This window comes from Pseudomonas sp. MUP55 (assembly GCF_034043515.1).
Taxonomy (GTDB): Bacteria; Pseudomonadota; Gammaproteobacteria; order Pseudomonadales; family Pseudomonadaceae; genus Aquipseudomonas.
In genome coordinates, this window is record NZ_CP138214.1 from 1,886,136 (window position 1) to 2,342,331 (window position 456,196).

Here is a 456,196-nt window from a genome sequence, read left to right on the forward strand (position 1 = left end):
CAGCCTGATCAGTCAGTTGATCGGCACCGCCCTCGGCGTCGCCGTGGCGCTGGTCGGTGGCTTGCTGGTGTACGGCGTGATCAAGCGCGTGTCCGGGCTGCGTCTGAGCCAGGAAGAGGAGTATTACGGGGCGGACCTGTCGATCCACAAGATCGGCGCGGTCAGTCAGGATTGATCGGCGCGCCTGCCGGGCAATGTTGGGCTTAGAATAGTGGCGTGTTTTCCAATCGAGTTGATTTGCCATGCTTCCTGAATGCCAGCTGTTCGGCACCCTGGGTTGCCATCTGTGTGAAATTGCCGAAGCCGAAATCATGCCGCTCGTCGAGCACGGGTTGCTCGTGGAGCTGGTGGATATCATCGACCCCGACGACCTGACCGAGGCCTACGGCCTGCGGATTCCGGTGCTCCGACGGGTAGACACGGGGGCTGAACTGGATTGGCCTTTCGACACTGAGCAAGTTGTTGCCTTTCTGCGCTGACGTTTAGGCGATGGCGGGTTTCCGATTATTACGTTACTGTATGTTTGTACAGCGATTGAATAGAGGGAACGCCCGTGGTGAATGTCGAACAACTGAAAAGCAGCGTCAATCGCATGTCCGCCGACATCGTGCGCGATGCGGTGAACGAGCTGCGCCTCGATGGCCTGGTCACGGAAGGCAAGACGCCCTTCAACAAGGTGCATTTCAATACCTGCTTTGCCGAAATCGAGGCGCTGTTCCAGCGTGCCGGCTACCACAAGCAGCTGGATGTCGTGGGTTATCAGGGCTTGCTCTACGCACTGTACGACCCGGGACGCTGGGAGGCCGTGGACGTGCTGCGCTGGCTCAAGGAGTTTACCGAGGCGGCGAGCGCTTCGAAGGTTTTGCGCGCGCAATTGGCCAAGGCCTGAGAACTCTCCTAGGCTCAATCCCGCACCATGCGGGATAATGCCGGCCTGTTTATTCCAGGCATTGAGCATCGGCATGTCCACTTCCGGTTTTTCCCCTTCGCAGCACCAAGCCAGTACCTTGTACCTGCCGCCTGGCCCCTGGTCGACGGTGCTCGATTGCCTTTGCGACCACTTCCCGGCGATCACCCGTGCGCAGTGGCTGGACCGCATTGCCCGTGGCCGGGTACTGGATATCAACGGTCATCCCATCAGCCTGGACCTGGCTTACAGGGAAGGTCTGTGCATCTATTACTTTCGCGAAGTGCCCAACGAGAAAGTGATCCCGGTACAGGAAACCATCCTGTACGCCGATGAACACCTGGTGGTGGCTGACAAACCGCATTTCCTGCCGGTGACCCCCGCCGGCGAGTATGTGGAGCAAACGCTGTTGCGTCGTTTGATCCGGCGTCTGGACAATCCCGCCCTGGTGCCCTTGCACCGCATTGATCGGCATACCGCGGGGCTGGTGCTGTTCTCGGCCAACCCCGACAGCCGCACGGCCTATCAGCAGCTGTTTCCCACGCGGCGCATTGATAAGATCTACGAAGCCATTGCCCCGGCCTTGCCTGGCCTGACCTTCCCGCGGGTGCACAAGAGCCGGCTGGTGGACGGTGAACCGTTCTTCCGTATGCAGGAATCCCCGGGTGCCAGCAATACCGAAACGGCTGTTGAAGTGCGCGAGAAACACGGTGATCTATGGCGCTACGGCCTGTTTCCGGTGACCGGCAAGAAGCATCAATTGCGCGTGCACATGGCGGCGCTCGGGGCGAGTATCTGCAATGACCCGTTCTACCCCGACGTGATCAAGGACGCCCGGGACGATTACGCCAACCCGCTCAAGTTGCTGGCCCAGGGCGTGCGCTTTATCGACCCGGTCAGCGGCCAGGAACGCAGCTTTCGCAGTGAAATCACGCTGGACTGGTAAACGCCGCAAACAACAAGGCCCGCGTGAGGCGGGCCTTGTTGTGCAAGCGGTGGCTTACAGGTCTTTAACGGTGCGAACCTGATCTTTGTTGATGCGGGTGTGCTTGCCGTCCAGCTGTTCGAATTCGTAGAAGCCTGAGTCTTCATCGTATTTCGGGGTGTCGACGGCCTGGATTTCGCGACCGTCATTCAGGGTGATCACTGTTGGCGAAGCGCAACCGGCGAGGGTGGCGAGGCCCAGTGCAAGCATGAGAGCGGCGATGGTCCGTTGAGTCATGGGTGTGTCTCCGAGAGAGTACTTTTGAAATGCTGACCTTGTGACGTGTGCAACGCCGGCAAAGTTCCTGATGCAAGGCTCATTCTGACATGCCAGCCGGTGGGTGCAACAGTTCGGGGGTATTAAGATTGGCCAGGCGTGGGTCATCTTCAGGGCATTCCAGGCCCACGGCGCCATGCTGCAACAGGATTTTACGCGGGCTGCGTTCGCCTGCCTGCCAGGCCCGCTCCACCTGGTCTTTCAGCGCGGTGGGGATGATGCAGAGCAGCGGTTCCCAGAACTCGCCGTGGCGCACCATCACCGGAACCTGCAGATTGCGTTGCGCTATCGCACGCAAGTCGGCCACCAGTCGCGCATCTATCAGCGGCGCATCGCAGGGCAAAACCAGCAGATGCCCATGGCTCGCGGCGAACAGTCCTGCACGTATGCCGGCGAGTGGCCCGGGAAAGTCCGCGCTGTCATCGCTCACCAGTCGGTCGGCGTAGGCGGCATAGCGCGCATGGTTGCGATTGCACGAGATGATCAGGTCGTCCGTGAGCGGTCGCACTGATTGGTGCAGGTGCGCGATCAAGGGCTGACCGCGCCATTGCAGCAGGCCTTTGTCCTCGCCGCCCATGCGCTGGCCGCGGCCTCCGGCCAACAACAGAATCGAGCAAGGCAGGCGTGAAGATTCAACGGACATGGCGGTTTCGCTGCGGCAGGTAAACAGGGGCCTGTGATATAACACCGGGCTGTTCCTTCGACAACCGGACCGTGCCATGAAAGCCAAGGCTGATGCGCCCTTCGTACCTCTGAATATCGCTGTACTGACCGTCAGCGACACCCGCACCCTGGACACCGACACCTCGGGCCAGGTCTTCGTCGATCGCCTGACCGCCGCCGGCCACACCTTGGCCGAACGTGTGCTGCTCAAGGATGACCTCTATAAAATTCGCGCCCAGGTGGCCCACTGGATCGCCGAGGACGTGGTGCAGGTCGTGCTGATCACAGGCGGCACCGGCTTCACCGGCCGCGACAGCACGCCCGAGGCCGTGAGCTGCCTGTTGGATAAACAGGTGGATGGTTTTGGCGAGCTGTTCCGCCAGATATCGGTCGCCGATATCGGCACATCCACCGTTCAGTCCCGCGCCCTGGCCGGGTTGGCCAATGGCACCCTGGTGTGCTGCCTGCCGGGCTCCACCAATGCCGTGCGCACCGGTTGGGACGGGATCCTTGCCGAGCAACTGGACAACCGTCATCGGCCCTGCAACTTCGTACCCCACCTCAAGCAGGCCCAACCCTGTGAATCCCGTGGATAAGCCCGGCAAGACCGGCGCCTTGATGCCGGTGGAAGAGGCCTTGCAACGTTTGCTGGACATGGCCGGCGCCACGCCGATCCTTGAGCGCGAAGCGGTGAGCCTGGCCCAATGCGATGGCCGCGTATTGGCACAAGACCTGGTCTCCACCCTCGATCTGCCGCCCTGGCCCAACAGTGCCATGGACGGCTACGCCCTGCGCATGGCGGACTGGGCTGGCGAGCCTTTGCCGGTCAGCCAGCGCATTTTCGCCGGCAATGCGCCTGAGCCGTTGGCCCCTGGTACCTGCGCACGCATCTTTACCGGCGCGCCGGTACCCCAGGGTGCCGACTGCGTGCAAATGCAGGAAAACGCGACCATTCACAGCGACGCACGCGTGAGTTTCAGCGAGCCGTTGCACGCGGGTCAGAACATCCGCCCTCAAGGCCAGGAAACCACGGTCGGCGAATTGGTGTTGCCCGCCGGTACGCGCCTGGGCCCGATCGAGTTGGGCCTGGCTGCTTCGCTGGGGCGTGATCGCCTGGACGTGGTGCGGCGTGTGCGGGTGGCCGTGCTGTCGACCGGCGATGAACTGATCGAACCCGGCTTGCCGCTGGGACCTGGGCAGATCTACAACAGCAACCGCCGTGTGCTGTGCAGCTGGCTGACGCGAATGGGCTGCGAGGTAATCGATGCTGGCATTCTGCCGGACGACCTTGAACAGACCCGCGCACGCTTGGCTGATCTCAATGGCGTCGACCTGATCCTGTCCACCGGTGGTGTGTCTGTAGGGGAGGCGGATTTTCTGGGTATTGCCCTACGTGAAGAGGGCGAGCTGGCGCTGTGGAAGCTGGCGATCAAGCCGGGCAAGCCGCTGACCTTCGGGCATTTTCGTGGCGTGCCGGTGATTGGCTTGCCTGGCAATCCTGCGTCCACCCTGGTGACCTTTGCCTTGTTGGCTCGGCCTTACCTGCTGCGCCGCCAAGGTGTGCAAGACGTTGCGCCGCTGCGTTTCAACGTGCCAGTGGGGTTTGTCTGGCCCAAGCCAGGAAACCGGCGCGAGTACCTGCGCGGGCGTATCGAGCAGGGCAAGGCGATCATCTACGGCAACCAGAGCTCCGGTGTATTGCGTAGCGCAGCGTGGGCGCAAGGGTTTGTGGAGGTGTTGGAAGGGACGACGCTGGTGCCTGGTGATCAGGTCAATTTCATCCCGCTGAGCGACATGCTGAACTGATCCCCTGGGGGCTTGCGCGTGAATGTTCAGTGTCGGCTGCTGGACATGTGACTGACACAGCGCATTGACGGACAAGCCCGCCCGACTCTGATTGAGGCCTCAGTAATCCTCGCCTTGATCTGTCACATCCCGCTCGACCGGCCGCGCGTTCGGGTCATACCCCACCGGAAACTTGCCCTTCAATGTCCAGGCAAACGCGATGATTTCGGCAATGGTGCGGTACAACTCCTCGGGAATGCTGTCCCCCAGTTCCATGCGCGCCAGCAGCTTCACCAGCTCGGCGTTTTCATAGATGGGCACTTCATTTTCCCGGGCCAGCTTGAGGATCGCTTCAGCCAGGGCTTCATCGCCCTTGGCGGTCAGGGTCGGCGCTTGCTGGCCATCGTACTTGAGGGCGATCGCCTGGCGGGGGGTGTCAGGGTTCTTCATGCGGTTTCATCCACCCAGCGTTGTTCCAGTCCGGTTTTTGGCCCGCGAGGCGGGGTGCCGAGGTGGCAATCCAGGTCGCCGACATTGAGGCCCGAGGCCACCAAGCGCTCGCGCAGGCTACCCAAGTGGTTTTCGATCAGGCTGGCGGTGAAAGCGCGGGTGGCCCACAGCTGGCTGGAGAGCTTGCCTTGCGTCAGCTGCGCCTGGACCTGCAAGGGTCCCAATGGCTCCATGTCGAAGGCCAGCTCGACGCGCCAGAGCATTTGCTTGGGGTCTTTACGTTCGTTGCGTTCGGGCTGCTCCTTATCGGAGGGTGGTTCTTCGCGCTGGAACTTCACCTGCAGCGGGACGATGTCCTGCAGGCTGCGCATGGGGATTTCCAGTTGCCAGGTGGTTTGCAGGCGGCCATCGGCGGTGGTGCCGGTCTGTTCCAGGCTCGACAGTTGGTGGCTCTGTAACCGGGAAATTGCCCCGGCGGCCAGGCGCAGCAGGTTTTCCAGGTCGCCTTCGCCTTCCAGTTTGGCCATCAGCCGCTCGGGCAACGGAAAACTGGCGGGCGCCTGACGCGCACCGACCTGGCCGAGCGTGCCCAGTGGGCTGCGTACAAAATTGGGCAATACCTGGGCCAGCGTATTGGCCGCGAGGATGGCATTCAGATTGGTGCTGGCGGGCAGGGCAGGCAATAAATCCGCGACCAGGCGCAACAGCGCGCCCTTCATGTCCAGCGGTGGTATTTGCGGGTTCTGTCCGACGAGTAATTTGGCTTCCAGGAAAGCCCCGCTGTTCTGCACCAGCTGCGCCAACACCTTGGGGTTGCTGACCTGCGCGAGGTCGGGCAAAGCCGCCAGTAAACGTTCGGCCGCCGCGCGCAGGTCGGCGGAGGTGCTGTCGCCGCGGGGCAGGTTTTGCAAGGAGGTAAACACCGCATCCAGCGAGCCTTGGCGACTCTGCTGGGTCGAGAGCTGCTGCGCGACCTCCAGTTGGTCCTTCAGCCCGCTCAACGGCACAAAACTCAGCGTCTGCGCGTCTTGCACCACCGCGCTGAGCAAGCTGCCGACCCTTAGTGGCTGAGGGCTTTCGACGGTGAGGGTGGTGCTGGCCATGGCGGTATTGAGCACGCTCACCAGCGAGCGGTAGACCGCCGGCTGCGCGGTGCCCTGGGGCAACATCTGGGTGGTCAGTACTTTGGCTTGCAGCAGCGTACCCACCGGCATCTGCGTGGTGTCGATGCGGGTAAGGGCGGCGATATTGGCACTCAACGCTTGCTGCAGCGAAAGGGTCAGGTTGCCCGCCGGCGTCTGGCCCACGGCCACGTTACTGCCCAGCGGCAATGGCTGGAGGCTGCTGGCTTGCACCAATGTCTGGCGACCGCCTTCGAGGGTCAACTTCAACAACAGTTGAAACGCGTCGCCGCCTTGTTTAAGCGCGATTACTTCGGCGTTTACGGTTTTTCCGGGCGCGATCAACCCGGTCTGCGGCTCCAGCAGCTTGAGCAGCTCTGCGGCTGCCGGCAGCGGGGCAGGGCCCGGGGTCGCGGCGGGGGGCAGGGAAGGTAGGTTGATCTCACCGGTCATCGTGCACGTCGTCTCAGGGGAAATTGCCCTCTTTAGAGTAGGGCATCGCATGTATAATGCCGCCCGTCTGCAAAGAGAGCGCTAAAAACCTCACAACTATTTGATCCAGCTCTCTAAAATCGGTCGCCAAAGCCGTTATTGTGCATCTCACTGTAACGGCCGCTGCACCGCCGACTTGAACCGTAAAGGCCCGCGATCTCTTGACCAGCCCTCTTCTTGAAGCCGTAGCGCTTGCCTGTGAACGCGACCTGCGCCTGCTGTTCGAACATCTCGAACTGCGCCTGGCGGGTGGCGACATGGTGCAAGTCAGCGGCCCCAACGGCAGTGGCAAGACCAGCCTGCTACGCTTGCTGGCCGGGCTGATGCAGCCGACGGCGGGCGAGGTTCGGCTTAACGGCAAGCCCCTGCATGAACAGCGCACCGAGTTGGCCCGCAACCTGATCTGGATCGGCCACGCCGCCGGGATCAAGGACGTACTCACCGCCGAAGAAAATCTCATCTGGCTCAGCGCCCTGCACCAGCCCGCTTCCCGCGACGCGATCTGGCAGGCCCTGGCCGCGGTCGGCCTCAAGGGTTTCGAAGACGTGTCCTGTCACACCCTGTCCGCCGGCCAGCAACGCCGCGTCGCGCTGGCGCGCCTGTATTTGCCCGGCCCGCCGCTGTGGATTCTCGACGAACCGTTCACCGCCCTCGACAAGCAAGGCGTGGCCCAATTGGAAGACCATCTGGCCCGGCATTGTGAGCAGGGTGGCCTTGTGGTGCTCACCACCCACCACACCCTGACACGCAGGCCCGCCGGTTACCGTGAGCTGGATTTGGCGCGGTGGTCGGCATGAATGTGTTTGCCCTGTTGGTCGCCCGCGAAGCACGGTTGTTGTGCCGTCGCCCGGCCGAACTGGCCAACCCCCTGGTGTTCTTCGCCATCGTGATTGCCCTGTTCCCGTTGGCGGTCGGCCCCGAGACTAAACTGTTGCAAACCTTGTCCCCAGGACTGGTATGGGTCGCGGCGCTTTTGTCCGTGCTGCTCTCGCTGGACGGACTGTTTCGCAGTGATTTCGAAGACGGTTCCCTGGAACAATGGGTCCTTTCGTCGCACCCTCTGCCCCTTCTGGTACTGGCCAAGGTGCTGGCACACTGGACGTTTTCCGGCCTCGCGCTGGTCTTGCTTTCGCCGCTGCTGGCGCTGATGCTGGGTTTGCCGGTTGAATGCCTGCCGGTGTTGCTTGTGTCCTTGTTGCTCGGTACGCCGGTGCTCAGCCTGTTGGGGGCGGTGGGCGCAGCGTTGACCGTCGGTTTGAAGCGCGGTGGCCTGTTGTTGGCCCTGCTGATTCTGCCTTTGTACATCCCGGTTCTGATCCTCGGCAGCGGTGCTTTGCAGGCTGCGCTGATGGGCATGCCGGCGACTGGTTACCTCTTGTGGCTTGGCAGCCTGGCCGCCCTGGCGGTAACCCTGACACCCTTTGCCATAGCGGCCGGCCTGAAGATCAGCGTCGGCGAATAATGAGGTCTGGTCAGGCTTTACACGCTTGGCCAGTAAAGACCCTACGCTGCTTGCCACGACAAGCAGCAACCGTGAGAAACAGCAATGAACTGGACCTGGTTTCACAAGCTCGGCTCGCCCAAATGGTTTTACGGCATCAGCGGCAAGCTGCTGCCGTGGTTGAGCGTCGCCGCCGTGTTGCTGATCGGCATCGGCCTGGTCTGGGGCCTGGCCTTCGCGCCGCCGGACTATCAGCAAGGCAACAGCTTTCGCATCATCTATATCCACGTGCCCGCCGCCATGCTGGCGCAGTCCTGCTACGTGATGCTGGCGGTGTGCGGCATCGTCGGGCTGGTCTGGAAGATGAAGCTGGCCGACGTCGCCCTGCAATGCGCCGCGCCAATTGGCGCGTGGATGACCGCGGTGGCGCTGGTCACCGGGGCGATCTGGGGCAAACCCACCTGGGGTTCGTGGTGGGTGTGGGATGCGCGGCTCACGTCGATGTTGATTCTGCTGTTCCTGTACTTCGGCCTGATTGCCCTGGGCAACGCGATCAGCAACCGTGACAGCGCCGCCAAGGCCTGCGCGGTGCTGGCGATTGTCGGCGTGATCAACATCCCGATCATTAAGTACTCGGTGGAGTGGTGGAACACCCTGCATCAGGGCGCCACCTTCACCCTCACCGAAAAGCCGGCAATGCCCGTGGAAATGTGGGCACCGTTGCTGCTGATGGTACTGGGCTTCTACTGCTTCTTCGGCGCGGTGCTGCTGCTGCGCATGCGCCTCGAAGTGCTCAAGCGCGAAGCCCGGGCCAGTTGGGTCAAGGCTGAAGTTCAAGCCAGCCTGGGAGCGCATGCATGAGTTTTGCTTCATTCAGCGATTTTCTCGCCATGGGCCATCATGGCCTGTATGTCTGGACCGCCTACGGCATTTGCCTGGCGGTGCTGGCCCTCAACGTCGCCGCGCCGCTGCTGGCGCGCAAGCGTTACCTGCAACAAGAGGCGCGTCGTCTGCGCCGGGAGACCGATCAGTGAATCCGTTGCGCAGAAAGCGTCTGTTGATCATCCTTGCCATTCTGGTCGGCGTCGGTGTTGCCGTGGGTCTGGCCCTGAGTGCCCTGCAGCAGAACATCAACCTGTTCTACACCCCGACCCAGATCGCCAATGGCGAAGCGCCTGTCGACACGCGGATTCGTGCCGGCGGCATGGTAGAGAAGGGCTCCTTGAAGCGTTCCGGCGATTCCCTCGATGTGACCTTCGTCGTCACCGATTTCAACAAGGCCGTGACCATCACCTACCGCGGCATCCTCCCGGACCTGTTCCGCGAAGGCCAGGGCATCGTCGCCCTGGGCAAACTCAACGCCAATGGCGTGGTGGTGGCCGATGAAGTGCTGGCCAAGCACGATGAAAAATACATGCCGCCGGAAGTTACCAAAGCGTTGAAAGACAGCGTTCAATCAGCACCCGCACCCGCCAAGGAGGGTTGATCGATGTCATCCGCACTGTTTATTCCCGAACTGGGCCAGTTGGCGATGATCCTCGCGCTGTGCTTCGCCATCGTCCAGGCCGTGGTGCCGTTGCTCGGTGCCTGGCGCGGCGACCGCCTATGGATGAGCCTGGCGCAGCCGGCCGCCTGGGGCCAGTTCGCGTTCCTGCTGTTCGCATTCGGTTGTCTGACCTACGCCTTCATGACCGACGATTTTTCCGTCGCCTATGTGGCCAATAACTCCAACAGCGCGCTGCCCTGGTACTACAAATTCAGCGCCGTGTGGGGCGCCCACGAAGGGTCGTTGCTGCTGTGGGCACTGATCCTCGGGGGCTGGACTTTCGCCGTGTCGGTGTTCTCGCGCCAATTGCCGCAAGTCATGCTGGCGCGGGTGCTGGCGGTGATGGGCATGATCAGCATTGGGTTCCTGCTGTTCCTGATCATGACGTCCAACCCGTTCAGCCGCATCCTGCCGCAGGTTCCGGTGGACGGGCATGACCTCAACCCGCTGTTGCAAGACATCGGCCTGATCGTGCACCCGCCGATGCTTTACATGGGTTATGTCGGCTTCTCCGTGGCCTTTGCCTTCGCCATCGCCGCGTTGCTCGGCGGGCGTCTCGATGCGGCCTGGGCGCGCTGGTCGCGGCCCTGGACCATCGTCGCCTGGGCCTTCCTGGGTATCGGCATTACGCTGGGCTCATGGTGGGCCTACTACGAACTCGGCTGGGGTGGCTGGTGGTTCTGGGACCCGGTGGAAAACGCTTCCTTCATGCCCTGGCTGGTGGGCACCGCGCTGATTCACTCGCTGGCCGTCACCGAAAAACGTGGGGTGTTCAAGAGCTGGACCGTGTTGCTGGCCATCGCGGCATTTTCCCTCAGCCTGCTCGGCACCTTCCTCGTGCGTTCGGGCGTACTGACGTCCGTGCATGCGTTTGCTTCGGACCCTGCGCGCGGCGTGTTCATCCTGATCTTCCTGCTGTTTGTGGTCGGTGGTTCGCTGACGCTGTTCGCCCTGCGCGCGCCGGTGGTCAAGAGCCAGGTGGGCTTCAACCTGTGGTCGCGGGAAACCCTGCTGCTGGGCAACAACCTGGTACTGGTGGTGGCGGCCTCGATGATCCTGCTCGGCACCCTGTACCCCTTGGTGCTGGATGCCTTGAGCGGTGCCAAGTTGTCCGTCGGCCCGCCGTACTTCAACGCCTTGTTCATTCCATTGATGGGCCTGTTGATGGTGGTGATGGCGGTTGGCGTGCTGGTGCGCTGGAAAGACACGCCGGTGAAATGGCTGGCCGGCATGCTGATGCCGGTGCTGCTGGGCAGTGTGGCCCTGGCCGTGATTGCAGGGGTTGCCTACGGCGACTTCAATTGGGCGGTGCTCGCCACGTTCCTGCTCGCTGCCTGGGTGTTGCTGGCCGGTGTTCGCGATATCGCCGACAAGACCCGTCACAAGGGCTTGCTCAAAGGCCTGCCGACCTTGACCCGCAGCTACTGGGGCATGCAGATCGCCCACATCGGCATCGCCGTGTGCGCCCTGGGCGTGGTGCTCTCCAGCCAGAACAGCGCCGAGCGCGACCTGCGCCTGGCTCCCGGCGAGTCCATGGACCTGGCCGGTTACCACTTCATCTTTGAAGGCGCCAGGCATTTCGAAGGGCCGAACTTCACGTCGGACAAAGGCACTGTGCGCGTCGTGCGCAACGGTAAGGAAATTGCCGTGCTGCACCCGGAAAAACGCCTGTACACGGTGCAAAGCTCAATGATGACCGAAGCCGGCATCGACGCGGGTTTCACCCGTGACTTGTATGTGGCCCTCGGCGAACCGCTGGGCGACGGTGCCTGGGCGGTGCGCGTGCATGTGAAGCCGTTCGTGCGCTGGATCTGGTTCGGCGGTTTGTTGACCGGCTTTGGTGGTTTGCTCGCTGCGCTGGACCGGCGCTACCGGGTCAAGGTCAAAAGCCGGGTGCGCGAAGCCCTCGGTATGGGAGCTGCGGTATGAAGCGTTGGTTGATGGTGTTGCCGCTGGCAGCGTTTTTGGTGGTGGCGGTGTTCCTCTATCGCGGCTTGTACCTGGACCCGGCCGAGTTGCCGTCGGCCATGATCGGCAAGCCGTTCCCGGAGTTCACGCTGCCCAATGTGCAAGGCGACAAGCAACTGACCCGCGCCGACCTGCTGGGCAAGCCGGCGCTGGTCAACGTGTGGGGCACCTGGTGCATCTCCTGCCGCGTCGAACATCCGGTGCTCAATAAACTGGCCGAGAAAGGCGTGGTGATCTACGGCATCAACTACAAGGACGACAATGCAGCGGCCTTGAAGTGGCTGGCCGAATTCCACAACCCGTACCAGTTGGATATCCGCGATGAAGGCGGCAACCTTGGCCTGAATCTGGGCGTGTACGGCGCCCCGGAAACCTTCTTCATTGATGCCAAGGGCGTGATCCGTGACAAGTACGTCGGCGTGATCGACGAAGTGGTGTGGCGCGAGCAATTGGCGGCCAAGTACCAGGCGCTGGTTGATGAGGCCAAACCATGAAGCGCCTGTTAGCAGCTGCGGTGCTGGCGCTGGGACTGGCCGGTGTGGCCCACGCCGCCATCGACACCTATGAATTTGCCAACGACACCGAGCGTGAGCGTTTTCGCGAGCTGACCAAGGAACTGCGCTGCCCCAAATGCCAGAATCAGGACATCGCCGACTCCAACGCCCCCATCGCTGCCGACTTGCGCAAGGAAATCTTCCGCATGCTGGGGGAGGGCAAGGACAACCAGCAGATCGTCGACTTCATGGTCGACCGCTACGGTGATTTCGTGCGCTACAAACCGGCGCTCACCGCCAAGACCGCGCTGCTCTGGTTCGGCCCTGCCGGGCTGTTGCTGACCGGGGTGGTGGTCATGGCCGTCATTGTGCGCCGTCGCCGTACCACGCCTGCCGATGGCAGCGACGCGCTGTCCCCCGAAGAGCGCAAACGCCTCGACCAATTGCTGGACACCAAGACTGATGATTGATTTCTGGCTCGCAGCCGGCCTGCTGCTGTTGATTGCCCTGAGTTTTCTGTTGATCCCTGTGCTGCGCGGTCGTCGTGCCCAACGCGAAGAGGATCGCACCGCGCTGAACGTGGCGCTGTATCAAGAGCGTGTCGCCGAACTGCAAGTGCAGCAGGACGAAGGCGTGTTGAATGCCGCGCAACTGGATACCGGTCGCGCCGAAGCGGCGCGTGAATTGCTGGCCGACACCGAAGGCGTGGAAAAACCACGCGAGTCACGCCTGGGCAAACCGCTGCCGTTACTCGCGGCGGTGCTGGTGCCGGTGCTGGGGCTTGGCTTGTATCTGCATTTTGGCGCCAGCGACAAAGTCGAGTTGGCCCGTGAGTTCTCACAACCACCGGTGTCCATGGCCGACATGACCCAACGCCTGGAGCGCGCCGCCGCCGCGCAACCGGATTCGGCCGAAGGTCTGTACTTCCTGGGCCGCGCCTACATGGCCCAGGACCGTGCGGCCGATGCGGCTAAAATCTTCGAGCGCACCGTGGCCCTGGCCGGGCGCCAGCCCGAGCTGCTCGGGCAGTGGGCGCAGGCGCAGTATTTTGCCGACAACAAACAGTGGTCACCCAAGGTTCAGGCGCTGACCGACGAAGCCTTGAAGCTGGACCCCAAGGAAGTCACCAGCCTTGGCCTGTTGGGGATCGCCGCTTTTGAAGGTCAGCGCTATCAGGAGGCTATCGATTACTGGAATCGCCTGTTGGCGCAGCTGCCTCCCGAAGACAATTCGCGCATTGCGCTGCAAGGCGGCATCGATCGCGCGGCGGAAAAACTCAGGGAGAGCGGCGGCGTTGTCGCGCAAAAGGCTGTGCTGAAAGTACGTGTGGACCTGTCCGCCGAAGTAAAGGCCAAGGCCCTGCCAGGCGACAGCGTGTTCATCTTTGCCCGCGCCGTCAGCGGCCCGCCTGCGCCGCTGGCGGCCAAGCGTGTGACCGTCGCCGAACTGCCGATCACGGTGGAACTCGGCGATGCCGACGCGATGATGCCGCAGTTGAAACTGTCCAACTTCCCTGAAGTCCAACTGGTTGCGCGCATATCCCGGGCGGGTCTTCCGACCGCCGGTGAGTGGATCGGCCGCAGCCAACCCCTGGCCAGCAGCACCACGGCGCTGCAGCAACTGACTGTCGACAGTCCGGACAAGTAATTCGAGGAAACGCCATGACCGCATTTGCACGTATGACCCTGCTCAGCCTGATCGTGGGCTTGAGTGCCTGTGCGGTCCATCGGCCACCGCCATCACCTACCGGGCCGACCATTCCACCGTCCGGCCCTTCGACCCAGCCAGCCACCAAACCGTCCGGCCCGGCCACCCCGGCGCCCAAACCACTGCCGACCAAATCGCCGACCTTCGCCCCACCGCCCGGCGCCGCCAGCCACTGGGACGGCAAGATGCAGGTCTACGTGCTCGACGACCAGCCCGACACCTTCTATCGCCAGCGCACCTACTACCGTTGGAGCAATGGCTGGAGCCGCTCCATCAGCCCGAACGGGCCGTGGGAAGAGACCAACGTGCAAGGCGTCCCGCCGGGGTTGAGCAAGCAGTACGCGCAATGAAAAAAGGCGACCTTCGGGTCGCCTTTTTCATGACAGCCAATGCGTACTTGCAAGCGCTGGGGTTCAAATGTGGGAGGGGCTTGACCCCGATAGCGGTATGTCAGCTAGACATTAATCGACTGGAACACCGCCATCGGGGGCAAGCCCCTCCCACAGGTGACCACCGCGCTCTCAGGCCACAGGTCAGTGCAGTGATCGAGCGCTTGCCTGACTGACGCGCGCTCGCTGGATATACTCTTGTGTACCAAGCCAACCAGTGCGCAAACAAACAAAGAGGGTGTTGTGATGGCAGGCAGGTTGATTTATCTCATCGGGCCATCGGGTTCGGGCAAGGACAGCCTGCTGGACGCCGCGCGCCCGCGGCTGGCCGAGCGCGGTTGCCGCATTGTGCGCCGGGTCATTACCCGCTCTGCGGAATCGGTGGGCGAAGCGGCGGTGGGCGTGAGCCCGGAGCAGTTTGCGGCGATGCAGGCGCAAGGCGCGTTTGCGCTCAGTTGGCAGGCCAATGGGCTGAGCTATGGCATCCCCGCGCAGGTCGATGAGTGGCTGGCGGTGGGGGAGGACGTGCTGGTCAACGGCTCGCGCGCGCACCTGGCGCAAACCCGCGAGCGGTACCCGACGCTGCTGGTCCTGTTACTGACGGTTGATCAACCTGTATTGCGCCAGCGTCTGCTCGCGCGCGGACGGGAGCCATTGGCGGATATTGAAGAACGCCTGGCACGCAACGTGCGGTTCACCGAGGAATTGATCACCGCCAATGGCGAAGGGTTATTCGTGCTGGATAATTCAGGCCCGCTGGAACACACGGTCGAGCGTTTGCTGTGCTGCCTGGACCAGGCGCGCCTGGTCTGAGCCCTAGCGACTTCGACACTTTGCACGCCGCACCGCCAGGCGCGCCTCCATTTTTTGCACATCCGGTAAAACAACCGTCAGTCAACCCCGCTCACTTTGTGCTTGAGTAAAGATAACTCTAGGGTTATTTTTATTCAGCCAAGCCAAGGAGGCAGGGGTGCAGAGCAGGCTATTGATCAAGGAGCTGCAAGAGGCGGGTTGGGTGCTGGATCGGGTCACTGGCAGTCATCATATTTTTACCCACCGCTATAACCCGTACACGATCCCGGTGCCTCATCCGAAGAAGGATCTTCCTCTGGGCACCGTCAGAAGCATCAGGAAACGCGCCGGGCTGTTTCAGTTTTAAGGAGAGCATTCATGCAATACCCAATCTGTATCGAATGGGGCGATGACTTTACCGCCACCGGTATCCAGATCCCCGATATTCCAGGCGCGGTCACCGCCGGGGACAGTTTTGAAGAGGCCTACAACGCCGCCGTGGAGATCGCGCATATTCTGCTGCAGGAAATCGCCGGGGAGGGTGGTCAGATTCCAATGCCAACGTCGGTTGCCAATCATCACACTCACGAAGACTACGCCGCAATGGGCTGGGGCATGCTGGAGTTGGACATCTCGCCTTATCTGGGCAAGACCGAAAAGGTCAACGTGACCTTGCCCGGCTATGTCATCCAGCGTATCGACCGTTATGTGCGCGAGCACAATGTGAAAAGCCGCTCGTCATTTCTGGCCGATGCGGCTTTGGAGAAGTTGGTGCGCTCCTAAGCGGTGGCAACCGCTCCCTGGCGCGACGCACTCAGGAAGCGCAACAGCGCCACCAGCGGGAACGCACTGCCCACCAGCATCACGCCCAGCCAGCCGCCGTGTTCATACACGCTGCTGGCAATCGCCGAGCCGAAGGCGCCGCCGATGAAGATGCTGGTCATGTACAGCGCATTCAGGCGGCTGCGGCTGTGGGCGTCGAGGGCGTAGATGGCACGCTGGCCCAGCACCATGTTCATCTGCACGCAGAAGTCCAGCACCACGCCGGTCACCGCCAGGCCGATCACGCTGTACAGCGGGTGCACGAAGGCAGGCAGGAAGCTCAACGCAGCGAAGAGCATCGCCAGCAGCGAGGCGCGGTGGGTGTGGCCGGCATCGGCCAGGCGCCCGGCGATGGGCGCAGCGATGGCGCCCAGGGCGCCGACCAGGGCGAACAGCGCGATTTCGCTCTGGGTCAGGCCGTGATTGCGTGCCAGCTCCAGTGGGGCTGCGGTCCAGAACAGACTGAACGTGGCGAACATGCAACCCTGATAGAACGCGCGCTGGCGCAGAACCGGCTGGCGACGCAACAGCGTGCCCAGCGAGCCCAGCAATTGGCCGTAGCTGGCGCTGTGGTCGGGCTGGCGCTTGGGTATGGTCAGCATCAATACCACACTGATAAACGCCATCAACGCTGCGGCGGCCATGAACATGGCACGCCAGCCAAAGTGGTCCGCCACCACGCTGGACACCGGCCGCGCCAGCAGGATGCCCAGCAACAAGCCGCCCATGATGCTGCCGACCACTCGACCACGGGATTCGGCCGGCGCCAGGTGCGCAGCCAACGGGATGAGAATCTGCACCGACACCGAGCTGAAGCCGATCAGCAAGGACACCAGCAAAAACAGGTTGGGCTGCTCGGTGAACGCTGCGCCCAGCAGGCTGGCGATGGCCACCAGGGTGGTGAAGATCATCAACCTGCGGTTTTCCAGCAGGTCCCCCAGCGGCACCAGGAAGAACAGGCCCAGGGCATAGCCGATCTGCGTCAGCGACACAATCAGGCTGGCCATGGCCGGCGTGAGGCCGATGTCCGGGGCGATCAGTTCGATGATCGGCTGCGCGTAGTAGATGTTGGCGACGATGGCGCCGCAGCAAAACGCAAACAGCATGACCATGCCTCGGGTCATGGTGCCTGTAGCCTGGGAGGTAGCGTTCATGGTGTTCTCATAAAAGCGAAGGAAGATGGCGTGAGAGGGTAAAGACAAGGCTCGATGCTGGGTAGGCCGCTTGTGGTGATAATGGACATGCCGCGAAATAATGACTTTACCCAAAACCAATGTGGGAGCAACCGTCTTGATGACCCTAAGATCGTTCCCACGCGCTCCCGCGTGGGAATGTAGCCCGTGACGCTCTGCGTCACCTGTGCGCAATTGCCGAAACTTGCAGCGGTGGCGGAACGCGGAGCGTCCCAAGCGGCATTCCCACGCAGAGCGTGGGAACGATCAATGTGGGAGGGGGCTTGCTCTCGATAGCGGTGTATCAGTCAATACCTGTGCTGACTGACCCACCGCTATCGGGAGCAAGCCCCCTCCCACAGTATTGAGGAAATGCTTACTGGCCGGAGTAGATCTGGTCGAACACCCCACCATCGTTGAAGTGGGTTTTCTGCACCGTGCGCCAGTCACCAAAGGTCTTCTCCACCGACAGGAAGTCGACTTTCGGGAAACGGTCGGTGTATTTGGCCAAGACCTTCGGGTCACGCGGGCGCAGGTAGTTGTTGGCGGCGATTTCCTGGCCTTCCGGCGACCACAGGTACTTCAGGTAGTCTTCAGCAGCCACGCGGGTGCCTTTCTTCTCGACCACTTTGTCCACCACCGACACCGGCGGCTCGGCTTCGGCGGAAACGCTTGGGTAGATCACCTCAAACTGATCACGGCCGAATTCACGGGCGATCATTTCCGCTTCGTTTTCAAAGGTCACCAGCACGTCGCCGATCTGGTTGGTCATGAAGGTGGTGGTGGCGGCGCGGCCACCGGTGTCGAGTACCGGCGCTTGTTTGAACAATTTGCCTACAAAGGTCTTGGCTTTTTCTTCATCGCCACCGTTCTTCAGCACATAGCCCCAGGCCGACAGGTAGGTGTAGCGACCGTTACCCGAGGTCTTCGGGTTCGGCACGATCACCTGTACGCCGTCCTTGAGCAGGTCCGGCCAGTCTTTCAGGGCTTTCGGGTTGCCCTTGCGCACGATAAACACGGTGGCCGAGGTGAACGGTGCGCTGTTGTTGGGCAGGCGCGTGACCCAGTTGTCCGGTACCAGCTTGCCGTTGTCGGCCAGGGCGTTGATATCGGTGGCCATGTTCATGGTGATCACGTCCGCGGGCAGGCCGTCGATCACCGAGCGCGCCTGTTTGCTGGAGCCACCGAAGGACATCTGCAGGGTCAGCTTGTCATTCGGGTGCTCGGCGTCCCAATGTTTCTGGAAGGCGGCGTTGTAGTCCTTGTAGAAATCACGCATCACGTCGTAGGAGACGTTGAGCAGAGTGACCGGTGCAGCCTGGACGGCGCCGGCCAGGGCCAGGCCGGCGGCCAGAAGAGACGCGCTGAGGATGTTTTTCACTGCTCATTCCTTGTTGTTCGAGAGAAGGGGGGAGGCACAATGCCAGCGACTATAGCCGGGGCCACATAGTCGCTTAAAGATTAAAAAGAACTTTGCTTATTCCACTTTCTTAAACAGGTTGCTGCCACAGCGCGAGCAGAATGCGGCATGCGGCTCGTGGCTGTTTTTCTGGCACCCCGGACAGTCGGTCTGCAGCTGTTCACCGCGCATGGCGCTCGCCAGCTCGGCAGTGAAGATCCCGGTAGGCACCGCAATGATCGAGTAACCAGTGATCATCACCAGCGAGGAAATCACCTGGCCCAACGGTGTCTTCGGCACGATGTCGCCAAAGCCCACGGTAGTGAGCGTCACGATCGCCCAATAGATGCCCTTTGGAATGCTGGTAAAGCCGTGTTCCGGGCCTTCGATCACGTACATCAGGGTACCGAACACCGTCACCAGGGTGCACACGCTCACCAGGAACACCACGATCTTCTGCTTGCTGCCGCGCAACGCCGCCATCAGGTAGTTAGCCTGCTTGAGGTAGGGGCTGAGCTTGAGCACGCGGAAGATCCGCAGCATGCGGATGATGCGGATGATCAGCAGGTACTGCGCGTCGCTGTAATACAGCGCGAGGATGCCGGGGACGATGGCGAGCAGATCCACCAGGCCATAAAAGCTGAAGGCATAGCGCAACGGTTTGGGCGAACAGTAAAGCCGCAGGCCGTACTCGATCAGGAAGATGAGGGTGAAACCCCACTCGATATACGCCAGTACGTTGGCGTAGTTCTGGTGGATCTGGTCGATGCTGTCGAGCATCACGATGACCAGGCTGGCGAGGATGATCAGCAGCAGGATGCCGTCAAAACGCCGCCCGGCGACGGTGTCGCTTTGAAAAACCATGACGTAGAGCCGCTGGCGCCAGTCGTTGTTGCTGTCCATAAGTGCTGCCCGAAGTGAATATCGGCAAAGCCTAGGGGGATTCGAACGGGCTGTCCATGCGCGGTGTGCGCAGCATTCGCTGGCTGGCGCGCACCAGCCAGCAGGCGAGAATGAACGGCGCGGTGAGCGCCGGCAAATGCAGCGCGGCGAAGCCCGGTGTGAGCAGAATGGCCAGCACGATGCCAATCAGCGGCAACCAGGGGCGGCCGCGAGACTGGCTCAGCGCCAGGGCGGCGAGCGCCGGGTTGTAACTGTGCAGGCCCAGCAGGGCACCGCTGGTTTCGCCCAGCAGCACGGCGACCAGGATGCCGGCGATGGCGCCGGTCAGTGCCCACGCCGCGGCGCGGCGGTCAGCCAGCAGCAGGCCGAACGCAATCAAGGCCCCGGCCAGCGGCTGGTCCAGCAGCATGACTTGCGCCAGCCCGGTGAATGGGGCACCGAGCAGCGCCAGCGTATCGGGCTCACTCAGGGCGAGGGTGCCTGGCGCGATGTTGCCCAGCAGCAACCAGCCCAGGCCGACAAAGGGCGCAGTGTAGGCGGGTAGATTCTCGGGGCGGGAGGCATGCTTGAACCACTGGCGTACCAGCATCGCGCTCAGGCCGCCACACGCCAGGATCAGCGGCGGTACCAGCGCCGACCAGGCAAAGTGCTGGCTGATCAACAGGCCCAGCAACACGCCGTTGTAGCTATATAAACCCGCCTGCCGTTCCGTCTTGGGATAACCCCGGCGCTGGGCCGTGAGCAAACCCGCGACGCCGCCCAGCAAGGCGCCGCCGAGCAACGCCGGGGCGCCGATCAGGATCGCCAGCAGGCACAGCAGGCCGCACAGTGGATGGCGCTGCAGGAAAATCTGGCTGAAGCCGTTAAGCAGGGCTTCGGCCCAGTCGGGGCAGGTGGGGTTGTGCATGGCAGCTCCCTGTAGGAGCGAGCTTGCTCGCGAAAAAACCAAGGGCGCCGCGTGCATTCAGGATGCCTGCGTCATCGTTGACGTTTTTCGCGAGCAAGCTCGCTCCTACAGTAGGGTTTCGATACGCAGCGAATTGGTAGACCCCAACTGCCCGAACGGCACCCCCGCGGTAATCACCAAGGTATCCCCGCGTTGCGCCATGCCTTGGGCCTGGGCGATCTCCAGCGCGGTGGAACACACCTCATCCACCTGGCGCAACCGATCGTTGACCACCGAGTGCACCCCCCACGCCACGCTCAAACGCCGCGCCGTGGACAGGTTCGGCGTGAGGTTGAGGATCGGCGCCACCGGCCGCTCCCTGGCCGCGCGCAGGCTGGAAGCGCCCGACTCGCTGTAGTTCACCAGCACCGCCACCGGCAGGATGCTGCTGATACGCCGGATCGCACAGCTGATGGCGTCCGACACCGTGGCATCGGCCCTGGGCCGGCTGACGTCCAACTGAGCCTGGTAATCCGGGCCGTTTTCCACCTGGCGGATAATCTTGCTCATCATCTGTACGGCTTCCAGCGGGTAGTCGCCGGATGCGGTTTCCGCCGACAGCATCACCGCGTCCGCGCCTTCGGCCACCGCATTGGCCACGTCGGTGACTTCGGCGCGGGTCGGTGCCGGGGAGAAGCGCATGGATTCGAGCATCTGTGTCGCCACCACCACCGGCTTACCCAGTTGGCGGCAGGTTTTGATGATGTCTTTCTGGATTTGCGGCACGCTTTCGGCCGGCACTTCCACGCCCAGATCGCCGCGGGCGACCATGATCGCATCGCTCAATTCGGCGATCTCCCGCAGCCGCTGCACCGCTGAGGGCTTCTCGATCTTGGCCATCAGGAACGCCCGGTCGCCGATCAGCGCGCGGGCTTCGCGAATGTCTTCCGGGCGCTGCACGAACGACAGCGCCACCCAGTCCACGCCCAGCTCCAGGCCGAACGCCAGGTCGCGACGGTCCTTGGCGGTGAGGGGGCTGAGTTCCAGCAGCGCCTGCGGCACGTTCACGCCTTTGCGATCAGACAGCTCGCCGCCATTGAGCACCGTGGTGTCGATGGCGTCGGCGTGTTTGGTGAGCACGCGCAGGCGCAGCTTGCCGTCGTCCAGCAACAGGTCCATGCCCGGTTGCAGTGCCGCGATGATTTCCGGGTGGGGCAGGTTGACCCGACGTTGATCGCCCGGCGTTTCATCCAGGTCCAGGCGTAACGCCTGGCCGCGCACCAGTTGCACCTTGCCTTCGGCAAAACGCCCCACCCGCAGCTTGGGCCCTTGCAGGTCCATGAGGATGCCCAGCGGGTAGTTCAATTGGCGCTCTACCTGGCGAATCCACTGATAGCGTTGCGCGTGATCGGCATGGTCGCCGTGGCTGAAGTTCAGCCGGAAGATATTCACCCCGGCTTCCACCAGTTCGCGGATGTCATCGATCCCATCGGTGGCCGGGCCCAGGGTGGCGAGGATTTTGACCTTCTTGTCAGGCGTCATGTTTGGCAGTCTCAAGGATCAGGATGGCGCGGAAGTCGTTGACGTTAGTGCGGGTCGGCTCGGTGACGATCAAGTCGCCCAGGGCGGCGAAATAGCCGTAGCCGTTGTTGTTATCCAGCTCGTCGCTGGCGCTCAGGCCCAGGGCTTCGGCGCGGCGGTAGCTGCAGGGGGTCATGATTGCGCCGGCGTTATCTTCTGAACCGTCGATGCCGTCGGTGTCGCCGGCCAGGGCGTAGACGCCGGGCAGGCCCTTGAGGCTGTCGGTGAGGCTGAGCAGAAACTCTGCGTTGCGCCCGCCACGGCCATTGCCGCGAACGGTGACGGTGGTTTCGCCGCCGGAGAGGATCACGCACGGCGCCGCCAACGGCTGGCCGTGCTGCACGATTTGCCGGGCGATGCCGGCGTGCACCTTGGCCACGTCGCGTGCTTCACCTTCGAGGTCGCCGAGGATCAGCGGGCTGAAGCCGGCCTGGCGTACTTTCACTGCGACCGCTTCCAGCGATTGCTGCGGCCGGGCGATCAATTGGAAATGGCTGCGGGCAAGCAACGGGTCGCCGGGCTTGACGGTCTCCGACGCGGGGTCCTGCAACCAGTTACGCACCGAGGCGGGAACGTCGATGCTGTAGCGCTTGAGAATCGCCAGGGCCTGTTGCGAGGTGCTGGGGTCGCCCACCGTGGGGCCGGACGCGATCACCGTCGCCTGGTCGCCCGGCACATCGGAAATCGCGTAGGTGTAGACCGTAGCGGGCCACGCGGCCTTGGCCAATCGCCCGCCCTTGATCGCCGAGAGGTGCTTGCGCACGCAATTCATCTCGGCAATGGTCGCGCCGGACTTGAGCAGGGCTTTGTTGATGCTTTGCTTGTCGGCCAGGGTAATGCCTTCGGCGGGCAGGGCGAGCAATGCCGAGCCGCCGCCGGAGAGCAGGAAAATCACGCGGTCGTCATCGTTCAGATGGCTGATCAGTTCCAGCACGCGTTTGGCCACGGCGAGGCCGGCAGCGTCGGGCACGGGGTGCGCGGCCTCGACCACTTCGATTTTCTTGCACGGCGCACCGTGGCCGTAGCGGGTGACGACCAGGCCGGACACCTCGCCCTGCCAGCAGTTCTCCACCACCAGCGCCATGGCGGCGGCGGCCTTGCCGGCGCCGATCACGATCACGCGGCCACTGCGGTCGGCGGGCAGGTGAGGTTCCAGCACTTGTCGGGGATGGGCGGCGTCGATGGCCGTGGCGAACAGCTCGCGAAGCAGGTGTTGCGGATCGACCGACATAAGCGGGCTCCCGGGGGATTCTTGTTATTAGGGCTGCAGCAATTTCAGACTTGAATTCGGGCTGAATGTGGGAGGGGGCTTGCCCCCGATGACGGTGTGTCAGGTGTAGATGATGTGACTGAAACACTGCTATCGGGGGCAAGCCCCCTCCCACACTGATTTGCATTTCATTGCGGCTTATTTATCGCGAATCGAAAAATTCGCCATATGTTCCAACCCCTTGATCAGCGCCGAGTGGTCCCAGTTACCGCCGCCAATCGCCGCGCAGGTGCTGAACACCTGTTGTGTACCGGCGGTGTTGGGCAGGTTGATCCCCAACTCCTTGGCACCGGCCAGCGCCAGGTTGAGGTCCTTCTGGTGCAGGTTGATGCGAAAGCCTGGGTCGAAGGTGCCCTTGATCATGCGTTCGCCGTGCACTTCCAGGATCTTCGAGGAGGCAAAGCCGCCCATCAGCGCTTCACGCACTTTCGCCGGGTCGGCGCCGTTCTTGGAGGCGAACAGCAACGCTTCGGCCACCGCCTGGATATTGAGCGCCACGATGATCTGGTTGGCGACCTTGGCGGTCTGGCCATCACCGTTACCGCCGACCAGGGTGATGTTCTTGCCCATCGCCTGGAACAGCGGCAGCGCGCGTTCGAAGGTTTGCTGCTCGCCGCCGACCATGATGCTCAAGGTGCCGGCCTTGGCGCCGACTTCACCACCGGACACTGGCGCATCCAGGTACTGCGCGCCGGTCGCGTTGATTTTTGCCGCGAACGCCTTGGTGGCGGTGGGGGAGATCGAACTCATGTCGATCACCACCTTGTTGGGCGACAGACCGGCGGCCACGCCGTCGGCGCGCAGCAGCACGTCTTCGACCTGCGGGGTATCGGGCACCATCACGATGATGAACTCGGCTTCCTGCGCGACTTGCTGCGGGTTGGCCAGGGCCACGGCGCCGGCGCTGATCAGTTCAGCCGGGGCCTTGCCATGATGTTCGGAGAGGAACAGTTGATGACCTGCTTTCTGCAGGTTGGCGGCCATGGGTTGGCCCATGATGCCGGTGCCGATAAATCCGATTTTAGCCATGAAGAAATCCTCTTTTTTATTCGATAGGCAGGCTGGGTGAGGTCTGCCAAACACAGCGGGCCCAAATGTGGGAGGGGCGGTGCGACGACTCGACTTGCTCCCGATAGCAATGTTTCATTCGAAACGTGTGTCGACTGATGAACCGCTATCGGGAGCAAGCCCCCTCCCACTTTTGTTTGGTGTTGTGTCTGTTAAATGGCGTTGTGGCTTTTGAGCCAGCCAAGACCGGCTTCGGTGGTGGTCAACGGCTTGTATTCACAGCCCACCCAGCCGGCGTAGCCGATACGGTCCAGATGCTCGAACAGGAAGCGGTAGTTGATCTCACCGGTGCCCGGTTCGTTGCGCCCTGGGTTGTCGGCCAGCTGGATGTGGTTGATCTCGCCCAGGTGCGTGGCCATGGTGCGGGCCAGGTCGCCCTCCATGATTTGCATGTGATAGATGTCGTATTGCAGGAACAGGTTGTCACTGCCCACCTGCTCGCGAATCGACAGGGCCTGCGCGGTGTTGTTGAGGTAGAAACCCGGAATGTCGCGGGTATTGATCATCTCCATCACCAGCTTGATGCCCGCGGCCTGCAACTTCTCGGCGGCGTACTTGAGGTTGGCGACGAAGGTCTTTTCCACGGTTTCGTCATCCACGCCCTGCGGCCGGATGCCCGCCAGGCAGTTGACCTGGGTATTGCCCAGCACCTGGGCGTAGGCGATGGCCAGCTTGACCCCGGCGCGGAATTCCTCGACCCGGTCGGGGTGGCAGGCCAGGCCGCGTTCGCCTTTGGCCCAGTCACCGGCCGGCAGGTTGAACAGCACCTGGGTCAGGCCGTTGGCGTCGAGCTGCGCCTTGATCTCGGCGGAGCTGAACTCATACGGGAACAGATATTCCACACCCTGAAAGCCCGCGTCGGCGGCCGCTTTGAAGCGGGCAAGGAAATCCTGTTCGGTAAACAGCATGGACAGGTTGGCGGCAAAGCGCGGCATAGGGTTCTCCTTAATCGAGCAGGGAAATGGCGGTCGGAGCGTCATTGCCGACCAGGGCCAGGTCTTCGAATTCGTTGACGGCGTTGATCTCGGTGCCCATGGAAATATTGGTCACGCGTTCCAGAATAATCTCAACGATCACCGGCACCTTGAATTCTTCGATCATTTCCTGGGCGCGGCGCAGTGCCGGCTGGATCTGGCCCGGCTCGAACACGCGCAACGCCTTGCAGCCCAGGCCTTCTGCCACCGCAACGTGGTCCACGCCATAGCCGTTGAGTTCCGGCGCGTTGAGGTTGTCGAAAGACAGCTGCACGCAGTAGTCCATTTCAAAGCCGCGTTGCGCCTGACGAATCAGGCCCAGGTAGGAATTGTTCACCACCACGTGGATATACGGCAGCTTGAACTGCGCGCCCACGGCCAGCTCTTCGATCATGAACTGGAAGTCGTAGTCGCCCGACAGTGCCACCACCTTGCGGCTCGGGTCGGCCTTGACCACGCCGAGCGCCGCCGGAATGGTCCAGCCCAGGGGGCCGGCCTGGCCGCAGTTGATCCAGTGGCGCGGCTTGTACACATGCAGGAACTGCGCGCCGGCGATCTGCGACAGGCCGATGGTGCTGACGTAGCAGGTGTCTTTGCCGAACACCTGGTTCATCTCTTCGTACACCCGCTGCGGCTTGACCGGCACGTTGTCGAAGTGGGTCTTGCGGTGCAGGGTGGCCTTGCGCTGCTGGCAGTCATGGAGCCAGGCGCTGCGGTCCTTGAGCTTGCCGGCGGCTTTCCATTCGCGGGCCACTTCGATGAACATCGTCAGCGCGGAACCGGCGTCGGACACGATGCCCAGGTCGGGGGTGAATACGCGGCCAATCTGGGTCGGCTCGATGTCGACGTGAATGAACCTGCGGCCCTCGGTATACACCTCCACCGAACCGGTGTGGCGGTTGGCCCAGCGGTTGCCGATGCCCAGCACCACGTCCGACTTGAGCATCGTCGCGTTGCCATAGCGGTGGGAGGTTTGCAGGCCGACCATGCCCACCATCAGCGGGTGATCGTCGGGAATGGTGCCCCAGCCCATCAGCGTCGGAATCACCGGGATGCCGGTGAGTTCAGCGAACTCCACCAGCAACTCGCTGGCGTCGGCGTTGATGACACCGCCACCGCTCACCAGCAGCGGGCGCTCGGCCTGGTCGAGCAGGGCCAGGGCTTTTTCCACCTGCACGCGGGTCGCCAAGGGCTTGGCCAGAGGCAGCGGCTGGTAGGCGTCGATGTCGAATTCGATTTCGGCCATCTGCACGTCGAACGGCAGGTCGATCAGCACCGGGCCAGGGCGGCCGGAGCGCATTTCGTAGAAGGCTTTCTGGAACGCGTAGGGCACCTGGCCGGGTTCGAGCACGGTGGTCGCCCACTTGGTCACTGGCTTGACGATGCTGGTGATGTCGACGGCCTGGAAGTCTTCCTTGTGCATGCGGGCACGGGGTGCTTGCCCGGTGATGCACAGGATCGGGATCGAGTCGGCCGAGGCGCTGTACAGGCCGGTCACCATGTCGGTGCCCGCCGGGCCCGAGGTGCCGATGCACACGCCGATATTGCCGGCCTTGGTGCGGGTGTAGCCCTCGGCCATGTGTGAGGCGCCTTCAACGTGGCGAGCAAGGACGTGATCGATGCCACCCACCTTTTGCAAGGCCGAGTACAGCGGGTTGATCGCGGCGCCTGGGATACCGAAGGCGGTGTCCACCCCTTCACGGCGCATCACCAGTACGGCGGCTTCGATTGCTCTCATTTTGCTCATGGTTTTGGTGCCTCTTGCGTTTTGTAATTGTATACAAGTGGTGTCTGGACAAAGTGTATTCACGGCGAGCAACGCAGGTCAATGCATTTTATAAACTGGCCTTTGCGTTCGTCGGAACGGCTTTTTTCGACGTATGGAAGGTTTGTCTGGAAATATTGTATACAAAAACAAATGTCATTGTGTTCTATTTGTTTGATCGAGCATCTGAACAAACAGACCTCCACCGCATTCCCAATAACAAAAGAAGGACGGCACCATGAGCGCTTTAACCTTGAAACTCGCCACCCAACTGGCCGGCCAGGCCCTCGTCGCAGGGCGTACTATTTCGGCCGCGCCGCTGACCATTGCGGTACTCGACAGCGGCGGCCACCTGGTGACCCTGCAACGCGAAGACGGCGCGAGCCTGTTGCGCCCGCAGATTGCCATCGGCAAGGCCTGGGGTGCGATTGCCCTGGGCAAGGGCTCGCGCCTGCTGGCGCTGGACGCGCAGCAGCGGCCGGCATTTATCGCAGCGCTGAACAGCCTGGGGCAGGGCAGTGTGGTGCCCGCTCCGGGCGGCGTGTTGATTCGGAATCAGGATGGTGTGGTGCTGGGGGCGATCGGGATCAGCGGGGATACGTCGGATATTGACGAGCAGTGCGCGATCACGGCGATCGAGGGGGTGGGGTTGATGGCGGATGCGGGGGTGTCAGCTTAAGTATTGAGTGGCTGTAGGGCCTCATCGGGGGCAAGCCCCCTCCCACACTTGATCGGGGTTACACATTTCTATTTGAGAATACAGTCAAATGTGGGAGGGGGCTTGCTCCCGATCAGCCCAGGCACTGCGGTGCATCAGTCCGGCTCACAGCCCTTGAGCACCAACCGGATAATGGTCTGAGCGGCCGCCTCATAGTCCGCTTCATCCAGCTTGGCCTTGCCGGTCACTGCTGAAATCTGCCAGTCAAAATCCGCGTAGGTCTGGGTGGCGGCCCAGATGCTGAACATCAGGTGGTTAGGGTCGATCGCCGCGATCAGGCCACGGTCGACCCAGTTCTGGATGCAGTCGATATTGTGCTTGGCCTGGGCATTGAGCTGTTCGACCTGTTCGGCGCTCAGGTGCGGGGCGCCGTGCATGATTTCGCTGGCGAACACTTTGGAGGCAAACGGCAGGTCCCGGGAGATGCGGATTTTCGAGCGGATGTAGTTGCTCAGGACTTCCTTGGGCTCGCCTTCGGGGTTGAACGGCGTGGAAGCGGCGAGGATCGGCTCGATGATGCTTTCGAGCACTTCGCGATAGAGGTTGTCCTTGGACTTGAAGTAGTAATAGACGTTGGGCTTGGGCAGCCCCGCCTTGGCGGCGATGTCGCTGGTTTTGGTCGCGGCGAAGCCCTTGTCGGCAAACTCCTCGCTCGCCGCCCGCAGGATTTTTTCTTTGTTGCGCTCGCGAATGGTGCTCATAAACCAGGAACTTCCTTGCCATGACAGGCGGTTGCGCATGGTAGCACCGGCTATCCGCGGGCCTCAACAACGCGCATTGCCACGCTTTCCCTGGGCGGCGTTTGCCTTTACCGTAGCGGATCTTTCGCAGTGGGCACTGGCCGATGGACTCCTCTGAAAAAAACGTGATTACGTCCCTGGATGTGGCCCGGCATGCCGGCGTTTCGCGTTCGGCGGTGTCGCGCACGTTTACCGCCGGCGCCAGTGTGGCCCCGGCGACGCGGGAGAAGGTGCTGGCTTCGGCCAAGGCTCTGGGCTATCAGGTCAACATGATTGCCCGCACCATGAACAAAGGCAGCAGCAACTTCGTCGGCGTGGTCACCGCCGGTTTCGACAGTGCCTTTCGCGCCAGCCTCTTGAGCCCCATCGCCCACAGCCTGAGCCGTCGTGGCTTGATGCCGTTGCTGATGAATGCCGACGACCCGGCGCAGCTTGAGCAGTCGTTGCATGCACTGCTCAGCTACCAGATTGCCGGGGTGATCCTCACCTCGGCCTCGCCGCCGTTGTCGGTGGTCCAGCACTACCTGGACCGACAGATCCCGGTGGCGATGATCAACCGCGGCCATGAGCTGCCCGGGGCCGAAGTGGTGGGCAGCGATAACCGCGCCGGCGGGCGCATGGCCGCCGAAGCCTTGCTCAGGGGCGGGGCGCGTCGCCTGGCGTTCATCGGTCAGGGCGAGCACAACTTCAGCAGCCGCGAACGTTGGCTGGGGTTCTCCGAGTGCCTGGCCGAGGGCGGCGTCGAGGCGCAGACGGTGTTCAATGAAACCCCCGGTTATCAGGGCGGCATGCAAGCCTTGTTGGCACTGTTCAGCCAGGGGGATGGGCCGGATGGAATTTTCTGCGCCACCGATATGCTGGCGCTCGGGGCCATGGATGCGCTGCGCTATACGTTGCACCGCCAGGTGCCGCAACAGGTGCAGGTGATTGGTTTTGACGATATTGCCCAGGCCGCGCAGCTGGCTTATGACCTGACCACCGTGCGTCAGGACAGCGTGCAACTGGCGCAACGCGCGGTCAGCGCCATTGTTTCGCGAGGCGAGAATTTCATGCGCGTCAAAGAGTTCGAGCCGGTGCCCGTCACCTTGATCGAGCGTGGCACCACGAAGTTTCAGAAATAAAATTTCAATATTGTATTGAAGTGAAAATTTATTTCGTGTTGTATGGGTGGCAGTGGTGAGTGGCTGACTTCTGCAAAAGGGCAGGCCTTCACTTTTTTTTCCCAGTTGATTGCACACGTGTGCAATCTGCGTTGAAGGTAGGCTTTATGACTCAAGCACAGACGTTACCGGACCTGGACCACCTGGCAGCGCGTTACGCATTGGTGCGTCAGGTCGCGATGGAGGCCGCGCAGCGTGGCATGACGTATTACCAGCAGCGCGAGCAACTGAACGTCGAGCACAAGGATTCGGTGCCCCAGGACGTGGTCAGCATCGCCGACCGCGAGCTGGAGGCGTTTATCAAGGCGCGCCTGGCCGAGCAGTTTCCCGAGGATGGCTTTGTAGGGGAGGAGGGCGGTGCCGCCGGCTTGCAGGCACGGTGTGTATGGGTCGTGGACCCCATCGACGGCACCAGTTGCTTCGTCAATGGCTTGCACACCTGGTGTGTGTCCATCGGTTTGCTGGTGGACGGCCAACCCTGGCTCGGTGCCGTGGCAGACGCCAATCACAACGAGCTGTTCCATGCCTGCCGCGGCCTGGGCGCCTTTGTGAACGACACGCCAATCCGGGTCAGCCCGGCTGCGGATATTCGCTACGGCGTGACCGGTGTCGGCACCTCCCATCGGCGCGGCAAGGAGCATTTCATCCCGTTCCTGAGTGGCTTGCTGGAGGGCGGCGGCATGTTTATCCGTAACGGCTCCGGCGCGTTGATGATCGCCTACGTCGCGGCCGGCCGTCTGGTGGGCTACTACGAAACCCACATCAATAGCTGGGATTGTGCGGCGGGCCTGGTGCTGGTCAGTGAAGCCGGCGGCCGTTGCAGTGATTTCCTGCGCGGCGATGGCTTGCTCGGCGGCAACCCGTTGCTGGTGGCAAGCCCCCAGGTGTACCCGCAACTGGCCGAATTGATCGGCCCGTCACTGGAGGCCTGAGCCCGTTTCACGATCCCGTGTTTCAACGTACAGCGAATAATAACAATAGGAGACTGTCCGCCATGAAATCCCTGCTGTCCTTGTTCCACGCCGCGCCCGCGCGGCCCCTGGTGGCCGACCCCGATGGGCGACGTTTTCGCCGGGTGCGCTGGCTGACCTTTTTATCCATGTCCTTGAGCTACGCGCTGTTCTACGTATGCCGGTTGTCTTTCAATGTGGCCAAGCCGGCGCTGGTGAGCCAGAACCTGCTCAGCCCTACGCAACTGGGCATGATCGGTTCGGCGTTGTTCTTTACCTATGCGGTGGGCAAGCTGGTCAACGGCTTCCTGGCCGACCATGCCAATGTCCGGCGCTTCATGATGCTCGGGTTGTTGATCAGTGCGGTGGTCAACGCGTGCATGGGCCTGACCACCAACGCGGTCATTCTCACCCTGGCCTGGGGCTTGAATGGTTGGGCCCAATCCATGGGCGTGGGGCCGTGCGTGGTGTCGTTGTCGCGCTGGTATGCCGACAAGGAACGCGGCACCTTCTATGGCTTCTGGTCGATTGCCCACAGTCTGGGCGAGGCGCTGACCTACATCGCCGTCGCCGCCGTGATCGTGACCTGGGGCTGGCAATACGGCTACTTCCTGGCGACCGCCATGGGCGTGCTTGGCATGTTGCTGATCTACCTGTTCATGGCTGACTCGCCGCAGAGCGCGGGCTTTGCCGAAGTGGACGGCGGCCGCGAGGAAGTGCTGCTCAAGACCGTCGGCAAGTGGGGCGCGCAACTGGCACTCCTTAAAAACCCGGCGCTGTGGCTGCTGGCCCTGGCTTCATGCCTGATGTACATCGGCCGGTATGCGGTGATTTCCTGGGGGGTGTTCTTCCTGGAAAACGCCAAGGGCTACAACACGCTGTCGGCCTCGGCGCTGATCTCCATCACCGGTGTGTTCGGCATCGTCGGCACGGGCCTGAGCGGGCTGATTTCCGACCGCTTCTTCAGCGGCCGGCGCCATGGCCTGGCGATCCTGTTTGGTTTGATGAACAGCGCATCGTTGGGAATGTTCCTGTTCCTGCCCGGTGGCCACTACTGGCTGGACGCGGCGGCGATGATGCTGTTCGGCCTGTCCATGGGCGCGCTGCTGTGTTTCCTCGGTGGCCTGATGGCCGTGGACATTGCCGCTAAAAGTGCAGCCGGTGCGGCGCTGGGCATGATCGGCATTGCCAGCTACGCCGGGGCGGCGGCGGGCGAGATCCTCACCGGAGTGCTGATCGAACACGGCACGACCCTGGCCCAGGACGGCAGCAAGCTGTACGACTTTCATACCCTGTCGCTGTTCTGGCTGGGCGCCTCATTGATTTCAGTGCTGATGACCGCGTTGTTTTCCGGGCAGGTTCACCGCCGTAAGCGAAAACAACGGCCTCTGGTCGATACGCCGTTAACGAACTGATCACCCTTGGGTTTCAACCGTTCCGAGTCATCGGAAGCGGTACCGCTGCGCGCGTAAAACAGCAAAGTTGTCGTCATCCACAATAAAAATAACAGGTGAAATATGAAGAAGTTGAGCGCTGGACATCGTGGGAAAGTATTAAGGCGATACTCGTTTATCGGCCTGGTGGTTGCCTCCACCACCACCCAGGCGCTGGAGCTGGATTACCAGCACCAGTACTCCGAAGTGGAGCGTGAGCATAAAGACAAAGTGATGCTGACCCAGGCCCTGGACAATGGCCTGGCCTTTTCCTTCGAAGCCGTGATGGCCACTGCGCCTGACAGCGATGGCGGACCCGGCAAGGCGTTTTCCCGCCTGACCAAGGACGAACTCAAGGCCAAGGTCAAGTACAGCCACAAGCTGGGCGCCCAGTGGAAACTCAAGCCCAAGTTCACCTACGCCGACGGCAAGGATAAGAAATCCTATAAGCCGTCGCTGAAAGTGTCTTATGCCCTCACCGATAAATTTTCGATTACGCCGGGCTATTACCACAAGCTCACGCGGTATGACGAAACCGGCAAGGCCGACAAGCACGACGACGCGGTCGAGTTGGGCGCCAAGTACAAGTTCGGCCTGTTATCGGTTGGGGTCGGGCGCAAGCAGATTTACAGCAACCAGATTGTCTTCGACGGCACGCGCAAGAACTACAGCAACAAGCTGTTGTTGGAATACAAACTGACCAAACGCTTGACGCCCTACCTGGAAGTGGCCGACGTGTATGTCGACAAAGACACTGACCAGCGCCAGGCCCGCTATCGCGTGGGCTTCTCCTACGAATTCTGATGAAAGGAACCCGAGCATGACCCTACTCAATCGTACGGGCCTGGCGTTGGCCATGTTGACGCTATGCACCGGCCTGCAGGCTGGCGAAACCAACCATTACGTGCTGGAAAAAGCCGTGCAGGTCAGCCGCCATGGCGTGCGCTCGCCCACCGATACCGACAAGCTGGTCAAGGCCACCGGTCGCGCCTGGACGCCATGGCTGGTGCAGGACGGCGAGCTGACCGGCCACGGCTACCTGGCGGCCAGTTACATGGGCGCCTGGCAGGCCGCGTATTACCGCAATGCCGGCCTGCTGGCCAGCGGCTGTGCGCAGCCGGGCAGCCTGGTCGCCGTGGCCAGCCCCAAGCAGCGCACGCGCTCCACCGCCGCCGCGCTGCTGGACGGCATGTTTCCCGGCTGCGGTGAAAAGGCCTTGGCCCGCAGCAAGCCGGACCCGCTGTTCCAGACCGATGAAATGCCGTTTGCCAAGGTCGACCCGGCCATCGCCAAGGCGCAGATCCTGCAAGCTCTGGGTGGCGACCTGCACGCCGCCCAGGAGCGTCTGCGCCCGGATCTGGAGCGCCTGAAAAACGCGGTGTGCGAAGCCGGCAAGGCCTGTCCGTTCTTCGACACGCCGTGGGTGTTGAAGGAGGGCGATGGTGGGCGTTTCAAGATCAAGGGCCTGGACAAGGCGTCGTCGATGGCCGAAACCATTCGCCTGCAATACAGCGAGGGCATGCCCCTGGCCGATGTCGCCTTCGGCCATGCGCGGGACGCCGCACAGGTCTCGGCCCTGGGGCGCCTGCACCGGGCCAAATATGACTTCGTCAACGACACGCCGCACATCGCCAGCCGTGGCGGCTCGCAGTTGATGAACCAGATCGTGCTGGCCCTGGAGCAGGGTACGCCCTGGGAGAAAAACGATCCGTTGGGCAACCCGCCGCCGGCGCGCCTGTTGATGCTGGTGGCCCATGACACCAATATCTCGCACTTGCGCACCATGCTCGGGTTTACCTGGCAGTTGGGTGAATACCAGCCGGGTAATATCCCGCCCACCGGCACCCTGGCGTTCGAGCGCTACCGTGACACCGAGACCGGCGAGCGCTTTATCCGCACGCGCTTTATCACCCAGGGCATGGACCAGATACGCGCCTTGCAACGTCTGGATACTGAGCATCCGCCGTTGCAGGTCGACTTCGATCAACCCGGCTGCCAGCACACCCCCGTTGGCACGCTGTGCCCCATGGCGCAGTTCGTCGAGCGCACCGGCCGTGCCATCGACCGCACGGCGCTGACGGCTTACCGCTACCCTTGACCCGGCGCGGCCATCCCCGCTCGCGGGCGGGAATGGCCCGGCGTAGACCCGACACAGGACACCGTTATGTTCGCTTGTTTCATACGCTTCACCCCGTTGCTGCTGGCCAGCCTGGTTTCGCTGCAGGCCCACGCCGAACCCGTCGACGGCTTTGTGCTGGACAAGGTGGTGCAGGTCAGCCGCCACGGCGTGCGCCCACCCACCGACAGTGCGAAACTGGCCAAGGTTACCGGGCGCGCACTGCCCGGTTGGTCGGTGCCGGATGGACACCTGACCGGCCACGGTTACGCCGCAGCGGTGGAGATGGGCCGTTACCGCGGCCAGGTCTTGCGCGCCGCCGGCCTGCTGTCCAGCGGCTGTCCGGCGCCTGGCCAAGTGTATGTGCGCGCCAGCCCTCTGCAGCGCACCCAGGCCACGGCTTCGGCGCTGCTCGATGGCCTGTTCCCTGGTTGTGGGTTGCAACCGAGCGTGGTGCACGGCGACCAGGATGCGCTGTTCCAGGCCGACAAAATGCCCTTCGCCCGTCTGGACCTTCAGCGCGCCGAAGACAGCGTGCTGGCGCGCATGGGCGGCAGCGTGGCCGGCGCTCAAGCCCGCTACCACGATGCACAGCAGCAATTGCGCAAGGTGATCTGCACCGCCTCCAACCCGTGCGCCTACGTCGACGAGCCCTGGCAATTGATCCAGGACGAAGACGGTCGCCTGGCGATCAAGGGCTTGAACACCCAGGCCAACCTCGGCGAGACCTTCCGCCTGGAGTACAGCGAAGGCTTGCCGCTGGACCAGGTCGCCTTCGGCGCCGCGCGCAGTGCGCAGCAAGTCTCCCAACTGACCACGCTGACCAAGGCCAAGTACGACTTCATCAACGACAACCTCTACATCGCCAGCCGTGGCGGTTCGCAGCTGATGAACCAGATTTCCCTGGCGCTCAAACAAGGCACGCCCCAGGCCATTGATGACCCGCTGGGCATGCCGCCTGACGCGCGCTTCACCTTGCTGGTGGCGCATGACACCAACATTTCCTACCTGCGCACGCTGCTGGGTTTTCGCTGGACCCTGGGTGATTACCTGGAGGGCAATATCCCGCCGGTGGGCAGCCTGCAATTGGAGCGCTACAAGCAGGTCGCAACCGGCCGCTACTTCCTGCGCGTGGCGTTCGAGGCGCAGTCCCTGGAGCAGATTCGCCAGTTGACGCCGCTGACCACGGCCCAACCGCCGCTGCACGCCGATATGGCCGGGGCTGAGGGCTGCGTCCACACCTCAGTGGGTGTGCTGTGCCCCTTGGCCAGTGCTTTGCAACGGCTGGACCGAAACATCGATCGCAGCGCGCTGACGCCGTACCACTATCCATAACGGCGCCAGCCTCCTATCCTCGGCGAAACTTTTCGAGGAATGGCACATGGCAGGAAGCAGCTTACTGGTACTGATCGACGACATCGCGGCCGTCCTGGATGACGTCGCGCTGATGACCAAGGTGGCCGCCAAGAAGACCGCCGGCGTGCTCGGCGATGACTTGGCCCTCAACGCCCAGCAGGTTTCCGGTGTGCGCGCCGAGCGGGAGATCCCGGTGGTGTGGGCGGTCGCCAAGGGCTCGTTTCTCAACAAGCTGATCCTGGTGCCGGCGGCCTTGCTGATCAGCGCGTTTGCGCCGTGGGCGGTCACCCCGTTGCTGATGCTGGGCGGTGCCTACCTGTGTTTCGAAGGTTTCGAAAAACTCGCCCACAAGTATTTGCACAGCAAGGCTGACGATCAGGCTGAACATGCGCAGTTGACCGAAGCGGTGGCCGACCCGGCGACAGACCTGGTGGCCTTCGAAAAGGACAAGATCAAAGGCGCGGTCCGTACCGATTTCATCCTCTCGGCCGAGATCATCGCGATCACTCTGGGCACCGTGGCGGATGCACCCTTGATGCAGCAGGTGATTGTGCTGTCGGGTATTGCGATTGTGATGACCATCGGTGTCTATGGCCTGGTGGCCGGCATCGTCAAACTGGATGACCTGGGCCTGTGGCTGACGCAGAAGCCCGGCCAGGCGGCGCGCAGCATCGGCGGCGCGATTTTGCGCGCGGCGCCGTACATGATGAAGAGCCTGTCGGTGATCGGCACGGCGGCGATGTTTCTGGTCGGCGGCGGCATTCTGACCCACGGCGTGCCGGTGGTGCATCACTGGATCGAAAGCGTCAGCCAGAGTGTGGGTGGGCTGGCGTGGTTGATGCCAACGCTGCTGAACGCGGTGGCGGGGATAATTGCCGGCGCTGTTGTGCTGGCGGTGGTCAGCTTGGTCGGCAAAGGTTGGAAAGCGCTCAGGGCATAAACCGGCACCCATAAAAAAGGCCATTCGATTGAATGGCCTTTTTTTCGCCTTTTAATTACTCGGCGATCTGCAACTTGCGCGATTCGGTGTAGATATAGCGCACCTTTTCATACTCGAACGGCGAGTTCATCTGGCCGTAGCGGAAGCTGGTCTGGTAGCGCTTGTCCACCGCGCGCAGGGCCCAGACTTCCGGGTGGTTGGAGCTGACTTCGGACACGTTGAGGAAGTTGATCTGCGACTCGGCGGTGTAGTCCACCAGCAAGCCGCCGGTGTCGCGCACGTTCGACGGGCCAAAGATCGGCAGCACCAGGTAGGCGCCGCCCGGCACGCCGTAGAAGCCCAGGGTCTGGCCGAAGTCTTCGCTCTGGCGCGGCAGGCCCATGGCGGTGGCCGGGTCCCACAGGCCGGCGATGCCGATGGTGGTGTTGACCAGCAAGCGTCCGGTGGTCTCCAGGGAACGATGGCCCTTGAGTTGCAGCAGGCTGTTCAACAGGTTGGGCACGTCGCCCAGGTTGTTGAAGAAGTTGCTCACGCCGGTGCGCAGGAAGCTCGGTGTGACGTAGCGGTAACCGTCCACCACGGGCAGGAACACCCATTGGTCGAAGCGATAGTTGAAGTGGTACACGCGGCGGTTCCACGACTCCAGTGGGTCGTAGACGTTGAGCGCGGTCAGCGATGAGCGCTCGAATTCACGCTGGTCCAGGCCTGCGTTGAATTTGAGTTTGGTCAACGGCTCCTTGAAACCGTCGGCATCGACCTTGACCGGTTCATGGGCCTTGCTGTTGTCGGCATTGGCCACGCCAGCGCACATCAGTGCGGCAAGCAGCAGAAGATATTTAGCCACGGAAGAACTCCAGCATGGCGTCGGCGTTGACGCGGTAATTGAGGTTGCCGCAGTGGCCGCCCAGCGGGTAGACGGTCAAGCGATCGCCGAAGGTTTTACGCAGGAAACCCAGGTCGCCCGGGCCCAGGATCACGTCGTCGGCGTTATGCATCACGGCGATCTTCGGGCTGGCGTGCAGGTAATCCTTGAGTGCATACAGGCTTACCTGGTCCACCAGTTGCAGCAGGCTGCCACCGTCGGAACGGGCGCGCCACATCGGGATCACCTGTTCGGTGAGGTAGCAGTCGAAGTCACATTGCAGGGCACGCTTGAGGAACGGCGTGAGGCTGGTGCCTTCGGTGATCGGGTATTTGGGCGGAATGATCAGGCCACGGCGGTTGATCAGGTCCGAGGTAAAGGCGATGTCGGCGGCGGAGAAGCGGAACGAGGTGCCGATCAGCATGGCCATCTGTTCGTTGGTCAGGTGCTGTTTGGATTGCTGGAAGTCGTAGAGCAGGGCGTCATTGAGGTCAATGTAGCCCTTTTGCTGGAAATAGCGGGTCAGCTTGCTCAACACCAGCTCATAAAAGGTGGTAGTGTTGTTGATGCCCTTGACCTCGGTCTGTACCAGCTTGTCGAGGTTGGTGATCGAGGTGTAGAGGTTGACCGGCGGGTTGAGCAGCAGCACTTTCTTGAAGTTGAAGCTGCGACGGGTTTCGTCGAGCTTGCTGACAAACGCCGCATCCAGGGCGCCCAGGCTGTAGCCGGTGAGGTAGAAGTCAGTCACCGGCAGCGAGGCGTTCTGCGCGCGTACGGCCTGCATCACGCGGTACATGTCTTCGGCGTCTTCCTGGGTGATACCCGGGGTGGCGAAGCGCGAAGCGGCGCTGATGAAGTCGAAGCTGGTCGGTGATGACAACTGCACCACGTGGTAGCCGGCCTGGTAATACAGCTTCTTCAGGTATTCATTGATGCTGCTGTCAAACCGCGCACCGGTGCCGGCGATCAGGAAGATCAGCGGCGCGGCGCGGTCCTGCTTGGCGATGCGGTAGGTGAGTTTCTTCACCGCCCAGAAGTTGTCCGGCAGGCTGAACTCGCGCTCGGGGCGCATGTTCAAGGTGTAGTCGGACTGATTGATCTCGTCATCCGTCGGCAAGCTTGGCCGCAGATCGGGTGGAGTGGTGGCGATGGTCGCTTCGAACGGGTTGGTCAAAGGGTAGCCATAGCTGGCCTGGTCGATATCGACGGCCAGTGCTGACGCACTCAAAAAAAGGCTGCCCAGCAAGGCAGCACAGCGCAAGGAACGGAGCATGACTTAATCCCTAAGAGGAAAGGTGCTGAATGAAATTCGCAGGCTATGACCACCGCGTTGCCACCGAAGTGCCAGCCCTCGGCACGAAAAGTCGGAAAAAAACGTCGGAATCAGAGTAATAGCTGCCAGACGATACACTTTGCCACGCATTGATGAACAGATATCTGCGCAGACACCTTGCTAACGGCCGCTGTGGGATTAAGCTGAGCGCCGTTTTTGCCTATCGGAGTGCCCCATGTCCCGTCGCTTGCCGTTGATCCTGCTGCTTATCGCCCTGCCATTATGGCTGGCGGCCAGTTACGCCGCACGTTATGGCTTTATGGAGGATGGTCAGTGGGTCGGCATCTGTGCGGATGAGGCCAGCCGCTGGGAATGCCAGGTGCGTTCGAACCTGGGGCTGATGATTCATTTCAAGGTATTGGGTTGGGCGGCGTTGATCACGTCGGTGCTGGCGTTTTTCGTGCCGGGCCGAGCAGGATGGAGCCTGGCGGTGCTGGGGCTGGTGTTCGGGCTGCCCGCGTTGGCGCTGTACAACACCACGTTTGCGGTGTTTGCGGTGGTGATTGCGGGGTTGCGGTTGGTCAGGAAGTCGCGCGTCGCCTGATAGGGCCAATCGGGGGCAAGCCCCCTCCCACACTTGATTGGGTTCACACCTTTTTATTTGTGAATACGGTCAAATGTGGGAGGGGGCTTGCCCCCGATGGCGGTGTCAGGGCTTGCGCACCCGCAAGCACCGCCACAAAGCTGCAACCATCATCACACTCACCAGCGCCCAACCCCACGCCTGCTGGTTCAACAGACCTTCCCGAAACAGCTGCGGCGCAATACCGGCACCGATAATGAACGCCAGCAACGCAATCTCCCGACGCGGCCCGCTCACCGGGCGTACCAGGTACACCAGGGCCGGCAGCACCAGTGCCGCGCTTGGGAAGCTGCGATAGCGCGGGTCGAACACCAGCGCCAGCATCATCACCGCGCCGGCAAACCCGGCAATCGCCACCAGCCAGCCTGCACGTTGCTGCAGCCAGTTGAAGGCCCGTTCACGCCAGCCGTCTCTCGCACCAAGCGCCAAGGCGGCGTGCGCCAGTACCAGCAGGTTCAGCACCACCAGCAAGCCTGCCCACACCCACTCATCATTGAAGCGTGCGGTGACGCGGGTGAGTTCAGCCCAGGTACCGATGGAGCACGCGGCGACCACGCCCAGCAGCGGCAGCGCCATTGCGTTGCGTGTACTGCGTACGCGGCCACCCAGCGCCAACGTCGCCAACACGATGATGCCGCCCACGCCCAGCCACAGCGGCCAGTACGGCACATTGCTCACCGGCCCGGCGAGGATGCCCTTGTCCTGGCGGTCGGCATCGAACAGGCCCCAGTAACCGCCCACGGCGCCTTCACTGGCGCGTTTCCAGGGCTGGTCAAAGGCCTCGATCAGGTTGTAGCGCCAGCCGTTGGCTTCGGCCATCGCCACGAAACCACGCATGAACTTGGCTTCGTTGACCCGGCTCGGCACGGCGGTTTCGCGTTGACGACCTTCACTGGGCCAGCCGGTTTCGCCGATCAGTATGTCCTTGGGCGCGAACCTGTTGCCGAACGTCTGGCGTACATCGCCGACGTGCTTGAGCGCCTGGTCGATGCCCGACGGTTCATCTTCCCAGTACGGCAGCAGGTGAATGGTCAGGAAGTCCACCGCCGGGGCAATTTCCGGGTGTTGCAGCCAGAACTCCCACACATCGGCGTAGGTGACCGGCTGCTGGATCTGGCTTTTGACCGTCTGGATCAGTGTCACCAGTTGTTTGGCGGTGACTTCCTTGCGCAGCAGCGCTTCGTTGCCGACGATCACCGAGGTCACCACGTCCGGGTTGGCATTGGCCGCCGTGATCAGCTCGTTGATTTCCTTTTGGGTCGCCACCGGGTCGCTGCTGACCCAGGCGCCGGCCATTACCTTCAAGCCATGCTTGCGCGCCATGTCCGGCAGGGCTTCCAGGCCGGTCATGGAGTAGGTGCGAATGCATTCGAAGCGCGTGGCCAGCAGGGCCAGGTCGGCGTCCATGCGCTCGGGGCGCAGCGTGAACGGCTGGTCGAACGGCGACTGGTCCTTGTCGAAGGGTGTATAGGACGCACATTGCAGCTTGTGGCTGGCGCTCGCCACATCCGGCAGCACCACTGGCCGGCCGAGGCCATACCAGTAGCCGACGAGGGCGAGCAGGCCGAGGATCAGGGCGAAAAAATAGGGCAGGGCAGGGAAGCGGGCAGTCGCGGGCATGGTCGGCTTATCTGGGGGAGCAAAGGCGCGCATCTTACCCGTAATTGCCGCGTTCCAGTGGGGCTGCATGATTTTGACATGCAAAGTTCGGGCGGGATTTTGCTGACATGTCCTGCAAAAGGGCTTGCTGGCGATGTGATGTCGTTTCTTGCTCAACCAAGGTCGCTGGCAGAGCAGGGTAAAGGCCTACGCAGGTTGATGATAAAACGGTCAGCACTCCACTGATGCCGCAGCAACCGGATCGATGCGCGTGAAGGGGGCGCGGTGCACCGTATAACAACAGGTTGACGTCGCTCGGCATCCGTCGGGCGCAGCACTTTCGGGGAAGTATTATGAAGATGCGACGACTCTTGGGCGCAGCTGCCACGCTGGTAGTTGCGATGGGCTCCACACTGGCCAGTGCCGACAGCAAAACCCTGAGCATCGGCTACGTCGATGGCTGGTCGGACAGTGTTGCCACCACCCATGTGGCGGCAGAAGTGATCAAGCAAAAGCTCGGCTATGACGTGAAACTGCAAGCGGTCGCCACCGGGATCATGTGGCAGGGCGTCGCCACCGGCAAGCTCGACGCCATGCTGTCCGCCTGGCTGCCGGTGACCCACGGTGAATACTGGACCAAGAACAAGGACAAGGTGGTCGACTACGGCCCCAACTTCAAGGACGCGAAAATTGGCTTGATCGTGCCGGAATACGTCAAGGCCAAGTCCATCGAAGACCTCAAGACCGACACCACCTTCAAAAACAAGATCGTCGGCATCGACGCCGGTTCAGGCGTGATGCTCAAGACCGACGAAGCCATCAAGCAATACGGCCTGGACTACAAGCTGCAAGCCAGCTCCGGCGCCGCGATGATCGCCGAACTGACCCGTGCCGAAGACAAGCAGGAATCCATCGCCGTCACCGGTTGGGTGCCGCACTGGATGTTCGCCAAGTGGAAACTGCGTTTCCTGGACGACCCAAAAGGGATTTATGGTGCTGCTGAAACCGTCAACAGCATCGGCAGCAAGGGCCTGGAGAAGAAAGCGCCGGAAGTCGCGGCCTTCCTGAAGAAATTCCAGTGGGCCTCCAAGGATGAAATCGGTGAAGTCATGCTCGCTATCCAAGAGGGCGCCAAGCCTGATGCGGCGGCCAAGGACTGGGTCGCCAAGCACCCTGAGCGTGTGGCCGAGTGGGTCGCTAAGTAACTCTCCCTGTTCATGCAATCCCTTGTGGGAGGGGGCTTGCTCCCGATAGCGGCGTGTCAGCCAGCCAGTTTTCAACTGACACACCGCCATCGGGAGCAAGCCCCCTCCCACATTAGTTTTGCACCGCCTCAAATTTTTCTGTGCTCCAGCAATCCCTCGCTACACTCGATCTACTACTAAGGTCGTCTGGAACCCTTTCCACAGCCGCATACAGTGGATACGTTCCAATAATAAAAAAGCTGTGCTGCGAGGATAAAAACAATGAACGACAGCATTTACCTCTCGATTCAAAACAGCCCGCGTTTCAAGGAGCTGGTAAGAAAAAGGGAAAGGTTCGCCTGGATTCTCTCGGCGATCATGCTAGGGCTTTACTCCGCTTTCATCCTGTTGATCGCCTACGGGCCACAAGTGCTGGGGGCCAAGCTCAGCCCTGGTTCTTCGATCACCTGGGGCATTCCCCTGGGCGTCGGACTGATTGTGTCCGCCTTCATCCTGACGGGCATCTACGTGCGCCGCGCCAATGGCGAATTTGACGACCTGAACAATGCGATTCTCAAGGAGGCTGCGCAATGATCCGGCGTCTACTGGCTCTATTTGGCGCCTCGCTGTTCGCTCCGGCCCTTTGGGCGGCCGACGCGTTGACCGGCGAAGTGCACAAGCAACCCCTGAACGTATCGGCCATCGTGATGTTTGTCGCGTTCGTTGGCGCCACCCTGTGCATCACCTACTGGGCGTCCAAACGCAACAAGTCGGCGGCCGACTATTATGCGGCCGGCGGCAAGATCACCGGGTTCCAGAACGGCCTGGCGATTGCCGGTGACTACATGTCGGCGGCGTCCTTCCTGGGGATTTCCGCGCTGGTGTTCACTTCCGGTTACGACGGCCTGATCTACTCGATCGGCTTCCTGGTGGGCTGGCCGATCATTCTGTTTCTGATCGCCGAGCGCCTGCGTAATCTGGGCAAGTACACCTTTGCCGACGTGGCGTCCTACCGCCTCGGGCAAACCCAGATCCGCAGCCTGTCGGCCTGCGGCTCGCTGGTGGTGGTGGCGTTCTACCTGATCGCGCAGATGGTGGGCGCGGGCAAGCTGATCCAGCTGCTGTTCGGCCTCGACTACCACGTTGCGGTGATCCTGGTGGGTATCCTGATGTGCATGTACGTGCTGTTCGGCGGCATGCTGGCGACCACTTGGGTGCAGATCATCAAGGCAGTGCTGCTGCTGTCCGGTGCCTCGTTCATGGCGCTGATGGTCATGAAACACGTCAACTTCGACTTCAACACGCTGTTTTCCGAGGCGATCAAGGTTCACCCCAAAGGTGAAGCGATCATGAGCCCGGGCGGCCTGGTGAAAGACCCGATCTCGGCCTTCTCCCTGGGCCTGGCGCTGATGTTCGGTACCGCTGGCCTGCCACACATCCTGATGCGCTTCTTCACCGTGAGCGACGCCAAGGAAGCGCGCAAGAGCGTGCTGTACGCCACCGGCTTTATCGGCTACTTCTATATCCTGACGTTCATCATCGGCTTTGGCGCGATCCTGCTGGTCAGCACCAATCCGGCGTTCAAGGATGCCGCAGGCGCCTTGCTCGGCGGCAACAACATGGCGGCGGTGCACCTGGCCAACGCGGTGGGCGGCAGTATCTTCCTGGGCTTCATTTCGGCCGTGGCCTTCGCCACCATCCTCGCGGTGGTAGCCGGCTTGACCCTGGCCGGTGCGTCGGCGGTGTCCCATGACCTGTACGCCAGCGTGATCAAGAAGGGCAAGGCCAACGAAAAAGATGAGATTCGCGTGTCGAAGATCACTACGGTGGCCTTGGGTGTGTTGGCAATCGGCCTGGGTATCCTGTTCGAAAGCCAGAACATCGCGTTCATGGTTGGCCTGGCGTTCTCGATTGCCGCCAGCTGCAACTTCCCGGTGCTGCTGCTTTCCATGTACTGGAAAAACCTCACCACCCGCGGCGCCATGATTGGCGGCTGGCTGGGCTTGATCAGTGCCGTTGGTCTGATGATCCTCGGCCCGACCATCTGGGTGTCGATCCTGCACCATGAGAAAGCGATCTTCCCGTATGAATACCCGGCGCTGTTCTCGATGATCATCGCGTTCGTGGGTATCTGGTTCTTCTCCATCACCGACAAGTCGGCGGCGGCGGAGAAAGAGCGTGCGCTGTACTTCCCGCAGTTTGTGCGTTCGCAGACTGGCCTGGGGGCGAGTGGGGCAGTTAATCACTAAGGTTGTAGCTGGATAAGAATGCCCCGGTCGAAAGGCCGGGGTATTTTTTTTGCCTGCAGATTTGTGGTGCCTGGTCTGGCCTCATCGGGGGCAAGCCCCCTCCCACATTTGACTGTATTCACACGTTCAGATGTGTGAACCCAATCCAGTGTGGGAGGGGGCTTGCCCCCGATGAGGCCAGCTCAGGCGACACAAATAAAAACGGCCTCCACTAGGGGAGGCCGTTCTCAGTACAGCTTGCAGCTAAATGCTTACTTGCGATCTTCGAGCTTGGTAATGTCACGCGACTCGTAGCCGGTGTACAGCTGGCGCGGGCGGCCAATCTTGTACGGGCTGGAGAGCATTTCCTTCCAGTGGGAGATCCAGCCCACGGTCCGCGCCAGGGCGAAGATCACGGTGAACATGCTGGTTGGAATGCCGATCGCCTTGAGGATGATCCCCGAGTAGAAGTCGACGTTCGGGTACAGCGAGCGTTCGATGAAGTACGGGTCGGTCAAGGCGATCTCTTCCAGGCGCATGGCCAGTTCGAGTTGCGGATCGTTCTTGATGCCCAGCTCCTTCAACACTTCGTCGCAGGTCTGCTTCATCACGGTGGCGCGCGGGTCGCGGTTCTTGTAGACCCGGTGACCGAAGCCCATCAACTTGAACGGATCGTTCTTGTCCTTGGCCTTGGCGATGAACTTGTCGATGTTCGACACATCGCCGATTTCATCGAGCATGGTCAACACGGCTTCGTTCGCACCGCCGTGGGCAGGGCCCCAGAGCGCGGCGATACCTGCGGCAATACAGGCGAACGGGTTGGCACCCGAAGAACCTGCCAGACGCACGGTAGAGGTGGAGGCGTTCTGTTCGTGGTCGGCGTGGAGGATGAAGATCCGGTCCATGGCCTTGGCAAGCACAGGGCTGATCGGTTTGATCTCGCACGGCGTGTTGAACATCATGTGCAGGAAGTTTTCCGCGTACGTCAGGTCGTTGCGCGGGTACATCATGGGTTGACCCATGGAGTACTTGTAAACCATTGCGGCCAGGGTCGGCATCTTGGCAACCAGGCGGATCGCGGAAATTTCGCGATGCTGCGGGTTATTGATGTCCAGGGAGTCGTGATAGAAGGCCGACAGGGCGCCGACCACACCGCACATGACGGCCATCGGGTGGGCGTCGCGACGGAAGCCGTTGAAGAAGGTCTTCAACTGCTCGTGAACCATGGTGTGGTTCTTTACGGTGCTGACGAACTGGGCTTTCTGCTCGGCTGTTGGCAGTTCGCCATTTAGCAGCAGGTAGCAGGTTTCCAGGTAGTCCGACTGCTCGGCCAGTTGCTCGATCGGGTAGCCGCGGTGAAGCAGAATGCCATTATCGCCATCGATATAGGTGATCTTCGACTCGCAAGAGGCGGTCGACATGAAGCCTGGGTCGAATGTGAAACGGCCCGTGGCCGTCAGGCCCCGTACGTCGATAACATCGGGACCAACGGTGCCGGTTAAAATGGGCAGCTCGACGGGGGCTGCGCCCTCGATGATCAACTGCGCTTTTTTGTCAGCCATGTGGCCTCCTATTTATGCTTCAAATCATCAGACAGACCCCCCACGCAGGGCCCGCACCACTATAGTGAGATAAATTCAGATGTCAATTTGCCTAAAGTCTTGCTCCAGAAGGCTTTAACCGTACTTTTTCGTCGAAATTGACTGCCATTTACGCCTTTTATCCCGTCAGCGCAATCCGCTATTAGGGTGAGGTGTGCGCGTTGTCATTAGTAACCTAACTGTCTATACTCGGCCACCGACCGCCAAGGGCTTTTGGGCTTGCTTTCATTGGGGGTCGCACTCCCTGGGTGGTGCTTACCTGACCAGTCGCACTCCCCAACAACTTTGCCCTGATTGTTAGGGGCTCTTCAGTGTGAAAAAAAGCCGTGAATAGCCAACGACCTGTAAACCTAGACCTAAGGACCATCAAACTCCCCATCACCGGCGTTACGTCGTTCCTGCACCGTGTTTCCGGCATCATCCTGTTCCTGGGCCTGGGCATCATGCTTTATGCATTGAGCAAATCCCTGGGTTCCGCGGAAGGTTACGCCGAGGTGAAGGCAACCTTGACCAGTCCGCTGGCCAAGTTCGTAGCATGGGGCCTCCTGTCCGCTCTGCTGTATCACCTGGTAGCCGGTGTGCGCCATTTGATCATGGATGCGGGTATCGGTGAGACGCTGGAAGGCGGCCGCCTGGGCTCGAAAATCATCATCGCCATTTCCGTGGTGCTGATCGTTCTGGCAGGAGTTTGGATATGGTAACCAGCGTAACGAATCTGTCGCGTTCGGGCCTCTATGACTGGATGGCACAGCGTGTGTCTGCGGTCGTTCTCGCGGCTTATTTCATTTTTCTGATCGGATACCTCGTCGCAAATCCGGGCATCGGCTATGAGCAATGGCACGGCCTGTTCGCCCACAATGCGATGCGAATCTTCAGTCTGCTGGCCCTTGTGGCCCTGGGCGCTCACGCCTGGGTCGGCATGTGGACCATCGCGACCGACTACCTGACGCCAATGGCGCTGGGCAAGTCCGCGACCGCAGTACGTTTCCTCTTCCAGGCAGTATGCGGCATCGCGATGTTCGCTTACTTCGTCTGGGGTGTGCAGATTCTTTGGGGTATCTGATTCATGGCTAACATTCCTACTATTTCATTCGACGCCATCATTATTGGTGGCGGCGGTGCCGGCATGCGCGCTGCGCTGCAGCTGGCCCAGGGTGGCCACAAGACCGCCGTGATCACCAAGGTGTTCCCGACGCGTTCGCACACCGTATCGGCCCAGGGTGGCATTACCTGCGCGATCGCTTCCGCCGACCCGAACGATGACTGGCGCTGGCACATGTACGATACCGTCAAGGGTTCCGACTACATCGGTGACCAGGACGCTATCGAATACATGTGTCAGGAAGGCCCGGCCGCGGTGTTCGAGCTGGACCACATGGGTCTGCCGTTCTCCCGTACCGAGCAAGGTCGTATCTACCAGCGTCCATTCGGCGGCCAGTCGAAGGATTACGGTAAAGGTGGCCAGGCTGCCCGTACCTGTGCTGCGTCCGACCGTACCGGTCACGCACTGCTGCACACCCTTTATCAGGGCAACCTGAAAGCCGGTACCACGTTCCTGAACGAGTACTACGCTGTCGATCTGGTGAAGAACGGCAAGGGCGAGTTCGTCGGTGTGATCGCCATCTGCATCGAAACCGGTGAAACCACCTACATCCGCGCCAAGGCGACCGTGCTGGCGACCGGCGGTGCAGGCCGTATCTACGCCTCGACCACCAACGCCCTGATCAACACCGGTGACGGCGTCGGCATGGCACTGCGCGCCGGCGTGCCGGTGCAAGACATCGAAATGTGGCAGTTCCACCCGACCGGCATCGCCGGCGCCGGTGTACTGGTGACCGAAGGTTGCCGTGGTGAAGGTGGCTACCTGATCAACAAGCACGGCGAGCGTTTCATGGAGCGTTATGCGCCGAACGCCAAAGACCTTGCTGGTCGTGACGTCGTGGCTCGTTCGATGGTTAAAGAGATCATCGCCGGCAACGGCTGTGGCCCGAACGGCGACCACGTACTGCTCAAGCTCGACCACCTGGGCGAAGAAGTGCTGCACAGCCGTCTGCCAGGCATCTGCGAGCTGTCCAAGACCTTCGCTCACGTTGACCCGGTGGTTGCGCCGGTTCCAGTGGTTCCGACTTGCCACTATATGATGGGCGGCGTGCCGACCAACATTCATGGCCAGGCGATCACGCAGAATGCCGACGGCCAGGACGAGATCATTCATGGTCTGTTCGCGGTAGGCGAAGTCGCCTGCGTATCGGTTCACGGCGCCAACCGCCTGGGCGGCAACTCGCTGCTCGACCTGGTGGTATTCGGCCGCGCCGCCGGCCTGCACCTGGAAAAGGCCCTGACCGACGGCATCGAATACGATGACGCCACCGACGCCAACATCGAAGCCGCCCTGGCGCGTCTGAACGCTCTGAACGAGCGTACGGATGGCGAAGACGTGGCAACCTTGCGTCGCGAGCTGCAAAGCTGCATGCAGAACTACTTCGGTGTGTTCCGTACCGGCGAATACATGCAGAAGGGTATTGCCCAGTTGGCTGACCTGCGCAAGCGCATCGCCAACGTCAAGATCAACGATAAGAGCCAGGCGTTCAACACCGCTCGTATCGAAGCCCTTGAGCTGCAAAACCTGCTGGAAGTGGCTGAAGCGACTGCGATCGCCGCCGAGGTTCGTAAAGAATCCCGTGGTGCTCACGCTCGTGAAGACTTTGAAGACCGCGACGACGAGAACTGGTTGTGCCACACCCTGTACTTCCCGGGTGACAAGCGCGTAACCAAGCGTGCCGTGAACTTCTCGCCGAAGACGGTGCCGACGTTTGAACCGAAGATTCGGACTTACTAAGGGTGGCTGCCATGTTGAAAGTCAGTGTTTATCGCTACAACCCTGATCAGGACGCTGCGCCGTTCATGCAGGAGTTCCAGGTCGATACCGGTGGTAAAGACCTGATGGTGCTGGATGTACTGGCACTGATCAAAGAGCAGGACGAGGGTTTCTCCTATCGTCGCTCTTGCCGTGAAGGTGTGTGCGGTTCCGACGGCATGAACATCAACGGCAAAAACGGCCTGGCGTGCATCACGCCGCTGTCGGCCGTGGTCAAAGGCAACAAGCTGATCGTTCGTCCACTGCCAGGTTTGCCGGTTATCCGTGACCTGGTTGTGGATATGAGCATCTTCTACAAGCAATACGAGAAAGTTAAGCCGTTCCTGCAGAACGACACGCCGGCTCCGGCCATTGAGCGTCTGCAGTCCCCGGAAGAGCGTGAAAAGCTCGACGGTCTGTACGAGTGCATCCTGTGCGCTTGCTGCTCGACTTCGTGCCCGTCCTTCTGGTGGAACCCGGACAAGTTCCTGGGTCCAGCTGCGCTGCTGCAAGCCTACCGCTTCCTGGCAGACAGCCGTGACACCAAGACGTCCGAGCGTCTGGCTTCACTGGATGACCCGTTCAGCGTATTCCGCTGCCGCGGGATCATGAACTGCGTCAACGTATGTCCCAAAGGCCTGAACCCGACTAAGGCCATTGGTCACATCCGTAACATGCTGCTGCAAAGCGGCGTGTAACTGACGTAAAAGCAGGACCGTTGTGCCCGTAAATGCTGCGGCGCAGGCTTCAACCGGCGCCGTAGTTTTAACTTGAGTCGCGACTTACAAAGCCGCAGCTCTTATTTTGAAGAAATGAGACAAGCAGGGGCATTCGGGTTGGTACCCGAACTATCAGCGTGATCCTAAGTGGCTTGTTTTGGTCGCTGCACTTGGCCTTTTGCAAGCAAACTCGGTGTTTTCGCCGGTGGTGTCCCCAAATCGAGGGTGACCAAGCATGCAAGAAAGCGTGATGCAGCGCATGTGGAACAGCGGCTATCTTTCAGGTGGTAACGCTGCCTATGTGGAAGAGCTTTATGAGCTCTACCTGCACGACCCTAACGCTGTGCCAGAAGAATGGCGCACCAAATTTCAGACGTTGTCTTCAGACGGCAACGCTGCCACCGATGTATCGCACGCTGCGATTCGCGATCATTTCGTGCTGCTGGCAAAGAACCAGCGCCGCGCCCAACCGGTTTCCGCCGGCAGCGTGAGCAGTGAGCACGAGAAGAAGCAAGTTGAAGTGCTGCGACTGATCCAGGCTTACCGGATGCGTGGCCACCAGGCGGCCCAGCTTGACCCGCTGGGGCTCTGGCAGCGTCCTGCACCTGCTGACCTGTCGATCAATCATTACGGCTTGACCAATGCCGATCTTGATACGACCTTCCGTGCCGGCGACCTGTTCATCGGCAAAGAGGAAGCGAGCCTACGCGAAATTCACGAAGCGTTGCAGCAGACATATTGCCGCACCATTGGCGCTGAATTCACGCACATCACCGATTCCGAGCAACGCCAGTGGTTCCAGCATCGCCTGGAAGGCGTGCGTGGCCGTCCGGTATTGTCCGCCGATGTGCGCAGCCACCTGCTCGAGCGCGTGACCGCAGCGGAAGGCCTCGAAAAATACCTGGGTACCAAATACCCGGGCACCAAGCGTTTCGGCCTGGAAGGCGGCGAAAGCCTGATTCCGATGCTCGACGAGCTGATCCAGCGTTCCGGTTCCTACGGCACCAAGGAAGTCGTGATCGGCATGGCTCACCGTGGTCGCCTGAACGTGTTGGTCAACACCTTCGGCAAGAACCCGCGCGAGCTGTTCGACGAGTTCGAAGGCAAGAAGAAGGTCGAGCTGGGTTCCGGTGACGTTAAATACCACCAGGGCTTCTCGTCCAACGTGATGACCACCGGCGGTGAAGTTCACCTGGCCATGGCCTTCAACCCATCCCACCTGGAAATCGTTTCTCCAGTGGTCGAGGGTTCGGTGCGTGCTCGCCAGGACCGTCGTAACGACACTACCGGTGAGAAGGTCCTGCCGATTTCCATCCACGGTGACGCGGCGTTCGCCGGTCAAGGCGTGGTCCTGGAAACGTTCCAGATGTCGCAGACCCGCGGCTTCAAGACCGGCGGTACCGTTCACATCGTCATCAACAACCAGGTTGGCTTCACCATCAGCAACCCGCTGGATGCGCGCTCCACCGAGTACGCCACCGACGTTGCCAAGATGATCCAGGCGCCGATTCTCCACGTGAATGGCGATGACCCGGAAGCCGTACTGTTCGTGACCCAGCTGGCTGTCGACTACCGCATGCAGTTCAAGCGTGACGTGGTGATCGACCTGGTTTGCTACCGCCGTCGCGGTCACAACGAAGCGGACGAGCCAAGCGGCACCCAGCCGTTGATGTACCAGCAGATCACCAAGCAGCGCACCACCCGTGAGCTGTACGCCGAAAGCCTGACCAAGGCCGGCGTGCTGGATGAGGCGCGTGTTCAGGCGAAAATCGATGAATACCGCAACGCACTGGACAACGGTCTGCATGTAGTAAAAAGCCTGGTCAAAGAGCCGAACAAAGAGCTGTTCGTTGACTGGCGTCCCTACCTGGGTCACACCTGGACCGCGCGCCACGACACCAGCTTCGACCTGAAAACCTTGCAGGAATTGTCCGCCAAATTGCTGGAAATCCCTGAAGGCTTTGTGGTTCAGCGCCAGGTTGCGAAGATCTACGAAGACCGTCAGAAGATGCAAGCCGGCGGCCTGCCGATCAACTGGGGTTACGCCGAAACCATGGCGTACGCGACCCTGGCGTTCGAAGGTCACCCGATCCGCATGACCGGCCAGGACATCGGCCGCGGTACGTTCTCGCACCGCCATGCTGTGTTGCACAACCAGAAAGACGCGGGCACCTACATCCCGTTGCAGAACCTGTACGAAGGCCAGCCACGTTTCGACCTGTACGATTCGTTCCTGTCCGAGGAAGCCGTACTGGCGTTCGAATACGGCTATTCCACCACCACGCCTAACGCGCTGGTGATCTGGGAAGCTCAGTTCGGCGACTTCGCCAATGGTGCCCAGGTGGTTATCGACCAGTTCATCACCAGCGGCGAGCACAAGTGGGGCCGTCTGTGCGGTCTGACCATGCTGCTGCCCCACGGTTATGAAGGCCAGGGTCCTGAGCACTCCTCGGCCCGTCTGGAGCGTTACCTGCAGCTGTGCGCCGAGCACAACATCCAGGTGTGCGTGCCGACTACCCCGGCGCAGATCTACCACTTGCTGCGTCGCCAGGTGATCCGCCCGCTGCGCAAGCCGCTGGTCGTGTTGACTCCCAAATCGCTGTTGCGTCACAAACTGGCCGTTTCGACCCTGGAAGATCTGGCCGAAGGTTCGTTCCAGACCGTGATTCCAGAGATCGATACGCTGGACGCCGCCAAGGTCACTCGCCTGATCCTGTGCAGCGGCAAGGTCTATTACGATCTGCTGGAAAAACGTCGTGCCGAAGGCCGCGAAGACATCGCCATCGTGCGTATCGAGCAGCTTTACCCGTTCCCGGAGGAGGACCTCATGGAGATCATCGCGCCTTACACCAACCTCACGAATGTCGTGTGGTGTCAGGAAGAACCGATGAACCAGGGCGCGTGGTACAGCAGCCAGCATCACCTGCGTCGCAGCATCGGCAATCACAACAAGGCCCTGGGCCTGGAGTACGCCGGTCGTGATGCGTCTGCTGCACCTGCTTGTGGTTATGCGTCGATGCACGCCGAGCAGCAGGAAAAACTGCTGCAAGATGCTTTCACTGTTTAACGCCTTCGCGCTGACTGAAACCGAATTTTAAGGACCTACAGATAATGGCTATCGAAATCAAAGCCCCGTCATTCCCGGAATCGGTTGCCGATGGCACCGTTGCCACCTGGCACAAGAAACCAGGCGAGGCCGTCAAGCGTGACGACCTGATCGTCGACATCGAGACCGACAAGGTCGTGCTGGAAGTGTTGGCCGAAGCCGACGGCGTGCTGGGCGCAATCGTTGCAGAAGAGGGCGCTACCGTTCTGTCGAACCAGGTCCTGGGCTCGATCGAAGAGGGCAGCGCTGCTGCTGCTCCTGCTGCCGCCGCGCCGGCTGCCGCCGCCGCGCCTGCCGCAGCCCCTGCTGCGGGTGGCGAAGATCCAATCGCTGCACCGGCTGCGCGTCAGCTGGCTGAAGAGAACGGCATCAACCTGGCTTCCATCAAGGGCACCGGCAAAGACGGCCGTGTCACCAAGGAAGACGTGGTTGCGGCTGTTGAAGCCAAGAAAAACGCTCCGGCTGCCGCACCGGCCAAGCCCGCTGCTCCAGCTGCCGCCGCGCCTGTATTCGCTGCTGGCGATCGCACCGAGAAGCGCGTTCCGATGACCCGTGTACGTGCCACCGTGGCCAAGCGCCTGGTTGAAGCACAGTCGAACATGGCGATGCTGACCACGTTCAACGAAGTCGACATGACCGAAGTCATGGCGCTGCGTTCCAAGTACAAGGACCTGTTCGAGAAGAGCCACAACGGCGTGCGCCTGGGCTTCATGTCGTTCTTCGTGAAAGCGGCCACCGAAGCGCTGAAGCGTTTCCCGGCAGTCAACGCTTCCATCGACGGCGGCGACATCGTTTACCATGGCTACGCAGACATCGGCGTTGCCGTGTCCAGCGACCGTGGCCTGGTGGTTCCGGTTCTGCGTAACGCCGAGCTGATGAGCCTGGCTGAAATCGAAGGCGGCATCGCCGGCTTCGGCAAGAAAGCCCGTGACGGCAAGCTGACCATCGACGAGATGACCGGCGGTACCTTCACCATCACCAACGGTGGTACCTTCGGTTCGATGATGTCGACGCCGATCGTCAACCCGCCGCAAGCTGCGATCCTGGGCATGCACAACATCATCCAGCGTCCGATGGCCATCAACGGCCAGGTCGTGATCCGCCCAATGATGTACCTGGCACTGTCTTACGATCACCGCCTGATCGATGGTAAAGAAGCCGTGACGTTCCTGGTGACCATCAAGAACCTGCTGGAAGATCCGGCTCGTCTGCTTCTGGATATTTGATTGAAGCAGCTTCAAGTTGCGAGCTACAAGCTGCAAGACAGAAGCAGTTTGGCTTGCAGCTTGAGGCTTGGAGCTTGAAGCTTGTAGCTAATAGAGGATCTATTTTCATGACACAGAAATTTGACGTTGTAGTGATCGGTGCAGGCCCTGGCGGCTATGTGGCCGCCATCAAGGCCGCACAGCTGGGCCTTTCGACTGCTTGCATCGAAAAGTACACCGACAAGGAAGGCAAACTGGCGCTGGGCGGTACCTGCCTGAACGTTGGTTGCATTCCTTCCAAGGCGCTGCTGGACAGCTCCTGGAAATTCCACGAAGCCCAGGACGGTTTCGCGATCCACGGCATCAACCATGCTGGCGTGACCATGGACGTGCCAGCGATGGTCAGCCGTAAAGCCAACATCGTCAAAGGCCTGACTTCCGGCGTTGCCACCTTGTTCAAGGCCAACGGCGTTACTTCCCTGCAAGGTCATGGCAAATTGCTGGCCGGCAAGAAAGTTGAAATCACCAAGCCGGACGGCTCGGTAGAAGTCATCGAAGCCGAGAACGTGATCCTGGCCCCAGGCTCGCGTCCAATCGACATTCCGCCTGCTCCAGTTGACCAGAACGTGATCGTTGATTCGACCGGCGCCCTGGAATTCCAGGCCGTACCTAAGCGTCTGGGCGTGATCGGCGCTGGCGTCATCGGCCTGGAGCTGGGTTCGGTATGGTCTCGCCTGGGTGCTGAAGTCACCGTTCTGGAAGCCCTGGACACGTTCCTGCTGGCCGCCGATACCGCGGTGTCCAAGGAAGCACTGAAAACCCTGACCAAGCAGGGCCTGGACATCAAGCTGGGCGCTCGCGTGACCGGCTCGAAGGTCAACGGCGAAGAAGTTGTCGTGACCTACACCGACAAGGAAGGCGAGCAGACGATCACCTTCGACAAGCTGATCGTAGCCGTTGGTCGCCGTCCAGTGACCACTGACCTGCTGGCCTCCGACAGCGGCGTGAGCATCGACGAGCGTGGTTTCATCCACGTTGACGATCACTGCGCCACCACCGTACCGGGCGTTTACGCGATTGGCGACGTGGTTCGTGGCATGATGCTGGCCCACAAGGCTTCCGAAGAAGGCATCATGGTTGTCGAGCGCATCAAGGGTCACAAGACCCAGATGAACTACGACCTGATTCCATCGGTTATCTACACCCACCCGGAAATTGCATGGGTCGGCAAGAACGAACAGCAGTTGAAAGCTGAAGGCGTTGAAGTTAACGTCGGCACCTTCCCGTTTGCCGCTTCCGGCCGTGCCATGGCAGCCAACGACACGGGTGGTTTTGTCAAAGTCATCGCTGATGCCAAGACTGACCGCGTATTGGGCGTCCACGTGATTGGCCCGAGCGCTGCGGAACTGGTTCAGCAAGGCGCTATCGGTATGGAGTTCGGCACCAGTGCCGAAGACCTGGGCATGATGGTCTTCTCCCATCCGACCCTGTCCGAAGCGTTGCACGAAGCAGCGTTGGCAGTGAATGGCGGCGCCATCCACATCGCCAACCGCAAGAAGCGCTAAGCGAGATAATAAGAAACCACGGCGGAGTTGCCCGTCGTGAGCCTTGCGCGCAAGACTCACCGCGGAATATCCGCTGGACGCAGCCTTGCGCAGCTTTACGGGCGATAAGCCCCGCAAGTTGCGCGAGCAGCAGTCACAGGTGGCGCGGCACTCATAATGAGCGCAGCGCCGAATGCGCAGTACCTAACGAAGACGGTAAAAAGCATGAATCTTCACGAGTATCAGGGTAAGCAGCTGTTCGCTGAATACGGCCTGCCAGTTTCCAAGGGCTACGCAGTAGACACCCCGGAAGCAGCAGCAGAAGCTTGCGACAAAATCGGCGGCAGCGAGTGGGTTGTCAAAGCCCAGGTCCACGCCGGTGGTCGCGGTAAAGCGGGCGGCGTTAAGCTGGTTCGCAGCAAAGAAGACGCCAAGGCCTTCGCACAGCAGTGGCTGGGCAAGCGTCTGGTGACTTACCAGACTGATGCCAATGGCCAGCCAGTCACCAAGATCCTGGTTGAATCGTGCACTGATATCGCTAAAGAGCTGTACCTGGGCGCTGTCGTTGACCGTTCGAGCCGTCGCATCGTGTTCATGGCTTCCACCGAAGGTGGCGTGGACATTGAGAAGATCGCTCACGAAACCCCAGAAAAAATTCTGAAGGCCACTATCGATCCACTGGTTGGCGCTCAGCCATTCCAGGGTCGCGAGCTGGCTTTCCAGCTGGGTCTGGAAGGCAAGCAGGTTGCCCAGTTCGCCAAGATCTTCGTAGGTCTGGCCAAACTGTTCCAGGATCACGATCTGGCCCTGCTGGAAGTGAACCCGCTGGTGATCAAGGCTGACGGCGATCTGCACTGCCTCGACGCCAAGATCAACATCGACGCCAACGCCATGTACCGTCAGCCTAAGCTGAAGACTTTCCACGATCCGTCCCAGGACGATCCGCGCGAAGCGCACGCTGCCAAGTTCGAACTGAACTACGTAGCCCTGGAAGGTAACATCGGCTGCATGGTCAACGGTGCCGGCCTGGCCATGGGTACCATGGACATCGTCAACCTGCATGGCGGCAAGCCAGCCAACTTCCTCGACGTAGGTGGTGGCGCTACCAAGGAACGCGTTACCGAAGCGTTCAAGATCATCCTGTCCGACTCCAACGTCGCTGCAGTACTGGTCAACATCTTCGGCGGCATCGTTCGTTGCGACATGATTGCCGAAGGCATCATCGGTGCAGTGAAAGAAGTTGGCGTTAAAATCCCGGTTGTTGTTCGCCTTGAAGGTAACAACGCTGAACTGGGCGCTAAAGTACTGGCAGAAAGCGGTTTGAACATCATCGCGGCTACCAGCCTGACCGACGCTGCTCAACAAGTTGTCAAAGCTGCGGAGGGCAAATAATGAGCGTCCTGATCAATAAAGACACCAAAGTTATCTGCCAGGGTATTACCGGTTCGCAAGGTAGTTTCCACACCCAGCAAGCCATCGAATACGGCACCAAGATGGTTGGCGGCGTAACGCCAGGCAAAGGCGGCACCGAGCACCTGGGCCTGCCAGTGTTCAACACCGTGAAAGATGCTGTAGCTGCCACTGGCGCCACCGCCAGCGTCATCTACGTTCCAGCTCCTTTCTGCAAGGACTCGATCCTGGAAGCGGCATTCGGCGGCATCAAGCTGATCGTGTGCATCACCGAAGGCATTCCTACCCTGGACATGCTGGACGCGAAAGTTAAGTGCGACGAGCTGGGCGTAGTCCTGATCGGCCCTAACTGCCCAGGCGTGATCACTCCAGGCGAATGCAAGATCGGCATCATGCCAGGTCACATTCACTTGCCAGGCAAGGTCGGTATCGTTTCCCGTTCCGGCACCCTGACCTACGAAGCTGTGAAGCAGACCACTGACGCCGGTTTCGGTCAGTCGACTTGCGTCGGCATCGGCGGTGACCCGATCCCGGGCTCCAACTTCATCGACATCCTGAAGCTGTTCCAGGAAGACCCGAAGACCGAAGCGATCGTGATGATCGGTGAGATCGGCGGTTCGGCTGAAGAAGAAGCGGCTGCCTACATCAAGGCACACGTGACCAAGCCGGTTGTTTCCTACATCGCCGGTGTGACTGCCCCTGCGGGCAAGCGCATGGGCCATGCTGGCGCAATCATCTCTGGCGGCAAAGGCACTGCAGACGAGAAATTCGCTGCACTGCAAGACGCAGGCGTTAAAACCGTGCGTTCGCTGGCAGACATCGGCAAGGCCCTGGCCGAGCTGACCGGTTGGGCTGTCAAGTAAGCCTCGCGCTTAACTGACGCTCCTCCACACAAAGGCCACCTTCGGGTGGCCTTTGTGCTTTCTGGAACCTGCGCTAACCAAATGTGGGAGGGGGCTTGCCTCCGATAGCGGTGGTTCAGTTCACAACTAAGTGACTGACACACCGCAATCGGGGGCAAGTCCCCTCTCACATTTATTCGCATTGCCAAATTAAGTATGAAAATGCGACACCAAGATGTCGCTTATCGGACGGTCCGCCCCGCAACAGTGCGTTTGTCAGCCCAATTCTGTAACCTAGCCGCCTCTTTATGCGCCCGCATCCCAAAAGGAAGCGGCGCGCCAGACCGGTCGGTCCCCATAAGGGCCGGCAGCATTTCCCTCATCCATAGGGAAGCCCTCTCTAAATTCCGATTCAGTAGTGTGGTATTTCCTCAAATGAAAGTGTTGAAAAGCCAGGACATCCTGGCGTTGGGCTTTATGACCTTTGCCCTGTTCGTGGGCGCCGGCAACATCATCTTCCCGCCGATCGTTGGCTTGCAGTCCGGGCCTCACGTCTGGATGGCCGCTTTGGGTTTCCTGATTACCGCGGTCGGCCTGCCGGTCGTCACCGTGATCGCGCTGGCCAAGGTCGGCGGCGGTATGGATGCGTTGAGCAGCCCGATCGGCAAGATCGCCGGTGGCTTGCTCGCGGCCGCGGCGTACCTGGCGGTAGGCCCGCTGTTCGCCACGCCGCGTACCGCGACGGTATCGTTCGAAGTGGGCCTGGCGCCGCTGACCGGGGAAAGCCCGCTGGCGCTGTTCCTCTATAGCTCGGTGTATTTCCTGGTGGTGTTTTTCGTGTCCCTGTACCCAGGCCGCCTGCTGGACACCGTGGGGCGTTTCCTTGCGCCGCTGAAGATTATCGCCCTGGCTATCCTCGGCATTGCGGCGTTTGCCTTGCCGGCCGGTGAGGTCGGTGTCGCCATGCCGGAATACGTCGCTGCGCCGTTCTCCCAGGGTTTTATCAATGGCTACCTGACCATGGATACCCTTGGCGCGCTGGTGTTCGGCATTGTGATCGTCAACGCGATTCGCTCCCGTGGCGTTGAATCGCCCAAGCTGATTACCCGCTACGCCATCATTGCCGGACTGATCGCCGGCGTGGGCCTGGCGCTGGTGTATGTCAGCCTGTTCCGCCTGGGTTCGGGCAGCCATGCCGTGGCCGCAGGGGCCAGCAACGGTGCCGCAGTGCTGCACGCCTATGTGCAACACACCTTCGGCTCCCTGGGCAGCGGTTTCCTGGCTGTGCTGATCTCCCTGGCGTGCCTGGTCACTGCCGTGGGCCTGACTTGCGCCTGTGCCGAGTACTTCAGCCGCGTGCTGCCGCTGTCCTACAAGACCCTGGTGGTGATCCTCGCGCTGTTCTCGCTGTTCGTGTCCAACCTGGGGCTGACCAAGCTGATCGCGTTTTCCATCCCGGTGCTCACCGCGATCTATCCGCCCTGCATCGTGTTGGTGGCCCTGAGCTTCTGTAAGGGCTTCTGGCAGGAGCAGGGCCGTATCGTCGGTCCGGTGATGCTGGTTTCGTTTATTTTCGGCTGCATTGATGCACTCAAGGGCGCGGGCCTGGCGGAGTGGATGCCGTCGCAGCTGACGCACCTGCCGCTCAGCGAACAGGGCCTGGCGTGGCTGGTGCCGTCGGTGATGATCCTGGTCGTGGCGGTGGTGATTGATCGCCTGCTGGGCAAGCGCAGCGAGGCCATCGCGTAACCGCGGTTCAGGCATTACTGAAATGCCCCGTATCAATCGATACGGGGCATTTTTTTTGGGCGTCATGCAGTGTCTTTTTGTATGAGCTAGCGTCGAACAGATGACTAATTTCTCAAAATGGAACTGTGAACAAGGGCCCACATGTCGTTTGTCGAAACCAATCAAGTCCACCTGCTTGCCGCCCTGTGGTTCGTCCTGTGTTGGGGCGGCTATACCCGTTACGCCACGTGGAAAGCCCGCGATACGGCCTGCCTGGCCAGCGTGTTGCACCTTTACCGCGAAGACTGGATGCGTCGCATGCTGCTGCGCGATAACCGCATCGCCGACGCCAGCGTGATCGGTAACCTGGAGCGTAACGCCTCGTTCTTCGCCTCCAGCACGTTGATCATCCTTGCCGGCATCCTGACCGTGCTGGGCGCCTCCGAGCGAGCCGTGTCGTTGCTGGCCGATATCCCGATAGTGCAACAGGCCTCCCAGGGCATGTCGGAGATCAAGTTGCTGTGCCTGGCGCTGGTGTTCGTCTACGCCTTCTTCACCTTCAGTTGGTGCATGCGCCAGTACAACTTCGCTGCGGTGCTGGTGGGTTCTGCACCGATGATCGGTGAGCGGCATGTGTCGGAGCAGGAGCGCAATGCATTTGCCTTGCGGGCGGCGCGAGTGATCTCGATGGCGGCCAACCAGTTCAACTTTGGCCTGCGCGCTTATTACTTCGGCATGACCATGCTGGCCTGGTTTGTCAGCCCGTGGTTGTTCATGTTGATGAGCGCCGGGGTGGTACTAGTGCTTTATCGTCGTGAATTTCACTCCGATGTTTTACAGGTGATGGTGTATACCCCGACGGACATGCATGCCCAAGACCCTGCAAAAGACAGCGTATCTTAATGGCTGGGTAAAACAGCAGACAAAGAAAAGCCCGCTCTATAAGCGGGCTATCTTTTGCAGCACTACAGCATTACACCGTGCAATTACTGCTTGGCAGGCTCTGCAGGTGCGGCAGGTGCAGCTTCTTTAGCGGCGGCAGCGTTCGATTCAGCCTGAGCTTTGGCAGCATCGGCGTTTTCTTTCGCAGCGTCGTTCACTTTATCCTGTGCCTTCGCCATGTCTTGCTGAGCTTGCTCAGAATGTGCAGCGGCGTCTTGGGCTTTGTCTTCGGATTTCTTGTCGCAGGCAGCCAGACCGAGTGCAGCGGCCAGCATCATGGAAATAGCTAATGTCTTGCGCATGGTGTTTCTCCTTATTGAAGATATCTACTGGCCTTTCGAACTCAAGGGGCCAGCATTAGTTCCTTCTGTTCCAAAGATATATAGAGTTTTCGCCAGGAACTTTTCAAATTATTACCTATTTGCCCCGTCCACACTAATAAGAATCTAAAAAACAATGACCGAAACCCCCTTGTTAGACCGTGCCACCCGCTTTGTTTCGGCGCTTCGCCACTGCCAGGTACTTGGGGTTACGGTCCATGCTGCAACTCGGGAGGGCATGACGCTGGTACTGCCTTACGGCCCGTCTATCGTTGGTGATCCCTGCACCGGCGTCATCCACGGTGGCGCGCTGACATCTTTGATGGACACCGCTTGCGGCATGGCCACGCTGTGCGTATTGCCTGAGTTCGAGGTCTGTCCGACTCTGGATTTGCGTATCGACTACATGCATCCCGCCGAGCCGCATAAGGCTGTATACGGATTTGCCCAGTGCTACCGGGTGACCAGCGATGTGATCTTCACCCGCGGCTTTGCCTATCAGGATGACCCGCAGCAACCCATCGCCCATGTGGTGGGCACGTTCATGCGCATGGGCAAGCAACTCCATGGCACGCAAGGACTGGGCGACGCGATCAAGGGGGAGCAGGCATGACCCATCGATTCAAGACTCGCCTGGAACAAGCGCTTGAGCGCGGCAATTACGAAGCGCTGCTAGAGCTGATTCCCTACGCAAAGCTGATTGGCGTCGAATGCACGCGCTCAGGCGAAGAACTGTTGTTTCGCCTGCCAGCCAACAAGGACAACATTGGTAACCCTATATTGCCGGCGCTGCACGGCGGGGTGATCGCCGGGTTCATGGAACTGTCAGCAGCGTTGCACTTGCTTGTGTCCACCGGCGCGCCGGGCTTGCCGAAGATCATCGATTTTTCCCTGGATTACCTGCGCGCCGGCCAGTTTCGCGACACCTACGCCACATGCCAGGTATGCCGTCAGGGGCGGCGTGTCGCCAACGTGGCAATCACTGCCTGGCAAACCATTCCTACCGAGCCGATAGCCACCGCTCGCGCACATTTCAAGATCGAGCCATTGCCGCGCCCTTGAAATCCAGCGTGGAGTCCCCAACTTTGATGACAACCCGCCGCTAACCCTTTCGGGCGCGGCCACTGCCATCCAATTGGAGTTTGATGACCATGAGTGTGGAAACTCAAAAGGAAACCCTGGGCTTCCAGACCGAGGTGAAGCAACTGCTGCACCTCATGATCCATTCGCTGTATTCCAACAAGGAAATTTTCCTTCGCGAATTGATCTCGAACGCCTCTGACGCTGTCGACAAATTACGTTTCGAAGCCCTGTCCAAGCCTGAGCTGCTGGAAGGTGGCGCGGAACTGAAAATCCGTGTGAGCTACGACAAAGACGCCAAGACCGTCACCCTCGAAGACAACGGTATCGGCATGAGCCGTGACGATGCGATCACCCACCTGGGGACCATCGCCAAATCCGGCACCGCCGATTTCATGAAGAATTTGTCGGGCGACCAGAAAAAAGATTCTCACCTGATCGGCCAATTCGGCGTGGGCTTCTATTCGGCCTTCATCGTTGCCGACAAGGTTGAAGTGTTCAGCCGTCGTGCCGGCCTCGACGCCAGCGAGGGTGTGCATTGGGCCTCGAAAGGCGAGGGCGAGTTTGAAATCGCCACCATCGACAAGCCTGACCGTGGCACCCGTATCGTGCTGCACCTGAAAGAGGGCGAAGACGAATTCGCCGATGGCTGGCGCCTGCGCAACATTATCAAGAAATACTCTGATCACATCGCCTTGCCGATTGAGCTGCCCAAGGAACAAACGGCTGCTGAAGGCGAAGAAACACCGGCGCTTGAGTGGGAAACCGTCAACCGCGCCAGCGCCCTCTGGACCCGTCCGCGTACCGAGATCAAGGACGAGGAATACCAGGAGTTCTACAAGCACATCGGTCACGATTACGAGAACCCGCTGAGCTGGAGCCACAACAAGGTCGAAGGTAAGCTGGAATACAGCTCGCTGCTGTACGTGCCGGCCCGTGCTCCGTTCGACCTGTACCAGCGCGAAGCGCCGAAAGGCCTGAAGCTTTACGTACAGCGTGTGTTCGTGATGGACCAGGCCGAATCGTTCCTGCCGCTGTACCTGCGCTTCATCAAGGGTGTGGTCGACTCCAACGACCTGTCGCTGAACGTGTCGCGGGAGATCCTGCAAAAAGACCCGATCATCGACTCCATGAAGTCGGCGTTGACCAAGCGCGTACTCGACATGCTGGAAAAACTGGCGAAGAACGAGCCTGAGAAATACAAGGGCTTCTGGAAAAACTTCGGCCAGGTCATCAAGGAAGGTCCGGCGGAAGATTTTGCCAACAAGGAAAAAATCGCAGGCCTGCTGCGTTTTGCCTCGACTCAAGGCGAAGACGGTGAACAGGTTGTGTCGCTGGCCGATTACCTGGCGCGCGCCAAGGAAGGTCAGGACAAGATCTACTACCTCACTGGCGAAACCTACGCTCAGGTCAAAAACAGCCCGCACCTGGAAGTCTTCCGCAAGAAAGGCATCGAAGTGCTGCTGCTGACCGACCGTATCGATGAGTGGCTGATGAGCTACCTCACCGAGTTCGACGGCAAGTCCTTTGTGGACGTGGCGCGAGGCGACCTGGACCTGGGCAACCTGGATTCCGAGGAAGACAAGAAAGCCGCTGAAGAAGTCGCCAAGTCCAAAGAAGGTCTGGTTGAGCGGATCAAGGCGTCTCTGGGCGACGCGGTCAGCGAAGTGCGGGTTTCCCATCGACTGACCGATTCTCCGGCGATCCTAGCCATCGGCGAGCAGGACCTGGGCATGCAGATGCGTCAGATCCTCGAAGCCAGCGGGCAGAAGGTTCCGGATTCCAAGCCGATCTTCGAATTCAACCCGGCTCACCCGCTGATCGAGAAGCTCGACGGTGAGCAGAGCGAAGAGCGGTTTGGCGACCTGTCGCACATCCTCTTTGACCAGGCGGCCCTGGCCGCTGGCGACAGCCTGAAAGACCCGGCCGCCTATGTGCGCCGACTGAACAAGCTGTTGGTTGAACTGTCGGTTTAACACCGTTGTAGAAAAACCCGCTTCGGCGGGTTTTTTCGTTTTAGCGCACCTCAACTGGAGTGAATCATGAGCCAAGTCACAGTACGTTCAGTGGTCTATCAGATTGATGGCCAGTCTTATGAAAGCCGCCTGGCGTTCGATGCCAGCCACAAGGGCCCGCTGCCGGGGCTGCTGATGGCACCGAACTGGATGGGCGTGAGCGCAGGCGCCGAAGAGATCGCCAAGACCGTTGCCGGCAAAGGCTATGTGGTATTGATCGCCGACCTCTACGGGCAAGCCGTGCGTCCTTCGAACGGTGATGAGGCGGGCGCGGCGATGATGCCGTTGAAGAACGACCGTCCATTGCTGAACAAACGCATGCAGGCTGCCTTCGAACAGCTGCAAGGCCAGACGGAGGCGGCGGTCGATACCTCGAAGCTGGCGACCTTCGGCTTCTGCTTTGGGGGCTGCTGCTCGCTGGAATTGGCCCGTACCGGTGCGCCGTTGAAAGCGGCCGTATCGTTCCATGGCACCCTCGACACGCCGAACCCTGCGGATGCGAAGAACATCAAGGGCTCAGTCCTGGTGCTGCATGGCGCCTCGGACCCGCTGGTACCCAAAGAACAACTGCCGGCGTTCGAAGATGAAATGAATGCGGCGGGTGTGGACTGGCAGTTGCTCAGCTACGGCGGCGCGGTGCATTCCTTTACCGACCCTCATGCCAACGTGCCAGGCAAGATGATGTACGACGCCAGGACCGCTGCGCGGGCTTTCCAGTCGATGCATAACTTGCTGGATGAAGTGTTCAAGGGCTGATTTTTTCAGTGCCTGCTCGGACGCCATCGGGGGCAAGCCCCCTCCCACATTTTGAAAGTATTCGCAGTTCAAGTGTGGGAGGGGCTTGCCCCCGATAGCTATTTCACAGGCAACTCAATCCTTTCAGACTCCCCCGGCACCGTTGGCCAATCCCCGGCCGCCCAGCGCTGCCGCGCCTGTTCGATCACCGCCGGATCGCTCGCCACGAAGTTCCAGTTGATCCGCCGTGGCCCATCCAGCGGCGCACCGCCCACGATCACCAGGTGGCAGTCGCTTTCGGCATACAGGGTCATTTCTTGGTCAGTGGGTAAAACCACCAGGCTGTGTACCTCCAGCGGCTCACCGTCCAGTTGCACGTCGCCCTCCAGCACATAAACCGCGCGCTCTTCATGCTCATCGGGGATCAGCAGGGTAGTGGCGGTCTGCATCCGCACTTCGGCATACAGCGTGGGCGACAGCACCGGTACGGGTGACTTGAGACAGAACCCGCTACCGGCGATCAGGCGCACCTGCACGCCCAGGCTATCGCTGGCTGGCAAACTTGCTGCCGGATGATGGCTATAGTGGCCAGGCCCGGTTTCATGGTCCCTGGGCGATGCCAGCCACACTTGCAAGCCATGCAGCCTAAAGCCACTGGCCTTGACCGCCTCGGGAGTGCGCTCGACGTGGGCAATCGCACTGCCGGCGGTCATCCAGCTGACATCGCCGGGCTGCACCACCTGGTCCGAACCCAGGCTGTCCTTGTGCTGCAAGGTGCCTTCGAACAGATAGGTGAGGGTAGACAGCCCGATGTGCGGATGCTGACGGATGTCCATTCCGCTGCCCGGCGCATAACGGGTAGGCAGCATGTGGTCGAAAAACACGAAAGGCCCGACGCTGCGGCATTCACGCGACGGCAGCGGGCGCAGGATGGGCTGGCCTTCCACATCTTCGGGGCGAGGGTGGATCACGGTAAGGGGGGTCATGGTGCATCCCTGTCTGAGCGGGTTCGATGACACTGAGCATAACCCGCTCGACCGGCCGTTGGCGCTATTGGCTGAAGGCGCCTTCCGACAGTGTTGTCTCGATGCTGACTTCGGCGGTGGTCATCAGTTTGTGCACCGGGCACTTGTCGGCGACGCGGTGCAGCTCATCGCGCTGTGCGTCGGTGAGTACGCCCTTGAGGGTCAGCGTGACGTTGAGCGTGTATTTGCCTTTTGTCTCTTCGGCAGCGTCGTGGGTGACTTCTACGGTGACCCCGGTGAGCGGGATGTTCTTTTTCTGCGCATAGAGCCTGACGGTCAAGGCTTTGCAGGAGGCCAGCGCAGCGTCGAAATAGTCGTGGGGAGAGGGCGCTGAATCGTCACCCCCGAGGCTCTTGGGCAGGTCGGTAAACAGCTCATGGTTGTTGATATTGACGCTGTGACGGAAATTCTCGGCATTCAACGTATTGACGGTAACAGGCATGACGAACCTCACAAGGCTGTGGATGACGGTCAGCCACTAATAGAACATGCTGGCACTGGCGGTTCCAGGCTTTTGTCCCTGCTGAACCGCGACGCGTGGTGCAAGGTCTACCCGTATCAGCCCCTACCGAGGTATCCCGCCGTGTTCTGGACCCGCGTGAGTTTTGCCCTGATGCTCGCCGCCAGCAGCCATGCCGTGCAGGCCCGCGATTATGCCTACAGCGATGCGCACCTGCATTACGTGGACTTTTTCCAGGAAACCGCGGGCATGGACAAACTGCTCAAGGCCATGGCGGACAATCGCATCGAACATGTGATGATTTCCGGCATTCCCGTGGCCAAGAAATGGCATGAAGACGAACCCAAGCGACCGCGCTATTACGCGGGTGACGATGCCGACGCCTATTGGTACAGCGCCACCGATGTCATCGTCGCCGCAGCGGTCAACAAGCTGACCGCCGAGCAGCGCCAGCGCTTTCACCCGTTCCTGGCCGGTTTCAATCCCAACGACAAGAATTCCGCAGCCCATATCCAGCGCATGCTCGACCTCAACCCAGGGCTGTGGCAGGGCATTGGTGAAGTGTTCACCCGCCACGACGACCTCACTGCGCTGACCTCGGGTGACACGCCGCGCGCCAACAACGAAGCCATGACGCGCATCTATCACTTGGCGGCGCAGAACGATCTGCCGGTGATGCTGCATTCGAACATCACCTCCAAACGCGAGCGCAACCCGTTGTACCTTGCCGAAGTCGAGCAGCCGTTGCGCAACCACCCGCACACGCGCTTTATCTGGGCTCATGCCGGAACCAGCAAGGAAATCCACCGCCATCAGGTGCAAATGGATTTCTTGCTGCCCACCTTGAATCGCCTGCTGGAGGCTTACCCCAACCTTTATATCGATCTGTCCTGGAGCATGCTCACCCCGTACCTGCTGGATGATGCCGGCAAACCACGGCCAGAGTGGGTCCAGCTGGTGGAGCGCTTCCCGGATCGCTTCATGCTGGGCTCCGACGTGGTAGGACGCTTCAACAAGCTGGGGAAGGAAATGCGCCGTTTTGATCCCTTCCTCGATGCATTGCCCGAGGACGTCGCCCGCAAGGTAGCACGGGATAACTTCCTCGCCGTCCTGCCCAAGCCGCGTAGCAGTGAGAGCGCGCATTGATATCGCGTTTTGTCTTATGTAAATCATGCAGCGGCAAGCCTTAAGCGACAAGCTGCAAGGGGGTGGGATGCGCTTCTCTTGCAGCTTGCAGCTTGCGGCTTGCAGCTTGAAACCGATAGCTCTGAAAGCAAAAAGCCCCGAACCAGTCGGGGCTTTTCATTGGATCAAGCTACAGAGCTTACTTACCCTGCCAGCGTTTCAGCACCAGGGTGGCGTTGGTGCCACCGAAGCCGAAGCTGTTGCTCATCACGGTGTCGATTTTTGCATCTTCAACGGTCTTGGTCAGGATCGGCATGTCGGCGACGACCGGGTCGATCTCGTCGATGTTGGCCGAGCCGGCCATGAAGTTGCCTTCCATCATCAGCAGGCAGTAGATCGCTTCGTGAACGCCAGCGGCGCCCAGGGAGTGACCCGACAGACTCTTGGTGGAGCTGATTTTCGGCGCTTTGTCACCGAATACCGCACGCACGCCTTCCATTTCCTTGGCATCGCCGACCGGAGTCGAGGTGCCGTGGGTGTTCAGGTAGTCGATTGGCGTGTCCACGGTGGACATTGCCATCTGCATGCAACGGATGGCGCCTTCACCGCTTGGGGCAACCATGTCGTAGCCGTCGGACGTCGCGCCGTAGCCGACGATTTCGGCGTAGATCTTCGCGCCACGGGCCAGGGCGTGTTCCAGCTCCTCGACCACGACCATGCCGCCACCGCCGGCGATGACGAAACCGTCACGCTTGGCGTCGTAGGCGCGGGAGGCCTTTTCCGGAGTTTCGTTGTACTGGGTGGACAGCGCGCCCATGGCGTCGAACAGGAACGACTGGCTCCAATGCTCTTCTTCACCGCCGCCGGCGAATACGATGTCCTGCTTGCCCAACTGGATCTGCTCAACGGCAGTCCCGATGCAGTGGGCGCTGGTGGCGCAGGCCGAAGAGATCGAGTAGTTCACACCCTTGATCGCGAACGGCGTGGCCAGGCAGGCGGAAACCGTGCTGCCCATGGTCCGCGTTACACGGTAGGGGCCGACGCGTTTCACGCCTTTTTCGCGCAGGATGTCCAGCGCTTCCATCTGGTTCAGGGTGGATGCGCCGCCGGAGCCGGCGATCAGGCCGGTGCGTACGTTCGATACCTGGTCTTCGCTCAGGCCGGAGTCGGCGATTGCGTCTTTCATGGCCAGGTAGGCGTAGGCGGCAGCGTGGCCGACGAAGCGATAGATCTTGCGATCGATCAGTTCTTCGAGGGGCAGGTCAATGGAGCCGGAAACCTGGCTACGCAGACCCATTTCGGCATATTCCGGGTTGAAGCGGATGCCAGGGCGACTTGCACGCAGGTTAGCGGTGACGGTCTCTTTGTCATTGCCCAGGCAAGAAACGATGCCCAGACCAGTGATAACGACGCGGCGCATGCGGATAACCCTTAAAAGTTGTCAGTGGAAGTGAATACGCCGACCCGAAGGCCTTCGGCAGTATAGATCTCGCGACCGTCGACAGTCACCGAACCATCGGCAATGGCCAGGTTCAGCTTGCCCTTGAGGACGCGCTTGATTTGGATGTTGTAGGTGACTTTCTTGGCGGTCGGCAGGACCTGGCCAAAGAACTTCACTTCGCCCGAACCCAGGGCGCGACCACGACCCGGCAGGCCTTGCCAGCCCAGGTAGAAGCCGACCAGTTGCCACATGGCATCGAGGCCCAGGCAGCCCGGCATCACAGGGTCTCCTTCGAAGTGGCAGGCGAAGAACCACAGGTCAGGGGTGATATCCAGCTCGGCGACCAATTCACCTTTGCCGTACTTGCCACCCTCTTCGCTGATATGGGTGATGCGATCCACCATCAGCATGTTCGGGGCGGGCAATTGCGCGTTACCTGGGCCGAACAGCTCACCGCGACTGCAGCGCAGCAGGTCTTCCCGAGTAAAGGCGTTTTGTTTGGTCATGCGAGCTCCTCAATAATCCCATGCGGCAGGGTAGGGCAAATCTTCCCGAACCGAATGAAGCGTTCATGCCTCATAGCGGTAGCCTACACATAGACTATTGCGTTGTAGTGAAAGTCACAGCGTCAAGGTACTCAATGTACACTTGTTCACTGAAATTTTAAACCGGACCTGTTTATCAGCCCGTTTGGGTGCCTAAGACTGCCGCACTTTCGTCTTCCACGCCAGTCGGACTTGGTGTGGCAATGAGCGCTAATGCACCCAGCGCTGGAGGATGTGCTGCAAATCCGTGCGTTTGAACGGTTTGGCCAGGTAATCGTTCATTCCAGCGGTCAGACAGGCTTCGCGGTCGCCCTGCAAGGCGTTGGCGGTCAGCGCGATAATCGGCAGATCGGCGCAGCCGGGCAGTTGGCGAATTTGCCGGGTGGCCTCGTAGCCGTCGATCAATGGCAGGCGGCAGTCCATCAGAATGGCCGTGAAGATCAGGCTTTCGGCACTGCGGATCGCCTCGGCGCCATTGGTGGCCAGGCTGACTTCAAAGCCCAGGCTGCGCAGCATGGCTTCGACCACGGTGCGGTTAACCGGGTTGTCTTCCACCAGCAGTATATGTCGCCCCTCACCCGCACTGGTTTTACCCTCGGCGTCCGGGGCGACGGCAGGCAGGCTTTGCTGATCGATCGCCAGCGGAATTTCCAGGGTGAACACCGAACCCCGACCTTCTTCGCTCTGGGCGCGCAGGGTGCCGCCCATGCGTTCGGCCAGGGTGCGGGCGATCGGCAGGCCTAGGCCGGTGCCGCCGTAACGTCTTGAAATGGAACTGTCGGCCTGCTGGAACGCGTCGAACATCAATTCCAGGCGCTCGGCGCAAATGCCGATACCGCTGTCGCGCACGGTGCAGGTGAACCACACCAGTTCATGGTCCAGGGTTTGCCAGTTGGGTTCCACGTGCACCGTGCCCTGCTCGGTGAACTTCAAGGCATTGCCGATCAGGTTTACCAGAATCTGCCGGATACGCGTCGGGTCGCCGCGCACCCGCAAGGCGTCCATGCCCAAGGGAATCGGCAGTTCCAACGCCAGCCCGCGCTGCTGTGCACTGTGCTGGAAGGCTTGGGCACAACTGTTGATCAGGTCCGCCAGGTTGAAGGAAATATGTTCCAGTTCCAGCGCGGCCCGTTCGATGCGCGAGAAGTCGAGGATGTCGTTGATCACCTTGAGCAGGTGCTCGGTGGATTCGCAGGCGAGCGCCGCGTACTCGGTCTGCTCTTCGGTCATCTCGGTGGTTTCCAGCAGTTGCAGCATGCCCAGTACGCCATTCATGGGCGTGCGCAGCTCATGGCTCATCATCGCCAGGAAGTCCGACTTGGCATTGTTTGCGCGCTCGGCTTCCTCGCGGGTCTGGATCAACTGGGCCATGGCTTGCTGCTGTTCACGGCTGGCCTGGTTGAGGCCCGCGGCGAGGTTGTTGATGTGCCGCGACAGGTCGCCCAGTTCGGAGTCGTCGACAATCGGCAGCGGTGTCGTGTAATCGCCCTGTTGGATGGCTTTTACCGCGTGCCCCATGGCGCTGATCGGTTGCGACAGGCTGGCGGCCAGGCGTCGCGCCAGCAGGAAGGTAAACAAAAGTGCGAACAGCGCCAGAATCCCGGCCTTGAACAGGATTTCCTGCTGGCGCTGGCTGAACGCGTCGTTGGACATTCCCACGATCACTCGGCCCAGGTAATCCGCACGCGGCGCGATGGGTTCATTGAGGTTGTCCTGGAAAAAATCATTGCCCAGCTGGATATGCTGCAAGCGGATCGGTGCCTGGAACACCTTCACCGACAGTGAGCGATCGTGTTTCTCCGACGGCTGCTCGACGTACACCAGAATGTTCTCGGCGCTGTCCTGAATTTCCAGGAAACGCACGTGGGGTGTGGCCAGCGTCGCGCGCAGCAGGGTATCGAGCACATCGTTGTTGCCGGAAATAACCCCGTATTCGGTGGCAGGCGCCAGTTGGTTGGCAATCAACTGGCCGGTGTGGTCCAGCTCCTGGCGCAAGTCCTGGATACGCACGAAGGTAAAGAAGCTGATCAACAGCAAGGTCAGCAACAGCGCGGGGCCCAGGGTGATGAGTTGGGTGCGGGTGTTGATGTCCCAGCGACGGCGCAAGGTCATGGGCGTTGATCTCCTTCGGCCAAGCGGGCGGCGACGGCAGCTTCGTCGACCTGTTCGATGCCCAGTGAGCGTGCAACTTGCGGGTTGCCCACCACTTTGAAGTGTTCCGGGTAAAGGGTGCGTGGCCAGTTGGTCGGCGAGTGGTCCAGCAATCGGTCGAGTACGGCGAGCCAGTCGGCCTGATCGCTATAGGTGCTGGCCAGGCTGCCAGCCCGCACGAACCCGGCATTGGGGCCCACCAGTGGCAATTGCTGGGCATAGCTGCTCAATAACAGGTTCTTTGCGGTTTTGGGGTTGTACAGTTGCGGATCGTCCAGGCCCAGCAGCACGTCGCTGTCCTTGAACAAGGCTTGCAGGGGGCGGCTGTCACTGGTGTTGTCCCAGCGTTGGGGCACGATTTCCAGGCCCAGCGGCGCGGCGTAGCGGTCAAGCTCAGGCAGCAGGAATTCGCTGTCGCTGCCGTAGAGCACGCCAATCCGCCGGGCCTGGGGCAAGATGCTCGCGATCAGGCGCAATTGGCGCATCAGCGGCGGGTCGCTCCATAACAGGCTGATTTTGGCCGGATGAGCGCCACCCAGGCGTTGGTGGGCTTGCAGGCGGCTGATGCGCAGCACCAGGGTCGGTGGGCCCTGGCTATCCTGCAAGCGCCAGTCGAGGCCGGGCAGGTCCAGCAGGATCAGGCGGGTATTGGCGGGCAGCTGGCTCGGCGCCGGCAGGTCTTTGAGCAGCGTGAAAGAGACATGATCTTCGGGGCGCTGCTCGACCAGGGCCTGGGTAAAGGCCTGGACACCGGCTCCGTCCTCGGCGGCGGTCAGCAGGATCTCGGCGCTCCATACCGGCGTCGCGAGCAGCAGACACCCCAGCAGCAGGCCGCGCCGCCACCGTCGTGAAACCCCAGGGAAGGTCATCCGTGACGGGTCGCCCATGTCAGAACTCTAACTGCGCGCTGAAGTACAGCACATGGCGATCGTCGTAGTTGTTATCGGCCCAGGTGGTCGGCTGATTGTCCAGGCGTTGTTGCAGCATGCCGGCCAGTTCCACGTTGGCTTTGCCCAGGGCGATGCGCTTGGCTACCCGCAAATCGACCCGTTCGAAGCGATACGTGTTGAGCGCGTCGTCGCCATAGTAGAACAGAGCGCTGGACCAGCCGTGGCCCCATTCGCGCAACCAGCCGGCCGAGCCGCTGTTGCGCGCGGTCTGCGCCTTGTCCAGCGGGTTGCTGGAACTTGCATCGACATAAGCGTAGGTCAGGCGCAGGCGGTCGGCGTTGCTCACGCGCCAGTCGAACTGTGATTCGGCGCCGGTAAAGCGCGCGCTGTTGTCGTTGCTGGCGATGTATTGGTTGTTGCGCAAGGGCGAGCTGATCATGTCGGTGATTTCGTCATAGAACAGCTTCACGTCGACGTTCAACCCGAGGTCGGCAAAGAAGCCGTTGTAGCCCAGTTCTCGGGAGCGCATCAACTCTTTATCGAGGTTGCCGGGGCCGCGCGTCACCACAAAATATTGCCCGGAGCTCTGCCCAAAGGCGGGTGAGCTGAGGTTGGTGACGCGGTAGCTCCAGTTCACGTTGTTCTCGAACATGTCCGGTGAGCGGACTGCCTCGGAGTACACCGCCCGCAGACCGTGGCGCGGGTTGATCAGGTAATTGACCGCCACGCGAGGTGTCAGCGAATTGCCGCTCAGGTGGGTGTCCTCGTACATTGCGCCGCCTTGCAGCAGCCAATGCTCGCTGGCGCGCCATTCCAGGTGACCGAACAGGCGCCAGGTCGTGTCGTCCAGCGTCCCGTTGAAATAGGTGTCGGAGTCGGCGCGGTCGTAACGGTAATTCATGCCGCTGACCAGGCGCAGGCTGTCGGAGAGGCTGAGGGTGTCTTGCAGTTCCAGGTCGTAACGGCTTTCCTTGGCGCTCTGGTCGATATCGCCGCACACGCTCTGGTTGGCGCCGTTGCGCCATTGGTCCAGTACCTGGTTGCCCAGCGCCTGTTCGGCGGCGCTGCCGGCTGGGGCGCTACCCTGGCTGAATTTGTCCATGTGCCGCGCCAGCCGCTCGGCGTAGTTGGGATTGAGCTGCCACAACTGGGTCAGTTCGGGACTGAACGATACCTTGGCGTCACAGGCTTTCCAGATCTGCCGACGGTCCCACTGCTGGGCCGAACCCTGGATATACAGGCTGTGTTCGGGGTTGAAGTCGAAGTTCCAGCGCATCGAGCCCGCGTAGTCCTTGGCGGTGGCGTCGGAATCGGTGCCGCCTTCGGTAATCCCGGCGAATACCGGCGTGTAGGTATAGGGGCGCTGATTGGTGCCTTCCTTGGCATCGAGTTGCCAGTCGATGCTCTGTTGCGCATTCAGCGTCTGGCTGACGGCCAGGCTGAAACGGCTGAGGCGGCGGCTGTCGCGGCGATCGGCGCCAGCGGCGTCGCTGTCAAAACCGTCGTCCTCTTGCCCGGACAGTGACAGGCGCAAATTGCCGGTTTCCCAGCCGACGCCCTGGCTGGCATAGACATCGTTGATCCCGCGTTCGCCACGTATCACTTTCACCCGCGTGCCCTGACTGTTGGCCGGTGAACGGGTGAGGATATTGACCACCGCCATCAGCGCGTTGGCGCCGTAGCTGACGGTGTTGGGGCCACGAAACACCTCGATGCGCTCGATGTCTTCCATGGCCACCGGAATATCGCTCCAGTCCACCGTGGCCAGACCTGCGCGGTACACCGAGCGCCCGTCGATCAAGACTTGCATGCGCCGCGCATCGCTGGCGCTGGTGCCGTGGTAATTCACCGCCGCCTGGTTGCCGGTGGTGTAGCCGACCATCATCCCGGGCACCAGTCGCAACAGCTCGGCAATGTCACGGGCGCCGCTGGCCTTGATCAACTCGCTGTCGATCACGGTCATGCTGCCGGGTACGGCAGCGGCCGATTGCTTGAGGCGGGTAGCGGTCAATACCTGCGGCAGCGGTTGGCTGTCTAAAAACAGATCGTCGGCCGACGCACTGGCGCTGCAGGCCAACATCAACAGCAGGAATGAGCGAGGAGGAGGGCCCAGATACACGGCACGGCCTTGATAATTACGGATAGCCGCCCATGTTAACTGAGGTGAGGCCTTTTGCCAGTCGTGAGACCTGCAATTACTTCACCCAAGTGTGGCATTTTCCGACAAGCGCACGAATTCACGCGGGGGCTGGCCGCAAGCGGGTCGCCCCGTATAATGCCGCCATCGCCACTGGTATGGATTAACGGATTGCATATGACTGAACAGCGCCCTATTGCGGTCCTGGGAGGCGGAAGTTTTGGTACCGCCGTGGCTAACCTGCTGGCCGAGAACGGCCATGCGGTGCGCCAGTGGATGCGTGATCCCGAGCAGGCCGAGGCCATTCGCGTGCACCGCGAAAACCCTCGCTACCTTAAAGGCATCAAGATTCATCCGGCGGTCGAGCCCGTTACCGATCTGCTGGCAACCCTCACCGACTGCGACCTGTGCTTTGTCGCGCTGCCTTCCAGCGCCTTGCGCTCGGTGCTGGCGCCCCACGCCGAACGCCTGGCGGGCAAACTGCTGGTCAGCCTGACCAAGGGCATCGAGGCGCAGACGTTCAAGCTGATGAGCGAAATCCTCGAAGAGATCGCACCCCAGGCGCGCATTGGTGTGCTGTCGGGGCCGAACCTGGCGCGGGAAGTGGCCGAGCATGCGCTTACCGCCACGGTGGTCGCCAGTGAAGACGAGGCCCTGTGCGAGCGCGTCCAGGCGGTGCTGCACGGTCGTACCTTTCGCGTCTACGCCAGTGCCGATCGCTTCGGCGTCGAGCTGGGCGGGGCGTTGAAGAACGTCTATGCCATCATCGCCGGCATGGCCGTGGCCTTGGGGATGGGCGAAAACACCAAGAGCATGCTAATTACCCGCGCCCTGGCGGAAATGACCCGTTTCGCGGTGAACCAGGGTGCCAACCCGATGACGTTCCTGGGCCTGGCCGGCGTTGGCGACCTGATCGTCACATGCTCGTCGCCAAAAAGCCGTAACTATCAGGTCGGTTTCGCGCTGGGCCAGGGCCTGAGCCTGGAAGAGGCCGTGACGCGCCTGGGCGAAGTGGCCGAAGGGGTCAACACCCTCAAAGTGCTGAAAGCCAAGGCTCAGGAAGTCGGTGTGTACATGCCGCTGGTCGCCGGGTTGCACGCGATCCTGTTTGAAGGCCGCACCTTGAGCCAGGTCATCGAACTGCTGATGCGCGCCGAACCCAAAACCGATGTCGACTTTATTTCCACCAGCGGTTTCAACTGAGGAACGCGGCATGAACGATTCCAAAGCAGCCCCCAAGTATGAGTCCATTGTGCTGCGCATCCTGTGGATGCTGGTGTTTGCGCTGGTGTGGCAGGTGGCGCAATTCCTGCTCGGCGCCCTGGTAGTGGTGCAGTTGATTTACCGGCTGATCTACGGCGCGCCGAACCTGGGCCTGATGAACTTCGGCGACAGCCTCAGCCAGTTCCTCGCGCAGATCGGTCGCTTCGGCAGCTTCCACACCGAGCAAAAGCCCTGGCCGTTCGCCGACTGGCCAACCCCGCGCGCACCGGAAGGCGAAGCCGCCCATAGCGTGCCGCCAGCGCCGCACCCGGCGCGTGATGAAGAGCCCAAGCTATGAAGCTGTGGATCCTGCGCCACGGCGAAGCCCAAGGGCATGCCCGCACCGACGCCGAGCGCAACCTCACCGAGCATGGCCGGGCCGAAGTGTTGCGCAGTGCTGCGCACCTGATCGGCGAGCCGCTCAGTGCCATCATCGCCAGCCCCTATGTGCGGGCACAGCAGACGGCGAACCTGGTTCGCGAGGCCCTGGGCTTCGAGCCAGAGATACACACGGTGCCGTGGCTGACACCTGAGTGCAGTGCGTTGCAGGTGCTGGACAAGCTCGACACTGATGACAACGTGCTGCTGGTTAGCCATCAACCCCTGGTGGGCAGCCTGATCAGCTTTTTGCAGCACGGGCACCCGCGTCAGCCGCAGCCGATGGACACCGCCAGCCTGGCCGAGCTCGAAGGGGATTTCCCGTTGGCGGGGCTTATGAGCCTGGTCAACGTGCACAATCCATAGGCTATATCGATACGGTGGGTGTGCTATATCTGTGGCAGGATTAGGGCTGTAATAAAACCAACAAGGACACCCCATATGAGCCTGTGGCGCACGCAACCGAATATCGAACACCTCAACGCGATCCAGAAAAACACCATCGGTGAGTTGCTGGACATTCGCTTCGAAAGCTTCGACGACGAATCCCTCACCGCCAGCATGGTGGTCGATCACCGCACCCATCAGCCCTACGGCCTGTTGCATGGCGGCGCCTCCGTGGTGCTGGCAGAAAGCGTAGGCTCCATGGCGGCCTACCTGTGCATCGATGCCAGCAAGTTCTATTGCGTGGGCCTGGAGGTCAACGCCAACCACCTGCGCGGTGTACGCAGCGGGCGGGTAACGGCGGTGGCCAAGGCCGTTCATATCGGGCGCACGACCCAGGTGTGGGATATCCGCTTGACCAGCGACGAGGGCAAGGCCAGCTGCATATCGCGCCTGACCATCGCCGTGGTCCCTCTGGGCGAGCAGCCGCCGGCGCGATAGGCATGGCGTGAGTGTCATCATTCCTGGCGGTTACGGTCATTGCCGTGAACGCCAGGCATGGTGACAATCAACCTCTGTTTCTGTAGAGCGAGCCGGTATGTCGCAGCACGTGTTTTTCGCCCACGCCAATGGCTTTCCGTCGGCCACTTACGGCAAATTATTCGCGGCCCTGGCCCCCGAATATGCCGTGGCGCATTTGCCGCAGCACGGCCACGACCCCAGGTTTCCGGTGGACGATAACTGGCAGAACCTGGTGGATGAACTGATCCATCATCTGCAACAGCAACCGGAGCCGGTGTGGGGCGTCGGCCATTCCCTGGGCGGGGTATTGCACTTGCACGCCGCCATGCGCTGCCCGCAGCTGTACCGTGGCGTGGTGATGCTGGACTCTCCGGTATTGACCCGCGCTGACCGCTGGGTGATCCGCGCCGCCAAGCGCCTGGGTTTCATCGACCGCCTGACCCCGGCCGGCCGCACCCTGGGCCGTCGCGAAGAATTCACTGACCTGGACGCCGCACGTGCGTACTTCGCCGGCAAGACCTTGTTTCGTGGCTTCGACCCCGAGTGCTTTGACGCGTATCTGCAACACGGGCTGCTGCAAGTGGGCGACCGCCTGCGTTTGCGTTTCGACCCGGCTACTGAAATCAGCATCTACCGAGGCGTGCCCCACACCAGCCCCGGCCAGGTGCGCGAGTTGAAAGTGCCGCTGGCGGTGGTGCGCGGCCGTCAGAGCCGTGTGGTCATGCGTCATCACGCCAGCGGCGTCGGTCGCCTGCCCATGGGTGAGCTGCTCACCATGCCCGGCGGCCATATGTTCCCCCTTGAGCGACCCCAGGACACCGCCACCTTGATCAAGAACCTGTTTGCCCGCTGGCAAGCCCGTGAGCGCAGTTGCGCATGAGCGCGCCTGTGGAAGAAGTACGCCTGAGCCTGCCGCATATCGAGTTGGCCGCCCATCTGTTTGGTCCTGAAGACGGTTTGCCGGTCATTGCCCTGCATGGCTGGCTGGACAACGCCAACAGCTTTGCGCGCCTGGCGCCGAAGCTGCAGGGTTTGCGCATCGTCGCGTTGGACATGGCCGGGCACGGGCACTCGGCGCACCGTCCGCCGGGTGCCGGTTATGCGGTGTGGGACTATGTCCACGATGTATTGCAAGTGGCCGAACAGCTGGGTTGGCAACGTTTTGCATTACTTGGCCACTCCATGGGCGCGATCGTCTCCCTGGTTCTGGCCGGCGCGTTACCCGAGCGTGTGACGCACCTGGGCCTGATCGACGGTTTGATCCCGCCGACCGCCAGCGGCGAGAACGCGGCCGAGCGCATGGGCAGGGCATTGCAGGAGCAACTGAGCCTGGGCAAGAAGCGCAAGCCGGTCTATGCCAGCCTGGATCGAGCGGTCGAGGCGCGAATGCATGGCCTCGTCGCGGTCAGCCGCGAAGCCGCCGAACTGCTGGCCCAGCGCGGTTTGATGCCGGTGCCGGGGGGCTATACCTGGCGCAGCGACAGCCGCCTGACCCTGGCGTCACCGGTGCGTCTGACCGATGAGCAAGCCATGTCTTTCGTACGACGAGTGGCTTGTCCGACGCAGTTGGTGGCGGCGGCTGACGGCATGTTGGCGAAACATCCCGAATTGCTTTCACAGCTACCCTTTAGCGTGACGACGCTGCCGGGTGGTCACCATCTGCACCTGAATGACGAGGCCGGTGCGGTTCTTGTTGCAGACTGTTTCAATCGGTTCTTCTCCGCGCCTTGACTTGGCGCGGTCAACTGCCGACGCTGGGCGGATTGAAAGGGAGTCAACCATGAACCATCTTCAAACCGCTGCAATCCTCCATGGCCAGGGCTCACTGGTCCGATGAGCCTGGCTAAAGGCTGTATACGTGCCCTTGGACTGTGCTGCATCAGCCCGCTCGTGTTCGCCGCCGATGTGCCGGGAAGCCAGGATCTACCCGGCATTGCCCGCCAGGTGGACGCGCAGATCGTCGACTACCGTCCCGCTGAAGAAAGGGAGCGCATCTACCCCATGGGTGCGATCCGCAAGATCAGCGGCCAACTGCGTTCCGAAGGCCAGGCCACCGCGCGCGGCCAAGCCACCGCGATTACGTACGAACTGCCTGCCGAGCACAGCTCCAGCGCGGCGTTTACCGCCACCCGCGAAGCCTTGCAGGCCAAGGGCGCGCAACTGCTGTTCTGGTGCCAGGCCCGCGATTGTGGCGAAAGCAGCCTGTGGGCCAACGAAGTGTTCGGCAATGCCAAGCTGGTAGGAGCCGACGGCCAGCAGGAGTACCTGCTGTTGCGTCTGGCGGCGCCGCAGGACAACTCGCTGGTGGCGCTTTACGGCATCACCCGTGGCAACCGTCGCGCCTACCTGCATGTGGAGCAGCTGGACGCCAGCACGCCATTGGGCACGCTTTTGCCCACCTCGGCGACGCTGTTGCGTGAGTTGAAAAGCACCGGCGATCTGGACTTTCCTGCGCTGGGCGCCGAGCCCGACGCTACCTGGTTAACCCTGATTTCCCGCGGGTTGAACCTCGACACCACCTTGCGCGTCAGCCTGAGCGGAGCCAACGCCCAAGCCTGGCGTCAGGGCCTGATCGACAATGGCGTGCGCGCCGCGCGCCTGGAAATCGGCAACGGCGACGCGCAAGGCCTGCACGTGCATCTGATACGCTAAGCGCCACCGGGCGAACGGACCTGCGCCGTTCGCCTAAGCTGTCCTTCTACAGCCCCTTTTTCGAGATACCCGATGCTCAATAACGATCGCCTGCTGGTGCAAATCCTGCTGCTGGTGCTGTTTGGTGCCAGCTTCTGGGTCATGGCGCCGTTCTGGTCGGCGCTGTTCTGGGGTGCGGTGCTGGCGTTCGCCAGCTGGCCGCTGATGGTACTGCTGACCCGTGGGTTGGGCGGTCGCGAATCGCTGGCGGCCGGTATCCTGACGTTGGGCTGGATGTTGCTGGTAGCGCTGCCGCTGGTGTGGCTGGGTTTCAACCTGGCGGACCATGTGCGCGATGCCGTGTTATTGATCAAGGACATCCAGGTCGACGGTTTACCCGATGCGCCCACCTGGTTGGGCTCGATTCCTCTTGTCGGCGAGCGGCTGGTGGCGACCTGGGACAGCATCGACCAACAGGGTGCCGCGCTGATGCTCAGCATCAAGCCTTACCTGGGCCAGGTCGGCAATTGGTTGCTGGCGCGCAGTGCGCAAATTGGCGGCGGCATTCTCGAACTGACCTTGAGTCTGGTCTTTGTGTTCTTTTTCTACCGGGACGGACCGCGCCTGGCGATGTTTGTGCACCGTCTGCTTGAGCGCCTGATTGGCGACCGCGCCGGTTACTACATCGAACTGGTGGCCGGTACCGTTCAGCGGGTGGTCAATGGCGTGATCGGTACGGCTGCCGCCCAGGCCTTGCTGGCGCTGATCGGCTTCCTGATCGCTGGCGTGCCTGGCGCGTTGCTGCTGGGCGGCGTCACCTTCCTGCTCAGCCTGATTCCCATGGGCCCGCCGCTGGTGTGGATTCCCGCCACGGCGTGGTTGGCCTGGAAGGGTGATTACACCTACGCAGTGTTCCTCGGCGTATGGGGTACCTTCATCATCAGCGGTGTCGACAACGTGCTCAAGCCTTACCTGATCAGCCGTGGCGGCAACCTGCCGCTGGTGATCGTGCTGCTCGGGGTGTTCGGCGGTTTGATCGCGTTCGGCTTTATCGGCCTGTTTATCGGCCCGACCCTACTGGCGGTGGCCTACAGCCTGTTGACCGACTGGAGCGCAACCCAGGCCCAGGCGCGGCGCGAAGACAAGCCGCTTTAAGCCCTCGGCAGCCACATCACGGCGGTCAGGCCGCCGCCTGGCGTGTCTTCCAGGCTCAGGTGGCCGCCAAGGCGCTCGACCGCTTCCCGGGCGATCGTCATGCCCAGGCCGACGCCACCGGAATTACGGTTGCGCGAGCCTTCCAGGCGAAAGAACGGCTCGAACACCGCTTCGCGCTTGTCAGCCGCGATGCCGGGCCCGTGGTCAATCACCCGGATCACCAGGGCCCCGCGGCTGTCCGACAGTTCCACGCGCGCCGAGCCGGCATAGCGCAGGGCATTGTCGATCAGGTTGTTGAGGCATGAACGCAGCGCCATCGGCTGCACCTGCAACGGCGCGCAGGTGCCGCAAAACTGCACGTCGCTGCCTTGGTCCTGGGCGTTCTCGCTGAGGGATTCCACCAGCGCCTGCACGTCGAGCCAGTGGCGGGTCTCGCTGGTGCGCTGTTCATGCAGGTAGCTCAGGGTGGCGTCGAGCATGCCGATCATGTCGTCCAGGTCTTGGCGCATCTGCCCTTGCAGCCTGGTGTCTTCGATCTGTTCCAGGCGCAGTTTCAGCCGCGAGAGGGGAGTGCGCAGGTCATGGGAGACCGCGCCGAGCATGCGCGCGCGCTGGCTGACCTGTTCGCGGATGCGCCTTTGCATCAGGTTGAAGGTGGACGCGGCCTGGCGCGCTTCGCGAGGCCCGGACTCGTCGAGAGGCGGGCTGTCGAGGTCGACACTCAAGCGTTCGGCCGCCGCACTGAGCCGCTGGATTGGCCGGCTCAACAGCTTGGCGCCGTACCAGGCTGCGATAATCAGCGAGATGAACTGAAACGTCAGCGGCACCACCGGCCCACCGAACCAGGGGCGATGGTGTTTGGCCAGGGGCTTCATCGAGCCATCGGGCTGCTCGACGAAGGTTTCCTGCGGCGGCGGCGGTGGCGGGCCGTAATGATGGAACCAGAAGAATGCCAGCAGATGCGCCAGCACGATGGCCACCAGCAGCACGCCGAACAGCCGCCCGAACAACGTATTGAAGGTGGCGCGCATCAACCGATATCCCGCGCGTCGAACAGATAGCCTTCGCCGCGTACGGTCTTGATCAGTTGGGGGGCCTTGGGGTCGTCGCCCAGTTTCTGGCGCAGGCGCGACACCAGCAGGTCGATGCTGCGATCAAAGGCTTCGATGGAGCGGCCGCGGGCGGCATCCAGCAATTGCTCGCGGCTCAGCACCCGACGCGGGCGTTCGATGAATACCCACAGCAGGCGAAACTCGGCGTTGGACAGCGGCACCACCAGGCCGTTGTCGGCCACTAACTGGCGCAACACGCTGTTGAGCCGCCAACTGTCGAAGCGGATGTTGGCGCGCTGCTCGGTGCGGTCATCGCGCACCCGACGCAGGATGGTCTGGATGCGTGCCACCAGTTCGCGCGGCTCAAAGGGTTTGGACATATAGTCGTCAGCGCCCAGTTCCAGGCCGATGATGCGGTCGGTGGGCTCGCAGCGGGCGGTGAGCATCAGGATTGGAATGTCTGATTCAGACCGCAGCCAGCGGCACAAGGTGAGGCCGTCTTCGCCCGGCAGCATCAGGTCGAGCACCACCACATCGAAGGTTTCGGCTTGCATGGCCAGGCGCATCGCCGCGCCGTCGGTGACGCCCGTGGCGAGAATATTGAAGCGCGCCAGGTAGTCGATCAGCAGTTCACGAATCGGCACGTCATCATCGACGATCAGCGCGCGGGTGTTCCAGCGCTTGTCGTCGGCGATCACCGCGCCTGTGTGCTCGTCATTTACCGGGACGGAGGGAGTCTGCATAGTGCGGTCATCTGCCTGATTGTTACGGTCAGCATAGGCGCCCAGCCCCATGGCTGGAAGTGCTGGCCGCTCGTTCATGCTGGCGAGGCTAGCGGTGGGGCGTGTTGGGCGCATGTCGTGAATGTATCGGCTTTGAAACAATGGCCGTAAACCCGCGCCGGTCCACGTCGAAATCAGTATTTACCGATCATCGGATCCCGCAACGGCGTCGCTTGCGCTACAATCCGCGCCGATTTCGACTTGCCTGAGAGCCCATTCCAATGTCCGTCTGCCAGACTCCTATCATCGTCGCCCTGGATTACCCCACCCGTGACGCCGCACTGAAGCTGGCTGACCAGTTGGACCCCGCGCTTTGCCGGGTCAAGGTCGGCAAGGAATTGTTCACCAGCTGCGCGGCGGAAATCGTCGGCACCCTGCGTGACAAAGGCTTCGAAGTGTTCCTGGACCTGAAATTCCACGATATTCCCAACACCACCGCCATGGCGGTCAAGGCGGCGGCCGAGATGGGCGTGTGGATGGTCAACGTGCATTGCTCCGGCGGCCTGCGCATGATGAGCGCCTGCCGTGAAGTGCTGGAGCAGCGCACCGGGCCCAAACCGCTGCTGATCGGCGTGACCGTGCTGACCAGCATGGAGCGTGAAGACCTGGCCGGCATCGGCCTGGACATCGAGCCACAGGAGCAGGTGTTGCGCCTGGCCGCCCTGGCGCAGAAGGCAGGCCTTGATGGCCTGGTCTGCTCGGCGCTGGAAGCCCAGGCACTCAAGACCGCCCATCCGGCGCTGCAACTGGTGACCCCAGGCATCCGCCCGGCGGGCAGTGCCCAGGACGACCAGCGCCGTATACTGACCCCGCGCCAGGCGCTGGATGCCGGTTCCGACTACCTGGTGATTGGCCGCCCGATCAGCCAAGCGGCCGACCCGGCGAAAGCGTTGGCAGCCGTCGTCGCCGAGCTAGCCTGATACAGAATGTGGGAGGGGGCTTGCCCCCGATGGCGGTGACCAGCTAATACATCTGTTGGCTGTCACACAGCAATCGGGGGCAAGCCCCCTCCCACTTTTTGATTCGGTTTCGTCAGCTATATATGAGCAATGAAGATCCCCTGTGGGAGGGGGCTTGCCCCCGATTGCGGTGGACCAGCCAATACATCTGTTGGCTGTCACACCGCAATCGAGAGCAAGCCCCCCTCCCACAGTTATCTGTCGCGTATCAGCTGACCTTCAGCACCAATTTGCCAAAGTTCTCGCCGTTGAACAGCTTCATCAACGTCTCGGGAAACGTCTCCAGCCCTTCAACGATATCTTCCTTGCTCTTGAGCTTGCCCTGCGCCATCCAGCCGGCCATCTCTTGCCCGGCGGCGGAAAAGTTTGCCGCGTGATCCATCACCACAAAGCCTTCCATCCGTGCGCGGTTGACCAGCAACGACAGATAGTTGGCCGGGCCTTTCACGGCTTCCTTGTTGTTGTACTGGCTGATGGCCCCACAAATCACCACCCGCGCCTTCAGCGCCAGGCGGCTGAGCACCGCGTCGAGAATATCGCCGCCCACGTTATCGAAATACACATCCACGCCTTTGGGGCATTCACGCTTGAGGGCGGCGGGGACATCTTCGTGTTTGTAGTCGATGGCGGCATCGAAGCCCAATTCGTCGACCAGGAACTTGCACTTGTCGGCGCCGCCGGCGATGCCCACTACGCGACAGCCCTTGAGCTTGGCGATCTGCCCGGCAATGCTGCCTACCGCACCGGCCGCGCCGGAGATCACCACGGTCTCGCCAGGCTTGGGTGCGCCCGTTTCCAGCAGCGCGAAGTAGGCGGTCATGCCGGTCATGCCCAGCGCGGACAGGTAGCGGGGCAGGGGCGCAAGCTTCGGGTCGACCTTGTAGAACCCGCGCGGCTCGCCCAGGAAGTAATCCTGCACGCCCAAGGCGCCGTTGACGTAGTCGCCGACCGCAAAGTTCGGGTGGTTGGAGGCGATCACTTTGCCCACGCCCAATGCCCGCATCACTTCGCCAAGGCCCACAGGTGGAATGTAGGACTTGCCCTCATTCATCCAGCCGCGCATGGCGGGGTCCAGGGACAGGTACTCGTTGCGCACCAGCACTTGCCCGTCCTGCGGCGTGCCCACCGGCACTTCCTGATAGGTGAAGGTTTCCCGCGTGGCCGCGCCGACCGGGCGTTTGGCAAGCAGGAACTGGCGGTTGGTGTGGGCAGTCATGGCGGCAACTCTTTAGAAATGAACTAGGAGTGATAGACAAGGAACGGCCTGTGAGCAAGTTTGTTCGCTCTACGCGAATGCTTGCCGATAGACAGCCCTGATAGTTAGCCGGGGCGCTTTATCACCCAGGCTCATGCAGCGCCAACCGGCCTTCTGATAATGCTGACGCGTTGCTCCCGTCCTTGGCTAGACTCGCTCGACGGCTATCAACCCACAGGACATTCCCCATGAGCATGACGTTTTCCGGCCAGGTCGCCCTGGTGACCGGCGCCGCCGCCGGTATTGGCCGCGCTACCGCGTTGGCGTTCGCCGCCGAAGGCTTGAAAGTGGTGGTGGCCGACCTGGATGTGGCAGGCGGCGAGGGCACTGTCGCGTTGATTCGGCAGTGCGGGGGCGAAGCGTTGTTCGTGCGCTGCAACGTCACCCTGGAGGCGGATGTGCAGCAGTTGATGGCGCAGACCGTCGCTGCCTACGGGCGCCTGGACTATGCCTTCAACAATGCCGGGATCGAGATCGAGAAGGGCAAGCTGGCCGACGGCAGTCTGGATGAGTTCGACGCCATCATGGGCGTCAACGTCAAGGGTGTGTGGTTGTGCATGAAGTATCAGCTGCCGCTGTTGCTGGCCCAGGGCGGTGGAGCCATCGTCAACACGGCTTCGGTTGCGGGTTTGGGGGCGGCGCCCAAGATGAGCATCTACGCGGCGTCCAAGCATGCGGTGATCGGCCTGACGAAGTCGGCAGCCATTGAGTACGCAAAAAAGAAAATCCGCGTCAACGCCGTCTGCCCGGCGGTGATCGATACCGATATGTTTCGCCGCGCCTATGAAGCGGATCCGCGCAAGGCCGACTTTGCGGCGGCAATGCACCCAGTGGGGCGCATTGGCAAGGTCGAGGAAATCGCCAGCGCTGTGTTGTATCTGTGCAGCGACGGTGCGGCCTTCACCACCGGCCAGGCCCTGGCGGTGGACGGCGGTGCAACGGCAATTTAAGACTTCACACTGCACGCTGCTTGAAAAGGACTGAGGGGTTGTGAGGGGTTTCCATAGCTGGCAAAAAGCCGCGACCGAATATGTATCACTAGGTAAAAAAACCAATAAAATCAATACTTTAATAAATTTTGAGGCCGGGTTTTGTTGAGCTTCTGTGCTTAACTGTTTGGGTTGAATAACAAACAGTTGAAGTGAGTGGCTCATGGATTTAGGGATTGATCGACAAGCCCCGGTACCGGTGGTGCAGCAAATCATCAGCGCAGTCGCGGGATGGATTCGCAGGAATGGGGTGAGCCCCGGCACGCGCTTACCGTCCGTTCGCCAATTGGCCCTCGACAATCTGCTGAGCCAGTCCAGCGTGATCGAGGCCTTCGAGCGGATGGCGGCCCAAGGTCTGCTGGCCTCGAGAAAAGGCTCGGGGTTCGTGGTGGCGCAGCCTGCGATCGTCCAGGAAAAAACGTGGTATGAAGGCGCCGAGCAAGGGTGGGGCAGTTTTACCGAAGGTCCGTTGGGCGAACTGAAGCTCGGCTGCGGCTGGCTCCCGGACAGCTGGCGCGAGAGCGATGACATCAGCTACGCGATCCGCGAAGTCAGCCGAACCGACACCGCAGGCCTGTTCAACTACAGCACGCCGCTGGGGCTGCCGGCCCTGCGTGAGCAATTGCTCAAGCGCCTGAACCAGATTGACGTGCCCAGCAGTCTGGAGTGCATTCTCACCACTCATGGCGCCAGCCATGCGCTGGACCTGCTCATACGCACGCTGCTCAAGGCAGGCGATACCGTGGTGGTCGAGACGCCTGGACACGGCAACCTCTACCGACAACTGGCGTTCCACGGAGTTACGTTGCTCGAAGTGCCGCGTACGGGCATGGGCCCGGATATCGAGGTGCTGGAGGCGCACCTGCGTTGCCATCGTCCCAAGTGCCTGTTCATCAGCAGCCTCTATCACAACCCTACCGGCACCAGCCTGTGCCGCGCGGTGGCCGAGCGCTTGCTGGCGCTGGCCTGCAGCGAGGATTTTCTGATCATCGAGGAAGACGTCTACGGCGACCTGCAACATGCCAGTTGCACACGGTTGTCGGCGTTGCCCCATGAAGACCGCGTCATCTATGTCTCCAGTTTTTCCAAGACGCTGAGCAGTGCCCTGCGCGTGGGCTACCTGAGCGCCGGTGCGGCGATCATTGAGCAACTGACTTATCTCAAGACCCTGACGGGCATCGGCACCTCGCGTTTTGCCGAAGCGATGGTGGCGACCTTGCTGGCCAACGGCACCTACCGCAAGTGGGTGCAGCGCCTGCGCAAGCGCCTGAATACCCAAATGGCCGCGACCTTGCAGGTGCTGGAAGATGAAGAGTGGCAAGTGTTTGCGGTACCCGCGGGCGGCATGTTCCTGTGGGCGCGACCTGGCACGCAGCCACCCTGCTGCATGCAGACGTACGCCCGTAGGCTCGGTGTCTTGCTGTCGCCGGCAACGCTGTTCCACCCGACGGGGGCTTGCAGTGAGTGGCTGCGCATCAACGTGGCCTATGCGGCGGACCAACGCGCATTGGCACTGTTTCGTGCCCTCGGCCCCGCCAGATCGACCTCGGCCATTCTGAAAACGACGGGTGTGTAGCTTTTTGCCATTATTGTGGTGCCAACGACTTGTGTTCAGTGCCCTGTGGTTGCCAATCTCGCTGTTGGTACAGCCGGTTTATGGCATCCGCCATTGCAAGAGGACTCAACTGCAATGATTTCGGCCGCGCAACGACGTTTCGCCAACCTCGGTATGGCAAAAAAACTGGGCCTGGGTTTCACCCTGGTGCTGCTGTTGACCGCATTGGTCGCAGCCATTGGCGTGTGGTCCCTGCACACCGTAGGGCAGCGCTTCGGCGGCCTCAAGCAGATGTCTTCGCTCAACAGCAGCCTGCTCAAGGTGCGCCTGATCGAACAGGACTACGCCCTGCACGCCGACCCCAAGTCCGTTGACGCGCTGCACGAAAGTGTCAATGCGCTGGCCGCGCTGGCGCAAAGTCTCAAGACGCAGTCGGCAGCCAACGTGCCGGTAATGACCGATGTGGAACAAGCCCTGGCTGACTATCGCAAGGCATTCGACGAGTTTGTCGAATTGACCCAGGCGAAGGACCTGGCTCTGGAAATGGCCAGTTGGTCGGTGTCCAGCGTGGCCAATAATCTTGATGTGTTGCAGGCCGGGCTGGCCGACGATGGCGCCTATGGCCTGAAGGAAAGCCAGGGCAAGGAAGGTGCCGAGTTTATCGAGCAGGCAGGGCAGGTCAGCCAGGTGTCGCGGTTGATGTTGCAGGCGATGAACGAAGCGCGGCTGCGCCTGGATCAGAGCCGCAAGGCCGATGCGGACGAAGCCGAGCAGGGCAAGATCGAACAGGCCGACCAGGCGCTGGCCCAGGTCGAGCAATTGAAAACCTCGGTCAAGGATGCCGGTTACCAGACCGTGCTCAATGAAGTGTCCGGGCACATCGCCTCGTTCAGCGAAAAGCTCGGCGAGTACACCGGTCTGCTGGCTCAGGAGAAGGTGGTTTACAAACAACTGCATGATCGCGCCGATCAGGTGGTCAGCCGGGTCAACCAGGCTTATGACGCCGAAGACCAGTCGATGCAGGCGCAACTGGCCAACAGCACGCTGCTGATCATCGCTTCATCCGCCCTGGCGTTGCTGGTAGGGCTGATCGCGGCATGGGTGATTACCCGCTTGATCGTGGCGCCGCTGCGCAGGGTAATCGCGGTAGCGCAGCAGATTGCTTCCGGTGACCTGAGTGGTCGCATGGAGGTCAGTCGCCGCGATGAGATCGGCCAGCTGATGCAGGCCATGCAGCAGATGGGCAATGGTCTGAGCCATATGGTCAGCGGGTTGCAGGCCGGTATCGAGCAACTGGCCAGCTCGGCGCACTCGTTGTCCAGCGTGACCGAGCAGACCAACGTCGAGGTCAGCAGCCAGAAGGAAGAAACCGAACAGGTGGCCACTGCGATGAACCAGATGACCGCCACGGTGCACGACGTGGCGCGTAACGCCGAAGAGGCTGCGCAAGCCGCGCAGACGGCAGACGACAAGGTCGACAGCGGCCAACGGGTGGTGCGTCAGAGTTTGCAGCGCATCGAATTGCTGGCCTCGTCCAGCAACAGTGCCAGCGCCAGCATCGAGAGCCTCAGCGCCGAGATCCAGAACATCGGCACGGTCTTGAGCGTGATCAAGAGCGTCGCCGAGCAAACCAACCTGCTCGCCCTGAACGCCGCGATCGAAGCGGCCCGCGCCGGGGAGCAAGGACGCGGCTTTGCGGTGGTTGCCGATGAGGTACGCGCCCTGGCCAAGCGCACCCAGCAATCGACCGAAGAAATCGAGCGCCTGGTCAGCACCTTGCGCAGCGCGGCGCAGTCATCGGTACAGCAGATTCAGCACAGTGGCGAACTGGTGAAACTGGCCGTCAGTGATGCGCTGGAAACCGAAAGCGCCCTGGGCAGCATTGCAGCGGCGGTGTCGTTGATCCAGCAGATGAACCAGCAGATTGCCGCAGCGGCTGAAGAGCAAAGCTCGGTGGCCGAAGAGATCAATCGCAGCGTCACCAGCATCCGGGCGAGTGCCGATCAATCGGCGTTGAGCATGCAGGGCAATGCCGCGTCGAGCATAGAGCTTGCGCAGTTGGGCGCTGAACTCAAGGGCATGGTGGGGCACTTTCGCCTCTGATCGCAGCGCGGGCGCCGCGATCAGAGGGGAAGGGGGTCAGGCGTTGTTGGCGAGGAACGTCAGCAGCGCTTCATTGACGAAGTCCGGGTTCTCCCGGCTGGAGATATGCCCGGCATCGGGAATCAGCGTCAGGGCGCAGCCGATGAGCTCGGCCATTTCCCTGGACTCTGCGGGTGGCCGCGGTTTGTCCTGCTCGCCGCACATCACCAGGGTGGTGTCGCAATCCAGGCGTGGAAGCTGATCGAGAATGTCTTCGCGGCTGAAAATCAAGCGGCCCAGGGGCACGACGCTGTCCTGCAGACGTTGCCGGGAGAAATCCTGCAGCGACTGGCGAAAGTCTTGATACAGCGCTGATTCGCGGTCGATGTCCGCACGGAAGAAGATCGGCGCAATCACATCCAGCAGCGTCGGCGGGATGGCGCCGGCGTCTTCGATCATCTTGAACAGCGAGAAGTAATACTGGCGGGTAGCTTGCGGTTCGGCGCCGAGGTGGGTGTCCATCAGCACCAGGCTGTTGACACGTTCAGGCGCCAGCAGGGCAAGGCGGGCGCCCCACATGCCGCCGACCGAAAGGCCCACCAGGTTGACCTGTGGAATGTCCAGATGGTCCAGCAGTGCCAGGTTCTGACGGGCCAGGTCGTCAAGGGAGGTAGTCTGCGCGGGCAGTGCCCCCGACTCACCGTGGCCCCACAGTTCAGGCACGATCACACGGTATTGCCGGGACAGCGCGTCGATTTGCGGTGCCCACATGTGGCGGTCCCACAAGTAGCTCGAACCCAGCAAAACGACCGGGCCGTTGCCCTGGTCGACATAGTGCAGCGGTTGTCCATCAATCACGGCGACAGGCATAGCAGGCCTCTAACTTCACGGAGTGAGGGGCACTTTTTTACGCTAGTCGGGGGCAGGGGGATAGGTGCAAATTGATGGCACCTTCATGCGCGGCGGGTGCACAAGCCAGCGAGCTCGCTCCTGCACCCGAACAGTCGGCCCGTTGCGGGCCAATGGCACTCAGTCGTAGATGGCTTTCTTTTTCCACTCGGCATCGGCGTCGACGACTTTCAGGCCTTCGGTCAGCTCGTTGACTTCGTCTTCGGCTGGCTGGCTGTTGGTCAACACCGTGGAGTTGGCGCGAGCCAGTTGCGACTCCAGCAATTGCAGCTGTGCGCTGTACACCACAGGTTCCGGTTGTTTGCGCAGATACTGCACGCCCCGCTCGAATGCCAGGCGCGCCTGGCCCGGTTGACCTTGCTGCAAGGCATGCTGGCCAAGGTTGTTGAAGAACTCGATGTGCAGCAGCACCAGGATATGGCGGATTTCCTTGATCCAGTGCTTGGCCTCGTTGGCCGGCAGGAAACCGTCCTGGGCTGCGCGGGTGACCTGGCCATGCAGCGCTTCAAGCAAAAAGCGCACATCCTTGGCCTTGGCTTCGGTCTGGATCGGCGCGGGTGGGTTGGCCACCGGAATCGACTCGCCCTGGGCGATCAGTGCATTGAGCTCGGTGATCCGCGCCTTAAGGGGGGCGCTGGATTTGTTGAGGTTCAGCAGGCGCTGGTTGACGTTGAGTTCCAGTCGGGTCAGCAACAGCTTGAGCGCTGGGGTCATGAATTGGCCGGGAAAGGTCTCGGTGATTTCACCACAGCGACGCAGCCGATCATTGAGCTCGATCTCGGTACGCTTCTTTTCCAGCTTATTGTTTTCCACCACATGGTTCATGTAGCCAATGGCGATCAGTATTGCGATCCCGGCTATTACCAGCAGGGTGATCATGAGTGGTGTCACCGGTGTGACCTCTTTATAGGGTTTGCTGTTGAGTGTAGTGACTGAGCCAGCCGACGGATAGGACTGTTCGACCAGTTACCCGGCCAGTTTCTTCTATATAGCTAAAGTGTCGCTGGGATGGATGCACATTGCCATCATTTGCCTGGGGCAACTATAACCCCTTGTCGTGCGTCAGAATATAGGCGCCAGGGCCTGGGCGCGCAGAATGCCGGTGCAGGCCGCCAAACGGGGGGGAAGTCATTGATTTAAATAAATTTATCCTTGGGGGTTGACGACCTTTCAATCCATCCATAGAATGCGCGCCACTTACAGCGTAAAGCACACAGCGAAACGCGGTAGGGAGTGAATGTTGTACGTGTGTCCCCTTCGTCTAGTGGCCTAGGACACCGCCCTTTCACGGCGGTAACAGGGGTTCGAGTCCCCTAGGGGACGCCATATGCGGGAATAGCTCAGTTGGTAGAGCACGACCTTGCCAAGGTCGGGGTCGCGAGTTCGAGTCTCGTTTCCCGCTCCAATTTACAAGCAGTGTGGCCTTCGGGCGGCATTGAGTGAAACCAGGACCGCATCTTCGGGTGGGGCCTCTGGGCACTGAAATACACACCATGTGTTTCAGTAGCGTGTCCCCTTCGTCTAGTGGCCTAGGACACCGCCCTTTCACGGCGGTAACAGGGGTTCGAGTCCCCTAGGGGACGCCATTTGCGGGAATAGCTCAGTTGGTAGAGCACGACCTTGCCAAGGTCGGGGTCGCGAGTTCGAGTCTCGTTTCCCGCTCCAATTCAAAGAAAAAGCCACTCAATCGAGTGGCTTTTTTTTGCCTGCGAAAAACTGCGGCCCTACGACCCCCAGGGCACTAAAGGCTGTTCGCCGCTTGGGCCAGACGCAAGGTGGCTTGACGGATTTCTTCCTGGTTGAGCGACGCGAAGCCCAGCCGCAGCGCATTCTCCGGCGTGTCCATCGGCGAAAACTGCCGGCCGCTGCGCACCACCAGTCCGTGGTCCAAGGCGATGTTTACCAGTCGATCGACGTCTATTTCATCCTCAAAACGCACCCACAGCGCCAGGCCGCCTTCCGGCTCGCGCACCTGGATGCGATCACCCAACGCTTCGTGCAGGCAGGTTTGCAACGTCTCCCGACGCACCCGATATTCTTTGGACACGCGGCGCAGGTGCTTTTTCAGTTCACCGGCATTGATCAGGTCGGCCAGCATCTTCTGGGCGACGGCGTCGGCGTCTCCCAACATCAGTGCCGCATTGCGGTGCAGGGCTTCGACCACCTGGGCGGGGGCGACCACATAGCTGCAGCGAAACGTTGAGCCAAGCGCTTTGGATAACGAACCGACATAGATCACATGACGCTGCGCGCGGTCACTGGCGAGCGGCAGGTAAGGGCGACCGTTGAAGTGGAACTCGTGGTCGTAGTCTTCTTCGATGATGCTGAAGTCGTGCAGTGCGGCGAGCGCCAACAGCTGTTGTCGCCGCGCGGCGTGCAGGCTGACGGTGCTGGGGAACTGGTGGTGCGGGGTGAGATAGATCATGCGCACGGTGTGGACCTGGCATAAGCGGTCGATCTGATCCGTACGACACCCTTCTTCATCGATGTCCACCGTGACCAGTTGCGCGCCCAATTGACGGAAAATTTCCCACGCAGGCGGGTAACTAAGGCGTTCCACCAGGACCACATCTCCCGGCTTGAGCAGCAGGCTGGCGCTCAGGTACAGCGACATCTGAGTGCCCTGGGTCAGGCAGATGTTCTCGGCGTTGACCGCCAGGCCGCGCTCGCTGCGCAGCATCTCGGCGAGGGCGCAGCGCAGGTGATAGGCGGTGCCTTCGCTGCCGTAGCGCACGGTGTTGGAGGCAAAGCTGTTGCGCAGGGCGTTGCGGTAGTAGCGATGCAACACGGCTTGGGGCAGCAGGCGGTGGTCACTGGTGCCGTTATCGAAGAACAGCGCGTCATGTCGGTGGCGCAGCGCGGTGACCTGCGCGTTGTGGGTGAAATACGGCACCACCGGCTGCGCCAGGATCGGTGGCGCGAAGGACTGCGGCGCGCGACCGGGCAGTTGGGTGGGCGTCAGTTGGGCATTGACGAACGTCCCACGGCGGGGCTCGCTGATAAGCCAGCCTTTGGTCGCGGCTTCTTCGTAGGCCAGGATCACGGTCTTGCGGTTGACGTCGAGCAATTGCGCCATTTCCCGTGTACCTGGCAGCAAGGTGCCGGGCGGAAGGCGCCCTTCGACGATAGCGGTCACCAGGCCTTCGGCAATCTTGCGGTAGGACGCTTGTGGTGAGTGCTCGTCGAGCTTGAGCAAAGGGCGCCATTTACGCATCTGGACCATCTGAAGTATCCAAAACTGGAGGTTCTAATGGGCCCAGTCTAGCGTAACAATCCAGCGTCACTCATCCTTAGGTCCCACCAACATGCGTCATGTCATCGAACTGTCCCCCTCGGGGAAAACCTTTGAGGCCGGCGACGAGCTGTTGCTTGACGCGATGCTCGCCAGCGGCTTGTCCGTGCCGTTCTCCTGCCGCCGTGGCGCCTGCGGTTCGTGCAAGGTGCTGGTCGCTGACGGCGAGTACCGGGCCAAGCGCCTGGCGCCGGATGCCCCCGCACCCTGTTACCCCCTGGCCGCCAATGAAATGTTGTTGTGCCAGAGCCACGCGTGCACCGACATGCGTCTGGAAATTCCTGGCTGGTCCCTGGATAGTCCCGCGCTGGTCGTCGAGGCGCAGGTACTCGGCAAGCGCGCACTCGCGTCGGACGTCATCGAGTTGGTACTGAAGCCGGATGCACCGGTGTTGGCCCGCCCTGGCCAATACCTCAAATTCCGCCTGGCAGACGGGGACACGCGCTGTTTCTCGATTGCCAACCTGCCTGCGCAGGACGACGGGCGTCTGGTCTTCCACATTCGTCGGGTCAGCGGCGGGTACTTTTCCGAGGGTATTCTGGATGGCTTGGCCGTGGGTGAGCGCTTGCCATTGGAGGGGCCGTTCGGCGCCTGCACCTGGCAGGAGGAGGATGCAACCGCCGTTGTCCTGTTCGCCACGGGCACCGGTTATGCGGGCATCAAGCCGATCCTGTTGAGCGCGCTCAAAGGTGATCGTGAGGTGACCTTGTATTGGGGCGGCGCGCACTCCGCGGATTTTTATGACAGCGCCTTCCTGGACCAGTCGATGCTTCAACATCCAGGTTTTCGCTGGCATCCCGTACGCTCATCCGAGGGCAGGGTGCACGAGGTTGCGTTGAGTCATGGGCACCACTGGGAAGTGACCCAGGTCTATGCGTGTGGTAACGCCACTATGCTCGGCCAGGTGCGCAGCCATTGCGTTGAGGCGGGGTTGCCAAGCCATCGGTTTGTGGCGGAGGCTTTCGTCGCCAGTGGTCGGTCAAGTGCTGGAACGGTTTCCCCGGGGTTCGACCCGATCTGGGAAAAAGTCGGCCCGCGTTACTCCCTGGATGGCATGCTGGCGGCGCGAGAAAAATCCATACGCGCCCTTGCGGCCATCGCCAGCCAGTTGAAAGTCGGCATGACCACCGGCGAAGCCCTGGAGATGGCTGCGCAGCAACTTCAGGCCATGGGCGCTTCACACACCTGGCATCCCACTTACATCCGTTTTGGCGCCGACACGGTGCGCCCGCCCCGCGAAGGCATCGACCGTCAGCGCAGGCTGCGCGCCAAGGATATTGCCGTGGTCGACCTAGGCCCGGTGTGGGACGGTTATGAAGGCGACTACGGCGACACCTTTGTCTTCGGCGACGCACCGCTGCACCTGGCCTGTACCACCGCGCTGCATGAGGTATTCGATGAAACGCGCCAGGCATGGCTGCGCGGCCTGACCGGGCGCGAACTCTACGACTTCGCCGAACAGAGCGCCCTGGCCAAGGGCTGGAGACTGGCGCGCAACCTGGCCGGGCACCGCCTCGCGGATTTTCCCCATGCGTTGTTCGAGAGCAAGCAGTTGGCCGACCTGGAGATTGCGCCGAGTGAAATGGCCTGGGTACTGGAAATCCAGCTGTGCCATCCCACGGAGCCGGTCGGTGGGTTCTTTGAAGACATGCTGATGTTGCAGATCTGAAAGACCGATCTGCAAGACGCAGCAGAGCCAATGTGGAAGGGGGCTTGCTCCCGATAGCGGTGGGCCAGTCAAGCACGCGTTGACTGACATGCCGTCATCGGGGCATAGGTATCTACACAACTTGGCATGGCCCTGAACCTGTTGCGAGGGAGCTTGCTCCCGCTGGGCCGCGAAGCGGCCCCAAGCAATGGGTCTGCTGCGCAGTCCAGCGGGAGCAAGCTCCCTCGCCACAGGTTTGGTGTTCGCCTCAACTGACTGGCATTAGGGCAAGCCCCCTCCCACATTCAAGCGGTGTTGCCTTTCAGATCGGGCCTCCCACAGTGGAGGCTCAGAGCTTGGGCAACTGGCCGACACGCCCCATCATTTCGGTGACGATCTGCAGGTCCAGCAAAAATTGCGAGACGGTCTTGAACTCGCCGTCGGTATGCCCGGTGTATTTCTCCTCCGGACGGGCCAGGCCGAATTGCACGCCGTTGGGCAGGTCGTGCACGGAGGTGGCGCCGGCGGAGGTGCCGAACGTGTGCTGCATGCCCAGGTTTTCAGTGGCCACCGCCAGCAAGGCTTTCACCCATTCGCCTTCGGGGTTGCGGTACATCGGGGCATCCAGCGAATACGTGAAGTTCACATTGACCTTGGCTTGCTGGTCCCACGCGTTCAGCTTCTGCTCGATCTGTGCCTTGAGTGCCTCTGGGTCCTTACCCTTCGGCGCGCGCAGGTTCACGGCCAGCTTAAGGGCTTTGTCATCCAGGCCGACAAAGGTTGGCGAGGTGGTCAGCGGGCCCATGAAATCATCCGAATAGCCCACGCCCAATTTGCCGCCCAGGTAATCCAGGCCCCAGTTGTCCGCCGCATACTTCGCAGCATCAGTGATGTGGTTGTGCTTGAGGGCAATCTTGCCGTCGACGCTGTGGATCAATTCCAGCATACGGGCGACCGGGTTGACCCCGGTTTCGGGTTCCGAAGAGTGGGCAGACACGCCGGTGACGGTGAGTTTGACGTCCTTGCCGTCGACCTTGGTGCTTACCTGGAAATTGCCGCCGTTGCGCTTGGCATAATCATCCCCGGCCTGCTGCAGGCGGGCCGCCAATTCAGCCGGTTTATCGCTGACCAGGGTTGCGACCGAAACCGATGGAATCTGGTTGGTGGCCTTGCCGCCGGTCAACCCGATAATTTCCGCGCCGGTGCCTTCACCCTTGCGCACCGGGAACGTGGCCATGACCGTGCCCGAGCCTTTCTCGGCGATCACTACCGGGTAACCGCCATCCAGCGCCAGGTTGTACTGCGGCGTGGGATTGCGTTCGAAATAGTAGGGAATGGCGTCACCGGAGGTTTCTTCGGTGGTATCCACCAGCAGCTTGAACGAGCGCGCCAGCGGCAGCTTTTCTTCCTTGATCACCTTCATGGCGTACATCGCCACGACGATGGCGTTCTTGTCATCCTCGGTGCCACGGCCGTACATGCGGTCGCCGATCAGCGTGACCTTGAACGGGTCCAGTTTGGTGCCATCCTTGAGTACCCAGTTCTCTGGCGTCACCGGCACCACGTCGGCGTGGGCGTGGATGCCCACCACTTCGTCGCTGCTGCCTTCCAGGGAAATTTCATACACACGGTTATCGACGTTGCGGAAGTTCAGGTTGAACGACTTGGCCAGGGCCTGAATCTTGTCGGCGATCTTGAGAAATTCCGGGTTTTTATACTGTGGCAGGCCGTCTACGTTGAACGTCGGGATCTGCACCAGTTCGCGCAAGGTTTCGAGGGCGGCCTTGCCGTACTTCACGCGGGTGTAAATACCCAGCAGACGATTGATCTCGTCTTGCTGGTCGGCGCTCAAGGTTTTGTTGTCGAGAAACGCGTTGATGGCCGGGCCGACGTCAGCGCTCTTGCCCAGCTCGCCCTTGGTCAGGGTGGCGAGGAAACTGCGGAAATCGGTGACGGGCGTTTCGCTGAAGCTCTTCAGGATCGCGGTGCTTTGGTCGGCGGTGATATTAGCAAAAGCAGGGGTGGCGACTGCCGAAAGACCCGCTGCTAGCAGGGTGGCAGCCGCCAATTGCTTGAGTGGAAAGTACATGGATGAAGGCACTCCTTTGCAGGTAATAAGTGGGAAGTTTCTGACGGATTAGTCAGAAACATTTCCACACACTACCATCACTCAGGTGTGGGAGGTCAATGCTGGCCAGGGTGGGGCGCGGGGTATTCATCTGCCACGCCGAGGGCTCTGGCATAGGGCCCCTCCCAAAGTTGCTCATGCAGTTCGCCTAAACGCTTGGCCATGGCGTCGCTGCGCATCACCACTTCCAGATTGCGCGAGTTATCCAGGTAGCCGCCCAACCAGTTGCTGGTCCCAACCCACGCTACCTGCCCGTCGATTTCCATGGCCTTGCTATGGATTACCCGCGCATACGGGATAAAGCCTTGCTTGGCTTCGGGCAGGGTGACGATTCTGATCTGCACATTGGGCAGCACCGCGAGGCTCTTGAGGTAGGGCAGTTCCAGCGGGTCGGTGTTCCAGTTGGACACCATCAGCTTGATCGACACGCCCCGCGCAGCGGCGGCGCGCACGGCGTTGTCGATCACCGCATAGTAGGGGCGGGTCCGATCCGGTCCGTAGGACAGCGGTGCATAGTCGAGCAACTGCACGCGCACCTCCTTCTTCGCTTCGCCCAGCAGGCGCGGCAACTCCAGCTGTGAATCACCCACGCCGGGCGGGTTGTAGCGATGTGGGCTGGCCACCAGGTAGTTGCCGGTGCGCGCAGGTTCCTGGCTGGCGGCCGGCAGCGGCACCGGCCGGTGTTCGGCGAGGGCCTGTTGGGCTTGCCAGTCCTGGTCGAAGATCGCCTGGACCTGCCCGACGACAGTCGCATCGCTGATGCGCAGTCCGGTTTCGTGGATATGTTCCAGGGAGCGCCAGTCGAAATTCTGGCTGCCGACAAACGCCTGCTGGCCGTCCACCAGCATGTACTTGGCGTGGATTATCCCGCCGCTCACTTGCCCGAAGGGCAGTACGCGGAAGGTCAGGTTGGGGATGGCGCGCAAGCGTTCCAGGGTGGCCGCATCCGACAACTTGAGGCCTTTTTCTTCAAGCAGAAAACGAATCTTCACGCCGCGCTTGCCGGCGGCTTCCAGGTGTTCGATCACCTTGTCCATCACCGAGCCGGGATGGTCGGCCGCGTAGAACTGGCCGATATCAATGCGCTGTTTTGCGCCGTCAAACAGCTCGATCCACACAGGCCCGGGCTGACGCAAATCGGCGGTACCCAGCACAGTGTCGACCGGTACGGTATGCACCAGCTCAAAGCCTGGAATTGAAAAGTCCGCCTGGGCCAGCGGACTGAGCAGTAGGCCGGTGAGGCCTGCGATACGTAACTTGATCGATAGGGACATAGGTGTCTCTGCGGGCAAAAAAAGGACGGGCGCCTATAGCGCCCACCCCGAAGGTCATGCCGTGCGGGTGTGCAACGGCGTCGGCACCAGATGCGGCATTTCACCCTGCACACGGGCACCGCTGGCGGCGCGAATCAGCAGAATCTTCAACTGGTCGTTGATGCGCTCCAGGCTGTCCTGGAAGAAGTTGTGAAACACCACGCAGAACAGCGCGATGGCGATACCCAGCCCGGTGGCGAACAAGGCCGTGCCGATACCACCGGAAATCTGCCCTGGGTCGGACACGCCCGCCGTGGCCAGCGCCTTGAAGGTGTCGATGATGCCCAGGATAGTCCCCAGCAGGCCAAGCAGCGGGGCCGCAGTGGTGATGGTCTCGATGATCCACAGGCTGCGGGCGAGCGGGGCGCGGGTCTTGAGGTACTGGGTGTCGATTTCGTCGTCCAGGTCCTTGCGCGAACCGTGGGTCGCCTTCTGGGCCAGCACCGGCAGGATCATGTCCAGCGCCAGGCTGCGGCGACCGGTCAGGCTTTGCGGCAAGTCGCGCTCGCTGTGCACGTTGGCGCCGAGGGCGTCGATCAGGGCGCGGGCCTGGCGGCGGACATAGGCGAAGTAGATACCACGCTCGATGGCGATGAAGATGGCGATGGCCATCGCGGCATACATCACATAGAAGGTGACGTCGTGGAGCAGGTTCATATCCATGCTTGCGATCCTCTTGGGTCAGTCTTAGAAATTGGCTTCCAGCGAAACCGTGACGGTGCGGTCCAGGCCGACGATGTACGCCGGGTCGCCGTCGCGAAAGCCGCTGTAGCTGGCGGCGTTGGTCTTGGTGGTGTACACGCCGTCCAGGTATTTCTTGTCGAACAGGTTGTCGACGTTCAGGCGCAGGGTCGCGTCCTTGACCACCTTCTTGTCCACCGGCAGGTAGATACCGGCGCCGAGGTTGAACACGGTGCGCCCGGAAATGGCTTCGTCGTTGGTCAGGTCGCCGTAGAGCTTGCTGGTGTACTTGCCGCCGAAGGTGCCGTAGAAGCGCCCGTCGTCGTAGCCGATGTTGGCCGCCAGCATGTTCTTCGGCACGTTGGCAAATTGCTTGCCGCTGGTGGGCAACAGGATGGCCTGGCCGGCGTTATAGACGGTCATGTCATCTTGCTGCTCGGCCTTGGTGTAGGTGTAGGAGGTGTAGTAGTTGAAGTGGTTGGGCAGCAGGCCGCTCCATTCCAGTTCCAGGCCTTTGTTGGTGACGGCGCCGACGTTGATGTCGGCCGCGTCGCCGTTGATGTCCTTGGACGACACCTGGCGATTCTTGAAATCCATGTAGAACAGGGTTGCGGCCAGGGTCATGTCGTCGCCGCGCAAGCGCCAGCCCAATTCGTGGTTCCAGCTGGTTTCCGGCTCGAGGTTGATGGAATCGACGCCTTTATCGTAGAGCGCATAGTTCTGCGGTACGCGCATGTTGCGTGACAGGCTGTAGAACAGCTCGTTGCGCTCGTCCAGCTGGTATTTGAGGCCGACGTTGGGCAGCAGTTTGTTGTAGGTCTGGTTACGCTTTTCTGGCCGCTCAGTGATGCTGCCGTGGTTGGTGCCGTCACGCTCGACGTTCATGTAGGCCAGGCCTGCGATGAAGGTCCAGTCCGAGTTGATGTACCAGGTGTCCTGGGCCCAGACTTTTTGCGCCGGGGTCACGGTGAAACGGTCGCGGCCCTGCACGGTGTTGCCGTTGGCATCGACGATGGCGCTGTTGGAATCCGGCCAGGTGTCGACCGGCTTGCCGTTGCTCTTGAGTGGAATGAATGGCTGGGTCTGGCTCTGGCGCGCACGCTCGTACCAGTAACCGAATTGCAGGCTGTGGTCGCCCAGGTCCCAGGTCAGTTTGGTGGTGATGCCCGGGCGCCAGGTTTGCGTGCGCGAAGGGCGGTAGTACACGCCGCTGTTTGGCGTGCCGTCGGCGGTGTATTGGGCGGCAGTCGGCAGGTTGCCGAGGTCGAACACGCCGCCTTGGTTGGAGCCACGGTTGAGGGCATAGCTGGATGCACCGACGCCACTGCCATTGCCCCAGAAGTAATACGGGATCACCGACAGGGCCAGGTTGTCGGCCAGTTTGAACTGGGTATTGAGCACGGCGGTAAAGGTCTGGAACGGGTTCTGCGCCAGGGCATAGTAGCTGTTGTACTTGCCGTTGCTGCCCACGGTCGGCGTCGCAGGGTAGGGGTCGTATTTGCGCCCGTTCTGCTGGAACTGGGCCTTGGTCAGTTGGCTGTAACTGTTGTTGGCCTGCTCGTGGTACTTGAGGATCAGGTTGGCGGTGTTGCCATTGCCGGCGTCGAAAAAGCTGTTCCATTCCACCTTGTCCGCACGCACGGCCCCCGAGCCGCGCCACATATCCCCTTCGGTATGGGACACCGATAGCCAGTTGCTCAGGCCGTTGACCTCGCCGGTGTTCAGACGCGCAAAGGTCTTGCGTGTGGCGTTGCTGCCGACGATCTGTTTGACGAAGGCGCCTGTTTCCTTGGTTGGTCGAATGGTCACGATGCCGATGTTGCCGCCGCTGGAGCCGATGTGCGGACCATCGGCTTCCGACGCGCCTTGGGTGACGAAGATCTGGTCGATGTTTTCCGGATCGCCCAACAGGTTGGAGTACAGCGCATAGTTGCCCGAGTCGTTGATCGGCATGCCGTCCACCGACATGCCCACCTGGTCGGAGTTCATGCCGCGCATGGTGAAGCGAAAGCCCGAGAGGCCGGTGTTGTCTTCGCTGGAGATATTCAAGCCTGGGGTGTATTTGAGCTTGTCGATGGCGTTACCGGTCGCGGCCTGCTTGTCCAACGCTTCCTTGGTCACGGTGGAGCGGCCCTTGATGCTTTCTTCCGGCACCATGTAGCCGCCCCCGGCGCTGGCCTTGCCCTGTACCCCTATGGTGCCGACGTCACTGTCGCTCGTGTCTGCCATGACCACGGCCTGGGTCATGCTGGTGGCGGCAACGAGTGCCAGATGCATGCGGGTGAACTTCATCACGGTCGTCCTGGTGTCGGGTGCTTACTGCACGCTGTAGTTGAAGGTGGCGGTGAAGCGCTGTTCGTTGCGGCCCCCGAAGGCTTGCTCGGGGAACGGCTTGACCTGCTTGATGCGACGCAAGCTGTTGCTCGCGGCCCGGTTGAGCAACATGCTCACGGCCTGGGTTTGCAGGCCCGAATCCAGCACGCGGCCCTGGCGATCCACCAGCAGCCACACCACCACTTCGCCACTGGGGCGTTCGAGGGATGCCTGGCGACCGGTGGGGTACTGCTTGTAGGTGTCCAACTCGTTGCGCAAGCCCTTGAGGTAGCCGCCTTCCAGTGCCTGGCTGTCGACCTTCGGCGGCGCGGGCGGCGCAGGTGTTGGGGCGGCCTGAGTAGGCGGCGCAGCTGCTGGTTTGGCGGCCACCGGCGTCGGCGTCGGCGCCGGCGCCGGCACGGGCTTGGCGACCACGGGCTTGGCGACCACGGGCGCAGGTTTGGGCACAGGTTTTGGCTTGGGCTTGGGTTCGGGCTTGGGCACAGGTTTGGGCGGCGGTGGTGGAGCCGGCTCGGCGTCATCCTCCTCGATGACCGGCGGCGGTGGCGCTTGCTCCACCACGGGCTGCGGGACCACTTGCGGCTCTGGCTCAACCAGCGCCAACTCGACCGCCGACTCGTCATACACCGGCTCGACCTTCAAGGTCTGCGACTGGATACCCAGTGCAATCAGCACCAGGGCAATCAGGGCCGGGACACTGCCCAGCAGCTGACGCGCACGAAACAGGACGTACATGATCAGGACTTGCGCGTGGCAATGGACACGGAGGTGAAGCCACCCAGGCGCAGGGTGTCCATCACTTCCACCAGGCGCGAGACTTCAACGCCTTTGTCGCTGTTGACGATGATCGTCGACCGGGTATCAGGCTTTTGCGCCGCCTTCAGCGTCGGCACCAGGGCATCCACCGTGAGGTCCTTGCCATCCAGTTGCAGCTGGCCTTCCAGGCCCAGGGTCAAAATGAACTTGTTCTGCGGTTTGAGCTGCTGCGAACTGCTGGCGCTGGGCAGCTGAGTCTTCATGCCCAGGGCCGGAATCACGTTCAAGCTCACCAGTACAAAAAACACCAGGAGGAACATCATCACGTCGATCATCGGGATCAGTTCGATGTGCGCCTTGCGCTTCTTGGGTTCATCCCAGGTTCTCATTCCGTTACCCCGTTATTGAATTAGGGGCAACACGCTAGCAAGCAAAAATGACCGAACGGTTAACTTTAATTTACGTTTTGAAGGCTCTAGGAATGGGCCTACAGACGCTTCGCGAGGTGATTTTTCGCAGTAATGAAACTGACATGAGGGCGGTACATGCTCGCAAAATTTATATCGGGAGCTGCCCGCCATGAGTCGTTCGTTGCCGCATTTGTTAACCCCGCGCCTGCTGTTGCAGGCGCTTGAAACGGAGCAGGCCGAGACGCTGTGCAGGCTCGCCAACGGGCCGAACATCGCCGACAACACAGCGAATATTCCATCGCCCTACACCCTGGAAACGGCGCAGGCTTTTATCAATGGAATGCAGGAGAAATACCGTGACGGCGAGCTGTTGAGCCTGGGCATGCAGGTGCGTGAAAGCAGCGAGCTGGCCGGCATTGTCAGCCTGCGTCTAAACGCCCGCCACAATTATGGGCACCTGGGTGGTTGGGTGGCGGCGCACTGTCGCAATCAAGGCTATGCGGCCGAGGCGGCGACGGCGGTGATGGACTTCGGGTTCGCTGAGCTCGGGTTGCAGCGTGTGGGCAGCCAGTGCTTCGGCCGCAACAAGGAGTCGGCGCGGGTCATGCAGAAAATCGGTCTGCGCTATGAGGGATGTGCACGCGGGGCGTTCCTCAAAAACGGCGTGTACGAGGACCTGTTGGGGTTCGCCATGGTGCGTGACGAATGGGAGCGCCGGGTGTGAGCGGCGCAGTAGACCCCGACCGCCGCCGAGTCCTCACTGGGCTTGCCGTCGCGACGGCATTTTCCATTCTCAGCCCCTTTGCGCGCAGCGCCGGGGTCGATTATCCATTCACCCTGGGTGTGGCGTCGGGTGACCCGCTGCCGGACGGTTTTGTGATCTGGACGCGCCTGGCGCCCTGCTTCAATGCCGAAGATGGACGCGGTGGCTTGCAGCGTGCGGTGCCGGTGCGCTGGCGGGTGGCCAGCGATGCGGCGATGACCCGCATCGTGCAGCAGGGCGAGGTGATGGCGACCGGGCACTTTGCCCATTCGGTGCATGTGGAAGTGGCGGGGCTGGCGGCGGGCCGGGCGTATTGGTATCAGTTCGAAGGCCTTGGCGCGCAGAGCCCGGTCGGCCAGGCGCGCACCACACCGGCGCGGCATGAGATGGCGTCGGCCCGGCTCGGGTTCGTCTCGTGCTCGCACTGGGAGCGCGGGTATTTCAGTGCCTACCGTCACCTCGCGGTCGAGCGCCCCGACCTGGTGTTTTTCCTCGGTGACTATATCTACGACAGCTCGTACGCGGCGGACTCCGGCAAAGTCTTTCGCGCCCACGGCAGCGGCAATGCGGTGAGTTTGCGCGACTATCGCAACCGCTACGCGCTGTACAAGACCGACCCGGATCTGCAGGCCCTGCACGCCGCCGCTCCCAGCGTGGCGACCTGGGACGATCACGAGGTGCAGAACGACTACGCCAACCGCTGGTCCCAGGACCCGAATATCCCTGTGGCGCCGTTTCTCCAGCAACGGGCGGCGGCCTATCAGGCGTTTTACGAGCACATGCCGTTGCGCGCGAGCAGCCGGCCACAGGGGCCGGACATGCGCATCTATCGACGCCTCGACTACGGCCAGTTGGTGCGTTTCCATGTGCTCGACGGTCGACAGTATCGCTCCGAACAACCGTGCATCCAGGCCAACGGCAGTCACCAAGGGCATGTTGCCATCAACCCCTGCAGCGACCTGCGTGATCCAGGTCGCACCTTGCTTGGCTGGCAGCAGGAGGCCTGGCTGGACCAGGGGTTTGCCCAATCGAAAGCGCAGTGGAACGTGATCGCCCAGGACCTGCTGGTCGCGCCACTGATACAGCGTGACCTGACCCAGCACAAGGTCGGCCGCTGGACCGATGGCTGGGATGGCTACATGGCCAACCGCAAACGAATGCTGGCGTCTATCCAGCGCAATCGCGTGCAGAACCCGGTGTTCTGGGGCGGCGATATTCACTCGTTCTGGGCCACGGATCTGCACGCGGATGGCGAGGACCTCGACTCACCAGTTGTCGCGACCGAGTTCGTCGGCTCTTCGGTGACCTCCGATGGCCCGCCTTATGAAGCGTTCAGGAAGATCCTGCCGCTCAACCCCCATGTGAGGTTTTTTGACAGTCGTCAGCGTGGGTATGTGTCGGTGGAAGTGGACGCGCAGCAGATGCTCACGCATTTTCGCGTGATCAGCGACCCACGCGACCCCGCGGCCACGGTCTCGACGCTGCAATCGTTTGTGGTCGAGCCGGGCAGGGCGGGGGCGATGGCGGTGTAGCTGGATGTTTTTGTAGTGCACAGACCTAAATGTGGGAGGGGGCTTGCTCCCGATAGCAGTGTGTCAGTCAGCTTATTTGTAACTGACACACCGCCATCGGGAGCAAGCCCCCTCCCACATTTTGGCGCTCGGCGTGTCAGGTGATTTCGTAGCGAACCGACAACGCGCCTTTTTTCTCCGACAGGGCCAGGATCGTCACTTGGCCCACTTCTCCCAGCGCTCGAACATGAGTGCCGCCACAGGCGTAGGCCGGCAGTTCACCGAAGCCGACCTCGCGAGTGCCTTCATCCAGCCGCATGTGCCGTGGATAGTCAGCGGCGACCCAGCGGTTGACCTGCTGTTGAAGCGCCTCGGCGTCCATGGGCTGCGCGGCTTCGCCACGGATAAAGGTGATCTTGCCTTCACCCGGCCAATGGTGAGCCTTGATCGGCATCCAGCCCAGACGTTCGCCAGCATTGCCAATCAAATGGCCCGCTGAATGCAGGCGCGTATGCAGCGTGCGGCGTTGCGCATCGACTCGCGCACTGATCGGACCGGGTTCCAAAGCTTGATCGACGTAGTGCACCACCTGCTCGGCTTCCTGCATGACGCGCAGCACCTGGCTGTTGCCGAGCCATCCGGTGTCGAATGGCTGGCCACCGCCTTGGGGATGGAAAATCGTCGACTGCAGAACTACCGCAAATTCTTCTTCGTGCGGCGTGCAACGCAGCACTTCCAGTTCGGCAGTCAGGTGATCGTGGGTGAAAAACAGGCGCTCGGTCATCGTCTACATCCGCATCCAGGGGGTGTGGGCAGTATAAATAGTGCGCTGATGGGCGATAATCCATCGAAATATCAATGGACCTGTGCGTCATGAGCATCAATCTTCCTTTGCCGCTGCTGGGCGAAATGGCGATTTTCGTCAAGGTGGTGGAGACCGGCAGTTTCTCCGAAGCGGCGCGCCAACTGAGCGTTTCACCTTCAGCGGTGAGCCGCAGTATTTCGCGCCTGGAGCAGGCGCTGGCAACCCGCTTGTTGCAACGCACCACGCGCAAGTTGCGCCTCAGCGAGGGCGGCGAAGAGGTGCTCAAGCGGTGCCAGGAGATGGTCAACGCGGCGCGTTCGGTGATGGAAGTCAGTGGGCAATTCACCCATGAAGCCGAAGGCCTGGTGCGGGTCAGCGTGCCCAAGGCGGTGGGGCGGTTTGTGGTGCATCCGCATATGCCGGCGTTTTTGCGGCGCTATCCCAAAGTGGATGTGCAACTGATCCTCGAGGACCGGCACGTGGACCTGATCGACGATAACGTCGACCTGAGCATCCGCATCACCGACAGCCCGCCGCCAGGTCTGGTCGGGCGCCAGTTGTTGCCGATTGAGCATTTGCTGTGCGCAACGCCGCAGTACCTGGCCGAGCATGGCACCCCGAGTCATCCCCATGATTTGCTGGAACACAGCTGCATTTACCTGGGTGAAACCCCAGGCGACTCACGCTGGAAGTTTCGCCAGGGCGGCAAGGCGGTGACGGTCGGTGTGCGCGGGCGGTATGCGGCGAACCACACGGGCGTGCGTCTGGATGCCGTGTTGCAGCATGTGGGGATTGGCAGCTTGCCGTATTTCACGGCGCGGCATGCACTGGAGGAAGGGCGGTTGGTGCAGGTGTTGCCGGCGTGGGACTTTATCGCGTCTTACCACGGTGAAGCGTGGTTGCTGCATTCGCCTACGCGGTATTTGCCGCCGAAGTTGCGGGTGTTTATCGATTATCTGGTGGAGTGCATGGCCAACGAGCCGACACTGGGCCGCCGTTAGAAATGTGCTTAAAAATGTGGGAGGGGGCTTGCCCCCTCCCACATTTGGGTTTTTGGTGTTCTGAAGATCAGTGCTTGCTTTGATCTTGCGGCATGGCCAGCAGCTGTTTTTCCTGGTTCCAGTCAAACGGCTCGTCGTTCTGCTCGGCTTCATAGCGACGTTCTTCCAGGGCCTGGTACAGGTCCAGTTCTTCGTCGGGCATGAAGTGCAGGCAATCGCCGCCAAAGAACCACAGCAGGTCGCGCGGTACCAGGTGGGCGATTTGCGGATAGCGCAGGATGACCTGACTCATCAGGTCCTGGCCCAGGTACTGGCTTTCGATCGGGTCGATCGGCAGCAGGGCGCGCAGTTCGTCAAAACGTTCCAGAAACAGCGAATGGCTTTCCTCGGGTACCTGTTCGGCTTCGCCGACGGCAACCAGGATGCTACGCAGGTGGTCGAGCAAGACGAGATGATCGGCAACGACGTTGGACACGAGATAAGTCCTCTAAAGCAAAAACGGGCGCGAGAGTATATGCCTCTCGCGCCCGTATTTATATGACCGCTGGTATCAGCGGACCTTGCCCTCAGCCTGCATCAGCTCGTCCTTGCCGAAATCATCCACGTCGATCACCTTGCGACGAGCCGCTTCGGCGTTGCGCAGGGTCTGCGCTTCGGCCGGTTGCAGCACACCGGCGTGCAGCGCGGCGTCGATGGCATGCTCGCCGGCATTCGGTTTGACTTGCCCGCTTTTGAGCGCGCTGTGCAGCTTTTTCTGCAGCGGATGGCTGGCGCCTAGCAGGTCGTAGGCGTGTTGCAGTGCGCCGACCGGGTCTTGCGCCGATTGCGGGCGATAGCAGCCCGCCAGCAGCTCTTCCAGGGTCGGGTCGCCCTTGGCGCGGCCGATCACGGCGGCAACCTCGGCATCCAGGGCATCGGACGGCCCGGTATGGCGACGCCCGAACGGGAACACGATCACCCGCAGCAGGCAGCCGAGCATCTTGTTCGGGAAGTTGCCCAGCAACTCATCCAGTGCGCGCTCGGACTGGCCAAGGCTTTCTTCCATGGCCCAGGCGAACAGCGGTTCCAGGTGATCCGGCGAATCCAGGTCGTGGTAGCGCTTGAGCGCCGCCGACGCCAGGTACATGTGGCTCAGCACATCACCCAGGCGCGCCGACAGCCGTTCACGGCGTTTCAACTCGCCGCCCAGCAGCATCATGCTCAGGTCGGCGAGCAGGGCGAACGCGGCGGCCTGGCGGTTCAGCGCACGGAAATAACCCTGGCTCAGACGGTTGCCCGGGGCTTTTTCGAAGTGACCGATGCCCAGGTTCAGCACCAGCGTACTGGCGGCGTTGCTCACGGCGAACCCGATATGTTGCATCAACAGGCCATCGAACTCCTTCAAGGCCTGGTCATGGTCTTCGCGACCGGCCAGGGCCATTTCCTTGAGCACGAACGGATGGCAGCGAATCGCCCCCTGGCCGAAGATCATCAGGTTGCGCGACAGGATATTCGCGCCTTCCACGGTGATGAAGATCGGCGCGCCTTGCCAGCTGCGGCCCAGGTAGTTGTTCGGGCCCATGATGATGCCCTTGCCACCGTGTACGTCCATGGCGTGGCTGATGCACTCGCGGCCACGTTCGGTGAGGTGGTATTTGAGGATCGCCGACAGCACCGAGGGCTTCTCGCCCAGGTCCACGGCATTGGCGGTGAGCATGCGCGCGCTGTCCATCAGCCAGGCGTTGCCGCCGATGCGCGCCAGGGCTTCCTGAATACCTTCGAAGGCCGACAGCGGCACGTTGAACTGTTCACGTACCTGGGCGTATTGGCCGGTCACCAGGCTGGTGAACTTGGCCGCGCCGGTGCCCACCGCAGGCAGGGAGATCGAACGACCCACGGACAGGCAGTTCATCAGCATCATCCATCCCTTGCCGAGCATCTCCTGGCCGCCGATGAGGAATTGCAGCGGAATGAAGACGTCCTTGCCCGAGTTGGGGCCGTTCATGAACGCGGCGCCCAAGGGCAGGTGGCGGCGGCCGATTTCGACGCCGGGAGTGTCGGTGGGGATCAGCGCGAGGCTGATGCCCAGGTCTTCTTCATCGCCCAGCAGATGGTCCGGGTCATAGGCCTTGAATGCCAGGCCCAGCAAGGTCGCGACCGGGCCGAGGGTGATGTAGCGCTTTTCCCAGTTCAGGCGCAGGCCGAGGGTTTCCTTGCCTTCCCATTCACCTTTGCAGATCACGCCCGTGTCGGGCATGGCGCCGGCATCGGAGCCGGCTAGCGGGCCGGTCAGGGCGAAACACGGAATATCGTCGCCACGCGCCAGGCGCGGCAGGTAGTGGTTGCGCTGTTCGTCGGTGCCGTAGTGCAACAGCAGCTCGGCGGGGCCCAGGGAGTTGGGCACCATGACGGTGGACGCAAGGTCGCCGCTGCGGGTCGCCAGTTTCATCGCGACCTGGGAGTGGGCATAGGCGGAGAAGCCCTTGCCGCCGTATTCCTTGGGAATGATCAGCGCAAAGAAACCGTGGGTCTTGATGTGTTCCCAGGCAGCAGGCGGCAGGTCCATGGCCTGACCGATTTCCCAATCACTGACCATGGCGCAGAGTTCTTCGGTGGGGCCATCGATGAACGCTTGTTCTTCCTCGGTCAATTGCACCTTGGGATAGGCCAGCAATTTGTCCCAGTCGGGACGCCCGCTGAACAGTTCGCCGTCCCACCACACGGTGCCCGCGTCGATGGCGTCGCGCTCGGTTTCGGACATCGGCGGCAGGACTTTCTGAAACCAGCTGAACAGCGGCTTGGTGAAGTACTGGCGGCGCAGGTCGGGCAGCAGCAGGGGCACGGCTACGACGGCGATCAGCACCCAGAAAATCAGCAGTAGCCAACCCGGTGCATGGCTCCAGGCGCCCATCGCCAACAGGTAAACGGCGACCACACCCAAGGCGGGCAGGGGCGCGGTGCGGCGGTGTGCCAGGTAGGCAATGCCGAGCACCAGAACCAGTATCCACAACAACAGCATATTCAATCCTCCGTGAAACCAGGGGCGAAACCACCAGGGAGCTTAGTCGGCGTCCGGCCAAGCGGGGTGATCAGGATGTTACAAGGTGTACTGGGGATACCTGAGTCCCAGCCGCTTCATCGATAGTGACCACCCCGCAGTGGTGGAGTTCGCCGGGAAACATCGCGGAACCCGCGCGGATTTATGTGACCAGGCGGTCAATCAGGCGGTGCGCTGCAACCCCTGCACTTCGAACACCCAGGTCAGCCGGTGACAGGCAGAGTGATTCAAGCCGCGTCTGAACCGGCGTATGCTGCGACGTTCATCAAGCCATGTTCACCAACAATAAGGCGCGGTCATGCTGAAGATCTGGGGTCGTAAGAATTCGTCAAACGTCAGGAAAGCACTGTGGTGCGCCGAGGAGCTCGGCCTGGACTATGAGGCAATTGATGCGGGCGGGGCTTTTGGTGTGGTCGACACGCCGCAATACCGTGCCTTGAACCCCAATGGCCGGGTGCCGATGATCGAAGACGGCGACTTCGTACTGTGGGAATCCAACACCATCGTGCGTTACTTGTGCGCCAAGCAAGCGTCGGATTTTTACCCAAGCGATCTGCAAGCTCGCGCCAGTGCCGAGAAGTGGATGGACTGGACCACGTCCACACTCGCTGATCCGTTCAAGGCGGTGTTCTGGGGCATCGTGCGCACACCGGCCGAACAGCGCAATTGGGACAGCATCAATGCCGGGCGCCAAGCCTGCATCGATGCACTCACGACCGTCGACCAGGCCCTTGCCGAGCAACCTTACCTTTCCGGAGCAGCCTTTGGCATAGGCGATATTCCCTTGGGCTGCTTTGCCTACCCCTGGTTCGAGATGCCCATCGAGCGCCCGGCGATGCCCAACCTGGAGGCCTGGTACCAGCGCCTGAAACAACGCCCGGCCTACCGCAAGGCGGTGATGACCGCGTTGACCTGATACACACTATTAACAGACGTGACTGTACTTGTGCGGCGCGGGCACGCACCATGCTGGCACCTCATCGCAGGTTGAACTACCTGCGGTGTGCCCTCATCTATTGTTTCTATTCTTTTCTTTGGTGCGTAATCCGATATGAGTTCCGCTCTGTCCATCCGGCAGCTAACCAAAACCTACGGCAACGGTTTCCAGGCCCTGAGTGGTATCGATCTGGACGTCGCCGAAGGTGATTTCTTCGCCTTGCTCGGCCCCAATGGTGCCGGCAAATCCACCACCATCGGGATTCTTTCGACCCTGGTCAACAAGACCAGCGGTACCGTGAATATCTTTGGCCATGACCTGGACAAATCCCCGGCGGCGCTCAAGCGTTCCATCGGCGTGGTGCCCCAGGAATTCAACTTCAACCAGTTCGAAAAGACCTTCGACATTGTCGTGACCCAGGCCGGCTACTACGGCATCCCGGCGAAAATCGCCAAGGAACGCGCCGAGCAGTACCTGACTCAACTGGGCCTGTGGGACAAGCGCGATGTGCCTTCGCGGTCGTTGTCCGGGGGCATGAAGCGACGCCTGATGATCGCCCGCGCCCTGGTGCATGAACCGCGCCTGCTGATCCTCGACGAACCCACCGCTGGGGTGGACATCGAGTTGCGTCGTTCGATGTGGACCTTTCTCACCGAGCTGAACGAGAAGGGCATCACCATCATCCTCACCACGCACTACCTGGAAGAAGCCGAGCAGCTGTGCCGTAACATCGGCATCATCGACCACGGCACCATTGTCGAGAACACCAGCATGCGTAACCTGCTGGGCCAGTTGCATGTGGAAACCTTCGTGCTCGACCTGAAAAACAACCTGTCGACGCCGCCGCAGCTGTTGGGCTATCCGAGCCGTCTTGTGGACAGCCACACGCTGGAAGTCCAGGTGGACAAAGCCATGGGCATCACTGCGCTGTTCAGCCAATTGGCGACCCAGAACATTGAAGTGTTGAGCCTGCGTAACAAAACCAATCGCCTTGAGGAGTTGTTCGTGTCCCTGGTGGAGAAAAATCTGGCGAAGGTGGCGGTATGAGTTCCGAACTGCAACCCAACCTCGTCGCGCTGCAGACCATCGTCTACCGCGAAGTGAAGCGCTTTACCCGGATATGGCCGCAGACCCTGCTGCCGCCGGCAATCACCATGGTTCTGTATTTCGTGATCTTCGGTAACCTGATCGGCCGGCAGATCGGCGATATGGGTGGCTTCACCTACATGGAGTACATCGTGCCGGGCCTGATCATGATGTCGGTGATCACCAACTCCTACGGCAACGTGGTGTCGAGTTTCTTTGGCAGCAAGTTCCAGCGCTCCATTGAAGAGTTGATGGTTTCGCCGGTGTCGCCGCACACCATCCTGATCGGCTACACCCTGGGTGGCGTGTTGCGTGGCTTGATGGTGGGGGTCATCGTGACCTTGCTGTCGTTGTTCTTCACCCACCTGCAGGTGCACCACCTGGGCGTCACCATTCTGGTGGTGGTGCTCACGGCGACGATCTTTTCGCTGCTGGGGTTTATCAACGCGGTATTTGCGCGCAACTTCGATGATATTTCAATCATCCCGACGTTCGTGCTGACCCCATTGACCTATCTGGGCGGGGTGTTCTACTCCATCACGTTGCTGCCGCCGTTCTGGCAGACCGTGTCCCTGGCCAACCCGGTGCTGCACATGGTCAACGCCTTTCGCTACGGCATCCTGGGCGTGTCGGATATCAAGATCAGCGTGGCGATTACGTTCATGATCGTCGCCACCATCGTCCTGTATATCGGTTGCGCGCGGTTGCTGGTGAGCGGGCGCGGGATGCGTACGTAATATCGATTAAACGCGGTTAAAAAATGTGGGAGGGGGCTTGGCCCCCGATAGCGGTCTGTCAGCCACTTTGGTACTGACTGGTCCAGAGCTATCGGGGGCAAGCCCCCTCCCACATTGGTTTTGGGTAAGGCTTTAGTTTGTCAGTGCTATGTCGATCAGGGTGTGCAGCTCTTCAACGGCCAACGGCTCTGTGGAGAACAGGATGCGAAACACCGTCGGTGCCGCGAGCAGGTTGATCAAGCGATCCACACTGGGTGCCGCCTGGTCCGGGTAACGGTCAACGATCACCTGCAGCTGCCCGCTCAGAATGCTCACGCAATACCCTGGCGTCAGGCTGCACTGCACGTCGCGCATCATGTTGCGCCCAGGCTCCGAGCTCATTTCATCCAGATACTGTTCAGCCCAGCCTTGCAGGTCGCCACGCAGGCTGCCGGTATTGGCCGGCTCGGTGTCCGGCCGCAGGCGCGCCAGGGCCACATCGGCCAGCAGCGCGGAAAGGTCACCCCAGCGCCGGTAAATGGTGGAGGGTGTGACCCCCGCACGCGTCGCAATCATCGGCACGGTGATACTGGCGCGCTCGTGGGTTTCCAGCAGTTCACGCACGGCCGAATGCACGGATTCTTGTACCCGGGCACTACGGCCCCCCGGGCGAAGGCCTTCTTTGATCGCCATGGCTAAAACCTTAACACAAAGAATTTGCTTTAAGCGCTGCCGGGTAGCACACTCCACAAAAGCAAAATATTAGCTTTAGTGGAGCGTGCCTATGCCCAGCAACCTTTCTCAACGGTCCAGCCTCACTTTTCTGGTGATCATGCTGTTGACCTTCCTTGCCGCGTCCAGCGCGCCGACGCCGTTGTACCAGGTGTATCAGGACAACCTGCATTTCTCGGCGGCAATGCTGACGCTGATCTTTGGCGTGTATGCCGTGAGCCTGCTGGCGGCGCTGCTGACGGTAGGCTCGCTTTCGGATTACGTCGGGCGCAGGCCGGTGATCTTCAGCGCGCTGATCCTGAATATCGTGGCGATGCTGCTGTTCATCAATGCCGGCAGCACCGCTTGCCTGATTGCCGCACGGGCGCTGCAAGGTTTCGCCACGGGGATGGCGACGGCGGTATTGAGCGCGACGTTGCTCGACACTGACCGCCTGCGCGGGCCGATGCTCAATAGCCTCGCGCCGATGCTGGGCATGGCCAGTGGCGGGCTGGGCAGCGGTGTATTGGTGGAATACGCGCCATGGCCGACCCAGTTGGTGTACTTCGCCCTGCTCGGATTGATGGTGCTTCAAGCGCTGTATGTCTGGCGTTTGTCGGAAACCGTCAGCCGCATACCCGGTGCCTTGAAATCCCTGGCGCCGACCCTGCATGTGCCGAAGCAGGCGCGCCGGGCCCTGGGGTTGGCGATGCCGCTGAATGTGGCGGTATGGGCGCTGGGTGGTTTCTATTCATCCCTGGCGCCGTCTCTGGTGCGGGCCGCAACGGGTTCGACGTCGCACCTGATCGGCGGCGGGCTGGTGGCGGTGATTACCTTGAGTGGCGCGGTGATGATCTACAGCCTGCGTGAGCATCCGGCGGATAAGGTCATGCGGCTGTCGGCGATGTTGCTGGCGGCGGGCGTGGCGCTGTTGCTGACGGCCGTGCAAAGCGCCAGCCTGTGGCTGTTCTTTGTCGCGAGTGTGGTGGCCGGCCTGGGGTTCGGCGGCGGGTTCATGGGCAGTGTGCGCAGCATCGTGGGGTTGGCGTTGCCCCATGAGCGGGCGGGGTTGATGTCGGCGTTCTACGTGTTGAGCTACCTGGCGTTCTGCTTGCCGGCGCTGCTGGCGGGTAACTTGAGTCGGGAGTTTGGGTTGATCGCCACCACCGATGCGTACGGCGCGCTGCTGATCCTGCTGGCCCTGGGGGCTTGGGTGGGAATGCTCTCGCAGCGCGATGTATATCTGCATAATAGATAATATATAGAGATATTACCCGTTATATAGATATTCGAACAGGTTCTATGATGGTTTCAACCTCATGCGAGGAAGAGGATTGCCATCATGACCTGCTCGACCACCACCCGCTACAAACCCTTCAGTCACCTGACCCGTCCCCGGGAAGTGATTCGCCAGTTCACCCCGAACTGGTTTGCCGCGACCATGGGCACCGGCGTGCTGGCGCTGGCCCTGGCGCAACTGCCGGTCAATCTGCCCGGCCTGCCTGCCATCGCCGAAGGGCTGTGGATGTTCACCATCGGCCTGTTCATTCTGTTCAGTGCCCTGTATGCCGCACGCTGGGTGATGTTTTTCCACGAGGCGCGGCGGATTTTCGGGCACTCCACCGTCTCGATGTTTTTCGGCACCATCCCCATGGGCTTGGCCACCATTCTGAATGGTTTGCTGCTGTTTGGCCTGCCACGCTGGGGCGACGCTGTGATCCCTTTGGCCGAAGCCCTGTGGTGGCTGGACGTGGCCATGGCATTGGCCTGCGGTGTGTTGATTCCGTTCATGATGTTCACCCGTCAGGAACACAGCATCGACCAGATGACGGCGGTATGGCTGCTGCCCGTGGTGGCCGCCGAAGTCGCCGCCGCCAGCGGTGGCCTGCTGGCACCGCATTTGGTGGACGCCCACTCGCAACTGGTGATGCTGGTGACCAGCTACGTACTTTGGGCGTTCTCCCTGCCGGTGGCCTTCAGCATTCTCACCATCCTGATGCTGCGCATGGCCCTGCACAAACTGCCCCACGCCAACATGGCCGCATCCAGCTGGCTGGCGCTGGGGCCCATCGGTACCGGTGCCTTGGGCATGTTGCTGCTTGGCGGCGATGCACCGGCGATTTTCGCAGCCAACGGCCTGCCGGGGGTCGGGGAGATGGCCAATGGGCTCGGTCTGGTGGCAGGCATTACCCTGTGGGGTTTCGGCCTGTGGTGGATGTTGATTGCGGTGCTGATCACCCTGCGCTACCTGCGCGCCGGTATCCCGTTCAACCTCGGCTGGTGGGGCTTTACCTTCCCGCTGGGGGTGTATGCCCTGGCGACGCTGAAACTGGCGAGCGTGTTGAATCTGCAGTTTTTCAGCGTATTGGGCAGCGTGCTGGTGGTGGCCCTGGCCCTGATGTGGCTGATCGTGGCCAGGCGCACGGTGCAGGGCGCCTACAAGGGCGAGCTTTTTGTTTCACCTTGCATTGCGGGGTTAGCGAATAAGTAAGCAGGATTAGGTAAAGTCGTGGCCTGATCAATAACAGGCCACGCAGGAACACGGACGATGAGCCACCCCTCACAATTCACCTTGCTGCGCACTCGGCGCTTCCTGCCGTTCTTCATCACCCAGTTGCTGGGCGCCTTCAACGACAACATCTTCAAGCAATCGTTGATTCTGGCGATTCTCTACAAGCTCACCATTGAGGGTGACCGGTCCATTTGGGTCAACCTGTGTGCCTTGCTGTTTATCCTGCCGTTCTTCCTGTTCTCGGCGCTGGCCGGGCAGTTCGGCGAGAAATTCAACAAGGACGCGTTGATCCGCGCGATCAAGCTTGGGGAAATCGCGATCATGGCCGTGGGTGCCACCGGTTTTCTGTTCAATCATCTGGAATTGATGCTGTTGGCGCTGTTCGCCATGGGCACCCACTCGGCGCTGTTCGGTCCGGTGAAATACTCGATCATGCCCCAGGCCCTGCACGACGATGAGTTGGTCGGCGGCAATGGCCTGGTGGAAATGGGTACGTTCCTGGCGATCCTCGCCGGCACCATCGGCGCGGGCGTCATGATGTCTTCCACCCATTACGCGCCGGTGGTGGCCGCAGCGATTGTCGGCGTGGCGGTGCTGGGCTACCTCGCCAGCCGCAGCATCCCGCGGGCGGCGGCTTCCACGCCGCAATTGCGCCTGGACTGGAATATTTTTACCCAATCCTGGGCCACGTTGCGTATGGGCCTGGGGCAGACCCCGGCGGTGTCGCGCTCGATCGTCGGCAATTCCTGGTTCTGGTTTGTCGGTGCGATCTACCTGACGCAGATTCCGGCCTACGCCAAGGAGTGGTTGTACGGCGACGAAACCGTCGTCACCTTGATCCTCACGGTGTTCTCGGTGGGCATCGCCCTGGGGTCGATGCTCTGCGAAAAGCTCTCCGGGCGTAAGGTGGAAATCGGCCTGGTGCCGTTTGGCTCGTTCGGCTTGACGGTGTTTGGCTTGCTGCTGTGGTGGCATTCCGGAGGCTTCCTCCAGAATGTCCAGGCCAACGACTGGTTTGCGGTGCTCAGCTACGGACAAGCCTGGTGGGTGTTGTTCGATATCCTCGGCCTTGGCGTGTTCGGCGGCTTTTACATCGTGCCGCTGTACGCGCTGATCCAGTCGCGCACCGCCGAAAACGAGCGTGCGCGCGTGATCGCGGCCAACAACATTCTCAATGCGCTGTTTATGGTGGTGTCGGCCATTGTGTCGATCCTGCTGCTGAGCGTGGCCAAGCTGTCGATTCCCGAGTTGTTCCTGGTGGTGTCGCTGCTCAACGTCGCGGTCAATACCTACATCTTCAGGATCGTGCCCGAGTTCACCATGCGCTTCATGATCTGGCTGCTCAGCCATTCCATGTACCGTGTCGAGCACCGCAACCTGGAGCTGATTCCGGATGAAGGCGCAGCCTTGCTGGTGTGCAACCACGTGTCGTTTGTCGATGCGCTGCTGATCGGTGGTGCGGTGCGTCGGCCGATTCGGTTTGTCATGTACTACAAGATCTATCGCTTGCCGGTGCTCAACTTTATCTTCCGCACCGCCGGGGCGATTCCGATTGCGGGGCGTAACGAAGATATCCAGATCTACGAAAAGGCGTTCACTCGGATTGCCCAGTACCTGAAGGAAGGCGAGCTGGTGTGCATCTTTCCGGAAGGCAAGTTGACCGGCGATGGCCAGATGAACGAGTTTCGCGGCGGTGTCACGCGGATTCTGGAAGAGACGCCAGTGCCGGTGATACCGATGGCATTGCAGGGGTTGTGGGGGAGTTTTTTCAGCCGCGATCCGAACAAGGGGCTCTTCCATCGGATCTGGTCGCGGGTGGTGCTGGTGGCGGGGGAGCCCGTGTCGGCTGAGGCGGCAACCCCTGCACAGCTGCAGGCGGTGGTCGGTGTGCTGCGGGGGAGTGTCAGGTAGTTCTGTGTTGGATCTGCCGGCCTCATCGGGGGCAAGCCCCCTCCCACAGTTGACCGCGTTGACCCGTGTGGGAGGGGGCTTGCCCCCGATGGCGGTAGTCGCCTAAGTGGAGATCTTCAGGCCAATAAGCCCGCAAATGATCAACGCCACACTGGCCAACCGAAACAACGCCATGGATTCCCCAAACAGGATAATCCCGGCGATCACCGTGCCCACGGCGCCCACTCCGGTCCATACGGCGTAGGCGGTGCCCAGCGGCAGTTCCTTCACGGCCAGCCCCAGCAGGCCGAGGCTGATGGCCATGGCGACGATAGTCAGGGCGGTGGGCAATGGCTTGCTGAAGCCGTCGGTGTACTTCAGGCCGACGGCCCAGCCGACTTCGAACAACCCGGCAAAAAACAGAATGATCCAGGACATGCTGACCTCGCTTCTTCAGGCGGGGTCGTCCCCGGATTCAACGCTCAACGGCGTCGCGGGGTCGTCCCCGCGAAGCGCCTAGAGTGCCGAACATGGGCCGTACGATCAAGTTTGCGGGGTATCTTCCAGCGCGCGGCGGTCCTGCTTTTCGCTCATGCGTCGAAAGTAGGTGGAGAGCAACGCCCCGGAAATATTGTGCCAAACGCTGAACAGTGCACTCGGCACCGCCGCCAGTGGCGAGAAATGCGCGCTGGCCAACGCGGCGCCGAGCCCGGAGTTCTGCATGCCCACTTCCAGCGCCAATGACTTGCGTTGCGCCAATGGCAACTTGAACAGGCGCCCGGTGAAGTAACCGAGCAGGTAGCCGAAGCTGTTGTGCAGCATCACCACGGCCATGATCAACAGGCCCGACTCGGCGATCTTCGCCTGGCTGGCGGCTACCACCGCGGCGACGATGATCACGATGCTGACCACTGACACCAGCGGCAATACTTCGACTGCATGCCGTACCCGACTGCCCAGCAACCGCTGCGCGACCACGCCCAGCACGATGGGCAGCAGCACCACTTGCAGGATCGACCAGAACAACTCCATGAACGACACCGGCAGCCAGGCCGAGGCCAGCAGCCAGATCAATGCCGGCGTGAGCAGCGGGGCGAGGAGGGTGGTAACGGCAGCGATGGCCACCGACAGGGCCAGGTCGCCACGGGCCAGCCAGGTCATCACGTTGGACGAGGTGCCGCTTGGGCAGCAGCCAACCAGAATCACGCCGACGGCGATTTCCGGCGGCAGATGGAAGACCTGGCACAGCAACCACGCCACCCCTGGCATGATCACGAAATGCGCGACCACGCCGAGGGCGACGCGCCACGGATGGCGGGCAACCTCAGCGAAATCTTCAAGTTTCAAGGTCAGGCCCATGCCGAACATCACCAGGCCCAGCAACGGTACGATGGCGCTTTTGAGGCCGATGAACCAGCCGGGTTCGAGGAACGCGAGCACGGCAAATATCAGCACCCAGTAGGCGAAGGTATTGCCGACGAAGCGGCTCAGGGCGGCGAGTGCGCGCATGGGGAAGTCCTTATTATAGAGTTTTGTAAATTGCGATCGAATGTGGGAGGGGGCTTGCTCCCGATAGCGGTGGTTCAGTCAAAGCAGCGCTGGCTGACACTCCGCTATCGGGAGCAAGCCCCCTCCCACAGTTTGATCTTCACACGGCTTAGATGCCCTGTGGGGTTTCTTCGCCGCCCAGTGCTTCGACCAGTGCCGGCAGGAACTCGCCGAAGGTCAGCATCATCAGGGTAAAACTGGCATCCAATTGGCCCAGGGCTTCGTCGCCGCCGTCCTGTTCGGCCTGGTCTTGCAGCAGGTCCTCGAACTTCAGGCGCTTGACGGTCATTTTGTCGTCGAGCATGAAGGACAGCTTGTCCTGCCAGGCCAGGGACAATTGAGTCACGACTTTGCCGGTAGTCAGGTGCAGCTGGATCTCTTCGCCGGTCAGGTCCTGGCGCTTGCAGCGCACGATCCCGCCGTCTTCGTGGGTGTCGCGCAGTTCACACTCATCAAGAACGAAGAAGTCGTCAGCCGGTTTCTGGGTGGTGACCCAGTCGGTCATGATCGCCGTCGGTGCGGTTTTCACGGTCAGTGGGCGCACGGGCAGGGTGCCGATCACTTCGCGCAGGGTGGAGAGCAGGTCTTCGGCGCGTTTCGGGCTGGCCGAGTTCACCAGGATCAGGCCTTGCTTCGGCGCGATGGCGGCGAAGGTCGACGAGCGACGAATAAAGGCGCGCGGCAGGAACGCCTGGATGATTTCATCCTTGATCTGGTCCCGTTCCTTTTTATAGACCTTACGCATTTGCTCGGCTTCGATTTCCTCGACCTTCTCTTTAAGCGCATCGCGCACGACGCTGCCCGGCAGAATGCGTTCTTCCTTGCGCGCGGCGATCAACAGGAAGTCACCGCTGACGTGAACCAGGGGCGCGTCTTCACCTTTACCGAAAGGCGCGACAAACCCATAAGTAGTCAACTCCTGGCTTGCGCACGGGCGCGCCAGTTTGGTGGCCATGGCCGCTTCCAACGCCTCGGCATCAACAGGCAGATCTTGGGTCAGGCGATAGATAAGCAGGTTCTTGAACCACATGGGGTGAGTCTCTCCTCTATACAAAGGGGGGCATTATTCTCTTGATCACGCCGCAGGCCAACCCTGCGTAAGCCATTGGAAGGGCTCAAAAAAAAGATTTAAGAAAGTGCTTGCCAGACCTAAGGGCGCTCCGTAGAATGCGCGCCACACCGAAACGAAGGGTGATTAGCTCAGCTGGGAGAGCATCTGCCTTACAAGCAGAGGGTCGGCGGTTCGATCCCGTCATCACCCACCATTCGCTTCAAGTGTTACGCGCAGCGGTAGTTCAGTCGGTTAGAATACCGGCCTGTCACGCCGGGGGTCGCGGGTTCGAGTCCCGTCCGCTGCGCCATATTTGCTTCCACTAAGGCCCATTGAGCGCCTGGAAGCCACGCAAATAGCGGCCTTTGGCCGCTTTTTTCGTTTCTGGGTTCCGTCGGAATCCATCTCCAGCCACGGTTTCCACGTACCTGTTCAAGTACACCGCTGGTACCGCCCTTTACAATTTCTCGTGCACTAATTCTCCTGTCGATTCGTCTACTGCTGGGCTGTATTCACGGGCCTGCCTGTTGATGCACTGGGATCTCGCGGCTATCGTCTGGTGTTGATAGCGGTGCATGACAAATGACTCAAGTATCGAGCGTGGCGTGAAATAGCTGATTTTTTGGCACCCAGCGCGCTCATATGGCCTGTTTTATGAAATTGATCCATGGCGGAGCGCCTTAAGGGTGCGGCACTCGGGAAGGGAAAGAGCCCAAGCCGGCCAAAGCGCTCCAACCAGATGAATCGAGGAATGAATGATGTTGAAGTCTGAAGAGCTTCCCAGCGAAGCGCGCGAACCCAGCGATTACGAGAGCCTCGTCGCGATGGGGGTCCACACCCTCAATGCCATTCCCGGGGCTATCTACCTCTGCGACCGCGACGGGTGGCTCGTCAGATTCAACAGTGAAGCGGTCGAGCTATGGGGAAGAACACCCAAGCTGGGAGAGAACGGAGACCGCTTTTGCGGCTCGTATCGGCTGTACTCTACAGATGGCATGCCGTTGGCTGTTGACGAGTGCCCGATGGCTTCGACCCTCGGCGCGGGGCTCGACGCGCGTAACCAGGAAGTCATGATTGAGCGTCCGGACGGATCGCGATTCGTGGCGCTCATGAGCATCAGGACGCTTCGAGATCGGCGCGGAAAAATCCAGGGCGCGATCAATTGCTTTCAGGACGTCTCTGCGCACCACCTGATGGCTGAAGAGTTGCGACGTAAAAGCTCCGATCTCGAAGACTTTTTCGAAAACAGCGCCGTGGGTCTTCATATTGTCAGCGGCGAGGGCGTCATCCTGCGGGCCAATAAGGCAGAGTTGTCGCTGCTGGGCTATTCAGCGAACGAATACATTGGCCGTCATATCACCGAGTTTCATGTGGATGAGCCGGTCATTGGCGATATCCTCCACAAACTCGGTAGCGGTGACTGCCTCACGAGTTACCCGGCGCGATTGAAGGCAAAGGACGGCACAGTCAGGCACGTCGCGATTACTTCCAACGGGCGATTTGAAGACGGCAAATTCTTCAACACCCGTTGCTTCACGATTGACGTGACCCGCGTGTACACGGCCGAAACAGAGCGCCAGGAGAGTGATGACAGGCTTGCGGCTACCTATGAGGCGGCCACTATTGGTATTGCCGAAGCGGCGGAGGACGGTCGCCTGCTTCGGGTAAACGATGCGCTGTGCACCATGCTTGGTCGGTCTCGCGAACAACTACTGGCGATGACTTTCCTGGACTATACCCATCCTGGAAGCGTTGAGCAGGACGCCAAATCCTATGCGCGCCAGGTGGCAGGTGAGTTGGACAACTATGTGATACGTAAACGGGCGACCAAGCCCGATGGCCAGATTGTGTATCTCGATGTCCATAGCTCGTCGGTAAGGACTCCTGATGGCAGATTCCGCTATGGTGTGCGCGTCATCCAGGATGTCACGCTGGCTCATGCGATGGAAAACCAGGTGCGCGAAAGCGAGCGGCACATGCGCAATCTCCTGGAGGCTCTGCCGGCTGCGGTGTACACCACTGACGCCGAGGGACGCATCACGTTCTACAACCGCGCAGCAGTCGAGTTGTCGGGTCGAACGCCACAGCTGGGCGACCTGTGGTGCGTAACCTGGAAATTATTTAATACCGATGGAAGCCGCCTTCCCCACGACCAGTGCCCCATGGCCGTAGCGCTGAAGGAAAACCGGTCGATACGCGGCGTCGAAGCCATCGCGGAGCGCCCGGATGGCACTCGCGTACCCTTTACGCCTTATCCAACCCCGCTGCATGACGCGCAGGGAAACCTGGTCGGCGCCATCAACATGCTCGTGGATATCACCGAACGAAAGCAGGCCGAAGACCGGCAAAAGCACCTGATTGACGAACTCAATCATCGGGTGAAGAACACCTTGGCGACGGTCCAATCCCTCGCGGCCCAAACAGCACGTAGCGCGCATGATGCCAATGAAGGTTATGTCCGGTTCGAAGCCAGGCTGCTCGCATTGTCGCGCGCCCACGACCTGCTGACGAAGCGGCATTGGGGCCAGACTCCGCTGGGCTTGCTTGCCCATGAAGTGTTAATGCCAATATTTGGCCACGACCCCGACCGCATCGTGATCGCCGGTGATGCCATCGACGTCGACACTCGCGTCGCTCTGAGCCTCACCATGACGCTCAATGAGCTGGCAATCAACGCTCTTAAATACGGTTCGATGTCCGTCGAGGCGGGGACGCTTTGCGTGAACTGGAGCGTTCAATCGCAACCGAACGCAGTACTGCTCACCCTGGACTGGCTGGAGCGGGGCGGCCCCTCAGTGTCCACGCCGGAACGCAAAGGGCTGGGTTCGCGTTTGATGCAGCGCTGCATCGAGCGCGATTTAGGCGGATCTTTTGAGCTCGACTTCGCCCGTGAGGGCGTTCACTGCCGCTTCTCGTTTATGGTCGCTGAGAACCAGACATGAACTCGTTTACTGGAATCAAGGTGCTCCTGGTTGAGGACGAGGGCGCCATCGCAATGTTGATCGAGGAAATGCTCGAAGACCTGGGGTGCACAGTAGTCGCATCCGTGGCCCGACTCGCGAAGGCGCTCCAAGTGGCAAATGTGTTGGACGTAGACTTGGCCATTCTGGACGTGAACCTCGCCGGAGAACGTGTCTTTCCGGTAGCCTGCGTTTTGCGTGCGCGCAACATCCCGTTTTTATTCAGTACCGGTTACGGCGCCAGCGGCCTGCCGAGGGAGTTTGCCGACTGCCCGGTTCTACACAAGCCGTTTTCGGAAACGGACCTTCGGTTGAAAGTTGCCCTGACGCTGAAACGTTAGGCAGCTTCTTGGGCGGGCTTTTTACCGTGCGAAAGATGGCAAAAAGGCTTGCGGTAAATTTTTTCTAAATAATTGCACTTAAATCAAGACATTACGATTTTTTGGTGTATGATGCGCCCACACCGAAACGAAGGGTGATTAGCTCAGCTGGGAGAGCATCTGCCTTACAAGCAGAGGGTCGGCGGTTCGATCCCGTCATCACCCACCATTCGCTTCAAGTGTTACGCGCAGCGGTAGTTCAGTCGGTTAGAATACCGGCCTGTCACGCCGGGGGTCGCGGGTTCGAGTCCCGTCCGCTGCGCCATATTCGGTCACCTGGAACGCTGAACGCCAGGTCACCACAAGAAGCCCGCTCATTGAGCGGGCTTTTTTTTCGTCTGCGATTTATCCATTTGGCTTTTTCCGGCGTGACTCACGCGTCGCCAAGTGCTCGAAGCAAAAGGATGCGGTGCCAAATACCGCGATGATAATGAGTACGATCATGCCGAGGGTTGAGCTTTCCACGCTGGCTTCCTACGCGGTGATGGGGTAGGCCATCACCGTAGTCGCCAGGTGTGAGGGGCTCAATAGACCCGACGTAATCCTTACGGCGCCGGGCCCATTTTTACGCCGTTTTTACGGCGCGTTGCGGCTGTGGCGATAGTCGCTGACCGCTTCGTAGACCGCTTTGCGCAGCCGGTTGATACCGCCGATGGGGCGGTGCGCTTCCAGGCCAAACCAGGGGTTGAACGACTGGTTATCGCACGCCAGGTTCAATGCAGGCGTGTCGAAATCCTGCGCCGGTACCCGTACCTTGGCCACGGTTTCATAGGGCGCATCACTTTCCTTCCACTCAATGCTGGTGTCTTCGATGGGCATGAATGTCTGCGGGTTCTGTCGCTGGACCTGCAGCACGAAACACGCCGGCACCCGGTCGGCGGACAGTTGTTGGTTGAGCGCGCTGCGCAGGAAGTTCGGCAGGTCCTGGTTCTGCTTGGGCAACTGGTATTGCGGGCAGCTTTGCGGGTCTGGCGCGACACGGAACTTGGCGTTCGCTGCACCGAACTTGTAGGGCGATACGGAAAAGTAGGTGGCCTGCGTCGGGCTGGCGGGGGCGGGCGCCAGTGTCGCCAGGGCGATGAACAGATGACGCACTTGCCAGCTGCGCGGGTCGAGCGTGGGGAAGAACGCCAGGACTTTTTTGCCGTCCGCCTGGGCGCCGATGTTTTGCGCATATTCCGCCACATCGCTGACAAAGAAGTTCGGATGGCTGAACATCACGAAGTCCTGTTCAGTGCGTGCCTGCTGATCGGCCATCAGCTGCTTGCCGGGCACATCCAGCAGCTTGATGGCCATGCCGCGAGCGTCGCGGATGCTGTCGAATTGCGGGTAGGCGTTGCCGTTGGATAAACGCATCGTTGCCTGCCAGGTCTTGCCCGGTTCGGCGAATACGCCCTGGCGCAAGGCCGGGTCCAGGTCGGCCAGCACGCTGACTTCGGCGTTCACGCAACCATGTGCCTTGGCGTGGGCATCACGCAGGTAGCGCGTGCCTTCGCGGTGCTGGTCGACGATGCGTACCGCCGTCTGGATGATGCCCTGGGTCATGGCGGCCTCTCCCGGCGGGATCTGCTCGTCCGGCGACACCGGGCCGCTGTGCTGCCAGGCGAACCAAACGCTGGCGGCCAGCCATACCAGCAAGCCCAGGCCCACCAGCCACAGCAGTGTTTTGCCGACGAAGGCGCCGAGGCGTAGCCAGATACGCGCGAGCATGGACGGTTCCTTGTGTTGTGATCGGATAATCATGGCAGTTGTTGCTCCAGCGGCCCGCCGAGGACTTTCAGGTATTCCAGCAGCGCCCAGCGTTCCTCTGGCAACAAACCGCGGCCTATGACGCCGTTGCCGCGCTTGCCGGCACGGAATTCGTGGCCACTGTTGTGGTTGCCGGTAATCCTGGTATCGAACAGGAAGGCATTGTTGAATGCAGCGGTTTCAAAGCCCAGGTGACGTGGGTCGTAATTGAACGTGCCTTTATAGAAGGTGCTGCTGCGTTCGTCCTGGGGTGAAAGCAGCTGGTAAATCGTCGGCACCGAACCGTTGTGCAGGAACGGCGGGGTGGCCCACACGCCCGCCAGTGGCCGCGCTTTATAGGCACGCAGTTCCCGCACCCCGATGGGCAAGCCAAAACCGTCCAGGCTGGGACGCTCGGCTGGGGTTACGCCTGCTGCGCGGTAGGCATGTTCCTCAACGAACGCGGTGACATACGCCAGACCCTGAGCCACCGACATGCGTTTCGGGTCCAGCGGCTGAGTGGGCGCAGGGTGCAGTTGCACATTGAGTCCTGCCAACTCCTTCGGGTCCCATTGCAGGGCGCTGAGGTCGTAGCGCTGGTCGGCAATGTTATTGGCGGTGCCGGGGTCGGTGCCGATGTCGTCCACCGCAAGCATCTTCAGTTGCCGCACGGGGCGACCTTGTTCCTCTGTGACGATGGGCACGTGGCAACCGGCGCAATTTTGCGCGAACAGCGCGCGGCCCCGAGCGGCGAGTGGCTTGTCGATGGCGCCGAACAGGTCTTCCGGCCAGGTGGGTGGCTTGAGGCGTTGTAACGTCTCTTCGATCAGGTTCAGGTCGCGTACCCGTACGCTGGAGGGGTAGCGCGCATCGCCCTGCAGGGGCTGGCCGGCACTGTCGAAGAAGTCCAGGGTCGCGCCCACGCCGAGGGCTTCACCGATATTGCGCGCCATCGGTTGCTGCGCCGAACCGTTCCATTGCACCCAGTCGAAGGTCCAGATGTCCCAGAGTTGCGGGTAATCCACGGGGGCGTTGGCGATACGATAGTTCTCTGGGGAGATGGCATCGCCAAAGCTGGCATTGGCGATGCGCCCGAAGGCGTCGGTGCGCCCCGGCCCTTCCTCGGTGGGGTAGAGGCCACGGTGGGTATCGTTCCAGGCAACCTTGAGAAATGTGTTCAGCGACTGTTTGAAGTCCTGGCGCAGTTGGTTGTGCTCGGCGTCGTAGCGCTCACCCAGGACCTGACGGGCGAAGCGCTCGAACTTCCAAGGGTTGTAGTAGGTTGCCGCAAGGCTGGCGACCAGGGCTTGGCCGAAGCTGCCGCCGCGCAAGGTCGGCACGCTCGACGGCAGCACGTGCTGCGCTGAGCCACCGTCGACACGCAGGGCCTGGCCTTTGAAGTGCAGCTCGCCGGTGTGGCAGGCGGCGCAGGTGATATCCAGGTATTCAATGTTGCTGCCCGCATTGGTATGCCGGGCAAACCCCACGGGCAAGTTGTCCGGGTTTTGCGTGGTGGGCACCTGCTTGGGGTCCACCAGGAAGCCGAAACGGGCCAGGTACGCCGGCGTGGCGAAGCGGCGTTCGGAAAAAGGCAGCTCCAGGGCGGTGAACCAGTCGTAGCGCAGGCCTTTTACCTGGGTGCCCTGGGGGGTGAAGTAATAGGTCTGGCGATCCGCGGCGCTCCATTGGTCCTGGTAGTGCACCTGCTCAACGGGCACGTAATCGGGCAGCTTTGGGTTGATCGTGTAATAGAGCACCACGGCCAGAATCAGGCCCAGGGCGATGAGGATCAGGAGGAAAATACGGGAAAAAATGCGCAAGTTAACTATCCTTGTCGAGTTGTCGCGTTGTTATGCCACTACGCCAAGGGGGCGGCAAGTGGCCATGAGCCTGATAATGGCAGGTCCCACGATCCGTCGCGGGCCTCCATCATGAATGAAAATGCTTTTAAACACGTGAACTTATCGGAAGTTTCCTGCTCACATGCCGGTAGCCATTGGTCGTGGCCGCCTGATAAGCTCGCGACTTTATTCGAATGCCCTTTTGGCGCATGAACAAGGAAATAGCATGAAACAGCATCGGTTGGCGGCGGCGGTGGCCCTGGTTAGCCTGGTACTTGCGGGTTGTGATTCGCAGACCAGCGTAGAGCTGAAAACCCCGGCGCAGAAAGCTTCCTACGGCATCGGCCTGAACATGGGCAAAAGCCTGGCTCAAGAAGGCATGGATGACCTGGACTCCAAAGCGGTAGCCCAAGGCATCGAAGACGCTGTCGGCAAGAAAGAGCAGAAGCTAAAAGACGACGAGTTGGTTGAAGCCTTTGCCGCACTGCAAAAGCGCGCTGAAGAGCGCATGACCAAGATGAGCGAAGAGTCGGCAACGGCCGGCAAGAAATTCCTCGAAGACAACGCCAAGAAAGACGGCGTCGTCACCACCGCTTCCGGTCTGCAGTACAAGATCGTCAAGAAAGCCGACGGCGCCCAGCCCAAGCCGACCGACGTCGTGACTGTTCACTACACCGGCAAGCTCACCAACGGCACCACCTTTGACAGCTCCGTGGACCGTGGCAGCCCGATTGATCTGCCGGTCAGCGGTGTGATCCCAGGTTGGGTCGAAGGTCTGCAACTGATGCACGTGGGCGAGAAGGTCGAGTTGTACATCCCGTCCGACCTGGCTTACGGTGCCCAGAGCCCGAGCCCGGCGATTCCAGCCAACTCCGTGCTGGTATTCGACCTGGAGCTGCTGGCCATCAAGGACCCAGCCAAGGCTGAAGCCGCTGACGCACCTGCTGCACCTGCCGCCAAGAAGTAATCGGCACTTGCACACCCAACGCCCCGTCTCGACGGGGCGTTGTTGTTTACGGGGTTTAAGAGCGACGCGAAGCCTGCGCAAATCCAAACGAACGTCCGCAACCTGTAGCAGTCTGATATAAAACTCGAGTACGGGTAGCCTTACATGCTTGCCAAGTCAATGAAATCTTGGGTTTTTTTGATGTGCGCAAAAAACGCCCGATCTGACTGCAGGCCTTGTAGCCCGTGGCTTTCAGCCATGAAAAAAGGCTCTGTTCACAAGGTTATCCACAATTTGTGTGGATAACCTTTCTGTCGTATGGAACTGGAGTGACACATGAAACCACCTTTCAATTTCACCCGTTTCCTGCCCATAGCCGCCCGTTTGCTCGGACGTGGCCGTTTACCAACCCTGCTGTTTGCCGTGGCTGCCAAAGGCTCGAGCCAGGGCAACCGCCTGGGCCAGCTCAAGGATGATCTCAAGTTGCTCCAGGCCCTGTGCCTGGCGTACTGGCGCGGCGAGTATCGGGCAATCAGCCCCAAGGCGCTGATCTCTGTGGTGGCGGGGTTGATGTACTTCGTCAGTCCGATTGACGCGATCCCGGACTTTATCCCCATGTTCGGTATGTTCGACGACATCGCCGTGCTGGCATGGGTCATGAAGACCCTGAGCGGTGAGCTGAGCGCCTTTCGCGCCTGGCGCGATGCCCAGCGCCCGGAAAAGCTGGCGGTGGTTGAGCGCCTTCCCGCCACGCCTGAGCTGCTTGCCCGGGAAAACCCGCAAAAAAACTAATGCGGGTGGCTATCCCCTGCGACCTCTGTGGCTGTTAGGATTACACTTCTAAGGAAAGAACTTACTTAGTAAGTGTATTTATCCTACGGGGCAGTCATGGATATTCAGATCATTTCACGCGATGGCAAGCCCGAATACGCGGTGTTGCCATGGGACCAGTACCAGGCGCTGCTAAAAGCGGCCGGTCAGCAGTCACCCACCCTCGCTTCTTCCCCCGCCGCACCGATTGCCACCGACCAGAACCTGCGCCCGCTCGCAGACCTGCGCCAACTGCGTGAAGCCAAGGGCCTGGCCATCGAAACCCTGGCGCGCACGGTCGGTATCAGCCCCTCGTATCTTGAATTGATTGAACGTGGTGAACGCCAGCCGGATGCCGCCATTCGCCGCAGCCTGGCCTGGGAATTGGGCGTTGCAGGTTGGAGGGATGAATCTTGAGCCTACGTATCAGCCGTCAACATTGGGATGGGTTACTCAACGAACTTGATCAGGCGCGGCGCCAGCGCCATCTGCTGACCTACCGTGCGCTGCTTGAGCGACTGCAATTCCCGACGCCGGCGATGCAGACGCTGGCCGCCGCCCTGGAGCATCTGGCTGCGCTGGACGCCAAGGCCGAGCAACCGCTGCGCAGTTCCCTGGTGATCAGCCAGGGTGCCAGCCGCTTGCCGCGCACCGGGTTCTTTGAATGTGTGGAGCGCCTGGGGCGTTTCAGCGGGCCATCCGACGGCGTGGCCGCCGCCTCCTGGCACGCATCGGAGGTGGTGCGGGTGTTCGAGTACGAGTATCCGGAATCGGCCGAGGCTTAAGCCGGCTGCAGGGCCAGGCTGTCGATCACATGGATGCTGTAGCCGGCCACATCCTTGGCATGATGCTTGGCCTGCGACGCCAGTTCCGCCAGCTGACTGGCATCGAGTTGTGCACAGGCCTGTGGATACAAATGCACCACCCCGATCGACAGTGAAAGCAAGGCGAACTCCTGACGTACGCCCTGGCGGTTGAGCGCGACGAAGCAGCCCGCATCGAGGTGCTCGGCGCGGTAGAAACGTCGGCATTGGGTGTGAAAATCATCCAGTAGCTGATTGAGCCGCTTGCGCCAATCCTGTGGCCCCAATACCAGCAGAAAGTCATCGCCGCCGATATGGCCGACAAAGTCGCGGCTGGGATCAACCCGGTCGTTCAGGCACTGCGCCAGGCACAACAGCACCTCATCCCCACGGCCATAGCCGTAGATATCATTGAATGGCTTGAAGCTGTCGATATCCACATAGCAGATCACCGATTCGCGCTCTTGCTGCAGCAGACGCGCCAGGCACTGCTGGATCGGCACGTTGCCGGGCAGCAGGGTCAGCGGGTTGGCATAGCGCGCTTGCTGGATTTTCAGCTCGGTGATCAGCTTGAGCACATCGATGACCCGGCCCAGGCCCAGATAGTCGCCGTTCAAGGTGATGATGAAGTCTTCTTCAATGCGTTGCCGCGCGCGGCTGGTCAGCAAGCGGCTGACCTGCTGCAGGGATTGGCTCAACTCGACTGCCAGAAAGTCATCGCTCATCAGACGGCTGATGGGTTTGCGTGCGAACAGGTCGGTGGCGAACGGTTTAAGCAGCGCGTCCGACAGCGAGTGTCGATGCACAATGCCCACCGGCTGGCCGCGGCTATCGAGCACCGCCAGTGAATTGAGATTGGCCTGGCGGCGGAATAACTCAAGTACCTGGGCGGTTGCCGTGTCTTGATCCACCGCCGGCTGTTCGTTGAGCAGGGCGCTGAGGTCACTGCCTTCTTCATTGAGGGCGATGGTGACGTTTTCCGGCTTGGGCAGCATCAAGCGTGCTTCCTGCGGCGGGTGTTCCTGGGGGCGGCAAAGCAGGTAGCCCTGGACCAGGTCGACGCCCATTTCCGTCAACACCGCCAGCTCTTCCGGCAGTTCAATGCCTTCGGCGATCACTTGCGCGCGGGATGCCTTGGCAATCTGCAGGATCGAACCGACGAATTCGCGTTTGAGGGCGTCCTGGTGAATGCCGTCGATAAAGTGCCGATCGATCTTCACATAATCCGGGCGCAGTTCCGACCACAACCGCAGGCTGGAGTAACCGGCGCCCAGGTCATCCAGGGCAATCGCAAAGCCCATGTCGCGATAATGGTGCAGCGCGGTCTGCAACAGCTGGAAATCATCGGTGGGCGTCTGCTCGGTGAGTTCGATCACCACCTGGCTCGGCGCAATACCGAAGTTGCGCAGCAATTGCAACGTGCGCCCTGGTTGATGCGCCGTCTCCATCAAGGATTCCGGCGAGATATTGAGAAACAGCTTGCCCGGCAGTTGCTGCTCGCTGAAGCGTCGGCATGCGCTCTCACGGCAGGCCATTTCCAGTTCGCTCAGGCGTCCGGCATGGCTGGCGATGGAGAAAAGGGCGACGGGGGAGTGCAGCGGGCTGTTGGACGGGCCGCGACTGAGGGCTTCATAACCCAGGACGCGTCGTTCAGACAGGCAAATAATGGGTTGGAACAGGCTGTGCAAACTGCCTTGAGCCAGGATAGAGCCCAGTGCCGCCAGCTGTTCGGTCATGGTCATGGTGATCTCGATCGAAAAAAAGGACCGCAGGCTTGAAACCTGCGGTCCTTTATTTCACGACAGAATGATGTCTATATGATGACACTCCTGGGAGCGTTCACATTAAATCGCCATCATTTACTGCTTGGCCACCTGCTTGGTGATCTTCAGGTAGTCCAGCAGGATGCGACCGGTCTCGGCCAGATAGGCGTCGTCCTCCGGCTTGGTTTTATCGGCCTCGGTTGGCAGCGCATCTTCATCTTCTTTCTTCAGCTCTTTGAGCGGCTCTTCGCCCTTGGCCTTGCGGCGCACGTTTTCCAGAACCAGCTGTTGATTCTCGATGTCGGCGTGCTGCTTGCGACGATCGGCTTCGTTGAGGCTGACGGTTTTCTCTTCCATCAACTTCTTGGCCAGGGCCAGCTTGTCGCGGATGAATACGAACTCGGCGTCCTTGGCGGAGCGAGTATCGTGGTCAGCTTTCAGTTGGGTCAGGAATGGCTTGAACGGGTCCGATGCCGGCTTGATCGCAGGACGGATGGTGTCCCACGGCATGGCCTCGGGCAGGGCGCTCTCGCCGATTTCCTTGGTGTCGATGATCGACGGGAAATCGATGTCCGGCAGTACGCCCTGATGCTGGGTGCTCTGCCCGGAAACCCGGTAGAACTTGGCCAGCGTCAGCTTGAGCTCGCCGTGGTTCAACGGCTGGATGGTCTGCACGGTGCCTTTGCCGAAGGTCTGGCCACCGATGATCAGCGCACGGTGGTAGTCCTGCATGGCGCCGGCGAAAATCTCCGAGGCCGAGGCCGAGAGACGGTTGACCAGCAACGCCATCGGCCCTTTGTAGAAGGCGCCCGGGTTCTCGTCTTCCAGCACGTCGACACGACCGTCAGCATTGCGCACCAACACGGTAGGGCCCTTGTCGATGAACAGGCTGGTCAGCTCGGTGGCTTCCTGCAGGGAACCGCCGCCGTTGTTGCGCAGGTCGATGACCACGCCGTCGACTTTTTCCTTCTGCAGCTCCGTCAGGATTTTCTTCACGTCGCGGGTAGTGGACTTGTAGTCCGGGTCACCGGCACGGAAGGCCTTGAAGTCCAGGTAGAAGGCCGGGATTTCGATCACGCCCAGTTTGTAGTCCTTGCCGTCCTGCTTGAGGTTGAGGACTTTCTTCTGCACGGCCTGGTCTTCGAGCTTCACCGCTTCACGGGTGATGGACACGATCTTGCTGGTCTGGTCGTTCGGTGCGTTAGTGTGCGGAATCACTTCCAGGCGCACCACGCTGCCTTTCGGGCCGCGGATCAGCTTGACCACTTCGTCCAGGCGCCAGCCGACCACATCGACCATCTCTTTGTCGGCCTGGGCCACGCCGATGATCTTGTCGGCCGGGGCGACCTGCTTGGTCTTGTCCGCTGGCCCTGCCGGTACCAGACGCACGATCTTGACCTGGTCATTGTCGCTCTGCAGGACGGCACCGATGCCTTCCAGCGACAGACTCATGTTGATATCAAAGTTTTCCGCGTTATCCGGCGACAGATAATTGGTGTGCGGGTCGTAGGACATCGCGAAGGTGTTGATGTAAGCCTGGAAGATATCTTCGGCACGGGTCTGGTCCAGGCGCGCCAGCTGATTCTTGTAGCGCTTGGTCAACAGCTCCTGGATGGCCTTGGGCTCTTTGCCGGCGATCTTCAGGCGCAGCACCTCGTCCTTGACGCGTTTGCGCCACAGGTCGTCGAGCGCGGCGGTGCTGGTCAGCCAAGGGGCGTCCTTGCGATCCACCAGAAGGGTTTCCTTCTCGGTGAAGTCGAGCTTGTCGACGCCCTTGTTCAACTCAGCCAGAGCGAAGTCCAGACGCGCTTTGACGCGGTCCAGGTAACGCTTGTAGATGGTGAAACCGGGCTGCAGGTCGCCGCTCTTGAGGAAGTCGTCGAACTGGGTCTTCCACTTGTCGAACTCAGTGATGTCACTGGCCAGGAAGTAGCTGCGCGACGGATCCAGCAGCTTGAGGTAGCTGTCGTAGATGATCACCGAGCGCGCGTCGTCCAGCGGCGGCTTGCTGTAGTGATGGCGCTTGAGCAACTCGACGACGTTAAGGCTGGCAATCACCTCATCGCGATCAGGCTGAAGGTTGTCCCAGCTGTTGGCTGCGAACGTATTGGTCGACATCGACGCGAAGCCGAGACCAATGAAAAGAGCGAGGGCGGTGCTGGGGAACAGATGCTTCATGCTGATTCGACGCGGGGGCAATTGATAACGCATATTAGGCCGTCTTTGAGGGAGCCGGTTCCATATGGTCCGGTCGCATAATGCAAAAAGCCCGACGCTACTGCTACGGGCTCAGTCCAGACTCACTATGGAGGCACAGTGAAAGCATTGCAAGGCGTTGAGGGTCATGTCGAGCGCTGTGATTGCTCGTTCCTACGTGCGATGTAGGCCAAGTTCGCATCCGTGAGGTGGCAGCGAACTCTCATCGCAGAGTTGTAACAGTACCCATGTGGGAGGGGGCTTGCCCCCGATAGGGTATGCCAGTGAAAAATGTTTCATCTGATCCACCGCCATCGGGGGCAAGCCCCCTCCCACATTGGATCTCCCACAGGGAGATCTTGGTGGGTTCAGGCCCAGTGGTGAATCGGCCAGCCGGCCTGTTCGGCGTGGGCGCGCAGCACCGGGTCCGGGTTGACCACCTGCGGATGGTCCACTTTGAGCAATAACGGCAGGTCATTGCGCGAATCCGAATAGAAATAAGCGCCCTCCAGGCTTTCGCCTTCCTGCTCAAGCCACGCCAGCAGCCGGGTGATCTTGCCTTCACGATAAGTCAGCACGCCGACCGTACGGCCGCTGTACACCCCGTGGCTGACTTCCAGGCCGATACCCAGCACTTCGTCGATGCCGATGCGCGCCGCAATCGGTTTGACCAGGTGCGTGCCAGAGGCGGATATCACCAGGATCCGGTCGCCGTTGGCGCGATGCCGGGCGATGGTCCTGGTCGCGTCGCTGTAGATCAGCGGCTCGATCACGTCCTCGACCCAAGGCTCCACCAAGTGCTCGATTTCTTCCGGGGTGCGGCCGATCATCGGTTCCAGGCTGAAATCCATGAAGTCTTCCATGCGCAACTCGCCTCTGCTGTAGGCGGCCATCAGTTCGTCGTTGCGGCGCATGAAGGATTCAGGGTCTACCCAGCCCAGCCGGCCCATCTGTGCGCTCCACAGCGTGGCGCAGTCGCCGTGGATCAGGGTGTCGTCCAGATCAAAAATTACCAATGCCATCCGTTCGTGCTCTCTCAGTCGGTCGTTGCCCGTCAGGCTACTTCACACACTGCGCTGGGGTCGATGGAAAGTGCCAGGCGCTGGCCGTCCGGGTGCAGGTCGTCAGCGCTGCGGTTAAGCACATCCACCACCAGTTCCACGCCACGGGCTTCGATTCGGTAGCGAATCACGTTGCCCAGCAGGCTATGGCTGCGCACCAGCGCGTCGAGTTCGCCGCTGCGGCTCAGTTCGATGGCTTCGGGGCGGATCGCGATGCGCCCGCTGATCGGACGTTGCAGCAGTTTGCTGGCCTTGTCGGCATCGAGCAGGTTGTAGTTGCCGATAAAACCGGCGGCGAACACATCCACGGGCGCCGTGTAGAGGGTCTCGGCATCACCGCTCTGGACGATGCGGCCCTGGTTCATCAGGAAGATGCGGTCCGACATGGTCAGCGCTTCTTCCTGGTCATGGGTGACGAAAATCGTGGTCAGCCCCAGTTCGCGCTGGATCTGGCGGATCTGCTCGCGCAGGTGCTTGCGAATGCGTGCGTCCAGCGCCGACAGCGGTTCATCCAGCAGCAACAGGCGCGGACGGGTCACCAGTGAGCGGGCGAGGGCCACGCGCTGGCACTGGCCGCCGGACATCTGATGCGGGTAGCGGCCGGCCAGGTCTTTGAGTTCCACCAGTTGCAGCACATCCTGCACCCGCTTGTGGCTGTCGTCGGCGTTGACCTTTTGCATGCGCAGGCCGAAGGCGACGTTCTGCTCCACGGTCATGTTGGGGAACAGCGCATAGCTCTGGAACACCATGCCGATGTGACGTTTCTGCGGGCTCAGGGGGACGATGTCCTGGCCATCCAGCAGGATCTTGCCGCTGTCCACCGAGGTCAGCCCGGCGATGCAGCGCAGCAGGGTCGACTTGCCGCAGCCGGACGGGCCGAGCAGGGTGACAAACTCGCCCTTGGCGATTTCACAGTTGATATCACTGAACACCGGCGTGCCGGTGTAGCTCTTTTGCAAATGTTGGACGCTGACGAAGCTCATTGGCTTTTGTCCTTGTTCAAGATGTTGGCGGCCCAGGTCAGCACCAGCACAAAGAAGAAATAGGAGATCACGACGGCGCTGGTGAAGTGGCCGCTGCTGTTGCGCATGTTGTTCAGGTACACCTGCAGGGTTTCGTAGCGGGTGCCGACCAGGATGTTGGCGAACACGAACTCACCGAACAGGAACGAGAACGACAGCAGCAGCGCCACCATCAGGCCTTTGCGCAGGTTGGGCAGCACCACCAGGATCGCGGCCTGCCAGGTGCTGGCGCCGAGCAGTTGTGACGCGTCCATGAGGTCGCGCAGGTTGATCGCCTGCAGGTTGTTGGTGATCGCTCGGTACATGAACGGCAACGCCACGGTGAAGTAGCAACCGATCAGAATCCACGGCGTGCCCACCATCGCCAACGGCCCGGAGCCATACAGTTGCAGCAGGCCCACTGACGACACCACCGGCGGCACCGCGAACGGCAGCAGGATCAGGATGTTCATCAACGCATCCAGCCGGGGAAAGTGGTAATGCACCACAAACAACAGCGGCAGAATCAGCACCACCGACAGGATCAGCGCGCCGACGCACACCAGCAGCGATTGCCCGAAGGCCATCAGAAAACGCGGATCGCTCCACAGCTGCACATACCATTTCAGGCTGAAGCCGGCGGGCAGGATGGTGGCTGACCAACTGCTGGAGATGGAGTAGACGAAGGTGCCCACCAGCGGTAACACCAGGATCAGGAACAGCAGGTACACCACCACCCGATGGTAGAGGGATGCCGGGCCGGCGTCAGCGCGAGACATGGTAGCTCCTCTTGAGCAGCAGTTGATGGACCACCGTGACCACGGTCATCAGCGCCACCAGCACAACGGCCAGGGCACTGGCCATGTTCGGGTCCAGTGACACATCACCGGAAACCAGCCCCGCGATGCGGATCGGCAGCACGTTGAAGTTGCCGGTGGTGAGGGCGTACACCGTGGCGTAGGCGCCCAGGGCGTTGGCCAGCAGGATGACGAACGTGCCAAGCAGTGCGGGCGTCAACACCGGCAAGCCGATATGCCGCCAGAACTGCCAGCCATTGGCGCCAAGCAGGGCGGCCGATTCCCGCCAGTCTTCGCGCAACGCATCAAAGGCCGGGTAGAGCAGCAGCACGCCGAGGGGAATCTGGAAGTAGGTATAGAGAATGATCAAGCCGGTCTTGGAGTACAGGTTGAAGTCCTGAATGATCCCCGCCTGCTTGAGCATGATGGTAATGCTGCCGTTGAACCCCAGCAGGATGATGAACGCGAAGGCCAGGGGCACGCCGGCGAAGTTGCTGGTCATGTTGGCGAACGCGGTAACGAAATTGCGCAGCGGCGAATCGACCCGGCGCAGGGAGTAACTGCCCAGCGTGGCGATGATGATGCCGAAGACGCTGGAGTAGAAGCTGATCTCCAGGCTGAACTGGATCGCCTGCAGGTAGAACTTCGAACTGAAGATGCGCGTGAAGTTTTCCAGGCTCCAGCCGGTGTCTTCGGTTTGCAGGCTGTTGATCAGCACCCACACCAGCGGCGCGATTTCGAACACGATAAAGAACAGCGCGAAGGGCACCAGGCACAGCAGGGCCAGCCATTTGCCGCGATTCATGGCATTCACTTGAGCAGCTCCCGGCAGACAGGTTTGTCGTGGGGTACGCCGAGCAATTGGCAGACGGTACCGCACAGGTCGGTCTGTTTCGGTGCGGCATTGGCATCCAGGCTGAAGGCATCGCCCAGCACAAACAGCGGCACTTCGCGCTCCTCCGGCAGCAGGCCGTTGTGGGAACGGTCGTTGTTCATACCGTGGTCGGCGGTGACCAGCACCTGGTAACCGGCGTCGAGCCAGCCTTGCAGGTAGTCGGCAAGAATGATGTCGGCCGAGCGTGCGCTGTTGCGGTATTGAGCGCTGTCGAGGCCGTGTTTGTGGCCGGCGTCGTCGATGTTCATCGGGTGCACCAGCAGGAAGTCCGGCGCGTGCGCAAGACGCAGGCTTTCGGCGTCGGCGAACAGGTGAGAGTCCGGGTAGTGATCATTCCAGTAGAAATGCCCGTGCTGGATCGCCAGCGTCTTGTCGTTGGTATGACGGTCGCGGGCGGCGAGAAAAGGGCTGCGGTTATACAACTCGCTGACCCAATGGTAGGCCGCTGCGGCGGTGGTCAAACCGGCCTCGGTGGCGTACTGAAAAATGCTGCGCTGGGTGGACAGGCGCGAAACGTTGTTATGGACGATGCCGCTCTGGATCGGCGCAACGCCTGTGAGGATGCATTCATACAGCGGGCGGGACAGGGCGGGCAGTTCACATTCCAGTGTGTAGAGGGCTGCGCGTCCTGCGCCGACATAGGCCTGCAAGTGCCCCATGGCGTGCCGGGCCACCTCGAAGTTCAGGCCGTCGAGCACGACAAGGATGACAGGGTGCTTCATGAGGGAGAGCGCTCCGCAGCAATAGACTTGACTCAATTTCCTTGGAGGAACGAGGTCAAAAGTGTGGGAGGGGGCTTGCCCCCGATTGCGGTGTGTCAGTGTCAGATCTGTAACTGAACCACCGCTATCGGGGGCAAGCCCCCTCCCACATTGGTTCTCCAGTGGATCTCCAGTTGATTTCCAGTGGATTTCCAGTGTGGGTGAAAGGCTTACTTCATTTCCACGATGACCTGCTCGTTCCACAGCTGCGGCAGCTTCTTGGACGTGGCTTCCCACGCATCGGCGTCCTTGATCGGCTGCGGGTTGGCCTTGGTGTACTGCTCGCCCGGAATCAGGTTCTTGGCGATGTCAGCCGGCAGCTTCAAGTCGGTTTCGGCGCGGATCGGGCGTGCATTGCCTTTGGCCAGGTTGATCTGGCCCGCGTCGCTGAAGATGTATTCGCGGGTCAGCTTGGCGGCGTTCGGGTGTTTGGCGTACTTGTTGATGATGGTGGTGTAGCCGGATTTCACCGAGCCATCGGATGGGATCAGCACCACGTAGTCATCCGGGTTGGCCATCTTGGCTTTGTAGCTCAGGCCGTTGAAGTCCCAGACGATACCCACTTCGACTTCGCCTTTTTCCATGGTGGCGATGGTCGGATTGGACAGGGAGAGGCGACCTTGCTGGGCGATCTTGGTGAAAAATTGCAGGCCCGGCGCGATGTTCTTCTCGTCGCCTTTATTGGCGATGGCGGCTGCCAGCACAGCGTTGGAAGCCTGGGCCGCAGTGCTCACGTCACCCACCGAAACCTTGTACTTGCCGGTTTGCAGGTCGGCCCAGCTGGTGGGCACTTCGGAGCCGTGCAGCAGCTTCTTGTTCACGATGAACGCGATGGTGCCGGTGTAGGCCAGGGCCCAGTGGCCGTCTTTGTCTTTCGCCCAATCCGGCACCTGGGCCCAGGTGGACGGTTTGTAAGGCTGGGTCACTTCCTGCTTCACCGCAATGGGGCCGAACGCTGCGCCCACGTCGCCGATATCGGCGCTGGCATTGTCTTTTTCGGCTTTGAACTTGGCGATTTCCTGGGCCGAACTCATGTCGGTATCGATGTGCTTGAGGCCATAGGTCTTGGCCAGGTCTTCCCAGGTGCCTTTCCAGTTGGCCCAGTCATCGGGCATGCCGACGCTGTTCACGGCGCCCTCGGACTTGGCGGCGGCTTCCAGGGTTTTTAGATCGGTATCAGCGGCCATGGCTGCGGTGCACATGGCAATGGTCGAGCCTAACAGTGATGCCAGGAAAAGCTGTTTCATCCGAAGCTCCTATGGGCGTTTTCAACGCGGCGTTTTATGCAGGCAGTGTGGTTGGTCTAGGTCAGAGCAATACCTGAGCCAATCTAGACGCGATGGATGACAGTTTCATGTCGATGTCGTTTTTGAAGCGCTGATGTCGCTCGGCGCAGACTCAGCGTAGACCATGCTCAAGTGCCCGTAGTACCTGGACTTGGCCGATGTATTGCAGGGTGTGCTGCAGGAGCGTGACGCGGCTGTCATCTGTCGGTCATCTCTACTGCCTAGGCTGGCGCAGCATTGAGGCGGGACGTTTATGCAGCTTTAAGTGCACTTGAATGGTGCTGGTCTAGTCCAGATAGGTAACGTTGATGCGTGATGAGGCAGTCAAAGCGGTAACCTCCATCGGGCTGGCGCTGCAGGAGCAGATCGACCACGGCCTGTTGCCGCCGGCCAGCAAACTGCCCGCCGAGCGCAAGCTCAGCGAGTTGTTTGGTACCACTCGGATTACCGTGCGGGAAGCCTTGTTACAGCTTGAGGCCCAGGGGCAGGTCTACCGCGAGGAGCGCCGAGGCTGGTTCGTCTCGCCGCCTCGATTGGCCTATAACCTGATGCAGCGCAGCCACTTTCACGCGATGGTCAGTGAGCAGGGGCGGGTCGCATCGACCCAGGTGATTTCCGCACGCCTGCAGCCGGCATCGGCTGCGGTGTGTGCCTGGCTACAGTTACCGGCGCTGTCCAGCGTGATCCAGATTTGCCGGGGCCGGCGGATCGACGGGCGGCTGGTGCTGTACGTCGAGCACTACCTGAACCCCCAGTATTTTCCAGGGATTCTGGCGTGCGACCTGAATCAGTCGATGACCGAGCTGTATGCCCGCCAGTACGACTTGCACTACGGACGGGTGCGCTTCGAGATTGTGCCGACATCGCTGCCGCTGGAAGCGGCTTCAGCGCTGCGCGTATCAGTGGGCAGCCCAGGCTTGCGGATTGCCCGGGTCAACTATGACCAGCACCAGCGATTGATCGACTGCGACCTGGAATTCTGGCGGCATGATGCGATTCATGTGGGGGTGGATGTGGTTTGATTCGGTGACCAGAGAATGGGCTCAGGGCATCAGCGCCTTGATCACCTGATCCACATTGGTTTCCAGCTCTGTCACAGGATCTGCGCCATCGACATTCAACACCACCAACTGCGAACCCCCCGCGGTGACCGCGGCCTTTACTGCGTCACTCGGCTGGCGATGATGCAGGACAATGGCGACATCGTTGGCCTTCAGGTCGGCACTGAGTGTTTGCAATGCCTCGGGCGTCCAGTCGGCGTCTGGTCGGGCATCGTTGCCCAGCACCTCCAGGTTCAGGCTGCTGACCAGATACGCGAAGTGATCGCTCAGGCTCACAACGGTCAGGTTGTCGGCCTTGGCCAAGCGTGCCTCGCTGTCGGCGGCGAGTTTGAGCAGGCGCTGTTTGAGCGTGGCCAGGTTGGCGTCGATCTGCGGTTTGGCGCCCGGTGCCAGTCGACTCAGGTCGGCCGCCAGCACATCGGCCATGCGCCCCATATTGTTGCTCGACTGCCACGGTTGGCTGTTCAATCCATCCCTGACGCCCGGCTGCACCGCGATGCCCGGCAAGCCGCCGTCCACCGGGCGCGCGGCGTCGACTTCGACAATGCGGATATTGCTGCGCCGCGCCACGGGGTAGAGCGGGTCATCCGCCCACAGCGATCGCAGGCCGATGGCGGCGTCGGCATCCTGGGCCAGTTGGCTCAGCGCCGGCGCGCCACGTCCGGTGAAATACGACACTTGCCGCGAGCCGGGCAGGTTGGCCGGCGCCGCGCGTTCGAGCTGCACATCGCAGCCCTTGAGCAGCACCTCGGCGAGGCCGTAGGTGATCGGCAGCGAGGCCAGCAACTTGACCGGCTTTACCGCGCCGGTCTTGGTCAGCGCCGCATGGCCAAGGCCATGGTTGGCGACGAAGTCCCTGGTTTGAAAGCCATCCACGGCGGCGAGCGCCGACGTGCTGATCAGGCAGGCAATGGCCAGGGCCAGTGGGCGAAGGTCAGGGCGCATTATCCAAGATTTCCTTTGAGGCTGGGCACCGTGCCGCGGGCGATCGCGGCGAGGGCGAAGGCGATACCGGCGACCAGAATAATCGCGGCGCCGGACGGGACAGGCAGGTCGAAGATGATCGGCAGCAGAATGCCGCACAGGGTGCTGAGGGTCGCAATCGCCACCGAAACCCAGAAGAATCCTTTGAGCGACTGGCTCAGCAGCCGCGCCGCCGCCGCCGGAATCACCAACAGCGCGCCGACCAGAATGGCGCCGATTACCTTGACCGCCGCGACGGTGATCAACGTCACCAGAATCACGAACAAGTAGTCCAGGGTCTTCACCGCCACCCCGCGCACCGCCGCCAACTGGGGGTTGAAGCTGGCGAGCATGATGCGGTTGTACAGCGGCAGCGCCAGGGCCATCACCAGTGAGCCGACCACCGCCAGCACCAGCAAGTCGTTGCCGTTGACCGTCAGCACTGAACCAAACAGTACGTTTTCCAGGATGTGCACGTTGATCTTACCGGCCAGGATCAGCAGCAGGCTTGCGCCCAGCGCCAGGGACACCGACAGGAACACGCCGATCAGCGTATCCGGCGCCAGGCCGGTCCGGTTGCGCAGGTAATTGAGCAGGATGCCGAACAGCAGGCAGTAGCCGAACAGGCTGCCGTACGGCCCGGTGTAGGGCTCACCCAGCAGAATGCCGACGGCGACCCCGGTCAGCGCGGCGTGGCCGACCGCTTCGGAGAAAAACGCGAAGCGCTTGACCACCACCAGCGTACCCAGCCCACCCAGCACCGGGCCGATCAGCAGGCCGGCGAGCAGGGCGTTGACCACAAAGCCATAGGCCAGGGCTTGCGGCAGATAGCCGGACGAAGCCCAGCCCTGGACCAATAAGCGAAACGCTTCATAACTCATTGCGCCAGGCTCCGAGGGTGGGTGGAGAACAGGCTCAGCAGGCGATCAGGAGTGAGTGCCTGTTTGGGCGTAGCGTCGAACAGCACGCGGCGGTTCAGGCCGGTCACGTGGTCGGCCAGGCGAGCGACGGCTTCCAGGTCGTGCTCGATCCACAACACGGTAATCCCGGCCAGGCGCCAGTCGTTGAGCAGCCGCTCGAACACCTGGATGCCCGCCTCATCGAGGGCCGACATCGGCTCATCCAGCACCAGCAACTGCGGCGCGGGAATCAGCCCCTGGGCCAGCAACACACGCTGGCGCTCACCGCCCGACAGCGCCCCCATGCGGCGCTTGCGCTTGTCCTGCATGCCAACCCGCTCCAGCGCCTCGCCAATCGCGCCGGCGTAGTGGCGGGACAGGCCGAGGAATGCCGGGCGCCGCTGGCACATGGCTGCCATGAAATCGTCCACGGTCATTGGCAAACCGCGGTCGAACTCCAGGGCCTGGGGCACATAGCCAATGGTGCCAGGCGTGGTCGGCCACTCCAGGCTCAACCGGCCCTGGTGCGGCGTTTGCCCGAGCAGGGTCTTGATCAGCGAACTTTTGCCACCGCCATTCGGGCCGACCAGTGCGTGAATGCTGCCGGGTCGTACCTGGAAGCTCACCTCATCGAGAATCACGGTGCGGCCCAGGGTCAGCGAGACCTGGGCAAAGTCGAGGGTCGGGCCACAGGCCAGGGTCAGTTGCTGCGCCGCTGTCATGTTCCCGACTCCTGGATAGCGCGCACCACGGTATTGAGGTTGCCGGTCATCTCCACTTCATACTTTTGCGCGCTGTATTCGCCGTAGGAAATATGCGACAGCGGGTACAGCTTGACCCCGGATTCACGCTGGATCGTGTCGACATAGGTGGACGGGAAATCCATCTCCGAGAAGATCACTTCCACGTCCAGGGCGCGCAGTTCGTCGATGGTTTTCTTCAACTGGCTGGGGCTGGGCTCAATGCCGTGGGCCGGCTCGACCACGGCGGTGACTTCCAGGCCGAACTCGCGCAGCAGGTAGTCATAGGCCGCGTGCACCGTGGCCACGCGCAGGTCCGGGTTGGGCGCACTGGTCAGTTTGGCCAGGGCATCGGCGCGCATCTGGCGCAGGCGTTTGCCGTAGGCGCGGGCGTTCTGGGTGTAGGCGCGGGCGTTGTCCGGGTCGAGCTTGCCCAGTTCGCGGGCGATGTTGTTGACCTGGGCAATCGACGCGCTGATCGACAGGAAGGTGTGGGGGTTGACCACCTTGCCGGCACCGCGCGCGGCATTGCCGGTGGCGGCCAGCAGCGGTACGTTCTGGTTGGCTTCGATCACCTTGATGTCCGGGCGCTCGCTGGTGGCGATCATGCGGTCGGCGAAGTCGTCATGGCCGACGCCGTTGAGCACGATCACGTCCAGGGTACTGATGCGCTTGATGTCTTCGGCGCGCGGCTCATAGGCATGGGGGTTGAACCCGGCCGGAATCAGCGGCACCACGTCGGCCTTGTCGCCGACGATGTTGGCCACGTAGCTGTAGTAAGGGTGCAAGGTGATGCCGATGCGCAGGCGTTTACCTGCCTCGGCATTGGCCAGGGGAGCGAGCAGCAGGCTGAACAGGCCAACCAGCAACAGGCGCAACAGGGGAGATGAAATGGACATGGGCACTCAGTCTTCTCGTTCAGTGGCGGTGCTGGCGTGTGACGCCGGCATCGAATTGCGCGACCACTTGCTGCCAGCCGGCGGCGATCAGCGCCTGGTCAGAAAGGTCGGAGGGGGCGGCCAGGTCTTTCCCACGGTTGAGCCAGATATCCGGCTCGGTGCCGTGCACGCGCATCAACAGCGAGCCGCTGGTGCCGGTTGCCTGGCTCAGCCCCAGGTAGGTCGCGGGGGCGAGCAACTGCCAGCGATGATCGCCACGGCTGACGGAGCTGGCGTCCTGGGCGAACGGCGCGAAGCCTTCCTCTGCCAATTGGTCCGGCGTTGGCAGGGCGCGCTGCTCCTGCTGCAGCAAGTGGATTTCATCCAGGGTCACCCGCAGGTCGGCATAGATGCCTTGTTCGGCGGCGCTCAGGTCGCGTCGGGCATCCAGTTGGTGGCTGGGCAGCGCTGCCACCTCCTGGGTTTCACCGTGCAAGGCCACCACCGATCCCGCCACCGCAAGGATGATCAGGCACAGCAGCAACACATAGAGGGTTTCATGACCCGCGCCGGCCGGGCGCACGACGTTTACAGTACTCATTGCGCCTGGATATCCGCTTGGTCGATTTCCACCACGTGACCGGGGCCGGCATCGAACAGTACATAGAATTCGGACGCCGGTTTCTTGAAGGTCAGGGTCGAATCCTCACCGAGCTTGCCCGGCACCAGGATGGTTTCGTCGTAGCCGATCACGTCCAGGGTCACCCCCGGCGCGCCGCTGCCGTCGGAAAAGCCGCCTTTGCATTGGATCTGCTCGCCGGGGATTTCCTTGCATTCGCACATCGGGTTGTGGGCGAGGGCAACGTGACTGAAACCGGCACTGAGCACTAGCACGCAACCGGCGCGCGTCAGGCGTTTGAACATCATCGTTTGACTCCTTGCTTGTTCAGCCAGGCAATAGTGGCAGGCGAGGCCTGGCTCAGCGGGATGGAACCCTGGTGCATGCTGCCGTCCCAGCCCTCCATGGTGACCCACAGTTCGGCGTCGGGCGGCGTGCGTTCCGGCACCGGTAGCACGGCGCCCATGCGGTAGGGCGTGCCAAAGAAAATCACCCCGGCGGCCCGCAGGCTGCGGGGTTTGCCGATGCGCAGGTAAGTGGCCTTGACCTGTTCGGCGCAGGTGGCGCACAGGGCGGCGTTAAAGGCTTTCATCGGGCCGGCCGGATCAGGGCTCGGCCCTTCGTTGCGAAACTCCGCGAGGGTCAGGCTCCAGGGGCCGACCTGAACGTCCCCGGCCACCCGCTCGCCGATCCCGGCATCGCCGCGAAACAGCGCGGCATCGGCAAAATACTTGGGCATGAAACCCAGCGGCACCAGCAATAGCAGAATGTTGAGATGGAAACGCCACTTCAACCACCAGGCTCGCAAGGGTGAAGAGGGGTGGGTCGCGACCTTGCTCATCAGTGAGTCTCCGAGGTTTCAGCCTGCAGGGCGGGGAGGGGCACCGGCTTGCGCTGGGTCTTGGCCTCGCGCTTGAGGGCGTTGAGCGTGGCCAGGGCAGTGCGTTTGGTCCAGATGAGCAAGCCGCTCAACACCATCATGCTCAGGACCAGGCCGAAGAAGGCCCAGATCAGCTTGATCCACAGGCCGCCAAAGTCACCGGTGTGCAGTGGGCGCATGGACTCGGTGACGAACTCCAGCGTGGTACGGTCCGACAGCAGGTGTGAGACAGCGACTTCACCGCTGTAGGGGTTCAGTTGTGCGGTCTGGAACATCAGCGGGTACCAGCCGCGCCCGCCGATCTGCAGGTGGCTGTAGGCATTGAGCGGCAGGAACGCAAACGTGGCCTCCAGCCCCGGAATGCGCTGGGTGGCGATCTTGATTGCTTCGTCCAGGCCGATCATCGGCGCCGGCACGCCGGGTGCGGACAGCGGCACCTTCTCCCGGGCAATCACCGGCACGATGGGCTCGCTGGAGATGGAAATCTGATTGTCGGCCAGGGTCGCCTCGATCAGGAACCAGGTGCCGGTGATGGAAATGACGGCGATGAACCAGATCGACCAGATACCACTCAGGCGGTGGAAATCGCCCCAGAAAATGCGCGCGCCATGGCGGATGCGCAGGGTGGGGCGCAGGAAGCCCTTCCAGAAACGCTTGTACACCACCAACCCGGTAATCAACGAGGCCAGCAGGGGCAGGCCGAGCAGTGACACCAGGTACCAGCCCCAGCTGTAGCCGTTGGTGAACGGCACCAGCCACCACCCGTGCAGGGCACGGGTAAATTGCTGGAAGTCGAACGACGGGCTGATGCCCTGGATGGCGCCGGTGTAGGGGTTGGCGTAGGCCTCCACCGAACGCCCGTCGGGATAGCTGAGACCGACCGTCAACGCGAAATGTGATTCGTCGGGGCGGATGATCGAACGCACGATGACCTGGGGCTCGTCGCGCTGGATGGCGGCGATCACCTGGTCGAAGCTCAGCGGTCGGGCATCGTCCGACGGCTTGCTCGCGCGAATGTCCGGGTTGGCGAGCCAGACGATTTCCTGGCTGACCACCGCCAGGGTGCCGGTGACGCAGACGATCAGTACAAAGAACCAGATGGGCAGTGCCAGCCAGCTGTGTACGAGAAACCAGAGTTTTGAGCGTGACTTCTTCGACATGTGAATGAGGGTCTTGATCGGAGGGGCGATGGAAGCCCGGAAAAGGCCAGTCGTAGCTTTTGCTGACGCGACGGGCTGTATCTAAATTAAGACGAATGAGAATGAGAAATCCCCAAGGGGGAAATGAAAGAAAATGTTTCAGGTTCACCGAGAGGCAGTCGGCGCTGGCGATGGTCATCTGGGGATTGGCGCCAGGTTGCGGGCGCATGCGAAGCGCACGCCGAAAGCCAAGTTACATTTACCGGGCTACGTAGTTATCTAAGTAGTCATGGCGCAACAGTAAAAATCGGGCATGGGACAGGCGGTGTTATTTAGTTTTTAAATGAACGAATGTGAACGAGGAAATACCTTTGATTACGGGTGGATAAGCGCGGACGTGCTTTAATCCCGAAAAAAATCAGGGATATTGTATTGACGTCGTAGAGACCATCCGCTTAAGTAGTTGCTGGCCTGGAAGTCAAAACAACTAAAAATGGAAGTTTATTAATGATCGCTTCAGTGGTTTTTCCGCACCTTGAAATAACAACTTTTTATACCTCCCCAGCGTGGCTGAGCGGATCAGCCATTTGATCGCGGCCTGTGGCCTGAGTCGATTGTCATTGTTGCGAATATCGCTGTTTCCAATCGGGAACGGCACGCAGTCATATGCCTGAACAGAGAGTACCTACTCATGTCGATGTTTGATCAAGAAATTCACCGCTCGGTACAGTGGCAAGACTGGCGCTGGCAGCAGAAGAATGCCTTGCGCGATGAACCGACACTTCGTGATGCCTGCGGTGGCTGGGGTGAGGAAACGACCGCGCATATCGAACACAACCTGCAAGGGCGCAAGATGCAGATCACGCCTTATTACATTGATCTGATCAAGCGTTCGCTGACCTCCGGTACGGTCATGGACCACCCGCTGTGGCGGCAAGTGGTGCCGTACTGGAGCGAGCAGATCGAAGGTGACTACGACGGCACCTCCGAGAATTGGGAGCTGGGCCATGAAATGAAGACGCCCATCTGCCAGCACAAGTACGACAATCGCGTCATCCTGCGCACCACCAATACCTGCAATGCCTACTGCCAATTTTGCTTCGAAGCGCTGCGCACGCTGCAGGTGGGCACTGAAAAGGCCAACGCCAGCAAGGATTCCTTCATGGAGTCGGTGGAGTACATCCGCAGCAACCCGGCCATCGAAGAAGTGATCCTCAGCGGCGGCGATCCGTTGATGGTGGCCGACCGCAAGCTCGAAGAGTACCTGGCCGCGCTGCGTGGAATCAGTGACGAACTGCTGATCCGTATTCACTCGCGGGCCTTAAGCTTCAACCCGTTTCGCGTCACCGATGAATTGATCGCGATGCTGGAAAAGTACAAGGTCAATGCGTTTGGCGTGCACGTGTGCCATCCGCTCGAACTCAGCTCCGACTTTGCGGCGGCGGTCAAACGCATCCAGGGCGTGGTGCCGATTGTGTTTTCCAATATGCCGTTGTTACGCGGCGTCAATGACGATGAAGCCACGCTGCATAAACTGTTCATCGATCTTTATCGCCTGGGTGTAAAGCCCTATTACTTATATCACTTCATGCCGTTTTCACCGGGTGCGTCGGAATATAAGGCTTCGATCAGCCAGGCCATCGCGATCATGGATCGCCTTAAACGGCGGGTGTCCAATATTGCCCTGCCCGAATATGTGCTGCCCCATGCGCAAGGCAAGTTTACCGTGCCGTTATTGGACTTTGAAAAGCCGGAGGATTTGCCGCACTTCGAAGTCCGAAACGGGCAGCGCCATTACCGTTTCCGTAACTGGGAAGGGCAGTGGTGCAGTTGGCAGGATGCCTGAAACAACTTACGGACTGAGGCGGTATCGATTATGAAACAAGACGCCATTCTTTTTATTGATGTCGATGACAGTAGTTCCGTTCGTTATAACTACCGAGAGCCGCATTTTGCGGTGGCGCGCGCTCAGGGCCTGGTGTGTTTGACGGCGGGTATAGCCGGGCGCAGGCATGTGCAACGGCTCAGGGATGACAGTGATGGGGTGTTCCTGCTCGATGCACTCAGCGAAGAGGCCATCCTCGAGGTGGTCGGCCAGCTCGATGAGCACTACCAGATTCGTGGAATTTTCTGCCAGGCCGGTCATCCGTCTGCCCAAGGCGAGGTCGGCTGCATTGTCGCGCGGGCGTGCCAGCGGCTGGGCCTGGTGTACAGCAACCCTGAGGCAGTGGCCGCATGCAACAACAAGTTGCTGATGCGCCGGGTGCTGAAACAGCATGCCATTCGCTCCGTGCCTTTTGCGCTGTGCAATAACGAACAGCAACTGCAGCAGCAAGCTGAGCGGGTGGGTTACCCGTTGATCGCCAAACCGCCGTTTGGCGGTGCTTCGGCGTTTATCAAGAAGTGCTCCAACTGGGCGGAACTGCAGGGCCACTATGCGCTTTTCGTCAGGGATCACGCCGCGGCGGCGTATGCGGACTTCTATGGCTGCGCCCACCCATTGCCCGAACACGACGGCCAACGGCAGGACTACATTCCCGGACGCAGTATCCTGTTGGAGGGCTACATCCCCGGTATCGAAGGCAGTGTGGAGTGTGTGGTGGCCGGCGAGCGCGTCCATCCGTTGCTGATCAACGAAAAACTGCTGCTGACCGAACGCAGTGGCACGGTTCTCGAAAACCTGCTGATTTCCCCTCCCGCCTCTTTCACCGACAGCCAGTGCGAGCAGATCCGCGAGTACGCCGTAGCCTGCCTGCACGCGGTCGGCCTGACCAACGCCGTGGTGCATTTCGAGTTCCGCATGACCGAGGACGGGCCGGTGGTGATCGAGATCAACCCGCGCGTGGGCGGGCTTTATGTGAACGCGGCGTTTCGTGATCTGGCCGGTATCGATCCCTATCAACTGTACCTCGGGTTGTTGATGGGCGAGCCGGGTACCACTGCGCGGTTGGAGGCTGGCGCACGCAAGGTTGCGCAGGCAGGGCAACACTACGCGATGCTGGCGATTTACCCGCAGCGCAGCGGCCGGTTCGAGGGCATCGAGGGCGTGGAGTTCCTGGACCGTAACGCCGCGGTGCTGGAGTATGCCCAGCAGGAACCTGGGCACCTGATCGACGCGGATATCGAGGAGCACTATCTGCTCAAGTGCTGGGCCAAAGTGCAAGACGCTGCCCATGCGCGGGCATTGCATGATGCGGTTATTGAGCAATTGCGCGTCGTCATCGACAACCCAGTGACAGGATAGCGATATGGACATCCCACAGATTTCGGCGCATCTGCGCGAGCATCATTACTGCCATCGCCGCGACTTCGCCGAAGTGGTCAAGGTCGAGGCCGCGGAGGCGCAAAGCTTTCGCGCGTACTGGGCCAACCTGGTGCGGGACGAGGCGTTCAAGGCGTACACCCATCGCGAGCGGCGTATCCTGCGCTATCGTTTAACCGCCTCACGGCAATTGCAGATCGACAGGAATACCGAATTCAAGTCGCCGGTCACCTACGCCGTCAACTATCGCCAGGGGGTGAATCACTTGAGCTATAGCGAGGAAGGTTTTATCGAACATCCGCTGATGCGCAAGTTGCTGGCCGCTGACCTGGCGGTGATCGACCCGCACTTGGGCGAGCACAGCTACACCATCGATATCCACCAGTTCCGCGTGCGTGCGGATGCCCAGGCGTGCAGCCCCACCACGTCGGGGATTCATCAGGATGGCCTGGATTGGGTGTTCATGCATTTCATCGGCGAGCACAACACGGTGCCGGTGGTTTCGGAAGTATTCACCCAGCAAGCGGAGCAGAGTCGGGTGCTGAATGTGCCCATGGAGCAGTTCCTGGAAACCATCGTGGTCAACGACCGGGACCTCTACCATCGCGCCGGAGATGTACGGCCCAGGGACGATTCGGCACCGGCCTGGCGCGACATGCTGCTGGTCAGCCTGCGCAGCGTGCCCTCGCGTGACGAGGCGCAGACGGCATGAGCCACGACCAACAGTTGCGCCTGTCGATTCGCAACGCCCGGCTGATCATTTTTGCGCGGGGCGTTTCCGACTTTGGCGCCTTTCTCAACATGGTGGCGTTGTCCACCTATGTCTACTGGCTCAGCAAAAGTGTGGTGTTCGTCAGTATCTTCCTGGCGTGCCGCGTAACCGGTGGCATTGTCGCCAGCCTGTTTGGCATCCCGTTTTTCAGGCGCTTCGCCGGGCGCGGCACATTGGCGGGGCTGGACCTGGCGCGCGCGCTGTTGCTGACACCGCTGTTGTTGCTGATCCCCGCGCATCAACTGAGCCTGTTGCCCTTCATTGCCTTTGGTATCGGCCTGTGCAATTCGTTGTTTGCCATTGGCCTCAACAGTCAGTTACCCACTTGGGTTGCCTTGGAGCAGCGGGTGAACACCAATGCCTGGATCACCTCGGCGGCCGCCACCGGCGCCGTGTTCGGCAGTTTGCTGTCGGGCTTGCTGATTGCCACCGGGGGATTTGAGGCGGTGTTCGCGGTGAACATCGGCACCTATGTAATAGCCGCGTGCCTGGTGCTGCCGTTACGTGCGTTGTACAGCGTAGCCGTGGCCGCGCATCGCGGACTGTCGGCCGAATGGCACGAGTTGACCAAGGGGTTGCGAGGCGCGCCGGTGTTGGCCGCCATGTTGTTGATCAGCATGCTCGACACCCTGGGCAGCGCGGCCCATAACGTCGGTTGGCCGGTGCTGTCGCAGTACATTTCGCCAGATACGGCCAAAACGGTGATGGGTTATCTGCTGGCGGTGTGGGCCTGTGGCAAGTTCATCGGGGCACGCCTGGCCAGTGCGCTGTTGAAAGGCCGGGGCACATCCAGCATGGAGCGCCTGTTCATGTTCGGCGTCGCGCTGATGTCCAGTGGCTTTATCCTGACCTTCCAGCAAACCGAATTGTGGCTGGCCCTGCTGTTGGTGGTGTGGGCGGGGCTGGGGGATGGGCTGTCCGAGGTGGCGCTGGTCTCCCGTGCGCAAAGTGAACCGGATAGCTTGCGCCTGCCGCTGTTCAGCTTGTTGACGCTGATTCAGATGGCGGGCTTCGGTGTGGGGATGCTGGTGGTCGGGCCGTTCTACGTGACCTGGACGCCGGCCCAGGTGATCGTGCTGTTCCATGGGCTACCGCTGACGGCCTTGTTGGTGATGACGCTGTGGCTGGGGTGCATGGCTTACCGGGGCAGGCCAAGTGTGTCGGATACGCCGCCCTCACGTTGATTGCCGCTGTGGGAGGGAGCAGATCCCTCCCACATTCAAGTTCTACCACACAATGGCGCTCAGCCTTGCCCGAACATTTCCACGGCACGCTGACGGATCTGTTCCTCGGTCAGGTCTTCCTTGTGCGTGGCCAGGAACCAGAGATGGCCGAAGGGGTCCTTTACGCTCGCGGAGCGGTCGCCATAGAACTGGTCACTCGGCTCGGACAGCACCGTTGCGCCGGCCGCCACTTGGGCGCCGGGTAATCAACTATTTGCAATGGCAATCCCGTGAGGCTGGCGAGGCGGCATTCAGGCGCTTCGAGCAGGGCGGCGAGGATTTCTGGACGCTGATCGGGGTACACCAGGCCAGGCCGGTGATCTTCGATTCATTGCAGGTGTTGCGCAGTTTTGAGCGCAGCCATGACGATGCCTTGCATTGGCGCCTAAATGGAGAGGTGCAGCATCCGCTCGCCCTGCAGGTTTTCTCCAGGTCGGCGCTTGTTTACCGCCAATTCACCGATCTTGATCAAGCGCGCCCGCGTGACGTTGCGGCTCAAACCCAGCAGGCTGGCCGTGTGCACCTGGTTGTAATGGCTGAAGCGGTAAGCGGCGCGTAACAGTGCGTCCTCGACCTTTTCGTGCAGGGCGCCGGCCTGTTCCTCGAACAGCTTCTCAAAGGCACGCGCGAGCAACGCTTCGGCGCTGTTGTCGATGCCCTGCTGGCCGTCGTCCTGGCGCTCGATGCGCAGATTGGACAGGCGCAGATCGTCGCGCTCGATCACGCCGTTGCGGCAGATCAGCAAAGTGTGGTGAATCACGTTCTCCAGCTCGCGAATATTGCCCGGCCAGCTGTAGCTTCTGAGTTTGTGTTCGGCCTCGCGGCTGAGGGTGATCGGACCATAGCCCAGGCGTTGGCTGTAGGCTTGGATGAAATGTCGAGTCAGCGGCAGGATATCGCCGGGGCGTTCGCGCAGTGGGCTGAGTTCCAGGCTGACCACGTCGAGACGGTAGTACAGGTCTTCGCGGAAATGCCCGGCGTTGATGGCTTTTTCAAGCTGTACGTTGGTGGCCGCCAAGACCCGTACGTCGATGGGGATGCTCTTGCGCGAGCCCAGGCGCACCACTTCGCGTTCCTGCAGCACCCTTAGCAGCTTGACCTGAATGGCCATCGGCAGATCGCCGATTTCGTCGAGGAACAAGGTGCCCCCGTCTGCCTCCTCGAACCAGCCCGCTTTGGCGTTGAGGGCGCCGGTAAAGGCACCTTTTTCGTGGCCGAACAGCTCGGCTTCGACGAGCGATTCGGAGAACGCCCCGCAGTTCACGGCCACGAAGGGTCGGTTGCGTCGCGCGCTGAGGTTATGGATATGCCGCGCCACCAGCTCTTTACCGGTACCGGTCTCACCGATGATCAGCACGCTGGCTTCGCTGGGCGCCACTTGCTGGATATGGTCGAGCAGGGCACGGGATTTCGGGTCTTCAAACACCTGTGCCGTGGCGCGGATAGACGTCGCGAGGGCGGGCGAGGGTGGAAGCGTCAACAACTGCATGGGCACCTCTTTTTTTAGGAATATGACGCCACGGGCGCACTGGCCTTATCTGTCCCAAGTCGTGGCGGGCAGTGTTGGGGTGTTTATAGAGGGATTTGCATATTCCGTAAATTAATGAATTTACATATTTATAGATCTTAAATGAATATGCGGCGCTGCCTATCGAAGATGACGCAACGGTTGATAGCAACTATCGAGGGCGGTGATTTTTCACTGGGCGAGGCCGGGAGTAGCCTGTGCTCATTGACTTAGAACCTCCTTTGCAGGGCCACCACCATGAACCGTTTACTTGCTATCTCGCTCTTGATTGCCAGCGCTGTCCTCGCCGGATGCGCGACGCATCCCGCGCCTGAATTACGCCCTTACACCGCCCAGGAAACCAAGCAGTTGGCCCTGGAAGCGCTGAGCCGCCGTGGCTTGTCATTTGATGAATACCAGCAGCAACGTGCGGCGTTGACCGGACAACCACAAAAGTCTTATGGCTTTGATCACGAGGGCGAAATGAACGCTGAACGGAGCGTAGCCTTGAAGGATCGCCCCAGTTGAACGGTGCTGTTGCGGTGAAGAACCCGAGTTTTCCCACAAGGAAACTCGGGTTTTTTGTTTTCCATGGGGTGACTTCAGCCTGTTAAGCTGAATTTCAGGAGCGTTCCTACGCACATTTTCATAAAGTGGTCCTTCTTTAATGGCATTCGATCAGTTAAACCTGACGACCTCTGTTCTGTTCGATGCCCCCGCGACACTGCTCGCGGGAACACGCTCTGCGAGTTTCTAACGTCATGAATAAACGTCCGCTGTATTTCGACTACGCCGCCACCACACCGGTGGATGAGCGGGTCATTCAAGTGATGGTCGAGTGTCTGGGCTTCAATGCCAATTTCGGTAACCCAGCCTCCAGTTCCCATGCGTTCGGCCAAGCGGCCCGGCAAACGGTTGAGCAGGCGCGTCATCAGGTGGCCGAACTGGTTGGCGCCCAGCCCGAGCAGATCGTCTGGACCTCCGGCGCCACCGAATCCAACAACCTGGCGATCAAGGGCGTGGCCCAGGCACGTGGCGTGGCGGGCGGGCATATCATCACCAGCCAGATCGAGCACAAGGCCACGCTCGACACCGCGCGGCAACTGCAGGACGCCGGGGTGGCGGTGACGTATCTGGTGCCTGATGCCGATGGCTTGATCAGTGTCGAGGCCGTCAGTGAGGCGCTGCGTGAAGACACCTTTCTGGTGTCGCTGATGCTGGTCAATAACGAACTGGGCACGTTGAACGACATCCCGGCCATCGGCGCCCGGGTGCGTGAGCAAGGTGCGTTGTTTCATGTGGACGCGGCGCAAGGGGCGGGCAAGGTGGCCATCGACCTGGCGCAGTGGCCGGTGGATTTGATGTCGTTTTCCGCCCACAAGCTTTACGGTCCGAAGGGCATCGGCGCGTTGTACGTAGGACCTCGGGCGCAACAGAAGGTATTGGCGCAAATTCATGGCGGCGGTCATGAAGGCGGCTTGCGTTCAGGTACCCTGGCGACTCACCAGATTGCGGGCATGGGCACGGCGTTCGCCCTGGCGGCGGCGTCTTTTGCCGAAGAGAAGGCGCAGATCGTGGCCTTGCGTCAGCGTCTGCTGGATCAGTTGGGCACGATTGCAGGTGTGCGCCTCAACGGCAGCCTTACACAGCGAATTCCTCATACGCTTAGCCTGACGTTCAGCGAAGGCGAGTTCAACGCTGCTGCGCTAAGCGCGGGGATTGCCTTTTCGGCGACTTCAGCGTGCAATTCGGCCAGCAACGCGCCGTCCCACGTGCTTCTGGCCCTCGGGCATGACGCACGCAGTGCCAGCCGTACCATTCGCTTGAGTCTGGGCCGGTTTACCACCGAGCGGGACATCGACGAAGCGGTACAACTGATCAAGTCGGCACTGGCCAGCGCACCGGCGTTCTGGGCCGTCTGAAATCGATTTGCAGTCCATAACAATTATTAGTGGTTAGCAGGAGACACAATGAGTACGCAGCCTTTGACCCATGGAACGGTTCCCCAGCGCCTGGCGCAGACCCGTGAGCTGATGAGCCGAGAGGGCGTTCATGCCCTGTTGGTGCCGTCTGCGGATCCGCATTTGTCCGAGTACCTCCCGGGATACTGGCAGGGGCGCCAATGGTTGTCGGGGTTCCATGGTTCGGTGGGGACGCTGATCGTGACTGCGGATTTTGCGGGTGTGTGGGCCGACAGCCGCTACTGGGAGCAGGCGACCAAGGAACTCAAGGGCAGCGGTATCGAACTGGTGAAACTGCAGCCGGGCCAGCCCGGTCCACTGGAGTGGTTGGCTGAACAAACACCGGAAGGCGGTGTAGTGGCCGTCGATGGCGCGGTCATGGCCGTGGCGTCGGCACGTACCCTGGGTGGCAAGCTGGCGGAGCGTGGCGCACGTTTGCGTACAGACATCGACCTGCTCAACGCCGTATGGGAGGACCGCCCTGCGTTGCCGAACCAACCGATCTATCAGCACCTGCCGCCGCAGGCTACTGTCAGCCGTGGCGAAAAGCTCGCGGCCCTGCGTGCCAGCCTGCAAGACAAGGGCGCTGACTGGCATTTTATCGCGACCCTGGATGACATCGCCTGGTTGTTCAACCTGCGCGGTGGCGATGTGTCGTTCAACCCGGTGTTCGTGTCGTTTGCCTTGATCAATCAGCAACAGGCCACCTTGTTCGTGGCGCTGAGCAAGGTCGATGCCGAGCTGCGGGCCGCGCTTGAGCGCGATGGTGTCAGCGTGCGCGACTACAGCGACGTGGCCGATGCGCTGCGAGCCGTGCCGCCAGGGGCGAGCCTGCAAGTTGATCCGGCACGCGTGACGGCCGGTTTGCTGGAGCACCTCGACGCCGGTGTGAAACTGGTGGAAAGCTTGAACCCGACCACGCTGGCCAAGTCCCGCAAAAGCCTGGCTGACGCCGAGCATATCCGCCAGGCCATGGAGCAGGATGGCGCCGCCTTGTGCGAATTTTTCGCCTGGCTGGAGAAGGCCCTGGGGCGTGAGCGCATTACTGAGCTGACGATCGACGAGCATCTGACGGCAGCGCGCATGCGCCGTCCGGGTTATGTATCGCTGAGTTTCAACACCATAGCTGCCTTCAATGCCAACGGCGCGATGCCGCACTACCACGCCACGCCAGAAGAACATGCGGTGATCGAAGGCGATGGCCTGTTGCTGATCGATTCGGGCGGCCAGTACCTGGGCGGTACCACCGATATCACGCGGATGGTGCCCGTCGGTACGCCGAGCGAAGAGCAGAAACGCGATTGCACGCGGGTGCTCAAGGGTGTGATTGCCTTATCCCGTGCTCATTTCCCCAAAGGCATCCTGTCGCCGTTGCTTGATGCGATCGCACGCGCGCCAATCTGGGCCGAGGGCGTGGATTACGGCCATGGTACGGGGCACGGTGTGGGGTATTTCCTCAACGTGCACGAGGGCCCGCAAGTGATCGCCTACCAGGCGCTGGCCGCACCGCAAACGGCGATGCAGCCGGGCATGATCACGTCGATTGAACCGGGCACCTACCGCCCTGGGCGCTGGGGCGTGCGCATCGAAAACCTGGTGTTGAACCGTGAAGCAGGGAAGACCGAATTCGGTGAGTTCCTCAAGTTCGAAACCCTGACCTTGTGCCCGATCGACACCCGTTGTCTTGAGCCTTCCTTGCTCACCGCCGACGAGCGTGAATGGTTCAACGCTTACCATGCCCAGGTGCGTGAACGCTTGAGCCCGTTGCTCAGTGGTGATGCGCTCACGTGGTTGCAGGTGCGCACAGCGGCTATTTGATCGCCGGCTGGCTCAGGGCTTCGCGTACGAAATCCAGACGGTCCTGACCGAAAAACAGCGTGTTGCCTACAAACATGCTGGGCGCGCCGAATACGCCGCGTTTAACGGCTTGTTCGGTTTTATCCTTGAGAGCGGCTTTTACGGCCTCATCGTTGGACAAAGCCAGAACGTGCTCTGGGTTGAAGCCCTGCGCCTCCAGTACAGCTGCGACGACGGCAGCGTCTCCCAGATTGCGCCCGTCCACCCAGAGCGCACGGAACAGGCAGTCTACGAACGCCTGGAAACGCTCGGGTTGATGCATCTGAATACCTGTGGCTGCGCGCATCAGCAGCAGCGTATTGATGGGGAAGTTCGGATTGAATCGCAGCGGCACGTCATAACGCTGGGCGTAGCGTGCGAGGTCAGCAAACATGTAGCGGCCTTTGGCGGGCACGGTAATCGGTGAGGCATTGCCGGTAGCCTTGAATACGCCGCCCAGCAACATAGGTTGATACACCAACGCGGTGCCAGTATCAGAACACAGCTTCGGTAACTGGGTGTGCGCCAGGTACGTGGCGGGGCTACCGAAATCGAAGAAGAATTCCAGGGTTTTGGTCATGGCCGGTACTCGCTGCTAGGTTGTTATCGGGGCGTGTTTACCAGGTTTCGTTCCATGGACGCAGATCCAGTTCGAATGTCCAGGCGTCCCTTGGCTGGCTGTGCAAGTACCAGTAGTTGTCGGCAATGTGATCGGGGTTAAGAATGCCGTCCTGATCCTTGAGGGCGTATTTCTGCGGGAAATTATCGCGAATGAAGTCGGTATCGATGGCGCCGTCCACCACTACATGGGCGACATGGATATTCAGCGGTCCCAACTCTCGCGCCATGCTTTGCGCCAGCGCGCGTATGCCATGCTTGGCGCCGGCGAAGGCAGCAAATCCCGCGCTTCCGCGCAAACCAGCGGTAGCGCCGGTGAACAGGATCGTACCGCGCTTTCGCGTGACCATACGCTTGGCAACTTCACGGGCATTCAGGAAGCCGGAGAAGCAGGCCATTTCCCAGATCTTGAAGTACTTGCGCGCGGTCTCTTCCAGAATGCTGCAGGGGACATTGGCGCCGATGTTGAAGACGAACGCTTCAATGGGCCCGAGGGTGGTTTCAATCTGCTCGATCAACGCGATCACGTCATCTTCTTTACGCGCATCGCAGGCAAAGCCATGGGCTTCACCGCCGGCCAATTGGATGCTGTCTACCAGGGGGTGCAGTTTGTCGGCGCTGCGACGCGTGACACAGGCGATATAACCTTCGCGGGCGAAGCGCTTGGCAATCGCACCGCCGGTCGCATCGCCGGCGCCCACTACCAATACGACTTTCTTGTTGTGCGTCATGGGGACTCCGTTGGCTCGATGATCGAGCAGGAGTTTAGCCGCAACGCCGCGCATGGCTGGTTCTATCAGCGAAATTGATCGTGGGCAATCAGGACAGCATTGCCCGGGTATCTATTTGCAGATGACGATCATGCTGCGACTGGTGTAGCCGGCAGGATTGAGGCCGAAGGGATAATCCCCTGGCTCTTCGGAGTTGTCGCCGGATTTGGCGATCACCCGATAACCCTTGGCGCCACATGAGTTGGCCGCGCTGGTGTAGCACTGGTCCCAGGAGGAGGACAGGCCCGAACAGTTGATATGCAGCCCTTTCTTGCCCCGTTTCACTTCTGTCTTCGTGGTCGCAGCACAACCTGCAATGCCTATGACCAGCAACAGTATAAAAATTCGTTTCATTCCAGTCCTTAAATAGCCGCTTCGCAAAAGGATCGAAGCCGGCCTTTACTCGCTATCGAGCGTAGCGTTCATGCGGTCCGTGTCGAATTTCTCCATGAAAGACATTCATTTACAGGCTAAACATGGCCTAAATGAGCGGTAAATACCAGAGCTGCCTTTTAAAGAGTGTCAGTCAGCGGGCACCAGCGGTTTCGATTCGTTGCGCATGGTCAACGTGGCGCCGACAGAAGCCAGAATGATGCAAGTGATGGCCAGCCATTGCGCAAGCGTCAGGTGCTCATTCAGGAAGAACAAGCCGGAGAGGGCGCCGAACGCTGGTTCGATACTCATCAAGGTGCCGAAAGTACGTGCGGGCAGGCGGGTGAGCGCGACCATCTCCAGTGTGTAGGGCAGGGCAGTGGACAAAATGGCGACACCGATGGCGACGGGAATCAGGGCTGGGGTCAGCAATGCGGTACCGGCGTGCACGATGCCGATTGGCGCGGCGAACAGAGCGGCGATCATTACGCCGAGCGCGGCGGTCTGCACACCGTTATCGTTGCCTGCCTTTTGGCCGAACAGAATATAAAGCGCCCAGCAGACACCGGCGCCGAGTGCGTAGGCGGCGCCGACCAAGTCGATGCTGCTGCTGGCTTCGCCCGTTGGTATCAGCAGGAGCAAACCGATGACCGCGAGTGCGATCCACAAAAAGTCCACTGCTCGACGCGATGCATAGAGGGCGACGGCGAGCGGGCCGGTGAATTCCAGGGCTACCGCGATACCCAGGGGAACCGTGCGCAACGACATATAGAAGAGAAAGTTCATGCCGCCCAGGGCCATGCCGTAGACGATCACCGTGCGCAGGGACCTGGCCGTCAGTTTGGCGCGCCACGGGCGTAATAGAAGCAGCATGATCACGCTGGCGAAAATCAGGCGCAGGGTGGTGGTGCCTTGCGCGCCGATGATCGGGAACATGCTTTTGGCCAGCGACGCGCCGGACTGGATGGAAGCCATCGCGATCAACAGCAGGCCAACGGGGAACAATATGGAGGCCAGGCTGCGGGGTGGAGTGGTCATTGAAGGTGTTTGTCCGAAGTCATAGTAGAAGGGAAGTGCGACTATGATGCTTAAGTGTTATGCGTTGAGCAATATATTGCTCAACTGGAGGGGTTCTGATTTTTTGATAGAAAAATCACATTAACCATTGACGGCGAATTTTATCTGTCTATAATTCGCCCACTTCCGGCGCAGTCGAAACGGAAAACTCCTTGGTAAACAATGAGTTAAGTAGGTTTCGGTAGTAAGTTGCTTCAGTTCATCGAAGCCAAAAGGAAGTTGAAAAAGAGGTGTTGACAGCAGCGTGTAACGCTGTAGAATTCGCCTCCCGCTTACGAGAGATCGCAAGCGCAAGTGGTTGAAGTTGTTGAAGAATTCTTCGAAAACTTCTGAAAATAACCACTTGACAGCAAATGAGGCTGCTGTAGAATGCGCGCCTCGGTTGAGACGAAAGATCTTAACCAACCGCTCTTTAACAACTGAATCAAGCAATTCGTGTGGGTGCTTGTGGAGTCAGACTGATAGTCAACAAGATTATCAGCATCACAAGTTACTCCGCGAGAAATCAAAGATGTAACCAACGATTGCTGAGCCAAGTTTAGGGTTTCTTAAAAACCCAAAGATGTTTGAACTGAAGAGTTTGATCATGGCTCAGATTGAACGCTGGCGGCAGGCCTAACACATGCAAGTCGAGCGGTAGAGAGAAGCTTGCTTCTCTTGAGAGCGGCGGACGGGTGAGTAATGCCTAGGAATCTGCCTGGTAGTGGGGGATAACGTTCGGAAACGGACGCTAATACCGCATACGTCCTACGGGAGAAAGCAGGGGACCTTCGGGCCTTGCGCTATCAGATGAGCCTAGGTCGGATTAGCTAGTTGGTGGGGTAATGGCTCACCAAGGCGACGATCCGTAACTGGTCTGAGAGGATGATCAGTCACACTGGAACTGAGACACGGTCCAGACTCCTACGGGAGGCAGCAGTGGGGAATATTGGACAATGGGCGAAAGCCTGATCCAGCCATGCCGCGTGTGTGAAGAAGGTCTTCGGATTGTAAAGCACTTTAAGTTGGGAGGAAGGGCAGTTACCTAATACGTGATTGTTTTGACGTTACCGACAGAATAAGCACCGGCTAACTCTGTGCCAGCAGCCGCGGTAATACAGAGGGTGCAAGCGTTAATCGGAATTACTGGGCGTAAAGCGCGCGTAGGTGGTTTGTTAAGTTGGATGTGAAATCCCCGGGCTCAACCTGGGAACTGCATTCAAAACTGACTGACTAGAGTATGGTAGAGGGTGGTGGAATTTCCTGTGTAGCGGTGAAATGCGTAGATATAGGAAGGAACACCAGTGGCGAAGGCGACCACCTGGACTGATACTGACACTGAGGTGCGAAAGCGTGGGGAGCAAACAGGATTAGATACCCTGGTAGTCCACGCCGTAAACGATGTCAACTAGCCGTTGGGAGCCTTGAGCTCTTAGTGGCGCAGCTAACGCATTAAGTTGACCGCCTGGGGAGTACGGCCGCAAGGTTAAAACTCAAATGAATTGACGGGGGCCCGCACAAGCGGTGGAGCATGTGGTTTAATTCGAAGCAACGCGAAGAACCTTACCAGGCCTTGACATCCAATGAACTTTCCAGAGATGGATTGGTGCCTTCGGGAACATTGAGACAGGTGCTGCATGGCTGTCGTCAGCTCGTGTCGTGAGATGTTGGGTTAAGTCCCGTAACGAGCGCAACCCTTGTCCTTAGTTACCAGCACGTTATGGTGGGCACTCTAAGGAGACTGCCGGTGACAAACCGGAGGAAGGTGGGGATGACGTCAAGTCATCATGGCCCTTACGGCCTGGGCTACACACGTGCTACAATGGTCGGTACAGAGGGTTGCCAAGCCGCGAGGTGGAGCTAATCCCACAAAACCGATCGTAGTCCGGATCGCAGTCTGCAACTCGACTGCGTGAAGTCGGAATCGCTAGTAATCGCGAATCAGAATGTCGCGGTGAATACGTTCCCGGGCCTTGTACACACCGCCCGTCACACCATGGGAGTGGGTTGCACCAGAAGTAGCTAGTCTAACCTTCGGGAGGACGGTTACCACGGTGTGATTCATGACTGGGGTGAAGTCGTAACAAGGTAGCCGTAGGGGAACCTGCGGCTGGATCACCTCCTTAATCGACGACATCAGCTGCTCCATAAGTTCCCACACGAATTGCTTGATTCATTGAAGAAGACGATAGAAGCAGCTTTAAGCTCCAAGCTGATAGCTCCAAGCTAACAGTTGCGCGCTCGAAATTGGGTCTGTAGCTCAGTTGGTTAGAGCGCACCCCTGATAAGGGTGAGGTCGGCAGTTCGAATCTGCCCAGACCCACCAATTTTGTTATGGGGCCATAGCTCAGCTGGGAGAGCGCCTGCCTTGCACGCAGGAGGTCAACGGTTCGATCCCGTTTGGCTCCACCATTTAACTGCTTCTGCTTGTTAGAGTTTAGAAACGAATATTCCGGTGTGAATATTGATTTCTAGTCTTTGATTAGATCGTTCTTTAAAAATTTGGGTATGTGATAGAAAGATAGACTGAACGTTACTTTCACTGGTAACGGATCAGGCTAAGGTAAAATTTGTGAGTTCTCTTAATCGAGAAATTCGAATTTTCGGCGAATGTTGTCTTCACAGTATAACCAGATTGCTTGGGGTTATATGGTCAAGTGAAGAAGCGCATACGGTGGATGCCTTGGCAGTCAGAGGCGATGAAAGACGTGGTAGCCTGCGAAAAGCTTCGGGGAGTCGGCAAACAGACTTTGATCCGGAGATGTCTGAATGGGGGAACCCAGCCATCATAAGATGGTTACCTTACACTGAATACATAGGTGTATGGAGCGAACCAGGGGAACTGAAACATCTAAGTACCCTGAGGAAAAGAAATCAACCGAGATTCCCTTAGTAGTGGCGAGCGAACGGGGACTAGCCCTTAAGTGGCTTTGAGATTAGCGGAACGCTCTGGAAAGTGCGGCCATAGTGGGTGATAGCCCTGTACGCGAAAATCTCTTAGTCATGAAATCGAGTAGGACGGAGCACGAGAAACTTTGTCTGAATATGGGGGGACCATCCTCCAAGGCTAAATACTACTGACTGACCGATAGTGAACTAGTACCGTGAGGGAAAGGCGAAAAGAACCCCGGAGAGGGGAGTGAAATAGATCCTGAAACCGTATGCGTACAAGCAGTGGGAGCCCACTTTGTTGGGTGACTGCGTACCTTTTGTATAATGGGTCAGCGACTTATTTTCAGTGGCGAGCTTAACCGAATAGGGGAGGCGTAGCGAAAGCGAGTCTTAATAGGGCGTCTAGTCGCTGGGAATAGACCCGAAACCGGGCGATCTATCCATGGGCAGGTTGAAGGTTGGGTAACACTAACTGGAGGACCGAACCGACTACCGTTGAAAAGTTAGCGGATGACCTGTGGATCGGAGTGAAAGGCTAATCAAGCTCGGAGATAGCTGGTTCTCCTCGAAAGCTATTTAGGTAGCGCCTCATGTATCACTGTAGGGGGTAGAGCACTGTTTCGGCTAGGGGGTCATCCCGACTTACCAAACCGATGCAAACTCCGAATACCTACAAGTGCCGAGCATGGGAGACACACGGCGGGTGCTAACGTCCGTCGTGAAAAGGGAAACAACCCAGACCGTCAGCTAAGGTCCCAAAGTTATGGTTAAGTGGGAAACGATGTGGGAAGGCTTAGACAGCTAGGAGGTTGGCTTAGAAGCAGCCACCCTTTAAAGAAAGCGTAATAGCTCACTAGTCGAGTCGGCCTGCGCGGAAGATGTAACGGGGCTCAAACCATACACCGAAGCTACGGGTATCACGTAAGTGATGCGGTAGAGGAGCGTTCTGTAAGCCTGTGAAGGTGAGTTGAGAAGCTTGCTGGAGGTATCAGAAGTGCGAATGCTGACATGAGTAACGACAATGGGTGTGAAAAACACCCACGCCGAAAGACCAAGGTTTCCTGCGCAACGTTAATCGACGCAGGGTTAGTCGGTCCCTAAGGCGAGGCTGAAAAGCGTAGTCGATGGAAAACAGGTTAATATTCCTGTACTTCTGGTTATTGCGATGGAGGGACGGAGAAGGCTAGGCCAGCTTGGCGTTGGTTGTCCAAGTTTAAGGTGGTAGGCTGGAATCTTAGGTAAATCCGGGATTCTAAGGCCGAGAGCTGATGACGAGTCGTCTTTTAGACGACGAAGTGGTTGATGCCATGCTTCCAAGAAAAGCTTCTAAGCTTCAGGTAACCAGGAACCGTACCCCAAACCGACACAGGTGGTTGGGTAGAGAATACCAAGGCGCTTGAGAGAACTCGGGTGAAGGAACTAGGCAAAATGGCACCGTAACTTCGGGAGAAGGTGCGCCGGTGAGGGTGAAGGACTTGCTCCGTAAGCTCATGCCGGTCGAAGATACCAGGCCGCTGCGACTGTTTATTAAAAACACAGCACTCTGCAAACACGAAAGTGGACGTATAGGGTGTGACGCCTGCCCGGTGCCGGAAGGTTAATTGATGGGGTTAGCTAACGCGAAGCTCTTGATCGAAGCCCCGGTAAACGGCGGCCGTAACTATAACGGTCCTAAGGTAGCGAAATTCCTTGTCGGGTAAGTTCCGACCTGCACGAATGGCGTAACGATGGCGGCGCTGTCTCCACCCGAGACTCAGTGAAATTGAAATCGCTGTGAAGATGCAGTGTATCCGCGGCTAGACGGAAAGACCCCGTGAACCTTTACTATAGCTTTGCACTGGACTTTGAATTTGCTTGTGTAGGATAGGTGGGAGGCTTTGAAGCGTGGACGCCAGTCTGCGTGGAGCCATCCTTGAAATACCACCCTGGCAACTTTGAGGTTCTAACTCAGGTCCGTTATCCGGATCGAGGACAGTGTATGGTGGGTAGTTTGACTGGGGCGGTCTCCTCCTAAAGAGTAACGGAGGAGTACGAAGGTGCGCTCAGACCGGTCGGAAATCGGTCGTAGAGTATAAAGGCAAAAGCGCGCTTGACTGCGAGACAGACACGTCGAGCAGGTACGAAAGTAGGTCTTAGTGATCCGGTGGTTCTGTATGGAAGGGCCATCGCTCAACGGATAAAAGGTACTCCGGGGATAACAGGCTGATACCGCCCAAGAGTTCATATCGACGGCGGTGTTTGGCACCTCGATGTCGGCTCATCACATCCTGGGGCTGAAGCCGGTCCCAAGGGTATGGCTGTTCGCCATTTAAAGTGGTACGCGAGCTGGGTTTAGAACGTCGTGAGACAGTTCGGTCCCTATCTGCCGTGGACGTTTGAGATTTGAGAGGGGCTGCTCCTAGTACGAGAGGACCGGAGTGGACGAACCTCTGGTGTTCCGGTTGTCACGCCAGTGGCATTGCCGGGTAGCTATGTTCGGAATAGATAACCGCTGAAAGCATCTAAGCGGGAAACTAGCCTCAAGATGAGATCTCACTGGAACCTTGAGTTCCCTGAAGGGCCGTCGAAGACTACGACGTTGATAGGTTGGGTGTGTAAGCGCTGTGAGGCGTTGAGCTAACCAATACTAATTGCCCGTGAGGCTTGACCATATAACACCCAAGCAATTTGCGACTCGAAAGAGACCAGATTGCGGTGTGTGAAGACGAGATGAACCGAAAGTTCGACGCTCACAAAGCACCGAAAGCTGTCACATGCCCAATTTGCTGAAGCGAGGCCGTCTGGCCACGACTCAGTACCCGAATTTCTTGACGACCATAGAGCATTGGAACCACCTGATCCCATCCCGAACTCAGTAGTGAAACGATGCATCGCCGATGGTAGTGTGGGGTTTCCCCATGTGAGAGTAGGTCATCGTCAAGATTAAATTCCAGAACCCCTGTTTGCTAACGCAGACAGGGGTTTTGTTTTGGGCGGTCGAAAATCGACGCCCCTCCCATTCGCCCTGTCAGGTGTGTTCGGCACCCCGCCTGCGCTTTCTGGATGATGAAATAACCCGCCGTTAAGGGAAATCGATTCAAAGTGTTTCTGCATTTTTGGTATGGTGCAGCACATTTTGACAAGGATTGATCTGTATCCGCAGGACGCGACGTCGACCTTATTCAACGAGATGCTGTAGAAATGCCTGAACCGATACCGATCAAGGACCACGAAAAAGAAAACCGTCTGGTCAACAAGCGTTTGCTCGCGTGCGCACTCTTGGTGATTGGCATCACCTGCGCCCTGGTGGGGCGGATGTACTTTCTGCAGGTGGTGCAATACGACTACCACTCCACGATTTCGGAAAACAATCGCGTCCACGTACTGCCCATCACCCCAACTCGGGGCTTGATCTATGACCGCAACGGCGTGGTCCTGGCGGACAACCGACCCAGCTACAACCTGACCATTACCCGCGAGCGCACCACCGACCTCAAAGGTGAGTTGGACGCCATCGTCAGTCTGCTGCACCTGCCCGCCGAAGACCGTGCCGTGTTCGACAAAGCGCTCAAGCAGGCTCGCCATCCGTTCGTTCCCGTCACGCTGTTCTACGAGCTGAACGAAGAGCAAATCGCCGTGTTGGCTGTCAACGAGTTCCGTCTGCCGGGTGTGGACGTTGAGCCTCAATTCGTCCGCCATTACCCGCTAGGGGCGCACTTCGCTCATTCCATCGGCTATGTCGGACGAATCAACGAGAAAGAGTCCAAGGCCCTCGACTCAGTGGAGTACCGCGGTACCCAGTCCATCGGCAAAACCGGCATCGAACGCTTCTACGAGTCTGAGCTGCACGGTCACGTGGGTTATGAGGAAGTCGAAACCAACGCACAGGGCCGAGTACTGCGCGTGCTCAAGCACACGGACCCGATCCCCGGCAAAAACATCGTCCTGAGCCTCGACGTGAAGCTTCAGGAAGCCGCTGAAGAAGCCTTGGGCGATCGTCGTGGTTCTGTGGTTGCCCTGGACCCGCAAACCGGTGAAGTGCTGGCGATGGTCAGCAAGCCAAGTTTCGATCCGAACCTGTTCGTCACCGGTATCAGCTTCAAGGAATATGCCGCGCTGCATGATTCCATCGACAGACCGCTGTTCAACCGCGTGCTGCGCGGCCTGTATGCGCCAGGCTCCACCATCAAGCCTGAAGTGGCCATCGCCGGGCTCGACAGCGGTGTCGTTACCCCGCAAACCCGTGTGTTCGATCCGGGTTACTACCAGTTGCCGGATTTTGATCACAAATACCGCAACTGGAACCACAGCGGCGACGGCTGGGTAGATATGGACGCCGCCATCATGCGCTCCAACGACACCTACTTCTATGACCTGGCCCACAAGCTCGGCATTGATCGCCTGCATGATTACCTGGCCGAATTCGGCCTGGGGCAGAAGGTGTCCCTGGACATGTTCGAAGAGTCCGCCGGCCTGATGCCTTCTCAAGCCTGGAAGCGCGCGACGCGCCGCCAACCCTGGTTTCCGGGCGAAACCGTGATCCTGGGTATCGGCCAGGGTTATATGCAGGTCACGCCGCTGCAGCTGGCCCAAGCCACTGCGCTGATCGCCAACAAGGGTGTATGGAACCGACCGCATCTGGCCAAGACCATCGACGGCGCGCCACCGGTAGATGAGAACCCCATGCCCAACGTAGTCCTCAAAGACCCGCGTGACTGGGAGCAGGTCAACCACGGCATGCAGCTAGTGATGCACGACCCGCGCGGTATCGCCCGTGCGGCTGCCCAGGGTGCGCAATATCGCATTGCCGGCAAGAGCGGTACCGCGCAGGTGGTGGCAATCAAGCAGGGTGAGCGCTACAACCGCAATAAGACCTTGGAGCGTCATCGTGATAACGCCTTGTTTGTCGGCTTTGCGCCAGCCGAGCATCCGAAGATCGTGATCTCGGTGATGATTGAAAACGGTGAAGCCGGTGGCCGTGTGGCAGGTCCGGTGGTGCGCCAGATCATGGATGCCTGGCTGCTCGACCAGGACGGTCACTTGAAACCGCAATATGCCACGCCAGCCAAAGCGCCTGGCGACCCTCACGTCTAAGTCACGCTTCCCATTCGCGCCAGCGCTCCACGCCGTCATAGGCCAGCCAGGGCACATCATGGGCTGTCCAGATATGCGCGGTGGGCCTGGCGCCCGGATCATCGTCCAGCGTCGCCACCCGCACGATGACGTGAGGCTGGTGCGCGCGTTCGGCGATCAGATGCGAGCCGCAGCGCGAACAGAAGTGGCGCTGTTTGCCCGGCGATGACTCAAACGAGGACAGCCACTCTTCACCGTGCGTCCAGCGAAAGTGCTCGCGCATCACCCCGGCGGTGGCCACGAACGCTGCCGCGTGCGCCTTGCGGCAGCTGTCGCAATGGCAGTGGCTGATGGGCATGTCCAGACGGTCCACTTGGTAGCGCACACCTTTGCACAGGCAACTTCCATTCAACGGTTCAGTCATAACCTATGGCCAGGTCAAGGATGGGGTCATCATCATCGCGCATAACCCAAGGTTGCGCATTGGTCGATGTCGCCTAGTGTTCAATGGAGGAGGTGACTTATGCACGTATTAGATCGCATCGAACGAAAAGTCCTGCTCAACGCATCACGTAAACAGGTCTGGGAAGCGCTCACGAATGCTGAGCAATTTGGCGACTGGTTTGGTGTCGCCCTCAAGGGAAAAACCTTTGCTGTCGGCGAAACCATCGAAGCGCCGATTACTTACCCAGGCTACGAACATGTCGTGTGGAAAGCCAAGGTCGAACGCATGCTGCCGCAGACCCTGTTTTCTTTCTGGTGGCATCCCTTTGCAGTAGACAACAGCGTCGACTACGACAAGGAAACCCCGACGCTGGTGGAGTTCACCATTGAGGATCGTGCGCCCGGCATCCTGCTGCGGGTGGTCGAGTCCGGTTTTGACAAGATACCCCAGGCGCGTCGCCAGAAAGCGTTCAAAATGAACTCTCGGGGCTGGGATGAGCAGATGGGCAATATCGAAAACTACCTGAACAAGCCTCGGCGGGCCTGACCCGAACGGGCATCACGGCTGATGCCCGTACCCAGCCGGCGTGATTTAGAAATCAATCGTCGCCGACAGCTTCGCCACACGCGGGTCACCCTGACTCAGGAAGCCGCCCTGAGCCGATTCCCAGTACTTTTCGTTGGCAACGTTTTCCAGCGTTGCACCGAGCGTCACCTCACGCTGCTCCAGCGCAAAGGTGTAGCGTGCGCCCACATCGAAGCGGTTCCACGCCGGCAGGCTCAGGTTGTTCGCCGCGTCGGCATACTGGCCGCCGGTGCGCAGCATACGACCATTGAGGGTCACGCCTTGCAGGCCGGGCACGTCCCAATCCACCCCGGCGTTGAGCTGGAATGAAGGCACCCCGATGGCGCGGTTGCCGTCGTTGGCACCGTTGAGGGTTCCCTTGAGCTCAGTCTTCATCAGCGTCACCCCACCCAGCAGGCGCAGGCCATTTACCGGTTCGCCGAACACGTTCAGTTCGACGCCTTTATTGATCTGCTGGCCTTCACGCACATAGCGCGCCGTGGTGGCATCGATCACTTCGGCATAGCCCGCGCCAGGCTGCTCGATACGGTACACACCGAGGGTTGCGCCGTAGGTACCCATGTCGACCTTGACGCCCGCTTCGATCTGCTTGGAGCGAGCGGGGGCATAGGCTTGCCCGCCACCGATGACCGTGCGGTCGCCGGATTTGAGTGGCGAGGTCGGGCCCTGGGCCAGGCCTTCGATGCGGTTGGCGTACAGAGACACGTGCTCCCACGGCTTGAACACGATGCCGTAGACCGGTGTGGTGATCGACTCGTCGTAGTTGGCCGTGCGCGTACCGCTCATGTAGTTGTAAGCCTGCACCACCATTTGCTGGCGACGTGCGCCCACCGTGACCAACAGACGGTCATCGAAGAAGCCAAACGTGTCGGAGACTGCGGCGCTGCGCACGAATGTCTTGCCGGTAATGGTCGGGTCGCTGAAGTCGGTGCCAGGGGTGTTGCGCGGCGTATTGAGCGTAGGTGCTGCGCCGGTCACCGGGTTGTAGATGTTGGTCGCGCTGGGCGAGCCGTTGAACACGTAGGCGTTGCGCGCCTGGGTCCAGATGCCGGCCAGGCCAAGGTTGAGTCGATGGCTGACGGGGCCGGTCTGGAATTTGCCGTTCAACCCGGTCATTAAACTGGAGTTGTCTTCTTCGTGCGCGATGGTCGAGCGGCTGGAGGTGGCATTGCCCAGGTTGTCGGTCAGGGTAATCGAAGAGTATCGACCCATTTCTCGGCTGTGTTTGACACCGCCTGCTGCGTAAGCCGTCCAGTTTTCAGTCAGGTCGTACTCGGCGCGCAGCATGCCGAAGGTGTCTTCAAGGTTGGTGCTGCTCCAGCTCGGCGCGTAGTTGGTATCCGCCGAAGGCGCGTCCGGGACGTGGGTCGCGGTACCCAGGAACAGCGAGTTTCGCCCGCCATTGATGCGCTGCTTCTGGTACACAAAATCGCCCGACAAGCGCAACGCATCGCCACGGTAATCCAGGCCGACCGCAAACAGTTTCGAACGCTGGTTTTCGTCGTCAATCCCCGTATCGCCTTCGCGTTGGGACAGATTGACCCGAGCGCCAAAACGATTGTCTTCACCAAACCGCTGCCCGATGTCCAAATGCTCGCCCACCCGGCCATCGCTGCTGATGTCCGTGCTGAACCGACGCAGCGGCGCGTCACCGGCGCGCTTGGATTGCAGGTTCACACCGCCGCCGATCCCCGAGCCGGTCGGCGTTACGCCGTTGATGAATGCGTTGGGCCCCTTGAACACTTCCACACGCTCCAGCGCGTCTGTGGACATGATCTGGCGTGGAAGGATGCCGTACAAACCGTTGTAGGAGATATCGTCGCCGTTCAAGGGTAAGCCACGGATCATGAACGTCTGGGCCTGGTTCGCGAACCCCGATGCCTGGCGCACGGAAGAGTCGTTGAGCAACACGTCGCCGATGGTTTCGGCCTGCTGGTCGCGAATCAGTTGCTCGGTGTAAGAGGACATGCTGAACGGCACGTCCATGATGTCCTGATTGCCCAGTACACCCAGTTGGCCACCCCGGGCAACCTGTCCGCCGGCATACACCGCAGGCAACGCATCAAGTGCGGGGGCCTGGGCATCGATGCGCGTTGCATCCAGCTCCAGCGCGTTGCCCGTATCGGCATGCGCGGCAACGCTCAGGGCGCAGCAAAGGGCGAGCAGGGTGGGGCGAAAGGGCACAGCGAGTCGGGCACAGAAGGGCATGATCGGTCCTGACGGCGAACCGTCAACTATGAGGAAGGGGCAACAATCGATGCGCTTCCTCACTGCGCGGATACGACTCCGGTGCAAATGATAGTAATTGTTATTCATGTCTTGCAACAAGTTTGTGAGATCGCAGTTAACGTGCCGCCTTTATCCGGATGCCGAGTAGAATCACGCCCTGAACGCGATTCTTGAGGTGCGGTACGGTGGATTTACAGCAGGGGTTTGTCCTGACCCGGCATTGGCGCGACACCCCGGCGGGGACGGAGGTCAGTTTCTGGCTGGCCACCGACCAAGGGCCTCGGTGTATTCGTCTACCCGTGCAAACCTCGGTGGTGTTTATTCCCGAGGCCTTTCGCAAGCCGCTGGATTGGTTGCTCAAGGGCGAGCGCGACATTGAATTGCGTGCCTTGCAGTTATGCGATTTCCATCACCGACCGGTCCTGGGCCTCTACGCCCGCCAGCACCGCCAGTTGATGGATATCGAGAAACGCCTGCGCGCCGCCGGGGTGGATGTCTACGAAGGCGATGTGCGTCCGCCTGAGCGCTACATGATGGAGCGTTTCATCACCGCCCCTGTCTGGTTCGGCGGTTCGCCGGATGCCAGCGGTACGCTGCTCGAGGCGCAGATGAAGCCCGCGCCTGATTACCGCCCGGCTTTGAAGCTGGTCTCCCTGGATATCGAAACCACCGCCCAGGGCGACCTGTACTCCATCGCCCTCGAAGGGTGCGGCGAGCGCCAGGTGTACATGCTCGGGCCGCCCAACAAAGCCTGCGCAGTGGATTTCAAACTCGACTATTGCGACACCCGCGCCCAACTGCTCGAACGCCTGAACCAGTGGCTGGCCACCCATGACCCGGATGCGATCATCGGTTGGAACGTGGTGCAGTTCGACCTGCGTGTGCTGCATGAACATGCCCAGCGCCTGAACGTGCCACTTCTGCTGGGGCGTGGCGGTGAAGCCATGACCTGGCGCGAACACGGCAGCCGCAACCATTACTTCGCTGGCGCAGCAGGCCGGCTGATCATCGACGGCATCGAGGCCCTGCGCTCGGCCACGTGGAGTTTCGAGTCGTTCAGCCTGGAGAACGTCGCGCAGACCCTGCTCGGTGAGGGCAAGGACATCTCCACGCCATACCAGCGAATGGACGAAATCAACCGCATGTTCGCCGAGGACAAGCCCGCACTGGCGCGCTACAACCTCAAGGACTGCGAGTTGGTCACGCGGATTTTCGAGAAGACCGAGCTGCTCAAGTTCCTGCTGGAACGCGCCAGCGTCACCGGGCTGCCGGCCGACCGCAATGGCGGCTCGGTCGCCGCGTTCACCCACCTCTACATGCCGCTGATGCACCGCCAGGGCTTCGTCGCGCCCAACCTCGGCGACAAGCCACCCCAGGCCAGCCCCGGCGGGTTCGTCATGGACTCGCGTCCCGGTCTCTATGAGTCGGTGCTGGTACTGGACTACAAAAGCCTGTACCCGTCGATCATCCGCAGTTTCCTGATCGACCCGGTGGGCTTGATCGAAGGCCTCAAACATCCCGACGACAGCGACTCGGTGCAAGGCTTTCGCGGTGCGCGTTTCTCCCGCACCCGGCATTGCCTGCCGTCTATCGTCACGCGGGTTTCCGAAGGCCGCGAAGTGGCCAAGCGCGAACACAATGCACCGCTGTCCCAAGCCCTGAAGATCATCATGAACGCCTTCTACGGCGTGCTCGGCTCCAGCGGTTGCCGGTTCTTTGACACCCGGCTCGCGTCCTCCATCACGATGCGCGGGCACCAGATCATGCGTCAGACCCGGGAGCTGGTGGAGGCACAGGGCTATGAAGTGATTTACGGCGACACCGACTCCACCTTCGTCTGGCTCGGCAGCGCCCATTCGCTGGAGGACGCCAGCCGCATAGGCCAGGCGCTGGTGCAGCATGTCAACGATTGGTGGCGCAGCCATCTGCACACCGAGTACGGCCTGCACAGCGCCCTCGAACTGCAATACGAAACCCATTTCAGCCGCTTCCTGATGCCGACCATTCGCGGCGCGGAGGAGGGCAGCAAGAAGCGCTACGCCGGCCTGGTGGTGCGCGACGATGGCAGCGAAGAGATGGTCTACAAGGGTCTGGAGACCGTGCGCAGTGACTGGTCGCCCCTGGCGCGGCAATTCCAGCAGGAACTCTACCAGCGCATCTTTCATCGTCAGCCGTATCAGGATTATGTGCGCGAGTATGTGCGCCGTACCTTGAGCGGCGAACTTGATGAGCTATTGATCTACCGCAAGCGCCTGCGCCGCCCGTTGCATGACTACGAACGCAACGTCCCACCCCATGTGCGTGCCGCGCGGCTGGCCGATGAATACAATGACCGCCTCGGGCGCCCGCGCCAGTACCAGCGCGGCGGCTGGATCAGCTACCTGATCAGCGTCAACGGCCCGCAGCCGCTGGAAGTGCAGCAAGCGCCTATCGACTACGATCATTATGTGACCCGCCAATTACAGCCTGTGGCTGACGCCATCCTGCCGTTCGTGGACGATGATTTTGGCACCCTGGTGGGCGGGCAGATGGGCCTGTTCTAAGCCATCGGCCGCACGGCCTGTAACCCCGCAGCTTTGGAGGAAACGCCGATGTATACGCTTTATGGCACTGACGAATCCGGCTCGTGCATGATCGAAATCGCGTTGCAGCGCTGCGCTGTACCGTGGCATCGCGTGGACGCCAGTTCCTGGCACGACGGCGAGGGTAGCGAAGCCCTGGCGCGCATCAACCCCCTCAAGCAGATCCCCACCCTGGTCACCCCCGATGGCCAGGTGCTGACCGAAAGCGCCGCCATTCTGATCCACCTGGGCCTCGAGTATCCCGATGCCGACCTCTTGGCCGGCAACCGCGCACAGATCCTGCGTGGCCTGCTGTACATCGCAGCCAATTGCTACAGCGCCATCGGCATCATCGACTACCCGCAACGCTGGCTGGGCGATGCCGATCAAACCCTGCAAGCGCAACTGGCGACCGGCACGCGGCGCTATCTGCATCAGGCCTGGGTCGTGTTCGCCGATCAGTTTGCCGACCAACTGTTCGCGCCCGATAACGTACCCAATGCACTGGGCATCATGGCTGCGGCGGTGTCGCGTTGGGATGACGCCCGCGAGGTGCTCCGTAACCTGGCGCCGGGCTTTGCCCAAACCCTGGAGCGGGTGGATGCCGATCCGGTTGTGGCGCCTGTGTTCGCCCGTCACTGGCCGCAATGGCAGGTCCCGTAATCAGAAGAAACAATGACCCACGTCACCCGCCAATCCCTTGCGCCGCGGGCATCCTGACCCACGCTTCTCAATGTGACGTAGGAATCATCCTTGAATTTGGCTGTCGCAGACATGAAACTCAAGAACCCTGCATGGAATTCAAAGGAGGTGCGCATGCTCATCCGGTCGCTGACCCTGGCTACCTTGATGGCTTTTACGGGGCCGTTGTTGGCTGCTGATGATAATCCGCTCAAGCTGGAGTTGGGCAAAACCCGCCCTCTGGTGGTGGTGGAACTCGATGCGGGTAACCCGACGTTGGCCACGCTCAGGAAACAACTGGAGGAGCCTGCCATCAAGCAGTCCTTCGAAGAGCGCAGCATGGTGTTGTACACCGTGAAGTTTGGCAGCATCGGCGCCGAAGGCGAGAAGTTCGCCAAGGACCCCAAGGACAGCAAAAAGCTCACACCGCCTGAAACCAATGCCCTGATCCGCGCCCTCAAGCTCGGCGTCGGCAGCGGCACCAAGGTGATTCTGGTCGGCAAGGACGGCGAGAAGAAACTCGAGAAGACCGTGCCGCCCGATAGCCTGGACCTCAAAGCGTTCTACAGCGCTATCGACCAGATGCCGATGGCCGAGAAAGAAGCCGCTGCCGCGCCAGAACCCGAGCCCGCCGCGCCTGCGCCGACCAAGGGTGGCAAACCCGCCAAACCCGCCAAACCTGGCAACAAGTCCGCACCGCAACCACTCGACGATTGAAATCCATAACCCTGTAGGAGCGAGCTTGCTCGCGAAAAATGCCCAGGCCCCGCGTTTATTCTGGATAAACGTGAGAGCCCCTGAATTCTTCGCGAGCAAGCTCGCTCATACAAGGGATTAGGGCAGGCCACTCCACGTTAGTCAGTCGCGCAATTAAGGTTTTGCTGCCTTGCGCACTGGAAACGGAAAGTAGAAGAACCGCAGGAATGCCACCCGCTTGATCACTTCCCCGATCAGCAACGGCACCACCACCCCCACCCCAAAGCCCACGCAGGCTGCCATGAAAGGATGCAGGCCGAACCGCTCCATCAGGTCGAAGGTCTTGTGCTGAATCTCGCCGTGGAAGATCAACACGATCAACGTCGACTGGCCGATGTAGGTCATCGCCCGGGTCAGCACGGTCGACACCATCAGCACCCGTGCCAGCGCCCAGCACGCGTACACGCCGATCACCGCCAGCAGGCTGGTCCACAACCAGTGGTCGTAGCGGCGTTGGGCCAGGTCCATGGTGTCGTGGCTGTAGATAAATACCGCAGCGAACAGCACCAGCGAGATCAGCAGGGTCAGCAGCGAGCCTTCATGCCGGCGCAGCCAGTCGCGCAGCAGGTAGCCGTAGATAAAGTAGGTGCTGCTGATCAGGGTCACGTCGAGGCTGAAGGGCAGACCGGGCAAGGACCAGGTCTGTTCGCCGACGGTGACCGGCACTTGCCAGAACCAACGCAGCATCCAGATGCCGAGCAGCAATTGCGCGCCGATCAGCAGACAAGCCGCCAGCAACGGCAGCTTCAGGCGCTGGATCAGTCGCAGCATCAACCAACTGAACAGGATGGCTACCCAGAAGTGCGGCAAAAACCACAATGCCTGCCACGGGATGGTGTCCACGGAGGCGTACAGCACGCCGCCGATGTCGGGCAGCAACGGTTGCCCGCGCAGAACATCGCGCACGATCACGTACGCCAGCATGGTGAAGAAGAACGGCTTGAGCAGGCCATCGGCCTTGCGCACGGCCATTTCCACGAAGGGCTGCTCGGGCTTGAAGAACACCCCGGATAAAAAGAAAAACAACGGCAGCACGAACGACGCCAGGATCGGGTACATCAAGTCCAGCGAGTTGGCGACAAACCAACTATGGCCAAACACGATAATCAGGATACCGATGCCTTTGGCGATATCCATTTGAATCCAACGATGTTTCATTTAAGTCTTCCCGAACGATCATTCACGCCTTGCGCCATGGCTTGAGCCACAGCCCCATACCCAGCAACACCACGGCGCCTGCCAGGGTGCTCAAGCCCAATTGCAGCCACACGTCTTCGATTCGAAACAACACCAGCGCCGCCAGCCCCAGCAGCCCCGCGCTGAGCAACCATTGCCGCGCCCAGGGCAGGGCACCGAGCAAGGCCTGGCGCTGCATCAGCAGCAGCGCGGTGCAGAGCACGCCCGCCAGCGCCGACAAGGGGATACCGACCAGGCCGAACGCAAACGGCAGCACGCCCAGCAACAGCACGTTGACCAGGCTGCCCAGCAGCTCGCAGCGCAGCGGCTGGCGCGTATCGCCGGCGGCGTAGGCATAACGCGCGAGCAGGGCGTTCCACGCACCGAACACCAAAGGCACGGCAAACCCTGCCAGCAACAGCGGCAGCGGCGAGTCCACCGACTGGGTGGGCAGCAGCAGCACCACCAGGCTCGGTGCCGCCGCCACCAGCCCGACGCCGGCCGGCAAGGTCAGCACGCTGGCGGTTTCCAGGCCGCGCTTGAGCAGGGCCAGGCGTTCATCGCCCTGGCGTCGGCTCATCATGCCGAGCAGCACTTGATTGAGGCTCATCAGCGCAATCAGGGGCAGATTCATCAGCTTGCGCGCCAGGTTGACCCAGGTCACCGCGCCTTCACCCAGCAGCGACGCCACCAGCCGTTCGATCAATGCCAGGCCCTGGCTGGCGCCATTGCTCAGCAACAGCGGGCCGATGCGCTGGCCCAGCTCCCGCAGGGGCGCGAGCGACAGCTGCACGCGCCACGGTCGCCAGCCCAGGCGCCAGATCGACGGCAGCAGCGCCAACGGCATCAAGCCACTGCCGATCAAGCACGCCAGCGCAAGGGTATGCGGCTGGCTGGCGGTGCCGGCCAGCGCGAGGTAAATCACCGGCGGCAGGTTGAACAGCAGCGAACCCAGCCCCGCCAGCACAAAGCGCTCGCTGGCCTGCAATGGCACACTGAACAGCGCATGCAGCAGCAGGCCCGGCACACACCACGCCACAATCTGCAGATTGCTGGCGGCCAGCGACGTGGCGCTGGCCGCCAACCCCGGGCCGAGCACTTGCACCAGCCAGGGCGCCAGAAGCATCAGCAGCAGGCTGGTGAGCAGCGCGATCAGCATCAACGCGGGGAACAGCACCGCCAGCCAGCCCAGGCGTTCGCCGTCCTGGCGTTGCAGGTACAGCGGCAGCGCGGCGGCACTCAACACGCCGCCGGCCAGCGACATGCGCAGCGCCTCGGGCAAGAACAGCGCGATCAGGAACGCATCACTGCGCTCTCCCGCGCCCCAAGCCGCCACCAGCAACCACTCGCGCGCGAACCCCAGGCACAGGCCCAGCAGGGTCGCCACGGTCAGCCATACGGCAGATCCGAGCATCAGGGACGCGCGCCATCAAGCAGCGGCTTGCGAAACACCACCGCTTTGACCTGAGGCAGACGTGCCGGAAACAAGCGGCGCGCCTCCAGTACGTTAATCCCCACCATCAGCCAGAACAGCGCCACCATCACCACGGCAAAACTGAAGTAGTGGTCAAACAAACCGCTGACCAGCGCCGACAGAATCCCCGCCGTGCTGCCCAGCCACAGGGCGTTGTCCTTGGTCAGGCGGATCGGGCCCTTTTCCGGCCGCGCTTCACGCCACCAGCGCACGGTCACCGCGATAAACAAGAGCATGCCGACCACGCCGGTCTTGTAGATGAAGTTCAGCCACAGGTTGGAGATCCCCAGCAAGTGCGTGCCCGGTACCGGCGGGTCGACCTTGAAACCGATGCCGAACGGATAGGCCGCCACGGCCTGCGGGAACATGCGGTATTCGTCGAAACGCACTTCGGTACTGGCGTTGCTCGACGAGAAAATCGTCGCCAGGCGTTCCTGCAGCGGCGGGTAAGCCATCACCAACGCCACGGTCAACGCCGCGCCGATCATCAGCAACCGCCCGGTGTAAGGCACGCGCCGCGTGGCCAGCCAGATCAGCACCAGCGCCAGGCTGACCATCGCCCCCCGGCTGCTCGCCAGCAGCAACGCCGCCGCCCCCAGGCAGGCCACGCCCAGGCCCAGCGCGCGTTTCCAGCCCTGCTCGGTCATGCCGTAGCAAAAGGCCAGGGGCAGCAGCAGCGCCATAATTCCGCCGATGGCATTGGGGTGCATCCACGGCGAGCCCATACGCGAGGACATGGCTTCCAGGCCGAATTTCAACATGTCGAAGTTGCCGTAGTTGAGCAGCGCCAGGATCGGCGCAATCCCCGCCCCGGAGCGCGTGCGCACGAACACCGCGATCGACATCACCAGCATCGCCAGGGTGCCCAGCAGCAAGGCGATCACCAGGCTTTCGCGGCGCTTGTAGTCCACCAGCAGCTTGGCTGTGAGAAATACCCCCGACAGGTTCAGCAACCAGCGCAGCCAGTTGGCCACGCCGCTGCTTTCGGCGTGGATGCTGACCTGGCCGACGATAAACGGGAACACGCTGAACAGCATCAGCCACAGCAGCATCTGGTCGGTGGGGCGGCGCGCCAGGCGCGGCGCGTCCGGCAGACGTGACAGAAAGCTGTGCCACAGCACCGCCCCCCAGGTCAGCGCGAGAATGGCTTCGCTCACCGTACTGCGGATACCTAGATTGAGCGTGGAGTAGGGCATGAACGTGGCGACCAGGGCGAACAGCAGCAAGCCCCAGAATGGAAAGCGCAGGATGGTCACGGCCGCCGCCAGTCCGATCACGGCAAGAAACGCCTTGGCCGGTGACAGCGCCAGGGCGACTACGCCAAACAGCACGCCGAAGAGGATTGCGACGAGGCTTGCCAGGGAGAGTCTCATTTCAGTTCCTCGATCAGTTCGGCCAGGCGTCGGCGATAAGCGTGTTGGTTAAAGCGTTCGGCCCATTGGCGGTGTTGTTCGGGCGTGGCTTCATCACCGTGCTCAGCCAGGTTCAGCATCAGCTGTACCAGTGCGGGGCCATCGGTGGGTGAAAAGCGCGGCGCCGACGGCGGGGTGATTTCGTCCAGGGAGGTGCCACTGGCCACGGCCACGGGGGTGCCGACGCTCAGCGCTTCGATCACCGGCAAACCGAAGCCTTCAGCGTAGGAAGGCTGCCACACACGTGACGCCTGGCGGTACAGTCCCTGCAACTCGGCGTCGGAAACGCCACTCAATGCGCGAATGCCCGGCAGCGTGCGCTGGGCTTCAGGCAAGTGCTCAAGGCTGCCCACCAGCACCAGTTCCGGCACGCCGGGGGATTGGCGCCGCGCCTGTTGCCAGGCATCCACCAGAAACGGCACGTTCTTGCGCAGTTCACGGGTGCCGACCAGCAACCAGAACTCCGTGGGCAATTGGCGCGCGGACAGGTCCGCCGCAGGTTCGTTGAAGCCCTCCACCTGATTGGGCAGCACGCGAATCTTGCCCGCCGCGTGGGGAAACAACCGCGCGGTCTCGTCGGCGCTGTAGTGCGACGGCGTCCACACCCGGTCGGCACTGCGCACGGCATAGGCAATCGACAGGCGGTCAGTGGTCTTGTACACCCGCGCCTTCAGGCGGCTGGCGTGGTAGTTGTCCAGCGTGATCTGGAACAGGTCGTGCAGCAGCACCACGGTGCGCAGACCCTTGGGTTTGGGCGGCAACGGCAGGCCCATGTTGAAGGTGCTGATGTACAGGTCGATGTGCTGTTCGCGCAGGGCACGGGGCAGGAAACCAGCTTCGAAACGCAGGCGATTGTGTGGCTGGTGCATCGCCGTTTTCGCGCAGCCCCAGGCCGGGCAGTGTGCCTGCAAGCGAGTCTCATCGCCCAGGGGCGCCACGGTAAACCGCACCAGTTCGATGTCCGGCACGCTGCGCAGGGCGCTTTCCAGCGCATACACCTGGCGGCTGATGCCCGATTGCGGTGAGGTGCCGACGGTGCGGTAATCCAGGCCTACGCGCATGCGGGCTCCTTTTGATTGAGCGGAGAGAGGCTGGCGTACACCTGTTCCAGTTGGCTGGCGGCAACGCTCCAGTCATGGGCGCGCCGCACATAGGCTCGCCCGGCTTCACCCATCGGCGCGGCGGCTTCGGGCGACTGCAGCAGGCGCACCACGGCGTCCGCCAGGCCGACCGCGGTTTGCCCGCCGAGATAGTCCAGGCCATCGACCAGGTCCAGGCCCGACACGCCCTGTTCGGTGCTGGCCAGAGGCAGACCGGCGGCGAGTGCTTCGAGCACCTTGAGCTTGGAGCCGCCGCCGTGACGCAACGGCGCGAGAAACACCGAGCAGGTCGATTGCAGGGTCAACAGGTTCGGCACAAAACCTTGCCACTCGATGCGCGGGTCCTGCCAGCGTTCGCGCCAACTGCCGGGCATGCCGAAGCCGCACACGCTCATACGCGCCTCGGGGCAACGCTCCCAGACTCTGGGCAGAATTTCATCCAGGGCCCACTCGATGGCATCCACATTGGGCGCGTATTCATAGTTGCCCAAAAACAGCACGCGGCGGGCGGACGGGTCGGGGCGGGCGCCGGCAAAATGGTCGCAGTCCACGCCATTGACCACCACCGGCACCGGTTTGCCGGCAATCTTTTCCAGCACCTGCGCATCGCTGTCGGTTACCGCCACCACCTGGGTGGCCTGGCGCATCACGCGCCGCTCCCAGCGCGTGTAGCGCCATTGGTCATAGCGAATGAACGGCAGCGCCCAACGTGGCAAGCGGTCGTAGGTCGCCGCGCCGAGCGCCGACTCAACGTTGTGTTCGGTCAGCACGAAGGGTTGGGATTTGCGCGCCAAGGCATCTTCATAAGGCTGGAAGGTGTAGGTGTGCTCGATCTGCACCACGTCCCAGTGTTCGTTGAGCAACTGGTTGAACCTGTCCTGCAGCGCCCCCGACAGACCATTCACGCTGGCCAGCAATGGGTAAGGCGCAAACAGCCCGGCCACCAGGGTTTTCACGCTGCGCAGTGGGCGGCGGGGCAGGATGATCAACTGCTCGAGAAACGCCTCCAGCACCTGGCGATCGGTCAGCGACACCGCCTGCTTGTCGTGCAGCAGCAAGGTGATCCGGTGCCCACGCGCCGCCAAGCTGCGCAGCAGGTGGAACTGGCGCGTTTTGCCGCCACTGGTGGCGGGCCAGGGCGAGTAGGGCAGGATCCATAAAATGCGCATGGCGGACTTCAATCCCATAACAGAATTTGCAGGTTCGACTTGACCGGCACGGTCAGCCCATTGGTACCGCTGACCGGTGTTTGTGTGCCGCGCAACGGGTCGTACAGGGTGGCGCTGGTCAGGCCCGGCAAGTGTGCGTTACCGCCGCGTGCCGACCAGAAAAACCACAGCTTGCGGCCATCGGCGCGGGTCCAGCCGATGCTGAACAGGCCGTCGGGCGACTGGTCGGCGGCGGGCGGGTCGCCGGGGGTCAGTTTCGGCCCGCTGACGTCGAGGAAATTTTTCAAGGCGGTGTAGACCGGCTTGGGCTTGGCGTCGATATCGAGCAAGCCGTAGGCGCGGTCGCGCACGCTGGCGCGCTGGTCGAGGTCGCTCAGGGTGAACAGAAAAATCTTGTCGAAATCCAATGCGCTCATCAGCGCCAGGCGGCGTATCACGTAGTCGGCCTGGCCCTGTTGGGTGATGATGTCCTGAGCTTCCTTGGGCCCGGTGTAGTTCGACCAGCCCCACTCGGTGCTCCACAGGGTTTTCACGCCGCTGGCGCGCAGCTTCTGGTTGAGCGCGGTGGTCTTGGCCACGAAGTCGAGGTTGGCCGGGTCGTTGCCTTCGGGCAGTTGGGTATAAGGGTGGTAGGACATCACCGTATTCAGGCTCGGCACGCCGAGTGCACCGAGGGCGTCGAGCATGGTCTTCCCGTTGGGCATTTCGCTGAAAAACGCCATGCCGGCCGCCACCACCGGTTTGTTCGGGTTTACCGCACGCAGTGCGGCGGCGGTGGTGCTCAGCAGCCTGGCATAGCCGGCCGGGTCCGCCGCCGGGCGCCAGAAGCCCAGCAGGTTCGGCTCGTTCCACACCTGCCAGGCGTCGACGCTGGGGTAGCGCTGGGCCAACAGGGCCATGCGAATCGCAAATACATTCGGATCCTGCGGCGGGTACTGGTCCTGATAGGGTGCACCCGCCGGCGCGGTGGTGATAAATGGCGCCGAGCCGACCAGGTAGAACACCGACTTGAGCTGATTGTCTTTGAGCTTGGTGACCAGTTCATCCAGGGTCGCCACTTGATATTGGTCGGCGACCGGCTCCAGCCGATCCCAATGCAGGTCCAGGCGCACCCACTCCAGGCCCAGTTCCTTGAGACGGTCGATCTGCAGTTGGTAACGCTCGGGGCTGAACCACAAAAACTGCGCATTCACCCCCAGGAAGTCCTTCCACACCACCACCTTGTTGCCCTTGAGCACATGGTTCTCGGCGTCGGCCGGGCGCCCCCAGATAAAGGCGGTCAGGCCCAGGGCCGCGATCAGCGCAAGGGTGGCGAAGTAGGTACGTTTACGCGCCATACGGGGCTCCCTCTATGGCTTGCTCGAACAGCTGCGTAAAGCGCTGCGCGGTCAGCGGCCAAAGGCGTTCGCGGCCGATGGCTGCGGCGCGTTCGGCCCAGTCCTGGGCCAATGCTGGTGTACGGGCCAGGCGCAGCAATTGCTCGCCCAGCGCGGCCACATCGCCTTCGGGGAAGATCGCGCCGTTACCGCTGGCAACTTCTTCGGCAAACGCCCGGGCATCGGAGGTAATCGCTCCGCGCCCACACGCGGCGGCCCAGGACAAGGCGCCGCTGGTACCGCGCTGACGGCCGAGCAGGCCGAGTTTTTTCGATTCGCGATACGGCAGCACCATCACATGGTGGGCCTGGATCGTTTGGGCAATTTCCTCGGCCGGCAGGTTGAGCCGCCAGTCGATGGAGCCGGCCAGGCCGAGGTCGGCGATCTGGCGGTTCAACTGCTCCAGGTAATTACCGCCTGCGCCAAACGCCATTTCGGCGGCAGTGCCACCGGCCAGGGTCAGGCGCACACGGTCACGCAATTGGGGGGCTTGCTTGAAGACGTCGGCCAGGGCCTGCAGCAGGTCTTCAATGCCTTTGCCACGGTAGATAAAACCAAAATACAGCAGGTGCAGCGTATCGAGCGGTGGCAGCGCCACGGCTGCGATGGTCAGGTTGGCGTGGTTGATCACCGCCACTTTGCCGGCAGGCAGTTGCATGCGCTGGCTCAGACAGTCAGCGCCCAGGCGGGTGAGGGTAATCAGCCTGGTCAGGCCACGGGCGACGTGGCGTTCCTCGCGCAGGGTCAAGGGGTCTGCCAGCACCACTGCCGCCTGCGGCAATGGGCTGGGCAGGCGCTCCAGCAGGTTGAGCGGGAAGGGCAGTTGCTCGCGCCGCCATACGATCCGTTCGGGGTCATGCACGGTGGCGGTCAGCGGCAGCTTCGGGTAGGCCTTGCGCAACTCGCGCAAGGCCAGGAACTCTCCGAGGCGCCCGCCGCCCAGCTCAGCGTGGACCAGGTCCACGCTGCGCCAGTCGAATGCGGCGACGGCCTGCTTGATCGCCGCGCTCGAGCCTTCCACGCCGTTCAACGGTGTCACCACCGTCACGCCCAACTGTTCCAATGCCGTCTTGAAATGGTTCGCGTAATCGGCGATCCCATTCTTTTCCGGTGGCAAAGGCGCGAGCAGGGCGATGCGCATCAGAACGCCCCCCGGTATTTGGCGATGGTCTGCAGCACCTTGGCCGGCACTTCGAATTTACGCCGGTTGATGATGATGCCATCGACCTTGCCGAAGGCCGTGTTGAGGATCGACAGCGCATGCTCCACCACGGGCACTGTGCTCTTCTGGGCTTCCACCACCAGCGCGATCAGGTCGGCGCGCCGCAGGTTGACGAACGCATCGCGGTTGTCCAGCAGCGCGGAGGCATCCAGCAGCACCACTTCGCCCGGCTCGGCGGGAGCAGCCCCGCCGACGCGCACGTTGATGCCGTTTTCCTGGAGCAATTGGCGCAGTTGTTCCACCACGAAGGTCACCCCTTCACCGTGACGCGCCGAGGTCAGCCCAAGGGTCAGGCCACGTTCGGCCACGCGGTCCAGCTGCAGCAGGCCGTACAACCGGTAGATGCTCGCATTGAACGCATTGGTGCCTTGCGCGGTGCTGGTGTCCAGCTCCGGCAGGGTGGTCCACAGCGGCAGGCCGAACTTGCGTTCCACCAGGCCGCCATCGTGAATGCGCTGGTCGAGCAGGTAGCACAGGTAGATCACCAGCAGGCCGACGACGATGGCGAACGGAATCGCCAGCAACAGCATCAGCAGGGTTTTGGGGAAGATACGGCCTGGGTTCAGGGTGGCTTCTTCGATCACCGCGATGTTGCTGATCTGGCTGTTATCCAGCTCACGGTCGATACGGGATTTTTCCAGGTTGTCCACGTACAGCGCGTAGTTACGCTCGGTGGCGCTCAACTCACGGGACAGGCGCGCCAGCTCCGGTTCAATCTCCAGGGCCTCCTTGCGTTGCGCTTCGAGGTTGACCAGTTGTTTCTGCTGTTGCACCAACTGGGTACGCAACGCCAGGTTGTTGCTGGACTCATCGAGCAGCACGCGCTGCAGGTGGATTTCCAGGGTATTGGGCGCGCGGTTTTCCGAGCTTTGCACGGTGTTGCTTTCACTGGCGACCTGCGCCTGCATTGCCCGAATCGACGCATCCAGGGCTTTGACCGGCGGCGCGTTATCGGTGTAGGTGCGCATCATGTCGGCTTTTTCCAGCAGCTTCTGGTTAAGCAGACGACGCAGATCCTGCTGCTGCGGGTTCAGCGCAATCTGGCGAACCGTGGTCACTTCCTTGGGCTGGGTCTTGAGCTGGGTACGCGTGCTGTCAAGGGCGCTGTCCGAAGAGGCGATCAAGCGCGTGGTGTTGAAGGTCTCGCCGCGCAGCACATTGATGCGCTCGGACAAGTCTTCCAGGCGATCGGTGATGCTCGCCGCGCCGATCTGGTTCAAGTGGGCAAGGATCTGCTCCTTGTAGCTCTTGATTTCGGTGGCGCTGTTGGACACCTGGCCTTCATAGAAGGCGTACAGGCTCTTGCGCCCCAGGGCCTGGGTGCGTTCATTGATGTAGGTTTCGACCCAACTTTTGACCACCGCCTGGGCGATCTCGGGGTCGCCCCATTTGAAACTGATGTCCATCACCGTCGACCCGGCCGCGTGGCTGACTTCGAAGTTCTTCTCAAGGCTCGCGGCCAGGCGCTCCACCGGTGTGGTCTGTTCAATGACGCCCACGGTTTCCAACACCACGCGCACGCCGTCGAATACCGCGCCAACAGCGTTTTTGACGTAGTACTTGGTGCGTTTCCAGACGCCTTCCGGCGGCGGCATTTTGTCGATGACTTCCAGGTAGTGTTCGGCCACCGCACGCACGATCGGGCGACCGGTCAGCAGGCGTTCCTCATCGACAATCGGGTCGCGCTGGGTGCTGGGCATGACCAGCGCCTGGCGGTTGCTGATCTCGATCGGCAGCGTCGAGTCACGCCCCGGCTTGACCAGCAGGCGCGCGGTGGATTCGTACTTGGCGGGCAGCAGGAAGGCCCCCAGCAGAATGATCACCAGCGCCGCGATGGCCGCCAGCTTGAACTCATGCCGGAAGATGAAGAACAGGCGCAGAAGATCGCGAAAAGAACGGATCTCGATCATGGGATGTCGCTCCTTTAGTTACTGCCGCCGCTGGTTCGGGTGTAGTTGTAGCCAACCCCGATCGACTTGGTGAATGGGATCAGTTGGTTCAGGTAGGTATCCACGCCCTGGATGCGCTCGCCCACATTGGATTTGGGCACGAACACCACGTCACCGCGTTGCAGAGGCACTTGTTTGCGCCCGTTGGGACCGGTCTTGAGGTATTGGCTGAAGTCCAGGAAGTAGGCGCGATAAGTGCCCTGGCTATCCTCGCGCAGCAGCGCAACCATGCTGGCGTTGCCCGCCGGGTTGACCCCGCCGGCGCCGACAATGGCTTGCTCCAGGGTGTTGGCCGAGGCGATCGGCACCGTGGACGGGTTGTTCACCGCGCCGCCGACGATGATCGAATTGCCCGGCGCCTGGTTGATGTTCACCGTCACCCGCGGCTCGCGATACACCGGCGCGAGCTTGTTGCTCAGCTCGTTCGCCACTTCGCTCGGCGTGCGTCGGGCTACCTGGATCGGGCCCAGGAACGGGTAGTTGATCTTGCCGTCGGTTTGCACCGTGTACAGCGTCAGCTCATAGATCGTGCTGACGTTGAACGCCGACAGTGTCGGCATTTCCCCGGCATCGCGCACGATGCGCAACTGATCGCCGATGCGGATGCGTTCCACCGCCGGCGGTAGCTGGGCCAGTTGGTCGAGGGCGCGCTTGCCGTCCTCGACGGTCTTGCCGTCAGGCGCGACGATGCGTGCGGGTGTATTGCAGGCGGCCAGGGCCATCATGGCCAGGACGAGCAGGGTTCGTTTCATCAAATAGGACTTCCTGTAGGTCATGATGCTCACCTCCAATAACCGGGGAACATGCTGATGCGCCGCTTGAGGGCGAGGGGTAGCCGACGTTCCTGATGGCCCAGCCGATAGCCGAGCAACTTGAACGCGCTGCGCACCAGTACTTCGGGTACGCGGTGCAATGCACCGGCTGCGCGCAACGCCGCGAGTTCAGCCAGTACATAGCGTTTACCTTCACCGCCGGCATCGCCAAAGGCCTGGCGTATCCACGGTTCGCGACCGTAGAACACGCCAATGTCGAAGTAACGGTGAAACTCATCCATGAGCCGGTAATCGTGGGAGTGGTACACCTGCGCGGAGGCGGCGTAGCGCACGGTGTAGCCTTCGATCAGCATGCGTGCCGCGACGTAAGCGTCTTCGCTGCCGATCACGTCGGCGGGAAAGCCACCCACGGCGTGCAGGGCGCTGCGCCGGTAGGCGGAAAACGAGTCGGAGCTGAAACAGGTCTTGATCCCCAGTTCCGGCGCATCGGCCAGGCGCTTGCTGCGGCTTTGGGCCGGGTAATTGAAGTGTCGGGACTGTGCGCCCAGCACACCGGCATCCGGGTGCGGCAGCTGACGGCCATAGGCCACGCCATTGAGCGGATCCTGCTGCAATTCGGCGATCAGGTTGGCGAAGGTCTCGGGGGTGGCGGGAATGGCGTCCTGGGTCATCACGATCAGGGCATCGCCGCTCACCTGTTCACTGGCCCAGCGCCGCGTGCCGCCGTGGTTGAAGGTGCGGGCGTCGATCACCTCGACCCGTGCGCCGTAGTCGCGAAAGCGCGCCACGGTGTCATCGCTGGACGCGCTGTCGACCACCAGCATCTCGTCCGGTTGCAGGGTTTGCATCTTCAGCGCAGGCAGCAGCCGCGCCAGATGGCTGGATGCATTGCGCGTCGGAATGATCAGTGAGGTGCGCATGTCACTTCTTCACTTCGGCAGGCGCACGCCCATAGATGTCATCGAAACGCACGATATCGTCTTCGCCCAGGTACTCGCCGCTCTGCACCTCGATCATCACCAGGTCGATGATGCCGGGGTTGGTCAGGCGGTGTTTGTGCCCGGCCGGTATATAGGTGGATTCGTTGGCGTTGATCAGGAATTCGCGCTCGCCGTTGGTGATCTGCGCCGCGCCGCTGACCACCACCCAATGTTCGCTGCGGTGATGGTGCATTTGCAGCGACAGCGACGCCTGGGGCTTGACCACGATGCGCTTGATCTTGAAGCGGCTGCTTTCCTCCAGCACGGTGTAGGTGCCCCACGGCCGGGTGACGGTTCGGTGCAGGCTGAAGGCCGGATGGTTCTGGCGCTTGAGTTCGGCCACGATGTAGCGCACGTCCTGGCTGCGGTGCGCGTCGGCGATCAGCAGCGCGTCGGGCGTGTCGACAATGATCAGGTCACGCACGCCGACGGCACCGAGTACGCGCTTGGGCGAGTCGATGTAGCAGTTGTGCACGTCATGCAAAATCGCTTCGCCATTGACCTGGTTGCCCTGGGCATCGCTGGGCGTGAGCTGGCGCAGGGCTTCCCAGGAACCGATATCGCTCCAGCCGATGTCGCACGGCACCACGGCCACTTGGCTGGATTTCTCCATCAGCGCCACGTCAATGGAAATGTCCGGCGCGCTGCCGAATGCGTCACTGTCCAGTTCGCGCTGGCGCGAGGTTTTGTTCTGCAGGAGCTGGCTGTGTTCAAGGGCCGCACGTGCAGCGATCAGCACGTCGGGCGCATGGGTGCCCAGTTCATCCACCAGTGTGCTGGCCTTGAAGCAGAACATGCCCGCGTTCCACAGGTGTTTGCCGCCGTCGAGGTAGGCTTGCGCGGTGGCCAGGTCGGGCTTTTCGACAAAGCGTTTGACGCGGTTGCCCAGGCGCAGCGCTTCGCCTTTTTCGATATAGCCAAAACCGGTCTCCGGGTGGTCGGGCTGAATGCCGAAAGTCACCAGGTAGCCCGCTTCGGCCAGGTCGCGGGCCTGCGCGACGGCGTCGGCAAATGCGGTTTCATTGAGCACCAGGTGGTCGGCGGGCATCACCAGCAGCTGCGCGTCGCCACCGAAATGCTCCTGCACATGCAGCGCCGCCACGGCAATCGCCGCTGCGGTGTTGCGCCCGAAGGGCTCAAGCAGCAGATCCAGGGGCAGGTGGGCCTTGTTGACCCCACGGTAGTCATCCAGGGTGCGAAACAGCAGGTCGCGGTTGGTCACCGTGAGTACGTTCTCTACACCAGGCAGGCGGGCGGCGCGCTGAAAGGTTTTCTGCAGCAGGCTCTGGCCGTCGCGCATGCGCATGAACGGCTTGGGCATGTTCTGCCGCGATACCGGCCACAAGCGTGTGCCCGAACCACCGGAAATGATGCAGGGAATTAATCCGTTGAGGGTATTCATCAATAGACTTCCTTGGTGGAAAGGACGGCCGGGACCGTCATGAAAACGATGTACAAGTCAAACCACACCGACCATTTGGAGATGTACTCCAGGTCGTACTCGACGCGTTTCTGGATTTTGAACAGGGTGTCGGTTTCGCCCCGGTAGCCGTTGATTTGCGCCCAGCCGGTGATGCCTGGCTTGACCCGGTGCCGAGAGCTGTATTCGCTGACCGCCACTTCGAAAGGAACGCCCGCCGCCTTGGTTGCCGTGGCGTGGGGGCGTGGGCCGACCATGGACATGTTGCCCTGCAGGACGTTGAACAACTGCGGCAGCTCGTCGATGCTGGTTTTGCGGATGATGCGCCCGACGCGGGTGATGCGCGGGTCCTCGCGGGTGGTCTGGCGCTCGGCGGTAAAGTCGCTCTGGTCGGTGAACATCGAACGGAACTTGAACACGCGGATTTCATTGTCGTTGTAGCCATAGCGGTTCTGGCGAAACAGCACCGGGCCTTTGGAGTCGAGCTTGATGGCGATGGCCGTCAACAGCATCACCGGCGACAGCACCACCAGCGTGATGCTGGCCAGCAGCAGGTCTTCGCAGCGTTTGATAAAGGGCGACCAGCCGCGCAGCGGTAACTGCGAGGTGTTGAACATCAGGATGCCGCCCACATCGGTGATGCGGCTGTGGCCGTAGCGCAGGGCGGCCATGTCCGGCACCAGCATCACGTTCACCGACATCTGCCGCAGGCGATTGACCAACCCGTGGATGCGCTGCTCGGCGGCCCAGGGCAGGCAGATCATCACTTGGTTGACCTGCTCGGCGCGGATCAGCTTTTCCAGGTCACGGGTATTGCCCAGCAAGGGCAGGCTGCTCAGTTCCTTGGGAATGCGTTCGGTGCGGTCGTCGATGAAGCCAATGAGACCGGAGCGTATATCGCCATTGCGTTGCAGGTGGTCGGCGACGTGCACGGCCGTGTCGGTGAAACCCAGGATCACTGTGCGTTGCAGGAATTTGCCCTTGCGCATCAGGTTGCGGTACAGGCGCAGCATCACCAGGCGTTCAAGGCAGAACAGCCCAAGGCTGGCGAAGTACCACACCACCAGATTGCGCGGGTTCAACTGCGGGAACACCTGCAGGATCTGGTACATGAACAGCAGGATGCAGAACGCCGACGACCAGGCCACGATATTGGCGCGCAGGCGCAAGCGGTTGCTGAACAGCTCTTCGGAATAGATGCCCAGGGCCTGGAACAGAATAACCGTCAAGACCGCGAAAAACAGCAGCAGCCCCAGAAAGTGCGAGCGCATCTCAGGGTCCATCGGGTCGAGGAAAATCGCCAGGACCAGCGGTGGCAAAATGGCGGTCAGTCCATGGACCAACTTGACAAAAACAACAAAAAACTCAACAAAGCCGGCCCTGGTCAGAAACAAACTGACAACTGATGACTTCTCGCGCATACAAACATCCCTCATTGCACACCAAGTTCGCTCTGCGGCCGCTCAATTGAGCAGGCATCGCGCTACATCTGGTTAAAACGCAACCATCCATCCAAGTGAAACCATCCAAATGAAGGAAGTTTTGCGGGGCTAGTGGCTAAAGGAGGTTCCCTTTGTGGCTTAGTCAATAAGTTGACCATTTTGCGAAGGTTGCATTATAGGCATGTTAATTTGAGTTTTGTGTGCCATTTTGTTGACGTTCCTTGTTCTGTCACCCGGCGGTGGGATGTGATTTGGAGTGTAGGAACAAATGTCAGAATTTTCCTGTTTGAGGGGAAAAGGTTTTTTGGCGGGGGGGCGGTAAGAGGGGACGCTGAGGGGCTAAATGCTTGAAGCGGCGGACGTATGCACAGCTGGTAAGATCGTTCCCACGCTGCGGCGCAGGAATGCGGTCCGTGACGCTCTGCGTCATCTGTGTGAGGGGGTGGCGGGACGCCGAGCGTCCCAGGGGGCATTCCCACGCAGAGCGTGGGAATGATCATCGACGGGATTAGATCAACCCAATCGGGCCGCTGCCCGTGCGGTGATCTCGCCACGCACCTTGCGCGATTGCGCCGTGCGTTTGTTGGCTTCGGCCAGCACATGCGCCGGTGCCGTTTGTGGCCGGCCCGCATCAAAGGGCGGCGCCGGTGCATATTCGATTTGCAACTGCACCAGTTGCGCCGCCGCTTCGCTGTACAACTCCGCTGCCAGGGTCAGCGCAAAGTCGATCCCCGCCGTGATGCCGCCGCCGGTAAACAGGTTGCCGTCGCGCACCACACGCGCTTGCACCGGGATCGCGCCCAATGGCGCGAGCAGGTCGTGGTAGGCCCAGTGCGTGGTGGCCTTACGACCGCGCAGCAAACCCGCCGCGCCCAACACCAGCGAACCGGTGCACACCGAGGTCATGTAGCGCACGGTTTGCGCCTGGTCCCGGAGAAAGTCCAGCGTGGCCGGGTCCTCCATCAACGCGCCGACACCGGCACCACCGGGCACGCACAGCACATCCAGGTTCGGGCAGTCGGCATAGGTGATGGTGGGCGTGAACACCAGGCCGGTGCTGGAGGTGACCGGCGCCAGGTCCTGCCACACCAGGTGCAGCTTCACGTCCGGCAGTGAACCGAGCACGTCATAGGGGCCGGTAAGGTCCAGTTGCTGGATGCCGGGAAATAGCACAAAGCCGATATGCAAGGTCATGAATGAAGCTCCAATAAAAGGGGTGGACGGCTTCACTTTAGGGGCCTAGGCTTTGGCGCATACGCCATTGAGCCCACAAATCACGCCAATCATGCCCAGAATCGTTCATGTTCTCGCTTTCGATAATGCCCAGGTGCTCGACGTCACCGGGCCGCTGCAGGTGTTCGCTTCGGCCAATGACCTGGCCCGCCAGCGCGGTTTGCCCTTGCCCTATGCGGTGAATGTGATCGCTGACCAGGCCAGACCGGTGATGACGTCTGCGGGGCTGGCGCTGGTGGCCGACCCGCTGCCCGCGGTCGAGCAGCCGTGCGACACCCTGGTAATCGCGGGCGGCTGGGGTGTCTACGATGCCGCCCAAGCCCCGGCGCTGGTGCATTGGGTGCGGGAAAAGTCGCGGCACAGCCGGCGCATGGCCTCGGTGTGTACCGGCGCTTTTCTGCTGGCCGCCAGTGGCCTGCTCGACGGTTGCCGCGTGGTCACGCACTGGACGCGCTGTGAAGAACTGGCGCGCCGGTTCCCCGCCTTGACGGTGGAGTCCAACCCGATCTTTATCCAGCAAGGCGCGCTGTGGACCTCGGCCGGTGTGACGGCCGGAATCGACCTGTGCCTGGCCCTGGTGGAGGAGGACCTGGGACGCGCCGTCGCCCTGGAAGTTGCGCGGCACCTGGTTGTGTTTCTCAAGCGTCCCGGCGGGCAGTCGCAGTTCAGCGTGACCTTGTCCCTGCAAAAGAGCGACAGCCGCTTTGCAGAACTACACGCCTGGATCGCCGAGAACCTGTCGCTGGATCTGAGTATCTCCACCCTGGCCGCCCAGGCGGGCATGAGCGAGCGCAGCTTTGTGCGCCACTACCGTGCCGAAACCGGTCAGACCCCGGCGCGGGCCGTGGAGTTGATTCGGGTTGAAAGCGCACGCCGGCAACTGGCAGACAGCACAACCCCGATCAAGCGCATCGCCGTGCACTGCGGCTTTGGCTGCGAAGAAACCTTGCGCCGCAGTTTCCTGCGGGCCCTGTCGGTGACGCCTCAGGCCTATCGCGAGCGGTTTTCACCGGCCTAGCAATTCCAGCAGCGCGGCGAGGGTGGCTTGCGGCGCTTCCTGAGGAATATTGTGGCCAACGCCGGGTAGCACCTGGCGTCGATAAAAAGCGCTGAAGTGGTCGACATCGTCGTCCTCTTCCGGTGGCGGCCCCACGCCGTCATCGGCCCCGCACAGCGAAATGCTCGGCACGCCAATCGGTGGTTGCAGCGCCAAGGCGTGCTCGATGAATTCCAGCGCGGGATCCCCCGGCGCATACATGAAGCGATGGCGGTAGGAGTGAATCACCACCTCGACAAAATCCGGGTTATCGAACGATGGCGCGGTTTGCCCGTAGAGGTCCGGCCCACGATCCCAGGTCGGTGACCACAGCGACCACAACAGCTCGCACAGCTCCCGCCGATTGGCGGTCAAGCCATCCACGCCGCGCTGGGTGTGAAAGTAATACTGGTACCACAAGCGGTGCTCTGTCACAGGCGCCCGCGGCTTGAGCGACTGGGCGATGTCCTGGATGTTGTAGCCGTCTGCGGTCACCAGCCCGCGCACCCGTTCCGGCCACAGCGCCGCCACGATGCACGCGGCGCGCCCGCCCCAGTCATAACCGGCCAGCGTGGCGCAGGGGATCGACAGCCCATCCATGAAGTCCAGCAAGTCCTTGCCCAGCGCGGCCTGCTGACCGGAACGCATGACCTGCTCGTTGATAAACCGCGTCGGGCCATAACCGCGCAGGTACGGCACCAGTACGCGGTAGCCGTGCTCGGCCAGGACCGGAGCGATTTCATCGTACGCACGCGGGTCGTAGGGAAAGCCGTGCAGCAGAATCACCGGCGCCCCCTCGACCGGGCCGTGGGTTTCGTAGGCGATATCGAGCAGGGAGGTGCGCACGTAGAGCAGCGGGGCGAGGGCGGTCATCGTCGACTCCTGAGCGTTGCTGACACATTGGCTAACATCATGGCTGCCACACCGTTTTCGAACCGCTGAGCTTACGGTCCAGAAACGTCGCAGCGCTGATCAACGCCAGATGGCTCAATGCCTGGGGCGTGTTGCCCAGGTGTCGGGCCTGGCTGTCGAACTCTTCGGCATACAGCCCCAGCGGGTTGGCATAGCGCAGCAGTTGTTCGAACTCCAGGTGAGCCTTCTCCACTTGGCCGGCGCGGGCCAGGCATTCGACGTACCAGAACGAACACGCGGTAAACGCGCCTTCGGTGCCTGGCAGTCCGTCGATCTGGCTGCCTTCGTTGCGGTAACGGTAGACCATGCCGTCGCGTACCAGGCTTTTTTCGATGGCCACCAGTGTCGACAGCCAGCGCGGGTCAGTGGCGGCAACGAAGCGCACCAGCGGCATCAGCAGCATCGAGCCGTCGAGGGCGGTGCTGCCGATGTGCTGCACGAAATGCCCGCGTTCTTCGTTCCAGAAGTTGCTCCAGATGTCGGCATAAATCGCTTGGCGAGTCTGGTCCCAGCGCGCGAACGGCGCCGGTAACGAGCGCTTGGAGGCCAGGCGGATGGCGCGGTCCAGCGCGACCCAGCACATCAGGCGCGAGTGCAGGAAGTGGTGCTGCTCGCCGCGCATCTCCCAGATGCCGACGTCTTTCTGGTCCCAGATTTCGCAGACCTGGTCGACCACCTCCACGGTGTGTTTCCAGCCTTCGTGGGAAATGGCTTCGCCGTATTTATTGACGAGGTAAACCGCGTCCATCAGCTCGCCGTAGATATCCAGCTGAATCTGGCTGAACGCTTCATTGCCCACACGCACCGGCTGGGCACCACCGTGGCCGCTCAAATGGTCCAGTGTGGTCTCGGGCAGTTCCTGGCGGCCGTCGATGCCGTACAGGATATTGATCTTGGTGGGTTGGCCGCAGCAGTCGCTGACCCGACCTTTGAGCCAGCGCATGTAGGCATTGGCTTCCTCGACGAAACCCAGACGCATGAACGCGTAGACGGTAAACGAGGCGTCGCGGATCCAGGTGTAGCGGTAATCCCAGTTGCGTTCGCCGCCAGGGCTTTCCGGCAGGCCGAAGGTGGCGGCGGCGATGATTGCGCCGTGTTTGCGCGAGGTCAGCAGCTTGAGCGCCAAGGCCGAGCGGTTGACCATTTCGCGCCAGCGCCCGCGGTAGTTCGATTGGCCGATCCAGCTGCGCCAGAACTTCAAGGTGCGTTCCAGGTAGAGGTCGGTGCAGGCATTGGTCACCCGTGGGTCGTCCTGGCCGCCGAGGACGAACTCGGCGCCTTCGTCCTGGGCCAGGGTGAAGCTGGCCAGTGCGGCGTTCTCGTCCAGCGTCAGCGGGTGGCTGCCGGCCAGGCGCAGCCCAGGCTGGCCGTGCGCGCTGAACAATACGCCCGCCTCGCAGGCACGGACCTGCGTTTTGGCGCGGGCGTAGTCATGGCGCACGGCGCAGCGCAGGTGGAAGGTCGCCTTGCCACTGACCACCCGCACGCGGCGGATCAACAGCGGCAGGTCGTCGACGTCTTCGCTGACCGCCAGCAAATCGGTGATTTCCACCACCGCCGTATCGCTGAGCCAGCGGGTTTGCAGCACATTGGTGTCGGGCAGGTAGATCTGCTCGCGGCGCGCATTGGGCAGGTCTGGCGTGAGCTGGAAAGTGCCCGCTTCAGGCGTGTCGAGCAATGCGCAGAAAATCGACGGGCTGTCGAATTCCGGCCAGCAGAAAAAGTCGATGCTGCCCTGGTCATTCACCAGCGCCGCGCTGCGCATGTCGCCGATGATGCCGTGAGCGTGAATGGGGCTTTGTGGCTCGTTCTTCAGATCAACCATTGCCACGAAACTCCGGATAAAGGCTCATGCCGCCATCAATGAACAATGTGCTGCCGACCACATAGTCGGACGCGTCGCTGGCCAGCCATACCACTGCGTTCGCCACGTCTTCCACATCGCCGACCCGGCCGTAGGGAATCAATTTGAGCAGCTCTTTTTGCGCCGCGCCTTCGGTGGCCGCACGGTTGATTGCCGTGCGGATCGCCCCCGGCGCAATCCCGTTGATTCGGATGCGCTGCTCGCTGACTTCCTGGGCGAGGGTGCGCATCAGCATCTCCACACCGCCTTTGGACGCCGCGTAATTCACATGCCCGGCCCAGGGAATCAGCTGGTGCACCGAGCTCATGTGGATGATCTTGCCGGCAGCACGCGACACGCCCTCACGCACACCTTGACGGTTGAAAATGCGCACGGCGGCGCGGGCGCAAAGGAACTGGCCGGTGAGGTTGACGCCGATCACCGTGTTCCAGTCGTCAAGGCTCATGTCGACCAGGTTGGCGTCTTTTTGCAGGCCGGAGTTGGCCACCAGAATATCCAGGTGGCCGAAGGCATCGAGGGTCTGGTCGAACAGGCGTTCGACGTCGGCCTCCTTCGACACATCGCCGCCGATGGCAATCGCCCGTCCGCCGTTGGCGTTGATCTGCGCGGCGAGGGCTTGCGCCGGTGCCGCCTGGGAATTGTAGTTAAGCACCACGGCCGCGCCGGCTTCGGCCAGCGCCTTGGCGGCACCCGCGCCGATGCCGGAGCTGGCACCGGTGACCAGGGCCACTTGTTGTTCCAACGAAAGCTGCATGGACTGCCCACCTTTGATTTGTGAGTTCAGTCAGCTGACTGGCGGGGCAGCGTACAAGTTCATCGCTCATTTGAGCGACGGCCAGCAATTGCTCCGCTTAATAGGAAGCATTACTATTCACGCCCCGCCTCCCCAGTGCACCCGCGATGATCCCGCAGCCGCCCCGCAGAACAGGCTTTTTCCAACACTACGAAGAGTTGATCGGAACCTGGACGCGCCGCCTGAGAAATCGTCAGCAGGCCGAAGACCTGGCCCACGACACCTTTGTGCGGGTGCTTGAGTCCAAACCCTGCGAAGTTGAACAACCCCGGGCGTATCTGCATCAGACGGCACGCAATATTGCGGTCGATGCCTATCGCCGCGAAGACCGTCGCGAGGCGATGACGCTGCACGCCGTTGACCAGCGCTCGCCCCACAGCGGTGACCCTGAGCATTACATGCATGCGATCCAGTTGGCGGACTCCATCGAGCGGGCCCTGGCCGAGTTGCCGCTCAATTGCCGCAGGATCTTTATCTGGCAGAAGATCGAAGGCCTTACCCAGCAGGAAATCGCCGAGCGCCTGGGGTTGTCTAAAAACATGGTGGAAAAGTATATGATCCGCACCCTGCGGCACTTGCGCGACCGCCTGGACGCGCTGGCACCATGAGCCGTCTTGAAACAGGACCTTCCACGATGGATACCCGTGCCCGCGATGAGGCCGCGCAATGGTTCGTGCGCCTGCAGGATGGCGAGCTGAGCGCGCAGGAACGTCAGCGTTTCGAGGCCTGGCGCGCGCAGCGGCCTGAGCATCGATATGAGTTCGATGTGCTGCAAGGTCTGTGGAACGCAGCGGACCTGCTGCCCAAGGTCCGGCTGCAGGCCCTCGGCGATGCGCCGATCGAGCGCCCCCTGCGCCGCGCCGTGCTGCGTTATGCACTGGCTGCCAGCGTGGTCGCCGTTGCGCTGGGCCTGGGATTGTTCCTTACGCTCAACCAGACGAAATCGTACAACGCTGAGTTCACCACGCGCCTGGGTGAGCATCGCCAGGTGACCCTGCCCGATGGCTCGTTGATTGACCTCAACAGCCGCAGCGTGGTGGCGGTGCACTACGAACAGGGCAACCGCGGCGTTGAGCTCAAGCAGGGCGAGGCGATGTTCAATGTCGAGCATGCTCTTGATCGACCCTTCGTGGTCACCGCCGGGGCAGGGCAGGTGACCGTCACCGGTACGCGCTTCGATGTGCGCCGGGACGACGAACAGACCCGCGTCGCGGTCGAGGCCGGTACGGTGAAGGTGCAAGGGCGCGTATCGGATCAGGTGGTGACACTGACGGCCGGGCGTGGCACCCATGTCGATCCCCAGGGCCGGGTGGCGGCAGCTTATGCGGTCAATCCTGCAGAACTGACGGCCTGGCGCAGCGGCAAACTGGTGTTCAACAACGCCGCGTTGAGTGACGTGGCGCGGGAAGTGTCGCGCTACCGCGAACAGCCGCTGAGGGTCGGCACGGCATCGGTGGGTAACCTGCGCCTGACCAGCGTGTTCAACACCAGCGATACCGAAGCCTTGCTCAAGGCCCTGCCGCACATCCTGCCGGTGGCCGTGCGCACGCTGCCGGATGGCAGCCAGGAAATTATTTCACGCTGAGGTTCAGGTTTTTTTCGAGTTCTTCGTCTTCTTCTGCAACTGCGACTGGTTTGTATTAACCGCCGCACACCCTTGCGATCACAGGACCCGGCTCGACGTGAAAAAACTCGCCATCGACAACAATAAAATCTCCCGCTGGGCCCCTCTGGCCCTGGCCATTGCGGTCAGCACGGCGCTGCCTGCCGCATTCGCGGGCGAGGGCATCCATATTCGCGCCCAACCCCTGGGCACGGCGCTGAGCCAATTGGGGCAGCAAACGTCACTGCAAGTATTCTTCAGCCCCGACCTGGTCGCGGGCAAGCAAGCGCCGTCGGTGGACGGCGACCTCTCGCCCGAGCAAGCCCTGCGCCAATTGCTGCAGGGCAGTGGGCTGGATTACCAGATCGACGCCGGTTCCGTGACCCTGCGTCCCCTGAGCAACGGCACCGGTGAAGCCGGCTCGCCGCTTGAACTGGGCGTGACCGATATCAAGGTGGTCGGCGACTGGCTCGGCGATGCCAATGCCGAAGTGGTGCAGAACCACCCTGGCGCACGCACGGTGATCCGCCGCGAAGCCATGGTCGAGCAGGGCGCGATGAACGTCGGTGACGTGTTGCGCCGTGTACCGGGCGTGCAGGTGCAGGAAGCCAACGGCACCGGTGGCAGCGATATTTCCCTCAACGTCGGTGTACGCGGCCTGACGTCGCGCCTGTCACCGCGCTCCACCGTGCTGATTGACGGCGTGCCGGCCGCGTTCGCCCCATACGGGCAGCCGCAGCTGTCGATGGCACCGATTTCCGCCGGCAACCTGGAGAGCATCGACGTTGTGCGCGGTGCGGGTTCGGTACGTTATGGGCCACAAAACGTCGGTGGTGTGATCAACTTCGTGACTCGCGCGATTCCGCAGACCTTCTCCGGTGAAGTCGGCACCACCTTGCAGACCTCCGCCCACGGCGGCTGGAAGCACGTCGAGAACGCCTTTATCGGCGGCACCGCCGACAACGGCATCGGCGCCGCGCTGCTGTACTCCGGGGTCAATGGCAACGGCTATCGCAACAGCAACAATTCCAATGACATCGACGACGTCATTTTCAAGACTCATTGGGCACCGACCGACCAAGACGACTTCTCGCTCAACTTCCACTACTACGACGCCAGCGCCGACATGCCCGGCGGCCTGACCCAGCAACAGTTCGACGCCAACCCCTACCAGTCGGTGCGCGACTGGGACAATTTCAGCGGCCGTCGCAAGGATGTGTCTTTCAAGTACATTCGGCAGATCGACGACCGTACCCAGGCCGAAGTACTGACGTACTACTCCGACAGTTTCCGTGGCAGCAACATCGCCAATCGGGACCTGAAAACCCTCAGTTCCTACCCGCGCACCTATTACACCTTCGGCATCGAGCCACGGGTCTCCCATGTGTTCGACATCGGCCCGAGCACTCAGGAAGTCAGTGTGGGTTATCGCTATCTCAAGGAAGGCATGCATGAGCAGGCCAGCAGCCTGAACCTGGTCAATAACGTGCCGACGCCGGGCGGGCAGAGCGATGGGCATGCCTACCAGGACCGCACGGGAGGCACCGAGGCCAACGCGTTCTACATCGATAACAAGATCGATATCGGCCGGTGGACCATCACCCCGGGCATCCGCTTCGAAGATATTCGCACCGAGTGGCATGATCGCCCGGTGGTGGGCCTCAATGGCAGGCGCACCGAAGAGAAACGCCGCGAGGTCCATAACAACGAACCGCTGCCGGCCCTGAGCGTGATGTACCACGTGTCCGATGCGTGGAAGCTGTTTGCCAATTACGAAACTTCCTTCGGTAGCCTGCAATATTTCCAGCTGGGGCAGGGCGGCACCGGCAACCAGACCGCCAACGGCCTGAATCCGGAAAAAGCCAAGACCTACGAGATTGGCACACGCTACAACGACAGCGTCTGGGGCGGCGAAGTGACGTTGTTCTACATCGACTTCTCGGATGAGCTGCAATACGTCAGCAACGATGTGGGCTGGACCAACCTGGGCGCCACCAAGCACGCCGGTCTCGAGGCGTCGGCCCACTACGACCTGTCCAACCTTGACCCACGCCTGGACGGCCTCACTGCCAACGCCGGTTTCACGTACACCAAGGCCACCTCTGAAGGTGACGTGCCCTTCAAGGGCCGCGACCTGCCCCTGTATTCGCGTGAAGTGGCTACCCTGGGCCTGCGCTACGAGGTCAATCGCTGGACCCACAACCTGGACGTCTACGCCCAGTCCGGCCAGCGTGCGCCAGGCACTGGCACCAGTTACATCACCCAAGGCACCGCTGATGGCCAGTTCGGTGATATCCCAGGTTATGTGTCGGTCAACCTGCGCAGCGGCTATGACTTCGGTGCGCAATGGTCGAATCTCAAACTGGGCGTCGGTGTAAAAAACCTTTTCGATCAACAGCACTACACCCGCTCCAGCGACAACAATGCCGGGTTGTATCTGGGTGAGCCGCGTACCGTCTTCGTACAGGCCAGCGTCGGGTTCTGACTGCGCCCTGATCCAGACAATCGCCGCTCACCTGCTCAGGGTGAGCGGCGATTTGCGTTGTGTGGTGGGCGGGTAAATTTCGCGGTTCGCTCTTCATTCCACCAAGACTTCGTTCCTACCCGTATTCGGCTGTTTTCAACACGTCGAGGAACCTATTGCCGTCGCGCTGCCACACAGCAAAGGCCTGCTGGTGCAGACCTGCGCCACGATCCTTCTATCGTCGGCACGTCTGCGGCAGCAAGGCACCGCCCTAAATCAGAACTGGAGCATCCCATGTCGGTATCCGCATCCAATCAAGCGTTAGCCTCATCAACTGACAACCTCCCGCAAACCCGTGTTGACGCACAACGCACAGCGGTAGCCAAGGCTGCGGTGACGAGGGGCCCGAGTTTCGTGCAGTCGACGAGTCAGTCCGGCCCGGTTTTCAATAGCACAGCGCACTCGTGCAAACCGTGCTGCAACCCAGGCCCGCCCGCACGTCCCAACCCAACACTGCCGGATCCCGTATATGGCAAGCAAAGCAACGAGGTGTTGGCTCAGGGCCTGCTGGACAAATACAACGCGTTCAAACCCTGGTACGCAGCGACCGTCACGCCACAGCATATAAGCAGGATGGCACGTCAACCCTTGACCGGGAATGCGGAGCACGATGCGAATATCAAGCTGGCCAGGGAACTGCTCAAGCGCCCCGGGCTGATGCAAGCCCTTGATCGAAACAACGGCACGGGTGCTTTGGATAACGCCCTGTCTAAAGACGACATCAGCAAATTCATTCTCTCGTCGAACCCACTGAAGCTTCAGGACGACAAGCAACTTGCGCAGAATGTCCTAAATAACTTCAACGCGTTGAAAGGCCCGTGGTGGAGCGCCAACCGAAACGCCATCGACATCAACACGTTCGCAAAGCTCGCCTCGCGCCCACTGGTTGGCCATGAGGCAACCGACAACATTACCCAACTGGCGAAAGAGATCATGGCGCGCTCGGAGCTGAAGGGCTCGATGGACAATGTCTTCGGCTTTCTGCGCGACGGCAAAATCACCCGGAGCGATCTGTACCGGCTTCTGCGCTAGGGCCTGATCAATCCGTTGCATCGTTTGGTGAACGTCCGCCCGGAAAACGCCTCCCCAGTGAGGCCGGAACCATTGACAAGTATTGACCACGAAGAAGCATCTATCGGTCTTACCCATGGATGCCTTCGTTTACGGGAACAGGTAATGGCCTATGAATTCGACATCATTTGAACCTCGCCAGACTCAATCCCAGTACGCTGTTGCAAGCCTGCCTGCTGCGGCAACTGCGCTACAAGCTCCAGGCAAATCTCAAGCAAAGGCGCTCAACCTCACGTCGTCGCCGAAGTTCAGTTTCAAGGCGCCTACCACCGAAGACTTCGATAGGGGCTCGCGAGCCGTTGAGGATGAATCGGCGCCTCGGTCTGCGCTGTCATTGCTGGGAATGCTCTGGGGTAAATGGTCACGCCGTCAGTGACAGTCGTCGGACCTTTTCGTTGACGGCGTCGTCTGGCTGGTTACATGAGCTCAAGGTTTAACGGAGCAGGCTGACGGTTTGCCGGAACCATATTTTTTTGGATTGCCACATATTCGACACCCGTCTCGCGCTGGCAGCTAGAGCGCTTTTGAAGATGGGGCACTCGAGGTTCAAGTGGTGCAATCTAAATAAGGTAAGAACGAATATGACTAACGGTATAAATACTTCGGGCTCTCGATTACCTAACCTGGAGCATTGGTCTGCCGGTGCGAATCAGGCACCTGCGCCAGCCAGCGGTGATTACACGCAGCTCAGCGTAGTCGACAAGGCGAATGGTGTTCAGCAGCCGCTCGCCAGCACCTCGAGTGTGTCCCACAGCAGTTCGATGACAATGGGCGCCAGCCGACACTTTGACGGCCAAGGCTTGCACGGCGGAATGTCGAAGGTGGGAAATCCGTATAGCCGTTCGGATGACCATCTGCTGGCGACCGAACTGAATAACCACTTTTCCATGCTGGACAAGTTCAAGAAAAACGGCCATTTGACGCAGAGCGGATTGCAACAAATCGCCGCTGAGAATGTGCATGCAAGCAGCGTCTGCGAACGCATCATCCTGTTGGCCACAGAGATACTCAATCGTCCCCGGCTCAACGAAGCGATGCTCGCAGAGGGCGGTAAAATCACCCCTCAAAGCCTGGCCAAGGCATCCGAGCTGGTCGTTGGTAACACCAACCCCAATACGCAAAGCGCGGACCCCTTCCATTCGAAAACCGATTCACAGGTTGTTCAAGCGTTCCGGGGCATATTTGATCAGTTGCGCGATGAATCCAAGGATTACAGCTTCTTCTTCGAAAAGCACCGCTACGTCAAAACCGACACGCTTATAGAGATAAGCAAAGACCCTGATGAAACCGATAAGGGCGGCAATGTCGTAAGGGATCCGGCGACTGGGTTCCCGAGGAAAAAATACAGCGAGCAACAGGTATACATTGCCAAGAACATTGTCGAGCGGCCAGGGTTGCTCGCTTCGCTTCGGAGCAACAAGGCTAACGGCAGCACTATTTTCGGAGGCCACAACAGTGATGGCTGGCTGAAGAACTACAGCATCGACCGATGGCTGGAAAACGATAAGAAAGAAAAAGGTAACTGAGGGGCGTCGCGGGTGCATGGGCGGTCTGAATGATCAGGCCGCTCATCCCGAGAGCGTTTTAGACCCGCACGATCCGCCCACTGATCGCCACCGCCGCCAGCAGCCCACCGATCAGCAGGAACGCGGTGGCCACGCTGCTGCCATGGGCAATGAACCCGATCACGGCCGGCCCGGCCAATATGCCTGCATAGCCCAGCGTGGTGATGGCGGGCACGGCGATGTGTTCCGGCATTACGTTCTGTTTGCCCACGGCGGTATAGAGCACCGGGACGATATTGGAGCAGCCGGCACCCACCAGCGCATACCCCAGCAGCGCCATTTCCCACGCCGGGGACAGCGTGGCCAGGAACACACCGGCTGCCGCCAACGAGCCACCGGCCACGATCACCCGGGTAGCGCCCAGGCGCCGCACAATCACGTCACCGGTCAAGCGGCCGGCGGTCATGGTCAGGGCGAATGCCGCGTAGCCCAGGCCTGCATACGCTTCGTCCAGCCCGCGCTCGGCACTGAGGAACACCGCGCTCCAGTCCAGTACCGCGCCTTCGGCCAGGAAAACGATGAAACACAAGCAGCCGATAAACAGCACCACGCCGTGGGGAATGGCGAACGCCGGCCCTGAGCTTTCACTGCCATAGGGGAGCAAATGGGGACCGGCCTTGAGCAGCGCCACTACCATGATAACGATCACCACCAGCGTCGCCTGCAACGGCGACAAACCCAGCGCCAGCAAGCCGGAGACGCCCGCCGCACCGACGATGCCACCCAGGCTGAACAGCCCGTGAAAGCCCGACATCATGGTTTTGCCGCTGGCGCGTTCCACGATCACCGCTTGCAGATTGACCGTCGAGTCCACGGTACCCAGCCCTGCGCCAAACAGAAACAAGCCCGCGACCAGCAGCGGAATCGAACTGACGGTGGCCAGCATCGGCAATGCCAGGCAGATCATGATGGTGCCTGCGCTCAACACGCGTCGGCAGCCAAAGCGCGACGCCAACACTCCGGCAACGGGCATGGCGAGGATCGATCCTACCCCCAGGCACAACAGCAACAGGCCCAGCGTGCCTTCGTTGAGTTGTGCACGCGCCTTGGCGTACGGCACCAGCGGCGCCCAGGCCGCGATGCCGAAGCCGGCGATGAAAAAAGCGATACGGGTCGACATTTGCTCCAGCCGCCCTGGAACCACGGGGGCAGAAGTGGGAATGGCAGTCATGAATAGTCCTTGGTGTTGCGTTCAACGAACGATGTCCTGCGCGACATCCTTGCACATCAGGCCTCGTCGAGCGAGCCAGGTTCCCTCGGGATTCGCGGGTGGTGCGTGATGGCGTTTGCGAATAAACGCTGTCGATCGCGTTTGCTCCGTCTGTGGGTAGCGGGCGTCCCTGTGCCAGTGCAGTGGTGGCCTGCGCGGCGTGGCGGGCAGGCTGGGTAGGTGCCGGGGAAGTGGCCGTGGTGATGCCGGGTGGCACGGCGCCAGTGCGTCTGCAGGTTGAAGCTGAAACCTTGTTGAGCGTCAGTCTTTTCGGGACTGCGCATTCTCTGGCATGAGGCGTCAACATTGCAGTGAGTGTCAGCTGACTCCTTATTGAATAGTTCTGTTTGGAAGTGCTGGAGTAAGAACTTTCCCGTTGATGATTATTTGTTTATCAAAGCCGTTTATGACTTCATAAAAGACACTTCCATTCTCGCCGTAAGAATCTTCTTTTTTATTTTTGAAAGGTCGAATTTTTCCTGAAATCGCTAAGCTTCAGAGCGCTCAGGCGTTTTTTCTCGACCCGCATTCAGCGGTCAGCGGGGAAGAACTTTTATCAAAGGGTTATTTATTGATGGCGGGTAACAACCAATGGTTGACGCTCTTGTATCGTCACATTTCAAACTAATGATTCCAGGGTGCACGGCCAACTTGCAGGTGCTTGCTTTCAAGGGCAGCGAGTGCCTGGATCAACCGTATTTCATTCAGGTGCAATTAGTCAGTGATAACCCAGACCTGGACCTGGAGGCGTTGCTTCATCAGCCGGTGTATCTCTATCTGGGCGAAGCGGATCAAGGCCTGCACGGGTTGGTTTACGCCATCGGCCGTGACGCCCCGGGGGCTCGGCTCACCCGTTATCGTCTTACGCTCGCGCCACGCCTTGCCTGCCTTGCCCACCGTCGCGACCAGCGGGTGTTCCAGCAGCGCAGTGTGCCGCAGATTATCGCCAGCGTTCTTGAGCAACACGGCATCCTGGCAGATGCCTACGCGTTCGAGCTGGGTCCGGTGGTTTATCCGCCTCGGCTCTTTTGCGTGCAATACGCGGAAACCGATCTGCACTTCATTCAGCGCCTGTGCGAGGAAGAGGGCATCCATTACCACTTCCGTCATAGCGCCGATTCCCACTTGCTGGTGTTTGGTGATGACCAGACAGTGTTTCAGCGCCTGCCAATCCAGCGCTACTGCTCGACAGCCGATCCGATGGGCGCAACGAAGGGGGTTCAGCGCTTCGATGTACGCCTGCAAACCCGTAGCTGGCGAACGGTGCGCCGTGACCATGACTTCGAACACCCGTCGCTGCGTTTGCAGGAGGCCGCCGGCCGCGCACCGGAACCGGCCCTTGAAGACTATCGTTTCCCTGGCGGTTTCACCGGTCGCGCACGGGGGGCGCAACTGGCGCGTCGCAGCCTGGAGCGGCATCAATCCGACCGTCATCATGCGTCAGGCAAGAGTGACCAGCCCCGGTTGCGCAGTGGCCATTTCCTTGAACTGCAAGACCACCCGGATCCGCTCTGCAACGACTTGTGGTTGATCACCTCGGTGCGGCACGAAGGCTATCAGCCACAGGTTCTGGAGGAAGCGATAGCCGATACGGACACCTTTGTCGGGTATCGCAACCGCTTCACCGCAACCCCTTGGCGTGCGGTGCATCGGCCTGCTCTCAAACATCCCAAGCCGACCATCAATGGTAGCCAAACAGCGACTGTCACCGGGCCTGCGGGTGAGGAGGTGCACTGCGATGCCTATGGTCGGGTGAAGGTCCGGTTTCATTGGGATCGCCTGGACAGGACCGATGACAAAAGCAGCTGTTGGGTGAGGGTTGCATCCGGTTGGGCCGGTGCCGGGTTTGGCGCCATGATGATCCCGCGAGTGGGCATGGAGGTGCTGGTGACCTTCCTGGAGGGCGACCCGGACCAGCCATTGATCAACGGCTGCCTGCACAATGCGTTGCACCTGCCGGCCTATTCCCTGCCGCAGCACAAGACCCGAAGCGTGCTACGCAGCTGCAGCGTTCCCGGCGGCGCGGGCGGCAACGAGCTGCATCTTGAAGACCGCCAGGGCGAGGAGCTTATCTACCTGCGAGCCCAGCGCGACCTGGAGCAGCAGGTGGGTCACGACAGCCGTTTGCAAGTGTTGGGTGAGCGCAGTGAAATCATCCAAGGTTTAAGCACGGTTCGTCTTGAGAGCGGTGAGCAACGCCACATTACGGGTGACCGCAACGTTGTGATCAAGGCAAGCGATCACTTGGCCGTGCACGGCGATAGCCACACTCGGGTGACTCAGGTCATGGTGATCGAAGCCGGCCAGCAGATTCACCTGAAGGCGGGGGCCAGTCTTGTAGTCGATGCCGGCGCGCAGTTGAGTTTCAAGGCGGGCGGCGAGCATCTGCAGATCCAGGCCGGAGGGATTTTCAGCAGCCGACCCATCACTGTCGGTGGCGCGCCATCCGCCGCAAGGTCAGTCAGCCCTTCGTCTGTTTCGATTACGCCTGGGGTGTCGGTTGTGCAGAGCCTTGTCATGGACATGGCGCGCCAGCTGGACGCGGATTTTTGCCCGGTATGCGAGCGTTGCCGCGAAGGCCAGTGCGATGTCACCGGGAGGGCTGCGTGATGCCAGACATGCCTTATCGATGGATGGCGCAGCAGCAGCAAGCGGGGCGTCGTTTGTGTCTGATACTCGACGCCGGCAACGAGCACTGCCAGTCGCTCATGGCGGCGCGCGACCTCTCGCAGTATTGCCCGTTCTATGCCGAAACAGCGGTAGCGGAACTGGCGAGCAAGGGCCCGGTGATCCTGCTCCTGGAACAGCCGGGGGAGCCGGCGCTGGCCCATCCTCTGCAAAACCCGGAGACAAATCGCGGGTGGCTGGGCAGTTTACCCAGCGATGACCTGATCCCCGTGACCCGACATTGGCGTGAGCGGCTGCTGGTCGGGCCAGAAGGCGAAAAGGCCCTTTACCGTTTCCACGACAACCGCACCCTGGCCCGTGCACTGGCGTATCTGCCAGCAGCGCAATGGCCCCTCTACCTGGGCCCGCTGATCAGCGTGTGCTACTGGCATGAGGGCCGTTGGCACAGCCATGAAAACCCCGCGCCGGGTGAATATCCGGTGCCCGACACTGCGCCCTGGTTGCAGACGCCCAACCCCCAGGCCGCGACCATTCTGCAGGCGAACATCCTGCGCTACCTGCTGACTGAACACAGTGAAGACCTGGCTGCCTTGGTTGAGTTTCAGGACCCGAGGATCTGGCTGGCTCAAGTATTGGAGCAGGCCCGTATCTGGCAATGGCGTTCGCCTGAGCAGCTTGAGTTCCTGGTGGTGCGACGGTTGGAAGAGGCGACACGGGGCAGTGCCATTCGGTGGCAACCGTTAGGCGGGGAGGCGCCGACACAACATTTTGAGCGTGTGCTGGCGCAGTGGCGCAAGGAGGGGCCTCAAGTATGAGCCGGTGGCTGGGAGGTGCATTGCTGGCTGTTGGAATGATGTGGCTGACAGGATGTGCGGGGAGGGCGGCGGACAGTTTTACGCTGGAGGTGGATTTGCCGGCCGAGTTTGAACTTAAAACGGCGGCTAATTACCGACCTGCGACGGGTGAAATCTGCACGTTGCCGCGACGTCGAGGCAAGAGGCCTGAGAGGAAAGTCTTTTTTACTGACTACAAGCCTTCAGCGAGTCGGGTGAGTCACGAGCTGCCATTGAGTGAAAGGGTGGAAGGATGTCCGTTGGTATTGATCAGCGTGGAGCTCGACTTCACTGCGAAGTGGGGGAGGCGTAATGCCGATTTTGGAGGGAACTATGCTCACATTTCCATCAGGGATCGTCTGGATACACCCGGGATGTCAGAGTCAGGGGTTCAGCAGCTAAAGGGGGTCTGTCAGTGGTGGTTTCGGACGATAGGTCCTGTTCATGGAATCAGGAAAATTTTGCACTGCCGTTCACTAGACGCCGCGGGGCAACTGCAAAACGCGCGACCAGGTGGCGCTGCGCAGCGTGATGAGCTACCAGGGAAAACACTCAGGATGGTGTTGACTGTGACGGATGAGGAACAGCCCGCTTTTGATGATAACTGGGTAGCTGTTCCTGGTGGATGGAAGCGGTGCAGAGGTAAAAGTTTCGAAGATATGGACGCTTTCTGCAACGGTGATACGACCCACTTCAAACCTATAAAAATGCCGGATGGCCGCATCTGTGATGTTTACCCGTCGTGTAATTAACAAGGAGAAAGCTCATGAGTCAGGATGCACGGAAGCAACTTTTTTTCAGTGATATTAAACCGGCCTGTGCATTGCAAGGACATTGGGTAAGTTTTTGTTTGGTTGATGAACTCGGTTCAGGGTCTTCGTATGGCGGCCTACGATACACCGTCTATGACAGTGCCGGACAAGGATATGAGGGTCGATTAAACGGAGAAGGCTTTGCTGAGCTAAAGAATATTTATTGTGGTCCTGTGATTCTTCTTCTCGATGATTTGTATTCTGGCGTGGAGCAGCCGTATCAGCGGTTAATGAGACGGCCTACTTATGCGCTCCCTATTACGGAACTTCAATTTCGAGCCGAACAAACGCGGTTTTCCGGTACTCATGGCCGGCGAACCGAGAGTAATCCTATACAGCAGACAGCCGACCGGTTCTATCAAGTCGAGGTACGTGATTTGGTGCGTCATATTGCCCATTTGCCGCCGATAGAACCACGCGCACATGGCCCAAAACGCCACGCTTTAAAAATGATGGCGGAACTTGGATTCGGCCCGCCCGAGCCAATCTTGGCCGGTATTGTGCTGTTCCCCAACTGCCACTCCGCCCTTGAGGTTCGGCCTTTGCGAGCGTTACGACCGATGCTGTCCACGCAAGACAGCTTTTGTGCCTTGAACCTGTATCAGTTGGCGTTGTTTGCTGCGATGAGTTATTGCGATTTCGGCCAAGAGCCACCCGTAAACCCTTTGGATGAAGTGCGCTTTCCGCATAATCCCAGCGTCGGAAATCTGTTCGCCGAGCAGCTGTCGGCGTATCACGAAGCTTGGCGGATTGATCCGGAGCAAGTGCTTCGCTTTTATCCGCTTTATGAAGAAGTCCCTTATTCAAAACGCTTCGAAATCCTGCCCTTCGATCCGGAGTTGTATCCGCAAAATCGCCCGGAACTAAAAACTGAGCAGGAACACCCTGCGCGCTTGCACTTCTTCGATGACGAAAAGGACGGTACCGACACCCAGGCCTTTATCACCCACCACGACGAAGTGGTCCTGATATCTGTGCGAGGCACATTCAGCAAGGCCGACGCGCTGCGGGATGCAAATGCCCACCAAGTTGTTTTCGCTGACGGCGTCGGCAAGGCGCATGAGGGCTTTTATCAGGCATACCGATCAATGCGCAGTTTCGTAGTGCAATACCTTGACCAATTCTATATAGGGCAGCGAATTATCATCTGCGGCCACAGCCTGGGCGGCGCGATTGCCTTACTACTCGCCGAAGCACTGCGCCGAATCCCGGACGCCAACTACAACATCCTCCTCTACACCTACGGTGCCCCCCGCGCTGCAGATTCCGAGTTCACCGCAGGCGCCTCTGCCCTGGTCCACCACCGAATCGTCAACCACAACGACCCTGTCCCCAGTGTCCCTGCGCCTTGGATGAACACCACCGCCAAACTATGGGTGCCAGGCGCCGTCACCTTGTTCAGCGCCCCCACCGCCGGCGGCTTGTTGTTCGCGGCGGGCCTGGTACGCGTCGGTGGGAATGCCTACAAGCATCATGGCGAACAACAGCACTTTATGCCGATTGAACTTGGCGATGGCACGCGTTCTTCGGTGTTGTGGAAACCCGGCTGTGAGTCGATCCAGGAGGCCGGGTGCAATCGAGCATTGCAGCTGCACGGCGACATGCCCGAGCGCGGCAACCTGTTGAGGCAGCTATTGCAGGCCAATCAGCACTTCATGACCGCCAGCTATATTCCTGCGGCGTGGGCGACATTGCGGCGCTGGCAGCAAACCCTGGACAGCCAGGGGCCGATGGTCACCGCGAGGGAATTCGAATTGGTTGATAGCGCGTTAGAAGACATGCGCAGGCAGCTCAGAGCCAAACGCAGTGAGCTGAAGGGCTTGCGCCCGGCCAATGACCGTAATCATGAGCATAACGATGCCTTGAACGCAGAGATCGACCGCTTGCATACCAGCCGTGAGCGCCTGGCCAGCCTGCGCTGGCGTCGCCTTGATGCAAGGGATGTGTACGGTAGTCATGCGCACGGCGCCGACCTGCAACTGGGCCTCAAGCGCTGGTTCACCCACCGGGAAAACCGAGCCCTGTCCCAGGTTGCCAGTATCCCGCCACCCATTCATAGCGACCTGGGCAAAGCGCACGTTCTGGACATCGACTCGATTGTCTAACGCCACGCGTTACACAAATTCCACCTGCGCCGGCTGGCGCTTCATCAGCACCTTGCCGTTGCGGATCGAATACAGCGGCAGGCCCTGGCTGCGAATCACCTCATAGTCGCTGTCTGCCGAGAGCACCAGCAGGTTGGCGGGTCGACCGGGTACCAGGCCGTACCGGTCGCCAAGTGCCATGGCCTGGGCGCTGTTGTCGGTGACCAAATCCAGGGCGCTCTGCAGGTTGCGGTAGCCGAGCATATGGCAGATGTGCAGACCGGCTTCCAGTACCCGCAGGATGTTGCCGTTGCCCAACGGGTACCAGGGGTCGACGATGGAGTCCTGGCCGAAACACACATTCATGCCGGCTTCGAGCAGTTCGTTGACGCGCGTGACACCCCGGCGTTTCGGGAAACTGTCAAAGCGGCCTTGCAGGTGGATACTTTCGGTGGGGCAAGAGACGAAGCTGATGCCCGAGTGGCCCAGCAGGCGAAACAGTTTGGCGCAGTAGGCGTTGTCGTAAGAGCCCATGGCGGTGGTGTGGCTGGCGGTGACACGGGCGCCCATGTCGCGGCTGCGGGCTTCTTCGGCCAGCACTTCAAGAAAACGGGAGTGCGGGTCGTCGGTTTCGTCGCAATGCACATCCACCAGGCAGCCGGTGCGTTCGGCCAGGTCCATCAGAAATTTCACCGAGCTCACCCCCTGATCGCGGGTGTACTCGAAATGTGGAATGCCGCCGATCACGTCGGCGCCCAGGCGAATGGCTTCTTCCATCAGTTCACGGCCATTGCGGAAAGACTCAATGCCTTCCTGGGGAAAGGCCACGATCTGCAGGTCGATCAGGTGCGGGCTTTCTTCACGCACTTGCAGCATGGCCTTGAGCGCAGTGAGGTCCGGGTCGGTCACGTCGACGTGGGTGCGCACATGCTGGATACCGTGGGCGGCGAGGGCCTGGATGGTTTGTTTGGCGCGGCTTTTGGTGTCTTCCTGAGTGATGGTGGCTTTGCGTTCCCCCCAGCATTCGATGCCTTCGAACAGGGTGCCGCTCATGTTCCAGCGTGGTTCGCCAGCGGTGAGGGTGGCGTCCAGATGAATGTGCGGTTCGACGAAGGGCGGGATCACCAGGTTGCCGGCGGCATCCAGGTCGCCAGCGGTTAACGCCGGTACGGCTGTTTGCGCGGTGATGCTGGCGATCCGGCCATGTTCCAGGTGCAGATCATGCAGGCCTTCACGGTTGCGCAGGCGGGCATTGATGATGTGCATGGGCAAGTTCCTCTTGGCTAAATTCAATCAGGCGGCCGTCAGGTTACCACCGGCCGCGGTCAGGCTCATGCCTGGGCGTCAGCCAACGGTTGGCGCACCCGCAGCAGGGCGCTGAGCAGTATGTAGGTGAGCGACGCGGCGGCGATCCCCACCAGCGGCGCAACCCATGGCGAGTTGAACGCCAGCAGCGTGCCCACCGCATACGCCGTCAGCCCTGGCCAGTTGAACGCGGGCAGGCGAGCCTGCGCCAGGCGTGGGTACTGGCCGCGATAACGGTAGAAAAAGTCGGCCATGATCACCCCGCCAATCGGCGGGATCACCGTGCCCAGCAGAATCAGGTACGGCACCAGCATGTCGTACATGCCCAGCAAGGCGAGCAGGGTGCCGATCACCGCACCGGCCAGGGTCACGGTTTTGCGTCGCCGGGTGCGCAGCAGGTTGCAACCGGCGACGGCGAAGTTATAGATGGTGTTGTCCTGGGTGCTCCAGATATTGAGCAGCAACATGGCCATCGCCGCCATGGCAAAACCCTGCAGCAACAAGACTTCCACCACATCGGGCTGCTGATAGACGATGGCGCCATAGGCGCCGATCAACACCATCAGGCCGTTGCCGATAAAAAAGCCGATCAGGCTGGCCAGTACCGCCACCCTGGCCGAACGGGAAAACCGCGTCCAGTTGGTGGCCTGGGTCGCGCCGCTGACAAAGGTGCCGAACACCAGGGTGATCGCCGTGGACAAATCCAGCTCGGTGCTTGGCACCACCGCCAGCAAGCCATCCAAACCGCCAATTTTGACGGTAGCGACCCACATCGACAGCAACAGCAGAATGCCCATGGCGGGTACCGCGATGTAAGACAGGATTTCCAGCCCGCGATACCCCACGTACGCTGTGGCACAGAACAGCAGGCCAAACACCACCATCAAGGCCAGCACGCTGCCCTGGCTCAATTCGAAATACTTGCCCAGCACCACGGCGGCAGTCGCGGTGCCCCAGGCGTACCAGCCGATCTGGGTGAACCCGAGGATCAGGTCACTGAGCTTGCTGCCGATTTCACCGAAGCAGAACCGCCCCATCAACACTGAGTTCAAACCGCTCTTGAAGGCGATGTAACCCAAGCCAGCGGCGTAGATACCCAGCAGCAGGTTACCCAGGGCCACAACGCCGAGCATGCCGGTAAAACTGAAGGCCACTCCCAGTTTGCCGCCGGCAAACATGGTTGCCGTAAAAAACGTGAACCCCAGCAGCACCATGGCCGTGGATGCCAGGCCCTTGCGCGCATGCAGAGGCACTTCGCTGAGGGGGTAATCGTTGCCGGATTCTTGCTGGGTCATGTGCCGTGCTCCCTGAATAATGACGCAGGCCTGTTGCACCGTGCGTGCCAACCCGGCGGCAGTGGCGCACGTACCCGGAGCGCTCGTCCGTTACAGCGGCGGGGTGGTTCCAGAGGGGCGATCAAGCGCGAAAGCAGTGCAGCCGTGACACAAATTGGATCGGCTTGGGCCAGGCGTAAAAAAACCACCCGCAGGTGGTTTTTTCAACAACGCATCGCTTACTCGCCGCGATAGATGCACCCGCTGGTGCACGTTTCATGGATGCGAATCGCACTGAGCTCCGGCAGCAGTGGCTTCAACTCAGTCCAGATCCACTTGGCCAGCACTTCGCTGGTAGGGTTTTCCAGGCCGGGGATGTCATTGAGGTAGTTGTGGTCGAGACGCTCGTAGAGCGGCTTGAAGATCGCCTTGATTTCCGAGAAGTCACGAATCCAGCCGGTATGGGGATCCAGGTCGCCGCTCAAGTGGATCGCCACCTTGAACGAATGCCCGTGCAGGCGCCCGCATTTATGGCCGTCCGGGACGTGCGGCAGGCGGTGGGCGGATTCGAACGTAAACTCTTTGAAGATTTCCACGGTATTTTCAGCTCGGTCAGGTATCTGGCAGGCGACGAGTTTAACAGCTTGACCCGTCGCCGCGCATACCGCTGGGTCAAAGGGCTTGCAAACGCTCGCCCAGCCCCCCGTTGTCCGCCAACTGCAGAAACTCATCCCCCAACCGCTGGCTCTCGCTCATTGCCGTCTGCCAGTATTTGTTGCGACTTGCGTCATCGCCCATGAAACGCTTGAAGTCGCTACGGTCCGGCAATTTGCCGTAAGGCAGGCGGGCCAGGTAGTCCTTTGACGGTGCCAGCAGCAGGACGTCCTGCAAACCCTGCTGGTTGCTGCGTCGCCACGGCAGGCCTTTGTCGAACCAGCCGGGGATGACCCGGTCGGTAAAGTGCGGGTACAGCACGATATCGTCGCCGCGGTAGGGCAGGTCGAGGTGGTAATCCAGCAGACCGCCATCACGGTAGGTGCCCGCGCCTGCGCCGGGCAGGTCGCGCACGCCCTGCATCACCATGGGAATCGAGCCGGACGCCAGCAGTGCCTGACGCAGGTTGCCCAGTTCCAGTTCAAGGAAGCGCGACGGGAAATCGTTGAGTGGGTGCACCGGGGGCGCCTGGCGGGGGTCGTGAACGATCAGGCGTTCGAAATGCCGCGACAGCCGTGCGCGGCCGCGCAGGTTATCGGCGATCACCGAGGACAGGCCCAGGCCCAACCGGCCCCTGTGGTCGTCGGCGAGCAGGCCGTGGCTCTTCACCACCATGATGTTCAGGCGATAGTCGGGATTGGCCAGTACCTGCGCATCGCGGCCGGCCAGCAGGTCGTCGAGCATGCGTTGGCAGCTCTGGCTGACTTCGGCCATGGTCACGCCTTTGGCAAAACGCTGTTCGTTATACAGGCGGCCCAGGTCGAGCAAGCCTTGTACCGGGTCGGGCAGGCAAGCGCTGGCAAACCGCCAGGAACCGATGGACGCACCGATCAGCGCCCGCTCCCGGGGCGCACGCGCCAGCCAGTCGCCGAACAGCGCCAGGTCCAGGCCCTGGATGCCCAAGGCCTTGGGGCCGCCGGCCGCGCCCGGAAGAATGCCGACGTCAGAAGGCGCAAGGCCTTGCTCACGAATACGGGCAAAGGCGCGTTTACCAGCCTTGAGCGTCAGGGCGGTGAACTTGATGTGGATGGCTGTCATACCGGTCTCTGTCAAAGCGATTGGGGAACGAACTCGCGTCAATCTTTATAAACACTGCGCCAGCAAGAGCAAGCTGCCCCCTGCAGGGAATTGCCATGGTGGCAATTCAGCTTCAGTTAAGTTGCCAGGCGTACGGTGAGCAGTCGTAGGACAAACATCCTGAAACGGAGACTTATCATGAAGCGCCTTACAGCGCTGGTCGCCGCCGGTATCATTGCATGCTCGCTCACGCAGGCCTGGGCAATGGACCCCGACAAACCACTGAAATTGCCCGGCACTGTTACTATTGTCGCCTTCGATCAGCTTGAAGCCACCGCACTTGCCCTGCACCCCGGTTCGACCCTGCTGGGGACCGATCTGGACGAAGAGTACGGCAAGTATATCTACCAGATCGAGCTGGTAGATGCCCATGGCCTTGAGTGGGACGTTGAATTGGATGCGCTCACCGGGCACGTTCTCAAGAATCATCAGGACACGTAATGACGGTATATCGACGCGCCGCTAGTCTGGTGCTGCTGGCGCTCCTGGCCTTTTGCACCAGCCTGGCCGCTCGCGACCTCAATCAGGATGAAGCCCTGGCCCTGCGTCAGCAGGGGGTGATCCTGCCGCTGGAGCAGCTGTTGCACACTGCAATGTCACGCTACCCTGGGGCCCGGCTGCTGGAGGCGGAGCTGGAGAAAAAGCACGGCCAATACGCCTATGAAGTGGAGCTGGTGACCACCGACGGCGTGGTGCGCGAAATCAAGCTTGACGCAACCACCGGTACATTGATCAAAGATAAGGAAGACTGATGCGCCTGCTCCTGGTGGAAGACAACGTCCCGCTGGCCGATGAGCTGCTGGCCGGCCTGCAGCGCCAAGGCTATGCGGTCGATTGGCTGGCCGATGGGCGCGACGCGGCGTATCAGGGCCGCAGCGAACCCTATGACCTGATCATCCTCGACCTTGGCCTGCCGGGCTTGCCGGGGCTGGAGGTGCTGGCGCAATGGCGCGCGGCAGCCCTGGCCACGCCGGTGCTGGTGCTGACCGCGCGTGACTCCTGGGCAGAACGCATCGAAGGGCTCAAGGCCGGTGCCGATGATTATCTGAGCAAGCCTTTTCACCCCGAAGAACTGTACCTGCGCATTCAAGCGCTGTTACGACGGTCTCACGGGCATGCCAACCAACCGACCCTGCAAGCCGCCGGCCTGCACCTGGACGAAGGTCGCCAGTGCGTGCTGCGCGACGGCGACGAAATCCAGCTCACCGCCGCCGAGTTCCGCCTGCTGCGGTATTTCATGCTGCACCCCGAACAGATCCTGTCGAAAACTCACCTGGCCGAACACCTCTATGACGGCGAGACCGAGCGCGACTCCAACGTGCTGGAAGTTCACGTCAACCACCTGCGCCGCAAGTTGGGGCGCAGTGTGATCGAAACCCGGCGCGGCCAGGGTTACCGGTTCGGCGCGAGCCCTGCATGAAGTCGATCCAGCGGCGCTTGAGCCTGGGCTTGATCAGCGTGATGGTGATCGTCGGCGTGGTGCTGGCGCAAACCAGTCTGTGGTTGTTCGAGGCCGGTCTGCAGCGCTATCTGGAGGCGGGCCTGCGCAACGACAGCGAGAACCTGTTGTCGGCGCTGGTGCGCGGACCCAACGGCGTACAGTTGGATGAGCATCGCCTGTCACCGGCTTATCAGCGCCCTTTCTCGGGGCACTATTTCCGTATTGATTTTGCCGACACGCACTGGCGCTCCCGGTCATTGTGGGACCAGGAACTGCCAACGCTCCCCGAGGCCGGGCTCAAGGGCAACCTGCAACTGGGGCCTGAAGGCCAGAAGTTGTTGATATTGCGTTCGGACTACAAACGTTTCGGCCAACCGATCTCCATCAGCGTGGCGCAGGACTACACGCCGGTACGGGAAAGCTTTCGCCTGATGCGCCAGATCGGCTTGGTGCTGGGCCTGGCGGCATTGCTGGTGGTGTTGGTGTTGCAACGCATCACCGTGCGCCGCGCCTTGCGCCCGCTGGAAACGGCGCGCAACCAGATCGCTCAGTTGCAACAGGGCCAGCGCTCGCAACTGGACACCCAGGTGCCGCTGGAGCTGGAGCCCTTGGTGGCGCAGATCAACCATTTGCTCGCCCACACCGAAGACAGCCTCAAACGCTCGCGCAATGCCTTGGGCAACCTGGGGCACGCGCTGAAAACCCCATTGGCGGTGATGTTGAGTGCAGCATCGAGCGAAGCCCTCCGGGATCAGCCGCAGTTGAGCCAGTTGTTGCGCGATCAGCTTGAGCAGGTGCAGCAGCGCCTCAATCGCGAGCTCAATCGTGCGCGCCTGGCGGGCGAAACCCTGCCGGGTGCGCTGTTCGACTGTGAAAAGGAACTGCCGGGGCTGCTGGCCACCCTGAACATGATCCACGGCGAACACCTGGACCTGAGCTACCACGTCGCCCCTGGCCTGCAACTGCCGTGGGACCGTGAAGACTTGCTGGAGTTGCTCGGCAACCTGCTGGACAACGCCTGCAAATGGGCGGATGCCGAAGTGCGATTGAGCATCAGTGAAACGCCGCACGGCTATCGTCTGGCAATCGAAGACGATGGCCCTGGCATCCCTGAGACCCAGCGTGACCAAGTGTTCAGCCGTGGTGCGCGGCTGGATGAACAGATCGACGGCCACGGCCTGGGGCTGGGCATCGTGCGCGATATTGTCGAGGTGTGGGGCGGGGCGTTGCAGTTGCAGGAAAGTGAGCTGGGTGGGCTCAAGGCGCTGATCGAGCTGCCACACCGCCACGTTTGAGCTAGAGGCGTTCAGTCAAGACGCACCAGAAGCGAGAACTAACCTGTGGCGAGGGAGCTTGCTCCCGCTGGGCCGCGAAGCGGCCCCAAACAATGGGCCTGCTGCGCAGTCCAGCGGGAGCAAGCTCCCTCGCCACAGGTACGGTGTTCGCCTTGACTGACTGGCATTAGGGCAAGCCCGCTGCCAAAGCGAAGACGGTTCCTACACCCGAAACTGATCCATCAACCCCTGCTGCTGATTCGCCAGGCTGTTCAACGCCCGGCTTACCCGCGCCGACTCATTGGCCTGTTCCGACAGCGACTCGGTCACATCCCGAATCGTCGCCACGTTGTTGTTGATCTCCTCGGCCACCGCGCTTTGCTCTTCGGCGGCGCTGGCGATTTGCAGGTTCATGTCGCTGATCACGGTGACGGCGTCACCGATCTGGCGCAGCGCGGTGACTGCCTGGCCGACCTGCTCGACGCTGCCCTGGGCCTGGCGATAGCTGTTGCCCATGGCCCCGACCACTTCTGCAGTACCGCTTTGCAAGTGTTCGATGACCACGCGGGTTTCCTCCACCGACTCCTGGGTGCGCTGTGCCAGGTTGCGCACTTCGTCGGCCACCACCGCAAAGCCACGGCCCGCCTCGCCGGCGCGGGCGGCCTCGATGGCGGCATTGAGGGCCAGCAGGTTGGTTTGCTCGGCGATGCCGCGAATCACTTCGAGCACCGAGCCGATCTTCTCGCTGTTGCTGGCCAGGCCTTCAACCTGCGCCATGGCCGTGCTCATGTCAGCGGCCAGCAGGCCGATGTTGCTGGTGGTCTGGCCGATCACGGTCAGGCCCTCGCGGGTGGACTGGTCGGCATCGCGGGCGGCTTGCGCGGCTTGGGCTGCGCTACGGGCCACGTCCTGGGCGGTGGCGCTCATTTCGTGAGAGGCGGTGGCCACCTGGTCAACCTGGCGATACTGCTGCTCCATGCCGGCGCTGGTTTCGCTGGCAATCGCGGCGGATTGGTCGGCAGTGCCGCGGGCGTCCTGCACCGAGCGTTTGACCTCGGCGATGATCGGTTGCAGCTTGTCGAGGAAACGGTTGAACCAGCCCGCCAGTTGACCCAGCTCGTCCTGTTTGTCGTAGGCCAGGCGGCGGGTCAGGTCGCCTTCGCCGCTGGCGATGTCTTCAAGCATATGCGCTACGCCAAGGATAGGCCGGGTCACGCTGCGCGCCATCAGCCACACCAGTATCAAACCGACCACGGCGGCCAGCAGGCCCAGGCCGAGCTCCAGCAGGGTGCCCCTGGTGTTGTCGGCATCCAGCTGGGCTTTGAGCGCCTCGGCTGGCGCCACCAGCACTTTTTTCGGTACGTCCAGCAGCACGCCCCACGGCTTGCCCCCCGGAATCGGTGCGAAAGGCGCCAGCACTTTGAGTTGCTGATCGTTACGCAGGCTGCGGATCTGTGTGCCGCTCGCCAGGGCAGTGATCAGCTGTGCGCCGCTGGCCGTGTCGACCTGGTCCAGGCGTTGGCTGAGCTTGCTGGCGTCTGGGCTGTAGCCGGCGAGCAAGCCGGTGGGGCTGAGGATGCTGACCTGGGTCTGGCCGTCGTACAGCTTGTGGCTGGCCTGTTGGCTCACGGCCTGCAAGCTGTTGAGGTTGATGTCCACCGACAGCGAGGCAATGACTTTGCCATTGACCATCAGCGGGAAGACGATGCTGGTCATCAGCACGTTCTGCCCGTCGATCACATAAAAGTAGGGTTCGATCACGCAGGGCTTGAGGGTGGTGCGCGGGCAGGTGAACCAGGCGTTGGCTTTTTCGCCGCTGGGGCCGACGGAGGTGTCGGCCATGTCGCTTTCGGGCAGCGCCATGGAGGTGATTTTGCCGGGTGTTGGTTGCGACCAGTACAGGGCGAAGCGGCCAGTGTCGTTACTGCCCAGTTCGGCCTGGTTGGCGAACAACTCATCCTTGCCGTCCAGCGCATTGGCTTCGAACACCAGGGACAAACCGAGCAGATCAGGGTTGGCCAGCAGCGCGGCCTTGACCTGACGGGTCAGGTCTTCGCGGGTGTCGAAGGCATCCAGGAAGCGTTTTTCCGCCTGCTCGCGCAAAAACAGCACCTGGCGGGAAAACCCATGGCCGTACTGGTAGGCGTCCATGAACTGCTGGCGAATGCCCAGCGCCTGCACTTCACCCTGGGCTTCGATGCGCGCCTGGGCGGCTTCATCCAGCATCTGCATGCTGGAGGCTTTGACCTGCTCGGAGCTTTGCGCCATCCGATACAGCGACAGGCCGACCAGCAAGGTCACGATCCCCAGCAGGCACAGGCCCGCGAGTAGGGTGATTTTCCATTGAATGGAGAGCTGCCTGAGCGACATCGGGACATCCTTACCTGACTACACATGGAAAATCGTTATCGGCTGCGCTGACTCCTTCTTTATTCAAACATCCAATTTAAAGCTCAAAACGGCGTCGTTTTTTGACATGGCCGTCCCGCTGCTGCAAAGTGCGCGCCCTCTAATAAGACTCTTCAAGCCCACACCGGCAGCGCCTGCGATGGCCGCTGCGGCGCGGGTATGCCTGTCTTTTATGTTTTTGTCCTGAGGTAACCATGATTAACGCTGTTATCGCCGCGGTCGGCACCATGCTGGTGCTCAGCCTGTCCCGCGTGCATGTGGTCATCGCCATCATCGTCGGCGCCCTGGTGGGCGGCCTGACCGGTGGCCTGGGTATCGACGCCACGCTCAAAGCGTTCAACAGTGGCCTGGGCGGCGGTGCGACGGTGGCTTTGTCCTACGCCTTGCTCGGCGCTTTCGCGGTGGCGATTGCCAAGTCCGGCCTGGCCCATGCCTTGGCGGACAAAGCGCTGTTGCTGGTGGATCGGCAGGAAGCCAGCGGCGGCAACCACGTCAAATGGCTGTTGATCGGCTTGCTGTGGGCGGTGGCGATTGCTTCGCAGAACATCCTGCCGATCCACATTGCGTTCATCCCGCTGCTGGTGCCGCCGCTGTTATACGTGTTGACCAAGCTGCAACTGGACCGTCGCCTGATCGCGTGCGTCATGACGTTCGGTTTGATCACGCCCTACATGTTCCTGCCGGTGGGGTTCGGCAATATCTTCCTCAACCAGATCCTGTTGGCCAACGTGGCCAAAAGCGGCGTGGACATCAGCCAAGTCAACGTGACCCACGCCATGAGCCTGCCCGCGCTGGGCATGGTGGTCGGCCTGCTGGTGGCAGTGTTTATCAGCTATCGCAAAAAACGCGTGTACGACCTGGCGAAAATCGAGCGTGTCGAACAGGTGGCGGTGCAGTACAACCCGTTGACCCTGCTGGTGGCCGGCCTGGCGATTGCCTCGGCGTTCATCATCCAGCTGTGGCTGGACTCGATGATCATCGGGGCGCTGGCCGGTTTCCTGATTTTCTCGGTGTCGGGCATCGTGCGCTGGCGCGACACCGATGACCTGTTCACCGAAGGTATGAAGATGATGGCGATGATCGGCTTCATCATGATCGCCTCGTCGGGCTTTGCCGAAGTGCTCAAGGCCACCGGTGATGTGCGCTCGCTGGTGCAAGCGTCGGCGGCGTTCATCGGCCATAGCCGTGGGGTGGGAGCGCTGTTGATGTTGCTGGTGGGGCTGTTGGTGACCATGGGCATCGGTTCGTCGTTTTCCACGGTGCCGATCCTGGCCGCGATTTTTGTGCCGTTGTGCGTGCAACTGGGTTTCAGCCCGGTGGCCATCGTGTGCATCGTCGGCACCGCCGGGGCCTTGGGCGATGCAGGTTCTCCAGCATCGGACTCCACCCTCGGCCCGACCTCCGGCCTGAATATCGACGGCCAGCACCATCACATCTGGGACACCGTGGTGCCGACTTTCCTGCACTACAACCTGCCGCTGCTGGCGTTTGGCTGGCTGGCGGCGATGACGCTCTGAGGCGTCCATCGTGGCGAGGGAGCTTGCTCCCGCTGGGCTGCGAAGCGGCCCCAAAAGCTGGCGGGCGCTGCGCACCCGAGCGGGAGCAAGCTCCCTCGCCACAAGAGAGTGCTCCAGAAAATCGACGTTTGGCCGTTAACCTCTCGAGTCGCCACTAATAAGAGAGAAAAGCCATGCGTCTGAGCCTCAAGGCCAAAGTCCTGACCCTTGCCGTCGTGCCGGTGCTGCTGTTTGCCCTGGTTATCAGCCTGACCACCGTGTGGATTCTTCAGGACCAGGCGCGCAACGAAGTGGATGAAACCCGCCAGCGCCTGCTCAACAACGCCAAGGCCACGCTGCAAAGTTATGTCGAAGTTGCCATGACCACCATCAAGCCGCTCTACGACGCTGCCGCTCCCGGTGACACGGCGGCGCGGGCGCAGGTGGTCAAGCTGCTGTCCAACACCAGCTACGGCAAGGACGGTTACTTCTTCGGCTACGACTCCGAGACCATTCGCCTGTTCAAGGGCAACAGCCCGGACGGCGTGGGCAAGAGCTTCAAGGACAACCGCGACCCCAACGGCGTCTACGTCAACCGCGACCTGGTCAAGGTCGGCAAGGACGGCACCCATTACCTGCAATACAGCTCGACCCAGCCCGGCCAGACCGAACTGGTGCCCAAGCTCGGCTACACCGAATACCTGCCCAAGTGGGACATGGTCATTGGTACCTCGGTGAACCTCGATGGCATCGAAGCCCAGGTCGCGGTGGTCGAGGCCAAGGTTGAAAAACGCATGGAAGGCGTGCTGTTGAGCATTCTCGGGGTGGCCGTCGTGGTGCTGCTGGTGATTGCCGCCGTCGGCCTGCTGGTGGCCAACACGATCCTGCGCCCCCTGAGCCTGATGAAGGCCAACCTGGACGACATCGCCGCCGGTGAAGGTGACCTGACGCGCCGCCTGGCCATTACCAGCCAGGATGAGCTTGGCGACCTGGCCGGCGCGTTCAACCGGTTTGTCGACAAAATCCACGGGTTGGTGCGCCAGATCACTGAAATGACCGGGCAACTCACCGGCCTGGTGGGCCAGGTCTCCGAGCAGGCCCAGCGCTCGGAAACCGCCATGGAACGCCAGCGTCACGAAACCGACCAGGTGGCCACCGCGATCAATCAAATGTCGTCCGCCGCCCACGAAGTGGCACGTAGCGCCCAGGGTGCCGCCGTTGCCGCGCAGCAGACCGACGCCGAGGGCCAGGCCGCCAAGCGCGTGGTGGACGGCAGCATCACTCAGATCCATGCGCTGGTGAACGATATCCGTAGCAGCGGCGTGTCCCTCGACAGCCTGCAGCAGGATGTGTCGTCGATTGTCAGTGTGCTCGGCGTGATCCGCTCGATTGCCGAACAAACCAACCTGCTGGCGCTCAACGCCGCGATTGAAGCCGCGCGGGCAGGGGAGGCCGGGCGTGGTTTTGCCGTGGTCGCCGATGAAGTGCGCGCTTTGGCCAGCCGCACCCAGACCAGCACCCAGGAAATCCAGGGCATGATCGACCGCCTGCAAAAAGGCACCCAGGCCGCTGTGGACGCCATGCGCCGCTCCAGCGATGCCGGTGACGGCACGTCGGCCCAGGCGAACCAGGCCGGGGCGTCGCTGGATACCATGGCCCAGTTGATCGGTACCATCAACTCGATGAACGCGCAGATCGCCAGCGCCGCCGAAGAACAAACCGCCGTGGCTGAAGAGATCAACCGCAGCGTGCATCAGATTGCCGTGGCGGTGGACAGCGTGGCCGATGAAACCCAGCTCGGCGCCCAGACGTCCCGCAGCCTGGCGGACCTGGGCCAGCGCCTGGGGCAGTTGGTGGGCCAGTTCAGGATCTGACCCGCTTCACGCATTGTTGTGATGAAACTCGATGTGAGAGGGGGGGTTGCACTAAAGTCAGCCAGGTAAGGCTTTTTTGTAGGAGCGAGCTTGCTCGCGAAGAACTCAGGCACCCCGCGTTTATTCAGAATGAACGCGTTGCCTGGATGTTTTTCGCGAGCAAGCCCGCTCCTACAATGGACCACTTCGCTTAACTGACTATGCCCATCAGAGGGTCTACACGTCGCGCATCAGCAGCCCAAAGCTCAGGTCCATCTCTGCCGGAAGGGGCAGATACACCGTGTGCCCATCCCCCGGGGCTACGTCGATGGCGTCGCCCTTGGCGTTATGCAGCGTGGCCAAGTCAAAGTGAAAATTGCCCGCTGGCGTCATCAGTTCCAGGTGATTGCCCAGCGCAAAACGGTTCTTCACCTTGACCTCGGCCAGCTCGCCCCGGCGTTCGCCGGTCAATTCACCGACAAATTGCTGGCGCTCGGAGACGGAGCTGCCGTTCTGGTAGTTCTGGTATTCGTCGTGCACATGACGGCGCAGGAACCCTTCGGTGTAGCCGCGCTGGGCCAGGGATTCGAGGTCGGTCATCAAGCGGCGGTCAAAGGCGCGGCCGGCCATCGCATCATCGATTGCGCGGCGATACACCTGGGTGGTGCGCGCGCAGTAGAAGTGCGATTTGGTGCGGCCTTCGATTTTCAGCGAGTGCACGCCCATGTGGGTCAGGCGCTCGACGTGCTGTACGGCGCGCAGGTCCTTGGCGTTCATGATGTAGGTGCCGTGTTCGTCTTCGAAGGCGGGCATCTGCGCTTCGGGACGGTTGGCTTCCTGCAGCAGGAACACCTGGTCGGTCGGCGTGCCGATGCCCAGCGTCGGCTCGAATGCCTGGACGATCTCGCCCGTGGCATTTTCCACCGCCGGGGTGGCCTGGTATTTCCAGCGACACGCGTTGGTGCAGCTACCCTGGTTGGCGTCGCGCTTGTTCATATAGCCCGACAGCAGGCAACGCCCGGAATAGGCCATGCACAGCGCGCCATGCACGAACACTTCCAGCTCCATGGCCGGTACCTGTTGGCGAATCTCGCCGATCTCCTCCAGGGACAGCTCCCGCGACAGGATTACCCGGCAGATCCCTTGTTGTTGCCAGAACGCCACGCTGGCCCAGTTAACGGTATTGGCCTGGACCGACAAATGAACCGGCATCTGTGGAAAATGCTGGCGCACCAGCATGATCAGCCCTGGGTCAGACATGATCAGCGCATCCGGGCCCATGGCGACCACCGGGGCCAGGTCCTTGAGAAAGGTTTTCAGCTTGGCATTGTGCGGCGCGATGTTCACCACCACGTAGAAACGCTTGCCCTGTGCATGGGCTTCCCGGATACCGAGGGCCAGGTTGGCGTGGTCGAATTCATTGTTGCGCACGCGCAGGCTGTAGCGCGGCTGGCCGGCATACACCGCATCGGCGCCATAGGCAAAGGCGTAGCGCATGTTCTTCAACGTGCCGGCGGGCGCGAGCAGTTCGGGGGCGATCAGTGGGAGCATGGAGGTGTGGGCCGCAAAAAGGCGCGAGGGTAGTGCAGGCCATGGCCCGGTGCATTGATCCAGGTCTAGGTAAGCCGATCTATGCTTGTTCGATAAACCAGGGCACTCCCAGGTGTCGCTGCGGACTAAGCAACAGGGCCGACATCGGCCTTGTGCTTTTTGACATGGATCGGACATGAATCAAACCAACCTGCAATTCAAGACCCTGCTGTTACTGCTGGCTCTGGTCACCGTCGCTTTTATCTGGATATTGCTGCCCTTCTACGGCGCGGTGTTCTGGGCGGTGATCCTCGGCATCATCTTCGCGCCCATGCAACGCCGCCTGCAGCAGCGCTTTGGCTGGAACCGCAACCTCACCTCACTGACCACCTTGTCGGTGTGTCTGGTGGTCGCGATTTTGCCGGTGATCGTTACCAGCGCCTTGCTGGTGCAAGAGGGCGCCACCCTTTACAAGAACATCGAAAGCGGCAAGTTGGATGTGGCCGGTTATATCGAACAGTTCAAGCATTTCCTGCCGCCGTATTTTCAACACCTGCTGGACCGCTTTGGCATGGGCAACCTGGAAGGGCTGCGGGAAAAGGTGGTGAAAGGCGCGATGCAGGGCAGCCAGTTCTTCGCCACCCAGGCGTTCAGCTTCGGTCAGGGCACGTTCGATTTCCTGGTGAGCTTTTTCATCATGCTGTACCTACTGTTTTTCCTGCTGCGCGACGGCCCGGAACTGGTGCGCAAGGTGCGCACGGCGGTGCCATTGGCCGAGCCGCAAAAGCGACGCCTGCAACTGAAGTTCAACCGGGTGGTGCGGGCCACGGTCAAGGGCAACGTGCTGGTGGCCGTGACCCAAGGCGCGCTGGGAGGGCTGATCTTCTGGTTCCTGGACATTCCCAGTGCGTTGCTCTGGGCGGTATTGATGGCGTTTCTGTCCCTGCTGCCTGCGGTGGGCGCCGGGATCGTATGGGGGCCGGTGGCCGCCTACTTCCTGTTGAGCGGTTCAATCTGGCAGGGCGTTGTTCTGGCGCTGTTCGGCGTGTTCGTGATCGGTCTGGTGGACAACGTGCTGCGCCCGATTCTGGTGGGCAAGGACACCAAAATGCCGGACTACCTGATCCTGATCTCCACCCTGGGCGGGCTGTCAGTGTTTGGCCTGAACGGCTTCGTGATCGGCCCGCTGGTCGCGGCGCTGTTCATGTCCTGCTGGGCGTTGTTTGTCGAAACCAAGCCGCGGGTCAAGCTGCCGTTGCCCTAGGCTTCAAGCCAGCAGCTGGCGGCCAACTGGCGTTGCATCTGGGCATCGGATAACGAGGTGAGCGGGCCGCTGATAGGCTCGCCATCGCGTACCACGTACCAGCAGGCGAGCAAGCCCAGCTTGCGAAGAGGGGCGGGGACGGCGCTGCCGACGACGGACATGATTTGAACAGTGGGCATAAGTACCTCCAAACGTTATGGAGGCCACCTTACGGTGCGGTGACGCCAAGGAAAAATCACCTGGCTCGATAGTCGACATCAACGCCACACGTCAATCCACCACTTGATCAAGCATGTGCACCACTTCCTGCTCGCTGAGCACGCCCTTGCGCACCAGGTTCTCTGCCAGCAGTGCCAGGAACTTCGCGCTGCGGTGGCCTTCCAGGTGCTTGAGTTCGGTCAGTGCGCTGTACACCTTGCTGGACGTGCAGAGGCCAGCGGTGCGGTGCGGATTTTGTGTGGGCATGGTCAATCGTCCTTAATTGTTATTGAGTGGACAGAGTCGATACTGAGTCAGGTGCGTGACACAAACATGACAGCGTTCGTATCGGTCGATCAAGAGGGTATCCCCACCTGATCATGTGGGATTGGCACTCAAGCATTGTCCTCACAACGACCTTGACACGGTAAATCCAGACTTTCGGGCAAAAAAAAGCCCCGCGTGTGGGCGAGGCCTGTTGCGCATTCACCGACTGACGGTTACCAGCCGTGACGGTAGTAGCCGTGGGGAGGGCCGTAGTAGCCATAACCCCGTGGCGGGCCGTAATACACCGGCGCCGGACGGTAATAGACCTGCTGCTGCACATACACCGGTGGTGGCGGTGCGTAGTAGACCGGCGGCGGAGCGGCATACACCGGCTGCGGCTGCACGTACACCGGTTGCTGCACATAGACCTCACGAGGCTGGCTGGCAACCACGGAGCCGACGACAGCTGCACCGACGAGAGCACCCAACACGGCCGGGCCACCCCAACCACCACCGTGGGCAGAGGCTTGGCCTGCCATAGCGAGTGCGCCAATAAGCAAGGCAATCTTGGGGACTTTACGAATCATGGTCATTCCTCGGTTAGCCCCTGCGCTTGTGGTCTGCAATCAATAGACTCAAGGATTGTCGCGGGGATACTTTTAAGACAACGTGTTTCTGAAAAACAGCACAGCCAATAGGTAAAGGTTGTGTAAGGTCTGTACCGATTTGCTTACTCAAGGAGCTACCCATGCAGATGCACCCCAACAAGGACACCCAACTGTGCATGTCACTGTCGGCCCGTCCCGGGAATTTCGGCCTGCGTTTCCATAACCATCTGTATGAGCAGTTGGGCCTGAATTTCTACTATAAAGCCTTCAGCAGCCAGGATTTGCCCGGCGCGATCGGTGGCATACGGGCGCTGGGCATTCGGGGTTGCGGTGTGTCCATGCCGTTCAAGGAGGCGGCCATCGCCTTGATGGACGAACTGGACGATTCGGTTCAAGCCATCGATTCCCTCAACACCATCGTCAATACCGGCGGCCGTCTCAAGGCGTACAACACCGACTACATCGCCGTCGAGCAATTGCTGAAAAAGCATCAGGTGCCCAAAGACTCAAGCTTCGCCCTGCGCGGCAGCGGCGGCATGGCCAAGGCCGTGGCCAGTGCCTTGCGTGACGGCGGTTATGCCAACGGCGTGATCGTGGCGCGCAACGAGGTGGCGGGCAGGGCGCTGGCACGTAACCTGGGCTATGAGTGGCAGGCCGAACTGGGCGGTTTGCGCCCGCGGATGCTGGTCAATGTGACGCCGATCGGCATGACCGGCGGGGCAGAGGCGGATCAGTTGGCCTTTGAGGCCGATGCCATTGATCAAGCAGAAACCGTGTTCGATGTGGTGGCGATTCCCGCGGAAACACCGTTGATCGTGCGTGGACGTGCCCAGGGCAAGCGGGTGATTACCGGGCTTGAAGTGATCGCGATCCAGGCGTTGGAGCAATTTGTGCTCTATACCGGCGTGCGTCCTACCCAGGAGCAATTCCAGGCCGCCGTGGCGTTCGCCCGGGCGGTCTAAACGCGGAACGCTGTAGGAGCGAGCTTGCTCGCGAAAAACTCAAGGGCAGCGCGTTTATCCAGAATAAACGCATTGCCTGGGCGTTTTTCGCGAGCAAGCTCGCTCCTACAGTGGGCCGCCCGTTTCAAGTTGGACGCGTGTCAAGCCTGTTCCAACTGCGCCAGCCGTTCTTCCAGTGCCGCAATCCGCGCTTCCAACTCTTCAATACGCTCGGCCGACACAGCACCACCGCCGCGCTCCACCGGGTTGGCGCGCGCCGAAATAATCGCTTCGATATCCGCCGGATCCCCCAGTGCATGGGTATAACGGTCTTCGCGCTGACCCGCCTGACGCGGCACCAGCACCGCCAAGCCGCGTGCAATGAGGCGTTCGAGCTGATGCACCACCTGCTCGGCGTCCTCAAAGTCATGCATGCGCCCGCTGCGCGTGAGCAACTCGTTGACAGTCTGCGGGCCGCGCAGAAACAGCAGGCCGATCAGGATCACCTGGGCCGGCACCAGCTCCAGCGCCTTCTCCACACGGTGTTCCCAACGGTCGGCGCGGCTGCCCATGACCAGCCGGGTAAAACCCTGGCCTTCGAGTACGCGCAGGCTCTGGCCGACCTGACCCTGGCTCAGGTTGGTCACCGGTTCCCGGCTGGTTTTCTGGTTGCAGGCCAGCACCAGGGCGTTGAGGGTCAGGGGGTAGGTTTCCGGGTTGGTCGCCTGTTTTTCGATGAGGCAGCCCAGGATGCGGATTTCCGTGCTGTTCAGGCGCGGCTCAGGGGTGTCGGTGTCATGCTCGGCGGTCATCGCGCTTTCCCTATGCAGTGAATCCACTAGCCTAAGCCTGAAAAAATAAAAGACAAGCGGCAGGCATGGCTATAATCGCCGCTGGTTCCAACCCTGCCCTTACCGTGAGACTGACATGACCATTTCCCTGTATGCCGCTTCTATCCCAGTCTTCAAGCAAATGCTCAACGCCCTCAGCGATGTGCTGAACAAGGCCGAAGCCCACGCCACCGCCAAGAACATCGAGCCGAACGCGCTGCTGCAAGCGCGCCTGTTCCCGGATATGTTCGCGCTGGTGCGCCAGGTTCAGATCGCCGTCGACTTCGCCAAGGGCGTTTCCGCGCGCCTGGCCGAGATCGAAGTGCCCAAGTACGAAGACAGCGAAGTCACCTTTGCCGACCTGCAAGCGCTGATCGCCAAGGTGCTGGCCTTTGTCGCCACCATCAAGCCTGAGCAAATCGACGGCAAGGAAGGCATCGAGATCGTTACCCGCCCAGGCACCCCGAAAGAGAAGCGCTTCAGCGGCCAATCCTACCTGCTGACCTACGGCCTGCCGCAGTTCTTCTTCCACGTCACCACCGCTTACGCGTTGCTGCGTCATAACGGCGTTGAAGTGGGCAAACGTGACTACATGGGCGCTTTCTAAGCACTCACAAAAAAGCCCGGAAGCGTTGTTCAACGAACGCATCCGGGCTTTTTTATGGCCGGTGTTTACGCCGGCTGTTGATCCTTGTCCAAACAGGCCGCCGCGGTAAACAACACATCGGTGGACGAATTGAGCGCGGTTTCCGCCGAATCCTGCAGCACACCGATGATGAAGCCTACTGCCACTACTTGCATGGCGATTTCGCTCGGGATGCCGAACAGGCTGCACGCCAGCGGAATCAACAGCAGCGAACCACCGGCCACGCCCGAAGCGCCGCAGGCGCAGATGGCTGCAACCACACTCAGCAGCACGGCGGTGGGCAGGTCGACGGCAATGCCCAGCGTGTGCACGGCTGCCAGGGTCAGCACAGTGATGGTGATTGCCGCGCCGGCCATATTGATGGTGGCGCCCAGCGGGATCGAAACCGAGTAGGTGTCTTCATGCAGGCCCAGGCGTTTGCTCAGCGCCAGGTTAACCGGAATATTGGCCGCCGAACTGCGGGTGAAGAACGCGGTGATCCCGCTTTCGCGCAGGCACAGCAACACCAGCGGGTACGGGTTACGGCGCAGTTTCCAGAATACGATCGCGGGGTTGATCACCAGCGCCACGAACAGCATGCAACCGATCAGCACCACCAGCAGGTGGGCATAGCCGAGCAGGGCGCCGAAGCCGGAGGTGGCCAGGGTCGAGGCGACCAGGCCGAAGATACCCAGCGGGGCGAAGCGGATCACCACGCGTACGATCAGCGTCACGCCGTTGGACAAGTCGTCGAGCACGGTGCGGGTGGTTTCGCCGGCATGGCGAATGGCAATGCCCATGCCGATGGCCCAGGCCAGGATGCCAATGAAGTTGGCATTCATCAGGGCGCTGACCGGGTTATCCACCACGCTGAGCAGCAGGCTTTGCAGGACTTCGCCGATACCGCCGGGAGCGCTCACGGTGGCGTCATGGGTGGCCAGTACCAGGGACGATGGGAACAATGTGCTGGCAACCACCGCAACCACGGCGGCGGCAAAGGTGCCCAGCAGATACAGGAACAGGATCGGCCGGATGTGGGTCTCCTGGCCGTGTTTATGATTGGCGATGGACGCCATCACCAGCACAAACACCAGGATCGGCGCGACGGCCTTCAGCGCCGTGACGAACACCTTGCCAATAAAACCGGTGGCCTTGGCGGCCTCAGGCAACAACAGGGCCAGCAGAATCCCGGCGATCAGGCCGATGACAATTTGGGTGACCAGGCTGACGCGCATTAAACGTTGCAGCGGGGAAGGGGCAGCAGTCATAAACAGTTGTCTCTAGTTTTTTTAGTAGGGCACAGCATTGCAGGAAGAAAGTACTGTAGGAAGCAGGCGCGAAGTCTAGCATGCTGTAGGACGAGTCCCGTTTGCTGCGTCATTGCGTCACCCGCCCCGTCGGATTTGGCCAAATCCGGACATCTTCTGTTAACATTTCCTTTCTCTTCTTTTCTCTCCGTCAGCGGGCCCTTCGGGCTGTCGTTGATCTCGTCGTTTCTGGAGTTTTCATGCTGTTTCCCATCCTGCTGCTGTCGGCCGCCGGTTTTACCGTGCTGACCACAGAATTCGTCATTGTCGGCCTGCTGCCCTCGATCGCCCGGGACCTGAACGTCAGCGTGTCCGAGGCTGGGCTGCTGGTGACGCTGTTCGCGTTCACCGTGGCGGCGTTCGGTCCGTTCCTCACCGCCTACTTCGCACGGTTCCAACGCAAGCGCCTGTTCATCAGCATCCTGATCCTGTTCGCGGTGGCCAATACCGTGGCGGCGCTGGCGCCGAATATCTGGGTGATGGCCCTGGCCCGCTTGATCCCGGCCCTGGGCCTGCCGGTGTTCTGGGCGCTGGCCAGTGAAACGGCGGTGGATATCGTCGGCCCGGAATTCGCCGGGCGCGCGATCGAGAAAATCGGTTTTGGCATTGTCTGCGCCACGGTTTTCGGCATTCCGGTGGGCACGCTGATTTCCGACATGTTCGGTTGGCGCACCGCTTTTGCCGCGCTCGCGGTGATTGCGCTGGCCAAGGCGCTGTTGCTGTTTGTCTACCTGCCGGTCACTCAGGCCAAGAACGAGCAGGTCAGCCTGCGCTCGCAATTCAAGATCCTGCGCAGCCCAGTGATGCAGGGCCATATCCTGTTGTCGATCCTGGTGTTCAGCGGCATGTTCACCGCCTATACCTATTTGGCGGACATCCTTGAGCGCCTGGCCGGGTTTGACGGCACGCTGGTGGGCTGGTGCCTGATGGGCTTTGGCGCGGTCGGGTTGATCGGCAATTCCCTGGGCGGGCGGGCAGTGGATCGTCACCCGTTGATCGCCTCCATGGTGTTTTGCGGCTTCATGATCGCGGGTATGGTGGCGGTGGTGCCGGCCATCCACTCAACCATTGGTCTGGCGGCGGCCATGGCCGTGTGGGGCGTGACCCAGGCAGCGATGTTCCTGGTCAGCCATGTGCGGCTGATGAAGGCCGCGCCCCATGCACCGGCATTTGCCGCGTCGCTGAATATTGCCGGGGCCAACCTGGGTATCGGCTTGGGCGCGATGGTCGGCGGGCGGGTGATCGATACGCTGGGCCTGGGCAGCCTGGGCTTTGCCGCGTCGGGGTTTATCCTGGTGTCGATCCTGCTGGCATTTTGGCTGATGAGGGCCAAGCCGGCGTCGACCTGCGCCTGACTCAGGTGGGCAGGGCGGTAAACAGCTCGCGTCGCGCACCTTCGGTAATCGCCACGATGCCGGGGTGCTTGACCTTGCGCTCTACCGAAATGGCATAGAACGACTCGCTCACTGCGTCGGTCTGGCCGATCAGCACCACGCCGTACTGGCGCACCACCTCGTCGGCGATCACGCTGGGGGCGATAAAGATGCCGCTGCCCGATTGCCCGAATGCCTGCATCAACGCGCTGTCGTCGAACTCGCCGATGATCCTGGGTTGAATCTGCTGATCGGCAAACCAGCGTTGCAGACGGCTGCGCACCACGGTCTCCGCGCCGGGAATCAACAGGGGTGCGCCGTGCAGGCACGCCGGAAAATCGCCGTCATGTTGCTCAGCCAACGCCTGGGTGGCGAAAAAACTGATGCCACATTCCCCCAGCTTCTGGCTGTAGCCCTTGATGTCCAGGTGCGTGGGCATCGGGCTGTCGGAAATCACCAGGTCCAGGCGCTGGATGGCGAGGTCGGCCAATAAGCGTTCGAGTTTGTCTTCACGGCAGGTGATGCGCAGCGGTTCGTTCAGCTCCATGGTAGGGGCGATCAGCCGGTACACGATGGACTTGGGCACCACATCCGCCACCCCGACGCGAAACACGATCTGCTGCTCATTGGGTTGCGCGCGCAGCACCGCTTCCAATTCGTTGCCGGTCTGGAACATCTGCTCGGCGTAGGGCAGGGCCCGGCGCCCGGCCTCGGTCAGCTCCAGTTGGCGCCCCACACGCTGAAACAGTGCAATGCCAAAGGTTTGCTCCAGCAGGCTGATCTGCCCGCTGATCGTCTGGGGCGTGAGGTTCAATTGCTCGCAGGCGCGCACGATGCTGCCGGTCTTGGCCACCACCCAGAAGTAATGCAGTTGTCGATAATTGAGCATGGCGGTCTACACTTCGTAAAAACCGAAGTATACGCGAGAAAAATACGAATTTTCCTGAACTGTTTGCCTGAATAGAATGCCTCGCTATCGCCGGGCCACTATTTGGACCCAATGGTTCTAACGAGGAATACATCATGAAACTCAATTCTGTAGGCGCGGCGGCATTGCTTGCGCTTTCATTGGTGGTGATCAGCGGGTGCGATCAGGTCGAGAAAAGTGCGCAGCAGGTACTGGGCAAAGCCACCGAATCGGCCAAGCAAGCGATTGATGACACCCAGAAAGCCGCCGAACAGGCATTGAGTGAAGCGACCCAGGGCCTGATCAATCCGCGCAAAAAGGATGATCAGGAAGAAAAAGACGCGCAATCGCATACCCAAGAAACCTAATTTCCCAGCACAACGTCAGGACTGACCTATGGATTATCTTTTACAACTGGCTGCCAGCCCCACCGCCTGGGTCGCTCTGGCGACCTTGATCGTCATGGAAATCGTGCTGGGCATCGATAACCTGATCTTCATCTCGATCCTCACCAACAAGTTGCCTGAGCAGCACCGGGCCAAGGCGCGGCGCATTGGCATCAGCATGGCGTTGGTGTTGCGCCTGGGTCTGTTGAGCACCATCGCGTTTATCGTGCAGCTGACGGCGCCGGTATTTGAAGTGTTCGGCCAGGCCTTCTCCTGGAAGGACATGATCCTGATCGCCGGTGGCCTGTTCCTGGTGTGGAAGGCCACCACCGAGATCCATCACAGCATGGACCCGGAGCCAGAAGAGAAAACCACGATTGGCAACACCGTGACCATCGGTTTTGCCGCGGCGATCGGGCAGATCCTGTTGCTTGACCTGGTGTTCTCCATCGACAGCATCATCACGGCAGTGGGCATGACCGAACACCTGCCGATCATGATCATTGCCGTGGTGACCTCGGTGATCGTGATGCTGGTGGCGGCTGAACCCTTGGCCAAGTTCATCAACGACAACCCCACCGTGGTGATGCTGGCCCTGGGCTTCCTGATCATGATCGGCATGACGCTGATCGCCGAAGGCTTCGGCGCCCACGTGCCAAAAGGCTACGTCTACGCGGCCATGGCGTTCTCGGCGGTGATCGAATGCTTGAATATCGCCCGGCGTAACCGCCACAAGCGTTTGCTCGCTGCCCGCCAGTAACCGCTGAACAAAAGGCCGGCTGTGCTCACAAGAGCCCAGCCGGCCTTTTGCTGTCTGCTAGAATCGGCCCACTTGATAGCTTGAGGTCCACCATGAACGAGCCGATTCGCCTTACCCAGTACAGCCACGGTGCGGGTTGCGGCTGCAAGATCTCGCCCCAGGTGCTGGAAGTGATCCTTGCCGGCAGCGGCGCGCAGAACCTTGACCCCAACCTGTGGGTCGGCAACGCCTCGCGCGACGATGCAGCGGTGTACGCCATCGACGACGAGCGCGGCGTGGTCTCCACCACCGATTTTTTCATGCCGATTGTCGATGACCCCTTCGACTTCGGCCGCATCGCCGCCACCAACGCCATCAGCGACATCTACGCCATGGGCGGCGACCCGTTGATGGCCATCGCCATTCTTGGCTGGCCAGTGAACGTGCTGGCGCCGGAAGTTGCCCGCGAAGTCATCCGTGGCGGCCGCTCGGTGTGCGACGCCGCCGGCATCCCGCTGGCGGGCGGGCACTCGATCGACGCGCCGGAGCCGATCTTCGGCCTGGCGGTGACCGGCATCGTGCAAAAGCGCCACATGAAGCGCAACGACACCGCCACTGCCGGCTGCAAGCTGTACCTGACCAAACCGTTGGGCATCGGCATCCTCACCACCGCCGAAAAGAAGGGCAAGTTGCGCGAGGCGGATATCGGCCTGGCCCGTGACTGGATGTGCACCCTCAACAAGCCCGGCAGCCGTTTCGGCAAATTGGCCGGGGTGACGGCGATGACCGATGTCACCGGTTTCGGCCTGCTTGGGCACCTGGTGGAAATGGCCGACGGCAGCGGCCTCACGGCCCGCATCGAATACGCAAAAGTCCCACGCCTGCCGGGGGTTGAGTACTACCTGGACCAGGGGTGCGTTCCCGGTGGCACCCTGCGCAACTTCGACAGCTACGCCAGCAAGCTCGGCCGCGTGCAGGAGCTGCACAAGCGCGTGCTGTGCGATCCGCAAACCAGTGGTGGCCTGCTGATCGCCGTCACGCCCGAAGGCGACGCCGAGTTCCATGCGCTGGCCGCTGAACTGGGCCTGGCGCTTGAGCCGATCGGCGAACTGCTGGAGCGACAGAGCAACGCGGTCGAGGTGGTTTGATGGCGACTGACATCACCGATTACCGCGATATTTTCCTCAGCGACCGGCCGATGATGGACACCCGCGCGCCGGTCGAATTCGCCAAGGGCGCGTTCCCCGGTGTGATCAACCTGCCGCTGATGACCGACGACGAACGCCAGCGCGTCGGCACCTGTTATAAGCAGCAAGGCCAGCAGGCTGCAATTGTGCTGGGCCACGAGTTGGTGTCGGGGGCGATCAAGGCCGAACGCATCGAGCGCTGGGCACGATTCGCCCAGGCCCATCCAGACGGCTACCTGTACTGCTTTCGCGGCGGGCTGCGTTCGCAGATCGTGCAGCAATGGCTGAAAACCGAAGCGGGTATCGACTACCCCCGCGTCGGCGGTGGCTACAAGGCCATGCGCACCTTTTTGCTGGACACGCTGGAACAGGCCACCGCCGAATGTGATTTCGTCCTGCTCGGCGGCATGACCGGCACCGGCAAGACCGAAGTGCTCGGCCAGTTGCGCAACGCCCTGGACCTGGAAGGCCATGCCAATCATCGCGGCTCCAGCTTCGGCAAGCGCGCCACGGCGCAACCCTCCACCATCGACTTCGAAAACCGCCTTTCGGTGGACCTGCTGAAGAAGCGCGCAGCGGGCATCGAGCAGTTCGTGGTCGAGGACGAGAGCCGCATGATCGGCAGTTGCGCGTTGCCGCTGCCGCTGCACAAAAGCATGCAGACGTTACCCATGGTGTGGCTGGAAGACAGCGTTGAAGGCCGCGTCGAACGTATCCTGCGCGATTACGTGGTCGACCTGTGCGCCGAGTTCATTGAGGTATGGGGTGAGAGTGGCCAGGCGTTGTTTGCCGAGCGCCTGACCCAAAGCCTGGCCAATATCCATAAGCGCCTGGGGGGCGAGCGCTTCCAGCGGCTGCAGGCGATTTTGCAGGAGGCGCTGGCGGAGCAGGCGCGCAGTGGCGCGGTGGAGCTGCACCGGGTGTGGATTGAAGGGTTGTTGCGTGAGTATTACGACCCGATGTATGCGTTCCAGCGTGAGAGCAAGGGCGCGCGGATCGAGTTTGCCGGCGAGCAGGGCGCGGTGGTGGCGTATTTGCGCGAGCGGGCCGCTCGGGTGGGGTGACCTCTCGGACGCCATTGAGATCACATAGCTTTACAACATCCTGGTCGCCTGTCAGGCCGCCATCGGGGGCAAGCCCCCTCCCACATTGGGCCTGCGGCGTATGGGTTCGATCATCCGGTGCTCGAACTCATGTGTCCCGGCATTAACTGAAGAAACCGGCTCAAACTGTGGGAGGGGGCTTGTTCTGGTCAAGTTTTTCCGGACACCGGTTACGGTGATCAAGCCGCCTCCTGCTCCATGGCTATTGGCGACAGGTAGTTGTTGTAGCTGTGGAGCCTGATTCGGTTGTATCGCATGAAAAAGCGGGTCATATCCTGCTTGGCTTCTTCAACTGTCGTATAGCCTTTGGTGGGCACCCACTCTGATTTGAGCGTCCCGAAGAAACGCTCTGTTGGCGCGTTGTCCCAGCACTGCCCCCTGCGGCTCATGCTTTGCGTTATTCCATGCTCCAGCAGCTCGGACTGAAAGAGCTGGCTGGTGTATTGGCAGCCTTGATCTGAATGAAACATCAAGCCTGCATGTTTGCCTCGAACCTCCACCGCCATTCTCAGCGCCCTGCTAACCAGGTTGGCGTCATTGATCAGAGAAAACGCCCAGCCAACGATTCGGCGGGCGAACAGATCAATCACCGCTGCCAAGTGATACCAACGTTTCCCAACCATCAGGCTGGTAACGTCGCCGCACCAGACCTGATTAATTGCGGTTGGCTCGAAGTTACGCTTGAGCAGGTTCTTGGCCACAAATGCTTCGACGCCTCTAGAGAGCGATACTGATGGCGGCGACGCTGTTTGCTGGCCAGATTTGCCTCCGCCATGAGCTTTGCAACTAAATACCTTCCCGCCTTGATCTGCTGGGCCTTCAGGCGCTGAGAGATCATCCGTGCGCCTGCACTTTCCCGGCTTTCGACATGCAATTGCACGACTTTTGCTCTAAGCGCGTCACGCTCGGCATTCGGTGCTGAGCGACGCTTAATCCAGTCATAAAACGCGCTGCGAGAAACGCCTAGCGCACTGCAAAGCAGGCTGGTCGGATATGAACTCGACTCCCTCAGTTCCTCGATCAGGAAAAACGATCGGGATCCGACATCAAGAGAGCCGTAGCCTTTTTTAAGATTTCAGCCTCAGTCTCCAGGCGCTTGATCTTGGCTCGTAGCTGTTGAAGCTATCGCTGTTCGTCGCTGATAGCCTTGGTACCTGCCACTGGCTGCCCTTTGTGACGTTCTTTACGAACCTGATCAACCCAGCGGCGCAGAGCCGTAGGGCCAACGTCCATCGATGCGCAGACGTCGGGAACTGAGCAGTTATCATCAAGAACCATGCTTGCAGCACGTTGCTTGAACTCGTGGGTATAGGTCTTTCGCTGTTGCATTCGGAACCTCCTGATTGGGCGAATCATATCGCCCTTAAGAGGTGTCCGGGATCATTAGGCCAATTCAGCTTGCCCCCGATGGCGGTGGGTCAGCTAAGTCCTTAATACCTGACACACTGCAATCGGGGTGGCCCCTCCCACACTAGGCCGCTGGGTGCGATGAAGCCTTCACGCAGACCCTAAAGAATCACCGCCCCGATCAACCCGCACACCACCCCCATCAACATGGTCAACCCGGCCACGGTCACCAGCACCCGCGCATCGAAGTCCTTACGCAGCATCAGCAGCGACGGCAGGCTGACGCTCGGCAGGGTCATCAACAAGGCGACCGCCGGCCCGTTGCCCATGCCCAGGGTCATCATGGTCTGTACGATCGGAATCTCCGCCGCCGTAGGAATCACGAACAGCGTGCCGACGATTGCCAGCGGTACCAGCCATACCAGGCTGTCGGCCATCGCCCCGTCCACGTGTGGGAACAGCCACACCCGTGCCGCGCCGAGGATCAGCACCGCGAGGATATACACCGGGATGGTGCTCCAGAACAGCTGCCACAAAATGCGTAACCAGCGCGCGAGGAAGGAGCCGGACTCAACGGTGCTGACTTCGGCCACCGCCTCGAGCGCCGCTTCCGGTACTTGCTCCGGACGTGCAATGCGCTGCGCCACCAACGACACACCCACCACCAGCACGATCCCGGCCACCAGCCGCAGCGCGGTAAAGCCCCAGCCCAGCACGAAGCCCATGAACACCAATGTGGCCGGGTTCAATACCGGGTTGGCGATCCAGAACGCCAGCGCCGCGCCGACCGATACCTTTTGCCGCCGCATACCTGCCGCAACGGGCGCCGCGCAGCAACTGCACATCATGCCCGGCAAGGCGAACAGCCCGCCGCGCAGGGTCGAGCCCAGGCCGGCGCGGCCAAACAGGCGCAACAGCCAGTCGCGAGGGATCAGCACCTGCAGCAGCGAACCGAGGATTACTGCCAGGACGGCGGCTTTCCAGATCGCCAGGAAATACACCTGGGCATAGGCCAGCGCCGCCGCGAGGGGCGAGCTTTGCTGGTCATTGAGAATCGAGGCGCCGATGCTGTGGTTATCGGCCGCGACGAACGCCTTGAGGTAGTAGGGCGACCATTTCACATAATAGAGGCCGATACAGGCCACCAGCAGAAACAGCGCAGGTTTGCACCAGAACGACCAGCCCCGGTTGGGCTGGGCAGAAGAAAGGTTGGACATGGAGTGATCCGCTGATGAGTCGATAGCGGGGCATCATACGCCCCTGGCGCTCAACCTTCAGGTATCTGCGCTGACCTGGGTCGGGTTTGGGCAGGTTTCCTCACCATTATTGAGCCCCTGCTTGTAGTTGCGGCTGAGCAGCGAGGCCTTGCCGTTGTGCCAGGTCAGCGTGAGCACGTACAGCGAGTCGTAGTCGTTGCCGGACCAGTCTTCGGTAATGGTGTGTTTTTCACCAACTGCTTCGCTGGCGACTTTATTGATCAGCTCCGGCAGGTAACCGTGGGACCAGGCGGTGTAGATCGTGGCGTTGTGGTATTTGTCTTCGACCAGTTCGTCGGCCAGGGCGCTGGTGTCGTTCGCCGAGAAGTTGATGTTGACTGGCAAGCCCAGCTTGATGGCGCTGGGGCTGATGGTCATCAGCGGGCGAATGTAGCTGTAGGAATTGTCCAGCTCGCCTTCCTCGACATTGCGCGTCGGGTCGGCGGCGAAGACGAAATCGGCCTTGCCGAATTTTTCCGGCAGTACGCTGGCCAGGTTCATTGCCCGGTTCAGGCCCTGGCAATTGAGTTGGCCGAGACCGCCGGCGGGTTTTTCGCCATGGCGCAGGAACACCAGGGTTTGCACGCCGTCCACCGGTTGCGCACGGCTTTCACGGGCGTCCAGTGCGGTGACAATTCCGGCCGTCACCAGCAGCAGCGGCAACATCATGTATGAATAGCGTTTGAATCGGTGCACAAGGCGCAGAGGCTTGATCTTCATTATGGGTTCGAGTCTTCGTGCGTCGGATTAAGGCAGACAGGCCCGGGCCCAGCGGCGCGGTGAGCGTCCTGAGGGTGTTCCTTGTCGATATAGCCAGGTGCCTCCATTCACCCTGTGAGCGCTTTTAAGAGTGCGCTCCGGCGTTTTGGTTCGCCCACGGCGGATTCTAACCAGGCAATGTTGCTTAATGATGACCCATGCAGGGAGGCCAGCAGATGTCTATGATGGGGTTTTTCCCGCCCAGGAATTCCCTTTGATGAACGCACTCGCCGCTTTCCCGATCAACAGCAAATGGCCCGCCCAGCACCCGGAGCGCCTGCAGCTGTATTCGTTGCCCACGCCCAACGGCGTCAAGGTCTCGATCATGCTCGAAGAGCTGGGGCTGCCTTATGAAGCGCACAAGGTCAGTTTTGACACCCAGGACCAATTGTCCCCGGAATTCCTGTCGCTGAACCCCAACAACAAAATCCCCGCGATCATCGATCCCAATGGCCCAAGCGGCCAGCCGCTGGCGTTGTTCGAGTCCGGCGCGATCCTGATTTACCTGGCGGAAAAAACCAGCCGGCTGCTCTCCGAAGACCCGGCGACCCGCTATGAAACCCTTCAGTGGTTGATGTTCCAGATGGCCGGCATCGGCCCGATGTTCGGCCAGGTGGGGTTCTTCAACAAGTTCGCGGGCAAGGCGTATGAAGACAAGCGTCCGCGTGACCGCTACGCCGCCGAGTCCCGCCGGTTGCTCCAGGTGCTGGAAAAACGCCTGCTGGGCCGTACCTGGATCATGGGGGATGACTACAGCATCGCGGACATCGCCACCTTCCCCTGGATTCGCAACCTGATCGGCTTCTACGAGTCGGGCGATCTGGTGGGCATCGCCGATTTTCCCAACGTACTGCGCGCACTGGACGGCTTTGTCGCACGCCCAGCGGTGATCCGTGGCCTGAACATTCCGAGCTGAACATGCCGACTTTCGATTTCAAGCAACTGGATGTATTCAGCAGTGTGCCGCTCAAAGGCAACCCGCTGGCGGTGGTGGTCGGCGCCGACAGCCTGACGGACCAGCAGATGGCCGATTTCGCCAAGTGGACCAACCTTAGCGAAACAACGTTTCTGCTGACGCCCCGCGACCCACGCGCCGACTATCGCGTAAGAATTTTCACGACTTTGCAGGAGCTGCCGTTTGCCGGGCATCCGACGCTGGGCAGTTGCCATGCGTGGTTGCACGCAGGTGGCGTACCGCGTGGGAAAGAGATCGTTCAGGAGTGCGAAATTGGCTTGGTGCGCATCCGGCGCGAAGGCGACGAGCTGGCGTTTATCGCGCCACCGCTGTTGCGTTCGGGGGCCGTGGAGGCGTCGCTGCTGGAACGTGTGCGCCTGGGGCTGGGCCTGGCGCCCGACGCGATTGTGCGCAGCCAATGGGTGGATAACGGTGCCGGTTGGCTGGCGGTGATGCTGGCCGATCGTCACGCCGTGCTGGAGATCAAGCCGGACTACTCGCAACTGCTCGGGTTGGCGGTCGGCGTCATTGCTCCGTGCACGGTGGACGACGCGCAGTTCGAGGTGCGCGCCTTTATCGCCGGCGACGGTGCCCAGGAAGACCCGGCCACCGGCAGCTTGAATGCCGGCCTTGCCCAATGGTTGCTCAGTGAGGGCCTGGCGCCGGAGCGCTATGTGGTCTGCCAGGGCACGGCCATGGGGCGTGCGGGGCGTATTCGTATCGAGCGCCAGGGCGATGAAATCTGGGTGGGCGGGGCCGTTGCGTTATGCATCGATGGCCGTTTGCAGCTCTAGATCAATGTAATTGTTACGCGGCCGGCAATACACTGTTGGCCCCTCGGCATTTGTGCTGCCGCAGCGTGGGGCATAAGCTTTCGCCCCAACGTTTTCAGTCAATTTTTCAGGAAAGCCATGACCAGCCAGTTCCCCCAAGCCCGCCCACGTCGCCTGCGCCGCTCCCCGGAGCTGCGTGGCTTGTTCCAGGAAAGCGAATTTACCCTCAACGACCTGGTGCTGCCGATCTTCGTCGAAGAAGAAATCGATGACTTCGTGCCGATCACCAGCATGCCGGGCGTGTTGCGTATCCCCGAGAAAAAACTGGCCGGCGAGATCGAGCGTTATGCCCGTGCCGGCATCAAGTCGGTGATGACCTTTGGCGTGTCCCACCACCTGGACGCCAATGGCAGCGACACCTGGAAGGAACGCGGCCTGGTCTCGCGCATGTCGTCGATCATCAAGGACGCCGTGCCGGAAATGATCGTGATGTCCGACACCTGCTTTTGCGAATACACCGATCACGGCCACTGCGGTGTCATGCATGGCGCCCACGTCGACAATGACGCAACCCTGGTCAACCTGGGTAAACAAGCCGTGGCCGCCGCCCGCGCCGGCGCCGACGTGATCGCCCCCTCGGCGGCGATGGACGGCCAGGTCCAGGCCATCCGCCGCGCCCTCGACGACGCGGGCTTCACCCACATCCCGATCATGGCCTACTCCACCAAATTTGCCTCGGCGCTCTACGGTCCGTTCCGCGAAGCTGGCGGCAGCGCCCTCAAGGGCGACCGCAAAAGCTATCAAATGAACCCGATGAACCGCCGCGAAGCCGTACGCGAATCGCTGCTCGACGAGCAGGAAGGCGCCGATGCGCTGATGGTCAAACCGGCCGGCGCCTACCTCGACATCATCCGCGACATCCGCGAAGCCTCCCGCCTGCCCGTGGCGGCGTATCAGGTAAGTGGTGAGTACGCGATGATCAAATTCGGTGCCCAGGCGGGTGCTATCGATGAAGACCGCGTCGTGCGCGAGACCTTGGGCTCGATCAAACGGGCGGGGGCGGATTTGATATTTACGTACTTTGCGATGGATTTGGCGTTGGCGGGGATTTAAGGGCGCTGTTTATCCCTGTGATGAGCGGGCGTGCTTGTCACAGGGATAAGAGGGTGATCATTCATATTCAGTTTGAACGGTGCTCAATTAAATTTTTCGTAATCTTCCGCACCTAGTGATATTAACCATTTTTTGAAGAAATCAATTTGATCCTGCGGGTTGTTAGTTAGGTCGTTTTCCTCATAGTCGAATAAATGAACTATGTTGTCGTTGGTCGCTTGTTGGCCCAAAGTCATTTCGTACGCGACAAGTCCAGCGCTCATCTGAGAGGCCATTCTTGAAGGTTTAACGTTTATTTTTGCTCCCTTGCATAGAAAAGTTATCTGCGGGAAATCTGCTCGAATGTTTGCGAAGCAAACATATAGGTCTTTTCCTTCATAAATCTTTCCAAAATTTTCAGCTTCTGAAAACGTCATGGTGAGTTTTGTTGGATCATATTTGACGGTGACTTGTTTGTGTTCGTTATTGATTATTGCTTTTATATTTTTTGTTTTCATTTTATTTCCTGTTAGGGTTTGGTATGGAATATCCGACATATGTTCCATCAGCTTTTACTGGCGTGGCGCCTAGTATATCTTCCGTATAAATTCTGTGATGGATAGCAAACTCTTGCTCTCTAGGGTAAGGCGCCTGCTTTCCTAGTTCAGTATTTATATCATGGCCCTCAATGCTTTTAAGCGTGTATAAATAGCCTTTTTTTTCTCCATAGCTGGTCGCAAAGGTGATTCCGACTGCTCGAGATGGCGATGTACTTATGAAATTGCTTGGGGGGTCATCGCTGTCAATCGCGTGCAAGTATAAATCTTCGCTGCTGCCTTTGCTTCTAAAGCCATTTTTGAATACCTCATTTGGAGGAACTTTGTCTCCACGAAAAAGATATCCTTCATCATGGCTCGGCGATGGAGGGCTGGGTTCTACTTTTTTACTTGGTACTAATGCTAAAGGATCTTTAACGCCTACGGATGGGTTACATTCTTCCTTGCCGGGACATCTACTCAGTCCAAGCGGATCAATCCAACCTGTAGGGTTGGGTACGTATTGGTAAGCGTTGATTCCACCCGCCAGCTTCACCGGATCAGGCGTCAGGTAACGACCAATATCCGGATTGTAGTAACGATGGCGGTTGTAGTGCAGGCCGCTTTCCTGGTCGAAATACTGGCCCTGGAAACGCAGCGGGTTGTCGATTTTGCCTACGTCGAGCCGGCTGATTTCGCCGTAGGCGCGGTAGTGGGCGGACCAGACGATGTCGCCTTCAGGTGTAGTGAGTTCCTGCGGCGTGCCGAGGTGATCGAGTTGGTAGTGATAGGGCTTGGTTTTTTCTGGCCCGAACCCCTCAAGCAAGACCAGCGGGCGGAAGCTGTCCGGTTCGTAGAGGTAGCTGCGATGACGATCCGCATGATGCTCAGCAACGACTTTGTCGCCTTGCCAGAAAAACTCCGTCGTGATGCCGTCGACGGTTTTGCTGATACGCCGCCCAAACGGATCATAGCGATAACTGGCCGTTTGCCCGTTGGGTTTCGTGACGCCGATCAGCCGGTGCTGGCAGTCATAGCGATACTCGGTAACGAGTGAGTGACCCTTGCCTCGCCGCTCACGGATGAGGTTGCCAAAGGCGTCATACTCATAATGATGATCCCCCTGAATCACCAGGCGATTGCCCGCAACGATGTCCGGCCCCGGCCGGTTTTGCATGAGCAGATTGCCCGCCGGGTTGTGGCCGAAACGCTCCTGTACGTCTTGCGAGTGATTGGCGCGGGTCAGGCGCTGGAGCGGGTCGTAGTGGTAAAGGTGTTCGCCTTTGCGGGTGTCGTGCAGGCGGGTGAGGTTGCCGGCTTTGTCGTAGTCGTAGTGGCGTTGGTAGAGGTGGTTTTCCAGTTGGGTGATGGCGTGGGCGTGCAGGCGGTTTTGGTCGTCGTGGTGGTAGTGGCTGAGCAGTTGGCCTTGTTGGCGCTGGTGTTCGCGGCCGGCCTTGAAGAGGTGTGAGGTCAGTAACGCACCGTTCAGTTCGACGGTGGCGAGGTGGCCGCCTTTGTCGTGGTTGAAGGTGAGGCGGTTGTTGTCGGGCAGGCGTAAATGTTGAAGCTGGCCGCAGGCGTCGTAGCCGTAGCGCAAGGTGCCCCAGCCCTGGTGTTCGGCGGTGAGGCGGTTTTGTTTGTCGTATTCGTAGGCCAGGAACCAGTGACCGTCGTCGACGCTGAGGAGGTTGCCTTGGCGGTCGTAGGCATAGTCGACAATACTGCCGTCGGGCAGGGTTTTTCGTACGAGGCGACCGGCGTGGTCGCGCTGGTATTGGGTGACTAGCTGACGGCCGTCGTCGCCGCGTTCGGTCTTTTCCAGCAGGTTCCCGTTGAGGTCGTAGGCGTAGGCGGTGCGTTGGCCGTCGAAACCGGTTTCCTGCTGGATCAGGCCGTTGGGGTGGTAGTCGAGCTGGTAGGTTTCGCCGACTTCGTTTTCGATGGCGGTCAGCAGCAGGCGGGCGTTGTCGTAGCGGTACTTGACCTGGGTGCCGTCGGCATTGATGCGACGGCTGATCAGGTGCAGGCCGTCGGCGTATTCGTAGCGCGTGACGTGGCCGAGTTCGTCGCGTTCGGCGATGATTTTTCCGTAGGGGTTGTAGCTGAATTCCCGTGCTGCACCGTCCGGCAGCACCAGGCGAGTTAACCGACCTACGCCGTCCCATTGATACTGGGTCAGCGCGCCCTGTTCATCCTCTCGGGCAATCTGCCGGCCCAGGTCGTCATAGCGATAGCGCTTGGTCCCGCCATTGGGCAGCTGTTCTTCAACGAGCTGTCCGCGCTCATTCCACACCAGCCGATGGCAGCTGTTATCGGGGTACCAAACGCCGGTGAGTTGCCCCTGCTTGTCGTAGCTGTAGTCGGTCGCATGGCCATCCGGATCGATCTGGCGAATGACATCGCCCTGGTCATTACGCTCGTATGTCCAGACCGCCTCACCCCGGCGCACCACCCGTACGAAGCCGTCGTCATGCTCGTAGGACGTTGGCTCGTCATCCCCCGGAAACAGCGCCACCAGGCGTCCGGCGTCGTCGTACTGATACGCCGTCACCGCGCCCAGCGGGTCTTGCTCGACGGTCAGGCGGCCTTTGTCATCGTAGGATTTGAAGTGCCGGGCGCCGTCCGGGTCGATGCGCTGTACCAGTCGCGCTCGGTCGTCATGGACATAAACCTCTTGGCTGCCATCGGCGTTGTACACGGTGACGCGGCCGTCGTCGCCCCAGGCATAGCGCGTGTCCATCTGCGAGAAACTGGCCCAGTGCCGGACACAGCGTGCGGCCTTGCCGGCACGTTCCCATTCCCAGAAGAAACTCGCGCCACCGGCCAGTTGCCGCTCGAGAATGACGTGTTGCTCGTCGTACCGATAAACCTCGCGTTCACCGACAGCGTTGGTCGCCGACACCAGTCGTCCAGCGTCGTCATAGGCGTAGGAAACGACGTTCTGCTCGGTCACCCAAACAAAGGGTTCATGCCCCTTGGCGCGATGAACCTGGTAGTCCACCGCCACAATGCGATCCAGTTCGTAGCGCAACAGCAAAGAGCGGCCCACGCCGTTATCCAGCCGCTCAATCCGCCCCAACCGATCCCGGAAAATGCGCAATCGGTTGTCATACGCATCGCTGATCGCCGTCAGCACACCGTCGCAAAAGTGGTAGAACCGCGACCCCTGAGCCAGCACCAGTTCATCCGGCAACGATCCCAGGTAAATCGCCGCTTCCGCCAGGCTGTTGGTGATCGCCGGCCGAGCCACCGTCGGCAAGGGCAGGGTGGTCGAGCGGTTTTCGTGGTCGGTCCACACCACCGAATCGCCCGACACCACCAGCCGCTGGGCCAGCGCATGGCTCCAGCCAAACCCCAACCCGCAATCCACTTCCACCGCACTGGTGCGATACAGCCGCGTCCACTCGAACGGCAAAACTCCATCCAGCGCGCCATCGGTGAGGGTCAGCAGTTCTTCGCCGGTGACCATCGACACCGGGCAACCGTGGGTGACGGTTTTGTCCGCAGAAGCAGCAGCGTCCCCGGCCGGATTTTTCGCGGAAGCAGGCACATCATCCACCGCCTCCTGGCGAACCAACGCCGTGCGCTGGGTCTTGCTGCGCACCGCCGACACCGGGTTTGAAACCAGCGTGTTGTCCACCTTCAATGGCCCAACCGGCACCCCCTTGATCGGTATTGCCGCGCTGCTCAGCAACACCGGCTTGAGCGCTTCGCTGTGCCCCTCCAGGCGAGCTGCGCCGAACTGCGCGGCTATCTGCTCCAGCCACCTGCGCACCCGGCGCGACTTGATGCCGGCCAACACCTTGGTGCTGATGCGCACCACAAGACCCATGCCCGCCGTCGCCAGTCCCAGTAACAGCGTGATGACGACCTCGGCGCCAATTTCCCCGAGCATTTCGTTCATGTACGGCGGCGGCAGCATGCGCATCCAGCTGACCAGCGCCGCCAGGTAAACGAACAGCAAAGGCTCATCACTGAGCACCAGCAAACCCTTGGCAAGGGTCTCGGCACTTAGCGCGAGTAATTTTTCGAGTTCGTCCTGGGAAAGGTAATGCAGCAGCTTTTCAGCGTTGGCCAGCGGGTCCGACAACCACTGGAGTAACTGCTTGATGTTGTCCCAAACCGAATAAAGAACATTGCCAAAGCCTTGGGCATATGCGCGGTGCAGCGAGAGGTAGCGCTTGAGAAAATTCGCTTCGGAGTAACCCTCCCAAAGTGGTTCGAAGGTGGTGGCCCATTCACTGCGCAGCCAGCTTTCCAGTGGCGTGATGACCGACTGATAAGAGGCGTACAGCGCCTTGAAATGCTCGGTGGAAACATCGGGGTAGAAACTGACCCGATACTGCTGGTGGCGATCACACTCGGTCACTTCGAGGATGCCGCTTGGGCCGATGGTTTTATGGATAGGCTCGCCCAGCGGGCCACCGTCTGGATCGATGCGCTGCAACACCACCGGCGTATTGCCGATCGGCACGAAACGCGAACTCTGAAAGCTATGCACCAGGGTCAACGTGCCATTGGCCTGGCAGGTAGCGACGGTGCTGCTGGGAAAGATCGAGCGGTTGATTGGCGCAACCAGCGCCACCTCATCCCCGACCTTGAACACCTGCTCCACATCCAGTGCCGAAAAGCTGAAAAAGCGCTGTGCCCAGTTGTCGTAGTGGTTGAGGCATCCGCGGAAATCGCTGAGCACGGATTCGACGTCCCGCGTCTTCGCATCCATCGCGGCCAGCACCAGAAAGCCAATGGCCTGGCTGGTTGCCTCGATCATGGGCGAGCCCCAACGATCCGGGCTCTCACTGGAAAAACCATCTGCAATCCCTCGCACTGTGTGATCAGGGGAGGGACTTTGCAGCGGTTTTCAGGGCAGGGAAGTAGAGCTTATCCGGCGTTTACGTGGGAAGTTTCGGCCAGAGCCATACTCAGTTCGGCATAGCCACGAACCCCGGTTAGACTTGCCTGTCGATATCCTCACTGCCCGGCCCGCCGTCAATCAAGGAAGCCTCATGTATTCAAGCCGCCTGATCCTCTGCCTCGCTACCTTGCTGGTGCTGGCGGGTTGCTCCACCTCACGCGGTCCGCAACTACCCGAGCGCAGCGAGGCCGAGGTGAAGGCGCAGATCGTGCGGCTGCTACCGGCCACGCTCGCGGACCGTGCCGGTTGGGCCCAGGACATCTACACCGCGTTCGACGCCCAGAAGATCTACCCCAGCACCGAAAATATCTGCGCCGTGCTGGCGGTGACCGAGCAAGAGTCCACCTATCAGGTCGACCCGGCGGTGCCTGGCATGGGCAAGATCGCCCAGGATGAAATTCTGCGGCGGGCCGGGAAGGTGCATGTACCGGCGTTTGTCGTGCGCAGCGCGTTGCAATTGCGCTCACCCAGCGGCAAAACCTACGCCGAGCGTTTGAATGCGGCACGCACGGAGAAGGACCTGAGCGGTATCTTTGACGACTTCATCAGCGTGGTGCCTCTGGGCAACACGCTGTTTGGCGGCTTCAACCCGGTGCACACCGCTGGCCCGATGCAGGTCAGCATCGAGTTTGCGCAGAAACAGGCGCGGGGTTATCCCTACACGGTGGACGGTACGATTCGCCGCGAAGTATTTACCCGTCGTGGCGGCATGTACTTCGGCATCGCGCATTTGCTGGGCTACCCGGTCAGCTATGACCAGCCGCTGTATCGCTTCGCCGATTTCAACGCCGGTTGGTACGCCAGCCGCAATGCCGCCTTCCAGGCTGCGGTCAGCCGTGCCTCGGGCACCGACTTGGCGCTGGATGGGGATTTGATTCGCTATGGTTCGTTGCTGCCGGGCACCACAGAACTGGCGGTGCGTTCATTGGGGGCGAAACTGGACATGCGTAACCCCAGCATTCGCAGCCAACTGGAGCAGGGCGAGCGGTTGGATTTCGAGGACACCACGCTGTACAAACGCGTATTCGCCTTGGCCGAAGAAGCCGCCGGCAAGCCGCTGCCTCGGGCGGTCCTGCCGGGCATTGTGCTTAAAAGCCCGAAGATCACCCGCAACCTGACCACGGCCTGGTTTGCCAAACGCGTGGATGAGCGGTATCAGCGTTGTATGAAACGTTGATCTCACGTGGGCTTGCCCCGATGCCAGTCAGTTAAGGCTTTTTGTAGGAGCGAGCTTGCTCGCGAAAAACTCAGGGCTTTCCGCGTTTATTCAGAATGACCGCGTTGCCTGGACGTTTTTCGCGAGCAAGCTCGCTCCTACAGTGGACCCCATTCGACCGGTTTACCTCCAAATCAATGTCGGATTACGGCCAGCGGGCCTTAACGGACACCTATGCCAGCTCGCAATTTTTGACCGGGTGCTTACCGGGGGATCGACAAAAGAAAAGGCCCGATTTTCGTGGAACCGAGCCTTTTCCCTGTTGCTCTTTGAATCAGTTGCGTTCGAGGGCCAGCGCCACGCCCTGGCCGCCACCGATGCACAGCGTTGCCAAACCCTTCTTGGCGTCGCGCTTGATCATTTCATGCAGCAGGGTCACCAACACACGGCAGCCTGAAGCACCAATCGGGTGGCCGATGGCGATAGCGCCGCCGTTGACGTTGACCTTGTCCGCGTCCCATTCCAGCTCTTTGCCCACCGCCAGGGATTGCGCGGCGAAGGCTTCGTTGGCTTCGATCAGGTCCAGGTCAGCCAATTGCCAGCCAGCTTTGTCCAGGCAGCGGCGGGTGGCCGACACCGGGCCGATGCCCATGATTGCCGGGTCGACCCCAGCGTTGGCGTAGCTGGCAATACGCGCCAGTACCGGTAGGCCGAGGGCCTTGGCTTTGGCGGCGCTCATCAGCAGCACCGCGGCGGCGCCGTCGTTGAGGCTGGAGGCGTTGCCTGCGGTGACGCTGCCGTCTTTTTTGAAGGCGGGCTTGAGCTTGGCCAGGGATTCGGCGGTGGTACCGGCACGTGGCTGTTCGTCCACCGCAAAGGCCACCGGGTCGCCCTTGCGCTGGGGAATCAGGATGGGCGTGATTTCATCGGCAAAACGCCCGGCTTCGATGGCGGCGGCGGCTTTTTGCTGGGAGGCGGCGGCAAAGGCGTCCTGCGCCTCGCGGCTGATGCCGTACTTGTCCACGAGGTTCTCGGCGGTGATACCCATGTGGTAGTCATTGAAGGCATCCCACAGGCCATCGGTGATCATGCTGTCGATCATCTTGGCGTGGCCCATGCGCAAACCGGTGCGCGCAGCAGGCAACACGTACGGCGCGAGGCTCATGTTCTCCATGCCGCCGGCGATGATGACGTCGGCGTCGCCGCAACGGATCGCCTGCGCGCCCAGGTGCAGGGCCTTGAGGCCCGAGCCGCAGACCTTGTTCAGGGTCAGGCTCGGCACGGCGTGAGGCAGGCCGGCGAGAATCGAGGCCTGACGTGCCGGGTTCTGGCCGCTGCCGGCGGTGAGCACCTGGCCGAGGATCACTTCATCCACTTCGGCCGGGTTCAGGCCGGTCTGTTCCAGCAGGCGGCGAATCACCGCAGCGCCCAGTTCAGGGGCTGGGATAGCCGCCAGCGAACCCTGAAAGCTGCCCACGGCGGTGCGGGTGGCAGCAACAATCACGACGTCTTGCATGGAATCTGTGCTCACTGGAAATGCATTTCTGGAACGTGGTCCGGGACGATCAGTTTACCGGCGGTCTTGCTCACAATCTCTTCAACGCTGACGCCAGGTGCGCGTTCCTTGAGGACAAAAGCGCCATTTTCGATTTCCAGGTAGGCCAGGTCCGTCAGCACACGCTTGATACAGTTGGCGCCGGTCAGCGGCAGGCTGCACTGGCTGAGCAGCTTCGACTCACCGTCCTTGGACGCATGGGTCATGATCACGATGATGTTTTCCGCTCCGGCCACCAGGTCCATCGCGCCGCCCATGCCCTTGACCAGCTTGCCGGGGATCATCCACGAGGCGATGTTGCCTTGCACGTCCACTTCGAACGCGCCGAGTACGGTGAGGTCCACGTGGCCGCCGCGAATCATTGCGAAGGACTCGGCGGAGGAGAAAATCGAGGCGCCGATGCGTGCGGTGACGGTTTGCTTGCCGGCGTTGATCATGTCGGCATCAATGGTTTCTTCTGTCGGAAACGGTCCCATGCCAAGCAGGCCGTTTTCCGATTGCAGCATCACTTCCATGCCTTCGGGAATATAGTTGGCCACCAGGGTTGGAATGCCGATGCCGAGGTTGACGTAGAAACCGTCCTGCATTTCGCGGGCGACGCGTTGAGCCATTTGTTCGCGGGTAAGAGCCATTTTATGAGTCCTTATTGTTCGGGCTGGGGCGGATTATTTGCGGACGGTGCGCTGTTCGATGCGCTTCTCGAAGGTGCCGCAGATGATCCGGTCGACGTAGATGCCAGGGGTATGGATCTGCGCGGGGTCCAGCTCGCCCGGTTCGACGATTTCCTCGACTTCGACCACGGTGATCTTGCCGGCGGTGGCGGCCAGCGGGTTGAAGTTCTGGGCGGTGTGGCGATAAATGACGTTGCCGAAGTGGTCGGCTTTCCAGCCTTTGACGATCGCGAAATCACCGGTGATGGACTCTTCCATCAGGTAGGGACGGCCTTTGAATTCGCGGGTTTCCTTGCCTTCGGCGACAGGGGTGCCGACGCCCGTGGCGGTGAAGAAGGCCGGAATGCCGGCACCGCCTGCGCGCATTTTTTCCGCCAGGGTGCCCTGGGGGGTGAGCACCACTTCGATTTCGCCGCTGAGCAGTTGCTTCTCGAACAGGGCGTTTTCACCCACGTAGGAGGCGATCACTTTGCTGATCTGTTTTTCTTCCAGCAGGATGCCCAGGCCAAAACCGTCGACGCCGCAGTTGTTGGAGACTACGGTGAGGCCGCGGGTGCCTTTGCGCTTGATCTCGGCGATGAGGTTTTCCGGGATGCCGCACAGGCCAAAACCACCGGAGAGCACGGTCATGCCGTCTTCCAGGCCTGCCAGCGCCTCTTCATAGGACGCCACGCGCTTATCGAAACCTGCCATATGCACCTCTTTTATTGTGAGTGGGCCAGCCAATGGACCGAGTGTTGCGCTGACGGATTGATTTGTTAAGTTGTTTTTTTAGGTTGATTGGTTTGAAAAACAGCATAATCAGCTACAAGCGGCAAGCTACAAGCAGTGTCAGCGGCCGCTTTCACTTGCAGCTTTCAACTTGCAGCTCGGAGCTACCTTATGACCGTTAAACAGATGCGTGCCTTTCTGGCGGTGGCTCAGAGCCTGAGTTTTGCCGCTGCCTGCGAGCGTCTGCACCTGTCCCAATCGGCGCTGAGCCTGACGATCAAAGGCCTTGAAGAAGGGTTGGGAGGGCGCCTGTTCAGTCGCAATACACGCAATGTGGCCCTCACGCCTGAGGGTGAATCGCTGTTGCCGCTCGCACGCCGGTTGATTGCCGATTGGGACAACGCCGAAGACGAACTGCGTCAACGCTTCACCCTGCAGCGCGGGCGTGTGACGGTGGCGGCGATGCCGTCATTTGCCGGTAACCTGCTGCCGCCCATTCTGAAGATCTTCCGCGCGCGCTATCCCCAGGTGAACGTGACGGTGCATGACTTGATCAACGAGCAGGTACTGGAGATGGTGCGCGACCGCCAAGTAGAGCTGGGTGTCGCGTTCGAGCCGTCCGACGGTTCGTCACTGGCCTTCACGCCGCTGTACCTGGACCGGTTTATCGCAGTGGTGCCGGCAGATTCGCCTTTGGCGCAATGGCCTCAGATCGACTGGAAAAACCTGTTGGAACAGCCTTTCATTACCTTGCAGCGGCCATCGACGGTGCGGGTAATGCTTGAGGAACACCTGGGCGCCTTGCAGATGAAACTGCCGGTGGCGTTGGAAAGCCATCAATTGGCCACGGTGGGCAAGATGGTTGCCAGCGGCTTGGGCGTCAGCGCTGTGCCCGCACTGTGTGCACGGCAAATGGAGGAGGCGGGCGCCCGTTGCATCACCTTGACCGGCCCTGTGATCGAGCGGCCGATTGGCGTGCTGACTAAACCAGGCCACGAACTATCGGCGGCGGCGCAGGTGTTGTTCGATATCTTCCGGGATGAGGCGGGGAAGGGACGGTTTCCGACGTTCTGAAGTGCGAAACAAAAGTGGGAGCTGGCACGCCAGCTCCCACATTAGTTTAAATGCCTGTTAGTAGTAACGGTCGATCACTTTAACTTGCGAGCTGTCTTTGAAAGATGCCCAGGCATTGTTAAGTGTGTCGAATACCTGCTCGATAAAGTTGCGATCGGCTGCCGCTTTCTTGCCGACATAACCCTGACCACGACGGTACATCTTCAGGCGCGCCGCCAGTTCACGGTGATTACGGTCGAACTCGGCTTCTTCGGTGTGGGGCGCCAGGCAGTCAAGTTGAACTTCGCCCGATTTGCCAATCCACAGGATATGGTCGTCGAGTGTGTCTTTCTGCGCTGCGAACATCTCAGCCAATTCATCGATAGTTGGTTGGTTGTTCAGATTCATGTGTAAGCCCCTTGACCAGTTGGCGATCTATCAGTTGGTTCGTTAAAACTTGCTTAGTTGTCTCCGGTTACGAAAACCGGGCGTCAGTAACGGTCTGCCGAATACGGGCAGGGTCTTGAACCTGATGCATGTAGTCTTGCTGATGAACCGCTACGCAACGCTTTCGTAACGAAGACAAGCAGCGATTGAGCTCCTTGTACCGACCCCCTTCGGGACCTGTCAGCTTCATCAATCTGCCTTGTGGGCAGTGCACATCCGGAAAAACAGCTCGGCGGTCAGACGAGCTTGTTCAAAACGCGTGTTACCAACACTCCCGATCCGGGAGACGTCTCGATAATGCAAGGACAAAAAGGTTACGTCAACGATTATGTAGTGATTATTTTCAGGCACTACATAAATCGCTGTGGGGACGGGAAGATGCGCGAAAAACGTGACTTGAGCGTCATTTTTTGAAGCGGCGGGTCGCAGACTAACAGGTGTTTCCTGGATGCTCGTTGTGCCTGTGAGTTTTTCGCGAGCAAGCTCGCTCTTACAGTCGTCCGGCCAGCAAAGGTAATAATAGCTCGCAGGACGCTTCGATTTTTGCCTGCAACAGCTCATCCCCGCGGGTCTTGCCCAGGTTGATGGCGATCACTGGCTTGCCTTGTTCCACCATGGCCTTGCACAGGCGAAACGCCGAATAGGCCATCAGTGACGACCCCACCACCAGCAAGCCTTCGGCCTGTTGTACGGCCGCCATCGCCCTGGCCGCTGTGGCCGGCGCTACGTTCTCGCCGAAGAACACAACATCCGGCTTCAAACGCTCGCCATGGCAATGCGGGCAGTGGGGGACCTGGAAGTGTTCTTCGAAGGTGGGATCGAGCAAAGTGTCGCCGTCCGGTGCTTGCACGGCGTGGACCTGCGCCAGGTAGGGATTGTCGATGTCCATTTGCCGCTGGATTAGATCGCGCGGGCTGCGCTGCTGGCAATCCAGGCACAGCACCCGGTGCAGGCTGCCGTGCAGTTCAATCACGTCATGGCTACCGGCTTGATCATGCAGGGTATCGACGTTTTGGGTGATCAACCCGCTGATGCGCCCGCGCGACTGCAGCGTCGCCAACGCCAGGTGCGCCTTGTTCGGTTGTGCAGCGCGCACCCTCGGCCAGCCGAGCATGGCCCGCGCCCAATAACGGCGGCGCGCCTGCGGGGTAGCGAGAAACTCCTGGTACATCATCGGCGCTTTGCCCCGGCGCACCCCTTCGCTGTCACGATAGTCGGGAATGCCTGACGACGTGCTGATTCCGGCACCGGTCAGCACCAGAAAGCGCCTTTCGGCCATCGCCCGGTGCAGCGTGTCGAGGTGGTCTGCTTGATGATCCAGCGTGTCGAGCATGGGGTCTCCTATTCGCCTCGGATGTACTGCTCCAGCTGTTGGATCAAGGCGGCTTGTTCAGCAATGGCTTCCTTGACCAGGTCGCCAATGGACAACAGCCCGAGCAGCTTGCCGTCTTCCACGACCGGGAGGTGGCGCAGGTGACTGTCGGTCATGATGTTCATGCACGCCTCAACCGTCTTGTGGGTATCGACGGTGATGACCGGGGAACTCATCACCTCATCGACCCGGGTGGTGACCGACGATAAACCTTTGAGGATGAGTTTGCGTGCGTAATCGCGCTCGCTGATGATGCCAACCACGGTGCCATCCTTGACCACGGGCAAGGCCCCGACGTTTTTCTCGGACATCCGCACCAGTGCCTCGAACACGGTGTGGTCCCACTGGATGGTGTGGACGTCCTGATTCTTCTGATCCTTGGCTTTGAGCAATTCTGCGACGGTTTTCATGGCGGCCACTCCGGTGTTGTTGTTAGGTAGTCAACTACTGCCCCTACAGAATCCTAGACGGCCCACGTTGCAGCAAGGTCCAAAGCGGCGTTAAACCCGTCGAAAAGCGTCATTCGCCGGTGTTTTTTGCGCTTTTAGCCGGCACTTGCCGGCTTTTTCGCCCGTTTGGGGCTGTCCGTGGTCTTGCGTGGCGCGCTCTTGCGCTTGTTTTTCCAGGCCGCTGCGCCTTTTTTCGCTGCGGGGCTGGCCGGGCCGGTGATGGTCATGCGCATGCCATTGCAACGTGCCACCTGCTTGCTCATCCACGCCGCTTGTTTGGCGACGAACTCTTCCAGGCTCATTTCGCCGCTTTGCACCATGTCCAACGCCTGCTCCCAGATAGCGGTGGTACCGGGATCGGCGATGGCCCGAGGCACTGCGTCAATCAGGCTGAACGCCGCCGGGGTGGCCGACAGCGCCTTGCCGTTCTTCACCAGGTAACCGCGGTCCAGCAGGCCCTGGATAATCCCGGCGCGTGTGGCTTCGGTGCCTATGCCCGTGGTGTCCTTGAGCTTCTGCTTGAGCAATGGATCCTCCACCAGCTTGGCGACGTTTTTCATCGCTTTGATCAGGTCGCCTTCGGTAAAGGGCTTGGGCGGTTGGGTCCACAGGTCCTTGAGGTTGACCTTGACCACGGCACAGTCCTGGCCCTGCACCAGCAGAGGCAAGGCTTGAGGCGCGGGCGCTTCCCTGCCTTTGGCGGGAGCGAGGGCTTCGGGCAGTGCGCGTTTCCAGCCCGGTTCGATGACGACTTTGCCCACTGCGCGCAGCGCCTGGCCGGCACAGTCGAAATCCGCCTGGGTCCGGTCGTATTCATGGTTGGGCAGAAATTGCGCCAGGTAGCGCGCGCGTATCAGGGTGTAGACCGCGCGAGGCTTGCCGGTGAGTTGGGCGATGTCCTTGCCGGCTCCGGTGGGAATAATGCCGTGGTGGGCGCTGACCTTGGCGTCGTTCCAGGCGCGTGAGCGACGAGCAGGGTCCATGTAGTTCATCAACTCGCCCACGGCCGCATCCGCGCGGCCGAGTGCGGCGAGGATCTTCGGCGCTTCGCTGTGCTGGCTCAACGGCAGGTAGCCGCAATCGCTGCGCGGGTAGGTGATGACCTTGTGGGTTTCGTAGAGGGATTGAGCAATGTCCAGGGTTTCCTGGGCGCCGAGGCCGAGCTTTTTCGAGCAGATTTCCTGCAGGGTGCCGAGGTCGAAGGGCAGGGGGGCGACCTCACGCATGCGCTCGGTACGCAGCTTCACCAGGCGCGCGCTGGTCGCGTGGGCCATGGCATCGGCGGCGTCCCGGGCCAGTTGCGGGTTGAGGCAACGGCCCTGGTCATCGCAGGCATCGTCGGCGGCGCGCCATTGGGCGGTGAAGGTGATGCGCTCGTGGAGCAGCTCTACATCGATGGCCCAATACGCCACGGGTACGAAATCGGCGATGCTGCGGTCACGGTCGACCACCAGCCGCAAGGTGGGGGTTTGCACGCGGCCCACCGGCAATACGCCCTGGTAGCCGGATTGGCGCCCGAGCAAGGTGAACAGGCGGCTCATGTTCATGCCGATCAGCCAGTCGGCGCGGGAGCGGCCCAGGGCCGAGTGATACAGGCTGAAGGTCTGCGCACCGGGCTTGAGCGCGGCCAGGGCCTTGTGGATGGAGGCATCGTCCAGCGCCGACAGCCACAACCGCTGGATCGGCCCGCGATAACGGCAATGCTCCACCAGTTCGCGGGCGATCATCTCGCCCTCGCGGTCGGCGTCGGTCGCGATCACCAGTTCCCTGGCTTCCCCCAGCAGGCGCTTGACCGCCTTGAACTGGCTGGCGGTCTTGGGTTTGACCTGCATTTTCCATTTTTCCGGGACGATCGGCAGGTCGGCGAGTACCCAGCGTTTGTATTTGGCGTCATACGCGTCAGGCGGGGCGGTTTCCAGCAGGTGACCGATGCACCAGGTGACTGTGACTCCGCTGCCCAGCCAGCATCCATCGCCCCGGCGATTGGCGCCGAGCACGGCCGCGATGTCCTTGGCCTGGGAGGGTTTTTCACAGAGGTATAACTGCATGGGCGTCACATCAGATCAGGTTGATACCTGGCAGGATGCTTAGTCAGAGAGATTTGAGCAACCATTATCTGTATGGATGTACAGCTTGAAGTTTCAAGCTGCAAGCTACAAGAAAGAGCCGATTGGCTTTTACTTGCCGCTTGCAGCTTGGCCCTTGAGGCTTATTCAGTTGTTATCGATGTCTACATGCCGGGTTTCTTTGAGGCAGAACAAGCCCACCACCAGGCTGACCCCGGTCACCACCACCGGGTACCACAAGCCGTAGAAGATATCGCCGGTGTACACCACCAGGGCAAACGACACGGTGGGCAGGAACCCGCCAAACCAGCCGTTACCGATGTGGTAGGGCAGCGACATCGAGGTGTAGCGGATACGGGTCGGGAACAGCTCTACCATCAGCGCCGCCAAGGGGCCGTAGCACATGGCGGCGATCAGGATCAGTGCGACGATCAGCACCACCACCATCACCTTGTTGACCTGGGCCATGTCCGCCGAGCTCGGGTAGCCGGCCAGGGCCACCGCGCCGCGCAGTGCCGCTTCATCGAAGCCATCGATGCGCACATCACCGACGCTGACCTGTACCGGTGCGCCGGCCGGAGCCGCGACGCTGCTGTACGGCAGGCCTTGCTTGACCAGGAAGGTCTTGACCTTGTCGCACGGGCTGTCAAAGCGGGCCTTGCCCACCGGGTCGAACTGGAAGGTGCAGGTGGCCGGATCGGCCTGCACGGTAATCGGTGCCTGCTGGCTGGCCTGGTCCATCGCCGGGTTGGTGTAGTGCGCCAGGCTCTTGAAAATCGGGAAGTACAGGAAGGTCGCCAGCAGCAGGCCCAGCATCAGCACCGGCTTGCGCCCGACCTTGTCCGACAGCCAACCAAACAGGATGAAGAACGGTGCGCCGATCACCACGCTGATAATCAGCAGCATGTTGGCCAGGGCCGGGTCCATCTTCAGGAACTGGGTGAGGAAGAACAGCACGTAAAACTGCGCTGCATAAAAGGTCACCGCCTGCCCACCGTTGATGCTGAACAACGCGATCAGTACAACTTTGAGGTTTTCCCATTTACCGAACGACTCGCGGATCGGCGCCTTGCTGGCCTTGCCTTCCTCTTTCATTTTCAGGAATGCCGGCGATTCGTGCAGGCTCATGCGAATCCAGGTGGAGATGCCCAGCAATACGATGGAGAACAGGAACGGAATACGCCAGCCCCACACCTCGAACTGGTCGCCGGTGAAATAACGGCAGGCCAGCACCACCAGCAACGACAGCAACAGGCCGAGGGTGGCGGTGGATTGAATCCAGCTGGTGTGCAAGCCACGTTTGCCAGCCGGGGCATGCTCGGCAACATAGGTGGCGGCGCCGCCGTATTCGCCGCCGAGGGCCAGGCCTTGCAGCATGCGCAGCACAATCAGGATGATCGGCGCCGCGATGCCGATGCTGGCATAGGTCGGCAGCAGCCCGACACAAAAGGTGGCCACGCCCATCAGGATGATGGTGACGAGGAAGGTGTACTTGCGCCCGATCATGTCGCCCAGGCGGCCGAACACCAGCGCGCCGAAGGGCCGCACCACAAAGCCTGCGGCGAACGCCATCAGCGCGAAGATAAACGCCGTGGTGTCGTTGACCCCGGCGAAGAATTGCTTGCTGATCACCGCCGCGAGGGCGCCGTAGAGGAAAAAGTCATACCACTCGAACACCGTCCCCAGGGACGAGGCGAAAATGACTTTCTTTGAGTCGTTGCTGGTGCTCGCATCCATCGCCGAGCCCAGGGGTTGAGCATGTTCTGACATCGGTTAGCCCTCACAGTGATTATTTATTGTTGTTCCACTGTCGGCGCCAGGTGCGGCGCCGCTATTCAGATTGCGTGAACCATTTCTCTCTCCGGGGCGAGGCTCCTTGTGTTCGGTGAAAGGATCAGTTGCGCGGCTTTCTCGGCGATCATCAGCGTCGGCGAGCAGGTATTGCCCGAGGTGATGCTTGGCATGATCGAGGCATCGGCAATGCGCAGGCCGGGCACGCCGTGCACGCGCAGCTGTGCGTCGACCACCGCGTCCTGGTCATGGCCCATGCGGCAGGTGCCCACCGGATGGAAGATGGTCGTGCCGATGCGCGCCGCCGCTTCGTGCAGCTGTTCTTCGGTTTGCAGCGCGTCACCGGGTAAATATTCAACCGGCTTGAACTGGCTCAGGGCGGGGGCGGCCACGATCCGCCGCGTCAGGCGGATGGCGTCGGCGGCCACGCGCAGGTCTTGCGGGTGGCTGAGGTAGTTGGGCTGGATCAGCGGCGCATCCGCCGGGTTGGCCGAGCGGATATCGATGCGCCCGCGGCTCTGGGGGCGCAGGTCGCACACCGATGCGGTAAAGGCCGGGAACCCATGCAGCGGCTCGCCAAAACGCTCCAGGGACAGTGGCTGTACGTGGTATTCAAGGTTGGCCGAGGTCTGCTCCGGCCCGGAGCGGGCAAATGCGCCCAGCTGGCTGGGCGCCATCGACAGCGGCCCGCTGCGGTCATACAGGTAGCGCAGGCCCATGCCCATCTTGCCCCAGACGGTGCCGGCGATCTGGTTCAGGGTGCGGGCGTTTTCCAGCTTGTAGATCAGGCGCAGTTGCAGGTGGTCCTGCAGGTTGCCACCGACGCCCGGCAGTTCATGGACCACATCGATGCCCAGGGGCTTGAGCACATGGGCAGGGCCGATACCCGAGCGTTGCAGGATGCCCGGCGAGCCCACGGCACCGGCGCACAGCACGATTTCCCTGCGCGCTTTCCAGCTCAACTGCTGGCCGTGCTGGCGGCCGACGACCTGAGACGCGCGGCCGTTTTCCAGCACCACGCGGTCGACTTCCACCTCGGTCAGCACCGTCAGGTTGGGCCGCTGGCGCACCGGTTTGAGAAACGCCTTGGCCGCATTCCAGCGCACCCCGGCCTTCTGGTTGACCTGGAAATAACCGCAGCCTTCGTTATCGCCCTGGTTGAAGTCGCTGGTGTTGGCGATGCCGCTTTGCTTGGCTGCCTCGCGAAACGCGTCCAGGATCGGCCACGACAGACGCTGCTGCTCGACGCGCCATTCGCCGCCGTCGCTGTGGAACGGCGACGTGCCGGCGAAATGGTTTTCGCTGTGCTTGAACAGCGGCAAGACGTCGTCCCAGGCCCATCCGGGGTTACCCTGCGCCGCCCAGCTGTCATAGTCGCGGGCCTGGCCGCGCATGTAGATCATGCCGTTGATGGAGGAGCATCCCCCCAGTACCTTGCCGCGCGGGTAACTGAGGGCGCGGCCTTGCAGGCCTGCCTGGGCTTCGGTCTTGAAGCACCAGTCGGTGCGCGGGTTGCCGATGCAGAACAGGTAGCCGACGGGAATATGAATCCAGGGGTAGTTATCGCGACCACCGGCCTCCAGCAGCAGGACGCGATGGGCCGGGTTGGCAGACAGACGATTGGCCAGCAAGCAGCCGGCGGGGCCGGCGCCGACGATTACATAATCGTATTCAGCAGTTGCAATGGGCATCTGTGGGTCTCGCTTGTTTTTCTTATTGGCTCCATCCTAGTTGTTAGTTTTCGTCTTAAAAATGTTAGTTTTTGCCCAGCTGCTGTGCGTTTTTAAACAGCATGGCCCACGGGTTGGCGATGGAGGCGGTATGTTCGACTGGAATGACCTGCGGTTTTTTCTCGAGTTGCAGCGCAGCGGCCGCTTGCTCACCGCCGCGCAACGTTTGAAAACCACCCATGCCACCGTGGCCCGGCATATCGAAGCCATCGAAAAAAGCCTGGGTACTGCGCTGTTTGTGCAGCATGCCCAGGGCTACGAGTTGACGCCGTCTGGTGAAGCCCTGCTCAAGCATGCCGAAGCCATGGAAAACGTGGCGCTGCTGGCGGAAGACGAACTCACCCATGCTGCGGCGCCCCTGGGCAAGATTCGCCTCGGTGTGGCGGAGGGCCTGGGGGTGATGTTCCTTGCCGGTCGCATGGGTGGGCTGTTTGAACGCTATCCTGGGTTGGAAGTGGAACTGGTCGCGGTGCCGCGCTTTGTCAGCATCCTCAATCGCGAAGCGGAAATCAGCATTCACCTGGAACGCCCCAGCGTCGATCAACTGGTCACCCGCAAACTCACCGATTACCGCCTGGCGCTGTATGCCAGCCGCGCTTACCTTGAGCGCCATCCACCGATTGAAAAACGCGAAGACCTCGCGGCCCACTCATGGATCGATTACGTCGACGACCTGCTGTTCAGCCAGGAACTGAAGTTTCTCAGCAGCTTCTGCCGCAACCCCAAAGTGGTGTTCCACAGCACCAGCGTGATTGCCCAGCACCAGGCTGCGCGGTCGGGTTTGGGCATCGCGGTATTGCCGTGTTTCATGGCGGCGGGCGATGCGGATCTGGTGCCGTTGCTGCCGGGGGAGAGCATCCAGCGCAGCTATTGGATCAGTTCGCGGCGGGAGTTGCACAAGTCGGTGCGGTTGCGCGTGTTGTGGGACTACCTGGTGGAGATGTGCGCGCGGGAGCAGAAACTATTGCTCGGTGAGGCCGACTGACCAAACCGAATCGAAAAGCTGGGAAGGGGCTTGCCATTCAGTTAAGCGAAATTGGCCACTTGTAGGAGCGAGCTTGCTCGCGAAAAACGTCCAGGCAACGCGTTCATTCTGAATAAGCGCAGGGGCCCTGAGTTCTTCGCGAGCAAGCTCGCTCCTACAAAAAGCCTGACTGGCATCAGGGCTTGCCCCTCCTGTATTGGGGCCCTGTTGTGTCAGGCAACCCTTAGAGTTTCACCACCTGATGCACCTGTTCGGCACAGGCGCGGGCTTCGTCAATCATCTTGCCGAATGCGTCGCTGGCCACTTCATCATGGGTCAACCAGCGCTTCTTCTGACTCAGCCGATAATGATAGCGCAGCGTGCCGCCTTCCGATTCTCCGTCCAGGTCCAGATCGAACCAGGGCGAGCGCACCTGACAGCCGGGGATGGGTTTTTCCATCTGCCCGCCGGTCAGGGTGTAGTGATAGTCATAGGTTTCAGGGTTACCCAGGTCCAGGTCGGCCTGTTGCCCCTGACGACGGTAATTGATGTAACCCTCCCAGCGATCTTTCAGGGATGGATCGGTGTAGACGTAGTCATTCCCGAGTTTTTCCAGGGCGCGTTTATCGTTGAGCCGTGCGCTGACGCTGTAGCCGTCGTGCACCACAAACGCAGTGGCTTGGCGGGTGATCTGGCAGTCGCTGATGTCGTTGCCAAAGTTGGCGCAGATGTTCTGGTCGGTCGCCGTGCTCCCTTGTTGATTATCGGCGACGCTCAGTTGCATCAGCGGCAGGCGACTGAAGGTGATGTTGGCCTGCACCGTACCCTCGCCTTGCTTGCCCAACTGCACGTGTTTGTCCAGGCGCACCGTGACTTCCGGGCCTTCCAGGGGGATATGTTCCTCGCGCACCTGGCCCTTGGCATCGTTGACCAGCACCCAGCGGTCCTGGATGTCGGGCATGGTCTGTCCGGGTGCGAAGACCGGGTTGGTAGGGTCGAGCCACCACACCTGGCCGCTCACTTCGGCTCGCACGATGACGTGATTCGGTGCTTGGGGGCCTGGAATCAGCAAGTCTTCCACCACGTCCCCACGGCTGACCCACGCCGTCTCGGCCCTGATGCCCGCTGCCTTGAGCATGGCCGTCAGCAGGGTCGCCAGATCCTTGCAGTCGCCATAGCCGTGCTGTTCGATTTCCTCCAGCTCGAACGGCACATAGCCGCGCTCGGTGGCGCGCCAGTCGCCCAGGTAACGGTAGTGATCGTTGATGTACTGCATCAGCGCGGCGACCTGTTCTGCCGGGGCCAGCTTGCTCGCCGCGGCGACGGCGGCAGCAGCGTGTGGCGGCAGGTTGGCGCCGAGAATCTGGTTGTAGCGCTGGGCGAAATCGCCGAAGTAGGCCTGGCGATCCAGGGTGCTGCCCAGTTCCAGGCGCGGGATGCGCAACAGTGCCGAGCCGGACTGTTCATTGACGTAGTTGAAATAAACCGGACTTTTTTGCACCACTTCCAGCGTCTTGCCATCGGGCGACAGCGTCACCTTGAAGTTATCGAACAGTTCACTGCGCCACTGGATTGGCCGCTCGGCGGTAAAACGCGCCTTGAAACGGTCATGACGGGCCGGGCTTGCGCCTAACTTGAGCACGTAGTGAAACTGGGTCACCAGTGGCTTGGCGGCGAAATGCTCGCGCACGGTGTAACGGATTTGCGTGCCCACTCGCAGGTTCGGGAAGGCCAGGGAGGTCTGCTGGTCGCTGCCGAACCCCTTGTCCGGGTTGGGCGCTGTGCGTGTGTCGATCTGCGTGGCGGCCAGGGCGACGGGTTTGGCACCGGGTTGGGTGGTCTGCGCGCTGACCACTTCAAACCTGTCGCCTTGGGAATAATCGAAGTCGATGCGCGAAAGCATTTCGCGGCCGTTGGGTTTAAGGATCGTGTACTGGTAGGTGCTGGTGCAGTCGGTGCTGGCGTCGCGGTTGAAGTGACAATGCAGTTCGGTGTCGCTGGCCAGCGGGGCTTCAGCGATGGGTTGCAGGGCAGCGCAGACGGAATGGGAAACCAGCCCCAGGCTGATCGCGATCAGTGGACGGTGAAGCGAAAAACGGTACATGGGCGCCTCGGATGACACAGTGGAACAACTACCCAATGGGTAGTGAGAAGGCACCGGATGATAATTACTCTCAACGGCGAAAGCCAGGATTGTTCGACAATTTATCGGTCTGAAAGGCCCGTTCTAGAGCCTTTTATTCGATTTGCGTGAGGTTTTTCCGTTTTCCGGCGAAGCCTTTTTTCTAGAGAAACCAGCGATATTCTCGCGCATGAATCTCTTGCTCAAAGGCCAAATGATCCTGGCGTTTGTTCTCGCAGTACACGTCGACAAATTCCGCGCCCAGCATGTCGCGCACAACCTGCTGATGCTGCATGGCGCGCACGGCGTCGAGCACGTCCACGGGGAAATCGGTGCCGCTGCTGCGATCCTCGTTCAACGGCGCGATAGGTTCCAGGCGGGCTTCAAGGCCGTGCTCCAAACCGGCGAGGATTGCCGCCAGTACCAGGTACGGATTGGCGTCGGCGCTGGCCAGGCGATGCTCGATACGCAGGTTGCGTGGGTCGGACTCGGGGATACGCACGCATGCATCACGGTCTTCGAAGCCCCAGCTGGCGCGGGTGGCAGCATTGACCGTACCGCCCAGGCGGCGGAAAGCGTTGTGGTTGGGCGAAAAGATCGGCATGCAGTGGGGGAGCAACGCCAGGCAACCGGCCACGGCGTGGCGCAGCGGTTGCTGCTGGTGCGCCGCCAGCATGTTGTTGCCGGCGCCGTCATACAGGCTCACATGCACGTGCATGCCACTGCCGGGAAATTGCAGGTAAGGCTTGGCCATGAAGCTGGCGCGGTAACCGTGTTTGAGCGCCACGCCCCGCGTGCTGCGGCAGAACAGGGCGGCCCAGTCGGCGGCGCGCAGGGCGTCGTCCGAATGGCCGAAATTGATTTCAAATTGGCCCGGGCCGATCTCCGCGGTGATCACTGTGATATCGATGCCCTGGGCCCTGGCGGTTTGAGCCATGTCGTCCAGCACTTCGCTGAAGCGCGACAGCCGCTCGATATGCAGGGTGGGCTGGTCGTCGGCATCGTCGCTCAGCGGGTCGCGGGCGAATTGCGGCAGGCCATTGTCGAGCTTTTTGTCGAACAGGTAGAACTCCAGCTCGAACGCCACCACGGGGTGAATACCTTTGTGATGCAGGCGCTCCAGCATCTTGGCCAAGACTTCACGGGGTTCGAATTCGATGGGCGCGTCGGTGCCGTCGGAGGTGATCAGCATCTGCCCCAGCGGCTGCGATTCCCAGCTCACCGGCTTGAGCGTATTCGGCACCAGGCGCCGATTGGCATCCGGGTCACCGTCGTTGAAGCAGTAGTCGCCAATCTTGAACAAGCCGCCCTGGGCGCCCAGCAATACGGCATTCTGCGGCAGCTTCAACGGGCTGCCGGCGGCTACTTTTTCCAGCATCTCCACCGGGTAGCGCTTGCCGTAGAAATGCCCCGCAAGGTCCAGGGCGATCAGGTCGACGTAGCGCACGTCAGGGTGGTTCTGGCGGAAGGTCCGTACTTCGGCCAGCAACGTTGCAGATTGGCTTTTCACGGGGTGCAGCTCCTAGTTGTAAACCCACAGCACGCGGGTGGGCAGGTCGGTCAGGTTGGCGTAGCGACAGCGGGCGAAACTGGCGAGATGGAAGCTGTCGCCAGAGCTCAGGGTGACTGCATCGGCCTCACCTTCGACCCACAGCGTCAACTCGCCCTCCAGCACAAAACCGGCCTGTTCGGCACGGTCGCTCATGGTTTGCTCGCCACTGTTGGCGCCGGGTGCCAACAGGCTGTCGAGCATCGAAAACGCGCCGTTCATGCTGGGCGAGACGAGGATGTCGGTGATGCCATTGGCGTAGTACACCGTGCGCCGCTCGTTGGGCCGCGTGACCCAGTCCACCGCCTTGGGTTTGGGCAGGCTGTAGAAGTACGTGGTCGGCACGTCGAGGGCGTGGCTGATGGCGGTCAGGTCGGCCACGGTCGGGCGCGACAGGCCGCGTTCTACCTGAGACAGGAAACCCACCGAGCGTTCGATCTTCTGCGCCAATTGCGCGAGGGTGAGCTTCTTGTGCTTGCGCAAGTCGTGGATCAGGGCGGCGAGGGTGGCGAGTTCATCTTGGGGTGTCATGAAATTTAATTCGAATAATTTCATGAAAAATTACAGGATTAATTTCACGGAGGCAATGACAAGTGAAGATTCGCCACGCCGCGTGCTCTAGCTTGAATCCCCCTGTGGCGAGGGAGCTTGCTCCCGCCGGGCAGCGCAGCTGCCCCCAACCGAGCCGCCGCGTTCGTTCAGCTGTACCTCGGTTGGCTTTTTTGGGGCTGCTGCGCAGCCCAGCGGGAGCAAGCTCCCTCGCCACGGGGAATGGGGAAATATTGTGAAATTGAGTCGGGAGGCGGGGTTTCTCAGGCCTGCTAGGTTGAATGAGTCATCCATTCATTCAAGGGAATCAAAGGATTGATTCAAAGACCCAACTCGCATTTGCTACGGCGCGGTCGTTATTCAGAAGCGGGTCGCGTGTACCTGGTGACGGCCGTGGTTTATCAGCGGCGTCCGGTTTTTGTTGACTTGTCTCTGGGCCGGTTATTGGTTGCAGAGCTCAAACGCGCCCACGATGCGGATCTGGCGACTTCGTTAGCCTGGGTGATCATGCCTGATCACCTTCACTGGATGTTCGAGCTGCGTGACGCAACGTTGCCGCACGTGATGCAGCAGGTGAAGCCACGGAGCACGCTGGCCATCAACCAAGCCTGTGGTACGAAGGGCGCTTTTTGGCAGAACGGCTACCATGATCGCGCGGCCCGAGCCGAAGAGGATCTCGTAAAGATTGCGCGCTACATCATTGCCAATCCATTGCGGGCCGGGCTGGTCGAGCGTATCGGCGACTACCCGCTCTGGGACGCGGTCTGGCTATAGCTCACTCCCCCCTGTGGCGAGGGAGCTTGCTCCCGCTGGGCAGCGCAGCTGCCCCCAACCGAGCCGCCGCGTTCGTTCAGGTGCACCTTGGCTGGGCTTTTTGGGGCTGCTGCGCAGCCCGGCGGGAGCAAGCTCCCTCGCCACGGGGTTATTGATGTGAATGATCCTGCGCCGCTGCGGTCCGAACGTGGGTACGCACCCAAAATTGAAGGAGCACCCATGAAGTCAAAATCTCTCGTTGCCTGTGTTCTCGTTGCTGCAAGCCTGTCTACCGCCAGTTTCGTGGTGCATGCCGGTGATACGCCGCAGGAAACCGTGCAGCCTTCGAACATCAATAGCCGTGACCTGAAAGAAGGCGACCGCGCCCCGGATATCCTGATGCGCAAGGAATCGGCGCTCGGCGACTGGAAAAAACGCGGCCTCAAGCAGCCTGAAGAAGAGAGCCAGTGGGCGCGGGTCGGTGACAAGTACGTACTGCTCAAGACCACCAATGGCACCATCCTCGAGATCACGCCGGTCAAGAAATAATCCCGCCGTACCACCTGCTCGTCATACCTTTCTTACGTTAAGGTAACCGCCCGCAACGGTCGCGTTACCTTCAAGGAAAGAGAGCAGGATGCTTGCCGCACTCAGAAACTACCCCCGCACGGTCAACCTGTTGCTGTCCGCCACGTTGCTGCTGACGTTGGCCAAGGCAATCACGTTTCCATACCTGGTGATCTACCTCACCAGCCACTTCGCCCTCGACATCAGCCAGGTTGGCCTGGTGATCGGCAGTTCCCTGATTGTCGGCTCGCTGCTCAGCGTTTATGGCGGTTTCCTCGTCGACCGGGTCAACAGTTACCGTTTGCTGCTCGGTTTGAGCCTGGTCTTTGTGCTGGGCTTTATCGGTACGGTGCTGGCGCAGAACATCTGGGCGTTTTATAGCTGCCTGATCCTGATCAACCTGGCCTATGCGGTGATCGATATCGCGATCAAGGCCGGTTTCGCCAGCCTGTTGCCCGAGGATGGGCGCAGCGAAGTGTTTTCCATCAAGTACACGCTGACCAATATCGGCTACGCCGTAGGGCCGTTTTTCGGTGCGATGGTGGCGAAGGCGGACATCAGTCTGCCGTTTATTCTGTCGGCGTTGTTGGGCATGGGATTTTTGCTGCTGTATTGGCGCTTGGGCGACCGCACGCTGACGACTGTCCAAGTTACGCAAAAACCGTTGCCGTTCCTCGCCGTGGGCCGGGTGCTGCTCAAGGATCATCGCTTGGTGTGCTTCACCCTCGGTGGCCTGCTCAGTGCGGTGGTGTTCGGCCAATTCACGGCCTACCTGTCGCAGTACTTGGTGACTACTACTACCGCCGAATACACCTACACCGTCATCAGCGCTGTGCTCACCACCAACGCCGTGCTGGTGATTGCCTTGCAGTACCTGATTGGCCGGCGCATCTCACACCGCTACCTGAGCCAGTGGCTCATCGCCGGCTTGGGCATGTTCATGCTGGGGCTGATTGGCTTTGCGTTATCCACCAGCGTGGTGTGGTGGGTGGTGGCGATGGCGGTGTTTACCGTGGGGGAGATCATCGTGTTCCCGGCCGAGTACATGTTTATCGACCGGATCGCGCCTGACGCGTTGCGGGGGATGTATTACGGCGCGCAAAACCTGTCCAATCTCGGCGCCGCATTGGGGCCGGTGTTGTGCGGGCTGGTGCTGGCCAGCCTGCCGGCGCATTACATGTTTTATATGCTCGGGTTGTTTATCGTCGGTGGTGGGGTGTTCTATTTCATTGGGGCGAAGATGAAGGCAAGTCATCCAGCGTGAGCTTGCCGACGTTGTTGCTCTGCAGTTCGTAGCGCAACTCATCGACCATTTTCGCCACTTCCTGCGGGGTCTGCAGCCGGTTGGTGCTGATCCCGGTGACCACCAGGTCGACCCGACCGGTTTCGGCGTCGAAGACCTTGAGGGTCAGGGACGCATCCCGGCACAGGGTGAATTCGCAGGTCAGCGGCGATAAGCCTTCTTCGATGCAATTTCGCAGTTGGGAGAGGGTAAACATGCAGGTTCCTTCAAGGCACAGAGGCGATGCCTTGAAGGTTATTGATTGCACCGCCGCCCCATAAGGCGAATTCGCACTAGCGGCACTAGTGCATTTGCACTCTCAGCGCTTGTTTTTCACGCGCAATTCGCCGGCGAACAGCCCGCGTTCACGGGCCCAGACAATGGCTGCACTACGGCTATGCACCCCTAGCTTGGAGTACACGGTGGCCACATGGTTGCGCACGGTATTGGGTGCCAGCTTCAGGCGCGAGGCGATCTCCTTGTCGGCCAGGCCCTCGCAGATCAAACCCAGTACGTCCCGCTCACGGGCGGTGAGGTCGGTGAACGACACGTTCGGCAGGTTCGGGCTGTTGACGCTCTTGGCATTGGCCAGTTTTTCGATCAGGGTCTGGCTGAACCAGGAGGCGTCCTGCATGACTTCCTCGATGGCCGCCACCAGTTCCAGTTCCGAGCGTTTGCGCTCGGTGATGTTCATGAACACCAGCAGGTAGCACGGGATGTCCTGGATGATCACGGTGTCGGCGGACACCACGCAGTCGATCACTTCATTGCCTTTCTTGCGCACCTTGAGGTCATGGCCTTCCAGGTTTCCGGCTTTTTCCAGGGTGGCGAATAGTTGGGCGCCGGCCTGGGGGCTGTCGATGAAGTCGATATCTTCGATGGACTTGCCGATCAGTTCTTCGCTGATATAGCCGGTTATGCTCATGAAGGCTTCGTTGATGTCCACCACCTGGCGATTGGCGGCGTTGCATACCAACGTCGGCACCGGCGTCAGGCGGAAGGATTTGGCGAAGCGCTCTTCGCTCTGGCGCAGGGCGATTTCCGCTTTGCGGCGTGGCTCCAGGTCCATGAACGAAAACAGCATGCAGTCCTCTTCGTTCATGTCCAGCGGCTGGCCGGCCACGACCACCAGTTTACTGCCGCCTTCGGGCAGCCTCAGTTCGGCCTGCATCTGCGGAATGGTCGAGCCTTGCCCCAGCCGCTCGATGGCCAGGTCCTTGCGCTCGGCGTGTTCGAGAACATCGAGTTCATACACCGATTTGCCGATGACCTGGTCGCGGTTGTAGCCGGTCATTTCCAGAAAGCCCTGGTTGACCTTGATGTAGCGCAGGTCGCTGAGGCGGCAGATCACCGCCGGCGCGGGGTTGGCGTTGAAGGTTTTCTCGAAACGCTGCTCGGCGCTGGCCCATTCGGTAGCATCGCTGAGGATCAGCACCAGCAGTTCCGGCTCGCCCTGTGAGTCGGTGATCACCAGGCTGCGCAGGCGATGAACCCAGGTCTTGTCTTCATCGGCCGTGGGCATGACTTCCACGATCACATCGCTGAACTCATCACCCGCCGCAGCGCGAGCCAGGGGGTAGCTGTCGAGCTGCAGCGGATGGTTGTTGCGATAACGCAAGGTGAAGCGCTCGGCGTATTCCTGACCATTGGCGCCTAGCCCCATGACGTCATGGACGCCGTGCATGGTCAGTGCGGCTTCATTGGCCCAGAGAATGGTCTGGTCGACCTCGGCGAGGATCACGCCATCAGACAACCCGGAGATGATCTGCTGCAGTTGGCGGCGGTTGGTTTCTTTGGCAAGAACATCCTGTGTCATAGATTCTCCAAAATTTGGACGCATGGTTTTACGACATCCGGGGTTCAGGATAGTGCAGAGAAATTGTCCGGTTGGGAGTGCGAATGCACCAGTAAAGGTAGTGCATATGGGCCACGACTGAACGTATGTCGTTTCGCCACACTCGCATCGATCAAGGCACTTTGCCTTGCTCCCATCATCTGGAAAAGGGCTCTTTGTATGACGACTGTCTATGAAACCAATCGATCACTGTTTCGCGTGTCCTGGAGCTCGGTATTGGCCGGTAGTGCAATTGCACTGGTCACCTACCTGGTCTTGAGCGTGCTGGGTACGGCCATTGGCGCCAGCGCTGTTGACCCAATGGAAGCGGGCAACCCCCTGAGCGGTTTCGGTACCGGTGCCGGGATCTGGCTGTTTGTATCGACGCTGGTCGCCGTCGCCCTCGGCGCGTTCGTGGCCGGGCGCACCGCACCGGATCGCGGTGGCCTGCATGGCGTGCTGACCTGGACGCTGACCACTTTGCTGACCACCTGGCTGCTGGCAGGGCTGGCATCGAGTGTGGTGGGCACCGCTGGCAACGTCGTGGGCAAAGGCCTGTCCGCCGCCGGCAATGGCATCGCCGCCGCCGCACCGGGCATTGGCAACAGCATCAAGCAGCAGTTGAACGAGCAGGGCATCCAGCTGGATTGGAACAGCCTGCAAGGCCAACTCGATACGCTGCTCAAGCAAACCGGCAAGCCTGAGCTGAACCCGGCCAACGTCGAGCAGAAAACCGACCAGGCGGCCGCTGATGGCAAGCAATCGGCCACTGATGCAGCGACCCATCCAGCCCAGGCTGGTGATGAGCTCAAGCAGTGGTTCGAGCGCGTCAAGGCGTCCGGCGAGCCGGCCCTGAATGCAGCGGACAAGGAAGCACTGGTCAACATCGTTGCGGCGCGTACCGGCAAGAGCAAGGAAGAGGCCACCCAGATCGTTGATAACTATGCCCAGGCCTATCAGCAAGCCATGCAGAAAGTCGAAGAACTCAAGCAGCAAGCTGAACAGAAAGCCCGCGAAGCCGGTGAAGTAGCGGCCAAGCAATTGTCCCGCGCAGCCTGGGGTACCTTGGCCATGCTGCTGTTGGGTGCCGCGTTGAGCTTCTTCGTCGGCCGCATCGCGCTGACAACCCGTCGCGTGCCGTTGGCTTGATACCGCCTGCGGCAGGGACGCCGCGCTTGTGAACGCGTAAAATGCCGGCATTTTACGCGTTTCACGCAAAGGTGCCCTTTGAGCGCAAGCAAAACCGTCGGACTGTTATTACTCACTTCTCTGTTGGCGGCGTGCGGCACCTCGCCGCCACGCGCGCCCAACGATCTCTGCGCCATCTTCCGCGAAAAAGATGACTGGTATGACGCGGCCAAGGTCACGCAAAAACGCTGGGGCGTGCCGATCCAGGTGCCGTTCGCGATCATGTATCAGGAGTCGGGCTTTCGCTACGACGCCAAGACGCCGCGTAAATACCTGCTGTGGATCATTCCCTGGGGGCGCGTGTCCACCGCTTCGGGCTATGCCCAGGCCAAGGATGAAGTGTGGAATGACTACCGCAAAAGCACCGGGCGCAGCGGCGCCGATCGTGAAGATTTCGACGACGCCATCGACTTCATCGGTTGGTACATGGACAAGACCTACACCATCAACGGCGTCTACAAATACGACGCCTACGGCCAATACCTGAACTATCACGAAGGCTGGGGCGGCTATCGTCAGCGCACCTATGCCAGCAAAGCCTGGCTACTGCCAGTGGCGAGCAAGGTGCAGGCGCGTTCGCAGCTGTACGCGCGGCAATATGCCGGGTGCAAGGACGAGTTGGGGCGCGGTTTCTGGAGCCGGTTCTGGCATTGGTTGTAAACGTCGACCGCTGGATGCATGCCAATCAGAGTGGGGGAGGTGGCCTGCTCCCGATAGCAGGTTGGCAGTCAGCTCATTCTTGACTGGACCATCGCCATCGGGGGCAAGCCCCCTCCCACATTGGATCGCGTCGTCATGGCGCTTGCCAAACCTGCCCGGTTCTGGGAAAACCCCAACCTTTACGCCTTCTACGAGAACCCCATGAGCAAAGAACTGCAGATCACCGACATCCGTCTGGGCGACGGCAAAACCGTGGTCAAGGGCGCGCTGATCACTACTCAATACACCGGCACCCTGGAAGACGGCACGGTGTTCGATTCGTCCTGGGAACGGGGTAAGCCGTTTCAGTGCGTGATCGGCACCGGCCGCGTGATCAAAGGCTGGGACCAGGGCTTGATGGGCATGCAGGTCGGTGGCGTGCGCACCTTGTTCGTCCCGGCGCATCTGGCCTACGGCGAGCGCTCGATGGGGGCGCATATCAAGCCCAACAGCAATCTGCGCTTCGAGATTGAATTGCTGGAAGTGCTGACGCGGGATGATTGATGAGGTTGAACATGGACGTTGAGCTACCGATGTTGCCCAACTGCACCCTCGAAGGCATTCGGGTGGTTGAGCTGCTGAGTCGTGACGAGGCTGAGCTACAAGACTTTTTCGAGCAAGCGCCGGATTACTTCAGGGCGGTTAACGGCGAACCCGCGACCCCGACCGAGGCACGGGAAGAATTAAGCGGCCAACTGCCCGCAGGCTGGCGTTGCAGCCGGATGTACTGGCTGGGTTACCGCGATGTGCACAACCAGTTGGTCGCCGTCGTGAATATCGCTGCGGATTTGCTCGCCGTCGGTGTGTGGCAAATCGGGTTGTTGCTGGTGCACTCACGCTGGCACGGCAGCGGGCTGGCGCAGCGGCTGCACGCAGACCTTGAAGCCTGGGCTGTGGAGAAGGGCGCCCAATGGCTGCGGGTGACGGTGGTGGCGGGCAATACCAAGGCCGAGCGTTTTTGGCCCAGGCTAGGGTATGTGACGGTACGCATTCGGGAGGGCGTCGCAATGGGGCGGCAGGTGAACAGGGTATTGATTGGGGTCAAGCCTATCGCAGGCGAGAGTATTGATGCCTACCTGTCCTTGGTGGAACGGGACCGACCAGATACTCCATAGTCAGAAGTATCTGATCGACCCATCCGGGGGCCGGTAACCACGTTCCTGAACCCATCCTGAAGAAATTTCTTATTCACCCTGCGGAAACTTTCCTACGGTTTACTCTGCATAAATCGCGGCGTAAGCTTCGCGCGTTTTCATCAATAGCGGAGACCCTCAGTGGGTACTTGTTCGAGTGACAGTAGTCGGCCGGTCTTAGTAACCGGCACATACTTGGCAAGGTAACGCGCATTTTCCAGATGCCGTTGTCTCGCCAGAAAAAGCGAGAAACGGCATCCCGGCAGTCGCCATTCCTGGCGCCTGCCTGATTCCCTCTCATCGACGCTGACCAGCACCTGAGTTGCCTCGGGATGCGACGGACGCGCCTGCCGTTTGCGGCGGGCGGGCCAGGTTCGGCTGTGCCTGTTTCAAAGGTGCGGCGTGGACGGGCAGTACCTGCACGACGGTTTTTTCCTCGCGCAGGAGTAACACCATGAACCTCACGCTGCTCAAAGAGTTCTTCGCCGGTTTTCTGCGGACCCGGCATATCGCCCGGCATTTTCGGCGTCTGGCGATGCTTGAGACGGTGACCGACGCCAGTGTCAGCCGCGAAGTCCCGCCCAGCCTGGCGCAAACCCTGGTGGCGGCGGCCAACGGCAGCGCTGTGCAGTTACTGGGCGTGCTGGGCAGCCATGCCGAGGGGTTGAGTACACCGGAGGCCGACGCGTTGCGCGAGCAATACGGGCTCAATGAGGTCGAGCATGAGCAACCGCTGCCTTGGTGGGTGCACCTGTGGCACTGCTATAAAAACCCGTTCAACCTGCTGCTGACCCTGTTGGCGGTGATTTCCTGGCTGACCGAGGACATGAAGGCCGCCACGGTGATTTTCTCCATGGTGGTGCTGTCGACCTTGCTGCGCTTCTGGCAGGAGGCCAAGTCGAACAAGGCCGCCGACGCCTTGAAGGCCATGGTCAGCAACACGGCGACGGTGCTGCGCCGGGACGCGGTCAAGCGTCTTGAACTGCCGATCAAGCAACTGGTGCCAGGCGACCTGATCGTGCTGTCGGCCGGTGACATGATTCCCGCCGATTGCCGCGTACTCAGTGCCAAGGATTTGTTCGTCAGCCAGGCGGCAATGACCGGCGAATCGATGCCGGTGGAGAAGTTCGTGCAGCAGCAGGATGCCGATGCGCGCAACCCGCTGGACTTGGAAAATATCCTGTTCATGGGCACCAATGTGGTGTCCGGCGCCGCCACAGCGGTGATTCTGGCCACGGGCAATAACACCTATTTCGGTGCGTTGGCGCAGCGCGTCACCGCGACCGACCGCGCCACCACCTCGTTCCAGCATGGGGTGAACAAGGTCAGCTGGCTGCTGATCCGCTTCATGTTCGTGATGGCGCCGCTGGTGTTGTTCATCAACGGGTTTACCAAGGGTGACTGGACCGAAGCGCTGCTGTTCGCACTGTCGATTGCCGTGGGCCTTACCCCCGAAATGCTGCCGATGATCGTCACCTCGACACTGGCCAAGGGCGCGGTGTTCCTGTCGCGCAAGAAGGTCATCGTCAAGCGCCTGGACGCGATCCAGAACTTCGGCGCCATGGATGTGTTGTGCACGGACAAGACCGGCACGCTGACCCAGGACCGAATTTTCCTCGCGCGCCATGTGGATGTGTGGGGGCAGGAATCCGAGGATGTGCTGGAAATGGCCTACCTCAACAGCTACTACCAGACCGGCTTGAAAAACCTGCTGGACGTGGCGGTGCTCGAGCACGTCGAAATCCATCGTGACTTGAAAGTGGGGACCGCGTTTCAGAAGATCGATGAGATTCCGTTCGACTTCAATCGCCGCCGCATGTCGGTCGTGGTTGCCGAGCAGAACCAGCCACACCTGTTGATCTGCAAGGGCGCGGTGGAAGAGATTCTGTCGGTGTGCAGCACCGTGCGTCACGGCGAGGTCAACGAGGCGTTGACGGACGAGTTGCTGGCGCGCATTCGCCAGGTGACCGCGGCGTTCAACGAAGAAGGCTTGCGCGTAGTGGCCGTGGCCGCGCAACCGATGTCGTCGGGGCGCGACACCTACAGCCTGGCCGATGAAAACAACCTGACCCTGATCGGCTATGTGGCGTTCCTCGACCCACCCAAGGAAAGTACCGCGCCTGTGCTCAAGGCGCTCAAGGCCCATGGCGTGGCGGTCAAAGTGCTGACGGGTGACAACGAGCTGGTCACCGCGAAAATCTGCCGTGAAGTGGGCCTGGAGCAACAAGGGCTGCTGATGGGCAACGCCATCGAAGACATGACCGACGCCGAGCTGGCCTTGGCCGTGGAAACCACCAACGTGTTCGCCAAGCTCACGCCCAGCCACAAGGAGCGCATCGTGCGCCTGCTCAAGGCCAACGGGCATGTGGTCGGGTTCATGGGCGACGGCATCAACGACGCGCCGGCATTGCGTACGGCCGATATCGGTATCTCGGTGGACAGCGCGGTGGACATCGCCAAGGAAGCTGCCGACATCATCCTGTTGGAAAAGAGCCTGATGATCCTGGAGGAGGGCGTGCTGGAAGGCCGGCGCACCTTTGCCAACATGCTCAAGTACATCAAGATGACCGCAAGTTCCAACTTCGGCAACGTGTTCTCGGTGCTGGTGGCGAGTGCGTTTATTCCGTTTCTGCCCATGCTGCCGATGCACCTGCTGGTGCAGAACCTGCTGTATGATATCTCGCAGATCGCCATTCCCTTCGACAACGTCGACGAGGAGATGCTTGCCCAGCCGCAACGCTGGCAGCCGGGGGATGTGGGGCGCTTCATGCTGTTCTTCGGGCCGATCAGCTCGATCTTCGACATCACCACGTTCGCACTCATGTGGTATGTGTTCGATGCCAACACCCCGGACCACCAGACCCTGTTCCAGTCGGGCTGGTTCGTGGTGGGGCTGCTCACCCAGACGTTGATCGTGCACATGATCCGCACCCCGAAAATCCCGTTCCTGCAAAGCCGTGCGGCGTTGCCGTTGATGGTGATGACGGGTGTGATCATGGCCGTCGGCATCTTCCTGCCGATGGGGCCACTGGCGCATTACTTCAAATTGCAGGCACTGCCGTCGCTGTATTTCGTGTTCCTGCCGGTGATTCTGCTGGCGTACATGGCACTGACCCAGGCGGTGAAGGGCTACTACATCCGCAAGTTTGGCTGGCAGTAACACGTTTTATGCCGGGGCCAGGCTTGCCCTGATGACAGTTAGCCAAGCGACATGGCCCCTTGTAGGAGCGAGCTTGCTCGCGAAAAACGCGTAGGCAACGCGTTCATTCTGGATAAACGCAGGGGCCCTGAGTGCTTCGCGAGCAAGCTCGCTCCTACACAAGCATCAGGGCTTGCCGCGACGGGGCTCGCACGGATTCGTGGCATTTTCAGTTGCCGCAGCACTCATGGAGATTTTCTTATGCAGGCAATCAACAACATCAACCTCGACTCGCTGGTCGACACCGTCGTCAGCCTGACCGCGGCGTTCATTCTCGGCGGCCTGATCGGCTTCGAACGCCAGTACCGCCAGCGCACCGCCGGCTTGCGCACCAATGTGCTGGTGGCGGTTGGCGCGGCGATCTTTGTCGACATGGCCAATCGTCTGGGTGGTGCTGACGGCGCGGTGCGCGTGGTCGCGTATGTGGTGTCGGGCATCGGCTTTCTGGGCGCGGGGGTGATCATGCGCGAAGAGGGCAATGTGCGCGGGCTCAACACGGCCGCCACCCTCTGGGCATCGGCCGCGGTCGGCGCCTGCGCGGGCGCCGACCTGATCCTTGAGGCGCTGCTGGGTACGCTGTTCGTATTGGCGGCCAATACCCTGCTGCGGCCGATCGTCAATAACATCAACCGTCAGCCGTTGGACGTGGTATCGGCCGAGGTCACCAACATCCTCTATGTCATCGCACGGCGCAGCCAGCAGCAGGCGGTCATGGTGTTGCTGGAAGCTGAGCTGGCACGATGCAACTACCCGGCCAGTGACGTCGATGTACGGCCGTTCGGCAGCGACGAAGTCGAAATCGAGGCGACCCTGGCCGCGACGTCGGTCGACGGTGACGAGCTGGATGCGTTGGTGACGCGCATATCTACCTCCAGTCTGGTGGTGCAGGCGTTCTGGAGCCCAAGTACCACCGACTGACCCGCCCGCATGATCCCCGTCGAGCCAACCTGGTCAGGTTTCGTCGGGAAAAAATCCTACAAGTAGTCAGGATTATCCCTTCAATCAAAACGTCATTGCATTGCTAAGGTTGCGCACTTACCGCTGGCCGCCTGTTCTATCTGGCTGTCATTGCGCGTGATATTTCAATGCAAGGGGCCGGGCTGCTGCCGGTTATTGTCCTGAGAGCGTGCAGCACCGTTTGTCGGAACTGTCATTTCTCACAGGTACCGAGGCCCCTTTTGATATGTAAGGGTACGTTGACCGCCTAGGGGTGTGTATGAGCAAAGCATTAATCGTGGATGACCATCCGTTTATACGTGCGACGGTCAAGCATCTGCTGAAGTTGGAAGGCTTCGATGAAATTTATCAGGCAGGTGATGGGGCCGATGCGATGCAATTGGCGCGCGAGCAACGTCCCGAGTTGATCATCCTTGACCTGGCGATGCCCAAGCTGGGTGGGTTGGAAGTGATCAGTCGCATCAAGACCCTGGGCCTGCCGTGCAGGATCCTGGTACTGACCTCTTACCTGGCCGTGTTTTTTTCCACCCGTTGCATGCGGGCCGGAGCCATGGGGTTTGTGGCAAAGACCGGCGAGCTGGACGAACTGCAAAAGGCCATCAGAGCGATCCAGTCAGGCTACAGCTGTTTCCCGAGCCTGCCGACCAGCTCGGTACGCCGTGACGATCTGCAGGAGACAGAGCGGCAGATGATCGAATGCCTGTCGGACCGTGAACTGACTGTATTGCAGAAGCTGGCTCTGGGGCTGGGCAACAAGGAAATTGCTGAAGACATGCTGTTGAGCCACAAGACCATCAGCACCTACAAGACACGCCTCAAGGAGAAGTTACGTATGTGCTCGGTGGTGCACCTGTCCAAGTTTGCCCAGCGCAATCATCTGATCTGATTTGAAATGACCGCCGTCGCGTTCAAGCGGTTCGCCACGATCCTCGGGTTGAGCCTGTTGCCCATGGCCGCGATGGCCCTTGATGAGCCCACTGTGCTGCGACTGTTGGGCCACTCTCGTATTGAGCCTCCCATCGTCACGCTGCAGGAGGCCGACTGGCGCTGGCTGCGCGAACGGCGCACGTTGCTGATGGGGGTGTCCGGGCCGGATTACGCCCCCTTTGACCTGACCAATAACCGTGATGAGCTCGAAGGCATTACCGCTGATTTCGCAGCACTGGTCGGCCAGGCGCTGAATATCTCCATTGAAGTTCGCCGTTACGAAACCCGCGATGAAGTGATCGAAGCCCTCAAGCGCGGCGATGTGGATTTCCTTGGCTCGGCCAATGGCTATGAAGCCGCCGATCCGCAACTGGTGTTGTCACGCTCCTACGCCAATGACCAACCCACCCTGGTAACCCGTATTGACGATAGCCAGGCGCTGAGTGACGACTTGGCGGGCAAACGCGTGGCGATGCTCTATCACTATCTGCCGCCTGAAGCAGTACGGGCTTTTTACCCCCGCGCCCAGCTGGAGTTGTTTTCTTCGGCTTTCGAGGCTATTGGCGCTGTAGCGTTTGGCCGGGCCGATGTGTACCTGGGCGATGCCATCAGCGCCAATTACCTGATCAACCGAAACCAGCTCAATATCGTGCGCATGGCGGATTTTTCTACCCTTGAAGTCAACCCGTTTGCCTTTGCGTTCACGCGGCAGAATACCCGGCTGCCGCCGATCATCAATGCAGCGCTGGAGGCGATTCCCTCAAGTGAGCAGATGGAAATATTGCGCCGCTGGAGCAGCGGCAACCTGGGCATTGTCGGCACCGGTCGGTTGCGCCTGAGTGCCAGTGAACAACGCTGGCTCCTCAAGCATCCACGGGCCAAGGTCGCTGTACTGGATAACCTGCTGCCGCTGTCAGTCGTTGATGACCAGGGGCGATTCGAGGGGCTGAGTGCCGAGGTGCTTTCTCGTATCAGCCTGCGCACCGGATTGAAGTTCGACGTGGTGCGAGGCAGCTCGATACCGCGTCAGATCGAACAGGTCAGCGTCGGGGCGGCCGATATGCTGGCGGTGGTGACACCCAGCACCGAACGTGCCGAAAAAGTGCGGTTTACCCGGCCCTACCTGACCAACGCCCTGGTGCTGATAACCCGAGGGGACGAGCACAGTCCGGTCACGCTTGAGGATATGGTGGGAAAACGCCTGGCGATGATCGGCGGTAACGGGCTGCGCGACAAGATTGCACGGGATTTTCCCGGCATCGTGTTCATCGATGTAGAGAGCGCAGAACAGGCGATGGCGATGGTGGCCAGAGGCGAGGCGGAGGGGGCCGTCAATTCGCTGATCAGCGCGCGCTATATGATCGCCCGGTATTACCGCGACCGGTTGCGCATCACCAGCACCGTCGGCTCCGATCCAGCGCGCATCACGTTCGGGGTCAACCGCAGTCAGTTGGAGCTTTATTCGATCCTCGACAAGGCGCTGCTGAGCATCACACCCCAGGAAATGGATGAAATGATTGCCCAATGGCGCAGCGAGGTCATTATCCAAGACAGTTACTGGCTGCGGCATCGCAATCTGATCATTCAGGGGTTCGGACTGGCCGCGCTGTTGCTGATCGTCACGCTGGGCTGGGCGATCTATCTGCGCAGCCTGATTCGCAAGCGCGTTCAGGCCGAACGGGCCTTGAGCGACCAGATGCGCTTTATGAGCGTCCTTATCGACGGCACACCGCACCCGATTTACGTGCGTGACCGGCAGGGACGCTTGATGGCGTGCAACAACGCTTACCTGGACGTGTTTGGCTACAAGCTCGAAGACGTGATTGGCAAAACCGTGGTGGAAGCCGACGCCGACAACCTGCCACAGGCCCAGTCGTTTCATCAGGATTACCTGCGCTTGATGGCAGACGGCGAGCCGCAGATTCACGACCGTATCCTCAAATTGCCCACGGGCGAGGCCCTGACCATCTACCAGTGGATGCTTCCGTACCGCGACGGTGACGAGAAAGTGGTGGGCATGATTGCCGGCTGGGTGGACGTAAGCGAGCGCCAACAGTTGTTGGGTCAGTTGCAGGAAGCCAAGGACGAAGCCGACGCCGCCAACCGGGCCAAGACTACTTTTCTGGCGACCATGAGCCACGAGATCCGCACGCCGATGAACGCGGTGATCGGCATGATCGAGCTGGCCCTGAGGAATGCCGAGCAGGGCGTTGCCGATCGGGATGCCCTTGAGGTGGCGTCGGAGGCCTCGCGCGGCATGCTGGAGCTGATCGGCGATATTCTCGATATCGCGCGGATCGAATCCGGGCATCTATCGTTGGCCCTGGAGCCAGCCAATCTGTACGAGTTACTGACGTCGGTGGCGCGTGTATTCGAAGGTCTGGCGCGGGACAAGGGGTTGGTGCTGCGGGTTGAACTGGATGCTTTGGTCGACCGCATGGTGCTGGTTGATCCTCTGCGTTTCAAACAGGTGGTGTCGAATCTGCTGAGCAATGCCATCAAGTTCACCCAAAGGGGTCAGGTCGAACTCGGCGCCCATGCAGCCTGCGAAGGGGATCACGTCGGGCTGCGATTATGGGTGCAGGACACCGGAATTGGCATCAGTGCCCAGGACCAGTTGCGCCTGTTCAGCCCTTTCATCCAGGGCAACAATGGCGAGCAGTCTGCGCGCAGTGGCTCCGGCCTGGGGTTGGTGATCAGCCGCAACCTGTGCGAAATGATGGGCGGCCGGTTGCACTTGAGCAGTGTGCTGGGCCAGGGCACGCGGGTAGATGTGACGTTGGCCCTGGCCATGACGGCTGTACTGCCCCAGGATGGCGCGTCGGCGAATGCTCTGATATCTGCGGTCCACGCCCTGAGTATCCTGGTGGTGGACGACTACCCGGCCAACCGGTTGCTGCTGGCCAGGCAGCTGTCTTTCCTGGGCCACCGCATCACCACGGCCGAGGATGGGGTTCAGGGGCTCGAGCTGTGGAGGGCCGGGCAGTTCGATGGCGTCATCACCGATTGCAACATGCCGCTCAAAAATGGCTACCAGTTGGCACAGGACATCCGTGCACTTGAGCGTGAGCGCGGCCTGGCGCCTTGCCTGCTCCTGGGGTTCACCGCCAATGCCCAGCCCGAGGAAGCCGAGCGCTGTCGGCAAGCCGGGATGGACGGGTGTCTGTTCAAACCCACCGGACTGGACGATTTGCGCGTGGCGCTGGCATCGCGCTCCACCGGCACGCTGAGCGTTGAAGCAGTGGGGTTTGATCTGAGTACTCTGCTCGTGTTGGTCGGGGAGGATCATCACGAGCTTACAGAACTGTTGGTGCCGTTGCTCGACAGCCTGGAGCAGGACCGGGCGCTGTTGCCGGCGCTGCAGCACAAGGCTGATTTCGCCAGGCTTCACGACCTCGCCCATCGTGCCAAGGGCGGTGCGCGAATGGTCAAGGCGCAGGTGTTGATCGCTCGCTGTGAAGCGCTCGAGGCCGTCTGTGAAAGACAGGACCGCAACGCGCTGGATAGGGCAATCGACGGTGTGGGGGCAGCGATCATCGCTTTGCATGAGGGACTGAGCGCGCAGTGCAATCAGACGAGATCCCGATGAACGCCATTCAGAGCTTTTGGGAGAAGTCCTACATGACAGGGGAACATGCCTGATTTTGCCGGCAAGATTTGTCTGGAGAATGGGCGACGCTCACTGACGAGCGCTGCCTGCCCAGGGGTTTGCCATGCCGAACAAAGCACTGACCATCCTGATTGCCGATGATCTGCACTTGCAACGGCTGTACATCGAAAAAATGCTCAACCAGTTGGGGTATTACCGGATTGTGCCGGTGCAAACCTTCGAAGAAGTCCAGATACTCACCGACATTCCGGCCAGGCCCTTCGATGTGCTGATCATCAATGCCGGGCTGGCGGCCCATGCGAGTGGGCCCCATCCTCAGGTTCGCCATGTACTGGTCTACGACAATCTTGACCTGGGCAATTGCGCAGGCGCAATGCCGAGGGTAGCGGTACGCCTGCCGGGCGTGCCGGACAACGTCAACCTCGAACACTTCATGGGCATTATCGACCCACCCCGGGCCAGAACCGGCTTGCGGGTGTTGCCGTGGTTGAGGGCGTTGTCCCGCCAGCCGATGGCCGGAGTCTAGTCCAGCGCTGGCGCCCCGTTGCTGTGTGCACGAAGGCGCTCGGCGGCACTGCGCAGCAACTGCTCGGTGCCCGCCCAGCCCAGGCAACCATCAGTCACCGACACGCCATATTTCATTGACGAGCTCAGAGGTTGGCAACCCTCGAACAGGTGGCTTTCCAGCATCATGCCGATCAACGAGGTATCGCACTGCAAACGTTGCTCCAGCACCTCGTTGAACACCGCCGGCTGGCGCAGCGGGTCTTTTCCACTGTTGGCGTGGCTGCAATCGACCATGATGCGTGCCGCTACCTTGGACTTGGCCAGGTCTTGCTTGACTTGGGACACACTCTGCGCATCGTAGTTTGGCCCACGGTGACCGCCGCGCAGCACCAGGTGGGTGTCGGGGTTGCCCGCAGTCTGGATGATCGCCGGATGGCCCTGGCTGTCGACGCCGAAGTGGCGGTGCGGGTGCGAGGCCGAGCGCATCGCGTCACAAGCAATCGCGACGCCGCCGTCGGTCCCGTTTTTGAAGCCTACGGGCATGCCCAGACCGCTGGCCATTTCGCGGTGGATCTGTGATTCGGTGGTGCGTGCGCCAACCGCAACCCAGCTGAGCAGGTCATCGAAGTAGCCGGCGGCCATGGGTTGCAACAGCTCGGTGGCGACCGGCAGGCCCAGGCGCAGCATTTCGCGCATCAGTTCCCGCGACAGCGTCAGGCCCGCGGCCATGTCATCGCTGCCATCAAGGTGCGGATCGTAAGCAAGGCCTTTCCAGCCAATGGTGGTGCGGGGTTTTTCGACGTAGGCGCGTATGACCAGCAGCATCTGGTCGCTGACTTCCAGCGCCAACTTCTTCAGGTTGCGTGCGTATTCCATGGCCGATTGTGGATCGTGTATCGAGCATGGGCCGACAATCACCAGCAAGCGTGAGTCGTGACCATCGAGGATGGCGCGTACGGCTTGGCGGTGGTCGTGCACCTGTTCAGTGAGGAACGGGCTGAGAGGCAGTTGGTGCTTGAGCTCCAGGGCGCTTGGGAGGCGCAGGGTCAAGGCTTCATTGGCACTGTTGAGCGTTGAGACGGGCAAAGCGGCGATAGAGGCGTTCATATTCAAGCTTTCCTGGGCAAGCGGCGGGCAATTCCCGCACGCCTGGCCTACTGGGGTGTTCGACAATTGGCCGTATTGGCCAGCGTTGGCTTGCCACCAAGAGGTGACCGATCGGAGGCGGCAGGCTGTCCCGAACGGGGCTGGCTAAATCGCCATGCAGCGCACGTGTCGTAGCGGTAATAGGTGGCGTAGTTCATGTCGTGATTCCTTTAAGTGCTTGATCGAACAAAAAATGTCAGGGCCTGAAAAAACAAAACCCCCGGTCGGGGAGCCGACCGGGGGTTAGATTTCTCTGGCAGGCGACCCCTTGAGTAGTGGGCGCCGATTTCAGGTATCAGGCGCGCCAGCGGCTAAACCAATACCCAAAATAAAAGCTGACCAGTGCGCTCGAACCGTTCACACGGGTAGCCGACACCGAGCGCGAAGCGCTGGCAGCGAGGCGGACCTGAGTGTGGGTGAGTTGCAACATGGTATGGCTCCAAATGATGGGGGGAGCTTACTAGAGCTGCGCGGGTGGATTCAATCAGTAATTTCTATTGCGCCGGGGGACTTACCGCTATGGGGTGAGTATGGATATGCTGACCGCTCCATGAACAATGATTGCCAGGACGCGACCATGACTGCCTTGACCCTTGCTGCGGCGCAAAGCCTTTCCATTGCAGGCGATGTACCGGCCAATATCGCGCGACATCTGGTGTTCATGCAGGCTGCGGCCACACAGGGCGTGCAATTGCTGGTGTTTCCGGAATTGTCATTGACCGGCTATGAGCCTGCGCTGGCAGCCGACTTGGCCATTGCCCCTGAGTCGCCAGTGCTGACGCCATTACGTGAGATGGCGCGCGAGCTGCGGTTGACGGCGGTAGTGGGTATGCCTGTGCGCTTGGCGCCAAAGGCGGACGTCATGATTGCCGCCTTGGTGCTCGGGGCTGACGGCTCATTGGCGGTCTACACCAAGCAGCATCTGCATCCGGGCGAAGACGTTGCGTTTGCAGCGGGGCAGGGCGGTGCAGTGCTTGAATCAGGGAGTGAACGCATTGCGCTGGCCGTTTGCGCTGACTTTTCCCACGCCAGCCATCCGCGCCAAGCTGCGTTGGCAGGCGCCAATATCTACGCCGCCGGGGTGTTGATCAGCGAAAGTGGCTACGCAATGGACAGCGCGTTGCTTCGGCAGTGCGCAGTCGAGCATCAGCTTCTGGTAGTGATGGCAAACCACGGTGGCCCTTCGGGTGGCTGGGTGTGCGCCGGCCGCAGCGCAATATGGGCGGACGATGGCCGTTTGCTTGCGGCGGTGCCCGGCGTCGGGGAAGCGCTGGTGATTGCCCGTCGCGAGGGCGAGCGCTGGACTGGGCACGTGGTGACTGTGTAAATGGCCTTCTACCTGCGCGCTGCGACGGACCAGGACCTGCCCTTTGCGCGAGCCCTGACCCACCGGGCGATGGACCGCTATTACGTGCAAAACCGCTTGCTATGGTCCAATGACGGTTTCGACAGGGCCTGGGCGAGTCGGGAAAACTGGCTCATCTGCCATGACGACGAAGTGGCCGGTTTTATCAGCCTGAGTCGTGACAGTCACGCGCTCTACATTCGCGAGCTGCATATGCTCGAGTCCTTCCGCGGACTCGGCGCCGGCAGTTGGGTGCTGGAGCAGATGGCGCTCAAGGCGCAGGGTCTGGGCCTGTTGCGTTTGACGGTGTTCAAGGCTAATCCGGCCAAAAGCCTTTATCAGCGCAGAGGCTTCAGTGTTGTCGGTGAGGAGGACGGGTTCTGGCGGATGGAGCGCGTCTGCCACGGCTCAAGCTAAAACATGCACCGGGTTTTAATAAGCGCATACTGGCTCAGGAGCCGACTTCCTGATCGTTACTCTGGTCACTAGCCTCTGCAAGGATGATGCCCTCTTTCATGCCCAGAAGGACCGCTACCTTATGGGCCTCCCCACGCCGTCCCTTTTTGCGCCCAGCGAGCACTTGATAGGTGGTTGCCGGATCGACGCCATGTTCACGGGCGAACGCTTGAACTGACTTTCCTTGGTGTTCCAGCCAGGCCTTGGCTTGTGCGGCAGTACGGATTCCGGGCATAGTTCAAAACCGTTCAATTTCGTTTAACTAAGAGATGAGTGTGTCACCTCTTGGGGTGTGCCAAATAGGATCATACATCCAAATGAGTGGAATCGGTTCGCGTTTAAGGCAAGAAAGAGAGCGACTTGGCCTGTCGCAAAAAGTTTTTGGTGAAATCGGAGGCGTTGAAGCAAACGCACAAGGCAAATATGAAAGCGGCGGGCGCGCACCCAAAGCCGATTATCTGTCTCGCGTGGCCGAGAAAGGCGTAGACATCCTGTACGTATTGACCGGGACCGCCACGCCGATTCAGCTGGAGAATCTGAGCCAGCTTGAAGAGAAAGTGCTGGTGGATTACCGGGCGATGCTCAAGGAGGACCAGGACGCAATCCGCCGCCTGACCTCGACCCTGGCCGAGCATTCCCTTTCTCGCAATGGAAAAGCCAAGCCTTAGTCGCAGGATTCCTGACCTTCTGCCCAGCAAATCCGGCGGTCCGCTGCCCAATGGTCGCTCGCCGAGCGCTCAAACTCCACATATATGACGCTTGCGGCTAGGTCTGCACCCAGGTTTTTTGCTAAGGTGTCCGGCAACCTATAAGACCATATCGCGAGGTGTCTGCTTGATTAGGGTGCTAGTAGTCGATGACCATGATCTCGTTCGTACAGGCATTACACGAATGCTGGCTGACATCGATGGCCTGCAAGTAGTCGGCCAGGCCGAGTCGGGGGAGGAGTCGCTGATCAAGGCCCGGGAATTGAAGCCCGATGTGGTATTGATGGACGTCAAGATGCCGGGGATCGGCGGTCTGGGCGCCACTACCAAATTATTGCGCAGTCATCCGGACATCAAGGTTGTGGTGGTGACGGTGTGCGAGGAAGACCCGTTTCCTACGCGTCTGCTGCAGGCCGGTGCCGCAGGTTACCTCACCAAAGGCGCCGGCCTGGCGGAAATGGTGCAGGCCATTCGCCTGGTATTTGCCGGGCAACGCTACATCAGCCCACAGATTGCCCAGCAGTTGGCCATCAAATCCTTCCAGCCCACCAGCGACTCGCCCTTTGACGCACTGTCGGAGCGGGAAATCCAGATCGCCTTGATGATCGTCGGTTGCCAGAAGGTGCAGTCGATCTCCGACAAGCTGTGCCTGTCGCCCAAGACCGTCAACACCTACCGCTATCGCATCTTCGAGAAACTCGCCATCAGCAGTGATGTTGAATTGACCCTGCTCGCGGTGCGCCACGGCATGGTGGACGCCAGCGCCTGACATGACCACACCGTTCGATCCAAGTGCCTTTCTCTCGACCTGCAGCGGCCGCCCCGGCGTGTACCGCATGTTCGACAGCGAGGCGCGCCTGCTCTACGTGGGCAAGGCCAAGAACCTGAAAAACCGTCTGGCGAGCTATTTTCGCAAGAGTGGTCTCGCGCCGAAAACCGCGGCTCTCGTCGCGCGTATCGCCCAGGTCGAAACCACCATTACCGCCAACGAAACCGAAGCGCTGCTGCTTGAGCAGACGCTGATCAAGGAATGGCGGCCTCCCTATAACATCCTGCTGCGCGACGATAAATCCTACCCTTACGTATTTTTATCGGACGGCGATTTCCCGCGGTTGAGCATTCACCGGGGCGCGAAAAAGCAAAAGGGCAAGTATTTCGGGCCTTACCCCAGTGCTGGCGCCATTCGTGAGAGCTTGAGCCTGCTGCAGAAGACGTTTTTTGTGCGCCAGTGTGAAGACAGCTTCTACAAGAACCGTACCCGGCCGTGCCTGCAGTACCAGATCAAGCGCTGCAAGGCGCCGTGCGTGGGCCTGGTCGAGCCGGCAGAGTACGCCGAGGATGTGCGCCACTCGGTGATGTTCCTTGAGGGGCGCAGCAACGCGCTGACCGATGAACTGTCCGGGGCCATGGAGCAGGCGGCCAGTACCCTGGATTTCGAGAAGGCCGCCGAACTGCGCGACCAGATCTCACTGCTGCGCCGCGTCCAGGACCAGCAAAGCATGGAAGGCGGCACCGGCGACGTCGACGTCATCGCCGCATTCGTCAACCCGGGTGGCGCCTGCGTGCACCTGATCAGCGTGCGTGGCGGGCGGGTGCTGGGCAGCAAGAACTTCTTCCCGCAGACCGGTATCGACGAAGACGTCTCTGAGGTGATGGCCGCGTTCCTCGGCCAGTACTATGTGAGCAGCCCTGAGCGCGACCTGCCTTCCGAGCTTATCGTCAACGTGGTCCACGAAGACTTCCCGACCCTGATTGAGGCCATCCACGAACTGCGCGGCCGTGAGCTGGACATCAGCCACCGCGTCCGCGGTACCCGCGCTCGCTGGCAACAACTGGCCGTGACCAACGCCGAACAGGCCCTGGGCGCGCGGCTGGCCAATCGACAGCACGTTGCCGCGCGCTTTGAAGCCCTGGCCGAGGTCCTCAACCTGGACGAGCCGCCCCAGCGCCTGGAATGCTACGACATCAGCCACTCCAGCGGCGAAGCCACCGTGGCCTCCTGCGTGGTGTTCGGCCCTGAAGGCCCGATCAAGGCCGACTACCGGCGTTACAACATCGAAGGCGTCACCGCCGGCGATGACTACGCCGCCATGCACCAGGCCCTCACGCGGCGCTTCAGCAAGTTGAAGGACGGGGAGGGCAAGCTGCCCGATATTCTGTTGGTGGATGGCGGCAAGGGCCAGCTCTCCATGGCCCGTGACGTGCTCAACGAACTGGCCGTGCCCGACCTGATCCTGCTGGGCGTGGCCAAGGGCGCCACGCGCAAGGCCGGGTTCGAGACGTTGTACTTGAATGATGCCGCCCACGAGTTCACCTTGAAGGGCGACTCGCCGGCACTGCACCTGATCCAGCAGATTCGCGACGAAGCCCACCGCTTCGCCATTACCGGCCACCGTGCACGACGTGGCAAAACCCGTCGAACCTCAACCCTGGAAGGGGTGGCAGGGGTCGGCCCGACGCGGCGTCGCGACTTGCTTAAACATTTTGGTGGCTTGCAAGAGCTCTCCCGTGCCAGCATTGACGAAATAGCCAAAGCACCCGGTATCAGTAAAAAGCTCGCTGAATTGATTTATGCCAATCTGCACAGCGAATAGAATGCCTTCTCACCTCGTAGCCAGTTGTGCCGATGAATATCCCTAATCTGATCACCGTTCTACGCGTCCTGCTTATCCCGATTTTTATCCTGCTGTTCTATTTGCCGTATGAATGGAGCTATGCCGCGTCCAGTTCGGTATTCGCTTTCGCCGCCGCCACCGACTGGCTCGACGGCTACCTGGCGCGCCGCCTGGAGCAAAGCACCCCGTTCGGCGCGTTCCTTGACCCGGTAGCCGACAAGCTCATGGTCGCCGTGGCCCTGGTGCTGCTGGTGCAAGAGCATGGCAACCTGTGGCTGACCCTGCCGGCCGCCGTCATCATCGGCCGCGAGATCGTCGTCTCGGCCCTGCGCGAATGGATGGCCGAAATCGGCGCCCGCGCCCACGTTGCCGTGTCGAACATGGGCAAATGGAAAACCGCCGCGCAAATGCTCGCGCTGGTCATCCTGCTGGCCAACCCGTCGGACTTCTCGTTCTGGGTGCTCACCGGCTACGCCTTGCTGCTCATCGCCGCGGGCCTCACGCTGTGGTCCATGCTGCAATACCTGCGCGCCGCCTGGCCCCACTTGCGCACCACCGTTGAAAAGAAATAAAACTTTTTTGAATCAAGGGGTTGACGGGTGCCAAGGATTCTATAGAATGCGCATCACCAAGCGGGAATAGCTCAGTTGGTAGAGCACGACCTTGCCAAGGTCGGGGTCGCGAGTTCGAGTCTCGTTTCCCGCTCCAAATAGTGCGCTGCAGAGTTCCATTGAATTTTGTAAGCGATTGAAAAAAGGACCTTCGGGTCCTTTTTTCGTTCCTGCGGAAACCACTGAAATCCAGCATTATCCGGTGCGTTTAAGTCCCGATGTAAGTCCCGAATGAGAGTCTTGGATTTGGATGTGCACTGAATCAGTTTTCTGCTTGAGCAGCTTGGATAACGAGATGAGCATCTGGCCCTGACTCTGTTCAGTGGCTCGCTATTCCACTCTCGCATATGGCCGTTCGGCACGCCCGAATCAGCGGTAATGACTACACGCTAGGCGATACGGATGGGCTTGCGCTCAATGTGACGGCCCACGACGATCACCCCAGTGGCGATGCTGGACAGTCGCCAGACTGCCAGGCAAATCCCGCGATCAGATCAATCGCGATACCAAGGCTCGACGTCTTCTGTCGCTGAGCTTGGGGAATCGTGGTCAGCGCATTCCAGACTGGCAGCTGATCCATTGCGGCACACGTTGGTGCTTGCGGCCTTAGCGCGGTTTCCGGATGTGGATGCGTGGAGGCTTTATCGGACGCTCTGTGAGCCTCAAGTGCCGTACACTTCGTTAAAATCGCCGCCTCATGTCACCTCTACCTGCCCACCCGATGACGCTTACAGGGATCGCAATGCCAAGCAGCTACGCGCGTTTTACCCGCGCCAGTATCCCGCGACATGTGACGGTGATGGCCGGTTCCAGTGCCGTGAGCCTGTTCGCGGTGTTCCTGGTGGATATTCTCACGCTGGTGTACGTGTCCATGCTGCACCAGCCGGTCCTGCTGGCCGCGGTAGGCATCGCCAAAGTGTTGATCTTTTTCAACGGCGCGTTGGCCAATGGGTTGATTATCGCGGCGTCCTCGGTGCTGTCCGAGCGCATCGGCCATCGGGCGATGCAGACGGTGCCACACCTCACTGCGTGCCTGATGCTCATGGTGATAGCGGTTTCCGGGCTGTGCGCGGCTGTACAGTTGGCGCTGGTGGCCCCGATCACCCACTGGCTGGGCGCACAGGATGAGGTGTACGAGGCGGCGCGCCGTTTTATCTGGCTGACGCTGCCGTTCACGGTCGCGCAAGCGGCGATGCAAATGGCAGTGCAGATGCTCAGGAGCGCCGGCGACAGCCGCAGGGCATTCTGGGTGGTGCTCTCGGGAGCGGCGACATTGGCAGCGGCAGACCCGCTGCTGATCTTCGAGCTCGGCCTGGGGCTGGATGGCGCGGGGATCGCCTACGCGTTGTCGGCGCTGGTGTCGGCCGGGGTGGGCATCTATTGGGTTCGGCGGCACATCGGCCTGGCGACGGCTGTCAGTCTCAAGCGGCTGCGGCTGTACGGGCGTCGCATCGCACGGGTGGCCTTGCCGGCAACGGTTGCCAATATGGCGACGCCGGTCGGCGTGGCTTATCTGGTGTCGACCGTCTCGGTCTACGGCACTTCGGCCCTCGCGGCGATGGCGGTGCTGGACCGGGTCATGCAGTTTTCGTTCTGTGCCTTTTTTGCCCTGCCCAGTGCCCTGGCGCCGGTGTTGGGCCAGAACATCGGCGCCCAGCAGCCTTGGCGCGTGCAGGCGGCCATCGTGTTCACGCGGCGCCTGGTGGTTGCCTATGGTTTGGGTGTCTGGGCTGTATTGCTGGCGTCATGCGCTATGATTGCCGACTTCTATGGTCTGGAAGGCGAGGGGCGTGAACTGTTCCTCGTGTTCTGCCGAGTAGGCGCGGGCCTTTGGGTGATCATCGGCCTGGACTTCGTCGCGATCGCCGTGTTTGTGACCATGCAGCGTGCCTGGCTGGTGGCGGTCTTCGCCTGGTTGCGCGCAACCCTCGGCACGCTGCCGTTCGTGTACGTAGGCACACACTCGTTTGGCAGCAGCGGAGCAATGCCCGGCATGTTTCTGGGCAACGCGCTGATCGCGGTGATGTCGACCGTCACCGCCACGGTGGTCGCACGCAGGTTTTTGTCGGGAAGGGCCCAGCCAGGCAGTGCTGGGATAAGTTGAATGCAGCAATAATCGGATTTTTATGTCAGTTGACGAATCAGGGAACGAATCACTTGAAGGCCTGGAGCCCAAGCGCCGTCGAGCCCCCAAGGGCGAGATGCGCCGCGCTGCCTTGCTCGATGCGGCCACCGTTATCTTTGCCCGCGACGGTTATACCAGTTCATCCATGCGCGACGTGGCGGCGCTTGCCGGTATTACCACGGTCGGCCTGCTGCACCACTTCGCGAACAAGGAAGTACTGCTCAAGGCGCTGCTGGAACGCAGGGATCAGCGTGTTACCTCAAGGTTTCATGAACTGACCATCGAAATGACGCTGGAGGGGTTTCTCAAGTTCCTGCGCCAGAGCATGAGCTTCAGCATCCAGGATGCGGCCGAGTGCCAGGCGTCACTGGTGATGAACACCGAGAGTCTGTCCCAGGCGCACCCGGCATGGTCCTGGTACAAGGAGCGCTTTGACCTGACCCATCAGCATGCGCGGGGGCACCTGAACGCGTTGATCGAGGCCGGCGAGATTCGTCCAGACGTGGACGTAAAGGCCATCGCCCAGGAGATTTTCTCGATGATGGATGGTTTGCAGATTCAGTGGCTGCGAAGCCCACAGGATGTGGACGTGATGGCAGTGTTCGACGGCTACGTGCGTCGCTTGGGGAAGGACCTGCAGGCTCGTCCCTGAGCCGGCAGGTTCGAGCTTAGTAGGTCTGCGATGCGTTGACCTGCACGGCCTTGCGCAGTGGTAATGGCAGCGGGTTGCTGTCACGGGTGGTGAGGTGTTCGGGGAACAGGGTGGTCAAGGTACGATTGAGCGCCAGGTTTTCCGAGTCCGCGCCGACCAGGATCTTGAACTTACCGGCGTCCACGTCCCAGCTGTCGGTCTTGTCGACGTAGTAGGCCAGGGAGCGTGAGTCGATCGGGATGCTCACGGTCTTGCTCTCGCCAGGCTTCAAGTACACCTTGGTGAAGCCCTTGAGTTCTTTCTCCGGACGGTCGACGGCAGGTTTAACCGGTTGCACGTACAGCTGTGCCACTTCGAAGCCGGCCTTGTCGCCCGTGTTGGTCAGCGTGAACGTCACATCCACGGTCGAACCCGGCGCCATCACGTTGCTCGACAACTTCAGGTCGCTGTAGCCGAATGAGGTGTAGGACAGACCATAACCGAACGGATACAGCGGCTTGGCGTGCTTCTTGTCATAACCGCGATAGCCCAGGTACAGGCCTTCGCTGTAGGTCATTTCAGTCAGCGCGTTGTCGCCACGATAAGCCGCCGGGTCCGGATAGGAGGCGTAGCTCGGGTTGTCTTCGATCTGCTGGTCGATGGTCACCGGCAGCTTGCCCGATGGGTTGACCTTGCCGTACAGGATCTCGGCCAGGGCCTGGCCGCCTTGCTGGCCCGGGAACCAGGCTTGCAACGTGGCACCTACCTTTTTCGCCCACGGCTGCATGTTCGCGACACCGCCGCCGTGCATGACCACGATGGTGTTGGGGTTGGCCTTGGCCACTTGCTTGATCAGCTCGGCCTGTTGGTCGGGCAGTTCATAGCCATGGTCAGAGCCTTCGCCTTCGTTTTCGTAGGTTGTGCCGACAGCCACCACTACAGCATCGTAATCGGCCAGGTCCGCTGGCGGACGCAGCGACGCCCAGCTCATCTGCACGCCGGTTACACCGCCCAGCGCCGGAATGAAATTACCCTGTACACGTTGGTATTGGAGTTTCACGGTGTACGACTTGCCCGCCTTGAGCGACGCGGTCTTGCCAGATGTGGTCAGGGCATTGACCACATCCGAGGAGTACGGCACACCATCGCTCTGCAGCACCAGTTCATCGTTGACCCACAGCTTGTAAGGGCCGTCGGCGCGTACTTTGAATACGTGCGGGCCAGTAACGGTCGGCTTGATCACCGAACTGAAGCGGGCCGAGAACGCACCGGCATTCGGGCTGAAGCCGGAGACGGCGGTGGTGCCGGCATTGGTCACGTTGGTGCCGGTGGTCCAATTGAGGTTCACGCCCGGCTCTACGCGAGTCAGGGTGGGGTCGCCGGAGAAGCTGGTATTGGAGAAGTATTCAGCCTTGACCCCGGCGTTGCTCACCGCGTTTTTATCCACGGCGGGCTGGTACCACACCGAACTTTGCGGGTTAAGGCTCAGGTCGGACAGGTACGTCACCTTGGTGCTGCTCGAGGCCAGTTGCTGCAGGCCGCTCAGTTCGGTCACGTAGCTGTTGGGCGGCGAGTTGGCGGTACCGAACGGCGAGGCCGGAGCCTCGTGTGCCCAATTGCCGATCACCGCGACCTTGGCGGTTCGCGCCAGCGGCAGCAGCGGTTTGCCGGCGCTGGTGTTTTCGTTGCGCAACAGCACGATGGCTTCACGGGCCGCATTCAACGATGCGCGTTGCCCGTATTCCGGATGCTCGAGGGGCTTGGCGGTGTTGAGGTTTTCCTGGAAGTCATAGCTGACGATGCCACGCAGGTTGCGCTTGACCTTGTCGTCGATGACGTTCTGGGTCAGTTGCCCGCTCCACACATAGGGCAGCAGGTTGGCCTCGGTAAATTGCAGGCCCGACGGCATGTCGATGTCAGTACCGGCCCACGCGCCCTTGAACGCATTGTGGATGGCATTGAAGTCGCTGATCACCATGCCCTGGAAGCCCCATTCGCCCTTCAGTACGTCAGTGATCAGGTGATGGTTTTCACAGGCGTAGTCGCCATTGATCTTGTTGAAACCGCACATGATCGAAGCGACGTTGGCGTTTTTCACCATCGACTCAAAACCCGGCAGGTACAGCTCGCGCAGGGTGCGCTCATCCACCACGACGTTTAGCGCTTGGCGATTGGCTTCCTGTTCGTTGGCCAGGTAATGCTTGCCGCTGGCCTGGATGCCCTGGGCCTGGATGCCGTTGACGATAGCCGGAGCCAGCACCGCGCCAAGGAACGGGTCTTCACCGCTCACGTATTCCGCAGAACGGCCGTTGTACGGCGTGCGGTACAGGTTGACGCCGGGGGAGAGCATCTGTTGTCCACCCGAGATGCGTGTTTCGTAGGCAATCGCCAGGCCGAATTCCTTGGCGCGATTGATACTCCAAGTCGCCGCCAATGCGGACTGCGACGGGTATTGCGCGCCAAAGGTGGCGTTGTTCACGTGCACGCCCATGGAGGAGTCATAGGCAACGGTGCCCTTGATGCCCCACTTGAGCAACGAAGGGATCATGTGACCGTCGTTGACACGGGTGAAATTGATCTTTTCCGACTGGTTCATGTTGTCGAGGATAGAACTGACGCGCGCCTCAACCGCGTTACCGGTGGCGGGTGTCACGGCAGCCAGTGCCAGGTTGGCCTGGGCGATGCCGAAGGCCAGCAGGCTCAGGCCCAGGGTGTGTTTGAAGGATGACAAGACGGGCGTCCTTTGGGTGGCGCTAATAGGGGTCATGGGTGTTGTGCCTGGGAGGGCGCGTCGTCGGTGTCCACCGGCGTATCGAGCAGCGTGGAAGCACCGGCCTGGGCAGATGTGCCGAGTTGGGCGGCGCCGCTCAGCTGGTCGCGTTGCGCTTCTACGTGTGCGCGGACCTGTTGTTCCGACGTTGCGCTGGAAGCGGAGTCCGCCGCCAGGGCGTAACCGGTTGACGCGCACACAAGTGCAGCGCTTAAAACATAAAGCAGCGGTCTGGTCATCGATGAATCTCGAGTGTGGGTGAACAAGTAAAGTCGTGCGACAGGGCGAACACTGGTCGCTTGATAGAGCAGTAAGTCCTAGAGGGCGGGTAAAAAGTTCAGAGATTGAGAAAATATTATTAAACAGGGATTTATTAAATGATGGCTCTTTGCCTTTTCAGGATTTTTGCGCGATTTCGGGAGGGCGTTGATGGGTTATTTTTTGATATATTAGTTAAATATTGTTAAAAAATCTATTTAAATGGTGGTTTGTTGCTCATAGATTCTATATAAGCCTATTTTCATGCGTTGTTTAAAACCTAATTGCTGTTAGGTTTAGCGCTCTGGTAAGCTCTGTTACCTGCTGGTCTATGGGTTTTTATTATTCATCCATTGATGACATAGCCGCGTTTAAGTTGTTGTTCTTATATAGGTTTAAATAAGCCCGTTAAATCGCGGGCTTACAGTGCTGTACCCGTTAATAGTGGGTGCGTACAAAAAAATTAATATCGCCTGAGCCCGAATTAGTTTGGCGTCCCTATTTATTTTATCGATTGCAGTCACCCATGTTGTCAGCCCTTATTGATGCTTGCCAAATGCAGATCCCGCACACCGAACAGGTCTGCGCGTGGCTGATGCAGCAGGCCGGGTTGAAAACGGTGGATCTGGAGCGTGCCCGTCGCCTGTCACAAGAGGGCGGCGAAACAGAATTACTCGGCCTGCTGACCCGCCTGGGGCTGGTCTCCGAAGTCGAACTGGCCCGCGCCTGGGCTGACCTGCTCGGCGCGCCGCTGCTGCTGGCCGACGCCGCGCCACCCTTGCTTGACCCTTTGCCCGCCTTGACCGAGCGCTTTATGCGCCACTACCAGGTGGTGCCCATGGGCTGGAGCCAGGGCGGCCTGCGCGTGCTGGCGGCCAACCCGTCGCTGGTCTACCCGTTCCAGGCCGTGGCCTATGCCTGCGGCGTGCCGGTGTGGCTGGCGGTCGGCCCGCGCAACGAGGTCGAAACCTTGATCGAGCGCTACTACGGCCAGGGCCGCTCGGCCATGGGCACGCTGATCGAGAACCTCGACGAGCAGGGCGGTGCGCTGGAAGACATCGAACACCTCAAGGACATGGCCTCCGAGGCGCCGGTGATTCGCCTGGTCAACCTGATCCTGCAGCGCGCGGTGGAACATCGCGCCTCGGACATCCACATCGAACCTTTCGAAAACCAGCTCAAGGTGCGCTACCGCATCGATGGCGTGCTGCACGAGGCCGAAGCGCCGCCGTCCAGCTCGTCGGCGGCGGTGATTTCGCGGGTGAAGATCATGGCGCGCCTGGACATTGCCGAGCGGCGCCTGCCCCAGGACGGCCGGATCATGCTGCGCATCCAGGGCAAGGAACTCGACCTGCGCGTGTCCACGGTGCCCACCAGTTTTGGCGAGTCGGTGGTCATGCGTCTGCTCGATCGGCAGACCGTGCAGTTCGATTTCCAGAGCCTGGGCTTTGATGGCCAGCGCCTGGAAACCTTCCTCGAAGTCCTGGAGCGGCCCCACGGGATTCTGCTGGTCACCGGGCCTACCGGCTCGGGCAAGACCACCACGCTGTACACCGCGCTGTCACGCCTCAATACCGCCGAGCGCAAGATCATCACGGTGGAAGACCCGGTGGAATATCAGCTGGAAGGCATCAACCAGATTCAGGTCAAGCCGGCCATCGGCCTGGACTTTGCCGGTGCGTTGCGCTCGATCGTGCGTCAGGACCCGGACGTGATCATGATCGGTGAGATCCGTGACCTGGAAACCTGCCGCATTGCTATTCAATCGTCGCTGACCGGTCACCTGGTGCTGTCGACCCTGCACACCAACAGTGCCGCGGCGAGTATCACGCGGCTGCTCGACATGGGCGTCGAAAGCTACCTGATTGCCTCGACCGTCAACGGCATCCTGGCCCAGCGCCTGGTGCGCCGTCTCGACCCGGACACGCGCGAAGCTTTTGAAGCACCGCCCGAACTGATCGCCGAACATGGCCTGGAGCGCTTTACCGATGCGCGCCCGATCATGCTTTATCGCCCGCGCGCCAATGCGCCGGGCGGCGGTTACCACGGTCGCAGTGCGATCACCGAACTGCTGGTGATGAATGAAGAACTGCGCAGCCTGCTGATGCGCCAGGCCGACGCCGCCACTCTCGAAGCCGCCGCCCGCCGTGGGGGCCTGCGCACCTTGCATGAAGAGGGCTTGCGCCAGGCCGTGGCCGGAGTGACGTCGCTGGAAGAAGTGCTGCGCGTGACCCGAGGCGAGGGCACGTGAGCCTGTTCAAATACCGCGCGCTCGACAGCCAGGGCGCTGCGCAAAACGGCACGCTCGAGGCCAAGGACCACGACGCCGCCGTCGCCCTGTTGCACAAGCGCGGGTTGCTGGTGTTGCAGATTGACGTCGCCGGTGCCCAAGGGCTGCGCAATGCCCTTGGCCGTGGCCAGTTGAGCGGCGCAGCGCTGGTCAGTTTCACCCAGCAACTGGCAACCCTTTTGGGCGCCGGCCAGCCGCTGGAGCGCTCGCTGGGCATCCTGCTCAAGCAACCCGGCCAGCCGCAGACCCGCGCGCTGATCGAGCGTATCCGCGAACAGGTCAAAGGCGGGCAGCCGTTATCCAAAGCGCTGGAAGAAGAGGGCGGCCAGTTTTCGCCGCTATACCTGAGCATGGTGCGTGCGGGCGAGGCGGGCGGCGCCCTGGAAAACACCCTGCGCCAGCTCAGTGACTACCTGGAGCGCAGCCAGTTACTCAGGGGCGAAGTGATCAACGCACTGATCTACCCGGCCTTTCTGGTGGTCGGCGTGCTCGGTTCGCTGGCGCTGCTGCTGGCCTATGTGGTGCCGCAGTTCGTGCCGATCTTCAAGGATCTGGGCGTGCCCATTCCGCTGATCACCGAGGTGATTCTCGGGCTCGGCCAGTTTCTCGGGTCTTACGGCCTGGCGGTGTTTGCCGGGTTGATCGTGATCATCTGGACCCTGGCCGCACGCCTGCGGGATCCACAGCGGCGTGAGCGTTATGACCGACGCGTGCTCGGCATTCGAGTGATCGGCCCGCTGCTGCAGCGCGTCGAAGCGGCGCGGTTGACCCGCACCCTCGGTACCTTGCTCAGTAACGGTGTGGCGCTGCTGCAAGCCTTGGTGATCGCGCGGCAGGTGTGCACCAACCGCGCGCTGCAAGCGCAGGTCGCCCAGGCCGCCGAATCCGTCAAGGGCGGCGGCACCCTCGCCAGTGCCTTCGGCGCGCAGCCGTTGCTGCCGGACCTGGCCCTGCAAATGATTGAAGTCGGCGAACAGGCCGGCGAACTCGACAGCATGCTGCTCAAGGTCGCCGACGTGTTCGACGTCGAGGCCAAGCGCGGCATCGACCGTCTGCTCGCTGCGCTGGTGCCGTCGCTGACCGTGGTCATGGCGGTGCTGGTGGCGGTGATCATGCTCGCGATCATGCTGCCGCTGATGAGCCTGACCAGCAATATATGAACCCTCAAGGACCCTTACCCATGCGCCATACCCGCTGCAAGTCCGCCCGCCGCCAGGGCGGTTTTACCCTGCTGGAAATGCTCGCCGTGATCGTGTTGCTGGGCATCGTCGCGACCATCGTGGTACGCCAGGTCGGCGGCAATGTCGACAAGGGCAAGTACGGCGCAGGCAAGGCGCAACTGGCCAGCCTGAGCATGAAAATCGAAAGCTACGGCCTGGACGTCGGCTCGCCGCCCAAGTCGCTGCAGCAACTGGTCGACAAGTCGGGCAACACCGCCGGTTGGGCCGGGCCGTATGCCAAGCCGTCGGACCTCAAGGACCCGTTCGGCCATGCCTTCGGCTATCGCTTCCCCGGCGAGCACGGCGCGTTCGACCTGATCTTCTACGGCCAGGACGGCCAACCCGGCGGCGAAGGCTACAGCGCCGACCTGGGCAACTGGGAATAACTGCTGACCATGGCCAACGTCCAACGTGGTTTTACCTTGCTGGAAATGCTGGTGGTGATCGTCCTGATCAGCATCGCGGCCGGCCTGGTGGGTTTTGGCCTGCAACAAGGCTTGCGTTCGGCCAAGGAGCGTCAAGTGGTCGGGCAAATGGTCGAGGCGCTTCGCAGCACGCGGGCCAAAGCAATCGTCAACGCCAGCACTGAAGCCACCGTCTTCGACCTGCGCACGCTCAGCTTCCAGGCCCCGGGTCGGCCGAAAAAGCACTGGCCGGCCGACCTGCAAGTCACCCTGCACACCGCCGAACACGCGGGCTCGGCGGTGGAGTTCTACCCCGACGGCAGTTCCACCGGCGGTAACCTGTTGTTGACCAATGGCAGCCGGCGCTGGCGTATCGATATTGGCTGGTTGACCGGCAGCGTGCAGTCCAAGGTGCTGCCATGAAGCAGCAAGCCGGTTTTACTCTGCTGGAAATGCTCGCCGCGCTGACGCTCATGGCCATCTGCAGCACCGTGCTTTTGGTCGCCTTCGGCCAGAGCGCGCGCTCGCTGTTGCAAGTCGCCCACAGCGATCGGCTGAGCCATGCCGCGGTCAGCGTGATGGACCAGGAAGCGGCCGGCCCTCTGGCAAACGGCGTGCGCCAGGGCGATTTGGACGGCATCGCCTGGCAACTGCGCATCGCCCAGCAGCCGACGCGCATCGGCCAACCGCACGTGTTTCGCCTCGACCTCACGGTCAGCGAAGGCCCGCGCCACGCGAGTTTCAGCACCTTGAAACTGCGTGCGGCAGGGGCCGGTTTGTGAAGCGCCGTCAGCAGGGTTTTACCCTGCTCGAAATCATGATCGTGCTCAGCCTGCTCGGCGTGTTGCTGAGCCTGGTCGGCGGCGCGCTGTTGGGGGCCAATCGCGCGGTGCTCAAAGCGCAGCGCTACACCGTCAGCCTGGATGAAATGCGCGCCGCGCAGCAGTTTCTGCGCACCTCACTCGCCCAGGCGCTACCGCTGCCTGTTAAGCCGCTCGACCGTGATATCCCAGGCCTGTTCTTCGGCTCGGCACAGCGCCTGACGTTCGTCGCAGGCCTGCCGGGCCAGTTGGGCGGCGGCATCAATCGGTACACCCTGGCCCTGCAGGGCGACACCTTGCAGGTAAGGTTTGCCCACATCAACCACGACGCCTCTGACTCGCCGTGGGGCGAGCCGCAGGTGCTGATGCGCGACGTCCAGCAGTTGAACTTCAGTTACCAAGGGTTCAGCACCGAGGGCCAATTGACCGATTGGCTCGACCAGTGGCCATGGCCGCAACGCTTGCCGCGCGCAGTGCGCATCCGGGCCAAGGTCAGTGGCCCTGTGCAGTGGCTGACCGAAGTGGTTGCGCTGCGTCTGGACCTGGCCGGCGGAGTGCCCGAGCGATGAAGCGTCAGCGTGGGGTTGCGCTGCTGTTGGCGTTGTGGGTACTGGCGTTGCTCAGTGTGATGCTCGGCGCCCTGGCCGGCTGGGTGCAGCTGCAAAGTCGCCAGGCCGCGTGGTATCGCCAGCACGCCAGCGCCGAATTCGCCGCCGAGGCCGGTTTGAGCCTGGCCGTGCAAGGGCTGCTCGACCCGCTGCAACGACAGCACTGGGTCGCTGATGGGCGCGAAGCCGTGTTGCCGTTTGACGGTGTGCACGTGCACATCCGCGTTTACAGCGAGCGCGGCAAGCTCGACTTGAACAGCGCCTCGGGCAGTGACCTGGCGCGGCTCGCCAAGGCCTGTGGCGCCAGCCAGCCACAAGCGGCGGCCCTGGCGCAGGGCCTGGAAGCACGCCGACGGGACGATGCCGCGCCGATGCGAGTGATCGAAGAAATACGCCAGCTGCCGGGCATGACCCAGGCGCTGTACAGCCAGATGCTCCCCGAGTTGACCTTGTGGAGTGGCCTCGACCGGCCTGACGCGGCCTTCGCCAGCCCGCTGCTGCGCCGTGCCCTGCACTTGGGCAGCCCGAGTGCCGTGGGCGCCACCCCGGGTGATGTGCTGCTGATCGACAGCCGCGCCGAACGCCCCGGCGGCTCTCACGCGCAGTTGCGAACCACGTTGTTATTAAGCCCCGCGCCAGGCAGCGCACAACCGTATCGAGTCCTCCGGTGGCAAGAATGAACGCATACCTGACTGCCTGGTTTCAACCACTGACCGCGCCGCTTGCCCAGCGCTGGCGTGGCAGCTTGCTGCAACAGGGTTGGCGGTTGTGGCTCAACGAGCTGCGCGCCTGCCTGCCGTCATGGCTGTGCAGCCCGGCGATCCCGCAGCAGGTCCATACCTGGCCATTACGCACGCCGTTGCCCGAATCGCCGGTGCAGGCCACACCGGTACTGTTGTTGCCACCTTCGGCGGTACTGATGCAGCGCCTGCAATTGCCAGTGGCAGCCGCGCGTAATCTGCGCGCCGTGGTCGGCTATGAGCTGGACCGGCTTACCCCGTTCGACGCCTCGCAGTTGTATTTTGTCGCGCGCCAGGAGCGGCGCAGCGGCGCGTGGTTGCAGGTCACGCTGGTGGCGATCCTGCGCGAACGCCTCGACAGCCTGCTCGCCGATTGCGCCGCGCAGGGTCTGCAGCCGCAACGCGTGGATGTGGGCGACAGCGCCGACTCTCGCTTGGGCATCAACCTGTTGCCCGCCGCACTGCGTCCGTCGTCACCGCGCAATACCCAGCGTCTGCGCCACGGGCTGCTTTGGCTGTGTGGCGCCTTGCTGTTCGCGGCGATGCTGATGTGGCTGAACAGCCGCCAAGTGCTGGTGGCGCAGATGCAGACCACGGTGCAGGCGCAAAAAGCCCAGGTGGCGCAGTTGCAACAGGTGCGCCAGCAACTGGCCAATACCCGTGGCGCGGCCGATTACCTGAATCGGCGCAAGGCCGCGCAACCGACCGTGGCGGCGCTGCTCAACGAGCTGACCACGTGCCTGCCGGCTGACACATGGGTGGAGCAATTGGAAATCAACCGCGACGGCGATCTGTCCTTTTCCGGGCAAAGCGCCAAGGCCAGCGGCCTCATCACGCAAATCAAGGGTTGCCGCAGTCTGGAAAATGCGCGGTTCGAAGGCGTGATCCAGCCGGATGCGCAAACCGCTAAAGATCATTTTTCCCTGCGTACCGACATTCATCAGGAGGCCGCTGATGGCCCGCCCACTGACTGACCGCGAGCGCCGTGGCGTCGCGTTGATCCTCCTCGCGCTGCTGCTTGGCGCCGCCTATTGGCTGTTGATTGACAGCTGGTTCGCCGCGCCGCTGCGCGATCTCGATGCCCGGGCCGACGCGCTGCGCACCCAGCAGCAACGCTATGCCGCGGTACTGCGCCAAGCCGATACACTGCAGGCGCAGTTGCAACAGGCACGCCACGATCCGGCCAGCAGCACGAGTTTGCTGCCCGGCGACGACCCCAGTGCGGTGGCTGCGGACCTGATGCAACGCATGGCTGACCTGATCAGCCGCCACGCCGGCAGTGGCGCCGGCTGCGCGCTGAGCCAACGGATGCCGATCACCCCAGAGCAAGATGCAGCCGAGCCTTATCGCCAGGTCAAAGTCAGCCTGACCCTTAGCTGCGCCATCGAACCCCTGGAAGCGATTTTGCAGACGCTGGAGTATCAGCGGCCGTTTCTGTTTGTGGATGAGCTGAGCGTGCGGCGTGGGCCCAATGCCCCCGCCAAGGGCGCGGCCGGGCAGTTGACGGTGCACCTGCTGGTGCGTGGTTATCTGCAAGCGCAGGCCGCGCCATGAGCCGTCTCGAACGCGGGCTGGTCGGGCTGGCGCTGGCCTTGGGGCTGGCCATTGCCGCGATCACCAGTGGTATCGGCGATGACCCCGACTGGTTGCCCGAGCAGGCTGCCCGCAGCGAGTCCCGTGATCAGTTCAAGCCAGTCATTGCGCCGAGTGTCTCGTTGGACAGCCTGGCTGCGACCTGGAAAACTCCGCTGTTCAGCCCCGATCGCAGCCCGGATCACGCCGTGGTTCAGGCGCAGGCCGCCAGCCTGAGTGGCTTGACCCTGACCGGGGTGCTGATCAATGGCGAGCTGCGCGTTGCCTTGCTCAAACGCAGTGACGGGCCGCCGCTCAACCTGCATCAGGGGCAGTCGCTGCCCAATGGCTGGAAGCTCGACAGCCTGACCGCCACACACGCTGAGTTCTCATCCCAAGGACGCAGCCAACGCCTGGCGCTGTATGCGCCGCGCCTGCCACCGCCTTCGACCACGCCGCCGATTTTCCTTCCACACGAGTCCACCCCGTAATGGCCAGTTCCAAAGGCGCGCCCGCCGTCGCCACCCCTATGCTTTGCCTCGTCGCCGCGGTTGCGCTGGCGGGTTGTGCCACCGCGCCCGAAACCTTCGAGCAAGACCGCGACATGATGCGCGAAGCCTTGCAGGGCACCGGCTCGCAACGCCCGCCGATCGACCCGCGCAGCGAGCAGCCGATGGTCGACACACCGACTGTCCAGGCGACGCCGCCACGGCGCCAACTGATTCGCGGCAATCAGCAGTTCGTCCGCCCACCGGCCGCTGCAGCGACTGCGCGTGAACAGGACAGCGGCGATATTGTGTTCAACTTCAGCAACCAGCCAATTGCGGCGGTGATCAACAGCATCATGGGCGACCTGCTGCACGAGAACTACAGCATCGCCCAGGGTGTGAAGGGTGAGGTAAGTTTCTCCACGTCCAAGCCCGTTAATAAAAAACAGGCGCTGTCGATCCTCGAGACATTGCTGTCGTGGACCGATAATGCGCTGATCAAACAGGGTGATCGCTATGTAATTCTGCCGGCCAACCAGGCGGTGGCCGGCAAGCTGGTGCCGGAGATGAGCGTGGCGCAACCGTCGGCCGGGCTGTCCGCGCGGCTGTTCGTGCTGCGCTATATCTCGGCCACCGAGATGCAGAAGCTGCTAAAGCCGTTCGCCCGTGAAAACGCGTTCCTGCTGGTCGACCCGGCGCGCAACGTGCTGAGCCTGGCCGGCACGCCGGAGGAGCTGGCCAACTATCAGGACACTATCGATACCTTTGACGTGAATTGGCTCAAGGGCATGTCTGTCGGCGTGTTCGGCCTGCAACGCGCGTCGGTCGCCGAACTGATGCCCGAATTGCAAAAGATGTTCGGCCCCGACAGCGGCATGCCTTTGGCGGGCATGGTGCGTTTTCTGCCGATTGAGCGCACCAATTCAGTGGTAGCTATTTCGTCGCAACCGCAGTACCTCAGTGAAGTCGGCGACTGGATCCGTACCATCGACGAAGGCGGTGGCAACGAACCGCAGATGTACGTGTACGACGTGCGCAACATGAAGGCCACCGACCTGGCCAAATATTTGCGCCAGATCTACGGTGGCGGTGCGATCAAGGACGACACCGCGGCCAAGGTCGCGCCGGGCCTGCGAACGCGCAGCTTGTCCTCGTTGAGCAGCGGCGGCACGTCCAGCGGCATCAGCAGCACCGCCAGCATGGGCAGCGGGATGAACGATAACCAGCCGCTCGCCAGCGATGAATCGCAGGAGGGCGGCGAGAACCTCGACAGCGAAGCCGACAGCGGTGGCGAGCAGGCCGAGACCACCGGCGATGCGGCCAAAAGCATCGACGCCGGCACGCGTATCACCGCGCAGAAGAGCAGCAACCAATTGCTGGTGCGCACCCGGCCGGCGCAATGGAAGGAAATCGAATCGGCGATCAAGCGCCTGGACAATGCACCGCTGCAAGTGCAGATCGAAACGCGGATCCTCGAGGTCAAGCTCAGCGGCGAACTGGACCTCGGCGTGCAGTGGTACCTGGGGCGACTGGCGGGTAACTCTTCCAGCACCACGGTCGCCAATACCCCCGGCAGCCAGGGCGCCCTGGGCGGTGGCGGGGTAGCGGTCGGCAGCAGTTCGCTGTTCTACTCGTTTGTCAGCAATAATTTGCAGGTCGCCTTGCGCGCGCTTGAAACCAACGGCCGCACCCAAGTGCTGTCGGCGCCGTCGCTGGTGGTGATGAATAACCAGCAGGCGCAGATCCAGGTCGGCGACAACATCCCGATCAACCAGACCACCGTCAACACCGGCACCTCTGACACCACCCTGAGCAGCGTCGAGTACGTGCAGACCGGGGTCATTCTCGACGTGGTGCCGCGCATCAACCCGGGCGGCCTGGTGTATATGGACATCAAGCAACAGGTCAGTGACGCGGACACCAGCTCGATCACCGACACGCAAACCAACCCGCGTATTTCGACGCGTTCGGTGTCGACCCAAGTCGCGGTGCAAAGCGGCCAGACGGTATTGCTCGGTGGTCTGATCAAACAGGACAACGCCGAAAGCGCTACATCGGTACCTTACCTGGGCAAAATCCCCGGCCTGCGCTGGTTGTTTGGCACTACCAGTAAGTCCAAGGCGCGCACCGAACTCATCGTGCTGATTACCCCGCGTGTCATCACCAGCAGCAGCCAGTCACGCCAAGTCACCGATGACTATCGCCAGCAGATGCAGTTGCTCAAGGTTGAGCAGCGTCTTCCAGCCCGACAATGATGCAGGTAGGGCAATGGGGTACTGCCTCACGGGTTTTGGATGTCCGCCCCCAATTGCCAACTATTTTATCCAGTCCTTGCGAGCGGCCATCGATCCTGAGCGGGAAAGCGCTCCAGAACATCCACTCATGATCCACCGCCCCGAAGAATTGCCTGCGGTGGCCGATGCCCATAGGTTTTGAATCAGTCTCCCGAGGTTTGCAGTACCTCGATCCATAACGCACCTTTGCCCGACGCCGCTTCGCCGACACGTTTCAAGGCGCCGTTATGGCTGACGGCGTACGTGCCGACTTTGTCGCTTTTCTCACCCGTGACCAGCAACCAGCGAGCGTTGGGTGAAAACGCAATATTGCGTGGCTGCTGCTCTTGCACGGGATAGTTCGCAAGAAAGCTCAAGCCGCCGGTGGAAGGGTCAACCGCGAAGGCCGAAACCGAACTGCTGGTACGTTCGGTCATCAACAGTAGCGTGCCATCGGGCGAGATCCGCAGGTCCGCCGCCCAGATACGGGGCGTGGGGTCGTCCTTCAAATCGTTATTACGTGCATCACGCACTTCACCGTGAGCCAGTTTCAGACGCTCAGGAATACCGTTGGCAACGGCAATCTGAGTCAATGCACCGGTGCTGGCATTGATTGAAAACGCGGTGACCGTGCCACTCATTTCACCCACCACATACAGGTACTTGCCGTCCGGAGAAAAGGCCAGGTGCCGAGGCCCGGTATTGTCCTGGACTTGGATGTAGCCGCTGCCGATAGGGGTCAGCGCGCCGGTGTCGGCATCAAGGCGATATTGCAGCACCCGGTCGACGCCAAGATTGCCCGCGTAGGCAAAACGGTTGCTCGGGTCGGTACGAATCGAATGGGCATGCAGGCCTGTTTTGTAGCTCAGGATGCTGGCGGAAGGCGTATAGGCCTTGTCGATGGCCTGAACGCTGAGGGTGTCGGCACCGTAGGATGCACCGAGCAGGTAGTGTCCTTTTCTGTCGGTAGACAGGTAAGCCATGCTTTCTGCCAGTGGCGCTTTGGATTGCAGCGTCAGATGCCCGCTTGTGGGGTCGATGTTGTATCCCAGAACCTGAAACGGTTTGACCCGCAAGGCGGCAAACAACACTTTGCCGTCAGGGGTGATGGCCATGGGGTTGACTTGATCACCGGCGTTGACCTGTTCAATCAGACGCAGCGCGCCGGTGTCCTGATCAAGACGATACTGGGAAATCAGACCGTCTCCCGGGCTCGAGATATAGGCAAACGTGGCGGCGTTGGCTTGCAGGCTGAGGCCGCAGGCAGCGGCAGCTGCCAAAAGGAGAGGGGTTCGCACAGGTGATTCCTTATTTTTATGATTGTGGTCCGTCATCCTATGACTGAGCCGGATGGACATCAATCGTTGTTTTGCTCAGCTCGGAACCCTACGCCGCGTATCAGGCACCGTGTTTTCCCGACTTTTACCCCGTTTGTGGCCGTTCAACCTGCCCGATGTCATCGCGTCCCGGTGCTGAAACATTTCTAAACACACTCCCTTAAGAATTGTTGTACGACGTCGTATCTATCGTGTTCGACTGCGCAGGTTCTCACAAAAAAAATAAACGGAGATACCCTCTATGACGAGCATTCGTTCCGTCGAAGGCCAGGTTGCGGCGCCCACGGACAATCGATTTGTCCGAATACTTAAACTGCTGGGCCCCGGAATCATTGCGGTGCTGTCGTGGCTGGGCGCTGGCGACTTGATCACGTCCTCCGTGGCCGGTGCCAATTACGGTTACGCAATGATGTGGGTGCTCGCGGTCTCGCTGCTCTTGAGATACCTGATCGTAAACATCATCGCTCGCTTCCAGTTGTGCAATAACCAAGGCATGACCATCCTGCAGGGCTATGCGCAGCTCAATCCCTTTTTCGCCTGGTTCATGCTCGTTTACGCCCTGTTGATGGGGCACTTGATGAACGCCTACATGATCAAAGGGGCAGGCGAGTCGCTGGCGATGCTGTTTAAAAGCGACCAGCCATTGCTGTGTTCATTGGCGGTGGTGCTCGCGGTGTGGCTGCTGGTGGGGCGTAATATTTATTCGATGATCGAAGGGGTGATGAAGGTGCTGTTGGCGATCATGACCCTGGCCTTCATCGCCTTGGCCGTGATGTCCGGTCCCGATGTTGTCGGTATCGTCAAAGGCACCATCGGCTTCAGCATCCCGCCGGATGAAGGCGTGCATGGCGCGCTGCTGGTGGCGGTATCGGTGATCGGCGCGGTCGCAGGCTCCATCGCCAACTTCGTGCATCCGTATGTCATGCGTCAAAAAGGCTGGGTCGGGCCGCAGCACAAGCGGGTTCAACGCAACGATCTGCTGTTTGCAGTGTTCGTCGGGATCGTCATCAACCTGGCCATCTGGATCGTCGGCGCGGAAATCCTGCGGCCCAACGGCATCGAGGTGAAGACCTTGGGCGATCTGGGCAAGGCGCTGGAAATGTTCTTCGGCCCGGTGGGTTGGTATGTGTTCTTCATCGGCGTATTCGCCACATTGTTTGCCAGCATTTCCGGCAAGACCACCGCGTTCCCGATGCTGATTACCGATGCCTTCCAACACGTTCGTCCTGAACGGCGCGAAAAGTACGGCAAGGAGTTTCATCATGACCCGATGCACAAATGGTTCATGCTGTTCATCCTGGTGACGCCGCTGATCTGGTCGCTACCAGGCATGCCGGATTTCGTGACCCTGACCATTGGTGTCAGCGCATTGAACATTATTGGCTTGCCGGTCATTTCCCTGGGCTTGCTGATCATGTCCAACCAGAAGTCACTGCTGGACAAGCAATACCGCAATAACCTGTTTGAAAACATCGCGCTGCTGTTTGCTACAGGCCTCGCGCTGTGGGTCGCCTTCCAGTTGGGCGTCGATCTGTTTACCTGACAACGAGCCACCGAGGGAGCGCAAGGTCGTTTATCTGACTGTGGGATTCGGTGTCGGTGTGCTACTGCGCAGTCGAACCGTGCGTATGGCGAGCCAGGTAGGCACTTAACGCAGCGGCCCGATCTTGGGTGAAGAAACCTGCCAGAGAGCCATCCGGCCATCGGGCGAATTGGCCCAGCAGAGGTCAATCTCATCCTCGCGCCCACCAGGTACCGGGCCTGCAGGTTCTACTCGCCATCTGCGGTTGCGAGTACGGCGTTGACGCCGCTGGTCCCAATCTACATTGCCGTCAGCTCGACGCCAAACGCTGGCGCGATCGTGAGCGTAATGAACCGGCCTCGCAACGATGAGCGACTGATCGTGCAAGCGGGTGTCCATCTGGATCAGGCGCTCTTTCGCCTGCTGGTGGTCATTGAGCGGGTAGGGCCGATTGGCGTCGTGGATCTGGCAGGTTGCCTGGGTCGGGACTGTACGACCATCAGCCGCCAAGTCTCCAAGCTTGAGCACATGGAATGGTGATCCGGCACGAGACATCTTCCAGGACTGGGCTGCCGAAGACATCACCTGCCGGGTGCGCCTGACGCGTCAGTTCGCGCAGGCCCTGGAACAGCGCACGGAGGCGGGCTAGCTTGCGCCACTGGCAACGCGCGTTGGCCCATACCGCGGGTGCCGAACCAGCGTTATGGGCCGATCTAAAAAGGATTTTTCAATGGCTGCCGAGACGCTCCACAGCCCAAAGATCAAGCAAGTTCAAGAGTGGGGCCTGGTTGCACGGTGGAGTCGGCACGGGTGAGCAAATCGATTGACCGTGTGACCGGCCTTCACCGGCGCGCGTAATGAGCGCATCGGCTGCCTGGCTTATTTCGTGCATGTCAGTCGTGAATACGTTGGAGGCTCAAGCAGGATTCCCGGGGTCATGAATGTCGAGCAATTGAACACGCGCCCCTTCGCGGTGGTGGCTTTGAATGTCAGTTCAGCGCCGCCCAAAAAATCTTCCTTGCCTTTGGTTACCGGGCCCATCGTCAGCTCATCAGTGGAAGCCAGGCCGATCGCTTCGGCGGTGACTTTGTGCATCTGCAGGACATTGGGGTTGGTAGAACAGCCCGCCAGCAGGCTGGTCAAGGCGAGCAGGAGGAGAGGGGTTGCGGTCTTGATCATGGGTGTTGCTCCTTGCGAATGGTGCGGCAGGGCGTGATGCTACTTGCCGCCTGTGGTCATCATCGAGGGACAGAACTTGCCCTATGGCGGCGAAGTCTAGGAACGCGTAGCGGGTCCCGCAATTACCCGGACGAAATCGAGACCGAGCCCACGACAAGGGGCTTGTGGGACGACGGAAATCGGCTACAAGGCGGTGCTGGTATTTACTTGAGCATGTGGAATGTGCGGTTCGGCGCTGTCCTTACCGTCCAGATCAGGCTCGGCCAGCGGCGCCGGAACATGGCAGATGCCAGTGACCTCGCCGAGCGGGTTGTACAGGTAGATGCGCCCGCTGCCATCCAGATCATGCTGGGCCTGCAGACGGTCCAGCGCGTCCCACTCGAAGCGGTAGCGTTCGTGGTTTTCATTGCTCAGGTGCAGCAGACGGCCACAGGCGTCGTGGCCAAACGCGACGGTATGGCCGAGGGCGTCAACCCGCTGGATCAGGCGGCCACTGCGGTCGTAATGCAGGCGGGTGATGCGCTGGACCGGGTCGGTGTAGGCGGTCAACTGGCCGGCTGCGTCGATGTCGTAGCGGTCGATGCGGCCGTCCGGGCGTTCGCTTTCAACCAGATAGGTGCCCCGAATCGTCGCATCGCAGGTGGCCTTATCTCCCGAGCGTGCCGCCGGCCGACTATTGATCCGTACCTTGTCTGAGCCTTGTGCTATGTAGGTCTCAGGCATGGGTGGATGACGGGAGCAGGTGATCTTGTCTTCTTCCTTGGGGGTGAACCCTTGCGCGTTGTATTCCAACCGTTCTTTGCGGTCATTGCCGACGAAGATGCTGTTGTTATTTTTGATATGAACGTTCTTGTCTTTTTCGGCATGGATAGCCTGTCATTTACTGGCGCTGATTGCTCAAAAAGGCGCGTTAGAAACCATTTGGTCATATTCAGCCGCGAGCAATAGAACGAAGACCTCATGCCTACCCCTTGCTGACCAAATCAGGTCGATCAGCAAGGGCAGATATCAGGAAAAATGGGCATGCTGGATATGTTAAGTAAGTGCCATTCGGGGCTGATCCCGTTTGTCGGGAGGGGACGCGGGTCGGTTTAACGTCGTATGACTCCGGAAAAATTTTGGTGAGGCTTAATTTTTTGACTGCCACTTTAAAAAACGGTCTTCTAGTACGGATTTTATTCTCTTATAGTTGTTTTCATTGTCGGTGACCTTGTCTAGATCATCATATTCGTCGAAGGTTTCTCCAAAGTCAGTTAGGTAGAAATATTTCCAGCCAGGACGATAGTAGTCTTGCGTAAATGCGTTGCCATTTGGAGTGAAATGCACTGGCAGTAATTGATCTCCAAGTATTTCTCTTATGTTCTCGAGCTTTGATGAAATTTCCTTGTTGCTGGCAATGGTCAGAGTTAATTCATTATTGTTTAATAGTAGGTCGTGGGTAGATGCCCACTTTATATAAAAATATGGCAATATTCCGCTGCTTTCACCAGCTTCATTGGAAGTTGGAAAAAAATCAAATGCTTGTACTTCAAGAGTTTTTTTCCGTCTTCAAGGAATTGCGTTAGTATGTCTTTCATTGCTTTCCTGCCTGCGTGGAGTGGTAGATGCTGGACCAAGGCTCGTCGTTTTTTAAGTTCCAGTAATTTATCTGATAGTCTAATTCTGTTTTCAGGGCTCCGGAAGGGTCTGTTGTATTTACCAGATTAATTATTTTTGGATGTGCTCATTCTTTAATTCATATCCTGGGTAGTTTAGCAGGCATAGCGCGCTATCGGGATTTTGATGCAAAAGCTTAGGTAGAATTTTGAAAAGGGATTTATAGTAGTGTTCGAAATCAATCCCGCCAAGAGTAGTTGTGCATGCCTGCATCACTGAAGAGTCAAAGGGCTTTAAGAAGCTTCTCATTATGGAGTCGACTACTTCGCTGTCGGCAATTGATGGCGTTTCATATATGAGTTTGTGAAATTTTTCCTCGGTTACTCTGTTTCTAGGCCCATTTAAAACCTTTGTTATTTCATTGATCCACTGAGCCTTATCTGTCATTGTCATATGTACTCCTTGCACTTTGCCCATGCGAGCATTTGCGCAATTGCTGCGTCATATTTGTTGCCAAATTTTGATCGTATATCTTCTATGTCCATCATCTTGGCTGCTAGATATCCGGCTTTTCCTTGTTGTATAAGTTTTTGTTGTATTCTGACATATGCTTTTCCTCTGCTGTCCCAGCTTGCTGTCGCATAGAGATCACTCCAGTCTAGCTGGATGCCATGCGTTAAGCCCCGTTCATCCAGAACTTGTCGTCATGGCGCACCACCAGCTTGCCTTCAGCGCGTACGGTGCTGCTCTTCTCCAGCGGGTAGCACTCGCCGCCGACGGTATTGCTCTTGATGCCGGTGTAGCGGGTGCGGCGAAAGCCGGTGTCACCCTGGGACAGGCTGACTAGGCCGTGGATGTAGCGCACCGGGGGTGTCCACTTCGAAGGGACGCCCCGCAACTTCGATGCCGTCAGTTTGAAATTGGGTCGCGTCGCGAATCAGTCGTCAATCAAATGCTGGACCTTCAACTTTTGGAGATAAACTTCACCATCCGGATCGGCTTTAAAAACTGCATCCCCATCTAACATGTAAGCTTTTAGCAGCGAAGTAATTGCCTCATCATCGAAGCCTAATAGCGTTTGACATTGTCCAATTCTGTAATGAATAAATGAGTTGTCTAGCCCGTCAGGGCCATTGAGTGCATTCTTCAAGTTTTCAAGGCTTTTAGAGTACTGTCCAAGTTGGAAAAAAGCATCACCTACTGAGGCAGAAAGCCATGTGGATGCTTCCCAAGATGCTTGCGGTGTGGGTAGTAAATTTAGTGCTTGTGACCACTTTGAAATTGCCCCTTCAAATGCCGATTCATCATAAAGAGCATTTCCTTCCTCTGATAAGAGGGTGATGCTTTCGTAAATTTTGTCAGGTAGATTCATTTCATTTTTTCACATTTCTTTGTGTGAGATAGAAGTTTAGATATTTTTTATCTTCGTCTGTAAAAGGTCTTTTCCCATATTTTTTATATTGTTTGTCAAAAATCTCATATGCAATAGAGGTTTTTCCTGCATCAAAATAGACCGTGGCCGCAATAAACTCAACGTACTCGCTAGGCTGTGGAGTGTATAAATCGTGCATCACAGCTATCCAGTTTATAGCTTTTTCGTATTGTTTAGTTTCTTTGAAGAAAGCAACGAGACCTCTGGCGATACTTTGAGAGTAGTCAAGTGTTGATTTTGGGGACTGCATAATCCCCCAAGCCCTTAAAAAACAAGACTCGGCTTCACTTAATTGATTTTTTTTCCAGTATTCACGTCCTTCTTTTGAAAGAATGCCAATTTTTTCAATCTGCTCTGGCGTCAGGGTGGATTCCATCATGCACCTACTTTGTTGGAGGTTTGTAAGTTTGTCCAAGCTTTGCACCTGCCGACCTATTTATGCTGAAATGGTCTAGTTCATAGTTTTTGCTATCTAGCATCCATTCTCTTACTTCTTTACTCTTTGCTCCTAGATGTCTACCACTGGTGTTCCACCATCTGACAGCATCTGTTTTGTGAGCCATGTCGGCCTTGCTAAGATCATACCAATTTTTGTCGGAGGCTTGGAATTCTGTTTTACCTGTAATTGGGTTCTCACGTAATTTCCCTTCGGCTCGCATTCGGTCTTGGACCTCGCGCCCTGTTTTTGAACTCTTGCCTGGAGTTCGGCCTAAAAACATCTCCCTTGCAGACTTCTCTCTTGGGGTGGCTTTAAAACCATCATTAGAATTCGATGGAGTATCTAATTCGGGATTGGTCTTCTTTGCCAATAGTTCGGCAGCTTCGTCGGTTTTTTTTGCCGATTTGTCAACAACCTCCTTAGCTGCTTTGCCCGAGGCTTCGGCCATCTTCGCACCGTACCGAGTGGCCTTGCCAGCTGTACCCGCGTAACCAACAAACGGAATCGCCGACAGCAGCGATAGTCCAGCGCCCACATAGTCCCCACGAGCAAGGCTGATAATGCCGCTGGCAATATCGGCCACTTCCCCGACCACGGGGATCAGGCCCACCACATCCAGGCCAAGCTGGATGCCATCCAGGATCTGCTCGCCGGTGATGCCTTCTTCTTCGGTTTCGGGCTCTATCGGTGGATTGGCCCTACTCGCCGGCACTTGAGTCGGCGCTGTTTCCCCGACAACCCGCCCAATGGTATTGCCACTCTTGAACGAACTGAACGGTGGCAGGGTCGCCAGTTCGGCGCGCAAGTAGCCCTTGCGCATCTCCTCGTATTCCTCCTCCTGCATTTCCTTGCTTTCGTGGATTTCATTGCCCATGGCGTCTCGCCAGAAGGCATCGATTTGTACGCCACCGTTCTCGCCTTGTTGCAGCAGCATTTCGGCTGGGCCGACGATGCTGTCAGGGGGAGGTTGGACGGTGACGCTGATCGCGTGCACCCGCACCGGAGCTAGATTGATTGGTTCTGCCATGCGTTAAGCCCCGTTCATCCAGAACTTGTCGTCATGGCGCACCACCAGCTTGCCTTCAGCCCGCACGCTGCTGCTTTTTCCCAACGGATAACATTTGCCGCCCACGGTGTTGCTTTTGACGCCTTTGGCGGCGCCGGCTCCATCACCCTTGGTGGTCGGCACCAGGCTCTTATCGAACACCACCACTGGCTTGCCGTTGGCACGTACCGAGTTGGCGACGCCAGTGGCGGATTTCAGTTCGGCGGTGACGGGGTAGGGCACGGGCGGTATGGCGCTGCCCATTGGGGTCTTACATACGTCGGGGACGATGCTGACGACTTTCCATTTGCCCTGCTGGCGGGCGATGACGTTATCGGCCATGTCAGAGCGCCTCCCTGGCTGCGCGCTTGATCAGCGGTGCATTCGGATCGGTTTCAAAGCGCGCTTCCAGCACGCGGATGTCCAGGTCATTGGGCAGGCTGATGCGATGGGTTAAGGCCAATGTCATGGCCTCGGTATCGATGCGCAGGGTGTCGGTGAGCATCGGCAGCGGCAGCATCGCGCCGTTGCGCAGGCGCATCAGAACAAAGGCGCGATGGCCGGGCAGTTCGACGCATAACGTGCCGTCGGGCGTGAGCGCCGGGTCAGTCAAGTTGAGCAGTTCAAGGCGAAATGCCGGAGGTGGAAACTCGATCTGCTGATCGGCCGGTGCACCGTTCCAGTAACCAAAGTCAGAATCCGTCGGCAGCCCCGGCCAGCGTTCCCGCTGCCACGCTTCGTCGTAGGATCCGGCGAGCGGTAAACGAGGCGCCCAGGCGCGGCCCAGGATGCCAAATCCCGCAGGCTGGTTTTTGTAGTTGGCCGCGATCTGCGCCATGCCGTTGGCATTGAGTTCACCCTCGGGGTGTTTGGCCCGTTCCAGGCGCCACACCGGTTTGTCGATGGGCTCAATCTGTGGCGCAGGAAGTTCGCGCAACGGCTGGTCCAACTGATAGCCGAGGTCTTCCTCGCGCTTTTCGATCCAGCCCCGACCCAGCGGGTTGCTGTAGCAGACTTCGTTGAGCAGGTAGGGCGGGGTGTTTGCATCAACCGCATGCTCGGGATTGAGCACCATGCTGCTACCGCCGAAGGCATATTCCCAGCGCAACGGCACCGAGGTGGCCGGTTGCGGTTCGGTCAATTGCCAACCCCCGAACAAGCTGTGGCGGAAATGCCGAGGGCCAGTGAAATTCAGGTACTTGTCCAGCAAGTAATGGCGTGTCGGCGCGTTGGCCCGACGCCTAGCAGCCTCTTGGCGGGCGGCTTGCCATGCGGCCAGTTGATATTCGGTCAGCCGTTCGCCGGGGCTCAGCGGCGTCGGCAGCGGCACGTCAACAGGGGGCAGAGGCGGTACTGGCGCACTGATGCGCAGGCCAGCAGTCCAGTGTGTGGTCGGTTGGCCTTGGGGCGCATAAGCATTGCCGACCACGATCACATCACAACGTGGCTTGAACGGCGCCAGGTCGCTTTCTTCGCAAACGCTGCTAGATCCTTCCTCGCCGTAATAGGTGTCGCCGGTGCACAGTGGCAGCGGATCGTCGTCCAGCACTTCGGCGCGAAACTGCCCCGTATGCCCGTCAATCGAAAGCAGCCGATAACCCACCTTCATGACCAGCACCGGGTACTCTTGATCGTCCACGCCCAGCGCGCTGAAACACAACGCATCGAAGGGCGTCAGGTTACGAAATTCCATGACAGCCCCTCAGTTGATATCCACATCTTTGCCGTTGATCTGCACCGCGCCGCTGGCGGAGAATCGAAGGTGCGGCCATTGATCAGCACGGTGCCGTCGGATTTCATTACCAGCGTGGATTTGCCCACCGTGACCTTGAATTCATCCCCGGCATCGATGCTGAAACGCTTGCCGACCACCACCGACTTGTGGATACCGACCTGCTCGCTCTGGCTCAGGCCTACCGTGGTGTTCATGGCGGCGCCGACGCTGGTCTGATACGCCGCGCCAATGGTCAGCGCCTTGGCCAGACCGATGGTTTCGGCTTTGGCCAGCTTGATGGTCTCGGCCTTGTTGCCGCCGATGGTCACGCTACGGTTGGCACCGATGCTGATGGTTTCGTTCTGGCCGACGTCTTCGGTGCGGTGGTCGCCGATGGACACGGTTTCGTTGTGTTCCACCCGTTCTTTGCGGTCATTGCCGACGAAGATGCCGTTGTTGTTTTTGATATGAACGTTCTTGTCTTTCTCGGCATGGATAAACACCTCCTCCTGGCCCAGCTCATCTTCAAAGCGCAGCTCATTGAAGCCTGAGCCCTTATGAGTACGGCTCTTGATGGTCATCCGCGTCTTGTGCTTGGGCAGCTCGTAGGGCGGCAGGTTGGTCTCGCGGTAGGTGCGGCCCGTGGCAATAGGCTGATCAGGGTCGCCGTCCAAAAAACTGATGATCAGTTCCTGATTTATCCGCGGCACCGCCATGGCGCCCCAGGTCGCCCCGGCCCAACCCTGAGCCACACGAATCCAGCACGAACTCTGATCGTTGTTTTTATCCGAGCGGTCCCATGGGAACTGCACCTTGACTCGGCCCCATTCATCGCAATAAATCTCTTCCCCTGGCGGCCCGACCACCGTGGCGATCTGCGGGCCGTCGATGCAGGGCTTGTCGCGCAGTGGAGCCTTCCACTCGGAGGTCCAGCGGATGGCGCTGGCTTTCAAGGTGTAAGAGGTACCGAGGCCACTGCCGAACGATTCCTCCTGTAGGCTGGTGTGTTGCTTGCCTTCGTGCTTGATGGCTATGGTGCGCCAGCGGTCATTGAAGTCTTCACGGGGATGTTCGTTCAGGTCGAACGCCAACCCCGGTTGCAGACGTTCATCGTCGCCTTCCAGCTGGGCCAGCTTGGCGTCGTTGCGCAGCGCAGCGAGGCGGGTCTTGGTGAAGGGCTTGCCGGCGATATCACGCTTGTAGCGGCCAGGGTAGTCGTAGCGTTCGTAGTCCTTGTGCTGGTTATTCAAGTCCTGGTCGCCGGTGGCGGTGTGCTGCTGGTTGTAGCGCGGGTGGGTGAAGGTGTAGTCGCGCTGTACCTGGCGCGCAGTACGCACCTGTTCGGTGTAGTGGAAGCGGTTCAACGCCGGCTCTTTGGAATCACCGCCACTCATGGGTTGGTAGATCACCGGGCAATCGGTGTGGGTGCCGATGGTGCCCAAGCCGCCGACGCGGTCGGTGAAGACCAGGGTGTGGCCGTCGGCGCGGTGTTCGAAGGTGTAGAGCAGGCCTTCTTCGGCGGCGAGGCGAGCGATGAAGTCGAGGTCGGTTTCGCCGGCTTGTACGCAGTACTCGCGGGGTTGGTGTTCGAAGCAGATTTCGCTGCGCAGGTCGGTCAGCTTCTGCTCGGCCAGGATGCTGGTGATGATGTCGGGTACGTTCTGGCCCTGGAAAATCCGCCAGTTTGAACGTAGGTCGAAACGCTTCAGGGTCGGCTCGACCACGGCGGTGTAGCGGGTACGGCGAAAGCCGGTGTTGCCCTGTTGGAACAGGCTGACCAAACCGTGGACGTAACGCACCGGGGTGTCATTGCGCCAGATGGTGAACACTGCCGCCAGGTCGAGCATGCGGTAGAAGTCGATGGCCGGGTGGTGGCTGACCAGCTCCAGTTCAAGTTTGAACGGTTGAGAGAGGCCTTCTTCGAGGGTGAACGAAACCACCTCGAAGGGATCGCCCCGCAGCGGTTCGAAGGTGTAGCGCAAATCGCTTTGGCGAGGCATGAAACCTCCTTGATGTGCGTCCAGGTCAGTGAGTATTCCGCCGCGCAGCGGCCCGTGCGGCGGAACGTGCCGGTTGCTTAAGCTGGCTTGCGCCAGTCATCCGAGGCCTCGGTGCCGGCCACCACGTGGGTCCAGCTGACCTTGCGATAGGCCAGGCTGGTCTTGATCAGCTGGGTGTAGTTTTCGTTGCTACTGTTTTGTGCATGAGGCAGCACGGTGTGGATCGCCACGACGGTGGCGTCTTCCAGTTTTGTGGTGAAGAAGTGCTCTTGCTTGCCGTCTCCCGAGGTACGGAACCACTTCACTTCAACGGTCGGCAGCATTTCGCCGGTGGCCAGGGCCTGGTAGAGCATGGGTGAGGCTTTGCTCAGGGCGCTGGTGAAGGTCAGCGGTTTATGCACGCGCTGGCCGGCGGGCTGGCCGCTTTGCGGGTCGGTAGGTGTGGTGATCTGATGGTCGATTTCCTGTGCGAGGATTTCATCCTCGTGGCCCTCCACATAAACGTTGCCCACCGAATCCGCAGTGAACGCGCCTTTGGTGATATGCCCCTGGTTTTTGCCGTGGATGCTGATGTACGCGGGTGTTGGCATGACAAGCTCCTTGTCGCGATGGTTGAGCGACCACGCGGTCGCGGTGTATGGCCCAAACGGCCATGGCTTTGCAGGCGCTCGGGATGAGCGCGCTGAAATTCGGTTACAGGTGCAGCACCCGCTCCAGCGACACCAGCACCTGCTGGGTGATGGTGTTCAGGCGGATGGAATAGATCGTGTAGGCCAGCGTCAGCACGACGGCGGCCATGGCCCACGGCGTCCACAACGGCCAGGCGCGTTTGATCCGATAATTGCGCGGCGCGACGTTGGCCAACGGGTCGGTAAGGCGCTTGGGTGTTTCACCCCGTAGCGGGCGCAGCACGCCGTGCAGTTGGTTGATGATTTTCTGAATTTCCTCATCACCCTTGGCATGGGCGCCGTATTTGCCCCTGAGGCCGGAGATCAGGCACTGGTACATGAACTCCAGCACGTGTTGATACCTGGCCGCTTCGGGGAGCATGTTGTTCATGATGGTGAAGAATTTTTCGCCGCCTCGGGTTTCGCCGTGGAACTGGCTGAGCAACGAGCGCGCGCTCCAGGTGGAGAGCCGGCCCCAGGTGGTGCGCATCACCACCTCATCCACCAGCAGGCACAGGCTGTAGGAGTAGGCCTTGAGCATGCCGGCGTCGTAGTCGAGCTGGCGGACTTCTTCCATGATCGCGGTGATCTGGTTGCCAACGCTTTGATACAGCGCCGGTACGTCGTCGTGCTTGTCCAGCCGGCGCAGGCGGATGACCAGGCCGATCAGGGGCGTGGCGGCGTCGCACAGCGGATTCCAGGCCAGGCCGCGCATGTCGAATTCAGGGTCGGCGAGCAGCGCGGGCGGCTTTGGCTTGTCCAGCTCCTCAACGGGGGCCGGTTTTTTGTTGCCGGTCGCCTGTTGCAAATGGCTCAAGAGCTGCTTGTTGTCCGCAGGTGGCGTGGTTTCGGAAGGCGTTGCTTCATTCATCTCGCTCACTCCTGATCGCCCAGAACTGCAACTCCAGCTCCGGGAATTCACCGGCAATATGGAAACCGAACCCGCTGCCGCTGCTCAGGCTTTGCCAGGCCGGGTGATGGCGATCGAGTTCGAAGTAGCTGAAGCCGGCATGGAACGGCAGTTGCCGTGGCGCCACCGGCAATGGCCGCAGTGGAATACCGGGCAGCTGCAGGCTCACCAGTTGCTCCAGGCCTTCGGTGGAGCTGATCTTGATCTGCAGGGGCAGTTGGTGACGCAGCGTCTCCGTCGGCAGTTCGGCGCGCACAGCGAGGATGAACTCGGCGTTCTCCAGCAGGCGCTTGTCGTTCAATGCAGCGCTGCGCACGCCATACAGTTGCTCGACAATCGGCAGCGACACCGCACGCGGTTGCAGCACCGTGCCCAAGGCGCGGCGCAGAGTGTGTTCCAGGAGCTGGAACGACTCGCGTAGGTTGTCGTGCTGGTAGGCCGGGTATTCCTGGGGCAGGTGGCCTTCATCGGTAAAAGTCACCAGTTCGCCGCAGGCCTGGGCCAGCGCGATGTACAGCCGTTCCGGGTGGACCTGGCGCTGGCGAGCCAGGTGCTGGAACAGCGGAAACAAGCGGTTGAGGGTTTGCAGCAGGTTGAAGTCGGTCACGTCGGCCACCCCCGACTGTCCTGGCGACCCGATGCGCTGGGCCAGGTTCCTGGCTCGCTCGCGCATCAGTCCGGCCACTTCGCCCAGGTAGCGGTGCAAGGCTGGCACGGCTTGCAGGGACAGGCTGGTGGGGTAGAAGTGCTCGTCCATCACCAGGCTGCCGTCCGGACGTTTGTCCTTGATCCTGCCGATGGCGATACAGGTAAAGGCGCTGCGGTCACTGCGCTCCAGCATCAGTTGCAGGTTGGGTACGGCCAGGTCCATGCCGACCTGATCGCCGTCATCGCTGTGGGTGTCGCGAATGTCCTCGCGACGGGCGATGTAGCGGCTGTTGCCGTACTGGTCGGGCCAGCGCACTTCGAGGGCGCCGTTGGCGCGCAGCGGCAGGGCCAGGTACACGATCTGGTTGACTGCGCTGCTGGCGGCGATTTCCAGCGGGGAGGGCGGCGCCAGGTCATGGGGAATATCGAACACACTGCCGTCGGGCATGACCCCGCGCGCCTGGGTAATGGCGACCTTGCCGAAGCTCAGGTATTCACTGTTCAGCGTCAGCTCGCTGAAGCCATAAAGCGCGTCGTTGAGGCTGTGCAGGCGCTGATGCACGGCGGCTTCGGCGGCGCGGGCCTGCTGCTGGAAGTGCTGGGGTTTGACGAACAAACCTTCATGCCAGATAACGGCGTTGCGTGAACTCATCGGTCATTACTCCGGGCAAAAGTGAATGAAAAAGACGTCATCGGGTTTCTCCCTTGAGGCTGACCTGAGCAGCGTCCAGCTGCACCAGTACCGCGTACTGGCGACCCTTGGGCTCGACGCGCAGGCGCTGTTTCCACTGGCTGGCGTCGCTGCTGTGGTAGTTGGCGATCACCGCGATAAAACGCGTGTCTTCATCCAGCGCGCGCAGGTCGATGAATTTGAATTGGCCCGGGTTGAGCAGGTAGTCGTCGGCACGGATATAGGTGCTGGCCAGGGTCTTTTTCAGGTCATCGGCCAGGGCTTGGGGGCTGGCGTTTACCAGCAGCGAGTCGTCGGTGAGTTGCAATACCTTGAAGGCGATCGGCGTGGCGACATGCTGCATGGCCGGGTTGCCCCACGGTGTGGTGAGGCTTACACCGTGAACGTCGTAGTCACCCAGCAGCGCCTCTTCGAGGGGCGACATCGGCACTACCGGGGCCGGCTCTTCGCTCAGTGGCGACTGAGCCGGCACGCTTTCGTAAAGGTGGCTGAGCAGGGTTTGCACTTTGTCCGTCAGCGCCTGGGGGCTGGCGGCCTGCACATTGAGTGTGTAGGGCGAGTGGCTCGCATCCTCGACCGGTGCCGTGCCGGTACTGATCAGGCGCGGGTTGACGTTGTCGCTGGCGTACAGGCTCAGGGAGTAGCGGCTGGGCTGATCGTCGGGACCGCCTACCGGGATGGAGGGCGTCCAGATCACCTGACCGATCTTGCCGAGCATGGTGCAGCCGCCGAGAGTGAGACAGGCCAGCAACAAGCAGCCCAGGCGTAAGTTGCTCAGTAGCCTGGCGGTGCGTTTGGGCATAGCTTCGCGAACGTCTGCTGGCGGTGGTGGTGGCGCCTTCGCCTTCATCGCCCGCAGCGGGTCGCCTTGCTCGAACACGTCAACGGGTTGGCAAAGACGTTCGAATTCCGCGCACGTAGCAGGCCGCGGATCAGGCAACGAAAGCTTCGGCAAATCCTCAAGGCGCCAGGCTTGCATGCCTTCCTGTTGATCGCTGAACAGCTCGTCGAGTGAGCGCTGGCCCGGGGCGCGCTCGCCCAACTGCACCGCTACGCGATATGCGCCAATCTGCAACAGGTCGCCCTCGTTGAGGCTCACCGCAACATTGCGACCCAACGGCAAATCATGGCCGTTGGCATAGGTGCTGCCACTGCGATCAATCACGCAGAAACGCCCCTCCACGACCCTGATTTCACAGTGGTTGGGCTGCACGCTGTGGTGACGATCATCCAGGCGCCAATCCGCAGCGGCGCTGCCGATGCTGCCGCCCTGTGGACCGAATCGGTGAAGGGGCAAATATCCGTGCAGCAACTGCGCAGGATTACTGATGACCAGCGTCAGTTTCATGCGCGCCCCCGAATCCGCACGACGGCGTGATGGCGGTGTGGCCGGTGTTCGATGAAGCTGGTCCAGCCCAGGTGAGTGCCGCCGTCGCGTTGCAGATTGAAGGGCGGTACATCCTCTTCGCGCAGCCCCAATTCCAGGTCATAGGCGGTGACGTCGCGCAGCAGGAAATCCATCAACTGACGCAACCGCCCGAATTGCTCGCCGCTGGGCAAGAACTGCCGGAAACGTGCCTGGGTCAGGTTGGGAATGACGAGGGTGAACTTGCTGGCGCGGGTTTTGCTGCGCTCGCCTGCCACAAAGTCGCAGCCAAGGGTGCCGTTGGCCTTGCCCAACACCATGCGTTGACGCTGCGGCAAATTCACCGAGCGCATCTGGAATTCACGAACGTGCACCCCGTGCAGATCAAAGCAATGCTCGACAATGCCGGACACCACCGAGGGCGAACGGCTGCGGCTGGCGATCAACCCGGCAAAGCTCAGCAGGCGACCCCATGGCAGCGGCGTGGCGCCACGCAGGTCGTTGTCATTCAGGCCGAGCAGGGAGAAAACGTAGCGCGAAAACCGGTCGCTGCCCTCGGCCTGGAAGCGGATGTAGTAACGGTACTTGCGCCAGCTGCTGTGCAGCAGGTTCAGCAGGCGATGGTTGAAAAAATCCATGAACGCCGGTCGAATTCCGCGTTCCTGGGCCTGCTCGTAAGCCAGGCGGTCCAGGTAATAGCCGGGCAGGGGCGAGTCGGTGCCGTGCAGGCCGAAGAAACTGGTCTGCAAGCGGTAGCGCACTGCTTCGCGGTCCTCTTCAATGCGCGCGGCCAGCACCACGTCGGATGCCGGAAAACCCAACCTCGCATGGCTTTGCAGGCGGACACGACGGCGCGCCGCCGCGCTCAAGGGCTGCGCTTCCAGGTCGTCGCCATGCAAGGCATGCAGGTGCTCCAGCAAACGGTGAAATGAGTAGTTGCGCGCGTCTGCCAGCAGCACGTCGGCTAGATCACGGGTTGTCTGCCGGTCAACAGGGGCCATTCGTAGCACTCGTTGTTAGTGGTATTGGTCACTTCCAGGCGATGGAAGGAGTTGATGCTTGCGTACAGGGCGAAGAAGTGCGAAAGCACGCTGCCGAACAGGTACAGCTCGCCTTCGCAGAGAAAGGCGTCTTGGTCCAGTTGCAAGCGGGTCTGCAAACCGCGCACCGGCTGACCCTTCATCAGCCAGTCGATGGGAGCGGTCACGGCGTCGTGGATGCCATTGAGGCGTTTGCGGGTGGCGCGGGCCTGTTGCACGTCATGCAAGGCGGCAAAGTCATAGGCGCGAATCACCGCCTTGAGCGGCTCGGCCGACAGCAACGACAGGTAGTTGAGCGACAGGTTGGAAATCAGTGTCCAGTGCAGACTCGCATCCAATACCGGCCGGTAGCTGCGCGTCGGCGCAATCAAGTTGGTGTAGGTGGCAAATGACGGCGTGACCTCGGTAGACAGCGACACATCCCCAACGCCCAGCCTTAGCGGCAGGTCGCGGTTGCTGCAGGTCAGTTCGATAGACGCCGCTTCATGTTCGCCGATGTACAAGCTCTCATCGCCACGCACGAAGGCAATGCGATGGCGCAAACCCTCGCGGCCATGGGACTGCTCGATATGTGTGCGGAAATACAGTGCTGTACGACCCTTCGCATGTTCGATCTCATGCTGAAATGACTCGAACGAGGTGAAGCGCCGCAATGGGTCGCCGGTGCGCTCCTTGTCGCTTGCCGCCCAGCCGGCCACCTGGTCGACACTGAAAATCTCATACGCATCGTGGCGCTTGCCGGCGGGGGTGATACGGCGTTCCTGGCTGCGCCCGTCCAGCATGATGGGCTCGGCATCGTGGCAAAACAGATTGACGGCGGGCGCGCAGAACAGGTGAAGATCGCTGGTGCGCAGGTGCGTATTGACCGGCATCGGTCGCGAGAACTGGAACTCGAAACGAATCTGCCCGGTGCTGACGGCCGGCCAGACCCTGGCAAGCCCGGTCAGGCTGAAAAAGTGAAACCGCTGCGCAAATACAAAGTATTCCTGCAGGATGCGGTAGCCGTCGAACACATTGCGCGGGTAGGGCAGCAAGGCCTCTTCGGCGGTGAAACCGGGAAAGCCCAAGTCGTCGGGGTTCAGCCGGTAAGGCGTTTTGTCGACGTACAACGTGACGCTTTTGAGGTAATGGGCCAGCCACAGGTAAAGGGTCAGTGCGGTGGCAGTGTCGCCGCCCAGGTGAAAGTCCAGTTGATCGCACTCAAGGCTGTCGAGCGGTTGCTGGGTCAATACGTTTAAATCGATGCGCAGTGTCGAGGCTTCACGGCTGTGGGCATCGCTGACGCCCTGCAATGCCAGGGGGAACAGATTGACGTCGGTGCAGGTGCGAAACTCGCAGGAGATGCCGTCCACGGGATGGGCAAACAGCCGCGTTCCCTTGGGAATCAGCTTGCGTTGACTGATCGCATCGGGTTGCGGGGTAAAACGGATGATGGTTGCGCTGGGCAAAGGGCGCAGGTAGTTGGGCCAGAGCATCTGCAGCAGCGGATGAGTCAGCTCCGGCAAATCGTCGTCGATTTTCATGCCGAGCTTGGCGGTGAGGAAGGCAAAGCCTTCCAATAGCCGCTCCACGTCCGGGTCGCCAGCCTGGTCGCCAAGAAATTGCGCCAGTTGCGGGTTGTCTTCGGCGAATTCGCGGCCCAGTTCGCGCAGGTAGCGCAACTCCTCGGCAAAGCGTTGTTTCAAGTCCATTGCAACCTCATTTCACGCGGGTGTAACCGTCGCGGCCGTGCATGGCCACCTCGATCTGCACCTGTTCTTCCTTGTGGTTAACCTGCACCTGGCAAGCCAGGCGAAAGTTCAGCTCCAGCGGCAGGTCCGGGTCGGGCTGATAGTGCACACCCGTGACCTTGATGCGCGGTTCGAATGCCTCCACCGTGCGCCGGATATCGGCGCTGATGGCCATCACCAGATCACTGCTGGCCTGGGTGACGCCGTTGAAATCGCGCAGCCCCAGTTCAGGGCTGCTTTGCGAGCAGCCCTGGCGTGAGTTGAGCACCTGTTCCAAATGGCGTTTGATTGCCTCGACACGCTGGCGCGCCTGTTCATCCGCGCTGCCGGGGTGGTGGCGCGCGGCATCGGGTTCCAGGCGCTCGAACAGGCTGGCACCGCCCACTTACTGGGTGTCCAGCCGACCGACCAGCGAGATTTCGAAGTTGGCGCCCATGTACTTGAAGTGCGGTCGTACGGCCAGCGACACCTGATACCAGCCCGGGTCGCCAGCCACGTCCTGTACGATGATTTGCGCGTCACGCAACGGGCGACGGCTGCGTACATCGGAGGATGGGTTTTCCTGGTCGGCAATGTACTGCTTGAGCCAGGTGTTGAGCTCGCGCTCCAGATCCTGGCGTTCCTTCCAACTGCCAATCTGTTCGCGCTGCAGCACCTTGATGTAATGAGCCAGGCGGTTGACGATAAACAGGTACGGCAGCTGGGTGCCCAGCTTGTAGTTGGTCTGGGCTTCCTGGCCTTCGCGGGTCTTGGGGAAATTCTTGGGTTTTTGCACCGAGTTGGCGGAAAAGAACGCCGCGTTGTCGCTGTCCTTGCGCATGGTCAGCGGAATAAAACCGGCTTCGGCCAGTTCGAATTCCTTGCGGTCGGAAATCAGCACTTCGGTCGGAATCTTGGCCTGCAACTGGCCGAGGGATTCGTACAGGTGCACCGGCAGGTCATCCACCGCGCCGCCGGATTGCGGGCCGATGATATTCGGGCACCAGCGGTAGCGGGCGAAACTGTCGGTAATGCGCGAGGCCATCAGGTACGCGGTATTGCCCCACAGGTAGTTGTCATGATTGCCGTCCACGGTTTCGTCGTAGCTGAAGCTGCGGGTCGAATGGTCTTCGGTGCTGTAGGGCGTACGCAGCAGGAAACGCGGCAGGGTCAGGGCCAGGTGGCGGGCGTCTTCGGACTCGCGCAGGCTGCGCCATTTGGTGTGGCGGGGGCCGTCGAAAATATCGCTGATTTCCTTGAGGTCGGGCAGGCCCTGAAAGCCCTCCAGGTTGAACAGCTCGGGTCCGGCCGCCGAGACAAACGGTGCGTGGGACATGGCGCCGATGGACGCCACATAGCTGAGCAGCTTGATGTCCGCCGAACCAGGGCCAAACGTATAGTTGCCGACGATGGCGCCCACCGGTTCACCACCGAACTGGCCGTAGCCAGCGGTGTAGACGTGCTTGTACAGGCCGCTGCGGGTGATGTCCCCGGCGTTGTCGAAGTCGTCCAGTAACTCTTCCTTGGTGACATGCAGCATTTCGAGCTTGATGTTCTCGCGAAAATCAGTGCGATCCACCAACAGTTTCAGGCCGCGCCAGGCCGACTCCAGTCGCTGGAACTGCGGCTGATGCAGGATCACGTCCATCTGCTTGCTCAACGCGCGATCAATCTCGGCAATCATCTGGTCGACTCGGTGTTTGTTGATCGCGTGCTGGTGATCGCCGCTGTGCAGGATCTCGCTGATGAACGCCGCCACGCCCTGGCGGGCTACGGCATAGCCTTCATGGGAAGGACGGATGGTGGTATTGGCCAGCAATTGGTCGAGCAAGGACGGCTGTTCGTCATTGACCAGCACGTGCGCAGCAGCACTTTCCCTAGGCATGAGGGACACTCCATATGGACGTAAGAAAGATCAGTTGTCTGGCGCGTCAAGCACCAGGTTCAGTTCGCTCGCCAGGCGTTGGCGTGCGGTTTCATCGGTGAGCAGGGTTTGCAGATGTTTGCGAAAGGCCGGGACGTTGCCCATGGGGCCTTTGAGCGCAACCAAGGCGTCGCGTAGTTCCAGCAGCTTATTCAGTTCAGGTATTTGGCGAGCGACAGCGTCGGGGCCGAAATCGTTGATGTTTTTGAATTGAAGTTGCACATGCAAGTCGGCGTCGTGCTCGTTGTTCAATACGGACGGTACCGCCATGTCCAGGGCAACTTCGGCTTTGGTCAGCACTTCGTTGAAGGTGTCCTTGTCTATCCGAATGGATGGTCTGTCTTCAAGAGCGCTTAGTTCGCCGTGGCCTTTGAAGTCACCCGTGATCAATAACTTCAGCGGCAACTCGACTTCCGCTTGCTGATCACCCGTAGCCGGTACGTACTTGATGTTTATGCGCTCTTTAGGCGCGACGGAACTTTGAGACTTCGACATGGGAAACGTCCTTTTTTGAAGGTGGCGCTATTAAAAGTCCATATTTCATAAAAAGTCATGTCGGACGAAGTCGATTCGTTTCGTGGTCTCGGGATGTAAGAAATTTCAATGTTTGTTGTTTATGTTAGTGCGACGAAAATTCGTACATTACTTGGTTTTGATATCCGAGGGGGGCGTCTGATATTTGAGGCCTATGCAAAAAAACAGGTGCCTGCAACTTGCCTATTGGTTATTTGTACAAGTGCATACAAAGTTGCGGTGTTCGAGGGTGAGCGTTCACCTTGGTTCACTAATAATGAATATATTCGGGGGGACGCGTTAATGCGCAAAGGATGGCGACGTGGGCGTTGGGTCGGGAGCCTGGCAGCAATGCTGGTTGCACCGCACATACATGCAATGTCGACCGCACAGGATTGCCCGGCGATTGTGTCCCCGCTCAAACGCCTGGAGTGCTTCGACCTGGCGGCCGGCACACCCATCCACCACGCGCCAGCGCCGCCGCGCGCGCTGAGTCGGGTGCTGCCCATCGTTGACCTGGTGCAGCGCAATGAGGCCAGGCGCCCGCCCGAGGACCAGCGCTTTGTGTTGTCATCATTCCCGGCGCCGGACAACGCCCAGCCACCTCGGCTGGTTATCTCGGCCCCGGCCTTGGGTGCGTTGCCGCCCCGTCCTTATTTGGCCATCAGTTGCGAGTCGAACATTACGCGGCTGCAAGTGGTGCTGGATGAACCGGCCAAGCCCAACAAAATCCGCATTCAGCTGTTCAAGGACGAACGTCCTGTCGCGGCAGCCTATCAATGGCAGGTGCTGGACGACGCCGGCCTGGTTGTGGATGCCGGCCGCGGGCTGCAGGCGATTGCCCTGTTGCGCAACATGAGCGGTGGCCTGCGCCTGCGGCTGGAGAGCGACTATCCCCGGCTGCACGGTCTCGTATTCGACGCCGAAGGGCTGGGCGAATTGATTGAACAGGAGCGTCAGGCATGTCGCTGGTAATTGACGTTCCGGTCGATGTCGTCGAGCGTCTGCTGACCGCTATCGACCCCGGTCAGCCTGCCGGGCATTTCAATGTGGAGGACGAAACCTACCAGGCCATCGACCAGGAAATGGTCAAGCTGGGCGGGTTGCGCGAGAGCGATATCGACTGGCCCTACATTGACGAAGCCTCCCGCGAATACCTGGCGACCCAGTGCAAGCACTGGCGCATCGTCGTTCATCTGCAGGTGGTCTGGCTGCGTACCCGCCAATGGGCGCGCTGGGCCGATGCCCTAGGCCTGGTCGCGGGCATGGTCGAACAGTATTGGGACACCGCCTATCCAAAGCCCGGCCCGACCGGCTACCTGAACAAGCGCAAGCAGGTACAGCGCCTGCTGGAAGACCTGGGGCAGGTGCTCCCGGCCCTGGAGCGCAGCAGCTTTGAGCCGGCCTATCAAGCAGCGGCGCAACGGGCGCTGGTCAAGCTGCAACAATGCAGCGACAGCGCCAAGCTCGACGCCGCAGCACTGGACACGTTGCAACGGCAGTTGGGCAAATACAGCGAGCCGGTGGTTGCGAGCGCGCCTGCTCGGGCCACCACCACCAGTGGCGCGCTTGATTCGGCCTTGTTCTGCCGTCCAAAACCGCAACCTCCCGGCACCGAACGTGAACAGCGCCGCGCGGTATTGAACATGGCCGAGCAGATCAACCTGCAAGACCCTTACGACCCCACCGGCTACCTGTTGCGCCGCTTCGGCCTGTGGTCGCATCTGCGCACCGCACCCTCAATCACTCGCGACCGCCGCACCGAATTGACCGCCGTGCCCAAGGATATTGTCGACGGCTACCAGGACGCGCTGAGCCACAACGCCATTGATCCGAATCTGTTGCTGCGTCTCGAAAAAAGCGTCTGCGCCTCACCTTACTGGCTGCGCGGCAGTTACCTGGCAGCCCACGTTGCCTCGCGCCTGGCGATGGAAGAGGTGGCCGGCGCCATCCGCCAGGCCTGCGAGCGGTTCGTCTGCCGGCTGCCCGCCCTGCTGGAACTGTGTTTCAGCGAGGGCACCCCGTTTGTGGATGCGCAAACCCAGGCATGGATTACCGGCGCCGATCAGGCGCGATCCACTGGCAGCCCGGTGCAGGAATACGCTGGCCTGCGCGACGAACTGACCACGCAACTCAATACCGAAGGCGTGGAAGTGGTGCTGCTGCGCCTGCAGGCATTGCACGCTGCCCATGACGCCCCGCGGCAGCGCTGCTACGCCACCGTGATTGCCGCCGACTTGCTGGCATCCCGTGGCCTGTCGTGGCTGGCGGCTGACCTGTACGCCAACGTTGCGCGGTTGATGCAAGAGACCACTGCGCAGGGCTGGGAGCCGGAGTTGTATCGCAACGTGCAAGCCATTATCAGTGACACTAAGGACTAACCAGCATGGCCCGTCAAAGCGACCTGCGCTTCACCTTCGAACCGCTGCGGGGCGATTGCTTCGAAGTGGTTTCGTTCACGTTCGATGAAGGCTTGTCCCAGCCCTTCAAACTCGAACTGGAACTGGCCAGCCACAATGCAGCCATCGACTTCAATCGGGTGCTCGACCTGTCGGGGCTGTTCACCCTGCAAAAGGCGTCAGCGCGGGCAAAACGGATCATGTTCAGCCTGTCTGTGGGCGATGAACTCTATACATGCGTCAGGAGCGTTTCATGAAGACCGTCTGGAGTTACCTCAAGCGCTGGGGCATGCCGGTGCTGCGTCAGTTCAATCAGGCATGGCCGGCACTGGTGCTGCTGGGCGTGGTGTTCTTATTGATTGCTGTCTGGTGGTTGGGCCCGCAGTGGACCTGGCGGGAATATCAGCCGCTGGGTGAATTGGCAATGCGTGTGTCTGCCAGTGTCGTGGTGCTGGTGGTGCCGTTGCTGGTCTGGGCGTGGCGGGTGCGTGATCGTTACCAGCGTTTGCAACTGGAACGCCAGCATGAGGCTGCCGTACAGGCCGACCCATGCCTGCCCTATATCGAGGCGCAGGAGCGGGCGCTGGACCGTAGCCTGGGCAGCCTGCTGAACAACATGGAGCGCCGCCGTTCGCTTTATCAACTGCCGTGGTACCTGGTACTGGGCGAGGAAAATGCCGGCAAGACCAGTCTGATCACGCGTTCCAATCAGAGCTTTGCCTTGTCTCATGTGACCAGGGCCGGGGTCAGGGCGCATGAGCAAGAGCAACTGGCTTACCCTGTGGACTGGTGGATCGGCGACGAGGCCGTGTTAATCGACCCGCCGGGCGAGTTTCTCAGCCACCCGGAGCTGCAGGCTGATAGCGTCGAGCAGCAGGGCAAGGTCAAACCGGTACTGCCCGCTGGCGCTCACCCACGCCTCTGGCGGCACCTGCTCGACTGGCTGGTGCGCAACCGCAGCCGCCGGGCACTCAATGGCGTGGTGTTGGTGATTGATGTGCAGGCTCTCTTGGCGCAACGCCCCGAGCAGCGCAAGGTTCACGCCAATCTGCTGCGTACCCGGCTGTTTGAATTGACGCGGCAGTTGGGCACGCGTTTGCCGGTGTACGTGACGCTGAGCAAGTTCGACCTGCTGGAAGGCTTCGAAGAGTTCTTCGCCCGATTGTCACGTAGCGGGCGAGAAGACCTGCTGGGGTTCACCTTCAGCCTGGATGCAGTGGATAATTTCGATGCCTGGCTGGCGGAGCTGACGCGCCAATACCAGCGCTTTGTCGCCTGTTTGAGCGAACAGATTTTCGACGGCGTCAGCCAGGCGCGCGGATTGGATGAATGTGACCGCTTGCAGGCGTTTGTGCAGCAGATGGCAGGGCTGCGCCCGGCACTGTTGGGTTTTCTCAGTGAAATGCTTGGCAGTGATCGGTTCACCACGCCAGCCTTGGTGCGCGGGCTGTATTTCTCCTCGGTCCTGCAACAAGGCATCCTGAGCAATGCTTTCGTGAAAGAAGCAGGGCAGGCGTATCAACTGCCGCCACCGCCGCCTGAGGTGAAACCGGCCGGCGGCTCGGTCATTTACTTCGCGCAGCAACTCTTTCAGCGAGTGATCTATCCCGAAGCGGGCCTGGCGGGCGATAACATCAAAGTGGCCCGCAGCAAGCGGCGACTGCTGATCGCCGGGTTCGGCGTCGCGTCTCTGGGTTGTCTGGTGGCTATGGGTACCTGGCAATTTTACTTCAGCATCAATCGCGACAAGGCGGCCAGCGTACTGGCCAAGAGTCAGGAATTCAGTGAACGGGACATCGACGCCAAGGTCGACCCCACCGGTCGCAACCTGTTGCTGCCCCTGGACCAGATTCGCGATGCCGTGTTGGTCTACGGTGACTACCGCCAGGCGTGGCCGTTGTTGTCGGACATGGGGCTGTACCAGGGCAGGGCGATTGGCCCTACCGTGGACGAGGCCTACCTTAATCTGTTGTCCAAACGCTTCCTGCCGGCGATTGCCAGCGGGGTGCTCGATGCCATCGACGCTGCGCCCGCCGGCAGCCATCAGCAACTGGCGGCGTTGCGCGTGTATCGCATGCTCGAAGAGCGACCCAACCGCCGCCCGGCGATTATCGAGGAGTGGGTCGCCAAACAATGGCAGCGTGCCTATCCGGGCCAGGGCCAGTTGCAGGCCGATCTGATGGGGCACCTGGGCTACGCACTGAAATACGCCGACGCCGACCTGCCGCATTACCGAGAGCGTATTACACAGGTGCAGCAGCAACTGCGCCAGTTACCCATGGCCGAACGGGTCTATATGAGTCTGAAGCAGGACGCCCTGGAGCGTTTGCAGCGCCCGCTGGACCTGCGCAATGAGATCGGTCCGGCGTTCGACATTGTCTTCCGCCCGCTCAACACCGATCAGGAGGGCAGCGGTTTGCAATTGCCGCCGCTGCTCACTGCCAAGGGCTTCAAGGACTACTTCGAGCCCGGCACCGAGGGCATCATCGACCAGGCAATGATTGACCAGTGGGTTGTCGGCCAACGGCAACGCCTCGACTACTCGGCCGAAGACCGCAACGTGCTGACCCAACGTATTCGTGCCCTGTATAGCGCGGATTACGTGGACAACTGGCGGCGTGCCCTGAACCGGTTTGCGGTCACTGACTTCGACGACCTCGGCCATGGCGTAGCCGTGCTGGAGCAAGTCACCGGCCCGGCCGCACCGCTGCGACGCTTGCTTGAAACCGTGCGCGACAACAGTGTGATCTATCCGGCCGCGCCCTTGATCGAGGGGCAAGCACCGCTCGCTTTGGACAAGGTCTCGGAAGGTCAGCAACAAGCAGCCGGGATTCGCCGCGCGTTTTCCAGCCTGGCCGAACTGATTGCCACGCAAGGCGAGCAGCCGTCCTACTATGAAGAAACCTTGCGCGCGGTCGGCGCCGTCTATGACTATGCCAAGGCCGTGCACGACAATCCCGACCCCGGTAAGGCCGCCCTTAAAGCCGTGCTCAACCGCTTCTCCCTGGGCGGTGCCGATCCTATCGCCAACCTGCAACGGGTCGCCGTCGGCCTGCCCGAGCCGTTGAATCAGCAAGTCAAAAAGCTTGCCGACCAGACTTCCCAGGTATTGGTGATTGCCGCCCTACGCGAGCTGGAGAAGCGTTGGGACAGTGAAATCTACAGCTTCTACCGCGAGCGTCTGGCAGGGCGTTACCCGTTCAAGGCCAATGGCGAGGATGCGTCACTGGACGATTTCGAAGCCTTTTTCGGCCCACAGGGGCGCCTGCAGCAGTTTCACGATCAGTACCTGAACGTGTTTCTCAAGGACAACCTCGATGCGCTTTACTCCGACAGCCTCGGCGGCTACCTGGTACGCAGTGACGTGCTGGAACAGTTGAAAAAGGCCGAACGCATTCGCGACACCTTCTTCAACCATCGCGGTCACCTGGCGGTTCAACTCACCATCGAACCCCTGGCCCTCAGTGCCACCCGCCTGAGCAGCATGCTCAGTGTCGACGGCCAGTTGATCCCCTACCAGCACGGCGCTGCGCAACGCACCGGCCTGGTGTGGCCCAACAGCCTGGGCAACTCCAACGGCAGCCAACTGACCCTGGTACACAGCACCGGTAACACCGCCAGCCTGAGTTATCGCGGGCCGTGGTCGTTGTTTCGCCTGCTCAGCCGCGGGCATCTCAATGGGCGTACCGACACCAGCGTGGACCTGACCTTTTCAGTTGCTGATGGGCTGATGCGTTATCGGATTGGAGCGCAGAAGGCGAACAACCCGATTACCCAGCGCAGCTTTGAAGGGTTTGTGCTGCCCAGGACCTTGTTGCAAGAGCGCCGATCAAAGAAAGACCCGGCAGGGAATGTCGCTGCAATAGCGTCCAGCGATGAACGCAAATGAATCAGCGAATGCTGGGTACAAAGTAGACACTCGTGAAACAGGACCGTTTACATGGCAATCAAGCTGCAAATGCTGACACAAGACCCGAAAGAAATTGAGTTGATTGAGCGGTACTGGGCTGTCGATGAGTCAGGGCGATACCTTGAAAAAGTCAGTGCTCTGACGGGCATTATTGAGATGGCCAAGGGCATGACACTGGCCAGCTTCATACGCCAGCGTTGCAATGCGTTCGATGAAAATCAGGTGTGCCCCCAATGCGCCGAACTGGTTGAAATCAAAAGTCGCTCCGAGGCAACAAAGGTCCCTCAACGGTTTCCTAAACTTTGTACGCTCTGTCAGGACGACCAGGACGCGATTGCGCTTGAGGTTAAAAAGGCCAGAGCTGCGGAGCTTGAACGGCAGTTGGCCGAATACGCCAGCAAGCAGTCGACCCGAACGGTGGACTATTCAATGTTGCCGGACAATCTGGTCCTGCTTCTCTTGGCGTTGGACAGAGCCATTAACCCGAGATTGACCCATGGCGGCTTCACCCTGGGTGATTGTCGAGGGCTGGCACCTCGGTATGCTGGCGACTTTATCCTGCAACTGCGTGAGGCTGGGCTCCTCCTCGATGACCCAGGCAAAGCGAGTCCGGGCACTTACTATTGGGAGGGCGACGAGATTTGGATGTCGCGTGACCAAGTGGTTTACCGCTTGGCGCCAGATGCTGCATCGAGAAGTGCGGACGAGGTCATTCGGAGCCTGCGGGAAAGGGTATACACCGACGCTGATGGGCTCTTTAATCTGTGGCTGGATTACTCGGTTGCGGATGTCATGCGCTATGTGGGCAACCAATGTGCCCTTTACCACCACGACCTTGATGAGCAAGAACAGGAGGAGATCAAAAGCACCCTGCGCTCGGCATTGCAAACCTATAGTGTCTCGCAGCTCTGGTCAGTGGTGTGGAAGGTCGTCAGAGACGCCGCAAGTTTAGCCAATCGTGAGTACTACAATCGTCCTAAAGCGGCTGCGACGATACCCGGCAAGATTCGGCGCAATCTGGAGAAAGTGCAGCGAGACGCGATTGAACTCAAGGCATGGGGTCGCCCGGAGCAGCATTGCGCAGGCGCACTGGGTATGGTGCTGAGCGAGGTTTTGGGCGTTGATGAAAATACCTCAGGTCAGAGGGTCTCTTCCCTGGTCACCTGGCTCACAGGACAGGCATGTTCATCGACGCTGCAAGTAGCGCTTGACGAGCCGATACACGAATTGATGACGATGGCGTTGGCCCGCGACCTCGGTTCTTCAGTCATGGTGCGGTTCGCGGAGTTGATTCGTGGAGGCCATGACGTCGGTTTTGCCATTGAAGAAATTCGTGAGTCGCTCCGCTCGTAAGACGGGGCAGGGTGGTTTGGAGGAAAAAACGGGTTGGGAGCAAGCCCCCGCAACTGGCTACATCCCTGTAGCCAGTTCTCGAAGGTGGTAGTGCACGTTGTCCAAGAGCGCTCTCAGACAACATTCCAGTGGAGCGGCCTTACTTGAGCGTCACATCCACCATCGGCGGAATGAACCCGTAGTCATATTCGGCGACCACGAAGGTCTGCTGCCCTTTGATCTTGATGCCGACGGTCGGTGCCTCGGTGCCACCGATGCGCATCTGTTTACCGTCTTCGCCGGCAGGGACGCTGTCGATGAAGGAGGTCACCAGGCCGTTGGGCATCACGCAGTGCGAGTAGGTCTGGAAGGGCTGGGAAGAGGGGTTGCCCAGCACCAGGCCGGAACCGTTCAACGGCACGTAAGGGCCGAACAGCGAGTCCGCGACAAAACCGTATACCCCGTCGGGCCCGGTGACGCCGTCGGCGTAGGTGAAGGTGTGGCTGATGGTGAACAGGTAATACTTGCCGTCCTGGAACACGAAGTGCGGACGTTCGGTCTGGTCGTTGACGCCGACGGCGGTGAGCAGCGGCGGCAGCATTTCCCAGTCGTCGCCGTCTTTGTCACGGGCCACGGCGATGCCGACGCAGGCGGTCTGGTAGCGCGAGTTGCCGACGTCTTCATGACCCGGCGGCACGTCGCCGATTTCTGCCTTGCCCACCTTGTGCGAGCCACGCTCGCCGGCCACGTTGCCCTCAAACAGCATGTACAGCTTGCCGTCCTTCGGGTCGCGGAACGGCCACGGATCGCGGAAACCCCAGAAGGCGTTCTGCGCTTCGGTCTGGTACATCTTGCCGTCCGCTTCGAACAGCGGCTTGACCTTCTCGAAGCCCACCAGGCTGACGCCATGCTCGGTGGTCACCACGCGGCCACGCACCTTGACGATGGTCGCACCGGGTGTGACGGCGGTGTAGTACAGGTCGATTTCACCTTGCTCGTTCAACAGGATCGGCGTGCCGGCCCATTCGCGCACGGTCGGCGAAACACCCTCAGCCATGACCCGGCCACCCAGTTTCCAGTCCTTGCCGGTGCGGGAGAACCAGTAGTACATCTTTGCCCGACCGTGGCGATCATTCCAGTCGCGGGTGATGTCGTAGTTACCGTTCTGATCGAGGTATTGCGGGTCGTTCGGGTGACGATCCGCAGTCAGGGTGAAGATCACCGACCAGCCATCGACGGAGGTGATATTCCCGTCGATGTCACGCAGCGGCATGGTGTCCCAGATAAACACTTTATCGCTCAGCACCGGGAAGTCGGCGCTGACCAATGGCTGGGTGGTGGTGGGATCGTCCGCGTGCACTTTCAGCGCATCGGCGCGGGTCCACAGGCTGGGTTGATGGGGTGCTTTGCCAAATGTATCAGTGGTGCTTTTCATAAGAAAAACCTCGTCCATGAAGGTTGGTTGAATACTGTATTTATATACAGTGACTTCACTTTAGAAGGGTCCTTCCTTCGGGTCAAGCAAAAAAATGCATTTATGCATAATCGAGGTTTTTGTCTAAGCTGATTCGTTTCACCAGCGAAGATAGCCCCAATTTCGCCTCGAATAATTGGGGCCGCTCCTGCATCAATTGGCCTGCCGAATTTTCTCATGCCGGTGTTGGTTGCACTGCCAGCGCCAGGCGTCGGTCAGCATGCTTTCCAGTGAATGACGCGCCTGCCAACCCAGTTCTTCGAGTGATTTTCGCGGGTCGGCCCAGCAGCAGGCGATATCCCCTGGCCGGCGCGGTTCGAAGGTCATGGGTATGGGCACGCCAGTCACTTTTTCGAAGGCGTTGATGACCTCCAGCACCGAATACCCACGCCCGGTTCCCAGATTCCACACACTGATGCCGCGCCGTTCGCGCAGCGCGTCGAGCGCGCAGGTGTGGCCCTGCGCGAGGTCGACGACATGGATGTAGTCGCGAACGCCGGTGCCGTCCGGGGTCGGGTAGTCCCGGCCGTAAACCGACAATGCCTGGCGTTCGCCGCTGGCAACCTGCAGCAAGTAAGGCAGTAAATTGTTCGGTGTGCTGGTCGGTGCCTCGCCCAGCAAACCGGAGGCGTGGGCGCCGATGGGGTTGAAGTAGCGCAGCAGGCCTATCGACCAGCGCGGATCGGAGCCGGCCACGCTTTTCATCACGTTTTCACACATCAATTTGGACATGCCGTACGGGTTGGTCGGTTGCCCGGTGGTGCACGTCTCGCTGATGGGCATGCGCGTGCAGTCGCCGTACACGGTGGCCGACGAACTGAACACCAGGCGGAACACACCCGCCTGCGCCATGGCCTGGCAAAGCACCACGCTGCCGCCGACATTGGTGTCGTAATAGCGCAACGGCTCGCGCACGCTTTCGCCGACGGCTTTCAACCCTGCGCAGTGCACCACCGCGTCAATCGGGTAGTCGCGCAACAGCGTGTCGAGCAAACGCCGGTTGCGCACATCGCCGTAGACAAATCCTGGTGGCCTGCCTGCCAGGGTGCTGATGCGCTCGATGGCCGAGCGCTCGCTGTTGCACAAGTTATCCAGGATCAACACGTCTTCGCCTCGATCCATCCATTCCACTGCGACATGCGCACCGATGTATCCCGCACCGCCCGTTATCAAAATCATGCGCCTGCCCTCAATCGTCCCGGCGTCTGCCTGACGCCCTGTTGCCAAGGTGGTCAGCCGTGTTGGCGGCTGACTGTTAAACCGGTAGGGGGCGTTTTTTGGCGGGAGTTCAAACCGGTTGACCGACTGGTATGTGCAGTTCATCGGCTTCGCAGAATCTTCTTCTGAACGCCCCGCGACGACGATGCTTCCAACCTTCAAGAGCCGTACAGCCTGATTGAACGCTGTCGCGCGCTTGCCGTATCGACCGGATATGGCCAAGGGGCTCGATGCTTGAGCCGTCATCTTTTCGCTTGATAAGGACGTTGATATGAACCTTGCAGAACAGCCTGAACAGTTTGCTGCGCTGAGTGCGCAACGCCTCATGGAATCTCCGGCCCCGGCCCGGCCCACACTGGTGTGCCTGTCCCATTTGCGCTGGGGTTTCGTTTACCAGCGCCCGCAGCATGTGATGTCGCGCCTGGCCAAAGACTACGACGTGATCTTCTTCGAAGAACCAGTGGTGGCCGGCCACGAGCCACCCCGGCTTGAAGCGTCGAGCCCGGCAGACGGTATCGAGGTAGTGGTGCCGCGCCTGCCCGAAGGCATGACTGCCCAGGCCATCAACGAAGCGCAGCGCCAGTTGCTCGACGAGCGCCTTGCCCAGCGCTTGCCCGGTGATCTTCTGCTCTGGTACTTCACCCCGATGAGCCTGGCGTTCACTGACCATCTCCAAGCGCAAGTCACCGTGTTCGACTGCATGGACGAGCTGTCCGCGTTCATGGGCGCACCTGCCCAACTGGTGGACATGGAGCGGCTGCTGATGGCCAGGGCCGACGTGGTATTTACCGGCGGAGTGAGTTTGTGGGAGGTCAAGCAGCGCCAGCACGGCAATGCGCATCCAGTGCCCAGCAGCGTCGACATCGCGCATTTCGCCCAGGCGCGTGACGCTGTGATCGAGCCTGCGGACCAGGCTTCGATTGCGCGGCCACGCCTGGGCTTTTTCGGGGTGATCGATGAGCGCTTCGACATCGAACTGGTGGACCAGATGGCGGCGCTGCGGCCCGACTGGCAGATCGTACTGGTGGGGCCGGTGGTCAAGATCGATCCGCAAACGCTGCCGCGTCGCCCCAATATCCATTACCTGGGGGCGCGGCAATACGCCGAACTGCCGGCTTACCTGAGCGGCTGGGACGTGGCACTGATGCCTTTCGCGCTCAACGCGTCCACCCGCTTTATCAGCCCCACCAAGACGCCTGAATACCTGGCGGGCGGCTGTCCCGTGGTGTCCACGCCGATTCGCGATGTGGTCAATGGCTATGGCGCCAGTGGTGCGGTGTTCATCGCCGACACGCCGCAGGCCTTTGTCAGTGCCATCGAAGGCGCGCTGCACCTCAAAGGCACGCCCGACTTTTTAAAACGCGCCGACGCCGCCCTTGAAGGCATGTCGTGGGACAACACCAGCCGCTTCATGAAGGAGCAGATCGAATGCCTCAGATAAATCTCGAAGCGGCCATGTCCGGACCGTCCTGCCAGCCGGCGCGCAGTGTTTATGATTACCTGATCGTCGGCGCCGGGTTTGCCGGCAGCGTAATGGCCGAACGTCTGGCCGAGGGGTTGGGCCGCCACGTGCTGCTGATCGACCGACGCGCCCACGTGGCCGGCAACGCCTACGATCACTACGACGCAGCGGGGGTGCTGGTGCACCGCTACGGTCCGCACATTTTCCACACCAACGCCCAGCGCATCGTTGATTACTTGTCGCGCTTCACCGAGTGGCGACCCTACGAGCACCGTGTGCTGGCGAAGGTGGATGGGCAGTTGGTGCCGATTCCCATCAACCTCACCACGCTAAACACGCTGTACGGGCTGTCGATGACGCCTGAGCAAGCCGAAGTGTTCCTGGCCGAGCGGGCCGAGCCGGTGGCGACGATTCGCACGTCCGAAGACGTGGTGGTCAATCAGATCGGTCGAACGCTGTACGAGAAGTTTTTCCGTGGCTACACCCGCAAGCAGTGGGGACTGGACCCGTCCGAGCTGGACAAGTCGGTGACCTCGCGCATTCCCACCCGCACCCATGCCGACGATCGCTATTTTACCGACACCTTCCAGATGATGCCTCGCGACGGCTATACGCGCCTGTTCGAACGGATGCTCGATCACCCGCGCATCGACGTGCTGCTCAACACCGACTTCAAGGCCGTGCGCGATGCCGTCAAGTTCAAGCACATTATTTATTGCGGGCCAATCGACGAGTACTTCGACTTCCAGCTGGGCCGCTTGCCTTATCGCTCGCTGCGCTTCGAGCATCAGACCCTCGAACAGGAACGCTATCAGCCAGTAGCAGTGGTCAACTTCCCTGACGAGCAGGTGCCCTATACCCGCATCACCGAGTACAAGCACCTGACTGGCCAGGAGCACCCGAGCACCAGCATCAGTTACGAATTTCCCTGCGATGAGGGTGACCCTTATTACCCGGTGCCACGCCCCGAAAACGCCGAGCTGTACAAACGCTACAAGGCGCTGGCCCAGCAGACGCCGGAAGTGACGTTTCTCGGCCGCCTGGGCACCTACAAGTACTACAACATGGACCAGGTCGTCGGCCAGGCGCTGGCGTTGTACCGCGATATCGAGGCCGCAAGCAGCGAAGTCGCCCTTGAAGCGGGGCTCGAAGCTCCATGAACGCACGACAACAGGGGGGGCCACGCCAAGCCTGCGAGTTCGAACAGGTCAGCCTGTTCGACAGCTTCGTGATGGCCGGCTATGAATGTTCCAGCCAGCGCCGCCAGGATGGTCGGCGCCTGGACCTGCTGGAAAGTACCGGCCATGCGCGCTGGGTGGACAAGGACTACCGGCAACTGGCGGGCCTGAACGTACGCTGTGCCCGCGACGGTTTGCGCTGGCACCTGATCGAACGCAGCCCTGGCCGCTACGACTGGAGCAGCTTCCTGCCGATGCTCAGGGCCGCGCGCGAGCATTCGCTGCAGGTGATATGGGACCTTTGCCACTACGGCTATCCCGATGACCTCGACATCTGGCGCCCGTCATTCATCGACCGCTTCGCCCGCTTTGCCGGCGAAGTGGCGAAGCTGATGAGCGATGAAGGCATCCAGCGGCCGTTCTACTCGCCGGTCAACGAGATCTCGTTCTGGAGCTGGGCGGGGGGCGAGGTCGGTTATTTCAACCCCAACGCACGCGGGCGAGGGCAAGAGCTCAAGCACCAGTTGGTGCGCGCCAGCATCGCGGCTATCGAGGCGATTCGTGAGCGCGCGCCCGCTGCGCGTTTCGTGCAGTGCGACCCGTTGATCAACGTGGTGTCAGCCTCGCGTCGCAGCGAAGAGATCGATCACGCCGAACGTTATCGGCTGGCTCAATTCGAAGCCTGGGACCTGTTGACCGGGCGGCAATGGCCGGGCCTGGGTGGGCAGGAGCATTACCTGGACATCATCGGCGCCAATTTCTACCCGCACAACCAATGGTATTTCCAGGGTGATCGCATCATGCGCGGGGCGCCTGATTACCGACCGCTGGCCGGGATGCTCAAGGAACTGCACCAGCGCTATCAGCGGCCAGTGCTGATTTCCGAAACCGGTGCCGAGGATCAAGCGCGGGTGCCCTGGCTGAGCTACGTCGTGGAGCAGGTACTGACAGCGCTCAAGCGAGGGGTTCCGGTGCAAGGCATCTGCTGGTATCCCTTCCTCGATTACCCCGGCTGGGATGACGGCCGTTACTGCCCCACCGGCGTTTTCGGCTACCCGGATGGAGAGGGCGAGCGTGCGTCCTTTCACCCGTTGCATGCGCAGCTTCAGGCGGTGCCCGAGCGCGTCAGGGCGTGTCTGCGCGAGCTGGATCGGTTGCGAACGACGGGGCACCGGCCATGATCCTGCGGCGCTTGCGCGATGAGCCGCTGCCGGCAACCGCCAGTGCGTTTTTATGGCGCTACGTCAGGGTCCGTCCGCTGCATTTCAGCGCCATGTTGTCGCTGGTGATCGGTGCGGCCTGTTGCGCGGTGGCGGTGCAGTACGGCATGAAGTTGCTGGTGGACGCCATGGCCGGCGATTCGCAGGCAGGCCAGGTGTGGCGCGCCTTCAGCCTGTTCATCGGGCTGATCGTGGTGGAAAACGTGCTGTGGCGGCTCGGTGGCTGGGTGGGCTGTTACACCGTGGTCGGCAGTTGCGCCGACCTGCGGGTGGACCTGTTCCACCACCTGACCGGCCACCCGATGCGCTATTTCAACCGACACTTTGCCGGCTCGCTGGCCAATCGGGTGTCGGCGGCGGCCACGGCTGCCAACACCGTCTACGGTGGCCTGGCCTGGCGCATCGTGCCGCCCTGTGTGGATTTTCTCGGAGCCGTCGTGGTGCTGTTTGCCGTGCGTGGTTCCATGGCGCTGGCCTTGATCGTGTGCGTGTTGCTGGTGGCGGCGTTGATCACCGTGGTCGGCGTGCGCGGCCGCAATCGGCACATCGCCTTTGCGTCACAGTCGGCGCGTGTCGGTGGGGAAATCGTGGATCAGGTCTCCAATGTCTGGACCATCAAGGCGTTTTCCGGTCGCGAACGCGAACGCCTCAGGCTCGAGCGCGAGATCGGCGTCGAGGCGGGGGCGCATCGGCGCAGCTGGATCTATCTGGAAAAGGCGCGCGTGCTGCATGACGTATGCCTGTCCATCATGGCGGGGGCGATGCTGGGCTGGGCCATTCTGCTGTGGCGCGAGGGCCAGGTTACGGCGGGCGATGTGGTGATGGTCAGCGCGTTGACGTTTCGTATTCTCCATGGCTCGCGCGACCTGGCGCTGGCACTGGTGGAAGCCACTCAACAGATGGGGGTCATTGCCGAAACCCTGGGAATCATCGCCCAGCCCCATGAACTCAGCGATACGCCGGAAGAGCTGGCCCCCACTCGCGGCAGCATCCGCTTGCTCGATGTCAGCTATGCCCACCCCGGCGGGAGCTCGGTGTTCAGGCATTTTTTCCTGGAGATTCCGGCCGGCCAGAGCGTTGGCATTGTCGGCACCTCGGGTTCGGGCAAGTCCACGCTGCTGGGCTTGCTGCAGCGCCTGGATGACGTGCAAAGCGGCGTGATCCTGATCGACGACCGCGACATCCGCTCGGTCAGCCAGGACAGCTTGCGTCGGCAAATTGCCGTGGTGCCCCAGGAGCCGGCGCTGTTCAACCGCAGCATTCTGGAAAACATCGGCTACGGCCAGCCCCACGCGACCGAGCAGCAGATCATTGAAGCGGCCCGGCGCGCGTTCTGCGACGAGTTCGTGCAGGCGCTGCCCGCGGGCTATCAGACGCTGGTGGGGGAGCGCGGTGTGACGCTTTCCGGCGGGCAACGGCAACGTCTGGGGCTGGCCCGGGCGTTCCTCAAGGGCGCGCCGATTCTGATCCTCGACGAAGCGACGTCCGCGCTGGATTCGGATTCCGAAGCCGTCATCCAGCGCGCGCTCACCGACCTGATGCGTGGCAGAACGGTGCTTGCGGTGGCTCACCGACTGTTCACGGTTGCCCACTTCGACCGGGTGCTGGTGCTGGAACACGGGCAGATCGTGCAAGACGGTTCCCCCGATGAACTGCGCCGCCGTCCCGGACGTTTCCGCACCCTCTGGCAGCGCCAGGCAATGCTGCGTTCTGATGCTGATGCAGCAGGTCATGCCGTTGATCGGCCTGCGCCGTTTGCCGAACGAACTGCCGAGAATGGCCCCGGCTCGAACCGTACATAGCCCTGGAGCAGAGCCTCGAGAACGGCTGATCGATTTGGACGAATATTAAGGAGATTTTCCATGGTCGAGATTCAAACTTTTACCCGCCAGACACTGGACACGCTGCTGGCGCTGGCGGATCGCACCCATCTGAGTGTCTACATGCCCGTTCAGCAAACGTTTCCCGAGCGCGCACAGAATCCGATTCGCTTGAAGAACCTCATCAAAGACCTGGAAGACGGATTGACCCAGCAGTCGCCCGAGGCCCAGACGCTGCTGGCGCCGTTCCACGACCTGGTGGCTGACACGGAATTCTGGAATAACTGCCCACCGTCACTGGCGATCTTTGGCGGCGCCGAGCACTTCATCGTGGTGGGGTTGCATCAGCCGGTTCAAGAGATCGCCATGGTCAACCGCCACCCGTACCTGCGGCCGTTGCTGCGTCAGGCGCCGGCCACCGAGCGCTACCAGGCGCTGTGCCTGACCCGCGACAGTGTGCAGGTGTTCGAGGGCACCGCACAGGCGCTGCAAGAGGTTGAGCTGCCGCAGGCGGTTCCCACTTCACAGGCCCAGGCGCTGGGCGAGGAACTGACCCCGCGCAATCAGCAAGGCCACCCGGACGGCTTCAGCGGGGCAGGCGAGCGCGGCGACCCGATGATGCATGAGTCCGGTGGTGGCGGTAAGCAGGACGAAGTGAACCTGGACCGTGAACGCTTTTTCCGTGCAGTCGACAAGGCGATTACCGAGCACTGTTCGCGCGTGTGCCAATTACCCTTGGTGCTGGTGGCGCTGCCCGAGAACCAGGCCGTGTTCCGAGCGGTCAGCCACAACCCCTTCCTGGTGGCCGAGGGCGTACGCATCGATCCCGCCACGCTCTCGCCCACTCAATTGGCACAAGCCTGCACGCAGGTACTGAGCCAGCGCCGCGACGACGCGTTGAATGCAGCGCTCGACCGCTTTGGTGTCGCGGTGGGGCAACGGCTTAACGCGTCACAGCTGCCGGATATCGAACGCGCCGCGCAGGAAGGCCGCGTGGCGTTATTGCTGGTGGAAGCCGACGCTCATGCCGAGGTGGGGACACAGGTGGTACACGACCATGCGGTGAATGAGGATGCGGCACTGGACGAACTGATCCTGGCGGTCATCCGCCAGGGCGGCGAGATCGTGGTGGTGCCCACCGAACGTTCGATGCCCACCGACAGCCGCGCGGCCGCCGTATTACGGTACTGAGCCACAGGCAGTTCGACTCGACAGGAGCGCGACGATGGAAAAAAGCCAAAAAGAGATGGAAATCCAGGCCTGGCACCTATTGCTTGAAGATGATAGCTACCGCCTGGACTGGCCCGACGACTTCTATCAGACGCTCATCCACCGTGCCGATGAGCTGGTGCTGCGTGAAATCATCAACCTTGAGGAATGGCAGCGGCTCAAGGACGCGGCGGACGCGGTCCATGCACAAACGCTGCAGAACCTGGCGGCGCTGCGACGTGACCGTGTGGACACCGTGGGCATCGACCTGTGCATCGAGGCCGGGCAGTCGACGACGACGTCGAAATAGCCCGGCCGTCGTCCATCCATCAAGGAACCTGATATGCGTGTGCATCATTTGAACTGTGGATGTATGTGCCCCCTGGGTGGGGCGTTGTTCGATGGCTACAGCCGTGGGTGGACGGCCTCGGTGGTGTGCCATTGCCTGCTGATCGAGACGCACGCCAATGGCCTGATCCTGGTGGACACCGGGTTCGGCCAGCAGGATGTCGAACACCCTGAACGCCTGAGCCGTTTTTTCCGCACGTTCAACAACATCCAGTTGGAGCATCGTTTCACTGCTCTTGAGCAATTGCGGCAGTTGGGGTTCAAGCCTGAGGACGTGCGTCACATAGTGCTGACGCACCTGGATTTCGATCACGCCGGCGGGCTGCAGGATTTTCCCAAGGCACGCGTGCACGTCATGCATCAGGAACTCAATCACGCAACGTTGGCCAGCGACTGGATCGAACGACGGCGCTTCCTGCCTGCGCAATGGCGCGACGTCGCGGATTGGCAGCTGTATGCACCCCAGGGCGATACCTGGTTCGGTTTCGATTCGGTGCGAGCAGTGGTTGGTGCCGAGCAGGAAGACATTTTGCTGGTGCCGCTTCGCGGGCATACAGCTGGCCACGCCGGTGTCGCTGTTCGCACCGCCGAGGGCTGGACGCTGCATGCTGGCGATGCGTACTTCCACCATGGCGAAGTTCACTTGCCCAAGCGCCGCTGTCCGCCCGGCATGCGCTTTTACCAAAGCATGATGGACACTGATCGCCAGGCGCGTTTGCATAATCAACAACGCTTGCGCCAGTTGATCGCCGAGAGCGGCAAGACGGTGACGGTGTTCTGCACCCATGATCCACGCGAACTGCAACAGGCCCTGGGTGCCGGCATTAACGGTCAATAAAGAAGTTGGGGTTATTAGCGTTTCGTAAAACAATTAACACGTCGTGCGTGTTAAGTATTAGTTGTTGCGCGGAATAAAAAATACGCCTGTCCTAACGTAGGTGTCCGTTAAAGCGTGTGAGGCGGGAAGTTTAAGTCAGCAGTAAAAAGTCTGCGCCTGTTCGGCAGCGTTTATAAGCCAGCGTCTGGTTTGAAGGGGCAGCGAGGCTGCCCCTTCCACGCATCACTCAAGAGCCCGATTTGCGGCCGCCACCGTGGCTGTGATGACCGCCTTTGCGGCCTGCCTCGGAGGCTTTTTCACGGTCGTTGGCGAAGTTGCCGCCCGACGCTTGCCCACCTTTTCTCCCTGCTTCGGATGCTTTTTCGCGATCGTTGGCAAAGTTACCTGGGTTTTTATTACCTGTGGCCATGACAATTCTCCATTCGCTGATTTAGCGTTTCGTTAGTTGCCCATTGTGGCAACCGACACCTATTCCGATAGCGGCGCAACGAGAAATGTTTTACCGATTTTTATAAGCGGCGACGAGCGGTAGTTTCTTGCTGAAAGTTGTACAAGGTACGGGAAATAACGCCGTTTCGTATAAGTTCTGGACAGTGTTTCGACAGTAAACAAGTGATCCACACCACTCGTCTTTTTCGTCGCACTTGAACATCAGTGGTGGTTCAAACGAAGTTCCTATCCTGCACACGGGAGAACGCTGCGATGAACCATGACCCCTCCAATACACAGAACCCGCCTGTTGAACCACTCGAGAATCCCAACGACGACGGTTTCGTGATCGGTACCGCCGCACGTGACGAGGACCCTAACGCGACCACCGACTGGAACCACCCCGACACCCATGCCGATGGCGCTGTGGCCACCCCCGTACCGCCTAACGGCACACCTGAAATCGACGCCGTTCCCGATCTGGATGATGCGGCTGCTGACTGAGCGAAACGCCCTGAACCGCCGTTTCGCTTGCTATGCGGTGCTTAACCGCTGGTCGTGACGGGCGAATTTTTTTTGAAATTTTTCAACCACCGTCCGCTTCACATAAAGGGTAGGCGCGCATTCCGAAATGCCGCCCCTTTCAAGAAAGCCTGAGGAGATTTGTTCATGTTTCTACATAACAAGCGACTTCAATACACCGTACGTGTCGCCGAGCCCAACCCGGGCCTGGCCAACCTTTTGCTTGAACAGTTTGGCGGCGCTCAAGGTGAGTTGGCGGCCGCGTCCCGCTACTTTACCCAAGCCTTGTCCGAGGACGATCCAGGGCGCAAAGACCTGTTGATGGACATCGCCACCGAGGAACTCAGTCACCTGGAAATCGTTGGCTCGATCATCGTGATGCTCAACAAGGGTGCCAAGGGGCGCATGGCCGAAGGCGTGGAGGAGGAGGGCGAGCTGTATCGCTCACTCAATGGCGCTGGCAATGACTCCCATATCACCAGCCTGCTGTACGGTGCCGGTGCGCCGTTGATCAACTCTGCCGGGGTACCGTGGACAGCGGCCTACATCGACACCATCGGTGAGCCCACCGCGGACATGCGCTCCAATATTGCGGCCGAAGCGCGCGCCAAGATCGTCTATGAGCGGCTGATGAACGTCACCGACGATCCCGGTGTGAAGGATGCCCTGGGTTTCCTGATGACCCGGGAAATCGCGCATCAGATTTCCTTTGAAAAAGCGCTGCATTCGATTCAACCGAATTTCCCCCAAGGCAAGCTGCCGGGCAAACCGGAGTTCAGCCAGGTGTACTACAACATGTCCCAGGGCGCCGGCAATATGCGGGGCCCCTGGAACCAGGGCGACGAATGGGAATTTGTGGAGAGCCCCGAACCTGCGGTCGACGGCGGCGATGGCACGGCCACCGTGCAATTGAACGCGGACGACGAAGCGCTGTTGAGCGCGATGAAAATTCGTACGCTTTCCGACCCTACCAGCGATCCGACCACCGGTGCCGACCTGGGCGCGGGCCTTCAGCCCAAGCCTGATCTTTGATTGGCGGCAACCGCACGCTCAAGGGCGTGCGGTTCCATTTACTGGCTTGAAGAGGAGTAACGACATGGCGACCCCACAGGAAAACGTGCTCGACTGGCTACGTGATGCCCATGCGATGGAGCAGCAGGCCGAAAAAATGCTCAAGGCGCAATCCGAGCGACTGGAACATTACCCGCAGCTCAAGGCACGCATCGACCAGCATATCCAGGAAACCCTTGGCCAGCAGGCGCTCATTGACGAATGCCTGACGCGCCTGGGCGGCAACGCCTCGACCCTGAAAGACATCGGCGGCAAGTTGATGGCGTTCGGGCAGGCGGTGGGTGGCTCATTGATGAGCGACGAGGTGATCAAGGGCGCGATGGCAGGCTACGTCTTCGAAAACATGGAGGTGGCCAGCTACACGGTGCTTATCGCGGCGGCGCAGGCGGCAGGCGACACCCAGACACAGGCGGCGTGCGAGAAGATCCTGCCCCAGGAAATCGCCATGGCCGAGTGGCTGCTCGAGCATTTGCCGCAGCTTACCCAGGCGTTTCTGGAGCGCTCCGCGGCCCCCGACACAGAGGCCAAGCGCTGATGCAGCGCGCGGCGCCGGACCGGCGCCGCATATGATTTAGCGCACGCTCGCACTCCGCTGCGTTTTCACGGTCAATGGAACACACGCCACTTATCTGGAGGTGAACCTTGGCAACCAAGAAGAAGCCCGTGGTCGGCAGTGATGAGTTGCCGGTGCTTTCTTCCGACCGCAAAGATCTGTTCTTTGCGGCGATGCAAACCAGCCACAGCGCGATGATCGTGACCGACCCTGCGCAGCCCGACAATCCGATCGTGTTCGCCAACCCGGCGTTCCTGACCTTGACCGGCTTCGAACACGACGAAGTGATCGGGCGCAATTGCAGGTTCCTGCAAGGGCCGGAAACGGACAACCGCACCCTGGAGCAGGTGCAGCGTGCAGTCGACCAACACCATGAGGTCTGTGTCGAAGTGCTTAATTACCGCAAGGACGGTTCGACCTTCTGGAACGAACTGTTCCTTTCTCCGTTGTTCAACGAGCGCGGCCAGCTGGTGTACTTCTTCGCCTCCCAGCTGGATGTGAGCCGGCGCCACGACGCGGAACAGCGCGTGCGCCGCGCACAGGACCTGGAGGCGTTGGGGCAGCTCACGGGCGGCATTGCCCATGACTTCAACAACCTGCTGCAGGTGATGGTCGGGTATCTGGAGCTGATCCAGCAGAGCGCCAAGCGCCCTGGCTGCGACCCGCAGCGCATCTTCAACAGTGCCAGTCGCGCCCGGGCGGCCGCTGAAAAAGCGCAAAACCTGACCCAGCAATTGCTGGCGTTCTCGCGCAAGCAGCGGCTCGACAGCCGGGTCATCAATCTGAATACCTTGCTCGGTCGCCCTGACCTCACGGACGTACTGCACAATGTCGACCTGCACGTGGAACTCGCCGACGACCTGTGGAACTGTCGCATCGACCCTACCCAGGCGGAGCTGGCGGTTCGCCACCTACTGAGCAATGCCCAGGACGCATTGGAAGGGCGTGCAGAGCCGACCGTGACGGTCAAAACCGCCAACGTCCAGGTGCCGGGCGAGGCCGGTGCCGAACGCGATGGCCTGGCTGAGGGCCGCTATGTCAGCATCTCGGTGTCTGACAATGGCAATGGCATCGATCCCGACCTAGAAGAAAAAGTCATGCAACCGTTCTTCACCACCAAGGAGGAGGGCAAGGGCTCGGGCCTGGGGCTGTCGATGGTGTATGGCTTCGTCAAGCAGTCGGGCGGCACCGCTCGTATCCACTCCTATCCTGGCATCGGTACCACCATACGCCTGTATTTTCCGGCCGATGACAGCCAGCTCTGGGTCGAACAGACGCCCGCCACCACCTCACTGCAGGGCGACGAGAAGATCCTGATCGTGGAGGACCGGCCCGACGTGGCCGAGTTGGCCCAGGTGATCCTGTCCGACTACGGTTACCGGACCGATATCGCCTACGATGCCGCCGAGGCGTTGCACAGGCTGGAGAGCGATAGGTATGACCTGGTGTTCAGCGACTTGATCATGCCGGGCACCATGAACGGCGCGGCGCTTGCCCGTGAGGTGACCCGCCTGTATCCGCAGATCAAGGTTCTGCTCACCACCGGCTACGCCAAAGATGCGCTGGCGCGCGCGGATATACCGGTGCATGAATTCGAGCTGATTCAAAAGCCTTATCAGTCCATTGACCTGCCCCGCAAAATCCGCGCGGTGCTCGACGCCGTACCGGCGCTGAAGTGACCGCCCACGCCCCTAACCGAGGACGGCCAACGACAGGTTCAGAGCCAGCACCAGGATAATCGAGAAGCCAAACACCTTGCGCGCCCAGCTGCGCGGATCAGTCAGGCGCGCGGAGCTGTTGGCGAGCGTCATCCAGTAACCGCAGCAGCCGAGCATCACCGCAAAATACCAGGCGTTCATCTGTGCAATCGCGCCCAGCACCAGTGTGCTGGCCAGGAACGCCAGAATGTACGCTTGTATCTGCCGGTGGGCCTCGGGCAGGCTCAGCAGTGGCAGGCGCGCTGCGCGGAAGTCCTCGCGGCGCATCACGGTGATGGCGTGCGAGTGAGGCATCTGCCAACAGCAGAACACCACCACCAGCAGCAGCGCCGTGGCGTCGAACCTGCCGGTGACCGCGCAATAACCGATCACCGGCGGCATCGCCCCGGACAGGCTGCCGATCAGGGTCGCCCAGTGCGAGCGTCGCTTCAGCCAGACGGTATACACCCCGGCATAGATCACCAGCCCCAGCAGTGCCAGCAGGCAGGTCAGCGCATTGCTGGCGACCCACAGCAAACCGAAACCGGCGACACCCAGGGCGATGGCGTAGCTTGCGGCCGTGGGCACTGCAATGGTTCGCAGTGCCAGCGCACGGTGACAGGTTCGCACCATGCGTCGGTCGATGTCGCGGTCGACACAGTTGTTGATCACACAACCGCAACCGATCACCAATGCAGTGCCGAGCAGGGCGGCCAGCAAGTGCGCAGGGTCCGCCAGATGGCCCCTGCCCGCGAGGAAGTAGCCCCCCAGCACCGAGGTGAGATTGCCGAAGATAATCCCGGGCTTGGTCAGTTGCAGCGCGGCATTGAACAGCCCGAGCCAGTGCTTCAGTGCGCCAGCATATTGTGGTGAATACTGCCCATGATCCATAGCGAAAGCCCTACCAGCAGAAGAATGATGACCGCCGAGAAAATCAGCGCAATCAGGTTCCAGCGTTGTTCCTCGGCGGTATCCAGGTGCAGGAAGAACTTCAGGTGGACCACGATCTGAATCGCGCCCAGTGCCACCACCAGCCAGGCGGTGGTGGTGCGCGGCAGTGACGGGAACATCACCATGGCAAAAGGGATCACGGTGAGCACTACCGACACCAGGAAACCGACCAGATAGGAACGGCTGCTGCCATGACTGCTGCCCGCGCTGCTGTGAACCGAACTTTGCTTGTACATGTCACACCACCCCCAACAGATAGATCACGGTAAAGACGCAGATCCACACCACGTCCAAAAAGTGCCAGAACAGGCTCAGGCAACTGAGCCGCGTGGCGTTGGTACTGGTCAGGCCGCGTTGCTTTACCTGGACCATCAACACCGCCATCCACACAAGGCCCGTCAACACGTGCGCGCCGTGGGTGCCGACCAGGGTGAAGAACGCAGTCAGAAAACCACTGCGGTCCGGCCCGTAGCCTTCAGCGATCAAGTGATGGAATTCGTTGATCTCCATCGCAATAAACCCGGCACCCAGCACAAAGGTGAGCCCCAGCCAGCGCAGCACCTGGGACTGCTCGCCACGGTTCATCGCCAGCATCGCGTAGCCGTAGGTGATGCTGCTCAACAGCAGCAGCATGGTCTCAGCCAGCACATAAGGCAGTTCGAAGATGTCCGCCGTGGAGGGGCCGCCCGCCACGCTGTCGCGCAGTACCGCATAGCCGGCGAACAGCGTCGCGAACAGGATGCAGTCGGTCATCAGGTAGATCCAGAACCCGAACAGGCTCAGGGAACCGGCGTCTTCATGCCCTTGTTCATGGGTGTGGGCGATGTCTTTTTCGATAACGATATTGGACATGGGTCAAGCCTCTGCCAGGTCTTTGAGACGGGCCGTTTCGATGCGCGCGACTTCCTCTGCGGGCACGAAATAATCGGTGTCTTCGTCGTAACTGCGCACCACGAATGCAACCACCGATGCCACCAGGCCGAATGCCGCCAACCACCAGATATGCCACACCAGCGCAAAGCTGCAGATCAGCGCGAACAGGCTGATGATCAGGCCCGAGGCGGTATTGCGCGGCATGTGGATGCTGCGATAGTCGGTGTGGCTCAGGGTACTGACGCCGCGCTCCTTCATGCCCCAATACGCGTCCAGGTCGCTGACCTTGGGTTGCTCGGCAAAGTTGTACAGCGGCGGCGGCGACGCGGTGGCCCATTCCAGGGTGCGCCCGTCCCACGGGTCGCCGGTGCGGTCGCGGTACTCATGACGGCGACGAATGCTGATAAACAGTTGCAGCGCCTGGGCGGTCACACCGCAGAGGATAATGGCCACGCCCACCAGCTCCAGCAGCAGCCAGGGGCGCCACTCCGGGTTGTCGAAATGGTTGAGGCGCCGCGTCATGCCCATGAAGCCCAGCACGTACGACGGCATGAACGCGAAATAGAAGCCGATCAGCCAGCACCAGAACGCGATGCGCCCCAGCTTGTCGTTCAGGCGGAAGCCAAAGGCCTTGGGGAACCAGTAGGTCAGGCCAGCCATGTAGCCGAACACCGCGCCGCCGATGATCACGTTGTGAAAGTGCGCGATCAGAAACAGGCTGTTGTGCAGCATGAAGTCCGCGCCCGGCACGGCCAGCAAGACGCCGGTCATGCCGCCGATGCTGAAGGTCACGATAAAGCCCAGTGTCCACAGCATGGGGGTTTCGAAGCGCACCCGGCCACGGTACATGGTGAACAGCCAGGTGAAGATCTTCACCCCGGTCGGCACGGCGATGATCATCGTCATGATGCCGAAGAACGCGTTGACGTTGCCCCCCGAGCCCATGGTGAAGAAGTGGTGCAGCCAGACGATGAACGACAGCACGGTAATCGCGATCGTCGCCCACACCAGCGACACGTAGCCGAACAGGCGCTTGCTGCTGAACGTGGCGGCAATTTCGGAAAATACCCCGAACGCCGGCAGGATCAGGATGTACACCTCCGGGTGCCCCCAGGCCCAGATCAGGTTGACGTACATCATCGGGTTGCCGCCGGCTTCGTTGGTAAAAAAATGCATGCCCAGGTAACGGTCCAGGGACAGCATCAGCAGGGTGGCTGTCAGGATCGGAAACGATGCCAGGATCAGCACCGAGGTACACAGCGCGTTCCAGGTAAATACCGGCATCTTGAACAGGGTCATGCCTTCGGTGCGCATCTTCAGGATCGTGACGAAGAAATTCACCCCCGTCAGTAGCGTGCCGATCCCGGATATCTGCAATGACCAGATGTAGTAATCCACCCCCACACCGGGACTGTAGGCCAGCCCGGATAACGGCGGGTAAGCGACCCAACCGGTTCGCGCGAACTCACCGATGCCCAGTGAGACGTTAACCAGCAGGGCACCGGCCACGAACAGCCAGAAGCTCAGCGCATTGAGAAACGGGTAGGCCACATCGCGCGCGCCGATCTGCAACGGCACCACCACGTTCATCAGGCCGACCACGAAGGGCATGGCCACGAAAAAAATCATGATCACGCCGTGGGCGGTGAAGATCTGGTCGTAGTGTTCCGGCGGCAGGTAACCCGGCCCGCCGCTGGCGGCCATGGCTTGCTGGGTACGCATCATGATCGCGTCGGAAAACCCGCGCAGCAGCATCACCAGCGCGACGATGATGTACATGCAGCCGATCTTCTTGTGGTCCACGGAGGTGAACCACTCGCGCCACAGGTAACCCCATTTGCGCTTCCAGGTGATGGATCCCACCATCGCCACGCCGATCAGGCCGACGAAGGCCAAGGTGTACATCACAATGGGTTCAGTGGTTGGGATCGCTTCCCATGACAGTTTTCCGAACATTGTTACTGCTCCTCAGCCAGCAGACTTGGGTGTTGATCGGCGCGTTGTTGCGCGCCGCTCAATTGCGCACGTTTGGTTTTAGGGGCCTTGTTCATGCCTTCGTATTTATCGACGATGTCCAGGAACAGCCGCTCCTGTACCGCCGAGTAATAGGTGACCGGGTGCTTGATGGTGGGCTTGGCCAACTGCGCATAGCGGGTGTGGTCCAGCTGCGTTGGCGCGCCCTTGACCTTGTTCACCCAGGCCTGGAAATCGGCAGGGCTGAGCGACAGCGTGGCGAAATGCATGTCGGAGAAACCGGGGCCGTTGTAGTTGGCGGCAATGCCCCTGAACTCGCCGGTCTCGTTGGCGATCAGGTGCAGCTTGGTCTGCATGCCGGCCATGGCATAGATCTGCCCGCCGAGTGCCGGGATGAAGAACGAGGTCATGGCGGCATCGGAGGTGACGGTGAAGCTCACCGGCGTATGCACTGGCAGGGCCAGTTCGTTGACGCTGGCGATACCCAGGTCTGGGTAGATGAACAGCCACTTCCAGTCGGTGGCCACTACCTGCACATTGATCGGCGGCGTGTCCGAGTCGAGCGGTCGGTAGGGGTCAAGCGCGTGGGTGGTCTCCCACGTCACCCAGCCCAGGGCAATGATGATCAGCAAGGGAACGCCCCACACCACCGCTTCGATTTTGTGGGAGCTGGCCCAGCGTGGGGAGTAGCGCGCTTTCTTGTTGGTCGCACGGTAGCGGTAGGCGAACACGAACATCAGCACGATCACCGGTACCACCACCAGTAACATCAAACCCGTGGCAAGGATAATCAGGTCGCGTTCATCGGTTGCAATCTGGCCCTTGGGGTTGAACACCACCAAGTTGCAGCCGGTTAATAAGAAGATGCTGGCGAGAGATGCCAGGCCATAACCCATCGCTCGTTTCATGCCGTGCTCCTGTAGTGAAAACATCCGTTGTTGCGCTGCCCAAACAGCCGCGCCCGTGTTCGCAAGTTAGTTAAGCGAAACGTTGCCGTTGCGTTTGTTAATGCCTGGCGTACTCCACGTGATAAACGCCAGGCGATAAGGCATCGCCAGTAGATAAAACGTCGTCTACTGCCCGGTTTTATTGGCTTTCGTTGCTGCCTTGCGGGGCGTGTTTCAGCGCGCTCCCGAACAATTTGAATGAGCCTTCAGGGGTTGGTTTAACAAAATGTTACTCCGCCTGACGAACGGTTTAACAAGCGAAACGCTAAAGGGTTTTATATAGGCGCATGATGAGTTCGTTGTGGAAAACACACGGAATCACTGCTAAAGAGTTCAGGTCTTAGTTGCAGGTCAACTCACTAATGGTCATGGAGAACAGCTATGTTCATTCGCGGCAATACCTTTAATGCCTGGGCTGCACAGGCGCGGGACGAAGAATGTTTTACCCAGGAAGTGGAAAACGGCTGTCATATCGAAGTCCGGGCGCGGGAACGGGAGGACGCGGACATTGAAGTGCTGCTGTGCGTCTACACCGCAACGGGCCAGTGCGTGGTTGAACGCACCAAGCAGTTGCCGGGTGCGGAATGGACGGTGCACGACGCACTCAAGCGCGGTATCGATCAGGCGGAACGAATTGCCGGCGGCGAATCCGGTCGATTGCCCTGCGCCGACGCCCACGGCCACGACGAGGACTGACCGGCTGGCTCGCTGGAGGTTGACGAATGAATGAACTTTGGCGGCCCGGGCATTTTCCATTGTAGATAGCCCTGCCTCAGCCGGCCCGCGCCGGATGAACGCTGATCGCAACCTGCCGCTCAGAGCCGCCCATGACCGAATCCAGTCTTAGCCACGCCGCACCCTCCAAACCCTCCTTGCGCCGCGCCGTGACCGGCCCGATGTTGTTCCTGTTCATCCTGGGCGATGTGCTCGGCGCAGGCGTGTACGCGCTGGCCGGAACCATCGCCGGCCAGGTGGGCGGGGCGATCTGGGTGCCATTGCTGGTGGCGTTGTTCTTCGCCATGCTCACGGCCGGCTCCTACGCCGAGCTGGTCACCAAGTACCCGCATGCCGGCGCCGCTTCCGTGTTCGCCGAGAAGGCGTTCAAGTCGCCGCTGATCTCGTTCCTGGTGGGCTATTGCATGCTCGCTGCGGCCGTGACCAGCGCCGCCGGATTGTCACTGGCGTTTGCCGGGGACTACCTCGCCGCGTTCATCGACGTATCGCCGCATTGGGCGGCGCTGGTGTTTTTGCTGGTGATTGCACTGCTCAATGCCCGCGGCATCAAGGAGTCGCTAGGCGCCAATATGGTCATGACCTGCGTGGAACTGTCCGGGCTGTTGTTGGTGGTAGTGGCGGCGGCGTGGTGCTTGCAGTCCGGCGAAGCCAACCTGGCGCGGGCGTTCGAATTCAAGCCCGGCGTCAACCCCATGGTGGCGGTGCTGGGGGCTGCGCTGCTGGCGTTCTATTCGTTTGTCGGCTTTGAAACCTCAGCCAACCTGGCGGAGGAAATCCGCGGGGTGCGCAAGGTCTATCCGCGTGCGTTGTTCGCGGCATTGGTCACGGCGGGCATTGTGTACATGGCGGTGGGAGTCGCTGCATCGGTGGTGTTGCCGATGGATAAGTTGACGTCCACGTCGGCGCCGTTGCTGGAAGTGGTGCGTGCGTCGGGCTTGAGTATTCCGCCTCAGCTGTTTGCGTTCATTGCCTTGGTGGCGGTGGCCAATGGTGCGCTTTTGACGATGGTCATGGCGAGTCGGCTGGCCTATGGGATGGCGCGTATGGGGTTGTTGCCGCAGCCGCTGTCGCGCGTGCTGCCCAAACGGCGCACGCCCTGGGTCGCGATTGTGGCCAGTACCGCTGTGGCGATTGCGTTGACGTTGACGGGGACACTGGCGGCGTTGGCGGAGACGGTGGTGTTGTTGCTGCTGTTTGTTTTTCTGAGTACGAATGTGGCGGTGCTGGTGCTGCGGCGGGACAAGATTGAGCAGAGTCATTTTCGTGTGCCGAGTTGGGTGCCGGTGTTGGCGGTTGTTTCGTGTTTGATTCTGCTGAGTCAGCAGGGGTTGGATACGTGGTTGCGGGGTGGGGCGTTGGTGTTGGTGGGGGTGGTGTTGTATGGGTGTAATCGGATGGTGGCGCCGGCGGTGGAGGCTGGCTGATGTCTCGCCTGACTTTCGGTTTTTGACTGGGGACATATCCATTGCTGCGGTAATGGCGGCTTATGGTTCCGCTCTTACAGCGGGTCACTTTGGAAAAGCCCCAAAGTAACCAAAGGGCTTTTGCCCCACCACTCGGCACCTCGCCTAGGCTCGGTGTGCCCGAACGCAGGCTTGAATCCGTGGGCCGCCGCCATGCGCCATCCATGGCGCAGGGCGGCTAACCCGGCGTCCTGCCGGGTTACCCACGGATTCAAACCTGCGTTCGGCCAGCGTGGTTTAACGGGGCGACCGAGATCAAAATCAAGAGCAAAAGCGACTCGCTGCGCATCGTTTATGGGCAAGACGAGCGCCGTATTGTGGCGAGGGAGCTTGCTCCCGCTGGGGCGCGAAGCGGCCCTCGCTCTTCAAGACTGGGACTGCTGCGCAGTCCAGCGGGAGCAAGCTCCCTCACCACAAGTTATTGATTGGCCGAGCCACCGCGCACCCTCACTGACCAGGTCGGCTCTAAGGCCGCCTCGCTTCGCTTTTGCTTTTGATCTTAAGCGCCCCGTCAAACCACGCTGGCCGGAAGCCGACAGTGATTTGGGGGGTAAACCGGCAGGACGCCGGTTTAGCCGCCCCGCGCCATGGATGGCGCGTGGCGGCGGCCCCCCAAATCGCTGTCGGATTACGGGCACACCGAGCGTGAGCGAGGTGCCGAGTGGTGGGGCAAGAGCCCTTTGGTTACTTTGGGGCTTTTCCAAAGTGACCCGCTGTAAGAGCGGAACCGCCAGCAGCCATGGCCCAAAAAACGGATATGTACTCAGTCAAAAAGCCTACTCAAGGCCTGAACACCGCCCGCAAACACTGATCCGTCTTCTCCTTGAACATAGCGTACCCCTGCGCCCCATCCTCCAGACTCATCGGATGAGTCAACAGATAAGCCGGATCCAACTCCCCCCGCTGAATATGCTCAAACAACGTCGCCGCATACCGCTGCCCCGGCTGCTGCCCGGATTTCAACGTCAGCGCCTTGTTGACAATCGCCCCCATGGGAAACTTATCAAGCAGCCCCCCATACACCCCGACCACCGACACCGTGCCGCCTTTACGGCAAGCCCGTATCGCTTGCCTGAGCACGCTGCCGCGTTCGGTATGCAGCCTGAGCATCTGCTTGGCCTTGTCATACGCATAGTCGATCTCGGTGCCATGCGCCTCCATCCCCACGCAATCGATGCAACGGTCTGGCCCACGCCCGCCCGTCAGCTCCAGCAAAGCCTCATGCACATTGGTTTTCTCATAGTTGATTGCAATCGCCTTGCCGCGCTCTTGCGCCAGGCGCAGCCGGTCGGGGTAGCGGTCGATGGCGATCACCCGTTCGGCGCCTAGCAGATAAGCGCTGCAAATGGCCATCTGGCCAACCCCGCCGCAGCCCCACACCGCTACGGTGTCGCCCGGCTGGATACCGGCGTTGTCCGCGGCGAAGTAACCGGTAGGCGCCGCATCCGATACGAACAGCGCCTGCTCGTCGCTGACGCCCTCGGGCACTTTGAACAGGTTGACGTCGGCAAACGGCACTCGAACATAGGTGGCGTGGCTGCCGGGGTAACCGCCGAAGGCGTGGCTGTAGCCGAGGATGCCGCAGCACGGCTGGCCGTACAGGAGGTCCGTCGCCGAAGGGTTGGGGTTGGAGTTGTCGCAGCAGGAAAAGTCGCTGCGCTGGCAGGGTTCGCAGTTGCCGCAACCGATGATCGAAATGGTGACCACCTTGTCACCCTGGCGCAGGTCGGTGATGCCTTTGCCCACTTCGACGACTTCACCCATGAACTCATGGCCGATGATGTCGCCAGGCTTCATGGCCGGTACGTAGCCGCCAAGCAAATGCAGGTCGGAACCGCACACGGAGGACATTGTGACGCGGATGATCGCGTCACGCGGGTTGAGGATAGTCGGGTCGGGAACGTTGTCGACTTGCAGTAAGTTCGGTGCTTGCCAGGTAAGTGCGCGCATCAGTGAGATCCCCCTTCAATGGCGACGCCGGTTTTGACGGTCGGGTGATCGCTGGTCACCTGGTCGTCGGCGGCGTGTACGTAAAAAAAGTCGTCGTCCTGTTCCGGTCTGAGGCGGTTGTCGCTGACCTCGCCGGTTTCCAGTTGCTGTTTCACCGCCTGCAGCGCATTGAGCAAGGCCTTGTCGCTGAACAGGCTGATCGCCCGCGCCAGCCCATAGCCCAATCTGCCCATGGCCGGCTTGCATACCACCACGGCTTTGACTTGGGTGCCACGGCCGGCGGGGGCGGGGGACAGTGAGAGGGCAATGTCATGGGCCCAGCGCCCATCGCCTGGGGTTTTCCAATGCAGCACTCCAGGCTCCTGGGTTTCGCTCTGGATCAGCGTGCACTGCACGCGCTTGCCGGCGGGAGCGCGCAGCGTCCAGCGCGTGACGTCCGGTGCCAGTTGCTCGACGCTGTCGACCCAACGCAACAGCGGGCCGACCTGCTCGGGTCTGGCGAGGAAGGTAGATACCTCTTCAAGGGGCCGATTGATCGTAATGCTGCGTGTGATCGCTTCGCTGATCGGCCAGTGATGCTCGCGGCTGAATTGCTGTTCGAAGGGTGTCGGCGTCAGCGCCTGCTTGAGCCGGCAATGGCCAGCGGTACCGCGAAAAACGGCGTAGGCGCCTGCCACGGTCTGCAATGCGCCGCTCAACCCGCCTTTGCGCCAGCCGTGTATCAGCAGGGCCGCCCCGGCCGTCACCGAAAGCGTACGTTCAGCTTTGGTCAGCGTGCCGCTTCGTTGGCCGTCTTGGGGGGTATGGTTCGCTATCAGCGGATGTTCAGTCATGTTTCCAGTCCTCCTACGGGTGTGTTTTCGGTAGAAAATTCGGCGCCGTTTGAGGTTCCACTGCATTTCACGATAGGGGATGAAAGGTGTCCCTGGCGGGCGTCGATGACGGGCGAAAAGGCTCAGGAGTCGTTCGAAAGCCCTCTGGGCGGCCTGCGCCGACGCGCAAAGTCGTCCCATCGCTCAGGCCTGCGCTGCTCACCACAGCGCATACACACGTAGACGTCTGGATCCACGCCCATGTAATAGCCCTTGCGTATATAAGGGTGACTGCACGTATCTGGCCAAGAACACTGGCCAGTTCGAACATGCTGATTAGCCATATAAAACTGCCAAGAAAAAAGCCCGCACAAAGTACGGGCAAGACAGGAGTTTTTACCAAGAGCCTGGAGTGAACAGACTCAGTATTGAGAAACAAAAAACCTCGCAGCGGTTTATTTTTTTTCAGCCGGTGCCGACGAATGGTCGTTCAACTAGCGCAACGCAAAAATTGCGCAAGCCGAACCAACTAGGTAGGAAAAAATTCTGAACCTTCATTCTGATCAAACCACAAAAAATCAGAAGGAGAGTTTATGAAAAACATTTTATATATCATCGAGTACGACTACCACCGCGAGCCGAAGTCTTTCATTATAAGAGCGGAGGTCATGAACAATGCGGAGGCCTGGCATTGGGCATGTTGCGACGCGGGAATTGGTATTATTCCACGGTCGCGTAATGAAAGGATCAAACGAATAAGCAAACCGCTGGCCGAGCGCTACGGACTTGAGAATGTAAGGTGGCGTCCATCTGGTAGTGTTCCGTTTATTGCAAAGCCCTACGTACCACCGCCGCCCGAATGAAGGCCTTTGCAATGAAAGATATTGATTCGGACGCCCGTATCAGCGGCATTAACCTCTATTATTTTCCTCGACGCTCCTGCAGCTGATATAACTTCTGCACGCTGCGCTCAAGTGCAACGGTCATCAGCTCTGCCGCGTACATTTCTTTGCACGTCGGGCAGAGCATTTCAGACGCGGTCGCTATCAGGAAATCAGGTTCGTCCGTGGTCGGTTCATAGGATTCCTTGCACTGAACGCAACGGCGGTTCGCTTGTAGATATTGCACATCGGTTCCTCCCTGAATGAACCCCCACCATTCATTATTGGACGGATGTTTTCAACCAATAAAAGTGAAAGTTTCAAACAAGCGATTAGTTGATATTTTAATGCCAGCATCGCGATCCCTCAGCAATGCGGATCACGTTCAGTCGAAGGTTTTCATCCTCCAGGGCATCTGCGATTGATAAACGGCGCTAGGAGTGAATGAAGCTGCTCACAAACTCCGCCTTGATCACCGGCAGCTCGATCGCATGGATCAGGCCGGTGGTCAGCGCCTGGTGTGGGTCCAGAATGCGCGGCGCCGCGATCAGGTACTTCTCCGTTTCCAGTGTTTCCTCGGCGTCGGCGGTGCGCTCGGCCACGATGCGGGCATACAGCTGCAGGTCATAATCGAGGCTCATCGCGTATTCGGACATGCGCGAATGGTCGACCGCGCCTTGCACATGCCAGTGAAACGGATGGAACAGGAATTTGCTGTGGACACAGGCGGTGCGGCGTTCGCCGGCGAGAAAGATGATATTGCCCATCGACTCCACCGTGCCCAGGTTATGGGTATGCACCGGGATCGGCAGGGCTCGCAGAAAGTTGTACATGGTAAAGCCGTAGCTGCATTCACCGCCCATGGTTGCGATGTTCACCACCAGTCCCGAGGCATCCTGCTGCACGGCCAATGACGCTTTTTCGATCAGCTGGCTGCAGGTTGACGCGGTGACAGGGCCGGTAAAATTAATAATGTGTAAAGGCATGGTGTCCCTCATCAATGAAAGCAGGGGAGCACTGCTCCCCTGCATCAAGCACATTAGCTGTTGCGGCCGCCACCGTGGCTGTTTTCGCCGCCTTTACGGCCCGCTTCAGAAGCTTTCTCGCGGTCGTTGGCGAAATTGCCGCCACTGTTCTGGCCCCCTTTGCGGCCGGCCTCGGCAGCGCGCTCGGGATCATTCTTGAAGTTCCCGCCGCTGTTCTGACCGCCTTTGCTGCCGGCTTCGGCGGCGCGCTCAGGGTCGTTCTTGAAGTTACCGCCACTGTTTTGGCCACCCTTGCTACCAATCTCCTGATAGAACTCTTTGTCATGGGAGGCAGACGTGGCTTCGCCACCTTTCTTACCGGCTTCGTTGACGCTCATTTGGCCTTTTTTGTCTTGAGTACTCATGTTCAGTTACCTCGTCGTTATGTCGGTTGTGCAACGTTCATTTCGATCTTGCAGGGAACTTACACTTCGCCGTGCGGGTGCACTGGCTATAAGTGTCTCTCGCACAATGGTGGACTTTGCCGCAAGCCGATAGTTGCTTCGGCTAGTTCAGTACCGCGCCGGTGTTCGTAACACGTGGCGCTGTTTGAACGCATGCCGGTCACTGCTTCGGTTCGCACTTCCACTATCGGCCGGTGATGTAACTCACCACGCTGGTAATCAGTTGACGCTCGCATGATTAATGCCCTTGGTTATGACTTGCGTCCACCACCATGACTGTTTTGGCCGCCTTTACGACCCGCTTCCGACGCTTTCTCGCGGTCGTTGGCAAAGTTGCCACCCGACGCATGGCCACCTTTCTTTCCCGCCTCCGATGCTTTTTCGCGATCGTTAGCGAAGTTGCCAGGGTTTTTATTGCTCGTGGTCATAACAATACTCCAAGTCCAATTGTCGTTTCGCTAGTTGCCCATTTATGCAACGGACATCTACTCCGATAAGAGCAAGCGGCAAGATGTTTTGAAATTTTTAAGAAATGGCGATGAACGGCAAAAAACTTGTACAAGGCAGCGTTGGGCTTGCCGCTTCGTATAACTTTTTAGTTGGAGTCTGCGGTGGTTGATATTGAAATAGTGGCGCTGCAGGTTAAGTTTCAACGTGCTGTTTGAACCTCTACCAGGGCGAGTCCTGATCCACTCTCGATGTCGATCCTCGCTGGAGGTTCGTTATCAGGCGCGGTGTGGCTGTACACGCGGCTGATGCAGGCCCGCCAGACTGCTTGTATGCTTGCGCCCCGGAACCGGTGGCCGCTGTGAGTACCGACGTTCGATTGATGGCTGGAATGCAATACCGGACTTCCTTAAGGTGCTGACGTGAAGCGTGATACCCGCCTTGTAATGCTGTTGCTGTTGGTGGTCGGCTGTTCCCTGACTTCGTTGACGATCTGGAAGGTCCTGTCTTCCCGCGAGCGTGCGCTGGCGGAAGTGGACGTGCACGGCTTGAACCTTACCCAGGCGCTCAATACCTACACCGAAGGGATCGTGCGCCAAAGCGCGCTGCTGTTGCTGGGGCTGGCCGAGCGCCTGGAAACCGAAGGCAGCGGCCCGGTGCAGATCCAGCGCATCAGCGCGCTGATACGTCGCCAGCAGCCGCTGATGCCGCAACTCAGCGGCATCACCATCTATGACCAGCAAGGCCGCTGGCTGATGTCGTCCAATCGGGTGATTCCGGCAGGCGCCAACAGCAGCGCGCGTGCCTATTTCATCCATCATCGTGACGATCCGAGCGGTGAGCCGTTCATCGGTCCGCCGATCCAGAGCCACACCACTCAGGAGTGGGTGGTGACCATCAGCCGACGCTTCAATGACGCGGCCGGCAACTTTGCCGGGGTGGTCGCCGTGACGCTGGGGGTGGAAAACTTTCTGCGCGTGTTCGGCAAACTCGACGTCGGCCAGGACGGCGCGATCGGCTTGTCCTACACCGACGGCACCCTGCTGGTGCGCTATCCCTTTCGCGAGCAGGACATGGGTCGCAACTTTTCCAAGTCGCCGATCTATTCCCAGTACCTGGTCGACCGCTCCGTCGGCACCGCCTCTTACACCTCCAGCCTGGATGGGGTAGAGCGGCTGTATGCCTTCCGCAAAAGCGAAAGCCTGCCACTGATCACCACCGTCGCCCTGGGCAAACACGAAGCGCTCGCGGCGTGGCGTATGGAGGCTGCGCTGTCGGCTGTGGCGGTGACCGGGCTGCTGGGGCTGACCGGTTTGATCGGCTGGTTTCTCATCCTCGATATCCGCCGGCGGACCCAGGCTGAAGAGGCGCTGCGGATTGCCCAGCAACAATTGCTTGAGTCAAATCGACAGCTTGAATTACTCGCCATGAAGGACGCGCTGACCGGCCTGGCCAACCGTCGCTGCTTCGATGAGACCCTGGCTCTGGAAGCGCGCCGGGCGCAACGCGATGGCACGACACTGGCCTTGCTGATGGTCGATATCGACTACTTCAAGCGCTACAACGATGCCCTCGGCCATGTCGCCGGAGACGCCTGCCTGCAGAAGGTCAGCCGCGTTCTGGAGGCCTGTGTACGGCGCCCTTCGGACCTGGTGGCGCGGTACGGCGGGGAGGAAATAGCGGTGATCATGCCCGCCACCGACAGCGAAGGCGCCGCAGTGGTGGCGCAATTGATCCTTGATCGGCTGTTGCAGGAAAACATCCAACACCCAGGTAGCCCGTTCGGGCGCGTGAGTGTGAGTATCGGGGTGGCGGCGGCAGCGGGTATCGAACTGGAGGCTGCGCTCGACTTGATCGAAGCCGCGGACAAGGCGCTTTATCACGCGAAGTCGGCCGGGCGTAATGGTGTTGCGCTGTGACTGCGCTGTTGCGATCCAATGTGGGAGGGGGCTTGCCCCCCGATGGCGGTGTGTCCGCTGAGTCTGGACTGACTGACACACCGCTATCGGGAGCAAGCCCCCTCCCACAGGGTTAACCTCAATCGGCACACGCCAATGCCGGCCGACGGCTGCCGACATTGCGCAGGCGCTCCACCGGCAGGTCCATTGCCTCCTCCCGCAGCGCTGTTTCCAGCGCCTCCAGATGCCGCGACAGGATCTTGACCGACCCGCTCGGGTTGGCGGGGTCGAATGGGATCTTGCCATTGGCGACCAATACCATCGCCAGCTCCCAGGCACGTTTGGAATGATTCATCACGCCACCTCCTGTTCAAGCCTGGCCACTTTTGTCTGCTTGGTCGCTACCCTCGAGACGGGCGCGGGGAAATGCGTGTTGAGCACACCCAAGTGATCAATCGCTTCACGGAACAACGCCTCAGCCTTACGGCGCAAACGCAGGTATTGATCGAACATCTGGCTGTCAAAATCGGTGCGCTCCAACAGGTCGAACGCGCTCCGGCTGAGGGCGTTGGCCTGATCGAACAGCTTCTGGTTTTGCTCCATTGCCAGCTGGCGGCAGGCCATCCGTTTTGCGTAAGTGTCGTGGTCTTGCATGGCGTAAATCCTTCTTCAACAAGTTCCGGTAAGGCTGTGACCGGCCGAAAAAGCGACGGTATCAATTTGGTTGTCTTTGAAATATTGATCAATTCATCGATTCAGTTCGGTTGGAACAATCGTTTATTTAGATTCGCCCATGCCCGTCGAAAAAATCTGAACCCTGTGGCCGCCTCGCCAACCTAATGTTGCATAACCGGGAGGTGCACCATGCAAGCGACGTATTTCTGGATTGGCCTGATGATCATCCTGTTGTTGCTCGACCTTTGGGTCCTCAACAGCGTGTGGCGTAGCGAGAACTCCTCAGGGAGCAAGGCGGGGTGGACCGCCGTGGTGGTCCTGCTGCCTTTCCTCGGCGCGGTGATATGGGCGGTGTATGGCCCGCGCGGCGTGACCAAGGGGCCGTCCTCGGCGGAGCACAGCAAGGGCTGACAGAGGGCAGGTTATGCGCGAGTCAGAGCCTGACGACCTGCACAGCCGCGGCTTTCCGGTACGTGAGGACATGCCTCAGCAACGCCGAATCTGGCGCTTCGAGCGACTGGGTTGGTATGCCCTGGTGATACTCATCGTACTGACCCTGGCGGGGTTGTTCTCCAAAGGCCCGCTGAGCACCACCGAGGTGCGCAGCGCCGATGGCCAGTTGCGCGTCGAATACCAGCGCTTCCTGCGCAATGGTTCGTCCGACGCGCTGGTGATCCATATGCACGGCGCCGCACACACGTCTCTGGCGCTGGAAATCAACGGCGAGCTGCTGCAGGGCTTCAATGTGGAAATGCTCCAGCCCCAGCCGCTCAAGGCCAGTACGGCGGGCGAGGGCGTGAAGCTGTGGACACTCACTGACGATCTGGGGCGCGCCACGTTGCATCTGACGTTGCGCAGTGACGGCGTCGGCCGCTTCGACACCCAAGTGTCGCTGGCCAACGGTGCGACCGTGGACCTCTGGCAGTTCATTTATCCCTAGGGGGCAATCATGGACTCCGTGTTGCGCGCCGCCGCGATCTACCTGGTGCTGATGATCCTGTTCAAGGTTGCTGGCAGGCGCTCGCTGGCCGAACTCACCACCTTCGACCTGGTGCTGTTGATGGTGATCGGTGAAGCCACTCAGCAGGCGTTGCTGGGCGATGATTTCTCGTTGACCAATGCGGTGCTGGTGATCGTCACGTTGATCGCCATCGACATCGGCCTGTCCTTGATCAAGCAGCGCTCGCGCTGGTTTTCACGTTTGCTCGATGGCGGCCCTACCGTGGTGGTGGAGCAGGGCCGAGTGCTCCACGAACGCCTCAAGCGTGCGCGCCTGGATGAAGACGACATACTGGAGGCGGCGCGGTCGGCCCAGGGGATTCTGGAGATCAAGCAGATCCGCTTCGCGATCCTCGAACGCAACGGCAAGATCTCGGTCATCCCTTATGACTAATCCAGCCTAGCGCCGCGAGCGGCACAGGCTTTCGATCAGGCTGATCAACGCATCGTGGGTCACAGGCTTGCTGACGTGGGTGCTGAAGCCTGAATCGGCGGTTTTCTTCTGGTCACTGCCGGCCCCGTAGCCCGTCAGCGCGATGGCGGGTACTTGCTTGAGGTGGCCGATCTTGCGCAGCTGTTGCATCAACTCATGGCCGTTCATTTTCGGCATGCCGATGTCCGAGATGATCAGGTCAAACGGCGTGTCGCCCGCTGCCTGCAGCGCCGCGACGGGATCATCGAACGCATTTACCTCGGCGCCTTCCATTTCCAGCAGCATATTCAACACCTCCAGCACATCCGCGGAGTCGTCGACCAGCAACACTTTCACGCCGTTCAGGCGCTCATCCGATGACGCTGCCGAATCGGGGGAAGACGGTCGATTCTGCTGTTCGGACAACGGCAGCAATACCGAAAAGGTGCAGCCAAAGCCCAGCCCCTTGGAGTAAACACTGACCGTGCCACCGTGGGCTTCCACCAGTTGCCGGACCAGCGACAGGCCGATCCCCAGCCCTTCGCGTTGATGGGTCTGGTGCTGGTTTTCCGCCTGCCCGAACAGATCGAAGATTTTCTCCAGGCTGTCTTCGGCGAGCCCCGCGCCGCTGTCGATCACGTCCAGCCGCGCGTATCCCTCGGTACGGCTGACCATCAGCTGCACACGACCGTCGCTCGGGGTGAATTTCAGCGCATTGTTGACCAGGTTCCAGATCACCTGTTCCAGGCGCGTAGGGTCGGCGTTGACGAACAAGGCTGCGGGAACCGTCGGTTTTTGCAGGGTTACCTGGCAGTGATGACCGTCGGCGAGCACCACCGCGTGAATGTCTTCAAGGGTGCGAATCAGGTCAATCGGTCGTTTTTTCAGCTTGAGCTTGCCGGTGCGCACCCTGGCCACGTCCAGCAGGTCGTCGATGATGCGCGCCTGGCTCGAGACCGCCTCGCAGATGGTGTTCACCGCCTTCATGGCCGGGCTGGTAGCCTTGGTCGCCGGCAAACGCCGCAGCAATTCGGCATTGAGCTGGATCAGGTTCAACGGGTGCTTGAGTTCGTGGGACATCACCGCGAAGAACTCATCCTTGAGGTGGCTGTTGGTCTGGGTTTCCATCAAGCGCTGGTTCTGCTCATCCTGGGTGCGCTTGTGACCGGTGAGGTCACGGGCGATCTTGACGTAGCCCTGCAGGCTGTTGCTGGTCAGTTGGGTGACTTCACCGCTGCAGTAGAAACGGCTGCCATCCTTGCGCACATGCCAGCGCTCGTCTTCACCGCGTCCGTGTTCGCGGGCGGCGCGCAGTTCGTTTTCCGGAATCCCGGCGGCGCGGTCCTCAGGCGAGAAGATCAAGTCGTAATAGGCGCCCATCACCTCGTCCTTGGTGTAGCCAAAGATCAATTCGGCACCGGTATTCCAATCGGTGATCACGCCATGGTCATCCAGAATGATGATGGCAAAGTCATGGGTGCTGTCAGCGACCAGGCGCATGCGCTCTTCACCCAGGCGCAGTTCTTCCTCGGCCTGGCGCCGCTTGGTGATGTCGATAAAGGTCAGCACCGTGCCATCGATATGGTCTTCGCTGGAGCGGTAGGGCAGCAGGCGCGCGATGTACCAGCGGTCGTCCCTGCTGCTGATTTCGCGCTCGATCATGCTCAGCGACTCGAACACGTTGGTGGCGTCTTCGGTCATTTGCGGATAGTCGAGGCGATGGGTGATGTCCATCAACGAGCGACCGGTGTCCACCGGCAGCATGCTGAAAATATCCGTCGCCCGTGGCGTGAACCAGCGGATGCGCATGTTGCGGTCGACGAAGACCGTAGCGATATCGGTGGAGGCGATCAGGTTGGTCAGGTAGTCGTTGACCTTGTCGGTCTCTTCCACTTTGGTTTTGAGTTCGAAGTTGACCGTCAGCAGTTCTTCGTTGATCGACTGCAGTTCTTCCTTGCTGGTTTCCAACTCTTCGGTGGCCGAGCGCAGCTCTTCGTTGACCGCCTGCATCTCTTCGTTGGAGGCCTTGAGTTCTTCACTGGAGACCTCGGCCTGCTCGATGGTGTCCTGCAGGTGCAGCTTGGTGCGTTGCAGCTCGCGCTCCAGGTTGCTCATCATCTGGTTTTCGGCATGGCCGATGGCGGTGTCTTCGGTGTGCTGCGGGTCGACTTCGCTCTCCTGGAAAATCACCAGCACATAATCGCTTTCGGTGGCATCGTCCTGATAGGGCAGGCCGGTGATATCCACCAGGTAATGTGCATTGTCGCGCTCGATCCGCACTTTGCGCGACGTCACGGAAAGCCCCGATTGCTGGACCTGGAACAGCGTCGTACGAATGTCCAGGCGCAGGTCGGGGTGCACCAGGGCCAGCAGGTTGCGCGTCATTTCCCCGGCCACATGGCGCAGGAAGCGGCCTGCGCCTTCGCTCATGTGCAGGATATCGGCCTGCATGTCCACGATCACGCTCGGCGGCGCGGCTCTCTCCAGCGCACGCAGGTGGATATCGGCAAACGACACCTTGTTGGGGATCTTGGCCTGTATGGGGGCGGTCGCGATATTGGGGCGCATATAGCCGCCACGCGGCATGGTCGGGGCGCGCCGTATCGCGGCAGAGCCTGCGCGCACGCGGAAAATCCGGTTGCGCTTGTCCACCGGTACGAACAGGTCCAGGCAGCCGTCGGCAGATTCCGAGGAGCCCAGGAACAGGTAGCCGCCAGGGCGCAGCGCAAAATGGAACATCTGCAGGATGTCGCGCTGCACTTCGCGGTCCAGGTAGATCAACAGGTTGCGGCACACGATCAGGTCAATCTGCGAGAACGGCGGGTCGCTCAGCAGGCTGTGCTTGGCAAACAGCACCTTTTCACGAATCTCCTTGCGCACCCGATAGTGCTGGTTCTTTTCCTTGGCGAAGTACTGACGCAGGCGCGACGGCGGCACATCGGTAATGATCGCCTCGGGGTACACCCCGTTACGCCCGTGGTTGATCGCACGCTCGTCGATGTCGGTGGCGAACACCTGCATTTTTGCATCGCTGGCATCCAGCGCCAGCTGCTCGGCGACCAGCATCGCCAGGCTGTAGGCTTCCTCGCCAGTGGAACAACCGGCCGACCAGATACGCACTTCTTCGCGTTTGGGGACGGTGTCTTCCAGTGACTTGACCAGGTTGGGGATCACATCGCGTTCGAGGGCTTCGAAGGCCTCGCGGTCGCGGAAGAAATTGGTCACGCCGATCAGCATGTCACCGAGCAGCGCCTTGGTTTCTTCGGGGTGGCCCTGAAGGTATTCGTAGTAGCTGGCCAGGTCCGGTTGGGCGGTGACCTGCAGGCGCCGCTCGATGCGGCGCAGCACCGTGGCCCGCTTGTAGTGCTTGAAGTCGTGGCCGGTGTTGAGGCGCAGTTGAATCAGGATGTCCAGCAGCAGCTGTTCGGCGACGGCCGCGTCACGCTCGGTGCCGGGCGGTGTGGTCTTGATCTCGGGGTCATTGGCGGTGGGCAGGATGATGGACTGGGCGTTGCGCCACAGCTCCAGCAGCTTCTGCGGCATCTCCACCACGGGCAGCACCAGGTCGACCATCTGGGTTTCGATGGCCGCCAGTGGCATGCCGTCGTATTCGGCGTCTTCCGGCGATTGCACCAGGGTGATGCCGCCTTGTTCCTTGATCCGCGAAACGCCGACTGCGCCGTCCGAACCGGTGCCCGACAGCACCAGGCAAAACGCACGTTCTTTGTGGGTGTCTGCCAGGTCGCGAAAGAACAGGTCGATGGCGATGTGCGAGCCGCCCTCGCGCACCAATGGCGAGACGGACAGGTAGCCATCATTCATCAACAAGTGCTGCGCCGGCGAAATCACGTACACCCGGTTCTTTTCGATGGACGTCGTTTCGCTGACTTGCATCACCGGCAGACGGGTCGATTCCTGAATGATTTTATCCGCCACGCTTTGATGGTCGGGGGACAGGTGCAGGATCACCACAAAGGCCATGCCGCAGTCTTGGGGCATGTGTTCGAAAAACGCCTTCACCGCCTGCAACCCGCCTGCCGACGCGCCAATGCCCACCACTGGAAAATTCAAGGTGCTGGGGATCAGGTCCTTGCGTTGCGGAACATTGGGCGACCGCGGGGGGGCAGACTTCATAATTACCAACCTTGGTTAACTGCGCAGGGCATGAATTTGAATCGGGATGGGAGAAAAACGAATAGCGGAATATAGCTGAAAAGCGCTGTGTAACAGAACGCTTCGACACTACTCGATACCCCAACGGGCGCTCACTCTTAGGTTGAGGGGGTATGCGCCGCAAAGGTTTATTCAATCGGACGAGTGGCAAAGATCCGTCGGAACGGTCATCCGATTTTCTGAAAATTGCTCTGAACTATCGTGCTCGGCCAACCCTCGCAACACTAACCACACACAGGAGGGACTCCGATGACTCACTACCCAAAACCACCCTTCAAGCCACAGCAGCAGCCCGTGCCCGGCGACCAGCGCAAGATGGAGCCAATGCCCGATTGCGGTGAGCAAAGCTACAAGGGCTCTGGCCGAATGGCCAACAAGATCGCGTTGATCACCGGTGCCGACAGCGGTATCGGGCGTGCGGTGGCGATTGCGTTTGCCCGCGAAGGTGCGGACGTTGCCGTGTCGTACCTGGACGAGCATGAGGACGCCAAGGAGACCGCGCGCTGGGTCGAGGCGGCGGGGCGTCAGTGCCTGCTGTTGCCGGGCGACCTGGGCGACGCGGCGCAGTGCACCGCCATCGTCAACGACACTGTCAAACAGTTCGGGCGTATCGATGTACTGGTCAATAACGCTGCGTTCCAGATGACCTACCAATCGCTGGAAGACATTCCCGATGAGGACTGGGTCAAGACCTTCAACGTCAACATCACTGCGATGTTCCGCATCTGCAAGGCGGCGCTGCCGCACATGGCCGAGGGCAGTTCGATCATTAACACCTCTTCGGTCAATTCCGACATGCCCAATCCATCGCTGTTGCCGTATGCGGCCACCAAGGGCGCAATTGCCAACTTCACCGCCGGGCTGGCGCAGATGCTGGGCGAGCGCGGGATCCGCGTGAACAGCGTGGCGCCGGGGCCAATCTGGACGCCGTTGATTGTCTCGACGATGACGGAGGAGATGGTGGAGAACTTCGGTGGCAACACGCCGCTGGGGCGCCCCGGCCAGCCGGTGGAAGTGGCGCCCATTTATGTGCTGCTGGCGTCGGATGAGGGCAGTTATATCTCGGGTGAACGCTACGGCGTGACGGGCGGTAAACCGATCCTTTAAACCCACATGCCCCTGATTCCCAGGGGCATATCTGATTGCCAATGTAGGAGCGAGCTTGCTCGCGAAAAACCTCCAGGCGCCGCGTTCATTCTGGAGAAGCGCGGGAGGCCTGAGTTTTTCGCGAGCAAGCTCGCTCCTACAGTGAAAGATTCAGTTTTTTCTGGCGCGATGAATGCGCATCCACTCTCGATAGGCGGCGGTGCGTTGGGCATCGGCGAGTTTCTTCGCCTCGGTGAAGCGCGCCCAGGTCATGGCGTCGCCGCTGTAATGTTCGATGATTTTGTAAGCCTGGGCATCCAATCGATCCGCTTCGTAGAACATCTGGTTGTTCTGCGCGACCTCGTCGTCCCACACCTGCCTGCTAATGTATTCCAGCACCTGACTGTTCATTGTGTAATGCCCTCTGCCCACTGAATCGCTGCTGCGCCGCACCAGCGCACATCCGTAATGCCGTACTTCTCCGCCATCGGCTTGGAGACGCGTTTGAGATTGTGTTGCCCGAACCTGGGGATGACCGCCACGCCGGCATCGCAACTGGCCCAGTGCCATGCTTCGGCATTGTTCATGCGCGCCGCACGCACGATGAACGACCTGGGCTTGCCGTGAAGCTGATATTTGATGGTGAATAACTCGTTGTTTTTCATGAGGCCTCCCTATGCTCATGAAGTACAGATAATTGACGTCAAAAATAATTCAAAGAAATTGTCAGACAATGGATGAGGGGCGCACGGCCTCAATCGTCCACCGTGAAGGTGACCCAGCCAGGCCCTTCTGCCGGGCGCTCCAGGGCCACGATTACGCCACTGACGGACGTGCCGTCGGGGAGGTTGACGGTGACGAAGTTGGGGTTGCCGGGCCACTGCAGTGGAGTGTCAATATCCAGGCGAACAATCGTTGGTTTACCGCTGCTGGTCATTTTTATGTCGACGTTCTCGTTCAGGCATTCATCCGCTTCGGTGCCCAGATGGCGCGAAGCCGTGATGACGCTGGCAGCGCCTTGATGGTTGTAAGGCATGGTGGAACTCCTTGCGAGAGGGGCGTCTGATGCGCCCCGGTTCTTGTGTGGCAAGCGCCGGCAAATGATCGTTCAATCCAAATGACCGGCTGCTGCTGTCAGTGCTGGTGGGCTGCCTGGGTGGGGTCTTCGATCTGAATGATGTTGCCCTGGCGCCAGGCGTCTGCGCCGGGTGCGATGGGCGGCGCGACGATGTCGGCACGCGCCTGCTTTTCCTTGGCGCTGTCGATCCCCAGTCGCTGGTCGCGCTCGCTGACCATCTTCGGATCGGCCTGGCCGTCGGCGGTGAACCCCATCATCAGTTGCGGCACGCCCAACGGCAGGCGCTTGTTGAGGTCGGTGTGCCAGGTGTGCCAGGTCTTGCCGTAGGTATGCACCAGTTTTTCCATCAGGGCGTGTTCGGCCACCTGCGGAATCCCGGGCGCTACCAGTTGCCCCGATTTCACTTCATGCACATGGCTGTGCCACAGGGCCTTCTCGGGCGCGGGCAGGCTGTTGAACAGCTGCTCGCTGATGATGTATTCCACGCCCATCAACTTGGCGTCCTTGCGGTTGCCGTCGTAGATCACGCACTGGATCACTTCCTCGTTGAGGATCGCGCAATAGTGATGGGCCTCCATCTGCACGTCGGGGTGGCCGTTGTAGAAGTGGAAGCCGTCGAGGTAGGCGTTCAACGCATCGATGGGCGGGCGTGACTGCAACAGGGCAGCGCCGGCGTCCAGGGTTCGGGTGGTGGCTGATTTGGCGTCGCCGGGGGCGACGACATTGGAGGCCGAATCATTGCCGGCGCAGGCGCTCAGCGAGGCAACGCAAAGCGCCAGGCACAGCGGATGCAGCGTGGGCTGCAGGCGGGTGATAGTCATTGGGGCATCCCTCCATGGGCGGTTGTTGAACCCATCTAGAAAGCGTGCCGAAGTCGGTGTTCAAACGGATTTATGCGCGCGCGCCACGAGCAAGATTTGTTGAACATCCGTTCGACGTGCCGGGTCATTTTTCTATAAGTGTTCAACAGCGCGAAAGGAGAGACTCCTTATGCAGCCCCAGCCAAACGATGCTCGACCTGACCACAGCGCCGCGACCGAAGCGGACGCCATCGCCCAATTGCTCCACCAACTGTTGCTCGCCCGCGGCCCTGGCGGCCAGGAGGATGAAGTGCGCGCGATTTGCCTGGAGCGCCTGCGGCCGCTGTGCGACGAGACCTGGGTAGACCCTGCCGGCAATGTGGTTGGTCTGGTCAAAGGCACGCAGGATGAGCGCGAGCCGCGGCGGGCGGTGAGGGTGATGGCGCACATGGATGAGGTCGCCATGGTGGTCAAGCATGTCGACACCGACGGTACGTTGCGGGTCACCGCGCTGGGCGGCGCCAACCCGGTGAACTTCGGCATGTGTCCGGTGGACATATTGGGCGATCACCAGACCATTCCCGGTGTGCTGTCGTTTGGCTCGATGCATGCGACCGGCAATGCGCCCCAGGGCGCCGATGTGCAGTCAGGAAACGTGCACTGGAATGACGTGCACGTGATCACCCGTTGCTCGGTCGATGTCTTGCGTGAGCACGGTGTACGCCCCGGCAGCCGCGTTGTGCTGAGCCGCCACTGGCGTGCGCCGTTTCGGGTAGGCGATGCGATTGCCGCGCACTTTCTGGATGATCGCGCGCCCATCGCCGCGGCACTCCACAGCGTGCAATGCCTGGACCAGCGCCGCGGGGAGCTGGCATGCGATGTGTACTTTGTCTTTACCACCCTGGAAGAAGAAAGCAATGCCGGTGCGATGTATGCGGCGCAGACCCTGCCGGGCGATACCACCATCGCGCTGGAGGTCGGCCCGGTGATGAGTGAGTACGGCACTCGTCTGGGCGTGGACCCCATCATCAACACGGGTGACCTCAAAGGCTATTACACACGTTGTGTGGTAACCGACCTGGCGGCCGCTGCACAGCGCTGCGGTTATACGGCTCAATATGCATTGCTGGTGGACTTTGCCTCGGATGCCAGCGCCGTCATGAGCAATGGCACCTCGGCACGCGGCGGTTGCCTGGCGATCCCCACGGAAAATACCCACGGCTACGAGGTGATTGTGGACGGCGCGATCCAGGCCTGTGCGCTGACATTGGCCGACTACCTGGCAACGTTCTGATTCGGGAGACTGTCATCATGGAAATAGCCGCTTCAACCATCGACTACCTGAAACAGCACGAGCTCACCCTCACCAGCGCCGAGTCATGTACGGCAGGCAGCATCATCACGCTGCTGTCCCAGGTGCCGGGCGGTGGCTCGTGTATCGAAAGTGGGTATGTCGTGTACTCGCCGCAGGCCAAACAGCGCTTGTTGGGAGTGCGCGCCTATACGATTGAAACCTTCAACCTCACCAGCTGTGAAGTCGCGCGCGAGATGGCCGAAGGCGCGTTGCGTGACAGTTCGGCCCAGGTCGCCGTCTCCACCACCGGCCTGCTGGGCCCGGACGATATGGATGGCATTCCGGCCGGGACCATTTGTTTTGCCTGGGCCTATCGCATCGGCCACCGGTTGAGCATTTTCAGTCGCAAGGAATGCTTCATGGGTTCCCGTGAGCAGGTGCAACAGGCTGCCGCGCTGCATGCCTTGAAGTGGCTGGCGCCTTTTCACCAGCGGGCATTGGCCGGGGAGCGGGGTTAGCCGCCTGATGCTCCAGGCTGGAGGGCGATTTTCAACAGCAACTCATCGGAGCCAAACGCCTGAGCATCAACCAGGTCGCCGTGATACGTGCGGGTTGGGGCCTTGATCGTAATGCTATGGGCCTTGGTCAATTCTTTCGGCCATGGCCACAGGATGCGCAGCGACAGGCCCTCGCCGGATTCGGTGATCTGGGCCGTGCATTCATGGGACAGCGGGTTCACGCCCAGCAGCGTGTCTTCAAGGTAGTCAATGGTGCAGTGTTGCAAGGGTGTCGCAGTGGAATCGGGCATGGGCAGCCTCGTCGTGTTTTTTCAACCGCATTGCCCCACCGACGTGAGGCGGGAGGTTTTTCGGGAAACCACCATGTCTTCCAGGATTTCCCGCACGAGTCGGTTGATACCTGACTCGCCGTGGTACCGGGCGCGGTTGATATTGGCGATGGTGAACTGATTGGCGTCGGGCGCGAGCACAGTGACGGACAGGCTGTTGTCGGGATTGATCGTGCAGGTGACACGGCAATTGCGCAGCCGCTGTGCAAGAGCGTGCTCGATTTGCGCTTTGGTCAACGTGTCCATGGGATCACCGAATAACAGGCCTGAGCGGATCAAGGTTAGCCCAAATATCCTGTGCGTAAATGCTAGCCACTTAATGGCAAACCATTCGTCAGCCTCACGGCCGGCGCAGGGAACGTTTGCGTCCGGCCATTGGCCACATGCAACACACGGTTATGAATAGGTTCAAAGGTGATCTCATGAAAAAGCTGTCTATGTGCCTGGGTCTTTGCAGTGTGTTCCTGCTGCACGGCTGTTTCGACAATTCCGACAACACCACCAAGGACAACACCAGTGGCAGCAAGTCCTCGGTGCAGATGCAGGAAGGCAAGGCCGACGAGAGCAAGTAGGCCCAACTGACCAAATGTGGGAGGGGGCTTGCCCCCGATAGCGGTGTGTCAGTAAATGCATGTGTAACTGACACACCTCCATCGGGGGCAAGCCCCCTCCCACATGTGTTCTACCTATATCAAGAGACCGTGCTCCGGCTTCGGACTCAGCGCATATGCAAGATGATCGGGCTGCTGCTGGCCGGGTCGGTGTGCCCGCGCAGTTTGCTTACCGCTTGAGCGTCGACCGCGCCACCCTGATTGCCCCAGGTGCTGCGCACGTAGGTCAGCACTTGAGCGATTTCCTGGTCGGACAGTTGCTCGCGAAACGCCGGCATGCGGTAGGCGTCCGGCAGGCCAGCGGCCACCACGCGTTGCGAGCCGTTGAGGGTGATGTTGATCGCCGAGGCGCTTTCCTTGGCCAGGGCCGAGGTGGCGCCGGCCAGCGGCGGCATCCAGTCTGGCTGGCCCTTGCCGTCCAGACCATGGCAGGAGGCGCAGCGCGTCGCGTAGGTGTGCGCGCCAGGGGCGTCCTGCCGCGCATTGGCGGCCACGGCCTGATACTGCCAGGGCGTGCCGTCACGCTGCGGGTCGCCGGGCAGGGATTTGAGGTAGCGGGCGATGGCGGCCAGGTCGTCGTCAGCCATGAACTGTGTGGAGTTGTTGAACGCTTCGGTCATCGAGCCGTAGACCACCGCATGCTGGTTGCGCCCGGTCTTGAGGAACTGCACGATCTGCGCCTCGCTCCAGCGGCCCAGGCCGGTGTTGGGGTCTTGGCGCAGGCTGGGTGCGTACCAGCCGTCGAGCAACGCACCGGCCAGGAACGGCGCGCCGGACTGGTCCAGGGCTTTCTCGTTGAAGGCCAGGCCGCGTGGCGTATGGCAACTGCCGCAGTGGCCAGGGCCCTGGACGATGTAGGCGCCACGGTTCCACAGTGCATCCTGGCTGGGGTTGGCCGCGTAGGCGGCGGTGGGCGCGAACACGCCATTCCACAGGGCGATGGGCCAACGCAGGTTGAGCGGCCAGGGAATGTCGCTGGGAATGTTCGGTTCGCTGGCTGGCTGCACGCCTTTCATGAAGAACGCATAGAGCGCTTTTATGTCGTCATCGCTGAGCTTGACGTAAGACGGGTAGGGCATGGCCGGGTACAGCCGGCGCCCGCCCGGCGCTACGCCTTGGCGTACGGCGCGGTCGAAGTCGGCCAGGCTGTAGTTGCCCACGCCATGCTCGCGGTCGGGGGTGATGTTGGTGGCATGAATCGCCCCCAGCGGCGTGGCCATTTCCAGGCCACCGGCAAACGGCGCCTTGCCCGGCAGGCTGTGGCAGGCCACGCAGTCGCTCAGACGCGCGACGTACTCGCCGCGGCTGACCAGTGCCGGGTCGAAACTGACGGCTTTTTCTGCTGCGAACGGCGAGGCAGGCTCGCGGGTGACGTACCAGGCCAAAAGGCCTGCGGCGACCAGGCAGGGCAGCGCCAGCCAGCCTGCGGTTCTTGCGAATCGGCGGTTGTTCATGGGCGTTCCCTGTGAGTTAACTGAAGGTGTAGCGGCTCAACGGCAAGCTGCGGATGCGCTGGCCGGTCAACTGGGCCACCGCGTTGGCCACGGCTGGCGCCACGGCGGGCAACGGTGGTTCGCCGATACCGCCCATTTTTTCACCGCTCTCGACGATCTTCACGTGCACCCGCGCCATCCGCGACGGCGGCAGGATCGGGTAAAGGTCGTAGTTGCGCGCACGGGGCTTACCGTCCACGTAGACCGCTTCCTCCAGCAAGGTTTGCGACAACCCCAGGGCCACAGCACCGTTGACCTGGGCTTCAATGATCGCCGGGTTGACGATGCTGCCCGGGTCGATGGCCTGCCAGATGTCGTGCACCTTGACCTGGCCGTTGTCGATCGACACTTCGGCGATCACCGCCGCGTGGGAGCCGAACGGCGAGGCCATGGCCACACCACGGGCGCGTCGGCTGCCGTCTTCGGCGGTGAACGGTCCGCGCTTCCAGCCGCCGGACAGCTCACCCACCGCTTGCAGCAGGGTGGTCAGCCGCGCGTTGTCGCGCAACAGGTGCAGGCGCAGTTCGTACGGGTCGTGGCCGCCTTTGTCCGCCAGTTCATCGAGGAACGCTTCGTAGAAGAAGTCGTTCAGCGAATTGCCCACCGAACGCCAGTAACCGAGCATGGCCGGGCCTTTGACGTAGATCTGTGCGATGCGCTTGTTGGGGATCGCATAGCTCTTGCCCGACAGGCCTTCGAGGGCCGTGGGGTCGAGGGCGTCGCCCTGTTTGCCGGCAATCGCTTCGGTGGGGCCTTCGGTGGCGCTCACCGCTTCGATGGCCACCGGCAGGCCCTTGTCGTCCAGCGCGGCGCGGAACTTGACCACCGCGACCGGGCGCAGCACATCGCGCACGAACTCTTCTTCACGGCTCCAGATCAGCTTGACCGGGCGGCCGACGGCCTTGGCCAAGGCGATCGCCTGCGGATACGGATTGGCCGAGTCATACAGGAAATGCCGACCGAAGAAACCGCCCAGCAGCGGAGAGTGCAGGGTGATTTGCTCAATGGCCAGGCCGGTGCGCTTGGCGATGTCGGCGCGGAACATATCCGGCGCCTGGTTCGGCAGCCACACCTCCAGGGTGCCGTCGGGGTTGTAGCGGGCCAGCGCTGAAGGCGGCTCCAGCTGGGCGTGGTTGAGGTATTGGTTGTGGTAGGTGGCGTCGACGCGGGTCTTGGCACTGGCCAGCGTGGCGGCCACGTCGCCCTCGGTTTCGTCATCGCGGGCCGGGCCTTGCTGGGCGGCGAGAAAGTCGCGGTATTTGTCGCTGGAAAAGTCCGCCGGCATCGCGCGCACGGTGGAGTCGGCGGCGGCTTCGAGCCATTCCACCTGGATCGCTTCAACGGCGCGCTTGGCGTGCCACCAGCGTTCGGCAACCACCGCCACGGCGCCGGGCAGGGTATGAACCGAATGCACGCCCTTCATGGCCTCGACCTGGGCCTGGTTGCGCAGGCTGCCCACCGTCATGCCCAGGCGCGGCGCGTGCTGCACGGCGGCGTGGAGCATGCCGTCGACTTTCAGGTCGATGCTGTATTGCGCCTTGCCGGTGGATTTGTCGTAGGCGTCCAGGCGTTTGACCGGCTTACCTATCCAGCGGAACTGGCTCGGATCGCGCAGGGTGATAGTGGCCGGGTCGGGCACCGGCATGTCCAGGGCGCGAGCGGCCAACTCGCCGTAACCCAGCGAGCGGCCGGAAGCGGCGTGCACTACGCGGCCAGGCTGGGTGGTCAATTGCGTCACCGGCACCCCGAGTTGTTCGGCGGCGGCCTGCATCAGCATGGCGCGGGCGAGGGCGCCGAGGCGCCGCATGGTCGGGTAGCTCATGCGCACCGACATACTGCCGCCGGTGATGCGCAGGCCGTTTTCCATCACCACATAAGCTTCACCGGGCGGGGCGGCTTCGACCACGAACGTGGCGGGGTCGGCATCCAGCTCCTCGCCGATGATCTGCGCCATGGCCGTGTGCGTGCCCTGGCCGCCTTCCATGAAGGGGCTGAGCAGGCGCACGCTGCCGTCCGGACGAATTTCCAGGAACGCCGGCACCTGGGTCCCGCGCTCGGCGGCGGCACCCGTGGCAGCCTGCACCCGGGACGCGCCCAGCGGCAGGCCGAAGCCGATCACCAGCGCACCCACGGCGGTACTCGCCAAAAAGCGCCGGCGCGACAGGTTGACCGGCTCGTCCAGGGTCACGCCGGGAAGGATCTCGCGAGTGTTCATCAAACGCTCTCCTTGCCGGCGGCCAAGTCATCCATGGCGGCATGGATGGCGTTGTAAGTGCCGCAGCGGCACAGGTTGATCATCGCCGCGTTGATTTGGTCTTTGGTCGGTGCAGGGGTGTGCTTGAGCAGCGCCGTGGCCGCCATCACCTGCCCGGACTGGCAGTACCCGCATTGCGCCACTTGGCGCTCGACCCAGGCCGCGACCACACGCTTGCCCACGTCGTCGGTTTCGATGGCCTCGATGGTGGTGATCTCGCGACCCACCAGCGCCGCCACCGGCGTTACGCATGAGCGCACCACGTTGCCGTCCACCAGCACCGAACACGCGCCGCACTGGGCCAGGCCGCAGCCGTACTTGGTGCCGGTCAGGCCCAGGTCGTCGCGGATCACCCACAGCAACGGCGTGTCGGCGTCGGCATCGACCTGATAGGCCTGTTGGTTAATACGTAATTCCATGGCGGCTCACCTGCTGATCATCGGTTGGTGGTGCTGAGTTCTTATAGAGGGGTGCGACCGCAGGTCGCCCATCGTGGAACTCTAGCCCACCGCGCAAGGGCCATCTATGCAATAGCCCGCAAGTTCAGAGGATCAGGCAAGTAATCGACAGGATTGGGTCACTGCGGGGGGCGCAAGCCTTCGCCTGCCGCCGTGCGAATGCCTTCGAGCAGCATGGTGAACGCCGGGTTGTCGTTGTGCTCGCGCCAGATCAGGTGCAGCTCGCTCTGCGCGCCTTCGCCCAGGTCGATATCGTGAAACACCACGTTTTTGAACACCACGCTGCTGGCGCAACGCGGCACCAGCGCCAGGCCCATGCCGGCGTTCACCAAAGCGAGGATGGTCAGGGACGAACCCAGCCACTGCACATACTGCGGGGCGACGCGTGCTGAGCGCAGCAGCCCGGTGAGCAATTCGTTGAACGGCGGGTAGGCGGAATGGGCGTACATCAGGAACGGTTGCGCGTCGAGGTCCTGCACGCTGACGGTCTCTGCCTGGGCCAGCCGATGACTGCTCGGAACCGCCAGCACGAACGGCTCGCGCACCAGGCATTCGGTCGCGTAGCCAGGCTCCAGCAGCGGTGCGCGGACGATGCCCAGGTCGATGCGCCGGGCGCGCAGGGCCTCGTATTGCTGGTAGGTGTTCATCTCGGACAGGTCGATCCTGACGTGAGGCTGTTTGAGCCGTGCCTCGGCAATCACTTTGGGCAAGAACTCATACACCGCACTGCCGACGAAGCTGATATTGACCGTACCGATATCGCCCTCGGCGAACCGCCGCGCGGTCACCGCCGCTTGCTGGGCACGCTCCAGCAGGTTCTGCGCCTCGACGAAAAAAGCCCGCCCGGCGGCGGTCAGGGCAACGCTGCGGGTGGTGCGGGTAAACAGCTCCACGCCCAGGTGATGCTCCAGCAACTGGATCTGCCGGCTGAGGGGCGGCTGAGTTATGTTCAGCCGTTCGGCCGCCCGGCGGAAATTCAATTCGGTAGCCACGGTGGTGAAGCAGCGCAGTTGCGTCAGTTCAAACATTGATCCAAATCCCGTATCAATCGCATGCCAGGTTAGATTAGACGGGAACAATTCCTGGCGTCCATCATCGGCCTGTCCCTAAAAAAACAATGAATGGGAGTTGCCCGTGGATACCCTCCAGAACCTGCCAGACCCGAGCGCGCTCGCCCGCGCTGCTGACAAGGTCAAGCGCCATGTGCTGCCGTTATTCGTGGTGATGTTCATCGTCAATTACATCGACCGCGTCAATATCGGCTTCGTGCGCAGCCACATGGAAACCGACCTGGGCATTGGCGCGGCGGCCTATGGCTTGGGCGCCGGGTTGTTCTTCATCGGTTATGCCATCTTTGAAGTACCGTCCAACCTCTTGCTGCAACGCTACGGCGCACGGGCGTGGTTGACGCGCATCATGTTCACCTGGGGCGCGGCGGCGATGGGCATGGCGTTTGTGCAGGGGGAAACCAGCTTCTACGTGTTGCGCTTTATCCTCGGCGCCGCCGAAGCCGGCTTCTTTCCCGGCATCATCTATTACTTCACCCAGTGGCTACCGGCCAGCGAGCGCGGCAAGGCCATGGCGGTGTTCCTCAGCGGTTCGGCCATTGCCTCGGTGATCTCCGGGCCGGTGTCGGGGGCGTTGCTGAACGTCAACGGGTTGAGCCTGCATGGCTGGCAATGGATGTTCCTGATCGAAGGCTTCGCCTCCATCGTGCTCTGCGGGTTCGTGTGGTTCTGGCTGCAGTCCCATCCCCATCAGGCCAAGTGGCTCAGTGACGCGGAAAAACACGCGCTGGTCAGTGCCATCGCGCTGGAGCAGCAGGCGCGCGAGGCGAGCCAGTGCGTGCGGCCGTCGATGTTCAAATTGCTGGCCGACAAACAGATCGCCCTGTTCTGTTTTATCTACTTCTCCATCGCCCTGACCATCTACGGCGCCACTTTCTGGCTGCCGAGCATGATCAAGAAAATGGGCAACCTGGGTGACTTCCAGGTGGGCTTGTTCAATGCCATTCCGTGGTTGATTTCGATTGTCGCCATGTACGGTTTCGCCTCGCTGGCCAGCAAGTGGAAGCACCAGCAGGCCTGGGTGTCACTGATGCTGGTGATCGCCGCGTTCGGCATGTTCATGTCCACCACGGGCGGGCCGGTGTTTGCGTTCGTCGCCATCTGTTTTGCCGCGATTGGCTTCAAGGCCGCTTCGGCGCTGTTCTGGCCGATTCCCCAGGGGTACCTGGATGCGCGCATCGCGGCGGCGGTGATTGCCTTGATCAATTCGGTGGGCAATCTGGGCGGTTTCGTTGCGCCCACCACCTTCGGTTTGCTGGAGCAGACCACGGGCTCCATCGAGGGCGGCCTGTACGGCCTGGCAGCCACTTCGCTGGTGGCGGCGGTGCTGGTGTTTTTTGCCCGCACCGCGCCACGCAGCGGTACACCGCCCACCTCAGCCACTGCGCCACACACTTTGCATGCCGATACACAGGGAGCCGTCTCTTGAAAATTATCCGTGTCACCGTCACCCCGATTGCCTTTCGCGACCCGCCGCTGCTGAACGCCAGCGGCATCCACGAGCCTTTCGCGCTGCGCTCGATCATCGAGATCGAAAGCGACACCGGCTACATCGGCCTCGGCGAGAGCTATGGCGACGCCCCGGCGCTGGCGATCCAGCAGCAGGTACAGCAACAGCTGATCGGCCTGGACCCTTTTGACCTCAATGGCCTGCGCGCTATCGTCAAGGCCACGGTGGCCGCGCATAAACCGCTGAGCGTTGCCGGTGCGGAGCTGGCACCGGGTTCCCATGCCAGCAAAGCCGTGAGCAATGCCTATTCGGCGTTTGAAGTGGCGTTTCTCGATCTGCAGGCGCATTCGCTCAATGTGCCGCTGGTGGACCTGCTCGGCGGCGCGATTCGCGACCAGATCCCGTTCAGTGCCTACCTGTTTTTCAAGTACGCCCAGCACATCGATTCGCCCTACAAGCCCGACAGCTGGGGCGAAGCCCTCACCGAAGCGCAGATCGTCGCCCAGGCACGGCGCATGCTCGAAACCTACGGCTTCAAAAGCATCAAGCTCAAGGCCGGTGCCCTGGAGCCCGAGCATGAGGTGCGGTGCATCAAGGCGCTGAAAAAGGCGTTTCCGGGCGTGCCGTTGCGCATTGACCCCAACGGCAACTGGTCAATGCACACCTCGATTCGCATGGCCGAACTGCTCGGCGACGATCTGCAGTATTACGAGGACCCGACACCGGGCCTGGACGGCATGGCCGAGCTGCACAAACGCACCGGCCTGCCCCTGGCGACCAATATGGTGGTCACCGACTTTGATGAGTTTCGCCGCAGCGTGGGGATGGGCAGCGTGCAGATTGTGCTCGCCGACCACCATTACTGGGGCGGCCTGCGCGACACCCAAGTGCTGGCGAAGATGTGCGACACCTTTGGCCTGGGCGTATCGATGCACTCCAACTCACACTTGGGCATCAGCCTGATGGCCATGGCTCACGTAGCGGCGTCGGTGCCCAACCTCGACTATGCCTGTGACACCCATTATCCCTGGCAGGAGCCGGACGAGGAGGTGATCAAGGGCGGCAAGCTGCCTATCGTCGACGGCTGCGTGCGCATCACCCGCGCACCGGGGCTGGGCCTGGAGCTCGACCACGATCAGTTGGGCAAGCTGCATGATCAATACCTCAGTTGCGGTATCCGTCAACGCGATGACGTGAAACAGATGCAGCGCTATCAACCGGATTGGAAAACCGTCAAGCCACGTTTCTAAAAGCGGGTCGCTTCATTTGCCCGGTGGCGCATTAGCGTGGGTCACCGGGCTTTTTTTGCGCCAGCTCAGCCGACGAATCGAAACCCTGCGGCCAACTGCGCCTTTAAAAAAGTCACCAGCGCACTCACCGACTTCGGCACATGGGGCGAATACGGACGGATCAGGTAGATCTCATCGGCAAACGCGCCCTTGAGTGTCCAGCCTTTCAATACCTGCACCAGCTTGCCCTCGGCCAGCGCCGCGTGGGCGCTGAAGTCCGGCAGCAGGGCGACGCCCAGGTGGTTGAGCGCCGCGTCGCGCAGGGCTTCGCTGTTGTTGGTGGCGAAGCTGCCGGCGATGGGGACGGTCAGGCGTTCGATGTGTTTGCTGCCGCGCTCGAAGGTCCAGGCCGGCTGGTCGCTGCCGCGGGGGTAAAACAGACAGTTGTGGGCCGACAGGTCGCTCGGCTCGTGGGGTTCGCCGTGGCGCTGCAGGTAATCGCGGGTGGCGACCAGCACCGAAGTGGTGTCGCAGAGCTTCCAGGCCACGTGGGTTTCGGGAATCTGGAAACCATGGCGCACGGCCAGGTCGTAACCTTCGGCCGCCAGTGAACTCAAGGCGTCGGACACGTCCAGCTGGATCCGCACCTGCGGGTATTGCCGCAGAAACTGCGGCAGGTGCGGCACCAGTTGTTGCCGGGCGAACGCCACCGGGGCGGTCAGCCGGACCAGGCCACGGATTTCCCCGGCCGAGTCGCGCACCGACGAGAAGCTGCGGGCGATGTGTTCGTAGGCGCTGCGCACTTCGCGGGTCAACGACAGCCCGGCGTCGGTCAGGCGTACGCTGCGCGTGGTGCGCGTCACCAGCCGGGTGCCGGTGGCCTTTTCCAGCTCGGAAATACGCTGGCTCACCGCCGACTTGCTCACGCCCAGGCGCGCGGCGGCGGCGGTGTAGGTGCCTTGTTCTTCCAGCACCGACAGCCAGTGGATGTGGGTCCACAGCCCTTCGATCTCAGCTTTTTCCATGGGGTATTGTTCGCCATAGTGCACAATAAGTTCAGGATTCTGCTCTGGTTCGGAACAAAGCGAAAGCCTAAGGTGTGTGCCAACGCCAACTACCTGGATCGCCTGCCATGCCTGCTACCCTCGAGCACTACATCAACGACCAGCGCGTAAGCCGCGATGATCGCTATCAGGACGTCTACAACCCGGCCACCGGCGAAGTCACCGCGCGCGTGGCCCTGGCCAGCCGCCAGACCGTGGCCGAAGCCGTCGCTGCCGCCCAGGCCGCCTTCGCCAGCTGGGCCGACACCCCACCGATCCGCCGCGCCCGTGTGCTGTTCGAATACCTGCACCTGCTGCGTGAGCGTAAGGACGACCTGGCGCGCATCATCGTCGCCGAACATGGCAAGGTGTTTACCGACGCCCAGGGTGAAGTCGACCGTGGCATCGATATCCTCGAATTCGCCTGCGGCATTCCCAACCTGCTCAAGGGCGAACATTCCGACCAGGTTTCCCGTGGCATGGACAACTGGACGATGCGCCAGCCGCTGGGCGTGGTGGCCGGCGTGACGCCGTTCAACTTCCCGGTGATGGTGCCGATGTGGATGTACCCGATCGCCATCGCGGCGGGTAATACCTTCATTCTCAAGCCCAGCCCCACCGACCCGAGCGCCTCGCTGTTCATGGCCGAGCTGCTGCGTGAAGCGGGCCTGCCCAAGGGCGTGTTCAACGTGGTGCAGGGCGACAAGGAAGCGGTGGACGCGCTGATCGAACACCCAGACGTCAAGGCCGTGAGTTTTGTTGGCTCCACGCCGATTGCCCAGTACATCTACGAGAGCGGCGCGCGTAACGGCAAGCGCGTACAAGGCCTGGGCGGGGCGAAAAACCATATGGTGGTGATGCCCGACGCGGACATCGAGCGCACCGTCGATGCCCTGATGGGCGCCGCCTACGGCAGTGCCGGGGAGCGCTGCATGGCGATCTCGGTGGCGGTGCTGGTGGGCGATGTGGGTGATAAAGTCATCGCCGCCTTGACCGAACGCGCCAAGCAACTGCGCATCACCGATGGCCGCGACCTCAAGGCCGAAATGGGCCCGATCGTGTCCCGCGCTGCCCTGGAGCGGATCAGCGGCTACATCGAGCAGGGCGTGCAAGCCGGCGCGCAATTGCTGCTCGACGGCCGCGACTACGTGCCGTCCGAGCCTGGCCTGGAAAACGGCTTCTGGCTCGGCGCCACCTTGTTCGACCACGTGACCCGGGACATGAGCATCTACCGCGAGGAAATCTTCGGCCCGGTGCTGGCCTGCGTGCGCGTGGATGATTTCGCCGCCGCGGTGAAACTGGTCAACGACCACGAGTTCGGCAACGGCGTGAGCTGCTTCACCCGCGACGGCAACATCGCCCGCGAGTTTGCACGGCGCATCGAAGTGGGCATGGTCGGCATCAACGTACCGATCCCGGTGCCGATGGCCTGGCATGGTTTTGGTGGCTGGAAGAAGAGCCTGTTTGGCGACATGCATGCTTATGGCACCGAAGGCGTGCGTTTCTACACCAAGCAGAAGTCGATCATGCAGCGTTGGTCGGAGAGCATCGAGCAAGGCGCGGAATTTGCGATGCCGGTGTCGAAGTAAGGTTTTATCTGCGCCACAAAACCTGATGTGGGAGGGGGGGGCCCCCTCCCACTTTTTTTCGCCTGTTTAAGATCGTTCCCGCGCTCCCGCGTGGGAATGCAGCCCGTGACGCTCTGCGTCACCTGTGCGCAGCGGCTGGCGGGACGCGGAGCGTCCCAGGAGGCATTACCACGCAGAGCGTGGGAACGATCACCAACAAGTGCCAGCGTTGGAATGCAGACAAATGTGGGAGGGGGCTATCGCCGACCCGCCCGCGTACTCACATCCACCCACACCGCCAGCACCAGGATGCTGCCCTTCACGATCATCTGCCAGTAACTGTCCACGTCCAGCATCGACATGCCGTTGTCCAGGCTGGTAATCACCAGCGCGCCCAATAACGCGCCGTACACCGTGCCCGAGCCGCCGCGCATCGAGGTGCCGCCGATAAAGCACGCGGCGATGGCGTCCAGTTCGCCCATGTTCCCCGCCGACGGTGAGCCGGCGGCCAGGCGTGCGGTGTTGACCAGGCCGGCGAGGGCGCACATCACGCCCATGATGCCAAAGATCCACAGTTTCACTGCCTGCACGTTGATGCCTGACAGCCGTGTGGCTTCCATATTGCTGCCCACCGCATACACGCGGCGCCCGAAGACGGTCTGGCTGGTGACGTAGCTGAACACGCCGAGCAGCACCAGCAGCAGCAACACCGGCACCGGGATGCCGTCGTAGCTGTTGAGGGTGGTGACAAACCCGGCCAGCACCGCGCCGATCAGCGCCACGCGCAGTACGTCGCGCATCAGGGAATGTGCGGCCAGGCCATGCAGGGCGCGGTTGCGCCGTTGTTTCCAGGTGAGGAACAGGGTCAGCGCGAACAGCACCACGCCCAGCCCGAAGCCCACGGTGTGCGGCAGGTACCCCTGGCCGACGTACACCAGCGACGGCGACACCGGCGCGATGGTGGTGCCGCCGGTGATGCCCAGCAGGATCCCGCGAAACGCCAGCATGCCGCCCAGGCCGACGATGAACGAGGGGATGCGCAGGTAGGCGGTCATGTAGCCATTGGCCAAGCCGATCATCAGGCCGCACAGCGCCACCAGGCTCAGGTTGGCCAGCAGCGGAATGTGATAGACCACATCCAGGATCGCCGCCAGCCCGCCCAGCAATCCGAGCAGCGAACCCACCGACAAATCGATTTCGCCGCTGATGATCACCAGCACCATGCCGCACGCCAGGATCCCGGTGATGGACATCTGCCGCAGCAGGTTGGACAGGTTGCGCGGGGTAAGGAAACCGCCCTCGGTCTGCCAGCTGAAAAACAGCCAGATGAACGCCACGGCGATCACCAGGGCGAGCATTTTGTAGCGAGTGAAGAGCTGTTTGACCTGATTCATCTACGCGGTCTTCCGATCATTATTGTTTTGGCTGAGCGCGGCGGCGAGCACCTGTTCCTGGGTGAGCCCCTGGTTGATGAAGTCGCCCCGCAACTGGCCGTCGCCGATCACCAGCACGCGGTTGGACACGCCGAGCACTTCGGCGAGTTCCGACGAGACCATGATGATCGACACCCCTTCGGCCGCCAGCGCGCCCATCAGTTTGTAGATTTCATACTTGGCGCCCACATCGACCCCGCGCGTGGGCTCGTCCAGGATCAGCACCTTGGGCTTGGCCATCAGCATTTTCGCCAACACGGCTTTTTGCTGGTTGCCGCCGGACAGGCTGGTGATTGGCAGAAACGGGCTGGCGGTCTTGAGGTGCATGCGGGCGATCTGCTGGTCGATGCTGCCCAGTTCGGCTTCGGCGTCGATGCGGGTCAGGTGGGCGTAGGTGTCGAGCACCGCCAGGGTGATGTTCTGGCCCACGCCCAGGTCGGGGATGATGCCCTGGCGCTTGCGGTCCTCGGGCACCATGCACAGCCCGGCGCGAATCGACTTGAGCGGCGTGCGCGTGTCGATCACCTGGCCCTCCAGCCACACCTCGCAGCTGTAGCGTCCGGGGTAGGCGCCGAACAGTGCCGACACCAATTCCGTGCGCCCGGCGCCCACCAGCCCTGCGATGCCGAGGATTTCACCGCGCCTGAGCACGAAGGAGACATCGTCGACGCGTTTGCGCTTGGGGTTGTCGACGTCATAGCAGGTGACGTTGCGCGCCTCGAAGATCACCTCGCCCACCTCGTGAGGCTCGGTGGGGTAGAGGTTGCTCATTTCGCGGCCGACCATCTGCGTGATGATCCGGGGGATGTCCATGTCGGCCATGGCGGTGGTCGCAATGTGCTTGCCATCGCGAATCACCGCGATGGTGTCGCACACGGCGGCTACTTCATCGAGCTTGTGGGAGATATACACACAGGCCACGCCCTTGGCCTTGAGGTCGCGGATAATGTCGAGCAGCACCTCGATTTCCGAACGGGTCAGGGCCGAGGAGGGCTCGTCAAGGATCAGCAGACGCGCCTGTTTGTTGAGGGCCTTGGCGATTTCCACCAGTTGCTGGTAGCCGCCGCCGTACTGCGACACCGGCAGCGCGACGTTCATGTCCGGCACTTTGAGTTCGCGCATCAACGCCTCGGCGCGGTGCAGCATCGCCGGGTAGTTCATGCGCCCGCCGGGCAGGGTCAATTCGTGGCCCATGAAGATGTTTTCGGCCACCGACAGGTCGGGCACCAGGGTCAGTTCCTGGTGGATGATGACAATCCCGGCGGCCTCGGTTTCGCTGATCGACTTGGCCTTGAGCGGCTGTCCGTCCCAGAGAATTTCACCCTCCCAGGTGCCGTGGGGGTAGACCGCCGACAGCACCTTCATCAAGGTGGATTTGCCCGCACCGTTCTCACCGCACAGGCCGACGCATTCCCCCGGCCGTACCTTGATGTCGATGCCGTTGAGGGCGTTGACACCGCCAAAGGTTTTGACGATGCCGTTCATTTGCAGCAAGTAGTCGGCGGCCATCACGGTCATTGCCCGGCGATCTGCTCTTTGGTGTAGAAACCGTCCTTCTCCAGCACGTCGATGTTGGCCGTGGTCAGCGGCGTTGGCGTGAGCAGGATGGTGTCGACCTGCTTGCTGCCGTTGTCGTATTGCGAGCTGTAGGTAGGCTTTTCATTGCGTGCCAGTTGCACCGATAGTTTGGCCGCCTCGGTGGCGATCAATTTGAGCGGCTTGTACACGGTCATGGTCTGGGTGCCGTCGATCACGCGCTTGATCGCTGCGAGGTCAGCATCCTGCCCGGAAATCGGCACCTTGCCCGCCAGTTTCTGCGCGGCCAGGGCCTGGATCGCACCGCCGGCGGTGGCGTCGTTGGAGGCGACAATGGCGTCGATCTTGTTGTCGTTGCGGGTCAGGGCGTTCTCGACAATGCTCAGAGCCTCGGTGGGGTTCCATTCCTTGACCCATTGCTGGCCGACGATCTTGATGTCGCCCTTGTCGATGGCCGGTTGCAGCACTTTCATCTGGCCTTCGCGCAGCACCTTGGCGTTGTTGTCGGTAGGCGCGCCGCCGAGCAGGAAGTAGTTGCCCTTGGGCGCCGCCTGCAGCACGCCGTTGGCCTGCATTTCGCCGACTTTTTCGTTATCGAAGGAGATGTAGGCGTCGATGTCCGCGTTGAGGATCAGGCGGTCGTAAGACACGACCTTGATCCCGGCCTTCTTGGCTTCGGCGACCGCGTTGGTCAGCACCGTGGCGTTGAACGGCACGATAACGATCACGTCGACGCCACGGGAGATGAGGTTTTCGATCTGCGAGATTTGCTTCTGCTCGTTGGCGTCGGCCGACTGCACGAACACCTTGGCGTCGAGCTTTTCCGCCGCCGCGACAAAGTAGTCGCGGTCTCGGGACCAGCGCTCCAGGCGCAGGTCGTCGATGGAAAAGCCGATTTTCGGATGCGCCGAATCGGCCATCACCGGCAGGGCGAGCAGGGCCAGGGTGGTGGCGAGCAGGGTACGTTTGAATGACTTCATGGTGGTGCGTCCTTTTATTGTTGTTGGAAAGACACAGGGTGGTGCGCCTAAAACTGTAGAGCGTCCTTGGGCGCTCTGTGCATAGATTTGTCGCGCAAATGTCACTGCCCTCTGTAGGAGCGAGCTTGCTCGCGAAAAACGTCAACGATAACGCGAGACACTGGGTTAACCCTGTCGTTCTTGCGTTTTTCGCGAGCAAGCTCGCTCCTACAGAGGGGCTTCAGGTGTAGATGAACCGGTTTACCACGCCTTCGAGCATCTCCTGCCGGCCACTCACGGCCTGCGGGTTGAGTTCGTTGGCAAACGCATGTTCGGCGAGCGACGCCAGGCTGAACTCACCGGCCAGCACCGCACGGCCCAGGGACTGGTCCCAACCGGCATAACGCTGGTCCTTGAACTGTTGCAACTGGTCGTTCTGCACCATGGCGGCCGCGCGTTCCAACGCCAGGGCCAGTACATCCATAGCGGCCACATGGCCGTGGAACAAGTCCACATCATCCAGGCTTTGGCGGCGCACCTTGGAATCGAAATTGTAGCCGCCGTTCTTGAACCCGCCGGCCTTGAGGATTTCATAGGTGGCCAGGGTCATTTCCTCGACGCTGTTGGGGAACTGGTCGGTGTCCCAGCCGTTCTGCGGGTCGCCACGGTTGGCGTCGATGCTGCCGAAAATCCCCAGGGACACGGCGGTGGCGATCTCATGATGAAAGCTGTGCCCGGCCAGGGTGGCGTGGTTGGCCTCGATGTTGACCTTGATCTCGTGTTCCAGGCCGTACTCATGCAGAAAGCCGAACACCGTGGCGCTGTCGTAATCGTACTGGTGCTTGGTCGGCTCCTGAGGCTTGGGCTCGATCAGCAGGTCGCCCTTGAAGCCGATCTTGTGCTTGTGTTCCACCACCATGCGCATGAACCGGCCGAGTTGTTCACGCTCGCGCTTGAGGTCGGTATTGAGCAGGGTTTCATAGCCCTCACGGCCACCCCACAGCACATAATTGGAGCCCTTGAGCCGCAGCGTGGCGTTCATCGCGCTGAACACCTGGGCCGCCGCGTAGGCGAACACTTCAGGGTCCGGGTTGCTCGCGGCACCGGCGGCGAAGCGCGGGTTGCTGAAGCAGTTGGCGGTGCCCCACAGCAGCTTGATACCGGTTTGTTCCTGGTGACGCTCCAGGTGATCGACCATCTGCGCAAAGTGGTTGCGGTATTCCTTGAGCGAACTGCCTTCGGGGGCCACGTCGGTGTCGTGGAAACTGTAGTAATCAATGCCCAGCTTGGAGAAAAACTCAAACGCGGCCTCCGCCTTGCCGATGGCCAACTCCATCGGATCACCGCTGCGCTGCCACGGCCGCTTGAAGGTGCCCACACCAAACATATCCGCCCCCGGCCACACAAAGGTGTGCCAGTAACAGGCGGCCATGCGCAGGTGCTCACGCATGGGTTTGCCGAGGATCAGTTTGTTCGCATCGTAATGACGAAAGGCGAGAGGGGCGTCGCTGGCAGGGCCTTCGAAGCGCACCTTCTCGACACCGGGGAAGTACGGCATGGCGTTTTCCTTATTGTTCTTGATGGTGTCTGGATACTAGCAACGGCACCTGGGCTGCTGATTATGAAAATCACCAAGGGGTGGTGCGATTTTGTGCAGCGAGGGCTAGTCTGTCTCAACCGGCCACAGGACAAAAAAACAATGAAAACCCTACCGCCCGTTCACCGCATCGCCTTGCTGTTCAATGGCAGCAAAATCTACGACCGCGGCATCATCGCCGGCATCGGCAATTACCTGAGCAGCACCCGCGTGTCCTGGGATTTGTTTCTGGAGGAAGATTTCCTGTGCCGCCTGCGTGGCATCGAGCGCTGGCAGGGCGATGGCATCATCGCCGACTTCGATGACCCGCTGATCGGCGAGGCGCTGGCCGGGAGTCGGGTGCCGGTGGTGGCGGTGGGCGGCTCGTATGAGGACGCCAGCCAGTACCCCAAGGGAATCCCCTATGTGGCGACCGATAATCATGCCTTGATGAAGTTGGCCTACGAGCACCTGATCGAGGCGGGGTTGACGCGGTTTGCCTGTTTCAGCCTGCCCCAGGCTCAGGCCAATCGCTGGGCCCAAGAGCGGGAGAAGGCCTTTCGCCGGTTGATGCAGCGCGATGGCCTGCACGTCGAGGTGTACCGCGGCCTGGGTACCAGCGCGCCGTTATGGGACAGCGCGGTGGAGCAGCAGATTGCCTGGCTGCACAGCCTGCCCAAGCCCATCGGCATTATCGCGGTGACCGATGCCCGTGCCCGCCAGCTGTTGCAAGCCTGCCTGACGGCGGGCATTGCGGTGCCCGAGGAAGTGGCCTTGATCGGCATCGACAACGACCCGCTGACCCGCACGCTGACGCGGGTGCCGCTCAGTTCGGTGATCCAGGGCACCGAGACCATGGGCCGTACCGCCGCCGCGCTGCTGCATCAGATGCTGCACGGCAAACCCTGCGCGGGGACGCAGATTCTGGTGCCGCCGGAAGCGATCAATGTGCAGGCTTCCAGCCTGCACCAACCGCTGGGCGATCCCTATGTGATGCAGGCCCTGCTGTTCATTCGCCAGTACGCATGCCAGGGCATCAAGACCGCGCAGGTGGCGGCGTATGTCGGGGTGTCGCGCTCGTCGCTGGAGTCGCACTTTCGCAAGGTGCGTGGGTGCAGCGTGCACGACGAGATCCTGCGCTTCAAACTTGCCGCCGCCGCCAAGGGCCTGGAAAACCAGGCCCTGGCGATTGCCGACATTGCGCAGACCTGTGGCTTCAAATCAGCGCAATACCTGCACACGGTGTTTCGTCGCGAGTACGGTTGCACGCCGAGGCAGTACCAGCACGGCGCGGCTTAGAACACGGCCTTGACTTGCAAACCCAGGATCAGCGCATTGTCGATGCTCTCCCCGGAAAACGCCCCCGGTTCGATGATGTACTGCATATCCGGCCTCAGCGTCAGCCAGGGCGTGGCCTGGTAGCCATAACTGAGCTCGATCAACTGCTCGGCGCTGTCCAGCCCCGGGTAGGGCCGGTCGGCATTGAACGCGGCAAGTTCCTGCACCTCGCGGCTGCGCGGGTTCGGCACGGCGCGTCCATAGCCCAGGGCGACGCTGTCACGCGGGCGGCCTTCGAACGGTTTGTACAGCACCACGCCGGCGCCATACCACTTGCTGAACGGCGACGCCGCCTCGCTGGCCGCCGAATACTGGCCGAAGGCGTGCAGGCTGCGCCCCTGGGACGATGGCGAGGCCCACACGGCCTGGTCGATAAACAGGTAGTGGCCGCCGCGACCACCGACGTCCTTATCGCTGCCGATGCGCTTTACATCGGAGCTGTCGTAGTAATAACCGAGCTTGTATTCACCCGGCAGGCTGCCGGCGTGTTTGTAGATCAGCTCGATGGGCACCACGGTGCCGGTGGTGTGCTTGGGCCCCAAGTGCCAGGCGCGGCTGGCGTTGCCGTTGCTGGAAGGGTCGACATTGAACGCCGCCACGCGCAGTTGCCAGTTGGGCGAAAAGTCGTATTTCACTCGGGCGCCCAGATGCGCATTCGGGTAGTTGGCCCAGCCGCTGCCGCCCGACATGTTCAGCGGGTGCCCGCAGAAACCGGCGTTCATGAAGTTGCACAGAATGCCGCTGTCCAGGCCGCCGAGGTCGTTGCCCATGGCCATGTAACCGAGCTTGAGGTTAAGCGCCGGGGTGAACAGCGTGCGCTCATAGCTCAGCTCGGTCAGGCGCGTATAGAGGCCGCCGTAGTTTTCCTGGATCGGCAGGCGATTGCCCACCAGGTCGTCGGAGGCGCTGTTGCCACGCCGGTCGTTGATCGTCAGCTGGATGCGGTCGCCATGTTGCAAACCGTAGAGCATGCCCAGGTCGAACTGCACACCCAGCTTGAGGTTTTGCGAATAGCGCGCCGAGCGGTGCTGGCCGCCGTGGGCGTTGTAGGCGGTCTCGCCGCTGTAGTCGCCGGTCAAGCGCACGCCTTGCTCGTCGAGTTCGCGGCGCAGGCCGCCCCAGTCGCCGGTCAGCGTGCTGTCGTCGGCCTGAACGGGCAGGGCGGCGGCAAAGGCCAGGCCCAGCAACAGGCGCCCAAGGGAGGTATGAGAAGTAGGGTTCATGCGGGGATTTTCCAGACACAAAGCGCGGTGCGGGCGCACCGCGCGAACAGGGGGGGTTACGGCAAGGCGTAGGCGATCACGTAGTCGCCACGGTCAGTGGACTGGCGCGCACCGCCGGCGGTGATGACGATGTACTGCTTGCCGGTTTTCGGTGACACGTAGGTCATCGGGCCGCCCTGGCTGCCCACGGGCAGGCGGGCTTTCCAGATTTCATCGCCGTTGCCGCTGTTGAAAGCGCGCAGGTAGAAGTCCTGGGTGCCGGCGATAAAGATCAGGCCACCCTGGGTCGACAGCGTACCGCCGAGCGTCGGCAGGCCCACCTTGATCGGCAGGTGCATGCGGATACCCAGGGGGCCGGTGTCTTCAACGGTACCCACCGGGACTTGCCAGGCGACCTTTTGCGTCTTCATGTCGATGGCGGTCAAGGTGCCGAACGGCGGTGCCTGGCACGGAATGCCGGCCACCGACAGGAAGCGGTTCTTGTTCACCGCATACGGCGTGCCCTTGAGCGGCACGGCGCCCATGCCGGTGTTCAGCGCTTCGCCACCGGAGGCGGCCTGGGCCTTGTTCTGCGACGGCACCATCTGGATCCACAGGCCCAGGCGCATGTCGTTGACGAAGATGAAACCGTGCACCGGGTCGGTGGAAATACTGCCCCAGTTCATCCCGCCCAGTGAGCCCGGGAAACTCAGGGATTTATCGGTGCCCGGCGCGGTGTACAGGCCGTCGTAGCGCATGCCCTTGAAGTCGATGCGGCACAGCAACTGGTCGTACGGTGTCGCGCCCCACATGTCCGATTCGGTCAGGGTCTGCGCGCCGATCTGCGGCATGCCCACCGATTTGGGCTGGGTCGGCGAGTAAGGCTCGTTGGGGATGTTCGCGGCTTTGACCGGCACTTCCTGCACGTCGGTCAACGGCTTGCCGGTGGCGCGGTCCAGCACATAGATCTGCCCGGCCTTGGTGCCGATCACCACGGCGGGCACTGCCTTGTCGCTGCCCGGCGGGGTGAAGTCGATCAGGCTGGGTTGCATCGGCAGGTCGAAGTCCCACAGGTCGTTGTGGACCGTCTGGTACACCCACTTCTCTGCGCCGGTGGAGGCGTCCAGCGCCAGAACCGAAGCACCGTATTTATGATTGAGCGCGGTGCGCTCTACACCGTAGATGTCAGTGGACGAGCTGCCCATCGGCAGGAAAACCGTGTTCATCTGCGGGTCGTAAGACATCGGCGCCCAGCTGTTGGGGGTGCTGCGCACGTAGGTGCTGCCGGTGGCCGGGGCCTGTTTGTCTTGCGGATTGCCCGGGTCGAAGGCCCAGCGCATCTGGCCGCTGATCACATCGAAGCCACGGATCACGCCGCCGGGCATGTCGGTCTGGACGTTATCCGCAACGCGGCCGCCCACCACCACGGTGGTGCCGGCAATCAACGGCGCCGAGGACAATTGGTAGTAGCTGTCCGGCACATTGCCGAGTCCGGCTTTGAGGTCTACCTGGCCATGGTTGCCGAAGTCTTCGCAGAATTTACCGGTGTCGGCGTCCACGGCGATCAGGCGTGCATCGATGGTGTTGGTCAGCAGGCGACGCTGGCATTGCGCACCGGCGGGAACGCTGGCGGCGATGATCGGCGAACTGTTCGGCTGGGTCGGTTGGGCAATCGGCGCGCTGGCATCGAAATACGCCATGCCCCGGCAACGCTGCCATACCGCCGATTGGGCGTTGACCTCGTTTTTCCACAGTTCCTTGCCGGTGTCGGCGTCCAGCGCGATCAAGTTGTTGTGCGGGGTGCAGATGAACACTTTATTGCCGATTTGCAGGGGCGTCAGTTGGTCCTCGGCGCCGTTGCCGTCGCTGATGGCCACGTCGCCGGTACGGTAGGTCCAGGCGACTTTGAGCTTGTCGATGTTGTCGCGATTGATCTGGTCCAGCGCGGCGAAGCGGCTGCCGCCTTCGGTGTTGCCGTAGTGTGCCCAGTCTTTCTGGGCATCGGCTGCGGCCACCGGGGTGATGCCAGGGCCGGTACCGGTCGGCGCTACGCTGGGGTGCGCGACGAACATATTGCCTGCCGCCACCACCACGCCCAGCGCCAGCACGGCCGCGACGCCATAGGCACCACGCGCTGGTTTGCCGGCCAGCAACGGATAGACCAGCGCGACCACGATGCCGATCACCGCGAACATGAACAATCGCGAGAACAGCGGCCAGTACACCAGCCCTGCATCCGCGACCGCCCATACGGCCGTGCCGACCAGGAACGCGGCGAACAACCAGGCGCCTGCCGGCTTGCGCCGGGCAATCAGCAGCCCGGCAATGGCCATGACCACGCCACCGACCAGGAAGTACCAGGAACCTCCCAGGCTGACCAGTTTGGCGCCGCCGACGGCGAGCGCAAGGCCGAGCAGGGCGATGATCACGCCCAGGCCCAGCAATAGGATTCTAGAGACGCCAGCGGCGCGCGATGCTCGTTTCATGTCGAAAGGACTCGAGTGAGAGAGGGCAAAACGCGATTTTAGCAAGATAAGTAACTGGTTAGTACATTGTGCGGCGCAATAGACTGTTACGGATGCTGCGATGATGGGCCGGGGTCAAAGAAAGTAGGACGGGTAAGCCCTGATGCCGGTCAGTCAAGCGCAGAACCCTTGTGGGAGGGGGCTTGCTCCCGATAGCGGTGGGTCAACCGATATCAATGTTGGCTGGGCCGACGTCTTCGTGGGAAGGCTTTGTGTAGGAGCGAGCTTGCTCGCGAAAAACTCACAGACACCGCGTTGATTCAGAAAACACGCGTTATCGTTGACGTTTTTCGCGAGCAAGCTCGCTCCTACAGTGAGCACCTTTCGCTTTGCGGGCGAGTGCAGACGGTCAACGAAACGCCGGCACTACCTGCTCGATAAACAGTGCCAGGGACTTCTTCTTCTCGGCATGGGGCAGGCTGTTGTCGCACCAGAAGCTGAACTCATCCACGCCCAGTTCCTGGTAGTACCGAATGCGCGGGATGATCTCTTGCGCGGTGCCGATCATCGCGGTTTTGTGCAGGCTTTCCAGTTCGAACTCTGGGCGTGCGGCAAACTTCTCTTCCGGGCTTGGCTCCAGGAAACCATTGACCGGCACGTTCTTGTTGCCGAACCAGGCATCGAAGGTACGATAGAATTTCGAGATTGCCTTGGCCCCGACTTCCCAACCTTGCGGGTCATCAGCGGCGTGCACGTGGGTGTGACGCAGCACCATCAATTGCGGGCGGGGCACGCCAGGGTTGTTGTCCAGGGCAGCCTGGAATTTGTTTTTAAGGTCCAGGACTTCTTCGTCGCCCTTCATCAGCGGCGTGACCATCACGTTGCAGCCGTTTGCTACTGCAAAGTTGTGGGAGTCGGGGTCGCGTGCGGCGATCCACATCGGTGGGCTGGGCTGCTGGATCGGCTTGGGCACGCTGGTGGAGGTGGGGAATTTCCAGATGTCGCCGTCGTGGGCGTAGTCGCCTTTCCACAGGGCGCGCACCACCGGCACCATTTCGCGCAGGGCCTGGCCACCGCTCGAGGCGGGCATGCCGCCGGCCATGCGATCGAATTCGATCTGGTACGCGCCACGGGCCAGGCCCACTTCCATGCGCCCGTTGCTGATCACGTCGAGCAACGCGCATTCGCCTGCCACCCGCAGCGGATGCCAGAACGGCGCGATGATGGTGCCGGCGCCCAGATGGATAGTGGTGGTTCGGGCCGCGAGGTAAGCCAGCAGCGGCATTGGACTGGGCGATATGGTGTATTCCATCGCGTGGTGTTCGCCAATCCACACGGTGCTGAAACCACCGGCTTCGGCCATCAGGGTCAGTTCGGTCAAATCTTCGAACAACTGACGGTGGCTGACGCTTTCATCCCAGCGTTCCATGTGTACGAACAGCGAAAATTTCATGACGCTTACCTCGGATCTATTGTTATTTTCCGCAAAAAGCGGGTTCAGCGGGGTATCAAGCAGGCACCGGCAGGGTACCCATCTTGCCGTGGCAATACACCAGGGGCCCATTCGGCTGTGTCGGCACGATCAGGTTCTTGACCGAGCCAACCATGATTGCGTGGTCGCCGCCTTCATACTCGCGCCACAACTCGCATTCAATGACCGCCGTGGCGTTGGCCAGGATCGGATTGCCCAATGCACTCAGGGTCCACTCGATGCCTTGGGCCTTGTCCTTGCCTTTGCGCGCAAAGGCATAGGCTTCGCTTTGCTGTCCGCCGGACAGCACATGGATGGCGAAGCGCTTGTTCTTGATCAGTACGGGGTAGGAGTCGGAGCTGTAGTTGGGGCAGAAAAGCACCAGGGCCGGGTCCATGGACAGCGAGCTGAACGCGCTGGCGGTGAGGCCGACGATTTGCCCGTCGTCGTCCAGGGTAGTAATCACGGTGACCCCGGACGGAAACGAACCCATCACTTGTTTGTAGATGGCGGCATCGATCATGGGATGGTCCTCTGCTATGAAGCGGTTTTTTTAAATTTATAGGTCTGATGGTATACCGTAATACATAGGTTGCAAGGGCTTTTTTGAAGAAGCGATAAACGTGTCCAGCACCCGCGAAAACCCTCTATTGCGGGGATTTATCCCTTGATACCGGGTTTTGTTGGGCCGGGATTACCCCATCTGAGGCGGACTGGACCAGCGGATCAGCCTTGCAAAAAGTTGGAATACCATAATATGGTGTTCGTCTAAGGGGCGGTCGTAAACCCCCCTCGATTGGCGTCAAACAACTATAAGAGCAGACCAACGCGAGTTATTTATATGCCTCAAATGTCCCGGCAAGACCCCCTGATCGAGCATCACACGGTCGATTACGTCCCCCTCGCAGAGCGCCACGGGAAGGCCCGCGACCTGTTCACATTGTGGTTCAGTACCAATATCGCGCCGCTGCCCATCGTCACTGGCGCAATGGTGGCCCAGGTGTTTCATCTCAACCTGATGTGGGGGCTGCTGGCGATCATCCTCGGACACCTGCTCGGCGGTGTGGTGATCGCCCTGGCCTCGGCCCAGGGCCCGCGCATGGGCATCCCGCAGATGGTGCAGAGCCGTGGCCAGTTCGGGCGCTACGGCGCGCTGCTGATCGTGTTTTTCGCGGCGCTGATCTACATCGGCTTTTTCATTTCCAATATCGTGCTGGCCGGCAAATCCATCGTCGGCATCGTGCCCTCGGTCCCTGTGCCGGCGAGCATCCTCATCGGCGCCCTCAGCGCTACGGCCATTGGCGTGATCGGCTACCGCTTCATCCATACCTTGAACCGCATCGGCACGTGGGTGATGGGCAGCGCGTTGCTCGCCGGTTTTGTCTACATCTTTGCCCACGACCTGCCGCCGGACTTCTTCACCCGCGGCGGCTTCAACGCCGCCGGCTGGCTGGCCACGGTGTCGCTGGGGGTGATCTGGCAGATCAGCTTTTCGCCCTACACCAGTGACTATTCGCGTTATCTGCCGGCGGACATCGGCATCACCCGACCGTTTATAGCCACCTACCTGGGCGCGACCCTGGGCACCATCCTGTCGTTCGCTTTCGGCCTGGTGGCGGCACTGGCGACACCGGAAGGCACCGAAGCCATGATCGCAGTCAAGCAAGCCACCGGCGCGCTGGGGCCGATCCTGATGGTGCTGTTTCTGCTCAATATCATTAGCCACAACGCACTGAACCTGTACGGGGCGGTGCTTTCGATCATCACCTCAATCCAGACCTTCGCCAGCCGCTGGACCCCCAGCATCAAAGTGCGCGTGGTGCTCTCGGGCGTGATCCTCGGCGGTTGCTGCGTGGTGGCGCTGGGCGCGTCCGCGGACTTCATCGCGCAATTTATCGGGCTGATTCTCGCGCTGTTGCTGGTGCTGGTGCCTTGGGCCTCGATCAACCTGATCGATTTTTACATCATCAAACGCGGGGTGTACGACATCGCCTCGATCTTCCAGGCGGATGGCGGAGTGTATGGGCGGTTTAACCTGCATGCGATCGTGGCGTATTTCATCGGGATCATCGTGCAACTGCCGTTTGCCAATACGTCGTTGTATGTGGGGCCGTGGGCCAACCTGGTGGACGGCGCGGACCTGTCGTGGCTGGTGGGGTTGGTGGTGACGTGTCCGTTGTATTACTGCCTGGCGACGCGCAAGCAGACGCAGAAGGTCCGAGCGGTGAAGTTGGGTTATTCGGACTGATCCTCACGTCAAATCAAATACCCGGCGCTTGCCGGGTATTTTTTTGTAGTCGGTTTTCCCTGGTGCAGTAGGCAACTTCTCTATTTCTCTCCACGCCTTCCGGCTGGTGTCCGGGCCGTATTCGCTTGCTTATATTTCCACGCCATCGCTATTGGACGTGGGATGCAGCGCATGGCGCAGGGTTATATCAACGACCATACAACTGACTACAGCAGCTTGAAGTCGCGCTTGATGGGGGGAGGCTTGAGCCGCCAGCGCTCCGACCATTTTGATGTGCTCAACCGCCACCTGCGCCATGGGCTGGTCACGCCGGGGCAATTGGTGATTATTCCGGATGCACACAGCGTGGAATGCTCCAGGGACGAAGCCTGGTTGATGCGCCATGCCGAGCAGGTGCGGCGCGACCTGGAACAGCACTCATCGACCGGGGCGGCGGTAGTCAATGACTATGACTTGCTGCAGAGCTTGCTGACCTATGGCTCGATTGGCGTGGGCAGCGCGACATCGGCCTGGGCGCGACATTTGGATGAAATAGTGCATACGTTGGAGGAAATCGAGCGCTTGCATCAACGGATGAAAACGGGCGGGTTGAATCGCAATGCCTTCATTGGCCAACGGCAGATGCTGTTTGCATTGCTGGATACGCAACTGCGTGGCGCGGCCAGATTGGGTACGGGGTTGCGCAGTAATCAGTCGTTGAAGAAGGTCCTCGGGGTCTCCACCAAAAGCTATTTGCATAATGCGGAGATTGCCGGGTATGCCCAGCGGATGGGGGCGATTGCGCAGGTATCCAAATGGTTGGGCAAGGGTACGTATGTGGGAATGGTGATGGACGTTGGCGCGGCGGGATTGGAGATCAAGGAAGCGTGCATGACGGGGAGGGAGGCGCAGTGTCGGCGGGCCAAGTATGTGGAGACGGGGCGGTTGGCGGGTAGCGTGGCGGGTGCTTCGATCGGGGGAGTCTATGGTGCCAAGGTTGGGCGGAGTGTTTGTAGGATAGCTTTCGCTATTGCCACTAAGGGACGCGCTGAGTTGGCCTGTGGAATTATCGGTGGCGCTGCGGGAGGGTATTCAGGAGGCGCTTTGGTCGGCGATGGCGGTGCGCTTCTAGGGGGAGGAGTTATCGAAGCCGACGGACATTTTATATTTCAACCAGAAGGGGCTTAACGATGTCGTTCTTTTTGGTTTACACCATCGTGTGGATGGCTGGGACGCATGTCCTTTTGGGGCTGATTCTATATGCCGAATATAGAAAGCTCGACGAGCTGGAAAGTTACTTCAGTGAGAACGAAAGAGTTCGTAGGCATAAACGTTTTTGGAAAAGAAACCAACGGATCGATAGGTTTCACCGTATGGGACTGATGGTTGATTTCCTGTCCGATTCAAAGCGCTTCGTGAAAGCTGGCCTAGTCACCGAGGGCGAGTTGGCGTCAGTTCCTTTAGCGCTCAGAAGATGGGCATTGTGGCCCTATCGCAGCTGTCATATCTGGGCGGTTGGAACCGTCATCTGGGCCATTTGGTCCAGGGCTTGAGGCGGCGCTCCGATGGCGGAACAGCCAGCTACAAAAAACCAGCTGACGGATATTCCGCTATCGGGAGCCATCCGCTCCCACATGAAGCTTTCCGAGGCAGGCTCAATGCGCCCCGGCCGCCTTGTTCAAATCACTCTCGGCCCACTCCGTATACACACACGCATCCGCCGTGGCCCAGCGTACCCGCACCGGGTCGCCGGCCTTGAGCGGCATGCCCGCCGCAGAGAGCGCTTTGACCGTCATCGAAGTACCGCCGAGGGTCTTCACCGCGCAGGTCTGGCTCTCGCCCAGAAACAGCACCTCCCCGACAATCGCCGAGACTTCATTCCAGCCTGCGGCCAACGGTTGTTCGGCGGCCTGTTCGACGCTCAGTGCCAGGGCCTTTTCCGGGCGTACCATCAGTAATACATCCTGCCCGGTGTGCAGCCCGGTGGTCAGGCGGATCGACAGCGACTGGCCTTCAAACGACGCTGCCGCATTGCTCCGGGCCTTGAGCTTGAGGAAGTTGGAATTGCCCAGAAACGAGGCGACGAACGCGTTCGGCGGGTTCTGGTACAGGTCGAAACCGCTGCCCAGGCCGACAATTTTGCCATGGCTGAATATCGCGATGCGCTGGGACAGGCGCATCGCTTCTTCCTGGTCGTGGGTCACGTAGACGATGGTGATGCCCAGGCGCCGGTGCAGCTGGCGCAGTTCGTCCTGCAGGTCTTCACGCAGTTTCTTGTCGAGGGCACCGAGGGGTTCGTCCATCAGCAGGATGCGAGGCTCGTACACCAGCGCGCGGGCGATGGCCACTCGCTGTTGCTGGCCGCCGGACAGTTGCGAGGGGCGGCGATGGGCGAACGGTTCCAGCTGTACCAGCTTGAGCATGGCGTCGACGCGTTTCTCGCGTTCGGCGCTGGCCAGTTTGCGGATGGCCAGGGGGAAGGCGATGTTGTCGCGCACCGACAGGTGCGGAAACAGCGAGTAGCGTTGAAACACCATGCCGATGTCGCGCTTGTGCGGCGGCACGTTGACCAGCGATTGCCCACTCACCAGGATCTCGCCGCTGCTCGGCGTTTCAAAGCCAGCGAGCATCGACAGGGTGGTGCTCTTGCCCGAGCCGCTGGAGCCGAGGAAGGTGAGGAACTCACCGTCCTGGATGTCCAGGGAGATGTTGTCCACGGCGGCAAAGTCGCCGTAGTACTTGTTCAGGTTACGCAGGCTGACCAGTGGTTGGCCGGGGTTCTGCGCGACATCTTGGATTACTGCACTCATGTTCTGCTCCTCGGCGCCTAGGCGCGGGTTTCAGTGCGCCGACGAAGGGCGGCGGCAATCACCATGACCAGTACCGACAGCCCGATCAGCAACGTCGAGGCGACGGCGATCACAGGCGTCAGGTCCTGGCGCAGGGTGGTCCACATTTTGACGGGAAGGGTTTGCAGGGTCGGGCTGGCCATCATCACGCTGAGCACCACTTCGTCCCATGAGACAAGAAAGGCGAACAGCGCACCGGCCACCATCCCTGGGCGAATCGCCGGGAAGGTCACCTTGAACACCGCCTGCAGGCGCGAGGCGCCGCAGATCACCGCGGCGTCTTCAATCGACTTGTCGAACAGCTTGAGCGAGTTGATGATCGAGATGATGGTGAACGGCAGCGCGACAATCACATGGCTGACCACAAAGGCGAACATCGTGCCGGTATAGCCTAGCTTGAGGAACAGCGCGTACACCGCCACGGCGATGATCACCAGCGGCACGATCATCGGCAGGGTGAACAGGCCGTAGAGCAGCTCGCGGCCGGGGAAGCGTCCGCGCACCAGGGCAAAGGCCGTTGGCAGCCCCAGCGCGACGGCGAAGAGCATGGTCAGCACCGCCACCTTGAGGCTGGCCATCGCCGCGTTTATCCAGTCGGGATTGGAGAAGAACTGGCCGTACCATTTGAGCGTCCAGCCCGGTGGCGGGAACACCAGCCATTGCGACGAGCCGAACGACAGCAGCACGATAAACACGATCGGCAAGAGCAGGAACAGGCCAATCAAGCCGGTGGTGGTGTAGAGGCCCAGGCGCATCCTGCGGCTCATGGCGTTGGGGGTCAGGAGCATGACGGCTTACCTCGCGTTGCTGGCACCAACCGGGGACTCCGGCTGGAGCTTCAGATAGAAGTAGAACAGCACCAGCGTGATGAAAATCAGCAACGCCGCACCGGCACTGGCCAGGCCCCAATTGAGGAACGATTGCACCTGCTGAATGATGAACTCGGGCAGCATCATGTTTTGCGCACCGCCCAGCAGGGCTGGGGTGACGTAGTAACCGAGGGACATCACAAATACCATCAACCCGCCGGAGAACAACCCCGGCCGGCACAGCGGCAGGAACACCCGAAAGAAGTTGGTCCACGGGCTGGCGCCACAGATGGAGCCGGCCTGCAGGATCATCGGGTCGATGGCCTGCATGGTCGCCTGCAGCGGCAACACGATGAACGGAATCATGATGTAGCTCATGCCGATCACCACGCCGGTGAGGTTATGCACCATCTCCAGCGGTTGATCGATGATGCCCATGGCCATCAATGCCTTGTTGATCACCCCGGAGGCTTGCAGCAAGACCAGCCAGGAATAGGTGCGGGCGAGCAAGCTGGTCCACATCGACAACAGCACGATGTTAAGGATCCAGCGGCCCCAGCCGCGCGGCACCAGGGTAATCGCCCAGGCCAGCGGAAAGCCCAGCAGCAGGCTGAACAGGGTCACCAGGCCAGCCACCGAAAAGGTATTGAGCAACACCCGCGCATACGCCGAGTTGGCAAACAACTGTTCGTAGTTACCCAGGCCCGGCACCGGCTCCAGCACGCCGCGCAGCAGCAGGCCGATCAGTGGCGCCAGGAAGAACAGGCCGAGAAACAGCAGCGCCGGGACCAGGTTGCTCGACCCGCGCCAACGCTGCTTCAGGGACGGCGCCCCGGCCTTGCCGGCAACTGCACCGCCGGCGTCGAGGGCGCCGGCGGCCGGTGTGGTTGCCGTCATTTTCATTTGACTAGCCATTCATTCCACCGTGTCGCAATGGCCGGACCGTTCTTGGCCCAGTAGGCGAAATCGAGGGTGATCTGGTCCTTGGCGTAGGCCGTCGGCAGGTTGGGCGCCAGGACCGAATCCAGGCGCTGCACGCTGTCGATGTTCACCGGGGCGTAGGCGGTCAGGTTGGAAAAATCCGCCTGGCCCTTGGCGCTGCTGGCATTGGCCAGGAACTTCATCGCAGCCGCTTTGTTTTTCGAGCCTTTAGGCACCACGAGAATGTCGGCCATCACCAGGTTCTGCTTCCAGCTCACGCCCACCGGTGCGCCATCTTCCTGCAGGGCGTGAATGCGGCCGTTCCAGAACTGGCCCATGCTGACTTCGCCGGAGGCCAGCAGTTGCTGCGACTGCGCACCGCCGCCCCACCAGACGATGTCTTTTTTGATGGTGTCGAGTTTCTTGAAAGCTCGGTCCAGGTCCAGTGGGTAGAGCGTGTCGGCGGGTACGCCGTCGGCCAGCAGCGCCAGTTCCAGCACGCCAGGGCTAGGCCATTTGTAGAGGGCACGTTTGCCGGGGTAGGTCTTGGTGTCGAACAAGGCGCTCCAGTCCTGCGGTTTGCCGGCGCCGAGCTTGCCTTCGTTGTAGCCGAGCACGAAGGAAAAGAAGAACGAGCCGACGCCATGGTCGGAGACGAAGCGCGGGTCGATCTTGTCGCGCTGGATCACCGAGAAGTCGAGGGGTTCGAGCAGACCTTCGGCGGCGGCGCGCAGGGCGAAGTCGGCTTCGACGTCCACCACGTCCCACTGCACGTTGCCGCTTTCGACCATGGCCTTAAGTTTGCCGTAGTCGGTGGGACCGTCCTGAACCACGGTGATGCCGCTGGCTTTGCTGAACGGGTCAGCCCACGCCTGCTTCTGTGCGTCCTGGGTGCTGCCACCCCAGCTTACGAAGTTGACACTTTCCGCCGCCAGCGCCGCCTGGCTGGCCACGCTCAACAATCCCGCAAACAGCGCCGCGGTTGCACCTTTGTTCAACACCATTTTTACGCCCTCATTGTTGTGTTTATGAGCGGGGCTTTGGAGTGCCCGCCTATCGGGAGCAGTCGGTCCGGATTGCCTGGTCAAGGTTGTCCGACCTATGGAATATCATATTATGGTATTCCAAACTTTGCGCAAGCACTTTGCCATACCGGTTATCCGCCATGCGGGGTTTCCAGCCTCAGATGAAGGGGATGCTTTCCACGACTTCCAAGTCGTAACCGGTCAAGCCCGCGTATTTCAGCGGTGGTCCGAGGTGACGCAGTTTGCCCACGCCCAGGTCCTGCAATATCTGCGCGCCGGTACCCACTTCTGAATAAATCCGCGATTGCGACCGGCTGAACTGACGCGGCGCCTGGGTCAACTGCGGTACGCGTTCCAGCAGTGCCTGGGACGATTCATGGTTGGCCAGCACCACCACCACGCCGCTGCCTTCTGCCGCCACGCGTTGCAAGGCGGCCCACAAGGTCCAGTTGGACGGCCCACTGTAGTCGGCGCCCACCAGGTCGCGTAGCGGGTCGATCACGTGCACACGCACCAGTGCCGGTTCATCGCGGCGTAGTTGGCCCATGACCATGGCCATGTGCACGCCGCCGTCGATGCGGTCTTCAAAGGTGATCAGGCGGAAGGTGCCGTGCACCGTGGGCAGGTCGCGTTCGCCGATGCGCACCACGGTGCGTTCGGTACTTAGGCGGTAGTGGATCAGGTCGGCGATGGTACCGATCTTGATCCCGTGCTTGCGGGCAAAGGCTTCCAAGTCGGGGCGGCGGGCCATGGTGCCGTCGTCGTTCATCACTTCGACAATCACAGAGGCCGGCGCGTGCCCGGCCAGGCGCGCCAGGTCGCAGCCGGCTTCGGTGTGGCCGGCGCGGGTCAGCACGCCGCCATCCCTGGCGCGCAGCGGGAAAATATGCCCAGGCTGCACGATGTCGGCAGGCCCGGCGTTGATGTCGACGGCCGCCGCCACGGTGCGTGCGCGGTCGGCGGCGGAGATGCCGGTGGTCACCCCGATGGCGGCTTCGATGGATACGGTAAACGCAGTGCTGAACACGCTCCCATTGCTGGGCACCATCTGCTCCAGGCCCAGACGTTGGCAATGTTCATCGGTGAGGGTCAGGCAGATCAGGCCACGGGCTTCGCGGGCCATGAAGCTGATAGCCTCGGCGGTGCAGCACGCAGCGGGCAGCAGCAGATCGCCTTCGTTTTCCCTGTCTTCGTCGTCGACCAGAAGGACCATCTTGCCCTGGCGGTAGTCTTCGATGATGTCTGCGATGCTGTTGAAGGACATGGAAGGAGCTCGACTTTTTGGTTGTATGTATTATGGTATACCACAAATCTAAAAAAGAGGATGTCCCGATGAAGGCCTATTGGATTGCCCATGTGGATGTGTCCGATGCAGAGCAATACACCCAGTACACCCAGCGCGCACCGGCTGCGTTTGCGAAGTTCGGCGGACGATTTCTGGCCAGGGGCGGGCGCAGTGAGGCGATGGAAGGCGGCCCGGCACGGCAGCGCAATGTGGTGATTGAGTTTGAAAGTTATGAGCAGGCGGTGGCGTGCTATGAGTCCGCCGAATATCAGCAGGCCAAGGGGCACAGAGCGGGGGCGGGAGAGGCGCAGATCATTATTGTGGAAGGGCTGGCGCCCTAGGTATATCTGGCCGAGTGTGGTCCTAATGTGGGAGGGGGCTTGCCCCCGATGGCGGTGAGTCAGCTATAAACAAGCTGACTGACAGGCCGCTATCGGGGGCAAGCCCCCTCCCACATTCAGGCTGAAGATCAGCGCATGAAGTGGATCTTGCCGCTGTCGTCATTCCCCATGTAGATGCCATAGACCCCAGCCTGGCGTTCCTCGATGTAACGCTCGAGGATCTGCCGGATCGCCGGGTAGTAGATGCTGTCCCACGGAATGTCCTCGGGGGCGAAGAATGTGTAGGCCTGGGTTTCCGGGCCGAACTGGCCGGTGATCTCCAGCGCGATGGCGCGGAAGATGATGTACACCTCGCTGATCTTCGGCACGCTGAAAATCGAGTAGGGCGAGATGATCTCGGCGCGCACGCCGCTCTCTTCCCAGACTTCGCGCAACGCCGCCTCTTCGGTGGTTTCGCCACCTTCCATGAAGCCTGCCGGCAGCGTCCAGGTGCCGGGGCGCGGCGGGATTGCGCGCTGGCACAGCAGGTACTTGCCGTCCTGCTCGATGATGCAGCCGGCGATGATCTTCGGATTGATGTAGTGGATATAGCCGCAGCCCCGGCACATCAGGCGCTCGTGGGTGTCGCCCGGTGGCAGCTGATGACCGAGGTCACGGCTGCCGCAGGTCGGGCAGAAGCTGGGGCTGGGCACGGTCAGTGACCTATGCGCGGTTCTTTAAGCGCGATTGGCAGGGTGATCTCGGGGAGCTTGCCGGTTTCTTCCTGTTTGCGCTTGAGGTAATCCAGGGCCACGGCTGCCGCTGCACGCACGTGATCGACGCAGGCCTGGTGGGCGGCGAGGGGGTCACCGCTCTTGATCGCCTGGACCATGCGTTCCATTTCCTGGTTGCTGGCGCCACGCCGGTTTTGCTGGGACACCGAGGTCGCGCGCAGGTAGCTGATACGCGCCTGCAACTGGCGCAACTGGGTGGCGGCTACGTGGTTGCCGGAGCCTGCGAGCAACACATCGTAGAAGCCCTGCACGGAGTCGATGACTTGCTGCAGTTCGCCTTCCTTGAGGGCCTTGCGGTTTTCCTCGAGGGCTTTTTCCAGGGCCTTGATGTCCTTGGCCTTGGCGCGCAGGGTGAACAACTGCACGATTAAACCTTCGAGTACGCAGCGCAGTTCATAGATATCGACGGCATCGGCCAGGGTGATGATCGCCACCTGCGGACCCTTGGCATCGGCGAATTCCACCAGGCCTTCGGACTCCAGGTGACGCAAGGCTTCGCGCACCGACGTGCGGCTGACGCCGAGGCGATCGCACAGGTCGCGCTCCACCAGGCGGTCACCGGGCAGCAGCTGGAAATTCATGATGGCGCTGCGCAGTTTCTCCAGCACGATTTCGCGCAGGGTGACCGGGTTGTGATTGACCTTGAAGCTGTCGTCGAGGGGCGCGCGTTTCATGGGGTCTGCTCTGAATGTAGCGGTTAACTGGAGGCCTCGGCATCGGCTTCGGCGAAGGCTTCACGGGCCAGCCGGAAGCTGTCCACGGCAGCGGGAACCCCGCAATAAATGCCGACCTGAAGCAAAATTTCGCGTATTTGTTCACGACTAAGCCCGTTGCGCAAGGCGCCGCGCACGTGCAGTTTGAGTTCGTGAGGCCGATTGAGGGCCGAAATCATTGCCAAGTTTATCATGCTGCGTTCCTTAAGCGACAAACCCTCCCGGCCCCATACATGGCCCCAGCAGTACTCGGTGACCATTTCCTGCAGCGGCCGGGTGAAGTCGTCGGCGTTGTCGATTGAACGCTGTACATAGGCCTCGCCCAAGACCTGAGTACGGATTTTCAGGCCTTGTGCATATTTGTCGTTGCTCATGGTTCAGCGCTCCTCAGGCCAGGGTCGGCAGCGGGCCCAGCTTGCCCTTGTGATAGATCATCGGCGTGACCGGCTGCGCAGGCAGGATCAGGTTCTTCACCGCGCCAACAATGATCGCGTGGTCACCGCCGTCGTATTCGCGCCACAACTCGCACTCGATGATGGCCGTGGCGTTGGCCAGCAGCGGGTTGCCCAGCTCACTGAGGTGCCACTCGATGCCCTTGGCCTTTTCCTTGCCTTTGCTGGCAAAGGCATAGGCTTCCGCGGTCTGGCCGGCGGACAGCAGGTGAATCGCGAAGCGCTTGCTGTCGCGCAGGATCGGGTAGGTGTCCGACGCGTAGTTGGGGCAGAACAGCACCAGGGCCGGCTCGATCGACAGTGCACTGAATGCGCTGGCGGTAATGCCGACGATACCGCCGTCCGGATCGAGGGTGGTGACCACCGTGACGCCCGATGGGAACGAGCTCATGACGTCTTTGTAAATGCCGGGTTCGATCATGGTTGTGGACTCTTAACGCATCACAAAGGGATCAGGCATGGGCGCCTGGGAGAGGTTGATCCACACCGTCTTCAGCTCGGTGTAGGCCAGCACCGAATCGATGCCGCTTTCGCGCCCGTAGCCGCTGTTCTTGAAGCCGCCGATGGGTGCCATGGCCGAGACGGCGCGGTAGGTGTTGACCCAGATAATCCCCGAGCGCACGTCTCGGGCCAGTCGATGGGCGCGGCCCAGGTCGCGGGTCCAGATGCCGGCGGCAAGGCCGAACTGCGAGTCGTTGGCAATCGCCAGTGCTTGGGCTTCGTCCTTGAAACGGATCACCGACGCCACTGGGCCGAACACTTCTTCCTGCATGATTTTCATCGAGTTGGTGTCGCACTCGAACAACGTCGGCTCATAGAACCAGCCTTCACCGAGGTTCGGCGGGCGCTTGCCACCGGTGCGCAGGCGTGCGCCTTCGGCGATGGCATCCGCCACCAGGCCTTCGACCACGGCCAGCTGCTGAGCGGTGGCCATGGGGCCCATCTCGCTGGCATCGTCCAGAGGGTTGCCGATGCGGATGCGCTCGGCGCGCTGCACCAGGCGCTCGACGAATTCATCGTAGATGTCTTCCTGGACCAACAGGCGCGAACCGGACACGCAACTCTGGCCCGAGGCCGCAAAAATACCGGCAATCGCACCGTTGATGGCGCTGTCGAGGTCAGCGTCGGCAAAAATGATATTCGGTGATTTACCGCCCAGCTCCAGCGACAGCTTGGCGAAGTTCTCCGCGCTGCTGCGCACCACATGGCGTGCGGTGGCCGCGCCGCCAGTGAAGGCGATTTTGCGCACCAGTGGGTGGCGGGTGAGGGCGGCGCCGGTACTCGGGCCGTAGCCCGTCACGACGTTGACCACGCCCGGCGGAATCCCGGCTTCGAGGGCTAGACGCGCCAGTTCCAGGATAGTCGCCGAAGCGTGTTCCGAGGGTTTGATGACGATGGTATTGCCCGCCGCGAGGGCCGGCGCGAGTTTGATCGCCGTCAGGTACAGCGGGCTGTTCCACGGAATAATCGCGGCGACCACGCCCATGGCTTCGTGGACCGTGTAGGCGAACAGGTCCGGTTTGTCCAGCGGCAAGGTGCCGCCTTCAAGCTTGTCGGCCAGGCCTGCGGCGTAATGAAAGAACTCCGGCAGGTAGCGGACCTGGCCGCGGGTCTCGCGGATCAGCTTGCCGTTGTCGCGGCTTTCCAGCTGCGCCAGTTGTTCTGTGTTCTCGGCGATCAAGTCACCCAGGCGGCGCAGCAATTTGCCCCGTGCAGTGGCGCTGAGGCCGCGCCAGGCCGGGCTTTCGAAAGCCGTTTGCGCGGCCTGTACGGCGCGGTCCACATCGGCTTCATCGGCATCGGGCAATTGCGCCCACGGTTCGGCCAGGGCCGGGTTGAGGCTGTCGAAAGTCTTGCCGGACAGGGCATCGACCCATTCACCGCCGATGCACATCTGGAAGCGTGCGAGTGTCATGCAACGATCCCCTTTATTGGATTGTTTTGGGCGTACACGGTATTCAGGAACCCCAGCAGGAGGCTGTTGACCAGGCGCGGTGATTCCACCGGCATCATATGTCGTTGCTCGGCCAGCACCGCCACCGTTGCACCGGGAATGCGGTCGGCCAGTTGCCGGGCCATTTCCGGTGTCGAGCCGGGGTCCAGTTCGCCGGTGGCGACCAGGGTGGGTGCGCGCAGCCCCTTGAGGTCGTCGGCGCGGTACATGTCCTGGGTCGCAAACAGCTCGTAGGTGGTGAGGTAGCCCTGGGGGTCATTGCCCGCCAGGGTCTGGCGCAGCGCGGCGATCTGCGCCGGGTTGGCCGCCTGGTATTCACGGCTGAACCAGCGCGACAGCGCCGCCTCCGCATTCGCATCCGGCCCGTGCTCGGCGGCCTGGGCCGTGCGCGCGATTACGCCGGCACGTTGCTCGGGACTGCGGTTGAACACACTGTTAAGCACCACCAGGCTTTTGAGACGGTCGGGGTAGTGCAGGGCAAACGCCCGTGCGACCAGGCCGCCCATGGAAAACCCGATCACCGTGGCCTGGGGCAGTTGCAGGTGGTCGAGCAGTTCCAGCAACTGGTCCGCATAGCCGAGCAACGGTGTGCCGGCGGCCGGGCGCGGGCTGGCGCCATGGCCGAGCATGTCATAGCTGATCACGTGGTAATGGGTGGCCAGGCCAACGACTTGCCCGCCCCACATTTCTTTATTCAGGCCCACGCCGTGGATCAAAACCACAGGCTGGCCTTGGCCGGTCGCCAGATAACTGGTGCCAGCCGGGGTGCGTTCAGCGGTGAGCCGAATCATGGAGCGCTCCTGCATGCTTTTTGTTATGGCGGGTTTCGCCTACTGGGCTTTTTCAGCCGCCAGCTCTTCCAGGTCGATGTAACGGTTGCCGATCCGTGGATGCAGGCGCCCGCCATCGGCGCAGCCCAGCACGACGACGATTTCGTCAGCGCGCGGCGCGTCTTCGATTTGCATTTCCAGGGTGATGTAGTGCGAGCGCAGGCCTTCGTCGTCCTTGTGCATCATCGGAATCTGGATCGAGGTGCCCGGACCGCCGCGCTTGTTGGTGAAGCTCAGGTAGCTCTTGGCCTTGACCGCTTCGCGGTAGTGGTTGCCGAAGCGCAGGGTATGGATGATCGCGCTCGCGTGTTCGATCTCGCCATCGGCACCTACCACGGCGGCTTTGCCGTAGGCCTCGATTTTTTCGGCGCCACCGATGATGCCCACCAGGCGCTCGACCATCAACGCGCCGAGGTCGGAGCAGTTGGCGCGGATCTCCGGCTTCAGGTCTTCGACGAAACCACGACCCAGCCAGGGGTTTTTCAGGACCACGGCCAGGCCGACCATTTTCACGGGCGTGTCGGAGGCTTTGCCGCCTTCGATAAAGGTCTCTTCTACATAACTGACGATCTTGCGGATTTCGAAACTCATGGGTTGCTCCGTCTAAGTAAGGGTCTGCGTATGATGGTATACCATAATACGAGAATCGCAATAGGCGGCAGTAAGATCCCAGGCAAGCGCACATGTGAGCGCTCGAGCAGTGGCCTGATGAGGGGGCTTGCCCCCGATTGCGGTGTTTCAGACACAGATGCAGTGGCTGACACTCCGCTATCGGGGGCAAGCCCCCTCCCACATTTGTAGCTGCGTTGGCTTTAGAATTTGAAGCGGCCCACCAGGCCTCTTCGGCCACTTGGTGCTGTTCTTCGGCAGCGGTGGTGATCTGGGTGTTCTGGTCGCGAATCGAGGCCACCGAACCGCGGATCTTGTCGAAGCTGTCGCGGGCCTGCTGGATGCGTTCCACGCTGGTGTGGGACACCAGCAGGCTGCCTTGCATCTGCTCAACGCGGTGCGCCAGATGCAAAATTGCCGCAGGTACGCAGATCAAAATGTGGGAGGGGGCTTGCCCCCGATTGCGGTGTTTCAGACACAGATGCAGTGGCTGACACTCCGCTATCGGGGGCAAGCTCCCTCCCACAGTTTTATTTGCGCTGGCTTTAGAATTTGAAGCGACCCACCAGGCCTTTGAGTTGCCCGGAAATATCGGTCAAACGCCCCGACCCGGTCTGCGCCGAATGAGCAAACTCTTCAACCAGTTGCGCATCGGCATGAATCTGGGCGATGTGCCGGTTGATCTCCTCGGCCACCTGGTGCTGTTCTTCGGCCGCGGTGGCGATCTGGGTGTTCTGGTCGCGGATCGAGTCCACCGAACCGCGGATCTTGTCGAAGCTGTCGCGGGCCTGCTGGATGCGTTCCACGCTGGTGTGGGACACCAGCAGGCTGCCTTGCATCTGCTGGGTGACTTCCTGAGTACGGCGGGCCAGGTTGCCCAGCAGGCTGTCGATCTCGCCGGTGGAGTCGGCGGTGCGTCGGGCCAGGGCGCGGACCTCGTCGGCAACCACCGCGAAACCACGACCCTGGTCGCCGGCACGTGCCGCTTCAATGGCGGCGTTGAGCGCCAGCAGGTTGGTCTGTTCGGCAATCGAACGGATGGTGTCGAGGATGGTGTTGATGTTCTGGCTGTCTTGTTCAAGCAACTGCATGGTCTGCGTGGATTTCTGCAGGTCTTCGCTGAGCTTGAGCACGCTGCCGGTGGCTTCGCCGATGTGCTGCTGGCCATTGTGCACATCCCGATAGCCTTCATCGGCGCTCGACGCGGCGGCGCTGCAGGAGCGCGCGACTTCGTTGGCGGTGGCCACCATTTCGTTGAAGGCGGTGCTCACCAGTTCCACGGCTTCGCGTTGGCGGCCGGCAGCCTGGTTCATGTTGTTGGCCACTTCGCTGGTGTCGGCGGCGGCGGTTTGCAGGTCCGAGGACGCGTTGCCGATGCGTTGCACCAGTTGCGCAATCATGCTCAGGAACTGGTTGAACCAACCGGCCAGGCTGGCGGTTTCGTCCTTGCCCTGCACTTTGAGCTGGCGGGTGAGGTCGCCTTCACCTTCGGCGATTTCCTGCAGGCCATCGGCCACGCCGCGAATAGGGCGCACGATCACCCGGGCGAAACTGGCGCCGACGATGGCGAAGACCAGCGCCAATACGGCGGCGATGGCGGCAATCAGCCAGGTCAGGCGGGTGGCGCCGGCCATCACTTCGTCACGCTTGATCAGGCCGATAAAGCGCCAGCCCAGGTCTTTGGAACTGACGACGTTGGCCATGTAGGCCACGCCGTCGATGTTCACTTCGGTCACCCCATCACCGTGCTTGGCCAGCTCGGCGTAGTTGGGCCCCAGGTCGGCCAGCGGTTTGAAGTTGTGTTTGGCATCGCTGGGGTCTACCAGCACGTTGCCGTCGGCCTCCACCAGCATCAGGTAACCGCTTTCGCCCAGTTTGATGGTGCGCACCAGTTCGGTGAGCTGCTTGAGCGACACATCCAGGCCGACTACGCCAAGAATGTTGCCCGTGGCGTCGGCGACGGTATGCACGGTACCGATCAGCACCACATCGTCCGGTGCCCAGTAATAAGCACCGGTGCGCACGGTCTTGCCTGGCGCCGCGATGGCGGCCTGGTACCAGGGGCGCACGCGTGGGTCGTATTGAGTCAGTTTGGCGTCGTCCGGCCAGCTGGCGTAGCCGCCATCGCGCAGGCCCAGGGACAGGTAGGCGGTGCTGGGGTGGCTCTTGGCGAACTGGTCGAAGATCGCCAGCAGTTCGGTATTGGTCGGGGTGAGCGGGATTTGCGCGGCGTCCGCGCCGGCATAGCTTTTCAAATCCTTGGCCGCGACAATGCGCGGGTCCTTGGCCACGTACTCGACGTTCTGGCTGATGCCGTCGAAAAACTGCTTCATGCCGTTGTCGATCTGGCGGATCTCGCGGCCGCTGCTGTCCAGGAAGTTGGCCAGGGCTCCTTCGCGCACATTCAACACCACGATAATGGCGACCAGCACGACCGGGAGGCACGCGATGGCCGCAAACGCCCATGTCAGCTTCTGCTTGATATTCATGACTTCACCCGCGGGTATTTATAGTTTTGGCAAGGGGAGAAACGGTCGTGCTGTGCGTCGCAGGCGTTGTTATGCAGAGAAGGCCATGCTTACCCTCGGTTTATCGACCGAGGGCGCCAGCACTTGAGGGGAGGGGGGATTTCAGCCGATCTGGTCGCCAGCCAGGGCATCACGGCGCATGGACTGCAGGTTCTTCTCGATGGTTTCGCAGATCGCTTCCATTTGAATCTGATGTTCACTGGAGCGAAACGGGCTTTGCAGGTCGGTGCCGATACGTTCGATTGCCAGCAGCATGAAGCCCACCACGGTGGACGCCAGCGGGGTGAACCAGCCCAAGGATTCCACCAGGCCCACGGGCACGATCAGGCAGAACAGCGAAATGAACAGGCGGGGGAAATACACATAGGGGTAGGGCAGCGGTGTGTTGGCGATCCGCTCCATGCCGCCCTGGGCATTGGACAGGTCCACCAGCGTCGACTCCAGCCGCGCCAGGCGGATGCTGTCCAGGTGGCCGGCCTTGTATTCGCGGGCCAGCAAGGCGGCCGAGCCGGTCAGAATATCGTTGGCGAAGTTGTTGGTGGCGCCGTTGCGGGCAAATTCCTCGTCGGGGATGAACGCGCGCACTTCCTCCGGGCAAGGCTCGCCCTTGAGGTGCGCGGCCAGGCAATTCACATAGGCCACGTGCCGGCGCAACAGCGTGGATTTGATCGGGTTCACGTCGCTGCCGGGGTCGTCCAGCAGGGTCAGGACCTGGCGCGCGAAGCTGCGCGAGTTGTTGACCATCGCGCCCCATAAGGTGCGCGCTTCCCACCAGCGGTTGTAGGCGCTGCTGTTACGGAAACTGATCAGCACCACCAACGCCGAGCCGAGCAAGGTCAGGGGCATCAGCGGCAGGTTGATCTTGGTGTTGAGGAACAGCATGAAATCCACCGTGACGGCGATATCCCACAACAACAGCCAGAACAGGGCCCAGCCAACATAGCCCATGGTCTTGATGATCAGGCGGTATTTCTTGAGAAGGGCAGCTTTCAAACGGGAACCTCGCGGCGTGCGGTTGGCAACAGTGCCAGGTTACGACGCCGCTGAAGCATGAAGGTTCGCCAAGCAAACCCGCTTCGCCAAATCTGGAACAAGTTTGGTACTGATGACGTCTTGCGCGGCAATCGCTGTACATTGCGGGCGAGGCAAAAAGCCATTAACCGCAGGGTTTATTACCACGTGATTTGTTTTAGGGCCGGGCTGCAGGGATTTCGTAGCTGAGATCAGTGGAATCAAGTTGGATGATCAGGGCTCTTTCATGCATGTCAGTTCGTTGAAGTCGGCTATGTGTAATACCGCGCAAGCGCTCGAACGTCATAAGGATTTTGAATCGTGCTTGAGGGCGCATTACCACGTGCTGCTCGTGCCTTATTCCAGACGACCGTTTTTCTACAAGAGTGCACTTAAATACAGCCGCTTGATGGTGTCGTTTGCCTTATTGAGTGAGTACTTCGCCACACCCTTGCCGTTATTGTCCGAAGTTAAAACCCTGTGCGTAACGCGCAGGTATTGTTCGAAAAACAGCCTGGAATCGATCTTTCTATTGTTTCGCGCGCTGGGCTTCATGGAAGTTGCGCCGCACCCCGAAGACAGTCGCTTCCGCGTGTTTGCGCCCTCGGACGAAGCCTGCCGCGAAGCGCGTCTGATGCTGACGTCCCTTACGGAATCACTGGCGCGGCTGTACCCCGAAAGGGCGATTTTCCAACAGCTTCGCGAGTTGGATGACCGTGGCTTCCTGGCCCTTTACTTCAGGGGATTTGCCGTCATTCTCGACGCCGACCTCACGGTCGATGTGCTGCTGCCGGAGTGTTACTGGCTGGTGAAAAGAGACGCCGGCCACCTGTTGATGCTGGCCATTTATAACGATGCCTTTGCCCCGGATAACGACCGGGCAACGTTCAGGTCATCTTCCTATCTGGCATTGGCCAAGCAACTTTCGGTGTCCAAGACCCACGTGATCCGCATGGTTCAGGAAGGCGTGGAAAAAGGCTATTTCAAAGCTCACTCCAAAACCCGGCTGGAAGTGCTGCCACCCTTTGTCAGCCTGGTAAAGCGGTTCATGGCCTTTTCATTTGCGGTTGGCCTGCATGCTATAGAAATGGGAGCGTAAGGATGCCTGCTCACTTGAAGTTAAGGCCCAGGATGCGCAGTTTGCTGTCGCCTGCGGTGACGCAAGCCGAATGGATCGGCATCGTGGCCTGGACAGTTATCGGGCTGATCCAGGCCATGATGTTCGACCTGTCCATGTTGAGCGTCACCCTTGGCTTGTTGCTGGTGTGTCGGGTTCATTCGCTGACCACCCACTTTATGCTTTGGCGCTTACTCGGGGTGACCTACATCGTGCTGTTGTCGGTGGGGTTTGCTTATGTCATCGAGGTCAATCCGCAGTTGCGTATCTATGGCTTGCCCTTGGCCGTCACGCTGGTCGTGGGCAGCGCGATCTTGTTCATCAGTGTTCAGGATTACCTGGTCGGCGCGCTGTCGGTCTGGCTCATCCTGTGGTCGCCGATGCAGGCAGAGCTTTATGCCGGCACCCAGAGCTACCTGCTGATCTTTTGCGCCTCTTCGGTGTCGATCGGTTTTGTCCTGAGTTACTCCTATTTGAAAAACCTGCGTTCGGTGTTGCTGGTGGAAAGTGAGTTTCGCACGTTGGCCGAGACCGATTACCTGACCTCTATCCTCAACCGGCGCGCGTTCATGCAAAGCTTCGAAACGTTGCTTGGCAGTGGCCAGGGCGGCTACTTCATCATGCTGGATATCGACAGTTTCAAGGCCATGAATGACCGTTATGGCCACGACGTGGGGGATAAAATCCTGCGGGCCATGGCGCTTTGCCTGAAAAACGCCAAAGGCAGCCACAGCTTTGGAAGGATCGGCGGGGAAGAGTTCGGTGTGCTGGTGCAGGGCGATGACCCGGCGCTGGCCTGCGAATTTGTGCTGGACTTGTTGCAGGCGATTCGTTGCAGCGTCGCGGCACCGAACAACTACACATGCAGTGCCGGCATGGCGCGGTTTTCGTCAGGTGATGAGCTGTCGGCGGTACTCAAGATCGCCGACAAGAACCTGTATGGCGCCAAGCGCAACGGCAAGGATTGTGTGCATCTGGACGGTGCGCCGCTGCGGCCTGTCACCGCCTGAAGCGAAGTCGGCGGGGTTTACCGCTGGGCAAGCACACTGGCCAGCAGCCCGGGGAAGCGGCCCTCGAGCTCTTCACGGCGCAACGAGTTCATATGGGTGGTGCCGACGTTGCGCGTGTTCACCAGGCCGGCATCGCGTAATACGCGAAAGTGGTGGGACATGCTGGATTTGGGCCGTCCGCCGTCCAGTTCGCCACAACTGGCTTCGGGTACGCCGGCCAGGCAGCGCACGATGTCCAGGCGCACGGGGTCGCTGAGGGCGTAAAGCACGCGCTCAAGGGTCAGTTCTTGTGGGGTAGGGTGTTTGAAGGCTCGCATGCAGCGGATCATAACAGGGGGGTATCGCTCAATACCATAGTTCGATTACCATCGAACTATCGAATCACTCACCCTTCCCCGGAGTATCAGATGTCCGCCTTGTTCGAACCGTTCAAACTCAAAGACGTTACCTTGCGCAATCGCATTGCCATTCCGCCGATGTGCCAGTACATGGCTGACGACGGCATGGTCAACGACTGGCACCACGTGCACCTGGCCGGCATGGCCCGTGGCGGTGCCGGGCTGCTGGTGGTCGAGGCCACTGCGGTTGCGCCTGAAGGGCGTATCACCCCGGGCTGCGCCGGGATCTGGAGCGACGCCCATGCCGAGGCGTTCGTGCCGATGGTCAAGGCCATCAAGGCGGCCGGCTCCGTACCGGGTATCCAGATTGCCCACGCCGGTCGCAAAGCCAGCGCCAACCGTCCGTGGGAAGGCGACGACCACATCCCGGCCTCCGATGCCCGCAGCTGGGAAACCATCGCCCCGTCGGCGATTGCGTTTGGTGCGAACCTGCCCAATGTACCGCGTGCCATGACCCTGGATGACATCGCCCGCGTCCAGCAGGACTTCGTCGACGCCGCCCGTCGCGCCCGTGACGCAGGTTTTGAATGGATCGAGCTGCACTTCGCCCACGGCTACCTGGGCCAGAGCTTTTTCTCCGAACACTCCAACCAGCGTACCGACGCCTACGGTGGCAGCTTCGACAACCGCAGCCGTTTCCTTTTGGAAACCCTGGCGGCCGTGCGTGAAGTCTGGCCGGAAAACCTGCCGCTCACCGCACGCTTCGGTGTGATCGAATACGACGGCCGCGATGAGCAGACCCTCACCGAGTCCATCGAGCTGGCCCGCCGCTTCAAGGCCGGTGGCCTGGACCTGCTGAGCGTCAGCGTCGGCTTCACCATTCCCGACACCAACATCCCGTGGGGCCCGGCGTTCATGGGGCCGATTGCCGAACGTGTGCGCCGTGAGGCGGGCATTCCGGTGACCTCGGCGTGGGGTTTTGGTACACCGCAACTGGCCGAAGGCGCGCTGCAGGCCGGGCATCTTGATTTGGTGTCGGTAGGCCGTGCGCACTTGGCTGATCCGCATTGGGCGTACTTTGCGGCCAAGGAGCTGGGTGTCGAGAAGTCGTCCTGGACCTTGCCGGCGCCTTACGCGCACTGGCTGGAACGCTATCGCTGAGCTAGCGACTCGGTAAAACTGTGGGAGGGGGCTTGCCCCCGATGGCGGTGGGTCAGTGCCAGATAGGCTGGCTGATGCACCGCCATCGGGGGCAGGCCCCCTACCACATTTGGTTTATGTGCATCAGGAATACTGCGCCGCTGGGTACAAAGCAGATACGCGAAAAATAACGAATGAGAATGGATATCAAACGAGAATGGCTTGATATATGATGCGCGGCGATTTATTGGCAGGTATGCCGCCCCATCTGGCTCATTCACTAGGTTCACATTCATGCGTCGTACCCTGATTTACATCTGTGTGCTCCAGGCGTTTTCCCCTTTGGCCTGGGCAGAGGATGCTCCGGCTGAAAAAACCAGTATCGAGCTGCAAGCGACCAACGTGACCGCTGCTGAGCAGTTTGAGTCGGCTCTGGGGCCGGTGCAGGGCTACCATGCCACACGATCAGCCAGTGCGACGCGCACCGACACCTCGATTCACGAAACCCCGCAGTCCATCAGCGTAGTGTCCAAAGACGTGGTGGAAGACATCGGCGCGACACGCCTGCAGGATGCGCTCGACTATGCTGGCGGTGTCGGTCGGGCCAACAACTTCGGTGGCCAGGGCCTGACCACTTTCACCGTGCGTGGCTTCACCACCGGTGAGTTCTACCGCAACGGTTTCCCGATCAACCGCGGTTACCCGAACATGCCGGACGCCAATACCATCGAGCGTCTCGAAGTCTTGCGCGGGCCCGCAACCATGCTCTACGGCCGTGGCGACCCTGGCGGCACGTTCAACGTGGTGTCCAAGCAGCCGCTGACCGAACGCAGCGTGACCCTGGGCAGCCAGCTCAATGACCAGGGCATGAAGCGTGGCACCCTCGATGCCTCCGGCCCGCTGGACGAAGAAGGCCGCCTGGCCTATCGCCTGAACGTGGTGGGCGAGGGCGGCGATACCTTTCGCGATCACGTCCAGACCGAGCGTTACGGCGTGGCCCCGGTGATTACCTGGCAGGCCAGCGATGACACCAAGGTGGTCTTCGAAGGCGACTTCATGCGCAACAACCACCCGCTGGACCGTGGCCTGACGCGCTTTCCCAACCAGCGCGGCACCGCTTCGCGTGACACGTTCTGGGGCGACAAGGACGCCGGCAAGCTGCACAACGACAACAACATGGCGCAGTTGCGCTTCGAGCATGCGCTCAATGACAACTGGACCCTGGGCGGTGGTTTCCAATGGCTGGACGGCAGCTTGAAAGGCAACGCCATCGAGGCGAACGGGCCCGGCAGCCTGGGTGCCGACGGCCGCACCCTGCAGCGCAACTTCAACTACCGCAAGCTGGAGTGGACCGACAAGGACTACCAGCTCAACCTGACCGGGCATTTCTCCACGGGCGGGTTCGATCACACCCTGCTGACCGGCGTCGAGTACGAGGACTATGACTACCAGTCGATCATCCAGCGCTCCGCCGCTGCTGCGGGTACTTACCCGATCGACATCTTCAACCCGGTGTACGGCCAAACCCGTCCGGCGCTGACCCGCACGCCGACCCACGATAAGGAAAACCTCAAGACCTACGCGGCCTTCGTGCAGGACCAGGTGGCCCTGACCGAGCGCTTGAAAGTGCTGGCCGGCGCTCGCTTCGAACGGTTCGAGCATGATTACCAAACCTACGTGTCAGGCGCTAAAAACTGGCAGGCCGCCGACAATGCCGTCACCCCGCGTGTGGGCGTGATGTACGACCTGACAGACACCGTCGCGGTCTACGCCGATGCCGCGCGCTCGTTCAAGCCCAACACTGGCGCGAGCCGCGAGGGCGGTGGTTTCGCGCCGGAAAAAGGCAAGTCCTATGAGATGGGCATCAAGTGGGAAGCGCTTGACCGCCAACTGAGCGTTGACGCCGCGATCTACCAGATCGAGAAGAAAAACGTGCTGGCTACCGACCCGCTCGACAACACCTTGAGCGTCGCGACCGGCCAGGTGCGCAGTCGCGGGTTCGACCTCAACGTGGCGGGCAACCTCACGCCGCAGTGGCGCGTGATCGGCGGCTACGCCTACGTGGACGCCGAAGTTACCCGCGACACCACCCTGCGCGCCGGCACACGCTTGATGAACATCCCGCGCAACAGTTTCAGCCTGCTCAACGTCTACGAATTCCAGGATGGCGCCCTCAAGGGCCTGGGCCTGGGCGCCGGTGGCAAATACGTCGACCAGCGCGCCGGGCAGACCGCCAACACAGCGTTTTCGATGGACGCCTACACCGTGGTCGACCTGCTGGGCTACTACAAGGTCAACGAACAGGTGCGCCTGAACCTGGACGTGAAAAACCTATTCAACCGCGAGTATGAGGAAGGGGCATTCGGCAATATCTACGCCTACCCAGGCGCACCACGCACCGTGCAGGTCGGTATTTCCTACACCCTGTAACGCTACACACAGTTCCAAATGTGGGAGGGGGCTTGCCCCCGATAGCGGAGTGCCAGTCGATCCATCAGTGGCTGATCCACCGCCATCGGGGGCAAGCCCCCTCCCACATTTGGAGTTTTTGATCGTTCCCACGCTCTGCGTGGGAATGCCTCCTGGGACGCTCCGCGTTCCGCCACCGCTGTAAATTTCGGCAATTGCGCACGGGTGACACAGAGCGTCACGGCTGCATTCCCACGCGGGAGCGTGGGAACGATCGTAGGGTCATCAAGAGAGTTGCTTCACATGGGGCTCTGCACACCTGTCAGCTTTGACAGTAGACAGTTGGCAACGATGGCGGGATGTTTACCCGTAACGTGCCAGCGTAGCCGTTGGCGCTCACTGCTTTTCGAAGCCACGCTTAATAGGGATATTAAAAATGGAACGGGAATCGCCGGGTAAACCTGATGAACTCATCAAAAAAACCAACGACGCCGAGCGTCTGTTCACCCGCTACGCCACCAAGTGCTACACCTCGTCCTTGCAAAAGTACGCCAAGGAAATCAGCGAAACGTCCTACACCTACCTGCTGGCCGAGCTGGCCGAGAGTTCGTTGAGCTCCGAAATACTCGGACGACCGGGGGCCAATATCAGCCTGGTCAGGATCGAGATAGAAGAGGTCATGGTCGAGGCCGACGTGATCAAGAAATTGAAACGGGCCGAAACCCACTATCTGGAAACCCTGGAGTCGGTGCGCAAATTCGAGGACCTCAAGCGTTTCGAAAAAATGCAGGACACCTCCGATATCGTTCGCTCCATCAAGCTGGGCGTGTCGCGTTTCAATATCCTGTTCGTCATCCTGCTGATCGGCGGATTGACGTGGGCGGCGATCAATTTGCCTAAAGAAGCCCTGGCGCTGATTTCTGCGGCGATCGGCGGCGCCATTACGCACCTGTTGTCAGAGCGCCAGGCGGTGCTGGCGCTGAAAAAAGAGGGTGATAACACCTGCCCCAGAGCCAACACCAATAGTCAGGACTGAGGGCAGCAGCGCCAGGCTACAACGGCGTCAACACATTCATCACCGTATCCAGCGCCACTCGCGTGTCATCCAGCTGCACCAGCGAGGCGTGCCGCGCACCCAGGGCGTCGCGGTTCTGGATGGCGGTGAGGATCGCCTTGTGCCGGGGCAGGCTCAGGCCCTGGATGTCCGGGCGGCGGTTGGTGATGTTGATCGATTCGCGCAACGGCAGCGACAGCATGTTGCACATATAGGCGAGCAGGTCGTTGCGGGTGGCGTCGGCAATGGCGCGGTGAAAGTCCAGGTCGGCCTGCAACAGTTCGTCGTGGGTCTTGGCGGTTTCCATGCCCTGGTAGGCTTTTTCGATGGTGGCGATGTCTTCATCGGTGGCGGTGGTCGCGGCCATGGCGGCGATTTCCGGTTCGAGAATACGGCGCACCCCGGCCAGGGTGTTGAAGAACTCACTGTGGGGCGTGGACTGCATCAACCAGGACAGCACGTCCGGGTCGAGCAGGTGCCATTTCAAGCGCGGCCGCACCACGGCGCCCACCCGGGGCTTGGAATACACCAGGCCCTTGGCGCTGAGCACCCGCGTCGCCTCGCGCAACACCGAACGGCTGACCTTGTATTCCTCGCACAGCGTGGCTTCCATGGGCAGTCTTTCTTCCGGCTTGAAGCGCCCGGAAACGATGTGCATGCCCAACTCCTGAACGATCTGGGCATGCATGCTCTTGCGCGGCTTGGGCGGCTGGTGATCCATAACGACGGGCAGGCTCTGGCTTAAATTCGCCGCATCATAGCATCCCAATTAGTGGGAATGCCGTGGGACTTCGGCGCCACGGCAGCCCACCAGGAAATCAAAGTCGCAGCCCTGGTCGGCCTGCAGTACATGGTCGATGTACAGCTGGCGATAACCGCCGACGATGAGTTTTTCGGTGGGCGCCAGGTCCGCCATGCGCGCCGCCAGCTCGGCGTCGGGGATGTCCAGGTGCAAGCGCCCATTGGCGCAGTCCAGTTCGATCCAGTCGCCTTCCTTCACGGCCGCCAATGGCCCGCCCGCAGCGGCTTCCGGTGCCACGTGCAGCACCACCGTGCCGTACGCCGTGCCGCTCATGCGCGCGTCGGAAATGCGCACCATGTCAGTCACGCCCTGGGCCAGCAACTTGGCCGGCAGCCCCATGTTGCCGACTTCGGCCATGCCTGGGTAACCCTTGGGCCCGCAGTTTTTCATGACCAGGATCGAGTTGGCGTCCACGTCCAGCTCCGGATCGTTGATGCGTGCCTTGTACATGTCGAAGTTTTCGAACACCACCGCGCGGCCACGGTGCTGCATCAGCTCTGCGCTGGCGGCGGACGGCTTGAGGACCGCGCCCAGGGGTGCCAGGTTGCCGCGCAACACGCAGATACCGCCGTCGGCGCGGATCGGGTTGTCGAGGGTGCGGATCACTTCGTCCTGGCCGTAGATCGGTGAGTCCTTGGTGTTCTCGCCCAGCGACTTGCCGTTGACGGTCAAGGCGTTCGGATGCGGGATCAGGTCGGCTTCGCCCAGGCGGCGCAGTACCGCAGGCAGGCCGCCGGCGTAGTAGAACTCTTCCATCAGGAAGCGCCCCGAGGGCTGCAGGTCAACGATGGTTGGCATGCCACGGCCGATGCGGGTCCAGTCATCCAGGTCCAGTTCCACGCCGATACGGCCGGCGATGGCTTTCAAGTGAATCACCGCGTTGGTCGAGCCGCCAATGGCTGCGTTTACCCGGATCGCGTTCTCGAAGGCTTCCTTGGTGAGGATCTTCGACAGCTTCAAGTCTTCGCGCACCATTTCCACCGCGCGCATGCCCGACATGTGCGCCAGTACATAGCGCCGTGCATCCACCGCCGGAATCGCCGCGTTGTGGGGCAGGGAAGTGCCGAGGGCCTCGGCCATGCAGGCCATGGTCGACGCGGTGCCCATGGTGTTGCAGGTACCCGCCGAGCGCGACATGCCGCCTTCGGCCGCGAGGAAGTCATCCAGCGTAATAGTGCCGGCCTTGACCTGCTCGCTGAGCTGCCACACCACCGTGCCCGAGCCGATGTCCTGGCCCTTGTGCTTGCCGTTGAGCATCGGCCCGCCGGTAACGACGATGGCCGGTACGTCACAACTGGCGGCGCCCATCAGCAGCGCCGGGGTGGTTTTGTCGCAGCCGGTCAGCAGTACCACGCCATCGATCGGGTTGCCGCGAATGGCTTCTTCCACGTCCATGCTCGCCAGGTTGCGGGTCAGCATGGCGGTGGGGCGCAGGTTGGATTCGCCGTTGGAGAACACCGGGAATTCCACCGGGAAGCCACCGGCTTCGATCACGCCGCGTTTGACGTGCTCGGCGATCTGGCGGAAATGCGCGTTGCACGGGGTCAGCTCCGACCAGGTATTGCAGATGCCGATGATCGGCTTGCCATGGAACTGATGGTCGGCAATGCCCTGGTTCTTCATCCAGCTGCGGTACATGAAGCCGTTCTTGTCGGCGGTACCGAACCACTGGGCGGAGCGTAGGCCGGGCTTTTTATCAGACATGATCGATTCTCTTATTGTATGACTATATGTTCTGAGCGTGGTTAAACATAAGCGCAAAATCGCTGCTTTGGAAGAGTTGTTTTGCAAATAGTCCTACTATATAGTTCTTCTCAACTGAGGTATGACCCTGGCGGATTTCCGCGAGAGGCGTCCCCCGAGCTTCTATAAAAACAACAAATCGGAGATCGACCCATGAGCCAGGAATTGCGGCTTATTCGGCGCATCACGCTGAAACTGATTCCCTTCCTGATCCTGCTGTACCTGATCGCCTACGTGGACCGTTCAGCCGTGGGCTTCGCCAAGCTGCACATGGGCGCTGACGTCGGCATCGGCGATGCGGCCTATGGCCTGGGCGCCGGGTTGTTCTTCATTGGCTACTTCCTGTTCGAGATTCCCAGCAACCTGATGCTCGACCGCTTCGGCGCGCGGCGCTGGTTCGCCCGCATCATGATCACCTGGGGCACCATCACCATCGGCATGGCCTTCGTGCAGGGGCCGCACAGCTTCTATGTGATGCGCTTTCTGCTCGGCGCGGCCGAGGCGGGGTTCTTTCCGGGCGTGCTTTATTACATTACGCAGTGGTTCCCGGTGCGCCACCGCGGCAAGATCCTCGGGCTGTTCATCCTCTCCCAACCCATTGCCATGATGATCACCGGCCCCGTGTCCGGCGGCCTGCTGGGCCTGGACGGCACCCTTGGCCTGCACGGCTGGCAGTGGCTGTTCATCGTGATCGGCACCCCGGCGATCCTGCTGACCTGGCCGGTACTGCGCTACCTGCCGGACGGCCCCAAGCAGGTCAACTGGATGAGCGAGGACGAGAAAGCCTGGCTCACCGGTGAGTTGAACAAAGACCTGCAAGCCTACGGCCAGACCCGCCACGGCAACCCGCTGCATGCCCTCAAGGACAAGCGCGTGCTGCTGCTGGCGCTGTTCTACCTGCCGGTGACCTTGAGCATCTATGGCCTGGGCCTGTGGTTGCCGACCTTGATCAAGCAGTTCGGCGGCAGTGACCTGACCACCGGTTTCATCTCCGCCGTGCCCTATATCTTCGGCATCATCGGCCTGCTGATCATCCCGCGCAGTTCCGACCGCCTGAATGACCGCTATGGCCACCTCGCCGTGCTTTATGTACTCGGCGCCATCGGCCTGTTTTCAAGCGCCTGGCTGAACGCGCCGGTGCTGCAGATGGCGGCGCTGTGCCTGGCTGCCTTTGCGATGTTTTCCTGCACGGCAGTGTTCTGGACCTTGCCGGGCCGCTTCTTCGCCGGTGCCAGTGCGGCGGCCGGTATCGCCTTGATCAACTCGGTGGGCAACCTCGGCGGCTACATCGGCCCGTTCGTGATTGGTGCGCTCAAGGAATACACCGGCAACCTGGCCTCGGGCTTGTACTTCTTGTCCGGCGTGATGCTGTTCGGGCTGGTGCTGACCTTGGTGGTCTACCACCTGCTGGAGCGCAAGCATGTGCTGCCCGCCGACCAATTCGCCGCCAGCGCCCGTGGCGCTACACGTACTTAATTCAGGAGAAATGGCATGCGTTTAGTTCAGTTCGAGTTGCCCAACGGCGAACGCCGCGTCGGCGTAGTGCAAGGCACACAGCTGCGCGAAGTTCAGGCTGCGCGCAGCGTGCGCGAGTTGGCCCTGGCCGCCATCGAAGCCGGGGTTGGCCTGGAGCAGCAGGTGAACAGCCTTGGCCTGGGCGACAGCCACGACTACGCCGCTCTGCTGGCCGACCTCAAGGTACTGCCGCCGTTGGATCACCCGGACCCTGCGCACATGCTGATCAGCGGCACCGGCCTGACCCACCTGGGCAGCGCCTCGGCGCGGGACAAAATGCACCAGGCCGGCGACGACACCGCCTTGACCGACACCATGCGCATCTTCAAATGGGGCGTTGAGGGCGGCAAGCCAGCCGCCGGCCAGGCAGGCGTGCAACCGGAGTGGTTCTACAAGGGCGACGGCAGCACCGTTGTCCGCCCTGGCGCCGCCTTCCCGGTACCGCCATTTGCCGAAGACGCGGGCGAAGAGCCGGAAATCGGCGGCCTCTACGTGATCGGCCCCGACAGCAAGCCTTATCGCGTGGGCTTTGCGGTAGGTAACGAGTTCTCCGACCATGTGATGGAACGCAAGAACTACCTGTACCTGGCCCATTCCAAACTGCGCAGTTGCAGCTACGGGCCGGAATTGCGCGTGGGCGAGTTGCCCCAGCATCTGGCAGGCACCAGCCGCATCCTGCGCAACGGCGAAGAAATCTGGCGGAACGAATTCCTCAGCGGCGAGGCCAATATGTGCCACAGCCTGGAAAACCTCGAATACCACCACTTCAAATACCGCCAGTTCCTCAAGCCCGGCGATGTGCACATTCACTTCTTCGGCACCGCCACCTTGTCATTTGCCGACGGTATACGTACCCAGGCCGGCGATGTGTTCGAGATCACCCAGGCTGAATTCGGCGCGCCGCTGGTCAACCGTGTCGGCAGCAGTGATGCGGCATTCGAACCCGGCAACGTCATTACCCTTTAAAGGAGAGCCCCATGCCTCAGTTTCTTGGCCACAACTACATCGGCGGCCAGCGCAGCGCCAACGGCAGCATCACGCTGCAAAGCGTCTACGCGGCCACCGGCGAAGCCTTGCCCCAGAATTTCTATCAGGCGACCCCACAGGAAGTCGATGCCGCCGCCAAGGCTGCCGCCGCAGCTTACCCGGCTTACCGCGCCTTGAGCGCTGCGCGCCGGGCACAGTTTCTCGATGCGATCGCCGATGAGCTGGACGCGTTGGGCGATGATTTCGTTGAACTGGTCTGCCGCGAAACGGCGCTGCCGGCGGCGCGTATCAAAGGCGAACGCGGGCGCACCAGCGGCCAGATGCGCCTGTTCGCCACCGTGTTGCGCCGTGGTGATTTCTACGGCGCGCGTATCGACAAGGCCCTGCCGGATCGCCAGCCACTGCCACGCCCGGACCTGCGCCAATACCGCATCGGCCTGGGCCCGGTCGCGGTGTTTGGCGCCAGTAACTTTCCCCTGGCATTTTCCACCGCCGGCGGCGATACCGCGGCTGCACTGGCGGCGGGTTGCCCGGTGGTATTCAAGGCCCACAGCGGGCATATGGCGACGGCGGAGCAGGTGGCCGATGCGATCATCCGCGCCGCGCAAGCCACCGAAATGCCGGCGGGCGTGTTCAACATGATCTTCGGCGGCGGCGTGGGCGAAGCGCTGGTCAAGCATCCGGCAATCCAGGCTGTCGGCTTTACCGGCTCGCTCAAGGGCGGCCGCGCGCTGTGCGACATGGCCGCAGCCCGCCCGCAACCGATCCCGGTGTTTGCCGAGATGTCCAGCATCAACCCGGTCATCGTGCTGCCACAGGCGCTGGCGGCACGCTCCGAAAGCGTTGCCCGCGACCTGACCGCCTCGGTGGTGCAGGGCTGCGGCCAATTCTGCACCAACCCCGGCCTGGTGATCGGTATCGCATCGCCGGCGTTCAGCGCATTCACGCAACAAGTCGCGCAACTGATCGGCGAGCAACCGGCGCAAACCATGCTCAACGCGGGCACCCTGGGCAGCTACGGCAAGGGCCTGGAAAAACTCCTGTCCCACCCAGGCATCAAGCATCTGGCGGGCAACCCGCAATCGGGCAACCAGGCCCAGCCGCAGTTGTTCAAGGCTGAGGTGGGCCTGTTGATCGACGGCGATGAGGTGCTGCAGGAAGAAGTGTTCGGCCCGACCACGGTGTTCGTCGAAGTCGCCGACCAGGCCCAACTCAGCGCGGCCTTGCATGGACTGCACGGGCAGTTGACCGCCACCATCATTGGCGAACCGGCCGACCTGCAACAGTTCGCCGAGCTGACGCCGCTGCTGGAGCAGAAAGTCGGGCGCATCCTGCTCAACGGCTATCCCACCGGTGTGGAAGTCTGCGATTCGATGGTGCACGGCGGGCCATACCCGGCCACCTCCGATGCCCGTGGTACCTCGGTCGGCACCTTGGCCATCGATCGTTTCCTGCGCCCGGTGTGCTTCCAGAACTACCCTGATAGCCTGCTGCCCGACGCGCTGAAAAACGCCAACCCGTTGCGTATCCAGCGGCTGGTGGATGGCGCGCCGTCTCGAGAATCGCTGTAACGCATCAGGAGGCTTCATGTCGTTGAGCGCAGTCACCCCACACCGTGCGCGGTTGGGCGAAGGGCCGTTCTGGGATATCCCGTCCCAGGCCCTGTATTGGGTGGACATCGCCGCCAGGCAGGCCCTGCGCCTGATGGACGGGCAGTTGCGCGTGTGGCAATTGCCCGAGCACGTCTCGGCGTTCATCCCCTGTGAAAGCGGGGATGCGCTGGTGACCCTGAGCAGCGGTGTGTACCGCCTGGACTTGACCACCGAAGCCCTGACCCTGCTGTGCGTAGCCGACCCGCACGCGGGCAACCGTGGCAACGAAGCGCGCTGTGATGCCCAGGGCCGGCTGTGGCTGGGCACCATGCAGAACAATATCGGGGAGCAGGGCGAAGACCTGCCCATCACCCGGCGCTCCGGTGGCCTGTTCCGTGTCGATGCCGATGCGCGGGTCACGCCGTTGCTGACCGGCCTGGGCATTCCCAACACGTTGCTTTGGAACGAGGAGGGCAGCCAGGTGCATTTCGGCGACAGCATGGACGGCACGCTCTATCAGCATTCGATCCGGTCCGACGGCCAGCTCGAACCCGCCCAGGTGTGGTTCGCACCTCACGAACGCGGCGGGCCGGACGGCTCGGCCATGGACAGCGAGGGCTACATCTGGAATGCCCGTTGGGACGGCAGCTGCCTGTTGCGCCTGACACCCTCGGGTGAAGTGGATCGCATCATCGAACTGCCCGTCAGCCGTCCCACCAGTTGCGTGTTCGGTGGGCCCGACCTCACCACGTTGTATATCACTAGCGCCGCGAGCCCCTTGGATCACCCCCTGGACGGTGCGGTGCTGGCCATAGAAGTTGATGTCCCTGGAAAACCTTGCACTCGCTTTGCCGGATAAACCCTGTAGGAGCGGGCTTGCCCGCGAAAAACGTCAACGATAACGCGTTCATCCTGGATGAACGCGGTGCTCTCAGGTTTTTCGCGAGCAAGCTCGCTCCTACAAAAAAACACAAAACAACAACAAGGAGTCACCCGCATGAATCGTCGTCCTGGTTTGCGTTCCCTGTGCTGCGCCGCTGTGGCGGTCTCGGCCATGAGCTTGAGCGGCCTGCTGCTGGCCGCTGAAGAAGTGAAGATCGGCTTTCTGGTCAAACAGGCGGAAGAACCCTGGTTTCAAACCGAATGGGCTTTTGCCGAAAAAGCCGGCAAGGAGCACGGTTTCACGGTAATCAAGATCGCCGTGCCGGACGGTGAGAAGACCCTCTCGGCCATCGACAGCCTGGCCGCCAACGGCGCCAAGGGCTTTGTGATCTGCCCGCCGGACGTATCGCTGGGCCCGGCGATTGTCGCCAAGGCCAAGGTCAACGGCTTGAAAGTCATCGCTGTGGACGACCGCTTCGTCGATGCCAAGGGCAACTTCATGGAGGACGTGCCGTACCTGGGCATGGCCGCCTTCGAAGTGGGCCAGAAGCAGGGCGCCGCGATGGCCGCCGAAGCGAAAAAACGCGGCTGGGACTGGAAGGACACTTACGCGGTGATCAACACCTTCAATGAACTGGACACCGGCAAGAAACGCACCGACGGCTCGATCAAATCCCTGGAAGAAGCCGGCATTCCCAAGGACCACATCCTCACCGCCGCGCTTAAAACCCTCGACGTTCCGGGCAGCATGGACGCCACCAACTCGGCCCTGGTCAAACTGCCCAGCGGCGCGAAAAACCTGATCATCGGCGGCATGAACGACAACACCGTGCTCGGCGGCGTACGCGCGACCGAAAGTGCCGGTTTCGCGGCGGCCAACGTGATCGGCATCGGCATCAATGGCACCGACGCCATCGGCGAATTGAAGAAAGCCAACAGCGGTTTCTTCGGCTCGATGCTGCCTAGCCCGCACATCGAGGGCTACAACACCGCACTGATGATGTACGAGTGGGTCACCAAGGGCACCGAACCGCCCAAGTACACCGCCATGGACGAAGTGACCTTGATCACCCGCGACAACTTCCAGGCCGAACTGACCAAGATCGGGCTGTGGAAATGACCGCTGCAGCCCTTCGTTTTGACGCAATCGGCAAAACCTTTCCTGGGGTCAAGGCGCTGGATGGCATCAGCTTCACCGCCCACCCCGGGCAAGTGCATGCGTTGATGGGCGAGAACGGTGCGGGTAAATCGACGCTGCTGAAGATCCTCGGCGGCGCCTATATTCCCAGCACCGGCTCGGTGCAGATCGGCGAGCAGGTAATGGCCTTCAAATGCGCCGCCGACAGCATTGCCAGCGGCGTTGCGGTGATTCACCAGGAGTTGCACCTGGTGCCGGAAATGACCGTCGCCGAGAACCTGTTCCTGGGGCATATGCCGTCGCGCTTTGGCGTGGTCAACCGCGGCCTGCTGCGCCAGCAAGCGCTGGCGTGCCTCAAGGGCCTGGCCGATGAGATCGACCCTGAAGAGAAGCTTGGTCGCCTGTCCCTGGGCCAGCGCCAATTGGTGGAAATCGCCAAGGCGCTGTCCCGTGGCGCCCATGTGATCGCTTTCGATGAGCCGACCAGCAGCCTTTCGGCCCGGGAAATCGACCGTTTGATGGCGATCATCACGCGCCTGCGCGACGAGGGCAAAGTGGTGCTCTACGTGTCGCACCGCATGGAGGAGGTGTTCCGTATCTGCAATGCGGTCACGGTGTTCAAGGATGGGCGTTTTGTGCGCACCTTCGATGACATGAGCGCGCTCAGCCATGACCAGTTGGTGACCTGCATGGTCGGCCGCGATATCCAGGACATCTACGATTACCGCCCGCGCGAGCACGGCGAAGTCGCGTTGAAGGTCGACGGCCTGCTGGGAACCGGCTTGCGCGAACCGATCAGCTTCCAGGTACGCAAAGGCGAAATTCTCGGCCTGTTCGGGCTGGTGGGGGCAGGGCGCACCGAGCTGCTGCGCTTGCTCAGTGGCCTGGAACGCGCCAGTGCGGGCAGCCTGGAACTGTGCGGCGAGCCCCTGCAGTTGCGCACGCCCCGTGATGCGATTGCCGCCGGCGTGCTGTTGTGCCCCGAGGACCGCAAGAAGGAGGGCATCATTCCGCTGTCCAGTGTTGCCGAGAACATCAACATCAGTGCCCGTGGCGCGCATTCCACGTTTGGCTGGCTGTTGCGCGACGGCTGGGAAAAAGGCAACGCCGATCACCAGATCAAGGCGATGAAGGTCAAGACCCCGAACGCGGCGCAGAAGATCATGTACTTGTCCGGAGGCAACCAGCAAAAGGCCATTCTTGGCCGCTGGCTGTCGATGCCGATGAAGGTGCTGCTGCTGGACGAACCGACCCGTGGCATCGATATCGGCGCCAAGGCCGAGATCTACCAGATCATCCATAACCTCGCGGCGCAAGGCATTGCGGTGATCGTGGTGTCCAGCGACCTGATGGAAGTCATGGGCATTTCCGACCGCATCTTGGTGCTGTGCGAAGGCGCCATGCGCGGTGAACAACTGCGCGCACACGCGACTGAATCCAACCTGCTGCAGCTGGCCTTGCCGCGCGGCGTGGCGAACTGAGAGACGACCATGACCATTCAAAACAACGCGTTGCCTTCGGCACGCAAACCCCTCGATATGCGCGCGTTGCTCGACAACTGGGCGATGCTGCTGGCGGCGGTGGGCATCTTTGTCCTGTGCGCCTTGCTGGTCGATAACTTCCTCTCGCCGCTGAACATGCGCGGGCTGGGCCTGGCGATTTCCACCGTGGGGATTGCGGCGTGCACCATGCTGTTCTGCCTGGCTTCCGGGCACTTCGACCTGTCGGTGGGTTCGGTGATTGCCTGCGCCGGTGTGGTGGCAGCGATCGTGATGCGCGATACCGACAGCGTGATGCTGGGCATCGGCGCGGCGCTGTTGATGGGCCTGATGGTGGGGCTGATCAACGGCATCGTGATTGCCAAGCTGCGGGTCAACGCATTGATCACCACCCTGGCGACCATGCAGATCGTGCGCGGCCTGGCCTATATCTTTGCCGACGGCAAAGCGGTGGGCGTGTCCCAGGATCAATTCTTCGTGTTCGGCAACGGCCAACTGTTCGGCGTGCCGGTGCCGATCCTGATCACCATCGTGTGCTTCCTGTTCTTCGGCTGGTTGCTCAACTACACCACCTACGGGCGCAACACCATGGCCATCGGCGGCAACCCGGAAGCGGCATTACTGGCGGGTGTCAATGTCGATCGCACCAAGATCCTGATCTTCGCCGTGCACGGCCTGATCGGCGCGTTGGCCGGGGTGATCCTCGCCTCGCGCATGACTTCCGGCCAACCGATGATCGGCCAGGGTTTCGAACTGACGGTGATCTCGGCCTGTGTGCTGGGTGGGGTGTCGTTGAGTGGCGGGATTGGCATGATCCGGCATGTGATTGCCGGCGTGTTGATCCTGGCGATCATCGAGAATGCGATGAACCTGAAGAACATTGATACCTTCTACCAGTACGTGATCCGCGGTTCCATCCTGCTGCTGGCGGTGGTCATCGACCGCATGAAACAACGCTGAACCCAAGTCATCTGGAGATCAAATGTGGGAGGGGGCTTGCCCCCGATGAGGGCGTGTCAGTACATGCATCTGTAACTGACACACCGCTATCGGGAGCAAGCCCCCTCCCACAGTGTCAGTTAGCGGAGAACTTGAAGACGGTGTTCTGGGTGTAGGTCTGCCCGGGATTCAGGCGGGTTGAGGCAAAGGTGGGCTGGTTAGGCGCATCCGGAAAATGCTGGGTCTCCAAGGTGAACCCACTCCAGTGCTGATAGGTCTTGCCGCCCTTGCCCTTCACCGAACCGTCCAGGAAGTTACTGGTGTAGAACTGCACGCCCGGTTCGCTGGTGTAGAGCTGCAAACGGCGGCCCGACTCGGGGTCATGCACGTCGGCTGCGAGCTGTTTCACATCGCCCTTGGTGTCCAGCGCCCAGTTGAAGTCGAACCCGCCCTGTTTCGGCTCGGCAAACTTGAGTTGCGGATGGTCGGCCTTGATGTGCTGACCGATGGCGGTAGGCTTGAGGAAGTCCATCGGCGTGCCCTTGACCGGCGCCAGTTCGCCGGTGGGGATCAGGGTGGCGTTTACCGGTGTGTAGTGGCTGGCATGCAAGGTGGCGACCTGCTTGAGAATGTCGCCGTTACCCGCGCCGGCCAGGTTGAAGTAGCTGTGGTTGGTGAGGTTGAGCACCGTCGGCTTGTCGGTGGTGGCGGTGTAGTCGATGTGCAGTTCGTTCTTGTCGTTGAGGCGGTAAGTGACCTCGGTTTTCAGGTTGCCGGGGAAACCCATCTCACCGTCCTTGGACAGGTAGGTGAGGGTGACCCCGACCGAGTCCTTGTCCTTGACCGGCTTGGCCTGCCACACCTGCTTGTCGAAGCCCTGGGCGCCGCCGTGCAGCGAGTTGGGGCCGTCGTTGAGCGGTACCTGGTAGCGTTTGCCGTCGAGTTCGAAGGCGCCGCCGGCCAGGCGATTGCCGAAGCGGCCGATGGTCGCGCCAAAGAACGCGGTACCCGCTTGATAGCCTTGCACATCGTCAAAGCCCAGCACCACGTCGTCGACCTTGCCGTGCTTGTCCGGCACCTTCAGCGACTGCAACACACCGCCGTAAGTGATCACCGTGGCTTGCATGCCATGGCTGTTGCGCAACACGTACTGTTCGACGGCGGTGCCGTCATTGGTTTTGCCGAAAGGTTTCTGCTCGCTGGTCAGGCCTGCGGCGTGGGCGCCGCCACTGGCGATCAACATGGACAGCGCCAGGCCGGACAGCAGGTATCGAGGGTGCTTCATGGTCGAACTTCCTTTTGTTGTTTTTGGATTGAATAGTTCTACTAATGTGCGATATTTCGTCACTGAGACAGCGAATTTATAGCCTTTAACGCCGATTTCGTAAAATAAAATAAGACTAATTGATCGAGGCATCACGTTATGAGTACTGAGCAAGCCCTGTATCCCGACCTCAAGGGCAAGACCGTATTGATCTCCGGCGGGGCTTCCGGAATCGGTGAGTTCATGGTGCGGGCGTTCGCCGCCCAGGGCGCCAAGGTGGCCTTCGTGGACCGCGCGCAAAGTCAGGGCGAACGCCTGGCCGCACTGTTGAACTCCAAGGGGCACACCGTTGAGTTCGAATGCTGCGATATCACCGATGAAATCGGCTACCGCGCCGCCATCGGCCGCTTCGAGCATTCCCTCGGCCCCATCACGGTGCTGGTGAACAACGCCGCCAACGATGTGCGCCATACCTTGGATGAAATCGACTCGGAAATGTTCGATCGGCTGATTGCAGTCAACCTCAAGCACGCGTTCTTTGCCGCCAAGGCGGTGGTGCCGATGATGAAACAGGCCGGTGGCGGCTCGATCATCAACCTGGGCTCCGTCGGCTGGATGATGGCCTCCGCCGGCTACCCGGTGTACGCCGCCAGCAAGGCCGCCGCCCACGGCATGACCCGCGGCCTGGCACGGGAGCTGGGGCCGCACCATATTCGCGTCAATACCCTGGTGCCAGGCTGGGTGATGACGGAAAAACAGCTGGCGATGTGGGTGGACGACGCCGCCCGTGAACTGATCGCCCGCAGCCAGTGCCTGCCGGGCAGCGTGATGCCCGAGCATATCGCCAACATGGCGCTGTTCCTGGCTTCGGATGCATCGGCGATGTGCTCGGCGCAGAACTTCATCGTCGACGGCGGTTGGGTGTAACACCTCTACTGCGCGGTTTATGCGGTGCCGGGGCTATCTGAATTCGAGCCAGTCGGTAAGATGGGCCACGAATGCGTTGATCCCCAGCACCTCAGGAGCAGTGAGCATGTCCGATTCATCCAGCTATGTCCCACCCAAGGTCTGGACCTGGGACGCCGAAAGCGGCGGCACCTTCGCCAGCATCAACCGGCCCATCGCCGGCGCTACCCACGACAAGGCGCTGCCGGTCGGCAAACACCCCTTGCAGCTGTATTCCCTGGCCACGCCCAATGGGCAGAAGGTCACGATCCTGCTTGAAGAACTGCTGGCGCTCGGGCACTCGGGGGCCGAATACGATGCCTGGCTGATCAAGATCGGCGACGGCGACCAGTTCGGCAGCGGCTTCGTGGCGGTGAACCCAAACTCCAAGATTCCGGCGTTGATGGACCACAGCGGTACGGCGCCGATTCGCGTGTTCGAGTCGGGCGCAATCCTGCAGTACCTGGCCGAGAAATTCGGTGCGTTTTTGCCCACCGAACCTGCCGCCCGTGCCGAATGCCTGTCCTGGCTGTTCTGGCAGATGGGCAGCGCGCCTTACCTGGGTGGCGGTTTTGGGCATTTCTACGCGTATGCGCCGAGCAAGATGGAATATCCGATCAATCGCTTTGCCATGGAAACCAAGCGCCAGCTGGATGTGCTGGACAAGCGCCTGGCGGTCAGCGAATACATTGCCGGTGATGACTACACCATTGCCGATATCGCCATCTGGCCGTGGTACGGCGGGTTGGTGAAAGGGCGGTTGTATGGCGCGGCGGAGTTTCTGTCGGTGCATGAATACCCGAACGTCATGCGCTGGGCCGATGCCATCGATGCGCGGCCGGCGGTGCAGCGTGGGCGGCGGGTGAATCGCGTTTCGGGCGACGATCAGTTGCCCGAACGCCACAGCGCCAGCGATCTGGATTGAAATGTGGGAGGGGGCTTGCCCGTGCAGTTGATCGCTCCCACGCTCTGCGTGGGAGCGCCCCCTGGGACGCTCCGCGTCCCGCCGTGTGACGCAGAGCGTCACGGGCTGCATTCCCACGCGGGAGCGTGGGAACGAGCCATCGATGCGCGGCCGGCGGTGCAGCGTGGGCGGCGGGTGAATCGCGTTTCGGGTGACGATCAGTTGGCCGAGCGCCATAGTGCGGGCGAGCTGGATTGAAATATGGGAGGGGGCTTGCCCGTGCAGTTGATCGCTCCCACGCTCTGCGTGGGAGCGCCCCCTGGGACGCTCCGCGTCCTGCCGTGCGACGCAGAGCGTCACGGGCTGCATTCCCACGCGGGAGCGTGGGAACGAGCTATCGATGCGCGGCCGGCGGTGCAGCGTGGGCGGCGGGTGAATCGCGTTTCGGGTGACGATCAGTTGGCCGAGCGCCATAGTGCGGGCGAGCTGGATTGAAATGTGGGAGGGGGCTTGCCCCCGATGGCGGAGTGTCAGTCACTGTAGTTGTTGACTGACCCACTGCCATCGGGGGCGAGCCCCCTCCCACATTTGGATCTTCTTGGCTTCGATTTATTTGTAGCGTTGCTCGAACACCGCCACCTGCTCAGGCTTGATCAGCTCGAAGGGCACCCACACCTGCGCTTCGATCGGCTCGCCCTTGATCATCCGCACCGCTGCCTGTAGCGCTTGAGTCGCCTGGGCTTTCGGGTCCTGGAACACCGATGCGGTGAGGGCGCCGCGCCGGATCGCCGCCAAGCCGTCGGGCAGGCCATCGATGCCGACAATCGCCACTTCGCCTTTGCTCTTGCCGGCTTGCTGCAGGGCCATGGCCGCACCAATCGCCATTTCATCGTTGTTGGCCACAATCGCATCGAACTGCGTGCCCGCCAGCAGCCAGTTGCTGGTCAGGTCCATGGCCTTGCTGCGTTGCCATTCGGCACTTTGCTGCTCGACGATCCTGATCCCGGGAAACTCCGTGAGCACCTGCTTGGCGCCTTCAGTGCGGTCATGGGTGGCGTTCTGCGCCAGGTCACCCATGATGATCGCCACGTTGCCCTTGCCGCCGAGTTTTTCCGCGAGGTAGCGCATCTGCAATTGCCCGGCTTCGATATCGTTGGACGCCACGGTCACCACCCCCTTGGGCAGCGTGGGTTGATCGGGATGGCGGTTGACGTACACCAATGGCTTGTTGGCAGCCACGGCGGCGCGCGTCATGTTGGCGGTGGCGGCGGTGTCCACCGGCAGCACGATGACCGCGTCGACGTTCTGGTTGAGAAACCCTTCGACCTGGTTGAGCTGGCGCACCACGTCGCCCTGGGCGTCTTCGAACTGGATCTGCACGTCCTGTTGCTTGGCGGCCGCTTCAAGGCCGGTGCGCACGTAGGTCATGAAGTTATCGTCGACCCGCGCGATGCTCACGCCGATGCGGTACGCGGCGAAGGTCCATTGGCTGAACAGCAGCAACAGGGTGGCAACCATCAATGAGTAGCGATGCATGGGGTATTCCTCTTGTTGTTATAGGGTGAATGCCTGGCGGAAACGCTCCAGGGCCGCTTCGCTGTCGCCGCTGGCCCAGCCTTCCAGGCCGACCACGCCGCTGTAGCCGATGGCATGCAACGCCCGGGCGATTGCCGGGTAATGGATTTCGCCGGTGCCGGGCTCCTGGCGCCCGGGCACGTCCGCCACCTGGATTTCACCGATGGCGCTGCCGGCGCGCTGGATCAGTTCGATCAGGTTTCCTTCGCCAATCTGCGCGTGGTAAAGGTCCAGGTTCATCTTCACGTGCGGGCTGCCCACCGCTTCGATCAGCGCCAGGGTTTCGTCGGCACGGGCGAAGGGCGTGCCGGGGTGGTCGACTTCAGTGTTGAGGTTTTCCAGCAGGAACACGCGGCCGGCGTCTTCGCCCAGGCGCGCAATTTTTTCCAGCGTCTTGCAGGCGCTCAGCCACATGCGCCCGGTGGTGCGGCTGACGGGTTGCACCGGCAGGCCGCCGTCGCCCAGGCCGGTGCCGTGCAGGTTGAGGCTGGGGCAGTTCAGACGCGCGGCGACGCCCAGTGATTCCTGTGCGCTGTGTAGCAGTTGGCGGATGCCTTCGGGGTCGGTGAGCGTGCCGCTGATGTAGCCGGTCATAGAGGTGAAGTCCGCGCCGGTTGCAGCCAGGGCGCTGATGTCCTTGTCTGTCCAGTTCCAGATTTCCGCGCTGAAGCCCAGTGCATGAATGCGTTTGACCCGTTCGACGAACGGCAGGTCGAGGAACACCATCTCGGCACTGATCGCCAGCTTGAACGGGATCACAGGTTCACCGCCGTGCCTTGCTCGCAGGCCTGGATGCACGCGCGGGCAATCGCCAGGGCGGCCCGTGCATCTTCGCCGCTGGCCAGGGGCTTGGCGCCGCTGCGCAGGCAGTCGACAAAGTGGTTGAGCTCGGCGATGTAGGCGTCGCGCAGCAGGTCGGTGTCCAGGCGCTGGGTGTCTGCCTGGATGCCTTGGGCCTGGTAGCGCACCAGGTCGGATGCCTGCACGCCGCCCATGGTCAGCATGCCGGCGCTGCCGAACACTTCACCGCGCACGTCGTAGCCATACACCGCCTGGAAGTTGGCCTCGGCGGTGGCAATCGCACCGTTATCGAAGCGGATAGTGACCACGGCGGTGTCGAGAAAGCCTTTGCTTTTGTAATCCGGGGCGATCAGGGCGTCGGCCATGACCTGCACCTGCACCGCTTCGGCACCGGGGTTGAGGTAGCGCAGGGTGTCGAAGTCGTGGATCAGGGTTTCCAGGAAAATCACCCACTGCGGTGAGGCGCCGGGGTTGTTCAGCGCCGGGTCGCGGGTGAGCGAGCGCAGCAGTTGCGGGGTGCCGATGCGACCTGCGACGACGTCGAGGTGAGCGGTGCGAAAGCTCTTGGCGAAACGCCGGTTGAAACCGACCTGCAAGGGCACGCGGGCATCGGCGGCGGCGGCGATGGCGCGGTCGGCTTCATCCAGGGTAATGGCCATGGGTTTCTCGCAAAAGATGCCCTTGCCGGCACGGGCGGCGCTGATCACCAGCTCGGCATGGCTGCGGGCAGGGGCGGCGATGAGTACGCCGTCGATTTCCGGGTCGTCGAGCAGTTGCTGGGGGTCGGTATAGACCTTGTCCACACCCAGTTCTGCCGCGAGGCGGGCGGCTTGCCCTGGGGTGGGGTCGGCTATCGCGGCAAGGCAAGCGCCTGGAATGTGGCGGGCGGCGGTCAGGCCGTGGAAGCTGCCCATGCGACCGGCACCGATCAAGCCCAGGCGGATATTTTTAGTGCTCATGTATGACCCCTTCTTATTGTTGGCCTCAGGACGGTCCTGATGGATAAGGGGACGAGAGCAAGGGCTGTGCCAATAATTAACTCACTGATATTTAAAGATATTTAACGGCGACATAAATAAACAGTGTCTATTTAAATGACATGTCTATGCTGACATGTCGAAAACATGAACATGGATACCGCTTATGAGCCCGGCGATCAGTGCGCAAGACCTCGATTACCTGACCGCGCTGGGCCCGGCCGCGCTCAATGATGGCCCCGTCGCAGCGTTGGAACAGGCGTGGCAGGCCTGCCTGGGTGGGCAGGTCCGGCGCCCGCCGCAGGTTCGTCAGATGATCTGGGATTCCTGGCGACGCAGTGTCGCGGCCGGCATCGATCCGGCGGACAGCGCTTACCGCTTTGTCGCCGCCGACGCACTGACGGCCACGCTGGCCAACCACCGGGTGCTGATCGCCGCTGCCGCGCAAGTCATGCATGGGTTGCTGGCGTACAACCCGCGCGGGCATATCAACCTCACCGATGCCGACGGCACGACCTTGTATTTCTGCGGGCTGGACATCACGCCGGTGGGCAGCCGCCTGCTTGAATCGGTCCAAGGCACCAACTGCACCGGCCTGGCGCTGGCTCAGGACCATCTGGTGTATGTGCTGGCCGAAGAAAACTTCGCCGTCGGCCTGCGTCAACGCCGCATGCATTGCGCCGCCGCGCCGATCAAGAACGCCCAGGGCCAGACCCTGGCGATGCTGACGCTCACGGCCGAGCCCGGCTGGTTTCACTTCCATACCCTGGGCACCGTCCAGGCGGCGGCGGAAGCCGTGTCCCGGCAGATGGCGTTGCAGGCGTTGCTGCAAGAGCAGCAAACCGTACTCGAAGTGCTGAACGAAGGCTTGGTGGTGCTGGATGAGCGCGGCTGCATCAAGGCGATCAATCGCTACGCACGGCAACTGTTCAATGTGGGGCTTGATGTGCTCGGCAGTCCCTTGCAGCGCCTTGGTCGCAGTGAGCTGAGCGAGGCGATGTTGCAGGGTGGCGAGAGTGTGCGCGACCTCGATTGCACCTTTCGACTGCCCGACCGCAGCCAGCTCGCCTGCCTGGTCTCGGTGTGCCCGCTGGAGCAGGGCGGGGTGATTGTGTCGGTGCGCGAAAACCGCCGCATCCGCGAAATCACCCGGCGTATTGTCGGCACCCAGGCCCGCTACACCTTTGAAACCATCCAGGGCACGTCGCGCGCGATGCAGGATGCACTGCACCTGGGGCGCATCGCCAGTCGGAGTGACTCCACCACGCTGATCCTCGGCGAAAGCGGCACCGGCAAGGAGTTATTTGCCCAGGCGATTCATAACGGCAGCGAACGTTGCAATGGCCCCTTCGTGGCGGTGAACTGCGGCGCGATTCCGCGGGACCTGGTGCAAAGCGAACTGTTCGGGCATATCGAAGGCGCCTTCACCGGCTCGGCGCGGGGCGGCTCGGCGGGCAAGTTTGAACTGGCCGATGGCGGCACGATTTTTCTCGATGAAATCGGCGACATGGCCTTCGATGCTCAGGTCAGCCTGCTGCGTGTGTTGCAGGAAGGCGAAGTGACCCGCGTCGGCGCCAAGCACTCGCGGCCGGTGAATGTGCGCATCATCGCGGCGACCCACCGTAATCTCAGCCAGGCGGTGGCCGAGGGGGCGTTTCGCGAGGACCTTTACTACCGCCTCAATGTGCTGAACATCACGGTGCCGCCCTTGCGCATGCGGCGCGACGATATCCCCTTGCTGGCGCGCTATTTCCTGCAGCGCTGCGCGCGCTCGTTGCGTAAACCGCTGCAGGGTTTCGCGCCGGATGCGTTGGCGTTGCTCTCGGCGCATGGCTGGCCGGGCAATGTGCGTGAGCTGGAAAACGCTATCGAGCGCGCGACCAACCTGGCGATGGGCGAGTGGATCCAGCCGGGGGATTTGCCGCTGGACGCCAGGCCGCGCGCCACGGCCGGCCCAAGTGCCCCACAACCGACGCAGGAGCTGAGCAGCCATGAAATGCACGCCATCGTCACGGCCCTGACGGTGACCGGCGGCAATATCCGCCTGGCCGCGCAGCAGCTGAAAGTCTCGCGGGGCGGGTTGTACAACAAGATGAGCCGGTTTGGCCTGAACGCCGCCGACTTCCGCAGTTCCTGAAAGGCCAACCAACCCAAATCCGGAGAACACCGACCGTCCCCTGTGGGAGCAGTCGAGCTTCAGCGAGGCTGCGATGGCGGTGGGTCAGGCAACATAAATGCCAGCAGTACCGCCGCCTTCGTAGCCTCGCTCGGGCTCGACAACTCCCACATTTGATCTGCGTTGGCTGTGAGTGCGGTGCCCGGCTTTCGAGCCCAAATCCAAGCAACACCGACAATCCCCTGTGGGAGCTGTCGAGCTTTAGCGAGGCTGCGATGGCGGTGGGTCAGGCAACACAAGTGCCAGCAGTGCCGCCGCCTTCGTAGCCTCGCTCGGGCTCGACAACTCCCACATTTGATCTGCGTTGGCTGTGAGTGCGGTGCCCGGCTTGTGAACCCAAATCCAACTAACCCAAACAATCCCCTGTGGGAGCTGTCGAGCTTTAGCGAGGCTGCGATGGCGGTGGGTCAGGCGACACAAATGCCAGCAGTACCGCCGCCTTCGTAGCCTCGCTCGGGCTCGACAACTCCCACATTCGGTCTGTGTTGGCTGTGAGTGCGGTGCCTGGCTTGTGAACCCAAATCCAACCAACCCAAACAATCCCCTGTGGGAGCTGTCGAGCTTCAGCGAGGCTGCGATGGCGGTGTGTCAGGCAACACAAATGCCAGCAGTGCCGCGGCCTTCGTAGCCTCGCTAGGGCTCGACAACTCCCACATTTGATCTGCGTTGGCTGTGATTGCGGTGCCCGGCTTTCGAGCCCAAATTCAAGCAACACCGACAATCCCCTGTGGGAGCTGTCGAGCTTTAGCGAGGCTGCGATGGCGGCGGGTCAGGCAACACAAGTGCCAGCAATGCCGCCGCCTTCGTAGCCTCGCTCGGGCTCGACAACTCCCACATTTGATCTGCGTTGGCTGTGAGTGCGGTGCCCGGCTTGCGAACCCAAATCCAACCAACCCAAACAATTCCCTGTGGGAGCTGTCGAGCTTTAGCGAGGCTGCGATGGCGGTGGGTCAGGCGACACAAATGCCAGCCTTACCGCCGCCTTCGTAGCCTCGCCGGGGCTCGACAACTCCCACATTCGGTCTGTGTTGGCTGTGAGTGCGGTGCTTGGCTTGTGAACCCAAATCCAAGCAACACCGACAATCCCCTGTGGGAGCTGTCGAGCTTTAGCGAGGCTGCGATGGCGGTGGGTCAGGCAACACACCGCCAGCAGTGCCGCCGCCTTCGTAGCCTCGCTCGGGCTCGACAACTCCCACATTTGATCAGCGTTGGCTGTGATTGCGGTGCCCGGCTTTCGAGCCCAAATTCAAGCAACACCGACAATCCCCTGTGGGAGCTGTCGAGCTTCAGCGAGGCTGCGATGGCGGTGGGTCAGGCGACACAAATGCCAGCAGTACCGCCGCCTTCGTAGCCTCGCCGGGGCTCGACAACTCCCACATTTGATCTGCGTTGGCCGTGAGTGCGGTGCACGGCTTGTAAACCCAAATCCAACCAACCCAAACAATCCCCTGTGGGAGCTGTCGAGCTTTAGCGAGGCTGCGATGGCGGTGGTTCAGGCAACACAAATGCCGGCAAAGCCGCCGCCTTCGTAGCCTCGCTCGGGCTCGTCAACTCCCACATTCGATCCCCTCAGGTGCCCATATTTTCCGAAGTCACGATCTGCGGCGGGATATGCACCCGGTGTCGCGCAGGTTCGAAGGTCTCGTCAGTCTGCAACTGCACCAGCAGCTCGATCAGGGCCACGGCCGTCTGGCGCGGCTGGGAATCCATCACCACGTCGATCAATCCCTGGCTCAACGCCTGGCGCGACAGGTCGGTGGACTCCTGCAAAATGGCGCACAACGCCGGGCGCTTGGGCAGTTGCGCCAGGGCGTTGATCACGCCGTCACCGCCACCGCCCACCACACAGAGCCCGCGCAGGTCGGTGTGGCGGCTGAGCAGGTCGAGGGTGGCTTCTTCGGTGATGTCGCAGTTGTCCAGGTTGATCAGCGGTTCCAACGGCTTGAGCCCCGGCGCGTGTTCGGCCAGGTAGCTGTGCAAACCTTCGACCCGCGCCTGGTGGCCGAGAAAGCGATGCCCGCCCAGCAGAATGCCCACGCTGCCTTTGCGCGCGCCGCAGGTGCGCGCCAACAGCCAACCCATGGTGCGGCCGACGACCTGGTTATCCTGGCCCACATAAGGTTCGGCGGCCTGTTCGTGAATATCCGAGAGCAGCGCCACCACCGGCACCCCGGCCTGGCGGATGTGCGCCAGGCAGGCATTGATCAGCGGATGGGCGAAGCTGACCACCGCCAGGGCGTCGCACTGCACGGCCAGTTGCTCGATCTGCGCGACGATGGCGCTGGGTGTGCGGTCGACGATGTACTCGAACTGGCAGCTCAGGTTGGCGCTGGCGTGATGCTGCGCCGCCGTGCTGATCGACTGGGCCAGGTTGGCGTAGAACGCCTGGGCGGTGCCCAGCAGGAGAATGCCGAAACGGTAGGTCGGACGCCGTTCGCGGATGCGCTGGCCGATCAGCCGCGCGGCGAAATAACCGACCGCCTCGGCGGCCTGGAACACTTGTTCGGCGGTGTCCGGGTTGACCGGCGCGCGGGCGTTCAATACGCGGTCGACGGTGGCCACGCTGAGGCCCGCCTGGGCGGCGACGGTGGCGATGGTCGGGCGTTTACTGGTGTTCATGGCAAGCCCCTTGAGCGTCTTGATAGAAAACTATCAAGCCCCGCTGGGCCTGGATGATAGCTTGATAGGGAATGGATTCAAGGCCTTGAGGCTGATTTAGCCGCACTCTATCGTTGGTTTCGCAAAGCCCCTGAAACCCCACGCTTGCGGAGAACAATAACAATGCCCGAACACACCGCTCACCGCGCCCGGCGCGATTACAGCCTGACCGGCCCCGAAGCCGCCCGCGCCGCCGAAAAAGGCCTGGTCTCGGCCCGCTGGTACCAATCGCCGATCTCGCGCAAACGCATGAAGGAACTGATGCAGCGCCGTGACGGCCCGGCCCTGCTGGACACCGCGATCTGGTTCACGGCCTTGTTTGTCACCGGCTTCGGCGGCTACTGGTTCTGGGGTTCCTGGGCCTGCGTGCCGTTCTTCCTGGCCTATGGCGTGCTCTACGGCACCGCCTCCAACCCGCGCTGGCACGAAACCGGCCATGGCACGGCGTTCAAGACGCGCTGGATGAATGACGCGCTGTACCCGGTGGCGTGTTTCATGTGCCTGTTCGAACCCCATGTATGGCGCTGGAGCCATGCCCGGCATCACACTGACACCATCGTCGTCGGCCGCGACCCGGAGATCGTCGAACCGCGCCCGCCAAGCTTCTGGATGATGTTCCTGAGCCTGTTCAACCTGCCCCTGGCCTGGAAGACCTTCAGTGGCGTGGCCCGCCATGCCATCGGCCGGATGAGCGCACAGGAGCAGGACTTCATCCCCGAATCCGAATGGCCCAAGGTGTTTCGTGCCGCGCGTATCTGGGTGGGCATCTATGCGCTGGTCATCGGCACCGCGTTGTACCTGCACAGCTGGTTGCCGCTGATGCTGGTGGGGCTGCCGAGCGTGTATGGCGCCTGGCTGGGCTACCTGTTCGGCCTTACCCAGCACGTGGGCCTGGCCGAAGATGTACTCGACCACCGCAGCAACTGCCGCACCATTTACATGAACCGCGTGCTGCGCTTTATCTACATGGACATGAACTACCACCTCGAACACCACATGTACCCGATGGTGCCGTACCACGCGCTCGAACAGCTGCACGAAGAAATCCGCGGCGATTGCCCGCCGCCGTACGCCAACCTGTTCGAGGCCTACAAGGAAATCCTGCCAACCCTGTGGAAACAGCGCAGCGACCCGACCTATTTCGTCCAGCGCCCGGTCCCCACAGTGGCGAGCGAGCCTGCTCGCGCTGAGCTGCGCGGCAGCCCCAATAAACCTGACGCAGTCTTTCAGTAAAACCCGATCGCGACCCTGGGGCCGCTGCGCAGCCCAGCGCGAGCAAGCTCGCTCGCCACAAGGGACGTTATTCACCTGGAGAAAAGTCATGAACGATCAATGGATCGACGTCTGCGCCGTGGGCGAAATAGACGAAGAAGACGTGCTGCGCTTCGACCACGGCGCCCACACCTATGCGGTGTTCCGCTCCGCCGACAATGAGTTTTTCGCCACCGCCGGCCTGTGCACCCACGAGAAAATCCACTTGGCCGACGGCCTGGTCATGGACCACGTCATCGAATGCCCCAAGCACAACGGGCGCTTCGATTACCGCTCCGGCAAGGCCCTGGGCGCGCCGGTCTGCGTCAACCTGAAAACCTACCCGGTACGGGTCGAAGCGGGGCGAGTGCTGCTCGCTGTCACGGCTTGATGATGAGCGCGCCCCTGATTATCGTCGGCGCCGGCCATGCCGGTGGCCGCGCGGCGTTGACCCTGCGCGAAGAGGGTTACGACGGTCGACTGATCCTGATCGGCGACGAACCACACGTCCCCTACGAACGACCGCCGCTGTCCAAGGCCCTGTTGCAAGGCAGCCTGGACCTGGCTGGGTGCAGCCTGTGCGACAGCACGCGGCTGGCCGAGCTGAGCATCGAGCATATCGCCGGCAATGCGGTCAGCCGGCTGGTGCCGCAGCAACATCAACTGCAACTGGCCGATGGCCGCTGGCTGGACTATGCCGGTGTGTTACTGGCCACAGGCGGTCGGGCGCGGCGTTTGCCGCAGGCTCAGGCCAACGTGCTGTACCTGCGCACTCACGACGAAGCATTGGCCCTGCGCGCAACGTTGCGCCCCGGCACCCGGCTGGTGGTGGTCGGCGGTGGGTTCATCGGCCTGGAAGTGGCGGCGACCGCCCGTGGCCTGGGCTGCGCGGTAACGGTGCTGGAAGCCGGGCCGCGCCTGGCGGGCAGGGTATTGCCGCCGATCATCAGCGAAGCATTGCTGAAGGTGCACCGCGAGCAGGGCGTGGACGTGCGCTTGAACGTCGCGGTGGAATGCATCCATGCCGACGCCGTGCAACTGGTGGATGGGCAGACGCTGCCCTGTGACCTGGTGGTGGTCGGCATCGGCATGCAGCCGAACGTTGAACTGGCGGCGGCGGCCGGGCTGGACGTCGGGCAGGGCATTCGCGTTGACGCGTACTTGCGCACCAGCGCGGCGAACATCTACGCGGCGGGGGACGTCTGCGAGTTCCGGCTCGGCGGCGTCTATCAGCGTCAGGAAACCTGGCGCAACGCCGAGGCCCAGGGGCGGCACGCGGCGTTGAACCTGCTGGGTCGCGCGTTGCCTTTCGAAGCCGTACCGGGTTTCTGGTCCGATCAGTATGACTGGGGCTTGCAGACGGTGGGTGTGATGACGCCGAGTAGCGTCAGCCGCGCCTTGCCCCAGGGCGGCGTGCTGCTGTTCTACCTCGATGCCGACGGCTATTTGCAAGGCGCCTGCGGTTGGGCGCCGGGCAACAGCGTGGCCAGGGACATTAAGCTGTGCGAACGGCTGATACTCGCACGCGTTGCGTTGTCGACGGCTGACTTGGCGGATCCGGCGGTCTCCCTTAAACACTGGCTGCGAGGCTGACATGCGCCAATTACTGGTATTCCAATCCCTGTGGGCCATGCAAACCGAACCGGGTCCGCTCGAAGCGCAACTGGATCGCATCGTCGCCGCCGGTTTCGATGGCGTCACCGATCACTACTGGAAGGCCGCCGAGGTCGCTCGCCTGCATGCGGCCACCGCCGAGCGTGGCTTGCAGATCGAAGGCCAGCTGTTTCCGCAGTCGGTGGATGACGTGGCGCGGGCACTGGATGTGATCAGCCGCCACGGCTGCCATCACCTCACCCTGCAAGCCGACGTGCGCCCGCGTAGCCAGGCCGAGGCGGCCCGCTTGGTCGAAGGCTGGCAACGCCTGGCCGAGCAGGTGGAGTTCCCGATCCTGCTGGAAACCCACCGTTATCGCCTGACCAGTGACCTGCTGTTTACCCTCGACCTGCTGGCCCAGATGCCCGACCTGAAACTGCTGGCGGACCTGTCCCATTACGTGGTCGGACGCGAACTACCCGAGCCCGGCGCCGATGAAGATGATGAACAGATACGCACCATCCTGCGCCATAGCTGGGGGTTTCATGGCCGTGTGGCGAGCAGCGAGCAGGTGCAGGTGTCGCTGGATTTCGCGCAGCATCAAGCCTGGGTTGAGCGTTTTATCGGTTGGTGGCGCTACGGCATCGAGGACTGGCTGGCCCGTCCCGACACCCCGCAAAGCCTGCCCTTCACCTGCGAACTCGGCCCGCCGCCTTATGCGATCACCGACGCGGATGGCCGAGAACTCAGTGACCGCTGGGCGCAGGCGCTGACAATCAAGCGCCTGGTTCGCAGCCTATGGGAGCAGTGCGTAAGCCATCAGGACAGCAACCCGGTGCTGACCGCCACAATCAAAAACACCCCCAATACCGCGCGGTAGATCACGAACGGCCAGGTGGAGAAGCGCTCCAGAAACTTCATCAGGCCCCAGATCGCGAAGAACGCCGAGATGCTCGCCACCACCAGGCCGAAGATCAAGTGTGGCCAGGCATGGGCGGGCATGTCGGCGTGCAGCAGCACCCACAGCTCTTTCAAGCCGGCAAGGGCGATGGCGGGCAGGCCCAGCAGAAATGAAAACCGCGCCGCTTCTTCGCGCTTGAAGTTGAGGAACAGCGCGGCGGTCAGGGTCGAGCCCGAACGCGAGACTCCTGGAATCAACGCGCCAATCTGCGCGATGCCCACGATCAGCGCATCACGCAAGCGCATCTGGCTGACCTCGCGGGTGTGGCGGGCGCGCAGTTCGGCCGCTGCCAGTAACACCGCCATCACCACGCAGGCGATACCGATCACCATCAAGCCACGCAGGGGCGAGTTGCAGGTATTCAAGGTCGAAGACAGTGCCAGGCCGGCAATGCAGATCGGAATAGTCGCCAGCACGATCGCCACCGCCAGCTTGAACCAGCGGTCGTTGTAGTCACCCCGGCGCACGGCACTGATGCTGCCGGTGGTCACTTGGTGCACGTCGCGCCAGAAGTAGCTCACCACCGCCGCCAGCGCCGCCAATTGCATCGCCGCGGAAAATGCCGAGCCGGGATCCTGCCAGCCGAGCAGGGCAGGGACCACGCGCATGTGGGCGGTGGATGAGACCGGCAGCAGCTCGGTGATGCCCTGGATCACGCCCAGGATAAAAATCTGCAGGTAATCCAGGGAGGCAAAACCCACATCCAGGCCGGCGGAGCAGACGTTAGTCAAGATAGATGTCCTTGCTAAAAGAGAGAGCCGGCGAAGTTTATTCTAAATGTTTCAGGATTTCGGACAGGGCTGAGGCTATCTGCAATCGGTTCAGCCAATAGAAAGGTTGGGCGATGTATTGGCCTGGCCAGTGGATTTGTGAACAATGGCGCCCTGCGTTTTTTCACCGAGAGCCCCATGCCTGAAACCACCGTCGAATTGATCCAGACCGGCCCTGAACACGCCGAGCTGATCCGCAATCTTTACCAGTACTACGCCTACGAATCTTCCGATTGGGAACAGGAAGACGTCGAGGCCGATGGCCGTTTCTATATCCACGACGAACACCTGACCCGTTACTGGCAAGACCCGCAGTGGAGCGCCAACCTGTTATTGGTAGACGGCTATATCGCCGGTTTCCTCCTGATCGAAGGCAGCGAACTGCCCGGCATCGATGCCCTGGAGCTGGCCGACCTGTTCATCCTCAAGCGCTACCGCCGCAAAGGCATCGGCCGCGCCATCGCCACCCAGGTGCTGTGCAGCGGCGAGGCCAATTGGCTGGTGCGTTTCTATGATCAGGACGAAGTGTCCCAGGCTTTCTGGCGCACGGTGCTGGATAACCTGCCGCGCCCGGTGCAGATGCTGGAGCTTGAGGATGAGCCGCACTTGATCAGCTACCTGGTGACCCACGCTTCACTGCATTGACCGGCTGGCCTGAGGCGGACTGAACAACACCTGCTGCATCGCCTGCGGCGGTTGCCCGAACGCCCGCAGAAACGCCTGGCGCATGCGCTCGCGATCACCAAAGCCGGTTTCGCGGGCCACCACTTCGACCGGGTGGCGACTGGTTTCCATCATCGCGCGCGCCGCTTCCACGCGCAGGGCCTCGATGGCCTTGGCCGGCGTCTGCCCGGTTTCTTCGCGAAACACCCGGCTGAACTGGCGCGGGCTGAGGCGGGCGACGTCGGCCAGGGCTTCCACCGACAGGTCGTGGGTGAGGTTTTCACGGGCGTAGGCCAGGGCCAGTTGTACGCGGTCGGACTTGGGGTCCAGTTCGAGCAACGCCGACAGTTGCGATTGCTCGCTGCCGCGCCGTTGTGCGATCACCAGCTTGCGTGCAATGCGCCGGGCCAGGTCGCTGCCCAGGTCGTTCTCTACCATGGCCAGCGCCAGGTCGACCCCGGCGCTCATGCCGGCGCCGGTCCACACCTGGCCGTCGACCACGAATAACTTGTCTTCCTCCAGATGGATATGCGGGTAGCGTTTGCGAAACGCCGGCGCGTGGATCCAGTGGGTGGTGGTGCGTTTACCTTCCAGCAAGCCAGCTTCGGCCAGCACGAAAATGCCCATGCACAGCGAGGCCACGCGGCGCGATTGCGCGGAGGCGGCCTTGACCATCTCCAGCAGATTGGCTTCCGGCAGGCGAAACTCCAGGTAGCCGCTGACGATCAGCGTGTCATAACCCTGCGGCCGAATCGGCGAGGTGTTCACCGAAAAGCCCTGGGACGTCATCACCGCGCCGCCGCTTTCCGACACCAGGTGAAACTCATAGGCCGGCTCGCCCCGCAACAGGTTGGCGCACTCGAACACCGAACCCAGGCTGAGGCTCAACGACTGGAAGTTCGGGTACACCATCAGCGCAACGCTGTGCATTGTCATTCTCCAAGGGGCGCGGGAGGGGGGATTGTCGGCGCGTGCCCGGTAAACGGCAACTGCCTTTGGCCGATGGCCGGAATCCTTGCGCATCTGACATTGTGAGCCTGCGAGCGTGGCCCTAACATTCCTCCAACGAACTAGACGACTGGTCTAATCGTCAGGAGGCCAAGCATGAACAGCCAAACCCGAAGTGCACGACAGACCATCCTTGAAAGCGCGCAAGCGATTGTGGGCGCCAAGGGATTTTCCGCGGTGGGCTTGAACGAAATACTTCAAGCCGCCGCCGTGCCGAAGGGTTCGTTCTATCACTACTTCGCTTCCAAGGACGCTTTCGGCGTGGTGCTGCTCGATACCTACTTCGATAACTACGTACACGGCATGGAGCAATTGTTCAGCCAGGCGGATGTGTCCTGCTACACCAAGCTGATGCGCTACTGGCAGGCCTGGATCGACAACCACACTGGCTGCACCGATACCGGCAAATGCCTTGCCGTCAAACTCGGCGCCGAGGTGTCAGACCTTTCAGAGCCGATGCGCCTGGCATTGCAGCGCGGTACGTCACGCACCATCGATTTGCTTGCCACGGCCCTGCGCCAGGGTGTGCAAGAGGGTTCGCTGAGTATCGAGCAAGACCCGCAAAGCCTGGCCCGACGCCTGTATGCGTTGTGGCTGGGGACCAGCGTCATGGGCAAGATCAACCGTACCACCGCGCCGTTCGACGAGGCGCTGGGGCTGACCCGGCAGTTGCTGGGCCAGCCTGAATATCCCGCTAATCACAACGATCGAGGCACTGGAAAATGAAAGTATTAATGGTACTGACCTCTCACGACCAGCTTGGCGATACCGGCCGCAAGACCGGCTTCTGGCTCGAAGAGTTTGCCGCTCCCTATTACGCGTTCAAGGACGCCGGCGCCGATATCGTGCTGGCATCGCCGGCCGGTGGCCAGCCGCCGCTGGACCCGGTCAGCGATCAGCCGGACTTCCAGACCGAACAAACCCGGCGCTTCGCCGCTGACCCGGCCGTGCAGCAGGCCCTGGCGACCACGGTGAAACTGGAGTCGGTCAACGCCGCCGACTTCGACACCGTGTTCTACCCAGGAGGCCACGGCCCGCTGTGGGACCTGGCCGAGTCGCCGGTGTCCATCGCGCTGATCGAGTCGTTCGAGCGCGCCGGCAAGCCTATCGGGTTTGTCTGCCACGCACCGGGCGCCTTGCGTCACGTCAAGGCGGTCAACGGCGCGCCACTGATCAAGGGCCGTCGCGTCACCGGATTCTCCAACTCGGAAGAAGCCGCGGTGGAATTGACCGAGGTGGTGCCCTTCCTGATTGAAGATGAATTCAAGAAACTGGGCGGCACGTACGAGAAGGGCGCCGACTGGCAGTCTTTCGTGATTGTCGATGGCTTGCTGGTGACGGGGCAGAACCCCGGCAGTTCCAGCGACGTAGCCAAGGCCCTGCTCAAACTCACCGCTTAACTTAAACAAACGATTGATGCGTTGGCGGCTCGCAAGAGCCGCCAGTGTTTTCGCTCGTCCTGAATTTGGAAGATTCCCATGGCTCATTCATTGAACACTCCAGTAAAACTGGGGCATCACACCTTGAACAACCGCGTCGTGCTGCCGCCCCTGACGCGTCAGCGCAGCGCTCAACCCGGCGATATCGCCACCGACTTGATGGCTGAGTACTACCGTCAACGCGCCAGCGCCGGTTTCATGGTCAGCGAGGGCACCCAGATCGAGCCGCGTGGCCAGGGTTATGCGTGGACACCGGGGATCTACACCCCGGCGCAGATCAACGGCTGGCGCAAGGTCACCGAGGCGGTGCATGCCGAAGGCGGCGTGATCTTCGCCCAGTTGTGGCATGTGGGCCGCGTGTCCCATAACGCCTTGCAACCCGACGGCGCCGCGCCGGTCGCCCCGTCGGCAATCCAGGCCCTGCAGGCGAAGGCGTTCATCGAAACCGCGCCGGGTGTCGGTGAGCTTAAGCAACCCCCGGTACCCCGCGCCCTGACGGTGCTGGAGATCGAGGAACTGGTCGGCCATTACGCACAAGCGGCGCGCAATGCGTTGGATGCAGGCTTCGACGGGGTGGAGATTCATTCGGCCAATGGCTATCTGGTCAACCAGTTCATCTCGGCCCATTCCAACCAGCGTGAGGATGAATACGGCGGGTCCCTGGAAAACCGCCTGCGCTTCTTGCGCGAAATCGTCGAAGCGGTATGCCGCGTCGTGGGCCCCGAGCGTGTGGGCGTGCGTTTTTCACCGTTGTTCAGCGGCACCGATCAGGAGCGGGTGTATATCGGCCTGGTGGAAGAAGACCCGCACCACACCTACATCGAAGCGATCAAAGTGCTGGAACAGTCGGGTATCGCTTACGTCTCCATCGCCGAAGCCGACTGGGACAATGCTCCCATCCTGCCCGACAGCTTCCGCCAGGCCGTACGCAGCACCTTCAGTGGGCGCATCCTTTATGCCGGCCGCTACACCGCCGAACGTGGCGCACAGTTGGTCGACGCGGGGCTGGCCGACCTGATTGCCTTCGGTCGCCCGTTCATTGCCAACCCGGACCTGCCGCAGCGGTTGTTCAACGACTGGCCGTTGAATGCGTTGAAGGCCGATGGGCTGTATGGCGGGACTGAAGCTGGGTACGTCGA

The 456,196-nt window shown here is 61.0% G+C and carries 414 protein-coding genes, 11 tRNA genes, 3 rRNA genes and 13 pseudogenes (2 of these 441 only partly in view); 233 read left to right on the forward strand and 208 right to left on the reverse strand.

Going from position 1 to position 456,196, the window contains the following annotated elements; all coding sequences use genetic code 11:
- The 4 genes from SC318_RS08515 to SC318_RS08530 all read left to right on the forward strand — a co-directional run.
- Positions 1-175, forward strand: the end of a protein-coding gene (locus SC318_RS08515) for an ammonium transporter (protein ID WP_320430406.1). It extends 1,034 nt beyond the left edge of the window; the window shows 175 of its 1,209 coding nt (coding positions 1,035-1,209); the start codon falls outside the window, past its left edge; it ends in the stop codon at positions 173-175.
- Between the two features lie 67 nt (positions 176-242).
- Positions 243-479: a glutaredoxin family protein gene (locus tag SC318_RS08520; RefSeq protein WP_320430407.1), complete on the forward strand. Its 237-nt coding sequence runs from the start codon at positions 243-245 to the stop codon at positions 477-479.
- A 74-nt stretch (positions 480-553) separates the two neighbouring features.
- Positions 554-889, forward strand: coding sequence for a transcriptional regulator (locus tag SC318_RS08525; protein WP_306492269.1), 336 nt, complete (start codon positions 554-556; stop codon positions 887-889).
- A 73-nt stretch (positions 890-962) separates the two neighbouring features.
- The gene (locus SC318_RS08530; protein ID WP_320431204.1) at positions 963-1,853 is read left to right on the forward strand and encodes a pseudouridine synthase; all 891 of its coding nucleotides are present in this window, start codon (positions 963-965) and stop codon (positions 1,851-1,853) included.
- Between the two features lie 54 nt (positions 1,854-1,907).
- On the opposite strand, the gene SC318_RS08535 is transcribed toward SC318_RS08530, so the two are convergent.
- The gene (locus tag SC318_RS08535; protein WP_003189935.1) at positions 1,908-2,129 is read right to left on the reverse strand and encodes a YgdI/YgdR family lipoprotein; all 222 of its coding nucleotides are present in this window, start codon (positions 2,127-2,129) and stop codon (positions 1,908-1,910) included.
- A gap of 79 nt (positions 2,130-2,208) precedes the next feature.
- On the reverse strand, positions 2,209-2,811 hold the full coding sequence (gene mobA / locus SC318_RS08540; protein WP_320430408.1) for a molybdenum cofactor guanylyltransferase MobA: 603 nt from the start codon (positions 2,809-2,811) through the stop codon (positions 2,209-2,211).
- Between the two features lie 76 nt (positions 2,812-2,887).
- On the opposite strand from mobA, the gene moaB reads away from it, so the two are divergent.
- The gene (moaB, locus tag SC318_RS08545) at positions 2,888-3,427 is read left to right on the forward strand and encodes a molybdenum cofactor biosynthesis protein B (protein WP_320430409.1); all 540 of its coding nucleotides are present in this window, start codon (positions 2,888-2,890) and stop codon (positions 3,425-3,427) included.
- Positions 3,411-4,637, forward strand: a complete 1,227-nt coding sequence (gene glp / locus SC318_RS08550; RefSeq protein ID WP_320430410.1) for a molybdopterin molybdotransferase MoeA — start codon at positions 3,411-3,413, stop codon at positions 4,635-4,637. The genes moaB and glp overlap by 17 nt, the downstream gene beginning before the upstream one ends.
- 99 nt (positions 4,638-4,736) lie before the next feature.
- Here glp and SC318_RS08555 read toward each other — a convergent pair whose 3' ends face one another.
- Positions 4,737-5,066 carry an EscU/YscU/HrcU family type III secretion system export apparatus switch protein gene (locus SC318_RS08555; protein WP_320430411.1) on the reverse strand — a complete coding sequence of 110 codons (330 nt, stop codon included), beginning with the start codon at positions 5,064-5,066 and terminating at the stop codon, positions 4,737-4,739.
- Entirely contained in the window at positions 5,063-6,640 is a 1,578-nt protein-coding gene (locus tag SC318_RS08560) for a flagellar hook-length control protein FliK (protein WP_320430412.1), read from the reverse strand. Before SC318_RS08560 ends, SC318_RS08555 begins: the two co-directional genes overlap by 4 nt.
- A gap of 200 nt (positions 6,641-6,840) precedes the next feature.
- Between SC318_RS08560 and ccmA the strand changes: the two genes are divergently transcribed.
- The 13 genes from ccmA (at position 6,841) to SC318_RS08625 (ending at position 15,799) form a co-directional block, all read left to right on the forward strand.
- Positions 6,841-7,476: a cytochrome c biogenesis heme-transporting ATPase CcmA gene (gene ccmA, locus SC318_RS08565; RefSeq protein ID WP_320430413.1), complete on the forward strand. Its 636-nt coding sequence runs from the start codon at positions 6,841-6,843 to the stop codon at positions 7,474-7,476.
- A complete protein-coding gene (ccmB, locus tag SC318_RS08570; protein WP_320430414.1) occupies positions 7,473-8,141 on the forward strand; it encodes a heme exporter protein CcmB in 669 nt (222 codons plus the stop codon). Before ccmA ends, ccmB begins: the two co-directional genes overlap by 4 nt.
- A gap of 84 nt (positions 8,142-8,225) precedes the next feature.
- Positions 8,226-8,981, forward strand: a complete 756-nt coding sequence (locus SC318_RS08575) for a heme ABC transporter permease (protein WP_306492277.1) — start codon at positions 8,226-8,228, stop codon at positions 8,979-8,981.
- Entirely contained in the window at positions 8,978-9,154 is a 177-nt protein-coding gene (gene ccmD, locus SC318_RS08580) for a heme exporter protein CcmD (RefSeq protein WP_124385805.1), read from the forward strand. Before SC318_RS08575 ends, ccmD begins: the two co-directional genes overlap by 4 nt.
- Positions 9,151-9,606, forward strand: coding sequence for a cytochrome c maturation protein CcmE (gene ccmE / locus SC318_RS08585; protein WP_320430415.1), 456 nt, complete (start codon positions 9,151-9,153; stop codon positions 9,604-9,606). Before ccmD ends, ccmE begins: the two co-directional genes overlap by 4 nt.
- A 3-nt stretch (positions 9,607-9,609) precedes the next feature.
- Positions 9,610-11,595 carry a heme lyase CcmF/NrfE family subunit gene (locus SC318_RS08590; protein ID WP_320430416.1) on the forward strand — a complete coding sequence of 662 codons (1,986 nt, stop codon included), beginning with the start codon at positions 9,610-9,612 and terminating at the stop codon, positions 11,593-11,595.
- Positions 11,592-12,128 (forward strand): DsbE family thiol:disulfide interchange protein, encoded by a 537-nt coding sequence (locus tag SC318_RS08595; RefSeq protein WP_320430417.1) that lies wholly within the window; start codon positions 11,592-11,594, stop codon positions 12,126-12,128. The genes SC318_RS08590 and SC318_RS08595 overlap by 4 nt, the downstream gene beginning before the upstream one ends.
- On the forward strand, positions 12,125-12,598 hold the full coding sequence (locus tag SC318_RS08600; protein ID WP_320430418.1) for a cytochrome c-type biogenesis protein: 474 nt from the start codon (positions 12,125-12,127) through the stop codon (positions 12,596-12,598). Before SC318_RS08595 ends, SC318_RS08600 begins: the two co-directional genes overlap by 4 nt.
- Positions 12,591-13,775: a c-type cytochrome biogenesis protein CcmI gene (gene ccmI / locus SC318_RS08605; RefSeq protein WP_320430419.1), complete on the forward strand. Its 1,185-nt coding sequence runs from the start codon at positions 12,591-12,593 to the stop codon at positions 13,773-13,775. Before SC318_RS08600 ends, ccmI begins: the two co-directional genes overlap by 8 nt.
- Positions 13,776-13,789: 14 nt before the next feature.
- Positions 13,790-14,185, forward strand: coding sequence for a hypothetical protein (locus SC318_RS08610; RefSeq protein ID WP_320430420.1), 396 nt, complete (start codon positions 13,790-13,792; stop codon positions 14,183-14,185).
- Positions 14,186-14,470: 285 nt separating this feature from the next.
- The gene (gene phnN, locus SC318_RS08615) at positions 14,471-15,037 is read left to right on the forward strand and encodes a phosphonate metabolism protein/1,5-bisphosphokinase (PRPP-forming) PhnN (protein WP_320430421.1); all 567 of its coding nucleotides are present in this window, start codon (positions 14,471-14,473) and stop codon (positions 15,035-15,037) included.
- A 157-nt stretch (positions 15,038-15,194) separates the two neighbouring features.
- Positions 15,195-15,383, forward strand: coding sequence for a type II toxin-antitoxin system HicA family toxin (locus SC318_RS08620; protein WP_065901605.1), 189 nt, complete (start codon positions 15,195-15,197; stop codon positions 15,381-15,383).
- An 11-nt stretch (positions 15,384-15,394) separates the two neighbouring features.
- Complete coding sequence (locus SC318_RS08625) at positions 15,395-15,799, forward strand: type II toxin-antitoxin system HicB family antitoxin (RefSeq protein WP_320430422.1); 405 nt, start codon at positions 15,395-15,397, stop codon at positions 15,797-15,799.
- On the opposite strand, the gene SC318_RS08630 is transcribed toward SC318_RS08625, so the two are convergent.
- The 9 genes from SC318_RS08630 to gcl all read right to left on the reverse strand — a co-directional run bounded on the left by SC318_RS08630 (position 15,796) and on the right by gcl (position 26,838).
- Positions 15,796-16,992: an MFS transporter gene (locus SC318_RS08630; RefSeq protein WP_320430423.1), complete on the reverse strand. Its 1,197-nt coding sequence runs from the start codon at positions 16,990-16,992 to the stop codon at positions 15,796-15,798. The two genes, SC318_RS08625 and SC318_RS08630, sit on opposite strands and share 4 nt — an antisense overlap.
- Positions 16,993-17,386: 394 nt before the next feature.
- A complete protein-coding gene (locus tag SC318_RS08635; protein ID WP_320430424.1) occupies positions 17,387-18,391 on the reverse strand; it encodes a sulfate ABC transporter substrate-binding protein in 1,005 nt (334 codons plus the stop codon).
- A 96-nt stretch (positions 18,392-18,487) separates the two neighbouring features.
- Complete coding sequence (locus tag SC318_RS08640; RefSeq protein WP_320430425.1) at positions 18,488-19,312, reverse strand: ion transporter; 825 nt, start codon at positions 19,310-19,312, stop codon at positions 18,488-18,490.
- 31 nt (positions 19,313-19,343) lie between these two features.
- A complete protein-coding gene (locus SC318_RS08645) occupies positions 19,344-20,219 on the reverse strand; it encodes an urea transporter (protein ID WP_320430426.1) in 876 nt (291 codons plus the stop codon).
- Positions 20,220-20,324: 105 nt separating this feature from the next.
- A complete protein-coding gene (gene pyk / locus SC318_RS08650) occupies positions 20,325-21,740 on the reverse strand; it encodes a pyruvate kinase (RefSeq protein ID WP_306492289.1) in 1,416 nt (471 codons plus the stop codon).
- Positions 21,730-23,010 (reverse strand): glycerate kinase type-2 family protein, encoded by a 1,281-nt coding sequence (locus SC318_RS08655; protein ID WP_320430427.1) that lies wholly within the window; start codon positions 23,008-23,010, stop codon positions 21,730-21,732. Before SC318_RS08655 ends, pyk begins: the two co-directional genes overlap by 11 nt.
- Positions 23,011-23,187: 177 nt before the next feature.
- Positions 23,188-24,078: a 2-hydroxy-3-oxopropionate reductase gene (locus tag SC318_RS08660; RefSeq protein ID WP_320430428.1), complete on the reverse strand. Its 891-nt coding sequence runs from the start codon at positions 24,076-24,078 to the stop codon at positions 23,188-23,190.
- A 191-nt stretch (positions 24,079-24,269) separates the two neighbouring features.
- Positions 24,270-25,052, reverse strand: coding sequence for a hydroxypyruvate isomerase (gene hyi, locus SC318_RS08665; RefSeq protein ID WP_320430429.1), 783 nt, complete (start codon positions 25,050-25,052; stop codon positions 24,270-24,272).
- A gap of 10 nt (positions 25,053-25,062) precedes the next feature.
- On the reverse strand, positions 25,063-26,838 hold the full coding sequence (gene gcl / locus SC318_RS08670; protein ID WP_320430430.1) for a glyoxylate carboligase: 1,776 nt from the start codon (positions 26,836-26,838) through the stop codon (positions 25,063-25,065).
- A 256-nt stretch (positions 26,839-27,094) separates the two neighbouring features.
- Here gcl and SC318_RS08675 point away from each other — a divergent pair, with 256 nt between their 5' ends.
- Positions 27,095-27,535, forward strand: a complete 441-nt coding sequence (locus tag SC318_RS08675; protein ID WP_124385821.1) for a GlcG/HbpS family heme-binding protein — start codon at positions 27,095-27,097, stop codon at positions 27,533-27,535.
- A gap of 134 nt (positions 27,536-27,669) precedes the next feature.
- Here the strand turns inward: SC318_RS08675 and SC318_RS08680 are convergent, their stop codons facing one another.
- On the reverse strand, positions 27,670-28,275 hold the full coding sequence (locus tag SC318_RS08680; RefSeq protein ID WP_306492294.1) for a TetR/AcrR family transcriptional regulator: 606 nt from the start codon (positions 28,273-28,275) through the stop codon (positions 27,670-27,672).
- 143 nt (positions 28,276-28,418) lie between these two features.
- Here SC318_RS08680 and SC318_RS08685 point away from each other — a divergent pair, with 143 nt between their 5' ends.
- From SC318_RS08685 to SC318_RS08715, 7 genes are all read left to right on the forward strand, one after another.
- Positions 28,419-29,435 carry a LacI family DNA-binding transcriptional regulator gene (locus tag SC318_RS08685; protein ID WP_320430431.1) on the forward strand — a complete coding sequence of 339 codons (1,017 nt, stop codon included), beginning with the start codon at positions 28,419-28,421 and terminating at the stop codon, positions 29,433-29,435.
- Between the two features lie 146 nt (positions 29,436-29,581).
- On the forward strand, positions 29,582-30,406 hold the full coding sequence (locus tag SC318_RS08690; protein WP_124385823.1) for an inositol monophosphatase family protein: 825 nt from the start codon (positions 29,582-29,584) through the stop codon (positions 30,404-30,406).
- Positions 30,407-30,468: 62 nt separating this feature from the next.
- Complete coding sequence (locus tag SC318_RS08695; protein WP_320430432.1) at positions 30,469-31,839, forward strand: MFS transporter; 1,371 nt, start codon at positions 30,469-30,471, stop codon at positions 31,837-31,839.
- Between the two features lie 102 nt (positions 31,840-31,941).
- A complete protein-coding gene (locus tag SC318_RS08700; protein WP_320430433.1) occupies positions 31,942-32,661 on the forward strand; it encodes an oligogalacturonate-specific porin KdgM family protein in 720 nt (239 codons plus the stop codon).
- A gap of 16 nt (positions 32,662-32,677) precedes the next feature.
- Positions 32,678-33,955, forward strand: a complete 1,278-nt coding sequence (locus SC318_RS08705) for a histidine-type phosphatase (RefSeq protein WP_320430434.1) — start codon at positions 32,678-32,680, stop codon at positions 33,953-33,955.
- Between the two features lie 66 nt (positions 33,956-34,021).
- Complete coding sequence (locus SC318_RS08710; RefSeq protein ID WP_320430435.1) at positions 34,022-35,308, forward strand: histidine-type phosphatase; 1,287 nt, start codon at positions 34,022-34,024, stop codon at positions 35,306-35,308.
- A 46-nt stretch (positions 35,309-35,354) separates the two neighbouring features.
- The gene (locus tag SC318_RS08715; protein WP_320430436.1) at positions 35,355-36,269 is read left to right on the forward strand and encodes a DUF808 domain-containing protein; all 915 of its coding nucleotides are present in this window, start codon (positions 35,355-35,357) and stop codon (positions 36,267-36,269) included.
- Positions 36,270-36,324: 55 nt separating this feature from the next.
- On the opposite strand, the gene SC318_RS08720 is transcribed toward SC318_RS08715, so the two are convergent.
- Both SC318_RS08720 and SC318_RS08725 read right to left on the reverse strand, forming a co-directional pair.
- Positions 36,325-37,113, reverse strand: a complete 789-nt coding sequence (locus tag SC318_RS08720) for an MlaA family lipoprotein (RefSeq protein ID WP_124385829.1) — start codon at positions 37,111-37,113, stop codon at positions 36,325-36,327.
- A complete protein-coding gene (locus SC318_RS08725; protein ID WP_320430437.1) occupies positions 37,106-38,404 on the reverse strand; it encodes a lipid asymmetry maintenance lipase MlaY in 1,299 nt (432 codons plus the stop codon). Before SC318_RS08725 ends, SC318_RS08720 begins: the two co-directional genes overlap by 8 nt.
- A 235-nt stretch (positions 38,405-38,639) precedes the next feature.
- Here SC318_RS08725 and SC318_RS08730 point away from each other — a divergent pair, with 235 nt between their 5' ends.
- On the forward strand, positions 38,640-39,008 hold the full coding sequence (locus SC318_RS08730) for a hypothetical protein (protein WP_320430438.1): 369 nt from the start codon (positions 38,640-38,642) through the stop codon (positions 39,006-39,008).
- Positions 39,009-39,113: 105 nt separating this feature from the next.
- Here the strand turns inward: SC318_RS08730 and SC318_RS08735 are convergent, their stop codons facing one another.
- Positions 39,114-40,667, reverse strand: coding sequence for a glycoside hydrolase family 17 protein (locus tag SC318_RS08735; protein WP_320430439.1), 1,554 nt, complete (start codon positions 40,665-40,667; stop codon positions 39,114-39,116).
- A gap of 332 nt (positions 40,668-40,999) precedes the next feature.
- Between SC318_RS08735 and SC318_RS08740 the strand changes: the two genes are divergently transcribed.
- The 3 genes from SC318_RS08740 (at position 41,000) to SC318_RS08750 (ending at position 44,079) form a co-directional block, all read left to right on the forward strand.
- Positions 41,000-41,851: a glycine betaine ABC transporter substrate-binding protein gene (locus SC318_RS08740; protein WP_320430440.1), complete on the forward strand. Its 852-nt coding sequence runs from the start codon at positions 41,000-41,002 to the stop codon at positions 41,849-41,851.
- A gap of 261 nt (positions 41,852-42,112) precedes the next feature.
- Positions 42,113-42,424 carry a DUF485 domain-containing protein gene (locus tag SC318_RS08745; RefSeq protein ID WP_016972153.1) on the forward strand — a complete coding sequence of 104 codons (312 nt, stop codon included), beginning with the start codon at positions 42,113-42,115 and terminating at the stop codon, positions 42,422-42,424.
- Entirely contained in the window at positions 42,421-44,079 is a 1,659-nt protein-coding gene (locus SC318_RS08750; protein ID WP_124385832.1) for a cation acetate symporter, read from the forward strand. Before SC318_RS08745 ends, SC318_RS08750 begins: the two co-directional genes overlap by 4 nt.
- A gap of 251 nt (positions 44,080-44,330) precedes the next feature.
- On the opposite strand, the gene gltA is transcribed toward SC318_RS08750, so the two are convergent.
- On the reverse strand, positions 44,331-45,620 hold the full coding sequence (gene gltA, locus SC318_RS08755) for a citrate synthase (protein WP_012723087.1): 1,290 nt from the start codon (positions 45,618-45,620) through the stop codon (positions 44,331-44,333).
- A 365-nt stretch (positions 45,621-45,985) separates the two neighbouring features.
- Between gltA and sdhC the strand changes: the two genes are divergently transcribed.
- The 11 genes from sdhC (at position 45,986) to SC318_RS08810 (ending at position 59,973) form a co-directional block, all read left to right on the forward strand.
- Complete coding sequence (sdhC, locus tag SC318_RS08760; protein ID WP_124361976.1) at positions 45,986-46,360, forward strand: succinate dehydrogenase, cytochrome b556 subunit; 375 nt, start codon at positions 45,986-45,988, stop codon at positions 46,358-46,360.
- Positions 46,354-46,722: a succinate dehydrogenase, hydrophobic membrane anchor protein gene (gene sdhD / locus SC318_RS08765; RefSeq protein WP_003233245.1), complete on the forward strand. Its 369-nt coding sequence runs from the start codon at positions 46,354-46,356 to the stop codon at positions 46,720-46,722. The genes sdhC and sdhD overlap by 7 nt, the downstream gene beginning before the upstream one ends.
- A 3-nt stretch (positions 46,723-46,725) precedes the next feature.
- Complete coding sequence (gene sdhA / locus SC318_RS08770; protein WP_014717730.1) at positions 46,726-48,498, forward strand: succinate dehydrogenase flavoprotein subunit; 1,773 nt, start codon at positions 46,726-46,728, stop codon at positions 48,496-48,498.
- Between the two features lie 11 nt (positions 48,499-48,509).
- Positions 48,510-49,214 (forward strand): succinate dehydrogenase iron-sulfur subunit, encoded by a 705-nt coding sequence (locus SC318_RS08775; protein ID WP_003172807.1) that lies wholly within the window; start codon positions 48,510-48,512, stop codon positions 49,212-49,214.
- Positions 49,215-49,470: 256 nt separating this feature from the next.
- Positions 49,471-52,302: a 2-oxoglutarate dehydrogenase E1 component gene (locus SC318_RS08780; protein ID WP_320430444.1), complete on the forward strand. Its 2,832-nt coding sequence runs from the start codon at positions 49,471-49,473 to the stop codon at positions 52,300-52,302.
- 44 nt (positions 52,303-52,346) lie between these two features.
- On the forward strand, positions 52,347-53,567 hold the full coding sequence (odhB, locus tag SC318_RS08785) for a 2-oxoglutarate dehydrogenase complex dihydrolipoyllysine-residue succinyltransferase (RefSeq protein WP_320430445.1): 1,221 nt from the start codon (positions 52,347-52,349) through the stop codon (positions 53,565-53,567).
- Positions 53,568-53,674: 107 nt separating this feature from the next.
- A complete protein-coding gene (gene lpdA / locus SC318_RS08790) occupies positions 53,675-55,111 on the forward strand; it encodes a dihydrolipoyl dehydrogenase (RefSeq protein WP_320430446.1) in 1,437 nt (478 codons plus the stop codon).
- A gap of 204 nt (positions 55,112-55,315) precedes the next feature.
- On the forward strand, positions 55,316-56,482 hold the full coding sequence (gene sucC, locus SC318_RS08795) for an ADP-forming succinate--CoA ligase subunit beta (RefSeq protein ID WP_003190011.1): 1,167 nt from the start codon (positions 55,316-55,318) through the stop codon (positions 56,480-56,482).
- On the forward strand, positions 56,482-57,363 hold the full coding sequence (gene sucD, locus SC318_RS08800; protein ID WP_003172813.1) for a succinate--CoA ligase subunit alpha: 882 nt from the start codon (positions 56,482-56,484) through the stop codon (positions 57,361-57,363). Before sucC ends, sucD begins: the two co-directional genes overlap by 1 nt.
- Positions 57,364-57,777: 414 nt before the next feature.
- Positions 57,778-59,091 (forward strand): branched-chain amino acid transport system II carrier protein, encoded by a 1,314-nt coding sequence (gene brnQ / locus SC318_RS08805; protein ID WP_320430447.1) that lies wholly within the window; start codon positions 57,778-57,780, stop codon positions 59,089-59,091.
- 141 nt (positions 59,092-59,232) lie between these two features.
- Complete coding sequence (locus SC318_RS08810; RefSeq protein WP_320430448.1) at positions 59,233-59,973, forward strand: DUF599 domain-containing protein; 741 nt, start codon at positions 59,233-59,235, stop codon at positions 59,971-59,973.
- Between the two features lie 83 nt (positions 59,974-60,056).
- Here SC318_RS08810 and SC318_RS08815 read toward each other — a convergent pair whose 3' ends face one another.
- The gene (locus SC318_RS08815) at positions 60,057-60,314 is read right to left on the reverse strand and encodes a hypothetical protein (protein ID WP_057722672.1); all 258 of its coding nucleotides are present in this window, start codon (positions 60,312-60,314) and stop codon (positions 60,057-60,059) included.
- Between the two features lie 154 nt (positions 60,315-60,468).
- Between SC318_RS08815 and SC318_RS08820 the strand changes: the two genes are divergently transcribed.
- From SC318_RS08820 to SC318_RS08835, 4 genes are all read left to right on the forward strand, one after another.
- A complete protein-coding gene (locus SC318_RS08820; RefSeq protein ID WP_320430449.1) occupies positions 60,469-60,945 on the forward strand; it encodes a PaaI family thioesterase in 477 nt (158 codons plus the stop codon).
- Entirely contained in the window at positions 60,942-61,394 is a 453-nt protein-coding gene (locus SC318_RS08825; RefSeq protein ID WP_320430450.1) for a PaaI family thioesterase, read from the forward strand. The genes SC318_RS08820 and SC318_RS08825 overlap by 4 nt, the downstream gene beginning before the upstream one ends.
- A gap of 89 nt (positions 61,395-61,483) precedes the next feature.
- Positions 61,484-63,388 (forward strand): molecular chaperone HtpG, encoded by a 1,905-nt coding sequence (gene htpG, locus SC318_RS08830; protein WP_306492308.1) that lies wholly within the window; start codon positions 61,484-61,486, stop codon positions 63,386-63,388.
- Positions 63,389-63,454: 66 nt separating this feature from the next.
- Positions 63,455-64,183 (forward strand): dienelactone hydrolase family protein, encoded by a 729-nt coding sequence (locus tag SC318_RS08835; RefSeq protein ID WP_320430451.1) that lies wholly within the window; start codon positions 63,455-63,457, stop codon positions 64,181-64,183.
- Positions 64,184-64,281: 98 nt separating this feature from the next.
- Here SC318_RS08835 and SC318_RS08840 read toward each other — a convergent pair whose 3' ends face one another.
- Both SC318_RS08840 and SC318_RS08845 read right to left on the reverse strand, forming a co-directional pair.
- Positions 64,282-65,148 (reverse strand): pirin family protein, encoded by an 867-nt coding sequence (locus tag SC318_RS08840; protein ID WP_320430452.1) that lies wholly within the window; start codon positions 65,146-65,148, stop codon positions 64,282-64,284.
- Positions 65,149-65,212: 64 nt separating this feature from the next.
- A complete protein-coding gene (locus SC318_RS08845) occupies positions 65,213-65,629 on the reverse strand; it encodes an OsmC family protein (protein WP_320430453.1) in 417 nt (138 codons plus the stop codon).
- A 171-nt stretch (positions 65,630-65,800) separates the two neighbouring features.
- Between SC318_RS08845 and SC318_RS08850 the strand changes: the two genes are divergently transcribed.
- On the forward strand, positions 65,801-66,793 hold the full coding sequence (locus tag SC318_RS08850; protein ID WP_320431205.1) for an amidohydrolase family protein: 993 nt from the start codon (positions 65,801-65,803) through the stop codon (positions 66,791-66,793).
- 178 nt (positions 66,794-66,971) lie between these two features.
- Here SC318_RS08850 and fabB read toward each other — a convergent pair whose 3' ends face one another.
- From fabB to SC318_RS08875, 5 genes are all read right to left on the reverse strand, one after another.
- On the reverse strand, positions 66,972-68,192 hold the full coding sequence (fabB, locus tag SC318_RS08855) for a beta-ketoacyl-ACP synthase I (RefSeq protein WP_320430454.1): 1,221 nt from the start codon (positions 68,190-68,192) through the stop codon (positions 66,972-66,974).
- Between the two features lie 11 nt (positions 68,193-68,203).
- Positions 68,204-68,719: a 3-hydroxyacyl-[acyl-carrier-protein] dehydratase FabA gene (fabA, locus tag SC318_RS08860; protein WP_003210552.1), complete on the reverse strand. Its 516-nt coding sequence runs from the start codon at positions 68,717-68,719 to the stop codon at positions 68,204-68,206.
- Between the two features lie 249 nt (positions 68,720-68,968).
- Positions 68,969-70,870 carry an ATP-binding protein gene (locus SC318_RS08865; RefSeq protein WP_320430455.1) on the reverse strand — a complete coding sequence of 634 codons (1,902 nt, stop codon included), beginning with the start codon at positions 70,868-70,870 and terminating at the stop codon, positions 68,969-68,971.
- Positions 70,867-71,796, reverse strand: a complete 930-nt coding sequence (locus tag SC318_RS08870) for an ABC transporter substrate-binding protein (RefSeq protein WP_320430456.1) — start codon at positions 71,794-71,796, stop codon at positions 70,867-70,869. The genes SC318_RS08865 and SC318_RS08870 overlap by 4 nt, the downstream gene beginning before the upstream one ends.
- A gap of 1 nt (position 71,797) precedes the next feature.
- On the reverse strand, positions 71,798-73,918 hold the full coding sequence (locus SC318_RS08875; RefSeq protein ID WP_320430457.1) for a TonB-dependent receptor plug domain-containing protein: 2,121 nt from the start codon (positions 73,916-73,918) through the stop codon (positions 71,798-71,800).
- Positions 73,919-74,113: 195 nt separating this feature from the next.
- Between SC318_RS08875 and SC318_RS08880 the strand changes: the two genes are divergently transcribed.
- The 8 genes from SC318_RS08880 to SC318_RS08915 all read left to right on the forward strand — a co-directional run bounded on the left by SC318_RS08880 (position 74,114) and on the right by SC318_RS08915 (position 80,269).
- The gene (locus SC318_RS08880; protein WP_306492317.1) at positions 74,114-75,139 is read left to right on the forward strand and encodes an NAD(P)H-dependent glycerol-3-phosphate dehydrogenase; all 1,026 of its coding nucleotides are present in this window, start codon (positions 74,114-74,116) and stop codon (positions 75,137-75,139) included.
- 10 nt (positions 75,140-75,149) lie between these two features.
- Entirely contained in the window at positions 75,150-75,497 is a 348-nt protein-coding gene (locus SC318_RS08885) for a DUF4389 domain-containing protein (RefSeq protein ID WP_306492318.1), read from the forward strand.
- Complete coding sequence (gene sixA / locus SC318_RS08890; RefSeq protein WP_320430458.1) at positions 75,494-75,943, forward strand: phosphohistidine phosphatase SixA; 450 nt, start codon at positions 75,494-75,496, stop codon at positions 75,941-75,943. The genes SC318_RS08885 and sixA overlap by 4 nt, the downstream gene beginning before the upstream one ends.
- 75 nt (positions 75,944-76,018) lie before the next feature.
- Complete coding sequence (locus tag SC318_RS08895) at positions 76,019-76,462, forward strand: hotdog fold thioesterase (RefSeq protein ID WP_320430459.1); 444 nt, start codon at positions 76,019-76,021, stop codon at positions 76,460-76,462.
- Positions 76,463-76,559: 97 nt separating this feature from the next.
- Positions 76,560-77,363 carry an alpha/beta fold hydrolase gene (locus SC318_RS08900; RefSeq protein WP_320430460.1) on the forward strand — a complete coding sequence of 268 codons (804 nt, stop codon included), beginning with the start codon at positions 76,560-76,562 and terminating at the stop codon, positions 77,361-77,363.
- A complete protein-coding gene (locus SC318_RS08905; RefSeq protein WP_306492322.1) occupies positions 77,360-78,214 on the forward strand; it encodes an alpha/beta hydrolase in 855 nt (284 codons plus the stop codon). The genes SC318_RS08900 and SC318_RS08905 overlap by 4 nt, the downstream gene beginning before the upstream one ends.
- A gap of 102 nt (positions 78,215-78,316) precedes the next feature.
- Positions 78,317-79,135, forward strand: coding sequence for a DUF4892 domain-containing protein (locus SC318_RS08910; RefSeq protein ID WP_320430461.1), 819 nt, complete (start codon positions 78,317-78,319; stop codon positions 79,133-79,135).
- A 72-nt stretch (positions 79,136-79,207) separates the two neighbouring features.
- Positions 79,208-80,269 carry an AI-2E family transporter gene (locus SC318_RS08915; protein ID WP_320430462.1) on the forward strand — a complete coding sequence of 354 codons (1,062 nt, stop codon included), beginning with the start codon at positions 79,208-79,210 and terminating at the stop codon, positions 80,267-80,269.
- Here SC318_RS08915 and SC318_RS08920 read toward each other — a convergent pair.
- Both SC318_RS08920 and SC318_RS08925 read right to left on the reverse strand, forming a co-directional pair.
- Positions 80,266-81,300 (reverse strand): sensor histidine kinase, encoded by a 1,035-nt coding sequence (locus SC318_RS08920; protein WP_320430463.1) that lies wholly within the window; start codon positions 81,298-81,300, stop codon positions 80,266-80,268. The genes SC318_RS08915 and SC318_RS08920 overlap by 4 nt on opposite strands.
- Positions 81,300-82,064, reverse strand: coding sequence for a response regulator (locus SC318_RS08925; protein WP_320430464.1), 765 nt, complete (start codon positions 82,062-82,064; stop codon positions 81,300-81,302). Before SC318_RS08925 ends, SC318_RS08920 begins: the two co-directional genes overlap by 1 nt.
- A 260-nt stretch (positions 82,065-82,324) precedes the next feature.
- On the opposite strand from SC318_RS08925, the gene pyrF reads away from it, so the two are divergent.
- On the forward strand, positions 82,325-83,023 hold the full coding sequence (gene pyrF, locus SC318_RS08930) for an orotidine-5'-phosphate decarboxylase (protein ID WP_320430465.1): 699 nt from the start codon (positions 82,325-82,327) through the stop codon (positions 83,021-83,023).
- 247 nt (positions 83,024-83,270) lie between these two features.
- Here pyrF and SC318_RS08935 read toward each other — a convergent pair whose 3' ends face one another.
- Positions 83,271-84,278 carry an NADP-dependent oxidoreductase gene (locus SC318_RS08935; protein WP_320430466.1) on the reverse strand — a complete coding sequence of 336 codons (1,008 nt, stop codon included), beginning with the start codon at positions 84,276-84,278 and terminating at the stop codon, positions 83,271-83,273.
- Between the two features lie 227 nt (positions 84,279-84,505).
- On the opposite strand from SC318_RS08935, the gene SC318_RS08940 reads away from it, so the two are divergent.
- From SC318_RS08940 to SC318_RS26990, 4 genes and pseudogenes are all read left to right on the forward strand, one after another.
- Positions 84,506-85,267, forward strand: coding sequence for an SDR family oxidoreductase (locus SC318_RS08940; protein ID WP_320430467.1), 762 nt, complete (start codon positions 84,506-84,508; stop codon positions 85,265-85,267).
- 202 nt (positions 85,268-85,469) lie between these two features.
- On the forward strand, positions 85,470-86,882 hold the full coding sequence (locus SC318_RS08945; RefSeq protein ID WP_320430468.1) for an aminotransferase-like domain-containing protein: 1,413 nt from the start codon (positions 85,470-85,472) through the stop codon (positions 86,880-86,882).
- Between the two features lie 996 nt (positions 86,883-87,878).
- A pseudogene (locus SC318_RS26985) lies at positions 87,879-88,055 on the forward strand (HAMP domain-containing protein); the annotation flags it as partial.
- Positions 88,056-88,259: 204 nt separating this feature from the next.
- Positions 88,260-88,964 (forward strand): methyl-accepting chemotaxis protein, encoded by a 705-nt coding sequence (locus SC318_RS26990; RefSeq protein WP_413817638.1) that lies wholly within the window; start codon positions 88,260-88,262, stop codon positions 88,962-88,964.
- A gap of 36 nt (positions 88,965-89,000) precedes the next feature.
- Here the strand turns inward: SC318_RS26990 and SC318_RS08955 are convergent, their stop codons facing one another.
- Together SC318_RS08955 and SC318_RS08960 are read right to left on the reverse strand one after the other, a co-directional pair.
- Positions 89,001-89,813, reverse strand: a complete 813-nt coding sequence (locus SC318_RS08955) for an alpha/beta fold hydrolase (RefSeq protein ID WP_320430470.1) — start codon at positions 89,811-89,813, stop codon at positions 89,001-89,003.
- Between the two features lie 159 nt (positions 89,814-89,972).
- Positions 89,973-90,743 (reverse strand): hypothetical protein, encoded by a 771-nt coding sequence (locus SC318_RS08960; protein WP_320430471.1) that lies wholly within the window; start codon positions 90,741-90,743, stop codon positions 89,973-89,975.
- A gap of 359 nt (positions 90,744-91,102) precedes the next feature.
- On the opposite strand from SC318_RS08960, the gene SC318_RS08965 reads away from it, so the two are divergent.
- The 4 genes from SC318_RS08965 to SC318_RS08980 all read left to right on the forward strand — a co-directional run bounded on the left by SC318_RS08965 (position 91,103) and on the right by SC318_RS08980 (position 91,517).
- A tRNA-Glu gene (locus SC318_RS08965) sits at positions 91,103-91,178 on the forward strand.
- Between the two features lie 3 nt (positions 91,179-91,181).
- Positions 91,182-91,257, forward strand: a tRNA-Gly gene (locus tag SC318_RS08970).
- A 105-nt stretch (positions 91,258-91,362) separates the two neighbouring features.
- A tRNA-Glu gene (locus SC318_RS08975) sits at positions 91,363-91,438 on the forward strand.
- A gap of 3 nt (positions 91,439-91,441) precedes the next feature.
- Positions 91,442-91,517, forward strand: a tRNA-Gly gene (locus tag SC318_RS08980).
- Positions 91,518-91,593: 76 nt separating this feature from the next.
- Here the strand turns inward: SC318_RS08980 and SC318_RS08985 are convergent.
- Entirely contained in the window at positions 91,594-93,075 is a 1,482-nt protein-coding gene (locus SC318_RS08985; protein ID WP_320430472.1) for a MocR-like pyridoxine biosynthesis transcription factor PdxR, read from the reverse strand.
- Between the two features lie 82 nt (positions 93,076-93,157).
- Here SC318_RS08985 and SC318_RS08990 point away from each other — a divergent pair, with 82 nt between their 5' ends.
- Complete coding sequence (locus tag SC318_RS08990; protein ID WP_320430473.1) at positions 93,158-94,813, forward strand: M24 family metallopeptidase; 1,656 nt, start codon at positions 93,158-93,160, stop codon at positions 94,811-94,813.
- Between the two features lie 328 nt (positions 94,814-95,141).
- Here the strand turns inward: SC318_RS08990 and SC318_RS08995 are convergent, their stop codons facing one another.
- From SC318_RS08995 to SC318_RS09020, 6 genes are all read right to left on the reverse strand, one after another.
- Positions 95,142-96,881: a dipeptidase gene (locus tag SC318_RS08995; RefSeq protein WP_320430474.1), complete on the reverse strand. Its 1,740-nt coding sequence runs from the start codon at positions 96,879-96,881 to the stop codon at positions 95,142-95,144.
- Positions 96,882-96,976: 95 nt separating this feature from the next.
- The gene (locus SC318_RS09000) at positions 96,977-98,194 is read right to left on the reverse strand and encodes a phospholipase D-like domain-containing protein (protein ID WP_320430475.1); all 1,218 of its coding nucleotides are present in this window, start codon (positions 98,192-98,194) and stop codon (positions 96,977-96,979) included.
- Between the two features lie 54 nt (positions 98,195-98,248).
- Positions 98,249-98,896 carry a MotA/TolQ/ExbB proton channel family protein gene (locus tag SC318_RS09005; protein ID WP_320430476.1) on the reverse strand — a complete coding sequence of 216 codons (648 nt, stop codon included), beginning with the start codon at positions 98,894-98,896 and terminating at the stop codon, positions 98,249-98,251.
- Positions 98,897-98,920: 24 nt separating this feature from the next.
- Positions 98,921-101,206, reverse strand: coding sequence for a TonB-dependent receptor (locus SC318_RS09010; RefSeq protein WP_320430477.1), 2,286 nt, complete (start codon positions 101,204-101,206; stop codon positions 98,921-98,923).
- Positions 101,207-101,230: 24 nt separating this feature from the next.
- Positions 101,231-101,983, reverse strand: a complete 753-nt coding sequence (locus SC318_RS09015; RefSeq protein WP_320430478.1) for an energy transducer TonB family protein — start codon at positions 101,981-101,983, stop codon at positions 101,231-101,233.
- 2 nt (positions 101,984-101,985) lie between these two features.
- Positions 101,986-102,393 carry an ExbD/TolR family protein gene (locus tag SC318_RS09020; RefSeq protein ID WP_320430479.1) on the reverse strand — a complete coding sequence of 136 codons (408 nt, stop codon included), beginning with the start codon at positions 102,391-102,393 and terminating at the stop codon, positions 101,986-101,988.
- A gap of 190 nt (positions 102,394-102,583) precedes the next feature.
- On the opposite strand from SC318_RS09020, the gene SC318_RS09025 reads away from it, so the two are divergent.
- A complete protein-coding gene (locus SC318_RS09025; RefSeq protein ID WP_320430480.1) occupies positions 102,584-103,138 on the forward strand; it encodes a GNAT family N-acetyltransferase in 555 nt (184 codons plus the stop codon).
- Positions 103,120-104,709 (forward strand): alkaline phosphatase D family protein, encoded by a 1,590-nt coding sequence (locus SC318_RS09030; protein WP_413817620.1) that lies wholly within the window; start codon positions 103,120-103,122, stop codon positions 104,707-104,709. Before SC318_RS09025 ends, SC318_RS09030 begins: the two co-directional genes overlap by 19 nt.
- Positions 104,710-104,845: 136 nt before the next feature.
- Here the strand turns inward: SC318_RS09030 and SC318_RS09035 are convergent, their stop codons facing one another.
- A complete protein-coding gene (locus SC318_RS09035; RefSeq protein ID WP_320430482.1) occupies positions 104,846-105,472 on the reverse strand; it encodes an alanyl-tRNA editing protein in 627 nt (208 codons plus the stop codon).
- An 89-nt stretch (positions 105,473-105,561) separates the two neighbouring features.
- Between SC318_RS09035 and SC318_RS09040 the strand changes: the two genes are divergently transcribed.
- The gene (locus SC318_RS09040; protein WP_320430483.1) at positions 105,562-106,494 is read left to right on the forward strand and encodes a LysR family transcriptional regulator; all 933 of its coding nucleotides are present in this window, start codon (positions 105,562-105,564) and stop codon (positions 106,492-106,494) included.
- A gap of 67 nt (positions 106,495-106,561) precedes the next feature.
- Here SC318_RS09040 and SC318_RS09045 read toward each other — a convergent pair whose 3' ends face one another.
- Positions 106,562-106,969 carry a PA2817 family protein gene (locus tag SC318_RS09045; RefSeq protein ID WP_003190109.1) on the reverse strand — a complete coding sequence of 136 codons (408 nt, stop codon included), beginning with the start codon at positions 106,967-106,969 and terminating at the stop codon, positions 106,562-106,564.
- A gap of 75 nt (positions 106,970-107,044) precedes the next feature.
- Positions 107,045-109,492 carry an acyl-CoA dehydrogenase gene (locus SC318_RS09050; RefSeq protein ID WP_320430484.1) on the reverse strand — a complete coding sequence of 816 codons (2,448 nt, stop codon included), beginning with the start codon at positions 109,490-109,492 and terminating at the stop codon, positions 107,045-107,047.
- An 85-nt stretch (positions 109,493-109,577) separates the two neighbouring features.
- Between SC318_RS09050 and SC318_RS26995 the strand changes: the two are divergent.
- The 4 genes and pseudogenes from SC318_RS26995 to SC318_RS09065 all read left to right on the forward strand — a co-directional run.
- Positions 109,578-109,721, forward strand: a pseudogene (locus SC318_RS26995) (cysteine protease); the annotation flags it as partial.
- A gap of 108 nt (positions 109,722-109,829) precedes the next feature.
- Positions 109,830-110,447 (forward strand): glutathione S-transferase family protein, encoded by a 618-nt coding sequence (locus SC318_RS09055; RefSeq protein WP_320430485.1) that lies wholly within the window; start codon positions 109,830-109,832, stop codon positions 110,445-110,447.
- Positions 110,448-110,582: 135 nt separating this feature from the next.
- The gene (locus SC318_RS09060; RefSeq protein WP_320430486.1) at positions 110,583-111,515 is read left to right on the forward strand and encodes an ABC transporter ATP-binding protein; all 933 of its coding nucleotides are present in this window, start codon (positions 110,583-110,585) and stop codon (positions 111,513-111,515) included.
- Positions 111,512-112,291: an ABC transporter permease gene (locus SC318_RS09065; protein WP_003190115.1), complete on the forward strand. Its 780-nt coding sequence runs from the start codon at positions 111,512-111,514 to the stop codon at positions 112,289-112,291. The genes SC318_RS09060 and SC318_RS09065 overlap by 4 nt, the downstream gene beginning before the upstream one ends.
- A gap of 132 nt (positions 112,292-112,423) precedes the next feature.
- On the opposite strand, the gene SC318_RS09070 is transcribed toward SC318_RS09065, so the two are convergent.
- Positions 112,424-112,963: a TetR/AcrR family transcriptional regulator gene (locus SC318_RS09070; protein WP_320430487.1), complete on the reverse strand. Its 540-nt coding sequence runs from the start codon at positions 112,961-112,963 to the stop codon at positions 112,424-112,426.
- A 91-nt stretch (positions 112,964-113,054) separates the two neighbouring features.
- On the opposite strand from SC318_RS09070, the gene SC318_RS09075 reads away from it, so the two are divergent.
- From SC318_RS09075 to SC318_RS09085, 3 genes are all read left to right on the forward strand, one after another.
- Positions 113,055-114,239 (forward strand): MFS transporter, encoded by a 1,185-nt coding sequence (locus tag SC318_RS09075; RefSeq protein WP_320430488.1) that lies wholly within the window; start codon positions 113,055-113,057, stop codon positions 114,237-114,239.
- An 84-nt stretch (positions 114,240-114,323) separates the two neighbouring features.
- Positions 114,324-115,472 (forward strand): TDT family transporter, encoded by a 1,149-nt coding sequence (locus SC318_RS09080; RefSeq protein ID WP_320430489.1) that lies wholly within the window; start codon positions 114,324-114,326, stop codon positions 115,470-115,472.
- Positions 115,473-115,529: 57 nt separating this feature from the next.
- Positions 115,530-117,404, forward strand: coding sequence for an MFS transporter (locus tag SC318_RS09085; RefSeq protein WP_320430490.1), 1,875 nt, complete (start codon positions 115,530-115,532; stop codon positions 117,402-117,404).
- 102 nt (positions 117,405-117,506) lie between these two features.
- Here SC318_RS09085 and sugE read toward each other — a convergent pair whose 3' ends face one another.
- The 3 genes from sugE to rdgC form a co-directional block, all read right to left on the reverse strand.
- Positions 117,507-117,821 (reverse strand): quaternary ammonium compound efflux SMR transporter SugE, encoded by a 315-nt coding sequence (sugE, locus tag SC318_RS09090; RefSeq protein WP_105524638.1) that lies wholly within the window; start codon positions 117,819-117,821, stop codon positions 117,507-117,509.
- Between the two features lie 105 nt (positions 117,822-117,926).
- Positions 117,927-118,892 carry a bile acid:sodium symporter family protein gene (locus SC318_RS09095; protein ID WP_320430491.1) on the reverse strand — a complete coding sequence of 322 codons (966 nt, stop codon included), beginning with the start codon at positions 118,890-118,892 and terminating at the stop codon, positions 117,927-117,929.
- A 148-nt stretch (positions 118,893-119,040) separates the two neighbouring features.
- The gene (gene rdgC / locus SC318_RS09100; protein ID WP_003172886.1) at positions 119,041-119,961 is read right to left on the reverse strand and encodes a recombination-associated protein RdgC; all 921 of its coding nucleotides are present in this window, start codon (positions 119,959-119,961) and stop codon (positions 119,041-119,043) included.
- Between the two features lie 159 nt (positions 119,962-120,120).
- On the opposite strand from rdgC, the gene SC318_RS09105 reads away from it, so the two are divergent.
- The 6 genes from SC318_RS09105 to SC318_RS09130 all read left to right on the forward strand — a co-directional run bounded on the left by SC318_RS09105 (position 120,121) and on the right by SC318_RS09130 (position 123,587).
- A tRNA-Val gene (locus tag SC318_RS09105) sits at positions 120,121-120,196 on the forward strand.
- Between the two features lie 19 nt (positions 120,197-120,215).
- A tRNA-Asp gene (locus SC318_RS09110) sits at positions 120,216-120,292 on the forward strand.
- 448 nt (positions 120,293-120,740) lie between these two features.
- Positions 120,741-122,924 carry a PAS domain-containing sensor histidine kinase gene (locus SC318_RS09115; protein WP_320430492.1) on the forward strand — a complete coding sequence of 728 codons (2,184 nt, stop codon included), beginning with the start codon at positions 120,741-120,743 and terminating at the stop codon, positions 122,922-122,924.
- Positions 122,921-123,283, forward strand: coding sequence for a response regulator (locus tag SC318_RS09120; protein WP_320430493.1), 363 nt, complete (start codon positions 122,921-122,923; stop codon positions 123,281-123,283). Before SC318_RS09115 ends, SC318_RS09120 begins: the two co-directional genes overlap by 4 nt.
- A 132-nt stretch (positions 123,284-123,415) precedes the next feature.
- Positions 123,416-123,491 (forward strand) — tRNA-Val (locus SC318_RS09125).
- Between the two features lie 19 nt (positions 123,492-123,510).
- Positions 123,511-123,587, forward strand: a tRNA-Asp gene (locus SC318_RS09130).
- A 311-nt stretch (positions 123,588-123,898) separates the two neighbouring features.
- Here the strand turns inward: SC318_RS09130 and SC318_RS09135 are convergent.
- A complete protein-coding gene (locus tag SC318_RS09135) occupies positions 123,899-125,032 on the reverse strand; it encodes a catalase family protein (RefSeq protein ID WP_413817621.1) in 1,134 nt (377 codons plus the stop codon).
- Between the two features lie 29 nt (positions 125,033-125,061).
- Entirely contained in the window at positions 125,062-126,870 is a 1,809-nt protein-coding gene (locus SC318_RS09140) for a di-heme-cytochrome C peroxidase (RefSeq protein ID WP_320430495.1), read from the reverse strand.
- A 247-nt stretch (positions 126,871-127,117) separates the two neighbouring features.
- Between SC318_RS09140 and SC318_RS09145 the strand changes: the two genes are divergently transcribed.
- The 4 genes from SC318_RS09145 (at position 127,118) to SC318_RS09160 (ending at position 129,432) form a co-directional block, all read left to right on the forward strand.
- Entirely contained in the window at positions 127,118-127,858 is a 741-nt protein-coding gene (locus SC318_RS09145; protein WP_306492353.1) for a BamJ family beta-barrel-assembly machinery protein, read from the forward strand.
- A gap of 315 nt (positions 127,859-128,173) precedes the next feature.
- On the forward strand, positions 128,174-128,629 hold the full coding sequence (locus SC318_RS09150) for a YkvA family protein (RefSeq protein WP_306492354.1): 456 nt from the start codon (positions 128,174-128,176) through the stop codon (positions 128,627-128,629).
- Between the two features lie 96 nt (positions 128,630-128,725).
- On the forward strand, positions 128,726-129,064 hold the full coding sequence (locus SC318_RS09155) for a helix-turn-helix domain-containing protein (RefSeq protein ID WP_320430496.1): 339 nt from the start codon (positions 128,726-128,728) through the stop codon (positions 129,062-129,064).
- On the forward strand, positions 129,061-129,432 hold the full coding sequence (locus SC318_RS09160) for a hypothetical protein (protein WP_005786715.1): 372 nt from the start codon (positions 129,061-129,063) through the stop codon (positions 129,430-129,432). The genes SC318_RS09155 and SC318_RS09160 overlap by 4 nt, the downstream gene beginning before the upstream one ends.
- Here SC318_RS09160 and SC318_RS09165 read toward each other — a convergent pair.
- The 8 genes from SC318_RS09165 to SC318_RS09200 all read right to left on the reverse strand — a co-directional run bounded on the left by SC318_RS09165 (position 129,429) and on the right by SC318_RS09200 (position 139,171).
- Positions 129,429-131,192 carry a bifunctional diguanylate cyclase/phosphodiesterase gene (locus SC318_RS09165; RefSeq protein WP_320430499.1) on the reverse strand — a complete coding sequence of 588 codons (1,764 nt, stop codon included), beginning with the start codon at positions 131,190-131,192 and terminating at the stop codon, positions 129,429-129,431. The genes SC318_RS09160 and SC318_RS09165 overlap by 4 nt on opposite strands.
- A gap of 117 nt (positions 131,193-131,309) precedes the next feature.
- Positions 131,310-133,391, reverse strand: a complete 2,082-nt coding sequence (locus SC318_RS09170) for a carboxy terminal-processing peptidase (RefSeq protein ID WP_306492357.1) — start codon at positions 133,389-133,391, stop codon at positions 131,310-131,312.
- A 386-nt stretch (positions 133,392-133,777) separates the two neighbouring features.
- Positions 133,778-134,431 (reverse strand): HAD family hydrolase, encoded by a 654-nt coding sequence (locus SC318_RS09175; RefSeq protein ID WP_320430500.1) that lies wholly within the window; start codon positions 134,429-134,431, stop codon positions 133,778-133,780.
- 32 nt (positions 134,432-134,463) lie between these two features.
- Positions 134,464-135,453: an ABC transporter ATP-binding protein gene (locus SC318_RS09180; protein WP_320430501.1), complete on the reverse strand. Its 990-nt coding sequence runs from the start codon at positions 135,451-135,453 to the stop codon at positions 134,464-134,466.
- Complete coding sequence (locus tag SC318_RS09185) at positions 135,450-136,250, reverse strand: ABC transporter permease (RefSeq protein ID WP_306492360.1); 801 nt, start codon at positions 136,248-136,250, stop codon at positions 135,450-135,452. Before SC318_RS09185 ends, SC318_RS09180 begins: the two co-directional genes overlap by 4 nt.
- Positions 136,237-137,073, reverse strand: a complete 837-nt coding sequence (locus SC318_RS09190) for an ABC transporter permease (RefSeq protein WP_320430502.1) — start codon at positions 137,071-137,073, stop codon at positions 136,237-136,239. Before SC318_RS09190 ends, SC318_RS09185 begins: the two co-directional genes overlap by 14 nt.
- A gap of 5 nt (positions 137,074-137,078) precedes the next feature.
- Positions 137,079-137,885, reverse strand: coding sequence for an alkaline phosphatase family protein (locus SC318_RS09195; protein ID WP_320430503.1), 807 nt, complete (start codon positions 137,883-137,885; stop codon positions 137,079-137,081).
- A 209-nt stretch (positions 137,886-138,094) separates the two neighbouring features.
- A complete protein-coding gene (locus SC318_RS09200; RefSeq protein WP_124366480.1) occupies positions 138,095-139,171 on the reverse strand; it encodes an ABC transporter substrate-binding protein in 1,077 nt (358 codons plus the stop codon).
- Between the two features lie 347 nt (positions 139,172-139,518).
- On the opposite strand from SC318_RS09200, the gene SC318_RS09205 reads away from it, so the two are divergent.
- On the forward strand, positions 139,519-140,232 hold the full coding sequence (locus SC318_RS09205) for a UTRA domain-containing protein (protein WP_320430504.1): 714 nt from the start codon (positions 139,519-139,521) through the stop codon (positions 140,230-140,232).
- Between the two features lie 21 nt (positions 140,233-140,253).
- On the opposite strand, the gene SC318_RS09210 is transcribed toward SC318_RS09205, so the two are convergent.
- From SC318_RS09210 to SC318_RS09245, 8 genes are read right to left on the reverse strand one after another with little or no spacing between them, the layout of a single operon-like run.
- The gene (locus SC318_RS09210; protein ID WP_320430505.1) at positions 140,254-141,216 is read right to left on the reverse strand and encodes a metal ABC transporter solute-binding protein, Zn/Mn family; all 963 of its coding nucleotides are present in this window, start codon (positions 141,214-141,216) and stop codon (positions 140,254-140,256) included.
- Positions 141,216-142,115, reverse strand: a complete 900-nt coding sequence (locus SC318_RS09215) for a metal ABC transporter permease (RefSeq protein WP_320430506.1) — start codon at positions 142,113-142,115, stop codon at positions 141,216-141,218. The genes SC318_RS09210 and SC318_RS09215 overlap by 1 nt, the downstream gene beginning before the upstream one ends.
- The gene (locus tag SC318_RS09220; protein WP_320430507.1) at positions 142,112-142,855 is read right to left on the reverse strand and encodes a metal ABC transporter ATP-binding protein; all 744 of its coding nucleotides are present in this window, start codon (positions 142,853-142,855) and stop codon (positions 142,112-142,114) included. Before SC318_RS09220 ends, SC318_RS09215 begins: the two co-directional genes overlap by 4 nt.
- The gene (locus SC318_RS09225; RefSeq protein WP_320430508.1) at positions 142,852-143,772 is read right to left on the reverse strand and encodes a metal ABC transporter substrate-binding protein; all 921 of its coding nucleotides are present in this window, start codon (positions 143,770-143,772) and stop codon (positions 142,852-142,854) included. The genes SC318_RS09220 and SC318_RS09225 overlap by 4 nt, the downstream gene beginning before the upstream one ends.
- Before the next feature lie 19 nt (positions 143,773-143,791).
- On the reverse strand, positions 143,792-144,352 hold the full coding sequence (locus SC318_RS09230) for a DUF6162 family protein (protein ID WP_320430509.1): 561 nt from the start codon (positions 144,350-144,352) through the stop codon (positions 143,792-143,794).
- Positions 144,349-144,678: a hypothetical protein gene (locus tag SC318_RS09235; RefSeq protein ID WP_320430510.1), complete on the reverse strand. Its 330-nt coding sequence runs from the start codon at positions 144,676-144,678 to the stop codon at positions 144,349-144,351. Before SC318_RS09235 ends, SC318_RS09230 begins: the two co-directional genes overlap by 4 nt.
- Positions 144,675-145,211, reverse strand: coding sequence for a PA2404 family protein (locus SC318_RS09240; protein WP_320430511.1), 537 nt, complete (start codon positions 145,209-145,211; stop codon positions 144,675-144,677). Before SC318_RS09240 ends, SC318_RS09235 begins: the two co-directional genes overlap by 4 nt.
- A complete protein-coding gene (locus tag SC318_RS09245; RefSeq protein WP_320430512.1) occupies positions 145,211-146,410 on the reverse strand; it encodes a PepSY-associated TM helix domain-containing protein in 1,200 nt (399 codons plus the stop codon). The genes SC318_RS09240 and SC318_RS09245 overlap by 1 nt, the downstream gene beginning before the upstream one ends.
- A 670-nt stretch (positions 146,411-147,080) precedes the next feature.
- Here SC318_RS09245 and SC318_RS09250 point away from each other — a divergent pair.
- From SC318_RS09250 to SC318_RS09265, 4 genes are read left to right on the forward strand one after another with little or no spacing between them, the layout of a single operon-like run.
- Positions 147,081-148,235, forward strand: coding sequence for a KamA family radical SAM protein (locus SC318_RS09250; protein WP_320430513.1), 1,155 nt, complete (start codon positions 147,081-147,083; stop codon positions 148,233-148,235).
- 30 nt (positions 148,236-148,265) lie between these two features.
- Positions 148,266-149,633, forward strand: a complete 1,368-nt coding sequence (locus SC318_RS09255; protein WP_320430514.1) for an ATP-grasp domain-containing protein — start codon at positions 148,266-148,268, stop codon at positions 149,631-149,633.
- A gap of 4 nt (positions 149,634-149,637) precedes the next feature.
- The gene (locus SC318_RS09260) at positions 149,638-150,363 is read left to right on the forward strand and encodes a 2OG-Fe dioxygenase family protein (protein WP_320430515.1); all 726 of its coding nucleotides are present in this window, start codon (positions 149,638-149,640) and stop codon (positions 150,361-150,363) included.
- Positions 150,360-151,607 (forward strand): MFS transporter, encoded by a 1,248-nt coding sequence (locus SC318_RS09265; RefSeq protein ID WP_320430516.1) that lies wholly within the window; start codon positions 150,360-150,362, stop codon positions 151,605-151,607. Before SC318_RS09260 ends, SC318_RS09265 begins: the two co-directional genes overlap by 4 nt.
- Before the next feature lie 59 nt (positions 151,608-151,666).
- On the opposite strand, the pseudogene SC318_RS09270 reads toward SC318_RS09265, so the two are convergent.
- Positions 151,667-151,837: pseudogene (locus SC318_RS09270) on the reverse strand (VOC family protein); the annotation flags it as partial.
- A gap of 2 nt (positions 151,838-151,839) precedes the next feature.
- Here SC318_RS09270 and SC318_RS09275 point away from each other — a divergent pair.
- Positions 151,840-152,040, forward strand: a pseudogene (locus SC318_RS09275) (antibiotic biosynthesis monooxygenase); the annotation flags it as partial.
- On the opposite strand, the gene SC318_RS09280 reads toward SC318_RS09275, so the two are convergent.
- Complete coding sequence (locus tag SC318_RS09280; protein WP_320430517.1) at positions 152,032-153,135, reverse strand: sigma-54 interaction domain-containing protein; 1,104 nt, start codon at positions 153,133-153,135, stop codon at positions 152,032-152,034. The pseudogene SC318_RS09275 and the gene SC318_RS09280 sit on opposite strands and share 9 nt — an antisense overlap.
- 276 nt (positions 153,136-153,411) lie before the next feature.
- Here SC318_RS09280 and SC318_RS09285 point away from each other — a divergent pair, with 276 nt between their 5' ends.
- The 3 genes from SC318_RS09285 to SC318_RS09295 all read left to right on the forward strand — a co-directional run bounded on the left by SC318_RS09285 (position 153,412) and on the right by SC318_RS09295 (position 156,932).
- Positions 153,412-153,681 carry a hypothetical protein gene (locus SC318_RS09285; protein WP_320430518.1) on the forward strand — a complete coding sequence of 90 codons (270 nt, stop codon included), beginning with the start codon at positions 153,412-153,414 and terminating at the stop codon, positions 153,679-153,681.
- 233 nt (positions 153,682-153,914) lie between these two features.
- Positions 153,915-155,075: a cysteine desulfurase family protein gene (locus tag SC318_RS09290; RefSeq protein ID WP_320430519.1), complete on the forward strand. Its 1,161-nt coding sequence runs from the start codon at positions 153,915-153,917 to the stop codon at positions 155,073-155,075.
- A 48-nt stretch (positions 155,076-155,123) separates the two neighbouring features.
- Positions 155,124-156,932: an aminopeptidase P family protein gene (locus SC318_RS09295; RefSeq protein WP_320430521.1), complete on the forward strand. Its 1,809-nt coding sequence runs from the start codon at positions 155,124-155,126 to the stop codon at positions 156,930-156,932.
- Here the strand turns inward: SC318_RS09295 and SC318_RS09300 are convergent.
- The 4 genes from SC318_RS09300 to rhtA form a co-directional block, all read right to left on the reverse strand.
- Positions 156,925-157,530: a 2-hydroxychromene-2-carboxylate isomerase gene (locus SC318_RS09300; RefSeq protein WP_320430523.1), complete on the reverse strand. Its 606-nt coding sequence runs from the start codon at positions 157,528-157,530 to the stop codon at positions 156,925-156,927. The two genes, SC318_RS09295 and SC318_RS09300, sit on opposite strands and share 8 nt — an antisense overlap.
- 37 nt (positions 157,531-157,567) lie before the next feature.
- On the reverse strand, positions 157,568-158,299 hold the full coding sequence (locus SC318_RS09305; RefSeq protein ID WP_320430524.1) for an SDR family oxidoreductase: 732 nt from the start codon (positions 158,297-158,299) through the stop codon (positions 157,568-157,570).
- A 111-nt stretch (positions 158,300-158,410) separates the two neighbouring features.
- The gene (locus SC318_RS09310) at positions 158,411-158,692 is read right to left on the reverse strand and encodes a hypothetical protein (RefSeq protein WP_306492384.1); all 282 of its coding nucleotides are present in this window, start codon (positions 158,690-158,692) and stop codon (positions 158,411-158,413) included.
- 168 nt (positions 158,693-158,860) lie between these two features.
- Positions 158,861-159,748 carry a threonine/homoserine exporter RhtA gene (rhtA, locus tag SC318_RS09315; protein WP_320430525.1) on the reverse strand — a complete coding sequence of 296 codons (888 nt, stop codon included), beginning with the start codon at positions 159,746-159,748 and terminating at the stop codon, positions 158,861-158,863.
- Positions 159,749-160,355: 607 nt separating this feature from the next.
- Between rhtA and SC318_RS09320 the strand changes: the two genes are divergently transcribed.
- The 6 genes from SC318_RS09320 to mrdA all read left to right on the forward strand — a co-directional run bounded on the left by SC318_RS09320 (position 160,356) and on the right by mrdA (position 167,731).
- A 16S ribosomal RNA gene (locus SC318_RS09320) occupies positions 160,356-161,892 on the forward strand.
- Between the two features lie 123 nt (positions 161,893-162,015).
- Positions 162,016-162,092, forward strand: a tRNA-Ile gene (locus tag SC318_RS09325).
- A 10-nt stretch (positions 162,093-162,102) separates the two neighbouring features.
- A tRNA-Ala gene (locus SC318_RS09330) sits at positions 162,103-162,178 on the forward strand.
- Between the two features lie 239 nt (positions 162,179-162,417).
- A 23S ribosomal RNA gene (locus SC318_RS09335) occupies positions 162,418-165,309 on the forward strand.
- A gap of 155 nt (positions 165,310-165,464) precedes the next feature.
- A 5S ribosomal RNA gene (gene rrf, locus SC318_RS09340) occupies positions 165,465-165,580 on the forward strand.
- The 16S, 23S and 5S rRNA genes sit together here with 2 tRNA genes alongside, the layout of an rRNA operon.
- Before the next feature lie 258 nt (positions 165,581-165,838).
- Positions 165,839-167,731: a penicillin-binding protein 2 gene (mrdA, locus tag SC318_RS09345; RefSeq protein WP_320430526.1), complete on the forward strand. Its 1,893-nt coding sequence runs from the start codon at positions 165,839-165,841 to the stop codon at positions 167,729-167,731.
- A gap of 1 nt (position 167,732) precedes the next feature.
- Here mrdA and SC318_RS09350 read toward each other — a convergent pair whose 3' ends face one another.
- Positions 167,733-168,134, reverse strand: a complete 402-nt coding sequence (locus SC318_RS09350; protein ID WP_320430527.1) for a GFA family protein — start codon at positions 168,132-168,134, stop codon at positions 167,733-167,735.
- A 99-nt stretch (positions 168,135-168,233) separates the two neighbouring features.
- On the opposite strand from SC318_RS09350, the gene SC318_RS09355 reads away from it, so the two are divergent.
- Positions 168,234-168,701, forward strand: a complete 468-nt coding sequence (locus tag SC318_RS09355) for an SRPBCC family protein (RefSeq protein WP_320430528.1) — start codon at positions 168,234-168,236, stop codon at positions 168,699-168,701.
- Between the two features lie 45 nt (positions 168,702-168,746).
- Here SC318_RS09355 and SC318_RS09360 read toward each other — a convergent pair whose 3' ends face one another.
- Positions 168,747-170,948, reverse strand: a complete 2,202-nt coding sequence (locus SC318_RS09360; RefSeq protein WP_320430529.1) for a TonB-dependent receptor — start codon at positions 170,946-170,948, stop codon at positions 168,747-168,749.
- A gap of 206 nt (positions 170,949-171,154) precedes the next feature.
- Here SC318_RS09360 and SC318_RS09365 point away from each other — a divergent pair, with 206 nt between their 5' ends.
- From SC318_RS09365 to SC318_RS09375, 3 genes are all read left to right on the forward strand, one after another.
- Positions 171,155-173,512, forward strand: a complete 2,358-nt coding sequence (locus tag SC318_RS09365) for a DNA polymerase II (RefSeq protein WP_320430530.1) — start codon at positions 171,155-171,157, stop codon at positions 173,510-173,512.
- Between the two features lie 48 nt (positions 173,513-173,560).
- Positions 173,561-174,193, forward strand: coding sequence for a glutathione S-transferase family protein (locus SC318_RS09370; protein ID WP_320430531.1), 633 nt, complete (start codon positions 173,561-173,563; stop codon positions 174,191-174,193).
- A gap of 153 nt (positions 174,194-174,346) precedes the next feature.
- Positions 174,347-174,928: a DUF4174 domain-containing protein gene (locus tag SC318_RS09375; RefSeq protein WP_320430532.1), complete on the forward strand. Its 582-nt coding sequence runs from the start codon at positions 174,347-174,349 to the stop codon at positions 174,926-174,928.
- A 153-nt stretch (positions 174,929-175,081) separates the two neighbouring features.
- Here the strand turns inward: SC318_RS09375 and SC318_RS09380 are convergent, their stop codons facing one another.
- The 13 genes from SC318_RS09380 to inhA form a co-directional block, all read right to left on the reverse strand.
- A complete protein-coding gene (locus SC318_RS09380; protein ID WP_320430533.1) occupies positions 175,082-176,125 on the reverse strand; it encodes an acyltransferase family protein in 1,044 nt (347 codons plus the stop codon).
- A 22-nt stretch (positions 176,126-176,147) separates the two neighbouring features.
- Positions 176,148-177,557, reverse strand: coding sequence for a lipid II flippase MurJ (locus tag SC318_RS09385; RefSeq protein WP_320430534.1), 1,410 nt, complete (start codon positions 177,555-177,557; stop codon positions 176,148-176,150).
- A complete protein-coding gene (locus SC318_RS09390) occupies positions 177,557-178,990 on the reverse strand; it encodes an O-antigen ligase family protein (RefSeq protein WP_306492395.1) in 1,434 nt (477 codons plus the stop codon). Before SC318_RS09390 ends, SC318_RS09385 begins: the two co-directional genes overlap by 1 nt.
- A complete protein-coding gene (locus SC318_RS09395; protein ID WP_320430535.1) occupies positions 178,987-180,090 on the reverse strand; it encodes a glycosyltransferase family 4 protein in 1,104 nt (367 codons plus the stop codon). The genes SC318_RS09390 and SC318_RS09395 overlap by 4 nt, the downstream gene beginning before the upstream one ends.
- Positions 180,081-181,298 (reverse strand): glycosyltransferase family 4 protein, encoded by a 1,218-nt coding sequence (locus SC318_RS09400; RefSeq protein WP_320430536.1) that lies wholly within the window; start codon positions 181,296-181,298, stop codon positions 180,081-180,083. Before SC318_RS09400 ends, SC318_RS09395 begins: the two co-directional genes overlap by 10 nt.
- 8 nt (positions 181,299-181,306) lie before the next feature.
- Complete coding sequence (locus tag SC318_RS09405; RefSeq protein ID WP_320430537.1) at positions 181,307-182,635, reverse strand: cellulase family glycosylhydrolase; 1,329 nt, start codon at positions 182,633-182,635, stop codon at positions 181,307-181,309.
- The gene (locus tag SC318_RS09410) at positions 182,625-183,815 is read right to left on the reverse strand and encodes a glycosyltransferase (RefSeq protein ID WP_320430538.1); all 1,191 of its coding nucleotides are present in this window, start codon (positions 183,813-183,815) and stop codon (positions 182,625-182,627) included. Before SC318_RS09410 ends, SC318_RS09405 begins: the two co-directional genes overlap by 11 nt.
- On the reverse strand, positions 183,815-185,806 hold the full coding sequence (locus tag SC318_RS09415; RefSeq protein ID WP_320430539.1) for a GumC family protein: 1,992 nt from the start codon (positions 185,804-185,806) through the stop codon (positions 183,815-183,817). The genes SC318_RS09410 and SC318_RS09415 overlap by 1 nt, the downstream gene beginning before the upstream one ends.
- A gap of 14 nt (positions 185,807-185,820) precedes the next feature.
- Entirely contained in the window at positions 185,821-186,597 is a 777-nt protein-coding gene (locus SC318_RS09420; protein WP_320430540.1) for a polysaccharide biosynthesis/export family protein, read from the reverse strand.
- 29 nt (positions 186,598-186,626) lie between these two features.
- Entirely contained in the window at positions 186,627-187,538 is a 912-nt protein-coding gene (locus tag SC318_RS09425) for a glycosyltransferase family 2 protein (protein ID WP_306492402.1), read from the reverse strand.
- 1 nt (position 187,539) lies between these two features.
- The gene (locus SC318_RS09430; RefSeq protein WP_320430541.1) at positions 187,540-189,000 is read right to left on the reverse strand and encodes a mannose-1-phosphate guanylyltransferase/mannose-6-phosphate isomerase; all 1,461 of its coding nucleotides are present in this window, start codon (positions 188,998-189,000) and stop codon (positions 187,540-187,542) included.
- Positions 189,000-190,439 (reverse strand): undecaprenyl-phosphate glucose phosphotransferase, encoded by a 1,440-nt coding sequence (locus SC318_RS09435; RefSeq protein ID WP_320430542.1) that lies wholly within the window; start codon positions 190,437-190,439, stop codon positions 189,000-189,002. Before SC318_RS09435 ends, SC318_RS09430 begins: the two co-directional genes overlap by 1 nt.
- A gap of 534 nt (positions 190,440-190,973) precedes the next feature.
- The gene (gene inhA, locus SC318_RS09440) at positions 190,974-191,654 is read right to left on the reverse strand and encodes an isonitrile hydratase (RefSeq protein ID WP_320430543.1); all 681 of its coding nucleotides are present in this window, start codon (positions 191,652-191,654) and stop codon (positions 190,974-190,976) included.
- A gap of 91 nt (positions 191,655-191,745) precedes the next feature.
- On the opposite strand from inhA, the gene SC318_RS09445 reads away from it, so the two are divergent.
- On the forward strand, positions 191,746-192,711 hold the full coding sequence (locus tag SC318_RS09445; protein ID WP_320430544.1) for a GlxA family transcriptional regulator: 966 nt from the start codon (positions 191,746-191,748) through the stop codon (positions 192,709-192,711).
- Here SC318_RS09445 and SC318_RS09450 read toward each other — a convergent pair.
- The 3 genes from SC318_RS09450 to SC318_RS09460 are packed head-to-tail and all read right to left on the reverse strand — an operon-like array spanning position 192,700 to position 196,259.
- Entirely contained in the window at positions 192,700-193,602 is a 903-nt protein-coding gene (locus SC318_RS09450) for an alpha/beta fold hydrolase (RefSeq protein ID WP_320430545.1), read from the reverse strand. The genes SC318_RS09445 and SC318_RS09450 overlap by 12 nt on opposite strands.
- A 37-nt stretch (positions 193,603-193,639) precedes the next feature.
- Positions 193,640-195,466, reverse strand: coding sequence for a glycoside hydrolase family 15 protein (locus tag SC318_RS09455; protein WP_320430546.1), 1,827 nt, complete (start codon positions 195,464-195,466; stop codon positions 193,640-193,642).
- Complete coding sequence (locus SC318_RS09460) at positions 195,459-196,259, reverse strand: glucose 1-dehydrogenase (RefSeq protein ID WP_320430547.1); 801 nt, start codon at positions 196,257-196,259, stop codon at positions 195,459-195,461. The genes SC318_RS09455 and SC318_RS09460 overlap by 8 nt, the downstream gene beginning before the upstream one ends.
- A gap of 146 nt (positions 196,260-196,405) precedes the next feature.
- On the opposite strand from SC318_RS09460, the gene SC318_RS09465 reads away from it, so the two are divergent.
- From SC318_RS09465 to SC318_RS09485, 5 genes are all read left to right on the forward strand, one after another.
- Entirely contained in the window at positions 196,406-196,906 is a 501-nt protein-coding gene (locus SC318_RS09465; RefSeq protein ID WP_320430548.1) for a sigma-70 family RNA polymerase sigma factor, read from the forward strand.
- A gap of 26 nt (positions 196,907-196,932) precedes the next feature.
- Positions 196,933-197,883, forward strand: coding sequence for a FecR family protein (locus SC318_RS09470; RefSeq protein ID WP_320430549.1), 951 nt, complete (start codon positions 196,933-196,935; stop codon positions 197,881-197,883).
- Positions 197,884-197,980: 97 nt separating this feature from the next.
- Positions 197,981-200,386, forward strand: coding sequence for a TonB-dependent siderophore receptor (locus tag SC318_RS09475; protein ID WP_320430550.1), 2,406 nt, complete (start codon positions 197,981-197,983; stop codon positions 200,384-200,386).
- Positions 200,387-200,659: 273 nt separating this feature from the next.
- Entirely contained in the window at positions 200,660-201,457 is a 798-nt protein-coding gene (locus tag SC318_RS09480) for a hypothetical protein (RefSeq protein WP_320430551.1), read from the forward strand.
- Between the two features lie 620 nt (positions 201,458-202,077).
- The gene (locus SC318_RS09485; protein ID WP_320430552.1) at positions 202,078-203,022 is read left to right on the forward strand and encodes a hypothetical protein; all 945 of its coding nucleotides are present in this window, start codon (positions 202,078-202,080) and stop codon (positions 203,020-203,022) included.
- A 58-nt stretch (positions 203,023-203,080) separates the two neighbouring features.
- On the opposite strand, the gene SC318_RS09490 is transcribed toward SC318_RS09485, so the two are convergent.
- A complete protein-coding gene (locus SC318_RS09490) occupies positions 203,081-204,232 on the reverse strand; it encodes an MFS transporter (RefSeq protein WP_320430553.1) in 1,152 nt (383 codons plus the stop codon).
- 131 nt (positions 204,233-204,363) lie between these two features.
- On the opposite strand from SC318_RS09490, the pseudogene SC318_RS09495 reads away from it, so the two are divergent.
- The 5 genes and pseudogenes from SC318_RS09495 to SC318_RS09515 form a co-directional block, all read left to right on the forward strand.
- Positions 204,364-204,567: pseudogene (locus tag SC318_RS09495) on the forward strand (diaminopimelate epimerase); the annotation flags it as partial.
- Positions 204,568-204,862: 295 nt separating this feature from the next.
- On the forward strand, positions 204,863-206,881 hold the full coding sequence (locus SC318_RS09500) for a type VI secretion system Vgr family protein (RefSeq protein ID WP_320430554.1): 2,019 nt from the start codon (positions 204,863-204,865) through the stop codon (positions 206,879-206,881).
- Complete coding sequence (locus SC318_RS09505; RefSeq protein WP_320430556.1) at positions 206,881-207,714, forward strand: DUF4123 domain-containing protein; 834 nt, start codon at positions 206,881-206,883, stop codon at positions 207,712-207,714. Before SC318_RS09500 ends, SC318_RS09505 begins: the two co-directional genes overlap by 1 nt.
- Positions 207,711-208,484 carry a hypothetical protein gene (locus SC318_RS09510; RefSeq protein WP_320430557.1) on the forward strand — a complete coding sequence of 258 codons (774 nt, stop codon included), beginning with the start codon at positions 207,711-207,713 and terminating at the stop codon, positions 208,482-208,484. Before SC318_RS09505 ends, SC318_RS09510 begins: the two co-directional genes overlap by 4 nt.
- Positions 208,485-208,498: 14 nt before the next feature.
- Entirely contained in the window at positions 208,499-210,649 is a 2,151-nt protein-coding gene (locus tag SC318_RS09515; protein ID WP_320430558.1) for a lipase family protein, read from the forward strand.
- A 9-nt stretch (positions 210,650-210,658) separates the two neighbouring features.
- Here the strand turns inward: SC318_RS09515 and codA are convergent, their stop codons facing one another.
- The 4 genes from codA to SC318_RS09535 all read right to left on the reverse strand — a co-directional run bounded on the left by codA (position 210,659) and on the right by SC318_RS09535 (position 214,959).
- Entirely contained in the window at positions 210,659-211,894 is a 1,236-nt protein-coding gene (gene codA / locus SC318_RS09520; protein WP_320430559.1) for a cytosine deaminase, read from the reverse strand.
- Between the two features lie 65 nt (positions 211,895-211,959).
- The gene (gene codB / locus SC318_RS09525; RefSeq protein WP_320430560.1) at positions 211,960-213,228 is read right to left on the reverse strand and encodes a cytosine permease; all 1,269 of its coding nucleotides are present in this window, start codon (positions 213,226-213,228) and stop codon (positions 211,960-211,962) included.
- A 218-nt stretch (positions 213,229-213,446) separates the two neighbouring features.
- Positions 213,447-213,803, reverse strand: a complete 357-nt coding sequence (gene queD / locus SC318_RS09530; RefSeq protein WP_017736453.1) for a 6-carboxytetrahydropterin synthase QueD — start codon at positions 213,801-213,803, stop codon at positions 213,447-213,449.
- 76 nt (positions 213,804-213,879) lie between these two features.
- On the reverse strand, positions 213,880-214,959 hold the full coding sequence (locus SC318_RS09535; protein ID WP_320430561.1) for a patatin-like phospholipase domain-containing protein: 1,080 nt from the start codon (positions 214,957-214,959) through the stop codon (positions 213,880-213,882).
- A 177-nt stretch (positions 214,960-215,136) separates the two neighbouring features.
- On the opposite strand from SC318_RS09535, the gene SC318_RS09540 reads away from it, so the two are divergent.
- Genes SC318_RS09540 through SC318_RS09555 form a run of 4 tightly spaced genes read left to right on the forward strand, consistent with a single transcriptional unit; the run spans position 215,137 to position 217,734 of the window.
- On the forward strand, positions 215,137-215,439 hold the full coding sequence (locus SC318_RS09540) for a PepSY domain-containing protein (RefSeq protein WP_320430562.1): 303 nt from the start codon (positions 215,137-215,139) through the stop codon (positions 215,437-215,439).
- Positions 215,439-215,750: a PepSY domain-containing protein gene (locus SC318_RS09545; protein WP_306492424.1), complete on the forward strand. Its 312-nt coding sequence runs from the start codon at positions 215,439-215,441 to the stop codon at positions 215,748-215,750. Before SC318_RS09540 ends, SC318_RS09545 begins: the two co-directional genes overlap by 1 nt.
- Positions 215,750-216,418: a response regulator transcription factor gene (locus SC318_RS09550; RefSeq protein ID WP_320430563.1), complete on the forward strand. Its 669-nt coding sequence runs from the start codon at positions 215,750-215,752 to the stop codon at positions 216,416-216,418. The genes SC318_RS09545 and SC318_RS09550 overlap by 1 nt, the downstream gene beginning before the upstream one ends.
- Positions 216,415-217,734 (forward strand): sensor histidine kinase, encoded by a 1,320-nt coding sequence (locus SC318_RS09555; RefSeq protein ID WP_320430564.1) that lies wholly within the window; start codon positions 216,415-216,417, stop codon positions 217,732-217,734. Before SC318_RS09550 ends, SC318_RS09555 begins: the two co-directional genes overlap by 4 nt.
- A gap of 201 nt (positions 217,735-217,935) precedes the next feature.
- Here the strand turns inward: SC318_RS09555 and SC318_RS27000 are convergent, their stop codons facing one another.
- Entirely contained in the window at positions 217,936-218,691 is a 756-nt protein-coding gene (locus tag SC318_RS27000; RefSeq protein ID WP_413817639.1) for a methyl-accepting chemotaxis protein, read from the reverse strand.
- A 102-nt stretch (positions 218,692-218,793) separates the two neighbouring features.
- Positions 218,794-220,083 (reverse strand): annotated as a pseudogene (locus SC318_RS27005) (HAMP domain-containing protein); the annotation flags it as partial.
- 236 nt (positions 220,084-220,319) lie between these two features.
- Between SC318_RS27005 and SC318_RS09565 the strand changes: the two are divergent.
- From SC318_RS09565 to SC318_RS27015, 3 genes and pseudogenes are all read left to right on the forward strand, one after another.
- Positions 220,320-221,639 (forward strand): Na+/H+ antiporter family protein, encoded by a 1,320-nt coding sequence (locus SC318_RS09565; protein WP_320431206.1) that lies wholly within the window; start codon positions 220,320-220,322, stop codon positions 221,637-221,639.
- 173 nt (positions 221,640-221,812) lie between these two features.
- Positions 221,813-222,634 (forward strand): annotated as a pseudogene (locus tag SC318_RS27010) (cache domain-containing protein); the annotation flags it as partial.
- A gap of 102 nt (positions 222,635-222,736) precedes the next feature.
- Positions 222,737-223,492 carry a methyl-accepting chemotaxis protein gene (locus SC318_RS27015; protein ID WP_413817640.1) on the forward strand — a complete coding sequence of 252 codons (756 nt, stop codon included), beginning with the start codon at positions 222,737-222,739 and terminating at the stop codon, positions 223,490-223,492.
- Positions 223,493-223,708: 216 nt separating this feature from the next.
- Here SC318_RS27015 and yegQ read toward each other — a convergent pair whose 3' ends face one another.
- Entirely contained in the window at positions 223,709-225,022 is a 1,314-nt protein-coding gene (yegQ, locus tag SC318_RS09575; protein WP_320430567.1) for a prephenate-dependent tRNA uridine(34) hydroxylase TrhP, read from the reverse strand.
- A gap of 175 nt (positions 225,023-225,197) precedes the next feature.
- On the opposite strand from yegQ, the gene SC318_RS09580 reads away from it, so the two are divergent.
- On the forward strand, positions 225,198-226,265 hold the full coding sequence (locus SC318_RS09580) for an AI-2E family transporter (protein ID WP_320430568.1): 1,068 nt from the start codon (positions 225,198-225,200) through the stop codon (positions 226,263-226,265).
- On the opposite strand, the gene SC318_RS09585 is transcribed toward SC318_RS09580, so the two are convergent.
- The 3 genes from SC318_RS09585 to SC318_RS09595 form a co-directional block, all read right to left on the reverse strand.
- Complete coding sequence (locus SC318_RS09585) at positions 226,262-226,444, reverse strand: hypothetical protein (RefSeq protein WP_320430569.1); 183 nt, start codon at positions 226,442-226,444, stop codon at positions 226,262-226,264. The genes SC318_RS09580 and SC318_RS09585 overlap by 4 nt on opposite strands.
- A gap of 91 nt (positions 226,445-226,535) precedes the next feature.
- Positions 226,536-226,730 carry a hypothetical protein gene (locus SC318_RS09590; RefSeq protein ID WP_306492431.1) on the reverse strand — a complete coding sequence of 65 codons (195 nt, stop codon included), beginning with the start codon at positions 226,728-226,730 and terminating at the stop codon, positions 226,536-226,538.
- A gap of 233 nt (positions 226,731-226,963) precedes the next feature.
- Positions 226,964-227,323: a hypothetical protein gene (locus tag SC318_RS09595; protein WP_124385968.1), complete on the reverse strand. Its 360-nt coding sequence runs from the start codon at positions 227,321-227,323 to the stop codon at positions 226,964-226,966.
- Between the two features lie 155 nt (positions 227,324-227,478).
- Between SC318_RS09595 and SC318_RS09600 the strand changes: the two genes are divergently transcribed.
- Positions 227,479-228,300 (forward strand): shikimate 5-dehydrogenase, encoded by an 822-nt coding sequence (locus tag SC318_RS09600; RefSeq protein ID WP_320430570.1) that lies wholly within the window; start codon positions 227,479-227,481, stop codon positions 228,298-228,300.
- 140 nt (positions 228,301-228,440) lie between these two features.
- Here SC318_RS09600 and SC318_RS09605 read toward each other — a convergent pair whose 3' ends face one another.
- Positions 228,441-229,091, reverse strand: a complete 651-nt coding sequence (locus SC318_RS09605; RefSeq protein ID WP_320430571.1) for a YceH family protein — start codon at positions 229,089-229,091, stop codon at positions 228,441-228,443.
- Positions 229,092-229,206: 115 nt separating this feature from the next.
- Between SC318_RS09605 and SC318_RS09610 the strand changes: the two genes are divergently transcribed.
- Positions 229,207-229,716 carry a DUF1993 domain-containing protein gene (locus SC318_RS09610; RefSeq protein WP_320430572.1) on the forward strand — a complete coding sequence of 170 codons (510 nt, stop codon included), beginning with the start codon at positions 229,207-229,209 and terminating at the stop codon, positions 229,714-229,716.
- A 65-nt stretch (positions 229,717-229,781) separates the two neighbouring features.
- Here the strand turns inward: SC318_RS09610 and sstT are convergent, their stop codons facing one another.
- On the reverse strand, positions 229,782-231,002 hold the full coding sequence (sstT, locus tag SC318_RS09615; RefSeq protein ID WP_320430573.1) for a serine/threonine transporter SstT: 1,221 nt from the start codon (positions 231,000-231,002) through the stop codon (positions 229,782-229,784).
- A gap of 239 nt (positions 231,003-231,241) precedes the next feature.
- Here sstT and SC318_RS09620 point away from each other — a divergent pair, with 239 nt between their 5' ends.
- Positions 231,242-232,396: an MFS transporter gene (locus tag SC318_RS09620; RefSeq protein WP_320430574.1), complete on the forward strand. Its 1,155-nt coding sequence runs from the start codon at positions 231,242-231,244 to the stop codon at positions 232,394-232,396.
- Position 232,397: 1 nt separating this feature from the next.
- On the opposite strand, the gene nhaR is transcribed toward SC318_RS09620, so the two are convergent.
- Positions 232,398-233,303 (reverse strand): transcriptional activator NhaR, encoded by a 906-nt coding sequence (nhaR, locus tag SC318_RS09625; RefSeq protein ID WP_320430575.1) that lies wholly within the window; start codon positions 233,301-233,303, stop codon positions 232,398-232,400.
- Positions 233,304-233,437: 134 nt separating this feature from the next.
- Between nhaR and SC318_RS09630 the strand changes: the two genes are divergently transcribed.
- The 4 genes from SC318_RS09630 (at position 233,438) to mnmH (ending at position 236,697) form a co-directional block, all read left to right on the forward strand.
- The gene (locus SC318_RS09630; RefSeq protein ID WP_306492436.1) at positions 233,438-233,689 is read left to right on the forward strand and encodes a hypothetical protein; all 252 of its coding nucleotides are present in this window, start codon (positions 233,438-233,440) and stop codon (positions 233,687-233,689) included.
- A 28-nt stretch (positions 233,690-233,717) separates the two neighbouring features.
- A complete protein-coding gene (locus SC318_RS09635; protein ID WP_320430577.1) occupies positions 233,718-234,467 on the forward strand; it encodes a TerC family protein in 750 nt (249 codons plus the stop codon).
- 92 nt (positions 234,468-234,559) lie between these two features.
- Complete coding sequence (gene selD / locus SC318_RS09640; RefSeq protein ID WP_320430579.1) at positions 234,560-235,594, forward strand: selenide, water dikinase SelD; 1,035 nt, start codon at positions 234,560-234,562, stop codon at positions 235,592-235,594.
- A complete protein-coding gene (gene mnmH / locus SC318_RS09645; protein ID WP_320430580.1) occupies positions 235,594-236,697 on the forward strand; it encodes a tRNA 2-selenouridine(34) synthase MnmH in 1,104 nt (367 codons plus the stop codon). Before selD ends, mnmH begins: the two co-directional genes overlap by 1 nt.
- Positions 236,698-236,915: 218 nt before the next feature.
- Here the strand turns inward: mnmH and SC318_RS09650 are convergent, their stop codons facing one another.
- The 5 genes from SC318_RS09650 to SC318_RS09670 all read right to left on the reverse strand — a co-directional run bounded on the left by SC318_RS09650 (position 236,916) and on the right by SC318_RS09670 (position 240,059).
- Positions 236,916-237,437, reverse strand: coding sequence for an IS3 family transposase (locus SC318_RS09650; protein WP_320430581.1), 522 nt, complete (start codon positions 237,435-237,437; stop codon positions 236,916-236,918).
- Positions 237,359-237,616 carry an IS3 family transposase gene (locus SC318_RS09655; RefSeq protein ID WP_320430582.1) on the reverse strand — a complete coding sequence of 86 codons (258 nt, stop codon included), beginning with the start codon at positions 237,614-237,616 and terminating at the stop codon, positions 237,359-237,361. The genes SC318_RS09650 and SC318_RS09655 overlap by 79 nt, the downstream gene beginning before the upstream one ends.
- 242 nt (positions 237,617-237,858) lie before the next feature.
- Positions 237,859-238,065, reverse strand: coding sequence for a transposase (locus SC318_RS09660; RefSeq protein WP_320430583.1), 207 nt, complete (start codon positions 238,063-238,065; stop codon positions 237,859-237,861).
- A 179-nt stretch (positions 238,066-238,244) separates the two neighbouring features.
- Positions 238,245-239,300 (reverse strand): permease, encoded by a 1,056-nt coding sequence (locus tag SC318_RS09665; protein ID WP_320430584.1) that lies wholly within the window; start codon positions 239,298-239,300, stop codon positions 238,245-238,247.
- Positions 239,301-239,357: 57 nt separating this feature from the next.
- Positions 239,358-240,059, reverse strand: a complete 702-nt coding sequence (locus tag SC318_RS09670; protein ID WP_320430585.1) for a histidine phosphatase family protein — start codon at positions 240,057-240,059, stop codon at positions 239,358-239,360.
- Positions 240,060-240,315: 256 nt separating this feature from the next.
- Between SC318_RS09670 and SC318_RS09675 the strand changes: the two genes are divergently transcribed.
- From SC318_RS09675 to hemB, 3 genes are all read left to right on the forward strand, one after another.
- On the forward strand, positions 240,316-241,014 hold the full coding sequence (locus SC318_RS09675) for a glutathione S-transferase N-terminal domain-containing protein (RefSeq protein WP_306492440.1): 699 nt from the start codon (positions 240,316-240,318) through the stop codon (positions 241,012-241,014).
- A gap of 2 nt (positions 241,015-241,016) precedes the next feature.
- Positions 241,017-241,847, forward strand: coding sequence for a PhzF family protein (locus tag SC318_RS09680; protein ID WP_320430586.1), 831 nt, complete (start codon positions 241,017-241,019; stop codon positions 241,845-241,847).
- A gap of 117 nt (positions 241,848-241,964) precedes the next feature.
- Positions 241,965-242,939: a porphobilinogen synthase gene (gene hemB, locus SC318_RS09685; protein WP_049709018.1), complete on the forward strand. Its 975-nt coding sequence runs from the start codon at positions 241,965-241,967 to the stop codon at positions 242,937-242,939.
- An 83-nt stretch (positions 242,940-243,022) separates the two neighbouring features.
- Here the strand turns inward: hemB and SC318_RS09690 are convergent, their stop codons facing one another.
- Positions 243,023-243,436, reverse strand: a complete 414-nt coding sequence (locus tag SC318_RS09690) for a hypothetical protein (protein ID WP_320430587.1) — start codon at positions 243,434-243,436, stop codon at positions 243,023-243,025.
- Position 243,437: 1 nt separating this feature from the next.
- Positions 243,438-248,225, reverse strand: a complete 4,788-nt coding sequence (locus SC318_RS09695; RefSeq protein ID WP_320430588.1) for an RHS repeat-associated core domain-containing protein — start codon at positions 248,223-248,225, stop codon at positions 243,438-243,440.
- Positions 248,226-248,460: 235 nt separating this feature from the next.
- Here SC318_RS09695 and SC318_RS09700 point away from each other — a divergent pair, with 235 nt between their 5' ends.
- Positions 248,461-249,546, forward strand: a complete 1,086-nt coding sequence (locus tag SC318_RS09700; RefSeq protein ID WP_320430589.1) for a DUF1615 domain-containing protein — start codon at positions 248,461-248,463, stop codon at positions 249,544-249,546.
- A gap of 313 nt (positions 249,547-249,859) precedes the next feature.
- Here the strand turns inward: SC318_RS09700 and SC318_RS09705 are convergent, their stop codons facing one another.
- Genes SC318_RS09705 through SC318_RS09715 form a run of 3 tightly spaced genes read right to left on the reverse strand, consistent with a single transcriptional unit; the run spans position 249,860 to position 252,444 of the window.
- On the reverse strand, positions 249,860-251,041 hold the full coding sequence (locus SC318_RS09705; RefSeq protein WP_320430590.1) for an acetyl-CoA C-acetyltransferase: 1,182 nt from the start codon (positions 251,039-251,041) through the stop codon (positions 249,860-249,862).
- A gap of 11 nt (positions 251,042-251,052) precedes the next feature.
- On the reverse strand, positions 251,053-251,712 hold the full coding sequence (locus SC318_RS09710; protein WP_003211625.1) for a CoA transferase subunit B: 660 nt from the start codon (positions 251,710-251,712) through the stop codon (positions 251,053-251,055).
- Positions 251,713-251,745: 33 nt separating this feature from the next.
- Complete coding sequence (locus tag SC318_RS09715) at positions 251,746-252,444, reverse strand: CoA transferase subunit A (RefSeq protein WP_320430591.1); 699 nt, start codon at positions 252,442-252,444, stop codon at positions 251,746-251,748.
- Between the two features lie 189 nt (positions 252,445-252,633).
- Here SC318_RS09715 and SC318_RS09720 point away from each other — a divergent pair, with 189 nt between their 5' ends.
- Positions 252,634-253,536 carry a LysR family transcriptional regulator gene (locus SC318_RS09720; RefSeq protein ID WP_320430592.1) on the forward strand — a complete coding sequence of 301 codons (903 nt, stop codon included), beginning with the start codon at positions 252,634-252,636 and terminating at the stop codon, positions 253,534-253,536.
- Positions 253,537-253,593: 57 nt separating this feature from the next.
- Here the strand turns inward: SC318_RS09720 and SC318_RS09725 are convergent, their stop codons facing one another.
- The 6 genes from SC318_RS09725 to SC318_RS09750 form a co-directional block, all read right to left on the reverse strand.
- Complete coding sequence (locus SC318_RS09725) at positions 253,594-253,923, reverse strand: hypothetical protein (protein ID WP_057725643.1); 330 nt, start codon at positions 253,921-253,923, stop codon at positions 253,594-253,596.
- A gap of 529 nt (positions 253,924-254,452) precedes the next feature.
- Positions 254,453-255,295, reverse strand: a complete 843-nt coding sequence (locus SC318_RS09730) for an NAD-dependent protein deacetylase (RefSeq protein ID WP_320430593.1) — start codon at positions 255,293-255,295, stop codon at positions 254,453-254,455.
- An 8-nt stretch (positions 255,296-255,303) separates the two neighbouring features.
- Positions 255,304-255,744 (reverse strand): CBS domain-containing protein, encoded by a 441-nt coding sequence (locus SC318_RS09735; protein WP_306492449.1) that lies wholly within the window; start codon positions 255,742-255,744, stop codon positions 255,304-255,306.
- Positions 255,745-255,878: 134 nt separating this feature from the next.
- The gene (locus SC318_RS09740; RefSeq protein WP_320430594.1) at positions 255,879-257,831 is read right to left on the reverse strand and encodes a DNA topoisomerase III; all 1,953 of its coding nucleotides are present in this window, start codon (positions 257,829-257,831) and stop codon (positions 255,879-255,881) included.
- A 165-nt stretch (positions 257,832-257,996) separates the two neighbouring features.
- Complete coding sequence (locus tag SC318_RS09745; protein WP_124385992.1) at positions 257,997-259,619, reverse strand: MFS transporter; 1,623 nt, start codon at positions 259,617-259,619, stop codon at positions 257,997-257,999.
- Between the two features lie 65 nt (positions 259,620-259,684).
- Positions 259,685-261,331 carry a GMC family oxidoreductase gene (locus tag SC318_RS09750; RefSeq protein WP_320430595.1) on the reverse strand — a complete coding sequence of 549 codons (1,647 nt, stop codon included), beginning with the start codon at positions 261,329-261,331 and terminating at the stop codon, positions 259,685-259,687.
- A gap of 130 nt (positions 261,332-261,461) precedes the next feature.
- Between SC318_RS09750 and SC318_RS09755 the strand changes: the two genes are divergently transcribed.
- Positions 261,462-262,355, forward strand: a complete 894-nt coding sequence (locus tag SC318_RS09755) for a LysR family transcriptional regulator (protein ID WP_320430596.1) — start codon at positions 261,462-261,464, stop codon at positions 262,353-262,355.
- A 223-nt stretch (positions 262,356-262,578) separates the two neighbouring features.
- Here the strand turns inward: SC318_RS09755 and SC318_RS09760 are convergent, their stop codons facing one another.
- The 3 genes from SC318_RS09760 to SC318_RS09770 form a co-directional block, all read right to left on the reverse strand.
- Positions 262,579-264,438, reverse strand: coding sequence for a DUF3857 domain-containing transglutaminase family protein (locus tag SC318_RS09760; protein WP_320430597.1), 1,860 nt, complete (start codon positions 264,436-264,438; stop codon positions 262,579-262,581).
- Positions 264,439-264,619: 181 nt separating this feature from the next.
- Positions 264,620-265,966 (reverse strand): glutamine synthetase family protein, encoded by a 1,347-nt coding sequence (locus tag SC318_RS09765; protein ID WP_320430598.1) that lies wholly within the window; start codon positions 265,964-265,966, stop codon positions 264,620-264,622.
- Positions 265,967-265,978: 12 nt separating this feature from the next.
- Complete coding sequence (locus tag SC318_RS09770) at positions 265,979-266,536, reverse strand: helix-turn-helix domain-containing protein (protein ID WP_320430599.1); 558 nt, start codon at positions 266,534-266,536, stop codon at positions 265,979-265,981.
- A gap of 333 nt (positions 266,537-266,869) precedes the next feature.
- On the opposite strand from SC318_RS09770, the gene SC318_RS09775 reads away from it, so the two are divergent.
- The 3 genes from SC318_RS09775 (at position 266,870) to SC318_RS09785 (ending at position 269,138) form a co-directional block, all read left to right on the forward strand.
- On the forward strand, positions 266,870-267,328 hold the full coding sequence (locus SC318_RS09775) for an REP-associated tyrosine transposase (RefSeq protein WP_320430600.1): 459 nt from the start codon (positions 266,870-266,872) through the stop codon (positions 267,326-267,328).
- Positions 267,329-267,547: 219 nt separating this feature from the next.
- Positions 267,548-267,856 (forward strand): RcnB family protein, encoded by a 309-nt coding sequence (locus SC318_RS09780; protein WP_320430601.1) that lies wholly within the window; start codon positions 267,548-267,550, stop codon positions 267,854-267,856.
- An 88-nt stretch (positions 267,857-267,944) separates the two neighbouring features.
- The gene (locus SC318_RS09785; RefSeq protein WP_320430602.1) at positions 267,945-269,138 is read left to right on the forward strand and encodes an MFS transporter; all 1,194 of its coding nucleotides are present in this window, start codon (positions 267,945-267,947) and stop codon (positions 269,136-269,138) included.
- Here the strand turns inward: SC318_RS09785 and SC318_RS09790 are convergent.
- Together SC318_RS09790 and SC318_RS09795 are read right to left on the reverse strand one after the other, a co-directional pair.
- The gene (locus tag SC318_RS09790; protein WP_124386000.1) at positions 269,101-269,373 is read right to left on the reverse strand and encodes a DUF1652 domain-containing protein; all 273 of its coding nucleotides are present in this window, start codon (positions 269,371-269,373) and stop codon (positions 269,101-269,103) included. The two genes, SC318_RS09785 and SC318_RS09790, sit on opposite strands and share 38 nt — an antisense overlap.
- Before the next feature lie 102 nt (positions 269,374-269,475).
- Complete coding sequence (locus SC318_RS09795) at positions 269,476-270,972, reverse strand: PAS domain S-box protein (RefSeq protein ID WP_320430603.1); 1,497 nt, start codon at positions 270,970-270,972, stop codon at positions 269,476-269,478.
- A gap of 198 nt (positions 270,973-271,170) precedes the next feature.
- Here SC318_RS09795 and SC318_RS09800 point away from each other — a divergent pair, with 198 nt between their 5' ends.
- From SC318_RS09800 to SC318_RS09840, 9 genes are all read left to right on the forward strand, one after another.
- Positions 271,171-272,139, forward strand: coding sequence for a hypothetical protein (locus SC318_RS09800; RefSeq protein WP_320430604.1), 969 nt, complete (start codon positions 271,171-271,173; stop codon positions 272,137-272,139).
- Between the two features lie 78 nt (positions 272,140-272,217).
- A complete protein-coding gene (locus SC318_RS09805) occupies positions 272,218-272,838 on the forward strand; it encodes a transglycosylase SLT domain-containing protein (protein WP_306492462.1) in 621 nt (206 codons plus the stop codon).
- 201 nt (positions 272,839-273,039) lie between these two features.
- A complete protein-coding gene (locus tag SC318_RS09810) occupies positions 273,040-273,381 on the forward strand; it encodes an FKBP-type peptidyl-prolyl cis-trans isomerase (protein WP_320431207.1) in 342 nt (113 codons plus the stop codon).
- 11 nt (positions 273,382-273,392) lie between these two features.
- Entirely contained in the window at positions 273,393-273,992 is a 600-nt protein-coding gene (locus SC318_RS09815; RefSeq protein ID WP_320430605.1) for a GNAT family N-acetyltransferase, read from the forward strand.
- A gap of 472 nt (positions 273,993-274,464) precedes the next feature.
- Positions 274,465-277,170, forward strand: coding sequence for a magnesium-translocating P-type ATPase (mgtA, locus tag SC318_RS09820; protein WP_320430606.1), 2,706 nt, complete (start codon positions 274,465-274,467; stop codon positions 277,168-277,170).
- A gap of 240 nt (positions 277,171-277,410) precedes the next feature.
- On the forward strand, positions 277,411-278,127 hold the full coding sequence (locus SC318_RS09825) for an MgtC/SapB family protein (RefSeq protein WP_320430607.1): 717 nt from the start codon (positions 277,411-277,413) through the stop codon (positions 278,125-278,127).
- Positions 278,128-278,425: 298 nt separating this feature from the next.
- Complete coding sequence (locus SC318_RS09830; protein ID WP_320430608.1) at positions 278,426-279,052, forward strand: response regulator; 627 nt, start codon at positions 278,426-278,428, stop codon at positions 279,050-279,052.
- 6 nt (positions 279,053-279,058) lie between these two features.
- Positions 279,059-282,682 (forward strand): transporter substrate-binding domain-containing protein, encoded by a 3,624-nt coding sequence (locus tag SC318_RS09835; RefSeq protein ID WP_320430609.1) that lies wholly within the window; start codon positions 279,059-279,061, stop codon positions 282,680-282,682.
- A gap of 124 nt (positions 282,683-282,806) precedes the next feature.
- A complete protein-coding gene (locus SC318_RS09840; protein ID WP_320430610.1) occupies positions 282,807-283,229 on the forward strand; it encodes a chemotaxis protein CheY in 423 nt (140 codons plus the stop codon).
- Here the strand turns inward: SC318_RS09840 and SC318_RS09845 are convergent.
- Positions 283,226-284,317 (reverse strand): 3-deoxy-7-phosphoheptulonate synthase, encoded by a 1,092-nt coding sequence (locus SC318_RS09845; RefSeq protein ID WP_320430611.1) that lies wholly within the window; start codon positions 284,315-284,317, stop codon positions 283,226-283,228. The two genes, SC318_RS09840 and SC318_RS09845, sit on opposite strands and share 4 nt — an antisense overlap.
- Before the next feature lie 334 nt (positions 284,318-284,651).
- Positions 284,652-284,786: a hypothetical protein gene (locus SC318_RS09850; protein WP_320430612.1), complete on the reverse strand. Its 135-nt coding sequence runs from the start codon at positions 284,784-284,786 to the stop codon at positions 284,652-284,654.
- 147 nt (positions 284,787-284,933) lie between these two features.
- Between SC318_RS09850 and SC318_RS09855 the strand changes: the two genes are divergently transcribed.
- Both SC318_RS09855 and SC318_RS09860 read left to right on the forward strand, forming a co-directional pair.
- Positions 284,934-285,683, forward strand: a complete 750-nt coding sequence (locus SC318_RS09855) for a carbon-nitrogen hydrolase family protein (RefSeq protein WP_320430613.1) — start codon at positions 284,934-284,936, stop codon at positions 285,681-285,683.
- The gene (locus SC318_RS09860; protein WP_320430614.1) at positions 285,684-286,118 is read left to right on the forward strand and encodes a GNAT family N-acetyltransferase; all 435 of its coding nucleotides are present in this window, start codon (positions 285,684-285,686) and stop codon (positions 286,116-286,118) included.
- A 34-nt stretch (positions 286,119-286,152) separates the two neighbouring features.
- Here the strand turns inward: SC318_RS09860 and SC318_RS09865 are convergent, their stop codons facing one another.
- Positions 286,153-286,392 carry a BcepMu_gp16 family phage-derived protein gene (locus tag SC318_RS09865; protein ID WP_320430615.1) on the reverse strand — a complete coding sequence of 80 codons (240 nt, stop codon included), beginning with the start codon at positions 286,390-286,392 and terminating at the stop codon, positions 286,153-286,155.
- 82 nt (positions 286,393-286,474) lie between these two features.
- On the opposite strand from SC318_RS09865, the gene SC318_RS09870 reads away from it, so the two are divergent.
- The 8 genes and pseudogenes from SC318_RS09870 (at position 286,475) to SC318_RS09900 (ending at position 292,867) form a co-directional block, all read left to right on the forward strand.
- Positions 286,475-286,825 carry a helix-turn-helix domain-containing protein gene (locus tag SC318_RS09870; protein WP_320430616.1) on the forward strand — a complete coding sequence of 117 codons (351 nt, stop codon included), beginning with the start codon at positions 286,475-286,477 and terminating at the stop codon, positions 286,823-286,825.
- A gap of 166 nt (positions 286,826-286,991) precedes the next feature.
- Positions 286,992-287,633 carry a response regulator transcription factor GacA gene (gene uvrY, locus SC318_RS09875; RefSeq protein ID WP_017530522.1) on the forward strand — a complete coding sequence of 214 codons (642 nt, stop codon included), beginning with the start codon at positions 286,992-286,994 and terminating at the stop codon, positions 287,631-287,633.
- Position 287,634: 1 nt separating this feature from the next.
- Entirely contained in the window at positions 287,635-289,458 is a 1,824-nt protein-coding gene (gene uvrC / locus SC318_RS09880) for an excinuclease ABC subunit UvrC (protein WP_320430617.1), read from the forward strand.
- Between the two features lie 32 nt (positions 289,459-289,490).
- Positions 289,491-290,051 (forward strand): CDP-diacylglycerol--glycerol-3-phosphate 3-phosphatidyltransferase, encoded by a 561-nt coding sequence (gene pgsA / locus SC318_RS09885; RefSeq protein ID WP_003232771.1) that lies wholly within the window; start codon positions 289,491-289,493, stop codon positions 290,049-290,051.
- A gap of 60 nt (positions 290,052-290,111) precedes the next feature.
- Positions 290,112-290,187 (forward strand) — tRNA-Gly (locus tag SC318_RS09890).
- A gap of 366 nt (positions 290,188-290,553) precedes the next feature.
- Positions 290,554-290,753, forward strand: a pseudogene (locus tag SC318_RS27020) (integrase); the annotation flags it as partial.
- Between the two features lie 79 nt (positions 290,754-290,832).
- The gene (locus SC318_RS09895) at positions 290,833-292,194 is read left to right on the forward strand and encodes an MATE family efflux transporter (protein WP_320430618.1); all 1,362 of its coding nucleotides are present in this window, start codon (positions 290,833-290,835) and stop codon (positions 292,192-292,194) included.
- 22 nt (positions 292,195-292,216) lie between these two features.
- A complete protein-coding gene (locus SC318_RS09900) occupies positions 292,217-292,867 on the forward strand; it encodes a TetR/AcrR family transcriptional regulator (RefSeq protein WP_320430619.1) in 651 nt (216 codons plus the stop codon).
- A 16-nt stretch (positions 292,868-292,883) separates the two neighbouring features.
- Here the strand turns inward: SC318_RS09900 and SC318_RS09905 are convergent, their stop codons facing one another.
- Positions 292,884-295,613 (reverse strand): beta-glucosidase, encoded by a 2,730-nt coding sequence (locus tag SC318_RS09905; RefSeq protein WP_320430620.1) that lies wholly within the window; start codon positions 295,611-295,613, stop codon positions 292,884-292,886.
- Positions 295,610-295,843, reverse strand: coding sequence for a hypothetical protein (locus SC318_RS09910; RefSeq protein ID WP_320431208.1), 234 nt, complete (start codon positions 295,841-295,843; stop codon positions 295,610-295,612). Before SC318_RS09910 ends, SC318_RS09905 begins: the two co-directional genes overlap by 4 nt.
- Positions 295,844-296,430: 587 nt before the next feature.
- Here SC318_RS09910 and gspE point away from each other — a divergent pair.
- The 11 genes from gspE to gspD are packed head-to-tail and all read left to right on the forward strand — an operon-like array spanning position 296,431 to position 306,272.
- Complete coding sequence (gspE, locus tag SC318_RS09915; protein ID WP_413817622.1) at positions 296,431-298,125, forward strand: type II secretion system ATPase GspE; 1,695 nt, start codon at positions 296,431-296,433, stop codon at positions 298,123-298,125.
- Positions 298,122-299,324 carry a type II secretion system inner membrane protein GspF gene (gene gspF / locus SC318_RS09920; RefSeq protein ID WP_320430622.1) on the forward strand — a complete coding sequence of 401 codons (1,203 nt, stop codon included), beginning with the start codon at positions 298,122-298,124 and terminating at the stop codon, positions 299,322-299,324. The genes gspE and gspF overlap by 4 nt, the downstream gene beginning before the upstream one ends.
- Positions 299,325-299,344: 20 nt before the next feature.
- The gene (gene gspG, locus SC318_RS09925; protein WP_320430623.1) at positions 299,345-299,770 is read left to right on the forward strand and encodes a type II secretion system major pseudopilin GspG; all 426 of its coding nucleotides are present in this window, start codon (positions 299,345-299,347) and stop codon (positions 299,768-299,770) included.
- Positions 299,771-299,779: 9 nt separating this feature from the next.
- Positions 299,780-300,211: a prepilin-type N-terminal cleavage/methylation domain-containing protein gene (locus SC318_RS09930; RefSeq protein WP_320430624.1), complete on the forward strand. Its 432-nt coding sequence runs from the start codon at positions 299,780-299,782 to the stop codon at positions 300,209-300,211.
- Positions 300,208-300,570 carry a type II secretion system protein gene (locus SC318_RS09935; protein ID WP_320430625.1) on the forward strand — a complete coding sequence of 121 codons (363 nt, stop codon included), beginning with the start codon at positions 300,208-300,210 and terminating at the stop codon, positions 300,568-300,570. Before SC318_RS09930 ends, SC318_RS09935 begins: the two co-directional genes overlap by 4 nt.
- Positions 300,567-301,178 carry a type II secretion system protein GspJ gene (locus tag SC318_RS09940; RefSeq protein WP_320430626.1) on the forward strand — a complete coding sequence of 204 codons (612 nt, stop codon included), beginning with the start codon at positions 300,567-300,569 and terminating at the stop codon, positions 301,176-301,178. The genes SC318_RS09935 and SC318_RS09940 overlap by 4 nt, the downstream gene beginning before the upstream one ends.
- The gene (locus tag SC318_RS09945) at positions 301,175-301,897 is read left to right on the forward strand and encodes a type II secretion system protein GspK (protein ID WP_320430627.1); all 723 of its coding nucleotides are present in this window, start codon (positions 301,175-301,177) and stop codon (positions 301,895-301,897) included. The genes SC318_RS09940 and SC318_RS09945 overlap by 4 nt, the downstream gene beginning before the upstream one ends.
- Positions 301,894-302,931, forward strand: coding sequence for a type II secretion system protein GspL (locus tag SC318_RS09950; protein WP_320430628.1), 1,038 nt, complete (start codon positions 301,894-301,896; stop codon positions 302,929-302,931). Before SC318_RS09945 ends, SC318_RS09950 begins: the two co-directional genes overlap by 4 nt.
- The gene (gspM, locus tag SC318_RS09955) at positions 302,912-303,511 is read left to right on the forward strand and encodes a type II secretion system protein GspM (RefSeq protein ID WP_320430629.1); all 600 of its coding nucleotides are present in this window, start codon (positions 302,912-302,914) and stop codon (positions 303,509-303,511) included. The genes SC318_RS09950 and gspM overlap by 20 nt, the downstream gene beginning before the upstream one ends.
- Positions 303,508-304,020, forward strand: a complete 513-nt coding sequence (locus SC318_RS09960) for a hypothetical protein (RefSeq protein ID WP_320430630.1) — start codon at positions 303,508-303,510, stop codon at positions 304,018-304,020. The genes gspM and SC318_RS09960 overlap by 4 nt, the downstream gene beginning before the upstream one ends.
- Positions 304,020-306,272 (forward strand): type II secretion system secretin GspD, encoded by a 2,253-nt coding sequence (gspD, locus tag SC318_RS09965; RefSeq protein ID WP_320430631.1) that lies wholly within the window; start codon positions 304,020-304,022, stop codon positions 306,270-306,272. Before SC318_RS09960 ends, gspD begins: the two co-directional genes overlap by 1 nt.
- 182 nt (positions 306,273-306,454) lie before the next feature.
- On the opposite strand, the gene SC318_RS09970 is transcribed toward gspD, so the two are convergent.
- Positions 306,455-307,588: a lactonase family protein gene (locus SC318_RS09970; RefSeq protein WP_320430632.1), complete on the reverse strand. Its 1,134-nt coding sequence runs from the start codon at positions 307,586-307,588 to the stop codon at positions 306,455-306,457.
- Between the two features lie 280 nt (positions 307,589-307,868).
- On the opposite strand from SC318_RS09970, the gene SC318_RS09975 reads away from it, so the two are divergent.
- From SC318_RS09975 to SC318_RS09985, 3 genes are all read left to right on the forward strand, one after another.
- On the forward strand, positions 307,869-309,170 hold the full coding sequence (locus SC318_RS09975; RefSeq protein ID WP_320430633.1) for an Nramp family divalent metal transporter: 1,302 nt from the start codon (positions 307,869-307,871) through the stop codon (positions 309,168-309,170).
- Between the two features lie 327 nt (positions 309,171-309,497).
- Positions 309,498-309,689, forward strand: a complete 192-nt coding sequence (locus tag SC318_RS09980) for a MarR family transcriptional regulator (RefSeq protein ID WP_320430634.1) — start codon at positions 309,498-309,500, stop codon at positions 309,687-309,689.
- Complete coding sequence (locus SC318_RS09985; RefSeq protein ID WP_320430635.1) at positions 309,670-309,798, forward strand: hypothetical protein; 129 nt, start codon at positions 309,670-309,672, stop codon at positions 309,796-309,798. Before SC318_RS09980 ends, SC318_RS09985 begins: the two co-directional genes overlap by 20 nt.
- Before the next feature lie 230 nt (positions 309,799-310,028).
- On the opposite strand, the gene SC318_RS09990 is transcribed toward SC318_RS09985, so the two are convergent.
- The gene (locus tag SC318_RS09990) at positions 310,029-310,328 is read right to left on the reverse strand and encodes a hypothetical protein (protein ID WP_320430636.1); all 300 of its coding nucleotides are present in this window, start codon (positions 310,326-310,328) and stop codon (positions 310,029-310,031) included.
- Positions 310,329-310,511: 183 nt separating this feature from the next.
- Positions 310,512-311,051, reverse strand: a complete 540-nt coding sequence (locus SC318_RS09995) for a PAAR domain-containing protein (RefSeq protein ID WP_320430637.1) — start codon at positions 311,049-311,051, stop codon at positions 310,512-310,514.
- A 6-nt stretch (positions 311,052-311,057) separates the two neighbouring features.
- On the opposite strand from SC318_RS09995, the gene SC318_RS27025 reads away from it, so the two are divergent.
- Positions 311,058-311,276: a hypothetical protein gene (locus tag SC318_RS27025; protein WP_413817623.1), complete on the forward strand. Its 219-nt coding sequence runs from the start codon at positions 311,058-311,060 to the stop codon at positions 311,274-311,276.
- A gap of 759 nt (positions 311,277-312,035) precedes the next feature.
- Here SC318_RS27025 and SC318_RS10005 read toward each other — a convergent pair.
- The 17 genes from SC318_RS10005 to tssB form a co-directional block, all read right to left on the reverse strand.
- On the reverse strand, positions 312,036-312,377 hold the full coding sequence (locus SC318_RS10005) for a hypothetical protein (RefSeq protein WP_320430638.1): 342 nt from the start codon (positions 312,375-312,377) through the stop codon (positions 312,036-312,038).
- 223 nt (positions 312,378-312,600) lie between these two features.
- Positions 312,601-312,789 (reverse strand): PAAR-like domain-containing protein, encoded by a 189-nt coding sequence (locus SC318_RS10010; RefSeq protein WP_320430639.1) that lies wholly within the window; start codon positions 312,787-312,789, stop codon positions 312,601-312,603.
- A 72-nt stretch (positions 312,790-312,861) separates the two neighbouring features.
- Positions 312,862-313,296, reverse strand: coding sequence for a tetratricopeptide repeat protein (locus SC318_RS10015; RefSeq protein WP_320430640.1), 435 nt, complete (start codon positions 313,294-313,296; stop codon positions 312,862-312,864).
- 1 nt (position 313,297) lies between these two features.
- Positions 313,298-313,735 (reverse strand): tetratricopeptide repeat protein, encoded by a 438-nt coding sequence (locus SC318_RS10020; protein WP_320430641.1) that lies wholly within the window; start codon positions 313,733-313,735, stop codon positions 313,298-313,300.
- Between the two features lie 4 nt (positions 313,736-313,739).
- On the reverse strand, positions 313,740-314,822 hold the full coding sequence (locus tag SC318_RS10025) for a GH-E family nuclease (RefSeq protein ID WP_320430642.1): 1,083 nt from the start codon (positions 314,820-314,822) through the stop codon (positions 313,740-313,742).
- A 3-nt stretch (positions 314,823-314,825) separates the two neighbouring features.
- The gene (locus SC318_RS10030; protein WP_320430643.1) at positions 314,826-315,182 is read right to left on the reverse strand and encodes a DUF4150 domain-containing protein; all 357 of its coding nucleotides are present in this window, start codon (positions 315,180-315,182) and stop codon (positions 314,826-314,828) included.
- Position 315,183: 1 nt separating this feature from the next.
- Entirely contained in the window at positions 315,184-316,533 is a 1,350-nt protein-coding gene (locus tag SC318_RS10035; RefSeq protein WP_320430644.1) for a DUF2169 family type VI secretion system accessory protein, read from the reverse strand.
- A complete protein-coding gene (locus tag SC318_RS10040; protein ID WP_320430645.1) occupies positions 316,515-318,554 on the reverse strand; it encodes a type VI secretion system Vgr family protein in 2,040 nt (679 codons plus the stop codon). Before SC318_RS10040 ends, SC318_RS10035 begins: the two co-directional genes overlap by 19 nt.
- Positions 318,555-318,631: 77 nt before the next feature.
- Positions 318,632-319,144 (reverse strand): Hcp family type VI secretion system effector, encoded by a 513-nt coding sequence (locus tag SC318_RS10045; protein ID WP_320430646.1) that lies wholly within the window; start codon positions 319,142-319,144, stop codon positions 318,632-318,634.
- Positions 319,145-319,247: 103 nt separating this feature from the next.
- Entirely contained in the window at positions 319,248-320,093 is an 846-nt protein-coding gene (icmH, locus tag SC318_RS10050; RefSeq protein WP_320430647.1) for a type IVB secretion system protein IcmH/DotU, read from the reverse strand.
- The gene (gene tssK / locus SC318_RS10055; RefSeq protein ID WP_320430648.1) at positions 320,086-321,432 is read right to left on the reverse strand and encodes a type VI secretion system baseplate subunit TssK; all 1,347 of its coding nucleotides are present in this window, start codon (positions 321,430-321,432) and stop codon (positions 320,086-320,088) included. The genes icmH and tssK overlap by 8 nt, the downstream gene beginning before the upstream one ends.
- 37 nt (positions 321,433-321,469) lie before the next feature.
- Positions 321,470-322,819, reverse strand: a complete 1,350-nt coding sequence (tssJ, locus tag SC318_RS10060; protein ID WP_320430649.1) for a type VI secretion system lipoprotein TssJ — start codon at positions 322,817-322,819, stop codon at positions 321,470-321,472.
- Positions 322,816-323,838: a type VI secretion system baseplate subunit TssG gene (gene tssG / locus SC318_RS10065; RefSeq protein ID WP_320430650.1), complete on the reverse strand. Its 1,023-nt coding sequence runs from the start codon at positions 323,836-323,838 to the stop codon at positions 322,816-322,818. The genes tssJ and tssG overlap by 4 nt, the downstream gene beginning before the upstream one ends.
- Positions 323,802-325,568 (reverse strand): type VI secretion system baseplate subunit TssF, encoded by a 1,767-nt coding sequence (gene tssF, locus SC318_RS10070; RefSeq protein ID WP_320430651.1) that lies wholly within the window; start codon positions 325,566-325,568, stop codon positions 323,802-323,804. The genes tssG and tssF overlap by 37 nt, the downstream gene beginning before the upstream one ends.
- A gap of 7 nt (positions 325,569-325,575) precedes the next feature.
- Positions 325,576-325,992, reverse strand: a complete 417-nt coding sequence (gene tssE, locus SC318_RS10075; protein WP_320430652.1) for a type VI secretion system baseplate subunit TssE — start codon at positions 325,990-325,992, stop codon at positions 325,576-325,578.
- Complete coding sequence (gene tssC, locus SC318_RS10080; RefSeq protein WP_320430653.1) at positions 325,993-327,471, reverse strand: type VI secretion system contractile sheath large subunit; 1,479 nt, start codon at positions 327,469-327,471, stop codon at positions 325,993-325,995. It lies immediately after the preceding gene.
- 30 nt (positions 327,472-327,501) lie between these two features.
- On the reverse strand, positions 327,502-328,005 hold the full coding sequence (gene tssB, locus SC318_RS10085; protein WP_320430654.1) for a type VI secretion system contractile sheath small subunit: 504 nt from the start codon (positions 328,003-328,005) through the stop codon (positions 327,502-327,504).
- Positions 328,006-328,401: 396 nt separating this feature from the next.
- Here tssB and vasI point away from each other — a divergent pair, with 396 nt between their 5' ends.
- From vasI to SC318_RS10110, 5 genes are read left to right on the forward strand one after another with little or no spacing between them, the layout of a single operon-like run.
- Positions 328,402-328,998 carry a type VI secretion system-associated protein VasI gene (gene vasI, locus SC318_RS10090; RefSeq protein WP_320430655.1) on the forward strand — a complete coding sequence of 199 codons (597 nt, stop codon included), beginning with the start codon at positions 328,402-328,404 and terminating at the stop codon, positions 328,996-328,998.
- Positions 328,986-330,404: a type VI secretion system protein TssA gene (gene tssA, locus SC318_RS10095; protein WP_320430656.1), complete on the forward strand. Its 1,419-nt coding sequence runs from the start codon at positions 328,986-328,988 to the stop codon at positions 330,402-330,404. Before vasI ends, tssA begins: the two co-directional genes overlap by 13 nt.
- 5 nt (positions 330,405-330,409) lie before the next feature.
- Positions 330,410-330,679, forward strand: a complete 270-nt coding sequence (locus SC318_RS10100; RefSeq protein ID WP_320430657.1) for a hypothetical protein — start codon at positions 330,410-330,412, stop codon at positions 330,677-330,679.
- Entirely contained in the window at positions 330,676-334,311 is a 3,636-nt protein-coding gene (gene tssM, locus SC318_RS10105) for a type VI secretion system membrane subunit TssM (RefSeq protein WP_320430658.1), read from the forward strand. The genes SC318_RS10100 and tssM overlap by 4 nt, the downstream gene beginning before the upstream one ends.
- Positions 334,312-334,362: 51 nt before the next feature.
- A complete protein-coding gene (locus SC318_RS10110) occupies positions 334,363-335,685 on the forward strand; it encodes a hypothetical protein (protein ID WP_320430659.1) in 1,323 nt (440 codons plus the stop codon).
- A gap of 139 nt (positions 335,686-335,824) precedes the next feature.
- Here SC318_RS10110 and SC318_RS10115 read toward each other — a convergent pair whose 3' ends face one another.
- Together SC318_RS10115 and galE are read right to left on the reverse strand one after the other, a co-directional pair.
- A complete protein-coding gene (locus SC318_RS10115; protein WP_320430660.1) occupies positions 335,825-337,099 on the reverse strand; it encodes a glycoside hydrolase family 68 protein in 1,275 nt (424 codons plus the stop codon).
- A gap of 192 nt (positions 337,100-337,291) precedes the next feature.
- Positions 337,292-338,317 (reverse strand): UDP-glucose 4-epimerase GalE, encoded by a 1,026-nt coding sequence (galE, locus tag SC318_RS10120; RefSeq protein WP_320430661.1) that lies wholly within the window; start codon positions 338,315-338,317, stop codon positions 337,292-337,294.
- Between the two features lie 364 nt (positions 338,318-338,681).
- Between galE and SC318_RS10125 the strand changes: the two genes are divergently transcribed.
- Genes SC318_RS10125 through SC318_RS10155 form a run of 7 tightly spaced genes read left to right on the forward strand, consistent with a single transcriptional unit; the run spans position 338,682 to position 346,431 of the window.
- Entirely contained in the window at positions 338,682-339,797 is a 1,116-nt protein-coding gene (locus SC318_RS10125; RefSeq protein WP_320431209.1) for a glycosyltransferase family 1 protein, read from the forward strand.
- Positions 339,785-340,978, forward strand: a complete 1,194-nt coding sequence (glf, locus tag SC318_RS10130; RefSeq protein ID WP_413817624.1) for a UDP-galactopyranose mutase — start codon at positions 339,785-339,787, stop codon at positions 340,976-340,978. The genes SC318_RS10125 and glf overlap by 13 nt, the downstream gene beginning before the upstream one ends.
- Positions 340,975-342,177, forward strand: a complete 1,203-nt coding sequence (locus tag SC318_RS10135; RefSeq protein WP_320430662.1) for a glycoside hydrolase family 1 protein — start codon at positions 340,975-340,977, stop codon at positions 342,175-342,177. Before glf ends, SC318_RS10135 begins: the two co-directional genes overlap by 4 nt.
- Positions 342,174-344,018 (forward strand): ABC transporter ATP-binding protein, encoded by a 1,845-nt coding sequence (locus SC318_RS10140; RefSeq protein WP_320430663.1) that lies wholly within the window; start codon positions 342,174-342,176, stop codon positions 344,016-344,018. Before SC318_RS10135 ends, SC318_RS10140 begins: the two co-directional genes overlap by 4 nt.
- 60 nt (positions 344,019-344,078) lie before the next feature.
- A complete protein-coding gene (locus tag SC318_RS10145; protein ID WP_320430664.1) occupies positions 344,079-345,227 on the forward strand; it encodes a baeRF3 domain-containing protein in 1,149 nt (382 codons plus the stop codon).
- 34 nt (positions 345,228-345,261) lie between these two features.
- Positions 345,262-345,555: a hypothetical protein gene (locus SC318_RS10150; protein ID WP_320430665.1), complete on the forward strand. Its 294-nt coding sequence runs from the start codon at positions 345,262-345,264 to the stop codon at positions 345,553-345,555.
- 33 nt (positions 345,556-345,588) lie between these two features.
- The gene (locus SC318_RS10155) at positions 345,589-346,431 is read left to right on the forward strand and encodes an MBL fold metallo-hydrolase (RefSeq protein WP_320430666.1); all 843 of its coding nucleotides are present in this window, start codon (positions 345,589-345,591) and stop codon (positions 346,429-346,431) included.
- A gap of 226 nt (positions 346,432-346,657) precedes the next feature.
- On the opposite strand, the pseudogene SC318_RS10160 reads toward SC318_RS10155, so the two are convergent.
- Positions 346,658-346,831: pseudogene (locus SC318_RS10160) on the reverse strand (general stress protein); the annotation flags it as partial.
- A 302-nt stretch (positions 346,832-347,133) separates the two neighbouring features.
- Between SC318_RS10160 and SC318_RS10165 the strand changes: the two are divergent.
- The 4 genes from SC318_RS10165 (at position 347,134) to SC318_RS10180 (ending at position 350,685) form a co-directional block, all read left to right on the forward strand.
- A complete protein-coding gene (locus SC318_RS10165) occupies positions 347,134-347,364 on the forward strand; it encodes a hypothetical protein (RefSeq protein ID WP_320430667.1) in 231 nt (76 codons plus the stop codon).
- 165 nt (positions 347,365-347,529) lie between these two features.
- Positions 347,530-348,414: a manganese catalase family protein gene (locus SC318_RS10170; protein ID WP_320430668.1), complete on the forward strand. Its 885-nt coding sequence runs from the start codon at positions 347,530-347,532 to the stop codon at positions 348,412-348,414.
- A gap of 64 nt (positions 348,415-348,478) precedes the next feature.
- Complete coding sequence (locus SC318_RS10175) at positions 348,479-348,988, forward strand: ferritin-like domain-containing protein (RefSeq protein ID WP_320430669.1); 510 nt, start codon at positions 348,479-348,481, stop codon at positions 348,986-348,988.
- A 107-nt stretch (positions 348,989-349,095) separates the two neighbouring features.
- Positions 349,096-350,685 carry a histidine kinase famiy protein gene (locus tag SC318_RS10180; RefSeq protein ID WP_320430670.1) on the forward strand — a complete coding sequence of 530 codons (1,590 nt, stop codon included), beginning with the start codon at positions 349,096-349,098 and terminating at the stop codon, positions 350,683-350,685.
- A gap of 12 nt (positions 350,686-350,697) precedes the next feature.
- Here SC318_RS10180 and cyoE read toward each other — a convergent pair whose 3' ends face one another.
- Genes cyoE through cyoA form a run of 5 tightly spaced genes read right to left on the reverse strand, consistent with a single transcriptional unit; the run spans position 350,698 to position 355,409 of the window.
- Positions 350,698-351,594, reverse strand: coding sequence for a heme o synthase (gene cyoE / locus SC318_RS10185; protein ID WP_320430671.1), 897 nt, complete (start codon positions 351,592-351,594; stop codon positions 350,698-350,700).
- Positions 351,552-351,890, reverse strand: a complete 339-nt coding sequence (gene cyoD, locus SC318_RS10190) for a cytochrome o ubiquinol oxidase subunit IV (protein ID WP_124386119.1) — start codon at positions 351,888-351,890, stop codon at positions 351,552-351,554. Before cyoD ends, cyoE begins: the two co-directional genes overlap by 43 nt.
- A gap of 1 nt (position 351,891) precedes the next feature.
- Positions 351,892-352,506 (reverse strand): cytochrome o ubiquinol oxidase subunit III, encoded by a 615-nt coding sequence (locus tag SC318_RS10195; RefSeq protein WP_320430672.1) that lies wholly within the window; start codon positions 352,504-352,506, stop codon positions 351,892-351,894.
- 3 nt (positions 352,507-352,509) lie between these two features.
- Positions 352,510-354,483 carry a cytochrome o ubiquinol oxidase subunit I gene (gene cyoB / locus SC318_RS10200; protein ID WP_320430673.1) on the reverse strand — a complete coding sequence of 658 codons (1,974 nt, stop codon included), beginning with the start codon at positions 354,481-354,483 and terminating at the stop codon, positions 352,510-352,512.
- Positions 354,484-354,485: 2 nt separating this feature from the next.
- Positions 354,486-355,409, reverse strand: coding sequence for a ubiquinol oxidase subunit II (gene cyoA / locus SC318_RS10205; protein WP_320430674.1), 924 nt, complete (start codon positions 355,407-355,409; stop codon positions 354,486-354,488).
- Between the two features lie 420 nt (positions 355,410-355,829).
- Between cyoA and SC318_RS10210 the strand changes: the two genes are divergently transcribed.
- Both SC318_RS10210 and SC318_RS10215 read left to right on the forward strand, forming a co-directional pair.
- Positions 355,830-356,144 carry a hypothetical protein gene (locus tag SC318_RS10210; protein ID WP_320430675.1) on the forward strand — a complete coding sequence of 105 codons (315 nt, stop codon included), beginning with the start codon at positions 355,830-355,832 and terminating at the stop codon, positions 356,142-356,144.
- A gap of 131 nt (positions 356,145-356,275) precedes the next feature.
- Positions 356,276-357,607 carry an APC family permease gene (locus SC318_RS10215; protein WP_320430676.1) on the forward strand — a complete coding sequence of 444 codons (1,332 nt, stop codon included), beginning with the start codon at positions 356,276-356,278 and terminating at the stop codon, positions 357,605-357,607.
- Positions 357,608-358,426: 819 nt separating this feature from the next.
- Here SC318_RS10215 and SC318_RS10220 read toward each other — a convergent pair.
- Together SC318_RS10220 and SC318_RS10225 are read right to left on the reverse strand one after the other, a co-directional pair.
- A complete protein-coding gene (locus SC318_RS10220; protein ID WP_320430677.1) occupies positions 358,427-359,596 on the reverse strand; it encodes a zinc-dependent alcohol dehydrogenase in 1,170 nt (389 codons plus the stop codon).
- Complete coding sequence (locus SC318_RS10225; RefSeq protein ID WP_320430678.1) at positions 359,596-360,429, reverse strand: SRPBCC family protein; 834 nt, start codon at positions 360,427-360,429, stop codon at positions 359,596-359,598. The genes SC318_RS10220 and SC318_RS10225 overlap by 1 nt, the downstream gene beginning before the upstream one ends.
- Positions 360,430-361,001: 572 nt before the next feature.
- Between SC318_RS10225 and SC318_RS10230 the strand changes: the two genes are divergently transcribed.
- Entirely contained in the window at positions 361,002-361,271 is a 270-nt protein-coding gene (locus SC318_RS10230; RefSeq protein ID WP_320430679.1) for a DUF6555 family protein, read from the forward strand.
- 58 nt (positions 361,272-361,329) lie between these two features.
- Here SC318_RS10230 and SC318_RS10235 read toward each other — a convergent pair whose 3' ends face one another.
- The 4 genes from SC318_RS10235 to SC318_RS10250 form a co-directional block, all read right to left on the reverse strand.
- Positions 361,330-361,536 carry a hypothetical protein gene (locus SC318_RS10235; protein ID WP_320430680.1) on the reverse strand — a complete coding sequence of 69 codons (207 nt, stop codon included), beginning with the start codon at positions 361,534-361,536 and terminating at the stop codon, positions 361,330-361,332.
- A gap of 187 nt (positions 361,537-361,723) precedes the next feature.
- Positions 361,724-362,275 (reverse strand): ATP-dependent Clp protease proteolytic subunit, encoded by a 552-nt coding sequence (locus tag SC318_RS10240; protein ID WP_320430681.1) that lies wholly within the window; start codon positions 362,273-362,275, stop codon positions 361,724-361,726.
- Positions 362,276-362,328: 53 nt separating this feature from the next.
- Entirely contained in the window at positions 362,329-362,679 is a 351-nt protein-coding gene (locus tag SC318_RS10245) for a con-10 family general stress protein (RefSeq protein WP_124386129.1), read from the reverse strand.
- A gap of 290 nt (positions 362,680-362,969) precedes the next feature.
- A complete protein-coding gene (locus SC318_RS10250; RefSeq protein WP_320430682.1) occupies positions 362,970-363,146 on the reverse strand; it encodes a con-10 family general stress protein in 177 nt (58 codons plus the stop codon).
- A gap of 441 nt (positions 363,147-363,587) precedes the next feature.
- Between SC318_RS10250 and SC318_RS10255 the strand changes: the two genes are divergently transcribed.
- Positions 363,588-365,084, forward strand: coding sequence for a sensor domain-containing diguanylate cyclase (locus SC318_RS10255; RefSeq protein ID WP_320430683.1), 1,497 nt, complete (start codon positions 363,588-363,590; stop codon positions 365,082-365,084).
- A gap of 118 nt (positions 365,085-365,202) precedes the next feature.
- On the opposite strand, the gene SC318_RS10260 is transcribed toward SC318_RS10255, so the two are convergent.
- Positions 365,203-365,418: a hypothetical protein gene (locus SC318_RS10260; RefSeq protein ID WP_320430684.1), complete on the reverse strand. Its 216-nt coding sequence runs from the start codon at positions 365,416-365,418 to the stop codon at positions 365,203-365,205.
- On the reverse strand, positions 365,418-365,717 hold the full coding sequence (locus SC318_RS10265; protein WP_320430685.1) for a hypothetical protein: 300 nt from the start codon (positions 365,715-365,717) through the stop codon (positions 365,418-365,420). Before SC318_RS10265 ends, SC318_RS10260 begins: the two co-directional genes overlap by 1 nt.
- Before the next feature lie 210 nt (positions 365,718-365,927).
- Here SC318_RS10265 and SC318_RS10270 point away from each other — a divergent pair, with 210 nt between their 5' ends.
- From SC318_RS10270 to SC318_RS10280, 3 genes are read left to right on the forward strand one after another with little or no spacing between them, the layout of a single operon-like run.
- Positions 365,928-366,149, forward strand: coding sequence for a PLD nuclease N-terminal domain-containing protein (locus SC318_RS10270; protein ID WP_320430686.1), 222 nt, complete (start codon positions 365,928-365,930; stop codon positions 366,147-366,149).
- 13 nt (positions 366,150-366,162) lie between these two features.
- Positions 366,163-366,678, forward strand: a complete 516-nt coding sequence (locus tag SC318_RS10275) for a hypothetical protein (RefSeq protein ID WP_320430687.1) — start codon at positions 366,163-366,165, stop codon at positions 366,676-366,678.
- A 9-nt stretch (positions 366,679-366,687) separates the two neighbouring features.
- Positions 366,688-367,131 carry a DUF421 domain-containing protein gene (locus SC318_RS10280; RefSeq protein WP_320430688.1) on the forward strand — a complete coding sequence of 148 codons (444 nt, stop codon included), beginning with the start codon at positions 366,688-366,690 and terminating at the stop codon, positions 367,129-367,131.
- A 6-nt stretch (positions 367,132-367,137) separates the two neighbouring features.
- Here the strand turns inward: SC318_RS10280 and SC318_RS10285 are convergent, their stop codons facing one another.
- The gene (locus SC318_RS10285; RefSeq protein WP_320430689.1) at positions 367,138-371,283 is read right to left on the reverse strand and encodes a CheR family methyltransferase; all 4,146 of its coding nucleotides are present in this window, start codon (positions 371,281-371,283) and stop codon (positions 367,138-367,140) included.
- Between the two features lie 288 nt (positions 371,284-371,571).
- On the opposite strand from SC318_RS10285, the gene SC318_RS10290 reads away from it, so the two are divergent.
- A complete protein-coding gene (locus tag SC318_RS10290; protein WP_306492560.1) occupies positions 371,572-372,429 on the forward strand; it encodes an SDR family oxidoreductase in 858 nt (285 codons plus the stop codon).
- Between the two features lie 150 nt (positions 372,430-372,579).
- On the opposite strand, the gene SC318_RS10295 is transcribed toward SC318_RS10290, so the two are convergent.
- The 4 genes from SC318_RS10295 to SC318_RS10310 all read right to left on the reverse strand — a co-directional run bounded on the left by SC318_RS10295 (position 372,580) and on the right by SC318_RS10310 (position 374,307).
- Positions 372,580-372,819, reverse strand: a complete 240-nt coding sequence (locus tag SC318_RS10295) for a hypothetical protein (RefSeq protein ID WP_320430690.1) — start codon at positions 372,817-372,819, stop codon at positions 372,580-372,582.
- Positions 372,816-373,073, reverse strand: a complete 258-nt coding sequence (locus tag SC318_RS10300; protein WP_320430691.1) for a DUF6555 family protein — start codon at positions 373,071-373,073, stop codon at positions 372,816-372,818. The genes SC318_RS10295 and SC318_RS10300 overlap by 4 nt, the downstream gene beginning before the upstream one ends.
- Positions 373,074-373,162: 89 nt before the next feature.
- The gene (locus tag SC318_RS10305; RefSeq protein ID WP_320430692.1) at positions 373,163-373,444 is read right to left on the reverse strand and encodes a hypothetical protein; all 282 of its coding nucleotides are present in this window, start codon (positions 373,442-373,444) and stop codon (positions 373,163-373,165) included.
- A gap of 98 nt (positions 373,445-373,542) precedes the next feature.
- Positions 373,543-374,307 carry an OBAP family protein gene (locus SC318_RS10310; protein WP_320430693.1) on the reverse strand — a complete coding sequence of 255 codons (765 nt, stop codon included), beginning with the start codon at positions 374,305-374,307 and terminating at the stop codon, positions 373,543-373,545.
- Positions 374,308-374,476: 169 nt separating this feature from the next.
- On the opposite strand from SC318_RS10310, the gene SC318_RS10315 reads away from it, so the two are divergent.
- On the forward strand, positions 374,477-375,580 hold the full coding sequence (locus SC318_RS10315; protein WP_320430694.1) for a zinc-binding metallopeptidase family protein: 1,104 nt from the start codon (positions 374,477-374,479) through the stop codon (positions 375,578-375,580).
- Positions 375,581-375,597: 17 nt separating this feature from the next.
- Positions 375,598-376,098 (forward strand): CinA family protein, encoded by a 501-nt coding sequence (locus tag SC318_RS10320; protein ID WP_320430695.1) that lies wholly within the window; start codon positions 375,598-375,600, stop codon positions 376,096-376,098.
- Here the strand turns inward: SC318_RS10320 and SC318_RS10325 are convergent.
- Both SC318_RS10325 and SC318_RS10330 read right to left on the reverse strand, forming a co-directional pair.
- Positions 376,095-376,388, reverse strand: coding sequence for a hypothetical protein (locus tag SC318_RS10325; RefSeq protein WP_320430696.1), 294 nt, complete (start codon positions 376,386-376,388; stop codon positions 376,095-376,097). The genes SC318_RS10320 and SC318_RS10325 overlap by 4 nt on opposite strands.
- A gap of 21 nt (positions 376,389-376,409) precedes the next feature.
- Complete coding sequence (locus SC318_RS10330) at positions 376,410-376,673, reverse strand: DUF1652 domain-containing protein (RefSeq protein WP_320430697.1); 264 nt, start codon at positions 376,671-376,673, stop codon at positions 376,410-376,412.
- A 176-nt stretch (positions 376,674-376,849) separates the two neighbouring features.
- Here SC318_RS10330 and SC318_RS10335 point away from each other — a divergent pair, with 176 nt between their 5' ends.
- Positions 376,850-376,999, forward strand: a complete 150-nt coding sequence (locus SC318_RS10335; protein ID WP_320430698.1) for a hypothetical protein — start codon at positions 376,850-376,852, stop codon at positions 376,997-376,999.
- Between the two features lie 146 nt (positions 377,000-377,145).
- On the opposite strand, the gene SC318_RS10340 is transcribed toward SC318_RS10335, so the two are convergent.
- The 4 genes from SC318_RS10340 to SC318_RS10355 all read right to left on the reverse strand — a co-directional run bounded on the left by SC318_RS10340 (position 377,146) and on the right by SC318_RS10355 (position 382,271).
- Entirely contained in the window at positions 377,146-378,492 is a 1,347-nt protein-coding gene (locus tag SC318_RS10340; RefSeq protein WP_320430699.1) for a c-type cytochrome, read from the reverse strand.
- 16 nt (positions 378,493-378,508) lie between these two features.
- Positions 378,509-380,746, reverse strand: coding sequence for a xanthine dehydrogenase family protein molybdopterin-binding subunit (locus SC318_RS10345; RefSeq protein WP_320430700.1), 2,238 nt, complete (start codon positions 380,744-380,746; stop codon positions 378,509-378,511).
- Positions 380,746-381,204 carry a (2Fe-2S)-binding protein gene (locus SC318_RS10350; RefSeq protein ID WP_320430701.1) on the reverse strand — a complete coding sequence of 153 codons (459 nt, stop codon included), beginning with the start codon at positions 381,202-381,204 and terminating at the stop codon, positions 380,746-380,748. Before SC318_RS10350 ends, SC318_RS10345 begins: the two co-directional genes overlap by 1 nt.
- A gap of 158 nt (positions 381,205-381,362) precedes the next feature.
- The gene (locus SC318_RS10355; protein WP_320430702.1) at positions 381,363-382,271 is read right to left on the reverse strand and encodes a LysR family transcriptional regulator; all 909 of its coding nucleotides are present in this window, start codon (positions 382,269-382,271) and stop codon (positions 381,363-381,365) included.
- Positions 382,272-382,377: 106 nt separating this feature from the next.
- Here SC318_RS10355 and SC318_RS10360 point away from each other — a divergent pair, with 106 nt between their 5' ends.
- Together SC318_RS10360 and SC318_RS10365 are read left to right on the forward strand one after the other, a co-directional pair.
- Positions 382,378-383,739 (forward strand): MFS transporter, encoded by a 1,362-nt coding sequence (locus SC318_RS10360; RefSeq protein WP_320430703.1) that lies wholly within the window; start codon positions 382,378-382,380, stop codon positions 383,737-383,739.
- Entirely contained in the window at positions 383,736-385,010 is a 1,275-nt protein-coding gene (locus SC318_RS10365; protein WP_320430704.1) for a glucarate dehydratase family protein, read from the forward strand. Before SC318_RS10360 ends, SC318_RS10365 begins: the two co-directional genes overlap by 4 nt.
- A gap of 65 nt (positions 385,011-385,075) precedes the next feature.
- Here the strand turns inward: SC318_RS10365 and SC318_RS10370 are convergent, their stop codons facing one another.
- A complete protein-coding gene (locus SC318_RS10370; RefSeq protein ID WP_320430705.1) occupies positions 385,076-386,014 on the reverse strand; it encodes a LysR family transcriptional regulator in 939 nt (312 codons plus the stop codon).
- A 107-nt stretch (positions 386,015-386,121) separates the two neighbouring features.
- On the opposite strand from SC318_RS10370, the gene SC318_RS10375 reads away from it, so the two are divergent.
- Complete coding sequence (locus SC318_RS10375; RefSeq protein WP_320430706.1) at positions 386,122-387,621, forward strand: CoA-acylating methylmalonate-semialdehyde dehydrogenase; 1,500 nt, start codon at positions 386,122-386,124, stop codon at positions 387,619-387,621.
- Positions 387,622-387,857: 236 nt separating this feature from the next.
- Here the strand turns inward: SC318_RS10375 and SC318_RS10380 are convergent, their stop codons facing one another.
- The 4 genes from SC318_RS10380 to xylA all read right to left on the reverse strand — a co-directional run bounded on the left by SC318_RS10380 (position 387,858) and on the right by xylA (position 393,086).
- The gene (locus SC318_RS10380; protein ID WP_320430707.1) at positions 387,858-388,994 is read right to left on the reverse strand and encodes a sugar ABC transporter permease; all 1,137 of its coding nucleotides are present in this window, start codon (positions 388,992-388,994) and stop codon (positions 387,858-387,860) included.
- Entirely contained in the window at positions 388,995-390,551 is a 1,557-nt protein-coding gene (xylG, locus tag SC318_RS10385; RefSeq protein WP_320430708.1) for a D-xylose ABC transporter ATP-binding protein, read from the reverse strand.
- Entirely contained in the window at positions 390,548-391,549 is a 1,002-nt protein-coding gene (xylF, locus tag SC318_RS10390) for a D-xylose ABC transporter substrate-binding protein (protein ID WP_320430709.1), read from the reverse strand. The genes xylG and xylF overlap by 4 nt, the downstream gene beginning before the upstream one ends.
- 220 nt (positions 391,550-391,769) lie before the next feature.
- On the reverse strand, positions 391,770-393,086 hold the full coding sequence (gene xylA, locus SC318_RS10395) for a xylose isomerase (RefSeq protein WP_320430710.1): 1,317 nt from the start codon (positions 393,084-393,086) through the stop codon (positions 391,770-391,772).
- A 141-nt stretch (positions 393,087-393,227) separates the two neighbouring features.
- On the opposite strand from xylA, the gene SC318_RS10400 reads away from it, so the two are divergent.
- Positions 393,228-394,403, forward strand: a complete 1,176-nt coding sequence (locus SC318_RS10400) for a XylR family transcriptional regulator (protein ID WP_320430711.1) — start codon at positions 393,228-393,230, stop codon at positions 394,401-394,403.
- Here SC318_RS10400 and SC318_RS10405 read toward each other — a convergent pair.
- The 4 genes from SC318_RS10405 to SC318_RS10420 all read right to left on the reverse strand — a co-directional run bounded on the left by SC318_RS10405 (position 394,400) and on the right by SC318_RS10420 (position 400,103).
- Positions 394,400-395,665 (reverse strand): carbohydrate porin, encoded by a 1,266-nt coding sequence (locus SC318_RS10405; RefSeq protein WP_320430712.1) that lies wholly within the window; start codon positions 395,663-395,665, stop codon positions 394,400-394,402. The genes SC318_RS10400 and SC318_RS10405 overlap by 4 nt on opposite strands.
- Before the next feature lie 56 nt (positions 395,666-395,721).
- Positions 395,722-398,130 (reverse strand): glucose/quinate/shikimate family membrane-bound PQQ-dependent dehydrogenase, encoded by a 2,409-nt coding sequence (locus tag SC318_RS10410; RefSeq protein ID WP_320430713.1) that lies wholly within the window; start codon positions 398,128-398,130, stop codon positions 395,722-395,724.
- A gap of 388 nt (positions 398,131-398,518) precedes the next feature.
- Complete coding sequence (locus SC318_RS10415; RefSeq protein WP_320430714.1) at positions 398,519-399,562, reverse strand: LLM class flavin-dependent oxidoreductase; 1,044 nt, start codon at positions 399,560-399,562, stop codon at positions 398,519-398,521.
- A 55-nt stretch (positions 399,563-399,617) separates the two neighbouring features.
- Entirely contained in the window at positions 399,618-400,103 is a 486-nt protein-coding gene (locus SC318_RS10420; protein ID WP_306492587.1) for a flavin reductase family protein, read from the reverse strand.
- Between the two features lie 318 nt (positions 400,104-400,421).
- Between SC318_RS10420 and SC318_RS10425 the strand changes: the two genes are divergently transcribed.
- The 3 genes from SC318_RS10425 (at position 400,422) to SC318_RS10435 (ending at position 403,360) form a co-directional block, all read left to right on the forward strand.
- The gene (locus tag SC318_RS10425; protein ID WP_320430715.1) at positions 400,422-401,828 is read left to right on the forward strand and encodes a purine-cytosine permease family protein; all 1,407 of its coding nucleotides are present in this window, start codon (positions 400,422-400,424) and stop codon (positions 401,826-401,828) included.
- 171 nt (positions 401,829-401,999) lie between these two features.
- The gene (locus SC318_RS10430) at positions 402,000-402,995 is read left to right on the forward strand and encodes a hypothetical protein (protein ID WP_320431211.1); all 996 of its coding nucleotides are present in this window, start codon (positions 402,000-402,002) and stop codon (positions 402,993-402,995) included.
- Between the two features lie 2 nt (positions 402,996-402,997).
- Positions 402,998-403,360, forward strand: a complete 363-nt coding sequence (locus tag SC318_RS10435) for a hypothetical protein (protein ID WP_320430716.1) — start codon at positions 402,998-403,000, stop codon at positions 403,358-403,360.
- Between the two features lie 102 nt (positions 403,361-403,462).
- Here the strand turns inward: SC318_RS10435 and SC318_RS10440 are convergent, their stop codons facing one another.
- The 5 genes from SC318_RS10440 to ribBA all read right to left on the reverse strand — a co-directional run bounded on the left by SC318_RS10440 (position 403,463) and on the right by ribBA (position 408,675).
- Positions 403,463-404,617, reverse strand: coding sequence for an ABC transporter ATP-binding protein (locus SC318_RS10440; RefSeq protein ID WP_320430717.1), 1,155 nt, complete (start codon positions 404,615-404,617; stop codon positions 403,463-403,465).
- 17 nt (positions 404,618-404,634) lie between these two features.
- Positions 404,635-405,444, reverse strand: a complete 810-nt coding sequence (locus tag SC318_RS10445; protein ID WP_320430718.1) for an ABC transporter permease — start codon at positions 405,442-405,444, stop codon at positions 404,635-404,637.
- A gap of 6 nt (positions 405,445-405,450) precedes the next feature.
- On the reverse strand, positions 405,451-406,368 hold the full coding sequence (locus SC318_RS10450) for an ABC transporter permease (RefSeq protein ID WP_320430719.1): 918 nt from the start codon (positions 406,366-406,368) through the stop codon (positions 405,451-405,453).
- On the reverse strand, positions 406,365-407,390 hold the full coding sequence (locus SC318_RS10455; RefSeq protein WP_306492594.1) for an ABC transporter substrate-binding protein: 1,026 nt from the start codon (positions 407,388-407,390) through the stop codon (positions 406,365-406,367). Before SC318_RS10455 ends, SC318_RS10450 begins: the two co-directional genes overlap by 4 nt.
- Positions 407,391-407,568: 178 nt before the next feature.
- A complete protein-coding gene (gene ribBA / locus SC318_RS10460; RefSeq protein WP_320430720.1) occupies positions 407,569-408,675 on the reverse strand; it encodes a bifunctional 3,4-dihydroxy-2-butanone-4-phosphate synthase/GTP cyclohydrolase II in 1,107 nt (368 codons plus the stop codon).
- A gap of 68 nt (positions 408,676-408,743) precedes the next feature.
- Here ribBA and SC318_RS10465 point away from each other — a divergent pair, with 68 nt between their 5' ends.
- Positions 408,744-409,037 carry a DUF1330 domain-containing protein gene (locus SC318_RS10465; RefSeq protein ID WP_306492596.1) on the forward strand — a complete coding sequence of 98 codons (294 nt, stop codon included), beginning with the start codon at positions 408,744-408,746 and terminating at the stop codon, positions 409,035-409,037.
- Between the two features lie 128 nt (positions 409,038-409,165).
- On the opposite strand, the gene SC318_RS10470 is transcribed toward SC318_RS10465, so the two are convergent.
- From SC318_RS10470 to SC318_RS10510, 10 genes and pseudogenes are all read right to left on the reverse strand, one after another.
- Entirely contained in the window at positions 409,166-409,729 is a 564-nt protein-coding gene (locus tag SC318_RS10470) for an NUDIX hydrolase (RefSeq protein WP_320430721.1), read from the reverse strand.
- A 2-nt stretch (positions 409,730-409,731) separates the two neighbouring features.
- The gene (locus tag SC318_RS10475) at positions 409,732-410,484 is read right to left on the reverse strand and encodes a GntR family transcriptional regulator (protein WP_306492598.1); all 753 of its coding nucleotides are present in this window, start codon (positions 410,482-410,484) and stop codon (positions 409,732-409,734) included.
- Between the two features lie 23 nt (positions 410,485-410,507).
- Entirely contained in the window at positions 410,508-410,897 is a 390-nt protein-coding gene (locus tag SC318_RS10480) for a carboxymuconolactone decarboxylase family protein (RefSeq protein ID WP_306492599.1), read from the reverse strand.
- A 13-nt stretch (positions 410,898-410,910) separates the two neighbouring features.
- The gene (locus SC318_RS10485; RefSeq protein WP_320430722.1) at positions 410,911-411,396 is read right to left on the reverse strand and encodes a flavin reductase family protein; all 486 of its coding nucleotides are present in this window, start codon (positions 411,394-411,396) and stop codon (positions 410,911-410,913) included.
- Positions 411,397-411,408: 12 nt separating this feature from the next.
- Positions 411,409-412,890, reverse strand: coding sequence for an aldehyde dehydrogenase (locus SC318_RS10490; RefSeq protein ID WP_320430723.1), 1,482 nt, complete (start codon positions 412,888-412,890; stop codon positions 411,409-411,411).
- Positions 412,887-413,720 (reverse strand): alpha/beta fold hydrolase, encoded by an 834-nt coding sequence (locus tag SC318_RS10495; protein ID WP_320430724.1) that lies wholly within the window; start codon positions 413,718-413,720, stop codon positions 412,887-412,889. The genes SC318_RS10490 and SC318_RS10495 overlap by 4 nt, the downstream gene beginning before the upstream one ends.
- Before the next feature lie 39 nt (positions 413,721-413,759).
- Positions 413,760-414,350 carry an amino acid synthesis family protein gene (locus SC318_RS10500; protein WP_320430725.1) on the reverse strand — a complete coding sequence of 197 codons (591 nt, stop codon included), beginning with the start codon at positions 414,348-414,350 and terminating at the stop codon, positions 413,760-413,762.
- A 563-nt stretch (positions 414,351-414,913) separates the two neighbouring features.
- Positions 414,914-415,429 (reverse strand): annotated as a pseudogene (locus tag SC318_RS27030) (methyl-accepting chemotaxis protein); the annotation flags it as partial.
- 348 nt (positions 415,430-415,777) lie between these two features.
- Positions 415,778-416,857 (reverse strand): annotated as a pseudogene (locus SC318_RS27035) (cache domain-containing protein); the annotation flags it as partial.
- Positions 416,858-416,998: 141 nt separating this feature from the next.
- Positions 416,999-417,889 (reverse strand): bestrophin family protein, encoded by an 891-nt coding sequence (locus SC318_RS10510; protein ID WP_320430727.1) that lies wholly within the window; start codon positions 417,887-417,889, stop codon positions 416,999-417,001.
- A gap of 265 nt (positions 417,890-418,154) precedes the next feature.
- Here SC318_RS10510 and SC318_RS10515 point away from each other — a divergent pair, with 265 nt between their 5' ends.
- Positions 418,155-419,006 carry a hypothetical protein gene (locus tag SC318_RS10515; RefSeq protein WP_320431212.1) on the forward strand — a complete coding sequence of 284 codons (852 nt, stop codon included), beginning with the start codon at positions 418,155-418,157 and terminating at the stop codon, positions 419,004-419,006.
- A 2-nt stretch (positions 419,007-419,008) separates the two neighbouring features.
- Positions 419,009-420,034, forward strand: coding sequence for a GGDEF domain-containing protein (locus tag SC318_RS10520; protein WP_320430728.1), 1,026 nt, complete (start codon positions 419,009-419,011; stop codon positions 420,032-420,034).
- A 17-nt stretch (positions 420,035-420,051) separates the two neighbouring features.
- On the opposite strand, the gene SC318_RS10525 is transcribed toward SC318_RS10520, so the two are convergent.
- Positions 420,052-420,351, reverse strand: a complete 300-nt coding sequence (locus SC318_RS10525) for an ArsR/SmtB family transcription factor (protein ID WP_124366712.1) — start codon at positions 420,349-420,351, stop codon at positions 420,052-420,054.
- Between the two features lie 90 nt (positions 420,352-420,441).
- Between SC318_RS10525 and SC318_RS10530 the strand changes: the two genes are divergently transcribed.
- The 3 genes from SC318_RS10530 to SC318_RS10540 all read left to right on the forward strand — a co-directional run bounded on the left by SC318_RS10530 (position 420,442) and on the right by SC318_RS10540 (position 424,957).
- Positions 420,442-421,533: an NADH:flavin oxidoreductase/NADH oxidase gene (locus SC318_RS10530; protein WP_124426503.1), complete on the forward strand. Its 1,092-nt coding sequence runs from the start codon at positions 420,442-420,444 to the stop codon at positions 421,531-421,533.
- A gap of 273 nt (positions 421,534-421,806) precedes the next feature.
- A complete protein-coding gene (locus tag SC318_RS10535; protein ID WP_320430729.1) occupies positions 421,807-423,942 on the forward strand; it encodes a TonB-dependent siderophore receptor in 2,136 nt (711 codons plus the stop codon).
- A gap of 415 nt (positions 423,943-424,357) precedes the next feature.
- Positions 424,358-424,957 carry a hypothetical protein gene (locus tag SC318_RS10540; RefSeq protein ID WP_320430730.1) on the forward strand — a complete coding sequence of 200 codons (600 nt, stop codon included), beginning with the start codon at positions 424,358-424,360 and terminating at the stop codon, positions 424,955-424,957.
- 16 nt (positions 424,958-424,973) lie between these two features.
- Here the strand turns inward: SC318_RS10540 and SC318_RS10545 are convergent, their stop codons facing one another.
- Together SC318_RS10545 and SC318_RS10550 are read right to left on the reverse strand one after the other, a co-directional pair.
- The gene (locus SC318_RS10545; protein WP_306492607.1) at positions 424,974-425,696 is read right to left on the reverse strand and encodes a FadR/GntR family transcriptional regulator; all 723 of its coding nucleotides are present in this window, start codon (positions 425,694-425,696) and stop codon (positions 424,974-424,976) included.
- 48 nt (positions 425,697-425,744) lie between these two features.
- A complete protein-coding gene (locus SC318_RS10550) occupies positions 425,745-427,481 on the reverse strand; it encodes an IlvD/Edd family dehydratase (protein ID WP_104502532.1) in 1,737 nt (578 codons plus the stop codon).
- A 192-nt stretch (positions 427,482-427,673) separates the two neighbouring features.
- On the opposite strand from SC318_RS10550, the gene SC318_RS10555 reads away from it, so the two are divergent.
- The 7 genes from SC318_RS10555 to araH all read left to right on the forward strand — a co-directional run bounded on the left by SC318_RS10555 (position 427,674) and on the right by araH (position 436,093).
- Positions 427,674-428,996: an MFS transporter gene (locus SC318_RS10555; protein WP_320430731.1), complete on the forward strand. Its 1,323-nt coding sequence runs from the start codon at positions 427,674-427,676 to the stop codon at positions 428,994-428,996.
- 15 nt (positions 428,997-429,011) lie between these two features.
- Complete coding sequence (gene araD1, locus SC318_RS10560) at positions 429,012-430,001, forward strand: AraD1 family protein (protein ID WP_320430732.1); 990 nt, start codon at positions 429,012-429,014, stop codon at positions 429,999-430,001.
- A gap of 11 nt (positions 430,002-430,012) precedes the next feature.
- The gene (locus SC318_RS10565; RefSeq protein ID WP_320430733.1) at positions 430,013-431,593 is read left to right on the forward strand and encodes an aldehyde dehydrogenase (NADP(+)); all 1,581 of its coding nucleotides are present in this window, start codon (positions 430,013-430,015) and stop codon (positions 431,591-431,593) included.
- Between the two features lie 16 nt (positions 431,594-431,609).
- On the forward strand, positions 431,610-432,473 hold the full coding sequence (locus SC318_RS10570) for an SMP-30/gluconolactonase/LRE family protein (protein WP_320430734.1): 864 nt from the start codon (positions 431,610-431,612) through the stop codon (positions 432,471-432,473).
- Between the two features lie 138 nt (positions 432,474-432,611).
- Positions 432,612-433,616, forward strand: coding sequence for a substrate-binding domain-containing protein (locus tag SC318_RS10575; protein WP_320430735.1), 1,005 nt, complete (start codon positions 432,612-432,614; stop codon positions 433,614-433,616).
- The gene (araG, locus tag SC318_RS10580) at positions 433,613-435,115 is read left to right on the forward strand and encodes an L-arabinose ABC transporter ATP-binding protein AraG (protein ID WP_320430736.1); all 1,503 of its coding nucleotides are present in this window, start codon (positions 433,613-433,615) and stop codon (positions 435,113-435,115) included. Before SC318_RS10575 ends, araG begins: the two co-directional genes overlap by 4 nt.
- A gap of 9 nt (positions 435,116-435,124) precedes the next feature.
- On the forward strand, positions 435,125-436,093 hold the full coding sequence (gene araH / locus SC318_RS10585; protein ID WP_306492614.1) for an L-arabinose ABC transporter permease AraH: 969 nt from the start codon (positions 435,125-435,127) through the stop codon (positions 436,091-436,093).
- A gap of 115 nt (positions 436,094-436,208) precedes the next feature.
- Here the strand turns inward: araH and SC318_RS10590 are convergent, their stop codons facing one another.
- A complete protein-coding gene (locus SC318_RS10590) occupies positions 436,209-437,357 on the reverse strand; it encodes an aldose epimerase family protein (protein ID WP_320430737.1) in 1,149 nt (382 codons plus the stop codon).
- 138 nt (positions 437,358-437,495) lie between these two features.
- On the opposite strand from SC318_RS10590, the gene SC318_RS10595 reads away from it, so the two are divergent.
- From SC318_RS10595 to SC318_RS10610, 4 genes and pseudogenes are all read left to right on the forward strand, one after another.
- Positions 437,496-438,263, forward strand: coding sequence for an SDR family NAD(P)-dependent oxidoreductase (locus tag SC318_RS10595; RefSeq protein ID WP_320430738.1), 768 nt, complete (start codon positions 437,496-437,498; stop codon positions 438,261-438,263).
- A gap of 106 nt (positions 438,264-438,369) precedes the next feature.
- Complete coding sequence (yghU, locus tag SC318_RS10600) at positions 438,370-439,206, forward strand: glutathione-dependent disulfide-bond oxidoreductase (RefSeq protein ID WP_320430739.1); 837 nt, start codon at positions 438,370-438,372, stop codon at positions 439,204-439,206.
- Between the two features lie 126 nt (positions 439,207-439,332).
- Positions 439,333-439,443, forward strand: a pseudogene (locus SC318_RS10605) (glutathione-dependent disulfide-bond oxidoreductase); the annotation flags it as partial.
- Between the two features lie 126 nt (positions 439,444-439,569).
- Positions 439,570-439,680 (forward strand): annotated as a pseudogene (locus SC318_RS10610) (glutathione-dependent disulfide-bond oxidoreductase); the annotation flags it as partial.
- Between the two features lie 114 nt (positions 439,681-439,794).
- Here the strand turns inward: SC318_RS10610 and SC318_RS10615 are convergent.
- From SC318_RS10615 to SC318_RS10625, 3 genes are read right to left on the reverse strand one after another with little or no spacing between them, the layout of a single operon-like run.
- Entirely contained in the window at positions 439,795-440,721 is a 927-nt protein-coding gene (locus tag SC318_RS10615) for a sugar ABC transporter substrate-binding protein (protein ID WP_320430740.1), read from the reverse strand.
- A gap of 18 nt (positions 440,722-440,739) precedes the next feature.
- Positions 440,740-441,486: a TIM barrel protein gene (locus SC318_RS10620; protein WP_320431213.1), complete on the reverse strand. Its 747-nt coding sequence runs from the start codon at positions 441,484-441,486 to the stop codon at positions 440,740-440,742.
- A 29-nt stretch (positions 441,487-441,515) separates the two neighbouring features.
- The gene (locus SC318_RS10625) at positions 441,516-442,520 is read right to left on the reverse strand and encodes a Gfo/Idh/MocA family oxidoreductase (RefSeq protein WP_320430741.1); all 1,005 of its coding nucleotides are present in this window, start codon (positions 442,518-442,520) and stop codon (positions 441,516-441,518) included.
- A 184-nt stretch (positions 442,521-442,704) separates the two neighbouring features.
- On the opposite strand from SC318_RS10625, the gene SC318_RS10630 reads away from it, so the two are divergent.
- Positions 442,705-444,675 carry a sigma-54 interaction domain-containing protein gene (locus tag SC318_RS10630; protein WP_320430742.1) on the forward strand — a complete coding sequence of 657 codons (1,971 nt, stop codon included), beginning with the start codon at positions 442,705-442,707 and terminating at the stop codon, positions 444,673-444,675.
- Between the two features lie 1,608 nt (positions 444,676-446,283).
- On the opposite strand, the gene SC318_RS10635 is transcribed toward SC318_RS10630, so the two are convergent.
- A complete protein-coding gene (locus tag SC318_RS10635; protein WP_320430743.1) occupies positions 446,284-447,333 on the reverse strand; it encodes a LacI family DNA-binding transcriptional regulator in 1,050 nt (349 codons plus the stop codon).
- Positions 447,334-447,495: 162 nt separating this feature from the next.
- Here SC318_RS10635 and SC318_RS10640 point away from each other — a divergent pair, with 162 nt between their 5' ends.
- The 4 genes from SC318_RS10640 to SC318_RS10655 all read left to right on the forward strand — a co-directional run bounded on the left by SC318_RS10640 (position 447,496) and on the right by SC318_RS10655 (position 451,096).
- Positions 447,496-448,605, forward strand: a complete 1,110-nt coding sequence (locus tag SC318_RS10640; RefSeq protein WP_320430744.1) for a fatty acid desaturase family protein — start codon at positions 447,496-447,498, stop codon at positions 448,603-448,605.
- An 88-nt stretch (positions 448,606-448,693) separates the two neighbouring features.
- Positions 448,694-449,014, forward strand: a complete 321-nt coding sequence (locus tag SC318_RS10645) for a MocE family 2Fe-2S type ferredoxin (protein ID WP_053128781.1) — start codon at positions 448,694-448,696, stop codon at positions 449,012-449,014.
- Positions 449,015-449,016: 2 nt separating this feature from the next.
- Positions 449,017-450,216, forward strand: a complete 1,200-nt coding sequence (locus tag SC318_RS10650) for an NAD(P)/FAD-dependent oxidoreductase (protein ID WP_320430745.1) — start codon at positions 449,017-449,019, stop codon at positions 450,214-450,216.
- 1 nt (position 450,217) lies between these two features.
- Complete coding sequence (locus SC318_RS10655; RefSeq protein ID WP_320430746.1) at positions 450,218-451,096, forward strand: sugar phosphate isomerase/epimerase family protein; 879 nt, start codon at positions 450,218-450,220, stop codon at positions 451,094-451,096.
- Here SC318_RS10655 and SC318_RS10660 read toward each other — a convergent pair.
- Positions 451,036-451,908, reverse strand: a complete 873-nt coding sequence (locus SC318_RS10660) for an undecaprenyl-diphosphate phosphatase (protein ID WP_320430747.1) — start codon at positions 451,906-451,908, stop codon at positions 451,036-451,038. The two genes, SC318_RS10655 and SC318_RS10660, sit on opposite strands and share 61 nt — an antisense overlap.
- A gap of 177 nt (positions 451,909-452,085) precedes the next feature.
- Between SC318_RS10660 and SC318_RS10665 the strand changes: the two genes are divergently transcribed.
- Entirely contained in the window at positions 452,086-452,592 is a 507-nt protein-coding gene (locus SC318_RS10665; RefSeq protein WP_320430748.1) for a GNAT family N-acetyltransferase, read from the forward strand.
- On the opposite strand, the gene SC318_RS10670 is transcribed toward SC318_RS10665, so the two are convergent.
- A complete protein-coding gene (locus SC318_RS10670; protein WP_306492626.1) occupies positions 452,581-453,540 on the reverse strand; it encodes a GlxA family transcriptional regulator in 960 nt (319 codons plus the stop codon). The two genes, SC318_RS10665 and SC318_RS10670, sit on opposite strands and share 12 nt — an antisense overlap.
- Before the next feature lie 174 nt (positions 453,541-453,714).
- Here SC318_RS10670 and SC318_RS10675 point away from each other — a divergent pair, with 174 nt between their 5' ends.
- The 3 genes from SC318_RS10675 to SC318_RS10685 form a co-directional block, all read left to right on the forward strand.
- Positions 453,715-454,344, forward strand: a complete 630-nt coding sequence (locus SC318_RS10675; RefSeq protein WP_320430749.1) for a TetR/AcrR family transcriptional regulator — start codon at positions 453,715-453,717, stop codon at positions 454,342-454,344.
- Positions 454,341-455,018 (forward strand): type 1 glutamine amidotransferase domain-containing protein, encoded by a 678-nt coding sequence (locus SC318_RS10680; RefSeq protein ID WP_320430750.1) that lies wholly within the window; start codon positions 454,341-454,343, stop codon positions 455,016-455,018. The genes SC318_RS10675 and SC318_RS10680 overlap by 4 nt, the downstream gene beginning before the upstream one ends.
- A gap of 78 nt (positions 455,019-455,096) precedes the next feature.
- A protein-coding gene (locus tag SC318_RS10685; RefSeq protein ID WP_320430751.1) for an alkene reductase crosses the window boundary here: on the forward strand, positions 455,097-456,196 show its 5' portion. The gene runs 28 nt beyond the window's last position; 1,100 of the gene's 1,128 nt are visible here — the first part of the coding sequence; the start codon lies at positions 455,097-455,099; its stop codon lies off the right edge, out of view.

Bases quoted from the DNA above. Each gene is read 5' to 3' on its own strand.
- SC318_RS08520 (WP_320430407.1), top strand. From the start codon at position 243: ATGCTTCCTGAATGCCAGCTGTTCGGCACCCTGGGTTGCCATCTGTGT.
- SC318_RS08530 (WP_320431204.1), top strand. From the start codon at position 963: ATGTCCACTTCCGGTTTTTCCCCTTCGCAGCACCAAGCCAGTACCTTG.
- SC318_RS08535 (WP_003189935.1), bottom strand. From the start codon at position 2,129: ATGACTCAACGGACCATCGCCGCTCTCATGCTTGCACTGGGCCTCGCC.
- mobA (WP_320430408.1), bottom strand. From the start codon at position 2,811: ATGTCCGTTGAATCTTCACGCCTGCCTTGCTCGATTCTGTTGTTGGCC.
- moaB (WP_320430409.1), top strand. From the start codon at position 2,888: ATGAAAGCCAAGGCTGATGCGCCCTTCGTACCTCTGAATATCGCTGTA.
- SC318_RS08555 (WP_320430411.1), bottom strand. From the start codon at position 5,066: ATGAAGAACCCTGACACCCCCCGCCAGGCGATCGCCCTCAAGTACGAT.
- SC318_RS08560 (WP_320430412.1), bottom strand. From the start codon at position 6,640: ATGACCGGTGAGATCAACCTACCTTCCCTGCCCCCCGCCGCGACCCCG.
- ccmB (WP_320430414.1), top strand. From the start codon at position 7,473: ATGAATGTGTTTGCCCTGTTGGTCGCCCGCGAAGCACGGTTGTTGTGC.
- SC318_RS08575 (WP_306492277.1), top strand. From the start codon at position 8,226: ATGAACTGGACCTGGTTTCACAAGCTCGGCTCGCCCAAATGGTTTTAC.
- ccmD (WP_124385805.1), top strand. From the start codon at position 8,978: ATGAGTTTTGCTTCATTCAGCGATTTTCTCGCCATGGGCCATCATGGC.
- SC318_RS08590 (WP_320430416.1), top strand. From the start codon at position 9,610: ATGTCATCCGCACTGTTTATTCCCGAACTGGGCCAGTTGGCGATGATC.
- SC318_RS08595 (WP_320430417.1), top strand. From the start codon at position 11,592: ATGAAGCGTTGGTTGATGGTGTTGCCGCTGGCAGCGTTTTTGGTGGTG.
- SC318_RS08600 (WP_320430418.1), top strand. From the start codon at position 12,125: ATGAAGCGCCTGTTAGCAGCTGCGGTGCTGGCGCTGGGACTGGCCGGT.
- ccmI (WP_320430419.1), top strand. From the start codon at position 12,591: ATGATTGATTTCTGGCTCGCAGCCGGCCTGCTGCTGTTGATTGCCCTG.
- SC318_RS08610 (WP_320430420.1), top strand. From the start codon at position 13,790: ATGACCGCATTTGCACGTATGACCCTGCTCAGCCTGATCGTGGGCTTG.
- phnN (WP_320430421.1), top strand. From the start codon at position 14,471: ATGGCAGGCAGGTTGATTTATCTCATCGGGCCATCGGGTTCGGGCAAG.
- SC318_RS08625 (WP_320430422.1), top strand. From the start codon at position 15,395: ATGCAATACCCAATCTGTATCGAATGGGGCGATGACTTTACCGCCACC.
- SC318_RS08630 (WP_320430423.1), bottom strand. From the start codon at position 16,992: ATGAACGCTACCTCCCAGGCTACAGGCACCATGACCCGAGGCATGGTC.
- SC318_RS08640 (WP_320430425.1), bottom strand. From the start codon at position 19,312: ATGGACAGCAACAACGACTGGCGCCAGCGGCTCTACGTCATGGTTTTT.
- SC318_RS08645 (WP_320430426.1), bottom strand. From the start codon at position 20,219: ATGCACAACCCCACCTGCCCCGACTGGGCCGAAGCCCTGCTTAACGGC.
- pyk (WP_306492289.1), bottom strand. From the start codon at position 21,740: ATGACGCCTGACAAGAAGGTCAAAATCCTCGCCACCCTGGGCCCGGCC.
- SC318_RS08655 (WP_320430427.1), bottom strand. From the start codon at position 23,010: ATGTCGGTCGATCCGCAACACCTGCTTCGCGAGCTGTTCGCCACGGCC.
- SC318_RS08660 (WP_320430428.1), bottom strand. From the start codon at position 24,078: ATGGCTAAAATCGGATTTATCGGCACCGGCATCATGGGCCAACCCATG.
- hyi (WP_320430429.1), bottom strand. From the start codon at position 25,052: ATGCCGCGCTTTGCCGCCAACCTGTCCATGCTGTTTACCGAACAGGAT.
- gcl (WP_320430430.1), bottom strand. From the start codon at position 26,838: ATGAGCAAAATGAGAGCAATCGAAGCCGCCGTACTGGTGATGCGCCGT.
- SC318_RS08675 (WP_124385821.1), top strand. From the start codon at position 27,095: ATGAGCGCTTTAACCTTGAAACTCGCCACCCAACTGGCCGGCCAGGCC.
- SC318_RS08680 (WP_306492294.1), bottom strand. From the start codon at position 28,275: ATGAGCACCATTCGCGAGCGCAACAAAGAAAAAATCCTGCGGGCGGCG.
- SC318_RS08685 (WP_320430431.1), top strand. From the start codon at position 28,419: ATGGACTCCTCTGAAAAAAACGTGATTACGTCCCTGGATGTGGCCCGG.
- SC318_RS08690 (WP_124385823.1), top strand. From the start codon at position 29,582: ATGACTCAAGCACAGACGTTACCGGACCTGGACCACCTGGCAGCGCGT.
- SC318_RS08695 (WP_320430432.1), top strand. From the start codon at position 30,469: ATGAAATCCCTGCTGTCCTTGTTCCACGCCGCGCCCGCGCGGCCCCTG.
- SC318_RS08700 (WP_320430433.1), top strand. From the start codon at position 31,942: ATGAAGAAGTTGAGCGCTGGACATCGTGGGAAAGTATTAAGGCGATAC.
- SC318_RS08705 (WP_320430434.1), top strand. From the start codon at position 32,678: ATGACCCTACTCAATCGTACGGGCCTGGCGTTGGCCATGTTGACGCTA.
- SC318_RS08710 (WP_320430435.1), top strand. From the start codon at position 34,022: ATGTTCGCTTGTTTCATACGCTTCACCCCGTTGCTGCTGGCCAGCCTG.
- SC318_RS08715 (WP_320430436.1), top strand. From the start codon at position 35,355: ATGGCAGGAAGCAGCTTACTGGTACTGATCGACGACATCGCGGCCGTC.
- SC318_RS08725 (WP_320430437.1), bottom strand. From the start codon at position 38,404: ATGCTCCGTTCCTTGCGCTGTGCTGCCTTGCTGGGCAGCCTTTTTTTG.
- SC318_RS08730 (WP_320430438.1), top strand. From the start codon at position 38,640: ATGTCCCGTCGCTTGCCGTTGATCCTGCTGCTTATCGCCCTGCCATTA.
- SC318_RS08735 (WP_320430439.1), bottom strand. From the start codon at position 40,667: ATGCCCGCGACTGCCCGCTTCCCTGCCCTGCCCTATTTTTTCGCCCTG.
- SC318_RS08740 (WP_320430440.1), top strand. From the start codon at position 41,000: ATGAAGATGCGACGACTCTTGGGCGCAGCTGCCACGCTGGTAGTTGCG.
- SC318_RS08745 (WP_016972153.1), top strand. From the start codon at position 42,113: ATGAACGACAGCATTTACCTCTCGATTCAAAACAGCCCGCGTTTCAAG.
- SC318_RS08750 (WP_124385832.1), top strand. From the start codon at position 42,421: ATGATCCGGCGTCTACTGGCTCTATTTGGCGCCTCGCTGTTCGCTCCG.
- gltA (WP_012723087.1), bottom strand. From the start codon at position 45,620: ATGGCTGACAAAAAAGCGCAGTTGATCATCGAGGGCGCAGCCCCCGTC.
- sdhD (WP_003233245.1), top strand. From the start codon at position 46,354: ATGGTAACCAGCGTAACGAATCTGTCGCGTTCGGGCCTCTATGACTGG.
- sdhA (WP_014717730.1), top strand. From the start codon at position 46,726: ATGGCTAACATTCCTACTATTTCATTCGACGCCATCATTATTGGTGGC.
- SC318_RS08775 (WP_003172807.1), top strand. From the start codon at position 48,510: ATGTTGAAAGTCAGTGTTTATCGCTACAACCCTGATCAGGACGCTGCG.
- SC318_RS08780 (WP_320430444.1), top strand. From the start codon at position 49,471: ATGCAAGAAAGCGTGATGCAGCGCATGTGGAACAGCGGCTATCTTTCA.
- odhB (WP_320430445.1), top strand. From the start codon at position 52,347: ATGGCTATCGAAATCAAAGCCCCGTCATTCCCGGAATCGGTTGCCGAT.
- lpdA (WP_320430446.1), top strand. From the start codon at position 53,675: ATGACACAGAAATTTGACGTTGTAGTGATCGGTGCAGGCCCTGGCGGC.
- sucC (WP_003190011.1), top strand. From the start codon at position 55,316: ATGAATCTTCACGAGTATCAGGGTAAGCAGCTGTTCGCTGAATACGGC.
- sucD (WP_003172813.1), top strand. From the start codon at position 56,482: ATGAGCGTCCTGATCAATAAAGACACCAAAGTTATCTGCCAGGGTATT.
- brnQ (WP_320430447.1), top strand. From the start codon at position 57,778: ATGAAAGTGTTGAAAAGCCAGGACATCCTGGCGTTGGGCTTTATGACC.
- SC318_RS08810 (WP_320430448.1), top strand. From the start codon at position 59,233: ATGTCGTTTGTCGAAACCAATCAAGTCCACCTGCTTGCCGCCCTGTGG.
- SC318_RS08815 (WP_057722672.1), bottom strand. From the start codon at position 60,314: ATGCGCAAGACATTAGCTATTTCCATGATGCTGGCCGCTGCACTCGGT.
- SC318_RS08820 (WP_320430449.1), top strand. From the start codon at position 60,469: ATGACCGAAACCCCCTTGTTAGACCGTGCCACCCGCTTTGTTTCGGCG.
- SC318_RS08825 (WP_320430450.1), top strand. From the start codon at position 60,942: ATGACCCATCGATTCAAGACTCGCCTGGAACAAGCGCTTGAGCGCGGC.
- htpG (WP_306492308.1), top strand. From the start codon at position 61,484: ATGAGTGTGGAAACTCAAAAGGAAACCCTGGGCTTCCAGACCGAGGTG.
- SC318_RS08835 (WP_320430451.1), top strand. From the start codon at position 63,455: ATGAGCCAAGTCACAGTACGTTCAGTGGTCTATCAGATTGATGGCCAG.
- SC318_RS08840 (WP_320430452.1), bottom strand. From the start codon at position 65,148: ATGACCCCCCTTACCGTGATCCACCCTCGCCCCGAAGATGTGGAAGGC.
- SC318_RS08845 (WP_320430453.1), bottom strand. From the start codon at position 65,629: ATGCCTGTTACCGTCAATACGTTGAATGCCGAGAATTTCCGTCACAGC.
- SC318_RS08850 (WP_320431205.1), top strand. From the start codon at position 65,801: ATGCTCGCCGCCAGCAGCCATGCCGTGCAGGCCCGCGATTATGCCTAC.
- fabB (WP_320430454.1), bottom strand. From the start codon at position 68,192: ATGCGCCGCGTCGTTATCACTGGTCTGGGCATCGTTTCTTGCCTGGGC.
- fabA (WP_003210552.1), bottom strand. From the start codon at position 68,719: ATGACCAAACAAAACGCCTTTACTCGGGAAGACCTGCTGCGCTGCAGT.
- SC318_RS08865 (WP_320430455.1), bottom strand. From the start codon at position 70,870: ATGACCTTGCGCCGTCGCTGGGACATCAACACCCGCACCCAACTCATC.
- SC318_RS08870 (WP_320430456.1), bottom strand. From the start codon at position 71,796: ATGGGCGACCCGTCACGGATGACCTTCCCTGGGGTTTCACGACGGTGG.
- SC318_RS08880 (WP_306492317.1), top strand. From the start codon at position 74,114: ATGACTGAACAGCGCCCTATTGCGGTCCTGGGAGGCGGAAGTTTTGGT.
- SC318_RS08885 (WP_306492318.1), top strand. From the start codon at position 75,150: ATGAACGATTCCAAAGCAGCCCCCAAGTATGAGTCCATTGTGCTGCGC.
- sixA (WP_320430458.1), top strand. From the start codon at position 75,494: ATGAAGCTGTGGATCCTGCGCCACGGCGAAGCCCAAGGGCATGCCCGC.
- SC318_RS08895 (WP_320430459.1), top strand. From the start codon at position 76,019: ATGAGCCTGTGGCGCACGCAACCGAATATCGAACACCTCAACGCGATC.
- SC318_RS08900 (WP_320430460.1), top strand. From the start codon at position 76,560: ATGTCGCAGCACGTGTTTTTCGCCCACGCCAATGGCTTTCCGTCGGCC.
- SC318_RS08905 (WP_306492322.1), top strand. From the start codon at position 77,360: ATGAGCGCGCCTGTGGAAGAAGTACGCCTGAGCCTGCCGCATATCGAG.
- SC318_RS08910 (WP_320430461.1), top strand. From the start codon at position 78,317: ATGAGCCTGGCTAAAGGCTGTATACGTGCCCTTGGACTGTGCTGCATC.
- SC318_RS08915 (WP_320430462.1), top strand. From the start codon at position 79,208: ATGCTCAATAACGATCGCCTGCTGGTGCAAATCCTGCTGCTGGTGCTG.
- SC318_RS08920 (WP_320430463.1), bottom strand. From the start codon at position 81,300: ATGCGCGCCACCTTCAATACGTTGTTCGGGCGGCTGTTCGGCGTGCTG.
- SC318_RS08925 (WP_320430464.1), bottom strand. From the start codon at position 82,064: ATGCAGACTCCCTCCGTCCCGGTAAATGACGAGCACACAGGCGCGGTG.
- pyrF (WP_320430465.1), top strand. From the start codon at position 82,325: ATGTCCGTCTGCCAGACTCCTATCATCGTCGCCCTGGATTACCCCACC.
- SC318_RS08935 (WP_320430466.1), bottom strand. From the start codon at position 84,278: ATGACTGCCCACACCAACCGCCAGTTCCTGCTTGCCAAACGCCCGGTC.
- SC318_RS08940 (WP_320430467.1), top strand. From the start codon at position 84,506: ATGAGCATGACGTTTTCCGGCCAGGTCGCCCTGGTGACCGGCGCCGCC.
- SC318_RS08945 (WP_320430468.1), top strand. From the start codon at position 85,470: ATGGATTTAGGGATTGATCGACAAGCCCCGGTACCGGTGGTGCAGCAA.
- SC318_RS26990 (WP_413817638.1), top strand. From the start codon at position 88,260: ATGACCGCCACGGTGCACGACGTGGCGCGTAACGCCGAAGAGGCTGCG.
- SC318_RS08955 (WP_320430470.1), bottom strand. From the start codon at position 89,813: ATGCCTGTCGCCGTGATTGATGGACAACCGCTGCACTATGTCGACCAG.
- SC318_RS08985 (WP_320430472.1), bottom strand. From the start codon at position 93,075: ATGGTCCAGATGCGTAAATGGCGCCCTTTGCTCAAGCTCGACGAGCAC.
- SC318_RS08990 (WP_320430473.1), top strand. From the start codon at position 93,158: ATGCGTCATGTCATCGAACTGTCCCCCTCGGGGAAAACCTTTGAGGCC.
- SC318_RS08995 (WP_320430474.1), bottom strand. From the start codon at position 96,881: ATGTACTTTCCACTCAAGCAATTGGCGGCTGCCACCCTGCTAGCAGCG.
- SC318_RS09000 (WP_320430475.1), bottom strand. From the start codon at position 98,194: ATGTCCCTATCGATCAAGTTACGTATCGCAGGCCTCACCGGCCTACTG.
- SC318_RS09005 (WP_320430476.1), bottom strand. From the start codon at position 98,896: ATGGATATGAACCTGCTCCACGACGTCACCTTCTATGTGATGTATGCC.
- SC318_RS09010 (WP_320430477.1), bottom strand. From the start codon at position 101,206: ATGAAGTTCACCCGCATGCATCTGGCACTCGTTGCCGCCACCAGCATG.
- SC318_RS09015 (WP_320430478.1), bottom strand. From the start codon at position 101,983: ATGTACGTCCTGTTTCGTGCGCGTCAGCTGCTGGGCAGTGTCCCGGCC.
- SC318_RS09020 (WP_320430479.1), bottom strand. From the start codon at position 102,393: ATGAGAACCTGGGATGAACCCAAGAAGCGCAAGGCGCACATCGAACTG.
- SC318_RS09025 (WP_320430480.1), top strand. From the start codon at position 102,584: ATGAGTCGTTCGTTGCCGCATTTGTTAACCCCGCGCCTGCTGTTGCAG.
- SC318_RS09030 (WP_413817620.1), top strand. From the start codon at position 103,120: ATGGGAGCGCCGGGTGTGAGCGGCGCAGTAGACCCCGACCGCCGCCGA.
- SC318_RS09035 (WP_320430482.1), bottom strand. From the start codon at position 105,472: ATGACCGAGCGCCTGTTTTTCACCCACGATCACCTGACTGCCGAACTG.
- SC318_RS09040 (WP_320430483.1), top strand. From the start codon at position 105,562: ATGAGCATCAATCTTCCTTTGCCGCTGCTGGGCGAAATGGCGATTTTC.
- SC318_RS09050 (WP_320430484.1), bottom strand. From the start codon at position 109,492: ATGCTGTTGTTGTGGATACTGGTTCTGGTGCTCGGCATTGCCTACCTG.
- SC318_RS09055 (WP_320430485.1), top strand. From the start codon at position 109,830: ATGCTGAAGATCTGGGGTCGTAAGAATTCGTCAAACGTCAGGAAAGCA.
- SC318_RS09060 (WP_320430486.1), top strand. From the start codon at position 110,583: ATGAGTTCCGCTCTGTCCATCCGGCAGCTAACCAAAACCTACGGCAAC.
- SC318_RS09065 (WP_003190115.1), top strand. From the start codon at position 111,512: ATGAGTTCCGAACTGCAACCCAACCTCGTCGCGCTGCAGACCATCGTC.
- SC318_RS09070 (WP_320430487.1), bottom strand. From the start codon at position 112,963: ATGGCGATCAAAGAAGGCCTTCGCCCGGGGGGCCGTAGTGCCCGGGTA.
- SC318_RS09075 (WP_320430488.1), top strand. From the start codon at position 113,055: ATGCCCAGCAACCTTTCTCAACGGTCCAGCCTCACTTTTCTGGTGATC.
- SC318_RS09080 (WP_320430489.1), top strand. From the start codon at position 114,324: ATGACCTGCTCGACCACCACCCGCTACAAACCCTTCAGTCACCTGACC.
- SC318_RS09085 (WP_320430490.1), top strand. From the start codon at position 115,530: ATGAGCCACCCCTCACAATTCACCTTGCTGCGCACTCGGCGCTTCCTG.
- sugE (WP_105524638.1), bottom strand. From the start codon at position 117,821: ATGTCCTGGATCATTCTGTTTTTTGCCGGGTTGTTCGAAGTCGGCTGG.
- SC318_RS09095 (WP_320430491.1), bottom strand. From the start codon at position 118,892: ATGCGCGCACTCGCCGCCCTGAGCCGCTTCGTCGGCAATACCTTCGCC.
- rdgC (WP_003172886.1), bottom strand. From the start codon at position 119,961: ATGTGGTTCAAGAACCTGCTTATCTATCGCCTGACCCAAGATCTGCCT.
- SC318_RS09115 (WP_320430492.1), top strand. From the start codon at position 120,741: ATGTTGAAGTCTGAAGAGCTTCCCAGCGAAGCGCGCGAACCCAGCGAT.
- SC318_RS09120 (WP_320430493.1), top strand. From the start codon at position 122,921: ATGAACTCGTTTACTGGAATCAAGGTGCTCCTGGTTGAGGACGAGGGC.
- SC318_RS09135 (WP_413817621.1), bottom strand. From the start codon at position 125,032: ATGCTCGCGCGTATCTGGCTACGCCTCGGCGCCTTCGTCGGCAAAACA.
- SC318_RS09145 (WP_306492353.1), top strand. From the start codon at position 127,118: ATGAAACAGCATCGGTTGGCGGCGGCGGTGGCCCTGGTTAGCCTGGTA.
- SC318_RS09150 (WP_306492354.1), top strand. From the start codon at position 128,174: ATGAAACCACCTTTCAATTTCACCCGTTTCCTGCCCATAGCCGCCCGT.
- SC318_RS09155 (WP_320430496.1), top strand. From the start codon at position 128,726: ATGGATATTCAGATCATTTCACGCGATGGCAAGCCCGAATACGCGGTG.
- SC318_RS09165 (WP_320430499.1), bottom strand. From the start codon at position 131,192: ATGACCATGACCGAACAGCTGGCGGCACTGGGCTCTATCCTGGCTCAA.
- SC318_RS09170 (WP_306492357.1), bottom strand. From the start codon at position 133,391: ATGAAGCATCTGTTCCCCAGCACCGCCCTCGCTCTTTTCATTGGTCTC.
- SC318_RS09175 (WP_320430500.1), bottom strand. From the start codon at position 134,431: ATGGCATTGGTAATTTTTGATCTGGACGACACCCTGATCCACGGCGAC.
- SC318_RS09180 (WP_320430501.1), bottom strand. From the start codon at position 135,453: ATGAGCTTCGTCAGCGTCCAACATTTGCAAAAGAGCTACACCGGCACG.
- SC318_RS09185 (WP_306492360.1), bottom strand. From the start codon at position 136,250: ATGTCTCGCGCTGACGCCGGCCCGGCATCCCTCTACCATCGGGTGGTG.
- SC318_RS09190 (WP_320430502.1), bottom strand. From the start codon at position 137,073: ATGAATCGCGGCAAATGGCTGGCCCTGCTGTGCCTGGTGCCCTTCGCG.
- SC318_RS09195 (WP_320430503.1), bottom strand. From the start codon at position 137,885: ATGAAGCACCCTGTCATCCTTGTCGTGCTCGACGGCCTGAACTTCGAG.
- SC318_RS09200 (WP_124366480.1), bottom strand. From the start codon at position 139,171: ATGAAACAGCTTTTCCTGGCATCACTGTTAGGCTCGACCATTGCCATG.
- SC318_RS09205 (WP_320430504.1), top strand. From the start codon at position 139,519: ATGCGTGATGAGGCAGTCAAAGCGGTAACCTCCATCGGGCTGGCGCTG.
- SC318_RS09210 (WP_320430505.1), bottom strand. From the start codon at position 141,216: ATGCGCCCTGACCTTCGCCCACTGGCCCTGGCCATTGCCTGCCTGATC.
- SC318_RS09215 (WP_320430506.1), bottom strand. From the start codon at position 142,115: ATGAGTTATGAAGCGTTTCGCTTATTGGTCCAGGGCTGGGCTTCGTCC.
- SC318_RS09220 (WP_320430507.1), bottom strand. From the start codon at position 142,855: ATGACAGCGGCGCAGCAACTGACCCTGGCCTGTGGCCCGACCCTCGAC.
- SC318_RS09225 (WP_320430508.1), bottom strand. From the start codon at position 143,772: ATGTCCATTTCATCTCCCCTGTTGCGCCTGTTGCTGGTTGGCCTGTTC.
- SC318_RS09230 (WP_320430509.1), bottom strand. From the start codon at position 144,352: ATGAGTACTGTAAACGTCGTGCGCCCGGCCGGCGCGGGTCATGAAACC.
- SC318_RS09235 (WP_320430510.1), bottom strand. From the start codon at position 144,678: ATGATGTTCAAACGCCTGACGCGCGCCGGTTGCGTGCTAGTGCTCAGT.
- SC318_RS09240 (WP_320430511.1), bottom strand. From the start codon at position 145,211: ATGAGCAAGGTCGCGACCCACCCCTCTTCACCCTTGCGAGCCTGGTGG.
- SC318_RS09245 (WP_320430512.1), bottom strand. From the start codon at position 146,410: ATGTCGAAGAAGTCACGCTCAAAACTCTGGTTTCTCGTACACAGCTGG.
- SC318_RS09250 (WP_320430513.1), top strand. From the start codon at position 147,081: ATGTCGATGTTTGATCAAGAAATTCACCGCTCGGTACAGTGGCAAGAC.
- SC318_RS09255 (WP_320430514.1), top strand. From the start codon at position 148,266: ATGAAACAAGACGCCATTCTTTTTATTGATGTCGATGACAGTAGTTCC.
- SC318_RS09260 (WP_320430515.1), top strand. From the start codon at position 149,638: ATGGACATCCCACAGATTTCGGCGCATCTGCGCGAGCATCATTACTGC.
- SC318_RS09265 (WP_320430516.1), top strand. From the start codon at position 150,360: ATGAGCCACGACCAACAGTTGCGCCTGTCGATTCGCAACGCCCGGCTG.
- SC318_RS09280 (WP_320430517.1), bottom strand. From the start codon at position 153,135: ATGCAGTTGTTGACGCTTCCACCCTCGCCCGCCCTCGCGACGTCTATC.
- SC318_RS09285 (WP_320430518.1), top strand. From the start codon at position 153,412: ATGAACCGTTTACTTGCTATCTCGCTCTTGATTGCCAGCGCTGTCCTC.
- SC318_RS09290 (WP_320430519.1), top strand. From the start codon at position 153,915: ATGAATAAACGTCCGCTGTATTTCGACTACGCCGCCACCACACCGGTG.
- SC318_RS09295 (WP_320430521.1), top strand. From the start codon at position 155,124: ATGAGTACGCAGCCTTTGACCCATGGAACGGTTCCCCAGCGCCTGGCG.
- SC318_RS09300 (WP_320430523.1), bottom strand. From the start codon at position 157,530: ATGACCAAAACCCTGGAATTCTTCTTCGATTTCGGTAGCCCCGCCACG.
- SC318_RS09305 (WP_320430524.1), bottom strand. From the start codon at position 158,299: ATGACGCACAACAAGAAAGTCGTATTGGTAGTGGGCGCCGGCGATGCG.
- SC318_RS09310 (WP_306492384.1), bottom strand. From the start codon at position 158,692: ATGAAACGAATTTTTATACTGTTGCTGGTCATAGGCATTGCAGGTTGT.
- rhtA (WP_320430525.1), bottom strand. From the start codon at position 159,748: ATGACCACTCCACCCCGCAGCCTGGCCTCCATATTGTTCCCCGTTGGC.
- mrdA (WP_320430526.1), top strand. From the start codon at position 165,839: ATGCCTGAACCGATACCGATCAAGGACCACGAAAAAGAAAACCGTCTG.
- SC318_RS09350 (WP_320430527.1), bottom strand. From the start codon at position 168,134: ATGACTGAACCGTTGAATGGAAGTTGCCTGTGCAAAGGTGTGCGCTAC.
- SC318_RS09355 (WP_320430528.1), top strand. From the start codon at position 168,234: ATGCACGTATTAGATCGCATCGAACGAAAAGTCCTGCTCAACGCATCA.
- SC318_RS09360 (WP_320430529.1), bottom strand. From the start codon at position 170,948: ATGCCCTTCTGTGCCCGACTCGCTGTGCCCTTTCGCCCCACCCTGCTC.
- SC318_RS09370 (WP_320430531.1), top strand. From the start codon at position 173,561: ATGTATACGCTTTATGGCACTGACGAATCCGGCTCGTGCATGATCGAA.
- SC318_RS09375 (WP_320430532.1), top strand. From the start codon at position 174,347: ATGCTCATCCGGTCGCTGACCCTGGCTACCTTGATGGCTTTTACGGGG.
- SC318_RS09380 (WP_320430533.1), bottom strand. From the start codon at position 176,125: ATGAAACATCGTTGGATTCAAATGGATATCGCCAAAGGCATCGGTATC.
- SC318_RS09385 (WP_320430534.1), bottom strand. From the start codon at position 177,557: ATGCTCGGATCTGCCGTATGGCTGACCGTGGCGACCCTGCTGGGCCTG.
- SC318_RS09390 (WP_306492395.1), bottom strand. From the start codon at position 178,990: ATGAGACTCTCCCTGGCAAGCCTCGTCGCAATCCTCTTCGGCGTGCTG.
- SC318_RS09395 (WP_320430535.1), bottom strand. From the start codon at position 180,090: ATGCGCGTAGGCCTGGATTACCGCACCGTCGGCACCTCACCGCAATCG.
- SC318_RS09400 (WP_320430536.1), bottom strand. From the start codon at position 181,298: ATGCGCATTTTATGGATCCTGCCCTACTCGCCCTGGCCCGCCACCAGT.
- SC318_RS09405 (WP_320430537.1), bottom strand. From the start codon at position 182,635: ATGGCGCGTAAACGTACCTACTTCGCCACCCTTGCGCTGATCGCGGCC.
- SC318_RS09410 (WP_320430538.1), bottom strand. From the start codon at position 183,815: ATGCGCATCGCCCTGCTCGCGCCTTTGCCACCGGAAAAGAATGGGATC.
- SC318_RS09415 (WP_320430539.1), bottom strand. From the start codon at position 185,806: ATGATCGAGATCCGTTCTTTTCGCGATCTTCTGCGCCTGTTCTTCATC.
- SC318_RS09420 (WP_320430540.1), bottom strand. From the start codon at position 186,597: ATGAAACGAACCCTGCTCGTCCTGGCCATGATGGCCCTGGCCGCCTGC.
- SC318_RS09425 (WP_306492402.1), bottom strand. From the start codon at position 187,538: ATGCGCACCTCACTGATCATTCCGACGCGCAATGCATCCAGCCATCTG.
- SC318_RS09430 (WP_320430541.1), bottom strand. From the start codon at position 189,000: ATGAATACCCTCAACGGATTAATTCCCTGCATCATTTCCGGTGGTTCG.
- SC318_RS09435 (WP_320430542.1), bottom strand. From the start codon at position 190,439: ATGCGCGAGAAGTCATCAGTTGTCAGTTTGTTTCTGACCAGGGCCGGC.
- inhA (WP_320430543.1), bottom strand. From the start codon at position 191,654: ATGACCTTGCATATCGGCTTTGTGCTATTTCCCGGCATCCAGCAACTG.
- SC318_RS09445 (WP_320430544.1), top strand. From the start codon at position 191,746: ATGCCCAGAATCGTTCATGTTCTCGCTTTCGATAATGCCCAGGTGCTC.
- SC318_RS09450 (WP_320430545.1), bottom strand. From the start codon at position 193,602: ATGACCGCCCTCGCCCCGCTGCTCTACGTGCGCACCTCCCTGCTCGAT.
- SC318_RS09455 (WP_320430546.1), bottom strand. From the start codon at position 195,466: ATGGTTGATCTGAAGAACGAGCCACAAAGCCCCATTCACGCTCACGGC.
- SC318_RS09460 (WP_320430547.1), bottom strand. From the start codon at position 196,259: ATGCAGCTTTCGTTGGAACAACAAGTGGCCCTGGTCACCGGTGCCAGC.
- SC318_RS09465 (WP_320430548.1), top strand. From the start codon at position 196,406: ATGATCCCGCAGCCGCCCCGCAGAACAGGCTTTTTCCAACACTACGAA.
- SC318_RS09470 (WP_320430549.1), top strand. From the start codon at position 196,933: ATGGATACCCGTGCCCGCGATGAGGCCGCGCAATGGTTCGTGCGCCTG.
- SC318_RS09480 (WP_320430551.1), top strand. From the start codon at position 200,660: ATGTCGGTATCCGCATCCAATCAAGCGTTAGCCTCATCAACTGACAAC.
- SC318_RS09485 (WP_320430552.1), top strand. From the start codon at position 202,078: ATGACTAACGGTATAAATACTTCGGGCTCTCGATTACCTAACCTGGAG.
- SC318_RS09490 (WP_320430553.1), bottom strand. From the start codon at position 204,232: ATGACTGCCATTCCCACTTCTGCCCCCGTGGTTCCAGGGCGGCTGGAG.
- SC318_RS09500 (WP_320430554.1), top strand. From the start codon at position 204,863: ATGGTTGACGCTCTTGTATCGTCACATTTCAAACTAATGATTCCAGGG.
- SC318_RS09505 (WP_320430556.1), top strand. From the start codon at position 206,881: ATGCCAGACATGCCTTATCGATGGATGGCGCAGCAGCAGCAAGCGGGG.
- SC318_RS09510 (WP_320430557.1), top strand. From the start codon at position 207,711: ATGAGCCGGTGGCTGGGAGGTGCATTGCTGGCTGTTGGAATGATGTGG.
- SC318_RS09515 (WP_320430558.1), top strand. From the start codon at position 208,499: ATGAGTCAGGATGCACGGAAGCAACTTTTTTTCAGTGATATTAAACCG.
- codA (WP_320430559.1), bottom strand. From the start codon at position 211,894: ATGCACATCATCAATGCCCGCCTGCGCAACCGTGAAGGCCTGCATGAT.
- codB (WP_320430560.1), bottom strand. From the start codon at position 213,228: ATGACCCAGCAAGAATCCGGCAACGATTACCCCCTCAGCGAAGTGCCT.
- SC318_RS09535 (WP_320430561.1), bottom strand. From the start codon at position 214,959: ATGACAGCCATCCACATCAAGTTCACCGCCCTGACGCTCAAGGCTGGT.
- SC318_RS09540 (WP_320430562.1), top strand. From the start codon at position 215,137: ATGAAGCGCCTTACAGCGCTGGTCGCCGCCGGTATCATTGCATGCTCG.
- SC318_RS09545 (WP_306492424.1), top strand. From the start codon at position 215,439: ATGACGGTATATCGACGCGCCGCTAGTCTGGTGCTGCTGGCGCTCCTG.
- SC318_RS09550 (WP_320430563.1), top strand. From the start codon at position 215,750: ATGCGCCTGCTCCTGGTGGAAGACAACGTCCCGCTGGCCGATGAGCTG.
- SC318_RS09555 (WP_320430564.1), top strand. From the start codon at position 216,415: ATGAAGTCGATCCAGCGGCGCTTGAGCCTGGGCTTGATCAGCGTGATG.
- SC318_RS27000 (WP_413817639.1), bottom strand. From the start codon at position 218,691: ATGGAGCAGCAGTATCGCCAGGTTGACCAGGTGGCCACCGCCTCTCAC.
- SC318_RS27015 (WP_413817640.1), top strand. From the start codon at position 222,737: ATGGAACGCCAGCGTCACGAAACCGACCAGGTGGCCACCGCGATCAAT.
- yegQ (WP_320430567.1), bottom strand. From the start codon at position 225,022: ATGCTCCCACTGATCGCCCCCGAACTGCTCGCGCCCGCCGGCACGTTG.
- SC318_RS09580 (WP_320430568.1), top strand. From the start codon at position 225,198: ATGAATCAAACCAACCTGCAATTCAAGACCCTGCTGTTACTGCTGGCT.
- SC318_RS09585 (WP_320430569.1), bottom strand. From the start codon at position 226,444: ATGCCCACTGTTCAAATCATGTCCGTCGTCGGCAGCGCCGTCCCCGCC.
- SC318_RS09590 (WP_306492431.1), bottom strand. From the start codon at position 226,730: ATGCCCACACAAAATCCGCACCGCACCGCTGGCCTCTGCACGTCCAGC.
- SC318_RS09595 (WP_124385968.1), bottom strand. From the start codon at position 227,323: ATGACCATGATTCGTAAAGTCCCCAAGATTGCCTTGCTTATTGGCGCA.
- SC318_RS09600 (WP_320430570.1), top strand. From the start codon at position 227,479: ATGCAGATGCACCCCAACAAGGACACCCAACTGTGCATGTCACTGTCG.
- SC318_RS09605 (WP_320430571.1), bottom strand. From the start codon at position 229,091: ATGACCGCCGAGCATGACACCGACACCCCTGAGCCGCGCCTGAACAGC.
- SC318_RS09610 (WP_320430572.1), top strand. From the start codon at position 229,207: ATGACCATTTCCCTGTATGCCGCTTCTATCCCAGTCTTCAAGCAAATG.
- sstT (WP_320430573.1), bottom strand. From the start codon at position 231,002: ATGACTGCTGCCCCTTCCCCGCTGCAACGTTTAATGCGCGTCAGCCTG.
- SC318_RS09620 (WP_320430574.1), top strand. From the start codon at position 231,242: ATGCTGTTTCCCATCCTGCTGCTGTCGGCCGCCGGTTTTACCGTGCTG.
- nhaR (WP_320430575.1), bottom strand. From the start codon at position 233,303: ATGCTCAATTATCGACAACTGCATTACTTCTGGGTGGTGGCCAAGACC.
- SC318_RS09630 (WP_306492436.1), top strand. From the start codon at position 233,438: ATGAAACTCAATTCTGTAGGCGCGGCGGCATTGCTTGCGCTTTCATTG.
- SC318_RS09635 (WP_320430577.1), top strand. From the start codon at position 233,718: ATGGATTATCTTTTACAACTGGCTGCCAGCCCCACCGCCTGGGTCGCT.
- selD (WP_320430579.1), top strand. From the start codon at position 234,560: ATGAACGAGCCGATTCGCCTTACCCAGTACAGCCACGGTGCGGGTTGC.
- mnmH (WP_320430580.1), top strand. From the start codon at position 235,594: ATGGCGACTGACATCACCGATTACCGCGATATTTTCCTCAGCGACCGG.
- SC318_RS09660 (WP_320430583.1), bottom strand. From the start codon at position 238,065: ATGCAACAGCGAAAGACCTATACCCACGAGTTCAAGCAACGTGCTGCA.
- SC318_RS09665 (WP_320430584.1), bottom strand. From the start codon at position 239,300: ATGTCCAACCTTTCTTCTGCCCAGCCCAACCGGGGCTGGTCGTTCTGG.
- SC318_RS09670 (WP_320430585.1), bottom strand. From the start codon at position 240,059: ATGAAGATCAAGCCTCTGCGCCTTGTGCACCGATTCAAACGCTATTCA.
- SC318_RS09675 (WP_306492440.1), top strand. From the start codon at position 240,316: ATGAACGCACTCGCCGCTTTCCCGATCAACAGCAAATGGCCCGCCCAG.
- SC318_RS09680 (WP_320430586.1), top strand. From the start codon at position 241,017: ATGCCGACTTTCGATTTCAAGCAACTGGATGTATTCAGCAGTGTGCCG.
- hemB (WP_049709018.1), top strand. From the start codon at position 241,965: ATGACCAGCCAGTTCCCCCAAGCCCGCCCACGTCGCCTGCGCCGCTCC.
- SC318_RS09690 (WP_320430587.1), bottom strand. From the start codon at position 243,436: ATGAAAACAAAAAATATAAAAGCAATAATCAATAACGAACACAAACAA.
- SC318_RS09695 (WP_320430588.1), bottom strand. From the start codon at position 248,225: ATGATCGAGGCAACCAGCCAGGCCATTGGCTTTCTGGTGCTGGCCGCG.
- SC318_RS09700 (WP_320430589.1), top strand. From the start codon at position 248,461: ATGTATTCAAGCCGCCTGATCCTCTGCCTCGCTACCTTGCTGGTGCTG.
- SC318_RS09705 (WP_320430590.1), bottom strand. From the start codon at position 251,041: ATGCAAGACGTCGTGATTGTTGCTGCCACCCGCACCGCCGTGGGCAGC.
- SC318_RS09710 (WP_003211625.1), bottom strand. From the start codon at position 251,712: ATGGCTCTTACCCGCGAACAAATGGCTCAACGCGTCGCCCGCGAAATG.
- SC318_RS09715 (WP_320430591.1), bottom strand. From the start codon at position 252,444: ATGGCAGGTTTCGATAAGCGCGTGGCGTCCTATGAAGAGGCGCTGGCA.
- SC318_RS09720 (WP_320430592.1), top strand. From the start codon at position 252,634: ATGACCGTTAAACAGATGCGTGCCTTTCTGGCGGTGGCTCAGAGCCTG.
- SC318_RS09725 (WP_057725643.1), bottom strand. From the start codon at position 253,923: ATGAATCTGAACAACCAACCAACTATCGATGAATTGGCTGAGATGTTC.
- SC318_RS09730 (WP_320430593.1), bottom strand. From the start codon at position 255,295: ATGCTCGACACGCTGGATCATCAAGCAGACCACCTCGACACGCTGCAC.
- SC318_RS09735 (WP_306492449.1), bottom strand. From the start codon at position 255,744: ATGAAAACCGTCGCAGAATTGCTCAAAGCCAAGGATCAGAAGAATCAG.
- SC318_RS09740 (WP_320430594.1), bottom strand. From the start codon at position 257,831: ATGCAGTTATACCTCTGTGAAAAACCCTCCCAGGCCAAGGACATCGCG.
- SC318_RS09745 (WP_124385992.1), bottom strand. From the start codon at position 259,619: ATGTCAGAACATGCTCAACCCCTGGGCTCGGCGATGGATGCGAGCACC.
- SC318_RS09750 (WP_320430595.1), bottom strand. From the start codon at position 261,331: ATGCCCATTGCAACTGCTGAATACGATTATGTAATCGTCGGCGCCGGC.
- SC318_RS09755 (WP_320430596.1), top strand. From the start codon at position 261,462: ATGTTCGACTGGAATGACCTGCGGTTTTTTCTCGAGTTGCAGCGCAGC.
- SC318_RS09760 (WP_320430597.1), bottom strand. From the start codon at position 264,438: ATGTACCGTTTTTCGCTTCACCGTCCACTGATCGCGATCAGCCTGGGG.
- SC318_RS09770 (WP_320430599.1), bottom strand. From the start codon at position 266,536: ATGACACCCCAAGATGAACTCGCCACCCTCGCCGCCCTGATCCACGAC.
- SC318_RS09780 (WP_320430601.1), top strand. From the start codon at position 267,548: ATGAAGTCAAAATCTCTCGTTGCCTGTGTTCTCGTTGCTGCAAGCCTG.
- SC318_RS09785 (WP_320430602.1), top strand. From the start codon at position 267,945: ATGCTTGCCGCACTCAGAAACTACCCCCGCACGGTCAACCTGTTGCTG.
- SC318_RS09790 (WP_124386000.1), bottom strand. From the start codon at position 269,373: ATGTTTACCCTCTCCCAACTGCGAAATTGCATCGAAGAAGGCTTATCG.
- SC318_RS09795 (WP_320430603.1), bottom strand. From the start codon at position 270,972: ATGACACAGGATGTTCTTGCCAAAGAAACCAACCGCCGCCAACTGCAG.
- SC318_RS09800 (WP_320430604.1), top strand. From the start codon at position 271,171: ATGACGACTGTCTATGAAACCAATCGATCACTGTTTCGCGTGTCCTGG.
- SC318_RS09810 (WP_320431207.1), top strand. From the start codon at position 273,040: ATGAGCAAAGAACTGCAGATCACCGACATCCGTCTGGGCGACGGCAAA.
- SC318_RS09815 (WP_320430605.1), top strand. From the start codon at position 273,393: ATGGACGTTGAGCTACCGATGTTGCCCAACTGCACCCTCGAAGGCATT.
- mgtA (WP_320430606.1), top strand. From the start codon at position 274,465: ATGAACCTCACGCTGCTCAAAGAGTTCTTCGCCGGTTTTCTGCGGACC.
- SC318_RS09825 (WP_320430607.1), top strand. From the start codon at position 277,411: ATGCAGGCAATCAACAACATCAACCTCGACTCGCTGGTCGACACCGTC.
- SC318_RS09830 (WP_320430608.1), top strand. From the start codon at position 278,426: ATGAGCAAAGCATTAATCGTGGATGACCATCCGTTTATACGTGCGACG.
- SC318_RS09835 (WP_320430609.1), top strand. From the start codon at position 279,059: ATGACCGCCGTCGCGTTCAAGCGGTTCGCCACGATCCTCGGGTTGAGC.
- SC318_RS09840 (WP_320430610.1), top strand. From the start codon at position 282,807: ATGCCGAACAAAGCACTGACCATCCTGATTGCCGATGATCTGCACTTG.
- SC318_RS09845 (WP_320430611.1), bottom strand. From the start codon at position 284,317: ATGAACGCCTCTATCGCCGCTTTGCCCGTCTCAACGCTCAACAGTGCC.
- SC318_RS09850 (WP_320430612.1), bottom strand. From the start codon at position 284,786: ATGTTGCAACTCACCCACACTCAGGTCCGCCTCGCTGCCAGCGCTTCG.
- SC318_RS09855 (WP_320430613.1), top strand. From the start codon at position 284,934: ATGACTGCCTTGACCCTTGCTGCGGCGCAAAGCCTTTCCATTGCAGGC.
- SC318_RS09860 (WP_320430614.1), top strand. From the start codon at position 285,684: ATGGCCTTCTACCTGCGCGCTGCGACGGACCAGGACCTGCCCTTTGCG.
- SC318_RS09865 (WP_320430615.1), bottom strand. From the start codon at position 286,392: ATGCCCGGAATCCGTACTGCCGCACAAGCCAAGGCCTGGCTGGAACAC.
- SC318_RS09870 (WP_320430616.1), top strand. From the start codon at position 286,475: ATGAGTGGAATCGGTTCGCGTTTAAGGCAAGAAAGAGAGCGACTTGGC.
- uvrC (WP_320430617.1), top strand. From the start codon at position 287,635: ATGACCACACCGTTCGATCCAAGTGCCTTTCTCTCGACCTGCAGCGGC.
- pgsA (WP_003232771.1), top strand. From the start codon at position 289,491: ATGAATATCCCTAATCTGATCACCGTTCTACGCGTCCTGCTTATCCCG.
- SC318_RS09895 (WP_320430618.1), top strand. From the start codon at position 290,833: ATGCCAAGCAGCTACGCGCGTTTTACCCGCGCCAGTATCCCGCGACAT.
- SC318_RS09900 (WP_320430619.1), top strand. From the start codon at position 292,217: ATGTCAGTTGACGAATCAGGGAACGAATCACTTGAAGGCCTGGAGCCC.
- SC318_RS09905 (WP_320430620.1), bottom strand. From the start codon at position 295,613: ATGACCCCTATTAGCGCCACCCAAAGGACGCCCGTCTTGTCATCCTTC.
- gspE (WP_413817622.1), top strand. From the start codon at position 296,431: ATGCAGATCCCGCACACCGAACAGGTCTGCGCGTGGCTGATGCAGCAG.
- gspG (WP_320430623.1), top strand. From the start codon at position 299,345: ATGCGCCATACCCGCTGCAAGTCCGCCCGCCGCCAGGGCGGTTTTACC.
- SC318_RS09930 (WP_320430624.1), top strand. From the start codon at position 299,780: ATGGCCAACGTCCAACGTGGTTTTACCTTGCTGGAAATGCTGGTGGTG.
- SC318_RS09935 (WP_320430625.1), top strand. From the start codon at position 300,208: ATGAAGCAGCAAGCCGGTTTTACTCTGCTGGAAATGCTCGCCGCGCTG.
- SC318_RS09945 (WP_320430627.1), top strand. From the start codon at position 301,175: ATGAAGCGTCAGCGTGGGGTTGCGCTGCTGTTGGCGTTGTGGGTACTG.
- SC318_RS09950 (WP_320430628.1), top strand. From the start codon at position 301,894: ATGAACGCATACCTGACTGCCTGGTTTCAACCACTGACCGCGCCGCTT.
- gspM (WP_320430629.1), top strand. From the start codon at position 302,912: ATGGCCCGCCCACTGACTGACCGCGAGCGCCGTGGCGTCGCGTTGATC.
- SC318_RS09960 (WP_320430630.1), top strand. From the start codon at position 303,508: ATGAGCCGTCTCGAACGCGGGCTGGTCGGGCTGGCGCTGGCCTTGGGG.
- gspD (WP_320430631.1), top strand. From the start codon at position 304,020: ATGGCCAGTTCCAAAGGCGCGCCCGCCGTCGCCACCCCTATGCTTTGC.
- SC318_RS09975 (WP_320430633.1), top strand. From the start codon at position 307,869: ATGACGAGCATTCGTTCCGTCGAAGGCCAGGTTGCGGCGCCCACGGAC.
- SC318_RS09980 (WP_320430634.1), top strand. From the start codon at position 309,498: ATGAACCGGCCTCGCAACGATGAGCGACTGATCGTGCAAGCGGGTGTC.
- SC318_RS09990 (WP_320430636.1), bottom strand. From the start codon at position 310,328: ATGATCAAGACCGCAACCCCTCTCCTCCTGCTCGCCTTGACCAGCCTG.
- SC318_RS09995 (WP_320430637.1), bottom strand. From the start codon at position 311,051: ATGCCTGAGACCTACATAGCACAAGGCTCAGACAAGGTACGGATCAAT.
- SC318_RS27025 (WP_413817623.1), top strand. From the start codon at position 311,058: ATGACGGGAGCAGGTGATCTTGTCTTCTTCCTTGGGGGTGAACCCTTG.
- SC318_RS10005 (WP_320430638.1), bottom strand. From the start codon at position 312,377: ATGACAATGACAGATAAGGCTCAGTGGATCAATGAAATAACAAAGGTT.
- SC318_RS10015 (WP_320430640.1), bottom strand. From the start codon at position 313,296: ATGAATCTACCTGACAAAATTTACGAAAGCATCACCCTCTTATCAGAG.
- SC318_RS10020 (WP_320430641.1), bottom strand. From the start codon at position 313,735: ATGATGGAATCCACCCTGACGCCAGAGCAGATTGAAAAAATTGGCATT.
- SC318_RS10025 (WP_320430642.1), bottom strand. From the start codon at position 314,822: ATGGCAGAACCAATCAATCTAGCTCCGGTGCGGGTGCACGCGATCAGC.
- SC318_RS10030 (WP_320430643.1), bottom strand. From the start codon at position 315,182: ATGGCCGATAACGTCATCGCCCGCCAGCAGGGCAAATGGAAAGTCGTC.
- SC318_RS10035 (WP_320430644.1), bottom strand. From the start codon at position 316,533: ATGGAATTTCGTAACCTGACGCCCTTCGATGCGTTGTGTTTCAGCGCG.
- SC318_RS10040 (WP_320430645.1), bottom strand. From the start codon at position 318,554: ATGCCTCGCCAAAGCGATTTGCGCTACACCTTCGAACCGCTGCGGGGC.
- SC318_RS10045 (WP_320430646.1), bottom strand. From the start codon at position 319,144: ATGCCAACACCCGCGTACATCAGCATCCACGGCAAAAACCAGGGGCAT.
- icmH (WP_320430647.1), bottom strand. From the start codon at position 320,093: ATGAATGAAGCAACGCCTTCCGAAACCACGCCACCTGCGGACAACAAG.
- tssK (WP_320430648.1), bottom strand. From the start codon at position 321,432: ATGAGTTCACGCAACGCCGTTATCTGGCATGAAGGTTTGTTCGTCAAA.
- tssJ (WP_320430649.1), bottom strand. From the start codon at position 322,819: ATGAAACTGACGCTGGTCATCAGTAATCCTGCGCAGTTGCTGCACGGA.
- tssG (WP_320430650.1), bottom strand. From the start codon at position 323,838: ATGGCCCCTGTTGACCGGCAGACAACCCGTGATCTAGCCGACGTGCTG.
- tssF (WP_320430651.1), bottom strand. From the start codon at position 325,568: ATGGACTTGAAACAACGCTTTGCCGAGGAGTTGCGCTACCTGCGCGAA.
- tssC (WP_320430653.1), bottom strand. From the start codon at position 327,471: ATGCCTAGGGAAAGTGCTGCTGCGCACGTGCTGGTCAATGACGAACAG.
- tssB (WP_320430654.1), bottom strand. From the start codon at position 328,005: ATGTCGAAGTCTCAAAGTTCCGTCGCGCCTAAAGAGCGCATAAACATC.
- vasI (WP_320430655.1), top strand. From the start codon at position 328,402: ATGTCGACCGCACAGGATTGCCCGGCGATTGTGTCCCCGCTCAAACGC.
- tssA (WP_320430656.1), top strand. From the start codon at position 328,986: ATGTCGCTGGTAATTGACGTTCCGGTCGATGTCGTCGAGCGTCTGCTG.
- SC318_RS10100 (WP_320430657.1), top strand. From the start codon at position 330,410: ATGGCCCGTCAAAGCGACCTGCGCTTCACCTTCGAACCGCTGCGGGGC.
- tssM (WP_320430658.1), top strand. From the start codon at position 330,676: ATGAAGACCGTCTGGAGTTACCTCAAGCGCTGGGGCATGCCGGTGCTG.
- SC318_RS10110 (WP_320430659.1), top strand. From the start codon at position 334,363: ATGGCAATCAAGCTGCAAATGCTGACACAAGACCCGAAAGAAATTGAG.
- SC318_RS10115 (WP_320430660.1), bottom strand. From the start codon at position 337,099: ATGAAAAGCACCACTGATACATTTGGCAAAGCACCCCATCAACCCAGC.
- galE (WP_320430661.1), bottom strand. From the start codon at position 338,317: ATGATTTTGATAACGGGCGGTGCGGGATACATCGGTGCGCATGTCGCA.
- SC318_RS10125 (WP_320431209.1), top strand. From the start codon at position 338,682: ATGGAATCTCCGGCCCCGGCCCGGCCCACACTGGTGTGCCTGTCCCAT.
- glf (WP_413817624.1), top strand. From the start codon at position 339,785: ATGCCTCAGATAAATCTCGAAGCGGCCATGTCCGGACCGTCCTGCCAG.
- SC318_RS10135 (WP_320430662.1), top strand. From the start codon at position 340,975: ATGAACGCACGACAACAGGGGGGGCCACGCCAAGCCTGCGAGTTCGAA.
- SC318_RS10140 (WP_320430663.1), top strand. From the start codon at position 342,174: ATGATCCTGCGGCGCTTGCGCGATGAGCCGCTGCCGGCAACCGCCAGT.
- SC318_RS10145 (WP_320430664.1), top strand. From the start codon at position 344,079: ATGGTCGAGATTCAAACTTTTACCCGCCAGACACTGGACACGCTGCTG.
- SC318_RS10150 (WP_320430665.1), top strand. From the start codon at position 345,262: ATGGAAAAAAGCCAAAAAGAGATGGAAATCCAGGCCTGGCACCTATTG.
- SC318_RS10155 (WP_320430666.1), top strand. From the start codon at position 345,589: ATGCGTGTGCATCATTTGAACTGTGGATGTATGTGCCCCCTGGGTGGG.
- SC318_RS10165 (WP_320430667.1), top strand. From the start codon at position 347,134: ATGAACCATGACCCCTCCAATACACAGAACCCGCCTGTTGAACCACTC.
- SC318_RS10170 (WP_320430668.1), top strand. From the start codon at position 347,530: ATGTTTCTACATAACAAGCGACTTCAATACACCGTACGTGTCGCCGAG.
- SC318_RS10175 (WP_320430669.1), top strand. From the start codon at position 348,479: ATGGCGACCCCACAGGAAAACGTGCTCGACTGGCTACGTGATGCCCAT.
- cyoE (WP_320430671.1), bottom strand. From the start codon at position 351,594: ATGGATCATGGGCAGTATTCACCACAATATGCTGGCGCACTGAAGCAC.
- cyoD (WP_124386119.1), bottom strand. From the start codon at position 351,890: ATGTACAAGCAAAGTTCGGTTCACAGCAGCGCGGGCAGCAGTCATGGC.
- SC318_RS10195 (WP_320430672.1), bottom strand. From the start codon at position 352,506: ATGTCCAATATCGTTATCGAAAAAGACATCGCCCACACCCATGAACAA.
- cyoB (WP_320430673.1), bottom strand. From the start codon at position 354,483: ATGTTCGGAAAACTGTCATGGGAAGCGATCCCAACCACTGAACCCATT.
- cyoA (WP_320430674.1), bottom strand. From the start codon at position 355,409: ATGAAACGAGCGATGGGTTATGGCCTGGCATCTCTCGCCAGCATCTTC.
- SC318_RS10210 (WP_320430675.1), top strand. From the start codon at position 355,830: ATGTTCATTCGCGGCAATACCTTTAATGCCTGGGCTGCACAGGCGCGG.
- SC318_RS10215 (WP_320430676.1), top strand. From the start codon at position 356,276: ATGACCGAATCCAGTCTTAGCCACGCCGCACCCTCCAAACCCTCCTTG.
- SC318_RS10220 (WP_320430677.1), bottom strand. From the start codon at position 359,596: ATGCGCGCACTTACCTGGCAAGCACCGAACTTACTGCAAGTCGACAAC.
- SC318_RS10225 (WP_320430678.1), bottom strand. From the start codon at position 360,429: ATGACTGAACATCCGCTGATAGCGAACCATACCCCCCAAGACGGCCAA.
- SC318_RS10230 (WP_320430679.1), top strand. From the start codon at position 361,002: ATGAAAAACATTTTATATATCATCGAGTACGACTACCACCGCGAGCCG.
- SC318_RS10240 (WP_320430681.1), bottom strand. From the start codon at position 362,275: ATGCCTTTACACATTATTAATTTTACCGGCCCTGTCACCGCGTCAACC.
- SC318_RS10245 (WP_124386129.1), bottom strand. From the start codon at position 362,679: ATGAGTACTCAAGACAAAAAAGGCCAAATGAGCGTCAACGAAGCCGGT.
- SC318_RS10250 (WP_320430682.1), bottom strand. From the start codon at position 363,146: ATGACCACGAGCAATAAAAACCCTGGCAACTTCGCTAACGATCGCGAA.
- SC318_RS10260 (WP_320430684.1), bottom strand. From the start codon at position 365,418: ATGAATCATTCCAAACGTGCCTGGGAGCTGGCGATGGTATTGGTCGCC.
- SC318_RS10265 (WP_320430685.1), bottom strand. From the start codon at position 365,717: ATGCAAGACCACGACACTTACGCAAAACGGATGGCCTGCCGCCAGCTG.
- SC318_RS10270 (WP_320430686.1), top strand. From the start codon at position 365,928: ATGCAAGCGACGTATTTCTGGATTGGCCTGATGATCATCCTGTTGTTG.
- SC318_RS10275 (WP_320430687.1), top strand. From the start codon at position 366,163: ATGCGCGAGTCAGAGCCTGACGACCTGCACAGCCGCGGCTTTCCGGTA.
- SC318_RS10280 (WP_320430688.1), top strand. From the start codon at position 366,688: ATGGACTCCGTGTTGCGCGCCGCCGCGATCTACCTGGTGCTGATGATC.
- SC318_RS10285 (WP_320430689.1), bottom strand. From the start codon at position 371,283: ATGAAGTCTGCCCCCCCGCGGTCGCCCAATGTTCCGCAACGCAAGGAC.
- SC318_RS10290 (WP_306492560.1), top strand. From the start codon at position 371,572: ATGACTCACTACCCAAAACCACCCTTCAAGCCACAGCAGCAGCCCGTG.
- SC318_RS10295 (WP_320430690.1), bottom strand. From the start codon at position 372,819: ATGAACAGTCAGGTGCTGGAATACATTAGCAGGCAGGTGTGGGACGAC.
- SC318_RS10300 (WP_320430691.1), bottom strand. From the start codon at position 373,073: ATGAAAAACAACGAGTTATTCACCATCAAATATCAGCTTCACGGCAAG.
- SC318_RS10305 (WP_320430692.1), bottom strand. From the start codon at position 373,444: ATGCCTTACAACCATCAAGGCGCTGCCAGCGTCATCACGGCTTCGCGC.
- SC318_RS10310 (WP_320430693.1), bottom strand. From the start codon at position 374,307: ATGACTATCACCCGCCTGCAGCCCACGCTGCATCCGCTGTGCCTGGCG.
- SC318_RS10315 (WP_320430694.1), top strand. From the start codon at position 374,477: ATGCAGCCCCAGCCAAACGATGCTCGACCTGACCACAGCGCCGCGACC.
- SC318_RS10320 (WP_320430695.1), top strand. From the start codon at position 375,598: ATGGAAATAGCCGCTTCAACCATCGACTACCTGAAACAGCACGAGCTC.
- SC318_RS10325 (WP_320430696.1), bottom strand. From the start codon at position 376,388: ATGCCCGATTCCACTGCGACACCCTTGCAACACTGCACCATTGACTAC.
- SC318_RS10330 (WP_320430697.1), bottom strand. From the start codon at position 376,673: ATGGACACGTTGACCAAAGCGCAAATCGAGCACGCTCTTGCACAGCGG.
- SC318_RS10335 (WP_320430698.1), top strand. From the start codon at position 376,850: ATGAAAAAGCTGTCTATGTGCCTGGGTCTTTGCAGTGTGTTCCTGCTG.
- SC318_RS10340 (WP_320430699.1), bottom strand. From the start codon at position 378,492: ATGAACAACCGCCGATTCGCAAGAACCGCAGGCTGGCTGGCGCTGCCC.
- SC318_RS10345 (WP_320430700.1), bottom strand. From the start codon at position 380,746: ATGAACACTCGCGAGATCCTTCCCGGCGTGACCCTGGACGAGCCGGTC.
- SC318_RS10350 (WP_320430701.1), bottom strand. From the start codon at position 381,204: ATGGAATTACGTATTAACCAACAGGCCTATCAGGTCGATGCCGACGCC.
- SC318_RS10355 (WP_320430702.1), bottom strand. From the start codon at position 382,271: ATGTTTGAACTGACGCAACTGCGCTGCTTCACCACCGTGGCTACCGAA.
- SC318_RS10370 (WP_320430705.1), bottom strand. From the start codon at position 386,014: ATGGAAAAAGCTGAGATCGAAGGGCTGTGGACCCACATCCACTGGCTG.
- SC318_RS10375 (WP_320430706.1), top strand. From the start codon at position 386,122: ATGCCTGCTACCCTCGAGCACTACATCAACGACCAGCGCGTAAGCCGC.
- SC318_RS10380 (WP_320430707.1), bottom strand. From the start codon at position 388,994: ATGAATCAGGTCAAACAGCTCTTCACTCGCTACAAAATGCTCGCCCTG.
- xylG (WP_320430708.1), bottom strand. From the start codon at position 390,551: ATGACCGTGATGGCCGCCGACTACTTGCTGCAAATGAACGGCATCGTC.
- xylF (WP_320430709.1), bottom strand. From the start codon at position 391,549: ATGAAGTCATTCAAACGTACCCTGCTCGCCACCACCCTGGCCCTGCTC.
- xylA (WP_320430710.1), bottom strand. From the start codon at position 393,086: ATGCCGTACTTCCCCGGTGTCGAGAAGGTGCGCTTCGAAGGCCCTGCC.
- SC318_RS10400 (WP_320430711.1), top strand. From the start codon at position 393,228: ATGAAAACCCTACCGCCCGTTCACCGCATCGCCTTGCTGTTCAATGGC.
- SC318_RS10405 (WP_320430712.1), bottom strand. From the start codon at position 395,665: ATGAACCCTACTTCTCATACCTCCCTTGGGCGCCTGTTGCTGGGCCTG.
- SC318_RS10410 (WP_320430713.1), bottom strand. From the start codon at position 398,130: ATGAAACGAGCATCGCGCGCCGCTGGCGTCTCTAGAATCCTATTGCTG.
- SC318_RS10415 (WP_320430714.1), bottom strand. From the start codon at position 399,562: ATGAAATTTTCGCTGTTCGTACACATGGAACGCTGGGATGAAAGCGTC.
- SC318_RS10420 (WP_306492587.1), bottom strand. From the start codon at position 400,103: ATGATCGATGCCGCCATCTACAAACAAGTGATGGGTTCGTTTCCGTCC.
- SC318_RS10425 (WP_320430715.1), top strand. From the start codon at position 400,422: ATGCCTCAAATGTCCCGGCAAGACCCCCTGATCGAGCATCACACGGTC.
- SC318_RS10430 (WP_320431211.1), top strand. From the start codon at position 402,000: ATGGCGCAGGGTTATATCAACGACCATACAACTGACTACAGCAGCTTG.
- SC318_RS10435 (WP_320430716.1), top strand. From the start codon at position 402,998: ATGTCGTTCTTTTTGGTTTACACCATCGTGTGGATGGCTGGGACGCAT.
- SC318_RS10440 (WP_320430717.1), bottom strand. From the start codon at position 404,617: ATGAGTGCAGTAATCCAAGATGTCGCGCAGAACCCCGGCCAACCACTG.
- SC318_RS10445 (WP_320430718.1), bottom strand. From the start codon at position 405,444: ATGCTCCTGACCCCCAACGCCATGAGCCGCAGGATGCGCCTGGGCCTC.
- SC318_RS10450 (WP_320430719.1), bottom strand. From the start codon at position 406,368: ATGAAAATGACGGCAACCACACCGGCCGCCGGCGCCCTCGACGCCGGC.
- SC318_RS10455 (WP_306492594.1), bottom strand. From the start codon at position 407,390: ATGGTGTTGAACAAAGGTGCAACCGCGGCGCTGTTTGCGGGATTGTTG.
- ribBA (WP_320430720.1), bottom strand. From the start codon at position 408,675: ATGTCCTTCAACAGCATCGCAGACATCATCGAAGACTACCGCCAGGGC.
- SC318_RS10465 (WP_306492596.1), top strand. From the start codon at position 408,744: ATGAAGGCCTATTGGATTGCCCATGTGGATGTGTCCGATGCAGAGCAA.
- SC318_RS10475 (WP_306492598.1), bottom strand. From the start codon at position 410,484: ATGAAACGCGCGCCCCTCGACGACAGCTTCAAGGTCAATCACAACCCG.
- SC318_RS10480 (WP_306492599.1), bottom strand. From the start codon at position 410,897: ATGAGCAACGACAAATATGCACAAGGCCTGAAAATCCGTACTCAGGTC.
- SC318_RS10485 (WP_320430722.1), bottom strand. From the start codon at position 411,396: ATGATCGAACCCGGCATTTACAAAGACGTCATGAGCTCGTTCCCATCG.
- SC318_RS10490 (WP_320430723.1), bottom strand. From the start codon at position 412,890: ATGACACTCGCACGCTTCCAGATGTGCATCGGCGGTGAATGGGTCGAT.
- SC318_RS10495 (WP_320430724.1), bottom strand. From the start codon at position 413,720: ATGATTCGGCTCACCGCTGAACGCACCCCGGCTGGCACCAGTTATCTG.
- SC318_RS10500 (WP_320430725.1), bottom strand. From the start codon at position 414,350: ATGAGTTTCGAAATCCGCAAGATCGTCAGTTATGTAGAAGAGACCTTT.
- SC318_RS10515 (WP_320431212.1), top strand. From the start codon at position 418,155: ATGCATGTCAGTTCGTTGAAGTCGGCTATGTGTAATACCGCGCAAGCG.
- SC318_RS10520 (WP_320430728.1), top strand. From the start codon at position 419,009: ATGCCTGCTCACTTGAAGTTAAGGCCCAGGATGCGCAGTTTGCTGTCG.
- SC318_RS10525 (WP_124366712.1), bottom strand. From the start codon at position 420,351: ATGCGAGCCTTCAAACACCCTACCCCACAAGAACTGACCCTTGAGCGC.
- SC318_RS10530 (WP_124426503.1), top strand. From the start codon at position 420,442: ATGTCCGCCTTGTTCGAACCGTTCAAACTCAAAGACGTTACCTTGCGC.
- SC318_RS10535 (WP_320430729.1), top strand. From the start codon at position 421,807: ATGCGTCGTACCCTGATTTACATCTGTGTGCTCCAGGCGTTTTCCCCT.
- SC318_RS10540 (WP_320430730.1), top strand. From the start codon at position 424,358: ATGGAACGGGAATCGCCGGGTAAACCTGATGAACTCATCAAAAAAACC.
- SC318_RS10545 (WP_306492607.1), bottom strand. From the start codon at position 425,696: ATGGATCACCAGCCGCCCAAGCCGCGCAAGAGCATGCATGCCCAGATC.
- SC318_RS10550 (WP_104502532.1), bottom strand. From the start codon at position 427,481: ATGTCTGATAAAAAGCCCGGCCTACGCTCCGCCCAGTGGTTCGGTACC.
- SC318_RS10555 (WP_320430731.1), top strand. From the start codon at position 427,674: ATGAGCCAGGAATTGCGGCTTATTCGGCGCATCACGCTGAAACTGATT.
- araD1 (WP_320430732.1), top strand. From the start codon at position 429,012: ATGCGTTTAGTTCAGTTCGAGTTGCCCAACGGCGAACGCCGCGTCGGC.
- SC318_RS10565 (WP_320430733.1), top strand. From the start codon at position 430,013: ATGCCTCAGTTTCTTGGCCACAACTACATCGGCGGCCAGCGCAGCGCC.
- SC318_RS10570 (WP_320430734.1), top strand. From the start codon at position 431,610: ATGTCGTTGAGCGCAGTCACCCCACACCGTGCGCGGTTGGGCGAAGGG.
- SC318_RS10575 (WP_320430735.1), top strand. From the start codon at position 432,612: ATGAATCGTCGTCCTGGTTTGCGTTCCCTGTGCTGCGCCGCTGTGGCG.
- araG (WP_320430736.1), top strand. From the start codon at position 433,613: ATGACCGCTGCAGCCCTTCGTTTTGACGCAATCGGCAAAACCTTTCCT.
- araH (WP_306492614.1), top strand. From the start codon at position 435,125: ATGACCATTCAAAACAACGCGTTGCCTTCGGCACGCAAACCCCTCGAT.
- SC318_RS10590 (WP_320430737.1), bottom strand. From the start codon at position 437,357: ATGAAGCACCCTCGATACCTGCTGTCCGGCCTGGCGCTGTCCATGTTG.
- SC318_RS10595 (WP_320430738.1), top strand. From the start codon at position 437,496: ATGAGTACTGAGCAAGCCCTGTATCCCGACCTCAAGGGCAAGACCGTA.
- yghU (WP_320430739.1), top strand. From the start codon at position 438,370: ATGTCCGATTCATCCAGCTATGTCCCACCCAAGGTCTGGACCTGGGAC.
- SC318_RS10615 (WP_320430740.1), bottom strand. From the start codon at position 440,721: ATGCATCGCTACTCATTGATGGTTGCCACCCTGTTGCTGCTGTTCAGC.
- SC318_RS10620 (WP_320431213.1), bottom strand. From the start codon at position 441,486: ATGGTGTTCCTCGACCTGCCGTTCGTCGAACGGGTCAAACGCATTCAT.
- SC318_RS10625 (WP_320430741.1), bottom strand. From the start codon at position 442,520: ATGAGCACTAAAAATATCCGCCTGGGCTTGATCGGTGCCGGTCGCATG.
- SC318_RS10630 (WP_320430742.1), top strand. From the start codon at position 442,705: ATGAGCCCGGCGATCAGTGCGCAAGACCTCGATTACCTGACCGCGCTG.
- SC318_RS10635 (WP_320430743.1), bottom strand. From the start codon at position 447,333: ATGAACACCAGTAAACGCCCGACCATCGCCACCGTCGCCGCCCAGGCG.
- SC318_RS10640 (WP_320430744.1), top strand. From the start codon at position 447,496: ATGCCCGAACACACCGCTCACCGCGCCCGGCGCGATTACAGCCTGACC.
- SC318_RS10645 (WP_053128781.1), top strand. From the start codon at position 448,694: ATGAACGATCAATGGATCGACGTCTGCGCCGTGGGCGAAATAGACGAA.
- SC318_RS10650 (WP_320430745.1), top strand. From the start codon at position 449,017: ATGAGCGCGCCCCTGATTATCGTCGGCGCCGGCCATGCCGGTGGCCGC.
- SC318_RS10655 (WP_320430746.1), top strand. From the start codon at position 450,218: ATGCGCCAATTACTGGTATTCCAATCCCTGTGGGCCATGCAAACCGAA.
- SC318_RS10665 (WP_320430748.1), top strand. From the start codon at position 452,086: ATGCCTGAAACCACCGTCGAATTGATCCAGACCGGCCCTGAACACGCC.
- SC318_RS10670 (WP_306492626.1), bottom strand. From the start codon at position 453,540: ATGCACAGCGTTGCGCTGATGGTGTACCCGAACTTCCAGTCGTTGAGC.
- SC318_RS10675 (WP_320430749.1), top strand. From the start codon at position 453,715: ATGAACAGCCAAACCCGAAGTGCACGACAGACCATCCTTGAAAGCGCG.
- SC318_RS10680 (WP_320430750.1), top strand. From the start codon at position 454,341: ATGAAAGTATTAATGGTACTGACCTCTCACGACCAGCTTGGCGATACC.